This window comes from Nocardia sp. CA-135953 (assembly GCF_050955735.1).
GTDB lineage: Bacteria > Actinomycetota > Actinomycetes > Mycobacteriales > Mycobacteriaceae > Nocardia.
The window spans coordinates 2287175-2748547 of the sequence record NZ_CP192082.1; the positions used below are offsets into that span (position 1 = coordinate 2287175).

391 protein-coding genes and 5 pseudogenes (2 of these 396 only partly in view) are annotated in these 461373 nt (G+C 65.1%); 236 read left to right on the forward strand and 160 right to left on the reverse strand.

From position 1 onward, the window contains the following. Positions 1 to 261, forward strand: the 3' end of a protein-coding gene (locus ACQPXH_RS10520) for a LysR substrate-binding domain-containing protein (RefSeq protein WP_433602117.1). It extends 663 nt beyond the left edge of the window; 261 of the gene's 924 nt are visible here — the last part of the coding sequence; its start codon lies off the left edge, out of view; the stop codon is at positions 259 to 261. A gap of 39 nt (positions 262 to 300) precedes the next feature. Here the strand turns inward: ACQPXH_RS10520 and ACQPXH_RS10525 are convergent, their stop codons facing one another. After that, entirely contained in the window at positions 301 to 567 is a 267-nt protein-coding gene (locus ACQPXH_RS10525) for a DUF2631 domain-containing protein (RefSeq protein WP_387289052.1), read from the reverse strand. Between the two features lie 161 nt (positions 568 to 728). On the opposite strand from ACQPXH_RS10525, the gene dxr reads away from it, so the two are divergent. The 6 genes from dxr (at position 729) to ACQPXH_RS10555 (ending at position 8359) form a co-directional block, all read left to right on the forward strand. Continuing rightward, complete coding sequence (gene dxr / locus ACQPXH_RS10530) at positions 729 to 1868, forward strand: 1-deoxy-D-xylulose-5-phosphate reductoisomerase (protein WP_433602118.1); 1140 nt, start codon at positions 729 to 731, stop codon at positions 1866 to 1868. A gap of 192 nt (positions 1869 to 2060) precedes the next feature. Beyond that, positions 2061 to 3260 carry a M50 family metallopeptidase gene (locus ACQPXH_RS10535; protein WP_433602119.1) on the forward strand — a complete coding sequence of 400 codons (1200 nt, stop codon included), beginning with the start codon at positions 2061 to 2063 and terminating at the stop codon, positions 3258 to 3260. 139 nt (positions 3261 to 3399) lie between these two features. Next, positions 3400 to 4218, forward strand: coding sequence for an AAA family ATPase (locus ACQPXH_RS10540; protein ID WP_433602120.1), 819 nt, complete (start codon positions 3400 to 3402; stop codon positions 4216 to 4218). 179 nt (positions 4219 to 4397) lie between these two features. Beyond that, positions 4398 to 5555: a flavodoxin-dependent (E)-4-hydroxy-3-methylbut-2-enyl-diphosphate synthase gene (ispG, locus tag ACQPXH_RS10545; protein ID WP_433602121.1), complete on the forward strand. Its 1158-nt coding sequence runs from the start codon at positions 4398 to 4400 to the stop codon at positions 5553 to 5555. Positions 5556 to 5643: 88 nt separating this feature from the next. Then, complete coding sequence (locus ACQPXH_RS10550; RefSeq protein ID WP_433602122.1) at positions 5644 to 6507, forward strand: GNAT family N-acetyltransferase; 864 nt, start codon at positions 5644 to 5646, stop codon at positions 6505 to 6507. 64 nt (positions 6508 to 6571) lie between these two features. Beyond that, positions 6572 to 8359 (forward strand): penicillin-binding transpeptidase domain-containing protein, encoded by a 1788-nt coding sequence (locus ACQPXH_RS10555; RefSeq protein ID WP_433602123.1) that lies wholly within the window; start codon positions 6572 to 6574, stop codon positions 8357 to 8359. On the opposite strand, the gene ACQPXH_RS10560 is transcribed toward ACQPXH_RS10555, so the two are convergent. After that, complete coding sequence (locus tag ACQPXH_RS10560) at positions 8286 to 8591, reverse strand: FHA domain-containing protein (protein ID WP_433602124.1); 306 nt, start codon at positions 8589 to 8591, stop codon at positions 8286 to 8288. The genes ACQPXH_RS10555 and ACQPXH_RS10560 overlap by 74 nt on opposite strands. A gap of 65 nt (positions 8592 to 8656) precedes the next feature. On the opposite strand from ACQPXH_RS10560, the gene ACQPXH_RS10565 reads away from it, so the two are divergent. Then, on the forward strand, positions 8657 to 8830 hold the full coding sequence (locus ACQPXH_RS10565) for a hypothetical protein (RefSeq protein WP_433602125.1): 174 nt from the start codon (positions 8657 to 8659) through the stop codon (positions 8828 to 8830). Here ACQPXH_RS10565 and ACQPXH_RS10570 read toward each other — a convergent pair whose 3' ends face one another. Further along, a complete protein-coding gene (locus ACQPXH_RS10570) occupies positions 8831 to 9337 on the reverse strand; it encodes a peroxynitrite isomerase (protein WP_433603406.1) in 507 nt (168 codons plus the stop codon). Between the two features lie 176 nt (positions 9338 to 9513). Here ACQPXH_RS10570 and ACQPXH_RS10575 point away from each other — a divergent pair, with 176 nt between their 5' ends. Beyond that, positions 9514 to 10818 carry a TIGR03118 family protein gene (locus ACQPXH_RS10575; RefSeq protein WP_433603407.1) on the forward strand — a complete coding sequence of 435 codons (1305 nt, stop codon included), beginning with the start codon at positions 9514 to 9516 and terminating at the stop codon, positions 10816 to 10818. A gap of 60 nt (positions 10819 to 10878) precedes the next feature. Here ACQPXH_RS10575 and ACQPXH_RS10580 read toward each other — a convergent pair whose 3' ends face one another. Next, complete coding sequence (locus ACQPXH_RS10580) at positions 10879 to 11223, reverse strand: winged helix-turn-helix transcriptional regulator (protein ID WP_433602126.1); 345 nt, start codon at positions 11221 to 11223, stop codon at positions 10879 to 10881. Positions 11224 to 11285: 62 nt separating this feature from the next. Here ACQPXH_RS10580 and ACQPXH_RS10585 point away from each other — a divergent pair, with 62 nt between their 5' ends. Further along, on the forward strand, positions 11286 to 12065 hold the full coding sequence (locus ACQPXH_RS10585) for an SDR family oxidoreductase (RefSeq protein WP_433602127.1): 780 nt from the start codon (positions 11286 to 11288) through the stop codon (positions 12063 to 12065). A gap of 201 nt (positions 12066 to 12266) precedes the next feature. After that, on the forward strand, positions 12267 to 12704 hold the full coding sequence (locus ACQPXH_RS10590) for a DUF4254 domain-containing protein (protein WP_433602128.1): 438 nt from the start codon (positions 12267 to 12269) through the stop codon (positions 12702 to 12704). On the opposite strand, the gene ACQPXH_RS10595 is transcribed toward ACQPXH_RS10590, so the two are convergent. Beyond that, positions 12701 to 13201: a hypothetical protein gene (locus tag ACQPXH_RS10595; RefSeq protein WP_433602129.1), complete on the reverse strand. Its 501-nt coding sequence runs from the start codon at positions 13199 to 13201 to the stop codon at positions 12701 to 12703. The two genes, ACQPXH_RS10590 and ACQPXH_RS10595, sit on opposite strands and share 4 nt — an antisense overlap. 407 nt (positions 13202 to 13608) lie before the next feature. Between ACQPXH_RS10595 and ACQPXH_RS10600 the strand changes: the two genes are divergently transcribed. Together ACQPXH_RS10600 and ACQPXH_RS10605 are read left to right on the forward strand one after the other, a co-directional pair. Then, positions 13609 to 14508: an ABC transporter permease gene (locus ACQPXH_RS10600; RefSeq protein ID WP_433602130.1), complete on the forward strand. Its 900-nt coding sequence runs from the start codon at positions 13609 to 13611 to the stop codon at positions 14506 to 14508. Then, positions 14505 to 15329, forward strand: coding sequence for an ABC transporter permease (locus ACQPXH_RS10605; RefSeq protein WP_433602131.1), 825 nt, complete (start codon positions 14505 to 14507; stop codon positions 15327 to 15329). Before ACQPXH_RS10600 ends, ACQPXH_RS10605 begins: the two co-directional genes overlap by 4 nt. Here ACQPXH_RS10605 and ACQPXH_RS10610 read toward each other — a convergent pair whose 3' ends face one another. Further along, positions 15330 to 16190: a helix-turn-helix domain-containing protein gene (locus tag ACQPXH_RS10610; protein WP_433602132.1), complete on the reverse strand. Its 861-nt coding sequence runs from the start codon at positions 16188 to 16190 to the stop codon at positions 15330 to 15332. A 410-nt stretch (positions 16191 to 16600) separates the two neighbouring features. Here ACQPXH_RS10610 and ACQPXH_RS10615 point away from each other — a divergent pair, with 410 nt between their 5' ends. Together ACQPXH_RS10615 and ACQPXH_RS10620 are read left to right on the forward strand one after the other, a co-directional pair. Further along, positions 16601 to 16858 carry a hypothetical protein gene (locus ACQPXH_RS10615; RefSeq protein WP_433602133.1) on the forward strand — a complete coding sequence of 86 codons (258 nt, stop codon included), beginning with the start codon at positions 16601 to 16603 and terminating at the stop codon, positions 16856 to 16858. 373 nt (positions 16859 to 17231) lie between these two features. After that, positions 17232 to 17675 (forward strand): DUF4254 domain-containing protein, encoded by a 444-nt coding sequence (locus ACQPXH_RS10620; RefSeq protein WP_433602134.1) that lies wholly within the window; start codon positions 17232 to 17234, stop codon positions 17673 to 17675. A gap of 246 nt (positions 17676 to 17921) precedes the next feature. Here the strand turns inward: ACQPXH_RS10620 and ACQPXH_RS10625 are convergent, their stop codons facing one another. Continuing rightward, on the reverse strand, positions 17922 to 18065 hold the full coding sequence (locus tag ACQPXH_RS10625) for a hypothetical protein (RefSeq protein WP_433602135.1): 144 nt from the start codon (positions 18063 to 18065) through the stop codon (positions 17922 to 17924). A 343-nt stretch (positions 18066 to 18408) separates the two neighbouring features. Between ACQPXH_RS10625 and ACQPXH_RS10630 the strand changes: the two genes are divergently transcribed. Further along, positions 18409 to 18828, forward strand: coding sequence for a DUF4190 domain-containing protein (locus ACQPXH_RS10630; RefSeq protein WP_433602136.1), 420 nt, complete (start codon positions 18409 to 18411; stop codon positions 18826 to 18828). 133 nt (positions 18829 to 18961) lie between these two features. Here ACQPXH_RS10630 and ACQPXH_RS10635 read toward each other — a convergent pair whose 3' ends face one another. Both ACQPXH_RS10635 and ACQPXH_RS10640 read right to left on the reverse strand, forming a co-directional pair. Further along, complete coding sequence (locus ACQPXH_RS10635; protein ID WP_433602137.1) at positions 18962 to 19558, reverse strand: DUF4126 domain-containing protein; 597 nt, start codon at positions 19556 to 19558, stop codon at positions 18962 to 18964. A gap of 18 nt (positions 19559 to 19576) precedes the next feature. Continuing rightward, positions 19577 to 19892, reverse strand: a pseudogene (locus ACQPXH_RS10640) (ABC transporter permease); the annotation flags it as partial. Here ACQPXH_RS10640 and ACQPXH_RS10645 point away from each other — a divergent pair. After that, entirely contained in the window at positions 19808 to 20182 is a 375-nt protein-coding gene (locus tag ACQPXH_RS10645; RefSeq protein WP_433602138.1) for a helix-turn-helix domain-containing protein, read from the forward strand. The pseudogene ACQPXH_RS10640 and the gene ACQPXH_RS10645 overlap by 85 nt on opposite strands. On the opposite strand, the gene ACQPXH_RS10650 is transcribed toward ACQPXH_RS10645, so the two are convergent. Next, positions 20106 to 21233: a TIGR03364 family FAD-dependent oxidoreductase gene (locus tag ACQPXH_RS10650; RefSeq protein WP_433602139.1), complete on the reverse strand. Its 1128-nt coding sequence runs from the start codon at positions 21231 to 21233 to the stop codon at positions 20106 to 20108. The genes ACQPXH_RS10645 and ACQPXH_RS10650 overlap by 77 nt on opposite strands. A 135-nt stretch (positions 21234 to 21368) precedes the next feature. Here ACQPXH_RS10650 and ACQPXH_RS10655 point away from each other — a divergent pair, with 135 nt between their 5' ends. Beyond that, entirely contained in the window at positions 21369 to 22091 is a 723-nt protein-coding gene (locus ACQPXH_RS10655; protein ID WP_433603408.1) for a GntR family transcriptional regulator, read from the forward strand. Between the two features lie 334 nt (positions 22092 to 22425). Here the strand turns inward: ACQPXH_RS10655 and ACQPXH_RS10660 are convergent, their stop codons facing one another. Continuing rightward, positions 22426 to 23436: an LLM class flavin-dependent oxidoreductase gene (locus ACQPXH_RS10660; RefSeq protein WP_433602140.1), complete on the reverse strand. Its 1011-nt coding sequence runs from the start codon at positions 23434 to 23436 to the stop codon at positions 22426 to 22428. Between the two features lie 143 nt (positions 23437 to 23579). Here ACQPXH_RS10660 and map point away from each other — a divergent pair, with 143 nt between their 5' ends. From map to ACQPXH_RS10675, 3 genes are all read left to right on the forward strand, one after another. Beyond that, on the forward strand, positions 23580 to 24443 hold the full coding sequence (map, locus tag ACQPXH_RS10665; RefSeq protein WP_433602141.1) for a type I methionyl aminopeptidase: 864 nt from the start codon (positions 23580 to 23582) through the stop codon (positions 24441 to 24443). Between the two features lie 259 nt (positions 24444 to 24702). Then, positions 24703 to 26256 carry a cobyric acid synthase gene (locus tag ACQPXH_RS10670; RefSeq protein ID WP_433602142.1) on the forward strand — a complete coding sequence of 518 codons (1554 nt, stop codon included), beginning with the start codon at positions 24703 to 24705 and terminating at the stop codon, positions 26254 to 26256. 93 nt (positions 26257 to 26349) lie between these two features. Then, entirely contained in the window at positions 26350 to 26913 is a 564-nt protein-coding gene (locus ACQPXH_RS10675) for an alpha/beta hydrolase (protein WP_433602143.1), read from the forward strand. 26 nt (positions 26914 to 26939) lie between these two features. Here ACQPXH_RS10675 and ACQPXH_RS10680 read toward each other — a convergent pair whose 3' ends face one another. Beyond that, complete coding sequence (locus tag ACQPXH_RS10680; protein WP_433602144.1) at positions 26940 to 27995, reverse strand: alpha/beta hydrolase; 1056 nt, start codon at positions 27993 to 27995, stop codon at positions 26940 to 26942. 296 nt (positions 27996 to 28291) lie between these two features. Between ACQPXH_RS10680 and mqo the strand changes: the two genes are divergently transcribed. The 6 genes from mqo to ACQPXH_RS10710 all read left to right on the forward strand — a co-directional run bounded on the left by mqo (position 28292) and on the right by ACQPXH_RS10710 (position 35862). Then, a complete protein-coding gene (mqo, locus tag ACQPXH_RS10685; RefSeq protein ID WP_433602145.1) occupies positions 28292 to 29794 on the forward strand; it encodes a malate dehydrogenase (quinone) in 1503 nt (500 codons plus the stop codon). A gap of 107 nt (positions 29795 to 29901) precedes the next feature. Next, positions 29902 to 30351, forward strand: a complete 450-nt coding sequence (locus ACQPXH_RS10690) for a GNAT family N-acetyltransferase (RefSeq protein ID WP_063045533.1) — start codon at positions 29902 to 29904, stop codon at positions 30349 to 30351. Positions 30352 to 30553: 202 nt separating this feature from the next. Continuing rightward, entirely contained in the window at positions 30554 to 32698 is a 2145-nt protein-coding gene (locus tag ACQPXH_RS10695) for a VWA domain-containing protein (RefSeq protein ID WP_433603409.1), read from the forward strand. Positions 32699 to 33019: 321 nt separating this feature from the next. Next, positions 33020 to 33634 carry a cob(I)yrinic acid a,c-diamide adenosyltransferase gene (cobO, locus tag ACQPXH_RS10700; protein ID WP_433602146.1) on the forward strand — a complete coding sequence of 205 codons (615 nt, stop codon included), beginning with the start codon at positions 33020 to 33022 and terminating at the stop codon, positions 33632 to 33634. A 226-nt stretch (positions 33635 to 33860) separates the two neighbouring features. Further along, positions 33861 to 35369, forward strand: a complete 1509-nt coding sequence (locus ACQPXH_RS10705) for a cobyrinate a,c-diamide synthase (RefSeq protein ID WP_433602147.1) — start codon at positions 33861 to 33863, stop codon at positions 35367 to 35369. A 28-nt stretch (positions 35370 to 35397) separates the two neighbouring features. Beyond that, positions 35398 to 35862, forward strand: coding sequence for a cobalamin biosynthesis protein (locus ACQPXH_RS10710; protein WP_433603410.1), 465 nt, complete (start codon positions 35398 to 35400; stop codon positions 35860 to 35862). Positions 35863 to 35868: 6 nt separating this feature from the next. On the opposite strand, the gene ACQPXH_RS10715 is transcribed toward ACQPXH_RS10710, so the two are convergent. Next, a complete protein-coding gene (locus ACQPXH_RS10715; protein ID WP_433602148.1) occupies positions 35869 to 36045 on the reverse strand; it encodes a hypothetical protein in 177 nt (58 codons plus the stop codon). A gap of 138 nt (positions 36046 to 36183) precedes the next feature. On the opposite strand from ACQPXH_RS10715, the gene ACQPXH_RS10720 reads away from it, so the two are divergent. Then, the gene (locus ACQPXH_RS10720; protein ID WP_433603411.1) at positions 36184 to 36576 is read left to right on the forward strand and encodes a VOC family protein; all 393 of its coding nucleotides are present in this window, start codon (positions 36184 to 36186) and stop codon (positions 36574 to 36576) included. Between the two features lie 39 nt (positions 36577 to 36615). On the opposite strand, the gene ACQPXH_RS10725 is transcribed toward ACQPXH_RS10720, so the two are convergent. Beyond that, positions 36616 to 37746, reverse strand: coding sequence for a hypothetical protein (locus tag ACQPXH_RS10725; protein ID WP_433602149.1), 1131 nt, complete (start codon positions 37744 to 37746; stop codon positions 36616 to 36618). Between the two features lie 8 nt (positions 37747 to 37754). Then, positions 37755 to 38885 carry a phosphotransferase family protein gene (locus ACQPXH_RS10730; protein WP_433602150.1) on the reverse strand — a complete coding sequence of 377 codons (1131 nt, stop codon included), beginning with the start codon at positions 38883 to 38885 and terminating at the stop codon, positions 37755 to 37757. Positions 38886 to 39145: 260 nt separating this feature from the next. Here ACQPXH_RS10730 and ACQPXH_RS10735 point away from each other — a divergent pair, with 260 nt between their 5' ends. Then, positions 39146 to 40507, forward strand: coding sequence for a DoxX family protein (locus ACQPXH_RS10735; protein ID WP_433602151.1), 1362 nt, complete (start codon positions 39146 to 39148; stop codon positions 40505 to 40507). A gap of 15 nt (positions 40508 to 40522) precedes the next feature. On the opposite strand, the gene ACQPXH_RS10740 is transcribed toward ACQPXH_RS10735, so the two are convergent. After that, the gene (locus ACQPXH_RS10740) at positions 40523 to 40975 is read right to left on the reverse strand and encodes a nucleoside deaminase (RefSeq protein ID WP_433602152.1); all 453 of its coding nucleotides are present in this window, start codon (positions 40973 to 40975) and stop codon (positions 40523 to 40525) included. A 211-nt stretch (positions 40976 to 41186) separates the two neighbouring features. On the opposite strand from ACQPXH_RS10740, the gene cobA reads away from it, so the two are divergent. The 3 genes from cobA to ACQPXH_RS10755 all read left to right on the forward strand — a co-directional run bounded on the left by cobA (position 41187) and on the right by ACQPXH_RS10755 (position 45609). After that, on the forward strand, positions 41187 to 42446 hold the full coding sequence (cobA, locus tag ACQPXH_RS10745; protein WP_433603412.1) for a uroporphyrinogen-III C-methyltransferase: 1260 nt from the start codon (positions 41187 to 41189) through the stop codon (positions 42444 to 42446). Positions 42447 to 42574: 128 nt separating this feature from the next. After that, positions 42575 to 44125 carry an MFS transporter gene (locus ACQPXH_RS10750; protein ID WP_433602153.1) on the forward strand — a complete coding sequence of 517 codons (1551 nt, stop codon included), beginning with the start codon at positions 42575 to 42577 and terminating at the stop codon, positions 44123 to 44125. 2 nt (positions 44126 to 44127) lie between these two features. Next, positions 44128 to 45609: an MFS transporter gene (locus tag ACQPXH_RS10755; RefSeq protein WP_433602154.1), complete on the forward strand. Its 1482-nt coding sequence runs from the start codon at positions 44128 to 44130 to the stop codon at positions 45607 to 45609. A 17-nt stretch (positions 45610 to 45626) separates the two neighbouring features. Here the strand turns inward: ACQPXH_RS10755 and ACQPXH_RS10760 are convergent, their stop codons facing one another. After that, positions 45627 to 46040 (reverse strand): PPOX class F420-dependent oxidoreductase, encoded by a 414-nt coding sequence (locus ACQPXH_RS10760; protein ID WP_433602155.1) that lies wholly within the window; start codon positions 46038 to 46040, stop codon positions 45627 to 45629. A gap of 609 nt (positions 46041 to 46649) precedes the next feature. Here ACQPXH_RS10760 and ACQPXH_RS10765 point away from each other — a divergent pair. The 3 genes from ACQPXH_RS10765 (at position 46650) to ACQPXH_RS10775 (ending at position 49757) form a co-directional block, all read left to right on the forward strand. After that, the gene (locus ACQPXH_RS10765; protein WP_433602156.1) at positions 46650 to 47009 is read left to right on the forward strand and encodes a zinc ribbon domain-containing protein; all 360 of its coding nucleotides are present in this window, start codon (positions 46650 to 46652) and stop codon (positions 47007 to 47009) included. After that, positions 46940 to 48430, forward strand: a complete 1491-nt coding sequence (locus ACQPXH_RS10770) for a CoA-acylating methylmalonate-semialdehyde dehydrogenase (RefSeq protein ID WP_433602157.1) — start codon at positions 46940 to 46942, stop codon at positions 48428 to 48430. Before ACQPXH_RS10765 ends, ACQPXH_RS10770 begins: the two co-directional genes overlap by 70 nt. Positions 48431 to 48887: 457 nt before the next feature. Then, positions 48888 to 49757 (forward strand): hypothetical protein, encoded by an 870-nt coding sequence (locus tag ACQPXH_RS10775; RefSeq protein WP_433602158.1) that lies wholly within the window; start codon positions 48888 to 48890, stop codon positions 49755 to 49757. A gap of 945 nt (positions 49758 to 50702) precedes the next feature. Here the strand turns inward: ACQPXH_RS10775 and yaaA are convergent. Further along, a complete protein-coding gene (yaaA, locus tag ACQPXH_RS10780) occupies positions 50703 to 51449 on the reverse strand; it encodes a peroxide stress protein YaaA (RefSeq protein ID WP_433602159.1) in 747 nt (248 codons plus the stop codon). Positions 51450 to 51583: 134 nt separating this feature from the next. Here yaaA and ACQPXH_RS10785 point away from each other — a divergent pair, with 134 nt between their 5' ends. After that, the gene (locus ACQPXH_RS10785; protein WP_433602160.1) at positions 51584 to 53338 is read left to right on the forward strand and encodes a proline--tRNA ligase; all 1755 of its coding nucleotides are present in this window, start codon (positions 51584 to 51586) and stop codon (positions 53336 to 53338) included. A gap of 160 nt (positions 53339 to 53498) precedes the next feature. Further along, positions 53499 to 55250 (forward strand): acyl-CoA dehydrogenase family protein, encoded by a 1752-nt coding sequence (locus ACQPXH_RS10790; protein ID WP_433602161.1) that lies wholly within the window; start codon positions 53499 to 53501, stop codon positions 55248 to 55250. A 179-nt stretch (positions 55251 to 55429) separates the two neighbouring features. Here ACQPXH_RS10790 and ACQPXH_RS10795 read toward each other — a convergent pair whose 3' ends face one another. Further along, on the reverse strand, positions 55430 to 55864 hold the full coding sequence (locus ACQPXH_RS10795) for a ferritin-like domain-containing protein (RefSeq protein ID WP_433602162.1): 435 nt from the start codon (positions 55862 to 55864) through the stop codon (positions 55430 to 55432). A gap of 73 nt (positions 55865 to 55937) precedes the next feature. Continuing rightward, complete coding sequence (locus ACQPXH_RS10800) at positions 55938 to 56567, reverse strand: hypothetical protein (RefSeq protein WP_433602163.1); 630 nt, start codon at positions 56565 to 56567, stop codon at positions 55938 to 55940. 275 nt (positions 56568 to 56842) lie between these two features. Between ACQPXH_RS10800 and rimP the strand changes: the two genes are divergently transcribed. From rimP to ACQPXH_RS10840, 8 genes are all read left to right on the forward strand, one after another. Continuing rightward, on the forward strand, positions 56843 to 57556 hold the full coding sequence (rimP, locus tag ACQPXH_RS10805) for a ribosome maturation factor RimP (protein ID WP_433602164.1): 714 nt from the start codon (positions 56843 to 56845) through the stop codon (positions 57554 to 57556). Next, entirely contained in the window at positions 57553 to 58584 is a 1032-nt protein-coding gene (gene nusA, locus ACQPXH_RS10810; protein ID WP_433602165.1) for a transcription termination factor NusA, read from the forward strand. Before rimP ends, nusA begins: the two co-directional genes overlap by 4 nt. A 176-nt stretch (positions 58585 to 58760) precedes the next feature. Then, entirely contained in the window at positions 58761 to 59039 is a 279-nt protein-coding gene (locus ACQPXH_RS10815; protein ID WP_433602166.1) for a YlxR family protein, read from the forward strand. A 108-nt stretch (positions 59040 to 59147) separates the two neighbouring features. Then, complete coding sequence (gene infB / locus ACQPXH_RS10820) at positions 59148 to 62186, forward strand: translation initiation factor IF-2 (RefSeq protein WP_433602167.1); 3039 nt, start codon at positions 59148 to 59150, stop codon at positions 62184 to 62186. 84 nt (positions 62187 to 62270) lie between these two features. Continuing rightward, entirely contained in the window at positions 62271 to 62561 is a 291-nt protein-coding gene (locus tag ACQPXH_RS10825) for a DUF503 domain-containing protein (RefSeq protein WP_433602168.1), read from the forward strand. 101 nt (positions 62562 to 62662) lie between these two features. Beyond that, a complete protein-coding gene (gene rbfA / locus ACQPXH_RS10830) occupies positions 62663 to 63106 on the forward strand; it encodes a 30S ribosome-binding factor RbfA (RefSeq protein WP_364341538.1) in 444 nt (147 codons plus the stop codon). 22 nt (positions 63107 to 63128) lie between these two features. Continuing rightward, entirely contained in the window at positions 63129 to 64148 is a 1020-nt protein-coding gene (locus tag ACQPXH_RS10835; protein WP_433603413.1) for a DHH family phosphoesterase, read from the forward strand. Beyond that, positions 64145 to 65506, forward strand: coding sequence for an MATE family efflux transporter (locus ACQPXH_RS10840; RefSeq protein WP_433602169.1), 1362 nt, complete (start codon positions 64145 to 64147; stop codon positions 65504 to 65506). The genes ACQPXH_RS10835 and ACQPXH_RS10840 overlap by 4 nt, the downstream gene beginning before the upstream one ends. 225 nt (positions 65507 to 65731) lie before the next feature. Here ACQPXH_RS10840 and ACQPXH_RS10845 read toward each other — a convergent pair whose 3' ends face one another. Next, positions 65732 to 66541, reverse strand: coding sequence for a hypothetical protein (locus tag ACQPXH_RS10845; protein WP_433602170.1), 810 nt, complete (start codon positions 66539 to 66541; stop codon positions 65732 to 65734). A 111-nt stretch (positions 66542 to 66652) separates the two neighbouring features. Between ACQPXH_RS10845 and ACQPXH_RS10850 the strand changes: the two genes are divergently transcribed. The 6 genes from ACQPXH_RS10850 (at position 66653) to ACQPXH_RS10875 (ending at position 73674) form a co-directional block, all read left to right on the forward strand. Continuing rightward, entirely contained in the window at positions 66653 to 68458 is a 1806-nt protein-coding gene (locus ACQPXH_RS10850) for an Hsp70 family protein (RefSeq protein ID WP_433603414.1), read from the forward strand. Positions 68459 to 68461: 3 nt separating this feature from the next. Then, on the forward strand, positions 68462 to 70561 hold the full coding sequence (locus tag ACQPXH_RS10855; protein WP_433602171.1) for an Ig-like domain repeat protein: 2100 nt from the start codon (positions 68462 to 68464) through the stop codon (positions 70559 to 70561). Positions 70562 to 70640: 79 nt separating this feature from the next. Further along, on the forward strand, positions 70641 to 71597 hold the full coding sequence (locus ACQPXH_RS10860; RefSeq protein ID WP_433603415.1) for a metallophosphoesterase family protein: 957 nt from the start codon (positions 70641 to 70643) through the stop codon (positions 71595 to 71597). 172 nt (positions 71598 to 71769) lie between these two features. Next, on the forward strand, positions 71770 to 72441 hold the full coding sequence (gene npt, locus ACQPXH_RS10865; RefSeq protein ID WP_387290021.1) for a 4'-phosphopantetheinyl transferase Npt: 672 nt from the start codon (positions 71770 to 71772) through the stop codon (positions 72439 to 72441). Next, positions 72441 to 73346: a tRNA pseudouridine(55) synthase TruB gene (truB, locus tag ACQPXH_RS10870; RefSeq protein WP_433602172.1), complete on the forward strand. Its 906-nt coding sequence runs from the start codon at positions 72441 to 72443 to the stop codon at positions 73344 to 73346. The genes npt and truB overlap by 1 nt, the downstream gene beginning before the upstream one ends. Before the next feature lie 61 nt (positions 73347 to 73407). Continuing rightward, complete coding sequence (locus ACQPXH_RS10875) at positions 73408 to 73674, forward strand: hypothetical protein (RefSeq protein WP_433602173.1); 267 nt, start codon at positions 73408 to 73410, stop codon at positions 73672 to 73674. Positions 73675 to 73787: 113 nt separating this feature from the next. Here the strand turns inward: ACQPXH_RS10875 and ACQPXH_RS10880 are convergent, their stop codons facing one another. Continuing rightward, the gene (locus ACQPXH_RS10880) at positions 73788 to 74564 is read right to left on the reverse strand and encodes a metal-dependent transcriptional regulator (RefSeq protein WP_433602174.1); all 777 of its coding nucleotides are present in this window, start codon (positions 74562 to 74564) and stop codon (positions 73788 to 73790) included. Positions 74565 to 74713: 149 nt separating this feature from the next. Between ACQPXH_RS10880 and ACQPXH_RS10885 the strand changes: the two genes are divergently transcribed. The 5 genes from ACQPXH_RS10885 to ACQPXH_RS10905 all read left to right on the forward strand — a co-directional run bounded on the left by ACQPXH_RS10885 (position 74714) and on the right by ACQPXH_RS10905 (position 81864). Then, positions 74714 to 75682 carry a bifunctional riboflavin kinase/FAD synthetase gene (locus ACQPXH_RS10885; protein WP_433602175.1) on the forward strand — a complete coding sequence of 323 codons (969 nt, stop codon included), beginning with the start codon at positions 74714 to 74716 and terminating at the stop codon, positions 75680 to 75682. A 127-nt stretch (positions 75683 to 75809) separates the two neighbouring features. Continuing rightward, a complete protein-coding gene (gene rpsO / locus ACQPXH_RS10890) occupies positions 75810 to 76079 on the forward strand; it encodes a 30S ribosomal protein S15 (RefSeq protein ID WP_063044519.1) in 270 nt (89 codons plus the stop codon). Positions 76080 to 76638: 559 nt separating this feature from the next. Next, positions 76639 to 78912 (forward strand): polyribonucleotide nucleotidyltransferase, encoded by a 2274-nt coding sequence (locus tag ACQPXH_RS10895; RefSeq protein WP_433602177.1) that lies wholly within the window; start codon positions 76639 to 76641, stop codon positions 78910 to 78912. An 89-nt stretch (positions 78913 to 79001) separates the two neighbouring features. Then, the gene (locus ACQPXH_RS10900) at positions 79002 to 80303 is read left to right on the forward strand and encodes a M16 family metallopeptidase (protein ID WP_433602178.1); all 1302 of its coding nucleotides are present in this window, start codon (positions 79002 to 79004) and stop codon (positions 80301 to 80303) included. Positions 80304 to 80364: 61 nt separating this feature from the next. After that, positions 80365 to 81864 (forward strand): tetratricopeptide repeat protein, encoded by a 1500-nt coding sequence (locus tag ACQPXH_RS10905; RefSeq protein ID WP_433602179.1) that lies wholly within the window; start codon positions 80365 to 80367, stop codon positions 81862 to 81864. A 1-nt stretch (position 81865) separates the two neighbouring features. Here ACQPXH_RS10905 and ACQPXH_RS10910 read toward each other — a convergent pair whose 3' ends face one another. Both ACQPXH_RS10910 and ACQPXH_RS10915 read right to left on the reverse strand, forming a co-directional pair. After that, entirely contained in the window at positions 81866 to 82195 is a 330-nt protein-coding gene (locus ACQPXH_RS10910; RefSeq protein WP_433602180.1) for an ArsR/SmtB family transcription factor, read from the reverse strand. 322 nt (positions 82196 to 82517) lie between these two features. Then, on the reverse strand, positions 82518 to 82916 hold the full coding sequence (locus ACQPXH_RS10915) for a VOC family protein (RefSeq protein WP_433602181.1): 399 nt from the start codon (positions 82914 to 82916) through the stop codon (positions 82518 to 82520). Positions 82917 to 83132: 216 nt separating this feature from the next. Here ACQPXH_RS10915 and ACQPXH_RS10920 point away from each other — a divergent pair, with 216 nt between their 5' ends. The 9 genes from ACQPXH_RS10920 to ACQPXH_RS10960 all read left to right on the forward strand — a co-directional run bounded on the left by ACQPXH_RS10920 (position 83133) and on the right by ACQPXH_RS10960 (position 91375). Beyond that, positions 83133 to 84239, forward strand: coding sequence for an alcohol dehydrogenase catalytic domain-containing protein (locus ACQPXH_RS10920; protein WP_433602182.1), 1107 nt, complete (start codon positions 83133 to 83135; stop codon positions 84237 to 84239). A 178-nt stretch (positions 84240 to 84417) separates the two neighbouring features. Then, positions 84418 to 84657 (forward strand): hypothetical protein, encoded by a 240-nt coding sequence (locus tag ACQPXH_RS10925; protein ID WP_433602183.1) that lies wholly within the window; start codon positions 84418 to 84420, stop codon positions 84655 to 84657. Positions 84658 to 84783: 126 nt separating this feature from the next. After that, positions 84784 to 85530, forward strand: coding sequence for a 4-hydroxy-tetrahydrodipicolinate reductase (dapB, locus tag ACQPXH_RS10930; RefSeq protein WP_433603417.1), 747 nt, complete (start codon positions 84784 to 84786; stop codon positions 85528 to 85530). Then, on the forward strand, positions 85527 to 86045 hold the full coding sequence (locus tag ACQPXH_RS10935; protein WP_433602184.1) for a hypothetical protein: 519 nt from the start codon (positions 85527 to 85529) through the stop codon (positions 86043 to 86045). Before dapB ends, ACQPXH_RS10935 begins: the two co-directional genes overlap by 4 nt. Positions 86046 to 86599: 554 nt before the next feature. After that, complete coding sequence (locus tag ACQPXH_RS10940; RefSeq protein ID WP_433603418.1) at positions 86600 to 87052, forward strand: flavodoxin family protein; 453 nt, start codon at positions 86600 to 86602, stop codon at positions 87050 to 87052. Positions 87053 to 87171: 119 nt separating this feature from the next. Further along, positions 87172 to 87855, forward strand: a complete 684-nt coding sequence (locus ACQPXH_RS10945; RefSeq protein ID WP_433602185.1) for a response regulator transcription factor — start codon at positions 87172 to 87174, stop codon at positions 87853 to 87855. Further along, positions 87852 to 89138, forward strand: coding sequence for an ATP-binding protein (locus ACQPXH_RS10950; RefSeq protein WP_433602186.1), 1287 nt, complete (start codon positions 87852 to 87854; stop codon positions 89136 to 89138). Before ACQPXH_RS10945 ends, ACQPXH_RS10950 begins: the two co-directional genes overlap by 4 nt. Then, the gene (locus tag ACQPXH_RS10955; protein WP_433602187.1) at positions 89131 to 90144 is read left to right on the forward strand and encodes a hypothetical protein; all 1014 of its coding nucleotides are present in this window, start codon (positions 89131 to 89133) and stop codon (positions 90142 to 90144) included. The genes ACQPXH_RS10950 and ACQPXH_RS10955 overlap by 8 nt, the downstream gene beginning before the upstream one ends. A gap of 31 nt (positions 90145 to 90175) precedes the next feature. Continuing rightward, complete coding sequence (locus tag ACQPXH_RS10960) at positions 90176 to 91375, forward strand: winged helix-turn-helix domain-containing protein (RefSeq protein ID WP_433602188.1); 1200 nt, start codon at positions 90176 to 90178, stop codon at positions 91373 to 91375. A gap of 185 nt (positions 91376 to 91560) precedes the next feature. Here ACQPXH_RS10960 and ACQPXH_RS10965 read toward each other — a convergent pair whose 3' ends face one another. Then, entirely contained in the window at positions 91561 to 92007 is a 447-nt protein-coding gene (locus ACQPXH_RS10965; RefSeq protein ID WP_433602189.1) for a toxin-antitoxin system HicB family antitoxin, read from the reverse strand. A gap of 147 nt (positions 92008 to 92154) precedes the next feature. Between ACQPXH_RS10965 and dapA the strand changes: the two genes are divergently transcribed. From dapA to ACQPXH_RS10990, 5 genes are all read left to right on the forward strand, one after another. Then, complete coding sequence (dapA, locus tag ACQPXH_RS10970) at positions 92155 to 93063, forward strand: 4-hydroxy-tetrahydrodipicolinate synthase (protein WP_433602190.1); 909 nt, start codon at positions 92155 to 92157, stop codon at positions 93061 to 93063. A 67-nt stretch (positions 93064 to 93130) separates the two neighbouring features. Then, positions 93131 to 95110: a ribonuclease J gene (locus tag ACQPXH_RS10975; protein WP_433602191.1), complete on the forward strand. Its 1980-nt coding sequence runs from the start codon at positions 93131 to 93133 to the stop codon at positions 95108 to 95110. A gap of 59 nt (positions 95111 to 95169) precedes the next feature. Further along, positions 95170 to 95796, forward strand: a complete 627-nt coding sequence (locus tag ACQPXH_RS10980; protein ID WP_433602192.1) for a TIGR03085 family metal-binding protein — start codon at positions 95170 to 95172, stop codon at positions 95794 to 95796. A gap of 224 nt (positions 95797 to 96020) precedes the next feature. Beyond that, a complete protein-coding gene (locus ACQPXH_RS10985) occupies positions 96021 to 98609 on the forward strand; it encodes a DNA translocase FtsK (RefSeq protein WP_433602193.1) in 2589 nt (862 codons plus the stop codon). Between the two features lie 347 nt (positions 98610 to 98956). Then, positions 98957 to 99958 carry a TerC family protein gene (locus tag ACQPXH_RS10990; RefSeq protein WP_433602194.1) on the forward strand — a complete coding sequence of 334 codons (1002 nt, stop codon included), beginning with the start codon at positions 98957 to 98959 and terminating at the stop codon, positions 99956 to 99958. Here the strand turns inward: ACQPXH_RS10990 and ACQPXH_RS10995 are convergent. The 3 genes from ACQPXH_RS10995 to ACQPXH_RS11005 form a co-directional block, all read right to left on the reverse strand. Continuing rightward, positions 99955 to 100494: a hypothetical protein gene (locus ACQPXH_RS10995; RefSeq protein ID WP_433602195.1), complete on the reverse strand. Its 540-nt coding sequence runs from the start codon at positions 100492 to 100494 to the stop codon at positions 99955 to 99957. The two genes, ACQPXH_RS10990 and ACQPXH_RS10995, sit on opposite strands and share 4 nt — an antisense overlap. Before the next feature lie 114 nt (positions 100495 to 100608). After that, positions 100609 to 100893 carry a YciI family protein gene (locus ACQPXH_RS11000; protein WP_433602197.1) on the reverse strand — a complete coding sequence of 95 codons (285 nt, stop codon included), beginning with the start codon at positions 100891 to 100893 and terminating at the stop codon, positions 100609 to 100611. Between the two features lie 16 nt (positions 100894 to 100909). Further along, positions 100910 to 101476, reverse strand: a complete 567-nt coding sequence (locus ACQPXH_RS11005) for an amino-acid N-acetyltransferase (RefSeq protein WP_433602198.1) — start codon at positions 101474 to 101476, stop codon at positions 100910 to 100912. Between the two features lie 155 nt (positions 101477 to 101631). On the opposite strand from ACQPXH_RS11005, the gene pgsA reads away from it, so the two are divergent. The 5 genes from pgsA (at position 101632) to pspM (ending at position 105444) form a co-directional block, all read left to right on the forward strand. Continuing rightward, positions 101632 to 102288: a CDP-diacylglycerol--glycerol-3-phosphate 3-phosphatidyltransferase gene (gene pgsA / locus ACQPXH_RS11010; protein ID WP_433602199.1), complete on the forward strand. Its 657-nt coding sequence runs from the start codon at positions 101632 to 101634 to the stop codon at positions 102286 to 102288. Continuing rightward, positions 102285 to 102779 carry a CinA family protein gene (locus ACQPXH_RS11015; protein ID WP_433602200.1) on the forward strand — a complete coding sequence of 165 codons (495 nt, stop codon included), beginning with the start codon at positions 102285 to 102287 and terminating at the stop codon, positions 102777 to 102779. The genes pgsA and ACQPXH_RS11015 overlap by 4 nt, the downstream gene beginning before the upstream one ends. 129 nt (positions 102780 to 102908) lie before the next feature. After that, entirely contained in the window at positions 102909 to 103346 is a 438-nt protein-coding gene (locus ACQPXH_RS11020) for a helix-turn-helix domain-containing protein (RefSeq protein WP_433602201.1), read from the forward strand. Between the two features lie 202 nt (positions 103347 to 103548). Further along, positions 103549 to 104385, forward strand: a complete 837-nt coding sequence (gene pspA / locus ACQPXH_RS11025; RefSeq protein ID WP_433602202.1) for a phage shock protein PspA — start codon at positions 103549 to 103551, stop codon at positions 104383 to 104385. A gap of 168 nt (positions 104386 to 104553) precedes the next feature. Next, positions 104554 to 105444, forward strand: a complete 891-nt coding sequence (gene pspM / locus ACQPXH_RS11030) for a phage shock envelope stress response protein PspM (RefSeq protein WP_433602203.1) — start codon at positions 104554 to 104556, stop codon at positions 105442 to 105444. Positions 105445 to 105619: 175 nt separating this feature from the next. Here pspM and ACQPXH_RS11035 read toward each other — a convergent pair whose 3' ends face one another. From ACQPXH_RS11035 to ACQPXH_RS11045, 3 genes are all read right to left on the reverse strand, one after another. Further along, positions 105620 to 107290, reverse strand: coding sequence for a hypothetical protein (locus tag ACQPXH_RS11035; RefSeq protein ID WP_433602204.1), 1671 nt, complete (start codon positions 107288 to 107290; stop codon positions 105620 to 105622). A 30-nt stretch (positions 107291 to 107320) separates the two neighbouring features. Further along, on the reverse strand, positions 107321 to 107887 hold the full coding sequence (locus ACQPXH_RS11040; protein ID WP_433602205.1) for a suppressor of fused domain protein: 567 nt from the start codon (positions 107885 to 107887) through the stop codon (positions 107321 to 107323). 86 nt (positions 107888 to 107973) lie between these two features. After that, positions 107974 to 108804, reverse strand: a complete 831-nt coding sequence (locus tag ACQPXH_RS11045; protein ID WP_433602206.1) for a GH-E family nuclease — start codon at positions 108802 to 108804, stop codon at positions 107974 to 107976. Positions 108805 to 109192: 388 nt separating this feature from the next. Here ACQPXH_RS11045 and ACQPXH_RS11050 point away from each other — a divergent pair, with 388 nt between their 5' ends. From ACQPXH_RS11050 to ACQPXH_RS11070, 5 genes are all read left to right on the forward strand, one after another. After that, entirely contained in the window at positions 109193 to 109642 is a 450-nt protein-coding gene (locus ACQPXH_RS11050) for an SRPBCC family protein (protein ID WP_433602207.1), read from the forward strand. Continuing rightward, on the forward strand, positions 109639 to 109986 hold the full coding sequence (locus ACQPXH_RS11055; RefSeq protein WP_387296643.1) for an ArsR/SmtB family transcription factor: 348 nt from the start codon (positions 109639 to 109641) through the stop codon (positions 109984 to 109986). The genes ACQPXH_RS11050 and ACQPXH_RS11055 overlap by 4 nt, the downstream gene beginning before the upstream one ends. Positions 109987 to 110015: 29 nt before the next feature. Continuing rightward, complete coding sequence (locus ACQPXH_RS11060; protein WP_433602208.1) at positions 110016 to 110459, forward strand: SRPBCC family protein; 444 nt, start codon at positions 110016 to 110018, stop codon at positions 110457 to 110459. Between the two features lie 100 nt (positions 110460 to 110559). Further along, complete coding sequence (locus ACQPXH_RS11065; protein ID WP_433602209.1) at positions 110560 to 111150, forward strand: hypothetical protein; 591 nt, start codon at positions 110560 to 110562, stop codon at positions 111148 to 111150. A 304-nt stretch (positions 111151 to 111454) separates the two neighbouring features. Next, complete coding sequence (locus ACQPXH_RS11070) at positions 111455 to 112729, forward strand: cytochrome P450 (protein ID WP_433602210.1); 1275 nt, start codon at positions 111455 to 111457, stop codon at positions 112727 to 112729. A gap of 57 nt (positions 112730 to 112786) precedes the next feature. Here ACQPXH_RS11070 and ACQPXH_RS11075 read toward each other — a convergent pair whose 3' ends face one another. The 5 genes from ACQPXH_RS11075 to ACQPXH_RS11095 form a co-directional block, all read right to left on the reverse strand. Next, positions 112787 to 114076, reverse strand: a complete 1290-nt coding sequence (locus ACQPXH_RS11075) for a cytochrome P450 (RefSeq protein ID WP_433602211.1) — start codon at positions 114074 to 114076, stop codon at positions 112787 to 112789. A gap of 244 nt (positions 114077 to 114320) precedes the next feature. Then, complete coding sequence (locus tag ACQPXH_RS11080) at positions 114321 to 115556, reverse strand: cation:proton antiporter (RefSeq protein WP_433602212.1); 1236 nt, start codon at positions 115554 to 115556, stop codon at positions 114321 to 114323. Between the two features lie 37 nt (positions 115557 to 115593). After that, positions 115594 to 117321: a 3-deoxy-7-phosphoheptulonate synthase gene (locus tag ACQPXH_RS11085; RefSeq protein ID WP_433602213.1), complete on the reverse strand. Its 1728-nt coding sequence runs from the start codon at positions 117319 to 117321 to the stop codon at positions 115594 to 115596. Between the two features lie 40 nt (positions 117322 to 117361). Continuing rightward, a complete protein-coding gene (locus ACQPXH_RS11090) occupies positions 117362 to 118849 on the reverse strand; it encodes an NAD(P)/FAD-dependent oxidoreductase (protein WP_433602214.1) in 1488 nt (495 codons plus the stop codon). Between the two features lie 615 nt (positions 118850 to 119464). Next, entirely contained in the window at positions 119465 to 120580 is a 1116-nt protein-coding gene (locus ACQPXH_RS11095) for a hypothetical protein (RefSeq protein ID WP_433602215.1), read from the reverse strand. A gap of 281 nt (positions 120581 to 120861) precedes the next feature. On the opposite strand from ACQPXH_RS11095, the gene ACQPXH_RS11100 reads away from it, so the two are divergent. The 6 genes from ACQPXH_RS11100 (at position 120862) to ACQPXH_RS11125 (ending at position 140719) form a co-directional block, all read left to right on the forward strand. Further along, positions 120862 to 121032 carry a hypothetical protein gene (locus ACQPXH_RS11100; RefSeq protein WP_040692895.1) on the forward strand — a complete coding sequence of 57 codons (171 nt, stop codon included), beginning with the start codon at positions 120862 to 120864 and terminating at the stop codon, positions 121030 to 121032. 120 nt (positions 121033 to 121152) lie between these two features. Next, positions 121153 to 121857 (forward strand): PIG-L deacetylase family protein, encoded by a 705-nt coding sequence (locus ACQPXH_RS11105; RefSeq protein WP_433602217.1) that lies wholly within the window; start codon positions 121153 to 121155, stop codon positions 121855 to 121857. A 376-nt stretch (positions 121858 to 122233) separates the two neighbouring features. Then, positions 122234 to 136345 (forward strand): amino acid adenylation domain-containing protein, encoded by a 14112-nt coding sequence (locus ACQPXH_RS11110; protein WP_433602218.1) that lies wholly within the window; start codon positions 122234 to 122236, stop codon positions 136343 to 136345. 10 nt (positions 136346 to 136355) lie between these two features. After that, positions 136356 to 137285, forward strand: a complete 930-nt coding sequence (locus tag ACQPXH_RS11115) for an aldo/keto reductase (RefSeq protein WP_433602219.1) — start codon at positions 136356 to 136358, stop codon at positions 137283 to 137285. Positions 137286 to 137548: 263 nt separating this feature from the next. Beyond that, entirely contained in the window at positions 137549 to 138913 is a 1365-nt protein-coding gene (locus tag ACQPXH_RS11120) for a wax ester/triacylglycerol synthase domain-containing protein (RefSeq protein WP_433602220.1), read from the forward strand. 351 nt (positions 138914 to 139264) lie between these two features. Further along, positions 139265 to 140719, forward strand: a complete 1455-nt coding sequence (locus ACQPXH_RS11125; RefSeq protein WP_433602221.1) for a class I adenylate-forming enzyme family protein — start codon at positions 139265 to 139267, stop codon at positions 140717 to 140719. Positions 140720 to 141212: 493 nt separating this feature from the next. On the opposite strand, the gene ACQPXH_RS11130 is transcribed toward ACQPXH_RS11125, so the two are convergent. Beyond that, positions 141213 to 141920: a MerR family transcriptional regulator gene (locus tag ACQPXH_RS11130; RefSeq protein ID WP_433602222.1), complete on the reverse strand. Its 708-nt coding sequence runs from the start codon at positions 141918 to 141920 to the stop codon at positions 141213 to 141215. A gap of 260 nt (positions 141921 to 142180) precedes the next feature. On the opposite strand from ACQPXH_RS11130, the gene ACQPXH_RS11135 reads away from it, so the two are divergent. The 10 genes from ACQPXH_RS11135 (at position 142181) to ACQPXH_RS11180 (ending at position 154409) form a co-directional block, all read left to right on the forward strand. Continuing rightward, a complete protein-coding gene (locus ACQPXH_RS11135) occupies positions 142181 to 142633 on the forward strand; it encodes a hypothetical protein (protein ID WP_433602224.1) in 453 nt (150 codons plus the stop codon). A 53-nt stretch (positions 142634 to 142686) separates the two neighbouring features. Further along, positions 142687 to 143580 (forward strand): ROK family protein, encoded by an 894-nt coding sequence (locus tag ACQPXH_RS11140; RefSeq protein WP_433602225.1) that lies wholly within the window; start codon positions 142687 to 142689, stop codon positions 143578 to 143580. A gap of 310 nt (positions 143581 to 143890) precedes the next feature. Beyond that, a complete protein-coding gene (locus ACQPXH_RS11145; RefSeq protein ID WP_433602226.1) occupies positions 143891 to 145042 on the forward strand; it encodes a GAF domain-containing protein in 1152 nt (383 codons plus the stop codon). 122 nt (positions 145043 to 145164) lie between these two features. Further along, positions 145165 to 146160 carry a conjugal transfer protein gene (locus tag ACQPXH_RS11150; protein ID WP_433602227.1) on the forward strand — a complete coding sequence of 332 codons (996 nt, stop codon included), beginning with the start codon at positions 145165 to 145167 and terminating at the stop codon, positions 146158 to 146160. 18 nt (positions 146161 to 146178) lie between these two features. Continuing rightward, the gene (locus ACQPXH_RS11155) at positions 146179 to 146439 is read left to right on the forward strand and encodes a hypothetical protein (RefSeq protein ID WP_062991015.1); all 261 of its coding nucleotides are present in this window, start codon (positions 146179 to 146181) and stop codon (positions 146437 to 146439) included. Next, the gene (locus ACQPXH_RS11160) at positions 146436 to 146966 is read left to right on the forward strand and encodes a hypothetical protein (protein ID WP_433602228.1); all 531 of its coding nucleotides are present in this window, start codon (positions 146436 to 146438) and stop codon (positions 146964 to 146966) included. Before ACQPXH_RS11155 ends, ACQPXH_RS11160 begins: the two co-directional genes overlap by 4 nt. Beyond that, a complete protein-coding gene (locus ACQPXH_RS11165; RefSeq protein ID WP_433602229.1) occupies positions 146966 to 149494 on the forward strand; it encodes an ATP-binding protein in 2529 nt (842 codons plus the stop codon). The genes ACQPXH_RS11160 and ACQPXH_RS11165 overlap by 1 nt, the downstream gene beginning before the upstream one ends. A gap of 32 nt (positions 149495 to 149526) precedes the next feature. Then, the gene (locus ACQPXH_RS11170) at positions 149527 to 152016 is read left to right on the forward strand and encodes a hypothetical protein (RefSeq protein ID WP_433602230.1); all 2490 of its coding nucleotides are present in this window, start codon (positions 149527 to 149529) and stop codon (positions 152014 to 152016) included. A 51-nt stretch (positions 152017 to 152067) separates the two neighbouring features. Continuing rightward, positions 152068 to 152976 carry a hypothetical protein gene (locus ACQPXH_RS11175; RefSeq protein ID WP_433602231.1) on the forward strand — a complete coding sequence of 303 codons (909 nt, stop codon included), beginning with the start codon at positions 152068 to 152070 and terminating at the stop codon, positions 152974 to 152976. Continuing rightward, complete coding sequence (locus tag ACQPXH_RS11180; protein ID WP_433602232.1) at positions 152973 to 154409, forward strand: DUF4226 domain-containing protein; 1437 nt, start codon at positions 152973 to 152975, stop codon at positions 154407 to 154409. The genes ACQPXH_RS11175 and ACQPXH_RS11180 overlap by 4 nt, the downstream gene beginning before the upstream one ends. A gap of 28 nt (positions 154410 to 154437) precedes the next feature. Here the strand turns inward: ACQPXH_RS11180 and ACQPXH_RS11185 are convergent, their stop codons facing one another. Continuing rightward, on the reverse strand, positions 154438 to 155616 hold the full coding sequence (locus ACQPXH_RS11185) for a transglycosylase SLT domain-containing protein (RefSeq protein ID WP_433602233.1): 1179 nt from the start codon (positions 155614 to 155616) through the stop codon (positions 154438 to 154440). After that, the gene (locus ACQPXH_RS11190; RefSeq protein WP_433602234.1) at positions 155616 to 156662 is read right to left on the reverse strand and encodes a transglycosylase SLT domain-containing protein; all 1047 of its coding nucleotides are present in this window, start codon (positions 156660 to 156662) and stop codon (positions 155616 to 155618) included. The genes ACQPXH_RS11185 and ACQPXH_RS11190 overlap by 1 nt, the downstream gene beginning before the upstream one ends. A 699-nt stretch (positions 156663 to 157361) precedes the next feature. Here ACQPXH_RS11190 and ACQPXH_RS11195 point away from each other — a divergent pair. The 8 genes from ACQPXH_RS11195 to ACQPXH_RS11230 all read left to right on the forward strand — a co-directional run bounded on the left by ACQPXH_RS11195 (position 157362) and on the right by ACQPXH_RS11230 (position 165277). After that, complete coding sequence (locus ACQPXH_RS11195) at positions 157362 to 157838, forward strand: hypothetical protein (protein ID WP_433602235.1); 477 nt, start codon at positions 157362 to 157364, stop codon at positions 157836 to 157838. 201 nt (positions 157839 to 158039) lie between these two features. Next, complete coding sequence (locus tag ACQPXH_RS11200; protein WP_433602236.1) at positions 158040 to 159473, forward strand: hypothetical protein; 1434 nt, start codon at positions 158040 to 158042, stop codon at positions 159471 to 159473. Positions 159474 to 159503: 30 nt separating this feature from the next. Next, positions 159504 to 161000, forward strand: a complete 1497-nt coding sequence (locus tag ACQPXH_RS11205; RefSeq protein ID WP_433602237.1) for a PPE domain-containing protein — start codon at positions 159504 to 159506, stop codon at positions 160998 to 161000. Then, complete coding sequence (locus ACQPXH_RS11210; protein WP_433602239.1) at positions 160997 to 161380, forward strand: YbaB/EbfC family nucleoid-associated protein; 384 nt, start codon at positions 160997 to 160999, stop codon at positions 161378 to 161380. Before ACQPXH_RS11205 ends, ACQPXH_RS11210 begins: the two co-directional genes overlap by 4 nt. Beyond that, entirely contained in the window at positions 161377 to 162093 is a 717-nt protein-coding gene (locus tag ACQPXH_RS11215) for a hypothetical protein (protein ID WP_433602241.1), read from the forward strand. Before ACQPXH_RS11210 ends, ACQPXH_RS11215 begins: the two co-directional genes overlap by 4 nt. A gap of 11 nt (positions 162094 to 162104) precedes the next feature. Continuing rightward, positions 162105 to 162458 (forward strand): hypothetical protein, encoded by a 354-nt coding sequence (locus tag ACQPXH_RS11220; protein ID WP_433602242.1) that lies wholly within the window; start codon positions 162105 to 162107, stop codon positions 162456 to 162458. 31 nt (positions 162459 to 162489) lie between these two features. After that, positions 162490 to 162798, forward strand: a complete 309-nt coding sequence (locus ACQPXH_RS11225; protein WP_433602244.1) for a hypothetical protein — start codon at positions 162490 to 162492, stop codon at positions 162796 to 162798. Positions 162799 to 162805: 7 nt separating this feature from the next. Beyond that, positions 162806 to 165277, forward strand: coding sequence for a hypothetical protein (locus ACQPXH_RS11230; RefSeq protein WP_433602245.1), 2472 nt, complete (start codon positions 162806 to 162808; stop codon positions 165275 to 165277). On the opposite strand, the gene ACQPXH_RS11235 is transcribed toward ACQPXH_RS11230, so the two are convergent. The 6 genes from ACQPXH_RS11235 to ACQPXH_RS11260 all read right to left on the reverse strand — a co-directional run bounded on the left by ACQPXH_RS11235 (position 165268) and on the right by ACQPXH_RS11260 (position 171547). Next, entirely contained in the window at positions 165268 to 165654 is a 387-nt protein-coding gene (locus tag ACQPXH_RS11235; RefSeq protein WP_433602246.1) for a YbaB/EbfC family nucleoid-associated protein, read from the reverse strand. The two genes, ACQPXH_RS11230 and ACQPXH_RS11235, sit on opposite strands and share 10 nt — an antisense overlap. Continuing rightward, complete coding sequence (locus ACQPXH_RS11240) at positions 165654 to 165920, reverse strand: hypothetical protein (RefSeq protein ID WP_433602247.1); 267 nt, start codon at positions 165918 to 165920, stop codon at positions 165654 to 165656. Before ACQPXH_RS11240 ends, ACQPXH_RS11235 begins: the two co-directional genes overlap by 1 nt. Before the next feature lie 31 nt (positions 165921 to 165951). Next, positions 165952 to 169089 (reverse strand): T3SS effector HopA1 family protein, encoded by a 3138-nt coding sequence (locus ACQPXH_RS11245; protein WP_433602248.1) that lies wholly within the window; start codon positions 169087 to 169089, stop codon positions 165952 to 165954. Next, positions 169086 to 169367, reverse strand: coding sequence for a hypothetical protein (locus tag ACQPXH_RS11250; protein ID WP_433602249.1), 282 nt, complete (start codon positions 169365 to 169367; stop codon positions 169086 to 169088). Before ACQPXH_RS11250 ends, ACQPXH_RS11245 begins: the two co-directional genes overlap by 4 nt. Continuing rightward, on the reverse strand, positions 169364 to 171046 hold the full coding sequence (locus ACQPXH_RS11255; protein ID WP_433602250.1) for a hypothetical protein: 1683 nt from the start codon (positions 171044 to 171046) through the stop codon (positions 169364 to 169366). Before ACQPXH_RS11255 ends, ACQPXH_RS11250 begins: the two co-directional genes overlap by 4 nt. Positions 171047 to 171115: 69 nt before the next feature. After that, the gene (locus ACQPXH_RS11260) at positions 171116 to 171547 is read right to left on the reverse strand and encodes a YbaB/EbfC family nucleoid-associated protein (RefSeq protein ID WP_433602251.1); all 432 of its coding nucleotides are present in this window, start codon (positions 171545 to 171547) and stop codon (positions 171116 to 171118) included. A gap of 173 nt (positions 171548 to 171720) precedes the next feature. On the opposite strand from ACQPXH_RS11260, the gene ACQPXH_RS11265 reads away from it, so the two are divergent. Beyond that, positions 171721 to 173607, forward strand: coding sequence for a type VII secretion target (locus ACQPXH_RS11265; RefSeq protein ID WP_433602252.1), 1887 nt, complete (start codon positions 171721 to 171723; stop codon positions 173605 to 173607). A 71-nt stretch (positions 173608 to 173678) separates the two neighbouring features. Here ACQPXH_RS11265 and ACQPXH_RS11270 read toward each other — a convergent pair whose 3' ends face one another. Continuing rightward, positions 173679 to 174695, reverse strand: coding sequence for a hypothetical protein (locus ACQPXH_RS11270; RefSeq protein WP_433602253.1), 1017 nt, complete (start codon positions 174693 to 174695; stop codon positions 173679 to 173681). A 110-nt stretch (positions 174696 to 174805) separates the two neighbouring features. After that, the gene (locus tag ACQPXH_RS11275) at positions 174806 to 175984 is read right to left on the reverse strand and encodes an FAD-binding protein (protein ID WP_433602254.1); all 1179 of its coding nucleotides are present in this window, start codon (positions 175982 to 175984) and stop codon (positions 174806 to 174808) included. Between the two features lie 305 nt (positions 175985 to 176289). Between ACQPXH_RS11275 and ACQPXH_RS11280 the strand changes: the two genes are divergently transcribed. From ACQPXH_RS11280 to ACQPXH_RS11295, 4 genes and pseudogenes are all read left to right on the forward strand, one after another. Beyond that, entirely contained in the window at positions 176290 to 176676 is a 387-nt protein-coding gene (locus tag ACQPXH_RS11280; protein ID WP_433602255.1) for a hypothetical protein, read from the forward strand. 33 nt (positions 176677 to 176709) lie between these two features. Next, positions 176710 to 178680: a type VII secretion target gene (locus tag ACQPXH_RS11285; RefSeq protein WP_433602256.1), complete on the forward strand. Its 1971-nt coding sequence runs from the start codon at positions 176710 to 176712 to the stop codon at positions 178678 to 178680. Beyond that, positions 178680 to 180725: a hypothetical protein gene (locus ACQPXH_RS11290; RefSeq protein WP_433602257.1), complete on the forward strand. Its 2046-nt coding sequence runs from the start codon at positions 178680 to 178682 to the stop codon at positions 180723 to 180725. The genes ACQPXH_RS11285 and ACQPXH_RS11290 overlap by 1 nt, the downstream gene beginning before the upstream one ends. A gap of 253 nt (positions 180726 to 180978) precedes the next feature. Continuing rightward, positions 180979 to 181161 (forward strand): annotated as a pseudogene (locus ACQPXH_RS11295) (hypothetical protein); the annotation flags it as partial. A 241-nt stretch (positions 181162 to 181402) separates the two neighbouring features. Here the strand turns inward: ACQPXH_RS11295 and ACQPXH_RS11300 are convergent. Then, positions 181403 to 182758, reverse strand: coding sequence for a hypothetical protein (locus ACQPXH_RS11300; protein WP_433602258.1), 1356 nt, complete (start codon positions 182756 to 182758; stop codon positions 181403 to 181405). Between the two features lie 196 nt (positions 182759 to 182954). Here ACQPXH_RS11300 and ACQPXH_RS11305 point away from each other — a divergent pair, with 196 nt between their 5' ends. The 18 genes from ACQPXH_RS11305 (at position 182955) to ACQPXH_RS11390 (ending at position 209696) form a co-directional block, all read left to right on the forward strand. After that, positions 182955 to 183911, forward strand: coding sequence for a C40 family peptidase (locus ACQPXH_RS11305; protein ID WP_433602259.1), 957 nt, complete (start codon positions 182955 to 182957; stop codon positions 183909 to 183911). Beyond that, positions 183911 to 185092: a hypothetical protein gene (locus tag ACQPXH_RS11310; RefSeq protein ID WP_433602260.1), complete on the forward strand. Its 1182-nt coding sequence runs from the start codon at positions 183911 to 183913 to the stop codon at positions 185090 to 185092. The genes ACQPXH_RS11305 and ACQPXH_RS11310 overlap by 1 nt, the downstream gene beginning before the upstream one ends. 315 nt (positions 185093 to 185407) lie before the next feature. Next, the gene (eccA, locus tag ACQPXH_RS11315; RefSeq protein ID WP_433602261.1) at positions 185408 to 187213 is read left to right on the forward strand and encodes a type VII secretion AAA-ATPase EccA; all 1806 of its coding nucleotides are present in this window, start codon (positions 185408 to 185410) and stop codon (positions 187211 to 187213) included. A 5-nt stretch (positions 187214 to 187218) separates the two neighbouring features. Continuing rightward, positions 187219 to 188778 carry a type VII secretion protein EccB gene (eccB, locus tag ACQPXH_RS11320; protein ID WP_433602262.1) on the forward strand — a complete coding sequence of 520 codons (1560 nt, stop codon included), beginning with the start codon at positions 187219 to 187221 and terminating at the stop codon, positions 188776 to 188778. Between the two features lie 35 nt (positions 188779 to 188813). Then, positions 188814 to 192785, forward strand: a complete 3972-nt coding sequence (gene eccCa / locus ACQPXH_RS11325) for a type VII secretion protein EccCa (protein ID WP_433602263.1) — start codon at positions 188814 to 188816, stop codon at positions 192783 to 192785. A 128-nt stretch (positions 192786 to 192913) separates the two neighbouring features. After that, positions 192914 to 193243, forward strand: a complete 330-nt coding sequence (locus ACQPXH_RS11330) for a PE domain-containing protein (RefSeq protein WP_433602264.1) — start codon at positions 192914 to 192916, stop codon at positions 193241 to 193243. Positions 193244 to 193276: 33 nt separating this feature from the next. Then, positions 193277 to 194614 carry a PPE family protein gene (locus tag ACQPXH_RS11335; protein WP_433602265.1) on the forward strand — a complete coding sequence of 446 codons (1338 nt, stop codon included), beginning with the start codon at positions 193277 to 193279 and terminating at the stop codon, positions 194612 to 194614. A 74-nt stretch (positions 194615 to 194688) separates the two neighbouring features. Continuing rightward, positions 194689 to 195000 (forward strand): hypothetical protein, encoded by a 312-nt coding sequence (locus ACQPXH_RS11340; RefSeq protein ID WP_433602266.1) that lies wholly within the window; start codon positions 194689 to 194691, stop codon positions 194998 to 195000. A gap of 54 nt (positions 195001 to 195054) precedes the next feature. Then, complete coding sequence (locus ACQPXH_RS11345; protein WP_433602267.1) at positions 195055 to 195375, forward strand: hypothetical protein; 321 nt, start codon at positions 195055 to 195057, stop codon at positions 195373 to 195375. 70 nt (positions 195376 to 195445) lie between these two features. After that, positions 195446 to 196276, forward strand: coding sequence for an ESX secretion-associated protein EspG (locus ACQPXH_RS11350; RefSeq protein ID WP_433602268.1), 831 nt, complete (start codon positions 195446 to 195448; stop codon positions 196274 to 196276). Positions 196277 to 196311: 35 nt separating this feature from the next. Beyond that, a complete protein-coding gene (locus ACQPXH_RS11355; RefSeq protein WP_433602269.1) occupies positions 196312 to 197811 on the forward strand; it encodes an AAA family ATPase in 1500 nt (499 codons plus the stop codon). Then, positions 197808 to 199340, forward strand: coding sequence for a type VII secretion integral membrane protein EccD (gene eccD, locus ACQPXH_RS11360; RefSeq protein WP_433602270.1), 1533 nt, complete (start codon positions 197808 to 197810; stop codon positions 199338 to 199340). Before ACQPXH_RS11355 ends, eccD begins: the two co-directional genes overlap by 4 nt. Next, positions 199340 to 200689, forward strand: a complete 1350-nt coding sequence (mycP, locus tag ACQPXH_RS11365; protein WP_433602271.1) for a type VII secretion-associated serine protease mycosin — start codon at positions 199340 to 199342, stop codon at positions 200687 to 200689. The genes eccD and mycP overlap by 1 nt, the downstream gene beginning before the upstream one ends. After that, the gene (gene eccE, locus ACQPXH_RS11370; RefSeq protein WP_433602272.1) at positions 200686 to 202410 is read left to right on the forward strand and encodes a type VII secretion protein EccE; all 1725 of its coding nucleotides are present in this window, start codon (positions 200686 to 200688) and stop codon (positions 202408 to 202410) included. Before mycP ends, eccE begins: the two co-directional genes overlap by 4 nt. A gap of 28 nt (positions 202411 to 202438) precedes the next feature. Further along, positions 202439 to 202780 (forward strand): helix-turn-helix domain-containing protein, encoded by a 342-nt coding sequence (locus tag ACQPXH_RS11375; protein ID WP_433602273.1) that lies wholly within the window; start codon positions 202439 to 202441, stop codon positions 202778 to 202780. Positions 202781 to 202849: 69 nt separating this feature from the next. Beyond that, complete coding sequence (locus ACQPXH_RS11380) at positions 202850 to 203917, forward strand: discoidin domain-containing protein (RefSeq protein WP_433602274.1); 1068 nt, start codon at positions 202850 to 202852, stop codon at positions 203915 to 203917. Positions 203918 to 203927: 10 nt separating this feature from the next. Beyond that, positions 203928 to 204641: a hypothetical protein gene (locus tag ACQPXH_RS11385; RefSeq protein ID WP_433602275.1), complete on the forward strand. Its 714-nt coding sequence runs from the start codon at positions 203928 to 203930 to the stop codon at positions 204639 to 204641. A gap of 156 nt (positions 204642 to 204797) precedes the next feature. Further along, complete coding sequence (locus ACQPXH_RS11390) at positions 204798 to 209696, forward strand: NAD-glutamate dehydrogenase (protein ID WP_433602276.1); 4899 nt, start codon at positions 204798 to 204800, stop codon at positions 209694 to 209696. Positions 209697 to 209894: 198 nt separating this feature from the next. On the opposite strand, the gene ACQPXH_RS11395 is transcribed toward ACQPXH_RS11390, so the two are convergent. The 5 genes from ACQPXH_RS11395 to ACQPXH_RS11415 all read right to left on the reverse strand — a co-directional run bounded on the left by ACQPXH_RS11395 (position 209895) and on the right by ACQPXH_RS11415 (position 212748). After that, entirely contained in the window at positions 209895 to 210161 is a 267-nt protein-coding gene (locus ACQPXH_RS11395) for a type II toxin-antitoxin system RelE family toxin (RefSeq protein WP_433602277.1), read from the reverse strand. Beyond that, positions 210158 to 210421, reverse strand: coding sequence for a type II toxin-antitoxin system Phd/YefM family antitoxin (locus ACQPXH_RS11400; RefSeq protein ID WP_433602278.1), 264 nt, complete (start codon positions 210419 to 210421; stop codon positions 210158 to 210160). The genes ACQPXH_RS11395 and ACQPXH_RS11400 overlap by 4 nt, the downstream gene beginning before the upstream one ends. A 136-nt stretch (positions 210422 to 210557) precedes the next feature. Further along, on the reverse strand, positions 210558 to 211238 hold the full coding sequence (locus tag ACQPXH_RS11405) for an ESX secretion-associated protein EspG (RefSeq protein ID WP_433602279.1): 681 nt from the start codon (positions 211236 to 211238) through the stop codon (positions 210558 to 210560). Positions 211239 to 212026: 788 nt separating this feature from the next. Further along, positions 212027 to 212368 carry a hypothetical protein gene (locus tag ACQPXH_RS11410; protein WP_433602280.1) on the reverse strand — a complete coding sequence of 114 codons (342 nt, stop codon included), beginning with the start codon at positions 212366 to 212368 and terminating at the stop codon, positions 212027 to 212029. After that, positions 212365 to 212748: a hypothetical protein gene (locus tag ACQPXH_RS11415; protein ID WP_433602281.1), complete on the reverse strand. Its 384-nt coding sequence runs from the start codon at positions 212746 to 212748 to the stop codon at positions 212365 to 212367. The genes ACQPXH_RS11410 and ACQPXH_RS11415 overlap by 4 nt, the downstream gene beginning before the upstream one ends. Positions 212749 to 212966: 218 nt before the next feature. Here ACQPXH_RS11415 and ACQPXH_RS11420 point away from each other — a divergent pair, with 218 nt between their 5' ends. The 3 genes from ACQPXH_RS11420 to ACQPXH_RS11430 are packed head-to-tail and all read left to right on the forward strand — an operon-like array spanning position 212967 to position 214236. Continuing rightward, a complete protein-coding gene (locus ACQPXH_RS11420; protein ID WP_433602282.1) occupies positions 212967 to 213854 on the forward strand; it encodes a DUF5753 domain-containing protein in 888 nt (295 codons plus the stop codon). Beyond that, the gene (locus tag ACQPXH_RS11425; RefSeq protein ID WP_433602283.1) at positions 213851 to 214045 is read left to right on the forward strand and encodes a DUF397 domain-containing protein; all 195 of its coding nucleotides are present in this window, start codon (positions 213851 to 213853) and stop codon (positions 214043 to 214045) included. Before ACQPXH_RS11420 ends, ACQPXH_RS11425 begins: the two co-directional genes overlap by 4 nt. A 56-nt stretch (positions 214046 to 214101) precedes the next feature. Next, the gene (locus ACQPXH_RS11430) at positions 214102 to 214236 is read left to right on the forward strand and encodes a hypothetical protein (protein WP_433602284.1); all 135 of its coding nucleotides are present in this window, start codon (positions 214102 to 214104) and stop codon (positions 214234 to 214236) included. 362 nt (positions 214237 to 214598) lie between these two features. On the opposite strand, the gene ACQPXH_RS11435 is transcribed toward ACQPXH_RS11430, so the two are convergent. Next, a complete protein-coding gene (locus ACQPXH_RS11435; protein WP_433602285.1) occupies positions 214599 to 215090 on the reverse strand; it encodes a hypothetical protein in 492 nt (163 codons plus the stop codon). A gap of 38 nt (positions 215091 to 215128) precedes the next feature. Continuing rightward, positions 215129 to 215746, reverse strand: a complete 618-nt coding sequence (locus ACQPXH_RS11440; RefSeq protein ID WP_433602286.1) for a DUF3558 domain-containing protein — start codon at positions 215744 to 215746, stop codon at positions 215129 to 215131. A gap of 133 nt (positions 215747 to 215879) precedes the next feature. Between ACQPXH_RS11440 and ACQPXH_RS11445 the strand changes: the two genes are divergently transcribed. Next, the gene (locus tag ACQPXH_RS11445; protein WP_433602287.1) at positions 215880 to 215999 is read left to right on the forward strand and encodes a type II toxin-antitoxin system YoeB family toxin; all 120 of its coding nucleotides are present in this window, start codon (positions 215880 to 215882) and stop codon (positions 215997 to 215999) included. A 164-nt stretch (positions 216000 to 216163) separates the two neighbouring features. On the opposite strand, the gene ACQPXH_RS11450 is transcribed toward ACQPXH_RS11445, so the two are convergent. Beyond that, positions 216164 to 217219 carry an SPFH domain-containing protein gene (locus tag ACQPXH_RS11450; RefSeq protein WP_433602288.1) on the reverse strand — a complete coding sequence of 352 codons (1056 nt, stop codon included), beginning with the start codon at positions 217217 to 217219 and terminating at the stop codon, positions 216164 to 216166. A gap of 198 nt (positions 217220 to 217417) precedes the next feature. Here ACQPXH_RS11450 and ACQPXH_RS11455 point away from each other — a divergent pair, with 198 nt between their 5' ends. Beyond that, positions 217418 to 218947, forward strand: coding sequence for an amino acid permease (locus ACQPXH_RS11455; RefSeq protein WP_433602289.1), 1530 nt, complete (start codon positions 217418 to 217420; stop codon positions 218945 to 218947). Between the two features lie 164 nt (positions 218948 to 219111). After that, positions 219112 to 221532: a tetratricopeptide repeat protein gene (locus ACQPXH_RS11460; protein WP_433602290.1), complete on the forward strand. Its 2421-nt coding sequence runs from the start codon at positions 219112 to 219114 to the stop codon at positions 221530 to 221532. A 10-nt stretch (positions 221533 to 221542) separates the two neighbouring features. Here the strand turns inward: ACQPXH_RS11460 and ACQPXH_RS11465 are convergent, their stop codons facing one another. Further along, a complete protein-coding gene (locus tag ACQPXH_RS11465) occupies positions 221543 to 221899 on the reverse strand; it encodes a DUF1707 SHOCT-like domain-containing protein (RefSeq protein WP_433602291.1) in 357 nt (118 codons plus the stop codon). A 180-nt stretch (positions 221900 to 222079) separates the two neighbouring features. Here ACQPXH_RS11465 and ACQPXH_RS11470 point away from each other — a divergent pair, with 180 nt between their 5' ends. Further along, positions 222080 to 222802: a MerR family transcriptional regulator gene (locus tag ACQPXH_RS11470; protein ID WP_433602292.1), complete on the forward strand. Its 723-nt coding sequence runs from the start codon at positions 222080 to 222082 to the stop codon at positions 222800 to 222802. Positions 222803 to 223030: 228 nt separating this feature from the next. Then, the gene (locus ACQPXH_RS11475; protein ID WP_433602293.1) at positions 223031 to 223612 is read left to right on the forward strand and encodes a hypothetical protein; all 582 of its coding nucleotides are present in this window, start codon (positions 223031 to 223033) and stop codon (positions 223610 to 223612) included. A gap of 245 nt (positions 223613 to 223857) precedes the next feature. Here ACQPXH_RS11475 and ACQPXH_RS11480 read toward each other — a convergent pair whose 3' ends face one another. Both ACQPXH_RS11480 and ACQPXH_RS11485 read right to left on the reverse strand, forming a co-directional pair. Continuing rightward, the gene (locus ACQPXH_RS11480) at positions 223858 to 224145 is read right to left on the reverse strand and encodes a hypothetical protein (protein ID WP_433602294.1); all 288 of its coding nucleotides are present in this window, start codon (positions 224143 to 224145) and stop codon (positions 223858 to 223860) included. Between the two features lie 530 nt (positions 224146 to 224675). After that, positions 224676 to 225266: a class I SAM-dependent methyltransferase gene (locus ACQPXH_RS11485; RefSeq protein ID WP_433603420.1), complete on the reverse strand. Its 591-nt coding sequence runs from the start codon at positions 225264 to 225266 to the stop codon at positions 224676 to 224678. A gap of 257 nt (positions 225267 to 225523) precedes the next feature. Here ACQPXH_RS11485 and ACQPXH_RS11490 point away from each other — a divergent pair, with 257 nt between their 5' ends. Together ACQPXH_RS11490 and ACQPXH_RS11495 are read left to right on the forward strand one after the other, a co-directional pair. Continuing rightward, positions 225524 to 225985, forward strand: coding sequence for a hypothetical protein (locus ACQPXH_RS11490; protein ID WP_433602295.1), 462 nt, complete (start codon positions 225524 to 225526; stop codon positions 225983 to 225985). Positions 225986 to 226370: 385 nt separating this feature from the next. After that, a complete protein-coding gene (locus ACQPXH_RS11495) occupies positions 226371 to 226817 on the forward strand; it encodes a DUF4189 domain-containing protein (protein WP_433602296.1) in 447 nt (148 codons plus the stop codon). A gap of 273 nt (positions 226818 to 227090) precedes the next feature. On the opposite strand, the gene ACQPXH_RS11500 is transcribed toward ACQPXH_RS11495, so the two are convergent. The 3 genes from ACQPXH_RS11500 to ACQPXH_RS11510 all read right to left on the reverse strand — a co-directional run bounded on the left by ACQPXH_RS11500 (position 227091) and on the right by ACQPXH_RS11510 (position 229237). Further along, positions 227091 to 227537 carry a MarR family winged helix-turn-helix transcriptional regulator gene (locus ACQPXH_RS11500; RefSeq protein WP_433602297.1) on the reverse strand — a complete coding sequence of 149 codons (447 nt, stop codon included), beginning with the start codon at positions 227535 to 227537 and terminating at the stop codon, positions 227091 to 227093. Between the two features lie 329 nt (positions 227538 to 227866). Beyond that, the gene (locus tag ACQPXH_RS11505; RefSeq protein ID WP_433602298.1) at positions 227867 to 228100 is read right to left on the reverse strand and encodes a hypothetical protein; all 234 of its coding nucleotides are present in this window, start codon (positions 228098 to 228100) and stop codon (positions 227867 to 227869) included. 201 nt (positions 228101 to 228301) lie between these two features. Continuing rightward, the gene (locus ACQPXH_RS11510) at positions 228302 to 229237 is read right to left on the reverse strand and encodes an NAD-dependent epimerase/dehydratase family protein (protein ID WP_433602299.1); all 936 of its coding nucleotides are present in this window, start codon (positions 229235 to 229237) and stop codon (positions 228302 to 228304) included. A gap of 117 nt (positions 229238 to 229354) precedes the next feature. Here ACQPXH_RS11510 and ACQPXH_RS11515 point away from each other — a divergent pair, with 117 nt between their 5' ends. Next, on the forward strand, positions 229355 to 230041 hold the full coding sequence (locus ACQPXH_RS11515; RefSeq protein WP_433602300.1) for a TetR/AcrR family transcriptional regulator: 687 nt from the start codon (positions 229355 to 229357) through the stop codon (positions 230039 to 230041). 43 nt (positions 230042 to 230084) lie between these two features. On the opposite strand, the gene ACQPXH_RS11520 is transcribed toward ACQPXH_RS11515, so the two are convergent. Then, positions 230085 to 230639 (reverse strand): TetR/AcrR family transcriptional regulator, encoded by a 555-nt coding sequence (locus ACQPXH_RS11520; protein WP_433602301.1) that lies wholly within the window; start codon positions 230637 to 230639, stop codon positions 230085 to 230087. A gap of 264 nt (positions 230640 to 230903) precedes the next feature. Here ACQPXH_RS11520 and ACQPXH_RS11525 point away from each other — a divergent pair, with 264 nt between their 5' ends. After that, positions 230904 to 231218, forward strand: a complete 315-nt coding sequence (locus tag ACQPXH_RS11525; protein WP_433602302.1) for a hypothetical protein — start codon at positions 230904 to 230906, stop codon at positions 231216 to 231218. A 551-nt stretch (positions 231219 to 231769) separates the two neighbouring features. Here ACQPXH_RS11525 and ACQPXH_RS11530 read toward each other — a convergent pair. From ACQPXH_RS11530 to ACQPXH_RS11540, 3 genes are all read right to left on the reverse strand, one after another. After that, on the reverse strand, positions 231770 to 232972 hold the full coding sequence (locus ACQPXH_RS11530) for an MFS transporter (protein WP_433602303.1): 1203 nt from the start codon (positions 232970 to 232972) through the stop codon (positions 231770 to 231772). 202 nt (positions 232973 to 233174) lie between these two features. Further along, positions 233175 to 234233 carry a hypothetical protein gene (locus ACQPXH_RS11535; RefSeq protein WP_433602304.1) on the reverse strand — a complete coding sequence of 353 codons (1059 nt, stop codon included), beginning with the start codon at positions 234231 to 234233 and terminating at the stop codon, positions 233175 to 233177. A 1-nt stretch (position 234234) separates the two neighbouring features. Continuing rightward, complete coding sequence (locus ACQPXH_RS11540; RefSeq protein ID WP_433602305.1) at positions 234235 to 235119, reverse strand: UGSC family (seleno)protein; 885 nt, start codon at positions 235117 to 235119, stop codon at positions 234235 to 234237. Positions 235120 to 235267: 148 nt separating this feature from the next. On the opposite strand from ACQPXH_RS11540, the gene ACQPXH_RS11545 reads away from it, so the two are divergent. The 7 genes from ACQPXH_RS11545 (at position 235268) to ACQPXH_RS11575 (ending at position 243013) form a co-directional block, all read left to right on the forward strand. Then, positions 235268 to 235648, forward strand: a complete 381-nt coding sequence (locus ACQPXH_RS11545) for a hypothetical protein (RefSeq protein WP_433602306.1) — start codon at positions 235268 to 235270, stop codon at positions 235646 to 235648. Beyond that, complete coding sequence (locus ACQPXH_RS11550; protein ID WP_433602307.1) at positions 235645 to 236739, forward strand: CaiB/BaiF CoA transferase family protein; 1095 nt, start codon at positions 235645 to 235647, stop codon at positions 236737 to 236739. The genes ACQPXH_RS11545 and ACQPXH_RS11550 overlap by 4 nt, the downstream gene beginning before the upstream one ends. Before the next feature lie 59 nt (positions 236740 to 236798). Then, positions 236799 to 237578, forward strand: coding sequence for a sugar phosphate isomerase/epimerase family protein (locus tag ACQPXH_RS11555; RefSeq protein WP_433602308.1), 780 nt, complete (start codon positions 236799 to 236801; stop codon positions 237576 to 237578). A 928-nt stretch (positions 237579 to 238506) separates the two neighbouring features. After that, entirely contained in the window at positions 238507 to 239475 is a 969-nt protein-coding gene (locus ACQPXH_RS11560; protein WP_433602309.1) for a LysR family transcriptional regulator, read from the forward strand. A gap of 186 nt (positions 239476 to 239661) precedes the next feature. Continuing rightward, positions 239662 to 241023, forward strand: coding sequence for a histidinol dehydrogenase (gene hisD, locus ACQPXH_RS11565; RefSeq protein ID WP_433602310.1), 1362 nt, complete (start codon positions 239662 to 239664; stop codon positions 241021 to 241023). A gap of 211 nt (positions 241024 to 241234) precedes the next feature. Further along, a complete protein-coding gene (locus ACQPXH_RS11570; RefSeq protein ID WP_433602311.1) occupies positions 241235 to 242686 on the forward strand; it encodes an amino acid permease in 1452 nt (483 codons plus the stop codon). 126 nt (positions 242687 to 242812) lie between these two features. Then, a complete protein-coding gene (locus ACQPXH_RS11575; RefSeq protein WP_433602312.1) occupies positions 242813 to 243013 on the forward strand; it encodes a hypothetical protein in 201 nt (66 codons plus the stop codon). 221 nt (positions 243014 to 243234) lie between these two features. On the opposite strand, the gene ACQPXH_RS11580 is transcribed toward ACQPXH_RS11575, so the two are convergent. Beyond that, complete coding sequence (locus ACQPXH_RS11580) at positions 243235 to 244095, reverse strand: MBL fold metallo-hydrolase (RefSeq protein WP_433602313.1); 861 nt, start codon at positions 244093 to 244095, stop codon at positions 243235 to 243237. Positions 244096 to 244658: 563 nt separating this feature from the next. Between ACQPXH_RS11580 and ACQPXH_RS11585 the strand changes: the two genes are divergently transcribed. From ACQPXH_RS11585 to ACQPXH_RS11630, 10 genes are all read left to right on the forward strand, one after another. Next, positions 244659 to 245669 (forward strand): LLM class flavin-dependent oxidoreductase, encoded by a 1011-nt coding sequence (locus ACQPXH_RS11585; protein WP_433602314.1) that lies wholly within the window; start codon positions 244659 to 244661, stop codon positions 245667 to 245669. 638 nt (positions 245670 to 246307) lie between these two features. Continuing rightward, complete coding sequence (locus ACQPXH_RS11590; protein WP_433602315.1) at positions 246308 to 247216, forward strand: SDR family NAD(P)-dependent oxidoreductase; 909 nt, start codon at positions 246308 to 246310, stop codon at positions 247214 to 247216. Between the two features lie 46 nt (positions 247217 to 247262). Further along, positions 247263 to 248240, forward strand: a complete 978-nt coding sequence (locus ACQPXH_RS11595; RefSeq protein WP_433602316.1) for an NAD(P)H-dependent flavin oxidoreductase — start codon at positions 247263 to 247265, stop codon at positions 248238 to 248240. Positions 248241 to 248268: 28 nt separating this feature from the next. Continuing rightward, positions 248269 to 248745 carry a PaaI family thioesterase gene (locus ACQPXH_RS11600; RefSeq protein WP_433602317.1) on the forward strand — a complete coding sequence of 159 codons (477 nt, stop codon included), beginning with the start codon at positions 248269 to 248271 and terminating at the stop codon, positions 248743 to 248745. A 34-nt stretch (positions 248746 to 248779) separates the two neighbouring features. Continuing rightward, the gene (locus ACQPXH_RS11605; RefSeq protein WP_433602318.1) at positions 248780 to 250261 is read left to right on the forward strand and encodes an aldehyde dehydrogenase family protein; all 1482 of its coding nucleotides are present in this window, start codon (positions 248780 to 248782) and stop codon (positions 250259 to 250261) included. Further along, positions 250258 to 251148 carry an NAD(P)-dependent oxidoreductase gene (locus ACQPXH_RS11610; RefSeq protein WP_433602319.1) on the forward strand — a complete coding sequence of 297 codons (891 nt, stop codon included), beginning with the start codon at positions 250258 to 250260 and terminating at the stop codon, positions 251146 to 251148. The genes ACQPXH_RS11605 and ACQPXH_RS11610 overlap by 4 nt, the downstream gene beginning before the upstream one ends. 37 nt (positions 251149 to 251185) lie before the next feature. Continuing rightward, positions 251186 to 251968 (forward strand): N-acyl homoserine lactonase family protein, encoded by a 783-nt coding sequence (locus ACQPXH_RS11615; RefSeq protein WP_433602320.1) that lies wholly within the window; start codon positions 251186 to 251188, stop codon positions 251966 to 251968. Further along, a complete protein-coding gene (locus ACQPXH_RS11620; protein ID WP_433602321.1) occupies positions 251965 to 253110 on the forward strand; it encodes an acyl-CoA dehydrogenase family protein in 1146 nt (381 codons plus the stop codon). Before ACQPXH_RS11615 ends, ACQPXH_RS11620 begins: the two co-directional genes overlap by 4 nt. Before the next feature lie 7 nt (positions 253111 to 253117). After that, positions 253118 to 255190 (forward strand): acetate--CoA ligase family protein, encoded by a 2073-nt coding sequence (locus tag ACQPXH_RS11625; RefSeq protein WP_433602322.1) that lies wholly within the window; start codon positions 253118 to 253120, stop codon positions 255188 to 255190. Next, positions 255187 to 256512 (forward strand): MmgE/PrpD family protein, encoded by a 1326-nt coding sequence (locus tag ACQPXH_RS11630; RefSeq protein WP_433602323.1) that lies wholly within the window; start codon positions 255187 to 255189, stop codon positions 256510 to 256512. The genes ACQPXH_RS11625 and ACQPXH_RS11630 overlap by 4 nt, the downstream gene beginning before the upstream one ends. A gap of 22 nt (positions 256513 to 256534) precedes the next feature. Here ACQPXH_RS11630 and ACQPXH_RS11635 read toward each other — a convergent pair whose 3' ends face one another. Further along, on the reverse strand, positions 256535 to 257320 hold the full coding sequence (locus ACQPXH_RS11635; RefSeq protein ID WP_433602324.1) for an enoyl-CoA hydratase/isomerase family protein: 786 nt from the start codon (positions 257318 to 257320) through the stop codon (positions 256535 to 256537). Between the two features lie 255 nt (positions 257321 to 257575). Between ACQPXH_RS11635 and ACQPXH_RS11640 the strand changes: the two genes are divergently transcribed. Genes ACQPXH_RS11640 through ACQPXH_RS11650 form a run of 3 tightly spaced genes read left to right on the forward strand, consistent with a single transcriptional unit; the run spans position 257576 to position 260480 of the window. Next, positions 257576 to 258058, forward strand: a complete 483-nt coding sequence (locus tag ACQPXH_RS11640) for a MaoC family dehydratase (protein WP_433602325.1) — start codon at positions 257576 to 257578, stop codon at positions 258056 to 258058. Positions 258059 to 258084: 26 nt separating this feature from the next. Continuing rightward, positions 258085 to 259260: an acetyl-CoA C-acyltransferase gene (locus tag ACQPXH_RS11645; RefSeq protein WP_433602326.1), complete on the forward strand. Its 1176-nt coding sequence runs from the start codon at positions 258085 to 258087 to the stop codon at positions 259258 to 259260. 35 nt (positions 259261 to 259295) lie between these two features. Then, on the forward strand, positions 259296 to 260480 hold the full coding sequence (locus tag ACQPXH_RS11650; RefSeq protein WP_433602327.1) for an acyl-CoA dehydrogenase family protein: 1185 nt from the start codon (positions 259296 to 259298) through the stop codon (positions 260478 to 260480). 27 nt (positions 260481 to 260507) lie between these two features. Here the strand turns inward: ACQPXH_RS11650 and ACQPXH_RS11655 are convergent, their stop codons facing one another. After that, positions 260508 to 261773 carry a CaiB/BaiF CoA transferase family protein gene (locus ACQPXH_RS11655; RefSeq protein ID WP_433602328.1) on the reverse strand — a complete coding sequence of 422 codons (1266 nt, stop codon included), beginning with the start codon at positions 261771 to 261773 and terminating at the stop codon, positions 260508 to 260510. Between the two features lie 215 nt (positions 261774 to 261988). Here ACQPXH_RS11655 and ACQPXH_RS11660 point away from each other — a divergent pair, with 215 nt between their 5' ends. Further along, complete coding sequence (locus tag ACQPXH_RS11660) at positions 261989 to 262711, forward strand: enoyl-CoA hydratase/isomerase family protein (RefSeq protein WP_433602329.1); 723 nt, start codon at positions 261989 to 261991, stop codon at positions 262709 to 262711. 6 nt (positions 262712 to 262717) lie between these two features. Next, entirely contained in the window at positions 262718 to 263830 is a 1113-nt protein-coding gene (locus ACQPXH_RS11665) for an acyl-CoA dehydrogenase family protein (protein WP_433602330.1), read from the forward strand. A 75-nt stretch (positions 263831 to 263905) separates the two neighbouring features. Here the strand turns inward: ACQPXH_RS11665 and ACQPXH_RS11670 are convergent, their stop codons facing one another. After that, positions 263906 to 265096 carry a CaiB/BaiF CoA transferase family protein gene (locus ACQPXH_RS11670; protein ID WP_433602331.1) on the reverse strand — a complete coding sequence of 397 codons (1191 nt, stop codon included), beginning with the start codon at positions 265094 to 265096 and terminating at the stop codon, positions 263906 to 263908. 248 nt (positions 265097 to 265344) lie between these two features. On the opposite strand from ACQPXH_RS11670, the gene ACQPXH_RS11675 reads away from it, so the two are divergent. The 5 genes from ACQPXH_RS11675 to ACQPXH_RS11695 all read left to right on the forward strand — a co-directional run bounded on the left by ACQPXH_RS11675 (position 265345) and on the right by ACQPXH_RS11695 (position 271097). Further along, on the forward strand, positions 265345 to 266115 hold the full coding sequence (locus tag ACQPXH_RS11675; protein WP_433602332.1) for a FadR/GntR family transcriptional regulator: 771 nt from the start codon (positions 265345 to 265347) through the stop codon (positions 266113 to 266115). 367 nt (positions 266116 to 266482) lie between these two features. After that, positions 266483 to 267634 carry an acyl-CoA dehydrogenase family protein gene (locus ACQPXH_RS11680; RefSeq protein WP_433602333.1) on the forward strand — a complete coding sequence of 384 codons (1152 nt, stop codon included), beginning with the start codon at positions 266483 to 266485 and terminating at the stop codon, positions 267632 to 267634. A 110-nt stretch (positions 267635 to 267744) separates the two neighbouring features. Next, positions 267745 to 268950, forward strand: coding sequence for an amidohydrolase family protein (locus ACQPXH_RS11685; RefSeq protein ID WP_433602334.1), 1206 nt, complete (start codon positions 267745 to 267747; stop codon positions 268948 to 268950). A gap of 52 nt (positions 268951 to 269002) precedes the next feature. Next, positions 269003 to 270127: a serine hydrolase domain-containing protein gene (locus ACQPXH_RS11690; protein ID WP_433602335.1), complete on the forward strand. Its 1125-nt coding sequence runs from the start codon at positions 269003 to 269005 to the stop codon at positions 270125 to 270127. Positions 270128 to 270188: 61 nt separating this feature from the next. Continuing rightward, on the forward strand, positions 270189 to 271097 hold the full coding sequence (locus ACQPXH_RS11695; protein ID WP_433602336.1) for an enoyl-CoA hydratase: 909 nt from the start codon (positions 270189 to 270191) through the stop codon (positions 271095 to 271097). Between the two features lie 349 nt (positions 271098 to 271446). Here the strand turns inward: ACQPXH_RS11695 and ACQPXH_RS11700 are convergent, their stop codons facing one another. The 8 genes from ACQPXH_RS11700 to ACQPXH_RS11735 all read right to left on the reverse strand — a co-directional run bounded on the left by ACQPXH_RS11700 (position 271447) and on the right by ACQPXH_RS11735 (position 280036). Next, on the reverse strand, positions 271447 to 271965 hold the full coding sequence (locus ACQPXH_RS11700) for a MaoC family dehydratase (RefSeq protein WP_433602337.1): 519 nt from the start codon (positions 271963 to 271965) through the stop codon (positions 271447 to 271449). A 123-nt stretch (positions 271966 to 272088) separates the two neighbouring features. Next, positions 272089 to 273294 (reverse strand): thiolase family protein, encoded by a 1206-nt coding sequence (locus tag ACQPXH_RS11705; RefSeq protein ID WP_433602339.1) that lies wholly within the window; start codon positions 273292 to 273294, stop codon positions 272089 to 272091. Further along, the gene (locus ACQPXH_RS11710; protein ID WP_433602340.1) at positions 273291 to 273746 is read right to left on the reverse strand and encodes a Zn-ribbon domain-containing OB-fold protein; all 456 of its coding nucleotides are present in this window, start codon (positions 273744 to 273746) and stop codon (positions 273291 to 273293) included. The genes ACQPXH_RS11705 and ACQPXH_RS11710 overlap by 4 nt, the downstream gene beginning before the upstream one ends. Positions 273747 to 273750: 4 nt before the next feature. Continuing rightward, entirely contained in the window at positions 273751 to 274908 is a 1158-nt protein-coding gene (locus tag ACQPXH_RS11715) for an acyl-CoA dehydrogenase family protein (protein ID WP_433602341.1), read from the reverse strand. Then, entirely contained in the window at positions 274905 to 276125 is a 1221-nt protein-coding gene (locus ACQPXH_RS11720) for an acyl-CoA dehydrogenase family protein (RefSeq protein ID WP_433602342.1), read from the reverse strand. Before ACQPXH_RS11720 ends, ACQPXH_RS11715 begins: the two co-directional genes overlap by 4 nt. A 302-nt stretch (positions 276126 to 276427) precedes the next feature. Continuing rightward, positions 276428 to 278017, reverse strand: a complete 1590-nt coding sequence (locus ACQPXH_RS11725; RefSeq protein ID WP_433602343.1) for a class I adenylate-forming enzyme family protein — start codon at positions 278015 to 278017, stop codon at positions 276428 to 276430. Between the two features lie 392 nt (positions 278018 to 278409). Further along, a complete protein-coding gene (locus tag ACQPXH_RS11730; RefSeq protein ID WP_433602344.1) occupies positions 278410 to 279279 on the reverse strand; it encodes a PaaI family thioesterase in 870 nt (289 codons plus the stop codon). A gap of 4 nt (positions 279280 to 279283) precedes the next feature. Further along, on the reverse strand, positions 279284 to 280036 hold the full coding sequence (locus ACQPXH_RS11735) for a 3-oxoacyl-ACP reductase family protein (RefSeq protein ID WP_433602345.1): 753 nt from the start codon (positions 280034 to 280036) through the stop codon (positions 279284 to 279286). Positions 280037 to 281032: 996 nt separating this feature from the next. Here ACQPXH_RS11735 and ACQPXH_RS11740 point away from each other — a divergent pair. Then, entirely contained in the window at positions 281033 to 281782 is a 750-nt protein-coding gene (locus tag ACQPXH_RS11740) for an enoyl-CoA hydratase (protein WP_433602346.1), read from the forward strand. Between the two features lie 454 nt (positions 281783 to 282236). Then, complete coding sequence (gene fabG, locus ACQPXH_RS11745; RefSeq protein WP_433602347.1) at positions 282237 to 282965, forward strand: 3-oxoacyl-ACP reductase FabG; 729 nt, start codon at positions 282237 to 282239, stop codon at positions 282963 to 282965. Between the two features lie 759 nt (positions 282966 to 283724). Here the strand turns inward: fabG and ACQPXH_RS11750 are convergent. From ACQPXH_RS11750 to ACQPXH_RS11805, 12 genes are all read right to left on the reverse strand, one after another. Beyond that, positions 283725 to 284567 (reverse strand): enoyl-CoA hydratase-related protein, encoded by an 843-nt coding sequence (locus ACQPXH_RS11750; protein ID WP_433602348.1) that lies wholly within the window; start codon positions 284565 to 284567, stop codon positions 283725 to 283727. A 55-nt stretch (positions 284568 to 284622) separates the two neighbouring features. Further along, positions 284623 to 285843, reverse strand: coding sequence for an acyl-CoA dehydrogenase family protein (locus ACQPXH_RS11755; protein ID WP_433602349.1), 1221 nt, complete (start codon positions 285841 to 285843; stop codon positions 284623 to 284625). Then, on the reverse strand, positions 285840 to 286628 hold the full coding sequence (locus ACQPXH_RS11760; RefSeq protein WP_433602350.1) for an enoyl-CoA hydratase/isomerase family protein: 789 nt from the start codon (positions 286626 to 286628) through the stop codon (positions 285840 to 285842). The genes ACQPXH_RS11755 and ACQPXH_RS11760 overlap by 4 nt, the downstream gene beginning before the upstream one ends. Positions 286629 to 286633: 5 nt before the next feature. Then, on the reverse strand, positions 286634 to 287374 hold the full coding sequence (locus ACQPXH_RS11765; RefSeq protein WP_433602351.1) for an SDR family NAD(P)-dependent oxidoreductase: 741 nt from the start codon (positions 287372 to 287374) through the stop codon (positions 286634 to 286636). Between the two features lies 1 nt (position 287375). Then, complete coding sequence (locus ACQPXH_RS11770) at positions 287376 to 288191, reverse strand: enoyl-CoA hydratase/isomerase family protein (RefSeq protein WP_433602352.1); 816 nt, start codon at positions 288189 to 288191, stop codon at positions 287376 to 287378. Positions 288192 to 288395: 204 nt separating this feature from the next. After that, positions 288396 to 289418, reverse strand: a complete 1023-nt coding sequence (locus tag ACQPXH_RS11775) for a zinc-dependent alcohol dehydrogenase family protein (RefSeq protein ID WP_433602353.1) — start codon at positions 289416 to 289418, stop codon at positions 288396 to 288398. 414 nt (positions 289419 to 289832) lie between these two features. Continuing rightward, positions 289833 to 290591 carry an enoyl-CoA hydratase-related protein gene (locus ACQPXH_RS11780; RefSeq protein ID WP_433602354.1) on the reverse strand — a complete coding sequence of 253 codons (759 nt, stop codon included), beginning with the start codon at positions 290589 to 290591 and terminating at the stop codon, positions 289833 to 289835. Next, entirely contained in the window at positions 290591 to 291373 is a 783-nt protein-coding gene (locus ACQPXH_RS11785) for an SDR family NAD(P)-dependent oxidoreductase (RefSeq protein WP_433602355.1), read from the reverse strand. Before ACQPXH_RS11785 ends, ACQPXH_RS11780 begins: the two co-directional genes overlap by 1 nt. Before the next feature lie 28 nt (positions 291374 to 291401). Next, entirely contained in the window at positions 291402 to 291782 is a 381-nt protein-coding gene (locus tag ACQPXH_RS11790; RefSeq protein ID WP_433602356.1) for a hypothetical protein, read from the reverse strand. 174 nt (positions 291783 to 291956) lie between these two features. After that, positions 291957 to 292538 carry a TetR/AcrR family transcriptional regulator gene (locus ACQPXH_RS11795; protein ID WP_433602357.1) on the reverse strand — a complete coding sequence of 194 codons (582 nt, stop codon included), beginning with the start codon at positions 292536 to 292538 and terminating at the stop codon, positions 291957 to 291959. A 135-nt stretch (positions 292539 to 292673) separates the two neighbouring features. After that, on the reverse strand, positions 292674 to 293906 hold the full coding sequence (locus ACQPXH_RS11800; protein ID WP_433602358.1) for a CaiB/BaiF CoA transferase family protein: 1233 nt from the start codon (positions 293904 to 293906) through the stop codon (positions 292674 to 292676). Continuing rightward, positions 293903 to 294412 carry a DoxX family protein gene (locus ACQPXH_RS11805; protein ID WP_433602359.1) on the reverse strand — a complete coding sequence of 170 codons (510 nt, stop codon included), beginning with the start codon at positions 294410 to 294412 and terminating at the stop codon, positions 293903 to 293905. The genes ACQPXH_RS11800 and ACQPXH_RS11805 overlap by 4 nt, the downstream gene beginning before the upstream one ends. A 162-nt stretch (positions 294413 to 294574) precedes the next feature. On the opposite strand from ACQPXH_RS11805, the gene ACQPXH_RS11810 reads away from it, so the two are divergent. Genes ACQPXH_RS11810 through ACQPXH_RS11820 form a run of 3 tightly spaced genes read left to right on the forward strand, consistent with a single transcriptional unit; the run spans position 294575 to position 297387 of the window. Beyond that, positions 294575 to 294994, forward strand: a complete 420-nt coding sequence (locus ACQPXH_RS11810; RefSeq protein ID WP_433602361.1) for a Zn-ribbon domain-containing OB-fold protein — start codon at positions 294575 to 294577, stop codon at positions 294992 to 294994. Continuing rightward, complete coding sequence (locus tag ACQPXH_RS11815; RefSeq protein WP_433602363.1) at positions 294991 to 296136, forward strand: thiolase family protein; 1146 nt, start codon at positions 294991 to 294993, stop codon at positions 296134 to 296136. Before ACQPXH_RS11810 ends, ACQPXH_RS11815 begins: the two co-directional genes overlap by 4 nt. A 36-nt stretch (positions 296137 to 296172) precedes the next feature. Then, positions 296173 to 297387 (forward strand): acetyl-CoA C-acetyltransferase, encoded by a 1215-nt coding sequence (locus tag ACQPXH_RS11820; protein ID WP_433602365.1) that lies wholly within the window; start codon positions 296173 to 296175, stop codon positions 297385 to 297387. Positions 297388 to 297583: 196 nt separating this feature from the next. On the opposite strand, the gene ACQPXH_RS11825 is transcribed toward ACQPXH_RS11820, so the two are convergent. Then, complete coding sequence (locus ACQPXH_RS11825) at positions 297584 to 297913, reverse strand: ArsR/SmtB family transcription factor (RefSeq protein WP_433602180.1); 330 nt, start codon at positions 297911 to 297913, stop codon at positions 297584 to 297586. 55 nt (positions 297914 to 297968) lie between these two features. Then, positions 297969 to 299003 carry a TIGR03617 family F420-dependent LLM class oxidoreductase gene (locus ACQPXH_RS11830; RefSeq protein ID WP_433602366.1) on the reverse strand — a complete coding sequence of 345 codons (1035 nt, stop codon included), beginning with the start codon at positions 299001 to 299003 and terminating at the stop codon, positions 297969 to 297971. 260 nt (positions 299004 to 299263) lie between these two features. Here ACQPXH_RS11830 and ACQPXH_RS11835 point away from each other — a divergent pair, with 260 nt between their 5' ends. Continuing rightward, positions 299264 to 300433 carry a thiolase family protein gene (locus ACQPXH_RS11835; protein ID WP_433602367.1) on the forward strand — a complete coding sequence of 390 codons (1170 nt, stop codon included), beginning with the start codon at positions 299264 to 299266 and terminating at the stop codon, positions 300431 to 300433. 114 nt (positions 300434 to 300547) lie between these two features. Then, positions 300548 to 301324: a crotonase/enoyl-CoA hydratase family protein gene (locus ACQPXH_RS11840; protein WP_433602368.1), complete on the forward strand. Its 777-nt coding sequence runs from the start codon at positions 300548 to 300550 to the stop codon at positions 301322 to 301324. Positions 301325 to 302079: 755 nt separating this feature from the next. On the opposite strand, the gene ACQPXH_RS11845 is transcribed toward ACQPXH_RS11840, so the two are convergent. The 3 genes from ACQPXH_RS11845 to ACQPXH_RS11855 all read right to left on the reverse strand — a co-directional run bounded on the left by ACQPXH_RS11845 (position 302080) and on the right by ACQPXH_RS11855 (position 306222). After that, positions 302080 to 303429, reverse strand: a complete 1350-nt coding sequence (locus ACQPXH_RS11845) for an acyl-CoA dehydrogenase family protein (protein WP_433602369.1) — start codon at positions 303427 to 303429, stop codon at positions 302080 to 302082. 1726 nt (positions 303430 to 305155) lie between these two features. Beyond that, on the reverse strand, positions 305156 to 305632 hold the full coding sequence (locus tag ACQPXH_RS11850) for a hypothetical protein (protein ID WP_433602370.1): 477 nt from the start codon (positions 305630 to 305632) through the stop codon (positions 305156 to 305158). Positions 305633 to 305736: 104 nt separating this feature from the next. Further along, positions 305737 to 306222, reverse strand: coding sequence for a hypothetical protein (locus ACQPXH_RS11855; protein ID WP_433602371.1), 486 nt, complete (start codon positions 306220 to 306222; stop codon positions 305737 to 305739). A gap of 1739 nt (positions 306223 to 307961) precedes the next feature. On the opposite strand from ACQPXH_RS11855, the gene ACQPXH_RS11860 reads away from it, so the two are divergent. Then, entirely contained in the window at positions 307962 to 309203 is a 1242-nt protein-coding gene (locus tag ACQPXH_RS11860) for an amidohydrolase family protein (RefSeq protein ID WP_433602372.1), read from the forward strand. 558 nt (positions 309204 to 309761) lie between these two features. On the opposite strand, the gene ACQPXH_RS11865 is transcribed toward ACQPXH_RS11860, so the two are convergent. Further along, a complete protein-coding gene (locus ACQPXH_RS11865) occupies positions 309762 to 309992 on the reverse strand; it encodes a hypothetical protein (RefSeq protein WP_433602373.1) in 231 nt (76 codons plus the stop codon). Positions 309993 to 310501: 509 nt separating this feature from the next. Between ACQPXH_RS11865 and ACQPXH_RS11870 the strand changes: the two genes are divergently transcribed. From ACQPXH_RS11870 to ACQPXH_RS11880, 3 genes are all read left to right on the forward strand, one after another. Then, positions 310502 to 311257, forward strand: a complete 756-nt coding sequence (locus ACQPXH_RS11870) for an SDR family NAD(P)-dependent oxidoreductase (RefSeq protein ID WP_433603421.1) — start codon at positions 310502 to 310504, stop codon at positions 311255 to 311257. A 602-nt stretch (positions 311258 to 311859) separates the two neighbouring features. After that, the gene (locus tag ACQPXH_RS11875; RefSeq protein WP_433602375.1) at positions 311860 to 312462 is read left to right on the forward strand and encodes a TetR family transcriptional regulator; all 603 of its coding nucleotides are present in this window, start codon (positions 311860 to 311862) and stop codon (positions 312460 to 312462) included. 133 nt (positions 312463 to 312595) lie between these two features. Next, positions 312596 to 312790, forward strand: coding sequence for a hypothetical protein (locus tag ACQPXH_RS11880; RefSeq protein WP_433602376.1), 195 nt, complete (start codon positions 312596 to 312598; stop codon positions 312788 to 312790). Between the two features lie 103 nt (positions 312791 to 312893). Here the strand turns inward: ACQPXH_RS11880 and ACQPXH_RS11885 are convergent, their stop codons facing one another. After that, positions 312894 to 313301 (reverse strand): (R)-mandelonitrile lyase, encoded by a 408-nt coding sequence (locus ACQPXH_RS11885; protein WP_433602378.1) that lies wholly within the window; start codon positions 313299 to 313301, stop codon positions 312894 to 312896. Positions 313302 to 313345: 44 nt separating this feature from the next. Then, positions 313346 to 314239, reverse strand: coding sequence for a helix-turn-helix transcriptional regulator (locus ACQPXH_RS11890; RefSeq protein WP_433602379.1), 894 nt, complete (start codon positions 314237 to 314239; stop codon positions 313346 to 313348). A 101-nt stretch (positions 314240 to 314340) separates the two neighbouring features. On the opposite strand from ACQPXH_RS11890, the gene ACQPXH_RS11895 reads away from it, so the two are divergent. The 6 genes from ACQPXH_RS11895 to ACQPXH_RS11920 all read left to right on the forward strand — a co-directional run bounded on the left by ACQPXH_RS11895 (position 314341) and on the right by ACQPXH_RS11920 (position 320582). Continuing rightward, a complete protein-coding gene (locus tag ACQPXH_RS11895; RefSeq protein WP_433602380.1) occupies positions 314341 to 315744 on the forward strand; it encodes an MFS transporter in 1404 nt (467 codons plus the stop codon). Next, positions 315741 to 316157: a DUF2255 family protein gene (locus ACQPXH_RS11900; protein WP_433602381.1), complete on the forward strand. Its 417-nt coding sequence runs from the start codon at positions 315741 to 315743 to the stop codon at positions 316155 to 316157. The genes ACQPXH_RS11895 and ACQPXH_RS11900 overlap by 4 nt, the downstream gene beginning before the upstream one ends. Continuing rightward, positions 316157 to 316486, forward strand: coding sequence for a carboxymuconolactone decarboxylase family protein (locus tag ACQPXH_RS11905; protein WP_433602382.1), 330 nt, complete (start codon positions 316157 to 316159; stop codon positions 316484 to 316486). Before ACQPXH_RS11900 ends, ACQPXH_RS11905 begins: the two co-directional genes overlap by 1 nt. Before the next feature lie 49 nt (positions 316487 to 316535). Then, positions 316536 to 317558 carry a zinc-dependent alcohol dehydrogenase family protein gene (locus ACQPXH_RS11910; RefSeq protein WP_433602383.1) on the forward strand — a complete coding sequence of 341 codons (1023 nt, stop codon included), beginning with the start codon at positions 316536 to 316538 and terminating at the stop codon, positions 317556 to 317558. A gap of 839 nt (positions 317559 to 318397) precedes the next feature. Next, entirely contained in the window at positions 318398 to 319360 is a 963-nt protein-coding gene (locus ACQPXH_RS11915; protein WP_433602384.1) for an aldo/keto reductase, read from the forward strand. Between the two features lie 649 nt (positions 319361 to 320009). Beyond that, complete coding sequence (locus tag ACQPXH_RS11920; protein WP_433602386.1) at positions 320010 to 320582, forward strand: TetR/AcrR family transcriptional regulator; 573 nt, start codon at positions 320010 to 320012, stop codon at positions 320580 to 320582. Positions 320583 to 320733: 151 nt separating this feature from the next. Here the strand turns inward: ACQPXH_RS11920 and ACQPXH_RS11925 are convergent, their stop codons facing one another. Beyond that, positions 320734 to 321303 carry a hypothetical protein gene (locus ACQPXH_RS11925; RefSeq protein ID WP_433602387.1) on the reverse strand — a complete coding sequence of 190 codons (570 nt, stop codon included), beginning with the start codon at positions 321301 to 321303 and terminating at the stop codon, positions 320734 to 320736. A 140-nt stretch (positions 321304 to 321443) separates the two neighbouring features. On the opposite strand from ACQPXH_RS11925, the gene ACQPXH_RS11930 reads away from it, so the two are divergent. Beyond that, positions 321444 to 322457: a zinc-dependent alcohol dehydrogenase gene (locus tag ACQPXH_RS11930; protein WP_433602388.1), complete on the forward strand. Its 1014-nt coding sequence runs from the start codon at positions 321444 to 321446 to the stop codon at positions 322455 to 322457. Positions 322458 to 322776: 319 nt separating this feature from the next. Here ACQPXH_RS11930 and ACQPXH_RS11935 read toward each other — a convergent pair whose 3' ends face one another. The 9 genes from ACQPXH_RS11935 to ACQPXH_RS11975 all read right to left on the reverse strand — a co-directional run bounded on the left by ACQPXH_RS11935 (position 322777) and on the right by ACQPXH_RS11975 (position 337633). Continuing rightward, positions 322777 to 323496 (reverse strand): maleylpyruvate isomerase family mycothiol-dependent enzyme, encoded by a 720-nt coding sequence (locus tag ACQPXH_RS11935; protein ID WP_433602389.1) that lies wholly within the window; start codon positions 323494 to 323496, stop codon positions 322777 to 322779. Beyond that, positions 323483 to 324325, reverse strand: coding sequence for a fumarylacetoacetate hydrolase family protein (locus ACQPXH_RS11940; RefSeq protein ID WP_433602391.1), 843 nt, complete (start codon positions 324323 to 324325; stop codon positions 323483 to 323485). Before ACQPXH_RS11940 ends, ACQPXH_RS11935 begins: the two co-directional genes overlap by 14 nt. A 6-nt stretch (positions 324326 to 324331) precedes the next feature. After that, on the reverse strand, positions 324332 to 325402 hold the full coding sequence (locus tag ACQPXH_RS11945; protein ID WP_433602392.1) for a cupin domain-containing protein: 1071 nt from the start codon (positions 325400 to 325402) through the stop codon (positions 324332 to 324334). Between the two features lie 46 nt (positions 325403 to 325448). Then, the gene (locus tag ACQPXH_RS11950) at positions 325449 to 327128 is read right to left on the reverse strand and encodes a (2,3-dihydroxybenzoyl)adenylate synthase (RefSeq protein ID WP_433602393.1); all 1680 of its coding nucleotides are present in this window, start codon (positions 327126 to 327128) and stop codon (positions 325449 to 325451) included. Continuing rightward, positions 327125 to 329293: an acetate--CoA ligase family protein gene (locus ACQPXH_RS11955; RefSeq protein WP_433602394.1), complete on the reverse strand. Its 2169-nt coding sequence runs from the start codon at positions 329291 to 329293 to the stop codon at positions 327125 to 327127. Before ACQPXH_RS11955 ends, ACQPXH_RS11950 begins: the two co-directional genes overlap by 4 nt. Beyond that, positions 329290 to 330972, reverse strand: a complete 1683-nt coding sequence (locus ACQPXH_RS11960; RefSeq protein ID WP_433602395.1) for an FAD-dependent monooxygenase — start codon at positions 330970 to 330972, stop codon at positions 329290 to 329292. Before ACQPXH_RS11960 ends, ACQPXH_RS11955 begins: the two co-directional genes overlap by 4 nt. Positions 330973 to 331071: 99 nt before the next feature. After that, entirely contained in the window at positions 331072 to 331935 is an 864-nt protein-coding gene (locus ACQPXH_RS11965) for a PaaX family transcriptional regulator (protein ID WP_433602396.1), read from the reverse strand. A 355-nt stretch (positions 331936 to 332290) separates the two neighbouring features. Beyond that, on the reverse strand, positions 332291 to 335563 hold the full coding sequence (locus ACQPXH_RS11970) for a protein kinase domain-containing protein (RefSeq protein WP_433602397.1): 3273 nt from the start codon (positions 335561 to 335563) through the stop codon (positions 332291 to 332293). Positions 335564 to 336274: 711 nt separating this feature from the next. Then, on the reverse strand, positions 336275 to 337633 hold the full coding sequence (locus ACQPXH_RS11975; RefSeq protein WP_433602398.1) for an ammonium transporter: 1359 nt from the start codon (positions 337631 to 337633) through the stop codon (positions 336275 to 336277). A 205-nt stretch (positions 337634 to 337838) separates the two neighbouring features. On the opposite strand from ACQPXH_RS11975, the gene ACQPXH_RS11980 reads away from it, so the two are divergent. Genes ACQPXH_RS11980 through ACQPXH_RS12005 form a run of 6 tightly spaced genes read left to right on the forward strand, consistent with a single transcriptional unit; the run spans position 337839 to position 344645 of the window. Then, positions 337839 to 339026: an NAD(P)/FAD-dependent oxidoreductase gene (locus ACQPXH_RS11980; protein ID WP_433602400.1), complete on the forward strand. Its 1188-nt coding sequence runs from the start codon at positions 337839 to 337841 to the stop codon at positions 339024 to 339026. Positions 339027 to 339066: 40 nt separating this feature from the next. After that, entirely contained in the window at positions 339067 to 340413 is a 1347-nt protein-coding gene (glnT, locus tag ACQPXH_RS11985) for a type III glutamate--ammonia ligase (protein WP_433602401.1), read from the forward strand. 46 nt (positions 340414 to 340459) lie between these two features. Next, positions 340460 to 341359 (forward strand): glutamine amidotransferase, encoded by a 900-nt coding sequence (locus ACQPXH_RS11990; RefSeq protein ID WP_433603422.1) that lies wholly within the window; start codon positions 340460 to 340462, stop codon positions 341357 to 341359. Beyond that, positions 341344 to 342039 carry a protein glxC gene (locus tag ACQPXH_RS11995; protein WP_433602402.1) on the forward strand — a complete coding sequence of 232 codons (696 nt, stop codon included), beginning with the start codon at positions 341344 to 341346 and terminating at the stop codon, positions 342037 to 342039. The genes ACQPXH_RS11990 and ACQPXH_RS11995 overlap by 16 nt, the downstream gene beginning before the upstream one ends. Before the next feature lie 3 nt (positions 342040 to 342042). Further along, positions 342043 to 343356: an FMN-binding glutamate synthase family protein gene (locus ACQPXH_RS12000; protein WP_433602403.1), complete on the forward strand. Its 1314-nt coding sequence runs from the start codon at positions 342043 to 342045 to the stop codon at positions 343354 to 343356. Continuing rightward, entirely contained in the window at positions 343353 to 344645 is a 1293-nt protein-coding gene (locus ACQPXH_RS12005) for an allantoate amidohydrolase (RefSeq protein WP_433602404.1), read from the forward strand. The genes ACQPXH_RS12000 and ACQPXH_RS12005 overlap by 4 nt, the downstream gene beginning before the upstream one ends. Here ACQPXH_RS12005 and ACQPXH_RS12010 read toward each other — a convergent pair. The 7 genes from ACQPXH_RS12010 to ACQPXH_RS12040 form a co-directional block, all read right to left on the reverse strand. Beyond that, positions 344630 to 345289 carry a helix-turn-helix domain-containing protein gene (locus ACQPXH_RS12010; protein WP_433602405.1) on the reverse strand — a complete coding sequence of 220 codons (660 nt, stop codon included), beginning with the start codon at positions 345287 to 345289 and terminating at the stop codon, positions 344630 to 344632. The genes ACQPXH_RS12005 and ACQPXH_RS12010 overlap by 16 nt on opposite strands. 150 nt (positions 345290 to 345439) lie before the next feature. Further along, positions 345440 to 346138 (reverse strand): GntR family transcriptional regulator, encoded by a 699-nt coding sequence (locus tag ACQPXH_RS12015; protein WP_433602406.1) that lies wholly within the window; start codon positions 346136 to 346138, stop codon positions 345440 to 345442. Between the two features lie 207 nt (positions 346139 to 346345). After that, entirely contained in the window at positions 346346 to 347389 is a 1044-nt protein-coding gene (locus ACQPXH_RS12020; RefSeq protein WP_433602407.1) for an LLM class flavin-dependent oxidoreductase, read from the reverse strand. Between the two features lie 13 nt (positions 347390 to 347402). Beyond that, the gene (locus ACQPXH_RS12025; protein ID WP_433602408.1) at positions 347403 to 348890 is read right to left on the reverse strand and encodes an aldehyde dehydrogenase; all 1488 of its coding nucleotides are present in this window, start codon (positions 348888 to 348890) and stop codon (positions 347403 to 347405) included. Next, positions 348883 to 349614, reverse strand: a complete 732-nt coding sequence (locus ACQPXH_RS12030; RefSeq protein WP_433602409.1) for an alpha/beta fold hydrolase — start codon at positions 349612 to 349614, stop codon at positions 348883 to 348885. Before ACQPXH_RS12030 ends, ACQPXH_RS12025 begins: the two co-directional genes overlap by 8 nt. 2 nt (positions 349615 to 349616) lie before the next feature. Further along, the gene (locus ACQPXH_RS12035) at positions 349617 to 350168 is read right to left on the reverse strand and encodes an amino acid synthesis family protein (protein ID WP_433602410.1); all 552 of its coding nucleotides are present in this window, start codon (positions 350166 to 350168) and stop codon (positions 349617 to 349619) included. Further along, a complete protein-coding gene (locus ACQPXH_RS12040; protein WP_433602411.1) occupies positions 350165 to 350788 on the reverse strand; it encodes an amino acid synthesis family protein in 624 nt (207 codons plus the stop codon). The genes ACQPXH_RS12035 and ACQPXH_RS12040 overlap by 4 nt, the downstream gene beginning before the upstream one ends. A gap of 395 nt (positions 350789 to 351183) precedes the next feature. On the opposite strand from ACQPXH_RS12040, the gene ACQPXH_RS12045 reads away from it, so the two are divergent. From ACQPXH_RS12045 to ACQPXH_RS12065, 5 genes are all read left to right on the forward strand, one after another. After that, positions 351184 to 351609: an ester cyclase gene (locus tag ACQPXH_RS12045; RefSeq protein ID WP_433602412.1), complete on the forward strand. Its 426-nt coding sequence runs from the start codon at positions 351184 to 351186 to the stop codon at positions 351607 to 351609. A 30-nt stretch (positions 351610 to 351639) separates the two neighbouring features. Next, complete coding sequence (locus tag ACQPXH_RS12050; protein ID WP_433602413.1) at positions 351640 to 352146, forward strand: flavin reductase family protein; 507 nt, start codon at positions 351640 to 351642, stop codon at positions 352144 to 352146. A 209-nt stretch (positions 352147 to 352355) separates the two neighbouring features. Next, a complete protein-coding gene (locus ACQPXH_RS12055; RefSeq protein WP_433602414.1) occupies positions 352356 to 353924 on the forward strand; it encodes a purine-cytosine permease family protein in 1569 nt (522 codons plus the stop codon). Beyond that, entirely contained in the window at positions 353921 to 355186 is a 1266-nt protein-coding gene (locus tag ACQPXH_RS12060; protein ID WP_433602415.1) for a bifunctional 3,4-dihydroxy-2-butanone-4-phosphate synthase/GTP cyclohydrolase II, read from the forward strand. The genes ACQPXH_RS12055 and ACQPXH_RS12060 overlap by 4 nt, the downstream gene beginning before the upstream one ends. Positions 355187 to 355205: 19 nt before the next feature. After that, positions 355206 to 355481: a hypothetical protein gene (locus ACQPXH_RS12065; RefSeq protein ID WP_433602416.1), complete on the forward strand. Its 276-nt coding sequence runs from the start codon at positions 355206 to 355208 to the stop codon at positions 355479 to 355481. 212 nt (positions 355482 to 355693) lie between these two features. On the opposite strand, the gene ACQPXH_RS12070 is transcribed toward ACQPXH_RS12065, so the two are convergent. Both ACQPXH_RS12070 and ACQPXH_RS12075 read right to left on the reverse strand, forming a co-directional pair. Beyond that, a complete protein-coding gene (locus tag ACQPXH_RS12070; RefSeq protein WP_433602417.1) occupies positions 355694 to 356452 on the reverse strand; it encodes a DeoR/GlpR family DNA-binding transcription regulator in 759 nt (252 codons plus the stop codon). 274 nt (positions 356453 to 356726) lie between these two features. Beyond that, positions 356727 to 358697 (reverse strand): PTS mannitol transporter subunit IICBA, encoded by a 1971-nt coding sequence (locus ACQPXH_RS12075; protein WP_433603423.1) that lies wholly within the window; start codon positions 358695 to 358697, stop codon positions 356727 to 356729. A gap of 208 nt (positions 358698 to 358905) precedes the next feature. Here ACQPXH_RS12075 and ACQPXH_RS12080 point away from each other — a divergent pair, with 208 nt between their 5' ends. The 3 genes from ACQPXH_RS12080 to ACQPXH_RS12090 all read left to right on the forward strand — a co-directional run bounded on the left by ACQPXH_RS12080 (position 358906) and on the right by ACQPXH_RS12090 (position 361587). After that, the gene (locus ACQPXH_RS12080) at positions 358906 to 359964 is read left to right on the forward strand and encodes a zinc-dependent dehydrogenase (RefSeq protein ID WP_433602418.1); all 1059 of its coding nucleotides are present in this window, start codon (positions 358906 to 358908) and stop codon (positions 359962 to 359964) included. 300 nt (positions 359965 to 360264) lie between these two features. Next, positions 360265 to 361179: a VOC family protein gene (locus ACQPXH_RS12085; RefSeq protein WP_433602419.1), complete on the forward strand. Its 915-nt coding sequence runs from the start codon at positions 360265 to 360267 to the stop codon at positions 361177 to 361179. 282 nt (positions 361180 to 361461) lie between these two features. Beyond that, a complete protein-coding gene (locus tag ACQPXH_RS12090; protein WP_433602420.1) occupies positions 361462 to 361587 on the forward strand; it encodes a hypothetical protein in 126 nt (41 codons plus the stop codon). Between the two features lie 45 nt (positions 361588 to 361632). Here the strand turns inward: ACQPXH_RS12090 and ACQPXH_RS12095 are convergent, their stop codons facing one another. The 6 genes from ACQPXH_RS12095 to ACQPXH_RS12120 form a co-directional block, all read right to left on the reverse strand. Continuing rightward, entirely contained in the window at positions 361633 to 362130 is a 498-nt protein-coding gene (locus ACQPXH_RS12095) for a hypothetical protein (protein ID WP_433602421.1), read from the reverse strand. A gap of 273 nt (positions 362131 to 362403) precedes the next feature. After that, the gene (locus ACQPXH_RS12100; protein ID WP_433602422.1) at positions 362404 to 363504 is read right to left on the reverse strand and encodes a zinc-binding dehydrogenase; all 1101 of its coding nucleotides are present in this window, start codon (positions 363502 to 363504) and stop codon (positions 362404 to 362406) included. Then, positions 363501 to 364397: a fumarylacetoacetate hydrolase family protein gene (locus ACQPXH_RS12105; RefSeq protein ID WP_433602423.1), complete on the reverse strand. Its 897-nt coding sequence runs from the start codon at positions 364395 to 364397 to the stop codon at positions 363501 to 363503. Before ACQPXH_RS12105 ends, ACQPXH_RS12100 begins: the two co-directional genes overlap by 4 nt. Positions 364398 to 364651: 254 nt before the next feature. Further along, entirely contained in the window at positions 364652 to 365020 is a 369-nt protein-coding gene (locus tag ACQPXH_RS12110) for a nuclear transport factor 2 family protein (protein WP_433602424.1), read from the reverse strand. A 170-nt stretch (positions 365021 to 365190) separates the two neighbouring features. Continuing rightward, on the reverse strand, positions 365191 to 365664 hold the full coding sequence (locus ACQPXH_RS12115) for an SRPBCC family protein (RefSeq protein WP_433602425.1): 474 nt from the start codon (positions 365662 to 365664) through the stop codon (positions 365191 to 365193). 158 nt (positions 365665 to 365822) lie between these two features. After that, entirely contained in the window at positions 365823 to 366569 is a 747-nt protein-coding gene (locus tag ACQPXH_RS12120; protein WP_433602426.1) for a GntR family transcriptional regulator, read from the reverse strand. 410 nt (positions 366570 to 366979) lie between these two features. Here ACQPXH_RS12120 and ACQPXH_RS12125 point away from each other — a divergent pair. From ACQPXH_RS12125 to ACQPXH_RS12145, 5 genes and pseudogenes are all read left to right on the forward strand, one after another. Continuing rightward, positions 366980 to 367081, forward strand: a pseudogene (locus tag ACQPXH_RS12125) (FAD-dependent oxidoreductase); the annotation flags it as partial. A 35-nt stretch (positions 367082 to 367116) separates the two neighbouring features. Next, positions 367117 to 367512, forward strand: a complete 396-nt coding sequence (locus tag ACQPXH_RS12130; protein WP_433602427.1) for a hypothetical protein — start codon at positions 367117 to 367119, stop codon at positions 367510 to 367512. Between the two features lie 11 nt (positions 367513 to 367523). Then, positions 367524 to 368663, forward strand: coding sequence for a pyruvate dehydrogenase (acetyl-transferring) E1 component subunit alpha (gene pdhA / locus ACQPXH_RS12135; RefSeq protein ID WP_433602428.1), 1140 nt, complete (start codon positions 367524 to 367526; stop codon positions 368661 to 368663). 162 nt (positions 368664 to 368825) lie between these two features. Continuing rightward, positions 368826 to 369197, forward strand: coding sequence for a glyoxalase superfamily protein (locus ACQPXH_RS12140; RefSeq protein ID WP_433602429.1), 372 nt, complete (start codon positions 368826 to 368828; stop codon positions 369195 to 369197). A 1176-nt stretch (positions 369198 to 370373) separates the two neighbouring features. Beyond that, a complete protein-coding gene (locus tag ACQPXH_RS12145; protein ID WP_433602430.1) occupies positions 370374 to 370595 on the forward strand; it encodes a hypothetical protein in 222 nt (73 codons plus the stop codon). Positions 370596 to 370619: 24 nt separating this feature from the next. Here ACQPXH_RS12145 and ACQPXH_RS12150 read toward each other — a convergent pair whose 3' ends face one another. After that, on the reverse strand, positions 370620 to 371432 hold the full coding sequence (locus ACQPXH_RS12150; protein ID WP_433602431.1) for a mycofactocin-coupled SDR family oxidoreductase: 813 nt from the start codon (positions 371430 to 371432) through the stop codon (positions 370620 to 370622). Between the two features lie 246 nt (positions 371433 to 371678). On the opposite strand from ACQPXH_RS12150, the gene ACQPXH_RS12155 reads away from it, so the two are divergent. Genes ACQPXH_RS12155 through ACQPXH_RS12170 form a run of 4 tightly spaced genes read left to right on the forward strand, consistent with a single transcriptional unit; the run spans position 371679 to position 375436 of the window. Then, the gene (locus tag ACQPXH_RS12155) at positions 371679 to 374069 is read left to right on the forward strand and encodes a nitrate- and nitrite sensing domain-containing protein (protein WP_433602432.1); all 2391 of its coding nucleotides are present in this window, start codon (positions 371679 to 371681) and stop codon (positions 374067 to 374069) included. Then, positions 374069 to 374500: a roadblock/LC7 domain-containing protein gene (locus ACQPXH_RS12160; protein WP_433602434.1), complete on the forward strand. Its 432-nt coding sequence runs from the start codon at positions 374069 to 374071 to the stop codon at positions 374498 to 374500. The genes ACQPXH_RS12155 and ACQPXH_RS12160 overlap by 1 nt, the downstream gene beginning before the upstream one ends. Beyond that, positions 374497 to 374871, forward strand: a complete 375-nt coding sequence (locus ACQPXH_RS12165; RefSeq protein WP_433602435.1) for a DUF742 domain-containing protein — start codon at positions 374497 to 374499, stop codon at positions 374869 to 374871. The genes ACQPXH_RS12160 and ACQPXH_RS12165 overlap by 4 nt, the downstream gene beginning before the upstream one ends. Next, complete coding sequence (locus ACQPXH_RS12170) at positions 374852 to 375436, forward strand: GTP-binding protein (protein ID WP_433602436.1); 585 nt, start codon at positions 374852 to 374854, stop codon at positions 375434 to 375436. Before ACQPXH_RS12165 ends, ACQPXH_RS12170 begins: the two co-directional genes overlap by 20 nt. A 2-nt stretch (positions 375437 to 375438) precedes the next feature. Here ACQPXH_RS12170 and ACQPXH_RS12175 read toward each other — a convergent pair whose 3' ends face one another. The 3 genes from ACQPXH_RS12175 to ACQPXH_RS12185 all read right to left on the reverse strand — a co-directional run bounded on the left by ACQPXH_RS12175 (position 375439) and on the right by ACQPXH_RS12185 (position 377101). Then, on the reverse strand, positions 375439 to 376050 hold the full coding sequence (locus ACQPXH_RS12175; RefSeq protein WP_433602437.1) for a TetR/AcrR family transcriptional regulator: 612 nt from the start codon (positions 376048 to 376050) through the stop codon (positions 375439 to 375441). 76 nt (positions 376051 to 376126) lie between these two features. After that, complete coding sequence (locus ACQPXH_RS12180) at positions 376127 to 376318, reverse strand: hypothetical protein (protein ID WP_433602438.1); 192 nt, start codon at positions 376316 to 376318, stop codon at positions 376127 to 376129. Between the two features lie 246 nt (positions 376319 to 376564). After that, complete coding sequence (locus ACQPXH_RS12185) at positions 376565 to 377101, reverse strand: TetR/AcrR family transcriptional regulator (protein ID WP_433602439.1); 537 nt, start codon at positions 377099 to 377101, stop codon at positions 376565 to 376567. Positions 377102 to 377512: 411 nt separating this feature from the next. Between ACQPXH_RS12185 and ACQPXH_RS12190 the strand changes: the two genes are divergently transcribed. Together ACQPXH_RS12190 and ACQPXH_RS12195 are read left to right on the forward strand one after the other, a co-directional pair. Continuing rightward, a complete protein-coding gene (locus tag ACQPXH_RS12190; RefSeq protein WP_433602440.1) occupies positions 377513 to 378949 on the forward strand; it encodes an aldehyde dehydrogenase in 1437 nt (478 codons plus the stop codon). Positions 378950 to 379461: 512 nt separating this feature from the next. Then, positions 379462 to 380013: a hypothetical protein gene (locus ACQPXH_RS12195; RefSeq protein WP_433602441.1), complete on the forward strand. Its 552-nt coding sequence runs from the start codon at positions 379462 to 379464 to the stop codon at positions 380011 to 380013. Positions 380014 to 380257: 244 nt separating this feature from the next. Here ACQPXH_RS12195 and ACQPXH_RS12200 read toward each other — a convergent pair whose 3' ends face one another. The 3 genes and pseudogenes from ACQPXH_RS12200 to ACQPXH_RS12210 all read right to left on the reverse strand — a co-directional run. Next, positions 380258 to 380452 carry a ferredoxin gene (locus ACQPXH_RS12200; protein ID WP_433602442.1) on the reverse strand — a complete coding sequence of 65 codons (195 nt, stop codon included), beginning with the start codon at positions 380450 to 380452 and terminating at the stop codon, positions 380258 to 380260. Position 380453: 1 nt separating this feature from the next. Beyond that, positions 380454 to 380912: a MaoC family dehydratase gene (locus ACQPXH_RS12205; protein ID WP_433602443.1), complete on the reverse strand. Its 459-nt coding sequence runs from the start codon at positions 380910 to 380912 to the stop codon at positions 380454 to 380456. A gap of 551 nt (positions 380913 to 381463) precedes the next feature. Next, positions 381464 to 381598 (reverse strand): annotated as a pseudogene (locus ACQPXH_RS12210) (glucosylglycerate hydrolase); the annotation flags it as partial. A gap of 773 nt (positions 381599 to 382371) precedes the next feature. Between ACQPXH_RS12210 and ACQPXH_RS12215 the strand changes: the two are divergent. Beyond that, complete coding sequence (locus ACQPXH_RS12215; RefSeq protein ID WP_433602444.1) at positions 382372 to 383520, forward strand: amidohydrolase family protein; 1149 nt, start codon at positions 382372 to 382374, stop codon at positions 383518 to 383520. Between the two features lie 112 nt (positions 383521 to 383632). Then, positions 383633 to 384862 carry a cytochrome P450 gene (locus ACQPXH_RS12220; protein WP_433602445.1) on the forward strand — a complete coding sequence of 410 codons (1230 nt, stop codon included), beginning with the start codon at positions 383633 to 383635 and terminating at the stop codon, positions 384860 to 384862. Between the two features lie 1235 nt (positions 384863 to 386097). Here the strand turns inward: ACQPXH_RS12220 and ACQPXH_RS12225 are convergent. From ACQPXH_RS12225 to ACQPXH_RS12240, 4 genes are all read right to left on the reverse strand, one after another. Further along, the gene (locus ACQPXH_RS12225) at positions 386098 to 386406 is read right to left on the reverse strand and encodes a hypothetical protein (protein ID WP_433603424.1); all 309 of its coding nucleotides are present in this window, start codon (positions 386404 to 386406) and stop codon (positions 386098 to 386100) included. 438 nt (positions 386407 to 386844) lie between these two features. Next, positions 386845 to 387531, reverse strand: a complete 687-nt coding sequence (gene merB / locus ACQPXH_RS12230) for an organomercurial lyase (protein ID WP_433602446.1) — start codon at positions 387529 to 387531, stop codon at positions 386845 to 386847. Between the two features lie 331 nt (positions 387532 to 387862). Further along, complete coding sequence (locus ACQPXH_RS12235) at positions 387863 to 389086, reverse strand: ABC transporter substrate-binding protein (protein ID WP_433602447.1); 1224 nt, start codon at positions 389084 to 389086, stop codon at positions 387863 to 387865. An 810-nt stretch (positions 389087 to 389896) separates the two neighbouring features. Further along, positions 389897 to 391132 (reverse strand): ABC transporter substrate-binding protein, encoded by a 1236-nt coding sequence (locus ACQPXH_RS12240; RefSeq protein WP_433602448.1) that lies wholly within the window; start codon positions 391130 to 391132, stop codon positions 389897 to 389899. A gap of 927 nt (positions 391133 to 392059) precedes the next feature. Here ACQPXH_RS12240 and ACQPXH_RS12245 point away from each other — a divergent pair. Further along, positions 392060 to 392560 carry a hypothetical protein gene (locus ACQPXH_RS12245; RefSeq protein ID WP_433602449.1) on the forward strand — a complete coding sequence of 167 codons (501 nt, stop codon included), beginning with the start codon at positions 392060 to 392062 and terminating at the stop codon, positions 392558 to 392560. A 157-nt stretch (positions 392561 to 392717) separates the two neighbouring features. Here ACQPXH_RS12245 and ACQPXH_RS12250 read toward each other — a convergent pair whose 3' ends face one another. From ACQPXH_RS12250 to ACQPXH_RS12260, 3 genes are all read right to left on the reverse strand, one after another. Then, a complete protein-coding gene (locus ACQPXH_RS12250; protein WP_433603425.1) occupies positions 392718 to 393554 on the reverse strand; it encodes an alpha/beta hydrolase in 837 nt (278 codons plus the stop codon). 196 nt (positions 393555 to 393750) lie between these two features. Continuing rightward, positions 393751 to 394914: an acyl-CoA dehydrogenase family protein gene (locus tag ACQPXH_RS12255; protein ID WP_433602450.1), complete on the reverse strand. Its 1164-nt coding sequence runs from the start codon at positions 394912 to 394914 to the stop codon at positions 393751 to 393753. A 284-nt stretch (positions 394915 to 395198) separates the two neighbouring features. Continuing rightward, a complete protein-coding gene (locus ACQPXH_RS12260) occupies positions 395199 to 395705 on the reverse strand; it encodes a DoxX family protein (RefSeq protein ID WP_433602451.1) in 507 nt (168 codons plus the stop codon). A 1028-nt stretch (positions 395706 to 396733) separates the two neighbouring features. Here ACQPXH_RS12260 and ACQPXH_RS12265 point away from each other — a divergent pair. Next, positions 396734 to 398965: an ATP-binding protein gene (locus ACQPXH_RS12265; protein ID WP_433603426.1), complete on the forward strand. Its 2232-nt coding sequence runs from the start codon at positions 396734 to 396736 to the stop codon at positions 398963 to 398965. 137 nt (positions 398966 to 399102) lie between these two features. Here ACQPXH_RS12265 and ACQPXH_RS12270 read toward each other — a convergent pair whose 3' ends face one another. Then, positions 399103 to 399744 carry a PaaI family thioesterase gene (locus ACQPXH_RS12270; RefSeq protein WP_433602452.1) on the reverse strand — a complete coding sequence of 214 codons (642 nt, stop codon included), beginning with the start codon at positions 399742 to 399744 and terminating at the stop codon, positions 399103 to 399105. A gap of 126 nt (positions 399745 to 399870) precedes the next feature. Next, positions 399871 to 400899: a TIGR03617 family F420-dependent LLM class oxidoreductase gene (locus ACQPXH_RS12275; RefSeq protein WP_433602453.1), complete on the reverse strand. Its 1029-nt coding sequence runs from the start codon at positions 400897 to 400899 to the stop codon at positions 399871 to 399873. A 465-nt stretch (positions 400900 to 401364) separates the two neighbouring features. Here ACQPXH_RS12275 and ACQPXH_RS12280 point away from each other — a divergent pair, with 465 nt between their 5' ends. Continuing rightward, entirely contained in the window at positions 401365 to 402870 is a 1506-nt protein-coding gene (locus tag ACQPXH_RS12280; RefSeq protein ID WP_433602454.1) for a class I adenylate-forming enzyme family protein, read from the forward strand. Positions 402871 to 403402: 532 nt separating this feature from the next. Here the strand turns inward: ACQPXH_RS12280 and ACQPXH_RS12285 are convergent. From ACQPXH_RS12285 to ACQPXH_RS12300, 4 genes are all read right to left on the reverse strand, one after another. Then, entirely contained in the window at positions 403403 to 404536 is a 1134-nt protein-coding gene (locus tag ACQPXH_RS12285) for a hypothetical protein (protein ID WP_433602455.1), read from the reverse strand. Positions 404537 to 404550: 14 nt separating this feature from the next. Then, positions 404551 to 405669 carry a phosphotransferase family protein gene (locus ACQPXH_RS12290; RefSeq protein ID WP_433602456.1) on the reverse strand — a complete coding sequence of 373 codons (1119 nt, stop codon included), beginning with the start codon at positions 405667 to 405669 and terminating at the stop codon, positions 404551 to 404553. An 82-nt stretch (positions 405670 to 405751) separates the two neighbouring features. After that, the gene (locus ACQPXH_RS12295) at positions 405752 to 406258 is read right to left on the reverse strand and encodes a nuclear transport factor 2 family protein (RefSeq protein WP_433602457.1); all 507 of its coding nucleotides are present in this window, start codon (positions 406256 to 406258) and stop codon (positions 405752 to 405754) included. 414 nt (positions 406259 to 406672) lie between these two features. Beyond that, positions 406673 to 407791 carry an NDMA-dependent alcohol dehydrogenase gene (locus tag ACQPXH_RS12300; protein ID WP_433602458.1) on the reverse strand — a complete coding sequence of 373 codons (1119 nt, stop codon included), beginning with the start codon at positions 407789 to 407791 and terminating at the stop codon, positions 406673 to 406675. A gap of 454 nt (positions 407792 to 408245) precedes the next feature. Here ACQPXH_RS12300 and ACQPXH_RS12305 point away from each other — a divergent pair, with 454 nt between their 5' ends. After that, positions 408246 to 409718: an aldehyde dehydrogenase family protein gene (locus tag ACQPXH_RS12305; protein WP_433602459.1), complete on the forward strand. Its 1473-nt coding sequence runs from the start codon at positions 408246 to 408248 to the stop codon at positions 409716 to 409718. Between the two features lie 383 nt (positions 409719 to 410101). Here the strand turns inward: ACQPXH_RS12305 and ACQPXH_RS12310 are convergent. The 7 genes and pseudogenes from ACQPXH_RS12310 to ACQPXH_RS12340 all read right to left on the reverse strand — a co-directional run. After that, positions 410102 to 410298 (reverse strand): annotated as a pseudogene (locus ACQPXH_RS12310) (hypothetical protein); the annotation flags it as partial. 8 nt (positions 410299 to 410306) lie between these two features. After that, positions 410307 to 410978, reverse strand: coding sequence for a hypothetical protein (locus ACQPXH_RS12315; RefSeq protein WP_433602460.1), 672 nt, complete (start codon positions 410976 to 410978; stop codon positions 410307 to 410309). Between the two features lie 129 nt (positions 410979 to 411107). Further along, on the reverse strand, positions 411108 to 412022 hold the full coding sequence (locus ACQPXH_RS12320) for a TIGR03619 family F420-dependent LLM class oxidoreductase (RefSeq protein ID WP_433602461.1): 915 nt from the start codon (positions 412020 to 412022) through the stop codon (positions 411108 to 411110). A gap of 269 nt (positions 412023 to 412291) precedes the next feature. Then, positions 412292 to 414028: an N-acyl-D-amino-acid deacylase family protein gene (locus ACQPXH_RS12325; RefSeq protein WP_433602462.1), complete on the reverse strand. Its 1737-nt coding sequence runs from the start codon at positions 414026 to 414028 to the stop codon at positions 412292 to 412294. 633 nt (positions 414029 to 414661) lie between these two features. After that, positions 414662 to 415948: an amidohydrolase family protein gene (locus ACQPXH_RS12330; protein ID WP_433602463.1), complete on the reverse strand. Its 1287-nt coding sequence runs from the start codon at positions 415946 to 415948 to the stop codon at positions 414662 to 414664. A 90-nt stretch (positions 415949 to 416038) separates the two neighbouring features. Then, positions 416039 to 417082 carry an LLM class flavin-dependent oxidoreductase gene (locus tag ACQPXH_RS12335; protein WP_433602464.1) on the reverse strand — a complete coding sequence of 348 codons (1044 nt, stop codon included), beginning with the start codon at positions 417080 to 417082 and terminating at the stop codon, positions 416039 to 416041. A 258-nt stretch (positions 417083 to 417340) separates the two neighbouring features. Beyond that, a complete protein-coding gene (locus ACQPXH_RS12340) occupies positions 417341 to 419698 on the reverse strand; it encodes a CaiB/BaiF CoA transferase family protein (RefSeq protein WP_433602465.1) in 2358 nt (785 codons plus the stop codon). A 306-nt stretch (positions 419699 to 420004) separates the two neighbouring features. On the opposite strand from ACQPXH_RS12340, the gene ACQPXH_RS12345 reads away from it, so the two are divergent. The 9 genes from ACQPXH_RS12345 (at position 420005) to ACQPXH_RS12385 (ending at position 431887) form a co-directional block, all read left to right on the forward strand. After that, positions 420005 to 420838, forward strand: a complete 834-nt coding sequence (locus ACQPXH_RS12345) for an SDR family NAD(P)-dependent oxidoreductase (RefSeq protein WP_433602466.1) — start codon at positions 420005 to 420007, stop codon at positions 420836 to 420838. Between the two features lie 117 nt (positions 420839 to 420955). Continuing rightward, complete coding sequence (locus ACQPXH_RS12350; RefSeq protein WP_433602467.1) at positions 420956 to 421486, forward strand: DUF7700 domain-containing protein; 531 nt, start codon at positions 420956 to 420958, stop codon at positions 421484 to 421486. Between the two features lie 105 nt (positions 421487 to 421591). Continuing rightward, a complete protein-coding gene (locus tag ACQPXH_RS12355; RefSeq protein ID WP_433602468.1) occupies positions 421592 to 422767 on the forward strand; it encodes an iron-containing alcohol dehydrogenase in 1176 nt (391 codons plus the stop codon). Positions 422768 to 422887: 120 nt separating this feature from the next. Continuing rightward, positions 422888 to 424090, forward strand: coding sequence for an amidohydrolase family protein (locus ACQPXH_RS12360; RefSeq protein ID WP_433602469.1), 1203 nt, complete (start codon positions 422888 to 422890; stop codon positions 424088 to 424090). Positions 424091 to 424506: 416 nt separating this feature from the next. Beyond that, positions 424507 to 424950 (forward strand): acyl-CoA thioesterase, encoded by a 444-nt coding sequence (locus ACQPXH_RS12365; RefSeq protein ID WP_433602470.1) that lies wholly within the window; start codon positions 424507 to 424509, stop codon positions 424948 to 424950. Between the two features lie 855 nt (positions 424951 to 425805). Beyond that, positions 425806 to 427029 carry an ABC transporter substrate-binding protein gene (locus ACQPXH_RS12370; protein ID WP_433602447.1) on the forward strand — a complete coding sequence of 408 codons (1224 nt, stop codon included), beginning with the start codon at positions 425806 to 425808 and terminating at the stop codon, positions 427027 to 427029. A 133-nt stretch (positions 427030 to 427162) separates the two neighbouring features. Next, positions 427163 to 429889 (forward strand): ABC transporter permease subunit, encoded by a 2727-nt coding sequence (locus ACQPXH_RS12375; protein WP_433602471.1) that lies wholly within the window; start codon positions 427163 to 427165, stop codon positions 429887 to 429889. Then, on the forward strand, positions 429886 to 430620 hold the full coding sequence (locus tag ACQPXH_RS12380; protein WP_433602472.1) for an ABC transporter ATP-binding protein: 735 nt from the start codon (positions 429886 to 429888) through the stop codon (positions 430618 to 430620). Before ACQPXH_RS12375 ends, ACQPXH_RS12380 begins: the two co-directional genes overlap by 4 nt. 178 nt (positions 430621 to 430798) lie before the next feature. Beyond that, positions 430799 to 431887 (forward strand): S-(hydroxymethyl)mycothiol dehydrogenase, encoded by a 1089-nt coding sequence (locus tag ACQPXH_RS12385; protein ID WP_433603427.1) that lies wholly within the window; start codon positions 430799 to 430801, stop codon positions 431885 to 431887. A gap of 274 nt (positions 431888 to 432161) precedes the next feature. Here the strand turns inward: ACQPXH_RS12385 and ACQPXH_RS12390 are convergent, their stop codons facing one another. Continuing rightward, a complete protein-coding gene (locus ACQPXH_RS12390; RefSeq protein WP_433602473.1) occupies positions 432162 to 433655 on the reverse strand; it encodes a class I adenylate-forming enzyme family protein in 1494 nt (497 codons plus the stop codon). 798 nt (positions 433656 to 434453) lie between these two features. On the opposite strand from ACQPXH_RS12390, the gene car reads away from it, so the two are divergent. Continuing rightward, entirely contained in the window at positions 434454 to 437945 is a 3492-nt protein-coding gene (gene car, locus ACQPXH_RS12395; RefSeq protein WP_433602474.1) for a carboxylic acid reductase, read from the forward strand. A gap of 106 nt (positions 437946 to 438051) precedes the next feature. On the opposite strand, the gene ACQPXH_RS12400 is transcribed toward car, so the two are convergent. Beyond that, positions 438052 to 439026: an aldo/keto reductase gene (locus ACQPXH_RS12400; protein WP_433602475.1), complete on the reverse strand. Its 975-nt coding sequence runs from the start codon at positions 439024 to 439026 to the stop codon at positions 438052 to 438054. Positions 439027 to 439377: 351 nt separating this feature from the next. Between ACQPXH_RS12400 and ACQPXH_RS12405 the strand changes: the two genes are divergently transcribed. Then, complete coding sequence (locus ACQPXH_RS12405; RefSeq protein ID WP_433602476.1) at positions 439378 to 441024, forward strand: AMP-binding protein; 1647 nt, start codon at positions 439378 to 439380, stop codon at positions 441022 to 441024. A 49-nt stretch (positions 441025 to 441073) separates the two neighbouring features. Here the strand turns inward: ACQPXH_RS12405 and ACQPXH_RS12410 are convergent, their stop codons facing one another. Beyond that, positions 441074 to 441886 (reverse strand): NUDIX hydrolase, encoded by an 813-nt coding sequence (locus ACQPXH_RS12410; protein ID WP_433602477.1) that lies wholly within the window; start codon positions 441884 to 441886, stop codon positions 441074 to 441076. 560 nt (positions 441887 to 442446) lie between these two features. Here ACQPXH_RS12410 and ACQPXH_RS12415 point away from each other — a divergent pair. The 3 genes from ACQPXH_RS12415 (at position 442447) to ACQPXH_RS12425 (ending at position 446189) form a co-directional block, all read left to right on the forward strand. Continuing rightward, complete coding sequence (locus ACQPXH_RS12415) at positions 442447 to 443346, forward strand: alpha/beta hydrolase (protein WP_433602478.1); 900 nt, start codon at positions 442447 to 442449, stop codon at positions 443344 to 443346. Positions 443347 to 444119: 773 nt separating this feature from the next. Beyond that, the gene (locus tag ACQPXH_RS12420; protein ID WP_433602479.1) at positions 444120 to 444968 is read left to right on the forward strand and encodes a PaaI family thioesterase; all 849 of its coding nucleotides are present in this window, start codon (positions 444120 to 444122) and stop codon (positions 444966 to 444968) included. Between the two features lie 78 nt (positions 444969 to 445046). Continuing rightward, positions 445047 to 446189 carry an acyl-CoA dehydrogenase family protein gene (locus ACQPXH_RS12425; protein WP_433602480.1) on the forward strand — a complete coding sequence of 381 codons (1143 nt, stop codon included), beginning with the start codon at positions 445047 to 445049 and terminating at the stop codon, positions 446187 to 446189. A gap of 90 nt (positions 446190 to 446279) precedes the next feature. On the opposite strand, the gene ACQPXH_RS12430 is transcribed toward ACQPXH_RS12425, so the two are convergent. Beyond that, positions 446280 to 446501: a hypothetical protein gene (locus tag ACQPXH_RS12430; RefSeq protein ID WP_433602481.1), complete on the reverse strand. Its 222-nt coding sequence runs from the start codon at positions 446499 to 446501 to the stop codon at positions 446280 to 446282. Between the two features lie 557 nt (positions 446502 to 447058). Between ACQPXH_RS12430 and ACQPXH_RS12435 the strand changes: the two genes are divergently transcribed. The 4 genes from ACQPXH_RS12435 to ACQPXH_RS12450 all read left to right on the forward strand — a co-directional run bounded on the left by ACQPXH_RS12435 (position 447059) and on the right by ACQPXH_RS12450 (position 453061). Beyond that, a complete protein-coding gene (locus ACQPXH_RS12435) occupies positions 447059 to 449434 on the forward strand; it encodes an ATP-binding protein (RefSeq protein ID WP_433602482.1) in 2376 nt (791 codons plus the stop codon). A 701-nt stretch (positions 449435 to 450135) separates the two neighbouring features. Next, the gene (locus ACQPXH_RS12440; RefSeq protein WP_433602483.1) at positions 450136 to 451398 is read left to right on the forward strand and encodes a phenylacetate--CoA ligase family protein; all 1263 of its coding nucleotides are present in this window, start codon (positions 450136 to 450138) and stop codon (positions 451396 to 451398) included. Then, positions 451395 to 452099 carry a hypothetical protein gene (locus tag ACQPXH_RS12445; RefSeq protein ID WP_433602484.1) on the forward strand — a complete coding sequence of 235 codons (705 nt, stop codon included), beginning with the start codon at positions 451395 to 451397 and terminating at the stop codon, positions 452097 to 452099. The genes ACQPXH_RS12440 and ACQPXH_RS12445 overlap by 4 nt, the downstream gene beginning before the upstream one ends. Positions 452100 to 452287: 188 nt before the next feature. After that, entirely contained in the window at positions 452288 to 453061 is a 774-nt protein-coding gene (locus ACQPXH_RS12450; protein WP_433602485.1) for an SDR family oxidoreductase, read from the forward strand. Positions 453062 to 453278: 217 nt separating this feature from the next. Here ACQPXH_RS12450 and ACQPXH_RS12455 read toward each other — a convergent pair whose 3' ends face one another. The 4 genes from ACQPXH_RS12455 to ACQPXH_RS12470 form a co-directional block, all read right to left on the reverse strand. After that, entirely contained in the window at positions 453279 to 453701 is a 423-nt protein-coding gene (locus tag ACQPXH_RS12455) for a nuclear transport factor 2 family protein (RefSeq protein WP_433602486.1), read from the reverse strand. 68 nt (positions 453702 to 453769) lie between these two features. After that, a complete protein-coding gene (locus tag ACQPXH_RS12460; protein WP_433602487.1) occupies positions 453770 to 455305 on the reverse strand; it encodes an AMP-binding protein in 1536 nt (511 codons plus the stop codon). Positions 455306 to 455377: 72 nt separating this feature from the next. Further along, positions 455378 to 456034 carry a TetR/AcrR family transcriptional regulator gene (locus ACQPXH_RS12465; RefSeq protein ID WP_433602488.1) on the reverse strand — a complete coding sequence of 219 codons (657 nt, stop codon included), beginning with the start codon at positions 456032 to 456034 and terminating at the stop codon, positions 455378 to 455380. A gap of 99 nt (positions 456035 to 456133) precedes the next feature. After that, complete coding sequence (locus tag ACQPXH_RS12470) at positions 456134 to 456775, reverse strand: TetR/AcrR family transcriptional regulator (protein ID WP_433602489.1); 642 nt, start codon at positions 456773 to 456775, stop codon at positions 456134 to 456136. Positions 456776 to 456990: 215 nt separating this feature from the next. Here ACQPXH_RS12470 and ACQPXH_RS12475 point away from each other — a divergent pair, with 215 nt between their 5' ends. Together ACQPXH_RS12475 and ACQPXH_RS12480 are read left to right on the forward strand one after the other, a co-directional pair. Beyond that, positions 456991 to 458457, forward strand: coding sequence for an aldehyde dehydrogenase family protein (locus tag ACQPXH_RS12475; protein WP_433602490.1), 1467 nt, complete (start codon positions 456991 to 456993; stop codon positions 458455 to 458457). Between the two features lie 27 nt (positions 458458 to 458484). Continuing rightward, complete coding sequence (locus ACQPXH_RS12480) at positions 458485 to 459375, forward strand: SDR family NAD(P)-dependent oxidoreductase (protein ID WP_433602491.1); 891 nt, start codon at positions 458485 to 458487, stop codon at positions 459373 to 459375. A gap of 233 nt (positions 459376 to 459608) precedes the next feature. On the opposite strand, the gene ACQPXH_RS12485 is transcribed toward ACQPXH_RS12480, so the two are convergent. Both ACQPXH_RS12485 and ACQPXH_RS12490 read right to left on the reverse strand, forming a co-directional pair. Next, complete coding sequence (locus ACQPXH_RS12485) at positions 459609 to 460193, reverse strand: TetR/AcrR family transcriptional regulator C-terminal domain-containing protein (RefSeq protein WP_433602492.1); 585 nt, start codon at positions 460191 to 460193, stop codon at positions 459609 to 459611. 155 nt (positions 460194 to 460348) lie between these two features. Continuing rightward, a complete protein-coding gene (locus ACQPXH_RS12490; protein WP_433602493.1) occupies positions 460349 to 460612 on the reverse strand; it encodes a hypothetical protein in 264 nt (87 codons plus the stop codon). A 79-nt stretch (positions 460613 to 460691) separates the two neighbouring features. On the opposite strand from ACQPXH_RS12490, the gene ACQPXH_RS12495 reads away from it, so the two are divergent. Then, positions 460692 to 461373, forward strand: the 5' portion of a protein-coding gene (locus ACQPXH_RS12495) for an amidohydrolase family protein (protein ID WP_433602494.1). It continues 416 nt past the right edge of the window; 682 of the gene's 1098 nt are visible here — the first part of the coding sequence; the start codon lies at positions 460692 to 460694; its stop codon lies off the right edge, out of view.

Below are 461373 nucleotides of genomic sequence, written 5' to 3' on the forward strand. Positions count from 1 at the left end.
TACGCCCGCCGCGACCTCGTCTACCGGACGATGATGGGCGTCCCGGCCACGGAAATCGCCTTGGCCTGGCCGGCCGCGCACACCACCGAACTGATCGAAGAGTTCGTCGGCATCGTGCGCGGCCGTTCGGAACACAGCTCGCGGGCCCAGGCTCAGCGCAAGAAGACCGAGCCGAAGAAGACCACCGCCAAGCGTTCGACGAGGAATGTCGCCAAGAACGCCGGAGCCAAGAAAAAGCCCGCCAAGCGACGAGGGCGTTAGGCGGGCGAATCCCGAGCGAGTCGATACCTTCGGTGTGGACTAGCGAGGCTTGCGGCGCAGGATCGAGTCGCGGATCATGATGCCCGCGATCACGGCGGCGAAACCGACCAGGAACAGGTCTTCGATGTGGCCCTTGTGGTTGCCGATCGTCATGGCCACCAGGATCACGCAGACGATCCAGCCCGCGACACGGAAGGTGCGGCGCGATTCCCCGCTCCAGCCCCATTCGGCGGACGGAACCTCGGCGGTATCCACGTGGGTGACGATTGCGCGGTCACTGGTGGGTTCGAGTTCCGTGGCGGCCACGATCGCTCCTTAGCTCGGTGTAAGCGTTGCTGCCGATATCGTGGCATACGACCGCTCGTCGTAGCCAGCAGGGCGGTGTTCGAGCGGCGAGCGGCGCCCTATGTGGTTACGCAGGCTACCGCCTTCGGGCGCGTCGCTGGCCCCGCTGCCACAATGGGGCCGTGTCCGACATCGTGAGAGTCCTTCTGCTCGGCAGCACCGGTTCCATCGGTACCCAGGCGCTCGAGGTGATCGCCGCCAATCCCGACAAGTTCGAGGTGGTCGGCCTCGCCGCGCGCGGCGGCAATACCGAGCTGCTCGCGGCCCAGATGGCCGCCACTGGGACCCGCAATGTCGCGGTCGCCGATCCGGCCGCAGGCATCCGACTCGACCTGGCGCTGAGCGGCCCCGGCGCGGTCACCGAACTGGTGCGCCGCACCGAGGCAGATGTCGTACTCAACGCACTGGTCGGTTCGCTCGGCCTGGAGCCGACCCTTGCCACCTTGCAATCGGGCACCCGACTGGCGCTGGCGAATAAGGAATCCCTCGTCGCGGGCGGCTCGCTCGTGACCCGCGCCGCGGCACCCGGGCAGATCGTGCCGGTCGACTCCGAACATTCCGCGCTCGCCCAGTGCCTGCGCGGCGGCCGGGCCGAGGAGGTGGACCGGCTGGTGCTGACCGCGTCGGGAGGTCCGTTCCGCGGCTGGACCACCGAAATGCTGGAATCGGTGAATCCGTCCGAGGCGAAGGCGCATCCGACCTGGTCGATGGGCCTGATGAATACGCTGAATTCGGCCTCGCTGGTGAACAAGGGCCTCGAACTGATCGAGACGCATCTGCTGTTCGGGGTGCCCTACGACCGCATCGACGTCACGGTGCATCCGCAGTCGATCGTGCACTCCATGGTCACCTTCAAAGACGGCTCAACGCTGGCCCAGGCCAGCCCGCCGGATATGAAGCTGCCGATCGCACTGGCACTCGGCTGGCCCGATCGCGTACCGGGCGCGGCCGCCGCCTGCGACTTCAGCGTCGCGTCGACCTGGGAATTCGGGCCGGTCGACAATGCGGTATTCCCCGCAGTCGAGCTGGCCAGGCAGGCGGGCACCGCGGGCGGCAGCGTCACCGCGGTCTACAACGCGGCGAATGAGATTGCGGTGCAAGCCTTTCTGGACGGGATCATCCGTTTCCCGGATATCGTGCGCACCGTCGCCCACGCGGTCGAGGCGGCCGATCGGTGGCGCGCCGAGCCGGAGACATTGCAAGACGTACTCGCCGCCGATACCTGGGCCCGCGACTACGCGCGCACCCTCGTCAATCGCTGATAGAACCATATCGGGCGCGCCGCAGGACGGCGGCCTGGCAGACTTACCCGAGAGTGTTGGTCGGCGTCCGGTTACTGTGGTCGGGTTGCCCGCGGCGCGGACGGACGCGCCCGAGCGGGTAATCGCGGTCGCTGCGGGCGGCCGCACTTTCATTCGAGGCGAGCTGCGCAACGCAGGAGGGCTGTACAGCAAATGGTGTTCGCGTTGGGGTTCGTACTGTTCGCCCTCGGCATCACGATTTCGATCGCGCTGCACGAATGCGGGCATATGTGGGCCGCCCAGTCCACCGGCATGAAGGTGCGGCGCTATTTCATCGGCTTCGGTCCCAAGATTTTCTCGTTCCGGCGCGGTGAAACCGAATACGGTCTCAAGGCACTCCCGCTCGGCGGCTTCTGCGATATCGCGGGCATGACCGCATTGGACGAACTCGCGCCCGAGGATCTCGACCGGGCGATGTACCGCCAGGCCACCTGGAAGCGCCTGGTCGTGATGTTCGGCGGGATCGCGATGAACTTCGTGCTCGGTTTCCTCCTGCTGGTCGTGCTCGCCATCGGCTGGGGACTGCCGCGCTTGGATCAGCCTCCCGCCACCACCATCGGTGCGATGAGCTGCGTGCCGCAGCAGAATCCGGACCAGTCGATGGTGCAATGTGACGGCACCGGGCCGGCGCAGCGGGCCGGACTGCAACGTGGTGACGTCGTCAAGGTGGTCAACGGCGTGAAGGTCGACACCTGGCAGCAGTTCACCGCCGAAACCCAGAAACAGACCGGCACCTTCGCCTACATCATCGAACGCAACGGCCAGACCAAGACGATCGAGGTCACCCCGCAGCGCGTCACCCGGTACGCGCAGAAGAATGGACCGGGCAAGGAGGTCAGTGCAGTCGGCGTCGGCTCCGAGTACTACGAGCCGTTGCAGTACAACGCGCTGGCTGCGATCCCAGCTGCCGGTGCGTATACCGGGCAGGTATTCACTCGCACCTTCGTATCGCTGGCGCAGATGCCGCAGAAGGTTTCGGCGCTGTGGACTGCGGTGACCGGTGGCGAGCGCGATCCGGAGACGCCGGTTAGTGTGTACGGCGCCAGCAAGATCGGCGGCGAGACCGCGGAACGCGGCTTGTGGAACGTCTTTATTTTGGTGCTGGCCAGTCTGAATTTCTTCCTCGGCGCGTTCAACCTGCTACCACTGTTGCCGCTGGACGGTGGGCATATCGCGGTGGTGCTGTACGAGAAGGTGCGAAACACGATTCGCGGCTGGAAGGGCCTGGCGCCGGGTGCGCCGGTCGACTATCTGAAACTATTGCCAGTCACCTATGTCGTTGTGGTGATAGGTGGTGCGTACATGCTGTTGACGATCGCTGCGGATATTGTGAACCCGATCCGACTTTTCTAAAGGGTTGCGCGGTGACAGCGTTGCGCTCGGGTCATGGTTAGCATGGGCTGTGCGCAGAGAAGCTGGAGCCGGTCGGTATATCCATCAGGTACGGCTGGAGCCGGATGCTCGCTCAGACGAATATCCGTTCGGTCTGCCTGTGGTGACGCACCTCGATCGAGTTGGTGGATTGACATTGGCACCGGGCGTGACCTTCCTGGTGGGTGAGAACGGCAGCGGGAAGTCGACCCTGATCGAAGCAATAGCAGTCGCGGCCGGGATGAATCCGGAAGGTGGCAGCCAGAACTACCGCTTCACCACTCGCTCTACCGAGTCTTCGCTGGGCGAGCACCTTGTTCTGAGATGGGGCACGAGTAGACCACGAAGCCGGTTCTTTCTTCGCGCCGAGTCGTTCTACAACGTAGCCACCGAAACCGAACTGCTCGGTCCGCAGCAGTTGGCAGCAGTCGGAGGGGTATCGCTACATCAGCGTTCTCATGGTGAGTCATTCGTGGACTTGATGCGGCACCGGTTCTACCCGAACGGGTTGTACCTGTTGGATGAACCGGAGGCGGCATTGTCGCCGCGAGGTTGTATGGCCGTGCTGGCTCGGATGTCGGAACTGGTTGCCCAGCAGTGCCGATCTGAGGCCGCGCCGATCGGCCGTCATCCGCCAACCATCGCCATATGGGGATCGGCGGCGAGACCATCGAGGGTGGGCGTTGGAGCGTGCTCATCGTCGTTTCTGGCCAGCTTGACTGCTCCGTCGGCGCGGTTCAGGCCCCTTGCGGCTGGATGTCGCGAGATCGCGGTGATGCTCAACGAGGAGATTTGCAACACCATTCGGACTGGCATCGGGCGCTCCGGTCGACTATTTGAAACTGCTACCGTGACCTACGTCGCAGTGGTGATCGGCGGTGCGTATATGGTGCTCACGCTGGTCGCCGACATCGTGAATCCGATCCAGTTGTTCCGCTGACGCGCTAACCTGTCGCGGTTGTTCCGCGATAACCACCGTGTACGCCGGATTGCTGGCATTTCGGACATCTGTGTGTCATGACTCATGTCATGGCTGTCACAGGGGGGCAGCCGTAACACGCGGCTATCCTCGGTAGGCGAACGGCCCGAAACAGTACGCACGAAAGTAGGCAGCCGAAAGTGACCAGCACAATCGGATTGGGGATGCCGACCGCACCCGCGGCCGTTCTCGCGCCTCGCCGCAAGACCCGCCAATTGATGGTGGGCAATGTGGGCGTCGGCAGCGATCACCCGATTTCCGTGCAGTCGATGACCACCACCAAGACCCACGACGTCAACGCCACCCTGCAGCAGATCGCCGAACTGACGGCCTCGGGCTGCGATATCGTGCGCGTCGCCTGCCCGCGTCAGGAGGACGCCGACGCACTGGCGACCATTGCGCGCAAGAGCCAGATCCCGGTCATCGCGGATATTCATTTCCAGCCGCGCTATATCTTCGCCGCCATCGATGCGGGTTGTGCCGCGGTGCGCGTAAACCCGGGCAATATCAAGGAATTCGACGGCCGGGTCGGTGAAGTAGCCAGGGCCGCGGGCGCGGCGGGCATCCCGATTCGCATCGGCGTGAACGCCGGTTCGCTGGATAAGCGGATGTTGGAGAAGTACGGCAAGGCGACCCCGGAGGCGCTGGTCGAATCGGCGTTGTGGGAGGCGAGCCTTTTCGAAGAGCACGGCTTCGGCGATATCAAGATCTCGGTCAAGCACAACGATCCGGTGGTCATGGTCGAGGCCTACCGCCAGCTGGCCGCGCAGTCGGACTACCCGCTGCACCTCGGTGTGACCGAGGCCGGTCCGGCGTTCCAGGGCACGATCAAGTCCGCCGTCGCATTCGGCTCGCTGCTGTCGGAGGGTATCGGCGACACGATCCGGGTATCGCTGTCCGCGCCGCCGGCCGAGGAGATCAAGGTCGGCGGGCAGATCCTGCAGTCGCTGAACCTGCGCCCGCGCAAGCTCGAGATCGTCTCCTGCCCGTCCTGCGGTCGCGCCCAGGTCGACGTTTACACCTTGGCCAATGAGGTGAGCGCCGGTCTGGAGGGCATGGAGGTGCCGCTGCGGGTGGCCGTGATGGGCTGCGTGGTGAACGGTCCGGGTGAGGCGCGCGAGGCCGACCTCGGTGTCGCCTCGGGCAACGGCAAGGGCCAGATCTTCGTCAAGGGGCAGGTCATCAAGACCGTGCCGGAGGCACAGATCGTGGAGACCTTGATCGAAGAGGCCATGCGCATTGCCGAAGAGATGGGCGAGACCGAAGGCGCGGGCGAACCCGTCGTCACCGTCGGCTGACCTTTCGAGCGACCCGCAAGCGGTCGTTACGGGCGGGAGTTCCCGAGTAGCCGTACCACCGTCGACCGATTCGTGGCAGGCTGTCGATGTGCGGAGTCTGCTGGAGCCGGCGCGATGGGCCAAGGATGCCCCGGCGCGTCAGCTCGCGAATCGGGATCTGGCACAGGTGCTGCGGGTGCTGGATAGCGATCCGATCGCCTCGTGCATGGTGGCGGCGCGGTTACAGGAATTCGGCTTGGATACCGGCGTCGGACACGGTGAACTGTGGAGTCGGGGTGGTCCGTCGGAATCGCTGTGCTTCTCGGGTGCGAATCTGGTGCCCTTGCGCGGTGACGAGGATGCGTTGCGCGCCTTTGCCACGCGGGCGATCCGCTGGCCCCGGGTGTGTTCGTCGGTGGTCGGGCGTCAGGAATTGACGCTGCCGCTGTGGGAGATGCTGTCCGCGCATTGGGGACCGGAACGCGAGCTACGCGGTGCGCAGCCGCTGCTAGCCCTCGGCCAGCCCGCGCTGGGCACCGCCGATGCGCAGGTCCGGCGGGTTCGGCCGGATGAGTTGGAGCGCTATCTCGCCGCGGCGATCGCCATGTTCATCGAGGAGGTCGGGGTCGATCCGCGCGCCGGTGACGGCGGCCGCGGCTATCGGCGCCGGATCCAGAGCCTGATCGGATCCGGCCGCGCCTGGGCGCGTTTCGAGGACGGCGAAGTGGTGTTCAAGGCCGAGGTCGCATCGCTGTCCCGGCGGACTGGGCAGATCCAGGGCGTGTGGGTACATCCGCAACGTCGCGGCGCCGGTCTCGGCACCCGCGGCACCGCTGCCGTGGCGAATGCGGTGGTGGCCTCGGGCCGCACCGCGAGCCTCTACGTGAACGACTACAACAGCATCGCCCGCCGGGCCTACAGCCGGGTCGGATTCCGGCAGATCGCCACCTTCGCGACCGTGCTGCTCAACTGAACGCGACACCGAACATCGGTGTGCCACAGCCGTTTGCTCGCGGTTGACTATACGATCGGTCCCGATGTCGACTCGCATGCTCATTACGCTGGCCGTCGCGGCATTCGCGGCGGCGGGATCCGGCTGCTCGGCCGACCCGCAGGGACCGGTGCCCGCGGCCGATGCCTTCCTTGCCGCCTTCGCCGGCCACGACATCGAGGCCGCGGCCGACCTCACCGGTCAGCCCGAGAAGGCAACCGCGGCACTGCGTTCCGCATGGGACGAGTTGCAGGCCGAGAAGTTGACCGCGCATACCGGCGCGGCCAGGGTCACCGGCGACACCGCGACGGTCGAATACACCTACGAGTGGCGCCTGCCCAAGGACCGGATCTGGAAATACACCGGCCAATTGCAGATGGGCCGCAGTGACGGCCGCTGGATGGTGCGCTGGACCTCCGCCGATATCCACCCCAAACTCGGCGCCACCCAGACCATGGCACTGCGCGCCAACCCGGCTCCGCGCGCCAGGGTGAACGAGCAGTCCGGCAGCGATGTGCTGGTGCCGGGCAAGGTATCTCGGGTCGCGTTCACCGTGGCCTCCGCACCGGATCCGCGTTATACGGCGACCTCGCTGGCGGCGGCCTTGCACCGCTTCGACGACCGGCTCACCCCCGAGGCGATTCTGAGCGCGGCGTCCGCCGCCAAGGGCGAGTACACCGTCGCGCTGTTGAGCGAGTACGAATTCGACCAGGTGAGTGGAGATCTCATCGGTCTGCCCGGGGTAACGCTGACCCAGCAGTGGGATATGGTGCCCACCGACCGGGATTTCGCACCCGATCTGCTCGCGCAGGTGCGCAAGACGGTGATCGCCGAGGTGGAGGGCAAGGCGGGCTGGAGCGTTGTCACCATGAACGCCAACGGCGCCGATACCGACGTACTCACCGAGGTGCCCGCACAACCCGCCCCGTCGTTCTCACTCAGCATCGACCGCAATGTGCAGAACTCCGCGCAGCGTGCCGTCAGCGGCCGCGAGGAGCAGACCATGATGGTGGTGCTGCGGCCGTCGACCGGCGCGATTCTCGCTGTCGCACAGAACAGGGCGGCCGACCGTGTCGGTCCGGTGGCCACCATCGGTCAGTATCCGCCGGGCTCGGTCTTCAAGACGGTGACCGCGGCCGCGGCGATGTCGCTAGGAAAGGCGACGCCCGAAACTGTTTTGCCGTGTCCGAGCCGAATTGTCATCGGGGAGCGGACAATTCCGAACTACAATCTCTTCCAACTCGGTGACGTACCGATGGCCACCGCCTACGAGCGGTCCTGCAATACCGCATTCGCGAAGTTGGCCAGTGACCTCCCCAGCGACGCGCTGCACGATGCCGCCGCGAAACTGGGTGTGGGACAGGGTTATACGGTTCCGGGCCTGCCGACCGAATCGGGTTCGGTGCCACCGGCCGACGATATGATCCAGCGTACCGAGGACGGGATCGGCCAGGGCAAGGTGGTGGTGAGCCCGTTCGGAATGGCGGTGCTCGCCGCGACCGTCGCGCACGGGTCGGCGCCGGTGCCGTATCTGATCGCCGGACGGACCACGGAGATCAACGGCGACCGTCCGGCCATCGGGTCCGACGTGATCGATGGTTTGCGCATGATGATGCGCGAGGTGGTCACCGGCGGTACCGCCGAACGCATTGCCGACCAGGGCGAGGTATACGGGAAGACCGGGGAGGCCGAGGTCGACGGCGGCTCGCATTCGTGGTTCGTCGGCTATCGCGGGGATCTGGCCTTCGCGACCTTGCTGGTCAAGGGCGGCAGTTCGGACAATGCCGTTGCCGTGACGCGCGATATGCTCGCCGCCCTGCCCGCAGGGTACTGAACCCCGACTCGGTTGGTGCGACTGGTGGACTCCGGCGGGGCTCCGCGATCTGGCATCTCGTAACGCAGTGTGGTGGAACCGATTCGGATGACATCGCCGTGCGCGAGTGCGGACCGATCGGCACACCGTTGACATAGATGCCGTTGGCCGAATCCCGATCCCGGATGAAGATCCGGTTCTCGCGTGGCACGATGCGCGCGTGCTCGCGGCTGACCCGGGCATCGTCGAGCACGATGTCGTTGTCCCATTCCGGCTCGACCTGGACTGGTCACGCTGGCCGATCGGCCGATCGCGGCGGTGCGCAACGAGATCGGATCGACCGCGAAGTCACACGCGGCGGTTGCGGCGGGTTCCGTCGGCGCTCGGGAAACCGGCGGTATCACGCCGTACCAACTGCATTCGGCCGAGGCGGCCGCTCGGGCCGCGGGCCGGCCGTATGTGCCCTGGCGTCCTGATCCGTCCGGCGACTGATCAGGCGCGGTGCAGCGTCGCCGCGAGGTGGTGGGTCAGTGGTTCGCCGACCGCGGCCATGTGCAGGGTGTAGTCGATGGTGTCCCCGGCCAACTTGATCGAACGGCCGAGGGCGGTCACCACTTTCGCCGTGCTGCTGCGGCCGATGCTGGTCGATTCGAATTCCATCCGCAGTTCACCATCGACGATGGTGAGGCTGCCCTCACAGATCTCGGTGATGCCGGTCGGGTGGGCCAGGATCAATTCGACGTGATCCGGGCGCGGGCAGCGTAGATAACCCGTTTCGGCATGCATCGGTCGGCTGCCGTCGGCCGCGCGGGTGCGCTGCCGGTAGGTGAGGAACGGTCGGCCGAGGTGGCCGAACTTGATTTCTTCGACGTAGTCGAATGACTCGATGGTCGGGTACTCGCCGTGCCCTGGTCCGCGCCATGTGCCGAGCAATGGAGCGAGCGGAGCGATATCCGGATGAGGGGCGACGGAAGGTTGGGGGGCGACCACGCGCGACAGCTTAAACCCGTCGGATTCGGGACGTTCCGATACGGTCGAAATTCCGCCAAGCTAAGGTTAGCATCGCCTAATCGCCAAATGAGGGTTGCGAGTGGCTGGAAAGGACGAAGAAGTTGAACGCACGCCTTAGTGAATTGCGCCGCAACAGTGCCTGGCGGTCGCGCGCCCGCAACGGTCTGCTGCGCGCCTCGGTGCTCGGCGCTGCCCTGGTTGTGGCCGCGGCATGCTCGGATTCGAAGTCGTCTAACGACGAAGTGCCTGCCATCGACGGCAACCACTACGCGCAGACCAACCTTGCCGCCAACACGGCCGAATACAAAGCGCAGTACACCTTTCCGGATATGGTGAACGCGTGGGGCCTGGCCGATCGCCCGAAGGGCGCGGGCGGGCACTTCTGGGTCGGCGCGGGCGGTAGTTCGTTCCAATTCGTCGGCGATGTCAGCGCATCCGCGGATCCCAAGGTGCAGAAGCTGTTCCAGGATCCGCTGAAGATCGTCACGGTTCCGGGTGCGGATGCCGACACCTCGGACAAGAGCATCGGCAAGACCACCGGCGTCGTGTTCAACGGCGCTCCCATCACCTCCGATCTGTTCGTCGTGCGCGACCAGCCGGTGGACGTCGACGGTGCGCCGGTACTGCTGACCGGTTCGTCGCGGTTCATTTTCGCCACCGACTCCGGCAAGATTTCGGCCTGGACCGAGCAGGGGCCCGAGGGCGCGATCATCCGGCACGACGGTCCGGCGAATCTGGTCTTCGACGGCGAATCCCAGGGCATGGCGTTCTTCGGCATCGCGCTCGCTCCGTCCGGTGACAAGCTGCTCGCCGCCGACTTCGGCGAGAACCCGCAGGTCCGCACCTTCGACAAGGACTGGCAGCTGATCCCGACCGTCGGCTTCGCCAACCCCTTCGCCACCGGCGACCAGATCGACGCGGCCGCCCCGGATAAGGGCAAGAAGCCCAAGCCCGGCGATCCCGCCCCATTCAATGTGACCACCATCGGCAACCGTGTATTCGTCTCGTACGCGGACACCAAGCCGGATGAGCAGGACGCGTCCAAGTTCGACAAGGCCGAAGAGGATTCGCTCGACAAGGACCAGGAGAAGGACGCCAAGGGCAAGCCCGCCAAGGGCAAGGTCGCGGAATTCGACGGCAGCGGCAAGTTGGTCCGTATCCTCGACGACGGCGGTCGCCTCAATGCGCCGTGGGGTGTCGCGGTGGCGCCCGCGAACTTCGGTCCGCTCAGCGGCAAGCTGCTCGTCGGCAACTTCGGTGGCCTCGGCCACGTGCTCGCCTACGACGACGCCACCGGCAAGTTCGTCGATTACCTGCGCGACGAGAAGGGCCAGCCGGTCGAGATCGCGGGTCTGTGGGCTCTGATGTTCGGCAATGGCGAGAGCCTCGGCGACGCCGACTCGCTGTACTTCACCGCGGGCCCGGACGACGAGAAGGAAGGTCTGTTCGGCAAGCTCCGCTTGAAGTAACCCTGTCCCAGGCGAAGGCGGTTCCCGGTAGTGCGCCGGGGGCCGCCTTTGTCGTACGCACTACTCGGGATCGGGAGATGGCGGGGTCCATCGTTCGGACCAGCTCCAGAGCGGCCGCAGTGCCGCGGTGAGGTCGAGGCCCGCGGGGGTGAGTTCGTAGGTTTTGTCCGCGTTCTTGGTGATCACGCCCGCGGTCTGGAGGTGCTGCAGGCGCGTCGAGAGCATGCTCGACGAACAGTTGCCCATGCGGCGGCGCAGTTCGAGGAAGCCGAGGCGGCCGGGTTCCAACTCCCAGAGGACGCGCAGGATCCAGCGTTGGCCGATGAGCTCCATGGTGGCCAGCATGGGCGCGTGCGCCGGGTCGTCTTGCCCGCGCGACGGCTTGGCGCCATTTGCACTTCTCATTTCGAACTACCATAGTGATTCTAAATTAGAAGCGTTGCTGTGGGCTGATGAACGAGAGGCAGATGGTGGGCGACTCGACGGAACGACGGATTGTGCTGATCACCGGCGCGTCGCGGGGGATAGGGGCCGAGACGGCGAAAGTGCTGGCGGCGGGCGGTGATCACGTGATCATCAACTATCGGGAGAAGCGCAGACGCGCCCAGGCGATCGCCGATGAGATCGGCGCTGCCGGCGGCAGTGCCTCGATCGCCGGTGCCGATATCGCGGATGCGGACGCTACATCGGCGATGATCGTCGATGTGGTGATGGAGTTCGGTCGGCTGGATGTGTTGGTGCTCAACGCATCCGGCGGTCTCGAGCGCGATGCGGCCCCCGACTACGCGATGGCGTTGAACCGTGACGCGCAGGTTCGTCTGGTGCGGGAAGCCTTGCCGCACCTGCCGTCCGGCGGCCGGATCGTCTTCGTGACCAGCCATCAGGCCCACTTCCACGGCCGCAAACCCGTTCCGGCGGACTATGAGCCGATCGCTGCGAGCAAGCGTGCGGGTGAAGACGCCTTGCGCGCAATGATTCCGGAGCTGACCGAGCGTGGTATCGGGCTGAATGTGGTGTCCGGTGACATGATCGACGGCACGATCATCGTCCGTTTGCTGGAACGCCGCAATCCCGAGGCGGTTTCGGCTCGTCGCGATCACGGTGCACTGCCGACCATCGAGGCGTTCGCCGCCGTCGTCGGCGAGGCCACAAGTGCCGCAGGCGAATCCGGTCGCACGTTCTACGTCGGTGGTCAGGATTATCTCGCGGCGGGCGTACCCGCGTCGTCGAAGCCGGACGGTCGCTGATCATCGGACCATAGCCCGGGTTACTGCGTATTTGCCACGGACGTGCCGGTCTGTAACAAATTGATATCGGCGTTTTCGATCGCGGCTGCGGATCAGGGTCGATAATCGAGGGGTGACGTGCGATCGTGCGGTGCGGAATCGACATTGCTGGTCGGGAGGTTCGCCGAGGGTGGCGCGTTCCGGCGTCGGCGGGAGGCCCGGATGAGGAATGTCGGAAATAACCGGATGGTTCCAGGGCGGGATATGTTGCTGGCCGCATGCCGCGGGCTACCGCACGACGATCATCCGATGCTGGAGGCGGCGGGGGAGTTGGCGCAGCTGCACGAAATCCGCGAGCGGACGCCGGTGCGCGAGATCCCCAAGCTGGATCGGCGACGCGGCCAACTGGTGCGGTCGATCGATATGTGGGTGACGCTGGCGATGCCGGTGCCGTGCTCCGAGGCGCAACTGCACTCCGAAACCGTCGGCGAGATCGTGGATCGGCTGGCCAGAATGATCACGCAGGCGTTCGTGCCGCTGTCCGAGGCGCCGGAACCCGTCTTCTATGACGCGTGGGTGCAGCTCAACGAGCTGGCGGATAGCTATCAGGATCTCATCGACGGATTACGTGCGGGCACCCACCGACCACCCGGTGGCTAGCGCCCGCGCCCGAAAAGTCGGAACGAACGCGCCGGGCGGCGCGGCAAGGTGGCGTAGACCATCGTCATATCGGCGAATACTTCTGCTTCCCGTTCGCGGTCGGCGCCGAAGTGCTCGCGGCCGAGTACATGCTTGATGGAGGACGATGAGATGGACGGCAACAGTGCGGCCAGCGACGGTGTTATCGGCTCGCCTGCCTCCGTACCTTCCTTGCCGTGCCCGAACAGCATGTGACCGATCTCGTGCAGGATGATGTGATCCGCATTGCGTTCGGTGGCGGACGCGTCGTAGACGATGATGTCGTCGTGACCGCGCGCGATCCAGAGTCCGCTGCCACGACACCCGATGTCCGCGAGCGCGGCCGCGGGGATCGCCTGCAGCGAGATGGAACGACCACGGTGCGCGGCGACACTTGCGAGGTAGGCGGACAGATTCCAAGGACTGGGGAGGGGCACGGTCCGCGCTGCTTCACGGAAACGGGCTTCCATGCTGGTCATCGGCGCATACATTACTCACCCCGGGCACGGTAGTCACCTCGCGAATCGGACATTCCGTCGAAACCGATAGCGACACTGCATGATTCACGCACCCATGAGACACCGTTCTGCCCGGGTCGGCAAACACCTTGGTGGGATTAATCGCCCCCTCGGAGTCGTCGTTGCGACACCCGGGGGAGGTATCGAAACGTCATCGGTGCGGCGAGATTGGACGACGAGCCGCTCGCCCGACGCGGTGGCGGCGCGCCCGATTTCGGTGGGCGGTGATGAGAGCGAGCGAGATCGATCATGCGATACGTACTCGAAGAGTGCGGAAAGCTGTACCGGCTGCGGCTGCGTGCGACATGCTGAGAACAGCCGGTTCCCCACCGACAAGCACGGTTGACGCGCAGGATGGGAGCGTGCAGATGAGCATCGGTAGCGACGCGGTATCGAGCACCGATCAGCAGGAACGCGACGACGGGGAAAACCGCCGCCTGAGCAGCGAGCGGCTGGTGGACGCGCCACCCCCGCGGATGGCGACGGTGGCGCAATGGTGGGCGCTGACCGCGCGCCTGGTCCGGCCGTCTTGGCGCAATGGTGAACTATTCACCGCACTGCTCGCGCCGGTGGTCTTCACCGTCGGCTTCTACGTCCCGCTGAATCTCGTGATGTCGCTGAACCCGCTCCGGCGGGGCGGGCTGAGCAACTACGCGCAGTTCCTCATGCCCATGATCGCCATGCAGGCGATCGCCTTCTGCGCCATCACGGCCGCATTCCGAGCGGCCGCCGATGCCAAGGACGGGCTCAATGTGCGGTTCGGATCGATGCCGATGCTTTCGACGGTGCCGCTGGCCGCGCGAGTCACGACCGCGCTGGGTCGGGCGGGGATCGCGCTGGCCGCAGCCCTCGTGTGCGGCCATGTGATCGGCTTCCGCTTCTATGGAAGCTGGTGGGACACAATCGGTTTCATCGCGTTCGCGATGCTGATCGGGCTGGCGCTGTGCCTGGGCGCCGATCTGCTCGGCAGTCTGACCAAGAGCCCGGAGGCGACCACCCAGGCGCTGATCCTGCCGCAGTTGATCCTCGGCATGGTGTCGAGCGGACTTTCCCCGGTCAGCCAATTCCCGCACTGGATCCAGGGGTTCGCACGTAACCAGCCGGTCTCGCAATACGTATACGGGCTGCGGGCGCTCGCCGGTGACCCATCGGGACACGCGGGCGTGGTCGGCTGGTCGATCCTCGGGCCCGGGCTGGCCTGGATACTCGGCCAGATCATTCTCTTCGGTGCGGGCGCGGTATTCGTTTCGATCCGGAGGTCGGCATGACCGAGGTACTGACTCCCACGGCGGAACTGCCCAAGGTCTACGGTCGCACCGAGACGTGGCGTCTGCTGATCCCGCAGACGATGATCCAGACCAAGCGGCTGCTGATGCGTTGGTGGCGTGATCCGCTGACCGTCGTGCAGTCGCTCGTCTTTCCCGCACTCCTGCTGATCGTGCTGAATACCGTTCTCGGAAAACAGATTTCGGAGTTCTCCGAGGTGAGTGCGCTGTACGGTTTCGTGCCGATGTCGGCGTTGGTCGGTGTGATGTCCGGTTCGGTGGCAGGTGCCATCACTCTCGGACGCGAGCGCGACGAAGGTCTGCTGGCCCGCTTCTGGGTGCTGCCGGTGCACCGCGCGTCCGGACTGATCGCGCGCATTGTCGCCGAAGGGATCCGGATTGTGCTGTGCACGGCGGTGATGTTCGCGGTGGGTGTGGCGCTCGGCTTCCGATTCCGGCAAGGGCTGCTCGCCGGTATCGCGCTGTTCGGGGTGCCGCTGCTGTTCGGCATCGCCTTCGCCACCGTGGTCACCGCGGTGGCCGTGTTCAGTGCGAAAGCTGCACTGGTGGAGGCTGTTTCGCTCGGATCATCGTTGATGATGTTCTTCAGTACCGGGTTCGTGCTGCTGATCGCCTATCCGCCGTGGGCCCAGCCGATTGTGAAGCATCAGCCGATGTCCTACGCCATCGATGCCATGAAGGGGCTATCCGTCGGCGGGCCGGTGCGCGATCCGCTACTGGCCACCATCGCCTGGTGTATCGGCGCGCTCGTAGTCTTCGCGATCCCCGCGGCGGTCGGCTATCGACGAGCCAGCCGCAGCTGATCAGTCCATCTCTTCGGAAGCCCTGTCGATCAGGGCCATGGAGTCGCGGGGACTGAGCGCCATGGCGCGCAACTGGTCGAAAATAATGCCGAAGCGGCGGATCTGGGGATGGCCCTCGATCAGCTGATCACCCGCGATGCCCTCGACGTACACCAGCTCCGGATCGGCCGGATCCTTGAAGTCCAGCAGCGTGAAGGATCCGGCCATACCGGGGTGCACCCCCGCGCTGAACGGAAGTATCTGCAGGATGACGTTTTTCATCTGCGAATCGTCGAGCAGCCGCTTCAGCTGTGCCTTCATGACATCGGGGCCGCCGACCATGCGCCGGATGGCGGCTTCGTCCAACACCACCCACAGTTCCAGCGGATCCGGCTTGGTGAGATGCATGGCCCGATCCATCCGCGCTCGCACATTGTGCGACACCGTGGCTCCGTCCAGCTTCGGCATATTGGTGTCGATGACCGCCTCGGCATAGTCCGAGGTCTGCAATAGTCCCGGAATGTAGGAGGTTTGGTAGTGCCGAGCTGAGAGCGCCTCGGATTCGAAGTTGATATAGGCCGCGTGCACCTCGGTCAGTGTCGCCTCGTAGGGGCGGGACATGCCGGGCTTGAGTGCGTCCGAAAGAAGTTCGAGCGCATCGTCGCGCTGCTGTTCGGTGACGCCGTAGAGATCAAGCATCGCCATCAGCGTGCGCCGCTGCGGGCGCGCCTGCGCCGTCTCGATGCGGTACAGCGTGGTGATATTGATGCCGGTCCTGCCGCTGACGTCCTCTTTGCTGAGCCCCGCGTGTTCGCGCATCTCGGTCAGCAGCACCGAGAGCCGCCGTAAACCGGCGGTGAGGACTGTGCGCTTGCCTGCCATGACAACCCTTTCGCCCGGCGCACCCGTTAGCACTCTTGCGTACATGTCTGTAGTAAGTTCCCGCCACACACGCAAATATGCATTCGCAGCGTGGTCAGAGACTACCGCCTTTTGCGGCAACGAACTTCGGAGTTTTCGCTGCGATATTCCCTTTGTCACGGTCGACCGCGGCTCGGTGGCCGGATCTATGGGGTGCTCGTCCTTGTAGTCGCGGCACCGTCTTCTCGAGACCGGGGGATGGGATCGACCTAGCGCGGCGACTTCGGGGTGGCGGTTTCGGGTGGTGTGCTGCTGCTCGATTTGCCGGGCATTCGTCTTGGCCGAGGCCGAAATAGCCCACGATGAACAGCGATTCGAAATGGATGGCGCGGATTTCGCCGCGAAGTTCCTCGAGGACCGCGGCCGCACCGATGAGCGGTTGGATATTGTGTGGGACGGAACCCCGCGCATACACCGGACTCGGCGATTCACCGATCTACCGGTGCCGGCTTCCGGCGGAGATCTGGATCGCGGTGTCGGGCACCGATATCGACGTGGCCGCCGGTCTGTCCGAGCTGCCGCCGGGTACGCCGATCGAATGCACCGCGCGTATCCGCGTCGGGGTGGCAGGGGTGCTCGTCCACGCGCAGGCCGACGCCGATCCGAACAAGGCGCCGCTGGGTGACTAGCTATCTGGGTGACTAGTTATCTGGGTGACTAGTTATCTGGGTGACTAGTTATCTGGGGACTCCCCGACCGTAGGCGGCGATCGCATACTGCCCACGCGCTAGGCGATGGTGTGGCAAACTCTTGGCCACCGGTCCAGCTCCCCGCGAGTATCGCGCGTGAAAGTCGTTGTCACTAGCTGTCTGTGGGGTCGCTGCTCGGTGACCAGGTCGTTACCGCAGCAATGAGAACGCACTCTTGCGTTCTTGCATTTGTAAGAGCATGATCCAGCTACGCTAGTTGTGAAGAACCGATCCGATGACCGGGATAACCGAATCGAGAGCCAATCATGTTGGTACAAAGCGCGTTGGTGTCGGGTAAATTCGAGGTACGGCGATGAGCGCGCCTACGGTGGGGGTGTTGCCGACCGCTCCGCAGATATTGTGTGCATTTCAGGGACGACGTTTTCAAGATCGTGAATTACTGCGTTCCGCACACGCTCTCGCCGAACTGCACGCACGCCGTGCCGAGGTTCAGGACATGAACCTGGTGGCCGAAATCGATTGCCGTCGTGGCGAACTCGTCGACGATATCAATGAGTGGATTGCGCAGGAGATCCCGCAGCATCGCAATGGTGCTTCGCTACATACCGAGAGCCTCGGTGCGGTGGTGGATCGGATGGCGCGCAGTTGGGTGGACGCCAACACGGCCATCGATGTCGATGGCGCGCGTAGCGATAATACCCATAAACACTGGTACCACTTGGCGGAACTCGTCGACGGCTACACTGATCTGGTAACCGACGTGGCCGGTGGCCGCCGCCGTTTGCCTGAACAGTAAGTCTCGACGGCGACATTCGTCCGCAATAGTGACCAATAGTGACACTGCCTCGACAGCGTTACTGCTCAATTGGCGACGTCCCGGGCCAGCGTTGTCCGACCAATGACCCGACCCGGACGCAAACGTCGCCGGCACAGTGACGGCGGGCGCAACGGGGCGCCCGGCCCGGCGTGCCGCGTGGTCGACTGGCGCGGCACGCCCGCCACGGAATTCGCCACTTGTTGGCGAATTCGACAGTGCCCGAACTCATTCGGCGACCATCCAGACCACTGCCGCCGCGACGCGAATATCGATCGTGTGGTGTGCGTGCAGTTCGACCCACGGTGTCGACCAGCCGAAGTGATTCCTACACTGCTCGATCAGCGTCATCGCGGCAAGCAGGCTGGCCAACTCACTGCTACCGATAGGGCACCCCAATCGCGAGCATTGTCTCCGGCCGCGCAGTGCGCTCGGCCGGTCGCCTTCAATCGCTGCGCGGGATGGTCGATCGGCGCGCCACCCGCGCGATCGCACCCGACTGGCTAATCAACCGCGCGGTCGGTTTGCTTTGTGCTCAGCGGATTTGGGCCAGATGCAGATTGGCCGGCACTTCGCGCCATAACGCCTCGGTCGGCGAGCGCGCCCGCCGCGGACCTGGCCGCATCGGCATCGAATCGAACGTTCGGTATGCGACTATCGTGGCTCGCGAACGATAGCAGGCCATTCTCGGGGATTTCGTGAGTGAGGATTACCGATGTCGTATAGCCCGCCGCCGGAACCGACCAACCCGACCTGGCACCCCGGCCCGAACGCCGGATACTCCGCGCCCATCCCGCCGCCGGGTCCGAACCTTTATCAGCAGCCACAACCCTGGGTGTCTACCAACGATCCCGGATGGCAAGGCGGTCCGCACGCGACCGGTCAGCGGCAGGGGCCACGGTTCGCCGTAGCGTCGGCGATCCTCGGCATCATCGGTTGCGTACTCCCGTTCCTGCCGATCGACCTGACCGGCGTGCGACCGTTGGTCGGCCTCCCCTTCGCAATTTCCGGACTCGTCCTCGGGATCGTCGGCTGCACCGGACAGCGCAGTGCCAAGGCGCTGGCGGTCACGGGAATCGTGCTGTCCGTCCTCGCACTTACCGCAGAGTGCATCATGCTGCCCCAGCTGATGTGAGCCCGGAGGCGGACCCACGTCGACGTACCGCGGCAGTGCCCTCCGGCTTCGATCCATATCCTGTGCTCCGCAACGGAATTCCGCCGCGATCCGCATATGACTTCGGCTGCGGGTTGGTGTGGCGCAAACCCGCCTAGACCGCAGCCAAGCGTTTGGCCTCGCGACGTTGTCTGCGGCGAATGCGGTAGCGGCGTATTCGACTCGCCAGCAGATAGACCAAAAGCACGCCGATCACCAGCAGTGTGCCCGCACAGACGGCCGCCACGACCGGGTGGAAGATCGCGATGGTGACGATGCCGCCGACGGTCAGATCCTCGATGAGGCTCATGACGATATTGCTCGCGGGCTCCGGCGAGGTGTTGATCGCCATCCTTGTTCCGGCCTTCACGAGATGGCTTGCCAGGGCGGTGGTTCCGCCGACCGCGCCGGCCGCGAGTTGGGGCAGCGATCCGTCCTGGCCGGCGAGCAGTGCTGCGACGACCGCACCCGATGCCGGGCGCACTATGGTGTGCACCGCATCCCAGAAGCTGTCGAGATAGGGGACCTTATCCGCGACGGCCTCGATGAGGAACAACACACCGGCCGCGATCAGTACATCGGTGCGCTGCAGTGCCTCCGGCACCTCGTCGGACAAGCCGGTGACGCCGAAGATGCCGAGCAGCAGGACCACCGCGTAGGCATTGACCCCGCTCGCCCAGCCCGCGGTGAAGATCAGGGGCAGTGCTGACATGGGGCCATCGTATGGTGCTCAGCGCAGCTCGGCGCGACCACGCAGCCGACCGAGCGCGACCGAGGCGACCAGTGTCACCGCCAACAGCAGGCAGGTACTCGCGGCCGCGTCGAATACCTCACCGCGATCGGTGAGCCCGAATATGGTGACCGGCAACGTTTTCCAGGTGGCCGGATATGACGGTCGCGCCGAGCTCGCCCATCGACAGCGCGATCGCCAAACCCGCGGCAGCGCCGAGCGCGGGCAGCAGTGGCGGCAGCGTCACCTGGAACAGCACCTGAACCGGACCCGCACCGAGGGATTCCGCGGCCTGCCGGTAGGCGGGATCGAGCCGGTGGCTGGTGGGATGCTGTTGCGGTAACGCGGTTTACGAGCTTCCGATTCTGTCTCGACCCGACTGTCGAGCAGCAATCACTGCTGGCCCGCCACGCTGGTGCGGCACGATTCGCGTTCAATCAGTGCTTGGCAATGACAAAACAGCGTTGGGTGAGCGCCGCCGCAAATCGGACACCAGTGCCGTGGACGGGGTTCGACCACATCAGCGTTGTCAGAGATTCAGCAGGTCGGCGGTTTCCGCGCCGATCGCGGGGCCGAGGGTCATGCCGCGGCCACCCGGACCGGTGACGACCCAGATGTGCGCATCGGCCTTCGCGCGGGTCACGATGGTGGCCGGATCGATGCTCTGGCTGTAGACGCCCGCCCAGCGCCGCACTACCTGCGGGAGTTTGCGTCCCAGCAGCTCCTCGGTGACGGCGGTGAGGTGTTCGTACGGTGCCTCGTCCAGATCGAAGGCGAAGGGCTCCTCGTATTCGTGGGTGTCACCGATGGTGAGACCGCCGTTGAGGCGCTGTACGCACAGCAGCTGCATCCTGTGCTCGGCGGCGATCGCGGTCTGCGACTGTTCCGCGTTCAGCACGTCCAACGCCGGACCGGCGAAGCCCGGATAGTAGCGGAAGCTGTCGCCGTCGGCGATCGCGGTGGTCAGTGGCTCGCCGAGCGGCGCGGTCTGCATCATCTGCAGCCGGACTCGGCGCACCGGGATGTCGCCGACGAGTTCGCGGGTCAGGCCGGTATGCGCGGCGCCCGGACAGACCAACACCAGATCTGCTTCGAAGGTGCGGCCGTGATCGTCGAGAACCGTTGCGCCGGAACCGGTATCGGTGACCTGACGCGCCTCGGTGCTCGCATGGAAGGTATAGCGGTCCGATGCGGTCAGATATGCGCGCAGCGCGGGCAGTGCCTGCCGGGATTCGACGGCAGCATCGGTCGAACAGTGCAGTCCGGCAAGGAATTTGCCGCGCAGGGCCGGATTGATCGCGCGCACCTGTTCGGGTTCGAGCAGTTCGAAGCCGCGGGGTCCGGCATGCGTGCTCGCAGCGGCGGCCTCGGCGACCGCGAGTTCGGCGGGGGTGCGCACCAGCGTGATCGATCCGGCGGCCCGGAATCCGACACCGGGCACCTTGCCGCCGATCTCCTCCCACAGTTGCCGGGAGCGCAGCGTGAAGTCCAGTTCGGTGGCCGAGCGCCCGGAAACCCACACCAGGCCGAAGTTGCGCACCGTCGCACCACGCGCCTCGGGCTCCCGCTCCAGCTGCACGACCTCGTGACCACGGCCGATGGCGGCCAGGGCGTGCGAAGTGCCGAGGATTCCGCCACCGATGATGACCAATCGCATGAATACATAATGCGCAATGGTCTAGACCAACGAGTGTTGCCCGCGCGAACGCTGGGTTAACAATTGGTATAGACCAATACGGGGTAGGCTGTCGGTATGGACACATCAGGTGCGACGAGAGCCGAGGCCGATGAAATGCGCGGCGGGCGTATCGATTCGGCGCCGCGGCTGCCGAAGTCGTACCTGGTGCGCACCGAACTCGAGCAGCTGCTGACCGATCTGGAGGAGGGCGACCCCGTCCCCTCCGAGCGCGACCTCGCGGTTCGATTCGAGGTCGCCCGCGAAACCGTCCGGCAGGCGCTGCGAGATCTATTGGTGGAGGGTCGAATCCGCCGCCAGGGCCGGGGGACGGTGGTGTCCCGCCCGAAGATGGTGCAGCCGCTGTCGCTGCGCTCATACACCGAGGGGGCCATCAGTCACGGCCGTGTGCCCGGCCGACTGCTGGTCGGCTGGGACGACGTCCCCGCCGACGCTGATACCGCCCGTGACCTCGGGCTCACGCTGGGCGCCCCGGTCATGCACCTGGAACGCGTACTCCTCGCCGACGGCGAACGCATCGGCCTGGAGAGCACCTTCATGCCCCTCGACCGGTTCGGTCACCTACGGGATACCTACGATCCGACGACATCGCTGTATGCGGCGGTGCGCGCCTCGGGCGTGGTACTCGGCAAGGCCACCGAACGCATCGAAACCGTCCTTGCCTCCCCGCGCGAGGCCGCCCTGCTCGAGTGCAGCACGGCCCTACCGCTGCTACTCCTGCACCGGCGCAGCGTGGACCAACAGGGTGCGCCCGTCGAACGCGTCCGCGCGCTCTACCGAGGCGACCGCATCGCCTTCGAAGCGCAACTCGGCGGATAGGGCCTTGGGCTACATCCACGCTCGCCGCGACGGCTCGAGCCTCAGTACCGCACGGCGCGAGTGCGACCGCTGCGGCCGAGATCTGTTGCGCGCGTGAATGGTCGGCCAACTACCTGTGCCGGTGTTTGCCCTCTACAGTGCTGCGATCGCGATCGTGACCGGTGCTACCTCAGCCTGGATCGGCTACTACTTCAACATCCGCAAGGACCGCTTGCAGTGGGGCCGCCGGCATGCGACACGATGGGACGGCGCCCGGCGGGAGGCGTACGTCGCCTTCGCCGCGGCCATCAAGCACGAGGTTCGGCTGCACTTGGTGCCGCGGCGTTGTGCTGGCTCAGCGCACTTGCGGTGCGACCTTCGCGCCGAGCAATTCGATGTTGTGCAACACCTTTTCGTGCGGCAGAGTGCCGACACTGGTGTGCAGCATGAAGCGGTCCAGGCCGAGGGTGTCGCGGGCGTCGGTGATCTTTTCCGCGACGTAGTCCGGGGTGCCGACGAAGAGGGAACCGCGCTGCGAGCGCAGTGCATCGAACTGTGCGCGGGTCATCGGGCCCCAACCGCGTTCGCGCCCAATGGTGCTCATCGCTCCGGCGTACGGCGCGTAGAAGTCGGCGACGGCCTGCTCGTCGGTATCCGCGAGGTAGCCATGCGCGTGTACCGCCACCGGCTGCTTCTCGTGGCCGCCCTCTTCGAGTGCCCGGTGGTACAGATCCACCAGCGGCTTGAAGCGTGCGGGCTGGCCGCCGATGATCGCGATCGCCAGCGGGAGGCCGAGCAGCCCGGCGCGAACCACGGATTCCGGGCTGCCGCCCACCGCGATCCAGACCGGCAGCGGCCGGTTGTCGGTGCGCGGGTAGATCACCGCATCGCGCAGCGGGGCACGGAATTTGCCGTTCCAGGTCACCGGCTCGTCCGCGCGAATGTGCAGCAGCAGCGCTAGTTTCTCCTCGAAGAGCTCGTCATAGTCGCTCAGGTCGTAACCGAACAGGGGGAAGCTCTCGGTGAACGAACCGCGTCCGGCCATCAGCTCGGCGCGACCGTTCGAGAGTCCGTCCAGCGTCGCGAAATCTTGGTACACCCGTACCGGATCGTCCGAACTCAGCACGCTGACCGCGCTGGTCAGCTGGATGCGCTCGGTCCGTGCCGCGATCGCGGCCAGCACGACCGCCGGCGCGGATGCCGCGAAATCCTTGCGGTGATGTTCGCCGACGCCGTAGACATCGAGTCCGGCGCGCTCGGTGGCGACCGCCTCGTCCACCACCTCGCGCAGCCGTTCGGCCGCGGTGGGCGCCGGTCGGTCGCCGACCGGGTACAGCTCCGCGAAAGTCGTGAGTCCCAGTTCCACAGCTCGAGTCCTGTTCGTGTGAAGTTTCTACGTCGACCACTACCCTAAACGGACCGTGGTCCGCGACTATTCCTTCGGTTGACGGCGCGTTCGCGGCGCAGGCAAGGACAGTGCGCGATGACCGGTGCGGATACTCTTGTTCCATGTCAGTGCGTACCCGCCAGCCGCTTGTTCCCGGCACGCTCTCGCCCACCCGTGAGGTTCCGCGCTCGATCGAGCGTCCGGAGTATGCGTGGAAGAAGACCGTGAACGAGGGTCGTGAACCCTGGGTGCAGACTGCCGAGACCATCGAGAAGATGCGGATCGCGGGCAAGATCGCGGCGCAGGCGCTCGAGGAGGCGGGCAAGGCGGTCGCGCCCGGTGTCACCACCGATGAGCTGGACCGGATCGCACACGAGTTCATGTGCGATCACGGTGCCTATCCATCGACGTTGGGGTACAAGGGTTTTCCGAAGTCGTGCTGCACCTCGCTGAACGAGGTGATCTGCCACGGCATTCCGGATTCGACGGTGATCGAGGACGGTGACATCGTCAATATCGACGTGACCGCCTACATCGACGGCGTGCACGGCGACACCAATAAGACCTTCCTGGCCGGTGATGTCGACGAGGAGGTGCGACTGCTGGTCGAGCGCACGCACGAGGCGACCATGCGGGCGATCAAGGCGGTACGGCCGGGCCGGGCGCTCAATGTGATCGGGCGCGTCATCGAGTCCTACGCCAACCGCTTCGGCTACGGCGTGGTGCGCGATTTCACCGGGCACGGCGTTGGCCCCACCTTCCACAGCGGCCTGGTCATCCTGCATTACGACCAGCCCGCCATCGAATCGGTCATCGAGCCCGGTATGACCTTCACCATCGAGCCGATGATCAACCTCGGCGATATCGACTACGAGATCTGGGACGACGGCTGGACCGTGGTCACCAAGGACCGCAAGTGGACGGCGCAGTTCGAACACACACTGGTTGTGACCGACACGGGCGCCGAGATTCTGACCGTGCCGTGACGGGTGGACCGCGCAGGTCGAAGCTCGCGCTGTTGGGTTGTGACCGACACGGGCGCCGAGATTCTGACCGTGCCGTGACGGGTGGACCGCGCAGGTCGAAGCTCGCGCTGTTGGGTTGTGACCGACACGGGCGCCGAGATTCTGACCGTGCCGTGACGGGTGGACCGCGCAGGTCGAAGCTCGCGCTGTTGGGTTGTGACCGACACGGGCGCCGAAATTCTGACCGTGCCGTGACGGGTGGACCGCGCAGGCTCGCGCCGTGACCAGCGCATCGACGGGTGCGCTGCTGATCGCCGGAACAACCTCCGACGCTGGGAAAAGCGTTGTGGTGGCCGGACTTTGCCGCATGCTCGCCCGGCGCGGTGTTCGAGTCGCGCCGTTCAAGGCGCAGAACATGTCCAACAATTCGGTGGTCACCCTCGACGGCGGCGAGATCGGTCGTGCGCAGGCCCTGCAGGCGGCGGCGTGCGGGCTCGCGCCGAGCGTTCGATTCAATCCGGTCCTGCTCAAACCCGGCAGCGACCGACGCTCCCAACTCGTGGTGCGCGGCAAGGCCATCGGCACCGTCGGCGCGCGTGACTATTTCCAGCATCGCCAGGACCTACGCGAAGTCGTTGCCGCCGAACTGGATTCGCTGCGCGCCGAATTCGATGTGGTGATCTGCGAGGGCGCCGGTTCGCCCGCCGAAATCAACCTGCGCGCCACCGATCTGGCGAATATGGGGCTCGCCCGGGCGGCGCGACTGCCGGTGCTCGTGGTCGGCGATATCGACCGCGGCGGCGTGCTCGCGCACCTGTTCGGCACCGTGGCCGTCCTCGAGCCCGAAGACCAGCAACTGATCTCCGGCTTCATCGTCAACAAGTTCCGCGGCGATGTCGAATTGCTGCGTCCCGGACTCGACCAGCTCACCGAGCTGACCGGACGCCGCACACTCGGCGTCATCCCCTACGCGGACGAACTGTGGATCGACGCGGAGGACTCGCTCGGCACGGTCGCCGACGCGCCGGTCGGCCGTCCCAGCCTGCCGGTGGGTGCCGAATGGCTTACGGTCGCCGCGATCCGTCTGCCGCGCATCTCCAATTCCACCGATATCGAAGCGTTGGCCTGTGAGCCCGGTGTCGCGGTGCGCTGGGTCGGCGACCCGTCCCGGCTCGCCGATGCCGATCTGGTGGTGCTGCCGGGCAGTAAGGCGACCGTATCGGATCTGGAGTGGTTGCGGCGCACCGGAATTGCCGATGCGCTACAGGCCAGAGCCGCATCGGGGCGGCCGATCCTCGGCATCTGCGGCGGATATCAGATGCTCGGGAGTCGCATCGTCGACCGGGTCGAATCGGACGCGGGGACGGTCGCGGGTCTGGGTCTGCTCGATCTGGAGATCGAATTCGCCGACCCCAAGGTACTGCGACGCAGCGCAGGGCGGGGTCACGGAATCCCCGTGCACGGCTACGAGATTCACCATGGTCGCGTCGAGCGCAGCGGTGATCCGTCCTGGCTGGAGCTGAACAGCTCACCGACCACAGAAGGCACTGTGCGCGACGCGATCTGGGGCACCCACCTGCACGGCCTGCTGGAATCGGATGAGTTCCGTCGCTCCTGGCTCCGTGAGGTCGCCGCCCGCGCCGGACGGCACGGTTTCGTCGTCGCCGAAAATACCTCGGTAGCCGCGATCCGCTCGTCCCAACTCGACCTGCTCGCCGACCTGATCGAACAGCACCTCGACATCGCCCACATCGAACGCCTGCTCACCGACGGTGCACCTGTTGATCTCCCCACCATCGTCGCCGGCCTGGGAGTCGGCAGCACATCACTCTGACCAGCCCGTACAGCCACCGACATGTTTACGTTCCTGACTCGCGAGTAACTGACACGCGGTTCCGTTCAATTAGGACGTGTACCGTACTCCGGCATGAAATCTCGGCGGATCACGGTCGGTGACCGGGCATGGACCATACGGGTCGACGGCCCGGAGTCTCGACACAGCGTGCTGCTGTTGCCCGATGCCGGTGATCCGGTCGACGTCTACGACCAGGTGTGCGCGCGACTGCACACCTCGGACCTGCGCACCATTGCGGTGGAATCGATAGCGGACCTGGATCCGGCGGGCGTGCACGCCATCCTCGACGAACTCGGCATCCCCTGGGTGAATGTCGCAGGACGCGGCGCCGGCGCGCAGCTCGGCTGGCAGGTCTGCGCGGGTGGTTTCGGCCGGTTCATCAGCCTTGTCGTCGCCGATCGCGGCCATCCCGCGATTCCGGCTGCCGACGGCACCGTCGCGGACCCCACGTGTCGTCCGGTGGAGGTCGCCGCCACCGTGCTGGTCACCAAGAATCTGCCGCGTCCGGTCGCGGATGCCTCCGGGCGCTACGTCTACGGCGAATTCCGGGTCGTGGAGATCGACGTCGACAATGTGGCGACCGAGGCCGACCACGAATTGGCCACCGAGATCGTGCTACGTACCAGCCTCTGGTGATCCGGCGGTCTTCCGGTGAAAGACCGCTAGCGACTGCTCGCAGGTCGCTCGAAATGGTCAGCCAGCCAGTCCAGCCAGCTGTCGAGTTCGGCGAAGGCCTTGGCCAGCGGTTCGGCCGAGGACAGGAAGACATCGTGGCGGGCGCCGTCGATCGGGACGATATTGGTCCGATCACCGAGGCAGCCCGACCAGCGCTGGATCTGGCGCACATCGAGCACCGCATCCGCGACATCGACGGCCGGACCGTACTTGCGCGCGAATTTCGTGATGCGCGAACGCAGAATCAACGCGGGCACGCCGACCGAGAGCCCCGCCTGCAACTGGGCGTGCCCGTTGCGGATCGCGCGCAGCCAGCCGAGCCGGACCGGGAAGCCCGCCAGCGGCTTCCAATCCAGGTTGTAATCCCACTCGCCCGCGACGCTGTGGTGCAGGCTGTCGCCGTAGGAGCTGATCTTGTTGCCGGGTAGCTCGACCATCGACCGGATCCGGCCGAGCATCTTGATCACCGGAGTGCCTATGGTCCGGTAGTACGACGGGCCCTGCAGATCGAACCAGGGGCTGTTGAGCACCAAGCCGACAATGCCCGACTTGGCCGTGCCCTTCGCCATGTTGAGCCGGTTCAGCCAGAGCGACACGATGAGTCCACCGGTCGAATGTGCGACCAGCAGCACGTTGTCGCCCGCCTCTTCCTGGATGATGCGCAGCGACTTGTTCAGCTCGGCGTCGTAGAGCGCCAGATCGGTGACGTAGTGCGGCGTCTGGCCGTCGCGCAGCGAGCGACCGCACTTGCGCAGATCCAGCGCGTAGAAGCGATGTCCGCGCTCGGCGAAGTGTTCGGCGAGATGCTGTTGGAAGAAGTAGTCGGTGAAACCGTGCACGTACAGCACCGCGGGTTCGGTGGTGGCGGAACCGGTGTCGGGGGTGTAGCGAACGAGGGTCGCGACGGCCTCGCCCTCACCGTCGGGGTCCGGACCCAGCGGCAGACTGCGCTGCTCATAGCCCGCACCGAGGATATCTGGCTGCCATCGCTCGGTTGCCGGGGTGGTGATATCGGACACGCTGAGCGAGGCTTCGTTCGTCACAAGGATCAATCTAGCCGTAGTGACTGCTTGCAGGTCACTCGAAAAGGTCAGCGACGTCAGGGCGGTTTCGAAGGTCGAAGCCAGGAAGGAATCTATGTCACATTCGGTAGGTTCGTTGCCGGACTTCGAACAGGTGAGGTGCACAATTGGGCTAGGTGAACGGCGGGTAACCTACACCTCGCCGAGTCACGCAGGACTCGCAACAACCACATAGCGCCCGTGCCCAGCAGGCCCACCGTGGGGGTGGGCGTGCGCAGAAGGACAAGGAAGTCGATCTACCCGTGCCGAACGCTGCCATGACTGAAAAGACCGATGTAGTACTCATCGGTGCCGGCATCATGAGTGCCACTCTCGGCGCACTGCTTCGGCAGCTGCAGCCGGAATGGTCGATCTCCCTATTCGAGCGGCTGGACGCGGCCGCCGCCGAGAGCAGCGATCCGTGGAACAACGCGGGCACCGGACACTCCGCACTGTGTGAACTGAACTACAGCCCGCAGAATCCGGACGGCTCGGTCGATATCAGCAAAGCCATCGATATCAACGAGCGCTTCCAGGTCTCGCGCCAGTTCTGGTCCTACGGCGTGGAGAACGGCATCCTCGGCGATCCCTCCGCCTTCATCAACCCCATCCCGCACGTCAGCTTCGTGCACGGCGCGGACAATGTGGACTACCTACGCAAGCGGTACGAGGCGCTGTCGCGGCATCCGCTGTTCTCGACGATGGAATACGTCGACAGCCCTGACGAATTCGCCAAGCGGCTGCCGCTGATGGCCAGGGGCCGCGACTTCTCCGATCCGATCGCGCTCAACTGGACCGATGAGGGCACCGATATCGACTTCGGTTCGCTCACCAGCGAACTGCTGGCCTACCTCGGCCGTTCCGGCGTCGATCTGGCCTTCGGTCACGAGGTGCGCGACCTCACCAAGCAGTCCGACGGTTCCTGGCTGGTCAAGGTACGCAACCTGCGTACTCGCCGAACCCGGACGCTCATCAGCAAATTCGTCTTCGTCGGCGCCGGCGGCGGTGCGCTGCCGCTGCTGCAGAAGTCGGGCATCAAGGAGGCCAAGGGTTTCGGCGGCTTCCCGATCAGCGGTCAGTTCATCCGCTGCACCAACCCGGATCTGATCTACAAGCACGAGGCCAAGGTCTACGGCAAGGCCGCCGTCGGTGCGCCGCCGATGTCGGTGCCGCACTTGGACACTCGCATCATCAAGGGCCGTCCCGGCCTGCTGTTCGGCCCGTACGCCGGGTGGACGCCGAAGTTCCTCAAGGACGGTAAGAACACCGATCTGTTCAAGTCGGTGAAGCCGAACAACATCTTCTCGCTGCTCGGCGTCGGCGTCACCGAACTCGGCCTGACCAAGTACCTGGTCAGCGAGCTGCTCAAGTCCGAGGCGGGCAAGGTGGCCACGCTGGAGGAGTTCATTCCGCGCGCGGACGGCCACGACTGGGAGCTGATCACCGCGGGGCAGCGCGTGCAGGTCATCCGGCGCAAGGGTGCGGGCGGTGTGCTCGAGTTCGGCACGGCGGTCATCGCCGCCGAAGACGGCACCATTGCGGGTCTGCTCGGCGCGTCACCCGGCGCGTCGACCTGTGTGAGCGCCATGATCGACGTGCTGCACCGCTGTTTCCCGCGCGAATACGACGACTGGTCGCCGAAGCTGAAGGAAATGGTGCCCTCGCTGGGCGTGAAGCTCTCGGAGGACCAGGCGCTGTTCCAGGAAGTCTGGGATTGGTCGACCAAAACCCTGAACCTGAACGGTGTGTCGGACAACACGCCGAAGCACACCGCGATGTGAGCGATGGCTCGGAGGCGGTAGCTCGCGTAACCACGGAGAGCCCCCGCGAACATCGCAAATTGGATACAGCGGTCGCGCCGATCGCGTAGTTGTGATAGCAAGACGCGATGATGTCAACGGTTGCACTCAAACGGTCCTGGGCGCTCGATCTCGACACCGCCACCCTGTATCAGCTGTTGAAGCTTCGCGTCGAAGTATTTGTCGTCGAGCAGAAATGCGCGTACCCGGAGCTGGACGGTTTCGACCTGCTGCCGGAGACACGCCATTTCTGGCTCGATGACGAGGGCGAGATCATCTCGACGCTGCGGTTGACCGAGGAGCACGAGAACGGTGTGAAATCGTTCCGAATCGGCCGGGTGTGCACGTCGGTTCCGGCGCGCGGACACGGGTACACCACCCGGCTGGTGCAGGCCGCGCTCGCCGAGGCGGGTTCGGCGACCGTGCGCCTGAGTGCCCAGACCTACCTGGTCGACTTGTACGCCAAGTTCGGCTTCAAACCGGACGGCGACGAGTTCGAAGAAGACGGCATCATGCATCTGCCCATGCGCAAGGGCTGAGCTGCGTTGTCGGCCGCGCGGCGCGGCGTGTTCGCGGGCCCCTGGTGTCTCGCGTCCGTGAACGGTCGCTCGTAAGACAGCTCCGAGGTGGTTGATCGAGTGGAAGGCTCGCTCTTTCCCCTGATGCGACTGTGGAGGTGTCCCGCAGTGGAGGGTGCTGGAGGGTGGGTGTGGTGGCGCTAATAGAGTCGGGGGCGTGTCGATGTCCCGTACCGAAACCGCGCCGCACGCCTCTTCGCTGACCGGGGCGCGTCCCGGTGCTGATGGTGATGCGGGCTTTCCGTTCTCGGCGGTGGTGGGGCAGGAGCGGTTGCAGCTGGCGTTGATCCTGTGTGCGGTGCATCCCGGGATCGGCGGCGTCTTGGTGCGCGGGGAGAAGGGAACCGCGAAATCGACTGTAGTGCGGGCGCTTGCGCAATTGCTGCCGCCCATCGTCGATGAGACGGGGGCGCGGCCCGCTCGGCTGGTCGAGTTGCCGGTGGGGGCCACAGAAGACCGAGTGGTCGGTTCCATGGATCTGGAGCGGGTGCTGCGCGACGGCGAGCAGGCGTTCCGGCCCGGGCTGTTGGCGGCCGCGCATCACGGCGTGCTCTACGTCGACGAGGTGAATCTGCTGCACGACCACCTGGTGGACGTGCTGCTCGATGCCGCCGCGATGGGGCGGGTGCATATCGAGCGCGATGGGGTCTCGCATTCGCATCCGGCACGGTTCGTGCTTGTCGGCACCATGAATCCGGAGGAAGGTGAACTGCGGCCGCAGCTATTGGACCGATTCGGGCTCACCGTCGATGTCACGGCATCGCGGAACGTGGACATGCGGATGTCGGTGGTGCGGCGTCGGCTGGACTACGAGGCGGATCCGGCCGGATTCGCCGCACGCTATGCCGCGGCCGATCGAGAGGTGGCCGAGCGGATTCTCACCGCCCGCGAGCGGGTCGCGTCCGTCGCGCTCGATGATGTGGAGTTGCGGCGGATCGCCGCGCTGTGTGCGTCATTCGATGTGGACGGGATGCGGGCAGACCTCGTGGTCGCCAGGACCGCTACCGCGCATGCGGCCTGGCGCGGGGCGGACGCGGTGGCCGAGGCGGATGTGCGGGTTGCGGCCGAGTTGGCATTGCCGCATCGGCGGCGGCGGGATCCGTTCGATGAGCCCGGGATCAGCGAAGAGCAGCTCGACGAGGCGATGCGTGCGGCGGGGGAAGAGGCGGAAAAGTCCAGCGAGCGTGCGGAATTGGAGCACGGTGCGGAGGATCTTGCAGGAGATGATCTCGACGGCCGGTCGAACGGTGGGGGTTCGCGTGGTGGTCCGGACGGCCCCAGCGATGTCGACAGTGCGTTGAACAATGCGAACGATCGGGATGGTGGTCCCGCTAACGGTGGCTCGGATGATCGAGGCCCGGACGACGATCCGGATGGCGGTCCAGGCCCTGGAGGTCCAGGTGCACCAGCCCCCGACGGCGATGGATCGGATTCGCCGGGCGGCGGGCAGTCGCCGTCCGCGCGCGAGGGTCGTATCGGCGCTCCCGCGACATCCATTGTGACACCGCCGCGTTGGGAGGTGCCCGGCATCGGCGAGGGTGCGGTGGGCCGCCGTTCGCGCGCACAGACCAGGCAGGGCCGCACGGTGCGGTCCAGTACCGATATCTCCGGCGGTCTGCACCTACTCGGCACCGTATTCGCCGCCGCACCGCACCAGCACTCCCGCGGCCGAGCCGACGGCCCGTTGAAACTGGCCGCCGAGGATCTGCGCGGTGCGTATCGCGAAGGGCGCGAAGGCAATCTGGTGGTATTCGTGGTCGATGCCTCCGGATCCATGGCGGCGCGCGACCGTCTGTCGGCGGTTACCGGCGCGGTCGTCGCTCTGCTGCGCGACGCCTACCAGCGTCGGGACAAGGTCGCCGTGATCACGCTGCGGGGCCTGGAAGCCGAACTCGTCCTGCCGCCGACCTCCTCGGTGGATATCGCGGTGCGACGCCTGTCCGGTATTCGCACGGGCGGCAAAACCCCACTCGCCGCAGGGCTTTTGAAGGCCCGCGACGTCGTGCACCGCGAACGCGTCCGCGATCCGCGCCGCCGCCCGATGCTGGTCCTGCTCACCGACGGCCGTGCCACCGGCGGCGTCGATCCGGTCCCCCGCGCCCGCGCCGCCGCGAATCTGCTTGCCGCCGAGGCGATCACCTCGATCGTCGTGGATTGCGAACGCGGCATGGTCCGCCTCGGCCTCCCCGCCGACCTGGCCCGCACCCTCCGCGCAGGCTACCTCCAACTCGCCGAACTGACCGGCGACTCGGTCGCCGACGTCGTCCGCGCCGGCTCCGGTCGCCCCGGCGTGACACGAGCCGCCTGATCGTGGCGGATCTACCTACCGAACTCGTAGCCCGGCATTCGGCCTTTCGGCGCATGATCGCATCGGCATCGGCATCGGCATCGGCATCGGCATCGGTATCGGCATCGCCATCTCGATCCGTCTTGCGTCATCACGGCGCGGAGAAGACTGGCCGGCGAACCTGTGCGGGGGACTCTCCACGCCGTCAGTCGTCGATCGGCTCGGAATCACCGCCGGTCGGGATGCTCGCGCGCGAGCGCCTCGGGGGCCATTACTTTTCGCGAGTTCGGCCGCCGTGCGGTCGGAGGGAAGTCCTGATCGATGGGCTATCAAGGAGTTTCGATGCCTAAGGGTGTGCCGGAGACGGTTCCGGATGACGGGCTGACGACGCGGCAGCGGCGGAATCTGCCGGTGCTCGCGGTGCATACGGGGTCGGGGAAGGGGAAGTCGACGGCCGCGTTCGGGATGGCGTTGCGGGCGTGGAATCAGGGATTCGATATCGCGGTATTCCAGTTCGTCAAGAGTGCCAAGTGGAAGGTGGGGGAGGAGGCGGCATTTCGCACCCTCGGCCGCCTGCACGAGGAGACCGGTGTCGGTGGGCCGGTCGAATGGCACAAGATGGGCGAGGGGTGGTCGTGGACCCGCAAGCAGGGCACCGATGAGGACCATGCCGCCGCCGCACTGGCCGGGTGGCGCGAGATCGCGCGCAGGCTGCAGGCCGAGCAGCACCGCTTCTACGTCCTCGACGAATTCACCTACCCCCTCAAATGGGGATGGGTCGATATCGACGAGGTCATCGAAACCCTCCGCAACCGCCCAGGTAACCAACATGTAGTCATCACCGGCCGAGATGCCCCCGAACCCCTCGTGACTGCCGCCGACCTCGTAACCGAAATGACCAAACTCAAACACCCCATGGACGTAGGCCGCAAAGGCCAGCGCGGCCTCGAATGGTGACGCCGCTCGAGAATGCATTGGTGGCGGGCGGCACTCGACGTTTGCCTGCACCAGTGCATAGTGATCACTCGACCTTCGCGCGGGGCGGTACGCCGGATTCGTGTGCGGGAGTGCTATGTGATCACTCGATTTGTTGGCGTGCGGGCTGGTACCGGGCATCGCATAATTGGCACCCTGTGCCGGGTGTGGGCGCGCACAAGGGGGTCCGAGAAAGTGTGCGGCGGCCGTGAGCGCGGGGCAGGTTCCGGCGGTGGTGATCGCCGCGCCCGCTTCGGGCAGCGGGAAGACGACGTTGGCGACCGGTTTGATCGGCGCACTGCGGCGGGCCGGGCATCGGGTGGCACCGTTCAAGGTGGGGCCGGACTATATCGATCCGGGGTATCACGGCTTGGCGGCTGGGCGGCCCGGTCGCAATCTCGATCCGGTGCTGGTGGGCACCGAACGTGTGGTTCCGCTGTACCGGCACGGTGCGCACGGGTGCGATCTGGCGGTGGTCGAGGGCGTAATGGGCCTGTTCGACGGCCGCATCGACGAGAACCACGCCGCACCGATCGCCGAGGGGTCCACCGCACAGGTCGCCGGATTACTAGGCGCCCCAGTGATTTTGGTCGTCGATGCCCGCGGCCACAGTCAGAGTCTCGCCGCCCTCCTGCACGGCTTCGCCACCTTCGACTCCGCCATCAGCTTGGGCGGCGTCATCCTGAACCGCGTCGGCAGCGAGCGTCACGACCAGGTACTGCGCGCCGCCTGTGACCGAGTCGGCCTCCCGGTCCTCGGATCACTACCGCGCATGGCCGAACTCGAGGTCCCCTCCCGCCACCTCGGCCTTATCCCCGCTGTCGAACACGGCCGAGCCGCCACCGCCGCCGTCGAAGCAATGACCGACCTGGTTGCCGCCCACATCGACCTCCCCACCATCGCCCGCCTCGCCCGCTCGACCGTCACCGCCCCCGCCTGGGATCCGGTAACCGCGATTCGCGAATCCGAAGACTCGATCACCGCGGGTGGCAACAACACTGCCATCGCAGCTCCTGCGGGGGTCGCCGAGAAGGCGCGTGCAGCCGCGGAATGCGCGAATCGTGCGACGCCGACGTTCACCGGGGCCGGGCTCGATCCCGTGATCGCGATGGCTGGCGGACCTGCCTTCACGTTCGGGTATGCGGAGCACCGGGAGTTGTTGGAGGCCGCAGGGGCACGGGTTGTGGTCTTCGACCCGATGCGGGATGTACTTCCCACGGGGACAGCAGGTTTGGTGTTACCCGGTGGGTTTCCCGAGGAGCACGCGGCAGAATTGGCAGCCAATGATCGGCTGTTGACACAGGTCGCCGAGCAGGCCAGGGCAGGCCTTCCGGTGCACGCCGAATGTGCCGGACTCCTGTATCTGTGCCGCTCGCTGGATGGGCACCCGATGGCAGGTGTGGTCGATGCGACAGCCGAATTCGGCCCCCGCCTGACCCTCGGCTATCGAGATGCCGTGGCACTGGCCGATTCCGCCCTATGGCGCGCGGGAGAACGGGTGCGCGGCCACGAATTCCACCGCACCCGTCTGGTCAGCACCGGCGCCGATACTCCCGCCTGGGGCTGGCACACCGCAGGCGACCGGATCCGCGAGGGCGCTCTCATCCACCGTCTCCACGCCTCCTACCTGCACACCCATCCCGCCGGAAACCCTGGAGCCACAAGCCGTTTCGTCGCGGCAGCCGCCGACTACGCCCGCACCCGTGCCGCCGTCTGACACGCCCGAGTTGCGCACCGCCGCGCCGATGATTCGGCCTAACTCGTTTGCGGCACAGCTTGATCCGGCCCTGGATCCACACGATCCGGTGGCAGCGCTGTGCGATGCGACGGCAGCGCCGGCAGGAGCGCCTGAACTGGTTGTTGGTCTCGGGTTCCGGTCGGGCACATCGACCGGACGGATTCTCAATGCGCTGCGAGAAGTGCTGGGCGACAAGCTTATTGCCTGTCTCGCGACGATCGATCGACGCGCCGAGGAATTACGTGCTGCCGCCGACTGCTTGGGCGTCTCGGTCCGCACCTTCACCGCGGCCGAGCTCGCCGAGGTCGACGTACCGAATCCCTCGGCACGCACCGATGACGCACTCGGCACCGCCAGCGTCGCCGAGGCGGCCGCGCTACTGGCCGCCGACGGTCCGCTCGTCATTCCCAAGCGGACCGTCGACGGAATAGTGATCGCGGCCGCGCTCACCCCGAAATCGCCACTGACATAACGAGTGTCAGGACACCTTTCCCAATTCGATCGGCAGGGACGACGGGCCGACGGTGAAGAACGACGGCGAATAGGGAATGTCGTCCGGATCGATGGTGAGCCGCAGATCCGGCAGCCGCCGGTAGAGCGAGGCGAGGCGAGTCGGCTCTCCGATCGGGCGAGCGGTGCGCCGATGCCGTAGCACGGTCCGTGTCCGAAGCCGAGATGTCCGGTCTGTTCGCGGGTGAGATCGAACTGTGGTCGCGAATGCCACCTCCGGTCAGTCGCGGGAAGCCCATCGATTCGGCATCGATCCCTTGGACCAACGTGGTTTAGTGGGGTGATGGATATCCGAGGCATCGACAATGTGCTTGTTCCGGTCGGTGACCTGGATGCCGCGGTGTCGTTCTACGGTGGCGTACTGGGTTTGGCGGTGAAGTTCACGCTGCCGGAGCAGGGGATTGCGGTATTCGACATCGGCGGTGAGGTGGCCGGGGTGATGGCTCGGGTGGATCCTCGGGCGGGTGCGGCCGGATTGTCCGGAATGCGGCTGTGGCTGGAGGTGCCGGACGTGTTGGCGGCAGCGGCCGAACTCGGAGGGTTCGGCGTACCGGTGGTCAGTGCGCCGTTCGAGGTCGGGACCGGCTGGAGCGTAGAGGTTTCCGATCCGTGGGGAAATGTGATCGGGTTGACCGACTACCGCAAACGTCCCGAGTTGGCACGGCCGACGAGCTGAATCCGGTGGGCACGCACGAGCACGTGCCCACCGAAAACCCTACGGCGCGACCGAAACCCAGTCGGCGAACCCGGTCGGATCGTGCCGCCCGAGACTTCCGTGTTCGAACAGGCCCCACCCCTCGGAATCCCCGCAGCGCGCGTGCGCAACATGATCAATGACCCCGAACGGGATGCGCCCCGCGATGGCCGGATCAGTGAGGTCGTAACTGCTGCTCGAGGACCAGTCGCGACCCATCCATCGACCGTGCAACCAGTCCGGATCTCCACCGTATCCGCAGCCGATGTGCAGGGGGATATTGGTGACGGTCCGGACTTCGACCTCGAGCGGCTTACCGTCGGGGGTGGTCATCTCTATCCGTGCGCCGATGGGATGCCTGGTACCGGAACGGTATTCGATGCGGTAGCGCGGCCATCCCAGCTGCTCGGTGCGACCGTCCGGGAAGATGCGGACGGCGTCGTTGAGGGTGCGCTTGCCATCCGGTTCCTCCTGCAGGATCAGCACGATGGCGAAATCGTCGAAGCGCAGCGGCACGTACATCCACCAGAATCCGGCGGACGGTTCGGTGGCGGCCCGGCCCGGCGGCTCGGGTTCGCCGACCGGGCGAATGCCCCAGGAGCGGTCCCTGGTGCCCATCCAGACGGCCGGGTCGACGGTGAGATCGGTGCCGTCGACATGCAGCGTTCCCTCCCACGAGCCGACCTGTGCGAACCGGGTGGCCTGGATGATCGGGCGGTTGCCGTTGAGGATCAGATGCGGTTGTTCCTCGACGGTCGGGAAGGATCCGTGCCAGGTGAGGTCGAAGCCGAGGTCATCGTGTTCGCAGCTCACCCGGATCCGCTGCAGCGGTTCCCGCACCTCGATGCGGTAGCCGCCGACGCGCAGGTCGACGCCGCGATCGCCGAGCGCGTCGGAGAAACGGACCGTGCGCTGGACGTCGCCACGTCGGACGCACGCGTACGCATCGATCACCCCGAGGTTCGGATACACCCCGCCGCCGGTGACGAAGAAGGTGCCGCCGTCGCGGTCGTGACCGTTGAAATAGCTTCTGTCGTAGAAGTTCCGGTCGCTGCTCGCGACTCGGGACATGGACAGGTGGGTCTGGTGGATGGGGTATTCGTCGAGGGGCGAGGGAGCGGAGCCCGCGGAGCGACCATCGGATACAGCCATGATTTCCTCTAATCCCATTCGTAGGTTCCGTCGAGCAGCGCCTCCAGGCTTGCTCGGTGCATCACGTAGTCGTCGCGATCAGGGGTGTCGGTGTCCTCGCCGAAGTGGATCATCCGGCGCTTGACCCTGGCCATCACGATCGCGTGCCGCAGCGCGGCGTACACGATGTAGAAGTCGAGATCCCGAACCGTATATCCGGTGGTCTCCTCGTATTTCGCGACGACATCGGCGCGCCGCAGGAAGTCCGGCAGTCCGGGCTGATCGAAGCGGGTGGCAAGGTCCTGGAAGAAGCGGTGAATGAAGATGACCCACGCGATATCCAGTTCGCGCGGGCCGAGTCCGGCCATCTCCCAATCGAGTACACCGACCGGGGAGAAGCCGTCGTACAGAATGTTGCCCGGTCGCGAATCGCCCCAACTCAGCACGTCCGGACCTGGATCGGCGGGCCAGTGCGCGTCGAGCCAGTCGAAGGTTCGCTCGATCAGGGGAATCGGGTAGCCGTCGTCGGCCAATGCCCAGCGGTACCAGTTGCGGTGCCATTCGACATGTCGGCGCAGCGCCTGGCCAGGACCGTCCAGCATCGGGAATCGCGTTGCCGGATCGGGGATTTCGTGCACCTTCGCAATGACCTCGACGGTCTTGGCGGTCAATTCCGCCCGCTCCTCGGGACTGGCGTCGAAGAGCCAGCCGATGAACACATAGGGCGGATTGTCCGACGGCACCCGCCCATCGACGCGCCGCATCACGAAAAACTTTGTGCCGAGCGGCTTCTCGTCGGTCTCCAGCCAGCACAGCTCGGGGACCGGCACGGCCGAGGCGGCCGCGACCCCGGCCATGATCTGATATTGCAGCTCCAGGTCGTAGTTCTCGAAGACCGGGAACGAGTCGGCCTCCGGTGTCATCCTGGCCACGAACGAACCACCGTCCGCGCGCCCGTCCACACTCCATTCGGCATCGAACAGCACCGTCGGACTCGACATCCCCGCACCTTGCGGCCGCGACAGCGCCGAAATCTTGGGCGGGTGATCCGCGTGGACCTTGCCGTCCAGCCACCGGGACAGGTCCTCGGCGAGGGTGTCGAGGTCCCGCGCGCTGACGGTCAACTGCCTTCGCACGGTGGGATCGGGATCGTCGGCCATTCTTGTCCTCCTGACGCATGCGCCTGCGGGAACTGTAACGCGTTCTAGTCGGTGCTCGCCGCAGAAATTCGAAGAAATCGAGCGACCTCACTGGGTGATATTCGGTATCGACAATCCACTGCACCAGGTGGGCGTCATACTTCCGGCGGGGTCGCGTACGCCGATGTATGGGGGTTCGAATCGGGGTTTTCCTGGAAGCGGCGGGGGCTTCGTCGCCGATACCGTCGGCTGACGTGGAGTCGCGAGAGGGAGGGTTCGGTGTGAGCGCGGTCGGTACAGAGGTTCTCGATCGGGAAGAAGGCGTCATACCGCCCGAGCCGCCCGTGCGGTGGAATCCGTTGGCCAGGATCGCTTTCCGGTTCTCCTTCAGCTATCTCGGGCTGTTCTGCCTGCTGTTCACCCAGATTCCGTTCGCCTTCGCCGGGCTGCTCGCCGGATCGCTGTCCGAGGATGCGGTGCTCTGGGAATTTCGCGCCTTGCGCCCGATCGTCGAGCCGGCCGGACGGCTGTTCTTCGATACCGATGTCGTGCTGCGGGAGGATTCGGGCAGCGGCGACCAATACTTCATCTGGACATTCGTCTGCTGTGTGCTGATCGCCGCCGCGGTGGCGACCATCGTCTGGACCGCGCTGGACCGGCGCAGGCCGAACTATCGGCAGCTACAGGCCTGGTTCCTGCTCTTCATCCGGATGTGCCTCGGCGGTCAGATGCTGCTCTACGGGTTCGCCAAGGCGATTCCGACGCAGATGCCGGAGCCGACGCTGGCGAAACTGCTGCAACCCTACGGTGAGTTCAGCCCCGCCTCGGTGTTGTGGAACCAGGTCGGGAGTTCACCCACCTACGAGATCCTGCTCGGCTGTGCCGAAGTGCTGGGCGGACTGCTGCTCTTCCTGCCGAGGACCGCGACGCTGGGCGCAATGCTGAGCCTGGTGAGCTTGGCGCAGGTGTTCGTGCTCAATATGACCTTCGACGTCCCGGTCAAGATCCTGGCCTTCCACCTCATGCTGCTGAGCATGGTGCTGCTCGCACCGCAGGCGCGGCGGTTGGCGAATGTACTGGTGCTGAACCGATCGGCCGAACCCGCCACCCAGCCGGATCCGTTCCGCGGCAACCGAACTCGCCGGATCGCGATAGCGCTGCAAGTCGCCCTTGGCCTGTGGATGGCGGCGGGTTTCGTGCACACCAGCCTGAAGTTATGGAACGAAAGCGGCGGTGGCAGCCCGAAGCCGCCGCTGTACGGGATCTGGGCGGTATCGGAATTCACCGAGGACGGTGTGCCGGTCCCGCCGCTGACCACCGGCGAGACACGTTGGCAGCGAGTCGTTTTCGACGTAGCCGGTATGACCTACCAGAAGATGGACGGCACCCTGGTGCCCGCCGTCCCCTCCGTCGATACCGCCGCCCACACGATCTCGGTGACCGCCCCGCCGGAGCAGCCGGACGCGCAACCCGCCCAGATCGCCGACTTCACCTTCGAACAGCCCGCGCCCGATCGTCTGAAGCTCGACGGGCAGCTGAACGGTCGGTCGGTGACCATCATCTTGCAGCAGGTCGATCTGAACAGCTTCCCGCTGCGCGGCCGTGGGTTCAACTGGGTGCAGGACTATCCGTACTTCCGCTGAAATCGTTGTCCGACATCAATCCTCAGCTACCCCGATGTCTTCGTGCCAGAGCAGCGGTTGGTCGACGATGAATTCGGTCATCAGGTCGATGCAGCGCTGATCCTCGAGCACGGTCACCGCGACGCCGTGCTCGGCCAGCCAGTCATGCCCGCCGTAGAAGGTCTGTGCTTCCCCGATGATCACCGCACCGATTCCGAACTGGCGCACCAACCCGCTGCAGTACCAGCACGGTGACAGGGTGGTCACCATGATGGTCGAGCCGTAGTCGCGGCGGCGACCGGCATTGCGGAAGGCGTCGGTTTCGGCATGCATGCTGGGATCGCCGGACTGTACCCGCCGGTTGTGCCCGCGTCCGAGCAGGGTGCCGTCGGCGGCGAACAGGGCCGCGCCGATCGGAATCCCGCCTTCGGCCCGGCCGCGCAGTGCCTCCTGGTATGCGACCTCGAGCAGTTGCTGTGCCTGTGTCATAGCTCCAACCCGCACCCGGGATCCTCCTGTGCGACACCGCCCGTCGCGAGCCACCCGATCAGCGCTGCCGATACCGCCGCCCGACCCCAGCGATTCATGCGCAGAAGTATAGGGAGGCAGCCGCGGTGGGTGATTGCCGGGTACGCGCACGCAGGACGTAGTCTCGAACATTGTGCCGAACACGTCAGTACCTACCGATGACCAGCCGGAAATCAACCCGGCCGACCGTCCCGCGAGTGATCCGAACTACCTGGTCGGGCTCGATCTCGATGGGCGGCGCGTCGTCGTAGTCGGCGGCGGGACGGTGGCGCAGCGCAGGCTCGGCCTATTGATCGCTTCCGGGGCGGACGTGCACGTCATCAGTCGCGAAGCCACCCCGGCTGTGGAGGGGATGGCTACGTCGGGGCAACTCACGCTGACATTGCGCGCCTACGCCGAGGGCGATCTGGACGGTGCCTGGTATGCGATCGCATGCACCGACGAACCCGAGACCAATGCGGCGGTCGTCGAGGAGGCCACGCGGAGACGGATCTTCTGTGTGCGCGCCGACGTCGCGCGGCTGGGCACCGCGGTAACTCCGGCGACGGCTCGGCACGACGGTCTCACCCTCGGCGTGCTCGCCGGTGGGCAGCACCGGCGGTCCGCCGCGGTGCGCAATGCGCTGCTCGAGGCGCTGCAATCGGGTGTGGTGACCGATGATTCGACGCCGATCACCCCGGGTGTCGCGCTGGTCGGCGGCGGTCCCGGCGATCCGGATCTGATCACGGTGCGCGGCCGCCGCCTGCTGGCCCGCGCGAATCTCGTTGTCGCCGACCGGCTCGCACCGCCGGAGCTGCTCGCCGAACTCGGCCCGGACGTCGAGGTGATCGACGCGGCCAAGATTCCATACGGGCGGGCGATGGCGCAGGAGGCGATCAATTCCGCGCTGATCGAAGGCGCCAAGGCGGGCAAGTTCGTGGTGCGGCTCAAGGGCGGCGACCCGTATGTGTTCGGGCGCGGGTACGAGGAACTCGAGGCCTGCGTCGAGGAAGGCATTCCGGTGACCGTGGTCCCCGGCATCACCAGTCCCATCTCCGTCCCCGCCGCCGCGGGCATTCCGGTGACCCATCGCGGCGTCACCCATGAATTCGTGGTGGTCAGCGGCCACGTCGCACCCGACCATCCGGATTCCCTCGTCGACTGGCCCGCGCTGGCCCGCCTGCGCGGCACCATCGTGCTCATGATGGCGGTCGAGCGCATCGAACAATTCGCCACCGCTCTCATCGAGGGCGGCCGACCGGCTGACACCCCGGCCACGGTCATCCAGGAGGGCACCCTGCGCACCCAGCGCGTGCTGCGCGCGGACCTCGGCACTGTCGCCGCTCGCGTTCGTGAAGAAGCCATCCGACCGCCCGCGATCGTTGTGATCGGCCCCACAGCGGGCTTCTCCACCGAATCCGCCGCACCGCGAGCCGAGTCCTCCGCCGGGTGATGCCGCACAACCGCTGGACTCCCGCAACTGGAAGGTCTCACAACCGCCCAGTGACTTTCGCTATGACTGGATGAATCGCACCCGCGGGAGCGGAGACCCGGGTTCCGGATCAATTACAGTGGCTCACCGTGCTCGATAACCCCCCTGCGAAGACGCAGTACCCGGTGACGCAGCGGGCCTTCGGGCTCGCCATTCTCGTGCTGAGCGGGCTGCAGCTGATGGTTGTGCTCGACGGCACCGTGGTCATCTTCGCGCTGCCCCGACTGCAGGAGGAGATGGGCATGTCCAGCGCGGGCGGCGCGTGGACGGTGACCTCCTACGGTCTGACCTTCGCGGGGCTGATGCTGCTCGGCGGGCGACTCGGGGACGCGTTCGGTCGCAAACGCATGCTGATCCTGGGCGTCGGGATGTTCACCATCGCCTCGCTGCTGTGCGGGCTGGCGCAGGGCCAGGCCATGTTGATCGCGGCCCGAGCTGTGCAGGGCGCGGGCGCGGCGATTGCGGCGCCGACGGCATTCGCTCTGGTGGCAACCACTTTCGCGCCGGGAAAGGCGCGTAACCAGGCCATTGCGATCGTCGGATCGATGGTCGGTATCGGCTCGGTCGGCGGTCTGGTGGTCGGTGGTGCGCTGACCCAGCTGTCCTGGCGGTGGATCTTCCTGATCAATGTGCCCATCGGTGTATTGATCATTCTCGGTGCGCTGTCCCAGCTCGCGGATACCGAACACCACCGATCGCCACTGGATATGCGTGGCGCGGTGCTCGGCACCGTGGCCTGCGCGTCGATCGTGTTCGGTGCGACCGAGGGGCCCGAGTTGGGTTGGGGGAGTCCGGCCGTTATCGGCGCGCTGGTGGCGGGTGCGGTGCTCCTTATCGTCTTCGTGTTCGTCGAGCGCACCGTCGATGGTCCGCTGCTGCCGTGGTCGCTGTTCGACAGCCGCGATCGGATCACCACCTTCATGCTGATCTTCCTGGCCGGCGGCGTACTCGGTGCGATGACCTTCTTCGTGGCGCAATTCCTGCAGAATGTGCTCGGCTACGAACCGCTGGTCGCGGGTATCGCTTCGATCCCGTTCACGATCGGCATCGGCATCGGCGGCGCGGTAGCCTCCAAGGCGGCGCTGTTCGTCGCACCGCGCTGGTTGGTGTGCGGCGCGGCATTCGTCCTGGCCGCCGGACTGCTGGTCGGCTCGCAGCTCGACGGCGGCGTGAATTACCTGACCACCCTGCTGCCGCTGTTGATAGTGATCGGCTTCGGTGTCGGCGTGGCAATGGTGCTCGCGCCGCTGTGCGTCCTCGTCGGAGTGCCTGCGTCCGATATCGGTCCGCTGGCCGCGGTGGGGCAGATGTTCATGAACCTGGCGACGCCGGTGTTCATCGGTCTGCTCACTCCCATCGCGGCATCGCGCACCATGTCGATGGGCGGGCGCACCGGTAAGGCCGCCGATATGAACGAGGCCGAGATCTTCGCGCTCGGCAGCGGATACACGCTGGTGCTCGCGGTCTGCTCGCTGGTCGCGGTGCTGGCCGGCTTCATCGCGCTGACATTGCGCTATACGCCCAGACAACTGGCCGAGGCACAGCACGCCCAAGAGGAATCGCAGCGAACCGGCTCCATGCCCGTGATACCACGGACGGGACCACTGCCCATCATCCGTCGCTCTGACTACAGTGGCTGACTGTGCCAGACAATCCCGCCACGACCCCGTATCCGGTGACGCAGCGGGCCTTGGGCCTGGCGATCCTGGTGCTGAGCGGGCTGCAATTGATGGTCGTCCTCGACGGCACAGTGGTGATTCTCGCCCTGCCCCGACTACAGGACGAACTGGGTCTATCGAGCTCCGGTAGCGCCTGGATGGTCACCGCCTACGGTCTGCCGTTCGCGGGTCTGATGTTGCTCGGCGGCCGGATCGGCGACTCCTTCGGCCGCAAACGCATGTTCATCGTCGGCGTCGCACTGTTCACGCTGGCCTCGCTGCTGTGCGGACTCGCGCAGAACGAGGGCATGCTGATCGCGGCTCGCGCGATCCAGGGCACCGGCGCCGCGCTCGCGGCGCCGACCGCACTCGCCCTGGTCGCGACCACTTTCGCGCCCGGCCGGGTGCGCAATCAAGCGATCGCGATATTCGGTTCCATGATGGCCGTCGGCTCGGTCGGCGGACTGGTGATCGGCGGCGCGCTCACGGAGGTGAGCTGGCGCTGGATCTTCCTGATCAATGTACCGATCGGTGCGTTGATCCTCACGGGCGCGGTGCTGCGGCTGCGTGACACCACCCACCACCGACTACCCCTGGACGTGCGCGGGGCCGTACTCGGCACCCTCGCCTGCGCGTCCCTGGTATTCGGCGCGACCGAAGCGCCCGCATTCGGCTGGGACAGTCCGGTCATCATCGGTTCGATTGTCGCCGGTCTGGTGTTGTTGGTCGTCTTCGTGCTCGCCGAACGGTGGGTGGACAACCCGCTGCTGCCCTGGTCGCTGTTCGACAAACGCGATCGGGTCGCCACCTTCGGCGCCATCTTCCTGGCCAGCGGAGTGCTGGCCGCGACAACCTATTTCGCGGGATTGTTCGTGCAGAATGTCGTCGGCTACAGCCCGCTGGTCGCCGGGGTCGCGTTCATCCCGTTCACCATCGGCGCTGGTATGGGTACCGCCACGGCTTCGCAACTGGCGATGACGGTCGCGCCGCGCTGGCTGTTGAGCGGTGCCGCGGCGATTCTCGTTGTCGGACTGCTGTTCGGCTCGACGCTCGAACGAAGCGTGCGGTACTGGCCGACCCTGGTGGGACTGTTCATCATGATCGGATTCGGCATCGGTATGTCCGTGGTGATCGTCCCGCTGTGCGTGTTGGTCGGTGTCGCGCCGAAGAATATCGGCCCGCTTACCGCGGTCGGCCAGATGTTCATGAACCTCGGCACACCGGTCGCGATCGGCCTGCTCGCGCCGGTCGCCGCATCCCGCACGGTGGCGCTGGGCGGGCGAACCGGTAAGCCCGCCGGCATGACGCCCGCGGAGCTGGATGCGCTCGGAAGTGGTTACACGCTAGTGCTTTTCGTCACCGCGTTCGGCGCACTGCTGGTGGGGCTGGTGGCACTGACATTGCGCTACACGGCGGCCGAGGTCGGCCAGGCGCAGCACGCAAGGGAGGAGGCCGGGCAGAGCTGAGCCGCCCGGCCGCGAACTCACAGGCGACCGGCGACCTTGTGCGGGGTCACCCGCACGATTACGCGGGGTCCGTCATTGACGGAGGCGGGGTTGAATTCGACGTACGGCAGCCCGGTGTAGTGGTGCGACAGCTTGTCCGGCAGCGTCTTGTCGGGATCTGGGGTGATCGTGGCGGTGCCGCGAATCTCCGCGTACGCGTACGGATTATCCGGCGGATTGATCATCACCGTGATCCGCGGATCACGGGCGAGATTCTTGCCCTGCTGCCGATCCACCGTCGTGGAGAACAGCAGATCGTCGCCATCACGCTCGAGCCAGATAACGGTCAAATGAGGTTGTCCGTTCGGTCCGATCGTCGCTGCGGTAGCGAAGACCTTCGACTCGTCCAGGTACTTCTTCAACTCTTCGGAGAGCGCGGCTGTACTGGTCATGCGCGGATAAAACATCCGTCTGCTCGAGAACATTCCCGATCCGATCGAAATCGCTTGTCGGTCCAGGACTTCGAGCGAGCGGTCAGCTTACGAATGAGCGTGACTATTCGTTCCGCCGCAAAGGAGCCCGAGGGCGTAGCCTGTCCCAGGTTTCCTTGCGAATCAGCAGAGCATGACTGTCGGTGGCTGATGCGACGATCGCGTGGTGACCAATCGGGCGGTGATTCAGGCTTATCGATTCGCGGTGGATCCAACGGCCGGACAGGAATTGATGCTGTGGGCATATTGTGTGGCGCAGCGGTTCCAGCTGCGAGCTGCTTCAGTGCCATCTGCCGATCTTGAAGATCGTCAAGTTAGTGTGCTGTGGTGAGCTTGTTGTGCAGGTCGAGCTGCTCCCAGATGCGGCGACCGCGTCCGCGCTGCGGTAGACGTTGAAGCTGTGCAACCGGGTCGCCACCAGGTTTCCCGTGTTGTGTTCGATGCTGGCATCATCGGCAAGCGAGTACGGCTACGTGAGCCCCAGCGGGTCACGCTGCACTTCTGGAGTTTCATGCAGCGCGGCGCGTATATCGCCGACAAGGCCAAGCGTGCCGGATCCCCGTCGAACACGTGGACCCCCGCCACACGTCACAACAGTGTTCGGGATGTGACCACATCTCGAAGCGCAACCGCCTGAACCAAGCTACCTTCATATGCACGTCGTGTGGTTTCGCTGAACACGCTGATGTGAACGCAGCCCGTAACATCGCCGCACGCGCTGTTCCGGGCTGGGCAGTGAGTCACGCTGCCGACGACGCGGCCGAGTTTACGTCAGCCAGGCGCGGGCGAGAGCTGCAAGCTCGGCCTGAGGACCGAGAAGGTGACTTCCTCGGAGAGCACTCGAATCGAATCGAGGAGATATGCAGACAATCGCGCACTGGCTCGATGGCAAACCCTTCGCGGGCACGAGCTCGGCGACCGCGCCGGTGACGAATCCGGCGACCGGGGTGGTGACCGGGCAGGTAGCGCTGGCCGGTGTCGAGGATGCCAGGGCGGTGATCGCATCGGCGAAGGCGGCGTTCCCGGAATGGCGCGACACCTCGCTGGCGCGGCGCACACAGATCCTGTTCCGGTTCCGCGAACTGCTCAACGAGCGTAAGGAAGAACTCGCCAAGCTGATCACCGCCGAACACGGCAAGGTGCACGCCGATGCGCTCGGCGAAGTGAACCGCGGTCTCGAAGTGGTCGAATTCGCCTGTGGTGTACCGCATTTGATCAAGGGTGGCTTCACCGAGAACGCCTCGACGAAGGTGGACATCTTTTCGATCCGCCAGCCGCTGGGCCCGGTCGCGGTGATATCACCGTTCAACTTTCCGGCGATGGTGCCGATGTGGTTCTTCCCGCTCGCGATCGCCGCCGGGAATACCGTGGTGCTCAAGCCGAGCGAGAAGGATCCGTCATCATCGCTGTGGCTGGCCGAGCTGTGGCACGAAGCCGGTTTGCCCGCCGGGGTTTTCAATGTGTTGCAGGGCGATAAGGTCGCGGTCGACGAACTGCTCGACAACCCGCGTATCAAGGCCGTCTCGTTCGTCGGCTCCACACCCGTCGCGAAGTACGTTTACCAGCACGGCACCGCCGCCGGTAAGCGCGTGCAGGCGCTCGGTGGTGCGAAGAACCACATGGTGGTGCTGCCAGATGCCGACCTGGATCTGGCCGCCGACGCCGCGGTGAATGCCGGATTCGGTTCCGCCGGAGAGCGCTGCATGGCGATCAGTGTGGTGCTGGCGGTCGGTGCGGTCGGCGACGAACTGGTCGCCAAGATCGCCGAGCGCGCGAAGACCATCAAGACCGGTGACGGCACCCGCGATACCGATATGGGTCCGCTGGTGACCCGCGAGCATCGCGATCGCGTCGCCGCCTATATCGATGCGGGCGAATCCGCCGGTGCCAGTGTCGTTCTCGACGGTCGCGGCGTCGAAGCCGATGGTGAAGCGGATGGATTCTGGCTCGGCCCGACGATTCTCGATCATGTGGGCACCGAGATGAGCGTCTATACCGACGAAATCTTCGGCCCGGTCCTGTCGGTCGTGCGCGTCGACGGCTACGACGAGGCGCTGGCACTGGTCAACGACAATCCCTATGGCAACGGGACCGCCATCTTCACAAATGACGGTGGTGCGGCCCGGCGCTTCCACAATGAGGTGGAGGTCGGCATGGTCGGCATCAATGTGCCGATCCCGGTTCCGATGGCCTACTACAGCTTCGGCGGCTGGAAGAATTCGCTGTTCGGCGATTCGCATGCACACGGCATCGAGGGCGTGCATTTCTTCACCCGCGGTAAGGCCGTCACGACGCGTTGGCTCGATCCGAGCCACGGCGGTCTCGAACTCGGATTCCCGCAGAACAAGTAGCTACCCAGGAGGATTCTACCCAGGAGAATTCTACGCAGGAGAATTCGACGGCCCTCCCGAATCGATCGGCACCCGAACTCGCCCGGCAGGCCGCCGACCGTGCCTACGAGCTCTACCGCCGCCTCGTGGCGCCGCACGAGTAGATCGGCGCGGCGGTCGGTCATGAGCGGTGGCTCGGATGGTCTGTGTGGCATGGAGTTGGGTGGCATGGAGTTGGGTGGCATGGAGTTGGGTGGCATGGAGTTGGGTGGCATGGAGTTGAGTGGCATGGAGTTATGCACAGGGCGCGAGTTGTCCACAATCCGTGGATTGGGGCTTTCGGCTGGATGGGGTTGGTCGAGAACATCGGGGAGTGGACGTACCTCGAACGATTTCTCGGCGAACTGCGCTGGAAGCTGGATTCACCGGACGTGAGCTGAGCAGGCGACCTTGGCAGCGGGTGTGTCGGGGGCAGTACGTGAGCGCGGTCGATATCGGCGAAATGAGTGCTGCACAACGGCATCTGGTGCTAACCGGTGCTGTCGCCGCCGGCTCCAGCTCAGCTGCCGTCGTCAGTCATGTCTCTGCGGCTGTCGTGCACGGCCTGCCGGTGTGGTCGATTCCGTTGGCGCGGGCTCATTTGACCCGCAATCGAAGAACCGGGGCGCGCACGGGTGGGCGGGTCATGATGCACGCCGCGTCCATCGAGTCGGACGAGGTGGTGCAGATCGGCGATCTGCGGGTCACGACGGTGGCGCGCACGATCGTCGACCTCGCCAGAACCGTGCCTTTCGAACAAGCTGTCGTCGTGGGTGATGCCGCACTGCGCCTCGGGCGCACCAGCCGTGCCGAACTGGCAGAACAACTGGTGCGGGCGAACGGCTGGCCGGGCTGCCCGGCCGCGCGCCGAGTCGTCGACTTCCTCGACGGTCGCGCTGAGAGTCCCGGCGAATCGCGCAGTCGAGTCGTTCTGCGCACCGCCGGACTGCCCGTACCGGAGCTGCAGCCGACCGTCCTTGACATCGACGGCGGATTCGTGGCTCGGGTCGACTTCTTGTTCCCGACGCTGGGCGTCATCGGCGAATTCGATGGAATGGTCAAGTACCGCAGCAACTTCCGGCACGGCTCACCCGAATCCACCGTGATCGCCGAAAAGCTCCGCGAGGACGCCCTGCGTGCCCTCGGCTGGGCCGTCGTCCGCTGGACCTGGCCCGACCTGGACACCCCCGACCATTTGCTGACCCGCCTGACCCGAGCCGCCGCCTTCGCCCACCGCACTCCTAGATCCGGCACCTGGCACCCCGCCGACCACGAGTGCCCCGTCCCAACTCACCGGCGTCCGAAGTGAATTGCTCGCACAGAGCCAGCGCATGCCGCACAAGTCACGCGACCTCTGTGCGACATGCACTGGTCATGTGCCAGCCGTTGTAGGCGATGCCGTTGAGCCATGCCGCACCGTTTGATGCGGGCGCCCGGCGCTCCCTCTGAGCGAGTGAAGTGCTCGCACAGAGCCAATGCGCGCCGCACACCAGTTGCGACTTCTGTGCGGCGTGCACCGGTCATGTGCAGCCGCACGTCGGTTGCAGGTGATGCCGTCGACGCGGCCGTAGCGTCTATGCGCGATCCATGGCTAGCGGACCCTCACCCTTCGCCCGGCGGGCGTAGGTAAGCGAGTGAGTGCTCGCACAGCGCTAGTGTGCGTCGCACATATGTCGCGACCTCTGTGCGGCGTGCACTGGTCGTGTGCGGCCGCACGTCGGTTGCAGGTGATGCCGTCGACGCGGCCGTAGCGTCTATGCGCGATCCATGGCTAGCGGACCCTCACCCTTCGCCCGGCGGGCGTAGGTAAGCGAGTGAGTGCTCGCACAGAGCTAGTGTGCGTCGCACATATGTTGCGACTTCTGTGCGGTGTGCACTGGTCGTGTGCGGCCGCACGTCGGTTGCAGGTGATGCCGTCGACGCGGCCGCAGCGTCTACGCGCGCGATCCATAGCTAGCGGACCCTCACCCTTCGCCCGGCGGGCGTAGGTAAGCGAGTGAGTGCTCGCACAGAGCTAGTGTGCGTCGCACATATGTTGCGACTTCTGTGCGGCGTGCACCGGTCATGTGCAGCCGCACGTCGGTTGCAGGTGATGCCGTCGACGCGGCCGCAGCGTCTATGCGCGCGATCCATAGCTAGCGGACCTCGTCCTTGCGCGCCCGGTGAGCGAGTGAAGTGCTCGCACAGAGCTCGTGTGCGCCGCACGCGAGTTGCGATCTCTGTGAGAGGTGCACTGGTCATGTGCAGCGGTACCTCAGCTGGTGATGATGAGGAGTTCGGTGGGGGAGGCTATTTCGGCGCGGAGGCCGGATTTGGTGGCGATGCGGGCTACGGCGCGGACGCCGGTGGGGTCGGCGCGGGTGAGGACGAGGGCGCGGGCGAGTAAGCCCTTGTGGTGTTTGTTGAAGTGGCTCACCACGGTTCGTGAGCCGTCCGGATGTTCGGTGAGGACATTGGCGGTGATGGCGTCTGGGATGCGGCCGAGCTGCTGGTAGGTGCCCGAGCGCAGGTCGATGACGAGCTCACCCGCGGCCTCGGCGACCAGCGCGTCGGGCAGGACATCACGCCAGATGGCCGAAAGCGTCGGGAGGCCGGGAAGTTTGGCGCCGCCGGACAGTCGGTAGGAGGGGATGAGGTCATCGGCGCGGACGGCGCCGAACAGGGCGGAGCCGATGCCGAGGCGGGCATAGGCCTTGGCGCGTTGAACCTTGGTGAAGGAGCGGGCATCGAGGGCGTCGTAGAGCACGCCGGTGTAGCGCTCCAGTGCGGGCCGGGTGGCTGACGTACGAAGCGTCGCATTGCGCGCGATCTCGGTATCAGCCCCTTTGCCGAGGCCGAGCACCGCGCGCGAAGCGTCCGGGTCGGCGGCCAGCTTGACGACCTCGTCGATGAGCCGGGCGCGCACCGCCGTGAGCTGCGGCATCGCCAGCGACTCCAGCTCCAGCGGCACATCGGTTCCGCCGTCGGACTTGGTTTCGGAAGGGGGCAGCAGCACCAGCACGAGCGGATAGGGTACCGGCGTGACCGGTCAGGGCTCGGAGGCGGTAGCTTGCGTAACCACGGAGAGCCCCGCTCATGCCGAAATGGGCCGATGCGTTGCGGACATCGTCGGGCCAGCGACTACCCTGTCGTTCCGTGATCACCCGCCTCTCCCACCTGTTCCTGCGTACCCTGCGCGACGATCCCGCCGACGCCGAGGTGCCCAGTCACAAACTCCTCGTCCGCGCCGGATATGTGCGGCGCATCGCCCCGGGTGTGTACTCGTGGCTGCCGCTGGGCCTGCGGGTGCTGCGGCGGGTCGAGCAGGTCGTGCGGGAGGAGATGAACGCCATCGGCGCACAGGAGATCTCGCTGCCCGCGCTGCTGCCGCGCGAACCGTACGAGACCACCAACCGGTGGACCGAATACGGCGACGGACTGTTCCGGCTGCAGGACCGCAAGGGTGCGGACTATCTGCTGGGGCCTACGCACGAGGAGCTGTTCGCGCTCACGGTGAAGGGTGAATACAGCTCGTACAAGGATCTGCCGGTCACGCTCTACCAGATCCAGACCAAATATCGCGACGAGGAGCGGCCTCGCGCGGGCATTCTGCGCGGCCGCGAATTCATCATGAAGGACTCCTATTCCTTCGATCTCGACGAGGATGGCCTGAAGGCGAGCTACAACGCGCATCGGGAGGCCTACCAGCGCATTTTCAATCGGCTCATGGTCAAGTACGTCATCGTCGCGGCCACCTCGGGCGCGATGGGCGGCAGCGCGTCGGAGGAATTCCTCGCGGACAGCCCGGTCGGCGAGGACACCTACGTGGTGTGCCGCGAGTCCGGCTACGCCGCGAATGTGGAAGCGGTGGTCACGCCCGCTGCCGAACCGCAACCCATCGAGGGCCTGCCCGCGGCCGTCGTACACGACACCCCGAACACCCCGACCATCGCTACGCTGGTGGATTGGGCGAACGGTGCGGGTTTCTCCGCGCAACCGGTCACCGCGGCCGACACCCTGAAGAACATCATGGTCAAGCTGCGCCATCCGGATGGGAAGACCGAACTGCTCGGCATCGGCATTCCGGGCGATCGTGAGGTCGACGACAAGCGCCTCGGCGCCGCGGTCGAACCCGCCGAGGTGGAACTGCTCACCGAGGCCGATTTCGCCGCCAACCCGTTCCTGGTCAAGGGCTACATCGGCCCGAAGGCATTGCAGGCCAACGGTGTTCGCTACCTCGTCGACCCGCGCATCGGCACCGGAACCAGCTGGATCACCGGCGCCGACGAGCCGGGCAAGCACGTCGTCGGCTTGGTCGCGGGCCGCGATTTCACCCCTGACGGCACCATCGAGGCCGCCGAGGTGCGTGACGGCGATCCCTCGCCCGACGGGCGCGGCGTCCTGGTATCCGCGCGCGGGATCGAGATCGGCCACATCTTCCAGCTCGGCAACAAGTACACCGACGCGTTCGAGGTCGATGTGCTCGGCGAGAACGGCAAGCCGGTGCGGCTCACCATGGGCTCCTACGGTGTCGGCGTCTCCCGCATGGTCGCGGTGATCGCCGAACAGCAGCACGACGAGAAGGGGCTGCGCTGGCCGCGCGAGGTCGCGCCGTTCGACGTGCACGTGGTGATCGCGAACAAGGACGACTCCTCGCGCGAGGGCGGCGAACAGGTTGCGGCGCTGTTGGATACGGCCGGACTCGACGTCGTCCTGGACGACCGCAAGGCCTCGCCCGGTGTGAAGTTCAAGGATTCGGAGCTGATCGGCGTTCCGCTGGTCGTGGTCGTCGGCCGCGGCTGGGCCGAGGGCAAGGTCGAGATCCGCGACCGCTTCACCGGCGAATCCACCGAGGTCCCGGCCGATTCGGTGGTCGAATCGGTACTCGCGCAGGTCCGCGGCGAGCGGTAGGTCTGCCTTCGACAATCGGTAGGGAAGCCCGGTCGACCGAGCTCGGTCGACCGGGCTTCTCGCATTCGTCCGCACCTACGGTTCCGTAGGCACGATTCGTGGCGCGCGGTAATCCCGGACCCGCTTCTTACTGCTGTTACCCGCTGGTAAGTTTAGCGGGATGACGAGCATCGATGCCTTGTTGTTCAACCCCACCAGCTATGACCCGAAGCAGTTCGACGCCGAGACGCGGCGGCTGCTCGAGGCCACCATCGAGTGGTTCGAGTCGCGGGGCAAGCGGCAGCTGCTTGCCGATGACGCGGACGCGGTGTGGGTGTCGGACTTCCTCGAGTTCGTCAAGAAGGAGCGCCTGTTCGCGACCTTCCTGACCCCGGCCGCCTACGCCGACGGTGACGCGAACCGGCGGTGGGACGGTGCGCGCAATGCGGTGCTGTCGGAGATTTTCGGCTTCTACGGTCTCGCGTACTGGTACGCCGAGCAGGTCACCATCCTCGGTCTCGGCCCGATCTGGCAGAGCGATAACGAGGACGCCAAGAAGCGCGCGGCCGCCGATCTCGCCGACGGCCAGGTGATGGCATTCGGTCTGTCCGAGCGCGATCACGGTGCCGACATCTACAACACCGACCTGATCCTGACGCCGACCGACCCGGGCAGTCCCGATGCCGAGGCCGGCATCCTGTTCCGCGCCAATGGCGTCAAGTACTACATCGGCAATGGCAATGTCGCATCGATGGTGTCGGTGTTCTCCCGCCGCGCCGATATCGAGGGCGCGGACGGCTATGTGTGGTTCGCCGCGGACAGCCGCCACGACAACTACGAGCTCATCGACAACGTCATCCACGGTCAGCTGTATGTCAGCACCTTCGCGCTGCACGACTACCCGGTGACCGCCGCCGACATCCTGTCCACCGGTCCCGAGGCCTTCTCGGCCGCGCTCAACACCGTCAATGTCGGCAAGTTCAACCTGTGCCACGGCAGCATCGGCATGGTCGAGCACTCGTTCTACGAGGCCATCACGCACTCCAACAACCGCATCCTCTACGGCCGGGCCGTCACCGAATTCCCGCATGTGCGAACGAATTTCGTGGATGCGTACGTGCGCATCGTCGCGATGAAGCTGTTCAGCGACCGTGCCGTCGACTATTTCCGCAGCGCCGGCCTGGAGGACCGCCGCTACCTGTTGTTCAACCCGATGACCAAGTCCAAGGTGACCTCCGAGGGCGAGACCGTCATGACGCTGCTGCTGGATGTGCTCGCCGCCAAGGGGTTCGAAAAGAACACCTACTTCGCGCAGGTCGCCCGCTATATCGGCACGTTGCCCCGGCTCGAGGGCACGGTGCACGTCAATGTCGGCCAGATCCTGAAGTTCATGCCGAACTACCTGTTCAACCCGAAGGACTACCCGGAGATCGGCACCCGTGTCGATGCCGCCGACGACGAGTTCTTCTTCCGGCAGGGCCCGGCTCGTGGCGCCGGCAAGGTGCAGTTCGCCGACTGGACCCCGGTGTACGAAAAGCACGCCGATCTGCCGAATGTCGCGCGCTTCTACGAGCAGGCCCAGGCCCTGCGCACCCTGCTGACCACGGCAGCACCCGATGCCGATCAGCAGAAGGACCTCGACTTCATGCTGACCATCGGCCACCTGTTCTCCCTGGTGGTCTACGGCCAGCTGATCCTGGAGCAGGCCGCTCTCACCGGCTTGGACCGCGACATCATCGAGCAGATCTTCGACTTCCAGATCCGCGACTTCAACGGCCACGCCACCACCCTCTACGGCAAGCCCTCCGCCACCCCCGACCAGCAGGCCTGGGCCGCATCCGCCCTGCGCCCGCCGGTCACCGACCGTCCCCGCTTCGACCGCGTCTGGGCCGAAGTCGCCGCCTACGACGGCACCTACGAAATGCACCCGTAGTCACTCGCACCCGCCGCGCACGAATTCGCTGACGAATCCGTGTGCGACGCGAAATCCGCGCTGCGGGTGTCGAGGTCCGCGGCGGTGGTCGCCGTCGTCGGACCGCAGGCCCCGAGCTGTTCGTAGTCCAGGTCTGGCAGTGGGTGTCGCGTTCGAGAACTTCGGCACGGAGCGCGCAGTCAGGCTTTGCCGGGGAAGGCGACTGTCGGCGGGTTGGCGCCGAGGATGGCTTGCCAGGCGGCCAGGCGCAGCGCGCATTCGGTGAGGGCGTCGACACCCGTCCGGCGGATGGATTCGGAGCTGCCGTTCTCGACGACCGCGCGCCAGGCTACGGCGGTATCGGTTTCCACCGTGACGGCCGAATTCGCCGCCGGAATCGGATCGTTCACCGGGAACGGCGTGGTGTAGGCGGCGTCCGGCGGCGGCACCGCGACTCCGGCCGCCTTCAACGCATCGATGGTGGTGTCGCGGCGGGCACGGTGGGCTGCGGTGTCCTGCGCGACCAAGCGGACTCGCTCGGGGGAGGCGTAGGCCGCGATCACGCCGTAGGCGTACACCGCCGCGTATTCGGCGCGCAACGCGTCGAGCAGGGCTTGGCGTTCGGCTTCGGTCATATGCGCATCCCTGTCCGGATCAGTTGAGTGGTGCGCATGGCGTGGCGTGCGAGGTAGGTCGAGGCGGCACGACTCATGCCAGCAACACCCCCGCCTGCGCCGCACACGACGCGCTGATCGAGGCCAATAGCCCTGCCCGATAACCGGATTGGGTGCGGGCGAGATCACCCGCGGACTGCTGCGACTTGGCCAGCCGAGTGCGCAACTCGTCGATGCTCGGCGGTGTGGTGGGTGATCCGGATCCGCCGCCCGATGCCGCGGGGGAAGTACCGGAAGGGGGCGGGGAGACTTCGCGGGTACGGTGCGTCGGAGTGGTGCCGTCACCGTAAACGCCGATCACACGGTTGATTTCGGCACGCAGCGCATCCGCGTGTGCGGTGCGTTCGTCCGCGATCGCGGTCAATGCGGCATGCCGCTGCGGCGTCGCAGCGATCGCCGCCGTCGCGGCCGCTGCGTCGGCGCGCGCCAGGTTCTCTTGTGCGGCAAGTGGATCGGGCTGATACACCGTCTTATCCGCACATCCGGCCACCGCGCCGACGGCTAGCACGCCCACGGTCGTGCCGCCGGCCAGCCGCAACGCGGTGCGGCGGTCGACGATGCCGATGCGCCCGACACCGGCGCTGCTGTGCTGGGCTTGATGCCGGTCGACGGGGATGCCGGAAATGCACCCGGCGCGCGGCGGGGCGGGGAGGCGGATTGGCACGGCACCATCGTGCCAGATTCGCGCGGTACGGCCGACCGAGCGTCGACCGTGCGGTCGGTGCGAGGCCCGGCGCGCGGCATTGCAACCGCGTGGCCAGGAAACTTGCTCGAGGCCGCTGGTCCATTACACTCTCGAGGCGCGTTACGCTAGATCTCCGGTAGAGAAATTTTTCCGTAGCGACTGCTTGCAGGTCGCTCGAAAGGGCCAGCTAGCTACTGCTTGCAGGTCGCTCGAAAAGATCAGCCGTCTGACAACTGAACCAGGAGCCGCCCCACATGCCCATGCCGACCGAGGAAAGGGTGAGCCAGCTCGTTGCTGGGCTCGTCGAGCGCCGAGGATTCGACCTCGAGGGGGTCGAGATCTCGACGGCGGGCAAGCATGTGGATGCCCAGGCTCGGGTGCAGGTCATCGTCGACAGCGATACCGCTTCCGATCTCGATGCCATTGCCGGACTCAGTGCGGAACTCTCCGAGGCCCTCGACAATGCGGGCGATTTCGGCGAGACGCCCTATCTGCTCGAGGTGACCAGCCCCGGCATCGACCGCCCGCTCACCGCCGACCGCCACTGGCGCCGCGCCCAAGGACGCAAGGTACGGATCAAGCTACGCACCGGCGCGGCGTCGCCGGATCCGAAGTCATCGGACAAGTTCGAGGCCAGGGTCGGTGTTCTCACCGATGACACGGTGGCGCTGGTGCTCGGCGGGAAGAACAAGCCACACCGAGTGACGATTCCGCTGGCCGACATCGCCGAGGCCGTCGTCCAGGTGGAATTCAACCCGCCCGGCGCGCGGGAACTGGAACTCGCGGGCGGAGTCGCGCCCGGCCGTCCGCGGCCGGGGCAAGAGGAAGCGGTGGACCCCACCGCCGATGTCCGAGGAACAACCGATGTACCGAATGAACCGACAGGATCTGTAGCCGCCGGCGACCGCTTGCAGGTCGCTCGAAACAACACAGCGTCCGATTCGCCGACCGAAGGGATCGTGGAATGAACATCGAAATCGAAGCCCTGCGCGCGATTGTCGCCGATAAAGGGATCTCGATCGAGACCGTGATCTCCGCGATCGAGTCGGCACTGCTCACGGCCTACCGCCACACCGAGGGCCACCAGCTCAACGCGCGCATCGATATCAACCAGAAGACCGGCGTGGTCCGGGTGATGGCGCGCGAACTCGACGCCGACGGCAATGTGATCTCCGAATGGGACGACACACCAGAGGGTTTCGGTCGGATCGCGGCGACCACCGCGCGCCAGGTGGTGCTGCAGCGGCTGCGCGATGCCGAGAACGAGAAGTCCTTCGGCGAATTCTCGACCCATGAGGGCGACATCGTCGGCGGCGTGGTGCAGCGCGATGCCCGCGCCAATGCCCGCGGCACCGTCGTGGTGCGGATCGGCAGCGAACTGCACGGCACCGAGGGACTGATCCCGCCGGCCGAGCAGGTGCCCGGCGAGAGCTATGAGCACGGCGACCGGATCAAGTGCTACGTCGTCGGTGTCTCCCGCGGCCCGCGCGGCCCGCAGATCACCCTTTCGCGCACCCATCCGAACCTGGTGCGCCGACTGTTCGCGCTCGAGGTGCCCGAGATCGCCGACGGTTCGGTGGAGATCGTCGCGGTCGCCCGCGAGGCCGGACACCGCTCCAAGATCGCGGTGCGCACCACCGTGCCCGGCGTCAATGCCAAGGGCGCGTGCATCGGTCCGATGGGTCAGCGTGTGCGCAACGTGATGAGCGAACTGGCGGGGGAGAAGATCGACATCATCGACTACGCCGATGATCCGGCGACCTTCGTCGGGAATGCGCTGTCGCCGTCGAAAGTTGTCTCGGTCACGATCGTCGACCCCGAGGCCCGCGCCGCCCGCGTGGTCGTCCCCGACTTCCAGCTCTCGCTCGCCATCGGCAAGGAAGGGCAGAACGCCAGGTTGGCGGCCCGTCTGACCGGTTGGCGGATCGATATCCGCAGCGACGCCACCCCGGATGCGGGCAGCGGCAGTGTGCGGACGGAGGCGCATCGGAGTTGATCGATTCCCGCGAATCGAGCCCGCCGGATGACATGTTCGTAACTTCCGAAGGGGCGGGGTTCGGTGTTCCGAGCGGGACAGCGGTAGAGTGGTCTCAGGTTCAACGCGAGCCTTCGGTTTCTTTGCCCGAACGCATCACCGAGCTGACCCCGACGCACCGACGTCGAGCGGCTCCGATGCGAACGTGCATCGGATGCCGAAAGCGCGAGTTGGCCGACGATTTGTTGCGGATCGTGGCGCAGGACTGTGAAACCGGTGACGGTTCCGAGGTTGTTGCGATAGTTCCCGACCCGCGGCGCAGACTTCCCGGACGGGGTGCCTGGCTGCACCCCGTTTCGGTTTGTTTGCGCACCGCAGAACGACGCCGAGCATTCGGCAGAGCACTACGAGTGTCCGGAAAACTGGATATCTCAGCCCTGGAGAAGTACCTCGAGAACAGGCACGAGCACTCATGAGCACACCGTGAAGCACCAACGATGAACGTCCATCGGAGATAACCCGAGGTCGTGCGGGCCCGCCACCCCTAGGCGGAGGCACTGCTCGACCTCTCAGTGAGGAGAGCAGTGGCAGGCAAGGCCCGCGTGCACGAGTTGGCCAAAGAACTCGGTGTCACGAGCAAGGAACTACTCGCAAGGCTCAAGGAGCAGGGCGAGTTCGTGAAGTCGGCGTCCTCGACGGTGGAAGCACCCGTCGCGCGTCGACTGCGCGAGTCGGTGGCGGGGAAGTCCGCGCCGACCAACGGCACAGCGAAGTCCGGGGCCCGACCCGGTCCCGCGTCGAGCACCCCGTCCGCGAAGCCCGCCGCAGGTGGCGGTCCGCGTCCGGGCCCACGTAACCCGGCTCCCGCGCCCGCGCAGGCAGCGACCCCGGCGGCTCCGGCCGCCCGTGAGACGGCGGCTCCGGCCGCGCGTCCGTCCGACGCTGTGCGTCCCGGTCCGGCCGCACGTCCCGGTCCGGCCAAGCCCGCCGCCAGGGAGACCGCTCCGGTCCGGGAGACCCCGGCGGCTCCGGCCGCGAAGGCCTCCTCGGCGCCGAGCACTCCGGCGCAGAGCGGCCCTCGCCCGACTCCGGGTGGCGCACGTCCCGGTCAGCAGCAGCGTCCCGGTGCTCCGGCACACGGTGGTCCGCGTCCCGGTGGTCCGGGAGCCGGCCCCAAGCCGGGGCCGAAAACTCCGCGCGTCGGCAACAACCCCTTCTCGTCGGCGCCCGATCGTGAGCGTCCCGCGCCGCGTCCGGCCCCCAGCCAGGGTGGACCTCGCCCGGGTCCCGGCCAGGGACCGCGTCCGGGTCCGGCCCAGAGCGGTCCCCGTCCGGGTGGTACCCAGGGCGAGCGGCGTCCGTCTCCCGGTCAGGGTGGGCCGCGTCCCGGTGGGCCGCGTCCGAGCCCCGGCTCGATGCCGCCGCGCCCGAATCCGGGTGCCATGCCCGCGCGTTCGGCCCGTCCGGGTCCGGGCGGTGGCGCCGGTGCAGGTCGTCCGGGTCGTCCGGGTGGTGGCCCGGGTGGTGGCGGCGGTCGTCCCGGTGGTGGCGGCGGTGGCGGTGGCTACCGCGGCGGCGGTGGTGGCGGCGGTGGTGGCACGGGTGCGCCCGGTGCAGGTGCCGGTGCTCCCGCGGCCGGTGGTTTCCGTGGTCGTCCCGGTGGCGGTGGCGGCGGTCGTCCAGGTGGTCCCGGTGGCCGTGGTGGTGCGGCCGGTGCGTTCGGTCGTCCCGGTGGCGCCCCGCGTCGTGGCCGTAAGTCGAAGCGGGCGAAGCGCGCCGAGTACGAAAGCATGCAAGCTCCCGCCATCGGTGGCGTGCGGCTGCCGCGCGGTAACGGCGAGATCATCCGTCTCGCCCGCGGCGCTTCGCTGTCGGACTTCGCGGAGAAGATCGATGCGAACCCGGCCGCCTTGGTGCAAGCCCTGTTCAACCTCGGTGAAATGGTCACCGCGACCCAGTCGGTGAACGACGAGACCCTCGAGCTGCTCGGCAGCGAGATGAACTACGTCGTGCACGTGGTCAGCCCCGAGGACGAGGACCGCGAGCTGCTGGAATCCTTCGACCTGACCTACGGTGAGGACGCGGGCGGCGAGGAAGACCTCGAACAGCGTCCGCCGGTGGTGACCGTGATGGGTCACGTCGACCACGGTAAAACCCGACTGCTCGACACGATCCGTAAGGCCAACGTCCGTGAGGGCGAGGCCGGTGGCATCACCCAGCACATCGGCGCCTACCAGGTGCTCACCCATCTGGGCGATAACGACCGGCTCATCACCTTCATCGACACCCCGGGTCACGAGGCATTCACCGCCATGCGTGCCCGTGGTGCCAAGGCCACCGATATCGCGATCCTGGTGGTCGCCGCCGACGACGGCGTCATGCCGCAGACGGTGGAGGCCATCAACCACGCGCAGGCGGCCGATGTGCCGATCGTGGTCGCGGTCAACAAGATCGACAAGGAAGGCGCGAACCCGGACAAGATCCGGCAGCAGCTGACCGAATACAACCTGGTTGCCGAGGAATACGGTGGCGACACCATGTTCGTCGACATCTCCGCCAAGCAGGGGACCAATATCGAGCAACTGCTCGAGGCGGTCCTGCTGACCGCGGACGCGGCGCTGGATCTGCGAGCAAACCCGGACATGGACGCACAGGGTGTCGCCATCGAGGCGCATCTCGACCGCGGCCGAGGCCCGGTGGCGACCGTGCTCATCCAGCGCGGCACGCTGCGCGTCGGTGATTCGATCGTGGCGGGCGACGCCTACGGTCGCGTCCGCCGCATGGTCGACGAGCACGGCGACGATGTCGTCGCGGCGCTGCCGTCGCGGCCGGTCCAGGTCATCGGCTTCACGTCGGTGCCGGGCGCCGGTGACAACCTGCTCGTCGTCGACGAGGACCGGATCGCTCGCCAGATCGCCGACCGTCGCAATGCGCGCAAGCGCAACGCACTGGCCGCGCGCAGCCGCAAGCGGATCAGCCTGGAAGATCTGGATGCCGCGCTGAAGGAGACTTCGGAGCTCAACCTGATCCTCAAGGGCGACAACTCCGGTACCGTCGAGGCCCTCGAGGAGGCGCTGCTCGGTATCGAGATCGACGACGAGGTGCGCCTGCGGGTCATCGACCGCGGTGTCGGTGGCGTCACCGAGACCAACGTCAACCTGGCATCGGCGTCGAACGCGATCATCATCGGGTTCAACGTCCGGGCCGAGGGCAAGGCGACCGAGCTGGCGAACCGCGAAGGTGTGGACATCCGGTACTACTCGGTGATCTACCAGGCCATCGACGAAATCGAGAAGGCCCTCAAGGGCATGCTCAAGCCGATCTACGAAGAGGTCGAGCTGGGCCGGGCGGAGATCCGCGCGATCTTCCGTTCGTCGAAGATCGGCAATATCGCCGGTTGCATGGTCACCTCGGGTTCGGTCAAGCGCAACGCCAAGGCGCGCCTGCTCCGCGACAATATGGTGGTCGTGGAGACGGTCACGATCTCCACCTTGCGGCGGGAAAAGGATGACGTCACCGAGGTCCGCGAGGGCTTCGAATGCGGTATGACGTTGACCTACAACGACATCAAGGAAGGCGACGTGATCGAGGCCTACGAGCTGCGCGAGAAGCCGCGCGACTGATTTGTTCGTCGGTGGTCCGGCCCGTCAACGCTGGACCGGACCACCGAGACGATCTTTTCGTAGGCGCCGATACAGGAGGCTTGGGTGTACCTGGGTGCACTGGAGTTCGACATCCTGCTCGGAGATGTGCACTCGCTGAAGCAGAAGCGTTCGGTGATCCGGCCCGTGCTGGCCGAATTGCAGCGTTTCGGCGTAAGTGCCGCCGAGGGTGGGGAACAAGACCGCCACCGTCGCTCACTGCTCGGAGTCGCCATGGTCAGTTCCGGTATGGAACACCTGACCGAGGTACTCGACAAATGTGAGCGTCACGTCGCGGCTCGTCCGGAGTTAGAGTTGCTGGCAGTGCGCCGCAGGATCTTCGGACCCGAAGACTGATCTGCGGCGGGAACGACGGGCCCGGAGGCGGTAGCTTGCGTAACCACGCAGGGCCCCGGTCCCGCCGCAAAATGAACACAGCAAGTGAGGAGGGTTCAGCCATGGTGGATCAAGCCAGGGCACGCCGACTCGCCAAGCGGATTTCCGCGATCGTGGCGACCGCGATCGAATACGAGGTGAAGGATCCGCGTCTGAATTTCGTGACCGTGACCGATGCGAAGGTCACCGGCGATCTGCGCGAGGCGACGGTGTACTACACGGTGATGGGCGAAACCCTCGACGTGGAACCGGATTACGCGGCCGCGGCCGCCGGTCTGGAGAAGGCGAAGGGTGTGCTGCGCTCGAAGGTGGGCGCGGGCACCGGCGTGAAGTTCACCCCGACGCTGGCGTTCGTGCTCGACAAGGTGCCCGACGCGGCACGGGACATGGAAGAGCTGCTGGCCAGGGCGCGGGCCGCCGATGACGCGGTCGCGAAGGTGGCGGCCACCGCCACCCATGCCGGCGAGGCCGACCCGTACAAGGTCGAACGCGAATCCGACGAGTGACGAGTGGTAGACCATGACGACGATGCCCGTCGACCCGGGTAGGGGGGTCGCTGTCGATGCGGTCGATTTCGGACCGGCCCTTGCCGCATTGAACGCGGCGCGTTCGGTCACCATCCTGTGTCATGTGCAGCCCGATGCCGACACCATCGGCAGTGGGCTCGCTCTGGCGTTGGTATTGCATCGGCGCGGTGTACCGGTGTGGGTATCGTTCGCCGAGCCCGCTGAACTGCCCGCAACGATGCGGACGCTGCCCGGTGTGCAGCATCTGGTGCCGCCCGCCGATGTGCCCGCCGAGGTGGATCTGCTGGTTTCCGTGGACTGCGGCAGCGCCGGTCGGCTGGGTGCGCTGGCCGATCGATTGGCCGGGGCCCGAACGACTTTGGTGTTCGACCATCACCGGTCCAACACCCGGTTCGGGACGATCAATGTGATCGATGTGAGTGCGGAATCGACGACGAGTCTGATCGCGCGACTGCTCGATTCCTGGCGGGAGCCGATCGATGCCGAAGTGGCACATTGCCTTTACGCCGGACTGGTCACCGATACCGGATCCTTCCGCTGGGTGCGCCCCGGCACCCATCACCTGGCAGAGCGGCTACTGGCCACCGGCATCGACGGTGCCGAGATCACGCGATCGCTGATGGACACGCATCCGTTCGGCTGGTTGCCGATGCTGTCGCGGGTGCTCGGCTCGGCTCGGTTGGAGCCGCAGGCCGGTGGTGGGACCGGTCTGGTGTACGCCATTGTGCGGCGCGAGGATGTCGATGGTGTGCGCTCGGAAGAGGTGGAGAGTGTGGTCGATATCGTCCGCACCACCTCCGAGGCCGGGGTTGCCGCGGTGTTCAAGGAATCGCGCACGATTCCGGATCGGTGGACGGTGTCGCTGCGGTCGCGCGACAGTGCGCCGGGGGCGCAGGATGGTGTCGATGTGGCCACTGTCGCGACGTCTTTGGGCGGTGGAGGACATCGGTTCGCGGCCGGATACACCACTAATGGCACGTCCGAATCGGTCGTCGCGGCGCTGTTGGCCGAACTCGGGTGAGTTCGGAAGTCAGCGGGGTCGCGTCCGATCCGATCGGCGTGGCGGGGCCGCGACGGATTCTCGGACTCGCCTTGCCGACCTTGGGTGTGCTGGTGGCCGAGCCCATCTATCTGCTCTTCGACCTGGCTGTGGTGGGGCGGCTGGGGGCGTTGGCATTGGCCGGGCTTGCGGTCGGCGGATTGATTCTGGCGCAGGTCAGTTCGCAGCTGACTTTCCTCTCGTATGGGACCACGGCGCGGGCGGCGCGGCGGCATGGCGCGGGGGATGAGCGCGGTGCGATCGGGGAAGGGGTGCAGGCGACCTGGGTCGCCGTGATCGTCGGGACGCTGGTTCTTGTTGTGGGGCAGGCGATTGCGGTTCCGCTGACGAATGTGATCGCCGGTGGTGGGGACATTGCCGGGGAGGCGTTGGTCTGGGTGCGGATCGCGTTGTTCGGGGTGCCGCTGATTCTGATCGCGATGGCGGGTAACGGGTGGTTGCGCGGGGTGCAGGAAACGCGCAGGCCACTGCTGTTCGTTGTTGCGGGACTGCTGGTTTCGGGGGTGCTGTGCCCGGCGCTGGTGCACGGGTTGCTGGGTGCGCCGCGGCTGGAGTTGGCGGGTTCGGCGGTCGCGAACGCGGCGGGCCAGTCCGTGACGGCCGGGCTGTTCCTGACCGCGCTGGTGCGCGCACGTGTTCCGCTGGCGCCGCACTGGTCGGTGATGCGGGCACAGCTGGTACTCGGTCGGGATCTGATCGCTCGCAGTCTCGCATTCCAAGCCAGCTTCGTGTCGGCGGCGGCCGTCGCCTCCCGATTCGGCGCGGCATCGGTGGCCGCCCACCAACTGGTCCTGCAGCTCTGGAATTTCCTTGCCCTGACCCTGGATTCGCTCGCCATCGCCGCGCAAACCCTGGTCGGTGCGGCACTCGGCGCGGGCGATGCCACCGGAGCGCGCGGACTGTCGCGCCGCATCACCCGCTGGTCGGGCGGATTCGCGCTGGTCCTCGCGGTGGCCTTCGCGGCAGGTGCGACGGTCATCCCCGAACTCTTCACCGACGATCCGGCCGTCCTCGACCGCACCCACGTCGCCTGGTGGTTCTTCGTCGCCATCATCCCGATCGCGGGCATCGTCTTCGCCCTCGACGGCGTCCTGCTCGGCGCGGGCGACGCCGCCTACCTCCGCAACACCACCCTCGGCGCCGCTCTCCTCGGTTTCCTCCCCGCCATCTGGCTCTCCCTCATCTTCAACTGGGGCATAGCAGGCATCTGGACCGGCCTCGTAGCCTTCATGCTGCTACGTCTGGTCGCCGTGGTCTGGCGTGCAGAATCCGGCCGCTGGGCGCAAATCGGTACGGAGATCCCGCGTGTGAGTGCGTAGCCCGGTGCACCACGGTTTCGCGTCGCGCACATGTTTTCGCCGAGCGAACGTGCCTGGCGGCTAGCAGGTTTTGAGTCGTGTCGGCGAACGACCATTCCTGCTCGACGAACTTGTTTGCGGCAATGGATCGTCGGTGGTGTCGGCGGACACTCACCTGCCGAGTGAGTTCGTGTGCGGCGGGTGAGGACCCTGCCGGACGAACTTGTTTGCGGCGGGTGGCGGGTGTCAGTGGTGTCGGCGGACGACCACTCCTGCCGGACGCACCGAGCGGCCGGAGACCATCAGCCCGGTTCGGACGACCGATTCCACCGTGCGGTCCAATGCGGGATCGTCTGTCTTCGCGACATCCGCTGCTTCCATGGTGAGCGAGTCGAAGGCGTCATCGGGGCGCGGGGTGACGAGTGTGCCGCCGCGGCCGATGATGAGGCGTTCGATGCGGGTGGCGACAGCTTCGAATGCTGTTCGCTCGCGCGGGGATTCGGCGGTGGCGGCGCAGGCGGCGGTGTCGGTGTGGATGGCGAAGAGTTCCAGGACGAGCGGAAGGTCGGCGCCTGCGCGGTCGCGGGCCTTGGCTTCGACGGCCAAGCGGTCGATGGTGGTGGCTTGGCGGGCGACTACTCGGGTGAGGTCTTCGATGCGTTCCGCCAGGTGGGCGAGTGAGTCGGTGGATTCGAGCTGTGGTGTGAGGGAGTTGACAGGGAAATCGGTCTGCGGCGCGCTCAGGGCCTCGACTTGTGGCGTAAGGGGATCGGCGGTGTGACCGGCCCGTGGTACGAGGTCGGTGGGGGTCTCGGCCGGTGCTGCGGCTGGGTCGGTGCGGTGACCGGACGGTGGTGTCGCCGGGTAGGTCTCGGCCCACGGAGTGCGGGATTCGGCGGGGTGACCGGTCTGCGGTGCGGTTGAGTTGGTGAGGTTTTCGAGCGGCGGCGTGAGCGGGCTGTCGGGGTGGCTGACCTGCGCTGCGGTCGGGGCCTCTACCTGCGGCGCGGCGGGGGTGGCTGGGTTCTCGGGGGCCGGCGCGGCGGGGTCGGTCATGTTCGCACTTTAACGCGAGTTCGCCGGGGTGCCGCGATTGTTTTGGGCGGCATCGGGATCCACTGTCGGGAACTGGGCTGGTGTCGGATGTGGCTGCTACCATCGCGTCTCATGGGGGTCTACGGCATCGACCTTGGTACGACGAATTCGGCGATCGCGCGGATAGACGCCGATGGTCGGCCCGAAGTCATGATCGGTTTGAACGGCGAGGCGACCGTGCCTTCGGTCGTTTTGTTCGCGTCGGCATTCGATCATCTGGTGGGCGAGGGTGCGCGGCGGCAGGCCAGGCTCGATCCGGAGCATGTGTGCGCGCTGGTGAAGCGACGGATGGGCGATACGGATTGGCGTTTCGCCGCGCACGGGCAAACCTGGTCCGCGCCCGCGGTTTCGGCGCTGATCCTGAAAAGCCTTGCCGCAGATGTCGAGTTCGGCGGTGGCGAACCGGTGCAGCGCGCGGTCATCACCGTGCCCGCCTACTTCGGTGACGAGGAGCGGCGCGCGACCATTCAGGCGGGCACGTATGCGGGCTTCGATGTGGCGGGCGTACTCTCCGAGCCGATCGCCGCGGCATTGTCCTACGGTTTCGGCCGACTCGATGGCAACCCCGCGGTGCGAGCGACGGGCCCGGAGCCGGGAGCGCCCGGACACGCACAGTCGGCCGAAGGCGGCCCGTCGAGGGTGGCGGAGGGTGACGGGCGGGGCCACGGAGGGCACCGGGAATTCAGCACCGACGTCGGCAAGCCGGGCCCGCGCGAGACGGTCCTCGTCTACGACCTGGGCGGCGGCACGTTCGACGCGACGGTCATCGAACTCGCCGACCGCCGCATTTCGGTGCTCGCGGTCGAGGGCGATCACCAACTCGGCGGCGCCGACTGGGATGAGCGCATCGCGCTGTACCTTTCGCAGAAGTTCTGCGAGGCGAATCCGGATGCCGAAGACCCGCTGGACGATTCGGCGGGTTCGCAGATGCTGGTACTGGCCGCCGAACGCGCCAAACGCGAGCTGACCGATGCCGAGCGCACCGATGTGGTGATCGCGCACGACGGCGCCCGCGCGGTGATCCCGCTGACGCGCGCCGAAGTCGACGCGATGACCGCCTCGCTCATGCGCCGCACTATCGACCTGACCCGCGATTGCCTGACTGCGGCGAGCAAGCGCGGTGTCGCATCCGTCGACCGTCTGCTGCTCGTCGGCGGCTCTTCACGCATGCCGATGGTCGAGCGCGAGCTGCGCAAGGAATTCGGGCTCGCAGGTGAACTGCGTGATCCTGACCTCTCGGTGGCGCGCGGCGCGGCGCTCTACGGCGAAAAGCTGGAAATGGAACGCCTCGTTCTCGCCGACCTCACCACGCGCGGCCGACTGCGCGACGGCGCGAATATCGAGGACGCCGCACCGGCCGATCTGGACCGATCGATCGCCCGCGTCGCCGCCTCCTTCGGACAACCGGTGGGGCTGGTGCGCCGGATGCTCGAAATCCAGGTCGATACCGTTGTTTCGCGCGGATTCGGTGTGCTCGCGCTCGACTATCAGTACGGGCTGGCGGCGACCTGGTTGGTGCATCGCAATTCGACGCTGCCGGTGAAGGTGCGTCGTTCCTTCGGCACTGTGCGGGCCGATCAGGACGAAATCGCGCTGACCATCGTGGAACAGCAGGGCCAGGCGGCATCGGCGCGCCCCGAGGATACGAAGGTGCTGGTGGAAGGACGCATTCGCGGCATCCCCGCGGGCTATCCCGAGGGGAGCGAGGTACGGGTGACCTTCGAGATGGGCTTCGACGGCGTCCTGCGCGTCACCTGCCATCACGTCGACGCCGACATTCCGTTGGTGCTGACCGCGCAGACCGGTGCGACCCTGTCGCAAGCAGATGTGGCGCGCGAACTCGATCAGGTCCAGCGCACCCGCCGCCGCGACAGCTGAGCCGTGACCATGCAGGCGTTCGATCCGAACGACTACCGCAAGCGGGTGCTCGCCGCAGTCGAGTCCCGCGGCGGGCTCGAGGAGTCGGATCCGTTCGAGCTCTACGACATTCCGCTGGAGGAGGCGGAGTCGTTGAGCGATGTCGAGATCGCCGCTCGGGTGGCGGAGGTCTGGGGTTTCTGGCAGCGCCAGCGCGACCATCCGAAATACCGGGTGCTGGTGGGGCTGCTGGTCGACGCGCACCCCAAGCTGTCTCGCGTACTGCTGGATTCGGCGCTCCGCCGGGCGGAAGCGGCGCGAATCCGGGAGATGCGCGAGCGTCGGGATGTGGACCGCTACGAGATGCTCGACGCGGCGATCTCGCGATTGGTGCAGCGTCACGGCGGGGTTCCGGCCGGGAAGGTCCCCGGGCTGGAGGAGATCGGTGCGATGGGCGGGCTCAGTGCCGCCGAGGTCGCGACGCGATTGCACAGGCATCGCGTTATCGAGAACGCCCCCGCGCCCGCCGGTGTGCTCACCGACCAACGCAGACAGCAGATTCGGCAGTTGCTCAGCGAATGGGAACGGCTCATCGACGGTGAACCGACGCCGACGTTGTTCGCGCTGCTCCGAGTGGATCCGGCGAAGGCCGGTCAGACCCAGGAGATTCGACTGCGCGCCGAGGCATTGCGCGCGCGGTCGCGGGAGCTGCCGCCCGGTCGCATCCGAGTTGTGTTGGACGAGTTGCTGATTCACATCCACGATGTGCTCGAATCGGGTGACGCGCCGCTGCGGGAATATCTGCGGACGGTGGCCGAGGATGTCGCCAAGGAATTGCGGCCCAAGGTCAGGGCGGCGGTGCTGGTAGAGGACGAACTCGTCGGCGACGACTTCCATTATCTCCTCGACGAGGCGATGCGGTTGGGCCTCGATCGGGCCGACGCCACCCGGGTGCTCACCGAGATCGCTGCGGAACTCGGTGCGCGAGTAGCCAATTCGCCGACGACAACCGCGTCACCGCGATCCATATCGCAACCGCCCGCACCGAGACGTTGGGAACCATCGCTCAAGGCCGCCCGGGCGGCGCTGCGCGGGGGTCGCCCACAGGAAGCCGCACGGCATGTCGAGGAGGCGCACCGGCTGGTCGGGCCCGACGGGGAAGGGGTCACTCCGATCCGTTCGGTATCCGATGAGGTCGAACGGGTGCTGAACGAGGCACAGGCCCACTGGCGTGATGCCACGGTCGCGTGTGCGGCAAAGCGGTATGTCGAGGCGCTGCCGCATCTGGAACAGGTGCGCCGCACCGCATCCGATCTGCTGCCACCGAATCAGGTGCCGAGTATCGACCAGCTGCTCGCCGAGGCTCGAGCGGCCATTGCCGAGGCGGACCGGCTCGTCGCCGAGGCACAAGCCGGACGGGCCGATGCCAGGATGCGCGGGCTGCTCGCCGCGGTCGAGATATGCGCTGATCACGCCGGTGCGGCCGCCGTGCTCGCGGAGTCGCCGATCGAGGCCCCGCAGCGCGTCGAGGCCACCAGATTGGCGAATGGGTCGGTGCTCGTGGCGTGGTCGCCGATATCGACGGAAAACGTCGCCTACCGGGTGACCAGGTTGCAGCCGGACGGATCCTGGCGCGTGGTCGGCCGCACACAGGCGACCGAACTCGAAGACGGTGGCGCACCCGCCGCCGGGCAGCCGGTGTACGCGGTGGCCGCCGCTGTCGCGGGCAGATACTCCGAGATCACCCGTTCCGATACCGGGCGGGTCGCGAAATCACAAGACGGACAGGAACAAGCGCGGGACGATCCGTCGCCGGGTGGCATTCCGACCGTGACCGGACTGGCCGAACAGGCGGGGCTACTGGTCTTCACCTGGCCTATCGGGGTTACCGAAGTCATGGCTGTCGTGCGATCCGACCAACCGCCGACCACCCCGAACGACCCCGAGGCTCGCTCCTGGAAGGTCACCAATATGCGCTACGAAATCGACGGCGGCGTCCGCATCCCGCCCGATATCCCGCGACCATGTCATATCGCCATCGCATCCTGCCGCCGCGAAACGAACGGAATGCTCACGGTCGCAGCGGGTTTCGCGCCGACCGCACGGTTGCGCTGGCTCGGGTGATCGCGATCGAGAACCGGTATCGCCCATGATCATCGAGCCGAACGGCGGCAATTCCCGCGGATATGCCAATGTAGGTGTGGTGATACCCAAGTTGATGGCGGTGAGCGACATTCACGTCGGGCACCAGGGGAATCGTCCGGTCGTCGAGCAGATTCGGGCGGATTCGCCCGAGGACTGGCTCATCGTGGCCGGGGACGTCGGGGAGAAGTCCGACGATATCCGCTGGGCACTGGAGCTGCTGCGCGGCCGCTTCGCCAAGGTGATCTGGGTGCCGGGCAACCACGAATTGTGGACCACGGCGAAGGATCCGGTGCAGATGCACGGTGTCGCGCGCTACGACTACCTGGTGTCGATCTGCCGGGACCTCGATGTCATCACACCGGAGGATCCGTTCCCGGTGTGGACTGGCGCGGGGTCCGAACAGCACGGCGGTCAGGTGACGCTGGTTCCGATGTTCCTGCTGTACGACTACTCGTTCCTGCCGAAGGGCACCAAGACGAAGGCCGAGGGCCTCGCCCTGGCCCGGGAACGCAATGTGGTGGCCACCGACGAATTCCTGCTGTCGCCGGATCCGTATCTGACCCGTGATGCTTGGTGTCACGCCCGAGTGCAGGTCACCAAGCGGAAACTGGACGCGCTGCCACCCGAGACACCGATCGTGCTGATCAATCACTTCCCGCTGGTCCGCCAGCCCACCGAAGTGCTGTGGTACCCGGAATTCGCGCTCTGGTGCGGCACCGATCTGACCGCCGACTGGCACACCAGCTACAACGTGGTCTGCTCGGTCTACGGCCACCTGCACATCCCGCGCACTTCCTACTACGACAGCGTGCGCTTCGAAGAGGTGTCGCTCGGCTATCCGCGGGAATGGCAGCGTCGCGGACTGCCCGACCAGTTGCTGCGCCAAATCCTCCCGACCCCGGACTACCCGCCGGGTGCGCTGAACAAATGGGGCGGCCACTTCAAGGTGACACCCGAGATGGAGGCCGCAGCCGCCGAGATGCGCGCAAAAGCCGAGCGTCGCCGCGGCGTTTGACCGCTGTCCGGCATCGCGGCGGCAAATTTGATTCGCCACGCAACTACTGATTTGGTGGGTACATGGGTAACTCGTCGGGTACGGGCAAACTTGCCCGGCCCCTGACCGCCGGACGCCGACGCTGCTCGCGTGGCAGACGAGTCTGGCCTGAAGGTTCGGGGAGGCGGAGGAGCTGATCGAGAAAATTCTTCCCGCTGGTGTGGCTTCGGCGGAGCTCCTGGAGTATCCCGAGGATCTGCAGCCGCATCCGGCCGAGGCGCACCTCATCGAGAAGTCGGTGGAAAAGCGCCGCCGGGACTTCATCGGTGCTCGGCACTGCGCCCGGCTGGCGCTGGTGGAACTGGGTGAGGCTCCGGTCGCGATCGGCAAGGGCGAGCGGGGGGCACCGGTGTGGCCGCGCGGCATTGTCGGCAGCCTGACGCACTGTGACGGCTACCGGGCGGCGGCCTTGGGGCACAAACTGCGGTTCCGCTCGATCGGCATCGACGCCGAACCACACGGCACGCTCCCCGAGGGCGTGCTGGATTCGGTGAGCCTGCCTCCCGAGCGGGACTGGTTGGCGCGGGTCGACGGTTCCGGACTGCACCTGGACCGCTTGCTGTTCTGCGCTAAGGAAGCCACCTACAAGGCATGGTGGCCATTGACCGCACGCTGGCTCGGCTTCGAGGACGCCCACATCACCTTCACCATTGATGAGAGTTCCGATGGCGCGGGTTCGGGTACGTTCCACAGCCAGATTTTGGTGCCGGGACAGGTCACCGATGGTGGCGCGCCGCTGATTTCCTTCGACGGCCGCTGGATGATCGGCGACGGACTCATCCTGACCGCGATCGTGCACGACTGATGGCCGACATCCGGATCGACGCACTCGGCGGTCTGGTGATCGTCGACAAGGACGGCGGCTGGACCAGCCACGACGTCGTCGCGAAATGTCGAAAACTATTGCGCACCAAGAAGATCGGCCATGCCGGGACGCTCGATCCGATGGCCACCGGCGTGCTGGTGCTCGGCGTCGAACGCGCCACCAAACTGCTCGGACTGCTCACGCTGACCACCAAGGCCTACACCGCGACCATTCGACTCGGCCAGGCCACCACCACCGACGATGCCGAGGGCGAAGTGCTCTCGACCGCGTCGGCGACCCATCTCACCGATGCCGAAATCGCCACGCACACTGCGGAATTGACCGGCGACATCGAGCAGGTGCCTGCCACGGTCAGCGCCATCAAGGTGAACGGCGAACGCGCCTACGCCCGGCACCGGGCCGGTGAAGACGTACAGCTCGCCGCTCGCCCGGTCACCGTCTCGCGCTTCGATATCCTGGCCCGCCGGGATATTTCGGAGTTCGTCGATTTGGATGTGGTGGTCGAATGTTCGTCCGGCACCTACATTCGTGCCCTCGCGCGCGATCTGGGCGCCGCACTGGGCGTCGGCGGCCATCTGACCGCCTTGCGCCGCACCAGAGTCGGCCCGTTCACCCTCGAACACGCCAGAACCCTCGACGAATTGGCAGAATCCGAAAACGCGCTATTGAGTCTGGATATCGACGACGCCATCCGAACCGCATTCCCGCACCGCGATATCGATGACAAGCAGGCCGACGATCTGCGCAACGGTCGCTGGCTCGAGCCGGTCGGTGTATCCGGTGTCTACGCCGCCGTCGACCCGTCCGGCCGCGCGATCGCGCTATTGCAGGAGAGCGGTAAGCGCGCGGCTTCGGTCATGGTCGTGCGTCCGTCGAATCTTTGACCGCGCGCCGAGCGGTTCCAGCGCGCCGACGCAGATATCGCGCAGTTCGTCGCGGGTGCAGGTGCGGTTCTCCAGTATCGAGGTCACCGATGCCGATGCGGCCTGCACGGTCTTCGATATCAACGGCGACGGCAAGATCTCGGTCGAAGAACTCGAATCCCTGATCCGCCATGTCGGTGCTGGACTGATCGACGAGCCCGCCGAATCGCTGCTTGCGGCGGCAGACACGGACGGCTTCCGGTCGCCGTCCGCATTCCGTGCGCTGCTGAATTTCCTATCCCTGACCGATTCGGCGCGCGAAATTTCTACGGGGCTCGACCTGTGCTGATTCCGAGGCCCACGATGCGGGAGGTGGGTATCGGAGTTTGTTCTTGCCGCGGACGCGGTGGCCGCGGCGGCGTGCGGTGGTGACAACGAATCGTCACGACCGGCACGCGATCGTCAGTCGCTGAGCCAGATGGCTTCGGCCGCAGGGCGGCCGAGATCGATGGTGCGGTCCCCGATGCGAATCGCGATGGTGCCCGCGAAGTCTCGGCGTTCCACCACGACGATCGGCGTATCGAGGGCGATGCCGACCGAATCGAAGTAACGCAGCATATCCGGATCGGCATCGGAAATCCGTGCGACATGGCCGGATTCGTCCGCGCGGAAGTCGCTGAGCTGGCGAGCGGGCGGCGTCGGCACCGCACCGTCCACCGAAGGAATGGGATCGCCGTGTGGATCCCGGTCCGGATACCCGAGTTTCGCGTCGATGCGGGCCATCAGCAGATCCGACACCGCGTGCTCGAGCACCTCGGCCTCGTCGTGTACCTCATCCCACCCGTAGCCGAGTTCGTTGACCAGGAATGTCTCGATCAGCCGATGCCGCCGCACCATGGCGACGGCCGCCCGACGCCCGTGTTCTGTGAGGGTGATGGATCCGTACCGGGCGTGTTCGACAAGGCCCTGATCGGCGAGCTTGCGCACCGCCTCGGATACGGTGGAGGCCGAGACGCCGATCCGTTCGGCGAGCAGTTTCGTAGATACCTTTTCCTGCGACCACTCCTGAGCGGTCCAGATCACTTTCAAATAGTCCTGGGCGACCGAGGTGAGCTCCGGCGCAATCGTCGCGGTGCTGCCGTGGGGGCCTGTGGTCTCGGTCGGCTGCGCTGCGGTGTCGGCCAGCTCGCGTCGGGTTGCGATGTCTCGTTTACCGGGCACATCTTCGAGCTTATGCATTGGACTCCCGATTCACACATTCAGACACTTGAACACTGCTCACCCAGCTGAACCCGCAATTCACCCCATGTACACACTGGGCTCGGGCCGGAGTACGGATTGACACGTCCGAATACTGTTCGCCCCTCGTTTTGCGTAGGCTGCGGACTGTGCAGAGATGGCGAAGCCTCGATGAGGTACCCGCGGACTGGGGGCGGTGCGTGCTCACGATCGGCGTATTCGACGGTGTGCATCGCGGCCATGCGCAGCTGATCAGCAGGGCCGTGAAGTCCGCTGCCGCGCGGGGTGTTCCGGCGGTGTTGATGACCTTCGATCCGCACCCGATGGAAGTGGTACGCCCCGGCTCGCATCCGGCGCAATTGACCACGCTGACCCGGCGCGCGGAATTGGCCGAGGAGCTCGGCGTCGACGTGTTCTGCGTCATGCCTTTCACCCAAGAATTCATGAAGCTGACGCCGGGACGCTACGTACACGATCTGCTGGTCGAGCGGCTACATGTGACCGAGGTCGTGGTCGGTGACAACTTCACCTTCGGCAAGAAGGCCGCGGGCACCATCGAGACCATGCGCGAACTCGGTGAGCGCTTCGGCTTCGAGGTCGACGGCGTGAAACTGCTCGGCGAGCACGCTGTCACCTTCTCCTCCACCTATATCCGCGCCTGCGTGGACGCGGGCGATATGGCCGCGGCCGCCGAGGCGCTCGGCCGTCCGCATCGGGTCGAGGGCGTGGTCGTGCACGGTGACGGCCGCGGCCGTGAGCTCGGCTTCCCGACCGCGAATATCGCACCGCCCATGTACGCCGCGATTCCGGCCGACGGCGTCTACGCGGGCTGGTTCACCGTGCTCGGTCCCGGCCCGACCATCGGCACCGTGACGCCGGGGCAGCGCGCGATGGCCGCGATTTCGATCGGCACCAACCCCACCTTCTCGGGGCGCGCTCGCACCGTCGAGGCCTATGTGCTCGACAGTGAGGCCGACCTGTACGGCCAGCACGTCGCGGTGGATTTCGTCGAGCATCTGCGGGGCATGCGCAAATTCGATTCCATCGACGAACTCCTCGGGGCTATGGCCCGCGACGTCGAGAACTCCCGCAAGGTCCTCACCGCCGCCGACTCCTGACCGGATTCGGTTCGGCGTGGGGGTGTCGGGTAAGGTGGCACCTCGGGTTTGCTGCGGTCCGCGGTGGCACCCGGCCGGGTAACCGGAATCCTCGAGCGCGGAACTGAGAAATAGGAGTGGATGCCCCATGGCGCTGACCACCGAGCAGAAGTCGGCCATTCTCGCCGAGTACGGCGTGCACGAGAAGGACACCGGTTCCCCGGAGGCGCAGATCGCGCTGCTGTCCAAGCGGATCGCCGACATCACCGAGCACCTGAAGAAGCACAAGCACGACCACCACACCCGCCACGGCCTGATGGCACTGATCGGTCGTCGCAAGCGCCTGTCGAAGTACCTCGCCGACAAGGACATCCAGCGCTACCGTTCGCTGATCGAGCGCCTGGGTCTGCGTCGGTAACAGTGTTTTGATTTGCCGCGCTCTGTTTTTGGCCGCGTGGCCGCGGCGGGTTCGCGGCCCCCTGGTGTCTCGCGTCCGAGCCGTCGAGACTGGCGACTTCGTCGCATGCGCTTCGACGACTCGGATGCGAGACGGGCCGCGAACCGGTCGCTCGTAAGACTCGCTCCGTGGTGGCCGGGTTGGGGCGTGGAAGAGCGCTCGACACGCTGCATACCCGAGGCGGTCGATCAGGTAGCCAACGGGGAGAAGTACAATTTCCCCGTTGGCTATATGTGTATGAGGGGTATTTAGTCCCCGTTTGCACGACAACATTGCACAGCCGTATGCACCCGCCCGCGTGGCGTCGGTCTTCGGTAGTGGCCTCCCGGCAGGCGAGCAGTCGTCGGCGGGCTTCGATCGATGACCGCCTCCGCGTCGCCGTTTCCAAGGGGATTCGGCCGGGTGTGCGCGTCGCAGCCAGGAGGGTTGCCGCGCGTCCGTATCCGGTACGGCTGACGAGAGCTGGATCGCGCCCACCCGGCGCTCGATCCAGCGAAGACGAGAGGTTGAGAGCAGAAAAATGTCTGAAACAACTACATCTTCGGCCATCGAGGTCGAACCCGGTGTGTTCGAATCCGTAGCGCTGATCGATAACGGCACCTACGGAACCCGCACCGTCCGCTTCGAGACCGGCCGTCTGGCCCGCCAGGCCGCCGGTTCGGTCGTCGCCTACCTGGACGACGAGACCATGCTGCTGTCCGCGACCACCGCGGGCAAGCACCCCAAGGATCAGTTCGATTTCTTCCCGCTGACGGTCGATGTCGAAGAGCGCATGTACGCCGCGGGTCGCATCCCGGGTTCGTTCTTCCGTCGCGAGGGCCGCCCCTCCACCGACGCGATCCTGACCTGCCGTCTGATCGACCGTCCGCTGCGTCCGTCCTTCGTGGACGGCCTGCGCAATGAGATCCAGGTGGTGGTCACCGTGCTGAGCCTGGACCCGAACGACCTGTACGACGTCGTGGCCATCAACGCCGCCTCCGCGTCCACCCAGATCTCGGGCCTGCCGTTCTCCGGCCCGGTCGGCGGCGTGCGCGTCGCGCTGATCGACGGCCAGTGGGTCGCGTTCCCGACGGTCGAGCAGCTCGAGGGCGCGGTCTTCGACATGGTCGTCGCGGGTCGCGTTGTCGAATCCGGTGACGTGGCCATCATGATGGTCGAGGCCGAGGCCACCGAAAAGGTCATCGCACTGGTCGGGGGCGGTGCGCAGGCGCCGACCGAGGCGGTGGTGGCGCAGGGCCTCGAGGCCGCCAAGCCGTTCATCGCCCGCCTGTGCAAGGCGCAGCAGGATCTGGCCTCGCTGGCTGCCAAGCCGACCGAGGAGTTCCCGCTCTTCCCGCCGTACGAGGCCGATGTCTACGAGGCCGTCGAGGGCACCGCCAAGCGTGAGCTGGGCGAGGCGCTGAGCATCGCCGACAAGCAGGAGCGCGAGGCGAAGATCGACGAGATCAAGCTCGCCGTGCTGGACCGGCTGGCCGACGACTTCTCCGGTCGCGAGAAGGAATTGGGCGCGGCATTCCGCTCGGTCACCAAGAAGCTGGTGCGCCAGCGCATCCTGTCCGACGGCTTCCGCATCGACGGTCGCGGTCTGGCCGATATCCGTGCCCTGTCCGCCGAGGTCGCCGTGATCCCGCGCGCCCACGGCTCGGCGCTGTTCGAGCGTGGCGAGACTCAGATCATGGGCGTCACGACCCTCGACATGGTGAAGATGGCCCAGCAGGTCGACTCGCTCGGCCCGGAGACCTCCAAGCGCTACATGCACCACTACAACTTCCCGCCGTTCTCCACCGGTGAGACCGGTCGCGTCGGTTCGCCGAAGCGTCGCGAGATCGGCCACGGCGCGCTGGCAGAGCGGGCGCTCATCCCGGTTCTCCCGAGCCAGGAGGAGTTCCCCTACGCCATCCGTCAGGTCTCGGAAGCGTTGGGCTCCAACGGTTCCACCTCGATGGGTTCGGTCTGCGCCTCGACCCTGTCGCTGCTGAACGCCGGTGTACCGCTGAAGGCGCCGGTCGCCGGTATCGCCATGGGCCTGGTGTCGGACACCATCAAGAACGACAAGGGCGAGGACGAGGTCCGCTACGTCGCGCTGACCGACATCCTCGGCGCCGAGGATGCCTTCGGCGACATGGACTTCAAGGTCGCGGGCACCCCGGACTTCGTCACCGCGCTGCAGCTGGACACCAAGTTGGACGGCATCCCCTCGCAGGTGCTGGCGGGTGCGCTGAGCCAGGCGCACGATGCCCGCACCACCATCCTGGAGGTCATGGCCGAGGCCATCGCCACCCCGGACGAGATGAGCCCCTACGCTCCGCGCGTCACCGCGATCAAGATCCCGGTCGACAAGATCGGTGAGGTCATCGGCCCGAAGGGCAAGGTGATCAACCAGATCACCGAGGAGACCGGCGCCAATATCTCCATCGAGGACGACGGCACGGTCTACGTCGGTGCGACAAATGGCCCGGCGGCGCAGGCGGCGATCGACCAGATCAACGCCATCGCCAACCCGCAGCTGCCGAAGGTCGGCGAGCGCTTCCTCGGCACGGTCGTCAAGACCACCGCCTTCGGCGCGTTCGTCTCGCTGCTGCCCGGTCGCGACGGCCTGGTGCACATCTCCAAGCTGGGCAACGGCAAGCGCGTGGCCAAGGTCGAGGACGTGGTGAACGTCGGCGACAAGCTGCGCGTGGAGATCGCCGATATCGACAACCGCGGCAAGATTTCGCTGGTGCCGGTCGACGAGAGCGCCGACGAGCCGGAGGCCGCCGAATCCGTTGATGCGGGCAAGGCGGAGACCGAGTAGTACTTGTCTCTGTGACGAAGAAGAAGACGACAACCCCTCTGCTCCGCGGCGAGCAGGGGGGTTCGTCTCTCGAGCTGCGGATGGACCAGATGCGGGGCACCGACGCGGGGGTACGGCGCACCGTCCTACCCGGCGGGCTGCGCGTGGTCACCGAACATGTGCCCGGCGTGCGTTCGGCGTCGATCGGGGTCTGGGTGGGGGTCGGTTCGCGAGACGAGGGACCGACCGTCGCGGGTGCCGCGCATTTCCTGGAACACCTGCTGTTCAAGGCGACTCCGACGCGGTCGGCGCTGGATATCGCGCAGGCGATGGACGCGGTCGGCGGCGAGCTCAACGCGTTCACCGCGAAGGAGCAGACCTGCTACTACGCCCATGTTCTCGACGAGGATCTGCCGCTGGCCGTCGATATGGTCTCCGATGTCGTACTCAACGGCCTGTGCCGGGCCGAGGACGTGGACGTCGAGCGGCAGGTGGTGCTCGAGGAGATCGCCATGCGCGACGACGATCCGGAGGATCTGGTCGGCGACGCATTTCTGTCCGCGCTCTTCGGTGATCATCCGATCGGGCGGCCGGTGATCGGCTCCATCGAAACCATCGAGGCGATGAATGCCGCGCAGTTGCGCGGTTTCCATCTGCGGCGCTACCGGCCCGACCGGATGGTTGTCGCGGTCGCGGGCAATGTGGAGCACGACCACACCGTGGAATTGGTGCAGCGCGCATTCGCGCCCCGGCTCGACCCGGCCGCTGAGCCTGCCCGCCGTCGTGAGGGCCGCTTTCGGCCGCACAGCGCACCTGAGCTGCACTGGTGCCATCGCGACAGCGAACAGGCGCATCTGGCCTTCGGCGTGCGCGCCTTCGGGCGGCACGAGGGGGAGCGTCGCTGGCCGCTGTCTGTGCTCAATACCGTGGTCGGCGGTGGCCTGAGTTCGCGGCTGTTCCAACGTATTCGGGAGGAACGCGGACTGGCGTACTCGGTGTATTCCAGCGTCGACACCTTCGCCGATACCGGCGCGTTTTCGGTGTACATCGGCTGTCAGCCGGAAAATCTCGGCAAGGTGGCGACGTTGGCTCGCGGGGTATTGGAAGAGATCGCGGCCAATGGCATTACCGACGCGGAATGCGCGCGCGCCAAGGGTTCATTGCGTGGCGGACTCGTGCTCGGCCTGGAGGATTCGGCATCGCGAATGAACCGGATCGGGCGCAGCGAATTGAGTTACGGCAACCACCGCAGCGTCTCGGAGACGCTGACGCGCATCGATGCGGTGACCACCGATGAGGTCTCCGCGATCGCCCGTACCCTGCTGGCGCGGCCGTTCGCGGCCTCGGTAGCCGGACCGTACCGGCGCACCCGGGACTTGCCCGCCGCAGTGCGGCGATTGGTCGAGGACTGAGGTAGATCAACAAGGTGGCCGGTGCGATTCGCGCCCGGCCACCGATCCGATCGGGGTGGATATGACGGGATCGGCGCTGGGGCGTGCCGAGGTGGCGGTCGAACTCGGACGGCTCGACGAGGCGCGCCGGATCATCGGCGAGGCATTGGTCGAGCAACCGGACGATCCGGTGTTACTGGAACGCTTGGCCGACATCGCCTATCGACTCGATCAGACCGACGAGGCGCTGCGCTATGCGACCGCGGCGATCGCCGCCGATCCGGCACGCATCGACGCGTACCTGACCGCGGCCCTGGCCTACGACGCGTACACCATGCGTGACGAAGCGCAACGGCATGCCCGCATGGCGACGCGGTTGGCACCCGACAATGTCGCCGCCCTGCTGGTGTTCGCGCGAGTCGTCGCCGATGCGGCGACCTCCGATAGACCACGAGCTGAAGCCCGCGATGCTCTCGAACGGGCGACCCAACTCGCCCCCGCACATGCGGGCACACGCGCCCACGCGGCGGAAACCTATCGGCGACTACATGATTCGGATGCGGCCCGACGCCACGTCGAGGCCGGTCTCGCCGAGGACCCGGCGCATGCCGAACTGCTGCAGACCCGCGCGCGGCTGGATTTCGAGAACATCGCGACCAGGGATAAGGCAGTCGCGACGCTGCGTGGACTGCTCGGCTCGAATCCGGGCAATGCGGGCGCACGTCGGCTGCTCGCCGAAATCATGTGGCGTGCGCTGATCAGGCTGGCCACCTGGGTGTGGTTCTTCGCGGCCGCCGTGGTCTCCCTATCGATGTGGATTCCTGCGGGTGGCATGCGGGTGCTGACACCGGCACTGTTCGTCGGTGTCCTCGGTGCGTGGTTCGGCGTGTTCCGGAAGCTGGGTAGTCAGCTGCCGCCGGGATATATGCGTAAGCGGTTGCTAGGGCGTCCGGAAGCGTTGTCGGCGTTGGTGATCGGGCTGCTCTCGAGTTTCGTCGTCGATATCGGTGCGCTGGTATTGCGATCGGACTGGTCGGCCGAGGATGTGCGCGGCGGGTACATTGTGGTGCTGGTCGGGGTGGTGGGTGCTGCGCTGGCGCATCTGCTGCTGTTCGGGGCGTGGGTCGTGCGGCGCGACGGCGAGTCGGATCGCAGTGCGGGGGAGGAGTTCGCCCTGTTGAGCGTGATCATCGTGGTCGTTGGCGGGCTGCTGCTCATCGGAATGCTTGCCGCGCTGCGGCATTGGGCTCGTCAGCCCGCGGCGTTCGGGGTGTTCGTCGCCATCGTGGGCATTGTGGTTACGACGTTGCTGCTCGAGATTCTGCTGGTGCAGGCGCTGGAGTACCGGTGGCGGATGTTCGACGCGTATGTCGGGGGCGTGCTGTTGGTCGCGGCGTTGATGGCGCTCGCGATCTGGTGGGGTTTACAGCAGACCGCGACGCAGCCCTTCCACAGCGATGAGCGAACTCCGGTGCCGACCGCCCCGAAATCGCCGCCGACTGTTCCGACCTTCCACTTCTCACCGCCGCCCATTCCGACGTTCCATTTCACGCCGCCGGTGCTGCCGACGCCCACGGGTTGACTCAGTCGCTGTGGGCGCGGTTCGCTGCTTCGACTATCGAGGGCAGTAGGCCGGGCAGGGCATTGTCGAGGTCCTCGGAGCGCAGGCGCTGGCAGGTCTGTCCGTCGATGGTCAGTCGCTCGATGACACCGGCTTCGCGCAGAATCTTGAAGTGATGGGTGGCGGTGGACTTGTTGATCATCTCGTAGAGGGCACCGCAGCGAATGGCGGTGCCCGCATTGCTCAGCCGTCGCACCATTTCCAGCCGCACCGGGTCCTGCAGGGCGCCGAGGACGGCGGGTAACGAGGCGATCGGAGGCGGCTCGGTGGCCGATTCCTTGGGTTCGGTCATGACCTACCTCCCAGTGGTTCGATGATCATCGTACCGGCAGTATTGTCTATCGAAGTTCGATCATCATCAAACTTACCTGATCGGGTTCCGATGGAAAGCGACAATGACGGTGGCGGCCGACCAGCAGACCTCTCAACGCTGGGCTCTATGTGCCTGCTCGTCTGGGATGATGTGCCGACCCGCAAAACGGCCGGAAACCGAATCCCTGGCCACCGACCGCCGCGGTGTGACGCTCAGCCGACCCGTGCGAACAGGCCGGCTGGGCTCCGCAAAACCGGCCCGTCGGGGCATCCACAGTTGACGGCTGCCCCGACGGCGCGCACTACGCCGGCCAACCGCCGTAGGGAACGGTGATCAGCTCCATGAAGTGACCACTCGGGTCGAGGAAATAAACGCCGCGACCGCCATCGTTGTGGTTGATCTCGTTGACGCCCTGTTGTCGGGGGTCGGCCCAATGCTCCAGTTTGTAGCGCTGGATCTTGGCGTAGGCCGCGTCGAACTCGGCCTCGGAGATCAGGAATGCGTAATGCTGCGGCTGGATTTCGGTGATGTGGGGCGGCACGTTCGCGAAGTCGAAGGTGACTCCGTTACCCGTCGGCAACGGGATGAACGGACCCCACTCTTTTCCTAGCTCCAAACCAAGGATGTCCGACCAGAATTCGGCTGACACCCGATTGTCGTGGCAACCGACAATGGTGTGATTGAACTGAACAGAGGGCATCGCGGAGCGATTCCGTGAGGGGTGGTGGTCGGGCGACGGGTGGGGCAGGGGATTTCTCCTTGTGTCGTGACGGTCCGACCCCGGGCTCGGTACAAGGGCGGCCTACGGGAGTACCGTCACGGGCGTCGAGGCTAGCCAATCACGCTCCATGGTGCCACCCCCGAGTGATGTGGGACATGTTGTTCTGTCTGTGACGCTGCGCGGTAGCGTCGTGGAATGAAGATTCGAGGGGCGGTCCTGGAGCGGATCGCAGCGCCCACGCCGTTCGCCGAGTCGGCGCCGATCACCGTCTGTGAGCTGGATCTGGGGGAGCCGGGTCCGGGTGAGTTGCTGGTGCGGATCGAGGCCGCCGGGCTGTGCCATTCCGACCTGTCGGTGGTGGACGGAAACCGGGTGCGACCGGTGCCGATGCTGCTCGGACACGAAGCGTCGGGCATCGTCGAAGCGATCGGCCCCGGTGGCAGTGATCTCGCGGTGGGGCAGCGTGTGGTGATGACCTTCCTGCCGCGCTGCGGGGAGTGCGCGGGTTGTGCCAGTGACGGCCGCGCGCCGTGTGGGCCGGGCAGCGTTGCCAACAATGCGGGTGCGCTATTGAACGGTGGACTGCGGCTGCACCGGGAGGGTGCGGAGGTGCATCATCACCTCGGCGTGTCCGCCTTCGCGACGCACGCCGTCGTCGATCGCCGATCGGTGGTTCCGGTCGATGCGGATGTCCCGCCGGAGGTTGCCGCGGTACTGGGCTGCGCGGTGCTCACCGGTGGTGGCGCGCTGCTCAACTCCGCGAAACCCGGTGCGGCAGATCGGATCATGGTCGTGGGGCTCGGCGGCGTCGGCATGGCGGCGGTGCTCGTCGCGGTGTCGCTCGGTGGGCACGAGGTGATCGCCGTCGATACCGTGCCGGAAAAGCTCACTCTCGCAAAGGAACTCGGCGCGAGCGGCGTGTACCCACCGGCCGTACTCGTGGAGCGGGGCATACAGGCCGATGTCGTCGTCGAAGCCGCGGGCAATGTCCGCGCCTTCGAAACCGCCATTGCCGCAACAGGACCCGGCGGTACGACCGTTACGGTCGGACTGCCTGCCCCCGATGCCCGTGCGAGCATTTCGCCTCTCGCATTGGTCGCGCAGGGCCGCACCATCATCGGCAGCTACCTGGGCTCGGCGGTGCCCTCCCGTGATATCCCGGAGTACGTTCGGATGTGGCGCGAGGGTCGGTTGCCCGTCGAGAAACTGGTTTCCTCGCACGTCGGATTGGACGAAATCAACCGCGCCATGGATGAACTCGCTGCCGGGCACGCGCTGCGGCAGGTCATCGTGTTCGATTAGCGCGGCGGTGTTTCGTCCTCTCGTGGGGTCTGTGCAGGGTTTTCAGCCGCGCGGGCCGGGGTAGTCGTCGAGGGCGTCGACGAATCGTCCTAGCAGGCGGGCGAATTCGGTGCGCTCACGGTCGGTCCAGTCCGCCATCGCGGCCGCCATGCCACCGCGCCGGCCGTCGCGTGCTGCGGTGACGGCGGCGCGTCCGGCGGGGGGTCAGTCGCAGGACGGCTCGCCTGCCGTCCTGCTGACATCAGGCGACGATTCGGCCACCCTCGCCCTGACCGACACCGGCCGCACCACCCACCACCAAGCCTTCACCCTGATCGGCAAGCGCCGCCGCGCCATGCTCGACGGCATCACCGACGACCAGTACCTCGAAACCGTTCGCCTGCTGGAGCAGATGGCCGAGAATCTGGCAGGCGCCTGAGCTGCGTGCCGCCGATCCAAGAGGTCAGCGGACCGGGAGGGGAGCGGGGTCGATAGGCTGGCTGTGTCGTTGATGGAGTTGATGGAGTTGATGGAGTTGGTGGAGCTGGTGGAATTAGGAGGTGCGGTGACCATTCGGGTCGGAGTGCTCGGTGCGCGGGGGAAAGTCGGTCAGGCGATCTGTACGGCGGTGCAGGCGGCTGATGATCTGGAGCTGGTCGCGACCGTCGGCAAGGACGATTCGCTCGAGTCTTTCACCGAGTCGGGCACTCAGGTGGTCGTCGACTTCACCAATCCCGATGTGGTGATGGGGAATCTGAAGTTCCTGGTGGAACGCGGAATTCACGCGGTCGTCGGGACCACCGGATTCGATGAGGGGCGCCTCGACGAGGTGCGCGGCTGGTTGGCCGGACGGCCCGAGACCGGTGTGCTCATCGCCCCGAACTTCGCCATCGGCGCGGTGCTGTCCATGCGGTTCGCCGAGCAGGCGGCGCGGTTCTTCGATTCGGTCGAGGTCATCGAACTGCATCACCCGAACAAGGTCGACGCGCCGTCAGGCACCGCATATCGCACCGCGGGCCTGATCGCCGCCGCCCGGGACAAGGCCGGAGTCGGCCGCAGCCCCGACGCCACCACCCAGGAACTCGAGGGCGCGCGCGGCGCCGATGTCGACGGCGTTCGCGTGCATTCGGTGCGCTTGGCCGGACTCGTCGCACACCAGGAGGTGCTCTTCGGCACCCAGGGCGAAACCCTCACCATCCGCCACGATTCCATCGACCGCTCGTCCTTCGCCCCTGGCGTATTGCTCGGCGTCCGCGAGATCGCCAATCGCCCAGGCCTGACCGTCGGGCTCGACCCGTTCCTGGATCTGTGACACCGGAACCGGTCCAGCCGGAAGACCAGGGCTCGGACACCGACGCACGCGGCACCGACGTCCGCAAGGTCGTCGCATTCATCGCGGCACTGGTCGTCGTGCTCGGCTTCTACTTCGTGTTGCTGGGCCGCATCGCGCTCAGCCTCATCGGTTCCGGTGACCTCGTAGCCGTCGTCATCGGCATCGGCGTGCTGATCCTGCCGTTGCTCGGCGTCTGGATCGTCGTCGCCACCGTCCGCGCGGCCCTGGCGCATCAGCATCTGGCCCGCCGCATCCACGACGAGGGCCTCGAACTCGACACCTCGGACCTCCCGCGCCGCCCCTCCGGCCGCATCGAGCGCGCCGCCGCGGACGAACTCTTCATCAAGGTCAAACAGGAATGGGAGGCCGACCCCGACAACTGGCGCGTGTCCTACCGCTTGGCCCGCGCCTACGACTACGCCGGCGACCGCACCCGAGCCCGCGAAACCATGCGCCGCGCAGTAGCCCTGGAAAAACTGGACCACACCCCCTGACCCCATCGCCACCCTGGCGCCACCCTCGAATCCGGCCACCCGATCACCATGCATCGGCGCACCCGAACACCAAGAAGCCCCCACCACCAGCGCATCCTCGTGAGCTTCGATGTCCTGTGCATGGATGATCACCATGTAGTGGTGGAGGCAAATGTCGAGAAGGCTGCGCCATCAGTGCATTGTCGTGGGGCGCGATATGTGCGTCAGGGATATGTATGGATGTCGCCTGGGTAGTTGGAATCGAAGGCGTTCGCGATTTGGGCCCTCGGGAACTGGGGCTCGAGCAAAAGAACCCCCGCACAGAGCAGTCCCCGGTAGTCTCCATCGAATTCATGAGTTTCAGTCGTCGCTGACAACTCCGATATTCGACTGGCTTGCCGGGGGCCTGGCCAGATCCTCGAAAGTGTCTCCGATGCCTTTGGACGTCTCCGCCGACAGTTCGGCACTTCCGGTTTTCTGGTGTAAACCTCTATTTTCCTCCTTTTCGGTCGCCAGTCAATAGCCGAGGGCACTTGGATTCAACTCGAGTTCAAGGCGGCAGTACGCTGCTGGATGTGCCACGGCTGCTGATCATTCATCACACTCCGTCACCGCATGTGCAGGCGATGTTCGAGGCGGTGGTCTCAGGAGCGACGGATCCGGAGATCGAGGGGGTAGAGGTCGAGCGCAGGGCCGCGCTCGCGGTCACCGCGAGTGATGTGTTGGCCGCCGATGGTTATCTGCTCGGTAGCCCTGCGAATCTGGGATATATGTCCGGCGCGCTCAAGCATGCGTTCGACACGTTCTACTACCCGTGCCTCGATTCGACGCGCGGTCGGCCGTTCGGCTTCTATCTACACGGCAATGAAGGCACCGAGGGGGCCGAACGCGGTGTGCGAAGCGTGACCACCGGACTCGGCTGGGAGCAGGTTGCCGCGCCGGTCATCGTGATGGGCGCGCCCGGTAAGGAGGAGATCCAGCAATGCTGGGAACTCGGCGCGACCGTTGCGGCGCAGCTCATGGGGTAATGTACGTCCCCCCCGAATTTTGGTGTCTGACCGGTATCCGGCGGATCCGGGCATACTACGAGGCGACGGTGTAGCGGCGGGGATGTGACGAGTTTGCTCGGGAACGGAGTATCGAGGTGATGTGGGCCGAAGGGGGCAAAACAGCACCGCGCCGGATCGGGCTGGTCGAAGACCACGAATCGGTGGCGATCGGGCTTGCCGCGATGCTGGCGCCGGAACCCGATCTCGATCTGGTGCTGACCGCGGGGACCGTACCGGAACTGCTTGCGGCGGCGGCGAATAGCGCCCCGCTGGATCTGGTCGTGCTGGATCTGCGACTGGCCGACGGATCATCGCCGGAAGACAACGTGCGCGGGCTGCGCAACCGCGGCGTCGAGGTCCTTGTATTCACCGGCGCGGATAACGCGTTCCTGGTGCGCGCCGCGGCGAAGGCCGGTGTGCTCGGTGTGGTGCGCAAATCCGAGGATGTGCCGACGGTGGTCGCGGCGGTACGCCGCGCCGCCTCGGGTGAGCAGGTGGTGACCACCGACTGGGCCGCTGCCATCGACGGCGATCCGCAACTGTCCGATGTCGGTCTGAGCCCGCGCCAGGAAGAGGTACTCACCCTCTACGCCTCCGGTGAGAAGGCCTCCCGCGTCGCGCGGCTGACGGGCCTGTCCGAACAGACCGTCAATGATTACCTGGGGCGCATCCGGCAGAAGTACGCCGATGCGGGTCGTCCGGCTCCCACCAAGACCGACCTCTACAAGCGGGCGGTAGAGGACGGATGGCTACCGGTTCCCGAGCGGCATCCCCGCGGATGACCGCGTCCAGCGCGCTGGACACCTCGATAACCACTGCGAGTTCCGCCGACCCGTTCCGGGCGAGGCGGTGGCGCCGTGGGCGGATCGCGGTGTCCAGGGAGAAAATCATCGAAGCGGCCTCGGATCGCATTCTGCGCCGGATGGGCCTGGCCGTCGGAATCGCCGGTGTAATCGTCGCGATCGTCGAATTACCCGACATCGCCGACCAGGCGAAATTCGTCTCCGGCCCGTGGGCGAGCCTGGTGGTCGGCGTGGCGCTCGGCTGGTTCCCGGTGCTCGCGGTCGTCTCGTTCACCATGGGCCGCAGGGCGATTCGCGTGGTGGCCGGTGCGGCCGCGCTGAGTTATCTTGCGGCGCTTACAACCATGCCGTTCATCTATGCCGTGCCGTTGACCGACACCACATCGGTGTGGATGTATCGGGTGATCGCGCTCGGTGTGTTGGCGGCCGTGTTGGCCTGGCGCCCGGCGCTGGCAACCTGCTATCTCCTGGTCGGCGCCGCCACCGCGGCAGTGGCGAACCGGTACGTGCTGCCCGATGCGACGGTCTGGTCGCTGCTCGGCGATTTCGCCAGGGCCGCCGGCCTGTGCGCACTGTTCCTGTGGTGCTGCGTCTACGCGCTCGCGGCGGCCGCGCGGGTGGACCGGGAATCGGTGATCGCGAGCCGCCGCGCGGCCGCCGTGGCCGGTGCCGCGGCACGCGATCGCGAGCGCGCCCGCTTCACCGCGTTGATCCACGACGCGGTGCTGTCGACCCTGCTCGACGCCTCGCGGGCGGGCGCCGAATCGCCGGTGCTGCGCGGTCAGGCAGAACGCACGCTGGAACAACTCGACGAATGTCGCGGCACCAATACCGAACCCGACCGACTGGACGCGCAATCGGCGATCGGCTTCCTGCGCTCGGCAATCCACGAGGTGAATCCGGGCATCCGATTCACCGCGCGCCGCTGGGCCGGACTCGATGACCTGCGCCTGCCGGTGCACGCGGCGGGCACCATCGCCGCCGCCCTGGCCGAGGCGGCGCGAAATAGCCTGCGCCACGCCACCGTTGCTGGCCGCACCGTGCAGCGCACCGTCACGGTGACGATCAGTGCGGGCGGTATCCGGGTCGTATTCCGCGATGACGGCGCGGGTTTCGATCTGGACCGGGTGCCCGCCGATCGGCTCGGCGTCTCGGTCAGCATCCTCGGCCGGATGCGTCAGCTGGCAGGCGGCGCCGGATTCGTGGAATCCCAACCGGGGGAGGGAACCACGGTGACCTTGGTCTGGGGTGGCGATGGCTGAAACCGATAACGAATTCGGCCTGCGCGATCTGCTCGGGCTGCGGGACCGGTCCGCCTGGCTCTTCCTGGTCATCTTCGAGGCCACGATCCTGCTGTACATGGTGCGCAATTTCGACGAATCGCCGCTGCTGCTGGCCGCGACCGCGCTGGTGTTGGTGGCCGGCGCCGGAGTGCTGGTCCTGGTGATCCCGGTCGATCCGCTGCCGCTGCCCGCCGCGATCGCGGTGGCCGCCGCCGGTCCGATCGCGGCGGCGCTGACCACCGTGAGTATCGACCACGGCATGTCCAAGCAGGTCTGGACCGCATTCGCGTCGTCCTATGTGCTCGCGGTGCTGGTGGTCCGCGGCCGGTTGGGTGCGGCGTGGTGCGGTGTCGCGGGCATCGCGGCGGTGATCGCGGTGGTCGGAGCGACGAACGGCCTGCGGGTGGTGGTCGGATCCATCGTGCCGATCGCCACGGTTGCCGGGGTTTCGATCGGCGCGGCGGTCATGCGGCCGATGCAGCGCTCGCTGCGGCTGCTGCGCGAGGAGGCCACCATGCGCGCGGCCGCCGAGGCGACCATGGCCGCGCAGAACGGCGAACGGGATCGGCAGTTGGCTCGGCTGGACAAGGTGGCGCGGCCGATTCTGGAACGCATCGCCGACGGCGCCGAACTCACCGCGGGCGAACGCGACGAGTGCAGGCTGCTGGAGGCCGAACTCCGGGACGGTCTGCGCGCACCGCAATTGGTGACCGACGAATTGAGCAGTGCCGCCCGTGGCGCACGTTCGCGGGGGGTCGAGGTGGTGCTGCTCGACGACGGCGGATTCGCCGGGGTGCCGAAGTGGGTGCGCCAGCAGGTGATCGAATCGGCGACTCGGGAATTGGATGCCGCCAATGCTGGTTCGGTGACCGTTCGGGTATTGCCGATGGGCCGACGGGTATTGGCCACGGTGCTCGCGAATGCACCGGATCGGGATCGGCGCACCGAGATCGATACCGCGGGCGAGGTCTCGGTCTCGACCTGACCTGTCGTACCCCCATGGCATTGTCGTGGTCATGCGGACGATGAGTGCGGTCGCGGCGCGCCGGACGGCGCTTGCCGCGCAGGGGTTCGGGCGGCGCAAACCGGCCGCGCCGACCCGGCGGACGATCCTCGACGTGCTCGGCAGAACCCAACTGCTGCAACTGGATTCGGTATCGGCGGTGGTGCGCGCGCACTACGCGCCGGTGTTCAGCCGGATCGGCGGTTACGACCGAACGGTGCTCGACAATGCCGCCTGGAGCAATGGTGTGCGCCGCCCGCGGCGGCTGGTCGAATACTGGGCGCACGAGGCCGCACTGATTCCGGTCGAGGACTGGCCGCTCATGCGCTGGCGGATGCGGAAATACGAACACGGGCGCTGGAGCGGCATGCGCCGGGTAACCGAACGCAATCCCACCCTCGGCAAGGACATTGTCGACGTCATCACCGAGGTCGGCGCCGCCACCGCCGGTGAGGTGGAGCGCCACCTCGAACTGGACAAGCCGCGTCCCAAGGGCTCCTGGTGGAATCTCAGCGATACCAAGATGATCTGCGAGGCGCTGTTCGCGGCAGGTGCGCTATCGGTCGACAAGCGGGTCGGGTTCACCCGCCACTACGACCTGGCCGAGCGAGTGATCCCGCCGGAGATCTTGGCGCGCAACGTATCCGAGGCCGAGGCGGTACGGGAATTGGTCCTGCGCGCGGCCACCGCACTCGGCGTCGCGACCGAGACCGACCTGCGCGACTACTACCGCCTGCACCGCTCACAAACCGAACCGGCCATCGCGGAGTTGGTCGATGCGGGAGAGCTGGAACCGGTCGAGGTGGCGGGCTGGGGTAAACCCGCCTATCTGCGCGTCGGTGCCTCGACCCCGCGCCGAATCGAGGGCGCGGCCTTGCTGTGCCCCTTCGATCCGCTCATCTTCTTCCGAACCCGCACCGAACGGATCTTCGACTTCCACTACCGAATCGAGATCTACACGCCGGAACCCAAACGGGTGCACGGGTATTACGTATTTCCGTTCCTCCTGAACGGAGAACTCGTGGGACGCGTCGACCTACGTGCCGAGCGTGCGTCGGGCAGGCTGCTGGTGCCGGGTGCCTTCGCCGAACCGGGCCACAGCACTCCGGAGACGGTGCGAGCACTCACCGATGCGCTGCGTGAGATGGCCGACTGGCTCGAACTCGACGAGGTGGTGATCGGTGATCGCGGCGATCTCGCGGCGCTGTTGTGAACCGCTCAGGCCGATTTCGGTTTCCGCGTGCAGTTGCGGACCGCGCACGACAACCTTGACTGCCAGCCTCAGCCCGCGCCCGGCGAGCGACGGACGGCGGGCGTGGTCGACGTTGACCATAATCCGATCGAATCAGCTACCGGGTCTGCTCGCAATAGTTAGCGGTACTCGAAGTGATATCCAAGTCAGATGTCGCCTTTGGGTCCGTACCCGCGCATCTGGTCGCGCACCGCACCGCTGACGGCATTCGACAGCCACGAGTTCAGCGAAACCCCGCTGGAGGCAGCGGCTTCCTCGGCCTTGGACTTCAATTGCTCGACCATCCGCAGGGTGACTCGGCTGATATCGCCGGTCATCTCCTCGATCGTCGGATGCTCGTTGTCCGCCGCCGGATTCTTTCGCACGTCGACGGTCGCATCGGTGCCGTCCACCGAGACGTGAACTGTGCGGTCTCCGAGCTCTGCGCTGACCTCTGCGGCGAGGTCCGATAGCGCCGCGAGCAGCGCCAATCGTGCCGAACTCGCTGTTGCGGCGGCCAGGGCGGCCGCGGTGGCCTGGGTCTTTTCGTCGCCGAGTGCGGCGGCCGCGATGAGGTCCTCGCGTAGCTGGGCGGTGTATTTGTTCAAATCCATGACATCATTGTGACGCCATTTCTGACGTCATTCAAGGATGGATTTGACATCACGATCGACTACTGCGAGGTGAATCACTCGCCGTGGCAGGCCGTTCGGCGATAAGGGTGTCGAGGCTGTTCCCGGGAGCGGGTAGCCTTTCTGACCATGACGAACGGTGAATCGACGCCTACGGAGCTGCGTGCGTCCGGCACGGTAGGTGTCGCGATGGTGACCCCCTTCGGTGTCGACGGCAAGCTCGATGTCGATGCCGGGGTCGCGCTCGCGGCCCGCCTGGTCGATCGCGGCGTCGATTTGCTGGCAATTTCCGGTACCACCGGGGAATCGCCGACCACCACCGAATCGGAGAAGGCGGATCTACTGCGTGCCGTCGTCGATGCCGTCGGTGCTCGCGCCACCGTAATCGCGGGCGCGGGCACCTATGACACCGCGCATTCGATCGAACTCGCGCGCAATGCCCAGCGCGCGGGCGCGCATGGCCTGCTCGTGGTGACCCCGTACTACTCCCGGCCCACCCAGGAAGGTCTGATCGCGCATTTCACGGCTGTCGCCGACGCCACCGACCTGCCGGTCACCCTGTACGACATTCCGCCGCGCTCGATGGTTCCCATTGCCAGCGACACCATTCGCAAACTCGCCGAACATCCGCGCATCGTCGCGGTCAAGGATGCCAAGGGGGATCTGAACGCGGGCGCGGATCTCATCGCGAATACCGATCTGGCCTTCTACTCCGGTGACGACGCGCTGAACCTGCCGTGGCTGTCGGTCGGCGCGACCGGATTCATCAGTGTCATCGGACATCTCGTGCCCGAGCGGCTGCGTGCCCTGCTCGAGGCTTATACCGCGGGTGACGTCGTGCGCGCCCGTGAGATCAATGCGGGCATGCTGCCGTTGAACGCCGCGATGTCGCGACTTGGTGGTGTCGCGATGAGCAAGGGCGGGCTGCGCCTGCTCGGAATGGATGCCGGCGAACCGCGCCTGCCGCAATTGATGCCGACCACCGAACAACTCGATGCCCTCGCCGCCGACCTCCGGCTGGCAGGGGTGCTTTCATGAGGAGTGAGCGAATCAGAATCACCGCATTGTCAGACATGATCGAACCGACCAGCAGTGAGGTGCAGTCATGACTGAAGCAGCAGGTCGTCGCCCCCGCCGGACCGCGACCCGGCCCGCGGGCGCGCCGGAACCCGCCGCGCAGCGTCCACCGGCCGGCGCCGAAAAGTCCGATCGGACAGCGCAATCCGACGTCGGCGAGCTAGCGCGGTCCGATACCGCGTCCGGACAGACCGCACCGGAGCAGGCCCCCGCGAAAAAGGCCGCGCTCGAGGCCCCGGCCGAGCAGCCACGCAGACCGGCGCGCGGCCGTCAGCAGCGCGGTCGCGGTCGCGGTGAGCAACCCGTGTCTGCTCCCGTCGAGCGGGCAGCAGCCGATCGGCTCGGTGCCCCGCCGAAGCCGCCCAAGAATGGTCTGCGTGTCTTCGCCCTGGGCGGCATCGGCGAAATCGGCCGCAATATGACCGTTTTCGAATACGGCGGGAAACTGCTCATCGTCGACTGCGGCGTGCTCTTCCCAGAGGATCAGCAGCCCGGCGTCGACCTGATCCTGCCCGACTTCCGGCCCATCGAGGACCGGATGGACGATGTCGAGGCCATCGTGCTCACCCACGGCCATGAGGACCACATCGGCGCGGTGCCGTTCCTGCTGCGCCTGCGGGCCGATATCCCGGTCGTCGGTTCGAAATTCACCCTCGCGCTGGTGGCCGCGAAATGCCGCGAGCACCGGCAGCGTCCCAAGCTCGTCGAGGTGATCGAGGGCCAGCACACCACGCACGGCCCGTTCGGCTGCGAATACTTCGCGGTCAACCACTCGATTCCCGATGCCATTGCCGTGGCCATTCGCACGCCCGCCGGTGTGGCGCTGCACACCGGCGATATCAAACTCGATCAGCTCCCCCTGGACGGTCGCCTCACCGACCTGGCCGGTTTCTCCCGCCTCGGTGACGAGGGCGTCGATCTGTTCCTGGTGGACTCCACCAATGCCGAGGTACCGGGCTTCGTCACGCCGGAACGCGAAATCGGCGGCGTTCTGGATACGGTGATCGGCAAGGCCAGGCACCGGGTGATCGTCGCCTCGTTCGCCAGCCATGTGCATCGCATCCAGCAGGTGGTCGATGTCGCCCAGAGGTACGGGCGGCGAGTGTGTTTCATCGGTCGCTCGATGGTGCGCAATATGGAGATCGCGCAGGAACTGGGCTATCTGACGGTGCCCGACGGTGTGGTCGTCGATCTCGATGTCGCCGCGACCCTTCCGGGCGATCGGCTGGTGCTCATCTCGACCGGCTCGCAGGGCGAACCGCTTTCGGCGCTGTCACGGATGGCGCGCGGTGAACACCGCCAGATCAACATCCGCGCCGACGATCTCGTGGTGCTGGCCTCCTCGCTGATTCCGGGCAATGAGAATTCGGTATTCGCCGTGGTGAACGGTCTGTCGCGGCTCGGCGCCACGGTGATCACCCAGCAGAATGCGAAGGTGCACGTCTCCGGGCATGCGTCCGCGGGTGAATTGCTGTACCTGTACAACGCGGTGCGGCCCACCAATGCCATGCCGGTGCACGGCGAATGGCGGCATCTGCGCGCCAATGCCGCACTGGCCGTGGCAACCGGTGTGGCGGAGGATCGGGTGGTGCTCGCCGAGGACGGCGTGGTGGTGGACCTGGTCGACGGGATCGCTTCGATCGCGGGACGCGTGCCGGTCGGACACGTGTATGTCGACGGACTCTCGGTCGGTGATGTCGGTGAATCGACGCTCTCGGATCGACTGGTCCTCGGTGAGGGCGGGTTCATCTCGATCACCCTCGCGGTCGACTCGACCACCGGTAAGGCGGTCAGCACGCCCGAGGTCAGCGGACGCGGGTTCTCCGATGATCCGACCGCACTCGTCGATGCCGCGGAACTCGTCGAGGCCGAACTGCTGCGACTGGCCGGTGAGGGCGTCACCGATACCCACCGCATCGCACAGAGTGTGCGGCGGGTGGTCGGCCGCTGGGTGGCCGAGACCTACCGTCGCCGCCCGATGATCGTGCCGACGGTCATCGGCGTCTGACAGCTACGTCCGCCGGAGTCGGACTGCCGCACCGACTCCGCATCCGATATGTTCGGCAGATGAGCATGGCGCAACGGGAACGTCGGGCACTGGCGGACATGATGTCTGCGGCGGGGCCGGACGCGCCCACGCTGTGCGGCAGCTGGACGGTGCGAGATCTGGCCGCGCACTTGGTTGTTCGGGAACGCCGCCCGGACGCGTCGCCTGGCATCATGTTGAAACCGTTGGCCGGATATCTGGAGTCGGTAGAGGCCAAGGCGGCGCGGCGGCCGTTCCCGGACCTGCTGGCGGATGTGCGCTCCGGCCCACCGTGGTGGTCGCCGCTCAAACCGGTCGATGCGGTCGTCAATCTGACCGAAATGTTCGTCCATCATGAGGATGTGCGCCGCGGCGAACCCGGCTGGGAGCCGCGTGACCTGTCCGCCGCCGAGGAGGACAAACTGTGGTCGGCGCTGCGTCGCATGGGCCGCATGGCCTACCGCAAAGCGCCGGTCACCGTCGAACTGGCCACCCCCGACGGCAGGCGGGCCGTAGTCCATACGAAGTCCGGAACGGCGCACGTGACCCTGACTGGCAAGCCCTCGGAACTGCTGCTGCACGCCTTCGGCCGCGATGAGGTCCGGATCGAAACCGAAGGTGATCCCGCCGATGTGCGGACTGTTCTGGAGCTGGATCGGTCAGTGTAATCATGTCCGGGGGTGTAGTCGCTCGGTCGACACGCCAAACAGACGGCTGATTTCGTGCGCACAAGGGGTAACTCGTCGGGCACGCCCAAAAGCCTTCTAGCACTTTACCTGCGGCCCGGTACGAGACTGCCGAGGCACTCACGACCGGCAAAAGGTCCGGGAGGCGGGACAGTTACGTGTGTGGTTGATGGTCTGGATGGGGCGTTTGCGGCTAGCCTGAGTTCATGGCAGGTAAGTCCCGCAGCTCCACGACCACTCGTGCGCGGGCGGGATCGGCCCGGGGGAGGACCACGGCGGCATCTCGTTCGGGCCAGGCTCGCACCACCGCTCAACGCCGCGCGCCCGCACCGCGCGCCCGCACCGCGCCGGCGCGCCGCCCGGTCCGTCGCAAGTCCGATACCGCACCGCTCGCGGTCATCAGCCGCGGCATCACCAGCGGCTGGAATATGCTCGCGCGCGGACTCGGCGCCACCACCAGGGCCGTGAGCCGGGCGGGCGAAATCGAACACGGTCATCGCCGCGACGGCATCGCGCTGGCCCTCATCGCCCTCAGCGCGGTGATCGCGGCCGCGGTATGGCTCTCGGCGGCCGGGCCGATCGGGCACTGGGTCGAGGAGGCGATTCGTGCCGTCTCCGGGTCGGCATCGGCCGGATTGCCGTTCGTGGCCACCGGAATCGCCATTGTGCTGATGCGGACCGAGGCACGTCCGGAGATCCGCCCGCGGCTGGTACTCGGCGGATTGCTGATCGGATTGCCAGTCCTGGGTCTCTGGCATATCGCCGCCGGATCGCCGACCGATGCGCACGGGCGTTCGCGTGCAGCGGGTTTCGTCGGATTCGTGGTCGGCGGCCCGCTGACCAGCGGGCTCACCGCCTGGCTTTCGGTGCCGATTCTGTTGCTGGCCATCATTTTCGGTGTGCTGCTGGTAACTGGAACTACCGTGCGCGAGGTACCGCAGCGGTTGCGCGAGTACTTCGGCACCGGCAGCGGTGGCGACGAATACGGTGACTACGGCGGCGAATCCGATTTCGATCCGGCCAATTACGATGCCGACGGATTCCCGCTGCATCGCAATGCCAAGTCGAAGCGACGCGGGCGCACCCCGGAGGAGAACTATCCGCCCGACGAATTCGGCGGCTCCGATGCGGTTACCGAGGTCATGGGCGAACCGCCATTGCGCGATGCGAAACCGATTGCGACCGACGCGGCGCCCGAAGAAAAGCCCAAGCCGAAGAAACGCGCCCCGATCAAGGTCGAGGACCAGACCCCACCGCCACCCAAGCAGCTGGAGTTCATCAACGACCGCGAGGTCGAAGGTGACTACACCCTCCCGCCGCTGACACTGCTCACCAACGGCGATCCGCCCAAGAAGCGCAGTGCCGCCAATGAATCGATGATCGAGGCGATCACCGAGGTGCTGGTGCAGTTCAAGATCGACGCGGCGGTCACCGGTTTCGTGCGCGGCCCGACGGTCACCCGCTACGAGGTGGAACTCGGTCCCGGTGTGAAGGTCGAGAAGATCACCGCGCTGGCCCGCAATATCGCCTATGCCGTTGCCACCGAGAATGTTCGGCTGCTTGCCCCGATTCCGGGTAAGTCCGCCGTCGGTATCGAGGTGCCCAACTCCGATCGCGAACTGGTGCGCCTGGCCGATGTGCTCAAGGCCCCCTCGACCCGAAATGACCACCACCCATTGGTGATCGGACTCGGCAAGAATATCGAGGGCGATTTCGTCTCGGCGAATCTCGCGAAAATGCCGCATCTGCTGGTCGCCGGTTCGACCGGTTCCGGTAAGTCGAGTTTCGTGAACTCGATGCTGGTATCGCTGCTGGCGCGCTCGACCCCGGACGAGGTCCGGATGATCCTCATCGACCCCAAGATGGTGGAACTCACGCCGTACGAGGGCATTCCGCACCTCATCACCCCCATCATCACCCAGCCGAAGAAGGCCGCCGCCGCGCTGGCCTGGCTGGTGGAGGAGATGGAACAGCGCTACCAGGACATGCAGGCCAATAAGGTGCGCCACATCGACGACTTCAACAAGAAGGTCAAGTCGGGTGCCATTACCGCGCCGCTGGGCAGCGAACGGGTCTATCGGCCCTATCCGTACATTCTTGCCATCGTCGACGAGCTCGCCGACCTCATGATGACCGCGCCGCGCGATGTCGAGGACGCGATCGTGCGTATCACCCAGAAGGCCCGCGCCGCAGGCATTCACCTGGTACTCGCGACGCAGCGGCCTTCGGTGGACGTGGTCACCGGACTGATCAAAACCAATGTGCCGTCCCGATTGGCCTTCGCCACATCGTCACTGACGGATTCACGAGTCATCCTGGATCAGCCCGGCGCGGAGAAGCTGATCGGTATGGGTGACGGACTGTTTCTGCCGATGGGCGCGAACAAGCCGACCCGGCTGCAGGGCGCGTTCATCTCCGATGAGGAGATCCACGGGATCGTCGACTTCACCAAGAACCAGGCCGAACCCGAATACCAGGAGGGCGTCACCGCCGCCAAGGCCGGTGAGAAGAAGGATGTCGATCCCGATATCGGCGACGATCTGGATGTCTTCGTCCAGGCCGTGGAACTGGTCGTCACTTCGCAATTCGGCTCGACCTCCATGCTGCAGCGCAAACTGCGCGTCGGCTTCGCCAAGGCCGGGCGCCTGATGGATCTGATGGAGACCCGCGGTGTCGTCGGCCCCAGTGAGGGGTCGAAGGCACGCGATGTGCTCATCAAGCCCGATGAGCTCGAGGGACTGCTGTGGACGATCCGTGGTGGCGGGGACGCGGAGCCGGACAGCCCGGAGGAGTGAGACCGCTTCGGCGGCAGAGTCCCGTGCCTCTGCCAATTGGGCTACGAGGGAATGGTTTTGGTACCCGCCGGGGGGATCGAACCACCGACCTGCGCCGTCGCGGACACCGCAGGCGACTGCTTGCAGGTCGCTCGGAAGGGCAGCATCGGATGGCTTTCGCGCGGTAACAGCCATCCGCCAGGTCGGAGCAACCGCGACTGTAGTCGTCGCTCATGTTCGCGAAGGTGACACGTCGGCCGCCCGACCCGTATGTGAAATTATGGTCAGCAACTCTTCCGCTAGCTCGACAGAACGGACAAATCGGGCATGATTGCTGTCATGAACCGAGTTTCCGCCCCGGAGCCCACATGCAGATAACCGCACTCGAATGGATCCTGACGATCGTGGTGATCCTGGGTCTGTTCGTCTTCGACTTCTTCGCCCACGTCCGCACACCACACGATCCGACCTTCAAAGAATCCGGCACCTGGTCGGCGATCTACATCGGTCTGGCCCTGGTCTTCGGCGGATTCGTCGCCTGGAAGTGGGGCTCGACCTTCGCGGGCGAGTACTACGCGGGCTTCGTCACCGAGAAGGCCCTCTCGGTGGACAACCTGTTCATCTTCGTCATCATCATGTCGAGCTTCGCGGTGCCGCGGATCTACCAGCAGAAGGTACTGCTGATCGGCATTGTGCTGGCGCTGGTCATGCGGGGTGTGTTCATCGCCGTCGGTGCGGCGGCGATCAGTGCGTTCAGCTGGGTGTTCTATCTGTTCGGCCTGTTTTTGGTCTATACGGCCGTGAAACTGTTGCGCGAGAGCGGACACGAGGTCGAGCAGGAGGAGAAGCGCGACAGCCGGATCGTGGCGCTGGCCAAACGCGTGCTCCCGACCACCGACGAATACGATGGCGACAAACTGCGCACCCGGATCGACGGCCGGCGTGTGATCACCCCGTTGTTGTTGGCGCTGTTGGCAATCGGCTTCGCGGACCTGCTGTTCGCGCTGGACTCCATCCCCGCCATCTATGGTCTGACCGAGCAGCCCTACATCGTGTTCACCGCGAATGCCTTCGCGCTCATGGGTTTACGGCAGCTGTATTTCCTCATCGGCGGCCTGCTGGATCGCCTGGTCTACCTGTCCTACGGCCTTTCGGCGATTCTCGCGTTCATCGGCGTCAAACTGGTGCTGCACGCATTGCACGAGAACACCCTGCCTTTCGTCAACGGTGGTCGGCACGTCGAGGTACCGGAGATTTCCACGCCGGTCTCGCTGAGCGTGATCATCGGGATTCTGCTCATCGCGACCGTCGCGAGCCTGATCAAAACCCGTGGCGCGGCCCGGTCCGTCGAGAGCCGAGTAGCCGACTAGAAGACCCGGTTGTTTTCGGGCGTGATCTCGAAGCCGCGCCCGGTCGCGTCATTGCGGCAGGTCACCCCGACGGGCTGGGCCAGGCAGGTGAAGCCGGCCACGCTCAGGCTCGACCCGACGGGCAGCACCGGCGCGTCGGTATTCACTCCGGATGCGGTGCCGACGAAGTAGCCCCGATTCACGCACAGATATCCGGCGCTCTCGCCGACGGCCAGTGCGGCCGCACTCGGGTCGATGCCCCAGCAGGCCTGCATCGCCGGCGGGGTGGGCTGGGTCGCGCCCTGGCAGCCCACCGGTCGTTTCGGCTGTCCGAACGGCTCATCGAGGAAGCCGCATGCGATGCCGCCGTCCGCCGTCCGGAAGTAGTAGCCGTCGGCGGCGCGGTATATCGACTCGTCGACCGAACCCGGTCGCAGCAATGGACGATCCCCGACCGTCAAGTTTGCCGTGGTGTCGAAATCGGCGGCCGTCGAGCAGATGGTGAGTGCGAGGCCTGCGACCGACATCGACGCGAAAATCGCGACGGATATGCGCATACGGGGGAGTCTGCGTCGGTGGGCGCGGATTCCTCCGCACCTGACGCGGCGTGTCGCCGCGAGTTTGCTGACCGCCGAGTGTCGAGCGGCGACACGCGGTGGTCGGCCGGGCGGTCAGGAAGCGAATGTGCCCATCACCGGCAGCCACTCGACCGCCCGTACATCCTCGATGAGGTTCTCGCGGGCGAACGGATCCTGCGGCAGCAGTTCCACGAGGTCCGCCTCGTCGGCGACCCGGAACAGCAGCAGTGCGCCGGAGCCGTCCGGGTAGGGACCGCTGGTCAGCAGCGAACCCCCGTCGATCAGGCCGTTGAGCCAGGCCCGATGTTCCGGGCGGAAGGTATCGCGCGCCTCGACGGTGGCATCGGCGTAGGTGTAGTGCACGGCGAAGATGGGCACGATCGATCCGTTCTGGTCAGAGGTTCAGCAGCATTCGAGTATTGCCGAGGGTGTTCGGTTTCACATAGCTGAGGTCGAGGAATTCGGCGACACCAGGATCGAAGGTCCGACACATCTCCGCGTACACCTCGGCGGTGACCGGTGTGCCGTCGATTTCCACGAATCCGTGCCTGCCGAAGAAGTCCACCTCGAAGGTGAGTACGAACAGCCGTCCGAGCTCGAGCTCCCTGGCCACCGCGACCAGCCGTTCCACGATGAGCCGACCGACACCATGCCCCTTGACATCGGGATGCACCGCGACCGTGCGCACCTCGCCGAGGTCGGCCCACAGCACATGCAGCGCACCGCAGCCGACCACCCGGCCGTCGAGTTCGGCCACCCAGAATTCCTGTACCGCCTCATACAGGGTGACCAGGTTCTTCTCCAGCAGGATCCGACCGGCGTATTCATCGACGAGGCTCTTGATCTGGGGTACATCGGAGGTTCGGGCGCGTCGCACGACAGGGACAGATTTGTTCGCGGCAGGTGCCGCGCCCGGATACGCGTCGCTGGTCGAACCACCTAGTGGTCCCCGAGAGGTCATGTGGTGCACAGTAGTCGGCCCGGTTACCGATACTCTGAACGTGTGCCGCACATCCACCCGCTCCGCTCACCGCATCGCGTCGGCATGCGTCCGAGCCTCGTGACGGTGGGTGTCGTGGCCTGGGTGACAGGGGCTTACGCCAGCGAGGGGGAGGCGTGAGCGTGCAGCCCGAAGAGATCGATCGAAGCTGGGGCGAACCGGTGGTTCGCGCCGGATTCGCGCCCGCCCAGACCGATCCCGTCGTCCCGCTGATGAATATCGCGAATGTGCTCACCATGCTGCGCATCGCGCTGGTGCCGTTGTTCGTGCTCGCGCTGTTCGTCGGCGGCGGCCACCAGACCGGCTGGCGGATCGGGGCCGCCGCGTTGTTCGGCATCGCCGCGATCACAGATCGCTTCGACGGGCAGTTGGCGCGCAAATACGGCCTGGTCACCGATTTCGGCAAACTCGCCGATCCGATCGCGGACAAGGCGCTGATCGGTTCGGCGGTGATCGGACTTTCGATGCTCGGTGATCTGGCGTGGTGGATCACCCTGGTCATCTGCGCTCGTGAGATCGGGATCACGCTGCTGCGGCTGGTGGTGGTGCGGCGCGGGGTGATTCCGGCCGGACGCGGCGGCAAGTTGAAGACGCTGGTGCAGTCCGTCGCGATCGCGGTACTGCTGTTGCCGCTGCACGGCGGATTCGCCACCGCGGGCATGACATTGATGTATGTGGCCGTCGCGCTGACGGTCATCACCGGCCTCGACTATGTGGGGCAGGCGGGGCGGGTGTGGCTCGCGGGAGGTCCGGGCCGGACACGCGGCGCATGACCGATCCGCTGACAACGGGAGCGCCCGTCGTCGAATTGGTGCGCGAGCTGGGTGCCGCCCGGCAGACCGTGGCGACCGCCGAATCGCTGACCGCGGGCCTGCTCGCGGCGACGATCGCCGGGGTGCCGGGTGCCAGCGCGGTGCTGCGCGGCGGGCTGGTTGTCTACGCGACGGAACTCAAGCACAGCCTTGCCGGTGTCAGCGACGAAGTGCTCGCGACCGAGGGACCGGTCGCCGCGAGCACCGCCGAAGAGCTGGCCGTCGGTGCGCGGCTGCGCTGCGGTGCGGACTGGGGTATCGGACTGACCGGGGTAGCCGGACCCGAATCTCAGGGCGGGCATGCCGTCGGCACTGTCTTCCTCGGACTGGCCGGGCCCGGGCATACCGAGGTCATGCGGCTGAAACTGGACGGCGATCGGTGGGCGATCCGAATCGGCGCTACGCACAGCGCGGTACGGGAGTTGCGTCGTATCGTGGGAGACGGCGACTAGGTGCTGCCGCGCCTGGTTTGCCGCCGTGGGAACCAACCGGGCCCTGTTCGACGTTGTGCCAGAAAGGACGGCGTGCGCAGCGCTGGTAGGTGCCCGCGGACCCGGTTACTGGGAGCTAAGGAGAACGACATGACGCTGCTGCGAGAGGCGATCGGGGACAGTTTGCGGCGTGCTCGTCTCGCCCAGAGCCGGACCCTGCGTGAGGTCTCCACCTCGGCGCGCGTGAGCCTGGGATATCTGTCGGAAGTCGAGCGAGGCCGCAAAGAGGCCTCCAGCGAACTGCTCGCCGCAATCTGTGCGGCCCTGGATGTTCCGCTGTCGCGGGTGCTGTGGGATGTGAGCACGATCATGGCAGGCGCCGACGGTCTGCCCGCCGATGCGCCCGCACAGACCGCCGATGCACCCGAGGCGGAGCGGACCGCTGCGGCCGAATCCGCCGAGGCCGCGCCGGAGCCCGCGACCGCCACGATGTCGGTGGCCGGTGCCCGTACGCAGATCGCCGAGGACACCCGGATCGTCATTCCGGCCCCGAGGGCCGACATGCTGGTCCTGGTGAAAAGCAACTGATCAATAGACGAGAGGTGGCGTCCGCGGCCGACGCTGCGAACCGGTGCCGAAAGCGGATAGATTCTGTACTAGGCGTCAGTTGGGCCGGGTTCGCCCGGCCCGGGTGCCACATGGTGGAGGATAGGCACATATCGGGTGCGTGACGGTCGCGCACTAGAGTCGCGGTAAAGCGCGGCGCATCTTATGGAGGCGGGATCAATCGATGGCTAATCCGTTCGTCAAGGCCTGGAAGTACATGATGGCCCTCTTCGATTCGAAGATCGAGGAGCATGCGGATCCGAAGGTCCAGATTCAGCAGGCTATCGAGGAAGCTCAGCGTCAGCATCAGGCCCTCTCGCAGCAGGCCGCATCGGTCATCGGCAACCAGCGTCAGCTGGAAATGAAGCTGAACCGTCAGCTCGACGACGTCGAGAAGCTCAATGCCAATGCGCGCCAGGCCGTCATGCTGGCAGATCAAGCCGCCGCTGCCGGCGATACCGAGAAGGCGATCCAGTACACCAACGCGGCCGAGGCATTCGCCGCGCAGTTGGTCACCGCCGAGCAGGCCGTCGAGGACCTCAAGGTGCTGCACGACCAGTCGCTGCAGGCGGCCGCGCAGGCCAAGAAGGCGGTCGAGCAGAACGCGATGCTGTTGCAGCAGAAGGTCGCCGAGCGCACCAAGCTGCTCAGCCAGCTCGAGCAGGCGAAGATGCAGGAGCAGGTCTCGGCATCGCTGCAGCAGATGGATTCGACGCTGTCCGCGCCCGGCACCACGCCGAGCCTGGATGCCGTGCGCGAGAAGATCGAGCGCCGGTACGCGAACGCGCTGGGTGCCGCCGAACTCGCGGGCAATTCGGTGCAGGGCCGGATGCTCGAGGTACAGCAGGCCAGCATTCAGATGGCCGGACACAGCAAGCTGGAGCAGATCCGCGCCTCGATGCGCGGCGATGCGCTGCCCGCAGGCGGTGCGACCGCACCGGCGATCAATCCGGGTGCCGCGCAGGTGAATCCGGCACAGCCGCAGCCGCAGATGAACAAGGGCCAGACCGCGCAGCAGTAGCCCCGTCGTTCTGAATAAATACGGCGTTCGAAATAGATACAGTTCGGCGAGGACTGGTTCGGTGGAAGACATGGCACGGGTACCTGGCGGGTCGGCCGTCGGTCCTGCTCGGGCCCTGCCTGTCCGGTCACCCCTGGTCGCGCCGAACCCGTGCCCTGGAGGATACCGATGAGCCCGCAGGGACCTCGCGAACAAGGTAAGGGCGGTCGTCGTCGCGGTGCCGCGCTCGTGCGTGCACAGACGGCGCTCGCACCGCAGCCGGGGAGCCTGCCCGACAGCCTGCGCGAGGTGGGCGAACATGCGCTGGTGGCCGTGCGGCGTTGGGCGGATCCGCGCGAGCGGGAGTTGCGCAAGCGCCGCCGGGCCCGTCGTCGCAGTTTCCAACTGGGCACGGTCGGCGGTCTCACCACCGCGGGAACCGTTGGGTTGATGGTGCTTTCGGCACCGGTATGGGTGGTGGTCGTGGTCGGCGGGGGAGCGGTGGCGTTGGTCACCGGTACTGCGCTGAGCGCCCGCCGCTACCTCCAATTGCGCAGCTCACCGCTGCCGCAGGCAGCTTTCGTGCCGCGCAAACAGCCACCGTCGTGGTCATCTGCGCGCGGGCCGATTTCCCGCCTGGTTCGGGCGGAGAAGGCGCTACACGGCGTCGGCACGCAGATCGCCCGGTCGAACCGGCTGCCCGAGGACGAACTCGCCGACATGATCGAAACCGCGGGTTCGGGTGCGGCCGCGCTGCACGCGCTGGCCGCCGACATCACCGCGATGGAACAGGCACTCGGCGCCATGGGGCACTCGAAATCTGTTGCCGCCGTTGGCCTCACCGAGAATATGCAATTCGCACTCGGCCGCCTCGATAGCGGGGTCGCCGAGTACGAACAGGTAGTCGTAGCGGCGGGGCGGATTCTCGCGGTACCCGAAAGTGCGGTGCTGCGCCACAACTTCGACACCATCGTCGCCGATCTGCGCGACGCGGCCGATCGCCTGGACGGGTGGGCGCAGGCTCTCACCGAGATGGCCGACCAGCACGCCCCCACTTCACTTCCGCCGCAGGGGATCTAACCCGCGAACATCGTGCTTCCTGGCCCTGCCGGAGTGAGATGCTGTGTGCCGGCAGGCGATAGCACCACTGCCGCACACGGCTCGGCACAAGATCATCATGCTCTGGTGGCGGCGTCGGTCGAGAGATCCGAACACCAGTGCATGGTGATCGTCTGACCAGTCGCGGAATGGCGGGTTAGGTGGATGGGTGTGGGCGGGCGTCGGGGGTGGGGGCGTCGATGGCGGGTGGCGCTGGTGTGGTGGTTGCGTTGGATTCGGTTTCGGCAGAGTGGGTTTCCGGTTCGTTCGTATCCCGATCGGATTCCGTTTTCCGGTCGGTACGTACCCACGGGGTGGGGCGGGTGGTGGTCGGTGCCGTCACCTTGGGTGGGCGGACCGACGGGCGGGTTGTCGACCAGGGGGAGGTGACCGGCTTGCGGTCGGTTGGCTCGAGCTCGGCCCGACGGTTGGCCGCGGGGCGAGATTGCTTGCCTACTGCGGGTTTACCGGAGGTTGGGAGGGGAGTCGGCGTTCTCGGGGTGGCCGTCCATGGGGTCGCCGGTACCGACTGGTCCGTCGGTTCGACAGCTTGTGGCACGGAGGCGGTCGGACCGATGCCGGCAGACGAGCCGGAATCGAAGTCTGCTCGGTTGCCGAGCGTCATCGGGTCGGATTCCCGGGTTTCGATAGCGCCTTCGGATTGCCTGGCTGACTGAGATGCCGATGCAGTGGACTCGGCTGCCGGGGCATCGGCCAGATCGCCGCGCGGCGATATCTGCTGACTCAGTGCCGAACCCTCGGTTCTGCCGGGTGCGGTCGCGTCCGCAACGTCAGAGGTTGGCGAACTCAGCGGGTTCGAGAGTCCTGCTCGGGGAGTCGACGCGGTGGCCTCTGCTGCGTCCGGGGGCTGGCTATCCGCAACTTTGGTGGAGTTCCCGGCACCGGGGTCGGGTTTTTCGGTTACCTCGTGACCGGCACTGGTTGCTCGGACGTCTGGTGTAGCCAGCTGGTCGGCGGTCGACGTGTTCGGCGAAGGTTGTGGCGAATCGACACCACTCGTCGTCGACGGTGGGTCGAAAACAGTTCGGGTCGTCGGCGGATCGCTTGCGTCGCGCTGAGGACCGTCCGAGTCGTAAGACGCGTCCGGGCTGCCGGTAGTGAAGTCGAGTTTCGCGACCTGATCGCGGAAGTTCTCCGCATGGCGCATGATGTCATCTGCGTGCTCGTCGAGCAGCTTGGAGTAACGCAGCACTTCGTCGGGTTCGATGTGCAAGGGTCGGTTGGCCGTGCTGCTCGGTGGCGGCACGCCCAACGCGTTGCTCGCCGCGTCGTAGACAACGCCTTTGATCATGTCGTCGATGGTGTGTTCGAGCGGTTCGATGGCCTTGATGATCACCTCGGCAATCAGATATGCGATCAGATTCTGCTGCATCTGATCGCAGATCCTGCGTGCTGCCGCGGTCAGCAGAGGAGCGGTTGCCGGACCTGCTGGTGTCGCGATGATGGCGCCGTAACTCAGTGCCAGCGCCGCCAACTCGGCGAGCACCGCAACCTTCACGACCGTGATCACATCAGCGGCGATATCCAGTGCCTTCGCCACTACTTTGCATGCCGCATCGAGATCCGCCATGTGAGTCGCACTCATATGCGCCCATACCGAGATCAATTGCTCGTACGCATATCCCGAATAGACCGAACCCATATCGCTGACCGCGCCGGTGGCGGACTCGTGCGTCTGCTGGACATTCCCGGCGAACTCGCGAACATGCTCGCCGAGCCTGCGCACATCGTCTTCATTGATATCCGGGTACGGAACGCCGCAGAGGTTCAGGAAGAGTGCAACCTCGTGCGGTATCTCGATCGGCATCTACATCCCCCGAATGTTGCGAACCCCACTTTACAGTGCGGATCCTCGGTTGATATCCAATAGCTCCGTCCTGTTCTCCTGCCAGATCTCCCACAGTTCGTCCGGGCTGTTCTCGCTCGCGAACTCGGCTTCCTGCTGCGTTATGGGCAGGAGTGTGATCAGCTGCAACACCGGCTGCCCATCGGCATCGCGCAGTAGGTCGAACTCATCGCCGAAAAATGGGCTGGGATAACCCATGACACCATGAATTTCCGTCTCTTTGATCAACGGGGAGTCATTGACCAGGACGGAGTCGTACTCGAGTCCACGCCGATTTTGTAAAACGAGTCCTGCGGTAACATCGACTAGGTAGTGGGCAAATCCCTCTTGACCGGTACGCAATGTGCAGACAAGTTCTTCGGGCAATAGTGACGATAATTCTTGAAAACGCAACCCATTAGTGATCACCGAGGTGACCGGATATTCCTCGTTATCGAAGAAGACGAGATCGTAACCTCGATTCCGGCCTTCGATCTCGGCCGGTTCGGCGTACCGGAACTTTCCGAGGTGCCCGGTGTTGTGTTCGAGCAGATTCGGGAATTGGTTGGCTGAGGTCAAGAGTTACCCTTCGCTTATACCGGTCGTCCGGGCGTCGTCGCGCCGATCATACCTTGCCCGACGGCGCTGCTGCCGTCCCGCGAAGGTCAGCCACTACCAGGTTTCTCGAGACCTTTGACAATTGTGCCGGGGTCGGGTGCGCCTGGGAGGGGTGGATATTTCTCGGCCAGTTCGGCATAGATTCCGTAGCCCGGCTCCGTGGACTCTTTGCTATGGCCTCGGTTGACGCCTCGGTCTTCCAGGCGATTGTGCGAAGCGCTGGTGCTCGCTTCTTTGAATCCTTGCTCGTCGATAGGGTGGCGTATCGCGAACTGTTGGAGGCGCCAATATTCGGCACCTTCGATGTGTCCCATATCGGCCACATTCTTCGCTGGTTTGGTGAATTCTACGTTATTCTGGACGATGTTTGTTCCGGTCGGATCGTACCATTCTGGCGCGTCGGTCTTCTTCGCGTGGCCTTTATTGTTGTACTTGAAGAACTGGGGTTCTCCATTGGCCTTGCGCTGCACTTCCAGCGGTTTGTTCGATGTCGTGCAGAGCAATTTGCCATCGGCACGCTGATTCGCGTTTTTAATGACATCATTCTTGGATTTGGCGGGATATCCCGGGCGGGAACGTCCGTAGACCCAGTCGTTGAGCTTGCCTTTGATATGATCCGGTTTGACGTCCAGCTGGCTTGCCGTCGAGCTGCTGTCTGTCGCGTTCCTTCCGGCGGTATCGAACCGGTTCGGTGTATTGGTGCGCTCTCTCCAGCTGAACTTCTCCGGATTCTTCAATTGATCACGCTCTACATACCGCATCGTTCCGGTACGTAGTTCCGCGGCCACGCCGCGCGCAGGTCTTTGTGCCGCCACGCCGGCCTTTTCGATATCTTTCGCCAGGCGCTGCGAGATCACCAGTACCTCCTTGGCCAGCATAATTACCTGCCCAGGAGTGCCCGAATATTTTCCACGTCGCAGTCCCCTCCGATCGGCCCCGCCGCCGAGTCTCCGCCGGCAACCGACGCCGGTTGTTCAATATTCGATATCAAGTTGGCGAACATTCTAGATTATCTCCGACGGCGCAATTTCCCATGACTGGGAATATGCGGTGGATCTGCTCTTCGCCTTCCATTACGCCTACGTCACCGAACACGGGCTGAAGGTCTGAGTCGTCACCGAAACCCCGGCCGACCATGCGTGCTGGTTTGGCCGGGGTTTGTGCTGTCGGCACGCGGTCGCACCCCTATGCGCAACCAATGGTTGCGCGATGGGCCGTGGTCGGCTAGCGTGATGTGCAACCAAACGTTGCAGATGGAGGAAGAGCATGGAGTACGGCAGCATCGAGCGTGAGATCCACGTCGACGCCTCACCCGAAGTTGTCTTCGAGGTGGTCAGCCGCCCGGAACACATTTCGGAATGGTGGTCCGACGCGGCCGATTTCGAGACCAGTCCCGGCGCGGTCGGTGAACTGGTCTTCGGCGACCGGGAGCATGTCGCCCCGATCACCGTGGTGACCGTAGAGCGGCCACGGCTGTTCTCGTTCCGCTGGTGCTATCCGGAGGGCTCGGCCGACCTCGCCGACTCGCTGCTGGTCACCTTCGAACTCACCCCGGCAGGCGCGGGCACCAGGATTCGCCTCACCGAGACCGGATTCCGTGAGATGGGTTGGGAGGCTGCGAAGTTGGAGGAGGTCTACCAAGACCATAGCGCCGGTTGGGACAGGTTCGTTCCGCAACTCGGCGAGTACATCGCGCGGCTGGTGTCGACCCCGTGACCGCTACCGTCGACGACGACCTGTGGTCCGCGGTCGGGGACCCGACCCGTCGGCGGATGCTCGACCTACTTTTGGCGGCCGGCGATGGCACGGCCACCAGTCTCAGCGAGCAGCTGCCAGTGACACGGCAGGCCATCGCGAAACATCTGGGCGTGCTCGACCGCGTCGGCCTGGTGCACGCCACGCCCGCGGGGCGGGAACGGAGGTATCGGGTGGATGAGGCACAACTTGCCCGCGCGGTCGCGCAGTTGTCCTCGGTCGGGGCGGCGTGGGACGCGAGGCTCCGGCGCATCAAGCGGATCGCCGAGGCGATTCAGCGCACAAAAGATCAGCAGCAGAAGTGAAAATCCGACACTGGAAAGAGGATTCGAAAATGGTGGATATCCTGCACCGAGTCGCAATCAAAGCGCCGACGGCCGAGGTCTATGCGGCCCTGACCACCGTCGAGGGGCTCGCCGGTTGGTGGGCGAACAACACCCAGGGCAGAGGCAATGACGTCGGCGGCGTGCTCCAATTCCGTTTCGATGCCGGTGGATTCGATATGAAGGTCCTCGAGCTCGACCCGGGCAAGCGCGTGCGCTGGGAAGTCGTCGAGGGACCCGAGGAATGGGTCGGCACCCATGTGGACTGGAGGCTCGACCAGGCCGACGACTACACCGTCATCCTCTTCGAACATGAAGGCTGGAAGGAGCCGGTCGAATTCATGCACCACTGCAGCACCAAGTGGGCGGTCTTCCTGCTGAGCCTGAAGTCGTTGGTGGAGACCGGAAAAGGTGCGCCCGATCCGCACGACGTCAAGATCGACAACTGGAACTGACGCGGCAGGCCTTCCTGCGAATCGGACAGGCGCTGGCTGTATCCGCCGCGTGCGCACAGCCAGCGTCGAGTTCGATATGCCCTGAGTAGCAACACTTTCCATGGACATTCCGTCGCGCGACACGCGGATGCGACGGCCCGGAGCGGGTGAAACCCTCGGCCTCGACCCGGGCAGCGTCCAGACCGCCTGCACCGGCAGCGGCGTAATCGGCAGCGCGACAATACTGCTCGGACTTGCGACCGGCAGCGGCATATCCGGCTCCGGTTTGATCGGCACCGGTTCGGTCGGTTCGAGCGGATCCGGCCTCGGCAGCGTCGTCGTCGGCAGCGCGATGACCGGCAGCGCACTGCTGACCTGTCTGCTGCTACTCCCGGCCCTTGAACCGCCCGGCATTCCCCTCCAACTCGGCCCACCGCCGCCCGCTCCAGCGATACCCGTACCGGCAGCGCCGATCGCCCCACGGGAATTCCCCCCAGCCACACCGGCACTCGCGATCGCGCCGGAAACACCGATCCGCACCACCCGCACCGGCCGTGGCGGCCGAATCCGCCACGGAGGATCCGATCGCCTGGAACCTGCTGGAGCTGGTGACGGTCATGGTGGTCGCCGTCCTGACCGTGGTCCGCAAGATTGCTGTAGGTCGCAACAGGCGAGCCGAATGACGCCTGCGGGGGGAGTCCTGATCTGCTGAACTCGGGCGAATGCTTGCTCGAACGGCGGTTGGGGCTGCGCGCCTCATGAGCGGTGGCTATCATGACGGCGGACACTCAAGAACTGGTCTGGGGCAACGGATTTGGATCATGAGCACCGGCAGGATGTTCATGACCCGCACCCCACGTGGGGCAGATCGGCGCGACCGAAGTCGTGCGAGCAGTTTTGTTCGTAATCCGTTGTTATCAACCTGCCGAAGCTCGCCGCTGTGACGTATCCGAGGTCAGTGCTGGGTCCGCTCGATTGTCAAGGTTCTTTAGTTTTCAAAAGTTCGGAGTTCATCTGTGGCAACGCATACGCATCACCCACCGGAATCACGGTCCTCGGTCGGCGGCTCACCGGGCTTCGGGGCCGGTCCGCGCATCGTGATGTACACCCCGGAATTCGCCGCCGACCCGCACCGGGCCTATGGGCAGATGCGCACGAAGTTCGGTTCGCTGGTGCCGGTGGATCTCGCCCCCGGCGTACCGGCCACTTTGGTGATCGGCTACTACACCGCGGTCCGCATCCTGACCGATCCGGACCACTTCCCGGCGGATCCACGGATGTGGGAGCGGAACATCCCGGCCGAGTGCCCGGTGCTCGGCATGATGAAGCGGCGCGAGAACGCCCTGCGCACCGACGGGCAGGAACATAAACGCTATCGCGACTCGACCAGCGCGGCGATCAATGACGTCGATCTGCTCGGCATGCACGCGGTAATCGAGCAGATCGCGATCCCGCTGATCAATACGTTTTGTGCCGATGGACACGCTGATGTGTTGCAACGCTATGTTTTTCCGCTGGTGTTCACCGCGGTGAACACCATGCTGGGAGTCGACTCCGATATCGGCGCGCGGGTCGCGGCGGCGTTGGACGCCATGTTCGATGCGGGGGCCGAGGCCGGTGCGGGCGACCGCATGCTGCACGAGGCGCTGCGGCTGCACACCGAACGCAAGCGGGAGGAGCCCGGTGACGACATCACGACTCGATTGCTGCGTCACCCGAGCGGTCTGACCGATGAGGAGGTGATCCAGCAGTTGGTGACGCATTACGCGATCGGGGTCGAGCCGCTGGTACACCTCATCGGCAACGCGTTGCGGCTGATGCTCACCGACGATCGATTCGCCGCGGGCATGCACAGCGGTAGTCTGTCGACCCGGGATGCGCTGGACGAAGTGCTGTTCACCGACCCGCCGTTGGCGAACTACTGCATTTCCTATCCCCGGCAACCGATTCTGCTCAATAGCGTGTGGTTGCCGGCCCACCAGCCGGTCGTCATCAGCATGGCGGCCTGCAACAGCGATCCCACCGTCAATACCGTCGACGGCGTCGAGCGCGATGGCAATCGTTCACACCTGGCCTTCAGTGCCGGACCACACATGTGCCCGGCACAGGACGCCGCCTACCTGATCGCACAGGACGCGATCGACCAACTGCTCGATGCACTGCCGGAGATCGAGTTGGCCGGTCCGGCTGCCGAACTCGGTTGGCGCACCGGGCCGTTCCACCGCGCGTTGACCGCGCTGCCGGTCGTCTTCCCGAAGTCTGCTCCGTTCCCGGAGTTTCCGCCTGCCTGAGAACCGTGTCGTGCCCAGGGTCGAGATCGCCGTACGCCGACGATCTCGACCCGCCGGCTATATGATTTTCATCGGTGCCGACGGTGTGAAAACGACCGGGAATGCCCCCATCGCACGGTGGAAGGGACCGGGCCGCCAGATCAGCTGATCCGGGTGCACCCCCAGCTGGATGTCGGGAAGTGCGTCGAAGAGCTGGTCGATGGCGTACTGAACAGTCAGGTACGCAACGCCTTTGGCCGGGCAGGTGTGTGGTCCGGCGCTCCACGCCAGGTGTGAGCGATTGCCCAGACGTCGTCCGTCGGCGTCGTCGTTGCCGCGGATCTCCGGGTCGTTATTGCAGCCAGTGAGGCTGATGACGACCGGTTGGTCCGCGGGCAACCAGATATCGTCGACCATGATCGGCTGGCGTGGGTAGGTGGTGCAGAAGTTCGCCATGGGTGGGTCGTTGAACAGAACTTCGTCGATCGCCGTGATCGTCGAGAGATTTCGTCCGAGGACATCCGCGCACTTGAACCGGTCGTCGGTGATCATCAGCAGCAGCGCATTGGTGATCAGGTTGCGCTGTGCTTCGAATCCGGCGCCGTAGAAGCTCATCAGCTGCGCGAAGATTTCTATGTCGTCCATGGCGGCCGGGTGATGTGCCAGCCGTGAGGTGACGTCGTCGCCGGGATGCTCACGTTTGAGCTGGATCAACTCCATTAGTGCCTCTTTGAGCATCGCCATGCCCTGGGCGCTACGGACCGTGTCGAAGCGCGCCGCCATGCCGCTCGCGACACGCTGACCGATGTCGGGTGGGCAGCCGACCATTTGGTTCAGGACGCCGAGCACGAGCGGAAATGCGTACTGGGTAACCAGATTGGCGTTCCCGGCCTTGCAGAAGGTATTGATCAGCGGGATGGCGATCTGCTCGATGATCGAGGGCAGTCCGTGCACATCGATGCCGTCGATGCTCGCGACGGAGGCATCCCGATAGCGGGCGTGGGTCGGTCCGTCGTTGTTCCGTGCGGCTGGGAGCCAGGCCATCATCGGCCGCACCGGGCAGTCCTCGGGGACCGTCTTCTGCCAGGTCCGGGGGTCGGCGGGAAAGTGGTTGGGGTCGTTGAGGATTCGCACTGCGGTCGCGTAGCCGATCACGAGTGTGGCCGGGACGCCGGGAGCCAACTCGACCGGTACCAGCGTGCCGTACTTGCGCCGCATCTCGTCATAGGCGTGGTGCGGATCGGCGACGAACTCCGGCGTATACAGCGGAATCCGCTCGGCGATAGTGCTCGATGATTCATGCGGAACCGGGCAGACTCCGGTCATGGTGGTGTGCGGATCAGATGTGGGGGGATGCGGTGTGGTCAAAGACGTTACTCCAAACGGTGGAACAGAATTCGACAAAGACTGAATCAGTGAGCGCGGGCAGATTCCTCGAACAAGATCATCGGTGCGTCGTCGAGCATTCGAAACGACACACCCTTCCTAGGACCTTTCCGGGGACCTTTCCGGAACCTGGCGACTCGCCCACGCTAGCAACATAGCAACGGGCAGACGACGATGCCCGGGGAACCTGGTTGCTACCCGGTTGGTTCGAGCGTGTCGTGGACGACTATTCGACCGGACTGCCGATGGGTAAGCGGCTGACCGGGGTGGACGGATCGGTCGGTGGCGCTTGGTAGAAACCGATCAGCTTCAGCATCGGTGCCGTCATCGCCGTAGTCACCAAGGCCATCACCACCAGCACCGAATACAATTGTGGACCAATGAGTCCCGTGCTGAGACCGACGTTGAGGATGACGAGTTCTGTCAATCCGCGGGTGTTCAGCAAGGCCGCCAAGGCGGCCGCCGATCGCGACGGCAGACCTGTCAGTCGTCCAGCCACGTAGACACTTCCGAGCTTCCCCGCGACGGCCACCACCATGATCACCACCAACTCGCCGATCGCGGCCCGGTCGATCGCCCCGAGATCGACCGCGAGCCCCGCCACGACGAAGAATCCGGGCAGCAACACCAGGCTGAGGATCCGGGCGCCGGATTCGACCGCCTCGCGCCGCGCTCGGGGGAACACCACACCGAAGGCGAACGCACCGAAGATCAAATGCAGTCCGATCCATTCGGTGACCGCGCCGAGCAGCAGCGCGCCGCCGACACCGACCACGATCATCGTCTGCTCGGTACCCGCGGCGGCGATCCGCGTCAACGCCGGACGCACGATCCACCACGTCACAGCGACAACAGGAACCAGGAGCGCCAGTCGCCATTGGCTGCCCGTTCCAGGGTGCGCGACGGCCAGCACGACGGCGAGTGCCGTCCAGGCGAAGATGTCGACCAGCGCCGCACAGGCGAGGCTGAGCTGACCGATTCCGGTGCGTGTCAGTCCACGATCGTGCAGGATCCGGGCCAACACCGGGAATGCGGTCACCGCCAGCGCGCAGCCGATGAACAGCGTGAAGCTCGGTAGGTCACCGGTTCGGTGCCGGGCGAGCGCGGTCGCGGCGATGCCGCAACCCAAGACGAACGGCACGGCATAGGCGGCGACCGATACCGCCGGGATCGACCGTCGGCTGCCCGCGAATACGCTGCGGTCGAGCTCCAGCCCGGCGACGAACATGAACACGGCGACGCCCACATTGGCGAGCAGGGCCAGATAGGAGCGGATCTCGTGCGGGAACAACATGTCCGACAGATGCGTCCCCAGTACGGTCGGGCCCGCGAGTATTCCGGCGGTGATCTCCCCGATCACCGCGGGCTGGCCGATGCGTTCGGCCAGTCGGCCCAAGATTCGAGCCACCGCCATGATGAGGACGAGATCCATTAGGACCATGACGATTTGGCTACTTTGCACTTGCTTTCTCCCTCACGATACGACGTGCGTGCGCCGATCAGCTTGCCCACATCGCGCCCAGTGTGGTGACGACACAGCGCAATGCTCGTCCGGTATCCAGTCTGGTATCGAGGCGATTTCGGGGTTCGCAGTCCAGATGCAGGCCGGCCGGCACGGTCCCGGTGGTCCGGCAAGCGCTGACGAAGGTGTGAATCGCGGTGGCGGGATCGTCGGCATGCATCGGATCACACACCCAGCACACCGGGGTACCGCACCGGGCGGCCGCCTCGAACAATGCGGGGAGCGCATCGGCCGTCCGGGTGCCCGACAGTGCGGGGACGAGTGTGAGCCGACCGGGCCGACGCGTGGGACTCAGGTACCGGCACAGGAACTCGACATCGTCCGGCGTCGCGGTGGGGCCGAGGGTTACCGCCAGCGGGTTGCGGACGCGGGCGGCGAAAGACAGTTGCTGGGAGATGAATTCGTGGTTCCGGTCGCCGATCCAGAGCAGTTGGGTCGAGCGGTCCCACTCCGGCCGAGTCAGCCGACGTCGCGTCCCATTCGAATCGCAGGAACGGGCGGTACGCGAGATATGCAGGGGGGCAACGGAACTGTACAGTTCGCGGGAAGCCGCCGGTGCGCTGGCCGCGATGGGGAGCATTGCGGCGACCTCGACCAGCAGATCCCGCGCCACCGACGCCGGGTAATGGTCCGCGGCGCCGCGCAACATGTTCGTGCAGAGCGCGATGGGCGGGTTCGGGTCGCGCCAACTTTCGAGCAGTGCCGCGGCCGGGCTATATCCCTCCGGCAGCCGATCCTCAGCAGAAATACTGGAATCAGCTGGTGCACTGCATAATTCGCCGTCATAATGCAGTTGGCCGATGGTCACGATCGGCGTGTCCAGCCCGTGCTTCAGTACTGCGGCGGCACTGATCGCAAGCGCACGGTGGGCGGGCATGGCGGTGACATCGAGGGCCGCGGAAGTGCGGGCGCCGAGATGCACTACGAATGCACGCCCGCGCGCCGCGGCGGCCAAATCGGTGGTGAGCGAGTCGGATTCGCGCGGATGGACCAGCTCGGGCAGGGCTCGCGAACACTGTGCGCCGGTGCGCGGTGACTCGATATCGCAGCCACCCCGGCGTGCTGTCGCAGGGTGAGCCGGTTGTGTTCGGGTGTAATCCGGCTCATCGGCCCAACTCAGATCTTCGGCCGAGATGGGGGCATGCTCCGGTGGCACAACGCTGGGATTGAATATCTCGCGGATATAGCACAGCGGCTGATGCTCTCCGAGCATGATGACGTACGCCTTCGCCGCGCAGAGCCGACCGTCGGGCCATCTCGTGACGCCCGCCCGCAGCACATGTCGCCGCTGGGTCAGACCCCGAGAAATCAAGCCGTGACCGATAGGCACATGCAGATCGTCGGTGCCGGCCGCGGTTGCCTGCCCGCTCACGGCGACGACATAGTTCATCGATGCGGTCACCATGTCGGAATTGATCAGACACGAGCGACGGACGATGACGCGGTCGGGACCGGCCAACTGCAATGCGTCGGAGACGGTTGCGGGCAGCTGCTCAGCGGCGAGTTCGTCCTGGCGCAGCACCCGCACCTGGAGATCCGTGCCGAGGATGGCCTCGAGTCGAGGCTGGGTGAAGCCGTCGCTGGCCAGCAGCCGCCGGGTGATCGGATCGCCGAAGCGCGCGATCTGTTGTATGGCTGTCCGGGAACCCGAACCACCGACCGGGGAATCGCCCGGTGGTTCGGGGTCGGAGCGCGTGATCGTCATAGTGACCGGCTTCGCGCAGTGGTTTTCACGAAGGCCGGAACTAGAGTACGGGGACGTCGGCCGCCTTCGGGGGGAGCACCGGCCGCGCTATGGCCTCGACCTCGGCGGCGGCGCGGGGCCGGGAGGTCAGGCCGAGTACCGGTTCGGTGGTGATCCGCACACCGTCGAGCACCGTGTCCGCCAGCGGGTCACGCCAGTGGTCCCAGACGACCGACATGTCCAGATGACCCATGTACTCGAGGTTGGCCGAGTCCGCATGCAGTTGTTCGGTCTCGGTGAGCGCGACGGCAATGGTGTCGGTCGGGGTGCGCTCTTGTTCTCCCGAGCTTTCGTCCACATCGGTGAGTCCGGCCATGATTCGGGTGAACGACACCTCTGGGGTGTCGCCTTCGTGCGTCTCGGTGAGTCTGTCCGCGTGCGCGAAGTATTCGTCGGAACCGATGTACTGCTCGTACATCCGCGAGACCAATACGAGGAAGCGTGAGTAGGCCCGGCGAGCAGTGTGCTCGTAGAAGGCCAGTGCGTCGGTCTCGCTCATTTCACCACGCAGGCTGGTCGCGATCGCGGCCGCGGCGACGAGTCCGCCATACGTCGCCAGATGCACGCCGGTGGACAGCAGCGGATCGAGGAAGGCGGCCGAATCGCCGACCAGGGCATAGCCCGGACCGGAGAACCGATCCGACACATAGGAGTAGTCCTGTTCGGCCTTGACTTCGGCGACCTGCCTGGCGCCTTCGAGCAATTCGCTCATGGCCTTGCTGTCGCGAATCGTATTGTGGTAGTAGGCATCTCGACCCTGCTCTCGTAGTCGCTCGCCCGCCTTGCGTGCGGAGACCACATAGCCGACGCTGAATCGGCCATTCGACAGGGGGATATGCCAGAACCAGCCGCCCTCGGGGGTGGACACGACGTTGATCGCGCCCTCCGGGCTGTTCGGGTGCAGGCGCGCGCCTTCCCAGTACGACCAGACCGCGACATTGCGGAAAGCGGGGTGCTGCCGCCGCATGTTGAAGCGTCGTTTGGCGAGCAGTCCGTGTCGTCCCGAGGCATCGACGAGAAAGTCGAATTCGGTGGTCCGGGTACCGTTGTGACCAGGGCCGGTCCATTCGACGGCTACCGGGCGGTCACCGTCGAAAATCACGTTCTCGACATTGGCGTTCTCGATCACCGTCGCGCCTTGTTCGGCCGCGTTGCGCAGCAGAATGTCGTCGAACGCGTCCCGCTCGACCTGGTAGGACCAGGCTTCGGCATCGACGAGCTGGGACCAGTCCAGCAGCCAGTTATCGTTCTGCCACTGAAAATAGCCGCCTCGCTTGATCTGGAAGCCATGCGCCGCGACCTTGTCGAAAGCGCCGGAAAGACGCAGTGTCGACAGGCATGATGCGAGCATCGACTCGCCAATGTGATACCGCGGGAACGTATCTCGTTCCAAAAGCGTCACGCGTATTCCTGCTCGAGCCAGCAGAGCTGCGGTTGTCGACCCCGCTGGGCCGCCACCGACAACGAGGACATGCGGATCGTTCGCCATTGCACACTCCTTGGAACAGCGGACACCGACGCGGACTGTGCGCCCACATCGGTAACCGAACCAACTCCGGTACCACGGTGGTGGATCAACCCGGACCGAGCGTCGCCGTTCGTTAGCCATGCGTAACGACGCCCTCGTTAAATTGTAGCGGCAACTATCGAATCATCAACTACTGGAGTCGATTTGGCGATCTAGGCAATAGGTGGTAACCGGTGTCTGAAGGGTTGCCAAAACCCGGAATCGGACCTGCTCGCCGACCCGCCCTTACGAAGCACGCCTGGGCGGGTGTCGGATGCGGCGGCGCGGTGTCCGCGGATGCATATCAGAGCAGCACTTTTCGTCGAGATCGTGCGCCGCGATCAGAGGGAATCGCCTGGGCGTGACAGGCGAGGCTGTTCGGTGTCGTTTGGCATCACCCCGCTCTTCCGGCAAATCCAGAGTAAAGCCCGAATCAGGACTGCGCGAGGCGTTCGCAAAGTTGACTTCTGCGGTTGGCGACCGATGCGGAGCGATCAACACGCGGATTCCGCTGCGGCGGAAGTGATTTCCCCAGACAGACGCCAGCAACGCGGATGCGACCTTGTCAAGTGCACCCGCGTTATCTGATCGTGACGCCTATTCGGGTGTCTGCTCGACAGCCCCTGCCACCGCGACCGTGGCTTCGGCGGCGTGGCGGGCGACCTCCGGGGTGCATCGTCCGAGACCGCACGCGGTGGCGATTCCGAAGGCATGGCGACCCAGCGCATCCTCGAAAAGCGCACGCGCTCGGTCGCTGTTCTCGACCGAATCCGTGGAAACCACACCCGCGATCACCCGCCAGTCGGTGGCCAGTGTTCGCAGGGGAGCGTAGAAGCGAGGTTCCAGTGGTGCGGGCTCGGCGCCGTACGCACACGGAATATGTACCGGAGGCAGCGGCGCCCCTTGTCGATCCAGCAGTCGCGCAGTGCGATTGAGCAGTGTCACCGCGGGTGCCAGACTGCGCGGGGAAAGCAGGCTTTCGTGCTGATAGTCGCCGTAGCACAGGTGCACAATGGTTTCCGCGCCGATCTCGTGCAGCTGCCCGAGGACGCCGGCGAGCTGGCGCGCCACCAGCGGGGCAAGCGCCCATCGCGAACCAAGTTGTGTCGCTTTGACCATGCTCAACAGTGCGAGCGGGGACTCCAGCTGCCAGCTGATCCGGTCGCCGTGACGAGCGACTACTTCCGATACCTCCTGTGTCATCGCTTCCGTAAACACCGGTAGCTGCCGTAATGCGGCGACCGTGAGATCGAAGTGCCGCAATGCCTTTCCGACTGGTAGCCCACCGGATACGGCCGCGCCCGCGAATACGAACATCGCGAGATCGAGTGGATTCGGCAGGCTTATCTGGACTTTCGTCTCGGCCAACTCCGGTCGCTCGCGCTGCAACGACTCGAAGGCCGCCACTACCGCATCGATGCGCTCGACCCGGTCCATCGAAACATGCTGTGTTTCCAGCTTGCGGCCGGACCGGAGGCCGTAGCTGGGGAAATCGCTGTAGTCGGCGAACCCGCCTTCCTCGACGATCTCGAAGACATCGGAATGCTGCTTGCGTGTCCGCAGGTAGTCCATGATCCAGTCGGGGTCCAGATCGCAGGGGAGAGCGGTGACCGGCGAGTCGGCCGTGCGGTCGGCAAACCATTGCAGGACAGCGCGATCGCTGGTCATCAGGTCCGCGGGAAGACTGCCGACAAAATGTGAGTACCTGGTCATGGGTGACCCCTTAAGGTTCGGAATGCATGCGAGCGGACAGACACTAGTGTCGCAGGTACATCAGGTCGGACAACCTCGACGTTTTCCATTGTCACACTTCGGAATTCGTAGAATTCGGCTCGTTGTGGCGCGTCGGATCGGGTGGTGACGAGACGTCAGGGTGAACCCTGATCTTCACCCGGATATCGGTGCTGAGCTGGTGATTTATCACCATCCGGCTGCCAGCATGGAGAAGTCGGATCGTCGGATGGCGGTTCGCCCGAGACCTTCTGGAGGCTGGCATGTTGTGGAAAATCATCGGTGTCGTAGCGGTCGTCTGGATCGCGCTCGCCATCATCGGTGCGTTGATCAAGGGGCTGTTTCCGATTCTGGTGATCAGCGCGGTCGTCTTCGGGCTGTACCTGCTGTACAAGGCGGTCGCGGGCTCGGACAACTCCGTGAGCAAGCTGTAGCGTCCGCCCGCGGGCCTGCCGGGACTCGGGCGCCGCGGTTTCGAGAGGTGGGCCGTGTGCCGTCCGCTGCGGGCAGCGCGCGGCCCACCCGCGTTCGGGGTGTCTGCTTGAATTAGCCGTGTGGAGCAGGTTCCCGAGGATTGGCAGCGCGGCCTCGTCGTCGTGGCGCATCCGGACGATATCGAATACGGTGCGGCCGCCGCGGTGGCGCGTTGGACGGGGCAGGGCAAGGACATTCGCTACGTGCTGGTGACCTCCGGCGAGGCCGGAATCGCGGGCATGCCGCCGGCGGAGGCCGGGCCGCTGCGGGAGGCAGAGGAGGTCGCCGCTGCCGAGGTGGTCGGGGTGCACGAGGTGGAATTCCTCGGTTATCCGGACGGTCGCGTCGAAGAAACCCTTGCTCTGCGCCGCGACCTGGCCGCCGTGATTCGTCGTCATCGTCCGGAATTCGTGGTGCTGTTCAATTTCGGCGACACCTGGGCTCCCGGCTATGCCAACAGCGCCGACCATCGCGCGGTCGGCCGCGCCGCCCTCGATGCCATATCCGATGCGGGTAACGAGTGGATTTTTCCGGATCTCACCGAACCGCCGTGGTCGCCCCGGCTGGCCGCGGTGGTCGGCCCGAGTGCCACCCACGCCGTCGACGTCACCGACACCATCGAGCAGGCCGCCGCCTCGCTGGCCGAGCACCGCCGCTATCTCGAGGTGCTCAGCCCCGAGCCGGTCGCGGACCAGGTGCGCGCAGTGATCGATATGGCGACCGCCCCGAAGCCGGGATTCCCCGCAGCGCGTGCCGTCGGCTTCGAGCTCTACTACTTCGGCTGATCGCTGTGACCCCAATCACGTCGACGACCGGTCTCGAGGCTGTTTCGCGAAAATGTCTCGGAAATCACGTTCGATGGTGGCAACCGGTCCGGTCACAGGTGGTTGCGAGCCATTGCCGTGATAGCGATACCGTACTGACGCCGGGGTTACGGCCGAGGTTGGAAACGTCGTGACCGACCTTCACCTAGGCTGTTACGGGCGGCGTTGTGAAGCCGATCGCGTTTCATCGAGCGATGTCGTAACAGATTCGCGCTCTTGGGGATATGTGACGAGTTCGCTCTTGTAAACTCGAACGCTTGGCTCGCGGCGGTATAGCGGTCCGGCAGTGAAGTACGTGCGTTCCATTATGCGGGTGCGGTCTTTAGGCGCGCAATAGGTGAGAGGTGTAGTACCGGAAATGGCAAGGGATCGTCGTTCCGCACGTGGTAGTCGTCGCCGAGTCGGTCTACTCTTCGGAAATTTGCTCGCGGCCGCTGTGGAGTCCGCCGCCGATGCCGTCGCCATCCGGTTCAACCCTTCGGGCGATCCGTCCGATGACAGACAGCTGACCTACCGCGAACTCGACGAGGCGTCGTCGCGGTTGGCGCGCGAACTCATCGAACACGGCGTTGGCGCGGGCGATGTGGTGGCGATCGGTATCGCGCGCAGCATCGAATCGGTGCTCGCCGTGTGGGCGATCGCGAAGACCGGCGCCGCATACGTGCCCGTGGATCCCGGATATCCGTCCGACCGGATCGCGCACATCATCGCCGATTCCGGCGCCGTCCTCGGGTTGACCACCACGGCCCACCGCTCGGTGCTCGGCACGAGTGTGGACTGGATCGAACTCGACGACCCGGCGCACGCCGGCCGCATCGCCGAACGCCCGGCCCATCCGATCTCCTACGCCGACCGGGTCCGTCGGCTGGACGAGCGGCACCCCGCCTACGTCATCTACACCTCCGGATCGACCGGACGGCCCAAGGGCGTCGTGGTCTCGCACAGCGGCCTGGCCGGACTGGTCGCCGCGCAGCGCGAGCAGTACGCGGTGACCGGGGAGTCACGGGTCCTGCATGTCTGCTCGCCCAACTTCGACGTTTCGGTGCTCGAACTCCTGCTGGCATTCTCCGCCGGTGCGACCTTGGTGATCGCGCCGCCTTCGGTGTTCGGTGGAGCCGAACTCGCGGATCTGCTGCGGCGCGAGCGCGTCAGCCACATGCTCATCACCCCGGCCGCCCTGGAATCGGTGGATCCGGACGGTCTGGACGAGCTGCGGGTCGTGGTGGTGGCCGGTGACAAGTTCGGCACCGAGCTGGTCGGCCGCTGGGCGGGCGAGCGCGCGTTCCACAACGGCTACGGCCCCACCGAGGCGACGATTCTCGCCACCGGCACCCCGCCGCTGGTGCCGGGCGAGCCCATCACGATCGGCACGGCCATTGCCGGTGTCGGTGCGTTCGTCCTGGACGCGCGCTTGCGTCCGGTGCCCGCCGGGGTGATCGGCGAACTGTACCTGTCGGGTCCCGCGCTGGCACAGGGGTATCTCGGGCGGCCGGGGCTGACCTCGGAACGGTTCGTGGCCAGCCCGTTCGGCGCCGATATAGGCAACCCGGGCGCCCGGCTGTATCGGACCGGAGATCTGGTGCGGCGCACCGAAGACAGTGGTGTCATCGAGTACCTGGGTCGCTCCGACTTCCAGGTGAAGATTCGCGGCTTCCGCATCGAGCTCGGCGAGATCGACAACGCGCTCACCGGCCACCCCGATATCGACTTCGCGGCGACCCTCGGCAAGACGCTGCCGTCGGGTGCGACCGCGCTGGTGGCCTATGTGCTGCCGAGGATCGGGGCCGTCGTGGACACCGATGCGCTCGCCGAATTCCTCGGAGAGTCGCTGCCCGCGTACATGATTCCGGCAGCCTTCGTGGTGCTGGACGAGATTCCGCTGACCCCGGTCGGCAAGCTCGACCGTGCGGTACTGCCCGAGCCGGTCTTCGCCCCGCGCGCATTCCGTGCCGCAGAGACGCCGCTCGAGGAAATCATCGCCGAGGTATTCGCCGGGTTGCTCGGTGTCGAGCGCGTCGGCCGGGACGACTCGTTCTTCGCATTGGGTGGCGATTCGATCCTGTCGATCCAGCTGGTCTCGCGGGCGAAGGCGCGCGGGGTCGTATTCACCGCCGCGGAGGTGTTCGAACACCGCACGGTCGAGGCATTGGCCGAGATCGCCAGATCGGCCGATGCGGTGGAGCAGCAGCGGCTGGCTGAGCTGCCCGGCGGCGGGGTTGGTGAGCTGCCGTTGCTGCCGATCATGACGGCGATGCTGCCGAGCGACTCGTCGTATAAGCGGTTCTCGCAGACGATGGCGCTGCGGCTGCCCGACGGCATCGATCGGGAGACCCTGGTCGCGACCATCGGCGCGGTCTTCGATCACCACGACATGCTGCGCGCTCGGTTGCGTGAAGCCACCCCGGATACCGCCCGGACCTTCGAGGTCTTGGCGCGCGGCGCGGTGGACGTCGACGCGCTGGTGCATCGGGTCGAGGTGCCCGCCGATATCGACGATGCCGAGTTGTCGCGGCGGGCGAGTGTCGAATACGACGCCGCGCTCGGCCGGCTCGATCCGGCGAACGCCGTGATGGTGCGGTTCGTCTGGTTCGCTTTCCCGCAGGGCGGTCGCCGTCGTGACGTCTTGCTGGTCGTCGCGCACCACATCGTGGTCGACGGGGTGTCCTGGCGGATTCTGATTCCGGACCTGGCGATGGCCTGGTCGCAGCTCGCGGCGGGGCAGCAGGTGGCGTTGCCCGCCAACGGAACCTCGATGCGGCGCTGGGCACACGCCCTGCGCGATGCGGCGCAGGATCCGGCGCGGCTTGCGGAACTGCCTTTCTGGCAACAGGTTTCGGGCACCGAAGACCCGCTGTTCGGTGCGCGTGCGTTCGATCCGGCGGTGGACACCTTCGGCACCGTCGATCGCGTCGAGGTGACGTTGCCCGTCGAGGTGACCGATGCGCTGCTGACCGCGATACCGGGCCGGTATCGCGGTGGTGTCAACGACGGCCTGCTCTCGGCGCTGGCGCTGGCGGTGAGCAAGTGGCGTGGCGAAAGCGCGGGCGGCACCGCGCTGATCAAGCTGGAAGGCCATGGCCGCGAAGAGGAGATCGTCTCCGGCGCGGATCTGTCCAGGACCGTCGGCTGGTTCACCAGTGCGTACCCGGTCCGGCTCGATCTCGGAGGCGCGGACCTCGCCGAGGCGTTCGCGGGCGGAAAAGCTCTGGGCGACATCGTGAAATCGGTGAAGGAGCAGCTGCTCGCGGTCCCCGACAAGGGACTCGGCTACGGCCTGCTGCGCTACCTGAACCCCGAGACCGCCGGACAACTGGGCACCGCCGCCGAACTGGGCGGTGCCGCACAGATCAGCTTCAACTACTTGGGTCGGATGTCGACGGGAGAGATTCCGGCGCAGCTCGGTGCGTTGGGTTGGGTGCCGGTCGCGGATCTGGGGCAGCTGGATGCCGAGATGGATCCGGATATGCCCGCGAACGGCGTGATCGACATCAATGCGATCGTCACCGACGGTGCGGACGGACCACAGCTGGGTGCGTCGCTCGCCTTCCCGCGCGGGTTGTTGTCGCGGGAGCGGGTGCAGGACTTCGCCGACCTGTGGGTCGCGGCGCTGCACGCACTGGCCGAGCACGCGCGGCATCCGGATGCCGGTGGGCTGACGCCGTCGGATCTGCCGTTGGTCGCGGTCGGTCAGTCGGATATCGAAGTGTGGGAACGGAATTACCCGGCGCTGTCGGACGTGTGGCCGCTCTCGCCGTTGCAGTCCGGTCTGCTGTTCCACGCGCAGCTCGCCGAGTCGAGTATCGACGTCTACACCTCGCAGGCGACGGTCGACCTGGGCGGTGACGTGGACGCCGAGCGACTGCGGGCGGCGGCTCAGGCCATCCTTGACCGCTATCCGAATCTGCGGACCGCATTCGTCGCCGGCGCCGACGGCCGGGCCGTGCAGGTTGTCCTGGATAGGGTCGAAGTGCCTTGGCGGGCAGTGGATCTGACGCATCTGCCCGAATCGGAGCGGTTGGCCGAACTGCGACGACAGGTGGCCGCGGAGCGGGAGACCGGCTTCGATATGTCGGCCGCGCCGCTGATGCGGTTCACCCTGTATCGCACGGATCAGTGGCATCTGGTGATCACCACCCACCACATCCTGCTCGACGGCTGGTCGATGCCGTTGCTGATGCGAGATGTGCTGGTGCTCTACGCGACTCGGGGCGATCGGTCCGCGCTGCCGCGGGTGCCCTCCTATCGCACCTTCCTGAGCTGGCTGGCCGGCCGGGATCGGGAGGCGTCGCTGCGGGCGTGGGAACAGGCGCTGTCCGGTGTGGCGGAGCCGACGCTGCTGGCCCCGCAATCGCGGACGATCGCAGGCCACGGCAGCGGCAAGGTGGTCACCGAGATCGACACCGAGCGCACCCGCCGGATCACCGAGCTGGCCGCCGAACTCGGCGTCACCGTGAACACCGTGCTGCAGGCGGCATTGGGCATCCTGCTCGGGCGGTTCACCGGTCGCGACGACGTGGTGTTCGGCACCACGGTGTCCGGCCGTCCGGCCGAGTTGTCCGGCGTCGAGTCGATGGTCGGTTTGTTCATCAACACGCTGCCGGTGCGCGTGCGGGTCGACGGCAGGCTCGCGGTCGGCGAGTTCCTGCAGTCGCTGCAGCGCGAGCAGGCCGGTCTGCTCGACCACCACTATGTGGGACTCACCGACATCCAGCGGATCGCCGGTGCCGGAGCGCAATTCGACACCCTGCTGGTCTTCGAGTCCTACCCGATCGACCGCGAGGCGATCGCCGCCGCCGATTCCATCGACGGCATGTCGGTGACCGCCGTCGGCATGGAGGACGGCGCGCACTACCCGCTGACGCTGGTGGCGATCGCGGCGTCGACAATCGAGCTGACGTGGCGGTATGCCGGTGGCGGGTTCACCGCCGATGAGGTGGGAACCCTTGCCGCGCGGCTGATCCGGGTGCTCGACGCGCTGGTCGGCGACCCCGCGGCCCTGGTCGGCGATATCGACATCATGCTGACCGACGCCGAGCGGGATCGCATCCTGCTGGAGTGGAACGATACCGGTCATGCGGTCGAACCCGAGCTGCTGCTGGACGGCTACCGGCGCGCGGTATCGGCGCATCCGGATCGGGTCGCGGTGGCCTACGAGGGCGCCGAGCTCACCTACGGGGAACTCGACGAACGGGTGAATCGCCTTGCCCGCCTGCTGATCTCGCACGGCGTCGGCGCGGAATCGCTGGTCGGCCTCGCGGTCCGACGCTCGCTGGATCTGGTCGTCGGCATGTACGCGGTCCTCACCGCGGGTGGTGCGTACGTGCCCGTGGACCCGGATCATCCGGCCGACCGCGTCGAGCACGTGCTGACCGCGGCGCGGCCGGCGTGCGTGCTCACCACGACCGCGGACGCCGTGCCGGTGCCGGACGGAATTCCGTTGCTGTACATCGACACCGCCGATCTGGACGGATTCGCCGGTACCCCGCCGGCGGCCGGGGAGCTGCTGCGGCCGGTGCGCCCGGAGAGTCTGGCGTATGTGCTGTTTACCTCCGGCTCCACCGGACGGCCCAAGGGTGTCGCGGTCTCGCACCGGGCGATCGGCAATCATCTGGCCTGGATGCAGTCCCGCTATCCGCTGCATGCCGACGATGTGTACCTGCAGAAGGCCGCCTTCACGTTCGACGCATCGATGTGGGGCTACTTCATTCCGCTGCGGCTCGGCGCCAAGCTGCTGATGGCCACGCCCGACGGTCATCGCGACGCTACCTATATCGCCGAAACCATTGCGGCGCAGCAGGTTACCGTCACCGACTTCGTGCCGTCGATGCTCGCGGTGTTCGCCGCTCATACGCCCGCCGGGACGCTTCCGACGCTGCGCCACATCATTGTCGGCGGCGAGCTGCTGCCCGCGGAAACCGTGGCCGCGGTGCGCGCGGTCTGCGACGCGTCGGTGCTCAACGTGTACGGTCCGACCGAGACCGCGGTCGCCGTCACCACCTGGCTCGCGACCGTCGACGATCAGGGTGGCCTGCCGATCGGATCGCCGGTCTGGAACAGCCGACTGTATGTACTGGATTCCCGTCTGCGGCCGGTGCCCGGCGGTGTCACCGGTGAGCTCTACATCGCCGGTGATCAGCTGGCCCGCAGCTATCTGGGGCGCGCGGATCTGACCGCCGAACGGTTCGTCGCCGACCCGTTCGGAACCGGCGAGCGAATGTACCGGACCGGCGACCTGGTGGCTTGGAGCGCGCCGAGTGTTCTGAAATACCTGGGCCGCACCGACTTCCAGGTGAAACTGCGCGGACAGCGCATCGAACTCGGCGATATCGAGGCGGCGCTGCTGGCGCAGCCGTCGGTGAACCAGGCGGCCGTCCTGGTGGTGCCGACCGAACTCGGCGACCAGCTGGTGGCCTACGCGGTCCCGGTGCCCGGCGCACACCTCGAGGTGGAGCCGCTGCGTGCCGCGCTGGCGGGCACCCTGCCCCAGTACATGGTTCCGGCCACGGTCGTGGAGCTTGCCGAGTTCCCGCTCAGTACCGCGGGCAAGCTGGACCGCAAGGCGCTGCCGCGGCCGACTCTGGCCGGCCGGGAATTCCGCGCTCCGTCCACTCCGCTCGAGGAGATCGTGGCCGGTGTGTTCGCCGAGGTGCTCGGTGTGGATCGGGTGGGTGCCGACGACGACTTCTTCACCCTGGGCGGCAACTCACTGGTCGCCACCCAGGTCGTAGCCCGGCTGAGTGCGGCGTTGGGCGCGCGGGTGCCGGTGCGCACGCTGTTCGACGCACCGGTGGTCGCCGACCTGGCGGCGCGTATCGTGCCGGATTCCGAGCACGCGGATCGGCCGCCGTTGACACGGGCCGTGCGACCGGCCCGCATCCCGCTGTCGCTGGCACAGCATCGGATGTGGGTGCTCAACCAGGTCGACATCGAATCCCCGTCCTACAACCTGCCGTTCGCCATCCGGCTCACGGGCACCCTGGACGTGCCCGCACTGCGCGCGGCCGTCGCGGATGTCCTGGAGCGGCACGAGGCGCTGCGCACACGGTTCCCGGTCGACGGCCCGGACGCGACGCCGCGCCAGGAGATCCTGTCGGTGGCCGAAACGCTGCCGAACGGACTGGAGGTCGAGACGACCGCCGATCCGGACCGGGTCGCGGCACTGTTGTCCGCCGGATTCGATGTCACCGAACATCCGCCCGTGCGCATCCGATTGTTCTCCGATCCGGCGCGCGATGAGCATCTGCTCGTCCTCGTCACGCATCACATTTCGGCGGACGGCGTCTCGCTGGCACCGCTGGCGCGGGATCTGGCGACCGCCTACCTCGCGCGTACCGCGGGGATCGCTCCGGGTTGGGCTCCGCTGCCGGTGCAGTACGCCGATTTCGCGCTCTGGCAGCGCGAAGTCATCGGCACCGAAGACGACGAGAACTCCATTGCCGCACAGCAATTGGCTTACTGGCGGCGACAGCTGGCCGGTGTGAGCGAAACCGCGCGGCTGCCGCTGGACCGCGCGCGTCCGGCGCAGGCATCGATGCGCGGTGCGGCGACCGAAATCGCCGTGCCGGCCCGAGTGCACGCCGGGCTGGCCGACCTTGCGCGTCAGCACAATTCGTCGCTGTTCATGGTCGTGCACGCCGCGCTGGCCGCGCTGCTCGCGCGGCTGTCCGGTGGCTCGGACATCGCGATCGGCACGCCGATCGCGGGTCGCGGTTCGGCCGAACTGGACGATCTGGTCGGCATGTTCGTCAATACGCTGACCCTGCGCACCGATGTCGATCGCGATGCCCCGTTCGCGGCATTCGTCCAGCAGGTCCGCGAAACCGACCTGTCCGCCTTCGCCAATGCGGAGATCCCGTTCGAGCGGGTGGTCGAGGAGGTGCTGCCCGCCCGTGCCGTCTCGGCCAATCCGCTGTTCCAGGTGATGCTGTCGTTCCAGAACATCGAGCAGCCGACACTGGAGCTGCCCGGTCTGACGGTTTCGGCCGTCGATACCGGCGAGATCGTCGCGAAATTCGACCTGCAGGTGATCGTCGAGGCGCGCCGGCACGACGATGGCACGCCGGACGAGCTGGTCATCGGTTTCGCCTATGCGACAGACCTTTTCGAGGAAGCCACCATCGTGGTGCTCGGCCGCCGATTCGAGCGGATCCTCGGCGCGGTCGCCGCCGACGCGCAGGTGATCGTCGGTGCCATCGACATCCTCGACGAGGCCGAACGGGACCGGGCGCTCGCCGCGCCCGTCCGGACTGCCGAACCGGTCCTGGCCGAAGAGGTCACGCTGCTGCCGCAGCTGTTGGCCGATGCGGTCGACACCAATCCGGACGGTGTCGCGGTGATCTTCGCCGATGCCACCGAGCAGCTGGCCGAATGGGAGTACGTCGACCTCGACGAGCGCTCGAGCAGGCTGGCTCGACTGCTGATCGATCGTGGCGTCGGCCCGGAGGATCTGGTGGCGATCGGCATTCCGCGCTCGGCGGAGTCCGTGCTCGCGGTGTGGGCGATCGCCAAGACCGGTGCCGGATTCGTCCCGGTGGATCCCAACTATCCCGCCGAGCGAGTCCGGCACATGATCGCCGATTCGCATGCGGTACTGGGACTTACGATCACCGAGATCGGCGCCGACCTGCCCGATGAGGTGCAGTGGCTGACCATCGACGCCGACGAGATCGATCAGCGGCTCGACGACTACAGCGCCGATCCGGTGACGGACGCGGATCGGTTGCGGCCGTTGCGCGCCACACATCCGGCCTATGTCATCTACACCTCCGGATCGACCGGTAAGCCCAAGGGCGTGGTCGTCACGCAGGCCGGTTTGTCGAGTTTCTGCGAGGAACAGCGCGAGCGCTATCGGGTGACGAGCAGTTCGCGCACACTGCATTTCGCGTCGCCGTCATTCGATGCTTCGGTGCTGGAACTGCTGCTGGCCATCGGTGGCGCCGCGACCATGGTGGTGGCCGCCCCGTCGGTCTACGGCGGCGAGGAGCTGGCCGCGCTGCTGCGCCGGGAGCGGGTGACGCATGCGTTCATCACGCCCGCGGCGCTGGCTTCGGTCGACCCGGCGGGCCTGGACAAGCTCCGTGTCGTCATCGCCGGTGGCGAGGCCTGTCCGCCGGAGCTGGTGCGGCGCTGGACGATTCCGATCGCCGGACGGCGCACCCGCGAGTTCTACAACGGGTACGGGCCGACCGAGACCACGATCATGACCAATATCAGCGCGCCGCTGGTGCCGGGGGAGACCGTCACCATCGGCGGGCCGATCCGCGCCATCACCGAATACGTATTGGACGATCGGCTCTCGCCGGTGCCGGACCGCGCCGTCGGCGAGCTCTACATTACCGGCGCACAAGTGGCCCGCGGCTACCATGAGCGCCCCGCGCTGACCGCCGCCCGGTTCGTGGCGAATCCGTTCGACCGTAACGGTGCGAGGCTGTACCGGACCGGCGATCTGGTCCGCCGGACGGTCGACGGTGCGCTGGAATATCTGGGCCGCAATGACTTCCAGGTCAAGGTCCGCGGCTTCCGCATCGAACTCGGCGAGATCGACGCCGTCCTCGCGGCGCATGAAACCGTCGACTTCGCGGTCACCATCGGACATGAAATCGCCAGCGGTGCGACCATCCTCGTCTCCTATGTGCATGCCGCCGCCGGTGCGGTGGCCGATGCCGACGAACTCACCGCATTCGCGGCGAACAGCCTGCCCGCGCATATGGTGCCGACCACCGTCATGCTGCTCGACGAGATTCCGCTGACCCCGGTCGGCAAGCTCGACCGTGCCGCCCTGCCCGCGCCGGTGCTGCACACCAGGGCATACCGCGCGCCGTCCGGGCGATGGGAAGAGCTGGTCGCGAGCGTCTTCACCGAATTGCTCGCGCCCGCGACACCGGTCGGCGCCGACGACGACTTCTTCGAATTGGGCGGCAACTCGCTGATCGCCACGCGGCTGGCGGCGCGGCTGGGCGCCGCATCCGATACCCGGGTTCCGGTGCGCCTGCTGTTCGAGGCATCGTCGGTGTCCGCGCTCGCGGCCAGGCTGAGCGAGAACGAGGCCGGAAGCGACCGTCCGGAGCTGATCGCCGGTCCGCGGCCGGAGCGGATCCCGTTGTCGGCGGCGCAGCAGGGCATGTGGTTCCTCAACCGCTTGGATACGAACTCTCTGGCCTACAACGTGCCGATGGCGGTGCGCTTGACCGGTGCCGTCGACACGCAGGCGCTGCGGGCGGCGATCGGGGATGTGGTGACCCGTCACGAGATCCTGCGTACGGTCTACCCGCCCATCGATGCGGGCCCGGTGCAGGTGATCCTGCCTGCGGCGCAGGCGATTCCGCCGATGCTGGTCCAGGCCATCGACCCGGCCGCGATCGTGGACGCGGTGGCCACCATGGTGCGGACCGCCTTCGATCTCACCGTCGAGGTGCCGGTCCGGGTCAGTCTGTTCGACCTCGGCGACGGTGCGGATGGACGCGAATACGTGCTGGCGATGGTCGTGCACCACATCGCCGGGGACGGTTCGTCGATCGGACCGCTGGCCCGCGATCTGATGACCGCGTATGTGGCGCGCAGCGCCGGACAGGCGCCGAATTGGACCCCGCTGCCGGTGCAGTACGCCGACTACGCCATCTGGCAGCGCGAACTGCTCGGTGCCGAGGATGATCCGGAATCGTTGACGGCCAAGCAGATCGGGTACTGGCAGCGGGAATTGGCCGGCTTGCCGGAACAGCTCGACCTGCCCTCGGATCGGCCGCGGCCGCTGGCGCGCTCCTTCGCCGGTGGCCAGGTGTCGGTGCGGATCGATGCCGAAACCCACAGCGCGCTGGCCGAATTGGCGCGGGCCCAGGGGGCGACCGTGTTCATGGTCGTGCACACCGCACTCGCCGTGCTGCTGGCACGGTTGTCCGGGACCAACGACATCGCCATCGGCACGCCGACCGCCGGACGCGGCGACGCCGTGCTCGACGACGTCATCGGCATGTTCATCAATACCTTGGTATTCCGAACCCGATACGACGGCGGCGCGCGTTTCACCGAACTGCTGGCGCGGCAGCGGGAAACCGATCTGCAGGCCTTCGCGAACTCGGATGTGCCGTTCGAGCGGTTGGTCAATGTGCTGAACCCGGTGCGCTCGCCATCGCGGCATCCGCTGTACCAGGTGGGGCTGTCGTTCCAGAACCTGGACCGCGTCGCACTGGAATTGCCGGGGCTGACCGTCGCGAGCCTGGATATCGGTGTCGAGGTATCGCAGTTCGATCTGCACTGGTATATCGGCGATGCTTACGACGAGGCGGGCACGCCGCTGGGTATCGGCGGCATGGTCACCTACGCCGCCGATATGTTCGATCCCGCCACCGTGCAGGGTTTCGTGGACCGGTTCGCGCGCCTGCTCACCGCCATCGCCGCCGATCCCGGTGCGGTGCTGGGCGAGATCGAGCTGACCGATGCGACCGAACGCGCCGCGCTGCTCTCGGATGCTGCCGACACCGCGCACCCGGTGTCGGCGGACTACCTGCTGACCGGCTACCGCCGTGCCGTGGCGACGACCCCGGATGCGGTGGCCGTCGTGCACGACGAGACCGCCTGGACCTATCGGGAATTCGACGAGCGCGTCAACCGCCTCGCCAGGTACCTGATCGCGCAGGGCGTCGGTCCCGAATCCGTTGTGGCGCTGGCGATACCGCGTTCGCCGCAGCTGCTCGCCGCGATGTATGCGGTGCTGACCGCGGGTGGCGCGTATCTGCCGCTGGACCTCGACCATCCGGCCGACCGGATCGGGTACATGGTGGCGACGGCCGAGCCGGTCTGCGTGCTGACCACCGACGGCAATTCGGTACCCGTCACGGGAGTTCCCGTTGTCGATATCGACTCCCTCGAGTTGTCGGAATACTCCGGTGAGCCGGTCGAGTGCGACGAGCTGCGTGCGCCGCTGCACGCCGATCATCCGGCCTACGTGCTGTTCACCTCGGGCTCGACCGGTCGGCCCAAGGGCGTCATGGTCTCGCACGGCGCGATCACCAACCAGATCGAATGGATGGTGGCGGAGTACGGGTTCGGCGCCGAGGATGTCTACCTGCAGAAGACGGCGACGACCTTCGACGTATCGCTGTGGGGTTATTTCGCCCCGCTGTGGGTGGGCGCGCGGCTGGTGCTCGCGGCACCGCATGGACAGCGCGATCCCGGCTATATCGCCGAGCTGATCGAGACCCACCAGGTCACGGTCACCGATTTCGTTCCGTCGGTACTGCAGGTCTTCCTGGCCGCTGCCCGGGTGGACCAATTGGCGTCACTGCGTGCGGTTTTCGTTATCGGTGAGGCCTTGCCGCCCAACACCGTCGCCGATTTCGCCACGCTGTCGGATGCCGGACTGCACAACCTGTACGGCCCCACCGAGGCAGCGGTCTCGGTGACGTACCGGCCCGCCTCCATCGATGACCGGCTGACGGTGCCGATCGGTGTGGCGCTGTGGAACACCCGCACCTATGTGCTGGATTCCCGGCTGCATCTGGTACCCGCCGGCGTCGTCGGCGAACTGTACTTGGCGGGCAGCCAATTGGCGCGCGGCTACCTCGGTCGTGCCGATCTGACCTCGGATCGGTTCGTCGCCGACCCGCACGGTCCGGCCGGTGCGCGGATGTACCGGACGGGTGATCTGGTGCGTCGCCGCGCCGACGGGGTGCTGGAATATCTGGGGCGCACGGACTTCCAGGCGAAGATCCGTGGTCACCGGGTCGAGCTGGGCGAGATCGAGGCCGCGCTGCTGGCCGATTCGTCCGTCGCCCAGGCTGTCGTTGTGGTGGCGAAGTCGGAGACCGGCGATCAGTTGGTCGCCTATGTGGTGGCCGTGACCGAACTCGAGGCAGATACCCTGCGCGAATCGCTGTCACACATGCTTCCGGGCTACATGGTGCCCTCGGCCATCATGGTCCTGGAATCCTTCCCGGTGAACAGCAGCGGCAAACTGGATCGGGCCGCGCTGCCGCGGCCGGTCCTGCGCGCCCGCGAGTTCGTCGCACCGGCGACCGATACCGAGCGCGCCGTCGCCGAGGTATTCGCCGAGGTGCTCGGCATCGCCAGGGCCGGAGCCGAGGACGATTTCTTCGATCTCGGCGGCACCTCGCTGCTCGCCTTCACCCTGCAGCGCGCATTGGCCACCCGGCTCGGTATCGATGTGCCGATGGCGGCGCTGTTCATCGCGCCCACCGTGCGCGGTCTGGCCACCCGTCTCGACAATCCGGACGAGCCGGCGGCCGTGGTCCCCGGCACCGACACCGCGACGATCACCACCGACGCCGTGCTCGAACCGGAGATCGATGGTGCGGGTCGCGCACCCGTTCGTGCCGAGGCGCCGCGCGACGTACTGCTCACCGGCGCAACCGGATTCGTCGGTGTGCATTTGCTGCGGGAACTGCTGTCCAGCACCGCGGCGACGGTCTGGTGCCTCGTGCGCGGCGACGATAGCGAGCGGGCCTACAAGCGGATTCGCGACGCCATGCAGCTGTACCGGATCTGGGACGATGCCTATCAGGGGCGAATCGTCGCTGTCGCAGGTGATCTGGCCGCACCCGGACTCGGGCTCGACCAGTCCGACTGGGCCCGGCTCGCCGAGCGGATCGACGTGATCTACCACAACGGAGCTCGTGTCAATCACATCGAGCCGTACGCGCGGTTGCGCGCCGCCAATGTGTCGGGCACTCGTGAGGTGCTGCGGCTGGCGACCACGGGTCGGGTCAAACCGGTGCACTTCGTCTCCACGGTCAATGCCGTGATTCCGAATGCGCCCGCACCGGATTTCATCGCCCGTGAGGATGTGCAACTGCACGTCGACGAGGTTTCCGGAAACGGCTACGTGGCAAGTAAATGGGTCGCCGAACAACTGATCCGCCAGGCTGGTGCACGTGGTGTGCCGGTGACCATATACCGTCCGGGCACCGTGTCCGGTGATCCGCGGCTCGGAGTGAACAGCGTCGACGACTCGTTCTGGAATATGATCCGGGCGGCCGCCATTCTCGGGCTCGCCCCGGAGATCGGCGACGCCACCATGTCGCTGGTGCCGGTGAACTACGTGGTGGGTGCCATCGTCGCGCTGGCGGAGCAGGCGCCGGTCGGCGCGGCCTACCACCTGGTGAACGCTCGTCCGGTGGCGATCGGCGATATCTTCGAAGCCCTGCGCAGGCACGGGATTCCGATCGAGATCGCATCGATCGAGGAGATCGCGACCAAACTGGCCCAGGAAGCGGCGGCGCGCGATGCGACCGGCGACGATTCACTGGTGCGCGCCGCCTTGGTCAGCGGCAACTACGGTGGAGCCGCGGCCGCCGTCGACGACACCGACACCCGAATCGAGTTGGCGCAGTACGGTATCCACTGCCCGCCCATCGATGCCGCGGCCCTGGACGCCTATGTCAGGTCCTTCATCGATGCGGGTTTCTTCCCCGCCCCGAGCGACGTTCAGCTGTAGAGAGGAAAGCATGACCGCCGAAGCCCAGTCCCGTCCCGCCGCTGCCTCGGGCACCTTCGCCCTCGGTGGTGACCTACCGGTCACGCGCCTGGGCTATGGCGCAATGCAGCTGACCGGTGACGGTGTGTGGGGCGACCCGAAGGATCCGGATGAGGCCGTGCGCGTACTGCGTCGTGCCGTCGAGCTCGGTATCACCCTCATCGATACCGCGGATTCCTACGGACCGTTCGTCAGCGAAACTCTCATCCGCCGGGCCCTGCACCCGTATCCGGACGACCTGGTCATCGCGACCAAGGCCGGGCTGGCCCGGACCCGTCCCGGTGAGTGGGTGCCGATCGGCCGTCCCGAATATCTGCGCCAGCAGCTGGAATTGAGCCTGCGTCATCTCGGCGTCGACCGCATCGATCTGTTCCAGCTGCACCGGATCGACCCGCAGGTGCCGCTCGCCGACCAGCTCGGCGAGCTGGCGTCGCTGCAGCAAGAGGGCAAGATCCGCCATATCGGCCTGTCCGAGGTGACCGTCGCTCAGCTCGACAAGGCCCGCAAGATCGCCGAGATCGTCTCGGTACAGAACCAGTACAACCTCGTCAATCGCAGCGCGGAGGACGTACTCGAATACGCCGAGGCCAACAACATCGCCTTCATCCCGTGGTTCCCCATGGCCACCGGCGATCTCGCGCGTCCGGGTGGTCCGCTGGACAGCCTCGTGCGCGAAGATGCCAGCCCGTCCCAACTCGCGCTCGCCTGGTTGCTGCGCCGCTCGCCGGTCATCCTGCCCATTCCCGGCACCTCCAGCGTGGCGCATCTCGAGGAGAACACCGCCGCCGCCACCATCACGCTCACCGATGACGAATTCGCCGCGCTGTCCGCGGTGAGCACCCCCGCCTCGGCCGCTGCCCGCGGTTGGCGTTCGCTGCTGCCGAAAGTCTCGCGCAGCTAGTGCCGCCTCCGGCAGCACGCCGAGCGTAGTCATATGGCGGTCGAATTCGGCATGAGAGGCCACCATTCGACTACGTTCGACGGAAACCCGGGCAGCGATGCGGCGGAAGCTATCTGGGCACGGCACCGGAGGAAGCGCTGGGTGCCGGGGTGCGGCCGGGTCCCCAGTAGTTGGATCGGTCGCCCGCGTCCGATGTGGATTCCGGCAGATGTGTTTGCCCATGGCGGATGGCATAGTGCAGCAATCGGATCGACGAGAGCAGCATGATGTACGAAGCACAGATGGTGGCCAATGACGCCGCCTACTACTACTTGGCCCGCTCGGGTCGGGTCACCGACTGGCCGATGTGGTGGGTATTCGACAACGGCGACACACCGCTGACCGCCGTCGATATCGCCGACCACTTCGGTGAGTGCGCCGAACTGCTCGAACCGCTGCGTCGTCGAATCCAGGAGGTGCCCGGCGGGCTCGGGCACCCGTTCTGGGTGGTCGACGACAGTCCGATCGACGCGCATATTGTCACTCATGATGCGGCGCAACAGGATTGGGCACAGTGTCAGGACGAGATCGGGCGCATTCTGGCGCAGCCGCTGGATGCCCGGGTCAGTGCGTGGCAGCTGCACGTATTTCCGAACGTGACCGGTATCGCGACGCCGAGCGGCGCGGGCCCCGTTGTTCTCATGCATGTCAGCCATGCGCTGATGGCGGGTCCGGCCATGACATCGCTGTCGGAAGCGTTGTTCGCCTCGGTGCCGTTGCGGATCGAGGGGCAGGGTGCGGCCACGCGACGCCCACGCCCGGTACTCGCCGCCGTGCTCGGTGCGCTGCGCTGGCCGTTGCAGGTCTTGCGTTTCAACATCCGCGTCCGGGGTGAGATGCGCCGGATCGCCCGCGAAAACGACGACAGCGGGCCGAATGTTCCACCGGTTACCTCCACCCGGCTCAATGGCCGGATCGGCACCGGACGCGCCATGCGGTCGATTCCGTTGGAACTGCGGGTCGTTCGTGCACCGGGGGTCACGGTGACGGCCTTCGGACTGACGGCGATATCACGCGCCATGCAGCGTTATCTCGAAAAGCGGGATGGCTCGTGTCCTGACGATCTCGCGGTATTGGTGACCGTCGCGGTGCCCGACGCGCCGGTGATGGGTGCCAATTACATCGGGGCCGCCGCGGTCGAGCTGGCCGCTGCGGAACCCGACCTCGCCGCTCGTGCACGGGCGGTCGACGCCACACTTCGCGTGCGCCGCGATTCGCCGTCGGGTCGCCGGGAACTCAACCGCCTCGGACTCATCGACCTGTTGCCCAGTCGCACCTACCGAACGCGATTCGGTACGCTCGCGCCCGCCGCCCCGGACGGCCCGGCCTATGCACACACCATCCTCACCAGCATTCGCTGTGAGCCGACCGCCGAATGGTCGTTGTCGGGCAAGCCGTTTCGCTTCGCGGGCATGCTGCCGCCGGTGTATCCGGAAATCGGTTTGGCGCATTCGTTCGTCGGCGCGGGTGACACCTTCACTGTATCGGTGGTGTGTGATCCGGGGATCGTCCCGGATCTGGACGACTATTGCGAGCTACTGCGGGAGTCGTGCCACGAAGTCGCGGCCGCACTCGGAGCGTCGCGGTAACGGCGGCTCATGCACGCTCCGGTTGATCCCGGACAGTGCGGCGTAAGTCCCGTTCCCAAAAATGGGAACGGGGATTGTGCGGGTGGCGATGTTGTGGCGGTACTGTTCTGCCCTGGCACCGCTGAGAATTGGACCTCGATGTGGTGCCGGAGGCGTCACGATGCGGAAAGGCGTTGGTCGCGCGGCCCTTCGGGTTCCATTGCTCACCTCTTGTTCCCCCTTGCCGGGAGGTGCCGGGGAAGCTGCCGCGACCTGCGATGGGTGCCGTTCGTGACCCCCACTCCCGATTGCGGAATCTCTTAATTCCGCAACGGGAGTGGGACACCACCCGCGCCATCGGAAGGACAATTGATGGATGCCTGCGATCGGCCGTTTCTTGTTTCCGCCGATGCCGATCCGCTTCTATCATTCGGTCAGTTGGAGGCGTGGGCTGAAACCGTCGCACGGAGTTTGCGGAAGAATGGCGTCGGTGCCGGTGACGTAGTGGTCGCCGAGCTACCGAATTCGCCTGCCTTCGCCGTCATAATGTCGGCCGCCTGGAATATCGGTGCGGTATTCGCGCCGGTGGATCCGCGGCTGAGCGCGCGGGAGAAGCAGCAGATTTTTACACTGGCTCGGCCCCGAGTGGTGGTCGCGTCGGCCCTCGCTTCGAGCGATTCGCCGACACTATTGTGGCGCAACCCGTTCGAGCCCCCGGCACAGCTGGAGTGGATCCCGGCCCCGCCTGCACGCCGCGGGGGCTGGATGCCGACGGTGCCCGCACCGACGGTGCACGAGGACGACCGCCTGATCCTGTTCACCTCCGGCTCCACCGGAGCGCCGAAGGCAGTGGCACTGTCGGAGGCCAATATCGCCGCCGGAATCGCCGCTGTCGCAGACCATTTCGCACTCACACCGGACGACCGCACGATCGCAGTGCTGCCGTGGGCGCAGAGCCACGGCCTGTTCGCGAACCTGATGGCGACACTGCGCAGCCGGTCCACCATGGTGCTGCCCGCCACGGGCGAGGCGCGCCGAACGCATCGGCTGCTGGATGCGGCGGCGCCGACGTGGCTCACGGTGGTGCCGATGCAGCTGGCCGGTATCACCGCGGGACTGGTGGCATCGCGAAAGCGCGCACGCGGCATGCGTTTCCTGCGCACCGCCTCGGCCCCGCTGTCCCGTCTCGCGGCCGAGCGCGCGGAGCGGCTGCTCGACTGCCCGGTCGTGGAGGCACTGGAACTCGCCGAAACCAGCCACCAGGCGGCGGCCGATCCGCCGTCGTGGGAGCGGGTGCCCGGTACGGTCGGTACCCCGACCGGCGTCGAATTCCGTTTGGCCGGTGACGAAATCGCGGGCGGGCGCGAATTGGAAGTCCGCGGCACGGCACTGTTCAGCAGATATGTCGGCAATCCTGCCGCCACCGCTGCTGCCTTCACTGCCGACGGCTGGCTGCGGACGCGTGACGTGGCGCGCCGGGAAGAAGACGGGCGCCTGCGAATCCTGGGTCGGCTCAGCGAAATCGCGCACCGCGGCGACCACGCGGTGGCGCCGGTAGATGTAGAGGCCGCGCTGGACGAACATCCCGATGTCGTCTCATCGCTCGCGACGCGGGTGCCGCATCCGCACCTCGGCGATGACGTCGCGGCGGTCGTCCATTTGCGTGCGGGTTCGCAGACCACCAAGCGCGACATCATGCGCCACTGCCACTCCCACTTGGCCGAGCACCAGATTCCGGGGCAGTTGCGCCTGGTGAACCGGCTCCCGCAACTGCCGAACGGAAAACCCAGCCGTCGCATGGCGGCACAGTTGTTCGAAGTCGGCTGAACAACCGACCGACGAATGAATCATCCTGTCCTGCACGACCTTACCGTGGCGCTTCCCGACTGAAGCTTGCCTCCCCGCCACTTTCGGCTCGACCTCGGAAGCTCGTTGAATCGGATGCCGAGGACATCGAGCGTAGTCGAATTGTGGCTGGTCAGTCAGCACCGAACCACCTTTCGACTACCCTCGGCGGGCTTCGGGGGGCCGCAGCGCTACGGGTGCTGTTGAGCGGTGCCTGCACCGACGCAGCACCACACGCGGCCGCCAACGCGCCGTATCCCAGAACTCCAAGTCCGACAATGCATTCGGGCGGCCCGTCCGGCCATCCCCGATCCGCTTGCCGACGAGACTATCCGATCTCCCGAACACGCATACGAACATAATTGGTGGTCGAACACCGAAAACCCTTTGGGCTCAGGGTGATTCGTACAAATTCGCATGGAAGCGCGCGACTGTTACCGACAGCACATCGAATTGTTCTGGGCAGAATTCGATATCAGCTCGGCGGCAGTTCGGAATGTCTGGCGAAGGCCTGATCGATCAGCTCCGATGTGGCGCGCGTGGCGATCAGCCGCGCGATGGCCAAATCCGATTCGAGTTTGGCGCGGTCCTTCGGTGTGCGCCCGGACTGTTCGTAGGTCTGGCCCGCCAGGAAGTAGAACAGTTGGGTCGCATACTGATCGGCGATCTGATTGCAATCGGCTCTGAGCCGCTCGACCAGTTCGAAAGCGTCGCGCGCGGAAATACCCGCATCGACGAGTCGGGTAGTCAGGTCGCCGCAGCGCGGATTGGTCACCCGGTAGGCCTCGTGCGGATCGCCGCTGGCGGCGAGCGCCTGCTGCACGTACTCCGGAAGTTCCGGGGGTGCCTGTCTGCGCTGCGGCCGGGGTGAGCCGGGCGCGGCGACCGTCGTCGGCTCGGAGACGGGCTGGTCGTTGACGCCGAGCACCTCCGCCAATCCGTCACCGCGATCCCAGGCCTCGAGCAATTCCCGAATCCCGTTCAACTTCATGCCCCGACTGAGCAGACGACTGATCGTCTGCAGTCTGTTCAGGTGATCCGACCCGTAATAGCCGATGCGCCCCCGGACATCGGGGGACGGGAGGAGTCCTCGTTCGTGGTACACGCGGACGCTTCGCACGGTGGTATCTGCCGCCCGCGCAAGTTCGTCGATCGTGTACTCGGACCCAACAGCCATATCCATAGGAAACCACAATTCGCCCCAAGCGGATGGCCCGCGAACAAATGTACCGTTAACTGACGATACGCCAAGATCACATGTTGGTCAACGTGCCGTTAAGTAGCGGCAGAAGCGATTGCTCACTGTCGAATCGTGAGTTAACGTTCGTTGGACCAGCAATCATCGCTGGCCCTTCCGGGGACTGTTGAGCAGCCCTGATGACCGCCTGACCAATGGGCCCGCACAACGGAGTTGGCGCGCCCTCGGCATCCCCGGAGACGGCTATGAGCATCACGCAATTTTCTTCCCTCGTCGTGGAAACCGTTGTGACAGCAAAGGTTTCGACGCTTCCCAGTGGTTCGGCCCATCGGCCGCCCTGTGCGGACGGTCCCGACGACTGGGATCTGGACGTCGGCACTCCGGACTCCTGGCGTGCAGCGATGCGAATCTGCGAGAGCTGCCCGGTTTTCGCGAAATGCGAACAGTTGGCGCAGACGCTCATCGAGCGCGGCACCGGCCCCCGCGCGATGATCTGGGCCGGAATTCCCTACGACAGCGCCGGCAAGGTCGTCTCTGACCTGGACCGTCATCGCGTCACCCCGATCGACCACAAGCGGCCGCTGCGGATCATCCGAACCGGCTCGCGTCCGGCCCCCGCCGAACCCGCTCCGGCGGCCCCGCGCCGTCACATCGTGCTCGGCCGGAGGCTGGAACCGACCGGAACCGGCGCGCACTGACCTATGCTTCGTCCACTGTTCACGACGGACTTCATTCTGGCGGTGTGTAACTCATGACGATGTTGGCTCTCGAGATCGGGCCGAACGGTTTCGCGGCGAGTCGGGTGGCCGACGATGTCGGTGAGGACGAGATCCGGCGGGTCCCGATCCCGGCCCGCGCGGCCTGGGACAGCTGCCGTGACCTGCTGCTCGAGGCCGCCGACGGCGGGGATGTGACCCGGGTCGGAATCGGCTCCGTCGGCCCGCTCGATATGGCCGCCGGTGTGGTCGCACCGCCCGGTATCGCCGAGTGGGGGACGGGTTTCGGGATCGTGGCGGCCGTGGAAAAGCTGTTTCCGAACGCCATCGTCCAGTTGGCGCTCGACGGCGTGTGCCTCGGCCTGGCCGAGCGAAACTTCGGTGCTACCAACGATGTGCTCGACGCACTCGCGGTCATGGTCTCGGACCGGATCGGTGCCGGGGTCATGGTCGGTGGTTTCGTGGTGGTCGGTCGGACCGGAAACGCGGGAAACCTCGGCCATGTGCTGGTGCCGGGCTTCGATGAGCGCTGTGAGTGCGGGGGGCGGGGCTGTCTGGAGGCGGTGGCGGGCGGAATCTCGGCGGTGAAATGGGCACGCGCGCAAGGCTGGCAGGGCACCTCGGTCGACGACCTGGTCGGTCAGGCGCGTGCGGGTGACGAACTCGCGGATGCCGCGCTGACCCGGGCCGGAACGGCGCTCGGCGGCGCGATCGCCTCGGTGGCCGCACTGCTCGACCTGGACCTGGTCGTCCTCGGCGGCACGCTGGCGGCGCCGGGCACCTCGCTCTGGAAAGCGCTCGGCGCCGCTGTCGCGACGCATGCCAGGCTCGGCTATCTGACCGGATTGCGGGTCGTGCCATCGGAACTCGGCGAGGTCGGCGTGCTGGCGGGTGCGGGTGTATTGGCGTTGACGGCGGGAGAGGGTTAGCCCGTCGCGGTTGCGGGCGTGGAATTACGGCCTGGGATCAGCGAGTTCGTCGCTGGTCCCGGGTTTTGTGCTGCGATTTGCCGCATCTCGCGCGAACTGCGCTGAGCTGCGGGAATTCTGGCGTCCGTACGCACGTTCTTAAGCGGACGTTAAGAAAAGACCGCTCGGTGAACATGTGGTGGTCGCGTCATGCAGACTGCAACTGATGTCGACATCTGTAAGCCTGTTGAACGAGCCGTTATATAGCGGTACATTATCCGTGTCACACACAGGTGGCGGCTTCCGACGAACGGTTGATACGGGCAGTGCGATGACAAGTGGCGCAGTAAATCCTTGGATAACGATCGAGACGTTGACGCCCGAGGCGATGTCGGTGGCGTCGGTAGGGGACGCACCGCGTGGATTCGCCGACTGGCAGCGAGTGCTGCAGCGGCTGATGGCGCGGACTCCGGCGCTCTACGACAGCCTCAAGACGCGCAGTCTGATCGATGCGATCCGGGCAGCGCGCGACGAGGCCGAGGAGGTGGATCTGACGCTCGCGACCGGTTCGGGTCCACATGCGCTGCGGATACGACCGGTGTTCGGGCCGGGTGGCGATGTGCACGCAGTCCGTTTGTGGATGGGCTCCGCCACCGCGACCTGCCCCGAATTGCCGCCCGCGGTGGGTGCGATCTGGGACCTCGATACCCAGACCATTCAGCAGCCGATCGGTGCGACCCGGCTGACCGGGAACTCGGCCGAGCAACACGTACCGGTGATGTCGATCGCGGAGTTGTTCCATCGGATCTCGGCCTTCAATCGACATGCCGAGGTCCTGGATCTGCTCTACAGTCCCACGGCCGGTGACAGGCTCCAGTTCGAGGTCACGGTCACCGATGGTCCCGAGCGGCCGGGCCGGTGGCGGATCAGCATCCGCGCCCGCGACGACGCTCGCACGCACGGCGCGTGGTTGTTGATCGAGGATGTCACCTCGGACAATGAGCTCTCGGAGTGGCCGACCCTGGAGCGGGTCGGATTGCGCGAGGCCCACCGCCGGGCCGGAACCCACCTCGCGATCGTCCAGACCGAGCGCGCCAGCATCTCGCACTGGCTCACGGATCCGGCGCCCTGGATTCGATGGGACTATCTGTTCCGGCCGGTAGATGTCTTCCATCCGGATGACCGCGTTCGTTTGATGGCACTCAGCGATCGGCTGCAGTCCGGCGATACGGCGGGTGTCACGGTGCGAGCGCTCAACTACGGCGGCGGTTACACGCCGACATCGCTGCTGCTCTATCCGTATCCGGGCTATCCGAGTCGGCAACTCGCCATCGCCCAGTTGGTACGTGTCGCCGATGACATGCCGATGCTGGAATCCGGGCGCAACGCGCTGGAAACCCCGCAGGGGCAGGCGCCGATCGGGTACGACGATCAGCTGCAGTATCGGCTCGCGCATCGCTTGAAACGTAGCCCTGTGTACTGACCCGCTGTCCCCATTACTGGGAACGATGACGGGGGCTGGAAATGATGGTGCTCTCTACCATTTCGGGAGTGCGGACAATGGTTGGCAGATCGACGGATTCGGGCGATGAATTACTTCGCCGAATGGTCGCACGCCGCCGCCGCGACAATGTGATCGTCGCGGTGCTCGCGGTGCTGGCCGTACTGGGTGGCGGGCACGCGATCCTCGATTTCTTCGCATCGGATCCGCCGCCTCCATCCGACAGCGCGACGCCCGCGACCATCGGTCGCGCGCAATTGGCCGGTTCCTTCGCCCAGCAGTTCATTGTGACGTACTTGAGTTCGGTTGCCGGACAACAGGATCGGCTCGGTGAATATGTCGGAGCCAGTGCGCAGCAGATCACCCTGCCCTCGACGGCCCGGCAGGTATCGGACCCTGCCGTGGTGTACGTGTCGCGCGTGGGCAGCTTCGACACACTCGAGGTCTGGTCGGTGACCGTATCGGTCAAGGTGGGCAAATCCGCTCCGACTGCCAGCAGTGCTTCCGGTACCGCCACCGCCAACAACAGCGCCGGTGCGGACACCCGCCAGTTCTATCGGGTCGGAGTATCGGTTCTCAACGGTCGACTGCGGGCGCTCGCGCTGCCCGCTCTGGTCGAACCGCCCAGTCGCGGCGCCGATCTGGCGCAGGCTTACTCCTCGCCCTGTACGGCGGACACGCCGCTCACGCAAGTGGCTTCGGGCTTTCTGACGACCTATCTGACAGGTAATGGCGATGTAGGCCGGTACGTCACGCTGGACGCCGGCATCGCCGCGCTGCGCCCGGCGCCGTTCACCGCCGTCGAGACCGTCGCGGTCACCTCGGACGACAACAGTTGTGGCGCAGCGCGTACGCACGCGCAGGTGCTCGTCACCGTCAATCCCAAGGCCGACGGCGGGGCGGTCGCGACGCTCGCCTATCCGCTGACCATGGTCCGCGACGGTGGCCAGTGGCAGGTGCAGTCGGTCGATGCCGTACCCGCGATGACCAACCCGCCTGCCGTGATCGCCGACCAGCAGAACTCGCGCGCAAGTGCGCCGAGCTCGACGACCTCGCTGCCGTCGACAACGGTGCAGATTCCGCGGGCTACCCAGAACTGATACGAAAGAGGCACGGCCATGGGTAATTTGAGCGCCATCCTGTACAACATCCTGATCTTCGTCCGCTGGGCGGGCCTGATCCTGATCACCATCCTGAGCATGGGTGTGCTGATATCCGAGGCGGCCAAATCCAAGCTGTCGCCGGCGAAGATCCTCGCCGTCGCCGGATCGGCGCTGCTGGCCGCAGTCCTGTTCTGGATACTCCCGACGCTGGTCAACTACGCGCGCACCGACTCCAACATCGTGGTCCCCGATCACCCCATCGGTGGCTATCGATGAGTCAGCAGGTGATCAAGGTCTTCACGCCGATCAAGCGGGTTCCCACCATGATCGGCAAGGCCCAGAACGGGCAGAAGCTGCCGTTCGGGCCGTACACGCTGCCGCAGGTCGCGGGAGCGGTGGTGTTGATGGTGATCACCTCGGTATGCGCGATGGTATTTCCGGTCAATCCGGCAGTCACCTTTTTGGTAGGGCTGGTGCTGACGATCGGCGTCGTCTTCGCTATCGGACTGGTGCCGTATACCGGCGTCCGAATGACTTCCCGGGCGTTGTGGGTGGGGCGGCTCATCGTGTTTCGCAAGCCGGTGTCCGCATCAGGTATGCCGGTCAACGCCGATTCGGCGCGGCACACCATGTTCATCGAAGAGTCCGTCGTCTTGGTCCTGCCGGATAGTCCGACAAAAGCAGTGGAGAGCGCGAAATCCGATATCCGGTTGCTCGATGTGATCGGTGTCGGCGGCAGCGGGACGGACCTGCGCAACTGGATCAACGGCAACGGTGGCCCAGCATCGGAAGGGAGCCGCTGATGGCGTTCGGACGAGATCTACAGCCCACCGCCGCGATTCGCGGAAATCTGCAATTCACCCATTCGGGTCTGGTAACCGCGACCTACTTCATCAATCCACTCGGCTACGGATTGCGCAAGGCGAGTGACAAATATGACGTGAAAATGGCCCATCATGCGCTGATCAACAGTCTGCCGAGTGGTTCATTGTTGCTCGGAATCCAGGCGCGGCTGAATACGATCGATGTGCTGACCAAAATGGTGGAGGGCGTCGATCTCGACGAATGCGAGGATTACGCCGACGAGGTCGTGGCCTCGTACGAGCGAGTCCGTGCGATCGCACCGCAGACCCGGATCTTTCTGCTGACAATTCCGGTCGGCACGGCGAACTCCGGTATTTCGGCGCTGTCGCGGATGTGGCGTGGCAGCACCACAACGATCGACGCGACCGCCGTCTCACGCGCTGACCTGGATGCCTACGACGACAAGGCGAACGAGATCCTGTCCCGGATCGGCGGCGATTTCGACCCGGTTCCAGTGCCCGCGGCGCTTTTCCAATGGCTGTGGGAGCACTACCTGTCGCGCGGCGCGGCGGGCGATCCGGTGGCACCGACCCGGGTGGGCGCGCTCGACGACGCGACGGCGGCGGTGTTTTCCTCCGCGGCGCTGGACGAGGGCGCCCAAGCCGACAGCAATCGGCGGATTCGGCCATCCTTCGTTCCGGTGATCAAGGTCGTTCAACCGGATTACGAGTATCGCCCGTCCTATCAGGCGATGCTCACTCCGCATTCTTTCCCGTACGCGGGCATGCGTTTTCCCGGGGGCAGCGAATTCCTGAATGTGCTCGAGGGCCTCGGCGACGTCACGGTCGACTGGGGGATGCGAGTGTCGACAAAACCCGCGGATCAGGTGCTGAAGAACAATGAGCTGAGTCTGCGCCGACTCGGTGAGCAGATGGATCAGCGCGACCAGGAGGTGTCGTTCGCGCAGAACACACTCACCTCGAAGGCGCAGATGCTGGGCGAATACAACCAGCATTTCGAGGTCAACGGCGGCGAGTCGGAGGTGTCCTTCACGACCGTCATCGCCATCGGTGGCCCTTCGCGTGAGATCACGATGGATGCGGTAAATAACCTCAAGCGCCGCTACAAGCGATTCCAGGTCGATATGACGGCCCCGCTCGGCACCCAGGTCGATCTGTGGTCGATGCTGGTTCCGGGCAGCCCGCCGCGCCGCGCGTTCGACGATTTCGCGCATATCGTGCCCTCGGATATGTGGTCCGGTTTCGTCCCGTTCATCACGAGTCAGATCGGCGACGACAGTGGCCCGGTGATCGGGATCAACCTCTTATCCGGTCAATACGAGCCGATCCACTTCGGCATCATGGAGGCCGCGCTGCACGATCTGTCCGCTTCGTTCGCGGTCACCGGTGAACTCGGGTCGGGTAAATCCTATTTCCTGAAGCTCATGGCGGCCCTCGTACACGATATGGGCGGGCAATTCCTGGCCATCGACCGCAGTCAGGTCGGGGAATGGGCGCATTTCGCCGCGGCGATCGATAATGCCGTCGTCATTGATTTGGCGAATCCAACGGTGTCACTGGACCCACTGCGCATGTTCGAACCCAGAATCGCCGGCGAGCGTGCGCTCGACTCGATCCTCCCGCTGCTCGATCTGTCGCCGACCTCGGGTGCGGGCGCCGCGGCGAGCAATCTGCTGACCGCCCGCGGCATCGCCGAACATGGCATCCGCAGTTTGCTGGATCTGTTCCATGTCGTGCGGCGACTGCGTGATCAGCCTGGCAATCAGGAGGAATACGCCGACCTGGCCGCGCGCCTCGGCACGATTGTCGAGCGCGTGCCGGTGCTGTTCGACCCCTCGCTGAAAACATTGCGGCTCAATGCCGCCGCCACGGTCATCCGCAGCCACCAGCTGGCGCTGCCGACCGCGGAAGAACTCACCACCCCACATCTGTACAACCGGTTGCCGCTGACGAAACGACTCGGAACCGCGCTCTACGAACTCGTCGGCGTCGCCGCTCGCGAGGCATTCCTCACCGATAACGGCAGATTCGGGCTGCTGGTGGGCGATGAGGCGCACCATTTCACGCAGACTCAGGTCGGATCCGCGGTCACCTCGGACTTCAGCCGGGACGGCCGTAAGCACCTGGCGGCGATCGGCTTGGCCTCCCACGATCCGGCAACCGACTTCCAAGGCGCGGCGCACAATCTGATCCCGAACCGGTTCGTTTTCCGTCAGCGCGACGAGACGTTGGCGCGCAACAGTTTGGAATGGCTCGGCGTCGATTTGGAGGAAGCGCCGTTTCTGCTGCAGGTCTTGCGGGAAGAGACGTCTCCGCCGGTCGGTACCGGCCGTCAGGTGCCCGAGGAACGCCGCGGTGAGATGTTCATGCGTGATGCGCTGAACCGGATCGGGCGCGGCAAGGTGCTCGGACCGGCCCGGATCGATCGGGCTGCGGCGATTACCAGCACGCCGACTTCCGGTGGGGCCGCGCGTACCGCTGCTCCGGAGAGACAGGCAGTCCGGTGAGATTCGGTACCGGTCGCGATGATCGACGAGGATTGTCCGACTTCGGAATGGTCGAAGAATCGGAGCTATTCGATCCGGTTCGATGGCGCCCGTCAGCGATATTCCGGCGATGTCGCAAGTGGATCGGCGCGACGCGCCGTCGGCGCTGGATCACTTTGGCGCTCGTCGCACTTGTCGTGCTGTTCATCTGTCCAGGCATCATGGCGGTGCTGGCCGGCGCGGAAACCAGTACGGGGACCGTATCCGCGCCCAATAGTGCGCTCAGCTGGATGCGGATGAAAGATTCTTCGGGAGTAGAACTCTCGAACTATCTGTTCGCCACCAATCGTGGCGGAATCCTCAGCCCCGGGAACATCATTATGTCGTTCCTGATCATCGTGCTGTTCGCCATCTGGCTGGTGCTCACGGTCACCGCGATCTGGCTGCCCACCGACACCCTGGATTTCGGGTGGCTGAATGTCGTCAGCAAGCCGCTGGAAGGTGTCGCCCACGCGCTGTCGGGACAGATCGCGACGCCGATCATGTTGGCGACCGCCGCTGGGATCGGTGCGTTTTTCGTCGGTTGGTTCATCGTGCGCGGCTATTTCTCCAAAGCCGCGATGCAGGTCGTGGCGATGGTCGGATTCGCGGTGCTCGGCCCGCTCTTCCTGGCCGAGCCGCTGGCGGAGGTGCTAGCGCCTGATGGGCTGCTCGCACAGGGGCGTAATCTGGGCATTTCGGTGGCGGCCGGTCTGAACGGCAATAGCAATCCGGATCCGAATCAGCTGATTCGGACGATGCAGGCCGATATGGCGGACAACTTCGCGCGACGTCCGTTGCAGGTGTGGAATTTCGGACACGTGGTGGACGACAGAGCGTCTTGCAAGGCGGCGTGGTCGGCCGGTGTCATGGCCGGTGACGAGGACCGGGTCAAGAACGGGATGAAGTCGTGCGGGGACAGCGCCGCATATGCGTCGGCGGACAATCCGAGCGTCGGCCAGATCGGCGCGGGAATTCTGCTGCTGTTGTCCGGTGCGGTGTTGTTGCTTTTCGGTGCGTACCTGGCCATAAAGGTGATCTGGGCCGGGCTCGATTCGATCTACTACGGATTCATGACGATCTTCGGATTCGCTGCGGGTGGATTCGTCTACGGGCCGACACAGACGTTCACCGTTCGTTGTGTTGTGCACGGATTCGTCTCGGCCGGGCGCATGGCTGTGTTCGTCATATTTCTCGGCGTATACGAGTTGTTTATCGGCGACCTGTTCAAGCAGGCGGGCGAGCAGGTCATGTCGGTTTTCGTCATCGGTGCGATTGTGGAAGTCGTCGCCATATTCCAGTTGAAGCGCCTCAATGCGAGTCTGGAGAAGGGCAACGATTGGATTGCGAACCGATTCGCGCTGGCCATTCAGAATGGCGGCGCCAGAGTCGGAGCGGGTGGGGGTGGCGGTAGTGGGACCGCTCTCGGCATGGGGCAATTCGGCACCAGCCACAAGATGGGGGGTATGGGGTTGATGGCGCTGATGGGTGGCGCCAGCACGCTTGCCAACTCGCCATTGACCGAATGGATGATGATGGGGCTGCCCGGATCGTTCCATCCGCAATCCAGACTGAAGAAGGCGATTACGAAATCGCAGGGAGGCGTGTGGGCCGAGGACGGTCGGTTCGGTGGACGGTACGGCTGGTATTCACAGTCCTATATGAACCGCGAACTCTTCGCGGCCAATGCCCGCGAGGAAGCTGAAGCATACGGCGGTCTGGACTCCTTCCTGGGCAATGCCGCAGCGGTGCAAGGCGTTATTGATGTGAATGGCTCTGCGGCTGATGCGTACGGGGCTATGATGTCTGCCGGTGCGCGGAACGAGAAACGGGCGCGACTTGCGGCGCGCTCGCGTGCGACTATCAGCCAGGCTGCTGCCAATGAACCGCTCCAGGACCGTGACCTGGCGTTCTTGGCCGCTGCTTTGCGGCATACCCAGAATTCAGCACGCATGCTGATCAATGGCAACGGGTCTGCCGAGGAGGTCGCCGCCAATATGGGGACTCTGCAGCAGGCTGCTCGGGAATTCCGCAGGGTCAGAGCGGGTGGTGTTACTTTGGCCGACAACAGCAATCCTTATTATTCACATCTGAATTACGTCGAGCAATATATGAGCGACATCGCCACGGACCCTCATTTGGCGCGAGCGAAGATGGAGGCACTGAATGATGTGATAAACGGCAAAACGTCCACCAGCGCCGAATTTCGCAGATTGCAGGCTTCTGGTGTCGACGAGATGACGGCAGATCGTATGAAGCAGTGGATTATGAACGAACATGCCAAGAAATCGCAGACTGCTGCTAACGCGCTAATTCGTAACGCGGACGATCCAGAGGCAATCCGTAAGCTCCGCGACCAGGTCTACCAGGCCGTCCGCTCGGAACATTTCGGCTCGGGTCGATCCGGAGATTTGTCGAATACGGTGACGCCACGCGGAACGAATGCAGCCGATCCGAGGTGGCAGCCAACAATGGCAGAGGTCCGCAGGCTGCTGGGGAATTAGTCTGCGCCCTCGGGAACGTAAAATCGCTGGTCCTGCACGGAGAGGTATTCGATGATCGGACGTCTCATGTTCCTCGCCATGATTCCCGCTTGGGCGTGGTTGTTGCTGGCGGTGATGTCCGGACTCGGCACGCTTCTCGTGATCATGGTGCTTGTCATCGGCGGTACGACGTCGGCCATCTCCGCCGACCTGCACTATCAGTGCGACAGTGCAGTCGGGCCGGATCCGTCGCAGGCCGAGACCACCGCACCCCGCACGACCACTGCTTCCGGCTCGGGCCCGGCCGCCGCGGCCTCCGCCGCGCCGACCGTCAACCCGTACGCGGAACTGACTGTGGCACCGGATGATACGACCGCCTCGGACTGGCAGCGCGCCTGCGCGAGTGCGATCCACACCGCGCCGTATCAACTGCCGCCATTGCAGACGACCATGAGCGGATTGCTCGGCGACTGTGCCCGCGAATTGGCTATCAATCACGCGCTGAAAGCATCATCAGGAAGTGCCGACGGTGCGCCGAGCGGCCCGTCGAGTGCGGCAGGGCTGACGCGGGATGTGATCTATCAGGCCTCGGCTGCCGCGGTGACCGGGCATTGCGATCCGACGACGCAACCGCCGGACGACACCGAACCCGTCGCACCGCCCACCAGGGCTACGTCATCGCAGCCCGGATCGACGGCGGTCGCGTGCGGGCAATCGTCCAGTATCGGGAAAGCGGTGATCGTCCTTCCGAAAACCGTTGCGGCCCAGGCGGCGTGCGGACAGCGGGTCGATCCCGCCGCGGTCTCGGCGGGTGATCTGGTCTTCTGGGATTACCGCAGCAACGCACCCACCCGGACCGGAATCGCCCTCGGCGCAACACAAGTCATGACTTATGATCCCTATTCCGGACGGTTCGTCGAGCAGTCGATGCCGACCGGCCGTGATGTCCGCATCAAACGAGTGCTGGGGGGTGGATCGTGACCAGCGCGGAGGTGTGGCCTGCGGACTACCAGGTCGAAGTCGTCGACGAGCCGACCGAAGGCGCTGGGGGAGAAGGGGATTCGCAATCCGGCCCGGCGACGCCGTGGTCGGGTAAACAAGAGCGCAAGGAAAAACCGCGCGCGGGCACCGGTCCGGCGAATCCGGGATCCGGTACGGCGCCTGGGCAGAACGGTTCGTCACCGGCACCGGGGCAGAACGGTGCGCCCGCGACGCCGCAGGGGCAAGCGGCCCAGGGCGGACCCGCTCCGGGTTCGGCTGGCGCGCCGCAGGGTAATGTTGTTGCGCCGCCGGGTCAGTCGGTGGGGCAACCGCCGCCTGTTGCTCAACCGGCTGGGCAGGGGCAGGACCATCGTGGGGAGCCGGATCCGTTGGTGGATCCGGATACGGTGGCGGCGTTGGCGCCTGCGGCTTTGTCGGCGGGGGCGATGGCGTTGGGTGTGTTGCCGATGCTGGCCTCGGCGTTGGCCGGTTTGGGTTCCGGTGGTGGTAGCGGCAGTGGTGGTGGTAGCGGTGCCGGTTCTGGCGGTGATGGTGCGGATGGGTCCGAGGGTGGGTTGTCCCCGGAAGCGCAGAAGGCGTTGCAGGCGTTGAAGTTGCTTGCCGCTGTTTATGGTGATGGTAAGACCGATGATCCGGAGGTCAAGCAGTTACGGCAGCAGTTGGGGATCAACGGGACCGGTTCGGGGGCGACCGCGATCAAGGCGCGGCAGTTGTTCCAGAAGAATGCGGCGACCGCGTTCAACAACCTCGACAACCAATTGGGTTCCTACATCACGGGTTTGGCCGGTAACCACAAGGTCGACAAGAAAGCGGTCACTACGCTGATCCGTGAGGTCAACGTCGCTCTGGCCGAACTCGGCCCCCAGGCCTACACCAAGGCCGGACGCCAGAAGGTCCACCAAATCCTCACCAACGCACTACAAAAAGCCAGCCAAATCGTCACCGGCAGCAACGCCAGCGCATCCGACACGGCAAGCGCGATCAACAGACTCACCAATCAGTACCTCTACAACATCGCCGGAAAGAAATACGCGGGCTCGACCGCCGGTACGTCCGCGGCTGCGGACAAGGCGGTCCAGGTCGCCATGGCCCAACGCGGTGATCCGTATGTGTGGGGTGCCGAAGGTCCGAATTCCTTCGACTGCTCGGGTTTGATGCAATACGCCGCAGCTCAGGCGGGTGTGAAGATCCCACGGGTGGCCTCCGACCAGTATCGACAGTTGCCGAAGGTCAATCCGGCCGATATCCGCCCCGGCGACTTGATCTTCCCCGACGCCCAGTTCAACGGGGGCAGTCCTGGTCACGTCATGATGTATATCGGAAACGGCCAATGTGTCGAGGCCCCACATACCGGCGATGTCGTCAAAGTGGTCAACCTGCCCAGCGGCTATCACGCCAGCCGCTGGTCTTGAACGGTCGGATGTCGGCCGCCGGGCTCGCTCAGTAGCCGACGTAATGCCCGCCTTCGTGCATCGCCTGGATGCCGGGCACATTGCTGACCGAACCGTAACGGTGGATGGCGTACCGCACGCCCGCGATGATGTTGTCGACCGGGTTCCATACATCGCGGTGGCCGGGCAGCGAGTAGGCGTCGAAGGTGGGATCGATGGTCTGCATCAGGCCCTTGGACGGAGTTCCCTTGGCGGCGTTGCTGTCCCAGAGATTGATCGCATTCGGGTCGCCCGCGGATTCGTGCTGGATGATCGCCGCGATATCGGCGGGATCGATGTGCCGGGTGTCGTAGCCGTTGGCGGCCAGGATGCGCAGGGCGTCGTTGATCCACTGCCCCTGGCGACCGGAGGGGCGCGTGCGCGGCGGACGTGCGCTGGATCCGCCGGTGCTCGGCTGCGCCCGGCGCGGCGGTTGCCGGGTCGGACGGGCGTTCTGTAGGAACCGATCGGCGAGTGCGGCAACCTTGTCCGCGGTGATCGCCGCCGCGGCCTGTCCCTGTCCGAGCACGGTGCCTGCACGCTGTAAGGCATTACTGAGTGTTGTGATCAGCATCTGGCGGCCTGCGGTGGTATCCGCGACGCCGCCGAGTGCGGTCATCGCCGTATTCACCTCGGCGACAATGCCATCGATGGCCGCCCGGCCCCGAATCGTGCTGTCGGCGGCGCCGCCGAGCAGACGCCCGAGTTCGGCGTTCACCGATTGCGTCGACTGTCCGCGTCGTGCGGTGTCGATATTGTTCGCCGCGTACCGGTCGCCCGATTCGCCGGGCCATGACGTCGGTTGTCCGGAACCGAGCGCGGGTGGTGCGTAGGGCTGACCGGTATCGGCGGTGGGGTCGGCCCTGCCGTACTGGGCGGCCATGGACGCCAGCGCACCGAGCGCCGCCGCCGCGTATGGTGCGCTGGTGCCGAATCCGGCGAGTGCGTCGGGTCGGGCGATGGGCGATCCGGTTGCGGCGGTGCCGGATTCGGCCACCGGTGCCGCGGTCGGGCCGCGCGCGGCGGTCGCGGCAGGCTGCTGCGCGAGTGCGGGCGCCGGTCCAGTCGGTGCCCGCGGCGAATTGCGTCGCGTCGCGCTCCGGCGTGGTGTGGATGTCGTTGTGCTGGGCCTGGGCTCGTGCGCGTCGCCGAGGCTCGGATCCGGTGTGTCCCGCTGCGGTGGTGGCATCAGTAGGGCTCGTACGCTCGGCCGCTGCGTACCGCCTTGACGCCTGGCACATTGCTCACGGAGCCGTATCGGCTTATCGAATAGCGGACCCCGGCGACGATATTGTCGACCGGGTTGTAGATGTTCTTATGCCCGGTCGCGGCGTACTGATTGAAGGTCGGGCCGATGGTCTGCATAAGCCCGATCGAGGGGGTACCCGCTGCGGCATTGGAATCGTAGTTGTTGGTGGCACTGGGATTGCCGCCCGATTCGTACTGGATGATGATCGCGATGGCCTGCGGATCGATCGTGCTGATGTCGTAGCCCATCTGTTGCAGTACCTGCAGTGCCTGCTTGATCCAGTCACCGACGGTGCCGCCGGGCATCTCGCCGCTGCTGCCGCCCGAGTATTTCTTTCCGGCGATGTTGTAGAGATATTGGTTCGTGAGCCGATTGATGGCCCTGGCGGTACTTTTCGCGCTGGCGTTGCTGCCGGTGACGATTTGGCTGGCTTTTTGTAGTGCGTTGGTGAGGATTTGGTGGACCTTCTGGCGTCCGGCCTTGGTGTAGGCCTGGGGGCCGAGTTCGGCCAGAGCGACGTTGACCTCACGGATCAGCGTAGTGACCGCTTTCTTGTCGACCTTGTGGTTACCGGCCAAACCCGTGATGTAGGAACCCAATTGGTTGTCGAGGTTGTTGAACGCGGTCGCCGCATTCTTCTGGAACAACTGCCGCGCCTTGATCGCGGTCGCCCCCGAACCGGTCCCGTTGATCCCCAACTGCTGCCGTAACTGCTTGACCTCCGGATCATCGGTCTTACCATCACCATAAACAGCGGCAAGCAACTTCAACGCCTGCAACGCCTTCTGCGCTTCCGGGGACAACCCACCCTCGGACCCATCCGCACCATCACCGCCAGAACCGGCACCGCTACCACCACCACTGCCGCTACCACCACCGGAACCCAAACCGGCCAACGCCGAGGCCAGCATCGGCAACACACCCAACGCCATCGCCCCCGCCGACAAAGCCGCAGGCGCCAACGCCGCCACCGTATCCGGATCCACCAACGGATCCGGCTCCCCACGATGGTCCTGCCCCTGCCCAGCCGGTTGAGCAACAGGCGGCGGTTGCCCCACCGACTGACCCGGCGGCGCAACAACATTACCCTGCGGCGCCGCAGACGCACCCGGAGCAGATCCCGAACTGGCAGGCTGCGCGCCGGAATTCGGGCCTCGGGCAGCTGTTCCCGGTGCCGCATTGTTGTTCGTCGATCCCTGGTTCGCCGGTGATGACCCGTTTGGTCCGGGAGTCGTCGGTTGACCAGGTGCGGCCGGGGTCGTACGTCGCCGCCTGTTCGACCACGGGGTTACCGGAGCGGACGGCCCCTGCTCGTCACTGCCCTCATCCGCCTGCTGCTCGACGGCGATCTCCGCCTCGGCACTCGTCACCGTGCACCGCCGAGCGGCCACCGCGCGCGAGCATGGGGAACCGGCGGTACCCGACGCCCGAGTGGCAAGCGGTGGAGGTACATCCGGTATCCCTCCTACAGCGATAGCCCGCGAACTGGAACAACGTGGTGGCCACGGCAATTCGTGCACGTCAGTGCATGTCCTACTGTCATCATCCTGACTCGTTCGACGCGCACATCAGGTTCCCACTGTTGGGAATCCTCAACAATGAGAGAGGTCGATAGATGTTCCATGCATGGTCGTCAACGGTCTATCGCAGTGTTGACGCGCACTCGACAGCGGATAGGTGATCATATGTTCGGTCTCGGATGGCGCGATATCGTCTCTGGAGTCGCGAGCGGTGTCGGCTTCGCCTTCGGTGGACCGGTGGGCGCCGCGCTGCTCGGCGGGGTAACGGGTGGGATCATGGCCGCCACCGAGGGTAAGAGCTTCGACGAATGCATGGAATCCGCGCTCATCGACGGCGCCTTGGGCGCAATTCCTGGGGGATTGGTCGGCGGTGCCGCCAAGGGCGCCTTCCTCAAGGGCGGTGCGAAGGCGCTCGGCGAGAGCTTCAAAGACGCTGGAACATTGTTCTTGAAGAAGGGCGCCTCGCAACAGTTCGGTGGATTTGGGAGCCGCCTGGCATTCTTGCGGGCTCCGATGAACAAGATGGGCTTGGGCACTATGACCGCGACAGCGGCCACGGCCTACGGCAATAAATCTTGGGATCAATATAATAAGTCGACGCCGGACGCTCTTGCCGAACTACCCACCACGCTCATCTCGTAACGGTTCGGGCCGAGGAGCAGCTCCTTGAAAATTCACCTCCCAATGCGGATGCCTGATCCGAATCAGATGGGCGACGAGACAGAGTATGCACAGTACAGGCCACTGACACAGACGACAGAGTGGTACAAAACGCTGCCCCAGAAGTTCCAAGGTTATTTCGACAGTTGTGGCAACGGCGAGGAGAATAAGGGCACCCCACCGGTGATGGAAGTGCCCCACCAGGTCGAGGGTTCGGGTCTGGCCCATTTCACGAATTACGCGAGCACAGCATCCAGCCTGCAACAGGCGGCCTATTTGATAGATGACTCGGCCAAGGCGATTGCGCCGCTGGCCAAGAAGACCGAGGCCATCTCCATCGCCGCGCAGAAGGCCGTCAATGAAGGAATCGACTACATTACCAACCAAGCCCCGACTGTGCCCAAACCGGGGATGAAGGAAGACCAGCACATCTACGAGTTCTGCAACCAGGCGATCCAGTCTGTCGCTAGTGCTTTCGACGACGCGGCGAACGCGAACAAGGATGTCAAAGACGGGGTCGACAATCAGGCCGCGGACATGAAAAAGCTGGAAGACCAGATCAAGCAGCTCCAACAGGAGAACGCGAACCTGAAGAAGCAACTGGCCGACCCGGCGGACGTATCCCAACTGCCCGCGGTGAACCCCACGCAGAATCCCGCCGACGTCGGTTCCATCGACGATGGTTCCACGGTCCCCGGCCTGGACAACCTCAATTCGGACACCCCCGGGGTCGACACCGGAAACACGCCGACCGGTGGGTCGCTCGACGACAAGGTGCAGCATGCACTCGACGACCTCAACAACAGCGGCACGAATCCGAGTACCGCCACGCCGGCATCGGTGCCGGACACTGCTGCCGCGTCACCGGCGAATTCCGGTATGGACATGATGAGTTCGATGCTGCCGATGCTGATGGCGCAGATGATGAACCGCGGTCAGGCCGATACCGACCTGAACAACCGCCGCAGCGAATACGACCCGTACGAAGACGAACTCCGCGCCGTGCCCGCAGCCGTCGCACCGGCCCAACCGGCGGTGCAGGCCGCGACCAGCACGCCCGCGCCCGCGACCAATACCGGACCTCCGGCGAATGCGTCGTCCTCGCAGCCGACGGCCGGAGTGCCCGGCCGTACGCCGAATTCCGATGGAACCGTGGTGTACACGTTCCCGGACGGCCGGACCCAGAAGGTATCCGTCACTGTCGCACAGGCTTTGGATGCGGCGTTCGGCAACGCCAGCGGCACCGATGCCCAGGCGGCATATGGGAAGACCCCGGCGAAGTGGTCGGACAAGAAGCAGATCGGGACCCCGGTCGATCCGTACCAGCTGATGACCGGCGATGTCGCGGTCTGGGACGGGCGCACCGCGATCGTGGTGGCCTTCCCTGCCGACGACGGTGGCACGCTGGAGGTCGTGGTCAACGGCCAGATGAAGCAGTTCGCCCCGGAAATGTCCGACAGCGCTGGGGAATTCGGCCAGTTCGTCGGCTTCAACCATCCGAAGGGCATCGAGGCGACCGCACCGGAGGATCACGATCAGGGCAAGATGGGCGGTATGCCGGTCACCGGCGATCCGTCGGCGGGTGCGGCCATGCCAGCCGTGGCCGCTCCGGCGTGATCGTGAGCCGGATGGTGAGAGGAGGAGACGATGCCGCTGAATGTCGATCCGGCGCAACTCGTCGAGGTGGCCTCGAAGCTGGCCGCACTGGCGCGTGATACCGGAGCCGGATTGCCGAACGGCTGGGTGCAGCCTGCGGGGGCCGACCCGATCTCCGGGGCACATGTGCCCCGGCTCAACGCACAGGCCGCATCGCTGTTCAATGGCGTGCTCGGCGTGCTCAATGAAGTGCAGCGTCACGCGCACCACGTGGGCGGCGCGGCAGCCGATTACACCGCGACCGATGATCAGAACGCGCGCATTATCAATGGCAGCGGCGCGGAGATCCTCGCCAATCCGGTAGGCGATGTGCAGGAATTCGGTCTCCGGCAAGCGCCGACCTTCTCCCTGCCCGCCGCTACCGGATCGGTCGACCCGCTCACGTTCGCGAAGCAACTGCACACCGGCCCGGGTCCTGGCCCGGCGACCAGCTTCGCGGCCGATATCCGCAAGTACACCGGCGGGTTCCACACCGCGGCCGCCGAAGGTGTCGACGGTGCGGCCACACTGATGCAGAACTGGACGCCGGTCGGTAGCACGGTGGCCGAACACCTGACCCAGCATCGGAATTGGCTGGGCCAGCTCGGCGCCGGATTAGGGGCGTTGGCCGACAATGTCGACTCCTACAGCAATGCGTTCACGGTCGCGAAGGCCAAACATCCGACACCCGAGGAGATCATCGCGGCCCGCAAGCGGTTGCTGGCCGCGATGAAGTCGAAGAACGAATTGGCGATCCAAGCGGCGCTTGCCGAATTCCAGGAGCAGAACGCCCGCTCCGCCGAGGCGATCACCGGCTACACCACGACTGTCAACTCCAAGGTTCCCGAGGGTGGTACGAGCGACACAGGTGGCAGCGGCAAGGGCAGCAGCAGTGGCAGCGATTCGAGCAGCATGCTGTCCCAGATGCTGCCCGCGATGATGCAGGCCATGTCATCGGCCGCCGGCATGGCGCAGAACCAGGACACCTCGGATCTCGGCCTCGACGACGAATACAGCGACTACGGATACGACGACCTCGGCATTCCGAGCGGCCTCGGGTCGTCGCTGGGCTCTGGGGGAGCGGGCAGTTCGATCTCCGGCGCCGGGATTCCGGACATCACCGGGGCGAGTACCTCGATGTCGGTGGGCGCCATGCCGATCGTCGCGACCGCGGGTGCGGCATCGAACACCCCGGTCGGGATGGCGAGGACACCGGTCATCGAGCCACTGTCGTCCGCGTCGTCGGGCGCGGCGGCCGCCGCGCGCGGTGCCGGTACGGGCACCGGGATGATGCCGTATATGCCGATGGCCCCCGGTATGGGCGGTGCCGGTGGCAACGGTAACGAACGCAACCGGGTGGTCGCCTGGCATCCCGATCGGTTGATGTACGTCGACGACACACCCCATACCGAACAGGTCATCGGGGAACGGCCGACGATCGCCCCGACCGTGACACCGCCGACGCCATCGCCCGGCCAGGGCCCGACCCAATCCGGAGGTTCCGTGTGAGTGATATCCACCCCGATGTCCAGGCGGCCCTCGACGCCGCCCGTGAGTTGCGGCATCGAATTGCCGATATGCGTGAGCGAATCGACGGCATCCGTGCGCGTCGGCCCTCGCCCAGCGGTGCGATCATCCCCGAGGTGGACGCGATGGGCCGGCTGACGGATCTGTTCATGGCGCCGGGCACCGTGGATCGGCTCACCAATCAAGAACTGGTCACCGAGATCATGGCGGCCATTCGGGAAAGTACCGCTGACGCGGCACGGCAGTACCAGAGCGTGATGGAAGCGGTGCCGCCGCCCGAGCCGTTCGAGTCGACCGGTCCTTCGGGTCCGGTCGGGCCCTCCGTGCCGCCCCCGGCGACAGCGGGTGCGGTGCCGTCATGACAGAACCCGGCGCGGTCACCGTTGCCGATACCGTGCGGTGGCTGCACGACGAGGGCCTGGTCCGGTTGGCCGGTGTCGCGGAACGAATGCCGAGTCTGGTGGCCGCCTACACCGTCGACGTCGCGACCGGAACCGTCGTCGCCCATCCGGCGACCGGTGTCGGTGTCGGATCGGATGTGGTAACCCTCGGCGCCGACGATCTGCCCTATCCGGTCGGCACCGCGAAGCGCTTGGTGATCGTGGGTGTCACCACCGCCGAGGCATTACTGGTTGTCGACCTGGCGACCGCATTGACCATTGCCGTCAATGCCGATCGACCGGAGCTCGCGGCTCGGGCCTGGGCGATGCAATTGCTGCTCAACTCCGAGATCACGGTGACCACCAATAGCGCCGATATCGCGATCGCGAACAGTCCGCGCTGCCGCCAAAGTTTCATCCCCGGCGGCGGCGCGACGATCATGAATATCGACGACGCGCGCCCGCCGATCACGACGGTTACGCTCAACCCGACGAACGAGGGGCCGGATCATCTCGATGTCGCCCCGGACGGCACCGCCGAGATGTACCTCGGCGCTCGATTCTGGCAGCTGCGCCAGATCATGAGCATCGATGATGCCGCGTGGAGTGCGCTGGCCACACGCCTGGACGCACCCGATGAGGATCCGTCCGTGCGCAGTGCATCATCGAATCGTCAATCCGCCGAACGACTGTAGGAGGGACCCCGTTGACCGAGCCACATTCGGACGAATTCGACGTGGACGAGGGAGCACCGGCTCCCGACTGGCGGAGCATGGTCTATGAAGTGTTCAATCCCGACCACACCTGCGGCGTCGCATGCGACCGTGACGGTGAGATCGTCGGGCTGCACATCACCGACGACGCCCGTGACAACGGCGATGCCTGGTTGGCCGCGGAGATTCTGAAGCTCGCGCGCTTGGCACATATGAAGTCCCGGGTCGGACTGCGTGCCGAAATGGAGTACAAAGGCACGCGTTCCTACACCATCGACTCGTTCGATCTGCCCACCGAAGCCTCCTTCCGTGCCATGGTGAATGCCGAATTCGGCGCCACCAGCTGAATCGAAATAACCTCTCAGACGGGATGCCGACATGGTGGATATGGACGAACCGCACGAAGTGAACGCTGCGGCAGGCAGATTCGCCGGAGCCATCGAAACGGTCTCGGATCAGGTTTCCGGGACCGTCTCGGATCTGGTCCTGCACCATCGGCCCGAATCGGACCTCGACCGGTCGCTGGACGCGCACCGGCAGGAGATCGTGACAGCGTTCGGTCACGCCGTCGCGGCCAATAACCACGGTGCGCGAATCACCCACACCGCGACGGTGAGCACGACGAATGTCCTCACCGATGCGGATGTCAGGGGCGGGACGTACGTCCAACGCTACGACTCGATCTGATCACCGGATGCCACCGGAGCACGAAAGTCGATACTGGGACAGGATAGTCCGGGACAAATGGCCGGAGGTCCCGCCCGGCGACTGGAGCGCACTGGAAAACACCTCGCGTGACGGCGCCGCGGCGTTGGACACGCTCGGCGCCGAACAAGCCCGCCACGACTTCGACAATCGGGTCCGCGCCAGCGAGGGGCTCGAGCCCGTCAAACAAAATATGCTCGAGCAGCGCGGGAATCCGCAGGCCTTCGCCGACGCGCTGGATGCCGCGGCCGGTATCTTCGGGTTTTTCTCCGATCTGGTCTATCGCACCCGCAACAAGATCCTCGACATCGTCGAGGAGGCCACCGCCAAAATTCAGCAGGCGTATCAGGCTGCCGCGAACGACGAATCCGATGACGAGGCCGAACGTGAGGCCAAGGCGGATGCCTTGAACGCCCGCGTCGAACGGATCATCGCCGAGGCCCGTGACGAGGTCGACGATGTGGTGCGGACCGCACAGACGTCGATCGGCCCGACGATTCTGCGGGACCTGGAGCGCATCAAGGACAAGCTGCGGCAACCGGGGCCAGGGAACCCCGGCGGTCCACGGCTGCCCGAAGGACCGCCGGGACACTGGCCTGCCCATCCACACCTGCCCGGCCCGCAGCACGAGATCGGGCATCCGGGGGCTGGACCGAACCACCAGTTCCCGGTTCCCCTGGGCGCGGGCCCGCAATTCGATGTGCCGGTGTGGGATCCGTTCGACCAAGGCCTGCCGGGACGCGGGCCGACGGACCTTCCGGTCGATTCGCCATCGCAGGGCACGCCGACGGATGCGCCGACCACCATGGGTATGCCGCCCGCGGTTTCGGCCCCGACCTCGACTCCGGGTGTCACCACGGGCTATGCACCGACGGTGCAGCCGGACGGTGCCGATCCAAATGCCGCCACAACCGGCGTCTCGTCGCGTGCGCCATCCACGACCAGCTCCGATGAATTCCAGGGGCATACCGATTCCGATGCGCCTGGCGACACAGCCGCCGATACCACCGATTCCCAGCAACACGGGGAATCCGGCACGTCCGCAACCGATTCCGGTCACGGCTCCGATTCCACCGAGATCGCGCGGGAGGCTGCGTCGACAAACTCGGCAGGTCAGATGCTGCCGACGATCTTGCCACCTGCGGCCGGTTCGACCGGAATATCCGCGCCGCCATCGTCGGCACCGCCGGTATCGACACCGTCCTCGGCGCAAACGCCGGCGCAATCCCCGGCCGCGCAGTCGCGGCCCGGGTTGGAAAATAAAGCCCCGCAGGTCGATTCGCGTGCGTCGGGGTCCCCGGTACCCAAGATATCTGCCGGTCCGACCGTGTCGGCGCCGGTTGCGGCCGTCCCGCCTACGAAATCGGGTTCGCTGCAACGTGATCCGCAAGCCGTGGACGGACGATCGGATGCAGGCGGCAGCGACGAACTGATCCGTGATGTGGTCGGCGGTGCGATGGCGGCCGCCGCCGCTCCGACCTTCATGCTCGGCGAGCGCGTCGACGGCGATCTGGTTTTGGCACGGACCTTGCTGGGCGGCGTACTGGCCGTGGTGGATTCGTCGGTGATCGGCCTGGAGTGGGCGGTGTCGATAATGCGGCATTCCGGCGGCGTCAACGCGTTCGTCACCTCGAATGAGGGCCGTGGCTGGCTGCCTGCGGGCCTGTACCTTCCGCGGGAGATTTCGACGCCTTGGATGTGGGAGGTCGCGGACAACGCTTGGGAAGGCGTGTCCGATCCGGCGCGGGTGCTCGCCGAATTCGGTGCGGCATGGGGACGCCGAACGGGTGCCAAGGTGACCGCGATCGTGTCGTCGCAGCCGATCGATTCGGCTATGCGCGCCCAGATGCGTGAGGTACCGATGGAGGGGCCGGTATCCGCCTCGTCGGCAATGGATTTGAGCGCGGCGGCAGCCGGTTTGGCGGATCGACTCGGCCTGGTGGCCGCTCAGCAGTTACTCGATCGGGTCGGAAAGGTCCCGGCGCAGGGGATCCGATCGCGCTGCATCGACCTCGCCTGGGATGCGCATCGGCGAGTCGGCCAGGCGGGTGCGCCGGACTCACTGGGGCTGCCGCACCTGCGCCAGCGGATCATGGAAGCGATCCGGCAACGCCGGGAGGTGTCCACCGACTGGTGGGACGAATTGCGTGATGCCGACGATCTGCTCGCCGCGTCGATGCTGTCGCACCGGGCCGATGTATCACGAGTCACGTTGGGGGAGTTGCGATCCGACGCCGACGGGCGGTCGGCGACGGAGGCGATGCTGCTGCGCGCGATGGTATTCGAGCGCCGCTGTGACGAACTGGCGCTGCTGCTCGCGGAGGAGCCGAATCGGCAGCGCTTGCGCGATGCGGTCTACGCCCACGGACAGATCGTCGATCACCCGTTGTTCGTGGACGCACCACGCGCACCCGCCGCTCGGCGACCGACGATCAGCACCGGACCGCTACGTCAGCCGTAGTCGTCGTCCTCGTCGACCGGCGCGGGCTGCTGAACGAGTACTGTGTCCGGTTCCCGAAGGCTGGGCGCGCCCAGCAGTAGATCCGCCGCATCGGGCATGCGGCCGACGATATCTTCGATCGGGCCGATGGCTTCGCTGACCCGCTGATGCGCCAGCCGCGCGGCCTCCCGGGCTGCTTCCGTGACAGCCCGGCCGAGATCCGCCGCCGCGCCACGCAATGCCCGCGGCTCAATTCGCACGTCGGTGACAATTCCGGACTGATCGACCGTTACCTCGACCGAACCATCGCGCGAACTGGCCTCGGCGCTCATGGCGGACAACTCGTCCCGAATATCGGCGAGCTGTGCCCGTTGCTGTTCGTAGTGCCACTGCTCCATCAGCGGTTGCCGGCACGGAGTGCAGTCTCGCCTTCGGCATAGTGGCCGGGCATCATGCCCGCGATATCGGCACGAACTGCGCGCGGCCATTGCGGATCCGCGATCCGAGCCAACAGCCAGTCGGTGTCGTGCCGGTCCAGGCGGGCCACCGCGAAATAGACGATATCGTCGTCGAACATATCTGGATTTCGGTCCGGGTCTATGTCCCCGCGCAAGTAGTCGGTGACAATGTCGCGGGCGGCATCGATCCGTCGCTGATCGGTCATATCAACGTCCTTTCGTATGCGGCGTCGTCGATCATAGGCGGTAATTCTCGTGGGGAAGTCCTGGATTCGCACCGTGCCTCGGCAGTGCGGCAAGGACCGCGTCGCGGAAGTCCAGGTACGTGCCGTCGCGCATGCGGACCGACTGCAATGCTTCGAAGATCGCATCCGCTCGGATACCGCCGAAGCTCTTGCCCTCCAGCAGCGGTTCTGCGCCTATACCCACACCCTCCATCACTTGTTGTGTCATGGCGGGGACGTCCCAGCGGAAAGTATCGGGGTGCTGCATCTGATAGTCCTTCAGCCAGTCGACGACTCTATAGGCATCCGATAACTCGTTCACATATACGACGAGACTGTCCGAGCTGATCCGTCGTGGCCCGCCTACTTTTGCGGCGGCGATCCCCGGGAATTGATCGGGGCGATCCACTACGTCGCGCACGAGGCTTCGGACGAGAGCCGGCGTGGCATCACCCTGCGCATTTACGTATACACGATAACCGATATCATCGACATCAGCCGCCATGCGGTGGTAGAAGAGAAAGCCGACGTTCCATGGGTCCACGTCGCGTGCGTTCTCGGGGGTGAGGACCTTCTCAGGTCCCCGTCCGTATTGGATACTTGCCCGCTGACTATCGGGTGCCCGGGTACTGAGAACGTCGCCCATTTCCCCGATATAGTCGCGTGGATCGGAAATGGTGTTGGGCTCGGAAGAGGCATGGTACCGGGCGTAGACATCATTCCGAACACCGATGGAATCCTGGTCCATCCAGATCCGCTGGAGAAATTGTTCGAGGTTCTCGCGGGACAGCGGTGGTGTTTCCAGTCCGTGCACCTGATAAGAGAGGTCTCGCACTGCGATGAGTCCGTCGAAAGAAATGTCCGGGTCCATGCTGTAGACGAATTCCGTCAACGGCATGTCGGGCCGGAGGGCCTGATGCAATTCCTCGAACGACATGTCCGGCCGTATGAGCTGCGAGAACTCCTCGGGCGACAGATCGGGCCTTACCGCCTGATGGAAATCCTCGAGCGATATCTCCGAACGCACGACCTGATGCAATTCCTCCAGTGTGCGCGGGTGGTCCAATACTTCGGGGAATTTCCGCACGGCATATTCGAATACGTCCGCATCCGGATGCCCCGCTGGCCACAGGTCGCCCGCAGCGGGCGATGCTTCCTCGCCGAGCGGCGGCACCGTCCGCTGCGGATCCCCATCGCCTCCGGCGTGGTCGGGTGGCGGTGTCGTCTCTTCCTCACGTGCGCGCTGGGGCCCGACCTGTGGGTCGTGCTCAACCTGTGGGTCGTGCTCAGGGGGCACGGTTTCTTCGGTGCGCGGTGCGGCAGGTCGTTGTGGCTCGGCCGTGTCTCCTTTGCTCTGGGGGTGTTCGGGCGGGGACTCTCCGGTATGCGGCGGGACTGTGCGGCCTGGGTCGGCGGGACCTCGTTCGCCCTCTGTGTGCTCCGGTGGCGGAGTTGCTTCTTCGTTGGGTGCATGCGGGGGCCAGACCCGCTTGTCGCCCGCTGGCGGTGCGGTCTCTTCGGCGGTTGGTCGTGCCGTCGGCTGTGGCTCGGCTGGTTCCTTTTGGGCCGATTCCGGCGTACCGGGCTCTCGAGGCGGGAGATCTCCGTCGGAGTCAGGAGGTGGAGTGACGGGTTCGCCGCCGGCCGGGTCACCCGGTCTGGGGGCGGTGGGGTCTGGGCGTGATCCCGTTGGGCCGGGCGGGTGTGGGCCGGATCCACCCGGTGGCGTGGTGCCGGGGGGTGTGGCGGTGGTCGGCGGGGTGTCGGGAGGCGTGGCTGTGCCCGGCGGTGTTGTCGTGGGGGGTGGGGTTCCCTGCGGTGGTGGTGTAACGGGTGGGGTTACGTCGGGCGCTGTGGGGTGTGGTGGGGTGGGTGGTGTGGCGCCGGGCGGGGTGGCACCAGGCGGTGGCGTGGGTGGTGTGGCGCCGGGCGGGGTGGCACCAGGCGGTGGCGTGGGTGGTGTGGCGCCGGGCGGTGTGGCAGGTGGTGTGGCACCGCGAGGGGTGGCGCCCGGCGGTGTGGCGGGTGGTGTGGCGCCCGGCGGTGTGGCGCCGGGCGCGCCGGGCGTGGCTGGTGGTGTGGCACCGGGAGTGACCGGTGGCGTAGTGCCAGGTGTGGCTGCTGGTGTGGTGCTCGGAGGTTTGGTGGACGTATTCGAGGTCGAGGAGTCTGTCTTGGCCTTGACTCGCATACCCGGTGGCAAGGGGCGGGTGAAGATTGTGGCCGAACCGACGAAGCCGCCGACGAAACCTTGGATCACGGTGGTTCGCAGTTCCTCGGCGTCAGGGATATGCCCGTTGACGATAATCCCCGCGCCCGCACCGCTGATCGCGCCCGCGAAGCCGCCGACGCCACCGATCAGCAGCCCGGCGGTGACGTGTGCACCGTAGCGGACGATATTCGATTCCGACTTCCCGGCGACCTTGCCGAGGAATTTGTTGATCCCGGGAGCGAATCGCGAGGCGAATCGCGCTCCGACGCCGCCGCCTACGCCACCGATGATCGCGGCATCTTCGACCATGTCCCAGTCCATTTTGTCGCGGTGGTGAAGTACCTCCTTCTGGTAGAACTGGGCACCTGCGTTGACGGCGGCAGCGGTACCGGCGCCGAGTGTGGCCCCGATCGCAGTGGCCTTGGCCAGCGGTAAACCCTTGCGTTTGGTGGCACAATCCAGTCCGACCTTCTTGACCCGGCCGTAGTACCGGCGAGAGCTCGCGGTCCAGGACGCATCGGCCGCCGCCCGGTCCTCGGCCGCCTTGACAACGCCCGGCGCGGACAGCAGCGCATCCACCACCAGCTGTGCCAGCAGCGCGAATCCGGTTGCGATCACCTGTAGCTTGGTGAATTCACAGTCGTTGGCCTTCTGGTAGCACTGCTCGGCCATGGAGTCGCAGTACTCGGCCTGATTGCGCAGATCGTCGCCCAGCTGCACATTCCTGGTCGCCTTCGTGTCCGCGCTGTAGCCGTGGAGGGCGGCCTTCTCCGTTTTGCTCGCCGCATCGTGCCGTTTGCCGAGCTGGCGGCAGCTGTCGCCGGTCGCCTTCCAGTGGTCACCTTCGCGGCGCACCGCGTCCTCATCGCAATCCGGCCAGTACCCCGCCACGGCCTCGACCAGCCACTTGGGAAATGCCGCAGGCAGCGTCAGTGTCACAGTGACGCACCAGGTGTGGCGGCCTGCTCCTCGGGCACTCTCGAAACCTCGGAAGCGATGTCGGCGACATCCGATTCGGTGACGAATGCACGACGTGCCGTCGCGATCATGTCGTCGGTGATGTCCGGATGAGCAAAGGCAATGGTGATCAGTGCCGAGTCGGTGTTCGGTCCCAATCCCACGTGCATTCGCAGCGGCCGACCGCCGACAGCCGCGGACAGTTCGGTCTCGAAGGTGCTGTGCCGCGCTTCGGCGGTGGATCCACCGCCGAAGTTCACGGCGTCGCCGGCTTCCGTGCGGTATCGATCAGCAAGCGGTGCAACACCTTTGCCGGCGGCGCCGCCTCGGAACCGTTTATCTGGACCTCGGTGAACGCGTCCGCCACCGCCATCCCGGGGTCGAAGCGGCCGTTGTGGAAGGCGTAGCCGCTCAGCTGGGCCCGCCATTGCTCGTATTCCGAGTTCGACTCGGTGACCGTTTTCTCGCGCGGTGCGGTGCCCCGGGTGCGCGTGAACTCGGCTACCAGCGCGTCCTGAGCCGCCTGCCTGGCGCGGAAGCCACCCGCGACATCGAGTGCGTGTCCGAGTTCGCGGACCATTGTCGAATACACCGGCCGCCGGTCCGAACCGCGCGCGAGTTTCCCGGAATGCGTTGCGGTGCGGACATATTCGGCGAACACACCGGGATTGCGGGCGACTACGGTGTCGAGCACGATGCGACGGGTGAACGGCTCGGGGCCGGCGGCCCCCGCGACCCAATCCCATTCCAGGCGGGTGGCGGCGTCGGCCGAGTCGGCGATCGCTATCTGTCGCAGATCGACATATGGGTACTGGGAGAGCACGTCGTCGAGCGCCGCCGCGACCTCCCGGATCGTGTACCCGTCGACGCTCGGATCGTCGAACCCGATGAGCTCGAGATCATGCCGATCGGCCATTTTCCGTGCCAGCAGCGCGTTTTCACCAGCGGCCACACCATCGGCCGCCCACGGATGACGCGCGCCGGATTTCGACTCGGCGCCGAAGGCCTTGCCCGCCGCCTTCGGCGCCGGACGGGCGTATTGCTGTTGTTGGTCCGGCAGGTGCGGTGCGGACATCCGCGGCGGCGTACTCGACGGTGCCGAAACCTGCGGCGCGTTGCTGCTCGGTGCCGACGTCTGGGCAGGTGCGGCGGCCGCAGCCTGCGGCGCGCTGCTATCCGGCGCGGAACCGCTACCGGACGGACCTCTCGACCACGGTGTATTCGATTGCTTGCGGTCGGCGGCCGCGGCGTCGGCGGTTGGTTGGACAGCCGTCGGCTGCGCCGAATTACCCGTCGTGGCGGTCGATTCCGGTCGCGAGTCGGACGTGTCGCGGGTATCCGGCGAGCCCGCGCCGTCACCGAACGGGCTGCCCTGCCCGGCCATGCCGTTCCGGTTCATGCCGCCCAGGGTGGTCGGTGCGGTGGCCGCAGGAGTGGGCGATGCGCTGCTCGAGGTATCCGGTGTCGCCGTCGAAGTCGGCGCGGAGGAATCGGCCGGGTCGGGTTGCGATGCCGGAGACGATCGCGTGGCGTCGGGCGTGGTGTTCGTTGCGATCGGAGTCTGCTGATCCTGCGAGTACCGATCGGTCGGTGTGGTCGAGCCGACATTCTGGCTGCCGGGCCGCGACTGTTCCCCGGTGTCGCTGATCGATCGAGCGGATTCGCGATCCTGGCGGTCGAAGCCTTCGACGAGGTCGCTGACGATCTTGCCCTCTTCGCGCAGGCTCGCAACCGTCTTCGCCAGGCTTGCGATTCCTTTGTCCCTATCCGGCACATAGGTCTCGGCGAAGGCCTGCCCCGGCGCATCCTTGCCCCAGGGTTCACCTTGGAGTGCGGCCTTCAACTGATCGAGCACGCGCTGCGCCTCCGCGCCGATATCCTCGAATTCCGGCACCAGTGCACGAAGTCGCTCCTCATCGACTTCCAACGACTGCGCCACCCGGACTCCTCACGCCTGCTGCGGTCAATTCTCACGCGCTCTGCGCAGCCTTCCCAGGAGTGGGAGTATTCAGTCGGTGTGCGAACCGTCGTTCTCGGCGGATTCGCGGGCATCGCGCCAGCTCGGCGCCCCTGGAACCAGATCGGGCAGGTCGGGCATGAGTTCGGCGGTATCGACGATGGGTGCGATCAGCGCGTCGTGTTGCGAGCGCGCCGACCGTGCCGCAGCCTGCGCGGCCTCGACAATCGCCCGCCCGACATTTTCGGGCTTCGCGCGCATCGCCTGCGCGGTCAATCGAACGTCGGTGACTACCCCCGCGCCATCCACGGTCACCTCGACCAGCTGATCGGATGAACTGGCCTGTGCGCGCAGTGCGTCCACTTGTTGCTGGATCTCGGCGATCTGAACCTGCTGTTTCTCGTAGACGTCCATGATGTAGTCGACCTGGTTGCGCATACCGTTGTTCGCCGACCGCAGGCCTTCGAGCTCCCACTGATCCATTGCCCGTCTCCCACTGGTTCATCGCTGTTCTGGTCGCGGTCCGGCGCCCGTCCGGCGGATTCGCCAGCATCACAGTGCGCCGATTATCGGCCGACTCCCGCAGGTGGGTGATTCCCCACCAGTGGGAAGGATCGACAATGGAGATCGGCGGCGGGAAAGGATCTGATCGAGCAATGCCGGACAACAGCATGAATATCGACCCGGATGTCCTGCGGCAGCTGGCGCTTCAGCATGAGCAGGTCGGGCGCGATACTCTTGCCTGGTCGGAGCCGCCGCAGGCATGGCTGGACAGCTTCGAGTCCACCTACGGCACCATCGCCGACCCCGTTCGGCAGGCGCTGGTGAAGTACTACGGTGCCCGCGAGCGAGCCGGTAAGGCGCTGGCGCAGGAACACTTCAACACCGCGAAATCGCTTCGGGACTCGGCGGATTCCTATGAGAACGTCGACAACGACATAGCGTCGAACCTTCGAAATATCGGAAACGACTTCGGGGGGCCGCACAGCGGGCCGACGCCCAACGGCGTGGACCCGAATACTCAGTACACCCCGCCGCCCGGCGGCCCTGGTGGTGGGCCCGGCGGACCAGGAGGTGGACCGGGAGGCGGACCAGGTGGAGGGCCCACGTCGACCGATACCCCGATGGCACCCGCGGCAACGAACGGTTCGACACCGGCGAGCGGCGGTCCCGGTGGCACCTCCGGTATGCCCGGTGCGGTTTCGCATCCGGACCAGACGAGTCCGGGAACGTCCGGCGCGACAGCCGGAACAACACCGCCGCCGGTGTCGGCCGGGCCGATCGGGTCCGGGCCGAGCGCGGGTCCGGTATATGCCGGTTCGGCAGACGATCGCGGTTCGGGCCAGCCTCCGGCCGGGCCGACCGCGGCCGCGAACGGCATCCCCATCCCGGTGCCGGTCAGCACACCGTTCGGATCCGCCGTCGCCGCCGCAAAGGATAAGGAAGCCGAGCCGGCCTATGTGGTCGGCAATGCGGTGAACGACGATCTGGTACTGGCCAGGACCCTGCTCAGCAGTGTGCTCGCGGCCGTCGACTCGCCGGTCGGCATGGCCTGGGCCGTTGCGGTGATGCGCGGTCCGGCCGGCGCCGGGGTCTTCATCACCTCGAACGAGGGCCGCGGCTGGCTGCCGGCCAAGCTCTTCCTGCCGCGCGAAGTCTCGACGCCTTGGCTGTGGGATGAAGTGCTCGGCCCCGACAGTGGCAGCGCGTCCTGGGAAAGTGTGTCGGATCCGGCCCGAGTGCTGGTCGAGTTCGGCCTCGCATGGGGGCCGAAGGCGAATGCGAGCCTGTCCGCACTGGTCTCCTCCGGCCCGATCGATCCCGGTCTGCGATCGCAGTTGAGCGAAGTGGCGATGGAAGGACTCGTAGGGCCGACATACGACGTCGACTTGCGCGAGTTCACCCCGGATACGGCGGACCGGCTCGGTTTGGTCGGGTCCCCGACCGCGCTGCAGTCCGTTGCGAGCGTTTCGGATCAGCAAGTGCGCGAGCGCTGTGTCCAATTGGCGACGGATGCGCACACCCGGGTCGGCCGGTCGGTGGTTGCCAGCGCGGACGCTGCGGGCGCGCGTCAACTGCGTGAGCGGATTCTCTTGGCCGTGCAGGCCGGGCAGAGCGTATCTCGGCAGCTGTGGGACGAACTGCGCGATGCCGACGATCTGCTTGCCGCGTCGATGCTGTCGCGTCGCGTCGATGTGGGGCGGGTCGGACTCGGCGACTTGCGGATCGACACCGAGTCTTCCGCCTTGCGGGACATGATCTTCGAGCGTCGCTGCAACGAGCTGGTGTTGCTGCTGGCCGAGGAGGCGGAGCGGCAGGACCTGCGCGATGCGATCTACGCACATGAGCAGATCGTGGGCCATCCGCAGTTCGTGGAGGTCCCGGCCGCGGTCTCGGTTGGCGAGGACGAGCGGGTCTCCCGTCCGGCCGGCGCGGCGGTCAGTGCTCCTGCGGTCAGTGCTCCGGTTGTCGCCGGACCGCCGACCGGCGCGGTGGTCGCGCCGACCTCGCCGGCGCCCGTTGTAGCGCCGGATCGGCCTTGATGTCGCTATAGGACGGTGACAGCACGCTGATTTCGACTTCAGTAGCGCCTTGGCCGTTCAGCCATCGAGGGCTACTCGGCACTCCAGGTGGGCGTGCCGTAGACGTTGAGCTTGTCGATGCCGTGGTCGGGCGAGAAGCCCAGCCCGATCGACGAGTAACGCCAGTTCGCCCCGGACGATTCGGCCGCGTGGGCGAGAGCGTCGACGGCATCAGTGGTGCCGTGGTGACGGGTTGCGAGTTCGCGTGCGAGCGTGGTCAGATCATCATCGCGCCCTGCGGTAAGCGAGAGTCCGAAGACAGGGTCGCCTACGCCGCGTTGACGGCAGACGAACCAGCGGAAGCGGTGGAGCTTGGCCGCGTCGGCGCCACACCGAACGAACTCGGACAGCAATTCCCATGCGGGATCACCGAAGTAGCGCACGAGTTTCATCGGCACAGCGGAGTCCTCCCGCTGGGTCCTCATGTAGATCTTGTGGTTCACGTTGCCACGTGCGTCCACCTCGATCGCGGCACCAGCGGTGTTGATGAGCGGCTCATCGTCGGGTACCGACGCCAATCCGGCGAACTCTGGCCAGGCACTGCACAACCGTTCCAGTGCCCCAGGGACAATCGTCGGACCGCCGTATACCTTGAGACGGGCCGCGTGATGTGGCGCCGCCGCGTGATGGACTACCCCTATCCATGTCGCGGATCGATACCGCGCTGGGATCTTCGCGGGATCGGGATACAGCGCCGCGACGAACGACTGCAACATATCGGCGACTGTCTCATCCCCATTCGGCAACCATGCGACCAGATCGCGGATCGCGGCGAGTTGCGCGGAGACGCGAGCGCCGAACTCCGTCTGCTGCGTAGCGGTTTCGGTGATATAGCGCACGGCAGGCGTGAACTTCCCACGACCACCGCTCACGCTGGCTTCGAACGGAATACCGGATCTGGTCAACGTACTTGCGCGCTGTCCATCCGGCCCGAGCGCGTCCAGCTGTCCACCAGAGGCTCGTTCCACCATGGCGCGAATGGACGTTGGGTCACAACCCGTCGCCACCCGTTCGGCCAAGCCGACCAGGAATTCTGCGGCAGCTCCCATAGAGACAATCTCTCTTTCCGCCGACATCGCACTCATCCGCATCCCCAATCCTGGAGGCAGCGCCCACATGACGCGGTGTCTGCGTCGGCTGGTTCGGTTTGCCAGATCAGTCAGATTTGCTCGGCCGCCCTGGCGAGCGGGAGGTGGGCATTGACATGTTCCAGTTGATGCGCGGAGCGCAGCTGTGCGAGTCGATTCAGGTCAGTTCCATAGAGGCGCTCTGCCAGTGAGCCGTCGAGGTCGTTGACGCCGTAAAGGTAAGGGCGCCCGCCAAGTTCGCAACAGCGCTCGAGAAGGTCGCGAAACACGTGGCGAGTGGCGGAGATAACGGCCGGCTCGTAGTCGATCCAGGTATACAAGCCCAATCCGATTGATACGGGGGCGGTGCCGACTGGTGCGAAGGCGAACGAGGACGCGTCGGGCGAGCGGCGCACTATAAGGATGTACAACATCACGTGAACATCCTTCAATGGAGCTCGGTCCAGCAAGGTCTCCACGGCCCCGAGCATCGGCGCGAACTGTCCTGCGGGCATGACGTAATCGGTCCATAGCCGCACTTGGTCCGAGAACCGGGCGGCTATCGATTCGGTGTGATATTCCCCGACGAACGGCAGATCGGACATGATCGTGCAGCTCGCATCGCGGCATCGCCGCAGGCCGTTCCCGCGCCAGCCGGTGGTGGAAGAAAGCCTGCCCTGGCGCAGGGATGCACAGTAAATGTCGATGTCGTCGCGCTGTGCGATCCGTTCTGTGTGCTCGGCGAGTTCAGCGAGTGTGGCGTGGTCTGCGCGATGCACGTGGGTGTCACGACAGCTCGGCACGGTGCGCAACACCGCCCGTTCGATCAGTCCGACAGTACCGAGTCCACCGAGTGCGAACCGGAACAGCTCCGGATGATCTGTCCGTGAGCACCAGCGGCTTGTTCCTGTTCCGTCGATCAGCTGGATCCGTTCCACATGGTCGATCTGCATGCCAGAACGCACTGAGTCGATCCCTGCGCCGCCCACAGAGAGTGTGCCGCCAACCGACATGTGCAGGTAGTTGGGTAATACAAGGACGGCCCTGTTACGGCGGTCGAGGTAACGCTCCAGGCCATACCAACTCATGCCGGCGGGCACCTCGATCAGGCCGTCGCCGAGGTCCCGCATTTGCGGGGCAGCAGTGTCCGGCGCGTAGGTGATGAGCAGTTCACCGTTGGCGACTGTCTGCCCATCGCAGGAATGACCCGCGCCGCGCAGCGCCAATGGTCGACCGGCGCCGAGCAGTGCGGAGGGAAACGCGGCGGGCATCCGATGCACAGCATGTGGGACGGCGTGTCGCAGACCGCCGAAGTCGGTGGTGAAATCGTCGATTGGGGGCCTCGAGGGGACTGATGTTCTCGCCTTGATGCGACTGGCTCGCACCCGAGTATGGTTCCTTCCCAGCGTTGGGAACCCAATGTGGCCCTCGTGCCGCATCCTGTAGGACACGGAGCACTCAACGGGGCCAGACTCCCGTCAACTGCCTCTCCGACGTGGCGATCGAGAAGGGCTCTTCAGTCAATCGCCGCACAGGCGGGGCGTCCGGCCCCGCGGATGAGGATGAGTGAGGATCGATGAGAGACATCCACCCCGACGTACGCGTCGGACTCAGCTTGAGGCGAGAGTTACGGCACCGTATCGCCGACATGCGCGAACGGGCCGACGCGATTGTTGCGCGTCGACCGTCCCCGAGCGGATTGGTCATTCCCGAGGTCGACGCCAAGGGACGGCTGTGCGACCTATACCTGGCACCGGGAACCTGTGCCCGATTCGGCAATCGGGAGCTCGCCGAGGAAATCGTGGTCGCAATCGCCGAAAGCGCCGAGGATGCGCGCCGCCAGTACCAGATCGCGATGAACGATCCCGAAAATCTACCACGACCGCTCTCGGAGATCATGCGCGATTGGCGGGCCGCCGGGTCGGATCGGCAGCCCCCCAATTTTGGGAAGCCGGAACAATGAATCTGAGCTGAATGGCGGGAGGATCAACCGAGCATGCCCGAATACCTGATTGTCGACCCAGAGGAGCTGCGCAGAATCGCCGAGCAGCACGAATTGGCTGCGGCAGACATCCGGAAGTGGGGCGAAATCCCGCATGCTTGGCTCGATGAATTTCCAAACACCTACGGTACGATCGCCGACCCGATGCATGGCGCGCTGGTAGATTACTACAACAAGCGCCACGATAAGGCCGAACGCGCTGCCGTCAACCATGAGCAGGCGCGAGACCAATTGCTCGCGGCGGCAAGAGCACTCGAAGGGGGTGATCAGGTCGGCGCGCACCAAATCAATCAGTCGAGTGGCAACAGCCACGCAACCTCTCCTGGTGATTCGACACCGACACCTAGCGTGTCCACCGATCCCGCAGCACCGGTGCACACCGGGCCGGATACGCCGATCGTGGACGGTCCCCAACCACAGCCTTCTGTAACCACGCCGGACGGGACGCTCCACACCGATCAGACATCCGTCTCGCCCGCCGCATCGGCACCACAGACCTCCGACGGCCTGCCCGCCGGAGCGCCGTCGCCCACCGGAGCGGCGCTACCCGCCGGAGCTGTTGTGCCGATCGGAACCTCACCGTCCCCAGGCGGCGTACCGGACTACAATGCGGCTGACATGCCTGCGGCCGCGGCTCGTGACTCGGGTGCGAGCGGTGGCTCGAGCGTGATCGGCGAGATGCCCGCACCACTGGCGGCGGGCCCGGCCATGACGCCGGTCTACCCCGCCGAAGCAGCTGCTCGTGTGCCCGCGCCGCTGGGCGCAGGCCCGTTCGCCGCGGCGGCGCACACGGCAGAGGATAGACGGGCACTACCGTCGTTCGTGGTGGGTGAGCAGGCTGACGATGACTTGGTACTTGCCCGCACCCTGCTCGCCGCTGTCCTTGCCGCGGTTCGTGATTCGGCGCTCGGTCTGGAATGGGCGGTGGGCGTAGCACGGACACCCGCCGGACCTATCGTTGTGCTGACCTCCACCGAGGGCCGTGGATGGCTGCCTCCAGGATTATTCCTGCCATCGGAGATCATTCTCCCGTGGCGGTGGGACGGTATCCTCGGCGGGGCGGGTCGAGAGGCCATCGCGGCGTTGGAAGGTACCACGGACCCTGCCCGCATGCTCGCAGAGTCTGGTTCGATGATGGTCGGGCGCAGCAGTATCCGGCTCAGCGCCCTGGTGTCGTCCGCGGCAATTCCTGACAGGGTGCGCGCAGCCCTCGGCGACCATGTCGCCATCGACGAGTGGGTGTCCGCCGCTGAATCCGCTGTCGACCTCACCACGCCCGGTGTCGGATTGGTCGACCGGCTGACGCTGGCTGGTTCGGTGGAGTTGCTGGAAAAGGCCGCGACGGTGCCCGAAACGGAGATCTGGGCCAACTGCCTCGAGCTGGCGCGAGCCGCGGATGCGCAGGTCCGCACCGCTCTCCCCGGCATCGACGGGGAGAGCGGTGCGCGCCGCGCCCGGCGGCAGCGGATCCTCGACGCACTGCTCGCTGGCGAGCCTGTCCCGGCGAGCTGGTGGGACCAGGTACGCGCGGCTGATGACATGGCAGCGGCCACACTACGGTCGCGGCGTGTGGATGTGTCGCATGTTCCGGTCGGCGGCGTCCGCCTCGATGGATCCGTCGCGGAAGCGCTCCGTGGCATGGTATTCGAGCGTCGCGCGGATGAATTGCTGCTGCTGCTCGCCGCAGCCGGACTCGATCGGCAGACTCTGCGCGACGCTTTGTACACGTACGGGCAGATTACCGAGCACCCGCAGTTCCCGGCGACGGCACGGACTGCTGTGACGCAGGTCATGGCGACGAGCAGCACACTTCGGGTGGTTCCGAATGTCGAGGTTGGTCGCGGCGTCGGTCCCGATACCCATGCCGTCAGCGCCAGTCGCTTCGACGGCGCTCCCCCGTCCATCGCCGAAATGCGGAGAAGTCCGGCGAAGTCCGAAAGCCTCAGCGAACAGAGGAGAAGCTGATGGGCGACAAAGAAGTGCAGGACGCCGTCAGTACGGTTAAAAAGAATTACGAGCCCGACGACTGGCATGGCGTCGGCTACCAGGGTGATGATGCCAAGAACTCGATGAACAAGCTTCTCGAGTTGAGTCCGGACGATTTCAAGAAGGCTTTCGATCAGCTTAATACAGCCGATTCGTCGCTCAATAGTGTTCGCCCCCCATTGAAAGAGCTCGCCGACTCTGCCGGTGACCTCAAGAATGATCCGAAATACAAGGATCTCGTCGCCTCGCTCGACTCCGGGGACCCGTCGACGTATATCAAAGCCCAGGAGGCGAAAAATAAGCCGGAGTACGGGGATGATTTCGGCTTCGAGAAGGTTCCATCCGAGGACAAACACGCGTATAAAGTCGATCTGTATTTGCCTAGGGGGCACAGCGAGTCGCTGAAACTGCTCATCAACGACACCGAGACCACCATGCAATGGGATCTCGACACCCTCGGTATCGGTCATCCGAAGGATAATCCAGACTTTAGCGGTATTCTCGGCAGCGAACAAGTCAAATCCGCGAGCGGTTGGGGGGGCATCGTAGGTGGGGCCGATACCGTGAAAGGCAATCTGGACGACCGGTGGAAAACTTACAAGCAGGATCACAAGGCGGTCTCAAACGAAACATACAATTCCAAGATAACGGGCCAAGAATTATTCAAGCAGCTTGAGCAGCTCGTAACGGACCTCAACACCAGTCTTAAACGAGATTTTACGGATCCGGAGCATGGCGCCGTCCGCGATGGCGACAAGATCAACTACATTCATTGGGAACGCAACCCTGATAATGACGTAAACATCAACGACGTGGCGGAGAAGGGTAAGGACGGCAAGTTCTACTTGACGCCCGCAATAGAACAGCAATATTACGTCAAGCCTATCGACGACACTGTTGTGCTTTGGGATAAGGCTTATGCGACGGCGGTCGAGAAATTCCGGAACCTGGGCCTCTTGGTCGACGACCCATCTCCTCAACCCCAGCCCCAACCTCAACCCCAGCCCCAACCTCAACCTCAACCCCAACCCCAACCTCAACCCCAGCCCCAACCAACCAACGACTACAGTGACCCCGGCCTCAACGATCTGCTCGGCGACGGTTCGACGACGACCAACGCCGATGGCACGACCAGTACCGACGGCAGCACGAGCACCGACGGCTCGAATAACGGCATCATGTCCGCGATCAATTCGGCGATCAGTGCGCTCGAGAACAGTGCGAACGGGACCAACGGAAACCAGGCGACCCAGGCCGGGTACAACTCGGGCAGCAGCGGCGGTTCCTCAGGGTCCGGTATGGATATGAGCTCGATGATGCTGCCGATGATGATGTCGCAGATGATGCAGCAGATGATGGGGAACAACGGTCAGGACGACCAGAAGCAGCGCGAGGAAGAGGAGCGCGAGGAGCGGCGTCGGCGGCGCAGGGAGGAAGAGCAGCAGGCTGCGGCGCAGGCTCAGACGCAGCCGGCGGTCGCGACGGATCAGCCGACCAATGTGGTCCAAGCCGACGCCAGTGCGACACCACCGCCGGTGGGCGCCGGTGGGCGGTCGATGGTCGATATGAAGCTGCCCGACGGTACGACACAGAAGGTGTCCTCGGCGGTCGCGCAGGCCGTGAACAAGGAACTCAACAATCCGAACGGCAGCGATGCCAGGTCGGCCTACTCGGGCACGACCGGACAACCCTCGGCGGGAAGTCCGTGGGTTTCGGTCGACAGTTCGCACCTGCAGACCGGTGATGTGGTGCAGTGGGCGAATCGGAGTGCCATTGTCGTAGTGGAACCTTCTGGACTCGAGGTCATTATCAACGGCCAGCTCGTGCCGCTCGACCCGAACAACCCACCCGACGGCGGCACCGGCGGTTACGGCGATTTCCAGGGGTTCTTCCATCCGAGTGGCGCCGATCTGGACAACTCCGCGCAGCAGCCGGAGCAGGCGCCGACGCCGAGCGCGCCCGGGGTCACCGCCGCGCCGGCTGCCCCGACCGCACCACCCGCGGTGACCGCGCCGACGATCTGATGGCGTACCGCTGTCCTCTGAAGCCCAGGGGGCCGTGGTGGTTCGGTGTGTGAGTCGGCCGCTGTCGTGCGCTCGTTGTCGCAGCGGCACCGGCCCGGCGAGCCCCGCCTGCGGTTGCTGCGCCGACGATCTGATGGCGCACCGCGGTCCTCTGAAGCCCAGGGCGCGCGGTAGTTCGGTATGTAAGTCCGCCAGTGCCGTGCGCTCGTTGTCGAAGCGGCACCGGCCCCACCGGAAGCCCAGTCAGCGGTTACTCGCCCTTCGAATCCGGGGTGTCGATATCGAAAGCTACGCTGCTGATCCGGGCTGCTACGACATTCCGGATTCGGTAATCGGTTTCCTGCGTGGCGAACTCGGCAATCCGGCGGGCGGCTGGCCCGAACCGTTCCGCAGCCGCGCACTGGCCGGACGCGGACCGGCCGAGCCGGAGATCCCCCGCTGGCGCGCGCCGACGATCTGACATGGCATAGCGGTTTCGCTGAAATCCAGGGGTCCGCACGGTGGCCCAGGATGTAAGTCGACCAGGTGCAGATAGGTTTCGCCGTCGGTCACGGTACCGCCCGCACGCCGAAATGTGCGCCCACGTAGACGGAATCCGGTTCGGGCCAGACTAATTCGGCCATGGCGGCGACTCAGCAGACGAAATCATTTGCCGAGTCGCGTCGAGGGAACAGCGACTATGCCTGCACCACAGGCGAATCCACGGTGACCTCGTCATCGGGATCCTCATCGTGCGATTCGTCGGTGTCGGTATCAGTCGGAGTCGACCCGTTCCGATTCACCGCGCGTCGGACATTGGCGCGAGCCGACACCGGAGACATATTCGCCACCGGCGTGGCCGATCCAGGCGCACTCGCGCCGGCTGTCGCGGCGGGCGCCGCTGCGGGTTGGCCTGCGGGTGCCGCCGCCGCAGCGGCAGGACTGCCTGGTGCCGCCGCTTGCGGCTGGCCTCCGCCGGGCTGCGCGCCGTCCTCGGCCGCGTCTTTGTCCTTGTCTTTGTCCTTGTCCTGCTGCTTCAGCAATTGCGGCAACTGCGACACCAATGGCATTGCCATCATGGGCAGCATTCCGAGCATCGATACCAATTGCCCGAGTCCGCCGTCGCCGCCACCACCACCGCTGGAACCGCTGGATCCGGACTGGCCGCTGCTGCCGGACCCGCTCTTGCCGGAGTCCGAATTACCGTCACCGGCCATATCGTTGTTGAGCTGGTAGACCGCCTCGACCTTGTCATATACGAGGTCGATCGCCTCGGCGACCAGTTTCATCAGAGTCACCTCTTGAGCGGGTTTGAGCTTCCCGCTGCCGACGGCCTTCATTTTCGCCTGCAGTTCGGCCACGATCTCTTTGATCGCCCGCAGCGTCTCGTCACTGCCCGCGGCGACCACAATGGAGGTCTTCATGACCTTGGTGTCGTAGGTCAGCAGTGCGGTCTGCCGAGACTGGACCTTCGCGAGAGCTTGCTGGTATTGCTCTTTCATCAGGCTGTCGCCGATGCTCTCGTAGATCACCGGTCGCAGTAGATCGTCGACCTTGGGCGGCAGCTCGGGGGTACCCCGGCCCAGCAGGTCGACGGCGGTTTGGATGGCCTCTTCAGCCATGGCTATGAACGCCTTCAAACCCGCCGACGCGCCGGCGGGCGGTATCAGCTCCACGGTCCAGTAATGGCCGGTCTTGGCCTTGCTCGCGGTCGTGGTCGCCGAGGTGGTGTCGGTTGCGCCGGGCGGTGCGCCGAACATGGCGGTGGCCGGAGCGGCCCCGGGCGCACCCGGCGGTTGGCCCGTACCGTCGACGGGCGGCTGGCCCGATGGATCTCGGGGCGGAGCGCCTGGCGGCTGGGCGGACCCGTCAGCGGGGGGTTGGCTTCCCGGCGCACCGGGCGGCTGGCTTCCAGGGAAGCCGGGCAGTTGGCCGGACGGGGCACCAGGCGACGAACCGAAAGGCGCACCGGGCCCGGCGGAATTGCCGGCGGTGGGAGAGCCGAACAGCGTTTGCCAGGTGTCGGCCGCGGTACCCGCCAGTTCTGCCGCCATATTGTCGCCACCGCCTCCCAGAAGTTCTTTCCCATTGTCGTGGCTTCCCGCCGCTGGGAAGATGAATCATTCGCGCAATTGCCTCATAGTCGTTGTCAGCCCCCGAGATTCGGGGCGACCCGGTGCCAACCGGCGAAACATTTTGGCGAGCAGGTCCGGAGAGGCGGTCGGTGATGAGCGAGAGCGAGTCGGTCGAATGTCGCCGGCACTGACGGGCGACCTCAACGAGGTCTTGCGGCAGCTGCTCGGGCTGTACGGCAACGGTCAACCCGATCCGGCCGCCACCGCGAGCACTGTTCGAGCTGTCAGCAACGACATGAGTGCGCACACCGGATCGGGCGTCGTGAACTACACCGATGCGCGCGGCATCCAGTCGACGATCGCGGAATCGCATGCGGGCAAAGACGGTGTCGTGCACAAGACTGTCGGCGATACCGGGGACGGCACAGTCGTCAGCCGGAATCGGCTGACCAATCAGATCGCCGACCTGCAGTCGCGCATCCAGGCGATCGCATCGGTCGGCGATACCCGGTTCAGCGGGCCTGCCCTGCTCGAGGCGGCACATGCGACTATCGCCAAAGCGGCCAAACAGGTCGATACCGATGTCGCGGCGGCGCGTCAGCGGGCAGCGCAGATCATGCCGCCCGGCATGCCCGAATTGTCCCGGCGCAAGGCCGCCGGTTCGACACCGCGTCGGCGTCGGCGGGCTCGTTCTCGATCCGCGGTGCTGTCGAATGGTCGGCGCGGCCGACCTCGGGTGCCATCGGACGGTACTGCGGGCAGCAAAGCGGTCGGCGCTGCCAGCGAATGGCTCGGCACCCCCTACATCTGGGGCGGCGGTGGCGCAGGTGGACCGAGCGGCGGTGGTTTCGACTGTTCCGGTCTGACCCAGTACGCGATCGCACAGGCCTCCGACGGCCATGTGGTGCTGCCGCGCACGACCTACGAGCAGATCTACAGCGGGGTGCGAGTCTCCCCGGCGGATGTGCGCCCTGGCGACCTGGTATTTCCGGCGAGCTCGTTCAGTGCGCGGGGGCCGGAGCATGTCCAGTTGGCCGCGGGCGACGGCATGGTCATCGAGGCGCCGTATTCCGGTTCGACCGTGAAGTGGTCGCGCATGTCGGGCGACGCCGTTGTGGTGCGGGTGCTGTAGTGGCGGTGGAGATTCCGCCGGAGGTCGCGGATTTCCTCGACTGTTGTGGGGTTCGATACCCGGATATCGATGAAGGCGATGTGCGTGGGCTGGCGGTCAAGGTGCGCACCTTTGCCGCGAATACACGCGCGCCCGGTGCCGACGAGAGCGCGGATGCGCTCGCCGAGTACCAGCGGCTGGTCGCGAGTTGGACCGGTGCCAACGGTGACCATCAGGCCGAACTCGATCGGGTCTGCGCCATCATCGCGAAGGCACTCGATGCGGTGGCCTACGTGATCACCGTGACGAAGGCGGTGGTTCTGACCGAACTCGCCGCGCTGGCAACGACTTACGCGGCCATGACCGCGACACCCGCCGCGCGGATCGCCGGACCGCTCGTCGCGGCGGCGGCGCGTCGACTGTGCGCCCAGATGGAGCGGGCGCTGATCGGCTACCTGGTCATCGAGGTGATCGGCCGGGCGGTCGAACCGCTCGGCCGCGATGTCGACAGGTTGTTCACCGGTACGGCGTCCGTTCGCGCGTCGCCCGCCGAACAGGCCCGCGAACCGGGGATGCCCGGCGTGCCAGCCGTCGAACCGGGAACAGCATGCGTGCCGAATACCGCATCGAGGATGCCGGGAGTGCTCGAGGCCGAGCCGGAGATGCCCGACGTGTCCCTTGCCGAGCCGCAATTGTCCGGTGTGACTGCTGTCGAGTCGCAGTTGCCTGGCACGGCCACCGTCGAACCTCGGATGCCTGCCGTGGTCTCTGGTGGAGCGCCGACGCCGAGCGCGGTCTCTGGTGGAGCGCCGACGCCGAGCGCGACTCCTGGTGTACCGCATCCGTCCGACGCGGTCCCTGCCGAACCTCCGAACCCCGGCGCAGCCCCGGCCGGGGACGCAGCAGTGACCGGCTCCCGCGCCGTTCAAGTCGGCCCCCGTATACAACCTTCGCCCGGTCCGAGCCGCTCGCGCGGCTTCGTAACACCTTGGGCGCATGCGGTCCGGGCGTCGGCGCAGCGCGCGGCCTTCTCGAAAGGTGTGCCCGCCAAGGCCTTCCAATCCCTGGACCGGCGCGCCACTACAGCGCGTAAGCCGCGGGAAACACCGTGGTCGAAGCTCGCTCGGCAATCGGAGACGACATCGGAAGAATTGGCCGCGACCGTACCCACGGTCCGGCACCGCGAAGATGGCGACCGGTGAACGGGCCGCCGAAACGGAAGCGGCGGCCGACGGTGTGTGGGGTACCGACGGCCGCCGCATGACAGATCGCCGGGTTCGGGTGACGATCCGCCGCTTGCCAGGTGGTGGCCGACGGCCGGATTACGGCCACCGACCACCACTGGACGGGGCTGGGTCTTCGGGATGAGGGACCGTCGACCCAGCACCAATATACCGCTAAATAACGGCACATTCAATGTCGAGCCGATAAATGATGTGCAAATAGACTCGGACGTCGAGTAACGATGCCGCCTTCCCATTCTTGGGAATAGCCCGGCAGTCGTAACCGGGCTCGAAATGGCTATCTTCGGTCCACGAGGATCGTCGGAAGGGAAGTCCGAGTTGTCTGCGGCCGAGGACGCGTTCTACACAGGTGTGCAAAGTCTGGCGCTCGTCGCCGGGGGCGTGCGAAATGAACAGCAGGCGGCGGCTGCCTTCCGCGCCGCCACGGACCTGGATCCGGATATGTGCGATGCCTGGTTGGGCCGCGCCATGGCCGGTGAGGTCACCTCCGAGGTGATCTACGGTGCGTACCGATCGGTTCACAACCTGTACCGAGATCAGCAACGCGCCGGTCTGGTCGATCGTGCGCTGTGGTGTCAGGTCGAGATCGGCGTTTTCGGACTGCGCGTGGCCATGGCGGATCGGGATCAGATCGCCATCGCCCAGGCGTGCTCGTACGCCGACGGTGGTGAGTGGCAGGAGGCCGCGGCCATTCTCGCCGAGGTGCCGCGCGATGATGTCGCCGACTTCGTGCGGATGTCGCTGTTCTTCCGCACCAAGCAGTGGATCGATGTGCTCACCGCGCGCAATGCCAAGCCTGCGCTCGAGGATGGGCTGCTGGATATCGCGGCCGAGCTGATGACGGCACAGGCGCTGGCGCATCTCGGTCGGTTGGGCGAGGCCCTGCCACGCGCGCAGCGCATCGTCGAGGACAGTCAGTCCGGCAATCTGTCCTACATCTGGGCGGACGCGCATTACCTGCTCGGCATGCTGCTGCGGCACGACGGCGATCACGATGCCGCCGACAAGATCCTCAAGGGGCTGCAGGGTTCCGCGCTCTGGCCGGACCGACCCGAATGGCAGCGGGCGGTGCGGGACAAGTCCTATCGACTGGAGATCACCTCCGTCGAGGTCCTCGCTTCGCGCACCAACCAGTGGGATCCGAAGTCCGGTGACGACCCGACCGAAGTCGCCGCATCCGCCGCCCGGCTCGCTCGCGAGTCACAGCTGGAGGAGGCATCCGATCTGCTGCGTGCCCAGATCGGCATGGACTCGGTCAAGGAGCAGGTCGACCGGCTGAAGTCGGGTGTGCTGATGGATCAGGTGCGGGCCAAGCGCGGACTGGCCGTGGATTCCCGGTCGCAGCATCTGATCTTCTCCGGCCCGCCTGGTACCGGTAAGACGACGATCGCCCGCGTCATCGCGAAAATCTTCGCCGGCCTCGGCGTCGTCGAGAACGCCGAAGTCATCGAGGTGTCGCGCAACGATATGGTCGGCACCCACCTCGGCCACACCGCACCGAAAACCAATGCGCTGATCGATTCCGCGCTCGGTGGTGTGCTGTTCATCGACGAGGCGTACACCCTGATCCAGGAGGGGCTGTCCGGTGGTGACGCATTCGGTAAGGAAGCCGTCGACACCTTGCTGGCCCGCATGGAAAACGACCGCGACAAATTGGTCGTGATCATCGCGGGTTACGAGGATCAGATCGACCGGTTCCTGGCCTCTAACGACGGCCTCGCCTCGCGCTTCACTAAGCGCATTCGTTTTTCCAGCTATGACGCCGACGAACTGGTGCGTATCGCCGACCATATCGCCCGCAACAAGGATTCGATCCTTTCCTCGGACGCCAAAGAAGTGCTGCGGGATCGGTGCGAGCAGTTGGCGGGGCAGAGCCGCAATGGTCGGCGGTTGATCGATCTGGCGGGTAACGGTCGTTTCGTCCGCAATGTGGTCGAGGCCGCCGAAGCCGAGCGGGACTACCGATTCACCAGGGATAACGCCGATGTCGCTGCGATGACCAACGAGGAGTTGATGACCATCAACGCCTTCGATGTCCACGCGGCACTCACGGGCTTGGCGCCGGCCGCGACGGGCTGATTCGCATGGCACGCTTCCGGGTGGTGACCAAGCACCAGATATCGGGCTGGCGTTTTCTGCTGCGCCGGATCGAGCACGCGCTGGTGCGTCGGGACGCCTCGATGATCGACGATCCGCAGCGTGGTCGCTCCACCGCGCTGTCGATCGGCATCGCGTTGGCGTGCGTGGTGATCGCCGGTGCGGCTCTGCTGGCATTTTTCAAACCCGCCAAGAAGGTGGGGGAGTCGAGGATTATCGCGGAGAAGGACACCGGCGCGCTGTACGTGCGTGTCGGCGCCCGGCTGCATCCGGCGCTGAACTTGACCTCGGCGCGACTGATCGCCGGTTCGCCGGACAATCCGGTACCGGTCTCGCGCGATGAGTTGGCCAAGTATCCGCGTGGGCCGTGGGTCGGTATCCCGGGTGCGCCCGGAGTGATCGCGGACAATGGCGACCGGAATTCGTCGTGGACGGTGTGTGATACCGCGAAGATCGGGGCGGCCGCGCCGGTCAATCCGCAAACCGGATTGCCGACGGTCGCATTGTCGCCGGTGGTGACGACGGCAATCGGAGGTCCGCTGACCGTCGATGGCGATGCGATCCGCGGGTTGGGCGCCGATGAGGCGCGACTGCTGCGCGACGACACCACCACCTGGCTGGTGTACAACGATCCGCAACAGGGCATTGTCCGGGCGGCCATCGATCTGAGTAATTCGGCGGTAATTCTGGCATTGGGCATCGACCCGACTTCGACCGTGGTCTCCGCCTCCAAGGGCTTCATCTCCGCTATCCCCGAGGTGCCGCCGCTGCGCGTGCCCGACGTGCCAGGTGCCGGGGAAATCGTGACGTTCTCCTCGGGCTTGAGCGTGCCGGTCGGTTCGGTGCTCACGGTATCGGCGCCGGATCGCGGCGCATTCTATTACCTGGTATCGGAATCCGGTGTGGTGCAGATCAATTCGGTGCTCGCGTCGATCATCCGCAATGCCGATTCGCATGGTTCGATCTCTACCCGGACGGTCGGACCGGATGTCATAGCGGCGAATCTGCGGCCGGGTGCGTGGCCGGGGACCGCCGCCTATCCGACTCGACCGGTGCATGTCGTCGATCCGACGCGCTTGGGGGTGACCTGCTATCACTGGTGGCGCGCGGGCACCGATCAGAATGCCTCGACCGAGTTGCTCGTGGGACGACAGCTGCCATTGAAGGTGGACGAACAGAGTCGAACCGTCGGCCTGGTTACGGCCACCGGATCGCGCGGTTCCACCGCCGACGCCGCGTATTTGCCGCGTACCACCGGGCGCTTCGTCCAGGTGACCGGGGCGGATCCGGGATCGCCGCGGCGGGAGTCGCTGTTCTGGATCTCCGACAGCGGCGTTCGCTACGGCATCAATGCGGTGGTGGAGAACAACTCCACTCCGGATTCGACACTGACCTCGCTGGGGCTGCGGACCCCGGTGCCCGCACCGTGGACCATTGTGTCCCTGTTCGCCGTCGGACCCACCCTGTCGCAGAAGGACGCCCGGATCCAGCACGACGGCATCCCGACGAATAAGGCCGTCATCGGCCTTCCGGGTGGTACCTCGTGACGGCTACCCGCCGGTTTGTGCGGCCCGCTCGGACGGTGCGAGGACCCAAGGCCCCCGCGGTGACCGAATTGCGGCTGCAGCCGCCGACCGAACTGCCCAAACCGGTGCCGCCGTCGCGGCTCAAGATGATCATGCCGGTGGTCATGGTGTCGGCCATGGCCGGGATGATGGTGATGATGTTCCGCGGCGGCGGGCAGATGTCGCCGATGATGTTGATGTTCCCGATCATGATGCTGGTTTCCATGGGCGGGATGATGGGTGGTGCGTTCTCCGGTGGCGGCGCCGGTGGCGCGGCGAGTCTGAACGAGGAACGCAAGGACTATCTGCGCAGCATTACCGATAACCGCAAGACCGTGCATGCCGCGGAGTCGGAACTGCATTCCTATCTGCGCTACACCCATCCGGGCCCGGCCGAAATCGCCGCGTTGATCGGCGGAAAGCGCATGTGGGAAGTGCAGGTTGCCAGTCCGCAGTTCCTGCGGGTGCGGGTCGGGCGGGGCCGGATCGCCAACCAGGTGCGGGTCATCGTGCCAGAGGCCGCGCCCACCTCCGATCTGGATCCGGTCGGTGTTGTCGAGGTGACCCGGTTCGCGAAGGCGTATTCGACTGTCGGGGGTATGCCGGTCGCGATCAATCTCCTTTCAGCGCCGCAGATCGGTGTCGACGGCGATCCCGATGCGGTGGCCGCCCTGGTGCGGTCGATGGTCGCCGAGATCGTCGTACTGCACGGCCCGGATCAGGTCGCGGTCGCGGCGGTGCTGTCGAATCCGGACGCACCGGAGTGGTCGTGGCTGAAATGGCTGCCGCACACCCAACATCCGAGTGAGACCGATGCGATCGGCTCGAGCCGGATGGTGTATCGCAGCGTTTCGGAGTTGCGTGCCAAGGCGCTGGCGGGACTCAATCGTGGTCCGTTCTCCGCGAATTCCGAACCGACGCTGGATCGCAAGCATTATCTGTTGATCGTCGATGACAGTAGTTCGGCCACCGATCGGGATATCTCCGGCATCGATGGCTGCACGTGGCTGCGGCTGGGCCGGGCCGAGCAGACCTTGCCGCGGGCGCTGAAGTTCATGGTGGGCGCCGATCGCGCGCTGCACGAGGTGACCCCGCGTGGCCTGCGCCGGGTCGGGGCCGCCGACGCGATGTCGGTACCTACCGCGAAGGCGTTGGCCCGCAATATCTCCCCGTACCGGCTTTCCACCGTGGTCGAGGCCGTGGTCGCGGACCAGGCCAGCGGTGGCACGTCGTGGGAGGAACTGGTCAGCATTACCGACCCGGGGGCGATCCGGGTCGAGCAGCAGTGGCCGCGCCGTCGTGACGCGGACCGCTCCCGGCTGAACATTCCTTTCGGCCACGATCCGGCAGGTGGCGTGGTCCATCTCGATATCAAGGAGTCGGCCGAGGAGGGCATGGGCCCCCACGGCATGTGCATCGGCGCCACCGGTTCCGGAAAGTCGGAATTCCTTCGCACCCTTGTGCTTTCGGCGGTGGCGACCCATACCCCGGATACGCTGAACCTGCTGCTGGTCGACTTCAAGGGTGGTGCGACCTTCCTCGGGTTCGACCGGTTGCACCACGTGACGGCCGTGGTCACCAATATGGAGGAAGAGGCCGATCTCGTCACCCGTATGGAAGACGTGATCAACGGCGAAATGGGCAGGCGACAAAGGATTTTGCGCGATGCCGGTAACTTCGCCAGCGTCGCCGATTACGAGCGGGCCCGCGAGCAGGGCGCGCAGCTCGCGCCGCTGCCCACGCTGTTGATCATCCTCGACGAGTTCGCCGAACTGCTCGAGCAGCATCCGAACTTCTCCAAACTATTCGTCGCGATCGGCCGGTTGGGTCGTTCGTTGCGTATCCACCTGCTGCTGGCCTCGCAGAAGGTGCCCGCCAACCGGATGGGTGAGCTGGAAGCACACCTGTCCTACCGAATCGCGTTGCGCACCAACCAGACCGCCGATTCCCGCGACGCCATCGGTACCGCCGACGCGTATCACCTGCCCAAGAAGCCGGGTTCGGGTTATCTGCGAGTCGGCTCGGGTGATCTGCAGCGATTCCAGGCCGCCTATGTCGGCTCGCCGTATGTCGCGCCCGCGCAGGCATCGGCGTCCAGCGCCCAACGCGCCAGGCGTCCCGGCGGTGGCTATCGGCCGCCACAGCAATTCACCACGGCGCAGATCATCGATGTGCGACCCGCGCCCGTCGAAACCGAACCTGTTGTGCAGCAACCGGACACGCCGGACAGCGAGCCGGTGACGGTGATGGAGACGGTGCTGCAACAGCTGGGCGGATTCGGCACGCCGGCGCACAAGATGTGGCTGCCGCCGCTGACCGTGCCGCCTACCCTGGACAAGTTCATGTCGACCGCGACCGCCGGTTCGCTGCAATTGCCCTGGGCGATTGTGGACAAGCCGAGGCAGCAGCGACAGGACATATGGTCGGTCGATCTGTCCGGCGCGGGCGGGCACGTGGCCGTCGTCGGCGGCCCGCAGTCGGGTAAGTCGACCGCACTGCAAACGCTGGTCATGTCCGCCGCGTTGACGCATACGCCCGAACAGATCCAGTTCTACTGCCTGGACTTCTCCGGCGGTCTATCCGGCCTGCGGAACGTGCCGCATGTCGGGTCGGTCGCCTCGGGCCGTGACGGCGATCGGGTCCGGCGCACCTTCGCGCTGATCACCAATCTCATCGCGAGTCGGCAGGTGCTGTTCGGCGATCTCGGCATCGACACCATGCGCGAATTCCGGCGCAGGCGCTCCTCCCCGCGGGAATCGGCCGAACTCACCGCCCGCGGCGACGAGCACGGCGATGTCTTCATCGTGGTCGACGGCTGGGATGTCGGATTCGCGGTCACCGGACCGTATTTCGACGAATACCTCCCGGTTATGGAGTCGATCGCACTGCAGGGTCTGAATTACGGCATCCACCTTGTGGTCAGCAGTTCGCGCTGGGCGGCGATCCGTCCCGCCATCAAGGATCTGTTGCAGACCCGGCTGGAGATGCGGCTCGGCGATCTCACCGACACCATCTTCCTCGGACAGCGCAGTGTAGTTGCCGCGATTCCACCGGATCGCCCCGGTCGCTGTATCTCCAGTGACGCGCTGCATATGCTCACCGCGCTGCCGCGCATCGATGGGGTCGGCGAGGCCGACTCCGCCGGTGCGGGTATGGCCGCCGCGGTCGATCAGCTGAACCAGAAGTACCAGGGCCGCCGGGCGCCGGAGGTCAAGCTGCTGCCCGCCCAGATCACCTTGGCCGAGGTCCGGGCCGGCCGTCCGGAACCGGCGAATCCGGCGCAGCGCCTCGTGGTGCCCTTCGGCATCCGTGAATCCGATCTGCACCCTGCCACAGTCGATTTCGGTGTTTCGACACACCTGGTCGTGCTCGGGTCATCGGGCTCGGGCAAGTCGACGGTGCTGGCCGCGCTGCTGGAGTCGATCCGTCTGCAATTCAACAAGGATCAGGCCAGAGTCCTGTTGGTCGACTACCGCCGCCAGCATATGGACTCCATCCCGGAGGACCAGTTGATCGGCTATCTGAACAGCGAGCGCGATCTGCGTGAAGGGTTGCCGCCGTTCGCGGAGAAGATGCGCAGCCGCCGCCCTCCGGACGGCGTGACATCGCAACAGCTCAAGGACCGTTCGTGGTGGTCCGGGCCGGAAATCTTCGTGGTGATCGACGATTACCACATGGTCGCCCAGCGCGGTATGGCCAATCCACTCGATCCGCTCAAGGACATCATCGTCGACGGCCGCGACACCGGTTTGCACGTAATCGCGGCCCGCAACATCGCCCAGGCCGATACCGCGCTGTACGACAGCGTGCTCGGCCAGATCAAGAATCTGAACTCCTCGGGCATCATCATGGACGGCTCGAAATTGGACGGAATTCTGATCGGCGATGTGAAGCCGACGAAGCAACCGGTGGGCCGGGGCATCTTCGTCGAGCCGCTGCATTCGCGCCGGGATCTGGTGCAGTCGGCCTGGCTGCCACCGCAGGACTAGGCCTGGTCGGCGTGGTGCGGGGCGGACGCCAGGACCGACTTTCCCAGGCTTCCCATTGCTGAGAATGCCTTAGCGTTTGTCCTGTACCGCTCGCTATTGAGTCGGCGCTCATCGTTAGGAGAACTCACATGGCTCTCACAGTCGACCCGGCGCATCTCCCGGCAGTCAGTTCCCAACTCGACCTGATTGCCGACTCGGCGATCGCTTCCCTCGTCCAGACGGCGGCTACCTGCGTAATATTTCCGCCTGCGTTGGACGCCGTGAGTATGTTGGTCCTCCCGACAGTGACCGCCGCATACGGCCAATCGTTCTTCAGTTGCACGGGTGCCGGATTCGCGCACCGCGAGGTTGCCTCGGCGTCGCTACCGCCAACGGCTGTCGCCTATTCCGGTAGCGACATCATCAATGGCACCGGTATCGCGTCCACGGGTGCGACCCTCACCGAAGTGCCCGGATAGTCCGAGCCGTAGGTCCGAGCGAAGGCTGATGTCATGCCAGGCATATGGGACGCGCTGCCTCCGGAGATAAACGTTGGCTGCCTGCTCAGCGGACCCGGGGTGGAGACCATCACCGCTGCCGCCGAGTCCTATCAGGTCTCGGCGCAGACTCTGATGGCTACGGCGAGTAATACTGCCTCTGCGATGCTCGATATGGGCGAGACCTGGCATGGGGAGTCGGGTGATCTTGCGCAGGCGGCATTCAGTAACCACACGAAGTGGCTACAGCAGCAGGCCATGACCGCTCAGGCGGTGTCGGGCGTATTACATGCGGTGGCAGGTGAATTCAGCGCCGCCCAGTCCGCGATGGCGGCTGTCGGTGCATGGCTCGCCACGAACCGGGCGGAGCAGACCCTTCTCGCCGCGACCAACGGTGGGGGCCAGAACACAATTCCGCTGCTACTCAACCAACTCGAGTACTTTGCGATCTGGGGAGCCGCTGCGGGAGTGATGGACGGCTACGAGGGTGCAGTGGTGCCGACATTGTCGACACTGCCGCCCCCGGCCCTGCCGACGCCCATCGTCGTGGACCCGGGCATACCGCCGTCGCCACCGCAATTCGAAGTGCCGGTATACACCCCGAAGTCGGGCACGCCTCAGCAATTCGACACAACCACCAACAACACAACTACGAATAACACCACCAACGCGGATACGAATAACACCACCACCAACAACACCGGCGATACGAATACCGGTAATACCGACCCTACTAATACACCGACCGACACGACTCAGTCGCCGACGCAGACCCAGCCCACGACAGCGGATCCGAGTGAAGTCACTTCGCCACTGAGCGATTCGAGCTCATACTCGGGCTCGGACGGGTCCGCCGAACAGTCCGGATTTTATGGAACCTCACCCAATTCCCCGACATTGGCTGGTTTGAACGGGGGTGCGGGGAGTCTGGTCGCGTTGAATTTGGCCCGGGGCGGACTCGGCTCGATGCCAGGTGCGTCCACGGGATTTCGGATGCCGTCCAATTGGCTGCGCGGGCCGGGTACGGCGTACGGCGCGTCGTCGAATCCGGCAGGTGGTGCCGGACCGGCCGGCCGTGGGGCGCCGCGTAAGGGCGCCATCGCACCGAAGGCGCAAATGCGGCGTCGGCGGGACGAGGAACGGAAACCGGGCAAGGTGTTCGTGCCGGGTGAAGAGTTGGAAGTTCCAGTGTTGGAGAAGCCGCCGGTGATCGGCGTCATCGAATATGCCGACGACCATCCGGAAGATGTTGTCGTCGAGGGTGATTCGCTCGTGGGCATCCTCGAGCGCTCCGATGACGACGAACACTCCGATGACCAAGTGGCGGTAGCCGAGCCAGAGCCTGCCCGGTGAGATACCGCGGCGGAATTTAGATCCACACCAGAGAGGAAACAACAGTGCAAACTTACACCGGTAATCCGACGGATTTGAAGAATACCGCGGTAAAAGCCATGGCGTGCCAGGGCGAACTCGAAGGCTATCTGCGCAGCTGGTTGAGCCTGCGTGACGAATTCGCCAGTGCGGTCACCGGGTCGCAAACCGGTACGCAAATCCAGTCCACGATGGACTCCGCGCACACTGCCGGGGTGAATCTGGCCCGTACCCTGCAGGACATCATCGATACGCTGAAAGACACCAGCGTCAAAGTCGAAGCGACAGACCTCCAAAATGCTGCCCATTTGCAGCGGGCGGTCGAACTCGGTTCGAACAGCAAGGTCGACACCGGCTCGTGGCAGTAATGTCACAAGCAGTACCGGACGAATTGTAAGAACAATAGATAAGGTTGGCAGGCAATGCAATTCAACTATGGAGCGGTCGATTCGACGAATCTCACCGTGCAGGGCGTTCTCCACGGCATGGACGCGAACGCTGCCCACTTGAATTCAATCATCAAGGACCTCGAGCATGTCTTCAAGGGTTTCGCGGCGGAGGTCGCAAATCCGTTGATGAACAGGTTCAGGGCAGCGCTCGGAGATGCCGCGCAACACACGGGCTACCAGGGGCAGCTCCAGGATGTGAAGAACGCGATCGCCAAGACCTCCGGATCCGAGGGCTTCATGAAGGAGACCGACCACCAGCAGGGCGCCAGGTTCCTGTCGATCGGTGGCGTCTAGCAGTCACGCAGCCTCGTCGGCCCGGCCACGGCGAAACGAGGCTGCGGACGACTGGTCGTTTGGTGCAGGTGTGGAAACTGATCCGATCGCTATCGATCTGAATGTCGATGCCGCGCTGCTGTTGAAAGACATGGCCGGCATCGATTCCTACCCGCCGATCCTCGCGTTGATGCCGAATATTTTCGAGTTCGACGACTTGGAGCGGGTGCGCGCTGTCGTCGCCGCACAGCTCACCGAGGTGGGCATCATCGACGGCGACCGCGTGCATCCGACGGTCGAGCACTGGTTGCAGTGCCTGTACCGCCCGGATGTGGAACTGATGGCGCTGGTGTTGGCCACCGGCCTGGATGGCGAACAAAAGGGCATGCTGCGCATGTCATTGGTGCGTCGCGGCGAGACGCATGTGTTGGCGGTGCGCTGTGACGACGAGATCGTCATCCAGGCGGTGTATCAGCAGGAACAGCAGTTGGATTCGGTATCGGCGGCGGTCGGTGCGGCGTTGGGGTCCACTCCGGCACTGAGTTTCGCGCCGATGACCGCATCGCAGCAGGAGTTCGCGGAGGTCCCCAACGACCAAGACGAACGACGGCAGGCACTGTTGGAGTTGGGTGCGCAGCCGCATACCGCGGGTGTTCTGGGTCGGGCGCTCGATGAGATCGTTCGGCGCGCGGAAGTGGTGGTGGTGCAACATCAGGACGGTGTCGAGCTGAAGCCGAAGTACGGTGTGAGTGTGCTGGATACGCTGTCGGGGCGCATCATTGTAACGCCGAGTGTGGCGATGGACGGGGAAGTCCGATCGACCTACGCACCCGGTGACGACGCGGCACTGCACGCCGGGATCTCAGGACTTGTCGAGCTGTTGCCGGACCGAAGTTGGTTCGATACCAGCCGGATTGGTTGAAACGTCCCGATGGGTTTTTGGAGAGGACGACAGATATGAGCCGAGCACCGAGCACGAATGGTCATTCGGCCGAGTCCGTCCGACACAAGGGCGGCTACGACGCCTTTTTCATGCAGGCGGCGCAGGAGCCGGAAAGCGGCCCAGCGACCGGCAGCGTTCCCGTACGCCCGCAACCCGGCTATAACGAACCGGTGATCGGTGCACCCGATCAGTCGATACCGCAGCCTGCGGCGAGTGCCCCTGCTCCCATGCCACCCCGGAACGCGACCGCACCGGAGCCCGCCGCGCCGCATGTGGCTGTGCCGACCACGGATTCGGCACGTGAGAACTACGCGACGGCAACGCCTTCGTCGCCCGAGATGTGGGCGGCCCAGGGCGGCGCCGAGCCCGCTACCGCGCGAATCACACAGACCGCATCCGGTTCGGCGAACACATCGAGCGGTAATCCCGGTCCCAGCGTCGAAAGACCCGGCGCCGAATCCGTCGACACGCCATGGCAACCCACGCAGGCGACGAGCTGGGTGCCCGATCGCATCGACCGCACGGCGGCGCCGCAGGTCGAGGTGCTGCCCGCGGCATTGACCTCGATGGATCTGCTGGCCGATATCTCGGCGGCCAATCGGGCCAGGCTGCAGTCCAGCACCGGTGTGCGTGGCGCGCTGAACAAAGTCGGGTTCCGGCTCGGCCTCTCACCCGCCGAGCAGCGCGCCGAGGATCGGCGCGCCCGAATCCGGACCCAGCTGAACACCCCGTACCAGATCGCGGTGATCAGTGTGAAAGGCGGCGTCGGCCGCACCACGACCGCGGCTACGCTCGGCTCGACCTTCGCGGCGTTGCGCCCGGACCGAGTCGTCGCCGTCGACGGAAATCCGGACTTCGGTGATCTGCCCACCCGTACCGCCCCGCACCCGTATGGCCTGACCCTGCGCGATCTCGCGCAGGCGTCGAATCTGGAGGCCTTCTCGACGGTGCAGTCGTTCATGTCGATCAATTCGGCCGATCTCGCGGTCATCGCCTCGCCGTGGACCATCGAGGCCAACGAGGCGCTCTCGGGTCGCGAATACGCCACGGCCGTCGAGGTTTTGCGCCGCCACTTCAATCTGCTGCTCGTCGATTGCGGTACGGGTGTGCTGGATTCGGTGACAATGAGCGTGCTGCAGACCAGCGACGCCGTCGTGGTGGTCACCCCACCCACCGTCGGTGGGGTGAAAGGCGCGGTGGCCACCTTGAATTGGCTGAGTTCGCACGGTATGCAGCACCTGATCGCCAAATCGATCGTCACGATCGTGCACCAGCAACCGACCAAGCCGGTCGTCGATGTCGCGGCGATCGAGAAGCTGTTCGCCACCGGGCAGCGTCCGACCTGCATCCTGCCCCATGACGACCATCTGGCCGAGGGTGGCGAGATCGATTTGCGCCTGGTGGAGAAGGAAACCCTGCTTGCCTTCGAAGAGCTCGCGGCCGGGCTCGCCGATGGATTCCCGAATTATGTTGGTGGCGCCGGCGGCGGCCGGGCCACCGGAGGGTGGCGATGAGTACTGCCGTTGCTTCGCCGCCGGGAGCGGCGCCCGCGGCATCCGCCGAGGTGGCGCGCGCCCGGATGGCGGTCCTGGTGTCCAGCTACCAGGTCGACGTCGTGGTGCCGACCAAGTTCACCATCGAAACCTTCATTGATGATCTGCTCGTCGTGCTGGCCAACGCCATCGACGACGAGACCGTCGATTTCACCCCGCCGACCGGGCAGTGGAGCCTGGCTCGACCGGGCGAAGCGCCGATGCCACGGTGGCGCAGCCTCGCCGACCACGACATCGTCGACGGCACCGTGCTGATGTTGGCCGCGGTCGAATCCGCGGAGGTCTTCACGCCGGTCGTGGAGGACATCACCGACGCGCTCGCGCTGATCAACGAGCGGGAATTCGCCGAGTTCGACGCGGGTACCGCCGCGGTCGTCGGACTGACCACCCTGGGTGTCGGCGCGATCGCTATCGCGGCGATGTTGTCGGTGTCGTGGACGGAATCCGGGTCGATCTGGTGGTATTCGTTGCCCGCGCTGCTGCTCGGCGCGGTGTGCTGGGGCGGTGCGGTGCAGGCGCGGCAACGGAACTTCGCGCCGCGGATCTGCCTCGGATTGGCACTGTCCTCGATTCCACTGTTGTTCGCCGGTGGCGCGATGCTGGTGCCACCGGCCTACGGTGAGCCGGGACCGTTCGCCGCGGCCAATCTGGCCGCCGGATCGGTTGTCGCCGCCGTCGCGGCCGCGGCCATGATGCGCGTAACCAGGCTCGGGATCGCCACATTGATGGCGGTCACCGTCCTCGGCGTGACCGTCGCGGCCGCGGCGATACCGCTGACCTATCTGGATCTGTCGGTGCGCCAGATATCCGGTGGCGCGGCGCTTCTCGGACTCGTGCTGCTCACCGCGGCGCCGCGCCTTGCCGTCGTGGTCGCCCGGATTCGGCCACCGGATCTGCCGGACCCAGGCAACGAGGTCGCCCCGGCCACACTGACCGATATCTTCGACGCCGAATCCGCGCGCGATGACGCCGAACTCGATTCCGTCGAGGACACCGAACGGCAGCGGGAGCAGGCCGGGGCGGGCATCGAAGGCCGGGCCCGACTGGCGGTGACAAGTCTGCGCGGGCTCATCGCCGCGACTTCGGCGCTGTTGTCGGGTGCCGCCGTGTTATCGGCCGCGGCGAGTCCCGGTGGTATTCGGGAGATCGTGCTGGCCGCCGCTGTGGCTGGTCTGTTGGCCATGCGCTCGCGGTGGTTCCCGGACCGGGTGCAGGCCATCGCGCTCGTCGTCGCGTCGGCGTTCACCGTGGTGGGTGTCGGCTACGTGCTGGTGACTGCCTATGAAACGGCGCCGGCCCGGCTGGTGGTCGTCCTGGTGGTCGGCATTGCCGCCGCCGCGGCATGTGTTGCGTCGGTGCGGTTGCCGGGTCGTCGGCTCTCGCCGGTAACCCGCCGGATCATCGATCTGGTGGAGTACGCGCTCATTCTGGTGATTCCGATCATCGCCTGCTGGATCATGGGCATCTACACGGCGATGCGGGCGATCTGATGCGAATCGCAGCAACCGCGACTGCGGTGCTGGCCGGATTCGTGCTGATCGCCTCCGCCGCACCGGCATTGGCGGTGGATCCGCCGCAGGTGGTCATCGGCGCGCCCGCCGATGATCCGCCCGGCCCGGAGCTGCCGACGAAGCAGGACAAGGGCTGCTTGGCGACAGGTGTCCTGAGGGACAGCGATCTGGCGCGCACGCCGCCGTCGGAGTTGACGTTGGACCTGCCGAACGCCCGTGCGCTGAGCCGGGGCGCCGGGGTGACCGTCGCGGTGCTCGACACCGGAGTGACGCCCAATGGCCGCTTGCCCAGTCTGGTCGGTGGTGGTGACTACGTCACGACAGGTGGTGACGGTCTGTCCGACTGCGATGCGCACGGCACCCTGATCGCCGGAATCATCGGCGCCGCATCCGATCCCACGGACGGATTCACCGGAGTCGCTCCGGACGCCAGGATCATCTCCATTCGGTACCGCTCCGGAGCCTTCAGCGTTGAGCGGCCGAATAACGATGCGGCGCAACAGCTCTCGGTGGATATTCGGACGCTTTCCCGGGCGATCGTGCATGCGGCGAACCTGGGCGCCGGCGTGATCACGGTGGCGTTGCCGGTGTGCGTTCCGGTGGGACTCGCGGTGGATCAGTCGATACTGTCGGTGGCGATCGGCTACGCCGTACACGTCAAGGGGTCGGTGATCGTCGCGGGTGCCGGAAATGCCGACACCGGCTGTGATCAGAATCCGGATATCGATCCGACCCGGCCGAGCGACCCGAGGAACTGGCGTGATGTCAAGACCGTGTCCGCGCCGGGTTGGTTCGGTACGGACGTGCTGACGGTGGGCTTCACCACCGCCACCGGCGCCACCATGTCGGATTCGCTGACGGGACCATGGGTTTCGGTCGGTGCGCCGGGTACCGCGATCGAATCACTCGGCCCCGGTGGCACCGGCCTGATCAATGGTGTCGGTGAACCCGGCAAACTGGTGCCGGTCGGCGGTGCGTCGTTCGCCGCCGCGTATGTCAGTGGAGTGGCCGCCCTGCTGCGCTCCCGATTCCCCAATGAAACTCCGGCCGAGATCATGGCCCGCCTGACCGCCGGCGCGCACGCACCGGCGCGCGGTATCGATAACGTCATCGGCGCCGGTGTCATCGATCCGCTCACCGCGCTCAGCTACCGCACCGCGCCCAAACCGCCGATCGGGCTGTACCGGTCGTCGGTGCTGGTGCTGCCGGATCCGCCGCGCGCCAAGGATCGTCGTCCGCCGTTCGCGGCCGCCGTCGTCATCGTGGCCGCGCTGCTGCTCGGGCTCGGCGCCACCTACGCGAACTCCGCAATCCGGAGGCGGCGGTGAGCCTACCGAGTGTTCGGGTGGGCGGTGTCGAACGTGGTCCGTTCGCCGTCGCCGTGATCGGCGGCAGCCTGGTGATCACCGGGCTGTGGTCGCATACCCCGATCTGGGCGAGTGCGGCGGTGATCACCGTGCTGCTGTGGACCGTCGCGGTCGAGGTGAACGGCCGCACGACCAGTCGATGGCTGCTCGACTGGGCCGACTACCGATTCGGCAGGGCCACCAGAGCCGAGGCGCTGGCAGGTCCGGCGGATGTCGCGGATATCGAGGTTGCCGCCGGGGTCTGCGGAATCCGCGCCGAAGGCACCGTGCTCACTGCGATGATCCAACTCGCCCCCAATCTCGACCTGCCGACGGTTATCGCGGAGAAATCCATCTACACCGAGGACACGGTCCCCGTCGATGCGCTGGTCGGTCTGCTCGATCAATTCGGTCTAGCGGTCGATATCGATATCGTGACGACTGGTCAGCGGGTACGTCCGACCGGCAACTACAGCATGCTCTACGACCAGCTGATCGGCTCCCACCCGGTCGTCGGCCACCGCCTCACGTGGTTGGTCGTCCGGCTGGACATGGAGCGGAACCTGGATCTGCTGCAGCGACGCGGATTGGTCGCGATGGTCGGGCCCCGTGCATTGGCCACCGCGGCGCATCGCATCGCGGGCCGATTGCGGGAACGGGGCATCGCCGCGCACGCACTGCCCGCGGCTGCGATGCAGGAGGCCACCAGGGTGCTGCACGCCGGTGTCGAACTCGGCGATCTGCGTGAGACCTGGACCTGCATGGAGTCCTCGGTACCGGGTCGCTGTGTGACCAGCTTCCTGATCGACTGGACGCGGATGGACGGTGCCGGCCTGGACGATTGCTGGTCGTGGAACCGCGGCCGGACCACGCTGGTGGTCAGCCTCACCGATGCCACCGCCGGGCCACGCGCGCTCGCGCGGTATATCGGTCCGCCGGTCACGACCCAGCCGCCGGACTATCTGCGCCGGTTGACCGGCAGGCAGGCCATCGCATTGCTGGCCACCATGCCGACCGGGACGTCGATCCGCGCGGTGCCCGTCGATGAATCGGGCCGCGATATCGCCCCCGATGAGCTCCTGCCCGAGCTCACGATCGCGATCGGACCCAATGGTCAGATTCTCGGTTCCATCAGCGGTCAGCCACGACATACTTTGGCGCTGCCGCTGTTCGACCCGGCCCGCTACAACCCGCGCCGGCGCACCATCGATGTGCACGCCGACCTGCCGGTGGCACAGCAGATCGTTTTGCGTGCCATGGTGGTCGGCGCGGACGTCGAGGTCCATTCGGTGCGCCCGCACCGCTGGTGGCAGCTGGTCGCCGCGGTGGGGGATCCGGAGTCGCTGCGCCTGGCGCCGGAGGCCGGAGCTGCGAATGCCGCTGCGGGGCAAGCCGGTTCGGGTCCGCCGCCGTCTTCGGCGACGATCACCGTCTTCGACAATCTGCCGCCGCAGGTATCGACCGCGCATACCACCGTCACCATCAGTGAGCCCGGTGGGCCGCGGCGGCGGTCGGTCGATCTGGCGATCAATCAGGTCAGCGCGACCGCGGTGGATGTCAGTATTCCGATGCGGACCGTGCGCGTCGATTTGATCGAGCCGCGCGGTGAAACCCGCTATTTCGATTCCGCCGCCGAACAACCCGCGATCACCGCGGGTGGCAATGGTGCCACGCCAGGGCCCGACGTTCGGCGCATGAGCTGATGGGAGACAGGTAGTAGTGTCTATCAGCGTGGTTGTGGACTCCCAGCCGAATGACGGCGAATTCGTACAGGAGGACAACGGGGAGGCACTGACCCCGAGACAGGCCGCGGTGGCGATCTTCTCGAGTCGGCTCTCGGAATTGATCGCGGAATCGGTGGTATCGACCGAGGACGGGTCGACGCGGTCGTTGACCCTCTATTCGCTTGCCCAGCATCTGGAACAGGCGTACCCGGATGTTCCGGTTTCCCAGTCGGGGCTGTACCGGCTCATTCACGGTGACGCGGTACCCAGGCTCGATTTGATCATCGCCTTGGCGCGGGTATTCGACGTGCCGCCGGAACATTTCGTCACCGAGCAGAAGAGTCGCTGATTGCGTTATTCCCGCCAGCGGGAATAACGCGGGACCGGGGCGCAACCCGGTCTGGATACGATCCCGACCATGGCTGCCGAGGACCCGGGAGATGTATTTCTCCGCCATCGAGGCGCGGTCCTGGATGCGCTGCTCTCGGATCCGTCGTTCGGAGAAAACGATCCGGCCACCGGATCGGTGCTGAGTGGACCCTTGGTCGGCGATCCGGAATTCGGCGAACCGGGTTTCGGCGATGATCCGTACTCCGGTCCCGCGGTGGCAGCCGGTTCGGCCCAGGGCGCCCCGCCCGAAACGGATCTGCCGCCGCGGCGAGCCTCCGACGGGCCGAAGGCCAGTGAGCGGATCATCGCGCTGCTGAACGGCCAGCCGCCGAATGCCGCACCGGCACTGGACTTTTCATCGGATTACTCCGATGTCTCGGAAAAGCAACCGCCGCCCGAGGAACCGGCACGGGCCGCGACCGGGGGGTCCAAGGCACGCGGGCCCGAGCCTGCGGAGCGGATCGTCGTGCTGGCGCAGAAGCTCAAGAATCCCAAGGTCGCGTTGGCGGTCTGCGGCGTCTTGGCCCTTTTGCTCATCATCGCGTTGGTTTCCACCGGTGGAAAGGACGATTCGCAGGCGCCGGATCGCATTGCGGTCATCACCCCGGCGCCTACCGCGGCGGCACCGACGTCGAAACCGGAATCGTCCAGCGCCCCTTCCGGCGCGATCACCCCGAAATCCGCCACTGCCAATTGCCCGCCGGGCAGTACACCGGGTATGGATGCCTTCGGTGGCCAGGGCAAGGCTTGGTCATGCGTGCGCGCATACAAAGTCGACGGGCAGGTGCTGACCATCGATCTCGGCAAGACCTATCAGATCGATTCGATCGGCATCGTCCCCGGCTGGGACAATACCGGCGGCGACGGCGTGGACCAGTGGACGAAATACCGGACCGCCAGCCGGATTCGGTACACGTTCGACGATCCGAACAAGACGAGCTACACCCAAACCACCCTGGATCAGCGCACTCTGGTCGTCACCAAATTCGAGGTCCCCGTGCAGGCGTCGAAGATCGTACTGACAATTCAGGAATCGAAGGGCGATCCGACGATCAATACGACCGCGATTTCCTCCATCGTGATCACCGGGCATTGAGGCCGCTGCCATGCCAGTAGCCGAGTTGGTCTGCCAGTACTGCTCACACCGCAATAGCGGTAATCCGACCCAATGCGGCCATTGCGGTGCGCCGCTGGCCGCGGTGCATCGACTATCGAGCCTGACGCATTTGGGGCAGCCCGAGCAGGTGGTCGCGGGTGCCGAGCGGGCCGTTGCGGCCACCGGGAGCGCGGTGACGGGTGCGGAGCACGTGGTGGCGGGTGTGGAAAAGCTTGCCGCCAAACAGTATCCGCGCTGGCAGTGGGGTGCGGCGATCGCGGGTATCGTGACCATGGTCCTCGGCCTCGGCTTCACGGTCGTCCGCTCGTCTTCGACGCCGCTGACCTCGCTGCCCGGTGTGGGTGTCGATCAGGCGTTGCCGAGCCAATTGCGTGCGGCCGCCTCTTGTCAGCCGGTCGATTCCGCGTCCGAGAGCTGTGTCATCCCGGCGGCCGACCCGATGCTTGCGGGCGGGATCACCGGTGGCAAGGATTTGACGCTCGCGGTGGCACTGGATCCACCTGAGCGCCGGGCCGATACCGTGCGCAACTGGCGGACGGCGGGCGGAACTGTCTTGGCCGACGGTGTCGTCTTCGTTGCGGTCAGTCCGTCGGCAACCCTGCGGTACGTGAATACCCTTGTCGGACTTCGCGTCGAGACGGGTGCTTTCACCGGGCGTGCGGCGGCGCAGACCTTCATGGCGCGGGCCGGTCTAACCCCCTGACCGACCGGACTCCGGCCGGTCAGTGCACTTGACCAGTGCTGATTCTCTTTCAAGACTGTTACGCATCTAACGTGCCGCTATACAACGGCACATCAAACCATGTAATGTATGGGAACCGTACGGTTACGGGCTCAGATCTCGGGAAGGCACGAGTCGATGGTGGCAACCACCCAGCAGACGATTTCATTCAAACGGTTCCGCGACGATCCGACCGATCTGGAGGCGGCCTACTTCCGTTGGATCCAGCCGGGCGCCACCGCGCCGACGATCACCGATCGGGCCGAACAGATCTTCCGAAACCACTTGGAACTGGCGGCGATCCGGCTGCCGGGCGCGGCAATCACCCGGGTGTACCGCCCCGATGACGGCAGCGGACTCGGCGCGGCCATCCAGATCGTCAATGACGATATGCCGCTGCTGGTCGACTCGGTGACCACCGCGCTGCGCCGCCTCGGCGCCGCGGTGACCGAGGTCGTCCACCCGGTCTTCGACATCGCGCGGGACCGGCGCGGGCGGTTGCGGGCGATCGCGCCCAAGGAGCCCGACACCGTACCGGCGAGCGGCAGCCACACGGTCACCGAATCGTGGATCCATGTGCAGCTGGCGCCAGGTGTCGGAGCCGCGCTGCTGGACCGGATCGATCGCGAGCTGCCCGCCCTGCTGCGGGTGCTGCGCAAGGTCGTCGACGATACGCCGGGAATGGCGAACGCGATGGTCGCGTTGGCGGGTCGGCTCGACCATATCGCGCACCGCTCCGACGATCCGGAGGTGCCCGAATGCGCGAAGTTGTTGCGCTGGTTGGCCGATGGGCACTTCACGGTGCTCGGCTACGGCTACTACCGCAGCAGCCGGACCGATGCCGGAAACGAACCGCAGCAGGTGCCGGGCACCGGCCTCGGCGTGCTGTGGAACGGTTCGAACATCGATCTCGACGTCCCCGTAATGGGCAACACCCGACCGGTCCTGCGGCTGTCCAACGGGTCGGTGGATTCGCTGATCCCGGGATCGGGCGAGCTGTACTTCGTCAGCGTCGCCGACTACGGCAGCGGCGGTACCGGCGTCGGCGCGGTGCAGGGTGAGCACGTCTTCGTCGGCACCTTCACGGTGACCGGCCTGCACGAGAACATCCTCGACATCCCGGTCATCACCCGCCGCGTGCACCAGGTCATCGAATGGGCCGGCTTCGAACTGAATTCGTTCTCCGGGCAGGCGATGCTGGAGATGATGCAGTCCTTCCCACGGGTCGAGCTGTTCTCCACCGATGCCCGGCGGTTGTTCGAAACCGTCTCCGCGGTCACGAATTTGGGGCTGCGCAGGCAGGTTCGCCTGTTCATCCGGCGCGACGGGCGCAGCGGTGCGGTCTACTGCCTGGTCTACCTGCCCCGCGATCGGTATTCGACCGAGGTCCGGCTGCGGATGGAGGAGATCCTGCGCGCGGAATTCGACGGTGAGCAGGTCGCGTACTCGGCAAGGGCCAGCGAATCCGAATTGGCCGTCGTGTATTTCACGGTGCATCGCGGTCCTGACGCGGAGCCTGCCGATATCTCCGAATCCAATCGCGAACGCATCCAGGAGCTGCTCTTCGCGTCCACCCGGAGTTGGGCCGACCGGTTGGTCGCGGCCGCGACCGGCGTACCCGCGATCTCGCCGAAAGCCGCCAACGCCTACGCGCGCGCCTTCCCGGTCGGTTACCAGCAGGAGTACGAGCCGGAGCAGGCGCTCATCGATCTGCGGCGGCTGGACCGCCTCGGCGATGGCGCCATCGATACGAATCTGTATCGCAACGCCGAATCGCCGTCGGGGGATTGGCGTTTCACGCTCTATGTCGCGGGCGAGGGTGTCTCGCTGAGCCGCGTGCTTCCCGTACTGCAAAGTCTCGGAGTGGAGGTGGTCGACGAACGGCCGCACCGCATCACACTGCCGGACGATACGCAGAAGTGGATCTACGATTTCGGGCTGCGCGTCCCGCCGACACTGTTGCGAACCGCGATTCATGCCGACCTCGAAGCCGATCTCACCCGCTCGGCCGACGAATCATCGGTCGAAGGCGGTGTGCGGCAATACTTCGCGGAGGCCTTCGCGGCCATGTGGCACGGCAGCGCCGAGATCGACGCGCTGAACGAACTGGTTTTGCGCGCCGGTCTGCAGTGGCGGCAGATCTCGATACTGCGTGCCTACGGGAAGTATCTGCAGCAGGCCGGATTCGCCTACACGCTGGGCAATATCTCCCGTGTGCTGCTGGCGCAGCCGACCTTGGCCCGGCTGTTCACCGAATTGTTCGACGCCTACTTCGATCCCGACGGTGTCGGAGCGGTGGCATCGGCGCGGGCCGCGGGTATCGCCGAACGGCTGCGGGCCGAGATCGACGCGGTCGTGAGCCTCGACGCCGACCGTATCCTGCGCGCCGTGCTCGGCCTGATCACCGCGACGCTGCGCACCAACTACTATCGCCGCGACAGCGACGGCAATGCGCCGGAGTACCTGTCGTTCAAATTCGATCCGCATGCGGTCTCCGAATTGCCCAGGCCGAGGCCGCAATTCGAGATCTTCGTGTACTCGCCGCGGGTAGAGGGCGTGCATCTGCGCTTCGGTGCGGTGGCGCGTGGTGGATTGCGCTGGTCGGACCGCTTGGAGGATTTCCGCACCGAGATCCTGGGTCTGGTGAAGGCGCAGGCGGTGAAGAACGCGGTGATCGTGCCGGTCGGTGCCAAGGGCGGTTTCGTGGTGAAGCAGCCGCCGACGGCGACCGGTGATCCGACCGCGGATCGGCAAGCGCAGTTGAACGAAGGCATCGCCTGCTACCGCACCTTCATCTCCGGTCTGCTGGATGTGACCGATAACGTCGACCACGCCTCCGGCGAGGTGCTGCCACCCGAGCGGGTGGTGCGCCGCGACAGTGACGACACCTACCTGGTCGTGGCCGCCGACAAGGGCACCGCGACCTTCTCGGACATCGCTAATGATGTTGCGCGCCAATATGGTTTCTGGCTGGGCGACGCCTTCGCCTCAGGTGGTTCGGTCGGTTACGACCACAAGGCGATGGGCATTACCGCCAAGGGTGCGTGGGAGAGCGTCAAACGGCATTTCGCCGAGATGGATATCGACACGCAGACAACCGATTTCACTGTCGCCGGGGTCGGCGATATGAGCGGCGATGTCTTCGGCAACGGCATGCTGCTGTCCGAGCACATCCGCCTGGTGGCCGCGTTCGACCACCGGCACATCTTCCTGGATCCGAATCCCGTTGCGGCGACGTCGTTCCGGGAGCGGCAGCGGATGTTCGCATTGCCGCGCTCGTCCTGGGCCGACTACGACAAGTCGCTGATCAGCGCGGGCGGCGGTGTCTACGACCGGTCCGCCAAGGCGGTGCCCGTGAGCCCCGAGGTGCGCGCGGCACTGGACCTGGATCCGAGTGTGACCACTCTGTCCCCGCCGGAGATGATCCGGGCGATTCTGCTCGCACCGGTCGATCTGTTCTGGAACGGCGGTATCGGCACCTACATCAAGGCATCCACCGAGACGAATGCCGATGCCGGTGACAAATCCAACGATGTGGTGCGTGTCGATGCGAACCAGTTGCGCGCCAAGGTGATCGGCGAGGGCGGCAACCTCGGTGCGACCGCGCTCGGTCGTGTCGAATACTGCGCCAACGGTGGCCGGATGAACACCGACGCCCTCGACAATTCGGCGGGTGTCGACTGCTCGGACCACGAGGTCAATATCAAGGTGCTGCTGGATGCGGTCATCTCCGGCGGCGAACTCGATGCCGCCGACCGCACCGAACTGCTTGCCGGGATGACCGACGAGGTCTCCGAACTCGTACTGCGCGACAATATTTCGCAGAACTTCCGGATGGGGCTCTCGCGCGCTCAGGCAGTGCCGATGTCGGGCGTGCACCGGCGTCTGATCGCCGACCTCGAGTTCCGGCGCGGTGTCGATCGGCGGCTCGAGGCACTGCCCTCGGATGCCGAGCTGAAGAGGCGTGCCGCGGCCGAGCGTGGGCTCACGTCGCCGGAGCTGGCGAATCTGCTCGCCCACGTGAAGCTTTCGCTCAAGGATGACCTGCTGGCCGGGGATCTGCCGGACAACGCGGCATTCACCTCAGCGTTGCTGGCGTACTTCCCCGCGCCGTTGCGCGCACGGTTCGCCGACGCGATCGGCAGGCATCCGCTGCGCCGTCAGATCGTGGCCACCACGGTGGTCAACGACATGGTGGACCACGGCGGCATCACCTATGCGTTCCGGCTGGCGGAGGAGGCGGGTGCGAGCACCGACGACGCGGTGCGCGCCTTCACCGTCGCCGTGGAGATCTTCGACCTGCACACGCTCTGGCAACGCATTCGGACCACGCCGATGCCGACGGCCGCCCGCGACGAACTCGAGCGGGAGACCAGGCGCACCCTCGATCGCGTATCCCGCTGGCTGCTGACCAGCCGCCCGCAACCGATCGCCATCGGCGCCGATATCGCCCGCTACCGCGACGGTGTCCGCAAGCTCGCAGCCCACATGCTGCCTGACCGCCTCCCCGCCACCCACGCCGAGGATCTGGCGGCGCATGCGCGCACCGCCGTCGAGCGGGGTGCGCCGGCGGATTTGGCCGAGGAGGTGTACCGGCTCATCCACCTGTTCCCGCTGTTGGACATCCTCGACGTGGCCGATATCGCCGAACGGGATGCGGAAGAGGTCGCCGAGCTCTACTACTCACTCGACGATCACTTCCAGATCGAGCGCCTGTTGACCGCGGTGAGCAACCTCGCCCGCGACGACCGGTGGCGCACCCTGGCCAGGCTGGCAGTTCGCGACGACCTCTACGATTCGTTGCGCTCGCTCACCCTGGACGTGATCACCGCATCCGAACCGAACGAGAGCACCGCCGACAAGATCGCCGAATGGGAATCGGTCAACCGTCCCCGCCTGGCGCGCGCCGGGGCCTCCCTCGGCGAGATCTTCGCGGCGGGTACGCACGACCTGGCGACGCTTTCGGTGGCCGCACGGCAAGTGCGCAGCATGGTCAGTAGCGGGGAATCCGCTGCGGCAGCGCCTGTTTCGAGCTAACTGGCCGCACGCCCCCGGTCTCGGCGATCGGTCCGCCGAGGCCGGGGGGTGTGCAAGCGTTTCCGGTGAATTTCCCCGTCATTCCCGCGAACATCGGGACCCACACCTCCGCAGTGGGTCCCGGTGTTCGCGGGAAGACGGGGACTGGGTCGTGAGCTCGACATCGATTGCGCGAGAGGCTATCCGAGTGAGTGCTCGTTACCGGTAGACGATGTCCCTGCCGCCGGCCGCGATAACCAGGATCACCAACCGATTGTTCTCTATCCGATAGTTGGCACGATAGTCACCGCAGCGGAGCCGATAGAAACCGACGTATTCGCCTGTCATCGGCTTGACCGCATTGTTCGGTGCGTAAGGATCATCACCCGATTGCGCGAGCTTCTGAAGTAGCCGGATAGCGTCCGTTTTGGGAATGTCGCGGATGTCCTGTTGTGCTTCCAGGGTGAACTCGAACCTGTATTTCACTTGGGTTCGTCCAGAATTTCAGCGAACATCTCGGTGAGGTTGATCGCCCCCTCGCCCTTGTACTGCTGGTAGCGCTGTTTGGCGATATCCGCGAGCTGTTCGTCTTCCCAGTTTTCCAAGGCTTGGAGCATGCTCACCGGCACCAGGGCGGCGACGGGGCGGCCGTCGCGGGTGACGATCGTGGTTTCACCGTGCTCTGCCGCATCCAGGGTTTTGGCTAGTCCGGCGCGAAGCTCACGGACGGTCACATGCGCGGTCATATATGAAGTGTACACGCTGTGTGTACACCATGGTGGCGACATGATCACACTCTCGTCGGTCTTTGGTTGCCGGTCGGGTCCTATCGCGCCACGCACGGAATCGTGGGGAGATGCCGTGCGCGGGAGCCTCTCGCGGCTACGTGCGATCCTGCTCGGCTTCGAGTTGGGTAGCGCGCGCGATCCAGGTGGTGAAGTGGGCGGCGAGGTCGGTAGGGGTGGTCGGGTGGACGGTGTTGTGCTGGTCGTGGAGTTCGGTGTAACGGCCGTCATCGGTGATGTCGTGCCATTGGATGGCGGCGAGCGGTTTGTTCGGTGTGGTAACGGGGCCGGTGAACAGCAGGGCGGACCCGCCGCCGTCGGCGGGGCGGTGTAGGAGGCGCTGAATGCGCTCGTGCGGACTGTCGCTGTTGTCGGGAGCGGCGGCCTGGGGTTGGGTGCCGGGTTTGCAGGGTGGGAGGCAGTCGGCGAGTTGGGCGGGGAGGTGGTCGGCGGGGAACAGGCGGCAGCGGATCGGGCCGTTGGTGTCGCCGAAGGTGGCCTGCGCCAGCGTCATCGCGTGCCGTTCGAAACGTGCGCCGACAATACGGTAGACGCGGACGCCGCCGTCGGTGTTCTCGTGTCGGGTTGTGCCGCCGAGGATTTGGATGCGCACCGAAGAGGTGGTCAAGGTGTCCAGGGCGAGTTCGATTTCGGTGAGTTCGTCGCGGGAGTAGCGCTCGCGCACGGTGGTTCGGTGGGCTTCGAACTCGTCGCGGTAGGCGAAGCGACTGGTGAAGCGAAGCGGATCGGGGACCGGTCGTTTTCGAGGTTGAACCACAGTGCCGCGAAATCGTCGGGCTCCCAAGTCCATTCGGTCATCAATGCGTTCCGATCTATCGTGGTGAAGCGAGGCGAATCGGGGAACCGGTCGTTTTCGAGGTTGAACCACAGTGCCGCGAAATCGTCGGGCTCCCAAGTCCATTCGGTCATCAATGCGTTCCGATCAATCGTGCGGGTGTCGGGTGTGAGTGCGGTCGGCGAGCGGAGTCGAATGGTTGTTCCCGGGAATGCTGGAGCCACCTTTCGACTCGGCTCGGCCACAGACGGCCGCTGGATTGCTGTTTGTGCCGCTACGAGGTCGGCGCGTCGATGTGGTCCGGGCTGGCGCTGTACGTTGTGCCCGCTCACCAGGGTTTGCCCCAGAGTCGGTGTCGGCGTGTTGTGCCGCTGCGAGCTCGGCTGGGCGTCGATGTGGTCCGGGCTGGCGCTGTACGTTGTGCCCGCTCACCAGGGTTTGCCCCAGAGTCGGTGTCGGCGTGTGGAATCGGGGTGGATGCGACCGGCCGCGACCAGCGCGTCGAATGCGGCGTGCTTGCGCTCGCAATCGTGTTCGCGGTGCAGTTGCATCGCGACGTGAGCGTCGGCGAGTGTGAACGGTTGTTCGGGTGGGCCGCATGTCCATGCCTTCGGCCATTCGATCGGGTGTAAGCGGCAGCGGCGTGCGGCGGGTCGGTCGTGGCGTGGCTGGTTTATCGGCCACACGCACGCAACGCCGGCCATCGCGAACGCGCCGCCCCCGACGACCGCGAGGACGCTGTGCACAATTTGCCACGGCCCCATAGCGGTTCACCGCTCGTCGCCGTTGCCGGGCGTCCTCGGCGGTAGCGCGACTCGGGTGAGCCCGTCGAGCACCCGGTGCAAGATGTGGAGTTCGGGTATGCCCTCGGGGAGGGAACGGTCGATGGTGTCGACAGGGAAGTCGATGCCGCGCAGTCGGGCTCGTTCGCGTGGGCTCGACTCCGGTGGCGTGATCCGGCCGCACCGCACGAGCGTGTAATAAGCGACCCGCTTCCACGCGCACCGCTGGATCCGGCAGGCCCGATGACGGCGCATTTGCGCGTGTGCCAACTCGATTTCGGCGAAACCGCAGATATTCGGCGGGTTGAGCAGCGCGTCTTCGTACATCACACCGACCCCGTCCCGATGCCTGGCGCGCGGTGTGCGGAGTGCACCCAAGTACTTTGCGGGCAAACGGTTTCCAGATCGAACCCGGCGTCGCAGATCAATGCGGGCTGACAGTCGACGTGGCCGAGGTCGAAGACGACGATCACCTGGATTTCGAGGCCAGCCGCTATGCCCAGCGCGTATCCGATCGGATCGTCGACCTCGGCGGGTGGCCGAACGGTGTATACGTGCTGGTAGCCGAGCGTGTTCGCGTGCCGCTGTACGTCGAGGGCGTGACGTGGGGCATGCGGGCCGGATACGTCATTGCGAACGAAGCCAATGGCTTTCGGTTTGTCGCCCAAAGTGTTCGGCGACGGTGAGGCGATGGCGCGCGTAGCTGTCATGGTTCCCCCAGAACCTGGTTGATGTGGTGGTTTGCGGAGCATTCGGAGCTTTGTCGCGAGGCTGATGCGTTTCGGCGGCCACTCTCGAAGCCCATGTTCAGCACACACCCATGGAGGGAAGTTCACAATCTTAATCCAGAAAATAGTTCACTTCGAAAAAACGATGTACCCTGGCGACGAACGAGAGTTTCGCCTGGTCAAGCCAAGGAGGTCATCGCATGCCCGCACAGCCTGCCGCCCCATCGGTTCCCCGCCGTCAGGTGGCACGCATTCTGTCCAAGCTGCATCGAGAATCCGGGCTCTATATCAAGGACGTGGCGGAACAGGTCAACCTTCATCACGTCACAGTGACGAAAATGCTCAAGGGGCAGCCGTGCAAGCTCAAGCCGATCTACCTCGACAAACTCAGCGACATCTACCATGCCACGCCGGAGACCAGGGCGAGGCTGAAAACCCTTGCCGCGGCAGCAGAATCTGCCCGGGGTTGGTGGTATGACTTCGGCGATTTCGTGTCGTCCGACAAGCTCGACGTCTACATCTCCCTCGAAACCACCGCCACCGCTCTCGCGATGTACCAGAACGCTCGCATCCCTGGCCTGCTGCAAACTGAGCACTACGCCCGCGCGCTGCTCAGCACCAGCCTGAACCTGACGCCCGAGGAGATGGAGCGCCAAATCCAGCTTCGGATGCGGCGACAGGTCATACTGACCGAATCCCGGCCGAAGTTGGACGTGATTCTCGACGAGAACGTGATCCGTCGGACACTCAGTGACCCGGAACTCGCCATCGGCCAACTGGATCGCATTATCGAAATCTCGGCGCTGCGCAACGTCAGGATCCGGCTCGTGCCCTTTGACATCGGTATCTATCGCGGCACCGAGGAAGGCCCGTTCATCATCCTCGAATTCGACGGAACAGCAGACCTGGAACCAGAACCCCCGGTCGTATACGCCGAATCCGGCGCAAGCGGTGGCAACATGTATCACGAAAGTCCTGAGCAGGTGGCCTGGTACGGTCGATCTTGGACCGCCATAGAGCGGTCGACGATGAGCGCGGCCAAGACCCGCGCTTACTTGTCCGAGATCGTAAAGGAGTTACCTCGGTGACCGCCGAGTGGTTCAAAAGCAGCTACAGCGGCCAGAGCACGGAATGTGTCGAAGTCGCCTTCCTTGATCACGGGATGGTCGGAATGCGCGACAGCAAGAATCCCACCGGCCCGGCCTTGGTCTTCACGCCCGGCGAGTGGGACGCCTTCACTGCGGGCATCACGGGCGGCGAGTTCGACCGCAACGCCTGAGCCTGACGTATCTCCGAGCACCACAGCGGCCCCATCACGACAACTCCGATGTCGAGATGGTGACGGCGCTCACCGAACACAGCTCCGGCGCCGTCGAAGGCAACATCACGCGCGTGAAACGACTCGAGCGCGACGGCTACGGCCGGGCGAACTTCGATCTCCTCAGAGCACAGATCCTTCTCGCCACCTGAACCGCCGTCACGTGATCGTCGTCAGAGCCAGATTCGGTGAGCGCAGTCAATGGGGCCGTCTTCCACCTCAACCCGGTCGAAAACCGCTCTCGCACAGAGCTTATTTTCGTCTGCATCGTTCCATCCCTTGCATGCGAAAGCCACTGCTACAGAGCCGACTTCGCGCCGATCCGCACCCAAGACTATCGACCGCCTAGTTTCTCGGAACTGCACCCACGCCGCCCCGCGTTCCGCATGGGCCTGTCTATTGTCTCGACCTCGGTCAAATTCAATCTCGCACAGAGCTTTTGATTTTCAGACCGGCGTGTCATGCGGAGCGTCGATGTGTGCCCCGTGGCGAAGGTGTGCGCGAGCGCGGAGTTCTATAGTCCTGGCCAGGAGAAGATCTTGGCTTGGGCGGGTGCCTGCTGTGGCAGATTCGCTTCCAGGTCTTGGTATTTCGCCGCTTGCTCGGTGTCGATGCCGGTGATGCGTTCGCGGACGGTGCGGAAGAGGGTTTGGAAGTCTTCGATGACCTTGTAATGGGATTCCATCACCGCGTAGACGCTGTTGTCGGAGCCCGTGGAGTTGTCCAAGGCCCTGGACTTTCCCCGCCAGCGCCTGACCATCGTCTTAGCAGAGACCAGGTCCCGGTCGCCCTGTGCGGAGAAGCCCTCACCCAGACCCCACTTATCTTGCTGCGCGACCTGGGTCATGGTCGTCTGGATATCTCGGATCTGGTCCTTGAAGTACTCGCAGTCGCGGTCGATATAGACGAACTTCTCGAGGTCCATTCGGATCGTGAGCCGACCCTCGCGAGCCTCGGTGATCAGGTTCGCTAGGGGGCTCTTCGGAGACGTGTCCTCGTTTGCCATGTGTTCCCTCCCAATTAATTCGGTTCGTGGAGCACCGGTCAGGCGGTGTCAGGCACACTGGGTACAATCTTTTCAGCCAGCCCCCGGGCGAGCACGCACGAGTCAGTGCTGCCGGTATCGCGGTTCGAGGGCGGGTTGTTCAGGTTGAACTCGAGGCTGCCGCCCTTCATCTCGACATCCACCGTGCAAGCTTCTTTTATGTACGGACCGTCGAACTGGCGTGTCGAGATGACGCGCCTGCCACTGATCGTGAACTCGGTGGTCTCGGGGAAGTTGCGGCTACGAATCAGGTCGATGGTGAGATTCGTTGTGCGGATACTGACTCCGTAGCCGTTCGACCGTACCCATTGACAACCGACCCATCGAACTCCGCCGCTCGCACTGTCATCGACGGTGTGCTTGTTGTGCAGTTTCTCCGAGTCCAGCACGCTCTGTGGAACGTCCCTGCATGGGTCATAGCTTCGCGGCACATCCGCAGCCATCGACGGTCCGGCGCTCGTCGAGCTCACGGCCGGTTTCGCATCTCCCCCCGTCGATGACCCACACCCCGACAGCAGGACAACAGCACCAACCGCCAACACAGTGCCGAGCAGTGTGCTCCCCCTGCTGATCATGCGTTCCTCCTGGTCGCCAGCGGTGTCGACGGCATTGATCATGCCGGAACGGCTCCCGCCCCTGTTCAGTTGGTTCGACCGTACCGGCCGACTGATCCGCCTACAAGCGACCCGGCGCCGAGTCCTGGGCAAAGGCCGTGGCCTGGCGCGCCGCTGAATCCGGACTGCGAAGTAGTTGCGCGCCAACCTTTCTGGTTGGTGGTCGAGGCGGATCGACAGTGAGCACCGGATCGTTTATCGCGCTGACGACGACAGTGTGAACAGCATCATGTGCCGAGGCCACTACGACGATTGACCGCGAGACGGCGCCTACCAGAGGTGCGCCTAGCTTGTGGTTTCGAACCGGTGTGTCGCCCGACGCGTCATGTGCGACAGCACCGCGGGTATGCGCCGATCGTGGATAGGCTTCTCGGCGGCGACCGGGATTCGTCGGGGTGGAATGTTGTATTCGAGCACAGGTCAGCTTGTGGCGGCGGTGCCGCAGTTGCCGCAGAACTTCGCCATGGCAGTCAGGTCTGCGCCGCATTCGGTGCAGTGGCGCGGGCGGGCCGCCAATGGGTCACCGCAGTTCATGCAGAATCGTGCATTCGCGGGATTGTCGGTTCCGCAGCCGGTGCACACCGGCGGAACCGGTTGCGCGGCAGCCGGAATCGCCTGCCGCTGCCATGGATTGCTCGGTGCCTGCTGTTGGATGGCGTTCAAACCCAGTGCCGCGCCGAGGAATCCGTCCCCGCCGCCGTGGCCATGCGCGAAACCCTGTCCCGCGCCGAGCGCCAATTCTCCTGCGGCGTAACGCTGGAAGTCGCCAGCCAGGCGAATGTAGGTGACATCCTTGGCCAGTCGCTTGATGCGGTCCGCATCTTCCGGTGCCAGGGTGATATCGAAGTTACCCAGGCGCGGGATGCGCAGGCCGTATTCGTAGAGTGTCAGGTTGGTCTGGCGCACCACTGCGGCCTCGATCGGCTCCAACTGCCCGGACAGGCCGAGCACTGGCCAGTCACCTCGGGAAATACCCTGTGTGACAGCGACTTTCATGGCCTTCAGCAGCAGGTCCGAGCTCCAGGACTCGACCGTAGCCGGGACGCTCAGGTCGGTTGTGCCCGCCAGTGAGGTGACCAGTTCGGCCGGATCCCGAACCGAAAGCGCGAATTCCCCGAAGACCCGCAGCGTCACGACCTGTTCGCTGACCGGGTCGGCGATATCGGCCAGGCGGCCGCCGAACTTGATGCCGGGGAACTCGCGGGTGGAGACGAAATACAGTTCGGCGCGGTAGAAGTTGTTGCCGGTCAACGTATCCACGAGTGCGCCGAGGACCGGCAGCTCGTCGGCATCGATCCGATGCCGACCGGGCCCCATCGCGGCCACGACCTGCCCGGACTTGACGAACAGCGCGATCTCGTCGGCATTGACGATGGCACGGCTGTAGCGACGGATGTTGACATCCGGCCACTTGTAGACGAGTTGATTCTTGCGGTCCTCAGGGACCGCGATGAACTCCCGTTCGAACCATGCCATGCTCGCGCTCCATCAGCCGTAAACATATTCAGCGTACCGATGTTCAGCGGTACGATCAACTAACGCCGAGGTCGCGGCGGGTAGGGCGACTCCAAAACGTTTCCACGCGGTTACAAGTCTTGACTCGCTATTGAACGTGCCGTTGATTAGCGTTACATTAAGCAGCGATATGATCGCCGTCACGTGAAAGGCACCACCATGACAACCGTTCAACACTCCGCGGAAGTGCCGGCGCCCGCGGATGCTCTGCATGCTGAGGATGCGGGCTATCACAAGGCGTTGCGCCCGCGCCAGCTGCAGATGATCGCGATCGGGGGCGCGATCGGAACCGGACTGTTCCTTGGTGCGGGTGGTCGGTTGCACACGGCCGGTCCCGGACTGTTCATCGTGTACGCGGTCTGCGGCATCTTCGTATTCTTCATCCTGCGGGCGCTGGGCGAGCTGGTGCTGCATCGTCCGTCCTCCGGATCGTTCGTCTCCTACGCGCGTGAGTTCTACGGCGAGAAGCTGGCTTTCGCAGTCGGGTGGATGTACTTCTTCCACTGGTGCATGACCGGCATCGTAGACATCACCGCGATCGCCACCTATGTCCATTTCTGGGGAGCCACCGAGGCGATACCGCAGTGGTTGATCGCGCTGGTGGCGCTGGCCATCGTCGTCAGCATCAACCTGATCTCGGTGAAATGGTTCGGTGAGCTGGAGTTCTGGGCCGCGCTGATCAAGGTTGTCGCACTCGTCGCCTTCCTGATCGTCGGCACCATCTTCCTGGCAGGCCGATTCGAGGTCGACGGCGAGACCACCGGTTTCACCGTGCTCTCCGATAACGGCGGCATGTTCCCGACCGGTCTGCTGCCCTTGGTCACGGTCACCACCGGTGTCGTATTCGCCTATGCCGCAGTGGAATTGATCGGTACGGCCGCCGGTGAGGCGGAGAACCCGGAAAAGATCATGCCCCGGGCCATCAATTCGGTCATCGCCCGGATCGCGCTGTTCTACGTCGGTTCGCTGGTGCTGCTCGGACTGCTGCTGCCCTACGTCGTCTTCAAGGCCGGTGAGAGCCCGTTCGTCACCTTCTTCTCCAAGCTCGGTGTCGGCGGTGCCGGCTCGATCATGAACCTGGTGGTGCTGACCGCGGCCTTCTCCAGCCTCAACGCGGGTCTGTATTCGACCGGCCGCATCCTGCGCTCGATGTCGATGAACGGCAGTGCGCCCAAGATCGCCTCGCGGATGTCCAATGGCGGTGTGCCCTACGTCGGCATCCTCGCCACCGGCGCGATCGCGCTGGTGGGTGTCGGGCTCAATGCGATGGTGCCGGACAAGGCCTTCGAGATCGTGCTGAACATGTCCGCACTGGGCACCATCGCGGCCTGGGGTGCGATCGTGATCTGCCAGCTGCAACTGTTCCGCTGGTCGAAGAAGGGGCTGGCAGAACGGCCGTCGTTCCGGCTGATCGGTGCGCCCTACACCAGCTACGCCACGTTGGCGTTCCTGGTCGCGGTGATCGTGCTGATGGCGTGCAGCCACGAAATCGAGCAGCGTGGTGCGGTGATCGCCATGGCGGTGGTCGTGGTTCCGGCATTCGTCGGCGGCTGGTTCCTGGCCCGCAAGCGGGTGCTGCAGGTCGCTCAGGAACGTGAGGGCATCACCGGTCAGTTCCCGGTGTTGGCCGAGCGGCCGCGCCGCGAGGGTGAGACGGTCGTCGTTCTCGACAAGCCCGACGAGGAATAGCAAGCAGATCATTTCGAGCGACCCGCAAGCACTCGCTACGGGATCTCCGCCCCGGACAACAAGTCCGGGGCGGAGCTATTCCCATCAGGGGGAATAAGGCATGCGCACGGCGACGGACGGCGGAAGAGAATGGGTCCCCTATTCACCGGGCTCGAAAGGTTCCCATGCCGGAACAACCCAGCGCCTCCGAGAATCCGCTGCCGCATCCATGGGCGAATCGGCGGATGCGCGGTACCGAGGTTCCGCGACGGACGCCACATCCCTGGGCTACCCGCGGCATGTCGAAACTCGAAACGTCGCAACGCCGCCAGCATCCATGGTCCGGGCCGAACACCGTGGAACGTGCTCCGGCGCAACGAATCTCCGCGCCTCCGGCACCCGGTGACACCATGTCGGTGAGCGATCCGATGACGGGCGCCGAGGACACTCTCGAACTCGACGAGGCGGTCTCCGGTCGCAGCAGTCGCTCCCGGCCGAGTGTTCGCCGACTCGGCGCGGGTCTGGTGCCGATGCCGCGGGTGGCGCCGGTCGACCCACGCACCGCCATTCTCGACGATCCGGAAGTGCCCGAACTCAAACGGTTCTGTTGGAAATGTCAGGAACCGGTCGGCCGTCGTTCCGCCACCGAGCCGGGTGCGGTGGCCGGCGAATGCGGCCGCTGTGGCTCACCGTTCAACTTCCGTCCCACCCTGCAGCGCGGCGAACTCGTCGCCGATCAATACGAGGTGCAGGGATCGCTGGCACACGGCGGACTCGGTTGGATTTATCTCGCGGTCGACCGCAATGTCAGCGATCGCTGGGTCGTGCTGAAGGGTTTGCAGAACCCGCTGGACTTCGAGGCGCATGTGGTCGCGCTCGCCGAACGGCAATTCCTTTCCGAGGTGGCGCACCCCGGCGTGGTCAAGATTTACAACTTCGTCAAACATCGGTCTGCCCGCGATATTCCGGACGGCTACATCGTCATGGAATACGTCGGTGGCCAATCGCTGAAGAAGATGCTCGATCTGCGCGGTAAGGAGCGCATTCCGGTCGTCGAGGCCATCGCCTACATCATGGAAATCCTGCCCGCACTGGACTATCTGCATTCCTTCGGATTGGCATACAACGATCTGAAACCCGACAACATCATGGTCAGCGAGCACGAGGTCAAACTGATCGATTTGGGTGCGGTCGCCGCGATGGACTCCTACGGCAGCATCTACGGCACACCCGGCTATCAGGCCCCAGAGATCACCGAGACCGGACCCACCGTGGTTTCGGATATCTACACCGTCGGCCGGACCCTGGCGGCGCTGGCCCTGGATCTGCCGCGCGACCGCAGCGGGAACTTTCTCGGCGGCATACCCGAACCGGATGAGGACCCGCTGCTGGCGCGCTATCCGTGTCTGTACCGCCTACTGCTGCGCGCCACCGATCCGGAGCCGGAGCGCCGGTTCCCGTCCGCGTATTCGATGTACTGTCAGCTCGCCGGTGCGCTGCGCATGGTCCTCGCGATCGATACCGGCCTGGAACATCCGCAGCCTTCGGTCGAATTGAGCTCCATGCGAGACGATTTCGGCACAGACACCCTCATCGGCCAGACCGACGGCATCGTCGACGGCATGGCCCGCATGCCGGTGCTCGAGGCGCGTGATGTCGTCGCGGCCCTGCCGACGCCGTTGATCGATAGCGAGGACCCCAGTGCCGAACTGCTGTCGTCCCTGCTGCACGGTGAACCGCGGCACGCGCTGGACGCGCTGCGCCGGGCGCACGAACGCATCCGGGCCGGCACGATCGTCGCCCCGGAGTCCTTCGACCTCGAGGCGCCGCTGACCGCGGTCCGCGCCTACCTGGACCTCGGCGAGACCGTTCCGGCCTGTCAACTGCTCGCCGATCTGCGCGCCGACTACAGCGCGGACTGGCGCATCGAGTGGTATGTCGGCGTCGCCGCACTGCTCGACGGCCATTACGAGCGGGCCTGGCAGCATTTCGAGTCCGTGCACTCGATGCTGCCCGGCGAGATCGGCCCGGAACTGGCTCTGGCCGCCACTGCGGAACTGGTGCTGCAGCATCTGGACCACCCGGCCGAATCGGATCGCTGGCACCGCGCCGCGGCCGAGCACTACCGTGCGGTCTGGCGGACCAACCACGGCGTAGTGAGCGCGGCATTCGGCCTGGCCCGCCGGCTCGCCGCCGACGGCGAATTACTCGAGGCGGTTACGGTGCTCGACCAGGTGCCCGCCGCCTCCAGGCATCACGGCGTGGCGCATACGACGGGGTGTCTGCTGCTGGTCTCGCGGCCGATCGCCGATATCACCGAGGAAGACATCTGCACGGCGGCGGGACGGTTGGAGGCGCTGCCCGACGATGCGCGAACCCTGCAATTGCAGGTCATCGTGGTCGGTGCGGCGTTGGAGTGGCTACGGGTCGGGGGACGGCCGCGGAATCCGAACCGGACGATCCTCGGCTTCCCAGTCACCTCGGCGGGGCTGCGGCAGGGGCTCGAAACCAGCCTGCGCGCCCTGGCCAGGACGGCGCCGGATCGCTGGCACCGCTATCGGCTGGTCGATCTGGCGAATTCCATTCGGCCACGCACCCGCTGGTAGATCGAGCGGCTCAACGCAACTGCTGCACCACGAAGGCGACGATCGTCCCGGTGCCCGCCAGCAGCCACAGCCAGTTGCCGGTGGCGACCGCGAGCACGACCGCGACGATCGAGACCACCGCGGCGATCGTCCGCAGTCGCCGCAGCGTACTACCGCCGGTGGGCGGGGGCGGTGCGGCTGGTGTAGCGCCGGGCAGGTCGGCGAACAATTCCGCCAATTGTCCTTTGGTGGTTGCCGCCGCGGCAACGGCGCTGCGTTCGTCGAACTCGGTGAGGCTCAATCGCCCGGTGCCGAGATGGTGCGACAGTTGTTCCAGCGCCCGTTCCCGTTCCGTCACGGTAATTCGGGAAGCCTGCGCCTCGGTCATATCCGAAGGATAAGCCCGACGTCGCCGGTTCGGCGGATCGAATTGCCAACGGCGGGAATAGTTAGGGGGTGTCTTTGGGGGTTGACGGCGGGTCGCGAACCATAGGTACCCGACATCACTGACGTATGCTTACCTACGGGTAATGTTTCTGTGTGGTTTCCTAGACATATGGCAGGGGACGTGGAGTACACGATCGATGAGCTGGCGCGCCAGGCTGGTACGACCGTGCGCAGCCTGCGGGTTTACGCCGAGCGCGGCATCCTGCCCCCACCACAGGTGAAGGGCCGCACCGGTTTTTACGGACCGGATCACCTCAATCGGGTCCAGACGATCAGCCGTTTGCTGGACCGGGGAATCAAGCTCAACGGGATCAGGGAACTGTTGGAGGCGTGGGATCGCGGTGACGATCTCGGTGACATCCTCGGCGTCGCGGAGCCCGGTGCGACGCAGTCCACCGCACCGCCGGCCGGTGACACGATCGCGGCGACCGAACTCGAGCAGCGCTATCGCGACGTGCCCCATGGTTTGGCCCGCGTGGTCTCGGTCGGTCTGTACGAACCGGTCGATGCCGCGACCTACCGCATCGCCGATCCGCAACTGATCCGCATCTTCGATCAGCTGGAAGGCGCGGGCATGCCGGTCGATGCGCTGCTCGGCGAATTGGAACGACTGCGCGCGGACTGCGATCGGATCGCCCGCCGCTTCGTCGATCTGTTCCATCGGTCGGCGTGGGAGCCGTATCAGCACTCCGAGCGCACCCCTGCGGATAAGGCGGTCCTCGCGGACCGGGTGGCCGAGACGCGGATCCGCCCGGGACAGGCGACCGCCGAGCTCGTGAACCGCTTTGTCGCGAAGTACCTCGAACAGGACAGCGAACTCACCGAGGCGCTGCCCGACGCCTGACGCGGTTTCGGCTCGCGCCGACGCGTGCAATTTCTTGCCTGGCTTGCGGCCGATCCTTCGGTTGCGCACGTCCTTGGCCAGGCCTTTCCTTTTTCATCGTTCCCACAGTTGGCGATACTTAGCCCAACGTGCCGTTAAATAGCGTTACATTAGACAGCGGGAACAGCACCTCCCTCCGGTCCGTATCGACGTCGGCCGGCGGGCGAGACAATGATGAAGGAGACGTCGATGATCAACGTCAGCGAACTGCGCGACGCACCCAGACCTACGGAATGTCCCGACCAGGCACGTAATGCCAGGGGACGCAACAAGATCCGAGCACTCTCATTCCTCGCAGCGGTCGCGGCAGGCATCGGTGGATTCGGTGTCGGCATCGAAACGCCAGCGGCCGATGCCGATATCGGTGTGCGCTGCCTGTGGGCCGGTGAAGCCGTTCCACAGGGCGTGGCGATCTCCGCGGGCGGCTGGACATACCGGTGCGAGTCCGATTTCTTCGGCTTCGCGCGGTGGTCCCGTGAGGGCTACGCCCGCGGCCGCGGCTCCGTGTACAACCCCGGTACCAATGGCAATCCGGCCGGCAAGTTCAGCCCGGGGGCGCAGCAGCCGGGCACCGACTACATGGACTACTGCGTCGGCAGCCAGCTGATCGAGGGTCGCGAAGACATGTACGAGGCCGTTGCCGACGGCCGGGGCGGGCTGTATTGGCGTGCGGCCGGACCGATTTCGGACTGGAGCTTCGATATGGCCGCGAACCGGCCGGGGCCGTCCTGGCGGTCGTCGAGCCTGTGCGTCGACGGCAGTTTGACCTGAGTAGTCGAATCTTCTTACCGCTGATGCCCTTTCGGGCGGTCGTGCAACTCTGCGCACGCCGCCCGGGAGGGCATCGGTCTGTGTCGACGGTCGAGCAGCGACCGCTCGAGTGCGATTGACTACCCGGTGCGAGTCCGTCTTTCGAGGGGTAGATGGTACGCATCGGGTGCACAAACGAATGCGACCGCCGCCCCTCTCGGGGTGACGGTCGCATTCGTAATGTGAAGAGCCGCAGGGGGAGTGGGTCAGCGGCTGCCCTCGGCGGGCACCCATACCCAGCGTCCGCCGTCGCCGCCGCTCTCGTAGGTGCCGCGGCTCGAGTTGTTGCCGGACGCGGCGTGATCCTGATCGGCGACACGGCGGCTGCCCGAGTTGCTGTTGCTGTACCCGCCACCCCGGGCGCCGCCGCCATTGCTGTTGCTGTGGTTACCGGGCGCCGCGATGGTCGACTGAATCGCCATGGCGGCCGGCGTGATCACCAGTGCACCGGCGACCGCACCGGCTATGACGACCTTCTTCGACTTGAGGTTCATGGTTACCGATATCTCCTTCGTCCCGCCGAGCCCGGACTTGGTCGGTAGTGGGTGTGCCGGGGATGCAGGTTGTCTGATATCTATTGTGCCGCTAAACAGCGGCACAATCAATAGTGAACCGTTAGCAGATTCGCATCTTTCCAGATTCGAGGAATCGGGCGGGGTTCGGTGCGCTCTGATTCGAATGCCTGTGCGGCAAGTGGATTCGGCTACGCACGGACAGTAATGGTCGCCGTGCCGGGATGCTTCTCACGAGCGGGGACAGGCGCTCGGTGTTCAGCGTCCCCCTCAGAAGTGACGCACACCTTCCTGACCCGAGCGGCCGGCGCCGATCGCGCTAGGAACTGCGAACGCGGGCTGGGCCAGCGCAGTACCGGCTCGCACGGTTGGTTGTAATCGCCCGACATGTGGATCACATGCTGTGTGCTGTCGATCCCGTCGAGGAGGTCGACACGGCAATTCTTTACCAGCCGAACGGCATCAGATGCACCTGCTCGCCGCGTTCCTCGAGCCGCTCCGCCTGCGAGGCATCAGATCCGTTTGACCGTGGCGAGCCAGGCAGGTGCGCCGGCGTCGTGATATCTCGTCTCGATCCGGTCCGGTTCGAGGGCCGTGATATTCCATCCACTGTCGGAATCGAATGCCGTCTCGAGTTCTTCCCTGCTGACGGGGTGTGGTCCCGTATCGGGACCCTCGTCACTGAAGCACAACACATACAGCGTGCCACCGCGCTCGGTCACCGTGGCCAGACTCGCCACATATGCCCGTCGCTCGTCACCGTCGAAGGTATGGAACAGTCCGCAATCCAGCACCGTCTCGAACTTGCGCCCCAACCGCTCCAGTTGCAATGCGTCGGCCGCAACAAACTCGGCGTCCAGCCCGCGCTCGACGGCCTGCGCCCGTGCCGTCGCCAATGCCGTCTCCGCCACATCGACGCCCAGCACCGAAAACCCCAGCGCCGCAAGGTACAGCGCATTCTCCCCACTCCCGCACCCCGCATCGAGCACCGCCCCCGCGAACCCGCCGCCGACCCCCAACCGCACTATTGCCTGCTGCGGCCCACCCACATCCCAAGGCGCAGGCCCATCCTGATAAGACGCATCCCAGGGCACCCCCGTCATCCGCTCATGACTCGTCGGACGCCGCCCCCCAAACGAATCCTCCATACCCCAAATCCTCCCACCCCAGCCCATCCGACATAGCCCAACCCAGCTGGTCAGGCGATCACCATGCACCCTCGGCGGCATCGCCCGAGAGCGCCCCTCCAGGGAGACATGGTGATCATCTGTCCAGCTGGTCGGCTCGGGTTTTCGCCGAGGAATACCTCGCGGCTCGGGTCGTGTTCTGCGTGATCCGTTGTGCCGCAGACGATTCTGCTATGCTCCGGGTCGGCGGGACGCTGACGACCGCGAAGGGGAATCACATGGAACAGAGCGAACAGTGGGACGCCCTGGTCGAACTCATCTCCCAGAACAGTTACGGCGTGCACATCGAGCCCGACAGCATCAGCCTCAGGGTTGAGGACGCTGAAGAGGATTGGGCCGCACCCGATGTCGTGATCAGACGGGCAGACGATGAATGGATCCAGTTCCAAAGGCCGTTCGCCAAGGCTGGCAAGGTCGATCTCCTGGCCATCCTCACCAAGGTCGGCAGCACGGGCATTGTCGGCGGGCTCGTCGTGGTGGGCGAGGACATCATGATCCGGCACGCGCTCCGGCTCACCGATGCTCTCGAGCCCGACGAGTACGACAGCTTCAAGTACGAAGACCCATTGAGCGGCATCATCGACGCGGCCAGACGGCTGGGGCGGCACCTCGCCGGACACGACGACGACTTCTGACCGGCACTGCGCCGCCATGCCCGCCGGGCGCACCGTCTCGATGCGATCGCACCCGCCCGGTCGACGACCACTTCGCTGTAGGGGCACCATCATCGTCGCCGCATGGCGCGCTGACTGAATCGGCCAGCACGGGTGGCAGAAGGCCAGTGGCCAAATCTCGTTCAGGATATGGGCGGACGCGCTGCTGCTTGCCGTACGTCTCGGCCCTCGCTGATGCAGTAGCAATACCAAGGGTGACGGGCAACGGGACGGTCGGCGGTTCCACGATCGTGGTGATAGCTAGCGGCGGGGAATGTGATCCTCCAGGGTTGATATAGCGAACTCAGACAGTGATCCGCGATGATTCGTCGGTTTGTGTCTGCACGTGTTCAGAGGAATGTGTTCGATGAGGTTCATGGGTAAGGCTGTCGTCGGGGTCGCGGTGGTGGGTTTTGCGGCCGGGGCGGTGATCGGTGCCGGTACAGCGAATGCGGCCGGTCTTCACGGTGCGATCGCGTTCAGTGTCGAGAACTGGATCTACGGCACCGGTGTCGATGCGGTGAGCCGCGATGCGGCGATCGATGAGGCCTTGGTCAACTGCGGTTGGGACGGTGCCTCCGACTGCGCTGTCATGGTGACCTGGTCGGACGGCTGCGGCGCGCTCGTCTACAGCAACGACCCGGTAGGCACCACCGCGGTGGGCACTGGCTGGGGCCGCGACCGGGCGACCGCGCTGCGCGGCGCCTACGCCAGCCTCGCCCGGTACTACCCGCCGGCGATGCTGGCCAATGTCGGTTCCGTGGACCTGTCGCAGACGGGAATCAGTGAAGTGGTCTGCACCGGCAACGCGTAATTCGCCAGTCGTAGTCCGAGAAGAGTTTCGGAGCCGCTGGCGGCGAGACCGCCAGCGGCCCAGAGCATTCGCTGGTCCCGCGATCGGCGTGGTTCGGACCGTCGTGGTGGGAGGTCGGCGGAACGCACCAGACATCGGATACCGGCGTACCTCGGTCGATCGTTGATGATTGCAGGGTAATTCCGCGGCCTGCAATCCGTCGATGACGATCGCCGCCGCGGAGCGAGCCCTGACCATCTGGTCACCCAGGACATCGGCACCGCGATCTGACGACTACGGGCGCGGCCAGGGACGGTCGAGATAGCGCTCGATATCGATATTGAAACGCTGCAGGTAATCGGCGAAGGCGGCGGTGTCCTGCGGTGACCAGTCCGCGAGGATCGTCGCCAAGGTTTGCAGCGATTCGTCGCGTTCACCGTCGACTTGTCGTTCACCTTCGGCGGTAATGCGGAATTTGCGGGCCATCCCGCCATCCGGATCCGGAATGCGCTCCACTACATCGTCGCGCACCATGGCCGCGGTCCGCCGGTTCAGCGTCGACACATCCTGACCCACCGCCTCGCTCAGCTGCCCGAGCGTCATCGGGCCCGCCACCCGCAGCCGATTGAGCAACGTATACGTGCTGCGATCGAGTCGCCGCCCGCCGAGCTGCCGGGAGGCGAGGCTGTACCGGCCGAACAGCATGGTCTCGAACTCGATCTTGTCGAGGGTTTTGTCCATTTCGGGGTCCTTCTGCCGATCTGATCCGCGCCTGGATTCCGTAGCGCCACACTGTATGGCATACACACATCATATGCCAGCCGCATATGATGTGTGTGATACACGTCGCGTTGTGTGCCTGCGCCAGCGTCGGTATTTTCCGCTGGGCATCAGCGCGCTACGTGATCTGCTGCCGCAGGAGCGGTTGTGCGCGGCCATCGCGTTGATCGGTTCGTCGCTGTGCATCGGCGCCGCCGTGGGGCTCGCCGCTGTCCAGGGCCGTTGTCGAATACAGCAAGCAACTGGCGGGGCGCTCCTCGCACAGAGGCAGGACTGAAACAGACTGGGGTTCAGGCGGTTTCCATGTCGAGCAGGCCCGCGTAGCGTTCGCGGCCCGCGACGTCGGGGCACTGGCAGTGGGGGAAGGGCTGGTAGCAGTCGTCGCAGAATCCGCAGTAGGTGCAGTGCGGGCCGGAGCCGATGGCGTCTTCGGTGTCGCAGTACTCGCAGTAGCTGTAATGGGTGTAGTCCCAGGCAAGTCGGCGACCGCTCTCATCGCGCCCACCCCGACTCGTGCTGCTCACGAATCTCCACAAAACCTCCGCACCACCCGCTCACGCAACTCGACCGGGTACTTCTTCCTCGACGACACGACTCCATTCTCCTCGAGATGACGTCTCCCGAAACGCAGCAGCGGCTCGTGGACAACTCCTGGAGGGGTTGTATAGATCGGGCAGGGCGGCGGCCGATAGACCGACGGGACTGGCGGACAGTCAGTCCCGATGTCAGGGCTGCGTTTGGCGGTACGCGGCGACTGTTTCGGCGAGCGCGCGGTCCAACGGTGTCGGCGACTGTCCGAAGTGGGTCTCGAAGGCCGATGAGTCGACTAGGAAGTCGTGATCGAACTCGTAGAGCATCTCCACCGTTTCCCGGGCGCCGCGATCGAAGGTGCCGACGAGGCGAAGCTGCCACGGCTTCACCGCGACGAAGTTGGGTGATACGCCGGCGGCACGGGCGGCGGCCTCCACAATGGCGAGCTGAGTGATTCCTGGCGCGGTCGGCGCATGCCAGGCTCGCCCCCAGGCTGCGGGATCCTCGGCGACGCGTACTGCCGCCTCGGCGAGGTCGGGCACGTAGGTGATCGCGTGCCGAGCCTGCGGCGAACCCAAGACCTGGGCTTTCCCGCCGGCCAAGAGTGGGCCGAAGAAACGTTCGCCGTATGCAGAGTCTCGAACGCCGGCACCGAAGAAGTCGCTCGCTCGGACGGCCGTGGCACGTATCCGACCGGACTGGTGCGCGTCGAGCAGTTCGGCCCACATGGCGGCGCGCACCACGCCCTTCCGGGTGGTCGGCTTCATTGCACAGTCCTCGGTCATCGGCACGGAAACGGGCCCGTATCCGTAGAGGTTCTCGATCGCTACGAGTAGCGCACCGCTCGCCTCGCAGGCGCGAACGACGGATCCCTGGATGGACGGGAACTCTTTCGACCACCGGTGGTATGGCGGTTGCGCGCACTGGAACACCACAGTGGCGCCGTCGAGCGCGGCACGGGTGGCCTCGGGGTCGGCCACATCGGCCCGGCAGGCTTGGGTCCCGTCGATCGTGGTTCCTGACCTGGTGACCACGCGCGGGCGGATCCCGCGGGCGATCAGCGCAGCCGCGACCGACCGGCCGACGGGACCTGCACCCAGGATTACGGGCATATCTAGGGAATCGGCCACTTCACGTTCTCCAATCATTATTCGATTTCCGAACACTGTTTGCCCAACGGTAGTCAACAGTGTTCGGTAGGTCAAGGGTGTTCGGGCAATCAAGGCTGTTCGGATAACCTTGACGGCATGCGCACGTATACGGAGTCCCGACGGGACCGGCAGCGGCGGGAGCTCGTAGCGGAGATCATCGCCGTCGCCTGCCGTCAGCTCGACGAAGGCGGTCCGGGCAACGTGTCGTGGCGGGGTGTCGCCCGCGAGGTAGGTATGAATCCGGCCTCGCTCTATACGTACTTTGCCAGCCTCGACGACCTGTTCACCGCACTGATCGCGGAGGGCTTCCGTGGTCTTGCGGGTACCGTTGGCCGGGCCTTCGAAGACAGCGCGGGCGCCGCGCCCGTCGACCGGCTACTAGCTTGCGTCCGGGCGTACCGGGCCTGGGCCGTCGCCAACCCCCGCCGTTTCAACCTGATCTGGACCGACCAGTTGCCCGGCTACGCGGCACCGCCGGGCGGCCCCACCGTCACCGCCGAGCAGGCGGTCTATCGGCCGTTCCTGCTCGCGGTCGGCGAGGCGGAGGGGTGTGGCGACCAGCTGGCGGAATTCACCACCCTGTCCACCCACGACCAGCGCCGCCTGCTGGGCCTGTTCGGCACCCTGCACGGGCTGGTCTCCCTCGAGATCAACAGTCATCTCGCGCCGGGGTCGGTCGACGGCGAGGCGCTTATCGTCGATCGGATGACACATGCCCTGAGATATGTTCAGGCGCCCGGTCGAGGATCGGACCGATCTCGGCGAGCAATTGGGCCAGGTTGATGGCGCCGACGCCGAGGAGCGCGGCCGGATACCGGTCGAGCAGCTATGGTGTTGCCGCCAATGCGGCACGCGCAGCCTGTTCGAAAGCCGTTGTGCTGGAGTCGGCTCGACACAGTACCTGCGCTCCTTCGAGGAGTGCGATCAGCAGTTGCGCAAGGTCTTCCGCCCTTGCCTCGGGCATGCCTGCATCGGTGAGCGCGACTGCGAGCTGATGCGCCCATGACGCGAAAGCGGCTGCCGCAGTGCGGAGCAACTCGCTGTGGTCGTCGTCGACCGAGACCGTGACGGCAGCGATGGCGCAGCCGCAGCCGCGTGTGGAGTCTTCGACGACCGGGCGGACGAGGTCCAGAAATGCCTCGACCACCGCGCGGGGGCTCGCACCGGAAATATCCGTGAGCCGATCAGCGACCTGTTGTCCGTGCAACTGCGCCGCCTCGGTGACGAGCTGGGCCTTTCCGCCAGGGAAGTGGTGGTAGATCGCTCCGCGCGCCGCACCGCTGTCGGCAAGTACCTCGGTGAACGACATACCCGCCAAACCGCGCCTGCGCAGGCTTTCCACAGCGGCGGTGACCATGCGAGCGCGGGTGGATTCGGCCATCGACAGCGGCTCCTCTTCAGTGGATACGGCAATTCGAGCCGCGCAAGCTCACTAGTACGCACATACTAGCGAGACATCCATGCGCCGTCCACATGCGCCTCTGTCGCCCGCGGCCGTCCAGTGTTCGGGCAAGGATCCGCGCTTGACTAGTATGACCGTACTAGTGCATGCTTCGACGGCGGCACTAGTACGGCCATCCTAGCGATCGGCCCAGGTCGACCAGTGAACTCATCCTGACCTTGCCGCCGTCCTGAAAGGAACACCATGCCCAAGAAGGTCTTCGTCTACACCGAACTCCAACTCTCCGTCCCGTTCGACCAAGTACCGTGGCGCCAGATGAACCCGACCCTGCTCGCGCAGCCGGGCCTGGTCCGCAAAACCTGGCTCAGCGGAATCGGTACCAATACTCCCGGCGGCTTCTACGAGTTCGACGGCTACGACAATGCACGCCATTTCGCCGACGTCTACTTCCCGACCGAAGCGGCCGCGATGTCGGCCAGCTTCCAAACCAAACTGTTCGACGGAGACATCGTCGAGGAGGCAAGCCGCCAGATGCGGTCTCCGCACTACGACATCTGAGTCGCAACGTCGCACCGCAGCCGTGCCGCCCCTGCCGCAGCGGGGCGGCGCGGCCCGGGCCGATAGCGCCACCGATATCGCGAGAGTCTCGGGTTCACTTCGCTGGATCCGGGGCACACGAGCGATGACACCGTCGGTGTGGTCTACAAGACGCCCGGCAGCTGCAACGCATGCCCCGACGCCACGCATGAACAAGCCCGGGACTCGCCGATGGACTGCGATTGCCCAGTCGAATGCGCTCAATTGCCCACTCGATTGTGCTCAGGCGCATTAGGAAAGTCACGGTTACCGCGATGTCCTCGATGAGCGACCGCGTGCCGTTCACGCGACCATCCCACAAAGAGCCCGCCGGTGCCCGTATCCCAGATCGTTTCAATGATGGAAACACCATTCCCCGACTCGGTTTCGGCGTATCTCGAAGCCCTGATGCCGAACTGGCCACCCGGCGGCTCGCCGCGCTCGGCTCCTATGGCGCGGCCAAAGCGGGCCCGCACGGTCGACGCTTGCCGACCTGGAAACCGCCTGATGCTGACCAGCGGCGAGAATGATCCTCAGCTGGCCACAAGGCTGGATCGTCGACGCAGCATTGCGCGAGCGACAAGTGCGGCAGCGGCCGAAGCGAGCAGACAGCATGCGGTGAACAGCCAGCCCGCAGAGTATCCGAGCCGGGTAGTGAGTAGACCGAAGACCGCCGGACCGACGATCGACCCGACGTAAGAGCCCGTGTTTACGAACCCGGTGGCAACTCCCGGAGCCTGCTGGTTCTCCCGCACCACCACGAGCAACAGCAAGCCTGGCCACCCGAGACCGAATGCGAACGCGATCGGCGCCGCGACCACGTAGCTGGTACCGGCCGTCAAACCGAGCAGCATGAATGCGCCGGCTCCGGCGGTCAGGACGCCGGCCAAGACCACGAGCAGGTCGCCCTTGATTCGATCGGCCCAATATCCCAGCGTGAGCCTGGCAGCGATGCCTGTTGTGCTCGATGCCGCGAACACGGCCCCCGCCGTCCCTTCGTCGAACCCCGCCGACACTGTCGAGACGACAAGGAAGGTCGTCAGGTTCACAACTGCGGTGCTACCGAATCCGAAGCACACGGCGAGCACAGCCAAGTCGGCGACCGATCGGCGTTCCCGCTTCACACCGACCGAATCTGACGGGGTTTCGGTGGCTCGACCTCCCCGCCACGGGACAAGGGCCGCCGTCAGCAGCGCGGCTGCCGCAGCGGCGAGCCAGACCACACGCCATCCCGCGCCTGCAGCGGCCGCCGGCACGGCGACACCAGCCACCAGCGCCGCGGTTGGCACCGCCGCCTGCTTCACGCCGAATGCCAGTCCCTGCTGACGCACTGGAACGGAGCGAGCGACCCAGATGTCCACAGCTGGCTGGACTATGGCCAACGCGGCACCGTTGAGGCAGAACAACGCGGCGAACACGATCGGATTCCGGACGAAAAGCCCGATCACGATCGAGGTGCCGGCGACAGTCAGCACCGCAACGCGCATCCCGCCTGTGGCACCGAACTTTTGCACCCACCGGCCGGCAGCAGCTGAGGACGCCGCCGCGGCGGCGAATCGCATCGCCATCAATACTCCGAGCAAAGCCGGCGTAAAACCGAGCTCTGCGCCCATCGAGATCGCCAGTGTCCCGGTCAGGTAGCTCGGGATAATCACCACCACCAGCGACGCCACCCCCACTGCGAGACGGCCGGCATTACGGGATCGGGGGGCGGAAACTGTGGCTACAGAGCACATAAGGTAATACTAGTTACCTAAATATTCTGGCTTGCGCTTGGGCGAGTTCGAGTAAAGCGCGTTCAATCTGTACGTGAACTCATAATAGAGTTAACTGTTACGCTCGAGAGTGCGGTCGGAAGAAGTAGACGACGGTGCCTTCCGCGCTCTGAGAAGACGAGCCGAGACGAGCCGAGACGAGCACGGAAGGCCGACAGACCGCTCACTCCACGGCGCGCGTCTGGGATCGCGTGGCGCCCCAGCTGTGTAGAACGGCTGCATGCAGACCGCCCAGCCCACCCGCAGTCATGAGGAGTACGTCGTCCGGGGTAGTGCTGAGGTGTACTCGCCCCTCGCTGTCCACCCGGCCCAGCGCCTCGATGGCACCGCGGTGGACGCTGGGGAAGTAATCCAGCGGCAGTGAGGCGTGGTGCCACAATCGCGCGGCGACCTCGCGCACGTCGCGGAAGTCCCGGCTGATGATCTCCGCCCATACCGGATTTATCGCGACCAGCACCTCGGAAAAGATCGTCGAGGTGAGGAATCCGTTCGCGCCGGGATAGGCCACGGATTTACCGATGATCTCCAACAGCTGCGAACCGGTCGTGGCCGCGATGTCACAGATGTTGACCGTTCCCATCGCGCCGTAGACAGTCACCGCATTGCCCGGCACTCCGCGGCGCTCCGCAAGCGGCGCCCACGGTGAACGTTCCTCCCACTCACCGAATACGATGCCGGTCACGCGGCCAGGCGTCCCGTAGACACTCTGGGACGTGACGCCGATGCGCTGGCCGGCGACATTGCGCATCGTCAGGCGCAAGGCGCGGCCGATCGACGGTGCTCCGCCCTCCGCGCCACCGAGACAACCGGCGCCGAAGGGGATTTCCAGCTCGTGTCGAATCGTTCCGTTGACCACGACGGCCGGAACCACCGACCCCGTAGTCGCGTTCAAGGCGTGCAGGTCGAATTCGGGTTCGGACATGGCGGCCAATGCCGAACGAAGCAGTGGCAGCGACTCCGGCGGGGCCCCGGCCATCACCGCGTTCGCCGCCAGTTTGGCGAGTGTGCACGGAGCTCCGGACGGAGGCAATTCGGCCACGACTTCGTCCGGATCCCCGCCCACTGCGGCAATGAATTCGCCCACTCGCTCCTGGGTCGGTGGGATCAGCGGCAGCCCATCGGACCAGCCGGCACTACGCGCGTAGTGGCTGAACTCCGCAATGTCGGCGGGGACTTCAGCCAGGGATTCGGGCGTGGAATGCTGTGCGGCGCCGGTCTTCACGTCAGATCACCGCCACATTGGCCGCTGTGAACTGTGTGATGAAATCCGCGAAGTGTTCACGCCCCATCTCGCGTACGTCCGGCTCCGGCCTGATGTCGAGGGGGTAGGGCAACTGGTGCACACGCAAACCTGAGCGGCCGTACTGTGCGGCCAGCGTCTGGGCGAGTGGCCGAAAGTGGGCGGTTGCGACCGCCACTGTCGGCAGACCTGCGCTCAGTGCGGTTACGGCATCCTTGACGGTCCACGAGGTGCAGGAGCCGCAATTGGCCAAACCACATACCACTGCGTCAACCGAGGCGAGGAACTCCCCATAAGAAGCGTTCTGATCACGTCCAGCTTCACCGTCCAAACCTTGAGAACGTCGCCAGATCACCGGCACAGCGCCGATGGCACGAAGCCCCGCTGCCCACTCGTCGACGACCCAGTCCCAGGATCGCCACAGGACGTCGACTCGGAACCCGATCCGTTTGCCCGCGAGGCTGTCCAACGTAGGACCAGGATCGGCGTCGTTCACCGCAGCGGCTGCGCAAGGATCGACGACTCGTAGCACCGAATCGGGGAACCTGGGTGTTGCACCGGCTTGCGGCACGGCCCCTTCCGATGCATCTTTCAGGCTTTCGCCCTCGGCTCGTGGGTCGTCGATCAGAACAGCGTAGTTACCTGGATGGCTGCGCTTCAGCGCCGAGTCGGCCATCTTCTGCAGAGCGTCCGCCGGAAGGACGCAGTCGGCGCATTCCGCGGATTCCAGATCCAGCTGAAACTCGACTTGGCGCCGGCGAAGGTCGACGCGAACTAATTTGAAGTCGACTCCACCACCGCTGACCGCCTCCCGGAGGCGAGCAGCCGCCTCCGCGATCTCGCTGATCTCCATAGTTAAAAGATACATCTAATTGTATGATAAATAAGTACCTCGAGCGAAGTGCTCGTTCTTGCGCCGGATATATCTACGCGCATTCGAACCGGTCCGAGTGTGCTCAACTCGCGCATCAGTTCTCGGTTCGAGTGCGCTGACAGGACCGACGAAGGAGCAGTACATGGCAGACACGGTGGTCTGGATTACCGGAGCTACCCGGGGACTGGGCGCCGGCCTGGTGCGAACCTGTCCGTATGAGCGTGCCCGCATAATCAACGCCTCACGGTCGCCATATCCCAGCATCGAGAATGTGCGCTTCGATCTCGGCGACCCATCCAGTTCGTCCGCACCGCGTTGGTCGTTCGAAGAGGTGCTGAACGGCTTCACCGGCAAACGAGCCCTCGTTGTGCACAACGCGTTGTTCGATGGATCGACCGGCTACGCCGGCACTTTGCCACCTCCCACGGACACCTCCGTGCTGTTGTTCGACGCCCCGCCGTCCGGCGCGCTGGCTGCCGCATCTGGGAAGGCACCCTCCTCGGCAGGGCGGGCGGACGGATGAGCGGCGCACTGGCGGGCCTGCGCGTCATAGACGCGTCCACTCTCTATGCGGCCCCTTATCTCGCGACGCTGCTCGCGGATCACGGGGCCGATGTTGTCAAGATCGAACAGCCGGGTGGCGACGCCTACCGCCACCATCCAGGCAGGATGTGGCCGCTGCTGGCTCGCGGGAAGCGGTCCGTGGAGCTCGACCTCCGCAGCGAGGAGGGATGTGCGACGCTGCGACGGCTGGTAATCGATGCCGATGTCCTGGTGGTGAATCTCCCCCTGGCGACGCTCGACAAGCGCGGTATCGACTACTCCACACTCAGTGCACTGAACCCCGACTTGATTTACGTGTCGGTGACCGGATACGGACAGGACGGGCCCTACGCCGACCGGCCGGGTAATGGCACTATTGCCGAGGCGTTCAGCGGGCTCACTCATGTGACCGGCGAGCCAGACGGACCTCCGATTCTGCCGAGCACCCCCACGGGTGACGCTGTCACGGCGCTGACCGGGGCGTTCGGGGTGCTTGCCGCTTGTTATCACCGCTTGGCGCACGGCGGCGGTGGCCAGCTCGTCGATGTCAACCCGATCGACAGCTTGCTACAGGCGGTGGCGCCGATCCATGCCGAGTACGACGGGAGCGGAGATCCTCCGGCCCGCCTCGGCAGTCGATTGCGTGACTCCATGATCCGCAATGTGTTCCCCACCGCGGACGGTCGCTGGGTGGCAATCAGCGCTTCGACGTCCAGACACTTTTCCGAGATGGCGACTTTGGCCGGCCATGAATCCCGTGACGATGCCGGCGTACCGGTCGGCGATGTGGAGGCATCGCTGCGGGAATGGACGAGCACCCGACACCATACCGTCGTGATCGAAGAGCTCGTGGCTCGGCGTCTTCCCGTCTCGCTGGTTCAGACTGCGCGCGATATTCGCGATGATCCGCACGTGCGGTCGCGTGGCTGTCTGGTCGAAGTGATCACCGATGAACAGGGCGCGGTCACCGTGCCCTCTCCGGCCCCCCGCCTGTCGGATACTCCCGCGACGCGGGCCATCCGAACCCCGGCTTTCGGTCAACACACCGACGAGGTGCTCGGCACGTGGTAGTGGCGGGGGATGGCCGACTGGTCGAGAATTTGACGCTCATGAACGGATGCCTGGCTACGGTGCCATTCAGGCGGTTCGTCACCATCGCGGCAGCGGCCGGCTTCGAGGCTGTCAGTTGCTGGCCGAATGTGTGGCGACATGCGCGCCGCAAGGACGGCCTGGACCTCGTCGGCATGCGAATGCTCCTGGAGGACAACGGCCTTGTGCTGACCGATTGCGATGGCTGTCGTGAGTGGGTCGGGGGCACGCTCGGGTCCGGGGCGACAGCGATCGATGCGGACCGCCATGAGCTGTTCGAGGTGTGCAGTGCGTTGGGCGGCACCACAATCGCGGCGGTTCACGATACGAGCGACCGGCTGGACCTCGATCGCGACGCAGCTGCCTTTGCCCGGCTGTGCGATGACGCCGCCGAACACGGCTTGCGCGTCGCCCTCGAGTTCGTGCCCTTCACGACCGTCGCGGACGTGAGCACGGCCTGGTCGCTGGTCGAGGCGGCCGACCGGGCCAATGGGGGACTGGTGTTCGACCTTTGGCATCACGCCCGCAGCGGCGCCGATGATGCGGCCGTGTTGCAAGTCCCCGCAGAACGGATATTCACTGTCCAGCTCGCCGACGGGCCGAGTTCTCCACCGGGCCCCGACCTCGCTCTGGAGGCCAGGAGCGCACGCCGTGCACCGGGCTCGGGCGAGATGGGAAATTCGAGACTACTACGGACTCTGGCCGACATGGGAGTTCGAGCCAACGTAGGGCCTGAGGTCCGGCTGCCCGAGGGTAGGGACATCGAGCGCGACGTCGCCGAGCTCCACAGTGCAACGGTGCGCACGCTGGCAGCGGCGTGACAGGGAAACCGGGCGGGCTGCCAGCTGATAATCATGAGTGTTCAAGACGCCCGAACTCTTCAAGCCCGAGAACGATGACATTCTCGGTCCGGTGCAGGCGGGCTCGGTGGTCGTGGGCGCCCACTGGTAGTGACATTGCCGAGACTCGCGACTGCGTCGTATGCACCGGCCACTCGGACGCGAGACGGGCCGGAACGGTCGCTCGTAAGACAGCTTCGTGGTGGGTGTTGATGGCCGGAGCGTTCGGCTTTTGATGCACTCATATCGGGATGGTCGAATCCCGTGCGTGTGTTTCGACGGCTCGGACGGCGACGGGCCGTGAACTCCTCGCTGGCTCCCCAAAATCCGCAACCTCAGTCCGAACAAGGCTTCAATCGAATTGGTCAGCGCAATTCTTCGGATTCCAGGTCGGGCAACCCTCCGTCCGCAAACCGGCGCGGAACGAACATAGTAAATGTTGTGTCCAGGTTCAGTTGGCGAAGTTCACATGTAGTTGGCGAATGAATGAGTGGGCAATGGCCGAGGCGAACAGTCGGCTTCGTAGCTGGCGCTATCAGTTCGACCGTGAAGCGGCACGATGGGCGGAGAGCACGGCCAACGCACTTTGAGCCGGTTCGTACGGAACTCCCATGGACACCGGACATATCACAATTTGGCGACATAAATAACTCGACATTCAACTCGACCGCGTGAATGTAGGGCTGGTGACCCAAATGTTCGGATTCGGACTGTGCGGAGAACATGGATGGCACTCGAGCACAGGTCAACCCACCACCCTCCGGCCCTGATCACAGGATCGTCCTATATTGACGGGTAGCTGTGTGGCGGACACCCGGCGGGGCTTGCCGACTCATACCCCCTGTTACGCAACATTTGCGACTCGGCTGGATCCGTCGAGCCCGGGACTGTCCGACAAGGAGTTACGCGCATGACCACCCTGAACCAACTTCGTGCGTTCGTCGAGGCCGAGCGACTCGGTTCGTTCACGGCGGCCGCGGACCAACTCCTCGTGGCTCAGGCGTCGGTGTCCGAGCTGGTGCGCCGGCTCGAGGAAGAGCTCGATTCCCAGTTGTTTGTGCGCGGCAGCAGGCGGCTGTCGTTAACCGCGGCGGGGCAGGAGCTGTTGCCGTACGCCCAGCAGGCGCTGCATGCCGCGGACAGTGGCAGGCAGGCGGTGCAATCACTCGGATCGCTCGGTGGCGGCACCGCAACCTTCGGGGTTCCACGCAATGCGGACTACTACCTGCTGTCGAGCCTGGTGCAGACCTTCCACTCGCGATACCCGGCCGTGCGGGTGCGGCTGGTGGGACAGAACTCTGCGGAAACCGCCGCCGCCATCGCCGCAGGCGACATCGAAGCGGGCCTTGTCGTCCTGCCGATCGACGATGAGGAGCTGACGGTCACGCCGCTGATGCGCGACGAGGTCTTCTACATCAGTGCCAATCCGGAGAACACCAGGAAGCCGATCACCATCAGACAGTTCGCCAAGGCCAAACTGGTGCTCTACGACGTGCACTACGGCTGGAACGATCCCACTCGCCGCCAACTTGCCGAGCGCGCCCAGCTCGCCGGTGTCCGCATCGAGCCGCAGATCGAGATCGAGCACGTCGAAGCGGCCCTCAAACTCGTGGCGGGCAAGGTGGGCGACACCATCGCCAGCAGCGCGGTGATCGACAGCGCCACCTTCCCGAAGGATCTGCATACCGCCCCGTTCGCCGAGCCGCTTTACGACACCATCGCCCTGGCGCGGCATCGCGGTCGGCCGTTGTCCAACGCGACCCGCGAGTTCGCCCGGTTGGCCGAGGACACGATCCGCGAGCTGCGGGTCGACGAACCCGCGCGGACTGGCACCGGCCGAGAGTCGGTGGTTCCACAAAAGGCCCGCTCCGCTCGATAACGGCGTGATATCGGCAGATTTCTCGCAGTTAAGAGCGAGTAACGGTTGGCAGGTGTAGAGACGCGCGCGTTCCGTGCCGTAGGCCCCCTGACCTGCACGGTTGCCGGTTGTATAGGATTAACCTGTGCTATGCCAAGGATATGTTCCTCTGGTCCTGTATTTCAAATACGCCTACCGTCCGTTGTCATGCAGATCACACCTGATGAAGCCCAGGCCCTCGGGGCCTTTACGTGGCTCAAAAAGCCCGCAGTCGACGGTCCTCCCGCGCAGCGCGATCCGAAGGTCGTCGAGCGGGTCTCGGAAATGCTGTCGAGCATTGAGCGCAACGGTCTCGACGCGGTCCGGGCCTACGCCCAAGAACTCGATGGATGGTCCGGTGACCTCGAGGTCGGTGCCGAGCAGCTCCGCAAGAGCGGCGACGCGCTCCCGGCGGACGTGCGGGCGGCCCTCGAGTTGGGTTACGAGCGCACCCACCGGTTCGCCGTCACCCAGCGCGAGCATCTGACCGACTTCGAGATCGAACTCGCTCCCGGCGTCGTCGGCGGCCAACGGTACATTCCGATCACCCGGGTCGGCGCCTACTTGCCTGCCGGCCGGTTCCCGCTGCTGGCCAGTGCGTTCATGACCGTCGGGGTGGCGAAGGCCGCGGGCGTTCCCACCGTGCTCTCCTGCACGCCGCCGTCCGGACAGCACGGTGCGCACCCCGCCGTGTTGTACGGGGCGTACCTGTCGAAGGCCGACCGGGTCGTCGCGATCGGTGGAGTGCAGGCCCTGGGCGCGATGGCGTTCGGGTTGCTCGGTGAGGCTCCGATCGACATGCTCGTCGGCGCCGGCAATGCCTTCGTCACCGAGGCCAAGCGTCAGCTGTTCGGTCAGGTCGGTATCGATCTGCTCGCGGGACCTTCCGAGGTTGCCGTCCTCGCCGACGAGACCGCCGACCCGGAGTGGGTGGCCGCGGACCTGCTCGGTCAGGCCGAGCACGGTCCGAACTCCCCTGCCGCCCTGATCACGACCTCCGAGGAGCTGGGGCGCAAGGTGATCGAGGCGATCGACCGCCAGCTCGAGACCCTGCCCACCCGGGAGATCGCCGGCTCGGCGTGGCGCGACTTCGGTTCGGTCATACTCGCCCATGATCGCAACCAGGCTGCAGCGGTGTCCGATGTCCTCGGGCCCGAGCACCTCGAAGTCCAGACCGGGGATGATGATTTCTACCTCAAGGAGCTGCGGAACTACGGTTCGTTGTTCCTCGGACCGTGGAGCACGGTCGCGTATTCCGACAAGGGCATCGCCGGCCCCAACCACGTCCTGCCGACCGGCAAGACGGCCCGCTACAACGCCGGGCTGTCGGTCTCGCGCTTCCTCAAGCCGCTGACCTACCAGCGTGCGCAGAGGGAAGCGACCGCGGCCCTGGCCCCGGCGGTGGAGCGGATCTCAGCCTTCGAGGGCCTGGCCGCGCACGGGGCGACCGCAACGATCCGGATCGACAAAGTCGGCCGTTTCTCCGGAGCCTTCGACGGCACACCGGCGGCTACCCGGGACCAGCGGTAACACTCCTCGGTGTTGGCGGGGACCATGAGGGGCCCGCCGACACCGAGCCCGTCAGGGCTCATTTCACACAGGACGACATCGTGGCGAGACCGGACCATACCCAACGCCGTGCCCTCCACATGGGGCGGATACCGGCCACGCGCGGGCTTCCGTCCGAATATCGCCACAAACACCAGAGCAGCACAGCTCCACCATTTTACGAGGATCCCCCATGTCAGAACACATAGTTCCTTCCACTTCGCCCGGCTTGGGCGGGCAACTCAGCCGTGGACTCAAGGGACGCCAGATCACGATGATCTCCATCGGCGGCGTGATCGGAGCCGGCCTGTTCGTCGGATCCTCCAACGCCATCGCCGCCGCCGGCCCCGCCGTCCTCCTCTCCTTCCTCGCCGCTGCCGCACTCGTCGTGCTGTGTATGCAGATGCTCGGTGAGATGGCCATCGCCAATCCCGACACCGGCTCGTTTTCCACCTACGCCGACCGCGCACTCGGCCGGTGGGCCGGCTTCTCGATCGGATGGCTGTACTGGTGGTTCTATGTGCTCGTCATCCCCATCGAGGCGATCGTCGCCGGCAAGGTACTCGGCGGCATGCTCGCAATACCCGGCTGGACAGTCGCATTTGCGGTGATCGTGATTCTCGCCGGTACCAATCTGCTCAGCGTCCGCAATTACGGCGAATTCGAGTACTGGTTCGCACTGCTGAAGGTCATCGCGATCGTCGGGTTCATCGTCCTGGGTGTGCTGGCCATCTTCGGCTGGCTTCCCGGCTCCGACGTGAGCGGCATCTCCCACCTGTGGAGCGACGGCGGGTTCATGCCCAACGGTGCCGGCGCGGTCGTGGCCGGTCTGCTGACGGCCATGTTCAGCTTTCAGGGCAGCGAGATCGTCACCATCGCCGCGGCTGAATCGGAAGAGCCGAAGAAGAACATCAAGAAAGCGATCCGCGCCGTCGTCTGGCGCCTCGGCCTGTTCTACTTGGGCTCGATCTTCATCGTCGTCAGCCTGGTGCCCTGGAACGCCGAGGGCCTCAGCTCCGGCTCCTACCAGGCCGTGCTCGAGCGCATGAACATCCCCGGCGTCTCCGGCATCATGGACGTCGTCGTCCTCGTCGCCGTCTGCAGCTGCTTGAACTCGGCCATCTACACCGCCTCCCGGATGGCGTACTCCCTGGCCAAGCGGCAGGACGCACCGGCGGCTCTCGCGGCGACGTCGAAGGACATGGTTCCCCGCAACGCCGTCATCGCCTCCACCGCCATCGGCTTGGTCGCCGTCATCGCGAACTACCTACTGCCGCAGATGTTCAACTACCTGCTCGCGTCCAGCGGTGCGATCGCGCTGATGATGTACATGGTCATCGCCATTACCCAGTACGCCACCCGCCGCAAGGCCCGCCACGAGGACCACACCCTGGAGGTCAAGATGTGGGCGTTCCCGTACCTGACCCTGGCGACGATCGCCTTCATCGCCGGTGTGCTGGTCCTGATGGCCGTGCAGCCCGGGCACCGCCTCGAGCTGTGGCTCTCGATGGGGCTCGCCGCGATCGTCGTCGCCCTCGGTGTGCGTATGCAGCGCAAGTACGGTGCTCACCGCCCTCCTACGCAGGATGAGCTCGTAGTGAACCACCGCCTCGCTCCCTCACCCGCACCGGAACCGCAGGCCTGACAGCCCGCACAGACTCGGGGTGACGACCGTCTTGCTCGCAGCAAGACGGTCGTCACCCCGTTTCACCGGCAGGCACGCAATCGCATGGCACACAGCAGATCTCACCCCATAGGGAGGTAGGCGCACATGACCACCGTCACCGGCCGGCTCCGCTGCGCACGCTCGGGCGGCGAGAGGTCACCGGGTACGTCGAGCGAGCACGCAACGATCATCGACGAGCTCTCCGACGGGGCCGTCGACTTCCGCCTGGAGGCGATCAGCGAGCCGGACACCTGCCCGTGGGAATCCGCGGCTGATGATCTACCTCGCCGGCTACAGCGCCGCTGAGGGCGAACATGCGCCAGAAGTTGAACGCATCAACTCTTCGTCAGTCGCGTTGGCCTGCACTTATACGGATGCACTGTGCCATTCGTTACCAATCCGACCACAGCCGGAGCTGGCCGGCTTGCACAGCGACGATTACGTGCTGCTGTGTCGTACGGCCTTGTCACGGCGCGTGAGGCTCGCCAGGCCGTTGGGGTTGTGAGGATGGGTACGCGCCGGCTCGACTAGGCCTGGGTCGGCTCGGGAACGAACTGGACCTTGCCGTCGATGATCTCGAGGAAGCCGGTCGAGTCGGCAGGAAAGTGCGACCCGAAGATTCGTGCGCTGCTGTTCGCGTACCGCGCGATGAACTCCTTTCGGGTGCGCGCAGCCAATTCCGGGTCGGCATCGAGGAACATTCGCCAATTGGGCTCGATGTACTGCACCGGGTTGTGCACGAGGTCGCCGGTGATCACGGCCTCTTCGCCGTTCGAAGAAATCGCAACACAGACATGGCCCGGCGAGTGACCAGGAGAGGGCACGAGCCGTACCTCTGAGGTGACTACGTGGGTCATCTCGACGAGGTCGGCGGCCTTCGCCTCGTACACCGGTTTGACGGCGCTGTCGAACGTCCAGGCCGCGCCTTCGGCGCCGGAGTCCCAGTGCTCGTAGTCCGGCCTGCTGAACAGATACCGCGCGTTGGGAAAGGTCGGTACCCATGCGCCGGTTTCGTCCTGGACGGTGTTACAGCCGACATGGTCGATGTGCAGGTGAGTGCATACGACATAGTCGATCGCATCGCGCGGAAAGCCGGCGCTTTCGAGGTCGGCGAGGAACGTCGAGGGCTGATTGGACATATCCGGGACTGCCGCGACCTCGCGTGTTCCCACGCAGGTGTCAACAAGGATGATCTTGCCTTCGGATTCGAGCACCAAGGCATGTGTGGACAAGCCGAGTGTGCCGTCGGCGGCTACATAGGGCTGGAGCCAATGCTCGTGACCCTGGAGTTCGACCGGGTCGTATTCGGGATACAGAAGCTCGAGAGGCAGCGTAACCAAGCTCTCCTGAATTCTGGTCACACGCACGTCGCCGATCGTCCACTGCATTGAAGCCGCTCCTCGATTTTGCGATTAGTTGAATCATTCTACTACCCGAGGGGCGACCGGACTGCGAAGACGCCAATCTCGCACGCCCATCACACGCGCGTCCTTCCGTCGCAGTGCCTGCGTCGGGTCCTGCGCTTTGCGCTATGTGCGGCCCAGTTGGGCAATTCGTCGGCTTTCAGCAGCGAATGTGACGACGAGCGGCACGATTGTCTGGATCAGCGGCGCCACCCAAAGGTCTCGGCCTCGGACTCGTTGGGGCGATCTCGACGTTGTTTCGCATGCGGCGGTGCGGAGCGATGGTCGCGGTATGTGTCCATAGGCCGACGCTCGGCGCGATCCCGACCTTCGCGATCAAGATAGATAGTAGTGTAATAAGGGATCTAATTACTCGACGTCGGGCCGCTGAGACTCCGCGCGATCGTGCTCGACCGCGTCTGTTGGGAGCTGTTTCCAGAAGAAGACTCTAGGTGCAGGGTTCGACCGGAGGTCGACCATCACAGACGGCGTTCAGTATCAACAAATAGCTGAGATGGCTATTAACACCTGTGGCAGGAGGATGCCTCGTGGATGTCGGCGTGTACTTCGACATGCGGAACCCGGCCCGTTGGCGGCGCGATCCGGTGGAGTTGTACGGGGCGTTTCCCGAATTGTGCGAGGAGGCCGAGCATCAGGGCCTCGACGGGGTCTGGGTTACCGAGCATCACGGTTTCTCCGACGATTACCTGCCGGTCCCACTGACGCTGCTCGCGTCTGCCGCCGCCCGCACCCAGCGGGTGCGGTTGGGGACAGCGGTTGTGGTAGCGCCGCTGCACCAGGCCGCAGAACTGGCCGAGCAGGCTGCGGTCGTCGATCTGCTCAGCGGTGGCCGTCTCGACCTGGGTCTCGGCGCGGGGTATCGGCCCCCGGAGTTCGACCTCTTCGGCGCCGATCTACGTGCTCGTTACCAGACCAATGACGACAGGGCCCGGCGCATCCGAGAGTTGTGGGCCGGCCGCGAGGTCACACCGTCGCCTGCCCAGTCGCGGGTGCCGATCTGGATGGGTTACCTCGGTCCGATGGGTGCTCGCCGGGCGGGCCGGCTTGGTGAATTCTTGCTCTCGGCCGATGCCCGGAATTGGGAGCACTATCGGGCGGGTCTGCTCGAGGGCGGGCACGATCCGTCGATCGCCCGGATGGGCGGCGGTATCCAGGCCTGGATCAGCGATGATCCCGAGCGGGATTGGCCGACGATCCGCGAGCATCTTGCCGAGCAGGCGAACTCCTACCGGCTGCACGGGCGTATGGGCTATTCAGGGTTGCCGCCGTTCAAGCCGGTCGATCCCGATGTGCTGCGGAGTCGGCGGCCACGCGGCCGTACGTCCACGGATTACTTCGTGTTCGGCACGGCCGGTGAGGTGGCCGAGTTCGTCCGCGATTTCACTGCTGGCGCGCCTGTCGACACGCTGTATTTCTGGGCGGCGCTGCCGGGGATGTCGGCCGAGCGGGTGGCGGCGAATGTCCGCGCAGTGGCGACAGACCTCGCGCCGCTGCTGCGAAAGATCGAGCCGAGTGTCGCGCCCGTACCGACTTCGTAATGACGTAATGAAATGGCAGGAACCGATGAGCGATACCGCCGCCCTGGCTCGAGCACGGTGGGGGATCGGGTAGCTTGCCGATCCGCTACGACGACACCTATCGCCGGGTAGACGGAGAATGGTTTTCGAGCGACGCCGTGGCATCACTGGTACGCGGCAGATATCGTCGAGCGACCTCAGATCGTGGGCTTCGACCGTGGGGGACGTCAGTGTTGTCCGCACGTACTACGTGGGGTCGTCCGCACGTAGTACGTGGGATCGACCCGGAGTGGGGCAGGTTCTGGGCGGAGGATGTCGGCGAACTGACCCATGCCCTCGGACGTCGGCCATCGCTGGCGCGTCAGACGCCGGAAAGCGGTGAGGCGTCAGGTGGACTGCCGCGCTGGACTACGTCGGGATTAATGAGTAATATTATTGTGAGGTTACCTCGGTGCCGCGTGGCGTCACCGAGGTCGCGACGGGCCTGATGAAGCGTTGATTTCGCAGACATCAACAAACCGCATGCAAAGTATATAGATGGATATTTGTTTGGTTTGCTGGCGTAAGGGCGTCTGCCGTCCCGCTGCCTCGGTCCCGCCGCGCACTGCGGCGGGACGACGATCCACAACTGTTTCGACTCTGTGAGGAGTACTCGACCAATGGGCATGCTCGAAGGAAAGGTCGCCATCGTGACCGGTGGGGGCCGCGGGTTGGGCCGCGCTCACTGTCTTGCTCTGGCGGCCGCGGGTGCGACTGTCGTCATCAACGACATCGGCGCGGGGCTCCATGGTGAGCCCGGTCAGGAAAGCCCGGCCGACGACGTTGCCCGCGAGATCACTGCGGCTGGCGGCAGTGCCACTACGAACGGCACCTCGGTGACGGACTGGGCCGGCACCGAGGAACTCGTGCGCTCGACGGTTCAGCAGTTCGGCCGACTCGACATCGTCGTCAACAATGCCGGGATCGTCCGTGACCGGATGCTCTTCTCGATGTCGGAGGAGGAGTTCGATGCCGTCATCGACGTGCATCTCAAGGGCACATTCGTGCTCACCAGGCACGCCTGTGCGTACTGGCGGAACGCGAGCAAAGCCGGAGAGCCGGTCAGTGGACGGATTATCAACACCACCTCCGGAACGGGGTTGTTCGGAAATGTCGGGCAAGGCAACTACGGTGCCGCGAAGGCCGGGATCGTGTCGCTGACGACCATCACCGCGCTCGAGATGGCCCGTTACGGCGTGACCGCCAACGCGGTGTCGCCCATCGCCGCGACCCGAATGACCGTGGGAGTCGGCGCGGTGCAGGCCGACGTGCGGGAAGACGGGTTCGACCCGCGCGACCCCGCGAACACTTCGGGCGTCGTCGCCTACCTCGCTTCGGACGCCTCCGCGTGGCTCACCGGTCAAGTGCTTCGCGTCGACGGGGACAAGATCCAGCGCTTGACCGGCTGGGCGATCGAAGGCGAGTACGGCAGCAGTGACGGACGTGCGCTGGTGCCGGAAGAACTCGTTACAGCGGTTCCGCGCCTCTACGGTGTGGCCCCCCAGGGCCGGGCGCACCGGCGGTGGTGACCTCGATAGACCAGAAGAAGACAGCAAGTCAGGAGAGGCGACCAGCATGATGTCGAACCGTGTCACGGAGCTGTTCGGGGTGGATCACCCTATCGTGCAAGGCGGTATGCAATGGGTTGGGCGAGCAGAGTTGGTCTCTGCCGTCGCAAACGCCGGAGCGTTGGGCATGATCACCGCCCTAACTCAGCCGACACCGGCCGACCTCCGCACGGAGATCGCCCGCTGCCGGGATATGACGGACAAGCCGTTCGGGGTGAACCTCACCGTGCTCCCGTCGATCCGCCCGATGCCCCACCGTGAGTACGCGGAAACCATTGTGGATTGCGGTATCAAGATCGTGGAGACGGCCGGGTCCAACCCCGAGCCTTTCATGGACTTGTTCAACGAGGCCGGCGTCAAGGTGATCCACAAGTGCACGAGCGTGCGGCACGCGGTGAAGGCCCAGCAGGTCGGTGTCGCCGCCGTGAGCGTCGATGGCTTCGAGTGCGCCGGGCACCCAGGTGAAGACGACGTCCCGAACCTCGTGCTGATACCTGCCGCTCGGGAGGCACTGGAAATTCCCATCATCGCCTCCGGTGGCATCGGCAACGGCCGCGGACTCGCCGCCGCGCTCATGCTCGGTGCCGACGGCGTCAACATGGGCACCAGGTTCATGTGCACCGTCGAAGCGCCCATCCACGACAACGTCAAGAAGGCGATGGTCGAGTCCACCGAGCTGCATACCGACCTGATTCTGCGCACGCTACGCAATACGGCCCGCGTCGCGAAGAACAGTGTCAGCCAGAACGTTGTTCGGATCCTGCAGGAGGGCGGGCAGTTCGAGGATGTCCGTGAACTCGTCGCCGGCGCGCGCGGCCGCACCGTGTACGAGACCGGAGACGTGGAGGCCGGGATCTGGACCGCCGGCCTGGTTGTGGGGCTCATTCATGACATACCGACCACGAGTGAACTTGTCACTCGGATGGTTGCCGAAGCCGAGCAGATGATCGCGCGCGCCAGCGCGATGGTCACTGTGGCGGCGTAATCGACGACGTATTCCGAAAGGGGTTCTCATGCCGTTGACCGCGGAGGAGATTCGCGCCCGCGACGCGTGGTTTCGCACACATTGGAGCGAGCATGTGCCGTTCAACAACGAGATCGGGCTGGAAATTACGGATTGGCAGCCGGACTTGGTGCGTGCGCGGCTGAAATACGAGCCGAGGCTTTCGGCCCATGACGGTGTCTTCCACGGCGGGGTCCTGGCTACGGCCCTCGACACGGTCGGCGGTGGCGCCGTTGCGGCGGGACACGACTACAACCTCGGTAGTCGATTCACCACCGTCACCATGACAGTGCAGTACATGGCGGTGGCGCCTGGGGAGCCCGAGGTCATTGTCGAGGGCACCTGCACCAAACGCGGTCGTCGGCTGAACTTCTCTCGGTCTTCCGTGCTGACCCTGGACGGGAGGGTGCTCGCCGAGGCGATCTTGACCATCAGTGCGTCGGGCGAGCGTCCTCGGGTCGGGAGTCCGGAAGGCGAGCGATCTTGATGGCGAGACACGAGATGTGTGTTAGGAGCACAAAATGACACGGACGTACCGGCCCGAGGTCGGCGACGTGATCAAGCGAGCGCGTCTTACCGAGGTACTCACCGCTCAGATCGGCGGTGAGTCCTCAGCACTGGGCGGCCGCGGCGGGTGGATCGACGTCGACGACCCGGCCACCGGCGTCACCGTGGCGAGTTTCGAAACGAGCTCGGCCGAGGTCGTCGATGCGGCCGTGCGCAGCGCGAACGAGGCCTTCCACCGGTGGCGCGAGGTGCCACCGGCCGAGCGCGGCCGGTTGCTGGCCGGTGTGGGTGCCGCGATCCGCCGGGACGCCGATCTACTCGCCCAGTTGGAGAGCATCGACTCGGGTAAGCCCGTCTCCCAGGCGCGGACCGATATCGCCGGCAGCGCTCGCTATTTCGAGTATTACGCCGGGCTCGCCGACAAGATCCACGGTGAGACGCTGCCCCAGGCACCGGGCACCTTTGCCTTCACCCGCCGCGAGCCGTTGGGGGTCGTCGCGCATATCACTCCGTGGAACGCTCCGCTCACCCAGCTGACCCGGGGGGTCGCGCCGTGTCTTGCCGCGGGCAACGCGGTGGTGGTCAAGCCGTCGGAACTGACCCCCCTGACATCGGTGTACCTTGCCCGGTTGATAGCCGAGACCGGACTGCCTGCCGGACTGTGCAACGTGGTATTGGGTGCCGCGGATCCCACCGGGACCGCGCTCACCGAACACGAGCTGGTCCGGCATGTCACCTTCACCGGATCGGTCGCGGCGGGCCGCGCGGTGGGCGCGGTCGCGGCCAGGCGGATCATCGGCGTCAACCTCGAATTGGGCGGTAAATCGCCGACGATCATCTGCGCCGACGCCGACCTGGAGGCCGCGGCTGCAGCCGGCGCACAGGCGGTGGTCCGCAATTCCGGCCAGTCCTGCTTCGCCACCACGCGGTTGCTGGTGGACCGTGCGGTGCGACCGCGTTTCGTAGAATTGCTCGCGGCTCGGATGGCGGGTCTGTCGGTGGGGCACGGGCTCGATAATCCCGACGTCGGTCCACTGATCTCCGAACGACAACTCGAGCGGGTCACGTCCTACATCGATTCGGCCCGAGAAGACGGCGCCCGGGTCGTGATCGGGGGTGACCAGCCACCGGCCGGTGGCCGATTCATCAACCCGACGCTCGTCGAGGATGTCACCAACGATATGCGCATCGCCCGGGAGGAGATCTTCGGCCCGGTGCAGTGCGTACTCGAGTTCGGCTCCCTCGAGGAAGCGATAGCGATCGCCAACGACACCGAGTACGGCTTGTCCGCCGGGGTCTTCACCCGTGACGTGTCGACCGCACACCAAGTGGCCGAGCGCCTCGAGGCCGGTCAGGTCCAAGTGAATCGGTACATCGGAGCGGGCGTCGAGGTCCCGTTCGGAGGCTATAAGAACAGCGGGCTCGGCAGGGAGAAAGGGACCGAGGCAGTGCACCACTACACGCAGGTCAAGAGCGTCATCATGGATATCGCATGAGCGCAGAGGGGAAGCACACGGCAACGCTCGGCTTCATCGGACTCGGCGTCATGGGCTCACGGATGTGCGCCAACCTGGTCCGGCGCAGCCATCATCCGGTCGTCGTGTACGACCCGGTCGCCGAGGCGGCGGCCACTGCCGCGGAACTGGGTGCGCGTGTGACCGGCAGCGCCGGCGAGGTCGCCGAGGCCGCCGAGATCGTCTTCCTGTCGCTGCCGTCGATCGTGCAGGTCGAATCCGTCTGTGCCGAGCTGGCGACGGTGGACCACCCGCCACGTGTCATCGTTGATATGAGTACCAGCGATGTCGCAGGCACCCGCACGCTGGCTGCCAATCTCGCCGAGAACAAGATCACGCTGGTCGATGCCCCGGTGGCTCGATTGCGGCAGGCCGCGCAGGACGGCACGCTGCTGATCACGGTCGGGGCGCAGGACGAGGTTTTCCGCGAGCTCGAGCCACTGCTGTCCTGTATGGGCAGCGATATCGTGCACGCCGGGAGCGTCGGCAACGGCCAGGTGCTCAAGATCCTGAACAACATGGTGCTGTTCCTCAACATGAACGCATTGGCCGAGGCGCTCGCGATCGGCCGGGCCGCGGGCGTCACACCGGACACGCTTTTCTCCACGCTGAAGCTCGGGTCGGCCGACAGTTTCGCGCTGCGCCGTACGGCGTCGGCCACGATGCTGGTCGGTGAGTACCCCGAGCGGGCATTCCCGGTCGAGTACGCGATCAAGGACCTCGCGCTGGCCCTGAAACTCGCTGAGGAGTCAGGTATTTCGGCTGCCGCCGGTAACCAGACAATGGATCTGCTGCAGCGCACACGGGAGGCCGGGTACGGCGCGAACTACTACCCGGTGATGGTGAAGCTGGTCGAGGGCGATGCCTGAGCCGGTGCCTGCGCCCTGGCGGCTCTGGGGGATCCGAATGGGCCGCGGCGAGCGACGCACCCAGGACAATTTCCTGGTCCCGGGTGACCGGTGTGGCCACAGTGATATCGACTTCATCGTCTGGGTCGCAGCCCGCGACGGCGATGTGGTCGTCGTCGACACCGGGTTCAGTCCGCAAGCCGGTCGGCGGCGAGGTCGGGAACTCGAGCTCGGCCCGGGGCAAGCGGTCGAGCTCCTCGGGTTCCGCCGCAGTGATGTCCGCGCGGTGGTCCTGAGCCACCTGCACTTCGACCATGCAGGCAACCTCGGCGACTTCCCGGATGCACGGATCGTGGTGCAAGGCGCGGAAATGGGTTACGTGACCGGTTCAGCGATGCGTCACCGTCGGCTCAGCCACTTTTATGAACCCGACGATGTGGCCGAACTCATCCGGTTGCTGTTCGCCGGCCGGGTGGACGTGGTCGATGGCCACCACGAGGTGCTGCCCGGTATCCAGGTCGAGCTGATCGGCGGACACACCCGAGGTTCGCAGGTCGTGGCCGTGGACACCGCCCGAGGCCGGGTTGTCCTGGCCGCCGACGCCATCCATTTCGCCGAGAATTTGCACGATGCGAACCCGTTCCCGGCCATGGTCGATGTCGAGGGCGTGCTCGACGGATTCGCCACGATCCGCAGGTTGGCCGACTCACCGGACCACGTGATCCCTGGCCACGACCCGAAGCTCTTCGAGCAGTACCCGCTGCTCGACGCCGATGCCAGCGGCCGCATCGCCGTACTGCACGAGCCCCCGCGCGCACCTACCCAGGAGGACACCCAGTGATCGATCCGGAACTAATTGTCGAGTTTGGCGCGGCCATCCGGGCGTTCGCGGCCTCCCAGCTCGCCCCTGGAGCCTTGGCCCGTGCGCACTCGGCCGACTACGAACGTGACACCGCCAGGTTGCTCGCCAAGCAGGGCCTGCTCGGGCTGAGCATCCCCGAAGAGATGGGCGGACAGGGGGCGGGTCTGGTCGCTGCGATCACCGCCATCCAGGCGGTGGCGAGCGCCTGCCCGCGTAGCGCCGACATCGTGCAGGCCGGAAACTTCGGTCCGATCCGCACATTCGCCCAGTACGCATCCGAGGACCAGCGAGCGCGCTATCTGCCCGGTCTCCTCTCCGGTGACCTACTGATCGCGCTGGGAATGAGCGAACCGGAAGCAGGTTCGGCCGCCACCGAGATGACCACCAGCGCGACCCGCCGAGGGGATGGCTGGGTCGTCAACGGAACCAAGGTCTTCTCCACCCACAGCGCGGATGCGGACGTCTACCTCGTGTACGTGAGATTCGGACCGGGAGTCGGTGGCATCGGCTCCGTGCTGATCGACCGCGACACCCCAGGCCTGACCGTAGGCCCTCCGTCTCGATACATGAACGGCGAGCACTGGTGCCCGCTGTACTTCGAGGACTGCTTCATCCCGGACTCCCAGGTGCTGCTGGGCGAGGGCGGCTTCAAGAAGCAGATCAGCGGCTTCAATGTGGAGCGGCTCGGCAACAGCGCCCGGTCGATCGCGGTGGGCCGTTACGCCTTCGATCGAGCCAAGGAATACGTCCTGACTCGGGAACAGTTCGGCCGTCCGCTGGCGGAGTTCCAGGGTCTGCAGTGGATGTTCGCCGACGCCGCGGTGAAGCTCGAGTCCGCCCAGCTGTTGCTGGAGCGGGCTGCGCGCACCGGCGACCGGGACGGCCTGCCGACGGCCGCGGAGACCGCGATGGCGAAACTGGCCGCGAACCAGGCCGGGTTCTTCGCCGCTGACGTGGCGGTTCAAGCGATGGGTGCGACCGGATTCGGCGAGGAAACCCTGGTCGAGTACTGCTTCCGGCGTACCCGCGGCTGGATGATCGCGGGCGGTTCGGTGGAAGTGCTGAAAAACCGCATCGCCGAAGATGTATTCGGCCGACGGTTCTCGCAGCGGGCGCGGTGATCTAGTGGTGCTGGACTTCTATCGGGCGTTGACCGATCCGCGATCGGTGGCGATCGTCGGCGCTTCCGACACGGCGGGGAAAACCACCTCGCGCCCGCTCGGCTACCTCCGTGCGCACCGCTGGGACGGCGAGGTATACCCGGTGAATCCGACCCGGGAGACGGTGCTGGGCGAGCGCGCCTGGCGATCCCTGAGCGTTCTGCCCACCGTCCCCGATCACGTCCTGGTCCTCACGGCCGCCGATGCCGCGATCGAGGTGGTCCGGGAATGTGCGGAGCTCGGGGTCCCGGTTGCGACGCTGATCGCGGATGGGTTCCTGGCCTCCGATTCCCAGGGCAGGCGGCGGCGAGCCGAGCTGACCGATATCCTTGCCGGCTCGTCGCTGAGACTGCTCGGGCCGAGCAGCCTCGGCGTTGCGAACCTGCACCGCCGGATGCCGTTGACCGGCAACGCGGCGTTCGCCGACGACACACTGCCCAGCGGTGACATCTTCGTGGCCTCACAATCGGGCAGCGCTCTTGGTGCCTTGCTGTCGCGCGGCGCGGAGATGGGACTGGGATTCGCATCGATGGTCTCCACCGGCAATGAGCTGGATTTGTCGCTGGGGGAGATCTGCCGGTCCGCCGTCGACGATCCGCAGGTGGCCAGCTTCGCCCTTTTTCTGGAAAACCTCACGCACGCAGAGGATCTCGCTAGCTTCGCCCGGCTGGCTGCGGAGCGAGGCAAACCGGTCGTCGCCTACAAGCTGGGTCGATCGGATGTCGGCGCGCAGCTGGCGGTCTCGCATACCGGTGCACTCGCCGGGGACGATGTGGTCGCCGACGCGTTCCTGACTTCGCTCGGCATCGCCCGGGTGACGACGTTCGAGGCGTTGCTCGAGATCCAGCACCTCGCCCGGCGAGTCCCCGTGTCGCACATGCCTTCCCGGCCGCGCGTCGGCGTCGTCTCGACTACCGGTGGCGGCGGGGCGATGGTCGTGGATGCCTTGGCCGACCGAGGCGCGACGCTCGCCGCGCCGTCGATCGAGACCGCGCGGCGACTGGCCGACCTCGGCGTGCATGTCGGGGCTGGTGCCCTTATCGACCTCACTTTGGCCGGGACGCGGTATGCGACGATCAAGGCCGTTCTGGAGGTGCTTACCGACGCCCCGGAGTTCGATGCCGTGGTCGCCGTGCCCGGTAGTTCGGCGCGGTTCACCCCGGAGGTCAGCGTGGCGCCGATCATCGAATGCGCCGACCGCGGCACGCCGCTCGCCGCGTTCGTGGTCCCTGCCGCCCCCGATGCTCTCGCGATGCTGAGGGCCAAGGGGGTCAGCGCGTTCCGCACTCCCGAATCGTGCGCTGACGCGATCGTTGCGGCGTTCAGGCGGCGTACCCAGTCCCAGGTCGAGGTCGCCGCGCCGCCGCCGGAGGTTGCTCCGGTGCCGCTGGACGAGAACGACTCCTACGCGCTCCTCGAGGACGCGGGTGTGGAGTGCGCGGCGCGCGCGGTGGTCCGGCTCGACAACCTGCCGGCAGAACTGCCGGTGCCGGGTCCCGTCGTGGTCAAGCTGATCGACTCTTCGGTGACACACAAGTCCGAACTCGGCGGTGTGGTGCTCGGTGTAGCGGATGGCTCGGAACTCGCTGCGGCGGCGGCTCGGATCCGCGATTCGGTAGCGCAGCGACGGCCCGGTCTGACGGTGGACCGGGTGCTCGTGCAGCAGATGGTCACCGGGGTCGCCGAGGCACTGATCGGCTTCCGCCGAGACCCGGATGTCGGTCCGGTGGTGATGGTCGCGGCCGGTGGTGTGCTGACAGAGTTGTACCGGGACAGCAGCGTGCGGCTGGCTCCGGTCGACCCGGCCGAGGCGCGCGAGATGATCCGGGAGGTGGTCGCGTTCCGTGCCGCCGACGGATATCGCAACCTGCCGCGCGGTGACCTCGATGCTCTCGCTCGCGCAGTGAGTGCCGTATCCCGGCTCGGGCTGCGCAATCCTGTCGTGGCCGAGGCCGAGCTGAACCCGGTCCTGATTCGTGCCGATGGGGACGGTGTGGTCGCGGTCGATGCCGTCGTCTCGATCTACCCGGAGGTGCAGTGAGCACCGGCGAAGGAGTGGTCGAAGTCCTGGCGGCGCAGGCTGTCGAACATAGGGACCGGATGGCCGAGCGGGATGTGCGGCGCTGGGCGCGCCGGGCGTTCGTTGATTGGCTGGGGGTGTGTCTGGGCGGCTCCGCCGAAGTTCCGGCCCGGGCACTGCTGGCGGGTCTGACACCGGCAGCGGGTCCGAGCCGGGTCGTCGGCGGCGCTGAACGGCTGGCCGCGCCGGTGGCGGCGATGATCAACGGCGCCGCTGCCCATACCCTCGAACTCGATGACATCTACGCGCCAGGGCTCTATCACCCTGGCGCTCCGACCGTGGCCGCGGCACTGGCGGAGGCCGATCGGACCGATGCGAGCTTCGGGCAATTGTTGCGCGCGATCGCCGTCGGCTACGAGGTCGGGTGCCGGGTCGCGGCTGATCTGGGCCCTGGACACTATGCACACTGGCATACGACCGGGACAGCCGGTGCTCTCGGGTCCGCGGCAGCCGCGGCGGACCTCCACGGCGCGGACGCGCCCACCTTCGCGAACGCACTATCGCTCGCGGCGACGATGTGTGGAGGCCTGCAACAGACCTTCCGTAGCGATGCCGCGGGCAAACCGATGCATGCGGGAGCCGCCGCCCAGGCCGGGGTCGTCGCCGCGGCCGCCGCGCGCGGCGGGCTGAGCGGCGCGCTGGATGTGTTGGAGGGACCGGCGGGTCTGGCCATGGCGACCGGCGCCGGCACCGACTGGGAAACCTGTCGCGCATCGTGGAATGAAGCGCCAGTGCTCGAGCGCATCACCGTGAAGCCGTATCAGTGCTGTGGTCACGCCTTCGCGCCGATCGATGGGGCGTTGGCTCTGCGTGCCGACGTACAAGGGCGCGACGTGCGGGAAATCGTAGTCGAGACCTACTCCACGGCGGTCGCGGTGGCAGGTATCGCCGAGCCGGTCAGTCTGGCCGAGCGCCGGTTCAGCATCCCGCACGTGGTCGCCGCGGCATTGACCCACGATTCCGCGCAGCGGTTCGAACCGGGGATCGAGGCTGACGAGAAGCTGCGTGCGGTGGCTCGGCGCGTGCGCCTGACGGCCGTACCGGAGTTCGACGAGCGTTTCCCGGCCCGGCGTGGGGCGCGGGTGACCGTCTCTGTGGACGGCGAGCGGTACTCCGTGGATGTCCCGGACCGCTCCGGCAGCCCCGAAAAGCCCCTCGACGACGAGCAACTCGCGGCGAAGTTCGTATCTGCCAGCGGCATGGGAGCCCGGGCGGACGAGCTGCTGGCCCAACTGGAAGCGGCGGCTGTCGGTACGCCCGTACGTGAACTTGACCTCGCCTGACCGCGTCGGTCCGGGCGGGCCGCTACCGGCCGACGAAGTTCGGTGTCCGTTTCTCCATGAATGCGGCGCGCGCCTCGCCCGCATCCACGGTTGCGTTGGCCAGGATCTGGGTGCGGTTCTCCAGATCCAGCGCCGCGTCGAGCGAAGAAGCGTCCATGTTGCGCCGGTAGACCTGTTTTGTCATCTTCTGCCCGAAGGGGCTCAGCGCGACGATCCGCGCGAGCGTGTCCTCTGCGGCTTCTTCGAGTTTCTCGTCGTCGACGAGGGTGGTGACCAGGCCGAGATCCAAGGCTTCGGGCGCCTCGATCGTCCGGTTGGTGAGCATCCACTCGGCTGCGCGGCCCATCCCGATCAACCGGGGGAGAAAGTAGCTGAGCCCGCACTCACCCGCCGAAAGCCCGATCCTCGGTGCGCCGATGAGGAAACGCGCGGAGCGGCCGGCGAGCCGAATATCGCTGGCCACGCTCAGCGCCAGTCCGGCTCCCGCCGCCGGACCATTCACCGCGGACACCACCGGGCAAGGTGCCTGCGCGACGGCGAGGATCATCTGGCCGAAGCGCTCCTGCATGGCCAGTCCATCGGCGTTGCTGCGTCCGCGCTGGCGCTCGTCCGCGCCCGCGATATCGACGCCTGCGCAGAAACCCCGGCCGCTTCCGGTGAGCAGTACGGCGCGGTGTTCGGTGGCTTCGCTCACGTGCTGGGTGATTGCGGCCACCATGTCCGGAGTCAGGGCATTGAGTCGGTCCGGACGGTTGAAGCGCAGAACCCGCACGCCGTCTTCTCTGTCTTGCACAAGGATGTCCGCCATGGTCGTCCCTCCTGTTCGGTTGGTAGTTCCAACGGCCGAAGCCCGGGCTCGCACGAGGTCCGGGCTTCGGTGACAGTCGACAATTGCCGAGCAGCGCGGCGCACCAGCAGTAGATCGCCATCGTGCCCGTCCGGCCGAGGGGCCCTCTTGTCCACCCATACCGGGAATATTTATAGTTCTATCATCTAAATAGTAATTCTGTTAGGGCGTCCGCACCTGGTCTTGGTGCCGACCCCGGCGAAAGGGAGTTTCTTTGTGACCGGTCAAAACACCGTCGATGCGAGCGGCGCCTTGGTCCTGACGAGTCTCGAGCAGATGCGGGACTTGGTCGACAGCCACCTTGGATACAGTGCGTGGTTGCCGGTCGAGCAGGCGCGAATCGATCAGTTCGCCGAGGCCACCGGCGATTTCCAGTGGATCCACGTCGACACCGCACGTGCCGCCGAGGGCCCGTTCGGGACAACGATCGCGCATGGTTGGCTCAGTGCTTCGCTGCTTCCGGTGCTGACCGGCCAGATCTACCGAGTGCAGGCGAAGATGGCGATCAACTACGGCGTCAATCGACTGCGCTTCATCTCGCCGGTGAAAGTCGGTTCGGAAGTACGCGCCGGGTCGACCCTGATCGATGTGACCGAGCACGGCCCTGCCGTGCAGCTCACCGTGCGGACCGAGGTCGAGATCAAGGGTGGCGAGAAGCCTGCACTGGTCGTCGAGTCGCTCGGCCGTTACTACCTGTGAGCACCAGCGAGTCGAGGAGAAGGCAAATGTCCGACGTCGTTATTGTCGAAGCGGTCCGTTCTGCGGTCGGAAAGAAGCGCGGGGGCTTGTCCCGCTACCCAGCACCCGATCTGCTGAGCGACGTACTCGCGGCGACTGTGGAACGGGCCGGCGTGGATTCCGCGGTGGTCGGCCAGGTAGCCGGCGGTTGTGTGAGCCAGGTCGGCCAGCAGTCCGGCAATGTGACCCGCAGCGCCTGGCTGGCGGCCGGTCTGGACGAGCGGGCGGCGGCCTTCACTGTCCACACACAGTGCGGTTCGTCACAGCAAGCGTTCACGCTCGCCTACGGGCTCGTGGCCGGCGGTGTCACCGACGTCGCGATCGCCGGTGGTGTGGAGTCGATGAACCAGGTGGCGATGACCGCGTCGGTGCTGCCGGAACTCGGGCGCTCGAAGACCGAGCGCTACGAACAGCACTACGAGATCACGACCCAGTTCGAGGCCGCCGAGCGGATTGCCGAGAAATGGGGCTTCACCCGCGCTCAGCTGGAGCAGTTCGCCGTGACCTCGCAGGAACGGGCCGCTCGCGCGATCGCAGAAGAGCGCTTCGCCTCGCAGATCGTCCCGGTGACCGTACCGGTGGTGGACGAGGACGGCGTGGTCACCGGCACGCGGACCATTTCGGTGGACGAGTGCCCCCGGCCCACTACGGCAGAGACCCTCGCGGGATTGCGGCTCAACCTGGCGGAGAGGCCCGGTGCCCAGCATACGGCCGGTACCTCGTCGCAGATCTGTGACGGAGCGTCCGCACTGCTGTTGACGACCGAGGAACGGGCCGCCGAGCTCGGCGTCCGCCCGCGGGCTCGGGTGGTCGACACCTTGCTGGTCGGCAACGATCCGGTGATGATGCTGACCGGCCCGATTCCCGCGACCCACGCGCTGATGGAGCGGACCGGCTTGACCCTCGAGGACATGGATGTCATCGAGATCAACGAGGCGTTCGCCTCGGTCGCGCTTGCCTGGGCACACGAGACGAAGGCCGATATGAGCCGAGTCAACATCAACGGCGGGGCCATCGCGTTGGGGCATCCCCTCGGCGCTACCGGAGGCGTATTGCTGACCAAGGCGCTCTACGAGCTCGAACGGACCGGCGGGCGGTACGCCCTGGTCACCATGTGCGTCGGCGGCGGCATGGGCACGGGCACCATCATCGAGCGGCTGTAGGGGCCCGCTTACCTACCGACTGGAGGACCCTCACAGTGGATTTGACACTCAGCCCGGAACTCGCGGATTTCCAGCAGGAAGTGCGCACCTGGTTCGAAGAGCACGTCGTGGGCGAGTTCGCCCGGCACCGCGGTGTCGGCGTCTCGTGGGACGCCGAGGCGTACGACGTGCGGCTGGCCTGGGATCGGGAGCTGGCCGCCGGCGGATGGTTGTGTATGGGCTGGCCCGAGGAGTACGGCGGTCGCAATGCTTCCGTGGATCAGCAGCTGATCTACCAGCTCGAGTACGCGCGGGCCGACCCGCCGTTCCGTGCCACGATGCAAGGGCAGGACCTTTTCGGCCCGACCCTGCTGGCATTCGGCAGCCCGGAGCAGAAGGCACGCTTCCTCCCGCCGATCGCTCGCGTCGAGGAATTGTGGGGCCAGGGATTCAGTGAGCCCGGCAATGGCTCGGACCTGGCCGGGCTACGCACTCGGGCCCGGCTCGACGGTGACCAGTGGGTCATCGATGGCCAGAAGGTATGGACCTCACACGGAGGATTCGCCGACTGGCTCTACGTACTGTGCCGCACAGATCCGGACGCCCCGCGCCATCGTGGTATCTCGATGTTGCTCGTACCCGCCGACCAGCCGGGTGTCGACATCCGGCCGATCCGCAATATGCTCGGCGGCGACGATTTCTGCGAAGTGTTCTTCAATGATGCCCGTACCTCGGCCGAGCTGGTCGTCGGTGAGGTAAACCAGGGGTGGGGGGTCGCGATGGGAGCACTCGGCACCGAGCGTGGCACCACCTTGCTGGCGGACCATCTGCGCATTCATCGCGAGGTCGACGCGATGATCGAGGCGGCCCGAGCGCACGGTCGCGCTCCTGGGGCCGCGCTGCGCGGGGACCTGGTCCGTGCCTGGACCGAGGCTCGCATCATGGAGTGGAACGGCCGACGCTTGATGACAGCCATCAAGGGCCGTGGCATCGACCCCACGACGCAGGCCTCATTGAGCAAAGTCTTCGCGAGCAACTCGCATATTCGGATCGGGGAGACCGCGATGCGCGCGCTCGACGCGGCGGCCGAAGTCGTGGGTGACGAGTACCAGCTCAACCGGTTGCAGCAGGCATTTCTGGGCAGTCGGTCGGAGTCGATCTTCGGCGGTACCACACAGATTCAGTTGAACGTGCTCGCCGAGCGCGCTCTCGGCCTTCCCCGGGAGCCGCGCCCGGTCTGAGCGCGGCGTTCGGGGCGAGGTATCGGGTCAGATCACTCCGTCCGCGGCCAGGGCGGCTATCTTTTCGGCGTCATAGCCGAGGAGACCGCCCAGGACCGCGTCCTGATCCGCGCCCAGCAATGGCGGCGCGGTGTACTCCGTCACCGGGGTGCGGGACATCTTGATCGGGTACCGCAGCCCCGGAATCGGTCCCTCCTGCGCGTGCTGCATGGTCATCTGCAGGTCCCGCGAGCGGACGTGCGGGTCGGAAAGCGCCTCGGCGATATCGTTGACCGGCCCGACCGGGACATCGACGGCTTCCAACTCGGTGAGCCAGTGTGCAGCGGGTTTGGTCCGGAAGATCTCTTCGAGTATCTCCAGCAGTTCGGTCCGGTGCCCGATCCGCGCGGCGATCGAATCGAAACGAGGGTCCTGGGCGAGTTCCGGCTGGCCGAGGGCGCCGCACGCGCGGCTGAACTGGGCGTTAGAGGAAGCCACCAAGAAGATCATCCGGTCATCCGAGCAGGTGAACGCCTGGGACGGAATTCCGCCGAAACCGCCGTTTCCACGGCGCTCGGGGACAGTTCCCGAGACCAGATAGTTCTCGACGTAATGGGACATGCTCGCGATCCCACAGTCGAGTAACGAGACATCGAGATGCTGGCCTTCGCCGGTACGGTCGCGGTGGCGGAGTCCGGCCAGGATCGCAGAAGTCGCGTAGAGGCCCGTGAGGAGGTCCACCAGTGACAGCCCGGACTTCATCGGGCTGGCGCCGGGTTGCCCATCGGGGATACCGGACACACTCATCATCCCGCTGACGGCCTGGAAAATGCCGTCGTAGCCGGGTCGTGCGCGGTACGGGCCGTCTTGTCCGAATCCGGTGATCGAACACATAACCACGTGCGGGAACCGGTTGTGCACCCCTTCCCAGCCGAGGCCGTACTTGTCCAGGACGCCTGGGCGGAAGTTCTCGACCACGACGTCGCAGTGCTCCAGCAGGTCGTGCATGATTTCTTGCCCGCGTGCCGTCGTGAAGTCCAATGTCACCGATCGTTTATTGCGGTTGCAGCTGAGGAAGAAGGCCGCCATCCCGGTGTCCGCACGGTCGCCCAGGAAGGGGGGGCCGTACTCGCGTGCGTCGTCGCCGCGCCCGGGCTGCTCGATCTTGATCACATCGGCGCCCAGGTCCGCCAGCTGTTGCGTGGCGAACGGCGCGGCCAGAATCCGGCTCAGGTCCAAAATTCGCACTCCGTCGAGCGCCTTGGGTGACATCCTCGTTACCTCTTCCGTATCAGCTGGACGGGTTGTTTCCATCAGGTGCTCTTCGGTCTGCTCTTCGGTCGCCCATCTGGGAGTCCGTACGACACCATTGGCATATGTAATATAAGTAGTTGTATCTTTCTACTGTTAACCTCGTCAATGTCGTCGTTCTGGGCCGACGAGGAAGAACGAACAAGCCTTCGGCTCGCACAAGGAGTGTGAACATGACAGACGAGTGTGTAATCGTCTCTGCGGACGGTCCCGTCAGGGTGATCACGCTCAACCGTCCGGACTTGCGCAACGCGTTCAGCGCTGAGATGCATCTGGCTCTGCTGACGGCCTTCCGCGAAGTATGTGCGGACCCCAAGGCCCGCGCGGTCGTGTTGACGGGGGCCGGACGCGCCTTCAGCGCGGGAGGCGACATCGACGACTTCCTGGTTTTGGCGGATGACTTCGCCCAGCGCAGGGCTCGGTTGCGGGAGGGGCGCCAGCTCTTCGAGGACCTCATCAACGTCCACCTGCCAGTGGTGGCCGCAGTGAATGGGCCCGCAGTGGGATTGGGCTGCACGCTGGCCGCCGCCTGCGATATCGTGCATATCTCCGAGGCGACCTACATGGCGGATCCCCATGTGCAGGTAGCCCTGGTCGCCGGTGACGGAGGGGCGGTGGCGATGCCGCTGAACATCGGCCTTCTCCGGGCAAAGCGCTATCTGCTGATGGGCGATCGCATCCCCGCCGCCGACGCTGTCTCACTGGGGCTGGCCACCTACGCCGACCCCGCCGATCAGCTGATGGCGAATGCGATGGACAGCGCCCGAAAGCTCGCGGATCTGCCTCCGCAGGCGGTCCAGGACACCAAGATGGTCCTCAACCAGCACCTGCGCCAAGCCTCGGTCTCGATGCTGGGATACGGCCTGGCTGCCGAGAGCCAATCACACGATACCTCCGAGTACCGAGCGGTGCCGGAGAAGTTTGCCGCCCGGAAGGGGTGAGTCGCGGTGGAATTCGCACTCAACGACGAGCAGGCCACGCTGCAGGAAGTACTGCGCGAGTTCCTGACAGAACGAGCCGGCGAGGCCGGCGTCCGCGCACAGATGGCCGAACCCGCGGGCTTCGACCCGCAGTTGTGGAAGCAGATGGGCAGCGAGCTCGGGCTTCAGGGTGTCGCGGTACCCGAGGAGTATGGCGGCGCCGGATTCACTTTCGTCGAACTGGGGATCGTGCTCGAGGAGCTCGGTCGGGCACTGACAGTATCGCCGTTCCTGGCGTCCGGCGTGATGGCTCCTCAACTGTTGCTGGCACTCGGTGACGAGGCTGCCTGCGCTCGCTGGTTGCCGGGTATCGCGAGTGGGGACCTGATCGCGACCGTGGCCCTGGCCGAGGACAGTGGCTCCTGGCAGACGGACGCGGTGACGCTGACCGCACGGCAGGATGGCGGGGACTGGCGGCTCGACGGCCACAAGTCCTATGTCGTCGATGGAGTCGGTGCCGACCTGGTGTTCGTCGTGGCCCGCGTGGGCGATGGGATCGGTGTATTCGCGGTTGAAGCGTCCGCCTCGGGCCTTGAACGGATTCCGCTGGCCACCATGGACCAAACCCGCAAGCTCGCGCGGTTGACCTTCGCCGATACGCCCGCCGAGCGGATTGCTGCGTCGGATCCGGAGGCTGCGATCGGCCGGATGCTCGATCTCACCTCGATCGCGCTCGCCGCGGATGCGCTCGGAGGCACTGGCCGCGTGCTCGACATGGCCGTGGACTACGCCAAGGTGCGAGAACAGTTCGGGCGTCCGATCGGATCGTTCCAGGCGATCAAGCACATGTGTGCCTCGATGCTGGTCGACCTCGAGTCCTCGCGGTCCGCGGTCTACTACGCGCTGTGGGCCGCTGCGACCGGGCACGCCGACGTACCGGTGGTGGCGCCGATGGTCAAGGCTCATTGCGTCGACACCTACCTGCAGGCTGCAGGGGACAATATCCAGATTCACGGGGGTATCGGATTCACCTGGGAACACCCGGCGCATCTGTACCTGAAACGGGCGAAGAGTTCGCAGGCCCTGCTCGGTGGTTCGGATTTTCAGCGGCAACTCGTCGCCGACCGTATCGGCATCTGACGAAAACGGGATGGGCCCCGGTCCGCGCGACGTCGAGTTCGCGGACCGGGGCCCATCCCGTGGTGTAGATACGAGTTACGTGGGGACGTCGGTACGTTCGATGACCACGCCCGAGTCGATCAGACCGCCGACTCGATCGGAAGCCAGACCCCAGTCGAGCAGTACCTCGCGCGAATGGGCGCCAGGGATCGCGGGCGGACGAGTTATGGTTGCCGGTGTGCCGCTCAAGCGCGGGGCCGGGGCCGGTTGCACGACGCCGAATTCCTCTACGAAGGTGCGTCGGGCCACGTTGTGCGGATGTTGCTGTGCCTCGGCGAAATTGAGTATCGGAGTGACACACGCATCGGATCCCTCGAACAGGCTGACCCAGTGGTCGCGTGGCTTCGTGCGGAAGATCCCGGCGAACAGCTCCTTCAACTCGGACCACTTGGCAGGGTCGTCCCGGTTGGGCAGTTCGTCCAGCGACAGGTCCAGCAGACCGACCATGGTCGCGTAGAACTGCGGTTCGATCGGAGCAACTGCGAGAAATTTGTTGTCCGCGGTTTCGTACGTTGCGTAGTAGGGCGCGCCGCCGTCGCAGAAATTGGTGCCGGGCTGGTCCAGGTTCCAGCGGCCCTGTGCGGTCATCGCGTAGATCAGAGTCGTCAATGACGCAACGCCGTCGACCATGGATGCGTCGATGATCTGGCCGGAGCCGGATCGCTGCGCTTCGAACAGCGCGCTGACGATACCGAAGGCCATCATGAGTCCGCCGCCGCCGAAATCGGCAATGAAGCCCGGGGGTGATGGGGGAGGCGAGTCCGACGAGCGCTGTAGCAATGTCAATGCACCGGTGAGCCCGAGATAGTTCAGGTCGTGTCCGGCCATCTGGCTGAATGGGCCGTCTTGGCCCCAACCGGTCATCCGGGCGTAGACGAGCCGTGGATTGCTGCTACAGCACACGGCAGGGCCGAAGCCGAGCCGTTCGGCGACGCCGGGGCGGAACCCCTCGATGAGGACGTCCGCGGCGCCGACCAGATCGAGGAGGGCGGCCAAGCCCTCATCCTGCTTCATGTCGATGACGACGGAGCGGCGCCCACGGGCGAGTGCGTAGACTTCCGGCCGGCCCGACACCGGGCCCGGACGATCCACCCGGACAACATCGGCTCCCATATCGGACAGAAGCATCGCGGCGTACGGACCGGGCCCGAGACCGGCGATCTCGATAACCTTCACACCGTGTAACGGGCCATGGAGGTCGCGAGTCCTGCTATCAGCAGCCGTCATGCTGGCACCATACAGAGTCGTTGGATAGATAAATCATTAAGTTATTATCGCATCGGTCGAGCCGTGGCGGCAATGCCGCGCCGGGCGCTCGTCCCATTCGTCGTCTCGTGAGAGTCGCTGTGGCTGCGCTGATTCGACAGCTCATGCGGCGAGCGTCACAGAGGCCGGCGGTGGGCGATAGGGTATAGTTAAATAACTAGTCGTGCTATTGGATGCATGAATCTGCGAACGAAACCGAGAGGAAGGCAGTGGCCCAGGTCGATACGGTAGCCGCCGGGAGGCTTCAGCCACCCCGCCTGCCGAAGACTGCGGAGTTGATCGCCGACCAGCTCCGCAGGCAAATCATCCGAGGTGATCTCGCCGAGGGCGCGGCCTTGCCGTCGGAGAGCGAACTGCTCGAACGGTTCAGTGTTTCCCGACCGACGCTGCGCGAAGCTTTCCGGGTGCTCGAGTCCGAGTCGCTCATCACCGTGCGTCGCGGCGCACACGGCGGTGCGCGGGTCCAAGTGCCGAATATCGACGTCGCCGCACGGTATGCCGGCTTCGTCCTCGAGTTCCGGGGGACGACCCTGGCCGACGTGTACGAGGCGCGCATCCTGATCGAACCTCCCATCGTCGGGCTGCTCGCCGCCCGCCGGACCGACGAGGATATCCAACTGTTGCGCGCCGCACTCAAGGATCACGAGGCTGTGGCCGATACGCCGACGTTGGCGATAAGGACACACACGGCGTTTCACGCACTGTTGGTCGAGCTGACCGGAAACCAGACGTTGCGCGTCCTGACCGGTATGGTCCAGCACATCATCGACCAAGCCAACATCGACTGGGTCGAGGCGAAGGCGGCCACGCCCAAAGAAACGGGTATAAGTTTGGGGCTCAAGGCGCACCATCGGGTAGTCGATCTCATCGAGGCCGGTGTGCAGTCCGGCGCCGAGGAGGTCTGGCGCAAGCACCTGACCGAAGCCCGCGATTATCTGTTGCGTCCCGACGTCACCACCGTGCTGGACCTCATGGGCTGACTTCCACCGGATTTGCCACCGATTCCCGGTTGGCGCGCTGACGGCGTGCCAGCCGGGAATCGGCGTTTATAGGTGTGTATCCTGCGGTTCTCACGGCGAAACTCGGTGGTCGTCGTTCTTCGCGACCAAGCCTTGCCGGCCCTGCGCCCTCGCGGTCGGCGCCTGCCGCATACGTGTGACATGCGGTGCTCGAGTTGTCGATCAGTGGGCTGGCGGCGTGTTCACCGCCGAGCCATCAGTGGTCTTCGTGTGATTTCGATATCGCATGCGTGTGTCAAATCGTCCTCGGCCCTGTTCATAGTACAATGAATTAGATAATGGGGAGTCGGCGCGTGGCCGCGCGGCTCATTCTGGGAAGGATGCCCTCGTGGACTTTGGGATGACCGATGAGCAGGAGATGCTCTGGAAGACCGCCCGGGATTTCGTGACGAAAGTCTGCCCGCCGGAAACGGCGAAGCGATGGGACGAGGAGGGGGTACTTCCCGACGAATTGTTAAACGGTTTCGCAGATCTAGGCTGGTTCTCGCTGCCCTTCTCGGAGCAGGATGGTGGAGAGGGGGGTGGCCCGATCGAACTCGCTCTGATCGCCGAGGAGTTGGGGCGCGCGAGCTTCGACGTGGCCATGTGCTTCATCGGGGTTCTCATTCCCGCCATGACCGTATTCCGCTGGGCGAATCCGGAGCAGAAGCGCTGGGTGCGCGAACAAATCATGACCGGCAAACACCGTCTGGCGGTGGCCATCTCGGAACCGGAGACGGGATCGGATGCGGCCGCACTGCGCACGAGCGCGGTTGCCAACGGCGACCGCTATGTCGTGAACGGGCAGAAGATGTGGTGCACGGGAGGGGGACAGCCCAATACGACGATCGCCATGTATGTGCGGACCGGTGCGCGAGAACCGAAGCACAAAGGACTGAGCCTGCTGCTGGTCGACCCGAACGCCAAGGGCGTGGAGATCCGCCGCACACCGACACTGGCTCGGCACATCCTGGGCACTACCGAGGTTTCGCTCACGGATGTCGAGGTGAGCAAGGAAAACCTGGTCGGTCCAGAGGGGGAGGCATGGACGGTCATGCTGTCGAACCTCGAGCTGGAGCGGGTCCTGCTCAGCGGTGGCTATGTCGGCGCCGCGCAGGCGACGCTCGACGAGATGCTCGAATATTCGAAGGTCCGGCACGCATTCGGCCGTCCGATCGGCGAGTTCCAGGCGCTGGCACACGCGATGGCTGATCTGCAGGTGGAGATCGACTCGGCCCGGCTGCTCACGCGCAGGGCGGCATGGATGCTCTCGCAGGGCATGTCCTGCACCAGGGAGGGCGCTATGGCGAAGCTCAAGGGTTCGGAGACCTATGCCAACGCTGCTCGGCTCGGTATGCAGGTGATGGCCGGTCACGGGTTCTCGACCGAGAGCGTGATGAGCTTCCGCTACCGCGAGTCGATCGTGACCACCATCTCGGGCGGGACAAGCCAGATTCAGCGCAACGGTATCGCGCGCAGCATGGGGCTGCGCACCTACTGATCCGGCAGGAACAATCATTGTGAAAAGCTAACTCATTAAGATAGAATCTCTCATTATTCGTCTTGTCGACTTCGCGTCGACAAGGCTGACTGTGTGAAGGGAATTCGTAAATGGCAATGATCGAGAACTCGGTGGGGACACTCCCCTACAAGCTGCTGGACTTCGACCAGCACTCCATCGAGGCGGAGGACTGCTTCACCCGGTTCATGCCGAAGGACAAGCTGGACACCGCGATACGGCCGATTATGTCGGCGGACGGCACACGAAAGATGCTGTTGGCGAACGATCGCATCGTCAATGCCCTCGAAAATAACCTCGACCAGGCGTATGTGCCGGGCTCATTGGTCGAGATGCTCAAGGCCCGTTCGTCCGGCGACGCCGGCGACGCCGAACGCTTCTATGAGCCGATCCAGAAGGAATATCAGGACAAGGAAGCGCGCCTGGCCCAGCTGACCGAGCAGCAGATCGAGCGGTCGATCATGTACCCGGGAGGCTGGGGGCTGTTCGTCTGGGCCTACCTGAAGGGTGACGTCCTGTTCGACAATCTCACCTCGTTCAACCGCTGGATCGACGAGGATTGGGGCTTCAACACCAGGGACCGGATCTACGCGCCGGCGCTGCTGTCGCTGGATAATCTGGACCGGGCGTGCGAGGAACTCGACCGTGTGCTCGCGACCGGCGCCCGGTTCATCATGCTTCCGCCGGGGCCGGTCAACGGCCGTTCCCCGGGCGACCCATACTTCGACTCGTTCTGGGCGCGGGTCAACGAGGCCAAAGCCGTGGTCGCCTTCCATATCACCGAGTACCACTACCAGGAAAATGTTGCCTCGCATTGGGGGTGGGGCCTGGTCCCACCCTTCCAGTTCTCGGCTTGGCAGTGGCAGAACACCTACGGCGAGCGCCCGATCACCGATACGCTCTCGGCGTTGATCTTCGACAACCTGTTCGGCCGTTTCCCGAATATCAGGGTCCTGGTCAGTGAGTACGGTGCGGAGTGGGTTCCGCATTTCATCCGGCATATGGACAAGAGCCGTGGGATGGCTCGCAACGGCCGCTGGCTCGGTGGCCAGCTGGAGGAACGGCCGAGCGCGATCTTCCGGCGCCACGTGCGCGTCGTGCCTTATCCGGAGGACGACACCATTGCCCTGGCCGACCGGCTGGGCGGCGTCGACTCCCTGCTCATGGGGTCGGACTGGCCACACGCCGAGGGCTTGCGCGAACCCGCAGACTTTTACGCCAAAGTGGAGGGCCTCGGCGAGGAGGCGCGCAAGCGCTTTCTCCGCGACAACGGGCTCGAACTCCTCGGCGCGAAATGATGATCGTATTCCCCGGCCTGTCGGCCAGCTTATGAACGGGTACGTAGCTGGCATGCCAGGCGGGGGAGTCGTCCCACAGAGCGGGCAGATCGTTCCGGCCGAGGAGGTCGGCATCGATCCGTACCGTCTCGATGTGCTGCTGCGCCGGATCCGCCTGGAGGTCGATCACGGAGCGCTCCCGTCCGTTCAGGTCGCCGTTGCCCGTGCCGGTCGGTTGGTAGCGAACGAGACCTGGGGCGAGGGAGCGCCCCGATACCTCCTGCAGTCGGTCGGCCGGACCATCATCGCGAGCGCGATCTGGAAGCTCATCGATGACGGCAAGGTCGGCGTATCCGAACACGTCGCGGAAATCATTCCCGAGTTCGGTACGAACGGGAAGGACGTGGTGACGCTCGCGCATATGCTCACGCATACCGCGGGTCTGGCCTTCGCTCCGCTCGGATATCCGAAGATGGCCGACCGGGATGCGCGCTTGGCCGCCTTCACCAAATGGCGACTCGACAGTCCGCCGGGCGAGGTCCTGCAGTACCACTTGACATCTACCGCGTGGATCATTGCCGAGATCGTCGAGCGACGCACCGGGCTCTGCCTGGCCGACTACCTGCACCGTGAGATTGCTGAGCCGCTCGGTCTCGGTTTTGCTCTCGGGCTGAGCGAGGAGCAGCAGATCGCCACCGTCGCGCCCATGGTGTGCACGGATGGCGACGGCTCCGAGGTCGATCCGTGGGGGCCGTGGTTCTTCCGGGACCGCCGGGTCGTGGCAGCCGGTGAGCCGGCGCACGCCGTGTGTGCCGGCGCCGCTGACGTCGCGCTGCACTACCAGGCGCTGCTGCACTCGTCGTTGTGGTCGCGAGCGGTGATCGCGGAGGCGACACGGCCGCACGTGACCGCGATCCCGGCGGGAGACAAGCTTTACGGCGGTGGCATGAAGCCTGCCTCGGTCGGCCTGTTCGTGAACGTTCGGGGTGACAATCCCGACGGATGGATGCCGGCGACCGGTTCCCCGCAGACCTTCGGTCACGCAGGCTCGGCATATCAGATCGGTTTCTGCGATCCTGCGAGCGGGATCTCGTTCTGTGTGCTCAGCAACGGCTACCCGCAGGCCGGATACGACCTGACGCCCCGCGGGACGGCGATGCTGATCAACTGGTCCAATCTCGCGGCCGACCTGATCTGACAAGTGCTGCCCCAGTGTTTGCACGGTGGCCGGCATCGACGAAGAGGAGTGCCGCAAAGCTATGAGCACAGTGAACGAGTTCGAATTCGTCGGTTACGAGACACTCGACGAAGGGCGGATCGCACGCATCACACTGAACCGGCCGGAGGCTCGCAACGCGCAGAATCGTGGTCTGTTGGTCGAACTCGACGAGGCATTCCACCTCGCCGAGTCCGACGACACAGTGAGGGTCGTGATCCTGGCCGGTGCGGGCAAAGCATTCTCGGCGGGGCACGATATGGGTTCCGCAGTGCACCGGCGCGAGACCGAGCCCGGACCGGACGCGCATCCTTCGACCCTCGTGCACGGTGGGACGCGCCCCGGTGGAGTAGAGAAACAGATGCTGCAGGAGTGGGAACACTTCTTCGCCAATACACGCAATTGGCGGAACCTACGCAAGATCACCATCGCGCAGGTGCAGGGTAACGTGCTCGCCGCAGGTTTGATGCTGATGTGGGCGTGCGACCTGATCGTCGCTTCCGAGGACGCTGTGTTCGCCGACGTCGTCGGGACCCGGCTGGGGATGTGCGGGGTGGAGTACTTCGCCCATCCCTGGGAGTTCGGTCCGCGCAAAGCGAAGGAGCTGCTGCTCACAGGGGACGCGCTGGATGCCGAGGAGGCGTACCGCCTGGGGATGTTGAGCAAGGTGTTCCCACCGGGTGAGCTCGAAAGCCGGACCGAGGAGTTCGCCCGCCGGATCGCCCAACGGCCCACCATGACGGCGCTGCTGATCAAGGATTCGGTCAACCAGACACTGGACACGATGGGCTTCAATACCGCGCTGCAGAGCAACTTCTACCTCCACCAGCTGAACCATGCGCACTGGAGGGACATCAACGGAGACGGCTACTCCGCAGCGAAACCAGGCGTGGACAGCGCCGATTGGCGCACGGCGGGCCCGCCACGGCTGGCGAGGCGGGACGTTCCCTGAGCGCAGACAGCAGGTCGTGCGACAGCTCGATGTGGTAGTGCCCGTGGCCATGTCGCCGAGCACCGAGGATTCAGCCGGGAATACGCGATCGGCTCGAGGGGATTGAGGAACTCCCTGGTTCTAGGCCGAGTGGGCGACCGCGAGGGATCTCGGTCGCGATCGTCGCACTCTGTCGTACCCGGTCGGCAATACCCTGATACCGACCGGTGGGATGTGACGTATTGCCGCGCATCCGGTAATGGTTTCGTCCCGAACTGAACACCGAAGCTATCGGCTCGGCGGTGCCCAGTGATTCGGTCCGCTGCGACGGCCGCCGAATTACTGGGCATTCCGCAATTTCCAGCTCGTCTCAGGCCCGAGTTTCCTCGGACTCGACGAAGTCGGCTCCGCGGATCAGCCGGACCGGCGTGAATACGAGCACCTCCTCGTCCCGCTGATTGCGTACGCTCACATGCGCGGTGACGACCCCGCGGCCGGGCTTGCTCGACGCCCGGGATTCGGTGGTGCGCACCAGCGCGTGCAGTGTGTCACCGACGTATACGGGCCGCGAGACGGTCAACTCCATGTGCATGAACGCCAGGCCCGTCCCGTTCAGGACGTTGGTTTGTAGGATCAGGCCTTCGGCGATGCAGTAGATCATCGCGCCGGGGATCAGGCGCCCGGTGTAGCCCCCTGCGGCGGCATGCGAATTGTCGTAGAACAACGGCTCATTGAACCCACCCCAGGTGATGAACTGGACCAGGTCTGCCTCGGTAACCGTCCGGCGGGCGGTACGAAACACCGAACCGGGGGTCATCTCCTCCCAGGTTTTACCGCGGACCAGCGGCTCGACCTCTGCGCTGGACAGTTGTGGCTCGGTCACGGTCATGGATCTCCCGATTCTGATGGCTGGTAGGGCACCCAACGCACCCTATAGATAAATAGGTTAACTGATTATTGGCGCGTTTTCATCGCGCTGAAACGTGACATTCGTAAACCCGCGGCGGTGGACTCACGCTGGTGCTGCGGCCGGTAGCGGCGCCTCGCGGCGTAGCACCACTGCCTGTGCGTTGAAGAAGAAGCCGCCGGGTGCCAGGAGCGCAGACGCCGCGCCGTCTACTTGCCGGCGGTCGGCGGTGCCGCGCAGTTGAACGACCGCCTCTCGGAGGTGACCCGCACCCTGCGAGCCGCCTTCGGACAGGCTGCCCCCGTGCGGATTCACCGGTACCCGGCCGCGCAGCAGGATCCGGCCCTGCTCGGCGTCCCAGTTGTCCCGCAGGAAGTCGCCGGCCTCACCGTCCGCGCAGAAGCCGTAGGACTCGAAGGCGCGCAGGGCAATGATCGAGAAGCCGTCATAGGGCAGGAATACATCGACGTCGTCGATCCAGAGATCGCTGCGCGCACGCAGTGCCGCGGCGGCCACCTGCTGTCCGGTATTCCGTATATCGGCTGTCAGGTGCTCCTCGGGATGTGCGGTCATCCCCATCGCGAGCGCGTGCACCAGCACCGGGACCGTCGGCAGGTCGGCCGCCAGGTCTGCGGCCGTGACGACGAATGCGTCCGCCCCATCGATCGGCACGTCCATGTCGTAGAGACAGAGCGGTTCCCGGATCATTCGTGCCGCGAGATAGTCGTCGTGGCTCATCGGGGCCTGTATGACAGCGCCGGGGTTGTCCGCGGCGTTGCGGCGGTCGTTGCGCGGGATCAGCGACAAATCGTCCCGGGTGCGGCCGAACTCGGCGAGGTACCGGGCGGCCCATGCGGCGTAACCGGTCGACCCGAACATTCCCCACGGCTCGCTGTCGGTGTGGCCGTCACCGGTGGAGGCGCGGCCATCTGGGAGTCCGAATGCCGCACGTGCGCGGAACGGGGTGGCGGCTAGCCGATACATCGAGTGGTAGACGACCACGGCCCGGCAAGTACCGGACGCCACTGCGTGTACTGCGCTCATCAGCGCGTTCACGATCGGAGGTTTACAAGGGGCCCAGAAAGTGACCTGCGGCAGGCCAAGGGCCGAGACAACTGTCGCCGGATCGACGCCGCCGGTGAGGACCCCGCCGCCGACCACACCGTCGATCGCGTCCCGGGTCAGCCCCGCGTCTCGGATCGCCTCGATCACGGCGTCGGTGACCATCGACAGCTCGGTGACGTCCCGGTCGCGCCGGTAGGGCGAGCGGCCGATGCCGCTGATTGCGACGGTGTCCTTCAGTGCGGTCATGCTGCCACCGCTCGGAATGCGGGCCACGGTGCGCCGTCGCGTTCGATCCATGTCAGCTCGACCGGCTGCCCGATCCGCTGCTTTTCGACCGGTGTGTCGACCAGGGTTGCCGTGATCCGGAGTCCGGGCTGTTCGGCGAGCTCGATCGCCGCGAGCGGCCAGGGTGGGGAATAGGGGACGCCCGGCGGTCCCTGGTGTAGCAGCGTAAGGACATGAACGTGCCCGCGCCCGCTCACCTCCTGGGGCGCGACGGCGGGAGACCAGCAGGACGGGCATCGCGACCGCAGCGGTGTGTGCCAGGCTGTACATGCGTCGCAGTGGCCGGCGAGCAGCCGGTGCTCGAGCAAGCCCGCGAAGTAAGAGACATTTACCTGGTCGAGCCGGATTCCGGGATAGGTGTCGAAAACCGCAGAGAACTCCTGTGCGCGGTCGGTCGGAGCGGGATTGGTCATGTGGTCAGATACCCATCCGCTCGAGCAGCCGGTGGTGTGCCGCGGTCGGACCGCCGAGTAGGTTCTGCGCGGCGCGTGCGCGGCGGAAGTACAGATGGGCCGGGTGCTCCCAGGTGAACCCGATACCTCCGTGCACCTGAATGGTCTCCGCGGCGATGAATTCGAACGCCTCGGATGCGGTGATGTAGGCCGCGAGGGCTGCGGGGGAGGCGTCGTGCCGGTCCTCGGCGACCGCCTCGCAGGCCGCTTCCGTGGCAGCGTCCGCGAGTTCGGCTCGCACCAGCATATCGGCGAGTTTGTGCTTGATCGCCTGGAACGATCCGATGGGCCGGCCGAATTGGTTGCGTTCCTTGGCATACGCCACGGACATCTCCAGGCAGCGGCGCAAACCGCCCACCTGCTCGGCGGCGAGCGCGAGCCCGCCGAGATCGACAACTCGCCGCAGACCGTCGGCGGCGCCGCCGGCCGTTCCGATCAGGACCGCCGGCGTCTCTGCGAGGGTCACTTCACCGAGCGGGCTGGTGCCGTCGATGGTCTGCAGATTCCGGACCCCCAGCCCGGCCGTGCCACGCTCGACGGCGAACAGGCTCGGCCCCTCGGGAGTCTTCGCGGCGACCAGGAAAAGTTCGGCCGCGCCCGCGTGGGGTACGAAGCACTTCGTTCCGGTGATCCGCCAGGTTCCCGCATCGCCGCGGGTCGCAACGGTCTCGATCGCACCGGTGTCCCAGACGCCCGCTTCCTCCGCGAGCGCGAGGGTCGCGATCGTCGACCCGGACCCGATTGCGGGCAGGTAGCGGGCACAAGCCTCGTCGTCGCCCGAGGACAGCAGCGACTGCGCGGCAAATATGGCGGAGGCGACGAACGGAGAACACAGGAGTGCGGCACCCTGCTCCTCCAGGACCACGCGCAGCTCCGGGAAGCCGTAACCGTCGCCGCCGAACTTTTCGGGGAGGGCAAGCTGCATCAGTCCGAGCTGCTCGCCCATCTGCGACCACACCTGGGGGTCGTAGCCGAGCGCGTCCGGATCGTCGGCGATCTTGCGGACAGCCTCTTCGCTGGAGTGGTCGGCGAGGAAGGCTCGCACTGTTTCCCGAAGATCTGCCAGTTCCTCCTCGCCCGCGGTTTGGGTGCGGACTCGGTCAAGTCCTGGGTCGATTGTCATCGGGCGCCCTCCTTCGGCAGGCCGAGCACGCGCTCGGCCAAGATGTTCTTCATGATTTCCTCGGTGCCCCCGAGGATGCGCAGGGCAGGCGCGCCCAGGAGCAGGTCCGCCCAGGCGTACGTGCCCCAGGCGCCGGTGTCGGCGATGATCCGCGGGCCCAGGACGTCGGCGGCGAACCGCGATCCGCGGATCAAATTCTGCGCGAGCGCCAGCTTGGAGATCGACCCTTCCGGGCCGGGAGCGCTGCCTGTGCGCAGCCGTCGTGCGGCCCGCTCGTTGAGCGACTTGGCTGCACGCACGCTCGCGAGCAGCGAGGACAGGTCGCGGCGCAGGGCGGCGTCGTCCTCACGGGCGACGGCTCGCAACAGAGCGGTGAGCCGCTCGGCGGTGATCGCCTCGGATGCGGCGCCTCCGCTTTCCCCGCCGACGGTGGCCCGTTCGTTCATGAGGGTGGTCAGGGCCACCTTCCAGCCGTCACCAACGGCACCGAGCCGCTGCGTATCGGGGATTCTGACGTCGGTCAGGAAGACCTCGTTGAACTCCGCACCGCCCGTCATCTGACGCAGCGGCCGTATCTCCACGCCCGGGGTGTCGAGGTCCAGCAGAAAGGCCGTGATCCCGCGATGCTTGGGTGCATCAGTATCGGTCCGGCACAGCAACTCACCCACCTGAGCGTGCTGGGCAATGGAGGTCCAGACCTTCTGCCCGTTGATCACCCAGTCGTCGCCGTCGCGGACCGCGCGCGAGGTCACGCCCGCCAGATCGGAACCTGCGGCCGGTTCGCTGAACAGCTGGCAGGCGATGATCTCGCCGGAGTACATCCGGCGCAGGTACTTCTCCCGCTGCTGGGGGCTGCCGTGGGTGAGGATGGTCGGCCCGATCATGCCGAGCCCGATAACACTGAGCACGCCGGTGTCGGGCACTTCATATTCGGCCTCCAACGCGTCGTAAACAAGACTGTGGACTTGTCCGAGATCACGGCCGCCGAACTCAGCCGGTCCGGTTATCCAGCCGAAGCCGTTCTCGAACCGGGTCCGCTGCCAGGCCCGCGCCGCGTCGACCGCGGCCGCCTCCTCTTCGGCAGGCAGGTTGTTGAAATAGCCGACACGGTCGCTGCCCTGTCCCCAGCGGAACTGATCGGCGGACTCCCGCCGGCGCGCGTGCGTTTCGAGGAACTGCTGTACCTCTCGTGTGAAGTCGGCAAGGTCGGTCGCCACGGCGATCCTCCGTCTCTGTGGGATCAGTTTGGATGAGAATGAAGTAGTACTTTGAGCGATCGTGGAGTCATCCGCGGACCACACTTCGGCCGGGGTGTCCGCCGCCGCCGAATCGCTGGTCCATCGGCCCCATGGTCCGTGGCTTCGGCCCGACCGGGGATCGCGTCCACGAACACGATGGACTCGGGCTTTCGTACGACGTGATGCATTGCTTGCGGCCAGGAAAACTTCGACGGTGCTCACGGATGACCTCGCCGATGGTGACGCGTTGCATGGGACCTCCTGATATCAGCGGGCCGGGGTCAGGTCTGAGCCGGCGGCGCTTCGTTGAGCAGACGGGTGAGTCGCACCTTCTGAACCTTGCCGGAGGGGGTCAGCGGGAACTCGTCGACGGTGTGCCAGATCCGGGGGATCTTGAAACCAGCGAGGCGCTCACGGGCGAACTCCTCGAGCTGTGCAGGATCGGGTGGCTCCGCGGTGGGCCGCACGAACGCGACCGGCACCTGGCCCCATTTCGGATCCGGAGCAGCGACGACCGCGACCTCGGCGATGGCTGGGTGCTGGACCAGGACGGCCTCGATCTCGGCGGGGTAGATGTTCTCCCCACCCCGGATAATCAGATCGCGCAGGCGGCCGCGCAAAGTAACCACGCCGTCGACATCCATTTCGGCGAGGTCACCGGTATGCAACCAGCCGTCCTCGTCCACTGCGGCCGACCGTTGCGACACGTCCTCGTGCCAGTACCGGCTCATGGTGAGCCTGCCCCGCAGGCATAGTTCGCCGGTCTCGCCCGGCGGAAGTGTCTCGCCCGTACCGAGGTCGGTGATTCGCGTATCGCGAAACGGGTTTGCGCGACCGATCGTCCGGGCCTTCACCCAGGTGGGATCCCCGGCGCTCGTCTGCAGTGCCGAGGGTGCCTCGGACTGACCGTACCCATTGAGGATCTCGACGCCGAACACCTGCTCGACCCGATTGATCAGGTCAGGGGCGACGTCGGAACCGCCCAGCATCATCCACTTCAGCCGCGGCAGGTCAGGCGGGCCAGTGCAAGCCTCGAGCATGGACACGAACATGGTTGGCACACCGCCGAAATAGGCGACCTCCGCATCGCGGAGCAGGGCGAGCGTGCGCGCGGGTTCGAAGCCCGGCATCACCACGAAGGCCGAGCCACGCAGCAGTGCCGCGGAGCTGGTGCACACCGACCCGCCTACATGGTGGAAGGGCAGCGGTGAACAGGCGATATCGTCCTGGCCGAGTCCGATCGTCAAGTGCGACAACGGTCCGACGTTTGCCCCGATGAGATGGGTGACCACTGCGCCCTTCGGTGCGCCCGTGGTCCCCGAGGTGTACTGGATGCGCAGGATGGACTCGGGTGACACGTGGGGAAGTACCGTGGGGGCTACCCGCTCTCCGCGCGTAATCGCCTCGACGGGCAGGACGACCGGGTGGTGGTCGACCGCCAATGCCTCGGCGGACGCGAGCAATTCGTGCCCGCGCCAAGTCGGTCCCGCCAGGACAACTCGAGCACCGGCGTCGGTCAGGATATGCGCGGCCTCGGCGGTGGACAGTGCCGGATTCAACGGAACGAGCACCAGGCCCGCGAGCGCGGCTCCGTACTCGGCCACGATCCAGTCGACCGAGTTGGCTGCCCACAGCGCCACCCGGTCTCCGGGGGCGGCCAGCGCCTGCAGCCGGGCCGCTGCGGACTCGACCCGATCGAGCAAGGTGGCGAAGTCCAGGCGCTGCAGAGTCCCGTCCTCCTCCCAGAGAAGGGCCGTGGCATGTCCGCGTCGGCGGGCGGTCTCGGCGAACCGTGCTCCGACCGAGCATTCGACGAGGGCGGGGCTTGGTCGTCCCTTCCTGTCTGGGTAGCGAGTCGTAACACCATCCATATCTATTAGTTAACTATATCGAGGCTGGAGCGTCTATATCGGCCCTGATGGTTGGAGCAGTAGCCAAATATAGAGATATTAAGGTGACTAATATCACTTTATAGGGTCTGTTGATGAAAGTTCCTGTATCAAGGTCCCGCAATCTGCCGGCTCGCTGTCGGAGTAACGGTCGCGAGCAACATCACCGCGCCCTGCGGCCGCTCTGGCCGCCGGGCCGGTGGCCGGCGGGCGGTATTGCCTGGGCGCCTCGGGCCGACCGGATCCGGGCCGGCCCGATCGGGATTCCGCTGGTCGGCTGTTCATTCGCATGCCGCGTGCTCGCTGTCGTGGGGGCTGCGCCGGCCCGGCTCATGTTGCTGCGGCGGGCACCGGGCCATGTCGGCCTGAAGGGGTCACCCACGGTCGCAGACGGACGATGTGAAGGCCACTGTTACATCTGCCATGACGGCGGGTCTGCCGTCCGGCGCCGTGACCTCGCCGCGGGCCACCCCGGACGTCCGGCCGCTGCGAACGTGGTAACCGCGCACTCGCACCGGATCGGCGCCCGGACCGGCTGCTCGCAGATAGTGGCAGGTCAGCGACAATACCTCAGGCGTGCGCATGCCGTCGTCCACCGCGGCGGTGGCAGCGAGTCCGGCCAGTAGTGCGCCGAGACCACCGTGCAAGGTACTGGTTCGGTTGTGGAACGGTGTCGGGTCGGTGAGCTCGAACGATGTGCCGTCGTTGTCCCGGCGAAATCCGGTCAGCCCCAGTCTGTAGCCGAAGGGAGTACTGATCGGGTCGACCGGAGCCGGGATGTCGACCGGAGCCGGGATGAAGGATACTTTCCGAGCCGGGGGCGGAGTGTCGACAGGGCCGCCGGGGCGGGGCGTTCGTGGTCCACGAATCGCCCACCAGCTTGTGGCCTGCGCGAACTCGGTGCCATCGTCGTCCAGGACGCTGGCCGTCGCGAGCACATAGTCACCGCGGCGAGCCGTGGGTGACGCTACGGCACGAACCCGGCCTGTGGTGCGCGGGTGGCCGGTGACCTGTATGGCGAGCATTGCCGTGGCGAGTGCGCGCTCCGGTTCGAGAGTCCCCACAGCGGCGCCGGTCGCGGCGTCGCACAGCAGCGCGGCCAGCCCCGCGACTCCTGCTCCTTCCCACTGTGTGTCGAGGTCGAGGCTCGTCTCCACTCCACCATCCGCCGCCGACGAGGTGCGAATGCCGAGTTCGGACAGCGCGGGCACCGGCGGCAGGCTCGTCCACCATTGCAGGGCCATTCGATCAACCGCCCATACTCAGGCCGCCGTCGACCGTGAGTACCGATCCGGTGCAGTACCCCGCGTCGTCCCCGAGTAGGAATTCGACGGCAGCCGCGAGTTCGTCAGGGTTGCCCCGGCGCCCGGCCGGGATCATTTTGACGATGGCCGCCCGCGTCTTCTCCGGCATCGACGCGGTCATATCGGTCTCGAACACCCCAGGTACCACCGTGTTCACTGTGATGCCGTGGCGGGCGGTTTCCCTGGCGAGTGAACGCGTCAGCCCGTGCAGTCCGGCTTTGGCCGCGCCGTAGGCGGCTTCGCTGGGGCTGCCCATCACGGCGGTGACCGAGCTGATGTTGACGATTCGCCCATAGCCCGCGGCGCGCATGGCCGGTACCGCGGTACTGGCCAGATGGAAGGCCGCCGAGAGATTCACTGCCACGACCCGTTCCCAGTCGGGGATGGTGGTATCCGACGATCGGGCTTCGAGTAGCAGCCCGGCGTTGTTCACCAAGTGGTCGATCCGGCCGTGCTCGGCAAGGACGTCCTCGACGAGCCGGACGCATGCCTCGGGGTCGGCCAGGTCGGCCCGCACCGTGGTGACGCCGTCCAGTTCTTGTTGCACTCGCCGTGCGGAGGCGTCGTCTCCCCGGTAGACGGCGACGACGCGGGATCCGCGTTTTGCGAGCCGCCTGGTGAGGGCGGCACCGATCCCGCGGGTGCCTCCGGTCACGATGGCGACGCGGGGCGCGTGGTCGTGCGATCCGACGGACAATTGATCACTCCTATCATTCGGTTACGGTCGCGGTGAGCGCGATCCGGCGGCCTGTCCGATCGTCGATCCACCCGAACACAATCCCACCGAGCGGTCGAACAAGGTACGCCGATGCGAACACGAGGAATGCGCCCAGCGTTGCTACGGCCGGAATTTCAGCGCGGAAAGAACGACGGCGCGAGGATCCCGGCGAGAAACGCGTAGACGCTGAAGTCGTAATACTCGATGAGCATGCCGGCAAGGGACTGCGCGTCGCGACGGTGCGGGAGAACCGCTCGTGGGCAGCTCTGAGGGCGTGGGCCACTCGAACGACATGGGGCCTCCGATGCTGGAAGGGATCGGGACATCGCGGGATGCGCCGCGTGGGACCATGTGCCACGAGGGAGGTTCGCTGTCGTACGACCCTCCAAAGGAACATAATCGGTGAACTATATAGTCGATATTTTCGGCAGGTCAACGCCGGTTCGGGCGGTGGGGTGTAATATGAAAGATAAATTATATATCTGTTAGTATCCACTGAATATCTCGGCTGGCGGCCAGTCGCGGCGTGGTAGACCTGGTCCGGACCCAGTGGGTCCCGATGGGGAGGGGCGAGCGGACCGGTGTCGGAAGAGGTCCTGACCGAACGCGTGGGCGACATACTGGTCATCACGCTGAACCGGCCGACGGAGTACGCGCTTCCCGGCCGATCGTTCGGTGCAGAGGATGTCGCCCAGTGGGGATTGGTGAACTGGCTGACGGAACCCGGTGGTGCGCTCGTCGGCGCGATGGATGTTGCCCCAACGGGCCGCTGGCCGTCAGGGGCGGCAAGGACGTACTGCTCGGCGCGCGACACCGGGCGGGCGATGACCGCTGGCAGCGACAGCGTGAACTGGCGGAGCCGGTGTTGGACTCCGAGGATGCCGCGAGGAGGCACGTGCCTTCGCCGAAAGCGGGCACCGGTTTGCGGCACAGGTGAACGAGGGCGGATGCAAAGCCTTGAACGAAGGGTGAGCCGTGACAATCACTGACAATGAGGTGACCTATGGCGAGTGGGCAGGCGTTGCGACGATCACGCTGAACCGGCCGTCCGCGCGCAATGCGATCGACTCGAACCTTGCGGGTGCGCTCGATACCTGCCTGAGTCGGGCAGAAGCCGCGGAATCGGTCCGGGTCATCGTGCTGACCGGCGCCGATCCAGCCTTCTGCGCCGGGCTCGACATCAAGGAGTTCACCCGGACGCGGCGCCCTCCCGAGGGCGCGACGGCCACCATTACGCGCATCGCGCAGTTGTCCAAGCCCACGATCGGGGCGATCAATGGCGCGGTCGCGACGGGTGGTCTCGAGCTCGCGCTGTCTCTGGATCTCCTCATCGCCTCCGAACGGGCACTCTTCGCGGATACGCATGCGAGTGTAGGGATCTTGCCCGGTGGCGGAATGAGCGCGCGGCTGCCGCGGGCGGTGGGCCGCCGACTTGCACTGGACATGTCGCTTACCGGACGCGTCCTCGGTGCCGACGAGGCGTTGCGGAGCGGACTGGTTTCTCGAGTTGTCCCGCACGAAGAACTGCTTCCGGTCGCGCGCGCGACCGCCGAGACCATCGCCGCGCACGATCCGTTCGTGGTGCGGGAGTTGTTGTCGCTGTACCGGTACAGCGGGGACCACACACAACCGGACGCGCTGGCACACGAATTCGCCGAACGCGAGGCCCGCCGGGCGACCGGTCGCCAGCTTGTTCCCACGCCGGGAGTCAGGGCGCGACGCTAGGGTGTGCGCACAAGTCCGTTGATGTCATCGCCCGCAACGGGGATGGCTATGTTTCCAACTTCAAGCGCTCATGCATCCTCCGCTGCGCGGTCATGGATGATGCGCCGCAGGACTTTGTCATTCGAGTTGCTCGGCATGTCTGCGGTGAATTCCCAGGCCGTCGGCAGCTCGAGTCCGGCAAGCCGGGTGCGGCTGCGTCTTCGGATAGGGCTTGGAACTGGTGGAGGCGATCTGCGATGTGTGTACTCCCGGCGAACGCCTGCTCTGGACGTCCGGATCGAAGCTCATGATCTCGCCGCGCACCGCCGAAGGTCACGCGGCGAACATTCTCAGCAAGGCCCGGATTCGCGTCGAGGCGCCTGGGTGGTCGAGGAGCGGGCACTCATCGACCTCCGTCAATTCTGACCATATATAGTGCAATGAATAAGTATTTTATTGCGAGGGAGGATCGACCATGACCCTGTTGAAGGGCCGCGTCGCAGTTGTCACAGGCGGTGCTCAAGGACTGGGCCTGGCCATCGCGGAGACGTTCGTCGCGCACGGCGCCGAGGTGATGCTCGCGGATCTCAACCTCGAGTCGGCCGAACGTGAGGCGGAGCGGCTCGGGGCGGCGGCGGCTCGGTGTGACGTCACCGACGAAGACGGCATGACCGCCCTGATCGACGACACCGTACGCCGCTTCGGGTCGCTCGACATCATGGTGAACAACGCCGGGATAACGCGTGACAAAACTATGCTGAAGATGACCTCCCAGGACTTTCGGACTGTCCTCGACGTACACGTTTACGGTGCGTGGCTGGGTACCCGCGCCGCCGGCGCCGTGATGCGCGAGCAGGGCCGAGGGTCGATCATTACGATGTCATCGATCGCAGGCAAGGTCGGCAACTTCGGCCAGACGAACTACAGCGCCGCCAAGGCGGGCATGGTGGGCTTGACGAAGGCCGCGGCGAAGGAGTTGGCAGGTTCGGGGGTACGCGTCAACGCTATCCAGCCTGGGCTCATCCGTACCGCGATGACCGAAGCCATGCCGCAGCGGGCTTGGGACTCCAAGCTGGCGGAGATCCCGATGAACCGGGCCGGGGAGCCCAGTGAGGTGGCTTCGGTCGCGTTGTTCCTGGCCAGCGACATGTCCAGTTACCTCACCGGCACCGTCTTGGAGGTGACCGGCGGGCGGTACATGTGACCGTGGGCCCGTTGTCGACCTTCATGTAGTCGGTGGGGTGGATCCATTTCCTGGACAGCGTCACGCCCACCGAGCTGGTAGATCAATGGTCGGATTCCGCACTGCTCGGCTGTCGAGCGCTGGCGGACGACGCGATCGGTATCCGCACCGGGACAACGGCGAGGTGATCGTCACCTTGGATGTGACCGGCGTGGCGCCCTCTGATGACAAGGATGCCTTCGACACTGTGACCGAGTGCAGCCTGCCATCCGATTCCGGGGCGTTGAGTGTCGATGATCGCCGCTGTCGGGCTGGGTCTGCTGGCCCGCGCGCACTCGAATCCGATCGCGCAGTACGTCGGTGATCCGTTGCCACACACCGGCTTTGGCCCAGCGGCAGAACATGTCGTAGTCGGAGCGGGAAATCTTTGGCCGGTGCTCGCCGCACGATGGCGCCACGGACCAGGTAGAAGATCGCCTCCAGCACCGGGCGGTGGGGATGTGTCTCACAGCGCCTGCCCGTGCTGCGGGCAGCACGGCCCACTGCTCGTCACCGCACGAGGAACGGATACGCCGGACACCGTATCGGTGACTGGGTTGTGGGCCGCATGACGAGGGCAGACAACTCGGCAATTCTGGCACACGAACTCCTGGCAGAACATGGTCTCGGCAACCGCTGATCTACCAGGAGTTGTTTGCGAGGCGACGGGGTCGAGGTGAGCCGAGTCCCGTCATTGTGCGTGCCCGGTAGTGGCCCCCGAGCGCCGCGAGGTTGGTGTGGTCAGTCGTTCGGCAGTGGGGCGGGAACCGTGGGCGTGGCGGGGTCCCATGGTGAGAAGGCCGGCGGCCGCTTCTCCAGGTAGGACATGACGCCTTCCTTGAAGTCGCTGTGGTCGCGCAGCACGTCGTACCACCAGCGGATCGCCATCGTGCGGGCTTCCTCCTGAGTCGTCTCGAGGGCCTCGTAAACCTGCTGTTTCATCACGCCCATCGAGACAGGGGAGCTGTTGGCAGCGAGCCCCCGCGCGTACTCGAGGGTGCGCGGCAGCAACTCATCGGGCTCGAAGACCCGGTCGACCAGACCGAGTTCGACGGCTTCCTGTCCCATCACGATGCGGGACGAGAACAGCAGGTCCAGTGCGCGGGAGGTGCCCACGACGCGGGTCAGCGAGTGGGCCAATCCGTGTTCGGCCATGATTCCGCGCTGTGAGAACGCGCAGGTTATTTTGGCCTTGGACGATACGAAACGCAGATCGCAGTTCATTGCGGCGATCAGACCGATACCGGCACAGCCCCCGTTGATGGCCGCGATCACCGGTTTGCGGATCGTGCGCGGTGTAGTGATCGGTTCCCGCTTGTGCGGCTGGGTATTCAGGGTGGGATCGGCTGCCTGGTCCGCCAGGGTGTTGGTGTCCATGCCCGGGCAGAAACTGCGTCCGTTACCGGTCACGATGATTACCCGGACCGCGGGATCGTCGCCGCATTCCCGCAGTAGCTGGTAGTACTCCTTCTCCATCGGTACCGACCAGGAGTTGTTCCGGTCGGGACGGTTGAAGCTCAGAATTGCTACGCCGTCGGTGTCGTCGCGGAGTACGAGTCGTTCCGAGGTAGTCGGGTCGGTCATGATTGCCTCCTCGTGGGCTCGGCGCAGTCGAGCGTGGCGTGCGCCGAGCGGGAATTCATTGCGGGCGGGGTTCTTTGGGCAGGCCGAGTACCGACTCGGCGAGGATATTGCGCTGCACCTGCGAGGTTCCGGCGTAGATCGTGCCGGAGATCGCCGCCATCCAGGTGTCGGTCCAGGAAGCCGACGAATTCGGCGCCCCCGGGTCGTCGGTCCGGTAGTGCCGGATCGGTGCGCGGCCGGTCGGTGCGAGCGCATCCGCCCCGAGCAGACTGACCGCCAGATCGGTGGTCTCGCGGTGGTGCTCACTCCAGTACAGTTTCGAAATCGAGGCATCTCGACCGGGCGTCTCGCCTTTGAGCCAGCCGGTAAGGGTGCGCAGTCCGAGGTAGCGCATGATCTCGACTCGGGTGTAGGCGCGCACCAGCTGATCGCGGACCAGCTCGTCGGAGGTGAGGTGGCGTTCGCGGGCCAGACCGATGAGCCGGTCGACTTCGGCCCGGAACAAGATCGGGTTGGTGGCGGCCTGGTCGCCGCGCTCGAGACCGAGCAGCGCCATGGCAGCCTCCCAGCCATGCTCCGGGCCGATCACCACGTTTGCCGCCGCCGTGCGGGCGCCGTCGAAGAACACTTCGTTGAAATCGGTTCCGCCGGTCATCATGGTGATCGGCCGGGTGGTGATCCCAGGCTGGTCCATGGGCACCAGGAGCATGGTGATGCCCTTGTGCCGGGTCGCCTCGGGGTCGGTCCGCGCGAGCAGAAACATCCAGTTCGCGCTGCGTGCTTCGGACGTCCAGATCTTCTGGCCGTCGATGATCCACTCGCCGTCGACCAGGCGTGCTCGGGTACGCAGCCCCGCGAGATCAGATCCGGCACCCGGTTCGGAGAAACCCTGACACCAGGTGTCCTCTCCGCTCACGATGCGCGGCAAGAATTGTCGCTTCTGCTCGTCTGTGCCGTAGCGCAGCAGCAGATTCCCGATCATTTTGATCGAGAAATTGTCGTTGGGTCCGTATGGGGGGACACCGGCCTTCGCGAATTCCTCGGCCAGCACCACCTGTTCGAGCCGACTGAGTCCGGCGCCACCGTATTCGGTCGGCCAGCTGGGCGCGATGTACCCAGTTTCGGCGAGCCTGCCGCGCCACCAAGCAGTGAATCGGCGCGCCTCGTCGCTGCCTAGAGCACCCAGGCCCGCCCAGTCCGAGGGGAGTTCACGCGTGAGGAACTCCCGGATCCGCGCCCGGAGCGTGTCGACCTCGGGAGGATAGTCGAGGTTCACAGCCCACGCTCCTTCCTGAACTGTGGAGCCCGCCGTTCGACGAACGCCTGGAAACCCTCCTGGCCGTCCGCACTGGCGTGCAGGTCGGTTGCTACCGCCCGCTCCCGGACGATGCCGTCGGCAACGGTGCATGCCGCAGTCTCTCGAAGCAAAGATTTCGTCATCTGGGGGACCAAGCCAGCGCCGGCGGCCAGCTCGGCTGCGAGGGCCTGCGCGTCCGACAGCACCGCCTCGGGGGAGTCGCTGAGGTGATTCGCCAGACCCAGCTCGTGCGCGCGGGCTCCCGTGATGGTCCGGCCGAGCATGATCATCTCTGTGGCGATACCGCGCGGAAGGAGCCGGGGCAGGCGCTGGGTGCCGCCCGCGCCTGGTAGCACACCGAGTTTGGCCTCGGGCAGCGCGAGTTTCCCGGCGGCGTGCACCACCCGCAGATCACAGGCGAGGGCGAGTTCCAGCCCGCCACCCATTGCCGCGCCGTTGATCGCGGCGACGAATGGGAGCGGGCTCACTTCGATCAGCTCGAGTGCATCGGTGAAGGTGTGGATGAATTGCTCGAATTGGTCGCGGTGGTCGAATCCGGAGATCTCGTCGATATCGGCGCCGGCCGAAAAGGCACGGCCGGCTCCGTGCACGACGACCGCACGAATCCGGGTATCGGCCTCGAGATCGCGGACGGCAGCGGCAATCGCGGTGCAGGTCTTGGTGCCGATCGGGTTGAGCCGCGTCGCTCCGTCCAGGACAATGGTCGCGACGCTGCCGTCTCGTTCGACGCGGACGCTGGTCACCGCGGTCATGCCATCGTGAGGCCGCCGCTGACGGACAGCGTTTGGCCGGTGATGTAAGCGGCGCCTGCGCTTGCGAAGAATACGACCGCGGGAGCGATATCGTCCGGTTGGCCGATCCGCTTCATCGGCACCGCCTTGCGGGTGGCCTCGAACAAATTCTCGCTGAGGTCGGAGAGCTGTTTGAGCAGCGGTGTATCGGTCGGTCCAGGGCACACCGCATTGACGGTGATGCCCTTGGTCGCTACCTCGCGGGCCAGTGCCTTGCCGAAGGCGATCACCGCACCCTTGGTGCCCGAGTAGACGACCTCACCAGAGGAGCCGACCCGGCCGGCATCGGAAGCGATATTGATGATCCGGCCGAATTTGCGCTCGATCATGCCGTCCAGCACGGAGCGAGTGACAGTGACGGTGCCCAGGTAGTTGACCGACACCACTTTCTGCCACGTTTCCTCGGTCGACTGGAGGAAGGGCTCGATCTTGTCGATGCCGGCGTTGTTGACGAGGATGTCGACCGGACCGAGATCCGCCTCCACCGTGGCGATAGCGGTCGCGACGGCAGCGCTGTCGCTGATATCGACCCCGACGCCGATGCTCCGCGTCGGCAGTGATTTCGCGAGGTCGGCCGCCGCCGTCTCATCCAGATCGCAGGCCGCGACCGAGTACCCTGCCTCGGCGAGGTGGCGGGTGATGGCGCTGCCGATCCCGCCGCACGCGCCGGTCACCAGCGCAACTTTGGTGGTTCCCATATCAGTGCTTCTCCTCTTCCGGTTCGGTCACGAAGACCGGTGCCCGCTTCTCGCGATGGGAGGCAAGGCCTTCGCGTACCTCGGGGCCGCCGAACCCGATGAATTCCATGCCGAGGGACGCCTCGAACGCGGGTATCGCCGAGCGGTACCAGTGATTGAGGCTGTGCTTGGTCCACTGGATCGCGGTGGGTGCGCCCTGCGCGAGCCGGGTCGCGATGTTCTCCGCTTCGGTCACAACGTCGTCATCGTCGACGCAGAGGGAGACCAGGCCGATGCGTTCGGCCTCCTCGCCGTTCAACGGATCACACGTGAGCAGGTAGTACTTGGCCTTGGCCATGCCCATCATCAGCGGCCAGCAGATGGCGGCGTGGTCACCCGCGGCGACGCCGAGCCGGGTGTGGCCATCGATGATCTTGGCCTTCTTACCGGCGACCGAGACGTCGGCGAGCATGCCGACCACCAGACCCGCGCCGACGGCAGGCCCGCGGATACCGGAGACCACCGGCTTGTCGAAAGCAACCAGGTTCAGCACGAGATCGCGCGCCTCACGCATGGTCTGCAGCCGGGTGTCGTAGTCATTGGTCATCTGCTCGATGTGGTCGAAGTTGCCGCCCGAGGAGAAAGCTTTTCCGGCACCGTAGACAAGGACTGCGCGCACCTCGGGGTCCTGGTTGAGGACGGGCCAGACGTCGGCCAGGTCGCGGTGCATCTGGGGGCTTACCGAGTTGAGTGCCGGTCCCTCCAGGATCAGGTGCATCACTCCGTGCTTGCCGAGTTCGAGCTTCAGGCTTGGGAAGTCGGCGTATCGCTCGCCCATAGATATTTCCTTCGATAGACCGGATGGTGTCTCGCCGGCCGGTCCGACCGTGCGAGTGCCCTGTTGTTCTCGCATCCCGAGAGTCTTAATAGTTCTATCATCTAGATACTAATCTTGTTAGTGGCGCCTACCTGGTCTCTGTGCCGACCCGGCGACGGCGAGTTCTTCGTGACCCGCGGGTGGACCTGTCGGCGGGGCCGTGACTCACGGGTGCAGGATGGCCTTGACGGCGCGTCGGGAGTCCATGGCGGCGTATCCGTCAGCTGCCTTTTCCAGCGGCAGTGCCAGATCGAAGACCGGACCTGGGTCAATTTTGCGCTGCCAGATGAGGTCGATCAGTTCAGGCAGGAATCGTCGGACCGGAGCCGGTCCGCCTTGGATTCGGACCTGGGAGGAGAACAGCTCCTGGCCCCGGACAGAGACGTCGTGGGGGAGCCCGACGATTCCTACACCGCCGCCGGGGCGCGCCGAACGCAGCGCTTGCTGGAAGGATTCGCCGGTTCCGACGCATTCCAGGACCGCGTCGGCGCCGACGCCGCCGGTGAGGTCCATGACCTGCGCAATGCCGTCCTCGCCGCGTTCGGCGACGATGTCGGTGGCGCCGAACGCCTGCGCGAGTTTCTGGCGGGAGGCGTTCCGGCTCATCACGATGATCCGTTCCGCACCCAGTTCTCGGGCTGCGAGGACGCCGAGCAGACCCACGGCCCCGTCACCGACAACAACGGCGACTGATCGAGGGCGGACTCCGGCAGCGACAGCGGCGAACCACCCCGTGCCGAGGACGTCGGAGGCTGTGAGCAGGCCGGGCAACAATTCGTCCTCGGGTACACCGGGGGTGGCGACGAGGGTGCCATCTGCAAGGGGCACTCGCAGCGCCTCGGCTTGGGCACCGTCGGCGCCGACGTATTTCCTGTGCTGGCAGGCGCTCTGGTAGCCGGCCAGGCAGTGCGGGCACGTGTTGTCGGACGCGACGAAGCTGCCGATCACGAACTGTCCCGGGCGGATGGTGGTGACCTCGGCGCCGATCTCTTCGACAATGCCGCAGTACTCGTGGCCGATCGGCATGGGTTCGGAGACGGGGTGTATGCCGCGGTAGTCCCACAGATCCGATCCGCACACACAAGTGGCCGAGATGCGGATGATCGCGTCGGTCGGCTCGATGATCGCCGGGTCGTTACGGTGTTCGACGCGAATGTCGCCGGGGGCGTGCAGAACTACGCCACGCATCAGGTTTTCCTTTCACCAGCTGATTGTTCCTGTGGTGACCGACCCCGGTGGCCCGGATTTCCGGCTTGCTACTTCGGGTTATCCGCCGGTGGACTGCTGCGGACTGTGCCTGGCCGATCCCTGTGTCGCAGCGGATCGGTTGCGTCTGTCCATGCGTAGGTAGACGGAGAACCGCTCGACGCTCCAGAACACTATCAGTTTAATTAGTATTCTACTTAAGGTCGCAAGAGTGATCGAGCGGGTGGCCTGTCGCGAGCGACAGGCACAGTCACACGGGATCCGACCGCAGGTACAGGAGCGGGAACCCGGCAGCGTCGAATTACGCGCCAAGCGCTATCGTCTCGGCGAGCCGAGCGGGCACGGCCAGCATCGATATGCGGGCAGGCGTGATCCGGTCGACTGGGAAGCTCCTGATCAGCCGGGCGGGAGCACGTTGCGGACGGTCCATCCCGTTCGGCCACGGGTGCGCCAGGTTTGCAGTTCCTGCGCCTCGAAGGCGAGCGCTTCGGGCAGCGCGCGGTCCGCGTTCTGGTCGATCAGAGTGCGGATGCCGTGCACAAGATCCTGATCGGCGGCCGCGGCGACCGCCGCGAGTTCGGTCGCGCGCGCGACAAGCTGGTCCGGATCGACGATTTCGGAGAGTAGTCCCGTTCGGAGGGCGGCGTCGGCATCGAGCCGGAGCCCGCCCAGGGACATGGCCTTGGCGGTACGCACACCGACGGCGCGGGACAGCCGGACGGTCATCCCGCCGCCGGGGAATGCGCCGATCCGGACATGCGTGTCGGCGAACATCGCCGTCGGCGAACCGACGAGCCAGTCGCACCCGAGGGCCATTTCGAGACCTCCGGCGACAGCCGGCCCGTTCACTGCCCCGATCACCGGCTTGGGCAACAGGCCGATACGCCGGATCAACGAACTGACCTGGCTGCGGTCGGCGTTCGCCTCGGCATAGACCTTGAGGTCCAGTCCGGCGCAGAACGCCCGGCCGTTTCCGGCGATCACCGCCGAATGCTGGGTGTCGTCCTCGACGAACTGGTCCAGTGCACGATGTAACGCGTCGACCAGTTCGGGGGAGAGTGCGTTGCGGGCGTCCGGCCGGTTGAGTGTCAATATGAGGACACCGTCCTCGACCCGCGTCTGGAGTACGCCGTAACCGGTTGTGGCTGAGCCCATCAGAACACCCCGAATCCGCCGTCGAGCCGGATGGCGTCCCCCGTGTGGAACGACGACGCCGAGCTGGCCAGGTAGATTGCGATCCCGGCCCAGTCCTCCGGGGTTCCCCAGCGGCGCAACGGGATCCGGGAGAGAATTTTGTCGCTGACCGCCGGGTCCTGTAGCCACCCGTCGAATATCGGGGACCGAGTCCATCCGGGCAGTACGGCGTTGGCGCGGATACCGTGTCGGCCGAACTCGACGGCCAGGGAGCGGGAAAGGGCGAGCAGGCCGGCTTTCGCGGCTGCATAGGCTTCTTCGCGCGGTGATCCGAACAGTGCCGCGATGCTCGAGGTGAGCACGATGCTTCCGCCGTTGCCGAGGGCTTTCATGTGCCGGGCGGCCTCACGAGTGGTGAGGTAGGCGCCATCGAGGTCGACCCGCATGAGGTTGCGCCACTCGTCCAGTGTGGAATGCAGGTAGGGCGGACTGGTCATCGCGTTGGCGAGGGCGGCGTTGGCGAAGCACGAGTCGAGGCGGGCGAACTCGTCGACGAGTCTGATGAACCCGCTGACGACGGCGTCTTCATCGGCGATGTCCACCTCGTATGCCACGGCACGACCGCCGTGCGCGAGCAACTGCTCGACGGCGGCCTTGTTCTTGTCCGGGTTGCGGCCCCAGATGCACACGTCGGCCCCGGCGCGCGCCAAACCATCGGCCATGCCGAGCCCTATTCCGGAGTTTCCTCCGGTAACGAGTGCGACATGCCCAGTGAGGTCGAGTGGATGGGCGGAAGTGGTCATTGCGATATTCCTCCTCGGGTGGCGTCGGTCAGCAATTCACGGGCGAGTACCGGTACCGCAGGATCTGTTCGGCTGTGCCGTGGTCGAGCAGCGTCAGGGCGACCTGAATCAACGTGCCGGGGTAGAGCGCCGCGATGGGGCAATGCCGGGGCGACCTCGCGCGTCGCGACGACGTAGGCGCGGACTGTGCCCCCGTCACCACTGTGTTCCTCGGCGAGGGGGTTCCTCGGCGAAGGGGTTCCTCAGCGAAGGGCAGCCTGGTCACCCTGATATCGCGCACTGCGGCACACAACTCGGGCGGGAAACTCTGCGGCCGGTCGAGCTTCTCCGCGAGCGGCCCGACGGTACGTTCGGCACCGTCGTCTGCCGCGTGTAGATCCTCCAGGTCCGACTCGAGCCGCAGTCGCATTGGCGGCACCTCTCGACGCTCAAGGCCATGCTGAATTGGTAACATAATTACTCGAATTGGGCAATTGGGCTCCGTGGCTTCGCTCAGCCGAGGCCTGAAGGGCCCGGTCACTATCCCCGGCCGCCCAGGGGAAGCGTCCAGGCTCGACGCTGGGCGTGGCGTCGGCGCACCGCGTCAGCGTGCCCGGTCCGATGACACCCGTTGTTCGAATGCCGACTCGACGAGATCGGTGAGATTCGAAGAAGGGTCGGACCTGTCCCAATACCGAAACGCCGCGCTGAGGCAACAGATCGCGATCGATGCGATCAGCGTGTGTCGAAGGGTCGGCGCGGCGTCGCCTTCTTCAGCGGCGAGCGTGCGGGCGATCTCGCGCTCCCATCGCAACCGCATGCGCAGGCTACGGGCCTCGAGCGATCGGGTGGTCATAACCAGTCTGGTCAGCCTGTGTGTGCGCTCATCCTGGAGTTCGACAGCAAACTTCACCACTGGTTCGGCGAGTGCGGCGACGTCGACCGCGGGATCCCGCCGAGCCGCCACGCATTCCGCCATTGCCCTGGCGGAATCGTCCTCTTCGCCGAAAAGGACGTCCTCCTTGCTCGGGAAGTGCCGGAACACCGTCGCACTGGACAAGCCCGCGGCCCGGGCGATCTGCTCGACGGTGGTCGCGTCGTACCCCTGCTGCTCGAACAACGCGAGTGCGGCCGTGATGATGTCGTTGCGGGCGCGAATACGGTTGCGTTCCCTGAGCGTGCTCACTTGGCGCCGCTCCATTTCTGATGGTGGTTCTCGAACTGGAGGTCTCGAGCTCGAGGCACTCTTGGCAAGAATCGCCGTGTCCGGTGTCGGACAGGCAACGTCAGGCCGAGCCGAGTGGTACGTGGACGAGCACTATCAGCTGACACGACCGATGTAGGCATCGCCGATAGCTCCCTCGGAGCGCAAACCCTGGATGGCTTCTTCGTCGAGGCCGAGGTCGCGAAGGACGGTATCGGTGTGCTCGCCGAGGGCGGGGATCGGGCCCAGGATCGGCGGGTGCCCGCTGATATCCGGGGGCGGCAGCAGGGTGCTCACGCGGCCTGCAGGTGAGTCCACCTCCTGCCATCTTTCCCGGGCGGCCAGATGTGGATGGCCGACGACATCGGTGGTGGTGTTGTAGCGAGCGTTGCCGATTCCGGCGTCATCGGCGGCCTTCTGAATGTGCGCGAGCGTGTGGCGTGCGCACCACTGGCCGATCGCGCGGTCCAGCTCCGCTCGGTTGGCGACCCGCCCGGGCCCGCGTCGGTACTGTTCGGCCGTAGCCAGGTCGGCACGGTCGAGGAGTTCGTTCGCCAGCCGCTGCCACTCCCGATCGTTGGTGGTGCCGAGCACTACCACTTGGCCGTCGCTTGTGCGATACGAGCTGTAAGGCGCGACCGAGGGAGACCCCATTCCCACCGGCTCCATGTCTTCGCCGGTATAACGGCTCCATGTCAGGGCGTAGCCCATCAGTTCGGTCATGGTGTCGAACAGGCTCACTCCGATCTTTGCGCCGTGTCCGGTGCGGCCCCGGGAGTGGAGCGCCGCGAGAATGGAGATCACGCCGTAGAGGCCGGTGCAGACGTCGGCTACCGGTGGCCCGGGTTTGGCCGGGGCACCGGGCAGCCCGGTGATCGAGCAGGCACCGGATTCGGCCTGCGCGAGCAGATCGTAGGCGCGCTTGGCCGAGAGCGGGCCACCACCTCCGTACCCGGAGATCTCACAGGTCACCAACTGGGGATATCGGCGTTCGAGGGTCTCGGCGTCCAGTCCCAGCCGGGCGGTCGCCCCTGGCGCGAGGTTCGTCACGAATGCGTCCGCCCCGGCCAATAGTCGGTGCATGACCTCGAGTCCGCTGGGCGACTTGAGGTTCAGCGTTACGGACTCCTTGTTGCGGTTGAGCCAGACGAAATGCGCCGCCATTCCGTGGACCACGTCGTCGTAGTCGCGGGCAAAGTCACCCCCGGCCGGATTCTCGATCTTGATCACCCTGGCGCCGAGGTCGGCGAGCGTCCTGGTGCACATTGGTGCAGAAACCGCCTGTTCGAGGCTGACCACAGTGAGGCCGGTCAGGGGGCCCTGGCCTGAGGGGTCTTCTGTGCCGTTCACCGGGACTCCGACGAGGTGGGCCGGAAGAAGATCATCAACAGGGCTGCGCCGGCGACCAGTCCGCCGACCGCCGAAATCAGGAACCCGGTCAGGCCGGACAGCCGATCGCTGAGTCCGAGGACGCCGTCGAGTGACCACTCCCCAGCGCCGGTGGTGCTGACAGCGATGCCGATGACCGCGAGCACGAGGTTGTACTCCCATCCGGAGTTGACCGAGAAGAACCCGTTCGCACGGTGCACCGTCCAGGCTGCGACGAGCATCAGCCCGACGAACCCGGCACCGGCGACCGGTGTGAGCAGGCCGACAGCGAGCATCAGACCGGCGCCGATTTCGCTGCTCGCCGCTACCACGGCGTGCAACCGTCCCGGACGCATCCCGATACTGTCGAACCACCGGGCGGTGCCCGGGATCCGTCCACCGGAAAAGAGTTTCTGGTAACCGTGTGCGGCCATGGTCAATCCGGCGATCAGCCGCAACAGCAGCGAACCGGCATCGAACGCGGTCATGGGCGGGCCTCCTCGCGTGGGTCGTCGGGCCACCCGAGATGGATTGTGCTGACCCCGACCGCCCCGATAGATAATATATTGCACTATATATGTCCAAATTTATCGAGGGGTGACGGTCAAACGGGCTAGATAAATAGGTAAACAATTGCTATTCTAGGCGTCATGACCACGCGAGTACCTGTCGCCGAGGGGGTTTTCACCTGGCCCTCCGACGAACCACGTCTGATCGGATCGGAGCGAGACGGCGTTATCTCCTTTCCAGCGGAACCCGGTGCGCCGGAACGGCTGCTCGGCAATCGCGGAACGCTGTGGAGCTTCACCACGCAACAGTTCCGGCCTCCGTCGCCGCCCTACGACGGCGACGACACCGCCGAGACCTTCGTTCCCTACGCACTCGGCTATATCGAGCTGCCAGGGGAACTGATGGTCCAGGCCAGGATCACGGAGTCGGACCCGGCGCGCTTGCGGATCGGCCAGACGATGCAGCTTGTGGTCGTGCCGTACACCGTTCGCGCCGACGGCACCGAGGTGCTCACATACGCCTTCGCTCCTGCTGACACTACTCGAGGTGGAACCGAATGACCGACGTCGCTGTCGTAGGTGTGGGCCTGCATCCGTTCGGCAGGCATGCCGACAAGCAGGCTTTGTTGATGGGCGCCGAGGCTGCGCGAGCTGCCCTGGCCGACGCGAACGCCGAGTGGTCGCAGGTCCAGACGGCCTATGTCGGCAGCTACGAAGTGTCCAACCCGGACGCGATCGTGGGCTGGCTTGGGCTGACCGGAATCCCGGTACGTGGTGTGTTCAACGGTTGCGCAACAGGGGGTACCTCGCTGCAGATGGCCGCACAGGCGATCCGGCATGGCGAGGCCGACGTGGCGATGGCGATCGGGATGGACAAGCATCCGCGCGGCGCGTTCGCCGCGGACCCTTCCGTGGCTGGGCTGCCGTCCTGGTACGGCCAGACCGGTATGTTCATGACCACTCATTTCTTCGGGACGAAAGCCACCCGGTACCTGTACGACCATGGGGTCTCCATGGAAGCGCTCGCCAGGATCGCGGCAAAGAACCTGCGCAACGGCTCGATCACGCCGCACGCGTGGCGCCGCAAGCCGTTGTCCGTCGAGCAGATTCTGGCCGCGCCCGTGGTCAATTACCCGCTCACCCAGTACATGTACTGCAGTCCGGATGAGGGCGCGGCGGCAGTCGTGCTGTGCCGGGCGGATCTGGCTTCCCGATTCACTTCCACGCCGGTGTATCTCCGCTCATCAGTGTTGCGCAGTCGGCGTTTCGGAGCCTTCGAGGTGCAGAGCCCGTCGCTGCCGCTGCACCACGTGCCGAGCCCGACGGTCGATGCTTCGAGGGCGGCCTTCGAGGAGGCGGGGTTGGCGCCGGAGGAGATCCGTGTCGCGCAGTTGCAGGACACCGACGCGGGATCGGAGCTGATCCACATGGCGGAGAACGGGTTCTGCAAGGACGGTGAGCAGGAGCAGTGGCTCGCCGACGGTGAAACCGAGATCACCGGCAGGCTTGCGGTCAACACCGACGGCGGGCTCATCGCCAATGGTGAGCCGATCGGCGCGTCGGGATTGCGGCAAGTCTATGAGATCGTGCTGCAGTTGCAGGGCAGGGCAGGCGATCGGCAGGTTCCCGGCGAACCCAAGACCGGCTACACCCATCTGTACGGCGCCCCAGGCGCGTCCGCGGTGTCCATTTTTTCCCGGTGATTCTGTCAATCAACCCAAGAGAATCGAGGATCGACGGTGCGTGACGCCGTAATCTGCGAGCCGCTGCGAACCCCGGTCGGTGGGTTCGGCGGATCGCTGAAGGACGTGCCTGCTCACGAACTGGCGGCGATAGTGATTCGGGCGATCATCGACCGAACCGGCATACCGCCGGAGGCCATCGAGGACGTTCTGCTCGGCAATTGCTACCCTTCGATGGACGCGCCGGCGATCGGCCGGGTGGCGGCGCTGAATGCAGGACTGCCGGTCAGCGTCACCGGATTGCAGATCGACCGACGGTGCGGATCCGGTCTGCAGGCGGTGCTCTACGCGGCTTCGCAGGTCTCCTCCGGTGCCAGCGAAGTGGTGCTCGCCGGAGGCGCCGAATCCATGAGCAGCGCACCGTTCTACTCGACATCGATGCGCTGGGGTGCCAAGGCAGGGCCGGGCGTGATGTTGAACGACTCGCTCGCACGGGGACGCGTGACCGCAGGCGGTGTGAATTTCCCGGTGCCAGGCGGAATGCTGGAGACCGCGGAAAACCTACGTCGGGAGTACCGCATATCGCGGCAGGAGCAGGACGAGTTCGCCGTCGGCAGTCATCGGCGCGCCGCGCAAGCGGAGGCCTCGGGGATCTTCGCGGACGAGATCGTGCCCGTCACGGTGCCGGGCCGCAAGACGGATACCGTCGTCGACCGCGACGAGCACATCCGGCCGGACTCATCGGTCGAGAAGCTCGCGCGGCTGCGGCCCGTACTCGGTGCCGGTGACGCTGCTGCCACGGTGACCGCGGGCAATTCGTCCGGTCAGAACGACGGCGCGGCCATCTGCGTCGTCACCCATCCCGCCAAGGCGGCCGAATTGGGATTGCGGCCACTCGCGCGCCTGGTGTCCTGGGGCGTGGCCGGAGTGGCACCCGCGACGATGGGTATCGGGCCGGTGCCCGCCGTGCAGCGCGCGCTCGCGGCGGCAGGACTGAAACTCGGGGAGATCGACCTGGTCGAGCTCAACGAGGCGTTCGCCTCGCAGGTGCTCGCCTGCACCCGTGAATGGGGCTTCACACCGGCGGACTTCGACCGCCTCAACGTGAACGGTTCCGGGATCTCACTCGGACACCCCGTCGGTGCCACCGGCGGCCGGATCCTTGCCACCCTGGTACGCGAGATGGTTCGCCGTGACGCCCGGTACGGGATCGAGACGATGTGCATCGGTGGTGGTCAGGGTATCGCCGCCGTATTCGAGAAGGTTGCCTGACCGCGCGACGTTACCGAATCGGGCCGGGCCGCCGGGAACGATCACCGATCGTTCCCGGCGGCAGTGGGTCACGAGTTCGCCAGCCGCTGTGCCACCCGCGGTACGGCGATCGGTCGAGAGCTGAAATAGGTAGCCGCCGGTGTCGCGTCGGCCATCGATAGCGCAACGGTACGCCCGCCGACACCAGCTGGTCAGCTCAGTCGCTGTGGGCGCGGTTCGCTGCTTCGACGATCGAGGGCAGTAGGCCGGGCAGGGCATTGTCGAGGTCCTCGGAGCGCAGACGCTGGCAGGTCTGTCCGTCGATGGTCAGTCGCTCGATGACACCGGCTTCGCGCAGAATCTTGAAGTGATGGGTGGCGGTGGACTTGTTGATCATCTCGTAGAGGGCACCGCAGCGAATGGCGGTGCCCGCATTGCTCAGCCGTCGCACCATTTCCAGCCGCACCGGGTCCTGTAGGGCGCCGAGGACGGCGGGTAACGAGGCGATCGGAGGCGGCTCGGTGGCCGATTCCTTGGGTTCGGTCATGACCTACCTCACAGTGGTTCGATGATCATCGTACCGACTGTCCCATCATCCTCGGTCATGATGCGTTGAGTTCAGCGACCGCGGGGAGCCAGATGGCGGGATCATGGTCGTAGGGTGCGTAGAAGCTGAAGCGCTCGACCAGGCCGCCGAATCGGGCGTGCACGGCCGCACCGAGCCGGTCGGGTTCTGCCACCACCGCGAAGGTGTTCAGGATCTCGTCGTCGATGAGATCGCCCATCCGCTCCCAGCGATCGGCGTCGTCGCTTTTGGACCTGGCTATGAGCTCGGTGCCGAGATCTTCCCACCCGTGCAGGCTCAGGACGTCTTGGTAGGCGGGCGTGCTGCCGTAGAACGCGATCTGTCGGCGCACCCCCGCCGCGGCCCGGGTCATATCCTCTTCGGTCTCGCCGGTTACGACCAGCCCGGACAAGCTGACGGAGAAGTCGGTGAGATCGCGCCCCGACTTCCTGCGGCCTTTTTCGAGCATCGGAATCGTCTGTACGCGCAGAAACCGTTCGGTCGTGAACGGGTGCGGCAACAGCCCGTCGCACACGGCGCCGGCCACCTCGGTCATTCGGCCGCCCACGGCCGCCAAGTAGATCTTGGGCAGCCCCCACGGGCTTGGGTCGGGCGCGAAAAACGGGGGCATCAGCGTGTGGGAGTAGAACTCGCCGCGGAAATCCAGGTCGCTGCCGGTCTGCCAGCATGTCCAGATCGCTCGCAGCGCCTCGATGAATTCATGCATGCGTGCGGCGGGTTTGCTCCACGGCATTCCGAAACGGCGTTCGATATGCGGTTTGACCTGGCTGCCGAGTCCGAGCAGCAGCCTGCCGCCGCTCAGTACCTGCAAGTGATGTGCGGTGTACGCCAACGACATCGGGTTGCGGGCGAACGCGACCGCGACCGCGGTGCCGAGCCGGAGATGCTCTGTGCTCTGTGCCGCTGGGACCAGGGGCAGGAACGGATCGCCTGCCGACTCTGCGCTCCACAGTGCGTCGTAACCCTGGTGCTCCGCCCTCCGCCCCGCCTCCGCCAACTCGGCCAGGCCTTGCCGCTGTCGGGGCTGCGGCAGCTTCAGGTCGACGTACATCCGGGTGCCCTCCTTAACTCCCCAAGGACAGTATAATAAGTTAACTAAAACAAAAGTGTGACGAACTTTCAGTGTGCCGAACTTTCCGGGGCGACCTGCAGTCGCCATGGGCTCAGCAGCTTCCGATGGCACCCGAAGGGTGAGCCCACCTGTGAGCATTGCCATCGCCGCACTGTATCGTGTAATTAGTTAGTTAATAATGATATTCGTCTGGCGGCGATGAGCTGGGCCGGGCGATGGTCGACACGAGAGGACTCCAGATGCGTGATGCTGTGATCGTCGAGGCCTTGCGTACACCGATCGGCAAACGGGGTGGTGGGCTCGCCGACGTGCACGCCGTCGAGTTGTCCGCTCTGGTGCTGACCGCGATCGCCGAGCGAACCGGCCTCGACCCGGCTGTTGTCGACGATGTGCACTGGGGAAATGTGCTGAGTGTCGGCCAGCAGTCCGGCAATGTCGGCCGCATGGCGGTTCTCGGCGCCGGATGGCCCGAATCGGTGCCCGGTTTCACGGTCGACCGCCAATGCGGTTCGTCGCAGCAGGCGATCTCCACTGCGGCTGCCGCCGTCATTTCCGGCCAGGCCGATGTGGTGGTAGCCGGTGGTGTCGAGATGATGTCGGCGGTGCCCATGAGTTCGGCCAATGTCCCAGGCACCGGCGAGATGGGTGGGCCCGCGGTCGCCCGATATGCGAGCGAGTTGACCGACCCCGGTTTCGGTGGTGCGTTCAACCAAGGATACGGTGCCGAGAAGATCGCCGATGAGTGGAAGCTGTCGCGGACCCGAATGGACGAGTACGCCATCCGCTCGCATGAGCTGGCGGCCGCGGCCCAGGACGCCGGTCATTTCGACGCCGAGATCATCCCGGTTGCAACCCCGGCCGCTACCGTGAAGTCGGACGAGGGGATCCGCCGCGGTTCGACCGTCGACAAGCTCGCCAGCCTCAGGACGCCATTCAAAGAGGGCGGGCGGATCAGTGCCGGCAATGCCTCGCAAATCTCGGACGGTGCCGCCGGCGTGCTCATCACCACCTCGGAGAATGCGGCACGTCTGGGTCTGACCCCACTCGCCCGGGTGCACACTGCGGTGGTGACCGGCGACGACCCGGTCAAGATGCTCACCGGCCCCATTCCGGCGACCGCACTCGCGCTTCGGAAATCTGGGCTGACGATCGACGATATCGATGCGTTCGAGGTCAACGAGGCCTTCGCCTCTGTGCCGCTGGCGTGGCTGATCGAGACCGGCGCCGACGAGGCGAAGCTGAACCCGATGGGCGGTGCCATCGCCTTGGGACATCCGCTCGGATGCTCCGGTGCTCGGCTTGCGACGACGCTCATCCACTACCTGCTCCGCACAGGTAAGCGGTACGGCCTGCAAACGATGTGTGAGGGCGGCGGCACCGCCAACGCGACGATCTACGAGCGGCTCTGATTGCGAGCATCTCCGCGTCGGTACGCGGAGGAGCCATATCTACCCGCACCTCGTATTAGATGAATTACTCGAGGGCCGCTGAGGTCCTGCCATCGCACCAAGGAAGGCCGGATCGTGTCTGATCAATCCCGACCCCCCGCGCTCCTTGTCGAGCAGCGCGATCGTATCCTCGTCGTCACGATCAACCGGCCCTCGGCCCGCAATGCGATCAACGGTGAGGTCAGCCGGGGCCTGGCCGAGGCGATGGATCGGCTCGACAATAGCGCCGATCTGTCGGTCGGCGTCCTTACCGGCGCGGGCGAGAACTTCTGTGCTGGTATGGACCTCAAGGCTTTCCTCGCCGGCGAGGACATCGGGATCGAAGGTCGCGGCCTCGGCTTCACGGAGGCGCCGCCGCGCAAACCTGTGATCTCCGCGGTCGAGGGATTTGCGCTGGCCGGAGGTACCGAACTGGCACTGGCGACCGACTTGATCGTCGCCTCACGTACTGCGGCGTTCGGACTGCCGGAGGTCAAGCGTGGCCTCGTCGCCGGAGGGGGCGGCCTGCTCCGGATGCCACGACGCGTCCCGTACCAGATCGCGATGGAACTGGCATTGACCGGGGATCCCTTCTCGGCGGAGCTCGGTCACCGGTACGGGCTGGTCAATCGCCTGGTGGAGCCGGGGCAGGCGCTCGAAAGCGCACTCGAGCTCGCGGCACGTATCTGCCGCAACGGACCGCTCGCCGTCGCCGCCACGAAGCAGGTCCTGGTCGAGTCGGCCGATTGGTCCGCCAGTGAGGCATTCGAACGGCAGCGAACGCTGCTCCAGCCGGTTTTCGACTCGCGGGACGCGCGCGAAGGTGCCGAAGCCTTCGCGCAGAAACGCGAACCGGTGTGGACCGGCGGCTGAGCCGGTCCCTACACCAGACACCGAATGGAAAACAGTGACTGATGTAGGACTAGTGACCGCAGTGCTCGACGAGTGACGGTTCGCTCGACGAGTGACGGTTATGGGCACGCCGCGTGACGTCGGGATCGCGCACAGCGGCTGGGGATTCGCGAACGAGTGGTGAAGCGCGATCGGACCCCGCGAGCCTCGAGGGTATCAGCAAGACATTCGGGCTCTATCTGATCGCGGCGCGCGCAACGCGTTGCGGCTGGCCGGGGCGCGGATGGCGGCCCAGGAGCCGACCGTCGGCCGAGCGCGGATCAGTCGTTGCCACTGCGTCCATTCGCGGCTCACGCGGGGCTGATCGACCTGACGGTTTATGCGGCGGCGAGCGCCAAGGGTGTGGCGACGTGGGGTGACTGTCAGAGTCCAAGGACGGCCACGCGGGCCCACCACTCCGTTACGGTGGCGACCCGCAGCGGGCGGCCGGGGCCGGTTACGGCGGCATTGTGACGAGCTCGAGCCGTACGTGCACGTCCGACAAACGTGATCTCACCTGCAGCCAGCGGGCCGGTGCGGTCTTCGAAGGAGCCTCGAGGCGTGGCCAGATTCGCCCGGAGGCGGATCCTGCAGCGCTCCTGGCCAGCTTTCGTCGGGGCGGCTTCGCGACACCGTCGCCTGCCGACGCAGGTTTCGGTCGATCCCATTGGCGCAGGTTACGAACCGCCCACCGGACCGGGCGAGTGCCGCGTCGATTGTTGTATCGCCCCACGAAATCAGATTCCGAGTCGTTCGAGTAGTCGCTCATGGGCCAGTGCCGGGCCGCCGAACAGCAGGTCGGTGCTGCGGGACCGCGTCGCGATGGCGTCTACATCCGCGGCGTCGAGGTCGTCGGCCACCGAGGTGAGTCGCATCGCCACCTGCCGGACCGCGTTCGAGCAGCCGATGTGCGCCATAGCCGCGGCCGCCGCGGCGGCATCGAGATCGTCTCCACCTTGCAGCCGCACCGCCCGATACCAGAGCGCGGTCGCGCCTGCCCGCGTCACCTCGAGGTCGGCGAGCTTTTTCGTATACCCCCGCCACGACTCGTTGTCGCTGGCAGAGGGGAGGGCCTTCGACAGGCACTCGAGCGCTCGGTCGACGATACCCATCTGCTCGGCGGCGAGAGCCGTCGTGGCACGGTCGATCGTGCGGTTCATGATGCGCCCGGCTGCGCCCTCGCGTCCGATGAGGACCGCCGGGGTCGCCTCGAAAACCATGCGCACGAGGGGGTGCACCTCGTCGAGCGAATCCAGGGGCTCGATGGTGACGCCCGGTGCGTTTCGGTCGACCAGGTACAGCGACGGGCCGCCGATATTGCGGGCCACGACGAAGATCTTCGTCGCTGTCGCCGCGCCGGGTACGTACCATTTCTCGCCGGTGATCTGCCAGCCGGAGTCGGTCGACTTCGCACGGGCCCGGACTAGAGCCGGATCCCAAGAACCGGTTTTCTCGGCCGCGGCAAGAGTGCAGTGGCGCAGATCGACGCTGTCACTGGTCGGTGAACCCGCGACGTCGAAAGCCTGCGCGCCGAGCCCTGCCGCGGCGAAATAGTCGGTACGGGACAGGGTGTATCCGGCCGAGTAGGCCACCCGAGCCAACCCCGTCGCATCCGGACCGAATGCGTTCTCCTCCCATTGTTCTTCGGGGAGGATGCTCGTCAGTGCCTCGTTGCGTTCGATCACGTGCCCAGTGACGTCGACCGCGAGTGCGTCCAGAGCTCTGGCGGCTTCCGCGGTAAGTTCGCCGGTCGCGCGAACGAGGGGAAGAAGATCTTCGCGGAAGGCATTGCCCGCATCTGCGAGCAGCTGGGTACCCAGCACTTCGGCCACGAATTCGCCCGCCGCCGCCAAAACCCGCGCTTCTGCCGCTTCGAGGACGGGCCGGGGACATTCGACCCTGCCGGACTGTAGTTCGCGGACCGCGGTGAGGCCGGTGAGCAGTTCGCTCGAGCGGCGGCGCAGCGCGCGATCATCCCAGGTCCAGGTGGATCGCATCAGTGCGGGTAAGCTCTGTGCATTCAGACTTGCGAGGTAATTCGCGCGCTGCTCGCGGGTGAGAGTCGTGCAGCTGGCTGTTGATTTCATGGCGCCCTCCCAAGGCTTCCTTCGATGTCGCTATACAGAATGCCCCCCTTTTTCATTACAGTGTAAGTAACAAGGCGGGCCGGGATCGCATGTCGCCTGAGCACTCAGTCGTCGATCGCGCCAAGGTGACCGAGGCGCTGCATTCCCGGGACCGGTTCGTTGTCACCGGGACACTCGCACGCCTTTACGCGCATGACCCGGTGCCCTACCGATCTGGCGGAAATGCGAGTGGCCGACCCCCGCTGCACAATGCTGGGCTTTCCCGCTCGGTCGGCGGCGCCCGACCAGCCGACCTCGGAAGGATAGCCGACGATGGGGGCAATCCGACGTGGTCATCCGATGAGTGGTGCGCGATGCCGAGTGCGGCGGTGGCTCCTGTCGAAACCGCGCTGGGCGCGCTACCGCCAGCGCGCGGTTCTCCTGCTGATCCGACGCATTCGTGGCTCCTCTGCGCAGCACGCGGCCCGCAGCCCGGCGCTGTCGTTGGACACCACGGTTCCCGATGGGAATGGCTGCGAGCAGCGGTCGCAAATACCGGGGACCGGCGAGGTTCGCCACTTCCATCCTCTCGAGTCCACGAGATCGTCGCCGATGCTTCCGAGGCCCATGGGTTTCTGAGTAACCACTTCGATTTTCATAAAGATAAATTATCTATCTAATCATACTGGCCGTCAACCCTCGGCGCCGCTGACTACCTGGTCGTGGGCGTGGGCGACCTGTCCTGGGGCGGGCTGGCAGATTGAAAGGTTCCATGGTGGATTCCACGAAAAAGACGTCCGCTCCGAACGCTTTGGAGGCAAGCCAGTCTTGGTCACCGATGCCGGTCGGGAGATCGGCTGGGGTCGCGTTGGCCCAGCCAGGTGAGCGCGCTTCGGTTGCCGTAGCCGGCCGTACTCTCGCCAATTGCACGAAGGTCGCGAACGAAATCACCGCACTCGACGAAAAGGCCATCGCGATGCCGTGTCACGGATCGTGATCACACCGAGTAGACGTTCTGGGCCACTGCCGAAAAGTACGGTGCACTGGACCGACTGGTGAACGATCACTTCAGGCTCGGACTGGAAGGCGTATCCGCTGGTGGCCAGTTCCGGCAGCGCGAGAATGTCGGCGCTCGCGGAGGTCGTATCGGCGATACTGTGCGTGATCTGGCTTCAGATCACCGAGGTGCGGGGTGATCTGGCGGCCGACGATGCGTGTCATCTTTTTGTTCACCACGGTCGCTGATCCTCGCCGCACGCGGTCGGCGAGGGGCCGGGCACGGCCGCCACGACGACGAGGACCGCGAGGACAATGAACGGGAAGAAGCGGAACGGGCCCGCCGCATCACGTTTGTAGATCTATAGATGACGACACCGAGTGAGAACGGGAAACACAGCCTGCCGGCGCGGCGCCCTGGGTTGCCGATGTAGGAACAGGAGGCGCCGGGTGGTGGCGAGGGCAGGCGACGAGCGATGCCATGGTTGGCGCTGGTCGATGATCGCTCGGCGCGGGACCGACAGGCGTTCGCGCGCCTATCTGCAGTTCCGAAAGCCGACATGCCAAGGGGTGAGGCAATTTTGGGGCCGTCACCCCTTGGCTGGTCGGCACGACGGAAGGTGTGTCAGACGAGATGACCGATGCTGGAGCAGGTAACCCTGCAGGGCATCGGGCCCTCGTCGAATCCGTCGTCAGCTATTCGCGCGAACCGGCTGCGGACGATGGAGAAATGCTGCCGATTTGTCGACTATCAGCTGTTTGCGGGTGCCGGACTTGGGTCGTTACCGACCTTTTGTGCATCCGCAGCATGCTGAGCCTGGAGTTGGTTGTATTTCTGAATCCCCGCGGCGAGGCCGACAGGAAGCCCTGCCGCCGAGCCGCCGATCATGGCGCCGAGTCCGCCTCCCGCAACTGCGCCGACGATGCATCCCGCCGCAATGGCGGGAACGGTCAGGACACCCGCCGAGGCCACTGTCAGCAAGGTGCCGCCAGTGGCGATGCCGAACGGGCAGCCGAGAACCACGCCGATGACCGAGCCGGCCGCCGCGCCCACCGCGGAGACGGGGCCCATACTCATGTTCGCGGCCTCGAGAGACTGGTTGAGATCCGAGTTCAGATCGATCGGTTGGGCAACGGGAGCCGAGGCAGGTGCGGCAGGCTGTGTCTGCGTATTGTCGGCCGTGATGGCGGTTTCCTGGGCATTCGCAGTTCCTGCGGCGATGCCCAAAATCATTGCAGACAGCGCTGTTACGGCAACACCCTGAGATTGGATCCTCATCTGCTTTCCTTTTCTTGAACGAGTCCGACTAAGGACTGGGTGGACCGGGTGGGTTACTGGGCCGTGTCGCTGGCGGGGACTTCTTGTGCGATAAGGCCTTTGGAGCGCAGCGAGTTGTATTGCTGATTCATCGCGTTCGCGGCCGGTCCGGAACCGGTGACGAGTGATCCGACAGTGCCGCCCAGGAATCCGAGCGCGCTCCCGCCGATGATGCATCCGCCGACGATGCCGACCGGCGTGAGCACGGGCATCGCGATGGTCAGCGAGCCGCCGGTCACTGCTCCGAGAGGGCAACCGATGATGACGCCCGCCGCCGTTCCGATCAGGCGGCCGGAGGTGGAATCGAGGGCGAATGCGCCGGTGACCGCGTTGATTGCGTTCAGGTATTCGGCACCCGGGTCCACAGGCGTAACGGCCGGAGCCGGGGTGGCGGCGGCTGCGTTCGGGCTATCGGCGTCGGCCATGGCTGCTCCGCCTGCTGTCATCGTGGCCGTGATGGCAAGCGCGGCGATGGCGGTCGCCCGAGTCAGTTGATGCATAGGTATTGCTCTTTCCTTGGTTGTACCGAATCCAATTGCAAACTGAAACACAGATGTTTCTAATTTGTTCTAGGCGGATGCAGTTGATGGGCGTTGGGCTGGAAGGCTTACCGCGATCGAAAGGTTTGAATTCGCCTGAAGCTGGTAGGTGGCGGTGATCGTGATTGCGGGGGTGTAGACGACGCCGCGCTTATGGCTTCAGCAATCCCGGTCTCGATGCGCTGAGTGTGTGCGCAGGTTTCGCTGCAGAGTTACGGGATCGGGCGGGGTGCGTCGTAATGCTCTCCGTCGATCAGGACCGCTCTGTCCTGGGTTCACGGATGACCTCCGTTAAATAAATTGTGCAATGAGTTGACTGAATTTACCTCATGGTCGAGTAGCGTACAACCGTCTTCTGGTCAAGTTCTCCGGTGTGGGTTTGGTCATATGTCCGGATCAGGTGTGGCGTAGTTGTCTGATGTCGGAAGCGGCCCCAGATGTTCCGGCGGCGCGGGCGGGTGACCGGAGTTGTTGCGGTGTCCCGGTGGGTGGCGCGGCATGCGGGAATTGGCATACGCCGTCAGGTTTTGTGACGTCCTTGGATTCATCTACCGCTCTGCCCTGAGGCCGACTCGCCCGGTCGGCAGATGGAGGGTTTGCGCAAACGTCGCCGGCAGTTGTGAGATGAGATCGCTCGGTAGGCCCTGGATCGTGCTCCGCAACTCCAGACGGAGGGCGGACGGTAGATGGGAATGGCGCTACGACGTCCTCGCCGGCGGGACCGACTACAGCCCGCTGTGGGACGACCTCGGACGAATCGTTGCGCCAACGTTTCTCGTACGTGGAGGGCAATCGGCATTCGTTTCGGATACGGATGTCGCGTTCGCAAGCGGGTTCCCGCTGCCGACGTACGAACTATCCTCTGGGCGCGACCGACGAGCTGAGTCGGAAAGGTCGGCTGCGGTTCTGGCGTTCTTCGCGATGGCAGCTCGGTCCCTGTACTCCCGACCCTGTGGAACTCCGGGCTATCGAGCGGCGAGTCGACGGAATGAATCATCGGCTGCAGTTTTCTGTCAATCTTCTCGCCGGAGGGTTTCGGCGGCGGTATGTTCGTCGTGAGTCCTGCGGTCGTCGATGACGTCGTCGGGGCCAGGAAAGTCGCGATCCATCACCACATCCCGATCCGCGAACACACCTCGGATGCCGACGGAGCCGAACCCGGACGGCGACCATTGCCGACTGCGTGGAAGGCACTCGCTCGTCAATCCTATAGAATATCTACCTGAATCGCCTCAACCGATTATCGAGCAGGCCCGGGCTACCGCTTATATCTGGGGCACCCCGCGAAGACCGCATCGGCCTATATGCGGTTGTGGCAACGCGCTGGGCGGGCCGAGCAGATGGGAGATATCGAGACGGGTTGCTGCGCAGGCAGATGGCGGCCCGCGGTCGCAAGACCCCTCGTCGGTTGACGCACGTGTCACGAGGACATCTACACCGGATGTCCAGCCGGCAGGCCACGATGAGCACCGGAGAGTCAGCTGGTTACAGGGAGGGCGGGCCGTCGGAAAGGGGGCGGCGCAGCTGGCATCGCGACACGCCGGGTGCGGCAAGCGTCCCGCAGAAACGGACAGTGGCGACACCGGAGCGGCGGGACGCCTCGACCAACCCGACCAACCCGGTCGACGGAGGTGCACGATGTCCGCGGCTCGCCGGAGTCGGTTCAGCGGGGCTGGCGTGCAACTGGCGAATGGGGCACAATGGTTAAACTGGTTGCACTATTTACAGAAAGGGTAGTCGTGACGAGCAACGTTCTATCGCACGATGACTTGTTTCTCCCGGAGCCTGAGCCTCGGGAAGTCCGATACACGGTCATTTCGGTTGACGACCATCTGGTCGAGCCTCCCGACATGTTCGAAGGGCGTCTTCCTGCGAAGCTTCAGGCACTCGCGCCTCGTGTCGTCACGACCGACGAGGGTGCGCAGGAGTGGGAGTTCGACGGCCAGCGATTCTCACAGATCGGCATGGCTGCGATCGCGGGGCGCAAGCCGATGGAAGAAGATATGGAGCCAGCTCGATTCGACCACATGAGGCCGGCTTGCTACGACGTGAACGCCCGCGTTCATGACATGGACATCAACGGGGTGTGGGCCTCCCTGAACTTCCCGTCTCAGATCACCGGCTTCTGCGGGCGGGTCTTCTCCCGCGCCTCGGATCCCGAGCTCGGTCTTGCGGTGACCCAGGCCTGGAACGACTGGGTGCACGACGAGTGGTGGCAGCCGCACCCGGATCGGATCATCCCGCTGGGCCTCACCTATCTCAGTGATCCGGAGATCGGGGCGGCCGAGATCCGCCGTAACGCCGAGCGCGGTTTCCGCTCGGTGACGCTCCCGGAGCGTCCGCATCACATCGGCTTCCCATCGCTGTTCAGTGGCTACTGGGATCCGATCATCGAGGCATGTGTCGAGACGGACACCGTGATCTCCCTCCACGTCGGATCGTCTGGCGGATATGAAGGGCCGGCCGACGCGCCGAACTTGCAGTTGGGATCCACGCTCTTCGGGCAGCTCTCGCTGTCCGCCTGCGCTGAGTGGCTGTGGTCGGGCTATCCACTGCGCTATCCGACGCTGAAGGTCGCGATGTCCGAGGGCGGCATCGGGTGGGTTGCGATGCTGCTCGATCGGCTCGACAACCTCGTCGACCGCTCGGGCTACGGCCGCGGCTGGGACGAACGGCCTGCGGATGTGCTCAGGCGCAATTTCTGGTTCTGCACCCTCGACGACCCGTCGACCATCAACACGCGGCACGCCATCGGCGTGGAGAACATCATGCTCGAGACGGACTACCCGCATGGTGATGGCACCTGGCCCGACACCCAGGACTTGATCGGACAGGTGTGGGGCGATATCCCGGCGGCGGAGCTGCGCGCAATGTGCTGCGAGAATGCTGCGCGCCTGTATCGGCACCCTCTCCCGCCGACCGTCCTGCCTGCCGACAAGTAAGCGTGTGGCACGCGCGGATTCGTGGGACATCCATGGCGTCCCACGTCGCGCCGACTCAATCCGTCAAGCGGGGCCGGTCGCCGCATAGCCGGTGGTCGCGACATCTCCGCGCTGCTTCAGCGTGCGCAGGACAGGGGCACGAGCGGGTCCTTGCCCATCGGTAGTCGGGCGCTCGCAGGCGGCAACGGCCGAGCATGGAGTTCCACGCCACATTGCGCGTGGAAGCGGATGCCGTACTGCCGTTAGGTCCGCCCGGGTCTGGGGGCGATCGCCCTCGGGCCCGGGCCCCCGCCGTCCTTGCCAAGAAAGTCTTCGGCCCTCGAGAACCTGAGTCGCAGCGGCCGGTGTGGGTCCAGGTCTGTTCCGGGCCCTCGGCCGAATGCAGGACGTCAGGGCGCGCAGTGGCTGGTGATAGCAAGTTCGGTTCCCGCGTGCGACACGGTGTCCCGCCGATCTCCAACGGCGGCGGCTCGCCAGACGCCTCGCGCGCTGAGCTGAGCGATGGTCGTCCAGGCTCTGATTCGAAGCGCCCGCGGCGCCCGTAGAACTCTGTGAGCATCAGACAATCGCGTTCCAGTTCGCGCGGGCCTTTCGCGTATCGGGACCCGACTGATAGCCAAGGCCGATCCGCGATGCCGTCCAGGTCGATCTTCTGCGGGTATCCCAGGTCCCCAGAGAATGATCGTGCGGTGTCATCGCCTGCGCGTAGTTGACGAGGACGTGCATCCCGCCGGCCTCGGCCACAATCGTGGCGACCCCGTCATCCATCGGCGCGTTCGGTGACGTCACACTGGATAGCGATTGCTTCGGCTCCGAACGCGCCCAACTCGTCAGCCACCCTGGGCGACCTTGTCCGAGTGTCCGGCCTGCCGAGGCCGGCAGCGCTACCTCGTGGCCATCGCCAACGCGACGCCACGGCCGACGCCCTGGCCAGCGCTGGTTATCCGGGCGGCCCGGCCGGCCGCTCTTGTTGCCCTCGCCGATGTGCCCGCTTCATCCCTCTTCGCATCGCCACGCCTGGCGCCAACATTGGTTGGCGCAGTGACTTCGGAACTGGAGCCAACCGCATGATCCGTAAGTTTCCGGCGCAGGACAATGACTCCGATATGTCGTAGACCCGAGTTGCATACCGCTCGAGTGTGGCAACTATCGTGAAATCGGAAACCTATCTAAATAATTTAATGATTAGCTGCTCGCTGTGCTATACATGCGATTGAATGACTGATTGAATACGCTACGGAGGAGCCACCTTGTCCACTTCACACGCTTCTCGGCCTGCGCCCACCCGGTCTGGCCGTTTGCAGGGAGTCCGTGCTGTCGTAACCGGCTCCGGCGGTGGCATGGGCGGGGCGATCGCCCTTCGACTTGCGCAAGAGGGCGCCGACATCGCGCTCAACGACCGGGTCGCGGGCGCGACCGACCGATGGCAGGAGCAGATCGCGCCGCTCGGTGGTGACGTGTTCGCGGTGACGACGAACGTGACACGCCGCTCCGGTGCCGAGGAATTCATCAACGCCGCGCTCGACCGTTGGGGCCGCATCGACGTGCTCGTCAACGTCGTGGGCGGTGTGCGCGGGCCGGTCGTGAACCCCGTTTGGGAGATCAGCGAGGAGGACTTCGAGTTCTCGTGGGGCATCAACATGCGCGCGACGTTTCACTGCACTCAACTGGTGCTACCGGCAATGATGGAGCGCAAGGCGGGCAAGATCGTCAACATCGCCTCGAACTCCTGGGCCGGAGAGCCCATGCACGCGCACTACTCGGCGGCGAAGGCGGCGGTGGTGTCGTTCACACGCTCATGCGCCATTCAGCTCGGCCCGTACAACATCAACGTCAACGCGGTCGCGCCTGGCGGCACTCAGACGAACGAACACAACACCGGTGATTGGGACGCGCCCACCTTCGAGACGATGTACGAGACCGGTGGCACGCTCGGTCGGTTCAATACGGGCGAGGACATCGCGAACGCGGTTCTCTATCTGGCATCGGAAGAGTCGCGCAACGTCTCGGGCCAGTTGCTCACCGTTGCGGCGGGGGCAAACCCCAGACTCTGAGATCCGATGCGTTCGATGCACGGTGGTTCGTCGATCGAGCCACCGTTGCGCTCAGGTAGAGCTCGCGACCGTTGTTGCGGTGGAGCCCGAACGCATAGAGCCACATGGTTCGGGCGTGGAGCCAGGCCAACGTCATAATCTGCCTGGTGTGTTCGCCCGGGCTCGGCAGCGATGCGGAGTGTATGTCAGCCGCACGGCACCATCGAGGGTGCAGGTATCGGCGTGCAAGGGCGAAATGCGCCAGGACTGGTGGCGTATCCGGATCGCGACGCGGTCCGCAAGCGTGAACACTGTTTTCGGCCGGTTCCGGGTCCGGTGCGCCGGGTGTTGCCACGCCACGACCTCGCCCACGCGAAAAAGACACTAACGCTTATTCGCAAGCGGTGGATTGTCTCTGTTGCTCCCGACTGCTGGGTGACGGGCCGCAGGGTTGGCTGTAGTTCAGCGTGGCGTGTTGAAAAGGCAACGGCTTCAACGTATCTCAGTTCCGGAAGGTTCCGGACTACATGAATACTCCTGATCGATCCGAACCGTGCAGTTTGACCGTACGTCAATATTCTTCCGTAGTCGAACCGAACGGTTCGGTCTGATAAGGTGGGTGGATGTCGCCCTCAGTTGCTGTCGACTCGACTCGTGACCGCATTGCTGGCGCCGCGAAAGCCGAGTTCGCCCGGTACGGGATCGCGGGCGCGCGGGTGGATCGGATCGCGAAGACCGCCAAGACCAGCAAGGAACGCGTCTACGCGTATTTCCGCAGCAAAGAGAATCTCTACCAGCACATCGCGGCCGAGGAGTTGGCCGCGATCGAGGAAGCGACTCAGATGGATCCCGCTGATCTGCCCGGCTTTGCCGGGCAGATCCACGACTACTTCCTCGCCCATCCCGACAACCATCGCCTCATGAAGTGGGGACAGCTCGAATTCGGTGGTGGTGGGCCGGGCGATCCCACGCGGGTGGCGATGGCCCGCAAGACCGAGCAGCTCCGTCGCGCGCAACGTGACGGTCACCTCGACCCGGCGTGGGATCCCATCGACATTCTGGTGTTCGTGAACCAGCTCGCTACCGCGTGGGTCGACCAACCCGACCTCGCCGACTCCGCCGGCCCCGCAGCCGAACGCGCCGAGTTCCTGGCCGCCCGCCGCGCGGCCATCGTCGGTGCAGTCGAGCGACTATTCCCCGCGGCCAACGCATCCGGCGACAAATAGCCCGACTCGTATGCTCCTCTGGAGTAGGCGTCGGTGGTTGCTGCGGTATCGATGACGACCGCCCGGCGCTCGGGTGCTGTATGCGCGATCGCCCCAGGCTGGGGCGGTCGCGCAGTGCGCATTCGGCGTTGCGGTGCGGTTCGTCGAAGCATTGCTCGCCTCCGCTTTCGGGTTCTCCGGTTACGGTGCGGGTGGCGGCGATGCGGTCGAGTTCTGCGCGGATCGCGGCGAGCTGCTCCTTGCGCGAGTCTTGTCACGCTCGGCCTGGACCGACGTGTGGGAGATCATCGGGTCAGCGTCCACTTCCCTGGACCACATCGGTCGTTGACCTCGACGCCGAGGAACACTGTGCCGGCGTACTTTCCGGTGATCCACTCGGTGATGGCGACATCTCGTTCTCCCCGGAGGTGGCGCGTTCCCGAGGCGTACGGTTATGAGTTCTGGTTGGCTTGTTTGTATTGCTCGTCGGTGACGGGTTCGAGCCAGGTGGCGCCGTCGCCGGTGTCGGTGCCTTCGAGCATGGCGATGTGGCTCATCATGCAGTCGATGCCGGCGCCGTGCCAGTGTTCTTCGCCGGGTGGGGTCCACACGGTGTCGCCAGGGGTGAGGCGGATGACGGTGCCGTCGCGATTGACCACGAGTCCGGCACCGTCGGTGCAGTACAGGGTTTGGCCCAGGGCGTGGGAGTGCCAGTTGGTACGGGCGCCCGGGGTGAACCGCACGATACTGGCGATGAGCCGCGACGGTTCGGCGGGTTTCTTGATGGGGTTGACGTAGACGTCGCCGGTGAAATTCTTCTCAGGGCCTTTGACGGTGGGGGTGGGCGTGGTCAGTTCCACGATTCGGCTCCTTGTCGGGTTGTGTTGCAGCGCTGTGGCTAGGGTCAATTGGGTGACTGGCTGGTGGCGTCGCTGTCCGCGTCGGTGTGGGAGGCGGTGCGTTCGGTGGCGGCCCAGGTCGCGAGCAGGGCGAGCGCGTCCGCCGACGGGCTGGCCGGTTCGGCGGTGTAGGCGGTGAGGATGAGACCGGGTGCGGCGACGAGTTCCATGGAGTCGTAGGCGAGTTCGAGATATCCGACGACGGGGTGGTGGAAGGTCTTGATACCGCCGCGGTGCAGGCGCACATCGTGGGCGGCCCAACGGGTGCGGAAGGCCTCGCTGTGGGTAGCCAACTCACCGATCAATGCGGTGAGCTCCGGATCGTCTGGGTTGCGACCGGTCTCGGTGCGTAGCAGCGCGACCGCGACCGCGAGTGCGCCGTCGTAATCGGGGTAGTAGTCGCTGGCGCGCGGGTCGAGGAAGTCGAAACGGGCGATGTTGGCGCGGTGGGCGGGGTTGTCGAGTACCGGTGAGTAGAGCGCCCGCCCGAGCTGGTTGTTGGCCAGGATGTCGAGGCGGCCGTTGCGCACGAATGCGGCGGCGCCGGTCATGGAGTCCAGGACCCGTTGCACGCTGGCCGGGATCTGGGATTTGCCGCGGCGGCGAGGTGTTCGTGCGGGTTTGGCCGTGCGGGCGAGGTTGAACAGGTGCTCGCGTTCGGCGTCGGTGAGTTGCAGCGCGCGGGCGACCGCGTATAGGACATCGTCGGATACTCCACTGATGTGCCCCTTTTCCAGGCGGATGTACCAGTCGGTGCTGACCCCGGCGAGCACAGCGACCTCTTCGCGGCGCAGCCCAGGTACGCGACGCCGCCCACCGGCGGGGAGCCCGACCTGTTCGGGGGTGAGCTTGGCCCGCCGTGTCGCCAGGAAGTCTCTGATCTCGGCTCGGTTGTCCACCCCACCCACGCTACGAGCGACGCGACAGAAAGGGAGGTCGAATCACTACCCCCCATAACGCGACCTCCCACCCGCGTGGCAACAGCGGTTTCCTGGATGTCGTGACCATCTCCCGCACCCCAGCACAGCCGCCGTTGATCCACGCGGACGCTCGCGTACCCGACCCGGTTTTCGGTGATCGTCATGCACGGTCGGCGCTTGCTGCGGCGGTGCTCGGGTTCTTCGTCGTCACCCTGGACGCGGTCGTGGTGAACGTGACGCTGCCGTCGATCCGCACCGACCTGGGTGGCGGCGTGGCCGGACTGCAGTGGGTGGTGGACGGCTATACGCTGATGTTTGCCGCATTGCTGCTGACAGCTGGATCGGTAAGCGACCGCGTCGGTGCCCGCCGCGCGTTCTCGATCGGAACGGCAGCGTTCGTGCTGGCTTCGATCGCCTGTGGTCTCGCCCCGACCCTGCCTGCCCTGGTCGGTGCACGATTCATGCAAGGCGCGGCGGCTGCGGCGATGATGCCGGCGTCGATGGCACTGATCCGCCAGGGGTTCCCGGATCCGGCGGCGCGGGCGCGGGCGCTCGCGCTGTGGGCGATGGGCGGTGCGGTGGCCTCCTCGGCAGGTCCGGTCCTTGGCGGCGTGCTGACCATGGTCGACTGGCGGCTGATCTTCTTCCTCAACCTGCCTGCCGGCGCGGTGGCCTTGTGGCTGGCCGCTCGGACTCAGCCCAGCCCCCGGCGGCTGGTGCCGTTCGATCCGATCGGGCAGCTCACCGGTCTCGTCGCCATGAGCGCGCTGACGCTCGCCGCGATCGAGGCCGGTGCTCACGGGTTCGGCTCAGCCACAGTGCTCGCGGCATTCGCACTCGCTGCGGCCGCGCTGGCCGGGTTCGTCATCGCTCAACGCCGGGTGATGCATCCGATGTTGCCACGGGGGTTGTTCGGTTCGCGCACCGTGGTGATCCCGGTGGTCACCGGGTTCGCGTTCATGGTCGGCTACTACGGGCTGCCATTCGTGATCAGCCTGTTCCTGCAACAGCACCGCGGGCTGACCGCATGGCAGACAGGGCTGGTGTTCGTGCCGATGATGCTCATCGGCGCCGCACTGACCCCGTTCTCCGCGCGATTCCCCCGCAAACCGGTCATCGTCGCCGGACTCGCACTGATGGCTATCGGTCTTGCCGTCATCGGCCTGATCGCCGCGTCGATTCCGTTGTGGGGGCTAGCCGCGCTGATGCTGCTCGTCGGGCTCGGCGGGCCGACCGTATCACCGCCGGCGACCGCGATCTTGCTCGACGCCGTACCCGCCCAGCAAGCCGGAGTTGCCTCCGGGGTCTTCAACACCAGCCGCCAGATCGGCGGCGCGCTCGCGGTGGCGGTGTTCGGTGGACTGCTCACCCATCCCGACACCTTCCTGGCCGGTGTCCGCACCAGCCTGCTCATCGCTGCTGCCGTCCTTGTCGCTGCCGCGGCCCTGGCCCTGTTCCTGCCCCCAACCGAGGAGAAGCGATGACCGAAACCGTGTGGACACCAGAAGATCTCGCGCGCTGGGGCAGCGTCGAGGAAATCCGGATCAGCACTCGCCGACGTGACGGGTCCCAGCGCACGTTCGTGCCGATCTGGATCGTTGCCGCCGACGGCGGGTTGTATGTGCGCTCCCACCGCGGCACCGTTGGCGCCTGGTACCGCCACGCCCAGCAGGACTCGCACGGCCGCATCCGCGCCGACGGCATCGATCGGGACGTCACCTTTGTCCACCCCGGCGCGGAGGTACGCAAGTCGGTCGATGCCGCCTACCGCACCAAATACGCCCGCTACGGCGACAGTTACCTGCGCCCGATGCTCGCCGAGCAGGCCGTCGCCGCCACCTTGCGGCTCGACCCACAGTCCAGCGCATCAAACCCCGACGAGGAAAGGACGCAGTGATGACACAGGAGCAGAGCACCGGCTGGACCGGGGGAGCACGCGCGTTCGGCGACTTCGCGCCAGGTCTGGTCCATTACACCGACAAGATCCTGTTCGACGAGGTGTGGGAACGCGATGGGCTGTCCAAGCGCGATCGCAGCCTGATCACCGTCGCCGCGCTCACCGCGATGGGCAAGACCGACCAGCTCACCTTCCACCTCGACTACGCCCGCCGCAACGGCGTCACCGAGACCGAACTCAAGGAAGCGATCACCCACCTGGCCTTCTACTGCGGCTGGCCCAACGGCATGAGCGCGATGACCGTCGCCAAACAGGTCTTCGGCGACTGAAAACCACACCAGCCCAACTGATCACAACTGCCAAGAAAAGGAGTCAGGCATGTACGGTGCCGTGCTGCACGCGCCCGGCGATGTCCGATACGAACACCGTGACGATCCCACCCTGATCGCACCCACCGACGCGATCATCGCCATGTCCGCCACCTGCGTATGCGGATCAGATTTGTGGGACTACCGCGGCGTCAACCCCGTCACCGCACCCACCCCGATGGGGCACGAGTATGTCGGCGTTGTCGAGGAGGTCGGCTCCGAAGTCACCGGCATCAAACCCGGCCAGACCGTGATCGGGTCCTTCTTCGCCTCCGACAACACCTGTGAGATCTGCCGCGCCGGCTACCAAACCAGTTGCGTGCACCGCGAATACGTCGGTGCGAACGGCGCCCAAGCCCAATACCTGCGGGTCCCACTCGCCGACGGCACCCTCGTCGCCACCCCCGAAACACCCGACCCCGGCATGCTGCCCAGCCTGCTCGCCACCTCCGACGTGCTCGGTACCGGATGGTTCGGCGCCGTCGCCGCCGAAGCCGGCCCTGGCAAGACCGTTGCCGTGGTCGGCGATGGCGCGGTCGGTCTGCTCGCGGTTATGGCCGCCCACGAACTCGGCGCCGAACGCATAATTGCGTTCTCCCGCCACGAAACTCGCCAGCGGCTCGCTCTCGAGTTCGGTGCCACCGACATCGTCACAGAACGCGGCGACGCCGGCGCTGAACAAATCAAGGAACTCACCGACGGACTCGGCGCCCACTCGGTGATCGAAGCCGTCGGTACCCAGGAATCTATGATGCAAGCCATCCGATCCACTCGCCCCGACGGCCACGTCGGCTATGTCGGTGTCGCCCACGGTGTTTCGCTGCCCGGCGGAGAATTGTTCTACAGCCACACCCACCTCCACGGCGGACCCGCACCCGTGCGGCGATTCCTGCCCGACCTGATCAACCGCGTCACCCGCGGCGATATCGACCCCGGCAAAGTCTTCGACCTCACCCTATCCCTCAATCAAGCCGGCGAAGGTTATGCCGCCATGGACCAACGACGCGCTATCAAAACCCTCCTCCAACCCTGAACCGTCACGGTGTATCGACGAGGGGCTGCCGACCGAGAGTCTTCGGTGACAGTGCGGACCTCGAAGTACTCGGCCTGCCCCGAACTGATCGAGTGACCGACCGAGGCCGGGGATGACGCCCCGCCTCTGGTGCTCGACGTGAGCGCGAGTCGGACATCAGCCGGTGCTGGTCAGTTCGTGTGACTCAATGTGGTGGGAGGACGGAAACAAGCGTTCGACCGCGGTGATGATCGCGGCCCGGCGTGCTGCGAGCTCATGCAGGTTGTCGGGCTGCGGCAGCAGCTCGGGCTATCCGGCCCAGAACATGCGAGTTGGTTGACGAAAAGGCCAAGATGTCGAGCGGGTCGCAGGACGGGGCGAGGTGTCCGGCTGCTTGTGCTTGCCACACCTGTTCGGTTTGCGGTGCACGATCGGGTCGTCGGTACTGTTGTCGGTGAGTTCGAGTTGGCCCCAGTGCATCAGCCGTGATCGTTCGGCGTCGGCGATGAGGTGGTCGTGGACCCGGTCCACGCAGCGGGAAGGTTGGTCGGATCCATGCGGGTGGCCTCGGCGATCGCGGCCAGCTCTCGGATGCGATGAGCTGGTAGAAGTTCTCCTTGCGGAATTGACGTAGACACGCCGTTGTTGATCTCGGCGATCCACTCAACCCGCGCGCCGGTGATGCCGTAGTGGGAGAACTCGGATTTGGCCCTGGTGAGGGTGTGATCGCGGGTCGAATCGGCACGAGTTCGTGAGATCGTTCACTCAGCTACCAAAACCGAACTGTTCGGTTTGACTGATGTAGTTCGGAGACGTACGATCAAACCAAACAGTTCGGTTCGAACAGGAAAGGGATTCTCATGCGCAACAGGACACTCGGCAACCAGGGATTGACGACCTCGGCCATTGGATACGGCTCGATGGGGATCTCCATGGCCTACGGTCCCAGCGACACTCAGGAGGGCATCGCCACGATCCAACGCGCCCACGAGCTGGGCGTCACCCTTTTCGATACCGCCGAGCTCTACGGGTGGGGCGATAACGAGAAGGTCGTCGGCCGCGCGGTGGCAGGTTTCCGTCACGAGGTTGTGATCGCCACCAAGTTCGGTTTCACCCGCGACTTCGGCCTGAATTCCCGGCCCGAGCATATTCGCGAAGTCGTCGACAACAGCCTGCGCAACCTCGACATCGACCACCTCGACCTGCTCTACCAGCACCGGGTGGATCCAGACGTGCCGATCGAGGACGTCGCGGGCGCGGTGGGTGAACTCATCAAGGAGGGCAAGGTCAGCTACTTCGGCCTGAGCGAGGCCGGTTCGGAGACGATTCGACGCGCCCATGCCGTGCAGCCGGTGTCGGTGCTGCAAACCGAGTACTCGTTGTTCGAACGCGACGTCGAGCAGTTGTTTCCGACGCTGGAGGAGCTGGGTATCGGGTTCGTCGCCTACTCGCCATTGGGTCGCGGGTTCATCACCGGTGGTGCCAAGCCCGCTGGGGAATACGACCCGAGCGATTACCGCAACTCCGATCCGCGGTGGCAGCCGGGCAATTTCGAGAAGAACGTCGATGCGGTGCGCCGCCTGAGCGAGTTGGCCGCGACCAAGGGAATCACCGTGTCGCAGCTCGCGCTGGCGTGGCTGCTCAGCCGAGGCGAGCACATTGTGCCGATTCCCGGCACACGTAACGCCCGACGCGTGGAGGAAAACATCGGTGCCGCCGAGGTGGTCCTGACCGCGGCTGATCTCGCTGCGATCGATCAGATCCTGCCCAACGGCGGGTTCGGCACCCGCTACGCTGAACAGGCGCTTCCGACTTGGATCTGAACCATGCCGACGCTTCGCGCCGCGATCGCCCACAACCTGCTGCGCGCCGGTAGAACCCGCGCCGGCGGCTCACACCGCCGGCTATTCTGCGCCGCAATATCGTCAACATCCCGGCCTGGTCCGCCGCGCGTGACGACCCGTCCCGCACTTCCTGCCCACCCACTCGGCCCTGGGCCGAGTCCTGGCTTGCCTTGTGGCGCAATGCAATCGGTAACACACCGCCACAAGCCGTCAGCGCTCGACCATCGCCCGACCAGGGCCCGAACCGAGAACGAAGCGGCAAAGCTGGACAGATCGGCGACTGCCCCCGTACAGCAATCGGCACACCACCGAGGTGTCGCGGCCGACCCGGCCGCGGCACCCCCCGAGCTCGTCCACGGATCAAGGCTCAGTGCCTCGTATAGTCGGCCTGGATTCAGTGGGGACTGTAATCGGGCATCAACCGCTGTCCACGCGGCGAGCACGCCGAGAGGGCATAGACCGTGACGCTGACCGACCGCGGCGGGAGAGGAGTGTCGCCGAGTGCCCGCTCGGGATTCGGGTGCTCGGTGGGAAGCCGACTGGTGTGGTCGTTCGTTGCCGCTGTCCCCATTCCGGCCTGTCATAAGCTTGACGAGCGCGAGCTGGCCCGGTGAAGTAGGAGGCTGTGGTGCAAAGACAGAGGGCAGATGCCAGGGCGAATAGAGTACAGCTCCTCGAGGCGGCCGCGAGAGTCTTCCTCGAGAACGGAATTTCCGTTCCGCTCGATGCCGTCATCGACGCGGCAGGAGTGAGTAGGGCGACTTTCTATCGAAATTTCGCGGACCGTAGCGCCCTTATAACCGCGCTGACAGATGAGGCACTGATCGGCCTTGAAACTCATGCGGCCAGCCAACCCGATGACGCAAGCAAGGTCTTCAGATTATTTGAATATATTTCGAAGCAACTCGTCCAGAACCCAGTTCTGGTGGATTCCTGGCGCTTCTTCGGTACAGGCTCGCCAGAGCTCCGAAGTTTCGACAGACGATTCCATGCGGTTTTCAAGGAGCCGATCAGTACAGCCAAAGACGGGGAGACGTTGCGCTCTGATTTCTCGATCAGCGATGTCTCACTGGTAAAGGACATGCTGGGAACCATCATCGGCCAGAGTTCATCAGACCGGCGCCAGGTTGTCGCGAATCGCATCATGAATCTCATCAAGGATGGGATCAGCAAGGTTCCTGCTGAGATTGTCGAACCGTAATGTGGACTACGGGTGCCAGGGGTAGCCGATGACGAGCCCTTTCAGCATCTGATCGGGAGAATGGAGCGTTGTCAATGGCCGGCGAGTGCCTTCGATACGATCTCACGCGCGATCGCGGCAGGTCCCCGCCGATCGCAGCATCGGAACCGCATCACTGGCAGCGACTGTCGAGTCGATCCGACCCATTGGTGCAGTTAGGACACGCGCGCCTGGTGTGGCGATGCGGGCCTGGATCCGCAAATGTTGGGTCAGATAGTAGATCGACCAGCGGCGATACTCGCTTCAGGAGAAAGCCCATGGCCCGCAGCGACGTCCACGTCGGCCTGTGCGCGCATCCGGCCCGCGATCGCGCACAGGGCGCGAACAACTTCTCCGATTCCGCTTCGGCACCGACCAGCGGCCGGAATGCCTCGCCGATCGCGGCGGCCTGCGCGAGCGCCAGGTCGATCGACAGATTCCAGACCGGTGAAGGGTTGCCGTCGGAAATTCCGCAGCAGTATGACGGCCGGTCAGCGGCGATGACGGTGGTGGGTCGTCGCGGGAATCGGTGTCGCCGCGCGCTGGTATCGATGAGGATGTGCAGCGCCGCGGGCGCGTCGGTGTCGCAGACGGTCAAGCGTCGTGTCCAGTGTGATTTACGGAAGATCATCGAGCGAATGTCCAGCGCCGGTTCGGCTTTCGCGATGCCGACTTCCTGTACCCGGCCGCCGTCGGTGACCATTGCCATCACTTCGGCGAGTTGGCCGGGTGCCCCCGCTGGATTCGATGATGACCTTGGTGCGCCGCCACCCCGCGATTTATTTGACGGTAAACGTACACAAATGTTTCACTTGGGATTCCGGGTGAACAAGGAGGTTTCCAATGAGACAAGCGATACTGGGCGCTGCCCACGAGGTCGAGCTCGACAATGTCCAGGTACCGGAGATCGGCCCCAAGGATGCGCTGGTCAAGGTTGAGGCTTGTGGCATCTGCGGCACTGACATGCAGGCGTACAAGGACGGTGACGCGACGGGGGTGTACCAAGCGCCCACAAAGTTTGGTCACGAGATCGTCGGGCGTATCGAGAAGGTGGGGAGCGAGACCACTGGTCTGACGGTGGGCCAGCGCGTGGTAGTGAATCCCTGCCTGATCAACCCTGGCCTGCACATGGATGCAGTCAGAGCGGGAGGGTTCGCGGACTTTGTCAAGATCAACAATGCTGTCCACGAGCACAATCTTTTCCCGATCTCGGACGCCCTGCCACAAGCCGCCGCGGTCACCATCGAGCCGGCGGTTACCGGCTTCCACCTCGCGAGACGAGGCAATCCGCAACCTGGCGAGAAGGTGGTCATATTCGGTGCCGGCACGATGGGCCTAGCTGCTCTGCAGGCCTTCATCGCTCTCGGAATTGATGATGTCATCATGGCCGACGTGACCGAAAGTCGCTTGGCGCTCGCGACGAAGATGGGAGCGAGGGCCGTCGTAAACCCCGCTGAATCCGACGTCGAAGCCTTCCTCAGGGAGCATCATGGCGATTTCCGTGGTGCGACGCCCGGAGTCGGAACCGACATCTATATCGACACAGCAGGGGTAAGTTCAGCGGTGGACACGGCGCTCAATGCGGCGAAGTTCAACGCGCGAATCATTTTCTTCGGAATCCACAAGAAGCCGCTCACGATTGATGCGGTGACCATCGTTTCCAAGCAGCTCAGTCTGCTGTCGAGCAGCGGCTATGACGAGGACGAGTGGCGCCCGACGATCGATCTGATCGAGGCGGGAAAGCTCGATATCTCGGCGATCGTTACCCACACCTTCGGGTTGAACGCTGTTGAAGACGCGCTCGAGATGTCGACACGAGGCAGCGAGGCCCTGAAAGTCGTGGTGGCAGCCAACTGATCCACATCACTTCAGTGCGCTGCCGAAGCAGCCTTCTGTAAACGAAGCGTTGCGAATGCCGCGAAGAAAGATAACGGGCGGCCCCCGACGCTGCCGGTCGGGATTGCGGTAGAGAGTCCAGCCGCCCGTCGTCGTAGACCTGGTGCCAGGTCTGAGTGTCACGCGCTGCGCGGCGCCCGTGCCGCGAGTTGCATTGTGTCCCATGCCAGGAGAAGGCTGCCCGACTACGGCGGGGCCCGCGCGATCGTCGATGCGCCCGCCCTCGCCCGGGAGGGCGGCTTGTCCTCCGCTTCGGGCTGCGAAACCTCTCATCGTTGGTTCACAACCAGCTCGGTGGTGTCAGGCCATCGACTTGGATCTGCACCCCGGCGGCGCCGCGGCCGGTAGCCCAGCGGACCACGCCCGCGAGTGGGCCGGACACGGTGTTGGTCGCAGGAGAGTCCTGGCTTACCGCACGGGCTGCTCGGCCGTCGACTGCGAGGACAAGGCCTGTTCCCAGGTCCTTCCGGTGCCACACACCGATGATGTCGGTCAGCAGTGAATCGAGCACGACGGTCGGGAAATCACCGAATCGCCCTCCGCTCGCGAGATCGACGGCGTGGATCCACACCTCGCGGGTGCGCATCCAACTGGTTTCCACGGCGGGCACCGTGCGCCCCTGTGCGGTGCGAACCTGCGCCGTCCATGCCCGGGCCGGAAGATCGCGCCATCGCTCATCGAGCCGGGCTACGTTGTGGCTGAACAGGTTTCGCAGGGCCGCCGGTCCCAGCGTGGCACCCTCGTCGATCTCGCGCGCCCGCTGTTCGGTCGAGGCGTACATCGGCGTTTCGATGCCGGTGGCGGCCCAATCGAGCAGTCGGCACAGTGCGGCGGCGTTGTAGCCGACGTGGGCGAGTAGATGTCGCCGTGTCCAGCCGGGCAGCAGGGTGTCGCCGTCGAGGTCGCGGTCGGACAGTTCGGCCAGGCACTGGGCGAAATACGCGGTGCCGCTACGGGCTATCAGCAGCCGTTCGTCGAGCTCGAGTTCATCGAATTCCACTGCGGGCGGCCTTGTCGACGATCGTGGTGTTTCGTATGGAGCCGAGACCGTCGATGCTGACCTCGACGGTCTGCCCGTCCTGGATGTAGCGCGCGGGCTTGCGGGCGTGGCCGACACCACCGGTGGTGCCGGTGATGATGACGTCACCGGGCTGCAGCGTGACGACATGGGAGATGTAGTCGATCAGAAGGGCCGGGGTGAATACCAGGTCGTCGGTGACATCGCTCTGCATCACCTCGCCGTCGAGGCGGGTTTCTATGCGGGTGCCCAGGGCGTAGTCGGTGACCAGGAACGGCCCGAAACCGCTGGTCTTCTCGAAGGTCTTGCCCTGGTCCCACTGCAGGGAGCGGTACTGGTAGTCGCGCATCGTGTAGTCGTTGATCACCGAGTAGCCGGCGATGTAGTCCTCGGCGGCGGCCTCGGATACCTGATATGCGCGTCGGCCGATCACGACGGCCAATTCCGCCTCCCAGTCCAGTTGTGCGGCGGCGTAGGCGGGCACGATCACGTCGTCGTAGGGTCCGGTCAGCGCCTCTTTGAACTTCGAGAACAGCGTCGGGTATTCCGGCAGTTCCCGGCCCATCTCCTTGATGTGGGTGGCATAGTTCAGGCCGACACAGATGATCTTGCTCGGGTTGGGGACGACCGGTGCGTACTCGGCGCCCGCGAGCTCGACAGTGCGGCCCGAGGCCTGCTCTGCCAGTGTTTTCCAGTCCGGAGCGGTCAGCAGATCGGACAGGTCGGTATAGCCGTCGATGACGGTGGCGGTGTTTTCGTGGACGAGTACGGGTGCGGTGGCGCCGTCCAGGCGCAGGGTGGCGAGCTTCATCGATGCTCAGGCTCCTTCGAGAATATGGGTGCGGTGCAAGTGCAGGCGTTCGACGATCGGGGCATCGGAGAAGACGAACAGATCGAATTGGTTTTCCGCCTCGATCGACCACGGGGTCCACGACGGAACGACGATCAGATCGCCCTTGGTGACCGGAAAGATTTTGTCGCCCAGGTGGAATCGACCCGATCCGTCGAAGACCTGATACACCGCCGACCCGACGTCGCGACGTGGGCGAGTGTGCGCGCCGTGGCGGAGCCGGTGGAATTCGGCGCGGATGGTCGGCATGATGTCGCCGCCGGACGTCGGGTTGGTGTAGCGAACCGCAGCGTGCCCGGGTTCGGTGGTGGCGGGGTAGCCCTCGTCTTCCAAGGCGAGTTGTTCGCGCAGGGCGGCATCGGTGTGCTCCCAGCGATAGGCGGCGATCGGTGAGCTGGTCTTGGTGTCCAGACCGACCAGCGGGCGCAGCCCGGGATGTGCCCACAGTCGTTCCGAGCGTGAGATATCCGGTGTGGACTCCTCGGTGACCGTATCGGAACCGAATTCGAAGAAGCTGGTGTCGGTGTAGTGGACGAACGGGATGTCCAGACCGTCGATCCAGGCCATCGGCCGGTCGGTCTCGTTGTGGTGACCGTGGAAATGCCAGCCGGGGGTGAGGAGCAGATCGCCGCGGCGCATCGCGACAGGATCGCCGTTGACGACCGTCCAGACGCCGTCGCCGTCGACGACGAAGCGGAACGCGTTCTGGCTGTGGCGATGTTCGGGTGCGGTCTCCTTCGGGCCGAGGTATTGGATGGCGGCCCACAGCGTGGGCGTCACGTACGGCACGCCGCCCAGACCTGGGTTGGCCAACGCGATGGCGCGTCGTTCGCCGCCGCGCCCGACGGGCACCAGATCACCGGCGCGCTGGGCCAGCGGGTAGAGCGTGGACCAATTCCATACGAACGGAACGGCTTTCGAGGTGGGCTTGATCGGCATGAGGTCGCCGAGCTGGGTCCACAGCGGGTTGAGGTGCGCGGTCTCGAAGTCGCGGTAGAGCTGATCGAGCAGCTTGTCATCGATCTGATGTTCGGCCATCAGTGGTTCCACTTCCTCGGTGGTGGCGCCGCGGCGGCGCGGGCGATCAGGAATGGGGGTCGTTGGAGAGGCGAATGCGGATGTCGTCGCGCAGCGCCTTCTTGTCGATCTTTCCGACCTTGGTGGTCGGCATGTCATCGATGACCTCGAGTCGTTCGGGGAGCTTGAACCTAGCCACCCCGGCCGCGTTCATCACTGTGGTGACATCGGTGAGACCGACCGAATGGCCTGGCGTGACCGTGAGATACAGGCACAGTCGTTCGCCGAGAACCGGATCTGGCATGGCGATGGCGGCTGCCATCTCGACACCGTCGAGCTGGTAGGCGAAGTTCTCGACCTCCTCGGCCGAGATCTTTTCGCCACCGCGGTTGATCATGTCCTTGTCCCGGCCCGCGACAACCAGATTGCCGTCGGAGCGGCGCACCACGACGTCGCCGCTGGCATACCAGCCGTCGGGGGTGAACGCGCGCGAATTGTGTTCGGGTGCACTGAAGTAGCCGCGCGGGGTATACGGACCACGGGTCAGCAGCGCGCCGGGGACGCCGTCGGGAACCGGGTTGCCATCCGCGTCGACGACCAGGATCTCGTCGGCTTCGCTGACCGGGCGACCCTGGGTGGTCAGGATGACCTCCGGGGCGTCATCGAGTCGAGTCATATTGATCAGGCCCTCGGCCATGCCGAATACCTGCTGCAACCGCGCACCGAGCACGGGTTCGACGCGGGCGGCGAGCTCATCGGGCATCCGGGACCCGCCCACCTGCAGGACCCGTAGGCTGGTGCCGCGCATGGTGTGATGCTCACGCTGGTACTCGATCCAGCTCTGTGCCACCGCGGGTACGGCCGCGGCAACGGTGACCGCCTCGGCATCGATGGTGTACAGCGCGCGCTCCGGGGAAGGAGACGGCAGCATGACCGTGCGTCCGCCGGCGAACAATGCGCCGAGAATTCCGGGACATCCGAGCGGGAAATTGTGACTACTGGGCAGAGTTCCCAGATACACCGTGCTCGAACCGATATCGGTGACCGCATTGCAGCAGCGGATGTTGTACACGTAGTCGTCGTTGGTGCGAACGATCAGCTTGGGCAGGCCGGTGGTGCCGCCCGACAGTAGCATCAAGGCGATATCGCCGCCGAGCGGATCGTACTGCGCGTCGGCGAAACGGACCACCGTGTCGAGGGCCTCGCGGAGGCTGTGTTCTTGCGCGTATTCCGTTGCACCCGAAGATAATTCGCCGTGGATCAGCACGGTGCGAATGCTCGGCGTCGCGGCGGCGACTCGCTGAGCGACTCGCCTCAGGTCGGTATCGCGATCGATATCCGCCACGACGATCGCGACCGCCTCAGCCAGCACAGCGAGATGGGTGAGCTCGTGTTGTCGGTGCGCGGGCAACGCCATCACCGGTATCACGCCGATGCGCAGACAGCCGAGGGTCAACGCGACGAACTCCCAGCAGTTCGGCAACTGCAACAGGATTCGATCACCAGGGGCGATGCCGAGATCGAGCAGCGCCTGCGCGCAGGACGCGGACCGGTTCCAGAGTTGGCGATAGGTGAGGCGGACCGCACCGTCGATTACGGCCTCGTCATCGGGGCGGTCGGCGACCTGGGCCGCGATATAAGAGGCCAGCGATCGGCCCCGCCAATATCCGGCTTCGCGATATTCCGCGGCAATGTCTTCCGGCCAGGGCACGACGCCATCGATCGAAACCGGGGTGCGGATACTCATCGCTGTTCTCCTCCGAGCCGGTCCCCAGCCGTCACGACGACCGCGTCGAGCGCGATCAGGCCGGTCGTGGTCAGCCGCAGCGGGTTGATTTCGATTTCGCCGATGTCGGGGTGGACGGTGAGGTAATGCGTGAGAGTCACTGCGATACGGGCGAATTCGTCGCGATCGAGCACCGGGCCGCCGCGCCACCCGGCGAGCAGTGGCGCGCACTGCAGGTCGTCGAGCATTGCCGCCGCGCCCGCGGGCGTGACATGGTTGCTGCGAATTGTCACATCGCCGATCGCCTCGGCCGCGGTGCCACCGAGCCCGGCGACCAGGATCGGTCCGAACGCCGGATCTCGGCGGACGCCGAGGAACAGGTCGACACCCGAGTCGGCCATGCTCTCTACCAGATAGGCCGGTGCGCCGATCGCGTCCAACGCGTCGAGTGCGGCGTCGAGTTCGGTGCTGGTGCGGACATTCAAGTGGACGCCGCCGATCTCGGTCTTGTGCAGCACGGTGGCGTCGAGAATTTTCACCGCGAGGGGGTGCGGTAGTTCGGTCAACGCGCGGTGGGCCGCATCCCGGTCGCCGCATATTCGCCGTCGCGGGGTGGTGATTCCGAGCGTGTCGAGCAGGTCCTTGGCCGTCGCCTCGTCGATGGGCGCGAGGATCGCCGGTGTGCGCCCAGCGGTGGAATCGATCGTCATGTCACTGCCTGGCTTCTGGGATGGAGACAACGCGGGGGTCACCGTTGCGAGGATGGTGCTGCGGCTGTCGGCCTGGATCCAGCGAGCGCGGGCATCTTCGACGAGTGCGCGGATGCCGGTGGCGAGCGCGGTGGGGCTGGCTAGTACGGGGACGCCGAGTTCGGCAGCGCTGGTGGTGGTTTCGGCGACCGCAGCGGCGGGACCGCCGATGCCGAGGATGATCGGCATGTGCTTGTGTACGCCGCAGCGTTGGAGCGCGTCGCTGAGATCGATGGCATCGGGCTCGGCCAGTGCGTAGACCGCGAGCGCGTCGATCTCGGGGTCGGCGGCCGTGGCCTGCAGCACGGCGTCGAATGTGGGCCCCGGCCGGCCGGTATCGACCGGATTGGCCTGGTAGGTCATCGGGGGGAGCAGTCGGATGAGTTCGTTCTGGGTCTTTTCCGCCAGGGTCGGCACCCGAACCTTTTGTGTCAGAAGCTGATCCAGCACCATGAGCCCTGGGCCGGCCTGCGCGGTCACCACGCCGATGCCGGGAGCGGGAGTGGCGGGTAATCGGGTGCGGCTCAGCACTGCCACAGCGGCGACGAGTTCGTGCTCCGAGTCCACCACGACGGCACCGGCTTCCGCGAGCAGAGCGCGGGTGGTGCGCCACGAGGTCGCCAGGGCGCCGGTGTGCGAGGCCGAGAATGCCGCCACATCACTGCGCCCGACCACTAGGGCGACGACAGGTTTCTCGGCGGTCATCGTGCGGACCGCCGACAGCAGCGCAGCGCCGTCGTCCACCGACTCGATGTGCAGCGCGACCGTGGTTATCGCCGGGTCGGTGCGCAGGTACTCGAGGACGTCGATGTGGGTGACATCGACACCGTTGCCCAGTCCCACACCGAGTCCCACCCCGATGCCGTGTTCGGACAGCAGAAACGACAGCGCGTGATTCATGCCGCCACTGGCCGCGACGACCGCGACTGATCCGGACCGGATCTCCCGCACGGTCGGTACGAAACTGACGGTGGTGGTGCGGGGCCGGAAGAATCCGGAGGTGTTGGGTCCGAGCAGCCGTATACCGGTGGCGGCCGTGATCTTCCTCAGCTCCTGCTGGCGGGCGATACCTTCGGCTCCGGCCTCGGCGAATCCGCCCGAGCAGATCAGCGCTGCGCCGATGCCACAATCGGCGGCCGCGCGCAGGGCGTCCGGGGTCGCCTCGGCGGGAATGCATAGAACAGCCAGATCGATCGGACCGCCGTGGAATTCGGTGGCATCGTGCAGCGACGGATGCAAACGGGGGCCTTCGGCCCTCGGGTTGATTCCGTAGACGGCCGCGATGTCGCTGTGCGAGACAGCCTCGAGCATTGCCGATCCGAGTTTGCCGGGCACATCCGATGCGCCGACGACGGCGATCGAGGCGGGGCGGAAAAGCCGGTCGAGGGCGGAGCGTGCGATGGGTGCGGTAGCGTTGGATTCGCGTGCGTGCGTCATCGGCCCGCCCCGGTTTCGGCGGTCGCTGGGGGATTCGGTTCGAACGCAACCGCATCCGCGCGCCCGGACAGGATCAGCGTTGCCGCGCAGTCGTTTTCGTTGATGGCCCGACGGGAACCGATGGCGGCGGGCGTATCGATCACGATCGTCGGGATCCGATGCCGTAGGCGCACATGCTCCGAGCACAGCACTCGCGACAGCGGGGTGCCGCCGCGCACGGCGACGGCATCGGGCCGTGTCGCACAGAGCCGATCCAGTTCAGCCCGGACCTTCGCGGTGAGCGAGGTAGCGTCGCTGGCGGGGGCGGTGACGAGGCGCACCGCGCCGTCGGACTCGTTCGCGAACAGCTCGGTCGTGTCGTCTTTGAACTCCACCTGATCGGGCAAGTGCGACGACACCTGCAGCAGCCGCGAACCGAGGGTCATCCCGCCGACCCGGAGTGGCGTATCCAACGGCGCCGCAGCATGTTCGGCCTGCCACGCCTGTTCGGTCGCGGCGACGAAAGCACCGTCGCGAACCCGTATCTTCTCCGCCGAGATGGCCCGGCTGAAGAAGTGGAACCCGAACTGCCATGGTTCGAAGGCGCGGTAGTACTCGGCGAAGTGATCCCACCACGACAGACTCGGCAGCGAGGAATCCTGAATCTTCGCCACCTGTGGGCGGCGGATCTCCTGGAATCCGGCCAGGGCCGCCGCGAGGTCGGTGGGATATTCGGCTACTGCGCGCGCCAACTGCGCGGCGTCCTCCATGGCCATCTTGGTGCCGGAACCGACCGAGAAGTGGGCCGTGTGCACGGCGTCACCGAGTAGTGCCACCGGTGTGCCGTGTTCGGTGCGGACGTGCCAATGTTCGGTTCGGCGGGTGCGGAAGTTCGCCCAGCGGGAATTGTTTGCTACCAACGGATGCCCATCGATCTGATCGGCGAACAGCTGCTCGAGATAGCGCTGTGTAGCTGTGTCGGAGATGCCCGGCGGAGCCGTGGTGTCGAAGCCGTCGAGACCGGCTCGGCGCCAGGTGGTTTCGTCGGTCTCGACAATGAAGGTGCTCAGATCGGAACCGATCGGGTAGCCGTGCACGGCGAAGTTGCCATGCTCGGACTGGGCGTGCAGGAAGGTAAGACCCTTGAACTGGTAGGTGGTGCCGAACCAGATGAATTTGACCGCGGCCTGCTCGACCGAATGGTCGAGTTCAGTCAGGAACCGTTGCCGCACAGTCGAATTGGCTCCATCGGCGGCAACGATCAAGTCGTAGCCGCTGGTGTCGAGGTCGTCGACGTTTGCCTCGGCGCGGAAGTGCAGCCGAGCGCCCAGTTCGGTCGCCCGATGCCGCAGCGCGTCGAGCAGTACCCGGCGATGGATGGCGGACATCCCGTTGCCCCCGGCCGTGACGGTGGTGTTTTTCATATGCACTTCGATGGCGTCCCAGTGCCGTCCGTGGATCCGCAGCGTCTCCGACAGCACCGGGTCAACGGCGTCGACGTTGTCCAGGGTCGCGTCGGAGAACACCACGCCGAAGCCGAATATGTCGGATTCGTTATTGCGTTCGAAGACGTCGACGGTGGTGCCCGGCTGCGCGTGTGCGAGCGCGATGGCGGCGAACAGGCCGCCCGGGCCACCGCCGATACACGCGACGCGCAACGGTGCTGTGGGCGGACTGGGGTGCTGATCTGGCAGTGACATCGGCGTCGGGCCCTATCTGGGTGTGGTGCGGAGCGCACGAGCGAAGATGCGGCAAGTATGTAACATAAATTCTGCCAAGGCAAGATATCTGTTACATATCTAGGGATCGGTGGTCGTCTGCATGGCGGCGACCTCGGCCGCATACGGTTCGGCTGCGGCGTTCAGTAGCGCATGGCATTCGGTAAACACCTCATGCGCGGCGCGGCCCCGCCAACCTGGCGGCAGCAGCGTGTCCGGCAGATCGGGATCGCGGAAGGGGTAGCGTCGATATTGCTGCATCAGCCGTATCTGCTCGACCAGCGCAACAGGGCCGTCCAGGCCGCGTCGATAGCGGGCCAGCTGTGGCCGGAACTCCTCGATGAACTCTTCGTAGTCGGTGCCGAGTTCGCCCAGATCCCAGCAGCGCTGCGCGATCAGCCGGTCGGTGGGCAGCCCTGCGGTCTTGCTGCGCAGGAACTGCAGCCGCAGCTCGTCCTCGCCTGCAAGTGCCTCGCGCAGTTGCTTCTCTCGATTGTGCGGGGAAAACCAGGATGGGCCCCCGTAGCCGCCGAAGCCCCACCAAGTCAGCGCCTTCTCGATCCGTTTGCGCTGTTCACGTTCGAGACCGACCTCATCGACCAGAGCCTGCGTCCAGGTATGGTCCCATCCGTCGAAGTGCCGCTCGAAGATGCGGCTACGGCCGTCGTCGAGTAGTCGCCAACTCTTGTCGTTGAGTAGGTAGGAGACCGCGCGACCGGATTTCGACGAATCGAACCAGCCTTCCTTGCGCAACCGGGTCATCACGACTCGCACCGTGGCTGCTTCGATGCCGAATGCCCCCATCAGTTCGGTGAGTACGCCGAGTCGAGCCGCGCCCCCGGTGTAGCGGAAGAACTCGCCGTACAGGTCGAATACCAGCGCGCGTGGCCGCATCGCACTCCTTCGCACGGCCCGGCCGCCCGGCCGGGCAGAAATGTGTTTCATACTTCTTTAGATCGTATCTGAACTCGTTACATAGTTGCAGGCGTCACAGTTCGCATCAACGCATTGTCATCTCCGGACCACTCGGCGACGGCGGTCGGCGCGGTTGACCAAGACCGGCTCGAGAAACTGGTCGGCGCTCGGAAACCTGCGTCCGAGCGGGCCCGCGTCGGGCGTCAACCCGTCATTACCGGCGCGATCATGACCCGGCGCATCGCGTCACCGGCGATATGTTGATCGGGGCTCGGAAGTCCGGCGCAGTGCTGCACAGGGTCTGCGGTCAGCGCCCAGAGCCCTGCGCTGCCTGCAGCCAGCTATAGCGGTCTCAACTCGTCTAGAACCGGAGGTCGGATATGGGTCAAAGTGCGCTCGCATTTGGTCTCCCCGCAATCCAGGCAGCGACCTGCGCGCGTGAGGCGAACCCGAGTTTGGTCAGGATGTGTTCGACGTGGCCGTCGACGGTGCGTTGGGAGATCACAAGTTTGGCGGCGATCTGCTTGTTGCTGAGTCCCTGGGCGACGAGGTCGGCGATCTGTTGCTCACGATTGGTCAATCTCGCGGGTTTGGGCGCCTTATCGGCGGGCTGTTCCCCGAGTGCGTAGGCGATAGCGGCGTTCATACCCAGCGCCTGACCTTGCCGGAAGGACGCGTCGAAACTACGGGTGCCGAGCGTACGACGCACTGACCGCTCACATTCCTCGTGAAAGCGTGACATCTGCGGGAAGACAGCTCCAACGCTGCTTCCTACCAGCCAGATTCCCTGCGCGGCTCCTAGCAGCACGGCCGCGCGCTCGGCGTTGTCCTGGTCGGCAACAGTCCAGGCGAGCGCCTCGAGACTGAACGCGGCAAGCACCGGACTATCTGGCCCTCGGTTGACGCGCAGCGATTGCTCGAGTAGCCGCTGGGCTTTGTCACGCTCGCCTTCCTGCCATGCCGACACGCCCAAGCCGCGTAGCGCAGCCGAACGATAGAGCAGTTCGCCCTGCGCTTCGGTGATGGAAAGTACTTGGCGGTAAGACTCGGTTGCTTGGGTCATGGCGCCCTGCAATTCATATGACCAGCCGAGGATGATCAGGGCACCGAGGTAGAGATCGCCCGTGCTGTTCGAGCTGAGCATTTCGACGACATGTGCGAAGGAGGACGATGCGTCGGCCGCCTCACCGGAGGCGAGTTTGATGTAGCCGGCGGCATAGGCGATCTGCGCCTGGATCGTGGGGTCGGCGGTATGTTCGGCGAGCAACCGTCCCTGCTCCAGAAGGGCGGCCGCGGACTGGAAATCCCCCTGCGCCGCGGTCAGCTGGCAGTCGGCGCAGAGCGCCTTGATGCGGTCGAGGCTCGTTTGTCCGCCGGGGTGGGCGAGAACGCGGTCGATCCAGGATCGACCTTCCCCGTACAGGCCGCACAAACTCCAGAAATTGTACAAACCGGCAGTCGTGCGCAGCCCTGCTTCGGCTGCGTCCTGGGTGTCCTCGGATAGGCAGAATTCGAGTGCTTCGCGCAAATTGGGCAGTTCACGTTCGAGCCGGGCGATCCAGTCGAGCTGCCGGCCGCTGATCCAATCGGCTTCCGCGTCCAGCGCCAACTTTTGGTACCAGTCGCGGTGCCGTCGGCGCAGCTCGGTCTCTTCGCCGGACTCGAGCAGCTTTTCCCGGCCGTAGTCGCGAACTGTCTCCAGCATCCGGAAACGCACGGCGGTCTCCGAAGACTCCCGAATCAGGATCGACTTGTCCACCAGGGAGGACAGCACATCGAGTGGGGTGTCCGGTGCCAGGTCTGTGCCGCAGATCTGTTCGATGGCGTCGAGTTCAGAGCTGCTGGCGAACACCGAAAGCCGGGCCCATAGGCGCTGTTCGGTCTGGGTGCACAACCCGTAGCTCCAGTCGATACACCATCGCAGTGTCTGCTGCCGCTGTGGTGCGGTGCGACTGCCACGGGTGAGCAGTGCGTAGCGGTCGGTGAGCCGGGCCAGGATCTGCTCGGGTGACATCGAGCGCATCCGGGCCGCGGCCAGCTCGATCGCCAGCGGCAACCCATCCAAATGGGCGCAGATTTCGGTGACGGCGGCCTTGTTGTCCTCATCGAGTTCGAAGTCTGGCACCGCCGCCGCGGCGCGGTCGGCGAACAACGTCACCGCGTCGGAACGCCGCAACCCCGCCAGTGTCGGTTCCCGGCCGAGTTGCGGGACGGTCAGTGGTGCTACCCGTAGTATCGCTTCTCCGGCGATATCCAGCGGTTCGCGGCTGGTGGCGAGGATCCGCAGCTCCGGACAGGTCCGGAGCAACGTCTCGGTCAGCTCGGCCACGGCCTCCACGACCTGTTCGCAGTTGTCCATAACGAGCAGGGTTTCCCGCGCGCAGAGGAAGTCGATCAGAACGTCGAGCAACGGCGTGGTCGACTCGTCGCGCACACCGAGGGTGGCGGCGACCACGTCGACCAGCAGCGCGGGGTCGGACACCTCGGCCAGTGCGACCAGCCACACCCCGTCTGCGAAACCGCGTCGCGCACTGGTCGCGGCTCGCAATGCCAGTCGTGTCTTGCCGACACCCCCGGTGCCGGTCAACGTCACCAGGCGCGCGGTCGACAGCAGATTCTTCAGCTCCGATACCTCGGTGCGCCGGTTGATGAAACTGGTCAGTTCGAGCGGCAGATTGCCGCTGTGGTCCCGAGTAGCCGCCGTCGGCTTGCGCCATGCCCGCATCGGTGGCTTCTGGTCGAGATGCTCGAGATTCGGTTCGCCCTGCAATGCCATTTCATCCACTGAGAACCCGTGGCGCTGCTGCAGTTGTCGAAGTGTCTTCCCCAGCGCCGCCGCCGATGGCCGATCATGGCGGTCGCGGCTCATCGCCGTCTCCACGGCCGCCGACACGTCCTCGGGAATGCCGTTCTCCCGCGGGTCGGGCAGCGGATGGGTGGTGATCCGGACAAACTGCGCGACCATGTTCTCACCACTGCGCCGCTCGAACGCGGCGTGGCCGGTCAGTGCGCAGAACAAGGTGGCGCCGAGCCCGTAGACATCGGCGGCCGGGGTCGGATCGTGGCCTTCGAGCACTTCCGGTGCGGTGAATGCCGGTGATCCGGTCACAACGCTCGCCGTCGTCTTGAACCCGCCCGTGATGTGGGCGATACCGAAGTCGGTCAGCGCTGGTTCGCCGTACTCGGTGAGCAGAATGTTGCCGGGTTTCACGTCCCGATGCACGATTCCGAGTCGATGTGCGCTGGCCAGTGCTCCAGCGATCTTCACCCCGATCTGCAGCACCCGCTGCATAGGAAGCGGACCGTTCGCGCGGATCCAGGCGTCCAGGGAATCCAGCGGGTGATACGGCATCACCAGATACGGATGCCCGCTGTCGGTGGTACCGGCCTCGAGTACGGTCACGATGTTGGGATGTCCGGTCAGCCGGCCCATCGCACGCTGCTCCCGGACGAACCGCGCCTGATTGTCTTCGTCCAATTCCGCGGTCAGGACCTTTACCGCGACCGTCCGGTCCAGCGCCGCCTGCGTGCAGCGATACACAACCCCGAAACCGCCGCGGCCGATCTCCACGGCGTCTTCGAAACCAGCAGCAGCCAACTCCACCGTGACAGGCAGCATTACCTCACGGCGCGTTCGCAGCGGATCATCATCGGTCATCGGCCGGGTGTGATCCGACCAGCATCTCTCCAGAGACCGGACACTATGCACTCACCTTTCGCCAATGAGCATATCGCCGAAGGCATCGACCGGGGGGAGTATCGAGGCGTGGGATTGCCGGCAAGCAGACGTCGACGGCAACCGAGGCAAGCGCGACGTCGCCCCATTCGACGTACGTGCGCGGCCGCCGGTCGGACTGGCCACTTCGGGACCACGAGCAGATAACCGGGGCGCCGGATTTGACGACCGCTGGTGGATGACACGCAGCTCGGTGTCGCGTGCGGGCACCGGTCACCCGAGGGAACTCGCCGAGCGGCGCTCGTGCACGCCCCACTTGTACGCGTTCGAGCAGTTCGGGACCGGGATCTCCACCAGATCGACGCCAGGAAAAGCCATCTTTGCCGGCGAACGAGTGCGTGATCAGGATGGCCGACCCGCTGGCGGAGTCGGCCACGCCTCGACCGTGAGCGCCATGTACTCGTGCTGGGCGCACAGGCGTTGCGCGTGCTCCGAGGATCCGCGTCCGAGTTGGAGCGCTTGGCCCGGCATCTGCTCACCACGGACAGCCGGCTCTCGGGCTCGACTTCGTCGAACAGTCGCATGCGCCCCGATAGCAGTAGTTACATCGGTCCTTCCCACTGACAGAGGGAAGGCCTGGTCCGCTGGTGCGAATCAGGCCGTGGCAGCTCCCTTGGTCGTCGTTACCAACCGCTATGCGCTGGTTCCGCTGCTCACCTGGTTGTTCCTCTGGATGGACTCGGCTGCGGAGACGGCGTCGGCGGGCTCGGTTTTCGGGCCGACGACGGTGAAATGGTCGAGGACATAGGCGGTTTCGCTGTGTACCGCGAGGTCCAAGCCGTTGGTTTCGGCGTCCTCGTCGACACGGATGCCACCGCAGAACCGCATGACCTTGGCGATCGCGAATGTGACGATGCCGGTGTAGGTGAGAACCGCGAGTGTCGCGAGGGTCTGGCGCCACAGTTGGTCGAAGCCACCGCCGTAGAACAGTCCCGCAACGCCGTTCGGCGCGGCGGGGTCGGCGAGGAATCCGATGAGGATGGTTCCGAGAATGCCTCCGGCCAAATGGATTCCGACTACGTCGAGGGAGTCGTCGAAACCGAAGCGGTACTTGAGTGAGACGGTGAAGCAGCACAACACAGAGCAGGCTGCGCCGACCACGAGTGCTCCCAGCGGCGAGACCGCGCCGCAGGCCGGCGTGATACCGACCAGGGCGGCGATCAGCCCGGAGGCTCCGCCGAGCGTCGTGGCGTGACCCTGCCGCAGCTTCTCGACGACCAGCCATGCGCAGATGCCCGCGCAGGAGGCGGCGAGTGTGTTGAGCACGACGACTGAGGCGCTGTTGCCGGAGGACAGCGCAGAGCCGCCATTGAACCCGAACCAGCCGAAGAACAGGATGCCGGCGCCCAGCATGGTGAGCGGAAGGCTGTGCGGCCGCGGCGAATTCGGGAAGACGTGGCGTTTGCCGAGCACCAGTGCGAGCGCGAGACCCGCAACGCCGGCATTGATGTGCACGGCGGTGCCGCCCGCGAAGTCGATCGCCTTCAGCTTGTTGGCGATCCAGCCGCCGTGCACCGACCCATCCTTGGAATCGAACGCGAAAACCCAGTGGGCCACCGGAAAGTAGACCAGCAGCGCCCAAATGCCCGCGAAGATCATCCAGGATCCGAACTTCATCCGGTCGGCTACCGCGCCGGCGATGAGCGCGACCGTCAGTGCGGCGAACAGCAATTGGAATGCCGAGAAGATCGCGGGCGGCAGCCCAGGAGTCGCGGGCGCGTCGAGCAACTTGGCGGACCCGAAGTACTCCAGCGGATCACCGAGCAGGCCTAGCCCGCCCAGCGAGTTCCCGAAGGACGCCGAGTACCCGACGACGATCCACAGCACGCCTACCACGGCGAGCGCGCCGAAGACCATCATGGCCATATTCAGTGTGTTCTTGACGCTGACCATGCCGCCGTAGAAAAGCGCGAGCCCCGCCACCATGATCGACACGGCGGCAAAGGCCGCGAGCATCCACGCGGTGTCGGCCGCGGCCACTGCTTGCTCCATCTCTCACCTCTGTTGGTTATTCCTCATCTAGGCGTTCCTGATGTGAATCGCCGTTGCATGAGAGTGAACCATCGCCCAGATTTCGCTGAGGTGCAAGATTGTGAATGCTGCGTTAAACACCCTCAAAAGGCTTGAGGAACTGTTTCACTGTAGGCAACAATGGTTCATGTAAGAAGACAACAACGCGAAGCTGAGGTACCGCCGTATGAGCGACACCGCTGAGTTCTTGATCATCGGAGGCGGTCTGGAAGGGCTCGCCATCGCGTGGTCGCTGGCCGAGCGCGGCGCCACCGATGTGCTGGTGCTGGAGCGAAATACCTTGTGCTCGGGCATGACCGGTAAGTCGAGCGGTGTGGTGCGCTGCCACTACGGCGCGCCATCTTTGGCCGCTATGTCTTGGTGGTCGGTACCGTTCTTCGAGAACGCACGCGAAATCCTTTCCGATGACCTCGGATTTCAGCAGTGCGGGTACGTGGTGGGCGTCGCCGCGAACAATGTGAGCCCGCTGAAGGCCAATGTGGCCATGCAGCAGGGGCTCGGCATCGAGGTCGATCTCATCGGACCCGACGAGATGACCGAGCTGTGGCCAGGGCTGCGGGTGGATGATTTCGCGGCCTTCGCCTACGAGCCCCGCGGCGGCCGCGGCGAGGCATACCTGACCGGAATGGCTTTCGGTGCCGCGGCACGCAAGCGTGGGGTTCGAATCCGGCAGCAGACATCGGTGGTGACGCTGTGTGCGGATTCAGGTCGCGTCATCGGCGCGAAGTTGACCGATGGAACCGAGATCCATGCGGGCACTGTGGTTCTCGCGGCGGGGCCGTGGGTGCCGGAGCTCGCTGCCACCGTCGGCGTCGAGGTTCCGGTGCGTGCCCAACGGGCCCAGTTGGTCCTGGTCGATCAGGGCGAGCCGGTGCCGTCGGTGCCGGTGCTGTCGGACCTCGCGAGCCTGCAGTATCTGTGCCGCGAACCCAATGGTGAACTGCTGGCGGGCAATAGTGATCACGCCGCCCCGGAGTACATCGACCCGGACGATTTCGTCAACCGCGCCGACGACTCCACCGTCGAGAAGGTCATCGGCAGGCTCGACCACCGCCTGCCACATATGCCCGATCCGCGCATCACCGGTAGCTATGTGGGCGCCTACGATGTCACGCCCGACTACAACCCGATCATCGGGCCCGCACCGATCCCGGGGTTGTTCCTGGCCACCGGATTCTCTGGTCACGGCTTCAAGATCTCTCCCGCGGTGGGTCACCTGACCGCGGATCTGCTGCTCACCGGCGGCACCGAGCTGCCGAATGTCGATCCCGCCGATTTCCGCTACGAACGCTTCGCCGAGGGCCGCCCGCTGCTGAGCCCGCACCCGTACGCCGGCGCAGGCGAAATGCGCTGACCTCCAACCTCACCCGATGACTCCCCGTTCAGGAGCCGATATGGCGTTAGACATCACCACTGCCGCGACCGTCACCCCGATCGCTGCCCAACCGACTTTGGCCGAACAAGCCAGGGCTTCGGGCACCACATTCATCCTTGCGGTCTTCGCGACGTTGTCCGGAAAGCCCTGCGCGAAACTCGTTCCGGTACAAGCCGTAGACCAGCTGGCCGAGGAAGGGGTCGGATTCGCCGGCTATGCCGCGGGCATGATAGGCCAACAGCCGCGCGACCCGGACCTGGTGGCGATTCCGGATGTGGCGACCTTCACCCCGATTCCCTTCGTGCGCCCGGGCCTGGCGATGGTGCACTGCACCCCGCACGTCGAAGGTCGGCCATGGCCCTACGCGCCCCGGGTCATCCTGGCGCGCACCCTGGCCCGCGCGGCCGAGCACGGCTATACCGTCAAGGTCGGCGCTGAGATCGAGTACTTTCTGGTGGACCGGACCGCGCGGGGGCTGGCCCCGGCCGACGCCGCCGACGTCAGCCTGCAACCCTGCTACGACGCCCGCGATGTGACCCGCATGTACGACCACCTGGCCGAGGTGTCGCAGGCGATGAATTCCCTGGGCTGGGGCAACTACGCCAGCGACCATGAAGACGGTAACGGGCAGTTCGAGCAGAACTTCGACTACGCCGACGCGATGACGACCGCGGACCGGGTGATCACCGCCCGCTATCTGCTGTCGGTGATCGCCGAAAAACGCAGTATGAAAGCGACTTTCATGCCCAAACCATTCACCGACCGCACCGGATCGGGCATGCACATGCACCTGTCGCTGTGGGCGGATGACCGGCCGCTGTTCCCGGATGCGGACGACCCGCGCGGCCTCGGATTGTCCCCGACCGCCTACGGCTTCATCGCGGGCCTGCTCGATCACGCCTGTGCGTTGCAAGGCGTCATCGCGCCAACAGTGAACTCTTACAAACGAATCGGTGCGACGAGCACGGCCAGCGGTGCCACCTGGTCGCCGCGATACCCCACCTACGGGGGCAACGACCGCACTCACTACCTGCGCGTCCCGGATCCCCATCGAGTCGAACTGCGCGGAGCGGACGGTTCGGCCAATCCGTACCTGGCCATGGCCGCGGCGGTCGCGGCGGGACTGGACGGCATCGATCGGGCACTGCATCCGGGCGGCCCGGGCGAACAACGCGGCGGCATGCTGCCGATGACACTCATACACGCGATGGACGCACTGGAAGCGGATCCGATACTCACCGCCGCGCTCGATATCGCCGGTCCTGGTGTCGCAGCGTATTTCGCCGAGCGCAAGCGCGAGGAATTCTTCGCCTGGCACAACACCGTCTCGGAATGGGAGATCGAACGCTACCTGACCGCGTTCTGACCCACGACCTTTCCCGAGGCCGTTCCGAAAAGTACTGGAGGACATGATGTGTGGCATTGTCGGCCTGCACCTGCGCGACCCCGCGCTGTATCCGCGACTGGGCGAACTGCTCACCGGAATGCTCGACCAGATGTGTGACCGTGGTCCGGATTCGGCCGGTATGGCGGTCTACGGCGATCCGGTGTGGTCGCCGCCCGGCACGGAAACGGTAACCCTGCTCGATTCGCCGCTCCCTGCCGTCGAACTCGCCGAGCTGCTCACGGCGAATGTCGGCGTACCGGTGACGGCGCTGGATCTGAATCCCACCGTGGTACTGAATTCCGTTGCGGCCGCGCGGGACCTGGTCATGGGCGTGCGTGCGATCGCGCCCGCGGCACGGGTGATCGGGTTCGGTACCGACCTGACCGTACTGAAAGGTATCGGCAATCCCACTGAACTGGCGCACCGCTTCGGTCTCCCCGCCGCGCAAGGCTGGCAGGGAGTCGCGCACACGCGGATGGCGACAGAGTCCGCGGTGACAGCCGAAGGGTCACACCCCTTCTCGGTCGGTGCGGGCCAATGCCTGGTCCACAATGGTTCGTTCAGCAATCACATGAGCATCAAGCGCGAATTGCAGCGTCACGGTGTCGATTTCGATAGTGAGAACGACACCGAAGTGTGTGCGCGTTTCATCGCCGAGCAGCTAGCACATGGCGCGGACCTCGACAAGGCGCTGGCACTGGTGAACGAGGTTTTCGACGGCTTCTACACGCTGCTGGTCTCGACCGCGGATTCCTTCGCGGTGGTGCGCGACGCCATCGGATGCAAGCCCGCCGTCATCGCCGAAACCGACCGCTGGGTGGCCATGGCCTCGGAATATCGAGCGCTGGCCGGTCTGCCCGGCGTCGAGCAGGCCCGAATCTTCGAACCCGAACCGGAAGAGGTGTACCTATGGCGGCGATCGTGACCGATCGAACCATCCTGGATGTGGCGGAATCCTCCACGCGTGCAGTCAATTCGGCCCTCCAGTCGCCGGACGCGCCGCCCACCGCGACCATCGTCGAACCGCGCGGCGCGCATGCGCTGGCCTGCGGGCTCGATCGGGACGCCGACGTCGTCATCGAGGGCCATGTCGGCTACTACTGCGCCGGGATGAACCAGCACGCGACCGTGACCGTGCGCGGCAGCGCGGGCGTCGGCGTCGCGGAGAACATGATGTCGGGCACTGTGCGAGTGTGTGGTGACGCCTCACAGTCGGCCGGTGCGACCGCCCACGGGGGACTGCTGGTAATCGAGGGCAATGCCGGTGCGCGCTGCGGCATCTCGATGAAAGGCGTCGACATCGTGGTCGGCGGCAATATCGGTCACATGAGCGCCTTCATGGGCCAGGCCGGGCGACTGGTGGTGCTCGGCGACGCCGGCGAGGCTCTGGGCGATTCGCTGTACGAGGCCCGAATCTACGTGCGCGGCTCGGTAGCGTCGCTCGGCGCTGACTGCGTGCGCAAGCCTATGCGCGCCGAGCACCTCGCAGAACTGCGCGATCTGCTGTCGAGAGCCGGATTCGACGCCGACCCGGCGGAATTCACCCGTTACGGCTCCGCCCGACAGCTGTACCACTTCCACGTCGACAACGCAGGAGCGTACTGAGCCATGACCAACCCCGCCCTGCGCGAATCCGCGACCTTCGACCGCCGCGCGATCGCCGAGATCCAGCGCGCCGCCGAAACCGGCATCTACGACATCCGCGGCTGGGGTGCGAAACGCCCGCTGCCGCATTTCGACGATCTGCTCTTCCTCGGCGCATCCATGTCCCGCTATCCGCTCGAGGGCTACCGGGAACGCTGCGACACCGACGTTTTACTCGGCGACCGACACGCGGAACATCCACTGCACCTGGATATTCCGATCACGATCGCGGGTATGAGTTTCGGGGCGTTGTCCGGTCCGGCCAAGGAGGCGCTCGGCCGCGGCGCGAGCGCTGTCGGCACTTCCACCACGACCGGTGACGGCGGTATGACCGCGGAGGAACGCGGCCAGTCGAAACATCTGGTGTACCAGTACCTTCCGTCGCGCTACGGCATGAACCCGGACGATCTGCGCAAGGCCGATGCCATCGAGGTAGTGCTGGGGCAGGGAGCGAAGCCAGGTGGCGGCGGGATGCTGCTGGGACAGAAGATCAGTGAGCGAGTGGCGGCCATGCGTACGCTGCCGCAGGGCATCGACCAGCGCAGTGCCTGCCGCCATCCGGACTGGACGGGTCCGGACGATCTGGCCATCAAGATCCTGGAACTTCGTGAGATCACCCGGTGGGAGAAACCGATCTACATCAAGGTCGGTGCCACTCGCACCTTCTACGACGTCAAGCTCGCGGTGAAAGCGGGAGCCGACGTCGTGGTCGTCGACGGTATGCAGGGGGGCACGGCGGCCACTCAGGACGTGTTCATCGAGCACGTCGGCATCCCCACCCTCGCCGCGATTCCGCAAGCCGTGCGCGCGCTTCAGGAACTCGGTGTGCACCGCAAAGTGCAACTCATCGTCTCCGGCGGTATTCGCACGGGCGCCGACGTCGCCAAGGCGATGGCGTTGGGCGCGGATGCGGTAGCCATCGGCACGGCGGCGCTGATCGCATTGGGCGACAACAGCCCTCGTTTCGCCGGGGAGTACGAGGCACTCGGGTCGGGTGCCGGTTTCTACGACGATTTCCAGGACGGTCGAGACCCGGCCGGTATCACCACCCAGGACCCCGACCTCGCAGCCCGACTGGATCCGGTCGAAGGCGGCCGGCGCTTGGCCAACTATCTGCGCGTGCTGACGATGGAGGCGCAGACCCTGGCCCGTGCATGCGGTAAATCGCATCTGCGCAACCTCGAGCCCGATGACCTCGTCGCGCTCACCGTGGAAGCCGCCGCGATGGCGGGTGTTCCCCTTGCGGGCACCACCTGGATTCCCGGGACCGTCGCATGAGCACGTCCGCCGACCCGGCAGCCACTCATTCGAGCACTGCCGCACCATATTTCGACCCGCTGTGGTCGGCGATCCTCGACATCGGCCGTGATGGCGGCACCGGCGGCTATCGCCGCTACGCGTGGTCGGACCCCGATCTCACACTGCGCGAGTGGTTTCGAGACTGCGCGGCGACCCGTTCGATGGATGTGGAGGAAGATCGCAACGGCAACCTTTGGGCATGGTGGCTACCCCGAACCTGGCTGGGAGAACCCAAAGGCGCCTTCGTGACCGGGTCACACCTCGATTCCGTGCCGGACGGGGGAGCGTTCGACGGTCCGCTGGGCATTGTCTCAGCCTTCGTTGCGGTGGATCTGCTGCGCAGCAAGGGCATCGAACCGTCGGTGCCGGTCGCGGTGGTGGCCTTCTCCGACGAAGAGGGCGCGCGATTCGGCGTGGCGTGCATCGGTTCCCAGCTGTCCATCGGCGCACTGGCTCCCGAACGAGCGCTTGGCCTGCGCGACATCGACGGAATTACCGTGGCCGAGGCGATGATTCGGGCCGGCCGGGATCCACGGACGCTCGGTCGAGACACCGCACTCGTCGACCGCGTCGGCATCTTCGTCGAACTGCATATCGAACAGGGCCGCGCCCTGGACGTGGTCGATCGGCCGCTGGCACTGGCCTCCGCCATCTGGCCGCACGGTCGCTGGGAGTTCGACTTCGCCGGGGAGGCCAATCATGCCGGCGCCACCAGACTTGTCGACCGCCACGATCCCATGTTGCCGTTCGCCGCTGCCGCAATCGCGGCGCGCAGTGAAGCGGCCGCCGTGGGAGCCGTCGCTACCTTCGGCAAGGTGCTCGTTTCTCCCAACGGCACCAACGCGATTCCCTCGCGAGTCCGCGCCTGGCTCGACGCCCGCGCGGCCGATCAGCCCACCCTCGACGCACTGGTCACTCGCATCGCCGAACACGCCGACACCCACGCCGCAACCGAGGGCGTCGGCGTGGCCATCCGCACCGAATCCGTCACGCCCGTGGTCGATTTCCCGGCGGAACCGCGGGCGCGACTGGCGGCCGCCCTGGCCCATCTGGGCGACATACCGGTGATTCCGACGCAGGCCGGGCACGATGCGGGAATTCTGGCCGCGGTGGTACCCACCGCGATGCTCTTCGTCCGCAATCCGTCCGGTACATCGCACTCACCTGCTGAACACGCCGAGACTACGGACTGCCACGTGGGTGCCGCCGCCTTGGCCGATGTCATGCGGGCGTGGGTCACCACAGGCTCGGCTCAGCCCTCGGCGTGATTGTCGGGGTAGGCGGTGATGGCGAGGAACCGGATGGGCAGCCGTACCAGCTCATTGGGTCCGTGTGCGCCTTCACCGTCGAGCAACAGCGAATCTCCCGGACGCAGCGTGTATTCGGAGTCGCCGTGACCGTAGATCATGACGCCCTCCAGCATGTACAGCAATTCGGTGCCCGCGTGCTGGAACAGGGGGAAGACTTCACTGGCCTCGGTGAGTGTGACCAGCACAGGCTCGAGCCGCTTGTGCTGGCCACGGAGCGCACCGAGCAGTTCGTAGTGATGGCCGACACGCGTGCCTCGACCGACGATCACCGCACCGTGCCCCCCGGGGGTGTAGACCGCTTCGCGTTCGGTGTCCGCGCCGCGGAACAGGGAAGTGACCGGTACGTCCAGACCGGCGGCCAATCGTGCCAGAGTCGAAAGGCTGCAGGAGGTCTGCGCGTTCTCGATTTTCGACAGCATGGCCTTGGAAATGCCGATCTTGGCGGCCATGTCACCCACCGACAGCCCGCTGGCCAAGCGGAGTGCCCGGACCTGCTTCCCGATCACCTGCTCCAACTCGACACCGGTGGGCACGCCGGGGAGCACCTCACGCTGGACGGGGGCGGGATCGCCGGTATCGCGATGCTCGGGACGGGCACTCATGCCGTGATCCTAGCGTGCAGGTTTCCTTGCAGTTGACAGTGGACACCAGTCGCAGGCTGACTCGATGAAGAGCTGCGGCTTCGCAGCCGGCGGCCAGTTCGGCGACCTCGAACGGTCGGCGGCCGCTGCGATCCGGTGCACTCCGGCAGCCTAAGTCGCGAATTGTCGCAGGGGCGGTGGCCAGGTATCGAGCTGCGACATGAGTGCCTGCTGGCTGGCATGTACGTGACGTCGCATGCAGTTCTCGGCGCCGATACCGTCCTTGGCGATGATCAATTCGAGGACGGTGTGATGCTCGTGTTCGGACTCGAGTGACCGTCCTGGTTGCGCGAGAGACGTTTTCACCAGACGCCCGTAGGCCAGCTGGTTCATCAGGAGCCGGTAATGCGTGGCCAGCTTGCCGTTGTCGGCGCCCGCGATGAGGATCTCGTGGAACTCGTGTACCAGCTCGGCGTACCGTTCGACGTCTCCCGCCTCGACGGCGGCGTCTGCCGCGCGGACGTTCGCCTTCATCGCGGTGAGTTCGGGGATGTCGCCGCGAGCGGCCATCAACCGTGCGGCACCACCCTCCAGGAGCTGCTTCATCTCGAACAACTCGTTGAGTTCACGCCGGGAAGGAACTGCGACGAACGTACCGATCCGCGGGCGGATCTCCACCAGACCTTCGATCTGCAACTGCTTGAGTGCCTCGCGGATGGGGGTGCGGCTGATTCCGAATGTGTCGGCGAGGGAGACCTCCGACAGCGGCTGACCGGGGGCGAGCTCACCGGAGATGATCATCTCGCGCAGACCGTCGGCCGCTCGTTCCTGGAAGTTGCTCGTATCAAGTCTCCGTGATGTCACGACCATTGGTACCCCCTCGCCAGTGTTCTTTGTATCTTGCATGTCAACGCTACGGTACATGGCCGCAGGCCTACCGGATCGACGCGGAAGGGAGCCGAACTCCGGGCGTGCGCAGCGGGATTGCGTCGAGTGCGGTCGCCGGGAGTACGCGCGGGCATGGTCCGGCGACCGCGTTCGACGGCAATATCCATGGTGTGACTCCTTGTTCCCGGTTCAGCGAAACGCGGGGACCACCTCATTGATGAACAGCTCCAGCGATCTGCGCTTTTCCTCATGCGACAGGGAGTTGTCGGCCCAGAAGCTGAACTCGTCGATCCCGAGTTCTTGATAGGACCGCAGACGATCGATGACTTCGGCTGGCGTGCCGATCATCGCGGTCTTGTGCAGCGATTCCGGTGCGAACTCGGGCCTTTCGGCGAACTTCGACTCGGGGCTCGGATCGAGAAAGCCATTGGCTGGGACCGTCTTGTTGCCGAACCATGCGTCGAAGGTCCGGTAGAACTTCTGGATGCCCTCGGCTGCGGGACGCCAGCCATCCGGTTCGTCGGCCGCGTGGACGTAGGTGTGCCGAAGCACCATGATCTGCGGCTTCGGTACCTCGGGGTGGTTCTGCACGGCGGTATCGAACTTCCGCTTGAGGTCGACGACCTCCTCGTCACCCTTCATCAACGGGGTGACCATGACATTGCATCCCTGTGCGACGGCGAAGTCGTGCGAGTCGGGATCACGAGCGGCGATCCACATCGGCGGCGTCGGCTGCTGGACCGGCTTCGGCACACTCGTCGATGTCGGGAACTGCCAGATCTCACCGTCGTGTGCATAGTCGCCCTGCCACAGTTCGCGGACGGCGGGCACCAGTTCGCGCAGGTGCTTGCCGCCCGCCGTGGCAGGCAATCCGCCTGCCAGACGGTCGAATTCGATCTGGTAGGCGCCTCGGGCCAGGCCGACCTCCATGCGCCCATTGCTGATCACATCGAGCAGCGCGCACTCGCCTGCGACCCGAATCGGGTTCCAGAACGGTGCGATGATCGTGCCCGCGCCGAGCCGGATCGTCGACGTGCGGGCGGCCAGATAGGCCAGTAGCGGCATGGGGCTGGGCGAGATCGTGTACTCCATCGCATGGTGCTCGCCGATCCACACCGTCTCGAAGCCACCGGCCTCTGCCATCAGCGTCAGCTCGGTCAGGTTCTCGAACAGTTGGCGGTGGGTGACGCTCTCGTCCCATCGCTCCATGTGCACGAACAGGGAAAATCTCATGGTTTCTGCTTCCTCAACTCCGCATGGTGAACGGGTCAGCGACGGCATCCTCGCTGGTATTGATCCAGACGCTCTTGAGCCGCGTGTACTCCTTGATCGTCTCGGTGCCGTGCTCGATGCCGACACCACTGTTTTTGAACCCCTGTCGCGGCGACATCGGCGACATCGCCCGATAGGTGTTCACCCAGACCGTGCCGGCGTCCAGGCGCGCGGCGACGCGGTGAGCGCGCGACAGGTTGGTCGTCCACACCCCGGCCGCGAGACCGTATTCGGTGTCGTTGGCGAGTCGGAGCACTTCTTCCTCGGTATCGAACGGCATGACGGCGACAACCGGGCCGAAGATTTCCTCGCGGACCACCCGCATGTCATTGTCGACGTCGACGAGGACGGTGGGCTCGTAGAAGTAGCCACCGAGCCCGCCATCGCTTGGCCGCCCGCCGGTGATGACCCGCGCACCCTCGCTACGCCCGAGATCGACATAGCCCGCGACTTTGTCGCGCTGGTCCTCGAATGCGAGCGGTCCGAGTTCGGTCTCGGCCTCGAGGGGGTCGCCGATCCGAATAGTCTTGGCGCGCTCGGTGACTCGCTCGAGCAGTTCGTCGTATACGGCGCGATGCGCGAACACGCGACTGCCCGCGATGCAGGTCTGCCCGGCGGCCGCGAAGATGCCCGCGACCACGCCCATCGCGGCGTTGGCCACGTCGGCGTCCTCGAAGACGATATTCGGTGACTTTCCGCCGAGTTCCAGCGTCGATCCGATGAATCGCCTGGCTGTGGCCGCCGCGATCCGCGCCCCGGTCGCTGTGCTTCCGGTGAACGAAATCTTCGCCAGATCCGGATGATCGACCAGAGCCTGACCGGCCTCGGCTCCGAATCCGGTCACGACATTGACCGCGCCTTCGGGAAAGCCCGCCTCCAACGCGAGCTCGGCCAGTCGCAGTGCTGACCGCGAGGTGTGCTCCGAAGGCTTGATGACCACCGTGTCACCGACGGCGAGCGCGGGCGCCAGTTTGCTTGTCGTCAGTGTGAGGGGCGAGTTCCATGGGGTGATCGCGCCAACCACGCCGAGGGGTTCGCGGGTGGTGTAGTTGAGCACTCTGCGGTCGGATGTCGGGACGACGTCACCGTGGATCTTGTCGGCCAGGCCGGCATAGTAGTAGTAGTACTCGGGCACCGTGGCGAGCTGCCCGCGCATCTCACGCAGCAGTTTTCCGTTGTCCAGGACCTCCATGCGGGCGAGTTCGTCGGCGTTCTCGCCGACGAGGTCGCCGAGGCGGCGCAGCAGATGACCGCGGCGGGTCTGGCTCAGGTCACGCCACCGGGGGTCTTCGAACGCGACCTTCGCGGCCGCGACGGCGCGCTCGATGTCGGCTGTGTTGCCGCGGGCGGCTTGATACAACGTCTCGCGAGTGGCCGGGTTGGTGCTGTCGAAGTACTCGCCGGACTGTGGTGCCACCTGTTTGCCGCCGATGAAGTGTTGCAGTTGATCGAGGTCAGACATGTGCGTGCTCTCCGATAAAAGTGGTGATGCTGTCGACGAGCTCCCGCGGGCGCTCGATGGGAAGCATGTGTCGTGCGTCCGGGATGATCACCTCATGGCAATCGGGTAACACCGATGCGAGCCGGTGGGTCATCTCCGGGGTGGAGCCGGGGTCGTCGCTTCCGGTCACGGCGAGCGCCGGCACGGTGATAGCGCCCAATGCGGGGGCGAGTTCTCGGTCTGCTGTCGCGAATACGCGATAGCAATTGAGGAACGAAGCGATGTCGTTCGCCGCCAATATTTCCCGGGTCCGCCGGACCCATTCGTCGCCGACGTCGGTGCCCTCGTACCACCGTGTGATCGACGCGGCGGTGCTGGCCCCGAAGTCGGCTCGCGCGGCGTTCAACCGCGCCAGCACGGCAGCTCGCTCGGAATCGGTGCGGCTGCACACCGAGCTCACCGATGTCAGGGTCGCGACCAGTCCGGGGTGGTGCAGAGCTAAATATTGCGCAACCAATGCGCCGAGTGAGAAGCCCACCAAGTGCGAGTTCGGCGGTAACTCGTCGACCACCCCCTCAGAGAGGTCGGCGAGTGTGGTGCCGTCGGCCGCGGGAGTCCGCGCGCCGTGCCCCGGCAGATCGGGTGTTATCAGCGTGTACCGGTCGGCGAGCAGTTCGGCGGCAGGCTCCCATACCGTGTGATCCAGCCCTACGCCGTGCAGCAGCACCATGGTCGGCTTGCCCACGGCTACTGCTCGGTCGACAGTGGCGCCAGGCGCTGCTGAGGACGTCCCTGTGCGGCGGCCGCCAAGGCGATGACGATCTCATCCGGGTGCGGGGCGTCGGCGATGCGCACCTCCACCGTCTGGTGGTGTGAGCGGATCGTCGCGTCGGTGATGTGCTTGAGCGGGATGTCGAACGTGATCCCGGCGGGGCCGCGCTTCTCGACCGCCGGCAGCAGGGTCGTGGCGTTGGCGGCCTTGCGGAAATGGTCTCCGAACTGGAGGGTGTGGATCAGGCCCGAACCGTGCTCGATCTCGCCGTTGAGCCCCACGATCGCGGCTTTGCCGTATGCCTCTGCCGGTGCACCAAGCGCTTCCATGACCTGCGGTGCGAGCAACTCGCCGATGGCCGAGGCGTTGTCTTCGATGCCCGGGCCCAGATCCTCGACGAAACCCTGACCGGTCCAAGGGTTTTCGATGACAGCGGCGACGACGGCGACGCGGGCCGCAGGCGAAGTGGGGCGCCCGCCTTCGGTCAGGATCTCCTCGACGACGGTGACGATCTTGCGAACGATCATGAACGTACTGCCTCCAATTTTTGAGCGGTGATCGCGGGGTCAGTGGTGCGGTCGCCGATGCGCGGATGCGGACGAGGCCCGGTCGACGCCGCTGCGATGACGACGATTTCGTCGCTGCGTGGAGCGTCGGGCACTCGGGCGCTCACTGTCTGGTAGTGACTGCGGGTGGCGGCATGCTCCTTGTGCCACAGCGGCACGACGAGTGTTTCGCCCGCTTCCGCGCGGGTGTCCGCGAAGCAGATGATCGACTCGCCCCGCAGGAATTCGCGGACGAGGTTTCCGAAGTACGGTGTGTGGATCAGCGCGCCGCCGTGCTCTATCTCGCCAGCGGTCCCAACGATAGCGGCCTTCCCGAACGCCTCGATCTGGTTCACGCCGCCGAGAGCGGCGATCAGCCGGTCGGTCAGCAGTTCGGCGAGCCGGGGTGCGATTTCGCCGACCGCCGCGGACAGGTCGGTGGTGACGGCGGTTCCGACCCACGGGTTGGTGACGACGGCCGCCGCGCTGGCGCGAAATACCGGACGTACGAGTGCCTTCCCTGCTTCGGTCACGGTCTCCTCGCGATACAGCGACAGCTTGCGGATTGTGATTCCTGCTCCGACACGACTCGACTCTTGCATGCAAGAAACATTAGAGGCGGCTTCCAGCTTTGGTCAAGGGGCGTGTTGTCGGCATGGGCATCGCCGGGCACGTTCGAGGCTTTGGCCAGCTCGAGATGCGTTTATGCGAGCTGGAACAGGTCGCGCGGTCGACCGCGTGCTGGTCGGCCATTGACACGTGAATGTGACGCGCCTAATAATCGCTTGCATGGCAGATTCGGAGGCGTTGCCGGTCGGCGAAGCTCCCCATACCGAGTCGTGAATCCGCGAATCGGGCCTCCGGGAGCGTTGGGCCGCCGAAAACCCGCACGCTCCAGTGCGATCGGTGCACCTTCCCCTCGGCGGGCGAACTTCCGAGTCCGTGTCGTTCGTACCCAGCGCATGGTCAACGGAAAAACTGATCAGGAGTACAGCAAATGACCGATTACACAGCCCGGCGCGAGCTGATCACGAACGCCTGGGACGCCGCGTGGGATCGAGGGGAGATCGAAGCGTTCGATTCGCTGCTCAGCCCGCAGTACCGACGTCACGGCACTCGCGGGGCAGCGCAGGATCGCGATACCTTCAAGGCCTCCGTCCTGTCGACGCGCACCGCATTTCCCGACCTGAAAACTACGATCGACGACATCGTCCTCGAAGGAGACAGGGCGGCGATCCGCTGGCACAGCGTCGGCAACCACACGGGTGCTTTCATGGGCATCCCCATCACCGGCAAGCGTGTCGAGGTAAGCGGGGCGACCTTCGCGCGTTTCCAGGACGATGGCATCGTCGAAGAGTTCGTGACGTGGGATCCACGCGCGCTGCTGGCCGCCCTCGGCATCATCAGCCTCGGCCAGGACTGAAATCCACGGCAACACAACGGAGTACACAGCATGTCACAGGTACAGCAGCGCATAGCCGACGTCGAGGTGATGAAGCAGGTCAACCGCCAGTTCGTCACCGGCGTTACCGTGATCACCACGATGGACGGCGATGTCCCGAAAGGGCTGGCAGTCAACGCCTTTGCCAGCGTATCGCTCACCCCGCCGACCGTGATGGTCTGCGTGCAGCGCACGTCCAACACCCACGACTGCCTCTTTCGGTCCGATCACCTGGCGATCAATATCGTCTCCACCGATCAGCTTCATGTCGTCGAACGGTTCGCATCGAAGTCCGACGACAAGTTCACCGGTCTCGATTGGCGGCCCGGTCCGTTCGGGAGCCCATTGATCGACCTCAGCAGCGCGCAAATGGAGGTCGAGATCCGCGAGCGGTTACAGACCTCGACGCACACCGTATTCGTCTGCCGTGTCCTGCACGCCGCAGTCGGCGAACAGGCGCCGATGATCTATAGCGCGGGCAAGTTCTTCGACGGCGGTTCGCTCACTCGACTGGAATGACCGGCCGTCACTCGATACCTGGCAGCGCGTCCAGGTCGGGAGTCGAACCGTACACGTTCTGTACCTGCGCCTAGGGCCAGCCCGCCAATCTGCTGGCATCTTGCATGTTAATTGTGCCCATTGTGTGCCACCGTGCGACTGCTGTCGAACGCTGTGAGCGAAGTCGGCTTCTGCCGAATTGCAACAGGTAAATGACCTTGTGTTACGCCATGAATTTCAGGGTTGACTTCGGCGCAGGCATTCTGCAAAGTGATCCGCACAACATCTTCTGCCATACATCATGGCAAACCTCGGAGGTTCTAATGTCCCAGACTCCGTCCTCGGACACCGAAGACCGGCAATACCGCAGTAAGGTCGCCGCGATCGAACCGTACGGCGTCGACCACATCCCCGACATCGAACGGCACGGGACTCCCCGCTCCCAGTTCTCCATCTGGTTCGCCGCGGGCATGAACTTCCCGATCATGGTGCTCGGTTTCTCGGCGGTCAGCTATGGGCTTTCACTGACGGCAGCGGTAACAGCGATCGTGCTCGGCTCGCTGGTCGGCGCGGCCGTAATGGGCATTCTGTCGCAGATGGGCGCCCGTCTCGGTGTCCCGCAGCAGATCCAGTCTCGCGGACCTCTCGGATTCTTCGGCAACTTCATTCCCGTGGCATACATCAACATCTTCGCCGGCATCGGATGGGCCGCGGTGACGATCATTCTGGGCGCCCAGGCCATGCACAGGCTCGCATCCAGCATCCCGTTCTGGCTGTCGGCGCTGGTACTCGTGACCATCCAGTTGGTGGTCGCGGTCTTCGGATACAACATGATCCACTTCCTGCAGAAGATCTTGTCTTTCATATTGTTCGCCGGATTCGTGCTGATCACCGTCGTCTCGGTCGCCAACGCCCAGACAGTCGGCTTCCACGCCGATCCCCACGCGCGGTTCTATATCGGCAGTGTCGGCGGATGGATCACGTTCGCCGGTTTCTTCCTGTCGTTCCTCATCGCTTGGTGGCCCTTCGCCTCGGACTACTCGCGGTACTTGCCCGACGACGACCGCACCGCCAGGCGTGCCGGTGCCTACACGGTGGCCGGTAACTTCATCACGCTGACTTGGCTGGGTATCGCCGGTGCACTGCTCGGCGGATCGGCGGTGTCTGGTGAGCAGCCCATCGATGCGCTGGCCCGGCTGACCGGATCATGGGCTCCGGTGGCGCTGCTGGTCGTCATGCTGTCCTCGTTCTCGCAGAACTTCCTCAATGTCTACGGTGGCGCTATTTCCGTTCAGACCCTGCGGATACCGGTGAGCCGCCGCACCGCGGTCATCGTGATCTGTGTCATCGCCTTCCTCATCAGCCTGTGGGCAGACGAGGGCTTCGAGGCGAAGTTCAAGAACTTCCTGTTTCTCGGCGCCTACCTGATCGCGCCGTTCGGCGCGGCGCTGCTGCTCGACTACTTCGTCGGGGGGCGCAAGGACAAGACTCGTATCGGCGAACTGTACGACGAGACACGCATGCTGGAATGGGGCTTTGTCGCATGGATCGTCGGTGTGATCGCCTCCGTCCCGTTCTGGAACCTGTCCTTCTACCAAGGTTGGGTGAGCGTCCATCACCCTGACTGGGGCGATCTGACCTACGTCGTCGGCTTCGTGGTGGCCGCGATCGTATACCTGCTCACCTACCGGCTTCCGGGTCTTCGGCGGCACACGAAATCCATTGCGGCAACAGAAATCGCCGACACTGTCGAGGTGGCTGCCGCAGTGCCTGTGGCCTCGCGCGAAGAGCAGCCATGAGTGCCCCTGTGTTCGAGGCTGCTCCGCCGACCGCGGCGCCCTTCATCGCCGCGGTCGAACGCGCCCTCACGGAAATCGCAGCCGGCCGACCAGTCGTCGTGGTCGACGATGACAACCGGGAAAACGAGGGCGACCTGATTTTCGCCGCTGAGAGCGCGACACCGGAACTTGTCGCATTCACCGTCCGGTACGGGTCCGGGGTGCTGTGTGTGCCGATGACGGGTGAGCGTCTCGACGCACTCCGGCTGCCGCCGATGTGCACGGACAACGAAGATCCGAAAGGCACGGCGTACGCAGTCAGCGTCGATGCCCGTGACGGGATAAGCACGGGGATCTCGGCCGCCGACCGGGCCCGCACGATCCGGCTGCTTGCCAACGGTGGTGCCCGCCCCGAGCAGTTGACCCGCCCTGGTCACGTATTCCCGCTGCGTGCGTGCCCCGGCGGGGTGCTCGAACGTCCCGGGCATACCGAGGCGGCGGTCGATCTGGCCACGATGGCGGGGATGCGCTCCGCCGGGGCCATCTGCGAAATCGTCAACGACGATGGGACGATGGCCCGTGGGGCTGCTCTCGACGAGTTCTGTGCCACACACGGCCTGCATCGGCTCGCGATTGCCGATCTCATCCGATATCGCAGGTGGCAGGCGCCCATCGTGGCCAGTCCCGCCATCCGCCTGCCCACCCCACACGGCATCTTCGACGCCATCGCTGTCGCGGAGGACAACGGAGCCGAACACCTGGTCCTGACGCTCGGCGACATTGTGGAAAGGGACGATGTCCTGGTGCGGGTGCACTCGGAATGCCTCACCGGCGACGTATTCGGCTCCCAACGGTGCGACTGCGGACCTCAACTCGACCTGGCGCTTGCCGAGATCGCCCGAGTCGGCGCCGGTGTCGCGGTGTATCTGCGGAGCCATGAAGGCCGCGGAATCGGGCTGGTTCAGAAGCTGCTTGCCTACGGCCTGCAGGATCGCGGCTACGACACGGTCGACGCCAACACAGCGCTCGGGTTGCCCGTCGACGCACGTGACTATGGTGCAGCGGCGAAAATCCTTGCGTCTCTTCGGATCCGCTCGATCAACTTGATGACGAACAACCCGCACAAAGAATCGGCGCTCGCCTCCTTCGGGACCAGCATCCTGCGTACCACGCCGATTCATATCGAACCGACCGCCGACAACGTCCGCTATCTGCAGACCAAGAGCGAACGCCTTGGACATCGAGTCCCGGCAACCCCTGCGGTCACTGCTCGGCAGTCATGAACATCACGGAGCAACAGCCATGGCCACCCTCATCACTCAGCACCGGGTCCAGGACTTCGACATCTGGCGCGCGGTGTTCGCGGGGCACCAGGAAAACCGGCGCTTTCACGGTGCCACCGGGCACCGGATCTACAGAATCGGTGACGACGTAACCGTCCTGACCGAGTTCCCGGATCGCTCCTCGGCCGAAAACTTCCTCGCGGACCCCGCCCTGCGCGAGGTCATTACCCGCGCCGGATTCATCGGCGCCCCCAGCACACGCATTTGCGAACTTACGGACGCCGAGGAGTACTGATTGTCGAAACCATGACTGCAGCAAGCAAGTTGGGCACTACAACATTGCAGGCATACGGCCAGCCCGGTTGGTCCTTGTCCGGCGCATCGCTCACCACACTCCCGTCGCCGACAACCGGCCTCAGCAGTCCGGCGTGAACCTCGAGACAGGCGATAACCGGCAATTTCAGCCGATGTCGCCGGGTGCGACAAACCGCTCGGGTTCCGCCACGGTCACACGCGTACGACCGAGGGGCCGAGGGCCTCGAACCGGTGGGCCTCGGCCGCGGGCAGTTCTGTTCCGGTAACCACTGTTTCGAAGTCCGCGATCTCGGCGAATCGGCAGAAGCTGATCATCCCGAACTTGCTGTCGGCGGCGACGAGAACACGGCGCTTGGAGCGTTTGACCGCCTGGCTCTTCACAGCGGCCACCGCCGGATCCGGCGTCGTGAGGCCGTGCTCGATCGAAATACCGTTCGTACCAAGGTAGGCGAGATCGATGACGAGCTCGTCCAGCATGCGCAGTGCCCAATGGTCCACGGTGGCAAGTGTTCGGCCGCGCATGCGTCCGCCGAGCAGCAGGACGGTGATCCCTTCACTGTCAGCAAGGACCTCGGCCGCGAGCAGGGACGAGGTGACCACTGTCAGCTCCATGTCGGCAATTTTCTCGGCTATCAGGCGCGGTGTGAATCCCTCATCGAGATATACGGTTTCAGCTCCATGCAGCAGGTCCGCCGCAGCGGCGGCAATTCGGTGCTTCTGAGCGAGGTCCACTCGGCTGCGGTAATCCACGCCCGACTCGAACGCCGCGCTCTCGAGCGGGATCGCCCCGCCGTGCACCCGTTTGACCAGCCGGCGATCGGCGAGCATTCGCAGATCCCGACGGATGGTTTCGGTAGCCACCCCGAATTCGGAAGCCAGCTCGCCGACTTCGACCCTGCCACCGGTTCGGGCGTACTCCACGATTTTCGACTGGCGCGTGTCTGAATCCACGTTGGCATTCTGCTCCATCGACGATGGACGCGCTGCTGCCCGGCCGGAACCTTTCCACGGGACAAGGCAGGCCGGGCCGTTGTCGATGACAGCCAGGAATTCCGTGTCGGTGTTTCCCCGAGTCGCCACCGAGAACCTGGCACCCCTCATTTGCGTACCAGGTTCTCCCAAGCCTCGGTTGGCCTGATGTCATCTCACGTTGCGCCCGCCTATCGGGGAGCAGTCGGCGTCAGTAGGCAGGTAGGTGGTTGCTCGTCGAGCGGACGCGTTCGCATCAATCGCGACCGTTGTCGAGGACTGCTTTGACCTCATCGGGTGTTCGCGCCGTACGCAGCCGCTCAACCTGTTCCTCATCGAGGAACACGTGGGCGATACGGTTGAGCAGGGCCAGATGATCGTCTCCGGCCCCGGCGATACCGATGACGAACTCGACCGGCTTGCCGTTCCAGTCGATGCCTTCCGGGTAGCGCACGACCGAGATCCCCGTATGACGGATCTTGGCCTTCGCCTCATTTGTGCCGTGCGGAATCGCAAGCCCGTTGCCCATGTACGTGGTAACCGATCGCTCCCGCTCGTGCATGGAGTCGACATACGACGCCTCAACCGCGCCCACGGCGACCAGCAGTTCGCCGGCCTCGTTGATAGCGTCGGTTACGGTGCCCGCCTGGCCGGACAGCACTATCGAGTCGGGGGAGAGTACATCGGTGCCCGAGGTCGAATCGTTCTGGAAGGTCTCGTCGTCGACCGGGGCACTGCCACGGTCGGCACGTGCGATCATGGCGACGATCTCGTTGTACTCGGGACTGTTCATGTAGTCATCGACGGAGACGTGAATGGCCGAGGGCGTCGCCCGGCGCGCCCGGTCGGTCAGGTCCTTGTGGGTGACCACAAGGTCGTAGCTGTCGGTCAAGTTGGAGATCGCCTGGTTGACGACGCTGACCTCGGCGAATCCCGCGCTCTTGATCCGCCTGCGCAGCACGGAGGCACCCATGGCGGAGGAGCCCATGCCGGCATCGCAGGCGAAAACAATTGTGGAAATGGCTGGGATGGCGACCACACTGGTCGAGGAGAGCGCGTCGGAGGCAATGGAACGCTTGCCCTTCATCGCCTCCATGGTGGCGGTGGCTTCGGCCAGGTCGGGTTCGTCGGTTGCGCGGTCTGTCTTCAGGAGGAGAGCAGCGACCCCGAACGACACGGTCGCCGCGCAGAGGACGGACAGCGTGACTCCGACATAGCTGCCGCTGGCTGTCTGCGCATACACGGAGATGATCGATCCTGGCGCGGCGGGCGCGCGCAAGCCGGAGCCGAAGAGCACGTTGATGAAGACGCCGGTCATACCACCGGCAATGGTGGCCGTGATCAGCTTCGGCTTCATCAGCACGTAGGGGAAGTAGATCTCGTGGATACCGCCGAGGAAGTGGATGATCATCGCACCGGGAGCCGACAGCTTCGCCGCGCCTCGGCCGAATACCGCATAGGCCAGCAAGAGTCCCAAGCCCGGACCGGGGTTGGATTCCAACAGGAACAGAATCGACTTTCCGCTGGCACTGGCCTGGCTGGTGCCCAGTGGTGTCAGGATGCCGTGGTTGATGGCGTTGTTGAGGAACAGCACCTTCGCCGGTTCGATGAACACCGAGGTAAATGGCAGCAGGCCGTGGTCAACCAGGAAATCCACGACATGGCTGGCGAACTGGCTGAATGCGGACACCAGGGGACCGATGCCGAAGAAGCCGGCCACAGCCAAGACCCCACCGGAAATCCCCGCTGAGAAGTTGTTGACGAGCATCTCGAAGCCGGGGCGAATCTTGCCGTCCCAGAGCGCGTCGAGCTTCTTGATGACCCAGCCACCAAGGGGGCCCGCAATCATCGCACCCATGAACATCGGCACATTCGCACCGGCGATCACACCCATCGTGGCGATCGCACCCACGACAGCGCCACGGGTGTCGTAGACGATCCGACCACCGGTGGCCCCGATGAGGAGCGGCAACAAATAGGTGATCATCGGCGTGACGATGCCCCCGCTGGCGTAGTCGCCCCAACCACCGATGTGGGCCACCCAACTGTCGCCGCCCCATCGATCGGTCAGTGCCTCGATCCAGCCCTTCTGAATGAACAGGGCCGTGATCAGGCCCCAGGCGATGAAGGCGCCGATATTCGGCATGACCATGTTCGACAGGAATGTACCGAACCGCTGCACACGCACCCGCGCGCTGATGGGGGACTCCGGTGGGGTGTTAGACATCTTGACTTCCTCAGAGCAACTTAGCCGGCCATGTGACACCAGCCACATCTTATGCAGTAGTAGACCGCACAAGCGGGCATATTGACAATAGACCGGGCACAAATGGGCATAGATTTGTGTGGATTTGTGCCCGTATGATCGTTACGGTGAACCCGGGCGAACGTCGCCCGACACGTCAGACGACGGACGGCGGAAGGAATACGGATCCATGAAGGCGCTGCGCTACTACGCACCCGAGGACGTCCGATTGGAGGAGGTCCCCGAGCCGGAGTGCGGTCCCGACGAGATCAAGCTCCGCGTGCGCAACTGCTCGACGTGCGGTACGGATGTCAAGATCTTCCACAACGGCCACCAGAACCTCACCCCTCCGCGCACAATCGGCCACGAGATCGCCGGCGAGATCGTCGAGGTCGGCGCGTCGGTGCACGAGTTGTACGGCACGGAGTGGCAAATCGGCGACCGCGCTCAGGTCATCGCCGCGGTGCCTTGTGGAGAGTGCCACGAGTGCGGCAAGGGCTGGATGGCGGTCTGCCAGAATCAGACGTCGGTGGGCTACCAGTACGACGGCGGGTTCGCCGAGTACATGATTGTGCCCAGCCAGGTGCTCCGGGTCGGCGGCCTGAATCGTATCCCGGACAACGTCGGATACGACGAGGCCTCGGCCGCCGAACCCTTCGCCTGCGCGATCAACGCCCAAGAGCTGCTCGGCATCGAGGAGGGTGACACGGTCGTCGTCTTCGGTGCCGGTCCGATCGGTTGTATGCACATACGCATCGCGCGCGGCGTACACCGTTGCGGGCCGGTCTTTCTCGTCGATGTCAATGCCGAGCGCCTGAAATTGTCGGCAAACGCAGTCCAACCCGACGAGGTAATAGACGCCACCGAGGTCGATGTCGTCGAGCGAGTCATGGAGCTGACCGGCGGCCGTGGCGCTGATGTGGTGATCACGGCGACCGCTGCCAACGTCACCCAGGAGCAGGCCATCGCCATGGCCGCACGCAACGGTCGCATTTCCTTCTTCGGAGGGCTGCCCAAGACCAACCCCGTCATCACGTGTGACTCCAACGTGGTGCACTACCGCCAACTGCACATCCACGGTGCCAACGGGTCCGCACCTGAGCACAACAAACGCGCGCTCGAGTACATCTCGACTGGCCAAGTGCCGGTGAAAGACCTCATCACCCACCACATCTCCCTCGAAAACGTGCTCGACGCCTTCTCGATCGTCAAGAACGGCGAGGCCATAAAGGTCACCGTGGAACCCTGAGCCAACGGTTTCGGGGTCACCGCCATGACCTCGCGTGCTCATGCTTCGCCGGATGACCGACCGGGACCCTTGGCGAGCCGCATCGCTCCATTACCTGCGGGAGTTGTTGTTTCGATCTGTGTTTCGTGGTCGCGGTTGCGCAGGCTGGTCGTCAGTTCCATCACAGCCTGGTCGGCGATCACCTCGGGTCGGGGCTACCAGGGTCACGCGTCCTGACCGCAACACCTAGACGGTAGGCCACCCAAGGTGTATACACATAAAGGTTCCGAGACAACGCAGGTCCGGAGATGAGGAGAGTACATGTTGCGTGTCAAAGGTCTTCTGCACTATGGACTCCAGGTGCCTTCCCCGGATAAGGGTGCGAACTTCTACAGTGCGTTCGGGCTGGAGACATTGGAGCGCGACAACGCGATCGTCGTCCGTTGCGACGGGCGGGAGCAGGACCAGACGGTACTGCTGGAAGGGCGGGTCAAGAGGTTGCACCACGTGGCCTTCGCTGTGGAACCGGACTCCCTGCCCGAATGGCAACGGTACCTGGAGGGCCTGGGCTTGAAGCTGCTCGACGCCCCGATCGAGGTGCAGGGTGGGCTCTGGTTCCGCGATCACGAGGACAACCTGGTCAACCTCCGCGACGAGGGAATTGCCCGTTGGCGCGAGTTCGCCACCACGGACGCCCAAGACGCCAACGTCGGTGACCGGGTCCGTCGAATCGACCAGGCCCGCTGGCTGAACGCGGATGAAAAGCCCCGGCCCCAGCGTCTGGGGCATATGTTGATCTTCAGCTCCGATCTGGCCGCTTCCGAGGCCTTTTACACCCGCACCCTCGGACTGCGCCTGTCGGACCGCATCCGTGGTATCGCCACCTTCATGAACTCGGGGCCTGGCGACCACCACGTATTCGGATTCGTGCCAGCAGCGCATCCTGGCTTGCACCACTCCAGCTGGATGGTGGCCGACATCGATCAGATCGCGATGGGTGCACGAAATATGGCCGCGGCGGGCTACACGAAGGGCTGGGGTCTGGGCCGCCACACTCTCGGCTCGAACCTGTTCCACTACATCCAGGACCCCTGGGGCAGCTGGATCGAGTACTCCGGCGATATGGACTGCATCACCGAGGACTGGAAGCCGAACGACTGGGACTGCCCGCCCGCCGTGTGGTGCCCCGAAATGCCCGCCGACTTCATCACCAACCAAGAGGAAAAGCCCGCCTGACGATCATCGCGCGTGACTACGACACGCCGAACCGCCCGGTCGCCTCGCGGCCTCAGCAGGTCGAGGCGACCGGACTGGCGCGTTCGGAGTCGTGGCTTGCCTGTCTTCGGCGCCAGCGCAGCCGGCATCGAACCGGCGCAGCAGCGCGCCGTTGGCCGGATGTCCATCGCGAGGCTCGACCGGCTGCGGCTGCCGCAGACAGGGGACGGCGAATCTGACACAGTCGATCCCCGACCGCCGAGCTGGGGCAGTTCCTCGGCTCCGGTACGGGGTTGTCGGCCGGTGTCGATCACCCGGCTGACCGACCAGTGGCAGGATGCGGCCCGCGCCTTTGCGGAGCGAGACCTGTCCGGCACCGAATACGTGGCCGCCCACACTGCCGATTCACGCGGGTGGAAGGTCGGTTGACAGGCAACCGATGACCTCATGATCGCCGTGTCCACCGATACGGGATCATCGACCGATCGGTGGCGGTGGGAACCGCATGGTAGTGCGTTTTGCGTACTTGCGCAGCACCGGCAGACCGAACGCCATCTCGCCGAGATCGGCGGGGCGGCCACCCACGCCATGCTCCGAGTAGATGGCCCCCTCCCAGAACAACCGGTGGTCGGACAGGGCCTCATCGCCCTCCTGCCGGAAACGCCGAGCACTGACCTTGCCACACGCGACGAAACCGGACCCGAACGTTCCACCCGCCAACTCCAGCAGCAACAAGGGCAGCGCGGCAGTGTCATCAAGATCGCCGTGGCGCGCGACCGGCGTAATGGTAAGACCGCCGGTGAAGCGCGGGTCCAGTTCCATCCGCTCCACCGCTTCGAAACAGATCTCGGTCCGGTCCTCGAAGGACTCGAAGTCGTTGCTGCGCAGAAGCAACATCTTATGACTGACTGTGTATCGATAAATGTGAAAATAGCCGTCAGAGGTGAAGGGAAGGCTGCTCACCCCGTCCACGATGCCACGGTCACAAAGGGTCCCGCAGCGGGTGTGCTGCCACCGAAGGAAGAATCAACCGGCACCGCCCGACAGCTACCTCACCCACAGGTTATGGCAGCATTTCTGCGCTTGCGATCCACAACGCAGTGATGGTCGGAGCGGTCATGAGGTATGCGCATTGCGGGTGACTGCTCGACTGCGAAGTCGAATCGTGTAGTACTACGCCATCCGGTTCAGGCCCGCGGGCGAAGGTAGCCGAGCTTCGAGATATGTCATGGTTTTGTGGTAGCGCTAGGGGAGCGCGTGCAGCGCCACGCGGCCGATGCTGTCGCTGGATTCGACGTATTCGTGGGCGTGTGTGGCGTCGGCGAGGGAGAAGGTGCGGTCGACGACACCGCGGAACCCGCCGCCCACCTCGGTCCACAGGCGGGCTGCGGCGGCCATGTTCCCGGTGCGCACGCCGATCACGCGGTGACCGAACGTGTACAACCTCTGCAGGTCGACCTGGACCGTTCGCCCGAGGAACGCGCCGGAGGACACAATCGCGCCGCCGGGCGCCAAGGCCGCCATGCCCTTCTCCCACAGCTGCGCGTCGCCGAGGTTGTCGATTACGATGTCGGCGCCGGCGCCGCCGAACTGCGCCCGCACGTCGTCGGCCAATGTCGGCGACACCGAGTCGAGCACCGCTTCGAATCCGAGTTCGCGCAGGCGGGCCCGTTTCGGCTCGAGCCGCGATGTGACCACGACCTGCGCGCCGAGATGCCGTGCCAGGAGGGCGGTTGTGGATCCCAGGGCCGAGGTGGCGCCCTGTATGAGGACCCGCTGCCCGGAAACGAATCCGGCTCGGGTGAGCTGGTTCATCGCCACCACACCGGCGAGCGCGACGGCGACAGCGTCGACCGGGGTCACATCGTCGGGAACGCCGAACACGTTGCTGGCTGGAACGGCGATGTAGTCGGCATATGCGCCGGGGAGGTGCGTGCCGATGATCCGTGCGCTCGGAGACAGCTCTTCGTAACCGGCGCGCACCATCGGACAGTCCGGGTCGGTGAGCAGAGGAAAGGTGGCCACGTGGTCGCCGACCGCAATTCCGGCGACGTCCTCGCCGACCCCGGCGACGACCCCGGCGTGCTCGGCGCCGAGGATATGGGGAAAGGTGAACTGCGCGTACGGGTGTCGCCCGGACCTAGCAGCCAGATCCAGCACGCGCCCGACACTGACCGCCCCGATTCGGATCAGCACCTCGGTGGGCCCATAGCGCGGCGTCGGCACCGTCTCCAGGCGCAGGACCTCCGGGCCACCGAACTGCTGGAAGGTGACTGCGCGCATGGTTGCCGGCACCGGGGTCACCGTCGGCCAGGGGGCCGCCACAGCGGTGTCGCCACTCGTCATTTGCCCACAATCCGGTTCGAAATGCGGCTCAGCCCTTCGATTTCCACGGTGACGATGTCATCGATCCGCAGGAAGTCCTGGCGTGGCATCCCGACCCCGGCCGGGGTGCCGGTCAGCACGATATCACCAGGTTCGAGCGTCATGAGCCGGCTCGCGGCCGCAACCAGACGGTGGACACCCGTCACCATCTGCGCGGTGCTGGAATCCTGTTTGACGACACCGTTGACGTCGAGACGAATCTTCAGTGCCTGCGGGTCTGGCACCAGCCACGCGGGTACCATGCCGGGCCCGATCGGGCAGAATCCGTCCTGGTTCTTGTGCCGAACCCAATCCCAATCGAAGGCGGGGAATACCGACCCGGTGCGGCGAAACGCGCCGCGGTCGGAGATGTCGTTGGCGACAAGATAACCCGCGATGGCCTCGGCTGCGGTGCGGTCGTCGGCGGCAGCGCAGCGCCGTCCGATCACGACGCCGAGTTCGGCCTCCCAGTCGACCTGTGCGCCGGGCCTGGTACTGATCGGGACGTCGCTGTTGGGGCCGATGATCGTTGTGGTCGGCGACTTGAGGAAGAAGAACGGCTCCGCGTCGGGGTCCGGACGCGCGGTGCCCATCTCCTCGGCGTGGTCGTAGTAGTTGACGCCAGCACATACGACTTTGTTCGGATAAGTCAGTGGCGCAACGAGTTCGGCGCCTCGAATCGGCTCGAGCGCGTCGATGTCGAGATCGCACAGAAGGTCAGCCCAGCGGGGCCAGTCCCGAAGCATGTCGATGAGGGTGTGGCCGGCGACAGGTGGGGGCGGCGCGAGAATGGTGTCGTCGGCGTGGATTGCGACACCGGCGTCGGTGTCGGTGTCTGTGACGTATTGTGCCAGCGACCAAGTTGTCGTACTCATTGCGATGTTGTCTCCGTTCAGGCGGCGATGTAGCCGCCGTCGATGGTCAGAGTGCTCTCAGTGACGAAACTGGATGTCGAAGAGGCGAGGTGTCGGAAGCGGAGTGCACCAAGCCGAGACAGATTCGGCATCTGTGACGCCGGTCGGCCCGGACAGCGCTCGATTTCCGGCTGGCAGGCCGGCTCGCGTCGTTTCCCGCTGTTTCGACGGATCCGCCATGACTGCCGCATACCTCGTTCCGCAATTCGCCGTAGTCAGGCGTAGACAGGTGCCAGGTCGAAGTAGACGCGGTAGCGGTCGATCTTGCCGATATCCCCGTCCCTGTGCCAGATGCTGACCACGGGAATGGTCACATGCTGTCCGTCTTGGCGGTGGTAGGTAACGCTCAACTCCACGATGGTGTCGGAACCGCTGTTCCATTCCTCGAGGATGGTGTGGCTCAATCCGGCGATGGTGTCGAAGAACGCCTGTGTTCCCTGTCGGATCTGCTCCGGACCCACCAGGGGCGCGGAGTTGGCGAAGGTGAGCTCACCATGCTCGGTGAACAAGCTGGCGAACGTGTCGACATCCATTGTGTCGACGATCGCGAACACATCCGCCGTTGATTGGATCGTGGTGCTCATGGAACTTCTCCTGCCCAGGCCGCTGGCCCGATGCTGTGTGACCTCGTCGAAGAGACCGTACTTTATAGTGTATTCACTTTAATGGTTGGGGGGTCGATGCCTAGGCGAGGCGACGGAAGCCTAGGGATGTCGGATCCCATTTGGCCGCTCCGCCTGAGCGGCCCGTCGATTCAGGCGAGCGGTGCCGATTGTGGTGCAACGATCCGTGCGCGGATCGCGGCGAGCGTGGTACGAACCGCGTCGAGATAGTCCTGTTCCATCCGCTCGGCAAATTCCTTCTCTTGCGGACTGCCGTCCTCGATGCCGTCTACTGCGATCCGGAAGGCGAAGGTCAGCACGTCGTTGCCGGCGTCGTCGACGCCGATCTCGTTGTCGATCGTGCCGCGCGCCGTTCCGCGCGTCCGTACGAAGTGCACACGTTTGGTGGGGTAGAAGGTCACAACTTCGCGCACCTCGGCTCCGGCGTGCACAATGTCGCGAACCAGTCCGCCGTCGAACCGGTCGACGACTGTGCATTCGGAGATGGATGCGACATACGGCAAAGGATTCTCCGCCTTCTCCACCAGGCCATTCCATAGATCGTCGCGTGTGAGTCGAGGTTCGGCATCTTCGTTGAGCGGAATGGTTCGGCTGACTTCGATCATGACTATGCCTTTGAATGGGAGGCGGCGTGCGCCCTCGGGTGAGTGTGATGTCGAGCACTATACGGACCTAAGAGTTAATGTGTCTACACTTTGATGGCAAAGTGGCTGCGCTTTGATCGAGGGCACGGCGGCCGCGAAGCGGGGTGCCGACGGTTACGTCAGCAGCCCCCGCGGGCCATGGCCAACGCCTGCCGGACCGTCGGACCGTCGCCGCCGGCGGCCAGATCCGCGAGAACCCGTGTCGCCGTACGTGAAAGGTGATGGGCCATCAGCGAACCGGCGCATTCGGCATCGCCAGCGACCAGTGCGGCGAGAATTTCCTCGTGTTCGTGCTCGGCCGCGGCGAACGAATCGGGATGGGCTTGCTGGACGAACCGCAAGTAGCGCTCCGTACGCTCCGAATACGACAGGATAATCCGAGCGAGCGGATCGCCAGCACGCGCAGTGCACAGGCTGTGGAACTGGCGGTGCGCCGTTATCCACTCGCTCATATTCCTGTCTCGCCTTGTCCTGCGCATTGTCGTCAAGAGCAACTTCGCCTCCACCACCTCCTCAGCCGTGATATGGCCAGCGGTGATGCGCGCACCGAGTGACTCGAGCGTGATCCGCACGCCGTAGAGCTGGTCGACCTCGCCGGCGTCGAGGGCTCGGACGATCGCGCGCTGATTCAGCTGGACATCGATCAGCCCCTCCTGCTGCAGCATTCGGAAGGCCTCGCGCATCGGGACGCGACTGACACCGAAACGTCGTGCCAGGTCCGCCTGATTCAGTTCGGTACCCGGACCGATCACGCCGTCGTTGATCAACCTGCGCAGGTGAGCGTGTGCTTGCGAGCTGATCTCGCGGGGGTTGCCGAACTGCGGCACCGCGATGTCGTCGAACGCGTCATCGACACGAACCGGCATAAAGCGCCCCCTCCATGGAAGAACCTGTCAATCGCGCAATCAACAAGTGAATCCACTTTAACAAATGTGAGTTTGTCTCGAGTTCTGCCCCAGGTGGCTCTTCGTACCTTGGCCACTCCTCGATCGGGGCGAATCGCAGGGACCGCGTGGCGGGTTGAGGTCGGCGGCGGGGACGTTTGTGCCTGGATCTTTCGCTTGCATTGGCCGCCTCGACCTCGGCCGACCGACCCGCGACCAGCCGAGCGCGTCCACGCTTCCATGCATCGAGATTGGGCGCAGCGCCCAGTTCGGACCCTGAATTGCTGGACTTCGCGGCCATTGTTTGTGCATCTAGTGGCCACAACACTCGGATGAACGACCACACCGCAACCACGGTGGGTCGTTTCATTCGAGGATGAGGAGCACCACGAGTGCCGGATTTCGATCTCCTGGTCGTCGGCGGCGGGCCCGGCGGGTATGTCGCGGCCATACGCGCGGCGCAACGCGGCCTGCGGGCCGGGCTGGTGGAAAGGAGTGCCTGGGCGGACAAGGAGATCGGCAACGCATTGTGTCGTGCATCGTGATCCCGGCCGCGACCTTCACCCACCCGGAGATCGCCGGCGTCGGCCGCACCGAGGACGCCGCCCGCGCCGCCGGGCACGAGGTGATCACCGCCGAGTTCCCGTTCGCGGCACTGGTTCGGGCCAAGTCCTTCGGCGATACCGAGGGCTTCCTGAAGATCGTCGCGGGCACGCGGCATCAGGAAGTGCTCGGCGTGCACATCGTCGGACCGTCCGCCAGCGAACTGATCACCGATGGCGCACCGGCGATTTCACTCGGGGCGACGCTTCAGGAACTCGCCGACACCATCCACGCCCACCCCACCCTCGGCGAGATCGGCTTGGAAGCGGCCCTGACCGGGCTCGGCCTGCCGGTACACATCGCGCCGCCCCAAGAGCACTGAGGAGAACGCTCATGACCACGAGCACCGCCCCCCGCAAACCCTCGCGCAAGGCAACCCGCTCCACGAACGATCCGGCGACCACGGCCGAGACCACGGCTGCTACCGGGACCGGGACCGGGTCGGTCGAATCCCGTATCGCAGCAGAAGATCCCGACACCTTGCGCGGCCTCTACCGCGACATGCTGTTCGTGCGGCGCTTCGAGGAGCGCACCGCACAGAGCTACCAGCAGGCCAAGATCGGCGGCTACTGCCACCTCAACCTGGGGGAGGAAGCCACCGTCGTCGGTATCGGCGCGGCCATGCGACCCACCGATTACCTGTTCACCAACTACCGCGAGCACGGGTACGCACTGGCCAAGGGCATCGAGCCCGGCCGGGTCATGGCCGAGCTGTACGGCCGATCCACCGGCACCTCCAAGGGTTGGGGCGGGTCGATGCACATGTACGACACCGCGACTCGCCTGCTGGGCGGGTACGCCATTGTCGGCGGCCAGATCCCGTTGGCGGTCGGCGCGGCGCTGGCCATCGACTACCGCGGCGGCGACGATGTGGTGGTGTGCCAGATGGGGGAGGGCACCACGAATATCGGTGCGTTCCACGAGTCGTTGAATATCGCGGCGCTGTGGAACCTGCCGATCGTATTCCTGGTGATCAACAACCAGACCGGCATGGGAACCACCGTCGAAAAGTCTTCCGCCGAACCGGATCTGTGGAAGCGCGCGTCCTCGTATCGCATGCGCGGTGAGCGCGTGGACGGCACCGATGTGCTGGCCGTGCGGGATGCGGCCAGCGAGCTGATCGAAACCGCTCGGCGTCAGAGCAAGCCCGCACTGCTGGAGGCGGTGAGCTACCGGCTCAAGGGCCACTCAGTGGTCGACCCGGCCAAATACCGTACCAGCGAGGCGGTTTCGGTAGTCCGAGACAACGATCCGATCGTGCGCTGGTACGCCGCTCTACTCGAAGCCGGTGTGCTGACCGAGGAATCGGCTGCCTCGATCGAGAATGCGGTGACCGCCGAGGTCGCCGCCGCTGTCGAATTCGCCGACACCAGCCCGCATCCGGAGCCGTCGAGCCTGTTCGACTACAACTACGCGACGCCGGTGGCCGGTGACTTCCGCCGCTTGCCCGCCGATCCGCTGTTCACCTACTGAGGACATCACTGTGGCTGTCATGACCTATCGCGAAGCGCGCAGTCGGCCACGCACACCCAGCTGAAACCGAACTCAGCAATTTCGGAGAAGCGTTTCCGCTCCGTGCGCCGATAGCCTGGCGTCCTGTCGGCACCACGCCAACCACCATCGAGAGGAAATCCTGTGCAGATCGCCATTGTGTCGGTTCCTGTCCGTGACCAGGGCAAGGCAAAATCCTTCTACGTCGACAAACTCGGCTTCACCGTGGTGTCGGACGACCCCATGGGGCCGGATTCCCGGTGGGTCATGCTCGCCCCGCCCGGTGGCGGCGCGACGATCACCCTGGTCACCTGGTTTCCGACCATGCCGCCAGGTTCGGTGAAGGGGCTTGTCTATACCGTTGCCGACCTCGACCGGATCCGTGCGGAACTGATCGAGAAAGGCGTCGCTGTCGGAGAGGTCGAGGACACGCCTTGGGGCGTGCGGCTGGCTCAACTCGACGATGTCGACGGCAACGGCATCGTTCTGCAGGAGGGTACCCCCGAATCGTCATGACGGCTGTCGGCGCCTCGCACGGTCTGCGAGTCGATGACCCCGGCTCTCGGCTGCGGATTACGTCCGGCTTGCAGGCGGGCGCGGTCTCGCGGGTAGTCGCGGATACGTTGCCACGCACCGGATTTCGTCCACCGCCGGCAGATGTCGTAGATCGTTTTCGCGGGCGGGAAATCGTGCGGTACTTGTGCCAAGGCGACCCCGCCGCGACGATCGCGTCCAGTACGAGCCGGCGTGCCCACTTCTCCGGGCGTCCGCCACGGCCGCCGGTGTTGCCCGGTGGCGGCAGTAACGGAACGAGGATCGCCATGCGGTGTCGGTCAGCGACGAGGACGGATAGAACGGACAGGTCGGCGACAGGACCGGCAACTCGCCGTGCGCTGGGCACGAGGAACACGAGCAGGTGAGCGACACTGGCAGCGGGACTCTCCGTGGCAACTGGATGGTGTGGTAACCCCAGTCGTACCGGGAGTCCTGCTACTCACCAGGCATCACACGCGAGGCAATTCCGCGTTCTCAGGCGCGCTCTAAGTGAGATGGCAGTAGTGTAATCAGCGTATTAGTTATACTATAAAAATCATGCGATACAGGTACCGCCATAGTCCGATCCGACAGGTGTAGCGATTGAGGGGTGCTGGTGACGAGACCGGTCTCCACAGAGGCCCACGCACAGCGTAGTCATCGAAAGGGCAGGGATGATCGTCGATCCTGGTGCCCCTTTCGAACTCGGTCACCCGCTTGGTCGCTGAGTCAGCGACCAGACGCCGTGGCCGGGCGGGTGGCGTGATCCTCCAGACGGATCGACAGCGACCGGATTGACCCGAGGGCTCCGGAATCCGGAGCAGCACAGCGATGAATCAGAAGTCAGTGGATTGCGATACGACCGCCCTGCGGCCGCAATCTCCGCAATCGAGTGAATCGACACCGCCCGTGATGGGTTGCACCTGTCGCGGCAAAGCGAACAATGCCTTGCCCACCGCACTCGAATTACTTCGGGCTGTGCGCGGGAACTCGGTCGAACCCGAAGGGAGTCCGTGCGCTCGAATCCTCGCCAGGTGCGCGTTCGACCTGGCCGAAATCTACGCCGCCGAGTCTCGTTTCGAGTCCACGTCCGCAGCCCACGGGATGCGCGACCCTCGGAGGGCCGAACTGCTCGCCTGCATCGAGGATCTGTTGTCTATGGGACTGCCGAATTCGCCCGCCGAGTTGCGCTGCGGGATTCGCCTCGCAATCGAACAGATAGCCGAGGCATCGGTCGAATTGCACCGCGCACTACGACGTTTCGGCGGCACCGATGAACGCGTCCTGGCGCTGAGCCGCCGAACCGCCGAGCTCGTGAACCGGTACACGACGCTGCTCGATTCGGCGACCTCGCTGGGGCCGTGGTCGCCGAATCGTTGAGTTCGCCGCGCGCCGGCCCGCGACTCACACTTTGGTGGCGCCCATATCGAGGGTGAGCTGCGTTCCGGTGACCGCGCGCGACATGTCGGAAGCGAGCCAGAGCACGGCGTCGGAGATGTCATCGGATTCGGCGATCGGCAAACCCGGCAGCAGCGAGGCGAACGATGCCAGGAAATTTGGGTGCTCGGACAGCATGCTGCCGACCGTGGGGTCCTCGCCCATCGGCGTGGTCACGCCCCACGGATGGATCGAATTAACGCGAATCCCGTACTCGCCCAATTCGATTGCCGCAGTCTTGGTCAGGCCGACGACGCCGTGTTTGGCGGCACTGTAATGCGCTTGGCCGGGAAGCGATTTGATGCCGGCGACAGAGCTGACCGTAATGATCGATCCGCCGTTGCCCGCGGCGATCATGGCGGGAACAGATGCCTTGAGGGTTCGCCAGACGCCGGTGAGATTGATATCGATCATGGTCTGCCACTGGTCGTCCGGCATCTCCCAAAACCGGTTCCAGTTGCTGATACCGGCATTGGCCACGACCACGTCGAGCCGGCCGCCGAACTCCGCCACCGCTTCCGTCACGATCTGCTCGAGTGCAGCCGAGTCGCGGACATCGGCACGGCGCGCCACTACCTTGCGCCCCTCGGCTTCGACGAGGCTCACCGTGGTGGCCAAGTCGTCCTCGGTCGCAGCGGGATACGTGTTGGCTGATGCCACAGCGGCGCAGGCGTCGATCGCGATGATCGAGGCGCCTTCCCGCGCGAGCCGGACCGCGTGGTTGCGACCCTGGCCGCGGGCCGCGCCGGTGATGAAGGCGACTTTTCCGGAAAGAAGCATGGGTTCTCCCTGTGCGTACGACGATCCAGGTTCGATCTTCGTGTCGCCGAGCGCTGCGCGGAAGGCGCCGCGACAGGAACGCCGTTCCCGTGCGCCGAGTTCGCCGATCAGATGCTCAGCAGTCTTCTTGCTGGTGAACCCGGTTGCTGTCAGAGCGTCGAGGCTAGCCGCGGGTTATCGGGCAAATTAAAAGTAAACAATTTCGATGATTTAATCTTATGAACTTGTCTATGGTCGGCTAGGTTGATGCGTGTGTTTAAGGCGTTACGCACCCTTCGGGCGCGGGTACTCGCGATCGCGCTCGTCCCGAGCATCGTGCTGCTCATCATCGGCGGCGGCGGTGCCACCTACCTCGTGATGCAAGGACAGAAACTACGGAACTGGGGCGACGAGCAGGCGACCGCCTCCGCTCCCGGTCTCGAGTTCGGTGTCGCGGTTCAGCAGGAGCGCCGGTTGACGCTGATGCTCCTGGCCGGCCACCCCGAGATGGCCGGTGGGCTGCAGGAAGTGCGTCCGAAGGTGGACCAGTCGTTACGGCAGATCATCACTGCGGCACGCAATTTGTACGACCTGCATCATTACACCGCCGACAGCGAAGGCGTGATGACCGGGCTGGCGAACGAACTGCCGGCTATACGCGCCAAGGTCGAGACGAACACGATTTCGATGATGGACGCCTACGCGTTCTTCAACCGTCTCACCGACATCATTCGAGTTTCCATGGTGTCCTTCGCGCACACTGCGCCGAACACCGAAGTCGCGCTCGCGCTCGGTACGCTCACGGATCTGTTCACCGCCGCCGACTCGATGGCTCGGGGACACGACCTCGCGGTCGCGGCCGAGGGGGCGGCCGGATTGTCGCCCGCGGAGTTCGACGAGTTCGCCGCCAAAGTCGGCTTCTATCACGATGAGCTGCAGTATCTGGCCATGAGCATGACGCCCGAAGTTCATACCCAGTGGCAGGCGCTCAGCGCGTCACCGGAGCTCAAAAGACTGAGCGATATCGAGAACTTCCTGATCCGGCGGGGTGTGCCCGCTGTCTCGGGCGGTACCGACAATTCGAGCGCCACGACATCGAGGCCGCAGGGCCGCGCAGACACCCCTCGAGCAAGTGGTTCGAGTGGTGCAGGCAACGCCGACACCGATGCGCTGCCCATATCGACGGCCGACTGGTACGCCGCGATCACCACGGTCTCCAACGGCATGTTGCGGATGTGGAGCGGCCAGGGCCTGTACGTCTCCACGCTGAGTCGCGAGATGGGGGACAGGAATTCGCGTGACTCGCTGCTTGCGGGCCTCGGAGTGCTGATCCTCACGCTGGCGGCCTTCTTGACCACTTTGCAGTTGTCCCGCCGGATGATTCGCCGCCTGCACCGGTTGCGCGCGGAGACGACCCAGATGACCGATGATCAACTGCCAGGCATCATCGCCGCTCTGGATCGCGGCGAGCAGGTCGACATCGAGAAAGAGATGTCCACGCTCGATTTCGGTAGCGACGAGATCGGTCAGGTCGCCGACGCGTTCAACCGGGCGCAGCTTGCGGCGGTGAATGCGGCCGCCACCGAGGCGCGAACCCGGGAGGGCGTGAACTCTGTCTTCGTGAACATCGCGCACCGCAGCCAGGTCGTGCTTCATCGGCATCTGAAACTCCTGGACGAGGCCGAATTCGAGCAGGAGGACCCGAAGGTTCTCGATCTACTCTTCCGGCTGCACCACTTCACGACTCGTGAGCGCCGCAACGCCGAGAACCTGATCATTCTCGGCGGACAGCAGCCGCGGCGGCAGTGGCGCAAGCCGGTCCGGCTGGACGAAGTCGTGCGCGGTGCGATCGCCGAGACCGAGGACTACGCCCGCGTCCGCGTACTGCGGCTGCCGGATGTCAACGTGGCAGGTGGCGCCGTGGCCGACCTTCTGCACCTGCTGGCCGAATTGATCGACAACGCGGCCTCGTTCTCCCCGCCGGCGTCCCGGGTGGACATCTCGGGCAACGAGGTGGGCAGGGGCATCGTCGTGGAGATCGTCGACCAAGGGCTCGGCATGCCGACCCAGCGGATGGCAGCGTTCAACGAAACACTGGCCAACCCACCGGATTTCGCGTTCGCAGCGTTGTCCGAGGACAATCGGTTAGGCCTGTTCGTGGTGGCGCGCCTCGCTTCCCGCATCGACGTGTCGGTGCGGCTGGTGGAGTCGGAATACGGAGGTGTGAAGGCCATAGTGCTGATTCCCATATCACTGATGTCCGAGGAAGAGGCCAACGCGTCGTCTCCCACGCCCGTGACCGAGGCGCCTGTGCCCGCGGGACTGAACGCCGCCATCGGATCTTGGCCGGCCGGGATGCAACCGGGTATCGAACCAGCGGAGATCGAGGTACAGGAGCTGCGGCATCCACCTGCCCAGCAGCGTGTAGCGGCGCACCGGCGACCGGCGCTGCCGCGGCGACAACGTCAGGCGAGCCTGGCGCCGGAGTTGACGAACAGCGCGCCCGCACGGGACGAGCCTGTGCAACCGCCGGTCGAGCGGTCTGCGGAGCAGGCGCGAAACCTGTTCTCCGCCATCGAAACAGGCACTCGGCAAGGCAGGGAAACACCGTCGGGGCCCGATCGGTTCACGACAATGAACGTTGAATGGGAGCAGTAGTGACGACATCGTCGAATATCACCAAAAATCTCGACTGGCTGCTCGACGACTTTCTCAATCGGATGCCGGGAATCGAATGCGCCGTCGTGCTTTCCACCGACGGCATGGTGATCAGCAAGTCCAGCGCCATGTCGCGCGAGAGAGCCGAGCACTTCTGTGCCATGGCATCGGCACTGCAGGGGCTCGCTCGCAGCGCTGCCGCGTATTTCGAGGTCGGCGGAGTCCGGCAGTCGGTCATCGAACTCGACCGGGGTGTGCTGTTCGTGACCTCGGCCGGAGACAACGCATGTTTGGCGGTACTGGCAGGCGAGGATATGAACATGGGAATGGTCGCGTACGAGATGAACCAGACAGTCGTTCGTGTGGGCACATTCCTATCCACTACCTCGCGCCCGAACACCGGTCGCGGCATGGACCATAGATTGCCATGACCGATACGGGTGGGCCGTGGTTCGATGACGATGCTGGGCCCCTGGTGCCGGCTTACGCCGTTACGCGGGGACGAACCGCGGGTAGTGCCCACGAACTCGACATGATCACATTGGTGGTCGCTGCCCCCCGCGGGCCGGGTCACGCACTGATCGATGCGGAATACCGCGTGATACTTCAGTACTGCGTTGTCACGAAGTCGGTCGCGGAGATTTCCGCATACATACGCCGGCCACTGAGCGTCACCAAGATTCTGCTCGGTGACCTGATCGCCAGCGGACACATAATCTATCGATCGCCGAGTCCGATGAATACGGACTCGCTCGACCTCAATCTACTTCGGACGGTTCTGGATGGTCTTCGCGCACTCTAATTCCCGCGAGTCGGAGCTGCTTCCGATAACTGCCGTGAAAATTCTGGTGGCCGGCGGTTTCGGGGTCGGCAAGACGACGCTGGTTTCCGCGATCAGCGAAGTGACTCCGCTGCGCACAGAAGAGGTAATGAGCGAGCTGAGTGTCGGTGTGGACGATCTGGACGGCGTGGAGTCCAAGCACACCACCACCGTCGCGCTGGATTTCGGCCGCATCACACTCAATGACGCGCTTGTGCTGTATTTGTTCGGAACCCCGGGCCAGAATCGTTTCTGGTTTCTGTGGGACGAGCTGTCCCGCGGTTCGCTCGGTGCGGTGGTATTGGCGGATACCAGGCGGCTCGATGACTCGTTCGCCGCTCTGGATTATTTCGAGAGCCGTCGGGTGCCCTTCATTCTGGCGGTGAACTGCTTCGACAACGCAGACATGTACACCTCCGAGGAGATCAAGGAAGCGCTGGATCTCGATCCTGGCGTGCCCGTGGTGCTATGTGACGCGCGCCGGCGCGACTCGGTCAAACAGGTGCTGCTGGTGTTGATGGAATCCATCCTCGCCCGAGTGGGCTAGAGTCAGGCCGAAACTTTGCGCTGACCGGACTGTCCGTCCTCGTCGATGACTTGCGCGCAGCGCACGAACATGTGCCGTACCAGGTCGCTGAGCCCGGTCGACGAGCTGGTCTTGTCCCAGAAGCGGAGGGCGGTGGCGAGACAGGTGATCGCGACCGAGGCGACCAGTGAGTCGTCCTGGGAGGGCTCGGCGCGGCCTTGCTCGGCCGCGAGCCGGCGGGAGACCTCGCGCTCCCAGCGCAGGCGCATCCGCAGGCTTCGGGGTTCCAACTGCCGGTTCGTCATGACCAGATGGGTGAGCCGGAAGGTTCGCTCGTCCTCGAGGTCCACGGCGAACGCGGCGACGGGTTCAGCGAGGGCGGACACCGATACCGAGCGGTCCGTTCGTTCGGACACCCGCTCCACCATCGCCGCGGCGGAGCGGTCCTCGTCGGCGAACAGGACGTCTTCCTTGCTGGGGAAATGCCGGAAATACGTCGCGACCGACACACCTGCAGCCTTCGCGATCTGCTCGGTGGTCGTAGCCTCGTAGCCGTGTTGCTCGAATAGGGTGATCGCGGCTGTGGCGATGTCGTCGCGGGTACGCAGGCGGTTCCGCTCTCGCAGTGTGCTCACAACAACTCCCGATGCTCGCGATAGTTTCTCTCGAATTGAGAATTCTACTCGATCTTGCGTCGTGGGCGTGGTCGTGTCATGCGAGCACGTCGACGAGTTTCTCGGAGTTGTCGACCATGTACTTGGTTATGCCGTTGAGACGGCGTCGCCAGTGTGATTGTGCGCGTGCGGCTTTCCCCTGCGCGGCAGCGAGGCCGGCTTCTTCTATGTTCGCTCGGCGGTACGATTGGCCTGGCTGGACGTCGGGAGCGATCACCATGCTGCTCACATGGATCTCCGGTCAGGTCGTAGATTCTGTACCGGATCGCCTTGCCCAGTTCGGCGTGGAGAAAGTCGCGGATATCGACCAAGGGACGGCCGCGATTCGGCCCCGCCCTTGCTGTAGCGGCCGATCGATTCCTTCTTCTTGGCGTCCCCGCTGACCACCGGATCCCCTGTTGATGATCGGTGACCCGGTTGGTGATGTAGCGGAACCGATCGTGCGGTCGCCCCTGTGCACGAACCGCACTCGGGGCTATACCGGTGAGTAGCACAACGGCAATCGTTCGACCCCGCTCCCGGCGAGCCGAAGGTTCTCCCCGGATCGGGCGAGAAAGACGCTGAACTGCTCGTCGGTTGCCCACTCCTCGTAGGCTGCTTCGATCGCAGCGAGCGCTATCGACAGTTGGAGGCGTGCCAACGGCCGTTCCTCCAAGGAAGTCCGCGCATCGACCCAAGCTCGCAGATCACGCGCGATCCACTGGGTGGCCTTCGCGAGTGCATCGGCGAGCGTTGGGTCCGCCGCCAGAAGTTGTCGCTTGACCGCGAACGACGATTCCATCGACCGAAAGCCTTCGAGCAGGACCGTGACCAGCGCATCCCACAATGGGCTGCTGTGCGGCTGCTGGGCGCGCAGCTCACCCCAAAAAGCGACGTCGTCAGGGTCGGGCTCGGAGATGGTCGCGTCCTTCGACGCGAAGTAACTGAAGAACGTAGTCCTACCTACCTCGGCCTCGAAGGCAATCTGGTCCACCGTGACGTTGTCGTAGCCGTATTCGGCGAACAGTCGCATCGCGGACTCTCGAATCGCGCGACGTGTACGCACCTTCTTTCTCTCGCGCAGTCCAAGACTCTCACCGCGCCCATCCGCTCCATGTCGCATATGAAAAATCGTACCATTGCCGTACTGAGTACATGTTTGACTTCAGTCCGGCTTTTCGTCTAGCGTTGGTCCTGCGTCGCTTGACGCAAGCGAAAGAGCCACGGCTCATCACTACAACCCCTGAGTTGAGCACAGCCCGGGACAAGCAGGGGATGCGCCTTGGTGCGATTTGGATGCCGATTACGGCATCTCCATGAGGAGACATCCTCCCCGGCTGGGCCTCACGCGAGACGCAAAGCGAGTCGGCGCGTACAGCACGTTGAGCTCTGAATCTCGTTCATAGAGGACAACAGCGCACGATTACGACATGAAAGGACAGCCGTGAAAGAGTTCGACCGGCTATTTATCGGCGGCTCATGGGTACCGTCGGCATCAGCACAAAAGCTGGAAGTTATATCGCCGAGCACTGAGGAAGTCGTCGGGTCGGTGCCACTGGCGAACGAGGCCGACGTCGAAGCAGCGGCCGACGCGGCTCGCCAGGCGTTCGACAACGGCCCGTGGCCCCATATGTCGGGCGCCGAGCGAGCAGATTATCTGCGGCGCATCGCAAAAGGCCTCGAAGAGCGGCGCGAGGAAATCGGACGTGTCATCGTCGACGAGACTGGTCTGCCGACCACGATCTGGGGGACCGTCGACGGGGCTGTAGCAATCTCTGCCTCTCAGGCCGAGCTTGCCGAGAACTACTTGTTCGATGAGCCCCGCCCCGGCCAGTACGCCGACGTCATCGTCCACAAGGAGCCGGTGGGCGTCGTCGCAGCGATCGCTCCTTGGAACTCCCCGTTGTCGATCGGCTTCATGAAACTGGCCCCCGCGCTGATGGCAGGGTGCACGGTCGTGTTCAAGCCGGCCGAGGAAACACCGCTGCACGCGTTCATGCTGGCGGAGGTCCTCGAAGAAGTCGGTCTGCCCCCTGGCGTCGTCAACATCTTGCCCGCGATGCCAGAAGTGAGCTCGTCCCTGGTCACCAATCCGAAGATCGACAAGGTCAGCTTCACGGGCAGCACCGCGACCGGTCGTATCATCGCGACTCTGTGTGCCCAAAACCTCAAGCGGGTCAGCCTCGAGCTCGGGGGCAAGTCCGCTGCCATCGTGCTCGACGATGTCGACCTCACCGCGTCACTGCCGGGACTCATCTTCGGAACCGCTGGAAACAATGGTGAGGCATGCGCACTGCAGAGCAGGCTGCTCGCACCGCAGTCGCGATATGCCGAAATCGTCGAGGCGCTCGCGGCCGGATTCGCCTCCCTCGCCGTGGGCGATCCACACGATCCGGCTACTAACGTCGGCCCGCTCATCAACGCGCGCCACCGTTCGGTTGTCGAAGGATACATCGAAAGCGGAAAGCAATCCGGCGCCCGCGTCGCGACCGGAGGTGGCCGGCCTGCAGATCTCGACCGCGGCTTCTACCTCCAGCCGACCGTGTTTGCCGATGCGACAAATGACATGCGCATTGCGCAGGAGGAGATCTTCGGACCTGTCCTCACAGTCATTCCCTACCGTGATGACGCTGAGGCCCTGGCGATCGCGAATGACTCGCCGTATGGCCTGTCTGGCAGCGTTTGGACAAACGACCCCGAACGCGGCGCGTTCTTCGCCAACAGGGTCCGGACGGGCAATTTCGGCATCAACACGTGGTCGATGGAAGCGTCTGCCCCGTTCGGTGGATTCAAAGAGTCCGGTATCGGCCGCGAACAGGGTCGCGAGGGTCTCGAGTCCTTCCTCGAGATGAAGGCAATCCACCGGCCATTGCCGATGTAGAGCTAGGAGTGGCTGCACCCACAAGGCGAGCAGCTTCCCCAGGCTGAATCAGGTCGAGCTCCTTCCCGCAAACCGATCGCGGGAAGGAGCTCGATCGTTTTCCTATCCAAGTAGCGAGGTCGCTGACGGTGGCCTGCGATGCCCTCGGCCCTTACGAGTCTTCAGAATGGAAGGCGCGTCGATCTCGAGCCTGTCGGCGGTGTTTTCATACATCGCGGGCAGCGATGATGGACTCGATTCCTCGATTACGGTTCGCAGCAGTTCTCAGGGCCACGTTCCACGATTGCCGTTGTCACCCGGACGGGCGCCTCCGACAGCAAAGCTTTGATGACAGCTCCATGCTCACCTCGATGTCCGCTGTGTGTCGAATCGACAGATGTCAGCGGGAGGCTTCACGGCCCGGGGAAGAGCGTGATCCATGGCGATCGACGCGCCGGTGATGGCGGCGGTGCCGTCGGAGGCCAGCAGCGCCCAGGGTTTCGGCCATCTGGCCCGGTTCGAACGACGGCTCCTTGTTGAGAGTCGCCGCCTGTTCATTGACCGGCGCGCTCATGGCGGCCCTTGCCCGCAGCGGTTCGGTCCTGCTGACCGGTTGCCGTGGCAGCCGACAGGGTTTCATTGGCACGAATGCCCTGGTTGAAGTAGTCCGCGAGGATATGGGTGAGGTTGCGCCAGCGCCGCTGGCGAGAACAGTGCCGTTCGATGGCGCGGATGACCACGCTGGCGGCGCGCAGCTTTGCCGACCGGATTTCGTGAGCTGGGTGCGCAGCGCGGCCTTCGACTTCAAGGCCGTAAACGGGCAACTACTCATCTCACCGATAGAAATACCGCAACATCCCATACAGCGGGATCCGCACGTGTCGGTCTCGATGCTCGATCGTGATGACCTCTATCGCTACTTGGAAGTCCGCAGCCGTGTCATCAAGATCGAGCCAGATCCTGGGAAGGGATTCCTGGATCCGCTGGCGCACAAGTCCCCAGGTCTGGACACCTACCCCCATGAGCAGAGACGGAACGTCGAGCGGGTGATCGTCCACATCCAGCCCGATCACGTCGTAGCCTGACTTTGCGCCAAGACTTACCGCGCGAGTCTGTAAGACGATCTCGGTCGTCGTGACGGTGGCCTGTTTCAGGCGCGCAGCTCGCAGACACGGTTCTCGAGTGGCGCCCGCGCGGCACGATCACGCCACGCCGCAGAATTCGGCTCGTCGACGGTGATCTCATGTCGAACGGCAGACGGGTTACCCCTCCAGCGTCCTCGCCGGTGGTTCAACGAGATCGCCAGGCGCATGGTTCATCAGCGCCAACTCAGTCCTCTTCTAAGATCAGCGCCATCGCCGGGCACGCATCGACGGCCGCGCGTACCTTCTGCTCATCTTCGGGCTTGACCTCGTGATCCTGCAGGCTCGAGTGGTTGGAATCGTCCAGTGGGAACAGGTCCGAATCGATGACATAGCACTGGCCATGGCCGTCGCACCTGGAATTGTCTACACGAATGCGCATGTCAGAAAAGTACTCTCGTGATCATGTCGGCCACAGCGGCCGGCTTGTCGGAACCGTCGAGCTCGACGGTGTTGCGGATGGTGAGATCGACGACGCCGTCGGCAACCTTCTCGGCAGCAAGTAGATCTGAGCGCACCCGGACACGGCTTCCGACCGGAACCGGTGCGGGAAAGCGCACCTTGTTCAGCCCGTAGTTGATCCCCATCTTGCGGTTCTCGACGCTGTAGGTCTGCTGACACAGCACCGGAATCAGCGCCAGTGTCAGGAAGCCGTTCACAATGGGCGCCCCGTAGGGGCTTTCGGCCGCTGCCCGGCCGACGTCGACATGGATCCACTGGTGATCCTCGGCGACGTCGGCGAACGCGTTGATACGCTTCTGGTCGATCTGTTTCCAATCGCTGACACCGAGCAGTTGCCCCACCGACGCGACGGCATCAGCAATCGATGTGATCACCTTCACCGATGTCGTCCTCTCTCGCGATAGCATTATCGTTTAAAAGTTATACCTGAATGCGTCGTCGCGGGCCAATCTGTCCCGATACTCAGCGACGCATTCCCCACGCCGGTCGGAGTCGAGCATGCGCGTCCATCGAGGCAAGGCATCATCGGATCGCGGGACCTAGGCGGTCTCAGACCTTGCCCCTATATGTTTCAGTTCGGTTCTGCTGCGTTGAGATGGGTTGTGCCGCATGATGTTCGGCCGTGGTGAATGCGTTGTCGCAACGGTTGGTGCTGGGCGATTCGGGGGAGCTGAGCCGTTGTTTCCTGAGTTCAGCTCGCGCCCGCAGGGCGGCGGGGCTGCTCCGTTCGAATCCGACCGATTGCGGCAAGCCCCGCTCCAAGCGGCACATCCTGTTCGACCGGGCGGGAATCCCACTGGCGTCGGCGGTTTCGGCCGCCGAACCTTCATGCGTCGCAGGCGCTCAAAGCGCTGGTGAAGGTCATCCCGGCGGTGCGACACCGCGTGGCTTGCGGCAGGGTATGCCGAGCAAGCTGCACGCGGACAAAGCCTGCGATCAGCTCACACGCCAGCGCGAAGATCGCGGTGACGAAGACATCCTCCACCGCGAAGCTCATCGTCGAGGCGAGCTGGTGGTCGTCGTATCCGGCGCGACGCATCTGCTCGACCAGCCACAGATAGCGGTCGCCGGGACTACGCGACTGGGTGCGCAGCGTTGTTCGTGTCGCTCGCAAGGGAATCGAGTCTGCCGACGGGCTTCGCCGCCACCAGTGGGTGATCGATAGAACGGTGTTGTAGCTGACCGGCTACGACCGCCTGGTCAGCACGACGAAGTATCGCTCGCAAGGCGCCGCGGCCGTCACCACATCATCGATCTCGTAGTGGACCGTGTTACGTGCCCAGGGGAACCTCACGGTGGGCAGCTGCCGAGACGGCCTATCACTAGGTAGTTCACGCTTGCGGCGTCCGTCGTCTCCGGATATAGTTATGATATTGCACTCATTGCGGAGTGTAGTGCTGTGGTTGTTGACGTCGAAAGGATCCGACGGCGGTTCCGCCTACCGGGCTGCCACCCCTTGACGCCGATGTTTGATCTGACTCGGCGTGCTCGCCGCCCTGGCTCCGGCTCGAGCGTCACGTGACGGCCGATCCGCGGCAGTTCGGGCACGGAAATCGGTCTGTGGCGCTGCACCTTCGGGTGACCAGGTGGGCTCACTGTCGCGCAAGTCGATCATCTGGTTGCATTCGACGTCGCCATGTCGAGTTCCGTTCTGGCGCAGACAATTTGGGGAAACCGAGGTTCTGTACCGGGCGTGGGAGGGTGCGGTTGCGCCCATTCGTCCTATGCAGCGCCCTGCTGGCGCAAGATCATCATAGATGAATTATTGAAATTAGATAAATTTAACACCTACACTGGTATCCTGCGGAAACAGGTATCCGAAAGGGGTTCGAGGCGAAGATGTATACGTTGTTCAGCGTCGATGACCACATCGTGGAGCCGGCTGATGTGTGGACGTCGCGGGTGGATAAGAAGTTTGGTGATGCGATTCCTCATGTTGTTGAGGAGGGTGGTCGTGAGTTCTGGGTGTATGACGGGACTCGGGAGACCACGATGGGTTTGAATGCTGTTGCTGGGAAGCCTCCGCAGGAGTGGGGGACCGAGCCGTCGCGTTTCACCGATATGATTCCTGGTTGTTATAAGCCGGAGGAGCGTCGTCGGGACATGCTGTCGAACGGGATCTTCGCTTCGGTTGCGTTTCCGACGTTGCCGGGGTTCGGTGGGCGTAAGTTCGGTTCTTTCAAGGATAAGGATCTGGCGCTGGCGTGTGTGCGCGCGTGGAATGATTTCATTCTCGATGAGTGGTGTGCGGCTGCGCCGGATATGTTTGTTCCGATGACGATCGTGCCGGTGTGGGATCCGGCGTTGGCTGCGGCGGAGGTCGAGCGGACGGTCGGGTTGGGTTCGAAGGCGTTGTGTTGGGTGGAGGATCCGGCTGCGATCGGGCAGCCGGGGTTGCATGGTGATCATTGGGATCCGTTGTTCGCTGCTGTTCAGGATGCTGGGATTCCGGTGTGTATGCATATCGGTTCTTCGGGGGCGAAGGTCGATTTCGATCCGGATATGAATCCGATGGTTTCGATCGCGACTGCGTTCACTTCGGCTGCGTATAACGCTGTGAATATGATGTGTAGTCCGGTTCCGCGGAAGTTTCCTGATATCAAGTATGTGTGGTCCGAGGGGGATATCGGTTGGTTGCCTGCTGCGTTGGAGCGGGCTGATCGTCAGTGGGAGCGGCATCGGTATTGGACGGAGATGGATGAGACGCTGCCGAGTGAGATCTGCAAGCGGAGCATGTATTTTTGTATGATCGAGGAGCCGTGGGGGTTGTCGACTCGCGATTACAATGGTGTCGACAATATTTTGTGGGAGTGCGATTATCCGCACTGTGACTCGCCGTGGCCGAACACTCAGGCTGCGTGTAAGGAGTTGTTCGATGATCTCGATCCCGAGGTCACTCGTAAGATCACTCATGCTAATGCGGAGAAGTTGTTCGATTTCCCGCTCTCGCAAGACCTCATCGCGCGGTACTCCGTTCACGAAAACTGAGTTTCGTCGTGCGTAACAGTGCTAGGCCAGGCATACCAGACTGCGCCAGCCAACTAGTAACAAACACAGGCGTTGCTACTCCTGGCAACGGCGCCAGCTGGAGGAATTAGGGATGGATTTAGGCGAAATCAACCTGCTCGATACGGACGCACTTATTTCCGGAGCAGGGGATCCATGGTTCGCATACTTGCGTGAGCATGCTCCGGTTTATCGTCACCCCGAACCGAACGGGCCGGGTTTTTGGGTTATTTCGAAGCATGCGGACATCAGAGCGATCAGCCGCAACTCGAAGGTCTTCAGCTCGGACCTTGACAACGGGGGAAACGTCGGGCTTACGGCCGAGGAGCGAGAGCCGCTCCTGGCCCTCGATAAGCATCTGGTAACGATGGACCCGCCTGAGCACACCGTGTATAGGGGCCTCATCGAGCAGGCGTTCCATCGAAACGCTGTCAACACGATGCAAGAACCTGTCCAAGAAGTGGCATCCGCTGTCTTCGACAGATTCTTGCAGGGCGACGGTTCTGAGATCGAGATGGACGTCGTCGAAGGCCTTGCTGGTGTCTTCACGATGGGCGTGCTCGCGCATGTCCTCGGAGTACCGCGCGAAGACTTCAATCAGCTGTACCACGACGCGAATGTTGCGACTGGCTTCGCCGACCCTGAACTTGCACCCGATCTGGCAAGCGCGAACAAGGCGAGGCAAAATCTTCAAGAATATGGGCTCGCCCTCGCCCGGGAACGCAGAGCCTCGCCGAAAAATGATTTGATGACCGGGCTCGCTCAGGCCGAGTTCGAAGGCAAACACATATCGGACGAGCGAGTCATGTCGATTATGCTCCTGCTCCTCACCGCTGGGCACGAAACAACGCGCACTGCAATCTTGCACGGTCTGGATCGGTTCGTCGAATATCCTGAACAGTACGCGGCACTCAAGGACGATCCGAGCCTGATGCCGACGGCTGTTGAAGAGATACTCAGATGGTCGTCACCGTTGGCATATTTCCGACGCGCCACGACGGAGGACGTCGAAATCCGTGGCCAACAGATCCCCGCGGGCTCGTCGGTCACCATCTGGTTTATGTCGGGGAACCGTGACGAGGAAGTCTTCCGGGACCCGTTCCAGTTTGATATCACGCGCAGTCCGAATCCCCATCTCGCCTTCGGAGGCGGGGGACCCCACTTCTGCCTAGGACACGGGCTGGGCCGCCTCGAGATCACCGCCTTCTTGCAAGAACTCACCAAGCGAGTGCGGACGATCAAGCGCGCCGGACCGACAATCCCGTTGACGTCCAACCTGATTCGCGGCATCAAACACCTCGAGCTGTCCCTGGAACTCGAGTAAGAATCGGGCTCGTCGATCAACCGCTGACTGCCTCGCCGCCATCTCGGTCATAACCGGGGTCGGCGGCGAGGTTCTCCAGGGAACTGCGCACTGTCCGAGCAGTTGGGGGCTGGTTGGTGGTTCAGGTCGGTCACATGGGGGCGGTAGATGAAATCGGGGAGTCGGCGTGCGAGCATCCGAGTGCTTCGTCGCCGTCTCCTTTTTGGCTTTGCGGCTGGCCAGCAGTGTTCGTGCGTCCGGGGGCAGTGTGCCTGTGTGCGGGCGATGCGGTGGAGTGCTGCGTTGAGTGCCGGTTTCCGGTGCGGGACAAGCGATGTCGCGAGCGGTTGGATGACCATACCGGTAATAGTCCGCTGCCGTTTGTGGCGGGAGAAGGCGTCCTTGGATCGAAAGCGGTCGACGTCGGCGGTTTCGCCGATGATCTTCGCCGCGGTCAGGTCCGCGCAGCCGACGACTGCCAGCACTGCTGGCGCGCCTGATGGATCCACTGGCCGATTTCGTCGGCCAGTTCGTCGATCTCAGTGGTGAGCCGTCGGCAGTGCTCGACCAGGGTCACCGCCAGGGGGCGACGAGTCCGTCGAATTAGGCCAGGTGGAGTGTGACGCGGGCGTATGCGCTGGCGCGTTCGAGCTTGCCTGGCGGCACCCAGCCCGGATCCTGTTCGTGCAGATGCCAGCGCAGCCGCGCGATCACACGGGTGCGTTCGTGACGACGATGTCCTCCGTGTGGTCGACGAGAAGTCGGATCTCGCGTTTGGACTCCATCGAGCCGGGCCGCCGGCAGATCGGGTTCACGCGGGGCAGCCTCTCGCGATAGCGAGGGCGTCGATCGGGTCGGATTTTCCCCCGTAGGTGCGTGCCGAATCCCAGGCATGGGCCATCAATTTCGTACGCATCTGCGATATCGCGCTGTGAGCCCTGCCGGTGGCAGGCTTTGCGGTAGATTCGTGATGTCTTCGCCGCACCCGTACGGGCGACTCGTATTCATCGAGGTGCTCCAAAACCAGCAACCCCACCAAGCGGACGGTTCACGATTCGGCCCGCCCGGTGTCTTGCTGCATGCCACGAGGCAGCTGACCCCGACCACGAACCGCTGCTACTAGATAAGTTCGACGGTTCAGCCCTTCGCGTTAAGGGCTAGATCTGTTGAAAGACAACTCTTTGTCCTCGGGCGATTGCGCTCGGAAGCGCCCGGTCAGGCGGGAGCTGCGTGTGCACCGAGTCAGGATGTTCCAGTCAGTCGCTGGCTGGGAGGGGTTTGGCTTCTTTGAGCGTGAGGGGTTCGCCGGCCAGCGCGAGTGTGCCCGTCCCGGTCTTGGTTACCAGGACCTCCAGTCGACCGCTGGCGTCGGTGTAGCGCTTGCCGAGGGTGGTCCCGGCGTCAGCGCCCGGTTTCGGGGTGAGCCCGGGGGTAGGTTGTCCGTTGTAGTCGATCATGGGGTGGCCGCCGCAGGTCAGGTCCATGTCGCCGGGCAATGGTCGCACCACGATCAGCTGGGTCTCGCATACCTGGCTGCGGCAACGGGTTCCCGCCTTGATCTGCATCGGTTCTGCCACGTCCTCTCAAATCGGCCACCGCACGCCGGAGTCCACTCCAGCGCAAATACTGCAATATTCTAACTATATATTGGGCTAGGTGTCCAGCGTCAACAACCGTTGGCACTTCGCGGAGCGGAGGACCCGCGGGACGTGCTGGTTGATGATCTCCCGGCGAGACGGTCACCTCGCATTCGCCGAAATTTCCGTCGTCGCGGCTTCTGGCTCGTCAGCACGTCGGACCCATGTTCCGGGGAAGGGCAAGGTATCTCCCCGGCCAGGGTGGCTTTAGGGTCGCCAAGGGGGCAGGCAGCGGTTCGTAGTCGGTGTCGAGCAACTCGGCGACATCCTGCCTGCCATAGCGTGATTCCGTTGTGCGGGCGTCCGTCCAGCCGGGCACTACATCTGCTGTTCGGCTGATAACCGCGAGCCGAGGTCGACGTCCTGTTACGTGTTCGACTTCCACTCCGAGACGTCGACACCTACCGCCTCGAAGTGGGTGACCATCGCGTCCGCGTCCAGCATCATCGGACCGTCGTTGGGGTCACGCATTCGGCGTCGGCCCACCTCAGCAGTGCCGGACCTGGCCAACTGCTCCAGGCTGAGGTACGTGCCGCGCCGGCCGTGCTGACGTTCGAAGCGCTCGCCGTGCTCGCGGTTGAGGACGAAGTGGAAGTTGTCGCATACGAGATCGCAGACGACGCCCCGCTCCCATGACCACGGCGCTCCGGTCACCACCACGAGAGGTTCTGCGGGATCGGCGGAGAGCACTGTCTGCTGCTTGATCTCGAGGTTGATCGGCTCAAAGCAGCATTCGCAGTACGACCGGATGGTCAGGACGTCATTTTCCAGCAACGGCATGAGTCCCGCACTCATCATTTCCCCCGGACAACCGAGGTAGCACAGAAACTCATCCTTAAGATACGCGGCGATCGGGGTCGGCGTTGCCGAGAAGGGCACCATGCGCAGGACCGAAAGCTGAATATGCGTGTCCTGGACGGAACAGGCGAAGCCGCCCTGCAGTTCGCGAAACGCACGACGAAGTTCGTTGTACTCGAGTCCGGTCGCTTGATGGAGATCCAGCAGGTTCGGCGGCCGCCGGTTGGCTACCCAGAATCGGTAAGTCGCGTGCATTGTTTCGCGAGCGGAATCCGACCATCGGTTTCGAATATTCAAGGATCTTTCGTCCGTCATCAGCGACAGCCCTACCTATTCGTGTTTTGTGTGGTTGGCCCTGTAATCGAGTGGTGTCCTTCGCCGGGAACCTCCCGTGCGCACTTCACCTGCCCTGAAGATCGGGCACGCTCGTAAATGTAGACGCCGCAATCTCCATATTCTTGAGACGAGAACACCATGATCGACTACGTGAAGGTCGACGTGACGTAGCCCTGGCCTGACCCCCATCCGATCTGGGCAGATCCTGCCCAGATCGGATGGAATGAGGAATCGGCCTTACCGATATCGGTCAGCCGCCGAGGCTGTTGAGTAGTGGTGTGATTTTGTCTTGTGGGATGCAGGTGGGGGTGGCGCCGTTGGGTGCGATGAATTGGCTGTTGTGGATTTCGATGGGGAAGTAGCAGTTGTTGACCGATGGTTTTCCCTCGGTGTAGGTCAGTGGTGCGGTCAGGCCGCCGAGTGTTTCGTCCTTGAGGGCGTAGAGGCCGCGTTTGACGTCTTCGGGTTTGGCGTTGGCGCCGAGGTTGGCTGCTTTGGCCGCTGCCTCGAACAGTTTCCCGGCGGCCCAGGAGGGGGTGGTGTTCGGTCCGAACTGGGGGCTGTTGTACACCTCGGGGGCGTACTTCTTCAGCGCGTCGTGGTATTGCTGGATCGCGGGGAGTTGGGTGTAGAACCACGGCGCCACGACTTCGGTGCCGAACATGCCCTCGGTGTTCTTGTCGTTGACCCATTCGGGTGAGATCGAGCCGTCGTTGGCGTTGAGCCTGGCTTGGACGCCTTGGGCTCGGCAGGCGTCGAGCACGCGGATCGTGGTGTCGGTCGTCGCGCCGACCTCGAAAGCCTGCACGCCGGCGTTGTTCATGGCCAGGCACTGGGCGGTGAAGTCCGGTGCGGTGCCCGCGACCTTCTCCGAGACCATGCTCACCCCGGTCAGTTTGGCCGCGGCCTCTGCCAGCGGCACCGCCTGGGCGCATGCCGGTGCTTCAGCGCAGTAGAGGAACCCGAACTTGTTGTAACCGTGGTTGACGACTTCTTGCATCGTGGCATAGCTCATCGCCACCAAATTGGTGCCGACACTGTAGAAGTTGGGGTCGGTGGCGAACTGCGATATCGCGGTCAGCCCACCCACCACCGGAATGCCTTTGGCATCGACATAGGACGCCCAGGTACCGCTGAAGTTGCTCGAGTCACCCACGATCGCGATCACGTGCTCTTTCTCCACGAGCTCGCGAATCATCGTATTCGACGTCGTCGCGTTCCCGCCGTCGTCCTTCACGATCATGTTGATCTTGTGACCGTTGATACCACCGGCCTCGTTCACCGACTGCGCCCACGCCCGCATCGTCTTACACGTACCACCCAGCCCCTGCGCGAACACACCGGTACAGTTCCCGATCGCCCCGATATTCCAGGCCGGACCACCCGCATCACCCCCACCACCAGAACCACACGCCGTGACCCCCACCGCCACCACCCAGGCACACGCCAGCACCAAAAACCTTTTACTTCGCATACGTGGCCCCTTAGCTCACCGTTGAGGATCAGGCTCGACCTGAACACACGCAAGTAAAACCCTGGCCGCTCGTATAAGTCAATAATCTAATTATATCGACTTTGATGATGCGGTGTGCCTTCAAGCTCTTGATCTACGGGCCTTGATCAGCCGAAGCCTGACTTTCGGTCCTGTCGATGACAGTGAGGTTGAGAGCGGCGAAGCTGGCGAAGAACCAGGCAGCTCGCAGAATCAAGGTGAACGCGATTGTTCTCCGGCGTTCACCAGGCTCGCCGGAGATGACGAGGTCCGGCGCCGAAGTGGAATTCGGTGGGCAAACGGCATTAGCAAGAAGATCCGCGGGCAACCGGAGGAAGTGGCATCAGCACCCGCTTTCTGGTTCACGAGGATTGCCCGGTGCCGGGCGAGGTGATCGTCTCGACCGGCACCAGCCCTGAAGGCGTCCCGCGACGACTGGGAGCGGTGTTTGCGACGGACAAGAGGCTGTGCTGTTCCCACAGCGATCGCCGAGCGCGCCGAGTTGCGAAGTTGCAACAGTCTGTGAACTTCCCCTTGACGGCGCTCACTGGACTTGGCGAGCGCCGATACCCTTCCCGCACGCTCATAGCTGCAGACGGGGGATGCACCTGTACCGCCGACAAGAGCGGGAGAGTCTTCAGGTGGGTGGCGGCCGTATGCTCGACGGTACGCAGACCAAGCCTCGCTGGACCCCCACCTAGTCCTATTGATCTGCGCCTGGCAGGCCCGGTTCTCGGGTGGGCGTCGAAAAGGTCTGGACCTTGTTGATCGCACCTATGGCGAGGGTGTCGCTCAGCCGCCGAGGCTGTTCACCAGCGGAGCGAGCTTATCCTGTGGAATGCAGGTCGGTGTGGCACCGTTGGGTGCGACAAACTGGCTGTTCCGGATTTCGATCGGGAAGTAGCAAGGATTGACCGACGGCTTTCCCTCGGTGTAGGTCAATGGCGCCGTCAGACCTTCGAGTGTCTCGCCCTGGAGAGCGTACAAGCCGCGCTTGACGTCCTGTGACGTCGGGTTAGCGCCCAGGTTGCCTGCTTTCGCCGCCGCCTCGAACAGCTTTCCGGCGATCCACATGTAGGTGGTGTTCGAACCGAACTGCGAGCTGTTGTAAACGTCGGGGGCGTACTTCTTCACCGCGTCGTGATACTGCTGGATCGCCGGAAGTTGGGTGTAGAACCACGGAGCGGTGAGCTCTGCACCAAACATTCCCTCGGTATTCTTGTTCTTCACCCAGTCGGTTGTGACTGTGCCATCGTTCGCATTCAGCGGCGCTTGTAAGCCCTGCGCCCGACAGGCATCCAGTACGCGGATCGCGACGTCGGTCGACGAGCCGACCTCGAAAGCCTGCACGCCGGCATTCTTCATCTCGAGACACTGGGCGGTGAAATCCGGCGCGGTGCCCGCGACCTTCTCCGACACAACGCTCACACCTGCCAGACTCGCCGCCGCCTGCATCACTGGGACCGCTTGCGCGCAGGTAGGTGCTTCAGCGCAGTAGAGGAACCCGAACTTGTTGTAGCCGTGGTTGACAACCTCTTGCATCGTTGCGTACTGGATTGTCACCAAGTTGGCGCCGATGCTGTAGAAATTGGGGTCGTTCGTGAACGGAGACGCCGTGGGGAAGCCGCCCACGACCGGAATGCCCTTAGCGTCGACGTAAGAGGCCCAAGTTCCGCTCACATTGCTCGAATCGCCGACGATCGCGATCACGTGGTCGCGCTCGACGAGTTCGTGAATCATCGTGCTGGCCGTCGTGGGATTGCCGCCGTCGTCCTTCACGATCAAGTTGATCTTGTGCCCGTTGATGCCGCCCCCATCGTTCACCGACTGAGCCCAGGCCTGCATCGTCTTGCAGGTCCCGCCCAACGACGATGCCTGTCCTCCGCTGCAACCGGCGATCGCGCCGATGGTCCACGACGAATTCCCCGCTCTACCCCCCGACCCTCCGTTGCTCGAGCCGCAAGCTGCCACCTCCATCCCGATCAACAGGGCCACCACCAAGGCCAGGATTACCTTACTATTTCGCACGCGCGTTCCCCTTAGCTTGCAGTCGATAACGGAGCTAAAAGCTAAACAACATTGCAAGCGAAGCTCAGTGGGGTGAATAAGTCAATAATCTAACTGTAACGGCGCGCGGTGGTCGCGCGGGAATACCGTGGTCGCCGCAGGCTCGTTCAGTGCGAGGGCGCCATGCAGTGCCATCGGAGAGAATGTCGTCAACGAGGGCCTCATCCTCGGTGGGGAGAAGGCCCTGAGTGCCCAAGCGTGGGGGCCAACGCGGAAAGTTCCTGGCTGTCGCGACCCCGGTGGTGAAGTCAGCCCGTCCGTCCCTGCAACGGTAGTTGCAATTGACCGCGCCGGACGTCGTTCCGCGAAGCCCTCTACACGTTCTTGTCGAGATCCACTGGATGCCCGGGGCGCGGCCCGCCCACGCCTGAGCGGCGAGGAGATCGGCCCTTCGATGGGCTGCAGGCGACAGATGTTCTGCGTGAGGTCTGCAGGCCGCGCGTCTGTGGCAGTGGGACAAATGGCGGAGATTTGCCCCCTGTCGCAGGTAGGCAGACCTCGGCCGCTTCGCGTGTGCGGAGCGTCGCCGGATCGGGGTTACCCGGATCGGGGTTTCATCGATAGCACCCAACCGGCCGCGAGCAGCGTATAGCTGACGCCCCCCGAAAACCACGTAGTGAATCCACGTGGCTTCACGGATGTGGCGTGCCCCACATCGCGGGCATTGTGGCAGCCAGCGGTTGTGACAGTCGCAGGTTGGAGGGACATGGCCGAGCTACGCCGTTGGTCAGGCGTGTTCCTAGCGGAAGATCCGGGGTCGTGCATCGTGTGGCCAGGATCGCTCAGCTATCCGCGGTGGGGTGCACCAGGTGCTCGAGTGCGCTCCGCCAGCCGTGGCCACGCCGAGAATCCGCGTCGAAAATGCAATACCAAGAGGAGTTGATCCTGATGAACAGCGTCGTCATGCAGGGGCTGAGTGATGTCGTGTCGTGGAGGTTCGCGGCCGAGATGAAGGGAATCGATCGCTGGCTCAGCAATACCCGAGACAGTCGGTTGAATACCTCGCTGGTCGATCTCGCCGAGCTGGGATATGGCGACGTCGCGAGCGCCCGCCGAGCAGTCCTCGGGCTCGATCCGGTTGACTACGTCGTCAGTGTCGACGCCAGCAGGGTCGCCGAGCACGCCCGGTTCGAGATCGAGTGGGCGCCGGCGACCGGGATAGTGAACCTCATGCTCGACTGGGATCTGCCCATACTCGAGATCACGCTGGAAGAACTCTCCGTTTGGCTCGATGTTCAGCCGGGCCTCGCTCGCCGTGCCTTGGCGCGCCTGGCTGCGCTCCCTGGTGTCGACGTCTCGGTGCGGGATCCGCGGGGAGACGTTTACGTTGCGCTCGACGTTGAGCACTGTCCGCTGACGGCCGCGTATTCGGGCGCCGCAGCCTCTTAGAAGGTCGGGGGCGAGCTCGCGAATCCCGGCGAACGCGAGGACGGTTCAGTTCAATTGCAGCGGCGATCGAGACGCAGTGGTCGGTTTGTTCCACGACTATCGCGCCTATCGACGCGACTGCGCCATCCTCGACGCCGCACATGTTGAGCCGTCCTCGTTACATCAGAGCCGGTTTCCGGTATGCGTACAGGCATCGTTCGGCGAACGCGAATGCCGCGAGGTGATAAGAACGGGCAGCCCAGCCCAGGCTTATGTTGTGCCCCGCAGCCGGGTGACGCCGTATTTCCATCACGGACGCGGCGCGGAACAGAGCCCTGTATTCGGCGAGGTCGGCGTCGGTGCAGCGCCAGCATCGCTCGTATTCGGATACGGAAAGCTGGTACGGTACCCGGACCTCCGCCGCGATCGACGGCAGGACGGCAGTCCAGTTCGCGGACTCGCGCGCCTCTGTGTCCGGAACCGCAGCGGTGGGCCGTACGCCAGGCTCAAATGTCCCAGGTGGATATAAGCTATCGGCTCCCCAGTAGATTTCGCGTGAGTGGCGCGAGTTGCTGGGCGATGCGTCTGCGATGGTGTCAGGGGGGGTTTCGCTCGGTATGATGCCGGGCTGATAATGCCAGATCGCGCCGGACCCGTCGATGCCGAGAAGGTCGCGGCCGCGCGGGTCGGCGGCCAGATGCAGCGCCAGCGTGAGCCCCACTGAGTGGCCCACGATGAACACCCCGGCGCCGATGGGGTGCGTCGCAGTGAACGAATCGAGCGCTTCGAACACGGTTGTGGTTTGCTCCCTCAGCGACTGCCCAGCAGGAAACGCGGCGCTGGAGTGCCCGTATCCAGGCCGGTCGAGGGCGAGCACGCTGAAGCCGAGGCTCTGGCCCAGTGTCAGAAGCGACAGATCCGGGTGCGCGCTGCCGTGGAAATAGCGGGCGGTCATACCGCCGCCATGCAGCGCTAGCACCAAAGCGCGCGGTTGGCCCTCGGGCTCAGCCAGCACGGCGGACAGTTCGCCGCCGCCGACGGCTAGGAGAATCTGCTCGACGTCGATGGTGACCTCCTGGTGTATTCGGTAGGGCGTCCGCTTCCAATTCGGAACGCAGTTCGCCCGTAACCTAGAGCGGAAACGCGGCCTGGTGACGTCGGTCTCAGGCGCTGGCAATACGAGGTTGTACGGCGGCTACTGACGGGATGCTTCAGCCCGCAGCGCGAGCGGCGTCGCCGAGTGCGCCACGGGCGATGATCACCTGCTGGATCTGGCTCGTGCCCTCGTAGATGCGGAAAAGGCGCGCGTCACGGTAGAAGCGTTCAGCGGCGACCCCGCGCATGTAACCCGCGCCGCCATGGACTTGGACAGCGCGATCGGCCACTCGGCAGACCATCTCGGAGCAAAAGTACTTGGCCGCGGCGGGGCCGGAAACCTTGTCGGTTCCGTCGTCGTAGGCACGTGCGGTTTCCAGAACGAGCGCCCGGCCTGCTCGGTGATCGGTGATCGAGTCCGCGATCAGACCCTGCACGAGCTGGAACCGGGCGATGGGGGCGCCGCCGGCGTGCCGTGTTCGCGCGAACGACACCGATTCGTCGACCAGCCGTTCGGCCATGCCTACGCACAGTGCCGCGATGTGTATCCGGCCGTGTGCGAGGCATTTTGCCGCGGTCTGGAATCCTTTGTCGATACCGGCATCGCCGCCGACGACCATCTCGCCGGATACCCGCACATCGTCGAGGTAAATATCCGCCGTCCAGGCCCCCGCCTGCCCCATCTTTCGATCCTTCTGGCCGATGGAGAGCCCGGGCGTGTTCGTCGGCACCAAGAACGCGGAGATTCCTCGACTGCCCCTTTGCTCCGGGTTGGTTCGTGCGAACACCATCACCACGTCGGCCATCGGGGCGTTGGTGATGTAGCGCTTTGTTCCGTTGAGAATCCAGTCGGTGCCGTCGCGGCGGGCGCTTGTGGTCAGCGAAGCTGGATCGGAACCCGCGTCAGGCTCGGTGAGGCCGAACGATGCGGTCACCTCGCCCGAGGCGATCCGCGGCAGCCACAGCGTCTTCTGCTCGTCAGTGCCACCCTCGAGAAGGACATGTCCCGCGATCCCGTTGTTCGTGCCGAATAGAGAACGCAGCGCCGGCGTGGTGTAGCCCAATTCGAAGACCAGTTGGGCTTCCTCAGTGGCTGTAAGGCCCAGCCCACCGTACTCCTCGGGGATGGTGAAGCCGTAAAGCCCCATTTTCTTGCACTGCTGGACGATTTCGGCTGGGATGACGTCCTCGTCGTCAATGCGCTCTTCGAGCGGCACTACCCTGTCGCGCACGAATCTACGCGCCGAGGCCACCAAGTCGGCCAAGTCGGACTGGTCCATATCGGATCTCGCTCTCGTCGGTCGTAATCAGTCGGCTGAGGAACCGACCAACACGGTGTCGGGTAGCCTCACGGCCGCGGAGCTCCGCGATGGTCTCACGTCGAACCCGAGTTGTGGAGCTCGGCATCGGTGTGCTCGCCATCCAGGGTTGGTGGTTGTGCCCGGCGACTGGAGGCGGTGGCGAATTCAGTCAGCGGCCCCAAGGGGAATCCACCTCGCGCGAGCTTCAGCGGTGGTTGTGTAGTCGGCCGGCAGGCCCGACCACTCACCCACACGGCCCGGCGTCACTGCGCCGACGCGGCGGCGGGCCGGTAGAAGATCAACAGTTGGGCGGCGCCCGCGAGCAGGCCGCCTAAAGCCGAGATCAGGAAGCCGACGGCGCCGGACATGACTGTCAGTCCGAGAGCGCCGTCCAGCGACCACGCGCCAGCACCGGTGGTGCCGAGTGTGACGCCGATAGTCGCGAGGATGAGGTTGTACTCCCACCCGGATTTCACGGAGAAGAAGCCGTTGGCGCGGTGTACGGTCCACCCGGCGACCAGCATCAGTGCCACGAACGCGGCACCGGCCACCGGTGTCAGCAGGCCGAGCGCGAGCAGCAGGCCGGCACCTACCTCGGTTCCGGCCGCCGCCACCGCGTGCAGCCTCCCAGGCCGCATGCCCAGGCTGTCGAACCAACGGCCGGTGCCGGCGATCCGGCCGCCCGAGAAGAGCTTCTGATAGCCGTGTGCGGCCATTGTCAGGCCGGCAATGACTCGCAGTAGCAGGGCACCGGCATCGAGGGCGGTCATATCTCTTTCTCCTTGCCCGCCGGACGCGGTTCCCTGGGCATCCCCAGCAAGCGTTCGGCGATGATGTTCCGTTGTATTCGAATGCTGCCGCCGTAGCTGGTCTCGGCACGCGGGAGCAGGTATGCGCGCTGCAGCGGAGCGAGCTGGTGATCTTCCCGGTGACTGTCGCATCCTCGCCGAGCGCTACGGTTGCCAGCTCTAGTAGCCGTTGATGCTCGGAAGAGGTGAGGTGGCAACGGAAGTCGGTCGGCCGGTGTCACGGAAGTTCTGCCGGGAGGCCGCGCTGTGCGCGCCTTGTTCGAGTCCCTCGCGCTCTCCACCTCTTGTCGATCCAAATCATCTATCTTATTACGCTATATGAAGGTCGTTCGGTTGACCAGTACCGGACCGGATCCTGTCGGCGTCGCCGTTGACGTTGAATAGATACACCGTCCGCGCCGACGGCACCGAACTGCCCAAGTTACGCATTCACACCCGGAGGAGACCATTTGGAGGCGACTCCGATTCGAGCTTGTGCGTAGCAATGAGATCAGGCGGCGGCTACACCGGCGGTGCCGGGGTGTAGCCGCGGTTGTCTCGCGGCAGACCTGGTAAACCGGGTTCGTAGCCTCATCGACAGCAACACCGACCGCACGCCCACCGAGGTCGAGCAGGTCCAGAACTCGCGCACCCGCGCGGTCGTACCGGCTGGCAGATCTGAATTTCGACAAGTCTCGAGCACGATGGTGGCCTTCGGCCGGCCGAATCACCGGCGGCATGTGCCGGCAATCGGAAACGGCGGCACGTAACGGCGCGCCCGCCCGCCCGCGGCGAGCCCGCCGCACGCTGCGGTCCCGCGCTGCGCGGTAGCGTGAACCAGGCTCTCCGGAGCGGCGCTTCGAGCGAGGCAATGAGGGTACGCTGGAGCTGTTTTTGATGAGGAGGACTTGGTGACAGCGCCCGCGTGGAAAGGAGCGGCGGGAAACCTTCCCGCTCAACTCGACAGCTTCGTCGGGCGGCGTCAGGACTTGGTCGATGTGAAACAAGCCATGTCGTCGTCACGCCTGGTCACCCTGGTCGGCCCCGGCGGAGTCGGAAAGACCCGGCTGGCGCTGCAAGCGGCCGCGGAGGTCCAGCGGGCTTTTGAATACGGCGCCTGGTTTGTCGACATTTCCGCGGTGCGCGAGGACGAGTTGCTGATCCCCACGATCGCGGAGGCGCTTGGCCTGCAGGGCCGTTCGTCGCGCTGGGCGCCGGCGGTGCTGAGCGACCAGCTGGTCGGCCGCGCGATGTTGCTGGTTCTCGACAACTGCGAGCAACTCGTCGACTCTTGCGCGGTACTCGTCGACACCCTGCTCAAGGCATGTCCGGAACTCAAGGTCCTAGCCACCAGCAGGCAGCCCCTCGAAGTGACCGGCGAACGCCTCCTCCGTGTTCAGCCGCTGTCCCTTCCCGAGCCCTCGGAACGCGTTGCGAGGGCGTCGGCGGTGGAGCGCTTCGACGCGGGCCGGCTGTTTGTCGACCGGGCAAAGGCGGCGGAGCCGCGTTTCGTGGTCACCGACGAGAATGTCGGCGCCATCGCCGAGTTGTGCCAGCGCCTCGACGGTCTGCCCCTGGCACTGGAACTCGCAGCGGCCCGCGTGAGGCACCTGTCTCCCCAACAGATTCTGGAACGCCTCGACGAGCGGTACGGGTTGCTGCGGACGGACAGCCGGTCGGCTGCCCCACGGCAACGCAGCATCGTGTCGCTGATCGGCTGGAGCTACGACTTGTGCTCGCTCGAGGAGCGCACGTTGTGGGCGCGGCTGACCGTATTCTCGGGCAGCTTCAGTGTGTACGCGGCGGAATCGGTGTGCTCGGGGGACGGCCTCTCCCAACAGGACGTGCTGGATGTGCTCGCCCGGCTGGTCGACAAGTCGATCGTCGCGACGATCTGGCATGCCGGCGATGTCCGGTACCGGATGCTGGAGACAATTCGTGACTTCGGCCGCGAGCAACTCGTCGACAGCGGGGCTGAGCTGATCTTTCGGCGAAGGCATCGCGATTTCTTTCGCGACGTTATCGCCGACTCCTACCCCGTGTGGTTCGGCGCGACCCAGCAGCAATCCATCTCCTGGAACCGCGCCGAGCGGGACAACCTGCGCGCCGCCGTCGATTTTTCCCTCAACGACCCGGTCGACGAGCGCTCGGCGGTGATCCTCGCGAATGCACTTGGTGGCGATGCACTGCTGACCGGGTTACTGCAAGAGGGGCGGCACTGGATGGAACGGGTGCTCAAGGCCGTCCGCGAGCCCACTGTCGGGCGGGTCACCTTGCTCTGGATCGACGGCAGGTGTGCAGCGGAGCAAGGGGAGACCGAAGCAGCGGAGCGACTGCTCGACGAGGCAGTCCGGCTCGGCGGTGTCCTGGGTAATCGGCACGAGCAGGCCATGGCGACCACGTACCTCGGTGTCTCGCGGATGGCGCGCGGCGCGATGCGCGAGGCGATCGATCTCTATGATGAGGCGCTCATGCTCTTGCGTGACATCGCTGACCCGATGGGCCTCGCGGTCACGCTGTCCTACAAGGGGGTGGCGGTGTACCACCTCGGAGATGCGGCTGGGGGCATGGCGCTGTGCCGGGAGGCGATCGCGATCAGCGACGAGCACCAGGAACAGTGGCACAACGCAGAGGCGCTGTCGGAGCTGGCGAACCTGTGCTGGCTCGAGCGGGATATCGGTGAGGCCTTTTCACTGGCGACCGAGGCACTCCGGATCAACCGACGTTTCTGCAATGCCCGCGGTACCGTCCAGTGTGTGGAGACGCTGGCTTGGGTTGCGGCCTCCCGGGGCGAACACGAACGGGCTGCCCGGCTGCTCGGCGCCGCGGATACGTTGTGGCGTAGCACCGATGCATCACTTCCTCCGCTGTCCGCCGAGAACCATGGTTGGTGCGCGACCGAGGCCCGGCGGGCACTGGGGGAGTCCAAGTACGCCGAGGCGCACAAGGCGGGTCGTGAGGGCTCGATGTCGGAGAACGTCGCGTTCGCCCTGTTCGAGGAGCGCTCGGCCGGGGATGAGGATGCCAGGCCGCAGGGACCGCAGCTGACCCGTAGGGAACGCGAGATCGTCGATCTTCTGGTCGAGGGGGCCACCAACCGGGAGATCGCGGCGAAGTTCGTGATCTCACCTCGCACGGTCGAGGGGCACGTCGTGAACCTGCTCGGCAAGCTCGGATTCAGCTCGCGCGTGCAGGTGGCCGCGTGGGCAGCCGAACAGCATGCTCGGCGCAACCATCACTGAGGACAAACTACGTCGGCATGAACCCCGCGCGTGTCCTCAGAGCACCCGCCCGGCCTACGCTTGGCTACCCGAACCCACGGAAGGTTTCCGACGGCGTCGCATTGCTGATGCTCAACCGTCCAACACCACACGCCGACTCAAGGTTGGCCGGGCCTCAATTGCACGAACAGCGCTTCGGCCTCCGCGCACAGGCGCTCGCCGTCGCGCAGCCATCCGCGAACGCAACGCTTCCGGCCCTCCTCGCGCTCGAATCGAGCCTCCAGCGTAAGTAGTCGGCCGACCGGCGTAATGCTGCGGAAGTCGACGTGCATGTACGCGGTACGCGCGACCGGGCGGTTGCCGGACAGGGAAAGCCTCCCGAGCACGTCGTCGAACACCAGTGGGATGGTGCCGCCATGGACCGCACCGTTACTGCCTCGGTAGTAGTCACCGAAGCGAATTCGCGCGTCGAGCCACGTTTCGCCTTCCGCCACGATCTCGACCGGCGGAATCAGCGTCTGCTCGCGCCCCAGGACGTTGCCGACAAGCTCGCCTGACCGGCCCCATTCGTGTCCTGCCGCGCTCGGTTCGAGGCGACGGTTGAGGTCTTCGAGGTGACGAGTCACCTCGGCGACAAGCGTTGCGTCGGGCACTGCGGTGGTGATCCGTTCCTGCAATGTGCGCATCGCGTCCATCATCTCGCCGTAGCCGGCGGCGGTCTCCTGTTCGCCACGCCCGTCGGACACCCACCAGCTCGGTGCCGCCGGTGTATCGGCGATGCTCTGGCCGCGGTCGTTCATGTTTGCCCTTTCGCAAAGGCCGAACCCACCTCGATATCTTGTGGACGGGTTTCGACGACAATGATGGTCCGGCCCCTTGGAGGTGGATGGGTCGCGGCTCCTACCCTGAGCTGCGTGGTGTCGGCATCAACGATCGAGCGCCCGCGCGATCTCTCCCCATCGGGCGATCGCCGTCGGGTCCTTCTGCACCGAGTCCTCAGCGAGATAGCTGACCAGGCGGGTCGCGATCCCGCCGTACCGGGCGGTCAATGTGTCCGCGATCTCGTCCCAGCGACCCACTACGGCGAACTCGTCGAGTACCTCGTCGGTGATGAGATCGCGCATACCATCGAGGTCGTTGGCTTTCAGCCGCTCGTTGAGCGCCGCGGAGAGTCCAGTGAACCCGAGGTCGTCGAACTGGAAGGCATAGGCACGGGTCGAGCCGTAGAAGGAGATCTGTTCCTGAGCACGCCGGCGCAGCGGAGCGCGTTCCTCAGCCGTGTCCCCGGCCACGATGAACACCGGCACGATCAGGTCGACTTCGGCGGGGGAGCGCCCCGCACGAAGGCACCCTTCGCCGACCGCGGGCAATAGACGCTCGTGGAGGTAGTGCAGTGAATGCAGCGGGTGGACATGCACTCCGTCCGCCACCTCGCCGGCCATCCGGCACATCCAAGGGCCGACCGCCGAGATGTCTATCTTGATGTCGCCGTGGTCGTGCCTTGCGGGTGTCCATGCCTGCGGCAGCAGGCTCAGCCGATAGTACGGGCCCTCGTGGTTCAGGCTTTTTCTCCCGTCGAAGCTCGCGAAGCAGTCGCGCACGGCCAGCACGTAATCCTTGAGTCTGGGCCCGGGGTGGTCGAACTCACTGGAGTAGCGGCGTTCGACGTGCGCCCGGACCTGGGTGCCGAGGCCGAGCCGGAAGCGGCCACGGGTGTTGGCAGCGAGCTCCCATGCGGTGACGGCCGTGACCATCGGGCTCCGAGGGAAGGCAACGGCAACGCCGGTCGCGAACTCCAGTTCGGGAGCGACGGTCGCGGCGGCTGCCACCGACATCCACGGCGCCTGCGTCGTCTCCGTGAAGACCAGGCCCGAGACACCGGCGTCTGCAGCGGCGCGGGCGAGTGCCGCGGTCTGTGCCCACTGTCCGGCACCCCTCGTGATGTCGAACTTCACTGGCTGGTCCCCGTTCGTCTGTCACGCGTTTGTGATGGCTTTACAAGCCACACATTCAACTGAATTATATTAATAATACCAAGCGCCATTCGTTGCGAGGAGCGGCAAGGTATCCACGTCTGGGTTCGATGTCGGCGTGGCCGTCGCCACGAACCCAGGCGGATATGGCGGGGCGGCACCGATTACTTGCCGGTAAGCGAAGGATCGGAACTGCGCGGTCGGCTGGCGCGTCATCGCCGAAGCGAATTTGCCGCCCCGGTGAAACCGGAGCGTTGTCCGCCCTTCGGCGAAGCCCCGCCGACGGCAGTCGGTCAGCGGGGGCAAGATCGGGTTACGCGGGGCGCACGACGGGTTCGGGCGTTGTCGAAGTGGGCAAACCTGAGCTTTGCGCCTACATATGCAATAAGATATCTTATCTAACTATATGAATCGGACATCCATCCGACAGCGACGAGGGAGTTCAGCATGAATCTGGCCATGATCCTCGAGATGGTCGGGGACGGTATGGCTGAGCGGGTTGTGATCGGCGACGCGAACCGCGGCCTGACCGGCGCTGACCTCAGGGACAGGGCGATCGCTGGGGCCCATCTGCTGCGGCGGACGGGGAGCAAGCGGCTCGTGTATCTCGGCGGGAACGGTGAGGCGTTCCCGGTGGCAATGTTCGCCGCGACGCTGGCCGGCATACCGTTCCTTCCGCTGAACTATCGCCTTTCGGCCGAGCAGCTCGACGATATCCTGGAGCGTCAAGAAGATCCGCTCGTAGTCACTGACGCGCCCGCGCGCGCACCTCGGCAGCGGACGATCGGCATTTCCGAGTTCCTGCAGCAGCCACTTGACTCTGAAGTCGAGGTCCTGGGGGTAGACGAGGTCGATCCCGATGCGGTGGCGGTGCTCCTGATGACGAGCGGCACAACAGCGGCGCCGAAGAGTGCCGTTCTTCGCCATCGCCATCTCGCCTCTTACATTTTCGGGTCGGTGGAGTTCGCCTCGGCGGACGAGGACGCGGCGACGCTGGTCAGTGTGCCGCCCTACCACATCGCGGCAGTAGCCAACGCGTTGTCCAACCTCTTCGCCGGACGTCGCCTCGTCTATCTGGACCAGTTCAAGCCCGGGACTTGGCTCGACCTCGTCGAGACGCAGAAAATCAGCCATGCCATGGTTGTGCCGACCATGCTCGTCCGCATTGTCGCCGAGTTGAAGGCGCGCGGCCACGAGGCGCCATCCAGTCTCCGCTCGGTCTCCTATGGCGGCGCGAAGATCGCGGCCGAGGTCATCGGCGAAGCCCTGCGATTGTTCCCCCATACGGGATTTGTCAATGCCTACGGGCTGACCGAAACGGCGTCTTCGATCGCAGTGCTTGGCCCCGAGGACCATCGCGAGGCCGCCGCGAGCCCTGATCCCGCCGTCCGGGCCAGGCTCGGTTCGGTCGGTCGGGCCCTGCCGTCGGTCGACATCGAGGTGCACGACGACGAGGGCCGTCCGTGCCCTCCCGGAGTCGTCGGCGACATCGTAGTGCGGGGCGAGCAGGTATCGGGTGAATACGCAGAGGCGGGCAGCGTCGTGCGGGCGGACGGCTGGTTTCCGACGCGCGACCGCGGCTACCTCGACGCGGCCGGGTTCCTGTTCGTGCGAGGGCGGGCGGATGACACGATCATCCGCGGCGGGGAGAACATCGCCCCCGCAGAGATCGAGGATGTGCTTGGACGGCATGAAGCGGTGCTCGAATGTGCTGTCGCCGGAGTGCCAGATGTCGAGTGGGGACAGCGGATCGCAGCATTCGTCGTCCTGCGGAACGGCCGCACGGCCGACGCCGATGAACTCCGTGAATGGACGCGAGCGCGGCTGCGCGGCTCGAAGACCCCAGACGAGGTCGTCTTCCTCGCGGAGCTTCCCACGACGGCCACCGGCAAGGTCGTGCGTCGAGATCTGGTCGACTTGGTCGCACGTGGCGATCGGTCGGCACGTGCGTGACGGAGTCTCCAGCGGGCCGACGCAGGCAACGCAGCTGTTCTGCAGTTAGGAAATCGGGGCTCGTTGCGGCAGCTGGCTTGTCGGACAACGCAGTTCGCTGGAATGTCAGCCACTTGGGGCAGGTGCGGACCTGGCACGGCAAGCCGTTGTGCTGGCATACTGCCCGCGGACCCGGACGCGGAATAGCTGAAGACCTGCGAACAGTCATCTGCGGATCAAATGAGTAACTCGGATGCACAGCCGAGAATTTCGACGGCCCCTACGGTCCCGGTCGGTCTAGTGCTGCGGCGTAGAACAAGGGCAAGGCATCGGTTCGCTGAATCTCACTCGCCGCCGTTGTCATGGCCGACTCCGTCGGGGGCGGGTCACGGTACTTCATCCTGCGCGGAAATCGGTATCCGCTCAGGAACCCGCGATGTCGGTTACCTGCCCGGTTCAACCGGCACCGTCATCTGACGTGCCGGTTGAACCCCGCTCGCAGAGCCGCTGTCCGGACTACCAACCCGACACCGCGACGAGACGATGCCGACTTTCAGGCCGCGCCGTCGGTAAACCCGGTGAAGCCGTAGCGCTCGTTGGCCCCGGCAATCACCAGGTTCATCGTGCCGTAGCCGACCTCGCCGGTGTTGGTCGTGAACCGGCACACGTTTTCGACGGTCGCATTGAACAGCGCATCGGGAGGAATATCGGCCATGACCCACTTGGGCGTCTCCACACTGAGGTCGCCGAGGTACATGCCGTGTCGCCACGACACCAGGCCGGGCTGCGGCGCCGCCTCGCCGCCGTAGCCGGTGCCGAGGCTGAGCACGAAGGGTAGCAGTGGCTCGACCACGATCTCGCTGACCTTTCCGGCCGAATCCGGAAAGGTCAGCGTGCCCCCGGACAGCCGCCGGGTCCCGGGCACGAAGGTCCAGGCGTGTTCGCCCTGGCCGAGGTCCTCGTCAGGGATGGACGGGTCTGAATAGACGGCGACAGTGTCCCCGTAGCTCCGCACACCATGCGGGTCCTCCTGCGCGCTGAACAGGATGGTGCGATCGGCGAGCCGAATGGCAGCCGAACTCCAATAGCCGCCCTGCGGTGGGACGGAACTGTCGATGCCACCGCTCTCGGGCTCGCCGAGCGGGCGAACGCCCCAGGAATGATCCCGCATTCCCAGATAGTTCTCCGGGTCTGCCTCGTAAGTGTGCCCGTCGATCACGAGCGTGCCTTCCCAGGTGCCGGTTTGGGTGAACCGGCACATATCCATGATCGTCCGGTTGCCTCGCTCCAGCTTGTGCCGGGGCTCCAGATGCGCCGGAATCGTGCTGGTCCACCTAAGGTCAGCAGCAATGTCACCGCTGCCAGGCTCGCAGACGACGCGCAGCCGGCGCAGGCCTTCGATAACCTCGATGCGCAGCGGCCCGACTTCCATTCGCGCGCGGTCGTCGTCGAGGGTCCGGCTGGCTCGGGTGACGTAGTGGGTGCCGCCCGCGAGCACTGCGATGTAGCCGTCGACCACGCCGCGGTTGGGGTACACGCCGAATCCCATGGCGAGGAACGGGCCCGAACTATCGGGGGTGTGCATGTTGAAGTAGTAGCGGTCGTAGTAGTTGCGGTCGGTCGTGCCGGGCCGACGGAGCGGCTCGAGCGTCTGGTGGACTGGATAGTCGTCGAACGGCGACAGCATGTCGCTTTCCTCCTTCAGGATGCAGTGGACAGACCAAGGCGGCGCGCGAGGCCGTCCGCGACGTCGCTCAGACAGCCGAACTCACCCGGGCCTGGCACGGGGCGACCAGCTGCCCGGCGCATTTGGTCGCTGCGCATCATGACCGATGCAAGCCGGAACCAGCAGAAAATCTCATACCAGGTAAGGTCTGGCAGTTCGGTTCCTGTGGTTTCCTGCCACAGGTCGAGGGTTTCCTCCCTCGTGCCGAAGCCGTCGAGGCGGGGCAGCTCGAGGCCCGTGGTGAGCATCTCGTCGAACATGAGCCAGTAGCAGAGATCCGTGAGTGGGCCGCCCAGCGAGAGCAGTTCCCAGTCCAGCACCGCGGTACAGCGGCCGCCGTCGAACAACAGGTTCCCTATTCGCGCATCTCCCCACGACAGCCCCGCCATCGGCGCCTGCGGGAAGTGGGCGACGAGCCATTCGTACACCTGCTCGAGCACCGGGTTGTCCATCGGAGTGCTCGCCCAGTCCAGCGCTTCCCGCCAATACTGCAAGCTTTGGCGCAGACCGCCGTCACCACGAGCGGGGTCGTCGAGGAAGTCGAACAGTCCGACCGGAACGGAGGCGAGTGCGCCAAGAGCTTCGACGCCGCTGCGCCAGACACGGCGCCGCTGCTCGGGGGTGGCGTCGAACAACCAGCCTTCCTGACTGTACGGCGGGAAATCCGCAGGTGCCCGGCCCTGGACGTGGCTCATCACCCAGAACGGCGCGCCGAACAAGGACGTATCGGCCTCATAACCCAGCATCTTGGGCACCGGGATGTCCGTGTTCCGGCCCAAGGTATCAAGCACCTGGTACTGCTCGGCGAAGCGCGGTTCGAAGACGAACTGCAGCGTGGTCGGGGCGATGCGAAGGACCAAGTCCACCGGCTCGGCTCCCTGCGCCGAGGTGAGGGTCCGCACGAGCAAGGTCTCGTTCGACGCCCCCGAGCCCTGCGGACGGCGCAGCGCGACAATCTCCACCCGGGAACCACCGGGATCACGGGCTGTCAGCCAGTCGGACAGAACGGCCGTCACGGCGGCGTCGTCCCGCAACTGCGGGACTGTGTATACCGAAGACTCCGACATCACATGCTTCCTTTCGTCCAGCGCCATGTGGCGCCTGCCGGCCGGTAGATCTGGTGTCTTGCGCCCTGTGCCATCGATAGGCTGTGCCATCGAGAGCTGGGCGTCATACCTACCAGGCGTAGGAGGGGTCAGCGGCTCCGCGGTTTCCGCGGAGCCCTGCATCGGGAATCTGGAAGGGGAACCCCTGGGGCGCAGGGCGCCTGGGTTCTACGCGTTCCCAGTCGTAGGCGACCCGCCGCGCATCGACCCGCCAGCCGAGTTCTTCGTCGCGTCGCAACGTGTCGAGATATCTTCCGCCGAGGAACCAGTCGTACTCCTCGCCGTCGTGAACAACCCGCTGGCATGCCATGAAGTACGACTCGCTCCGCGCGATATCTCCGTCGATCTCGACGTATTCGTTGCAGATATTGTGCTGGGTAGCGACGAAGGCCTTTTCGAGCGTTTCCATGAAGAAAGGGTTCGACTCTGCCACCGGAATCGCTTCGCCGGTGTGATTGTCCGTCGCACCGTCGTGGTAACCGCATTCCAGGAGTTCAGCATCGCATCGATCTACACCGCGGCAATACCTCATTACGGCGTCGTGGATCTGCTGCCGGTCGTAGAGTTCGGCAATCATCGCGCTTTCCTGCGGTCTGGTTGATTGCCGTGGAATTCCGAACCGTGTCACTATCGCCTCCCGTAAATCGATATGATACCGATCACATACATAGAGTTCAACTATTGATCTTAGATAGTGGTATCACCGTGGTGGTGGTTTTGCCCGGGGCGCCCACGGGCCCTCCGGCAGCCGCCTGAGCGCCTCCGGCGGATCGTGCGTACCCGCAACTTGTGGGCGGATCTTCTCTGAGAGAGGCGTGCTCAATCGCCGAGCCGGATCAACGGTATGCGGTGACATTCCGTGTGGGATTCCTGCGTGGCCTCGGGTTTTGGTGCTGACACACATCTTCACCGGGGGAAACTTCCACTACGGCGGGCTGTGCTGATCTGCGGCTTGCACGCGCTGGACGCGTCGACATCCCGTTCCGAGCTATCAGCGGAACCGGATGACTCCGCGGATGTTGCGCCCGTTGCGCATATCGTCGTATGCGGTGTTGATCTGATCGAGGCTGTAGGTGCGAGTCACCAGCTCATCGAGCTTGAGTTTGCCGCTGCGGTACTGGTTCAGCAGCATCGGCATAGCCTCCAGTGGGGACTTCATGCCGTACAGAGCGCCCTGGATGCGCTTCTGGAACATGGCCATGTCGTAGGCATTGATGCCACGCAGGCCGTCCTCTTGGTCAGGTCCGACACCAGTGACGACAAGAGTGCCCGCCTTGCGGATCGAGTGGTAGCCCGCCGTGATGAGATCATTGTGGACCACCCCGGCCGTGAGGATGGTCACGTCTGCGCCTTGGCCGTTGGTGAGGGCCTGGACGCGGGGGGTCGCGTCGGCCAACGACGGGAAAGATTCGGTTGCTCCGAACTCGAGGGCCCATTTCTGCTTATCGGGGACGGGATCGACCGCGATGATGTGCGCGGCGCCGGACGCGACTGCGCCCTGTACTGCGTTCATGCCGATACCGCCGACCCCGGCGACGATGACCACGTCGCCAGGCTGCACGTTGCCGGCGGTGGTTGCCGAGCCGTAGCCGGTCTGGACACCGCATGCGACCAGACACGCCACCTCGAGCGGAATGTCCTTATCGATTTTGATCAGCGAGCGCTGGTCGTAGACCTGCCATTCGGAGAACGTGCCGAGCAAGGCGATGGTGGCGATGTCGAGGCCGTCGGCGGTGTGCATGCGGAACGTGCCATCCAGCTGATGGCCGATCAAGGTCAGTGCGCCGACGTCGCAGAGGTTCTGCATTCCCATCGCGCACCAGCGGCATCGACCGCATGCTGGGACGAACGAGGTGAGGACGTGATCGCCGACTTCCAGGTCGTGGACCTCCGTGCCTACGGCCCGGACGATGCCGCTGCCTTCGTGGCCCCCGACCACGGGCAGATAACCGACCTGGACGTCGCCGTGGGAGACATGGTCGTCGGAGTGGCACAGCCCGGTGGCGACCATCTCCACGAGTACCTCGCCGCGGCGGGGTTCGTCGAGTTCGACTTCCTCGACCTGCCACTCTGAGGGGGCGGAACGCAGGACGGCAGCGTTGGTTTTCACGGGTGGATCTCCTAGGTGTTCCTGGGTGGCCTTCGTCGAGAAGGGGCGTGCCCCGTCATATGTGCGGTGAGCGAAGCCCTCGACCGCTGTGCCGTCTCGGCGGAGGCCGGTATCGGAGTGCTCGATCGTCCTGGCCCCGGGTCCAGGCCGACGTTCGGGTTGTGAGGAATTGGGGGCAGGACTGGACATTAGTCGGCCAAGGCGCAAAATGGGTCAAATTACTAAATTCATTTAGTAGAATGAGAGAGCATGGTCCAGGTCGGTGTCGGGCGACTAGAAGACACCGCGCGCAGGAATTCGGATTCGGCAACCGGCAGGTGAACGGACCCGCCCTGCGGATCGTCGGTCCTTTTGACACGGGCCCCGGTCCTGCCACCGGCTCAAGCCCGATATCCCCTGTACCGGCTCGTTTTCTTCGTATGAAACACCCCCGAGTAACAAAAGGAGTTGCTACATGAGCATTATCGACAGCCACTCGAAACTGGCTGCTCGCGTGCTTCCAGAACCAGCGCTGTATATCGGCTCCGAGCGGGTCACTCGCACGTCGCGTGGAACCTTGGATCGAGTGGATCCGACCACCGGACAAGTGTTGGGGAGCTTTCCGGTAGCGGGATCCGAGGAGGTGGACCGTGCCGTGGCTGCGGGACGCCGCGCGTTTCCCTCGTGGAAGCGGCTGGGTGCGGACCAGCGTCGCCGAATCCTCTGGCGGATCGCCGAGCAATTGCGCGCCCATGAGGACGAACTCATCCAACTGGTCGCCCTCGAAACCGGTACTCCGCTTACCCCCGGCTACCTTGGGCAGGCGATCGACCTGTTCGAGTACTACGCCGGCTGGTCCGACAAGTTCGAGGGCGAGTTGATCAGCGCCTATCCGGCGCGGGCTCTTGATTATGTCCGTTACGAGCCGTATGGGGTGGTAGGCGCGCTGATCACCTGGAACGGACCGATTATCAATGCGTCGATGAAACTCGCTCCGGCCCTGGCGGCGGGCAACTGTGTCGTGATGCGCTCGCCGGAACTCGGGCCGTTCGCTGTGATGCGGTTGGCCGAACTCTGCTTGGAAGCGGGCTTGCCGGAAGGTGTGCTCAGCGTGCTGTCCGGTGATCGCTATACGTCTGAGGCCATCATCCGACATCCAGACGTGCGCAAAGTGTCGTTTACCGGTAGTCCTCAGGTGGCCACGAGTGTGATGGCGCTCGCCGCGGAGACCCAGACACCTGTCACGCTGGAACTCGGCGGCAAGTCGGCCAATATTGTTTTCGCAGATGCCGATCTGGACGCAGCTGCACAAATGGCCGCGTTCATGAGCACGATCGCCGGGGCTGGACAGGGCTGCTTTTTCCCCACCAGGCTGATGGTCGAGTCCTCGGTGTACGACGAAGTGCTCGAGCGCGTGCAAGCGGTCGCTCAATCACCGCGCATCGGCGATCCCCTCGATCCCGCCGTAACGATGGGCCCGGTCATCGACCATGCCGCCGCTGAGCGGATTCTGGCGGTGGTGGACCAGGCAAAGAGTGAGGCCAGGCTGGTGACGGGTGGTGATCGCCTCGATGGTGAGCTGGCCTCGGGTGCGTTTGTTCGTCCGACTGTGCTGGCCGACGTGGACAACGCCAGTTCGCTGGCGCAGCAGGAAGTCTTCGGCCCGGTTCTCGCGGTCACCCGGTTCGACACCGCTGAGCAGGCGCTGGAAATGGCCAACGCGACCAGTTACGGTCTGGCTGCCTACGTTCACACCACCGATCTGGTCCGGGCACACAGAATGGCCGAAGAACTCGAGGTGGGTTGGGTCGCGGTCAACTCCTTCGCGCCGATGACCGCGTCGGCACCCTTCGGCGGCACCAAAGCGAGTGGCTTCGGCCGAGAAGGCGGCCGCGCCGCTATCGAGGACTACGTTCACCACAAGAACGTCTACATCCCACTGTCGTAACCGCGCAATCCCCAACTGAGTTGACGAACTGAGTGCCTTACTGGGCGTAGTGATACGAAGATCGTGTTGTCGTTGACCGACAAGCCCGCGATCTTCCGGAATCTCCCGCTCCCGCGGACACTGTGGCGGTGCGGGCCTCGGTAGTCAACGGGTGAGCCGAGGTTGAAGTCACGCATCGGCTTCTGTTCCGGTTGGCGAGGGTGTCGATGCCTAGACGACGATCGGGGCGCATCCGGGCTGTTCTTCCGGATGCACCCCGATCGCCCGCCACAGTGCGGGTCCCGTATGCCTCAGGCCTGGGGCTGATGGTCGATCAGACCACTGCCAGCAGCAAGGATTGATCAACATACGGTTGGGTAAACGCTGCCGATGAAACTGCGAGCCTGGACATCCCGGATGGCATAGCGCGCCCAGCCTTCGGCCTGCAGCTCATCGGGCGGCGCCATCAGTCCGCGTCAGGCGGCAGTGGATTCCGGTTCGGTTGCCACCAGTCGCTGCGTGTACTCCTCGGGCAGTAGTTCGATCCGGTCGCGTTGACCACACCGTCGGCGTGCTCCGACCAGTCGCCCGCCTCGACTGCGGCCCTGATCAACCCTGGTAGGCGTGTGCTGGGCGAAGCGTGCGCGCGTAGCGCACGGGAGTCGTGACAGTGTGATTCAACTGTTCCGCGATGTGGGAGGGATCTTCGTCGAGCCAGGCGACGACGATGCCGGTTCCCGCGGGAGCAGCCGGGAAACCCGGTGGAAGCTCGGTACCGGCCATGCTCTCGAATGACCAGCAGCCTGCGACTCCGGGTACCCGCGCGAGGGCGGCCGCGATGGTCGGGGAGTGCTCCGAGTCGAGCACGACGATGTGCGCACCTCGGTCGGGGCGGTATGGAAGGACGATGGCGCGCACCGGAACGTCTGGGGATACCCACTTCCCTGTCACATGGAACGGCGCGTGGAGGAGTCCGCGGCGGGCATCGAACCAACGACCCGCTTCGGCCAGTTGCCTGCCGAGCACAGTCATCTCTTCGAGCGCACCTCGGGCGGGGTGCGCGAGTAGGTACATGTGAGCGTGATGCGTGGCGGCGAGGTCCTCGTCGGTACCGGCCACCTCGAGGCCTCGGTCCGCCGTCCAACGCTGGGCGCCGACGACTCCTTCGATGCCGAATTGCTCGGGCATGTGGTCGAGCGCGTGCCAACGGTCGAACTCGTCGTGGTGGCCTTCGAACACCTCTGTGAACGAGAACCAGGCCGCAGTAGCCTCTTTGCTCATAGTGCCGCCGACCTGGAAATCGAATTCGCCCCTGACGAATTGCGGATCATCCGTCCTGCCTTCTTTGCTTCGGTTGCTCCGGTCCTCGCGGCGCCGAGCTGCGGCGCATCGAGACGGATTTCGTTCTGGCTACCGGAATTGCGGCATCACGTTCTCCGCGAACCACTCGAGCTTTCGCTGCAGATCGGATGGCTTGTCCCAGGCGGAGGAAATGCTGAGATAGGTGAACCCCGCCTCCTGATAGCGCCCGACGAGGTCCACGATCTGGTCCCTCGAACCGGCCATGCGTTCTGCGTTGGACTCCCCGACATGCTCGGATGCCTTCTCCACCAGCCGGTCCGGCTCACCGAACGAGATGCCGAAAGCGAAGTCGAGTGCGTCCGCGTCGCGTCCCGCGGCGCGCACGGCATCCTTTGCCGCGGCGACCTGGCGCGCGAGCGTTGGTACGTCGCCGACCATCGGGGTCCACCCGCTGCCGAACTCCACCAGCCGCCGCAACGGCCGCCGGCCGCTCCCGGCGATCCAGAGCGGAATATGCGGGCGCTGCACGCATTTCGGCTCGAACGTGAGAGGTTCGAACCGCACATGCTTACCCGCGAAGGTCGGCTCCTCCTGCGTCCAGAGCGTGATCATCGCCCGGCAGTACTCATCGGTGATGTCGCCGCGGTCGGCGAAGGAGACCTGGAGCGCGTCGAACTCGGCCTCCAGCCAGCCAGTCCCGACGACCATTGTGAACCGTCCGTTGCTCACCTGGTCGAGTGTGGCCGCCAGCTTCGCCTGGTGGACAGCACCCCGGTACGGCACCACCGTGGCGTAGAAAACCAGCCGGATCCGCTCGGTCAGTGCGGCGAGATGCGCTGCGAGAACGTAGATCTCGGGGCGCGACTTGCCTGTCGCGGCTGCTTCCGGAACCCTCGGCGGGGCAATGTGATCGGATAAGGCCACTCCGTCGAAGCCCACCTCTTCCGCGGTTCGCACGACCGGGCCGATCGACCGGAAGTCCGGCCAGCGTTCCCACGGAAAAAGCTGCATCCCGAATTTCATTCGATCCTCTATCGTCGGCGCCGCCGGACGTCGTCGCGGAGACGAGCCGGTGCGGTAGTGGTTATTCAGCTGTGTCGGCTCAGCGACGCGGACGCATCGTCGTCTGCCCTGGCCGCCTCACACATGGAGCCGGCTCAGCAAAGAAAGGGCGGACAGCCACGTTGGAAACCCCTCGGCGCAGGCCGGCAGGTTGGCGGATCGGTTAGGGCGCCACGCCCGACGGTGACGGCCATCGACGGCACCGTCGGGCCATTCCGCGGTCGGGGACGCTATGCTGCCGCACTTGATCGCCGCGCTCCCCGGACCAGGCGTCCGGGGAGCGCACCAGTCGCCTCGCCACCGAGGTAGGTCACCAGGCCCGACACGACTGTTGCGTCGTAGCCGTCAGCTCGCTGCCGGAGCCGGCGCCCGCCGGCGGGCAAGTCGTAGGTCGTGTGCGGGGCGTGCAGGTGGAGCCGATCCAGGTCGATCACGTTCAGATCCGCCTTGGCACCCCGACGGATTACGCCTCGGTCGCCCAAGTCGACCGCTGCCGCCGGCTGGGTGGTCAACATCCTGATCGCTTGGGGTAGCTCGATGCGGCGATCGGCGGTCGCATCGCGCACCCAATGTGTGAGGAAGTACGTGGGGTACGCCGCATCGCAGATCGTCGAGTAATGTGCCCCTCCGTCGCCGAGGGCCAGGACGGTCAGGTCGTGTGGGACCATATCGCGTCCGGCGCTCTCGAACCGGTCACCATCCCGATTGCCCATCGGCCGGTAGAGAATTTCGTGCCCGTCGCGTTCCAGCAATGCTTCGTAGATCACCTCGAGCGGTTCGCGTCCGTCACGCCGGGCCTTCGCCGAGATGCTGTCGTCGGCGGCTGGATGGTAATTGGGCGGATCGCCCAGCACGTAGAGCGACTCATGATCAGAGATCACGAATTTGAAGAAGGGGTTCGGGTCCTCGGGTTGCTCGGCCAGGAGGCGGCGGCGCAACCCGGGGTCGCGCATCGCTTGCACCTTGTCCGGCAGTGGCAAGTCGCGCAACGGTCGAAAGCTCGGGTGCAGTGCGAACGGGTGAAGTGACAGTTCGAGGCCGAGCAGCGCGCCCACCGGCCGCGCCAGGACCTGGCCCCGGATGGAGTGTCCATCGTCCCGAGCGGTTTCGAGGCTCCGCAATATATCCCGCCAGCCTCCGGGCCACCCCGGATCCTGCAGGAAGGTGAACGACACGGGGCGACCTGAACGTTCCGCGATCCGGCGCAACAATGCGAACTGTGTGTTCGGGTCGAGTTCGTTGTTCGGCACCAACTGGAACACACCGGTGCCGGCGTCGCGTAGGCCGTCGGCCAATGCCAGTATTTCGGTGTCCTCGGTGGGCACCGACGGCGCGAGTTCGCCGGTCTTGAAGCGGTGAGCCATCGTCCGTGACGTCGATACCCCGAGCGCGCCCGCCCGGACCGCTTCGGCGGTGAGGCGCCGCATCTCGTTGAGGTCTGCGTCGGTGGGGGGCTCGAGGTCTGCGCCGCGCTGACCCATTACGTACACGCGCAGCGGAGAATGGGGAACCTGCGCGGCGAAGTCGATGTCGGTGTGGCGGCGGTCCAGTGCATCGAGGTAGTCGGGAAAGGTCTCCCAGTTCCAAGGCACCCCGGTGGTCATGACGACGCCGGGGATGTCCTCGACGCCCTCCATGAGTCTGACAAGCAGATCGCGCTGCTCGGCACGAGCGGGCGCGAAGCCGACCCCGCAATTCCCCATCACCACCGTGGTGACGCCATGCCCAGACGATGGTCCGAGCGTCTGCTCCCACGTGACTTGACCGTCGTAGTGGGTGTGGACGTCGACGAAGCCGGGCGTAACAAGACGATCGCGGGCGTCGATCTCCTCGGCACCACGCCCGCTGACCTTCCCCACCGCGGCGATGCGCCCGTCGGTGACGGCCACATCCGCCTCTATGGGATCCGCTCCGGTCCCGTCCAGGACTGTTCCGCCGCGGATGACAAGATCGAATGCGTCTCTCACTTTTCCTCCAGTAGGGGAGCCGATGTCGTGCAGGGGGCTGCGTATGAGGAATAACGCGCGATAACGGTCGTCTCGCGCGTGCCGCCGGTACACCACAGCGGAAGATCGTTTCGACGGGCGCCGATCTGACGGAATTGTGCACCCGCCCGGCCGACCGCTTTCGCTTTGCTGGCTGGTTCGAAGCGAGCCTGCCGGTCGGGGCCGGTACGCCCCTGGCGCGAGTTTCGGAGACCGAGGCAACTGTCAGTTCCCACGAACTTGTACCTTACCAAGGATTAGCGAAATTATCTAAACTATTTGTCGGATAGAGCCCTACTTGGCGACTATCTTTAGCCCGCGGACCTGCCATATTAGCAGTTGGTCACACTAAGGCCTGCTCATGCTATGGCCTGCTCGTGCGGCGGCTAGTCCGTCGGGCGCAGCACATCCAGGCGGATCGGGCGCACGTTGGAGCCCTGGGCGCCGAGTGTGCTGCATACGCACGGCACGCGAGGGGGTGCAGGCATCGGTGCACCATAGCCCCAGCGGACGCGGCCCGATAGCCAGGGCCGTGCATAGGCATACCACGACGACGGCACCCACCTCGGCCGAGGTGAGTGCCGTCGTCGGTTGTGGATAAGTGCGGCGTGCTGCTCAGGCCGGAGCCAACTGCGAACCAGGCATCGGCTCGATGATCAGTGGCGGCGTCACGGTCTCGGACGGAAACTTCGGGCCGTCGACCAAGGGCTCGTTGATCAGAGACACAGTCGGGCCGACCTTGTTGGCGATCGACTGCAGGAAGTCGAGATCGAAGTTGTAAACCTCCGCCGCCGTACCGGCAAGCATGCGCCGGACTTCGCTCTCCGGCACGCCGGCGAACGCCGCTCGCATAGCCTCCAAACTGTAGGGATACGTGCCCTCGAGGTGCGGCAGGTCCGAGCCCCACATGATCTTGTCGACACCGATCTGGTCGCGCATCGCGCATTCCGGACCGGTGAGGAAGCTCGCACCGAGGTAGCAATTCGAGGCGAAATACTCGCTCGGCTTCTTGGTCATGCCCTCGGCAGCGGCGCCGACGAAGTGATGGACGATGCTCCCGCTGACGTGCGCGGCCTCATACAGGCCGTCCAGTTCGGCCAGGTGGGAGGGTACCCATCCGGCCCCGTCCTCGGTGGTCACGTATTTCAAGTTCGGATACCGCTCGAACACTCCGTTGAAAATCATGTGTGCCAGTCCGCGCTTGGCGAAGAAGGGCGCCTCGATCAAGCCGATAGCCGGTGCCGCGACGCCGTACTCCGGTGTGGGGGAGTGGCCGGGAACGTTTGCGTGCCGGTGCACCGGGATGTCGTACTCGGCACACAGTTCCCAGATTCGGTTGTAGCGCGGGAGATACAGCGGCACCAGATTGTCGGGGGAGTCGCCCGGCAGGATGATGCCACCGGTCAGCCCCGACTCCTTGATCCAGTGCAGTTCCCCGACGGTGTCGTCGACATCGTTGAGGAACACTTGGGCGACGCCGGCACGGCGGCCGGGGAGTTGACCGCAGAAGTCGACCAGCCACCGGTTGTGCGCTCTGAGTCCGGCCCAGCGTCGTTCGTACTCCTCGCGCGTCCGCGGCGCGGCTGCGGTAAGGATTGCGCTGGGGAAGAACGGCGGAGCCGTATTGGGGAAGATCACCTCGCCGACAATGCCTTCGGCTTCGAGCGCCTCATTGCGCTTGCTGCTGTCCCAGCTGAACGTGGAGTCCCCACCGCCCGAAGCGACGCCGAACTTGCGGTCGCTGTCCTCCACCTCGAGCCACGGGTCGTTGAAGGCCTTGGCCCACTCGTCGAACTCGGCATGCCACTTCGACTCGAGATAGGGCTTGTAGTGCTGGATGTCGGCGCCGGCGTGACCATCGGCGGAAATAACGACGTAGCGGTCCTGCGCCTGGTTTGCCAACGTTTCCTCCTCAGAGCCTTCCCGTATTAGGAAGTTTATTTAGTTAATTGTATCACTCTGGCGGCGTGGCGACGGCTGAATTCGACGACATTATGCTCGCTCGACATCCAGCGGGCGGATGCGGCCGAATGGCTTGGGCTGGTCCAGGTCCAGGTGCGGCAGGACCTGGGACTTCAGCACTTCCAGGCATTCCCAGCTGAAGTCGGGATCCACACCGCCCAGCAGTGGCTTGATCGTGAGCGGCATGTCGTCGTCCAGCCCGCGGGCCAGTTCGATGCACTCCGCAGGGGTGAGCACAGCGTACTGACCACCTTTGCGGACGACCTCCCAATCGGTCAGTGCACCGCCCTCACCGTAGGAGTTCTGCGCCGGGCTGTCGGCCGTCCAGCGTCGGTGAATGTTGATCTCTCCGAGCGCGGCCGGACCGACATGTTGCCACGCCCGGTCCGGATCTTCGCTGACGAAGACGAAGCGCGGTCGTCCCCCTCGATGGACCGGACCGGGCTCATAGCCGAGCCGCGCGCACTCCGCGCGGTAGACCTCGATGACCGACGGGTCGCTGACCGCAGGGAAGAACCCGTCGGCCAAACGGGCCGCGCGCCTGGCCGACGCGGCCACCGAGCCGCCGACGAGCACCGAGGGACGCGGCTTCTGCGCCGGCCGGGGGGTGACCTGGTAGGTGGTGCCGCCCCGCGTCACCGTGCCGGTCGTCATGGCCTCGAGAAGCAGCGGGAGCTTCTTCTCGAGCAGGCGTGCGCGGTCCTCGATGGTGAGCCCGAACAATTCGAATTCGGAACGCACGTAGCCGACCCCGACAACGAGATCCAGTCGACCCCCACTCACCAGGTCGGCGACGGCCGCGTCCTCGGCGACGCGCACGGGATCGTGCAGCGGCAGCAGAAGCGCCGAGACCAGAATGCGGCAGCGTTCGGTCACTGCCCCGATCGCTGCTGCGAGGGTGAGGGGCGAAGGGCAGTTCTGGTCGTCGGATCCGTGATGCTCGGAAAGCATGATCGACGTCGCACCGGCATTATCGAGCCAGGCGGCCTGCTCGAGCGCCAATGGGTAGAGCTCGCGTGCCGGAATGCCCGACTCAGGCGCGCGGAGGTCGAAATGGACTCGTAGATGGGTCACGAAAGCTCCTGATCTGAGGAAAACGATGGTGCATCAGCTGGTGAGATCGGTGCATAAGCCCGTCGCGAGACGTAACCCTTGTGCGGTCTGCCCCGGTCCAGCTCATCCGCCAATCGGCCGGTACCCACTGTCCTCGGCCGTGCCTGGCACCGGAGGTGGAACAGGCGGGCGCGATCGGATATGGCCTTGATTGTCCCGTGTGTTCATGGCGCGGCGGCTTGTCGGTGGGGCGGCTAGGCGATCGAAGCGCTGCTGTGCTCAGGCAGGGCTTGCGGTGTCATCGCGATGGAGCGAACGCACGGAGCCGCGTGCTTCGGCCGCGGCTATCTGTTCGGGTGTGTAGCCGGCCCACGTCATGATCTGCTCGGTGTGCTCGCCCAGTTCGGCTGCGATGCGGTGCGGCGGGAACGTCGTTTCGGAGACGCGGAACAGAATGCCGATCTCGCGCACCGTTCCGTCCGAGTGCGCGGTGGCGGCCGCTCGTCGCGAGGCGAGGTTGTCGGGATCGGTGAGAAACACCCGGTTGTTGTAAGGGGCCGGCTCGGCAGCGGGTACGCCCGCCGAGCCGAGCCTGTCCAGCGCCTCTGCTGTGGTCCACCCGTGGATCACCGTGCCGAGCAGGTCGCCGAGCTCGTAGTCGTTGTTCGCGCGAGCGGCGATGGTGCCGAACCGCTCGTCATCGAGGATCTCGACGCCGGTCGCGGCGCTGAGCGCGGAGAGCTCGTTGTCGGTGTTCGCCGCAACTACCACCCAACCGTCGGATGTCTCGTAGAGACGGTCGGTCGGCGACACGCCCAGCTGCAGCGGGTCGAGGCGGTTTGCGCCCAGGACCTCGCGGTCGGCGGTGCGTCGAGCAATGTGCAACATGTGCCCGAGCGCGGCGCTCACCTGCGGCGTCTCGACCAACTGGCCCTCGCCCGTGCGCTGCCGGTGCAGTAGTGCCATCAGGATTCCGATGGCCCCGAGCAGGCCGGCTCCGGGGTCCTCGTTGCCGATCGGCGGAAGGGGATCGTTGAACTGCCCAGCGACTTCGAAGGTCATTCCCGCGTACCCCGACAGCAGAGGGGCGAAGCTCTGCCGAAGGCGGTCGGGCCCGCCGGCACCCCAGCCCGGCCCGTGCTGGTAAACCGCATCAGGCTTGATTGCCCGTACCTGCTCGACCCCGACGCCGAGACGTTCCGCGGCGCCTGGGCGCATGTTGTGTTGGACCACATCGGCCCACTCGACCAGAGCCCGGCGAAGCGGTGCCAGATCCGGATCCTTGAGATCCGCCGAGATGACCCGCTTGCCGGCCTGACATGCGCGATACACCTGACGTAGGCCGCGCAACGAGTCGCCGTGCACGGTCTCGAGCTTGATGACGTCGGCACCGAGGTCGGCGAGGACCCGGGAGGACCAGGGGCCCGCGTAGTAGGCCCCGACGTCAAGGATCTTCACACCGTCAAGGAGCGATGCCGAGGCGTCGACGGGGCCACCCGAGCGCGCTGCCAGTGCGGCTGCCTCGCCGAGGACTTCCGCGGTATGCGCGCCCGGAAGGGGGGCAGGGCCCCGGACCTCGCCCGGAGTGCGGTCGAGCCCGATCATCACGCCGACCTGCTCGACCTCCCCGAGGACCGGATCATCGACAGTGGTCACCGTGCCGTTGTAGCGAACCTGCTCGGCGTCGAACGCTTCGCCGGGCCGGAGGTGCTCGACCGCGCAGACATCGGCTTCGCGCAGGATCCGCGCCCATTCGTCGCGCGGCTTGGAGGCGAGGATGTCGAATATTTCGGTCGACATGATCTTCTGTTCGTCATCGGTCAGCGGGATGCCCATATCGCGACCGTTCGGGTCGATCCCGACCCTGCCGTCCAGGCCGAATGCCTTCATCGCGCGCCCCCAAGCGCCGACGGCGCCCGTGTGTACACCCAGGTACTCACCGTCCTGGCAGCGGAAGGTCCGCACAATGAGCCGGTTGAAGCCGCGTTTGGACAGGGGGGTCACTTCGTCGCCGTCGACCTGGCCCCACGTCATCATCAGATAGGCGAGTGCCCCATCGCAGAGCGAGGTGTCGATGTAGCGACCTGCGCCGTCGATGTGCCGGCGGTAGAGGGCGGCGAGGATCGCGATATCGGCGAGGTAGCCGGCGCCTTGACTCGCGAAGTTCTGGGCCTCGTAGATCGGGCCGTCGCGATGGCCATCCTGCTCGCCCATCGTGCCGACGAGCGCATGCACGATGGAGTCGTAGGCGGCGACGTCATGGTGCTTGCCGGTCTGCCCGAACGCAGTGATCGCGGCGTACACCAGGTGAGGTACCGCGGCGTGCACGGCCTCATAACCCAGGCCAAAGGATTCGGGGACACCGGGGGCCCAGCTGTGGACGAACACATCTGCCGAGCCGAGCAGTCGAAGCAGATCCTCGCGGCCGGAGTCGGTCTGCAGGTCGAGTTCGACGCTGCGCGTGCCGCGATGCAATGACGCGTACGGCACGGCGAACAGTTCGCGATACCGGTCCCCGCCGGGCGCTTCGACGCGGATGACGTCCGCGCCGTGGTCGGCGAGGATGCCGGTGGCGTACGCGCCGGCGAGCCCCTCGGAGCAGTCCACCACGCGCAGCCAGCTCAGTGCACCCGGCATCGTTGTTCTCCTTTCCTGTGGCTCTCGACCACAGACTTGAACGGATCGGCGCTTCGCGGGTAGGGCCTCGGAGACGCCTGCCTAGGTGTCGTGACCCGCCCGGACATCTGGTCCCGGACCCCGCGCAGCGCGTAAGATATTCAGGACATATAGTATAACAAGTAAGATAAAAGAGAAGGAACAGAGCGCCTTACGGTGCCTTGACACGAGTCGCGGGAACATTTAGCTTATTTATATAGTGACATGTTTGCGGGCTCGGCGTCGATATACAGCGAGTCGATGGACGAAGAGGCAGGGGCAGTCGCAATGACGGCGACCGATGGAGCACTGGCGGGCAAGACCGCCCTCATTACCGGCGTCTCGGCCGGCCTGGGTCGCGCCATTGCGACCGCTTTCATCGAGGCCGGGGCTTCCGTAGTCGGTGCGGCACGCCGTGCCGACTACGGCGCAAAGCTCGAGGCCGAGCTGGGCACTGAGCGGTTTGCCTTCGAGACGGCTGACGTCTCCCGCGTAGCCGACTGCCAGCGGCTGGTAGCGGCCACGGTCGAGCGATTCGGGCGTCTGGACGTACTGGTCTGCAATGCCGCGGTCCGTCCCGAGCCCCCTCTGATGACGATCCACGATACTGACGAAGCCAATTGGGATCGGGTCATCGACACCAACGTGAAGGGGCCGTTCTTCCTGACCAAGTACGCGCTGGGCCCGATGCGCACACAGGGCGGCGGGGTAATTCTCACCATTGCCTCCACCACCGCTGCGGTCGCCGTGAGTGAGATGTCCGTGTACGGCACGTCCAAAGCTGCGTTGGCACATCTCACGCGCCAGATCGCGGTCGAGTACTTCGACGAGGGCATTCGTGCCAATACGATTCTGTTGGGCGGCACGGCAACTGGTCAACAGGATCGGACCACGGGGGCAAAGGCTGCCACGGGCGCTCCGGTCGATGCTCAGGCTGCGGCGGTTCGTAGAGCACCACTCCATGAGTCCGCACAGGTTGCCGAGACCCTGGTGCTGCTGGCATCCGATGGCGCTGCCACGATCACGGGAGCGTCGATCGCCATCGATCACGCCGCGTCGGCTGGGCTGTGGGCCTCCCGCTACGTACACATGACGGTCGACGCACAGCGGACATCGGGGTGATCGGCATGGGTGGCCGTCGGTAATGGCGCGAAATATCCTGAAATTGGGCCACGTCGGCGTTGGTGGCCGGTTCGAGAAGGAGATATTGGTGGAGCTAATTGTTCGGCAGGTGGTCAAATGAAAGTCGGCCACGTATTCAACATTCCGCCCGAGCCACTGGCTGCGGAGAACACCACGTTTTACGACGCGGGGCCGGTCCAGATCGGTATCGAATTACGGCATATCACAGCTGACTCCCTCCGCCTGACGTACAAAGACGATCCGGCCGCCTTGGCCGCGTTGGAGGCCAGTCTCGCCGCCGGCGACGGGTCCGAGGTCGACGTCGACGACGGTGGTCTGTCGGTGCACGTGGTCGAAGCCGCCTCGGGTCACGAATATCTGCGGTTCGACTGCTTCGACGAGGATCCCCACTATCACTACGTCCATCGCACGGCACCCGGGGAGGAGCCGCAGAACCGCTGGGTTCGCTACGACAGCGTTGCCAACGGCCGGATGCTTCCGTGGGTGCGAAAGTGTCTGACCACGCGCCTGCCCGAGATGTTGGCCGACGCCGACGCCGCCGAACTCGCGGCCCAGGTGGACCGGGCCGTGGCGGCGGCGGCCATAAACCGTATTCCCGAGATGCGCGGGCTCGACGAGAGTAACTGACTGTTGTCGGGTCAGATGGCCGATGCCGTCTGACCCCGACAGCCGGTTGGCGCACAACCATGTAGGCAGGGTAGAAACATTGAGCAGCGACAGTGAGGTGACGCGGTGAACGTCGGTGGCGAGTTCGCGTACACAAGTCCGAACCAGATCACCTACGGGCCCGGCAGCCGCCAGGCCCTACCAGCGGCTTTGGAAGAGGCCGGCGTTGAGCGAGTGCTGCTCCTCATCTCGAACACCCTCTACGAGAAGACACCCCACGGCAAGGAACTCGAGGAACTCATCGGGTCGCGTCGCGCGCTGACGTTCTCGCAGCCTCGGCAGCACGTGCCGCGCGAGGTTGTGGTCGAGGTGGCTCGACAGGCCAGGGCGGCCAGCGTAGACGCCATCGTCAGCCTTGGCGGTGGCAGCGTGTCCGACCTCGGCAAAGCCGTGGGCTTGGCTATTGCCGAGAACATCACCGACAGCGCCGCCATCGACGATTACAAGGTCACCTTCACCAGTGAGGGTGAGGTACGGCCGACGACGGTCGCCGGAACGACGGTGCCGCACTGGACGTTGCCCACCACACTGTCCGCGGCGGAGTTCACGAGCGGCTTCGGAATCACCGATGCGGAACGTGGCGTCAAGGACGGCTTCAGCCACACCACACTCATCCCGCAGCGGGTGATCCTGGACAGTGAGCTGACGCGGAGCACACCGATGGACCTGTGGCTGTCCACCGGTATCAGGGCCCTCGACCACTGCGTTGAGGCGTGGTACTCACTCGCCGCGCAGCCCTTCGTCACGGCGGCCTGCAAGGACGGACTTGCGACGCTGGCCAAGTACCTCGAACGCACGCGGTCGCATCCGGAGGATCTGGATGCTCGGACGTACTGCCAGATCGCCAGCTGGCAGGGCGGATTCGCCATCACCAACGCCGGGGTAGGTGTCAGTCACGCTATCGGACATCAGATCGGCGCCAGGTACGGTATCCCGCACGGCATCACCTCATGTGTCACGCTGCCGGCCGCAATGGCCTACAACAACGCGGTCGCCGGAGACGTGCTGGATGAGATCGCGTCAATTTTCGGAGCACCGGCCGGCACGTCGGGCGCTGACGCCGTGCGTTCATTCGTCGCCGATTTCGGCCTGCCGACGCGCTTGGACCAAGTCGGGCTGGGCCCGGAAAACTACGATCAGATCGTTGCGGACGTGTCGGAGGACCGTGCGATACTCTGGAATCCGCGGCCGATCGACAGGGACGCGGTTGTCGAAATCCTAGAGATCGCGCGCACGCAGTGAATCGGAAACGAAAGCTAGCCTTGTCCCGTGACTTCTCGAAGGCTCGGGTGATTTTCGGTGAGGTTAAGCACCCGATGAGTCTGCAATATGCCATCCGGCTTTTTGTGGACTCACTCGCGAGTGCCGCGTCGCCTGCAAGAAAAGTTATCTGAAGAAGCGCCGGAGGGCGGAATTATGTATACGTTGTTCAGCGTCGATGACCACATCGTGGAGCCGGCTGATGTGTGGACGTCGCGGGTGGATAAGAAGTTTGGTGATGCGATTCCTCATGTTGTTGAGGAGGGTGGTCGTGAGTTCTGGGTGTATGACGGGACTCGGGAGACCACGATGGGTTTGAATGCTGTTGCTGGGAAGCCTCCGCAGGAGTGGGGGACCGAGCCGTCGCGTTTCACCGATATGATTCCTGGTTGTTATAAGCCGGAGGAGCGTCGTCGGGACATGCTGTCGAACGGGATCTTCGCTTCGGTTGCGTTTCCGACGTTGCCGGGGTTCGGTGGGCGTAAGTTCGGTTCTTTCAAGGATAAGGATCTGGCGCTGGCGTGTGTGCGCGCGTGGAATGATTTCATTCTCGATGAGTGGTGTGCGGCTGCGCCGGATATGTTTGTTCCGATGACGATCGTGCCGGTGTGGGATCCGGCGTTGGCTGCGGCGGAGGTCGAGCGGACGGTCGGGTTGGGTTCGAAGGCGTTGTGTTGGGTGGAGGATCCGGCTGCGATCGGGCAGCCGGGGTTGCATGGTGATCATTGGGATCCGTTGTTCGCCGCTGTTCAGGATGCTGGGATTCCGGTGTGTATGCATATCGGTTCTTCGGGGGCGAAGGTCGATTTCGATCCGGATATGAATCCGATGGTTTCGATCGCGACTGCGTTCACTTCGGCTGCGTATAACGCTGTGAATATGATGTGTAGTCCGGTTCCGCGGAAGTTTCCTGATATCAAGTATGTGTGGTCCGAGGGTGGTATCGGTTGGTTGCCTGCTGCGTTGGAGCGGGCTGATCGTCAGTGGGAGCGGCATCGGTATTGGACGGAGATGGATGAGACGCTGCCGAGTGAGATCTGCAAGCGGAGCATGTATTTTTGTATGATCGAGGAGCCGTGGGGGTTGTCGACTCGCGATTACAATGGTGTCGACAATATTTTGTGGGAGTGCGATTATCCGCACTGTGACTCGCCGTGGCCGAACACTCAGGCTGCGTGTAAGGAATTGTTCGATGATCTCGATCCCGAGGTCACTCGGAAGATCACTCATGCTAATGCGGAGAAGTTGTTCGATTTCCCGCTCTCGCAAGACCTCATCGCGCGGTACTCCGTTCACGAAAACTGAGCTTCCGCCGGTCCGACGACGCCCCCCTGCTGGAGATCTCCAGCAGGGGGGCGTCGTCGTTGTGTCGCCTGCCTGACTACCGTCGCGTCGGCGTGGCCGACGACGTCGACTGACCAGCCGGGCGGATAAGCAATGCCCGTGCGGAATCACTGACATCGACGACAACTCGGCTCGGGCATCGTGGTCGAGTTCTGATCATTGCTCCTGCGACCTCCGAGTAGTCGATCGGGACGCTTTGCCCATTCTGAACAACGTGACCAGGTGGGCCGTGGGTTAGCGCTTCTTGAAGCCCTGCGGACGGAGGGTGAGACCTTGAACGGGGCCAACGGGTTTCGGGCACCGCTCGATGCGAGTGATCCGATCCCGTAGCGCCGTGTGCCTGGCAGATCGGTGTCATGTGTCATATAGTTAGATATATGCCAGAACATGAGCCATGGGCAGAGACTCTTACGATCGGACCGTCGCGACACGAGGGCCACCTCGACAATATCGAGATTGCGCAGCTGCTCTACGACGCGTGGCAGGCATACTTCACCCGCGGCCTCGGCTACAACTCCGACAAGCTGTTCGCCGACGACTCGCCCGGTCGTCCGATCGTCCGGTCGATCTCCGTACGCTTTGACGGCGAAGTCTTTCCCGGGCTCGAGGCCGCCATCGAAATACGTGCGATCGGCCGACGGAGCAAAGGGTTCACGCTCGAACAGACTCTGCGCCGAATCGATGACGGACGCGTGCTCGCGGTCGGCACCGTCGTGCTGGTGACGATCAACACGCAGACGTTCGCGCCGGTCGCGGTCCCCGAATCACTGTGGTCGGCGATCGAGGAACTCGAGGGTCGGAGCATCCCGATCGACGCCTGACGGCGCAGTTCTCGAGAGACGGCGGTGTCCATTCGCGGCCGAGATCATCGCGGGACGCTGGGTGGCTCCCGCCGTGGCTCGAGTCGCTCCCGCCGTCGCTCGAGTCGCAAAGCCGGTCAATTCGCTGCGCCCGACGTATTCGTGGCCTCCCGCATACGCTCGTGGTCGCCGAGTTCAGTACGGACTGGTGCACAAGCACGGGGGGCCGCTGGCCGCGCGATCCACAGGCAATCGCCGATCGTTGGGGGGCGTCACGCATGAATCGCTCGAACTCGAGGCGGAGCGTGTCGCATCGGGACATGCCGGAACCCGCGCCGCTGACTCGAGCGGCCGCGATGCGGGCGATCATCAACCATGAGGGCGCGTGTCGGCGCCTGCGGGCGTTGGAATCCGATACTCATTCGCAGCACCGTGGGGTATCCGGTTGGTCTATTGCTGCCTCGCGACGCAACGTTCCGGCTCGGGGCGGATCCGGCAGTCAACGATCACTGTGGCGTGGACCGGTACACCAGGCTCCCTGACCTTCCGTCGACCCCGGTGGAGAGCGCGTTCGCGCACGTTGCGTAGTTGGCTCGACCACGACGTGTGGAAATCTGAGCCATTGGACCTTGATTTATGCCGATTCGAATCATGTGACCATTCTTTGCAATGAGCTAACTATCTACAAAGCCGGGCCGGTGCGGATCGCCATCGATGTTGCCGACGCAGCCGAACCCCTGGTGATCACAGCCCTCACCGGCGAGAGTCGCCGCCAAAACCGATATCGGTAGATTATTGACTTGTACGGTTAATGGGGTTTTACTTGCGTGTGTTCAGGTCGAGCCTGATCCTCAACGGTGAGCTAAGGGGCCACGTATGCGAAGTAAAAGGTTTTTGGTGCTGGCGTGTGCCTGGGTGGTGGCGGTGGGGGTCACGGCGTGTGGTTCTGGTGGTGGGGGTGATGCGGGTGGTCCGGCCTGGAATATCGGGGCGATCGGGAACTGTACCGGTGTGTTCGCGCAGGGGCTGGGTGGTACGTGTAAGACGATGCGGGCGTGGGCGCAGTCGGTGAACGAGGCCGGTGGTATCAACGGTCACAAGATCAACATGATCGTGAAGGACGACGGCGGGAACGCGACGACGTCGAATACGATGATTCGCGAGCTCGTGGAGAAAGAGCACGTGATCGCGATCGTGGGTGACTCGAGCAACTTCAGCGGTACCTGGGCGTCCTATGTCGATGCCAAAGGCATTCCGGTGGTGGGTGGGCTGACCGCGATATCGCAGTTCGCCACCGACCCCAACTTCTACAGTGTCGGCACCAATTTGGTGGCGATGAGCTATGCCACGATGCAAGAAGTCGTCAACCACGGTTACAACAAGTTCGGGTTCCTCTACTGCGCTGAAGCACCGGCATGCGCCCAGGCGGTGCCGCTGGCAGAGGCCGCGGCCAAACTGACCGGGGTGAGCATGGTCTCGGAGAAGGTCGCGGGCACCGCACCGGACTTCACCGCCCAGTGCCTGGCCATGAACAACGCCGGCGTGCAGGCTTTCGAGGTCGGCGCGACGACCGACACCACGATCCGCGTGCTCGACGCCTGCCGAGCCCAAGGCGTCCAAGCCAGGCTCAACGCCAACGACGGCTCGATCTCACCCGAATGGGTCAACGACAAGAACACCGAGGGCATGTTCGGCACCGAAGTCGTGGCGCCGTGGTTCTACACCCAACTCCCCGCGATCCAGCAATACCACGACGCGCTCAAGAAGTACGCCCCCGAGGTGTACAACAGCCCCCAGTTCGGACCGAACACCACCCCCTCCTGGGCCGCCGGGAAACTGTTCGAGGCAGCGGCCAAAGCAGCCAACCTCGGCGCCAACGCCAAACCCGAAGACGTCAAACGCGGCCTCTACGCCCTCAAGGACGAAACACTCGGCGGCCTGACCGCACCACTGACCTACACCGAGGGAAAACCATCGGTCAACAACTGCTACTTCCCCATCGAAATCCACAACAGCCAATTCATCGCACCCAACGGCGCCACCCCCACCTGCATCCCACAAGACAAAATCACACCACTACTCAACAGCCTCGGCGGCTGAAATAGCACGCTCGCGGGGGGTTGCTGTTCGGGCACGCCTGGAGCCGGTAGCGGATACCGGCTCCAGCGCGCCGAAACGCATTACATAGAACATCCACCGGCCGTTGCGGACGGTACAAAGGAGTTACCAGAGTATGCTGCCATTCATTATCGCGGGACTGGTCTCGGGCGCGGTCTACGGTCTCGCTGGCGTGGGGCTGGTTCTCACCTACAAGACGTCCGGTGTATTCAACTTCGCACATGGTGCGCTGGCAACGATCGCTGCCTATGCATTCTACTTCCTGCATGTGCAGCATAATGTGCCCTGGCCAGCGGCCGTCGCCATTATTCTGGTTGTCGTGGGGCCGGTCGTCGGAGGGATGTTCGCTGTTTTGGCGAAGGCCCTGGCCAATGCAAGCCTGGCATTGAAAGTGGCGGCCACCGTCGGTGTTCTGCTGGTTGTGCAGTCTGCTTTCACTATCATTTATGGCACAACGCAGATTCGTGCCATTCCGCCATACCTGCCGACCAATAGTGTGACAATTTCCGGTACACAGATAACCGCTGAAAAGATTATCGTCTTCGCCGTCGCGCTGATCTTGACCGCATCGCTCTACCTGTTCTTCCGGTGGTCTCGTATGGGCATGGCGATGCGTGCGGTGGTGGACGACGCGGCGCTGCTGGATCTTGCCGGAACCAACCCGACGCGGGCACGGAGGTGGTCGTGGATCATCGGCGTCGAGTTCGCCACTATCTCCGGTCTGTTGCTTGCCTCTTTCGTGCCGCTGACGGGTACGACCTTGACGTTCCTCGTCATTCAGGCCTTCGGCGCTGCCGCGCTCGGCTCGTTCACCAGTCTGCCGGTCACCTTCATCGGCGGTGTCGGGATCGGGGTCGTCGGCGCCCTGTCCACGAAGTATTTCACGGGCAGCGTTCTCGAACAGGTGCCCGCCAGTTTGCCGTTCATCGTTTTGTTCCTCGTCCTGCTGCTGTTTCCCAAGCGCTGGCTGCAGGTGCGATCCGCGCCGCGATCGGCTGGCCGCCCAGCATGGGTGACACCTCTGCCGATCCAACTCTTGGGCGGTGCCGTCGTCGTCGTACTGCTGGCATTCGTGCCCAGCTGGGCCGGTTTCCACCTCAGCGACTGGACCCTCGGGCTGACGAGCGTCATGGTGTTTCTCTCGTTGGGCCTGCTGGTTCGCACATCCGGGCAGGTGTCCCTGTGCCACGTGACGTTCACCGCCATCGGTGCGGCCGCGTTCTCACATTTCGCGGTCGATCTGGGCGTCCCCTGGGTGGTCGCCCTCCTGCTGGCTGGGCTGGTGGCGGTACCCATCGGCGCGCTGCTCGCAATCCCGGCGATTCGGTTGGGCGGGCTGTATCTCGCGCTCGCGACACTGGGTTTCGGGATCGCGGTGTCGCAAATGTTCTACACCTCGGACTTGATGTTCGGAGCGCTGGGATTCGGATTGGAGATGCCGCGGCCACATTGGTTGGGCCTCGATTCCGATGAAGGCTTTTACTACCTGTGCTTGGTGCTTGCCGTGCTGACCGCCCTGTTTGTGATCGGGCTCACTCGCAGCCGTCTCGGGCGGCTCCTGCGGGGGATGGCGGAATCTCCGCTTGCCCTCACCACGAACGGCACCACGGTAAATGTGACCAGGGTACTCGTATTCTGCGTTTCCGCGTTCATTGCCGCGGTCGCCGGATCATTGACCGGGATGGTTCAGTTCACGGTTACCGGCGACAATTACCAGCCGTTGGTATCGCTGACGTATATCGCGCTCATCATCATCGTCCCGGGCGGTGTGCCCTGGTATGCGATACTGGCCGGCTTCGGATTGGCGATCATACCCTCCTACGTTCCCTCGCCGGATGCTTCCAACTATCTGCAGATACTCTTCGGCATCGGCGCGATTGCGCACGCTCTCCGGCCTGTATCGGCAGAAGGTCCGCCAGTATGGCTGCGTGATTTGCTCGACGGGTTTTTCCGTCGGCCGCCATTCACCAGGCGTCCTCGCGCGACGACCGTCCAGATGGCTCCGGGTGCGGAGGCTCTTCGTGTGCAACCGGCCGCCCTCGAGGTGGACGGACTACGTGTGCAGTTCGGCGGGCTCGTCGCGGTGAACGATGTGACCATCGAGGCGCAATCCGGTCGGATCACGGGTCTCATCGGTCCGAACGGCGCCGGCAAGACCACGACGTTCAACTCCTGTTCCGGCCTGAATCAGCCGACACGCGGCCATGTGCTGTTCGACCAGAAGGATGTCACTCGGCGGAGCGCGGCCGCTCGGGCACGGAGAGGTCTCGGTCGCACTTTCCAGCAAATGGAACTGTTCGACTCGCTTTCGGTCTGGGAAAATGTGGCAGTCGGTGCCGAGGCGGCGCGGGCCGGTGCAAATCCGGTGCGGCATGTGCTTCCGCGGGCGACTGACCGGCGCCGGGTCGATGACGCCACCGCGCGCGCGCTCGAGTTGTGCGGGTTGGTCGAGGTGGCCGACGCCTCGGTTGGTGGCTTGTCCACCGGGCAGCGGCGGCTGGTCGAGCTGGCGCGGTGCTTGGCCGGTGACTACCGGGTTCTGCTACTGGATGAGCCTTCATCAGGCCTCGATCGAGCGGAGACGCTGCGGTTCGGTGAGATTCTCACGGAAGTCGTGCGACAGCGAGGTGTCGGCATTCTGTTGGTCGAGCACGACATGGCGCTGGTCAACGATGTGTGCGACTACATTTACGTGCTGGACTTCGGACGGTTGATCTACTCCGGCACCCCAACCCAGGTCATGTCGTCCGAAATAGTTCAGGCCGCTTACCTCGGCGGCGACGTCGCGAGCGACGACGGAGCGCGAGAAGGCGCGGAGTTGCAGGAGGAGACCACACGATGAGTGACGTACGGCTTCGACTCGAGGGCGTCAGCGCCGGTTATGGGCGCACCACCGTACTCCGCGACGTGGACCTGGAGGTGCATACCGGGTCGGTTGTGGCTTTGCTGGGCTCCAACGGCGCCGGTAAGACGACACTCTTGAGCGTCGCATCCGGTCTGCTCCGGCCCAGTGCGGGTCGTGTCCTGATCGGCGAGACGGAAGTGACCCGTGCCGCACCGAATGCGCGAGCCCGAGCCGGTGTGTGTCTCATTCCGGAAGGGCGGGGAATATTCCGGGGTATGACCGTTCGGGAGAACCTTCTGCTCCAGCTCCCGCCATGGGAGAAGGACAAGTCCTTCGACGTTGCGCTGGAGGCTTTCCCCGCGCTCGAGAACCGCCTCGGCGAACTCGCCGGACGGCTTTCCGGCGGCCAGCAGCAGATGCTCGCCTTGTCCCGCGCCTACTTGGCCAAGCCGAGTCTTGTGATGCTCGACGAGGTCTCCATGGGACTCGCGCCGGTCGTCGTGGAGCAGATCTTCGAATCCCTGCATATTCTCGCGAGCAACGGCACCGCGCTGCTCGTCGTCGAACAGTACGTCGAGCGTGCCCTCCAGATGTCCGATCACGTCTACCTTCTCAACCGCGGCCAGGTCGTGTTTTCCGGGCGGCCTGACGAGCTCGACGAGAACGAGGTCATGCGAGGCTACCTCGGCCATGAACTGGACAGCCCCGACGTCGCGGCTACTACATGACGTCAGAGCTCGGCCAAGTCGGCGGGTTGCCGGCAGTGCGGCCCACTCCGTGGGCCGACTGGCGGGCAAGCAACGAGACCTCGGGTACGTGGGTTCTCATAAGGCCGGCAACGACTGGCTGACATGTGTAGGCAGCCGTCACCGGCGAACCGAAACTCAGTGGCGAAGGAGTGGCAGCATGTCGGAGGAGGTCCGTGCGGTCATAGCGCACGGCAAGGGCGAACCGGTGGCAGTCGAGACAATCGTCGTTCCCGACCCAGGGCCGGGTGAGGCGGTGGTCCGGGTGCAGGCGTGCGGGGTCTGCCACACCGACCTGGACTACCGGGAAGGCAGGATCAGCGACGAGTTCCCCTTCGTGCTCGGGCATGAGGCCGCCGGGCTCGTCGAGTCGGTCGGTGCCGGGGTCACCGATATCGAACCGGGCGACTTCGTGATCCTCAACTGGCGGGCGATCTGCGGGCAGTGCCGGGCCTGCCGCAAGGGCAATCTCCAATACTGTGTCAACGCCCGCACCGCGACACAGAGGATGACACTGCTGTCCGGTCAGGAGCTGTCGCCGGCTGCCAATATCGGTGCGTTCGCGGAGAAGACCCTGGTGGCCGCGGGGCAGTGCACCAAGGTCGACTCGGGGATCGAGCCGCAGGTGGCCGGGCTGCTCGGTTGCGGGGTCATGTCCGGGATCGGCGCCGCGATCAACACGGGCGGGGTGAGCCGCGGCGACTCGGTTGCCGTCATCGGGTGCGGAGGCGTCGGTAATGCCGCGGTCGCCGGTGCTTACCTGGCGGGTGCGTCAACGATCATCGCCGTGGATCGTGACCCTCGCAAACTAGACATGGCCAGGGAGTTCGGCGCTACGCATGTCGTTGACGCCCGGGAGGTGGACCCAGTAGCCGCCATCCAGCGGTTTACCGGCGGGTTCGGTGCGGACGTGGTCATTGATGCGGTCGGCCGGCCCGAAACGTGGAAACAAGCGTTCTTCGCCCGCCATCGCGCCGGCACCGTGGTGCTGGTTGGCGCGCCAACCTCCGACATGGTCGCTCCCGAGATCCCGCTGGTGGAATACTTCAGCCGCAGTGGCGCCCTCAAATCGTCGATGTACGGGGACTGCTTGCCCTCGCGGGATTTCGTGACATTGGTCGACTTGCACCTGCAGGGGAGGCTGCCACTCGAGAAGTTCGTCAGCGAGACCATCGGACTCGAAGGTGTGGAGGCAGCCTTCGAGAAGATGCAGCGCGGCGACGTGCTTCGCTCCGTTGTGGTGATCTGATGTGCGGTCGGGCCCCGAGATGACGGATCACATGGGGTGCCTCCGACGACGTTCTCAGGTGGTAAACGGCCCAGGTGCCAGCTCGGCACCGAACCCGAAAGCTCCTTTACCGTCGACGAGGACACCAGTACGCATTTTGCGGGCGACCTACGCGGCACACCTCGACCGCACCGCCGCGCCTCGTCGAACGCGATAGCGAGGGCTGAAAGCCGACGAGTAGATCCAGTTCAGACATGTCTGCGTGAACTTCGACAGAACGAACGCGATCCGGCGGCTACGCGGCTGGACCGTGGCCATGGGCGAGATGCTCGTCGTCTACTTCGGTGAGTCGCCGGCGCAGCAACTTGCCGACTGGGTTGCGGGGGAGTGATCGTACAAATCGCCAGCCCGCCGGAACCTTGAACCCGGCCAGCTGCTCGCGGCAGTAAACGCGCAGCTGTTCGATGTCGGGTGGGTTCGCCGGATCGACCGGCACGACGAAGGCCCGGATACTCTCCCCCAGACGCTGGTCGGGTATGCCGACTACCGCTGCCTCCGCAACCTGCGGGTGGCTCTCCAGGATCTGTTCCACCTCGAGTGGGAAGACGTTCTCGCCGCCGCGAATTATCTTGTCGCCCTTGCGGCCCGCCAAGTAAAGATAGTCATCGCGCAGATATCCCAGATCGCCGGTGTGCTGCCATCCTTCGGCGTCGACCGAGAACGAGTGGCCGGACTTGGCCCACACCTCCCCGACGCCGTCGGGCCCGGGATCGGCGATGCGCAGTTCCACGCCCGGCGCCGCGCGACCGACCGACTGCAGCAGCTCCTCTCTACCGGAGATCGCGACGCGATGATCTTGCGGTCCGAGCACCGTGATCGGGCTGCCCTCGGTCTGGCCGAAGAGGTTGACGAAATCGACATCCGGCCGCAGCTGCGCGATTCGTCGCATTGTGTCGGGGTGAATCGGTGACCCGCCGTAACCGATCATGCCCAGGCTGGGCATGGTCAAAGCATCAGCGCTCAGCAACATCTCGATGATCGACGGCACGGTGATCACGTGTGTCGGTTGCACTGGTTCCAGACTGCGCCACGATTCGACGCTCACGGACGGTACGAGCACCATCGTGGTGTTGTTACCCAGTGCCACCGCGATGTTGCCCAGCCCGCCGACATGATGGAACAGCCCGGCGATCACCAGTCGCGCACCGGGGTGCAGTTGCAGCAGCGCGCCGTTTACCTCTGCCCGTTGGGCCAGCTCGCGCTGGCGAACGACGACCTGTGAGGGCAACCCGGTGGTGCCTGACGTGTGCAACATGAACGCGATGTCGGTCGCTGCGGTATTCGCCAATGCGGCATCGAGCGGTTCGCCGGGAGTGAACTCCTCGACGATGGCGACACGACAGTCGGTCTCGGCAGCCAGGCGCGCAGCCTTGTCCGCCCATTCCGGCTCGGTGAGAAGGACGTCGCCGTCGAGGCGACGTAGACAGTCCAGCAGTTCTCTTTCGGTCAGCTTCGGGCCCAGCGGCGCGATCGGCCGATTCGATACCGCACCGGCGAGCAGCAGCGCCACGGAGGTGGGGCGGGTTGTTACCAGAGCAGGCACGTAACGATCGCGCGCGGCGCCGTGAGCATCGAGGAATTTCATTGCCCCCGAAGAATTTTCCAGTAAGTCCTGGCGCGTCCAGCTCTGTACACCCTCGGGTGTCACCGAGATTATGGCGAGTTCGTCGGGATCAGCGGCCAGTCCCGTAAGTACGTGCTGTGACCACGTCGATGACAGTGTGTCCACCGGCTCAAACTCCTCTTGCTCATCCCTGTGCCTCCGAGCAACTCACGCCCACCGATGATTTGCTGGATTTCGGCGACGTTATGCTCGCGGTCCACGTCGGCGCGGGCGATCCCGGGTGGTGTCGGCGTGTGCCTCGATCATCGTGCGCAGCGATTGCAGTTCGGGTTCAAAGGACAGCTCCATCGCACTGCTCCCGACGGTTTGATTCCGGTCACATTGATAGGTATATCATTAATCTTTCAGGGTGCTGCTCGACGGTCGGAGTTCGGCGCGTGCAGAAGTCGTGCTGCCACGGGTGCAACGGATGGTGCCGCAGACGTCCCGCTGGGCTGAGAGTGCCGGGTTTCGATCGTCCTGGCATCGGTGGACACCCGTTCGTCCATGGCCGCGTAACGAACGCATTCGTAACACCCTGATCTGCCGGGGTGCGGTCGATCGTGAAACTGCTGTGGCGCGCCGCGACACGATCGCTGCGACATCCACGACTCCGACAACCGGGACTTCGTGCCGCTGGCTGACCGCTATTCGCTCACCGGTACACCGGATCAGGTGGTCGATCGGCTGGTCGAATATGCAATGCTGGTGCGGACACCGTGATCTTCGCCGGTTCCCGCAACGCGAAGACTTGGCAGCGCAGAGTTTAGTTGTTTGCTTGCGGCGGAAATACTTCCGGCACTACATGAGCCAGGTTAGAGTTAAATGATATATGTAAATAGGCTTGGGTAATTTTATGCCGAGCTGAGTCGCGGGGGCGAGGCGGCAGTTCGATGCCGACGTCCACATGGCACAGGAGATTGCATGTCCACCGATACACGCAGCGCGAAGTGGGAGCATCGGGTCGCCGAGTTGTTCGCCACAGACGAGCAGTTCGCGGCAGCCCAGCGTGACGATTCAGTCTTCGACGCGATCAGGTCTTCCCGGTCGCTGTCCGAGATTCTGCAAGTGATGCTCGACGGATATGTCGACCGTCCCGCACTCGGCAGCCGAGTCGTCGACTACGAGCGGGACCCGCGCACCGATCGAGTGTCGATCCGGTATTTGCCGCGGTTCGACACGATTACCTACGGCCAGTTGCGGAACCGGATCGGCGCCGTCGTGGCAGCGTTGACAGCGGGCCCGAAGGCGTCGGTGCGAGCCGGAGACACCGTGTGTGTACTGGGCTTCACCAGCATCGACTACACCGTTATCGATCTGGCGCTGATGCGTATGAGGGCCATCGCGGTGCCGCTGCATACGAACGCACCCGTCGCCGCACTGCGGCCGATCGTCGAAGAGACCGAGCCGGTTGTGGTCGCCTCGAGCGTGGACTGTCTGGCCGATGCCGTCGAACTGATCGAAGCGCATCGGCCCGCGATGCTGCTGGTGTTCGACTACCACCCCGAGGTGGACGACCACCGTGATGCTGTGGCGGCGGCCCGCGACCGACTGGCCGGGCTCGGCACGGGGACCGTTATCGAGACGCTGACCGAGGTGATCGCGCATCCGGCCGAGCTGCCGTCGTCCCCGGCTGTAGCCGAAGAGGATCCGTTGTCGCTGATCCTGTACACCTCCGGGAGCACGGGAACCCCCAAGGGCGCCATGTACAGCGAGGACATGGTCGCCAATAACTGGCGCAGGGGCCCGAAGCGGGCTCTGCCTGCCATCAGCATGAACTTCATGCCCTTGAGTCACCAGTTCGGGCGCGGCACGCTGTACAGGACCCTGGCACAGGGAGGGATCGCCTACTTCACTGCCGAGAGCGACCTGTCGAGCTTCCTCCAGGACCTCGAGCTGGCCCGGCCGACGTGGCTGAACTTCGTGCCAAGAATTTGGGAAATGCTGTTCGAGCAGTTCCAGGCCAGGTTGGCCCGCCGGGTGTCCGGAGGTGGAGACCCGGCGGTGCACGAGCAGCAGGTGAAGACGGAGCTGCGACAGGGCCTGCTCGGCGGACGGTTCGTCGAGGCCGCCACGGCATCGGCCCCCATCTCCGCGGAGCTGAGGTCCTGGGTCGAGTCCCTGCTCGAGCTGCCGCTGCGAGAGGCATACGGGGCGACCGAGGTTCGCGCCGTCACGATGAACGGTTACGTCCAGCGGCCACCGGTGATCGACTACAAACTCGTCGACGTGCCCGAACTCGGCTATTTCAGCACCGACCGCCCGTGGCCGCGCGGTGAGCTCTACGTCAAGTCCTCCGATGTGGTTCGGGGCTACTACAAGCGGCCCCAGCTGACCGCGCAACTGTTCGATGCCGAGGGCTGGTACCACACCGGTGACATCATGGCCGAGCTGGGGCCCGACCGGCTGCAGTACGTCGACCGGCGCAACAACGTGCTGAAACTCTCGCAAGGCGAATTCGTCGCGGTGTCGAAACTGGAAGCGGTATTCGGCAACAGTCCCGTGGTCCGGCAGATCTTCATATACGCGAACAATGCGCGCCCGTACCTGCTCGCCGTCGTCGTACCGAGCGCGCAGGCGCTGGCCAACAATTCGGCCGAGTCCCTGAAACCGCTTGTGGCGGAATCGCTTCGCCGCGCGGCACGCGAGGCCGCGTTGCAATCCTACGAGATCCCCCGGGACATAGTCATCGAGACCACGCCGTTCTCGCTGGAGAACGGACTGCTCACCGGCATCGGTAAATTGGCGTGGCCGAAACTGAAGGAGCACTACGGCCCCACGCTGGAGCAGCTCTATTCCGATATCGCCGCGAGTGAAGCGGACGATCTGGCCGCGTTGCGCCGGGAGGGAGCCGCGCGGCCGGTGCTCGAGACCGTCTGCCGCGCGGCCGGTGCACTGCTCGGTGCGTCCGACGCTGTGCGCCCCGACGCGCACTTCGCCGACCTGGGCGGAGACTCGCTGTCGGCGTTGACGTTTTCCAATCTGCTGCACGACATCTACGACATCGAAGTTCCGGTCGGTGTGATCGTGGGCCCGGCAGGTGATCTGGCGACGATCGCGGCTCATATCGAGAGTTCGCGCCGGAACGGGCCCGGCCGGCCCACCTTCGCATCGGTGCACGGCAAGGGGGCGACCGAGGTCGCCGCCGCCGACCTGACACTGGAAACCTTCATCGATGCGCAGACGCTTCGGGCCGCCTCGTCGCTACCGGGCCCAACTGCCGCGGTCCGCACGGTCCTGCTCACTGGTGCGACCGGATTTCTGGGTCGCTACCTCCTCCTCGAATGGCTCGAGCGCATGAATGCCGTCGGGGGCCAGGTGATCTGCCTCGTTCGTGGCAAATCCGACGCAGACGCGCGCACCCGGCTCGACGCGACGTTCGACAACGGTGATCCCGACCTCGTGGCCCACTTCGGCAAGCTGGCCGAAGAGACGCTCGAGGTGCTCGCCGGTGACAAGGCCCAGGCCGATCTCGGGCTCGACCGGGAGAGCTGGCAGCGGCTCGCGGCGACGGTCGACCTGATCGTCGACCCGGCCGCGCTGGTCAATCACATGCTGCCCTACAGCCAATTGTTCGGCCCCAATGTCGGAGGAACCGCAGAGCTGATCCGCTTGGCGATCACCACGAAGATCAAGCCGTTCGTGTACATCTCCACGATGGCGGTGGGCACGCAGGTCGATCCGTCCGCGTTCACCGAGGACGCGGACATCCGGATCGCAAGCCCGACAAGGCGAATCGACGACACTTACGCCAACGGCTATGCCAACAGCAAGTGGGGCGGGGAGATCCTGCTGCGTGCGGCGCACGAGCTGTGCGGCCTTCCGGTCACGGTGTTCCGTAGCAATATGATCCTGGCCGAACCCACCTATGCCGGACAGCTCAATGTGCCCGATATGTTCACTCGGTTGATGTTGAGCCTGGCGCAAACAGGCATCGCTCCCGGATCGTTCTATGAGTTGGATGTGAACGGACAGCGACAGCGTGCGCACTACGACGGCCTGTCGGTCGACTTCGTCGCCGAAGCCGTCGCCGTACTCGGTGGCAGGCACGACGGCTACCGGACTTACCACGTCATGAACCCGCACGACGACGGCATCGGGCTGGACGAGTACGTCGATTGGCTCATCGATGCCGGATGTCCCATCCAGCGGATCGCCGACTACGAGGACTGGTGTCGGCGTTTCGAGGCCGCGTTGCGCGGGCTTCCCGAGGAGCAGCGGCAGAATTCGCTGCTTCCTTTGATGTCGGTTTTCCGCAGGCCACTTGTGCCGACCAGGGGCGTGCCGGGGTTGGTCGAGCGCTTCCGGGCCGCGGTGCGGGATGCGAAGATCGGCCCGGACAAGGACATTCCGGGGATCACCGCGCCGATCATCGCGAAATATGTCGCCGACCTGAGGTTGCTCGGACTGCTTTGACGGGCGACGACCGCGGAGCTCCTGTTGGGAAGCCCCGCGGTTACCGCTCGGGGCGGAATGCCCCCAGCCTGCGGCAATGCCTACCCGGTTACCAGGGCCTACCCGGTTACCAGGCGTACGCCTCGGGCGCCGGCTTGCTTCCGTTCGGAGCCGGTGCTGGGAACAGCCGATCCAACGCTGTGAGCGTGTCGTCGTCGAGGGTGATCTCCAACGCGCGCTGCGCACCGTCGAGCTGGTCGATGGTGCGGGGACCGATGATGGGCCCGGTGACCCCGTCTTGTGCCAGCAGCCACGCCAGTCCGACGTGAGCAGGGTCTTCGCCGAGATCCGCGCATAATTTCTCGTACCCCTCGAGAGTCTCGCGGTGCAGATCGAGTGCCGCGCTCACGCGTTTCGAGGTACTGCGCGCGGCGGTCCCGTCCCGCTGCTTCCGCAGGACCCCGCCGAGCAACCCGGACTGCAGCGGCGACCACGGGATCACGCCCAGCCCGTAGTGCCGAGCGGCGGGTAGCACCTCGAGTTCGATCCAGCGAGTTAGCAGGTTGTAGATCGACTGCTCGCTGACCAGGCCGAGAAAGTGCCGTGAGCGGGCGGCTTCCTGTGCTTGCGCGATATGCCACCCGGCGAAGTTGGACGAGCCGAAGTAGAGCACCTTCCCTTGCTGACGCAAGAGTTCGAAGGCCTCCCAGATCTCCTCCCACGGCGATTTCCGGTCGATATGGTGCATTTGATACAGGTCGATGTAGTCGGTCCCGAGACGCCGGAGCGATTCGTCGCACGCGCGGCGGATGTTCAGTGCCGATAGGTGAGATTCGTTGGGCCACTTGCCCATCGGAATGTAGACCTTGGTCGCCAGCACGGTCTTCTCGCGCCGACGGCCACCGGTGGCGAACCAGCGGCCGATGATCTCCTCGGTAAGACCGAGATGGCCTGTCGGCGGATCGGCCATCAGCGTGCCGTACGCGTTGGCGGTGTCGAAGAAATTGATGCCGTGCTCGTGCGCGCGGTCCATGATGGCGTGACTGTCCGGTTCGGATGTCGCGGGGCCGAAGTTCATCGTGCCGAGTACGAGCCTGGACACAGCCAATCCGCTGCGGCCCAAGGAAGTGTATTCCATTGTGCTCAATAGCCTTTCGTTGGTTCCTGTCGGTGCTCACGTTCTGGCATTTCTGCGCCCGCCATTATGCCGGGGTCTGGTCCTGCGCGACTGCTCAACACCGGGCACACCGATCGGGGAGCATGGTCGGGTGTGCAGTCTCGCGGGTAACCGGACTGTTGTCTCGACTCGTGCCCGTCCAGCCCGATCGGCCGACGATGCGACTTCGGTGGTCGGTGGATCGTCAGCGCAGGCGTCTAATTGGCTCAATTAGTTTAATCTAAATGGGTCTGCGTGGATTGGCTACTCGGTCACCGAACCAGCAAGGGAGATGCTATGGCGATCGATCCGATCGGACACCGCGATCAGTGGTCGTACATACCCGATGAGCTGAGGATCCGATACGACCGCGACCTGGTCAGTATCCCGAACGCCGTGCGGGTCGCTGCCGAGCGGTTCGGATCGCTCGAAGCGCTCGTGGACGGCGAGGTGCGCATGACGTTCACCGAACTCGAGTCCGCGATGATCGATAGCGTCCGGGCGGTGATCGCGCTCGGTGTCGAACCGGGGGACCGGGTCGCAATCTGGGCTCCGAACTCGTTCCACTGGATCCTCGCCGCGCTCGGCATACAGGGTGCGGGCGGGATTCTGGTGCCGATCAACACTCGTTTCAAGGGTGAGGAAGCGGCGTTCGTTCTGCGTAAGAGCGGTGCGCGGGCGCTGGTCACCGTGACCGACTTCCTGGGTAACGACTACCCGGAGATGCTCCGTGCGGCCGATCCGGCTGCCTCGGCGCTGGATCGAGTGGTCGTGGCATCAGGCGCAGTCGGCCAGCGTGAGCTGTCGTGGGATCGATTTCTGGCGCGCGGTCGCGAGATTGTGACCGTCGCGCAAGCACAAGCCGCGATCGATGCGGTCGGCTCCGACGCCCTGTCCGACATCATGTTCACCTCCGGCACCACCGGGCACCCCAAGGGCGTGATGCTATCGCACGGTCAGTCGTTGCGCGCCCATGGATGGCTGGCGAAGGTCATGGATTTCCGTGCAGGGGACCGGTATCTGATCATTCCGCCGTTCTTCCACACCTTCGGTTACAAGGCGGGGTGGATGGCGTGCATCGTGCACGGCGTCTGCAGTATTCCGCAGCGTGTCTTCGACGTCGACGCTGTGCTGCGAACGGTCGCCGATGAGCGGGTGTCGATCCTGTTGGGGCCGCCGACGATGTTCCAGGACATGCTGGATGCGGGGTCTCGTGGTAACGATCTGTCTTCGCTGCGGGTCACGATGCCTTCGGCCGCGTCGGTGCCACCCGATCTGTTCCGCCGCATAGCGACCGAACTGGGGGCCGAAATTGTCCACAGCGGTTACGGATTGACCGAGGCGACCTCGCTGGTGACCGCGACCGTTCCGCAAGTCGACGATGTCGAGGACATCGCGACCACCGTGGGGCGCGCGGCATGGGACGTGGAACTTCGGGTGGTCGACGACGAAGGGCACGATGTTCCAACAGGGGAAGCCGGTGAGTTGCTCGTGCGCGGGTACAACGTGATGCGCGGATATTGGGAAGACCCAGAGCAGACCGCCGAGGTGATCGACGCCGAGGGTTGGCTGAGTACCGGGGACGTCGTGGCGATGGACGAGCGCGGGTTCGTCCGGGTCGTGGATCGGAAGAAGGACGTCGTCGTTGTCGGCGGGTTCAATGTGTATCCCGCCGAGGTCGAACGAATGCTGGGCGAACACCCGTCGGTGGCCGAGATCGCGGTGGTCGGCGTCCCTGACGTGCGGATGGGCGAAGTACCCGTGGCATTCGTGGTGCCCCGGCCTCGCGGCGCGCTGACCGAGGGGGAATTCCGGGTGTGGGCGGCGAAGAAGATCGCGAACTTCAAGGTGCCGCGCCGGATGATCCTGGTTGACGCCCTGCCTCGCAATGCGAGTATGAAAGTTCTCAAGAACGCTCTACGAGACCGGGCCAACGCGGAGTGAGCTTGTTCCCCTGGTATTCCATGACACGAAGACACGGAAACGGTGTCCGTCAGAACTCATCTGTGCCGGGATAATCGAAGAAGTATTCTCCATCGGCGCGGACCAGTTTCGGAGCGATGGTGGTTACCTCCCTGGCCGCTGCCGTCCCGATGAGGTCGTTTCCGTCGAATGTGAGCAATTGACGCATCGTGTGAATCGTGGGTGGCATCATGGGAAGTTCGCCCGCGCTACCGGCGCGGTATGCTTCGCGTAGATCCAGCCAGACCGCGTGGTCGGCCTCCGAAGCCAGATCTCCGATCTGCTGACCGCCCGGCAGCATTGCCACGAAGAATCGAGTATCGAAGCGGCGAGGCTCGAATTCTGGCGTCACCCAGTGTGCCCACGGGCCCAACAGATCTGCGCGCACGGACAGGCCGTTGTCGGACAGAAAATCCGTGAAGCGGATGCTGCCGTTCTCCAATTCCGCGCGTGCATGCGAATAACGGGTCGTATCGGTCTCGATCGCCGAATCGGCCGAGAAACCGGCCAGTAGTATGCCAGTCTCCTCGAAGGTCTCGCGGACCGCCGCAACCACCAGCGCTCCTGCCAGCTCCGCTGTGCAGCCGAACTTGCCGGCCCACCAGGACGGTGTGCGGCCGATCCACCCGATCGAGGGGTCCGCATCTGCGTTCTCGACGCTGCCACCGGGAAATACATGCATTCCGGCGGCGAAATTCATGGTTGGCTGTCGTCGCATAAGGAAGACCTGGAAACCGTCTTCGCTGGGCCGTAGCAACACGACGGTTGCTGCATCGCGTGGCGTGACCGCAATGCCGTCCCACGACTCCACCATGGCCTTCGCTCGTGCAGGCAGCGCTCGCATCGTCTCGTCCTCCTCGGTTCGTTCCACAGCAACAGTACTTTGCCGACCTAAGCTTCTCCCGGTCGCGGAGCACAGTTCGCGGCCTCTGAGCTCGGAACGCGACTGTGTCCTACGCAGTGACGTGCGGGTTCAGGTCGGTAGACGCCCGATGATCAGGCTGTTCGGTCGGCCGGAACGTTGTTCCTTGGTGAGATGCGCCGGCCGCGCTGTATTCTGCGTTGGCAAAGGTCCGGATCACTCCGTTGCCGTATTTGTGCCGCGGGTATGAGCTGGCGTCATGAAATATGTACAGCGGTCCGCCCGGAGCAATTCCATATTTCGTTATGGGAGACAAGCTATTTCGGTCTGCCCGGAGATGTGGGCAATGATTCGCAGCAGATGTAGGTGGAGATGAATCTCGAGAACAAGACGGTCGTGGTGACCGGCAGGAGAAATGGAATCGGGGGCGCGCTCGGATCGTGGTTCGGCCGCGAAGACGTCGGAGCCGTGCGTTCCGCCCGGGTGGAGGCGCCGAACTCATGACTTTCGCATTCGATCCCGAACTCGCTGTCGCTGTGCCGATGTTGCCGAATCTCGACTTCTCGACGGATCTGGTGGGTGCCCGGGAACAAACCCGGGAACTCGTCGCTCAGGCTTTCGGCTCGGTGGATACCGCCGGAGTCACGGTTAGCGACAGGTCGATCGCAGGCTACGACGGCGGGCCGGATGTGCTTGTGCGGACATATTTCCCCGACGCCGTCGTATCGGAAGCGGTTCTTCTCGACGTGCACGGGGGCGGCTTCGTCATGGGCGATATCGAGACCAACCATGCGGCGAACACCGAACTGGCACGCACTTTCGGAGTGGTCGTTGTTTCGGTCGACTACAGACTCGCGCCCGAGAACCCTTACCCAGCGGGGTTGGATGACTGCTATTCCGCCTTGGTGTGGATTGCTGAGCAGGCCACAGAGTGGGGTTGTGATCCGTCTCGTATCGTGATCCGTGGGCAGAGTGCCGGCGCGGGACTGTGTGCAGCGCTTGCATTGCTCGCTCGTGATCGTGGTGGACCGCGCATCGCCTTCCAGTTCTTGTCTGTGCCGGTACTGGACGATCGGCTTCAGACGGCAAGCATGGCGGCGTTTACGGAAACACCGCTGTGGAACCGCCCGAGCGCGGAGCGAAGTTGGGACTTCTACCTCGGCCCTGAGGTTCGGGGCACCACGCCCGTCTCACCCTATGCGGCGCCGGCGCGAGCGAAGGACTTCGGAGGCCTGCCGCCGACCTATATCTCGGTGATGGAGTTCGACCCCCTGCGCGATGAAGGTATCGCTTACGCGCAGTCTCTGCTCGCTGCCGGGGTTCATGTCGAACTGCACCTGTATCCTGGTACTTTCCATGGTTCCGAACTGATCGGTCATGCCGAGATCAGCCAACGCCAGGGTGCCGAGGCTCGGGCGGTGCTCGCCAGGGTGCTCAAATAGCGCATTCAGTTAGATCTCTTAGTCCTGGACGACAACTCCGCTCTTCACCATTCACGGCCGTGGAATGGTCGTGAATGGTGAAGCTCCGACGGCACCGCACTATTCGAGTGTGCCGTGGAACTCGGTCTGGTGGGCCGTTCGGCCGCGGCCCGTCCACGGTGAACCACGGGCAATGTCCGCCCTCACATATACCGTTCTGAAAAGGTGCGGCATCATGCCGTCGCGCTGTGGCGGGCTTCCCTGGGGCATGCCCGAACCGGCCAGGCTGAGCAACTGCAGGTCGTGTGTCGGTAGGTCAGCGAACTGGGCTTGCGCGATTGCCGCAGCGATCGTCGTGCCGACCTGCAGTTGTTCGGTCGCCTCCAGGTTGGGGAGCAGAGCCGGGAACGGGCGCCGGTCGACTCGGCGCTGACAGAGTCCGCGTGCGTGCTGCGGCCAAGACGTGGGGGTGGTCTTGGCTCATCGTCTCGGACTCGGCAGTTTGACGTACATGCATGCAGATACTGCGACCTCATTGATAAAAGGTGTAACTGTTACACTATAAACTTGCAAGAGTCTAACAATCTGATAGTATCTATCACACTGCCTCGAGGTGTGCGCGCCTCAGTCCGGTAGACAGTGGGACCACGGCTTCGAGCTGATCAAGCGCTGAGTCGGCGCGTCGAGATGCCCCCGTCGTACCGCACGGGCGTCTCGTCTTGTGTGGTACGACCTGTATCGCCCGAACTGTGCGACGCGGACCGGGTGCAGCCGATCTCTGGGAGGCAGGAATTATGACTAGTGACCTTTCTGATGCCCCGCGTCTCAGAGGTCTGGAAATCTGCGCGGACAATCGGATCATCTTCGGCGCCTCGGTGGAGGCGCGATTGGAATTGTCGGCTCTGCTGATCGCTCCGGGACGTGTGGCTGTGTCGACGCCGTTGCGCGGCGCTGCGGCGGGTCCACTGCAGCCGGTCGAGCCGATACGGCTGTCGGTGCTTGCCGACGCGGCGACCGGACTCGGTATTCTGACCGCGGAGGAATGTGAATCCTGTGCGACGGTGGAACTCCGGGTAGACATGCTCGGCGCACCAGCGGCTGGGGCGACGTCCCTGCAGGCGAAGGGGACGACGCTGGCCCTCGAGTCCGGTGTCGGTATGTCGCGGGCCGATATTCATGACGATCTCGGCACACCGATCGCTCATGCCGTCGCCATTGTGGCCACCGGCCGGAGGCGGGGTGCGCCCGACACTGAGCCAAGAGCGGTTGGCGCGCAGTTCGATCCGGCGGACATCCGAGTATCGGTGCTGGACGCCGGCGAATGCGTGACCACCCTCGCGCCCGCCATGAGCAATAGCGCGGGCATCGTGCACGGCGGGGTGTTGATGAGTTTGGCGCACGCCGCGCAGGACGCTTTCGAGCGAACTCTGGACGGTTGGTCCCGGCGGATTCGGTTCGCGGTCGATTACTTGCGTCCGGTGCCACCGCGGGGCGAGTTGCGGATGTTCTCGACATTGGAACGGGGCGGTCGCAGGCTGCGCTCGATCCGAACCGAGCTCGTGGGCGGGGACGGGAAGGTCGTCGCCGTCGCGACAGGGATCGGCGCAATTGGTGACCGGGACCATGGCGATATGACGAAATGACCCGACGTTCGGGCCTATCGACAACCCTGTCGCATCACGACGATGCACGACGATGCAGAGTGAGAGGATGAAAGCGCGATGCGCCGTACGATTTTCGAGCCCGAACACGAGCAGTTCAGGCAGACAGCCCGCACATTCTTCGAAAAAGAGTGTGTGCCGCATGTCGAGGAGTGGGAGAAGGCCGGCCGTACGTCGCGAGAGGTCTGGCTGAAGGCAGGAGAAGCAGGGCTGCTGGGATGGGATGTTCCGGAAGAGTTCGGCGGGGCGGGCGTTGTCGATTTCCGGTTCAACGCCATTCTGAACGAAGAGTATTGGATGACCGGATCGGTCGGGGTTGGATTCGGTATTCAAAACGACATCGTCGCGCCGTATCTGATCGACCTCACGACCGACGAGCAGAAGCGCCGGTGGCTTCCGAAATTCGTCACCGGGGAGATCATCACCGCGATCGCCATGTCGGAGCCCGGTGCTGGATCGGACCTGGGCGGCATCCGCACCAGCGCGCGGCGTGAGGGCGACGAGTACGTCATCAACGGATCGAAGATCTTCATCTCCAACGGCCTGCTCTCGAATCTCGTCATCGTCGCCTGCAAGACCGATCCGTCTGCGGGACGCAAGGGTGTCAGTCTGATCGCGGTGGAAACCGATACGCCCGGATTCGCTCGGGGTCGCAAGCTGGACAAGATCGGTCAACATTCCGCCGATACCGCCGAACTTCATTTTCAGGACGTGCGTGTTCCCGTGGAAAACCTCATCGGTGAGGAAAATCGCGGCTTTTACCATCTGATGCGGAACCTGCCGAAGGAACGTCTCGGTATCGCTGTGCACGCGGTTGCGGGGTCCCGCCGCGCTTACGAATTGACCTTGGCCTACGCGCAGGATCGTAAGGCGTTCGGTCAAGCCATCGGCACGTTCCAGGTGAATCGGCACGCGCTTGCCGAGATGCGCACGAAGATCGAGGTAATGCAGACGTACCTCGACCAGTGCATTGTCGCCGCCAACGCTGGAGAATTGACTGCGGAGGAAGCCGCGGGTGCGAAGTGGTGGACCACCGAAACGCAGTGGGAGATCACCGATCGCTGCATGCAGTTGCACGGTGGATACGGCTACATGAACGAGTACGAGATCGCCCGGTTGTGGCGAGATGTGCGAGTGCAGCGTGTCTATGGCGGCACGAACGAGATCATGAAGGATCTCATCGGTCGGTCGATGGGCCTGTAGCGAGCGCGCCGTGTCCGGCGAATGACCACCGGACACGGCGCAATCGAGGGATCCGCCGGTGCGGGGCGCGTTGGTGCCGATGTCGGCTGTTCAATCCCACAATTTCCCACACGGAAGCCATGGCAGTGTCGGGTCGACGTCGTGGTCGATGACGACTCGGATCCCGGCCGACCAGGCCTTCATGGCCGCTTCGAAGTTCATGCCCTGGCGTAGGCTCGCGCGAAATTCCAGGTGGAGTTCATCCATCGCGAGGTGGACGCGACAGAGTTCTGCTGATGCCTGTTCCTGCTGAGCGAGCCACGTCTTCGGCATGGCGGACTCCTTCGTCCTGCTGCTGGCCGTCGATGTCGGCGATCGCGTCGACATCGAACTTGAAGGCTTAATTATATATCTACTTAAGCGGATGGGGGCAAGGCGCCATTGTCTTCGAAGCGCGTCATCGGCTCCGCGCGGCCGCCCCAGCGCGTCTCCCTCGATGATCGCGGGCGTCATGGCTGGGGTTCAGCTGGGACGTTGTTCGAGGCATGCTGAGGGCTAATTAGATGTACTATCTAACGATATTGTAGTTCTGAGTGCCGCAGGGCGGAAAGCAGGCCGCCCGCACCCTTGATCGGAGTGCGGGCCAGGCTCGTGCGGGTCTCGCGGAAATCCCGTTCCGGACCGCTCCGCCGAGCTGTGGTGCCGCCTCGTCGTGCCGCTGTGCGGAAACGGGAGTTTCTCCTGCGTACAATCGTGGTGGTGCCGAGTTTTGGGGTGGGTGACCCGGGGTTGGCCTGAACGAAGCACCGAACGGTTTCGGATGGCCGCGGGGTGCTCGCAGTGACATGCGGCTGCATCGGCGACCGTGAGCTTCGAAGAGGTGGCTCTGGATGGTGGCGGTACGCGGGGGCGTGGTCGGGAACCTTCCAGCCGAACTCACCAGTTTCGTGGGTCGGCGCGCCGAGTTGCTCAACCTGAAACGAGCCTTGTCCACGAAACGCTTGGTCACACTGCGCGGCGCGGGCGGTGTCGGTAAGACCCGGTTGGCGCTTCGGACCGCGGCTTTGTCGCATCGCGCATTCCGAGATGGCGTCTGGTTCGTCGATATCTCACCCCTGCGCGACCCGGAGTTGCTGGCTCCTACTGTCGCGACTGCCCTCGAATTGCAGGAGGTGCGCAGTGGCTGGGATCCCGCATTGCTCGCCGATCGACTCGGCGACCGCGAGATGCTGCTCGTCCTGGACAACTGCGAGTCCCTGAGCCACGCCTGCGCGATTCTGGTGGATGTGTTGCTCAAGTCGTGCCCCAGGGTGCGGGTGATCGCCACCAGCAGACAACCACTGGACGTGGCTGGCGAGCAGTTGTTCGAGTTGCGGCCGCTGCCGATGCCGGCGTCGGAAAACGCCGTGACCTCGTTGCCGGATTTGCGGCGTTCGGATGCGATTACCCTGTTCGTCGACCGGGCGCGTACCGTCGACCCCGACTTCGAGTTGTCCGACGGCAATGCGCAGGCCGTGGTCGATCTGTGTTGTCGGCTGGACGGTCTACCGCTGGCTATCGAGCTTGCGGCCGCGCGTGTGCGTCACATGTCCGTCCGGCAGATCGGCGAGCGGCTCGACGAGCATTACCAACTGTTGTATTCGGACAGTCGCTCGCTGGCTCCCCGTCAGCGCAGTCTGTGGTCGTTGATCGGCTGGAGTTATGAGCTGTGCACCGAGCAGGAGCAGGCGCTGTGGGCGCGTCTGACCGTATTCTCGGGATCCTTTATCGCCGAAGCTGCCGAGTCGGTGTGTGCGGGAGATCCGCTAGCCCAGGAGGTCATCCTGGACACACTGGCTGCCCTGGTGGACAAGTCCATCGTCACGACTCAGAAGAGCCGCGGTGGTTTCCGGTATCGGATGCTGGACACCATCCGCACCTTCGGGCACGAGCGGCTCGTCGGCACGGGTGCCGAGGATCTGCTGCGCCGTCGCCATCGCGACTATTACGGCGGAGTCATCGCCGAGTACTACCGGACGTGGTTCGGGCCCGGACAGGTCGAGACCATACGGTGGCTCACTGCGGAACGCGACAATCTGCGTAAGGCAATCGAATTCGCGCTCTGTGAGCCGGGCGGCGTGGACCTCGGTGCGCTACTGGGTGCGGCGGTGGGCGGGGTCAGCATGCGCAGCGGTCTGGCTGGTGAAGGACGCCTGTGGGTCGAGCGAGCACTGGCGTCGCTGGAAACCCCCCGGACCGAAGTCGCGATATTGCTGTGGGTCGGTGGCTGGTGCGCGCTCCAAGAAGGCGAACTGGACACGGCCCAACGGATGCTCGATGACGCCCGATCCGCGGCGATGCAGGCCGGCGATCGGCGATCGGCGTCGATCGCAGCGTCGTTGACCGGCAGCGTGCTGCTGCAGCGGGGAGATCTGCCGGGAGCCATGGTGGCTCTGACGTCGGCGGCCGAACTCGCCGATGATGATCCGATGGGGCGAGTCATCGTCGATACGCGCCTGGGTGTCGCGTACTACCGCCGCGGCGACATCAAGCGCGGCATAGCGCTGTGCGAGCAGGCTGTCGCCGTCTGTGAAGCCCACGGTGACCTGCGGCACCGGTCGGAGGCGCTGTGGGAGCTGGCGACAATGTTCTGGGAACAGGGCGAAATCGACCGCGCGGATACCGCGGTGCGGGAGGCCCTGCGAATCCACAGGTCCTTCGACAACCTGGTCGGGGGCGCCCAGTGTTTCGAGACGCTGGCGTGGATCGCGGGGCGGCGTCATGACTACGAGCGAGCAGCTCAGCTGCTCGGCGCCGCCGATTCCATCTGGCAGGCGTCCGACTCACAGCAGATCCCGCAGCTGGCGGGGCATCGCGAGCGGTTGGCGCAGGAGTGCCGCATGGAGCTGGGGGAACGCAAGTATCGGGAAGCGCATTGTCGTGGTGCGCGCAAATCGATCACCGAAAATATCGGCCTGGCCTTGGACGAGACCGCCGCGAGGGTGCCGGATGCGGATTTGACGCCGGAGCTCGCCCTGTTGACTCAACGAGAGCGCGACGTTGCGGGACTGCTCGCTGCCGGGCAGAGCAACAAGGAGATCGCCGCAACTCTGCTGATATCGCGTCGCACTGTGGAAGCGCACGTCGAACACATTTTTTCCAAACTCGGCTTCAGCTCGCGGGCGCAGGTTGCCGCCTGGATCGCCAAACTGCGTACCGGAACCAGTTCCGGTGTGATCGGGGTTCCGGGCAGTGGGAGTGTGGACAGCGCGGCGTCGGATAGGTGATTTCACGAATGTGATCGGGCGACACTTTTGGTGATTCGGGAGTCGATAGTTGCGCACGTGGATGCGGGCGATGGTGCGGCTGAGCGATGTTTCGAGACACTGCTGGAAGCGTCGCCCAAGGAGTGCTCACCACGTCGCCGGCGTATCCGCAGACCACGCGTCGTGTACGAAGACATCGAGTTCCGGATCGTGTGGGCACCGGTCACTACGGTCGTCGGTCCGATGCTCGACCGGGATCTGCTCCTGCTCGAAATATCGGTCGAGGAGCTGTCGGCATGGTTGCGGATGTCAGCTCCGGTCGCTCGGAGAACCACTGAGTATATGGCGAGCTTGGAGGGAATCGAGGTCGCACAATGGGCCGGCGACCGGATGCCTCCCAGTGTCGATCGATCCGCTGCGCTGTCCGCTGATGGAACCGGTGCGTTCGATTCGCGTGAACGGCATATGGTGCCCGCCAATTTAGCATAAATAGCTATATAGTTCTATTGTTTTGCCCCGATTTGCCGGTCGAGCGTTGCCGAAACAAGGTTCCGTATGCGGGGGCTTCCACCGGGGCTACGGTGTGGTTCGTCTCTCTTCCGCAGCGTGCTGCTGTGTGACCATACGGAGGTCGACTCGACTTGGACGCATCTCTGTCCATCACTCCCGGTTCGGGAGTGAGCGACGCAAGCCGGCGGTTTTTCCAGCCGGAAATCGAAACCATGCCACGTGATCAATTGCGCGCGTTGCAGGAACAACGGGTGTTGGAAATAGTGCCCGCCGTCTACGAGAACTCGCCGTTCTACCGGGAGTTGTGGTCGGCCGCGGGTATCGAGCCGGACATGGTGCGCTCGCTCGACGACTTCGAACGGCTGATACCGACATTCACCAAGGATGACCTGCGGGCCTATCGGGATCGGACGGGTGATCCGTTCGGCGGTCTGCTGCAGGTGCCGAGAGAACGTCTGACATCGGTCATGTCGACCTCGGGCACTACCGGTGCGCCAGAACTGATTCCGGAGATCTGGGATTCGGCACCACCGCTGCCGGCCTGCTCGACTCGCGACCTCTGGGAGCTCGGTCTGCGTCCGGGCGATCGTGTGCTCGTTCCGGCGGGTGCGTTCCGCGGGTTCTACACCACCTTCTTCCACGAGATGGGTCTGGTCCCGATCTACATCGACACGTGGATCGGCCACGGGGCCGAGGTCCTCGAGGCCGCCCGGCGATTCCAACCGGCGTACATGCAGCTCATGATGCCGACGTTGCTGGAATTCGAGCGGCTGGCCAAGACATACGACATCAGGGAGGCGTTGTCCTCGCTCAAAGGCGCGGCCTTCGCGGGGCAGCCACTCGGAAAAGCGCTGGCGGACAAGGTCCGCGACGAATGGGACGTCGAGTTGTTCGTCTACGGCAGTGCCGGTGACACCGGCACTGCGTGGGAGTGCCGTGAGCACAACGGTTATCACCTTTGGGAGGACCTGGTTCTTCCAGAACTCCTCGACGCCGACAGTGATCGTGCCGTCGAGTCCGGGGGCATCGGTGAGCTGACCGCGACCGATCTGGACAACAAAGCGGCTCCCCTGATCCGCTTCCGCAGTGGGGATCTGGTCCGGCTCGATCGCTCGGTCTGCGGTTGCGGGCGCACGCACGCACGGCAGTGGATAATCGGCCGCCGCGGCGACGAAACCGTCGTCGCGGGCAAACCCGTTGTGGTCAGCGAGGTCTGGGCCGCGATCGAGAGTCAGGAAGAGACACACGACGGCATGTTCCAGATTATCCGCACCGCCCGGGTGACCGACCGGCTGCGCCTGCGGGTCGGGTATCAGTCGGCGACCGAGGTGGATCTCGGTGACCTGAGTGCCAGGTTGCAGACGGTGGTCTCCGAACGCGTGGGCGTGCGACCGGAGATCGAGCTGGTTCCGGTCAATGATCTCGTCGCCCGCAGTTCGAGCGTTGCGAAGTTTCCGAGGGTGGTGAAGGAATGAGCCGGGATTCGATGGCCGCGGACATGGCGGGTCGGCATCCTCAGCTGGCCGGTATCGCCCAGTTCGTGCAGGGCGACGGGGCCAGGGTCGCGTTCGATATCGGCTGGCCGGAGGTCGAGCGCGACACGGTCTGGGCGCGGCGGCTCATCGATGTCTGTGGGCTCGCCGGTGGCGATCACGTCCTGGTCACCGGCCGCAACGCCGAGGGTCCATGGCTGAATCCGCTGGTCGATGCATTGCGAGCGCGCAGAATCGTGTTCAGCAATGCCGAGCCCTACGGCTGGGATGCCAAGCGCAGCGCGACATTCCTGTCTCTGCTGCCGATCAAGGCGGTCATCGGGCTGAGCGGGGAAACCGCGCGGGGGCTCACTGCCGACGAGCAAATCGTCGAGCGGCTGGCGAAGGTGCCATTGGTCTGGGCTCGGCCCGATGGCGTCGGGCCTCTGCGCGCGGCCGGCGTGGAACCGGCGACGATCGCGATGCTGGGACCGGCGCTGGCCGCCGAATGTTCCCCACACAGTGGGCTTCACCTCGATCCGGACGAGTGGCGCGTGGAGCGAACTCTCGATGGCCTGACCTTGACGGTTGTCGGAGATCGTGCGTTCGCCAAGCGCGATATCGCGCTGGGGGTGGACGGCGAGGTCGATCCGACTCCGTGCCGGTGCGGTCTGCCCGGAGTGCGCGTGCGGCTCACGTACTGAACAAGTATCCGGGGGAGGGCATCTGCCGCCCTCCTACAATTCGGTAGACGCCGCGATCAGCCGCGGACCGGCGGACGCGCCATGGACCGTCTCGACAACAGTGACCTGTCGGTGGGTGAAACCGTATGGGCAGGTAAGTGAGCCGTCTGCGCGTTGATCACGACATCACCAAATCGAATGGAGAACGAATGAGCACCCCAACGACTGACGTAGCACTGGTGACCGGTGGTGCAGGCGGACTCGGCGAGGCTGTCGTCCGCCGCCTGCACAAGGCGGGAACGACAGTTATCGTCGCTGATCTTGCCGACGACCGAGCGAATAAGCTCGTCGAATCCTTGGGTTCGGGCGCGGTGTATTCGCGCACCGACGTAACGTCCGAGGAGTCGGTGAACTCGACGCTGGACACTGCGGCCGAGCTGGGCACGCTGCGACATGTGGTGATCTCCCACGGCGGCTGGGGCGTCGCGGAGCGGGTGGTGAACCGGGACGGAAGCCCTGCCTCGCTCGAGGGGTTCACCAAAACGCTTGATTTGTATCTGGTTGGTACTTACAACATCCTGCGGCTGGCCGCGGCGCGCATGGCGACGAACGAGCCGACCGCCGCCGGGGAGCGCGGATCGGTGGTCGCGACGGCCTCGATCGCTGCCTACGAGGGGCAGATCGGGCAGACCGCTTACGCTGCGGCCAAGGCCGGAGTCGTCGGACTCACACTGGCAGCGGCTCGTGACCTGAGCTCGGTCGGTATTCGGGTCAACACGATCGCGCCGGGCACCATGCACACAGCGATGATGGAAACTGTCGGGGAGGACGCGCTGGCGAAGTTCGCCGCTAACGTCCCTTTCCCGAAGCGATTGGGTGCACCGGAGGAGTTCGCCGCTCTCACCGAGCACCTGCTGACCAACGGTTATATCAACGGCGAGGTCATCCGGTTGGACGGCGCGCAGCGCTTCGGGCCACGTTGAGTCACAAATCGGCTGAAACGACCTGCTGTCCACCGAGTGCCGGTGCAGCGCCTGAGCTTCGATGATGTTCAGGTCTGCTTTTGTAACCCACTGCGATGTGGACTCGGGCCAGCACGAAGGTTCACCTGTCAGCCAACTCGAGAGAGGTTGGCCAACAGGGCTTGACGGCTGAGTAGCCCTGTCGGATTCCGTACCGTGTTCGATTTGTCGAGCGTTGTCAGGTGATGGGAGGTATCCGATCCGGGCGGCGGAGTACCGCCACTCGTCGCGAGATCCGCCAGCCCTGCGGGGTGCGTCGTACGATGTCGCGATAGGTGACGCTGCCCGCGCGGCCGTTCTCACCCAGCCCGATCCCCTTGGACACCACGTGGACAGTGCCGTCCGGATCCTGGGTCACGACGACGTCGACGGTGTGATGAGCGAGGGGATGGTTGGTCGTGGCAGTCCACAGTGCGGTGATCTCCGCTGGACCGTGGTGCACGCCGGAGCCGAAATCGGAAACGTCGTAGACGGCGTCGTCGGCGAAGACCTCGCCCGTCCGGCTGAGCTGCCGATCATCGACGATATGTCCGTACAGGCTCAGCAGTTCGTGTATCGCGACTCGATCCTCAACCGATATCCGCTCTTGTTCGGCCGTCACAGCAGGACCTCTCCTTCGATCGGTGAATGAAAACGGCGCCGACCCGATCGGGTCGGCGCCGGAGAGGGTCAGGCGCGGACGTTGTCCCCGCCGGGATAGCCTCCGCCACCGAACATTTCGTCGAGCGCCTGGTAATCCTTGGCACCGTCGCGCCGCGGTATCGCGCTGACGAATTCGACGGTGCGCGGCTTCTTGTAGGAGGCGATGCGCTCGCGGCAGTGCTGGATCAGGATCTCCGCGGTGGCCTCGGCGCCCTCGGCGAGCACGACCACGGCCTTCACCGACTGGGTGAACTGCGGATCCGGCACGCCGATCAGCGCGGCCTCCCGGACCGCGGGGTGTTGCTCGAGGCAGTTCTCCACCTCGGCCGGATAGATGTTCTCCGCGGCGGACTTGATCATCCGCGTCATCGTCCCGATGAAATGGATGCTGCCATCCTCCTCGCGACGGCCCAGGTCGGTGGTGTGCCACCAGCCATTGCGCATGCGCTGCGCGTTGATCTCGGGCCGGTTCCAATATCCGGCGTGGACCACGTCGCCGGCGACCACGATCTCACCCGCCTTGCCGATCGGTTGCTCGTTACCGTCGGCGTCCACGATCCGCACGCGGGCGTATGGCGCTGGGCGGCCAGCGTTGCCCTGGCCATGCCCACCGTGACCGTTAACGATCGCCAGGCCGCTGACCTCGGTCTGACCGAAGCCGCCCGGTGTAGCGCCCCACGGCGCGGTATCCGGGGCGAGCAGACCGTTCCACAGCGGGGTGTAAGGGCCACCGCGGAGCTGGGAGATGCTGTGCCTGTTCGGGTCGTGCAGCTCAGTCATCTGCATGATGGTGGGCGGCATGAGGAATGCCGATGTGACACCCTCGCGGGTGATCACCTCGAGCAGCGCCTCGGCTTCCACGCGACGCACGAAGACATTCGTGCCGCCCTGCAGGTAGACCGGAAGCGCGTCCCACTGGAAATTGCCGATGTGGAACAGCGGGCCGGAATTGAGGAAGACCGAATCCTTGGTGGAGCGGGTCAGGTACGACCCCTCGATTCCCATTGCCAGCAGATTCCGCTGCGTCAGTAGTGATCCGTTGGGCCTGCCGCCGATCGCGGCGGTGTAGATCACCAGAACGGGGAGGTCGACGTCGACCGGGCCCCAAGGGTCATCGGTGCCGTGCGCGGCGATGATGCTCTCGTAGCTGTCTTCGCCGGTGGCGTCGTGCTGCCACCATATGGAGGTGCGCGTGGTCAGTTTCCGGGCCGCACGGACGGCGTCGCCGATCTCCTCGTCCTGCCACACCACGACCTTCGGGTCGAAATCGTCGATGACGAACGCGAATTCCTCGCCGGACTGCCGCCAGTTCGCCGGGCACACCATCGCACCCAGTTTGGCGCACGCTCCGAGGAGTTCGAAGACCCGGAACGAGGTCTGCCCAAGCCAGAGAACCCGATCGCGCTCGCCCACCCCAGCGGCTTGCAACGCATGGGCGGTTCGGTTGATCCGGTCGTCGAATTCGGGCCAGGTCAGTCGGTACCGATCGTCCACGACAGCCGTGCTGCCGGGATAGCTCCGCCGGTGTTCTCTAGAGATGTCACCCAACGTGGTGGGGGGCACGGCTTCTCCTCATCTGAGATCGTCAGGGTGGCTCGAAAAAGGGTATCCTGCAATGGCTTTCGATGAACCGGTCTATCGGTGGCCGAGTGCGCGCAGCACGAAGGCGTGGACATCGGTGAGGAGGGCGTCTTTGTCGGGAGGAAGTCTCTCGTTGACACCACTGGTCAGCAGGCCGCGCACAAGGTATCCGACGAGCTGCGCATCGGTTTCGGAGGCGCCCGGCCGCAGTTCACCGTTGCGCACTCCGCGTTCGATGATCGCGGACAGCTGGCTGTTGAAGATGTCGTACAGCACGGTGACCTGTTCGGGGAGCACGTCCAACACGTCCTGGTCAAGGAAGAGTCGCGTGCGTTGTGCGCGAGCCTGGTCGTACAGGGTGTCGATGTTGTAGTACAGCCATGTGTGCAGTTGTTCGGATACCGGTGCTGTCGGGTCTACCCGGTCCTGGAGTTGTCGGTCGACGTGTCGTACCTCGTCCTCGAGCAGAGCGAACAGCAGGTGGGCTTTACTGGGGAACCGGCGATAGAAGTGGCCCGCCGAGGTGCTGGATGCCGCCAGAACCTGCCGAACCTTGAGCGACCGGTACCGTGACCGCTCGAGCACACGCCATGCTGCGGTGAGGATCCTCCGCGACTCGGAGTCCCGCACCGAAGGCCGGTATTCGGCCCTGTCGAACTCGTGCACTTCGCAAGTGGTGACGGACGGCTGCAACTCTGCACCTCTGCTCATCAATTGGACATATAATTCTACTGTATTCCTGAAGTGTGAGCCAGTGGGCGCGGAACGGTTTTTCGTGGAGGCGACTTGGCGGCCTACCGCCGTCTTGCTTCATTCGACCGGCTGTGCTCTCTGTCGCCCGGTGGTGTAGCCGGACCCGGAGAGGATGTATTGCGCCAGTGCCACAGGGATTTCGGCCTCCTCGGCATCCGACGGGAAAAGTGCGTCGCCTGCGAGTGCGACGCCTAGGATGAGCGCCACTGTGAGCCGGACCGACGTCCGGATGTCGTTCGACGCCTGCCTCCCGTTCGCCGCCATGTTATAGCGGTGGACGCCATCGATCAGGGCGTGAAGGCAGGGTGCGAGCGGCGAGTCTTCGGCTGTGATCGCATGTCCGCTGACGCCCGCGGCGAGCGAGACCAGGATGTGGCGATTGCTGGAGCACAGTTCGAACAAACCTCCGGCGAACCGGACGGTGACATCCCAGGGAGTTTGTGGGTCGTCACCCAGGGTGTCGGCGAAGTTGTTCATGAACTCGACCAGAGGTGCCGCGGCGGTCGAGCGGAACAATTCCGGTTTCGAGGCGAAGTGGCGGAACACCGTCGACTCGGTCACTCTCGCGCGGCGTGCCACCGACCGGATGGTCGTTCGCTCGAAGCCGTTCTCGGCGAACTCCGCGGAAGCGGCGTCGGCGATGAGCCGCTTGACCTCTGCGGATGATCGCCGCTTGCGTCCGACGCTGACTGTCCCCATTGCTCAATGGTTGCACAACTATGGATGGGGAGTCGAACTCCCTTGACAAGTAGGCGACGTTTACAGTTAGATGATTCATGAGATTCGCGTCACACTTGCCGGTGTCCGACGATCCCTGGCTAAATGGCCTCCACGCTGCCTCGCGCCTTGCGGGCGCACCGAATCCGTTTACGCGACTGCTCGATTCATCAAAAACAATGTGAGGAGATCGGAAGATGCCCACGCTCGAAGGTCGGCTTTTCATCGACGGAGAATTCCGCGAAGCGCGATCCGGACGTCGGTACGACGTGATCAACCCGGCGGACGAGTCAGTGGTCGCCCAAGCGGCGGACGCCGGTGTCGAGGACGTCGACGATGCGATCACCGCGGCTCGGCGCTTCGCGGACAGCTCCGACTGGGGGAGCGATCACGAGTTCCGGCGCAAATGCCTGGTCCAGCTGCAAGATGGCTTGCGAGCACGGTCGGATGAGATCAAGGCGCTGCTCACCGCCGAGGGCGGCATCGTCGTGTCGAACATGGCAACTCAGGTCGACGTGATGGTCGAGGGGATGGACTTCTTCAACGATCTGATCACGTCGTTCCAGTGGGAAGAGGACCTCCCGGCCTTCGAGATCCTCGGCAACCGCAGCCTGCGCAGGATCTGCTATGAGCCCTACGGCGTTGTCGGCGCGATCACGCCGTGGAACGCACCCTTCATGACCGCGATCTGGAAGGTGCACCACGCATTGGCCACCGGCAACGCCGTGATCTTGAAGAGCGCGCCGGACACGCCGTTGACCGCGGCGCTGCTCGCCCAGATCGTGAGTGAGTCCACGGATATCCCGAAGGGCGCCTATCACGCGATCAGTTCCGCGGACAAGGCGATCGTCGGCGATGCCATGACCGCGGACCAGCGGATCGACCTGTACCACTTCACCGGGTCGCCCGGCGTGGGCCAGCGGATCGCCGAGCGCGCCGCGAACGGCATCCGGCACAGTGTGCTCGAACTCGGCGGCAAATCGGCGAATGTGGTTCTGCCGGATGCGAATCTGGACATGGCCTGTGGCCTGGGCATGATGATGTGTATGTCCAATAGCGGCCAGGGATGTGCGCTGGCCACGCGAATGGTGGTGCACGCGGATATCTACGACGATGTCCTTGCCCGGTTGCAGCCGATGATCGCCAACCTTGCCTGGGGCGACCCCACCGATCCGGCGAACACGGTCGGTCCGATCATCCGTGCGGAGCAGGTCGAGCGGATCGAGGGTTTGGTCGATCGGGCCGTCGCAGACGGTGCGCGGCTGCTGGCCGGTGGTAAGCGGGGTGACCGCTTCGAGCGTGGTTTCTGGTACGAGCCCACCCTGCTGGTCGACGTGGACGAGAACTCGGAGATCGCCCAGACCGAGGTATTCGGTCCGGTGCTGTCGGTAATTCGTTACGAAGGTGACGACAACGAGGCCGTGCGGATCGCCAACAACTCGCGGTACGGACTGTCGGCCTACGTGCAATCCTCCGACGAGGAGCGCGCCTGGAAGGTCGCGCATAAGCTCGAGGCCGGAACGGTCAACATCAACAACTCCTTCTACCTTTCGCCCGACGCGCCTTTCGGTGGCTACGGCATCAGCGGTGATGGCGTCGAGCATGGTGTTGCAGGGTTCCGGGAGTACCTGCGCATCAAGTCCGTCGCGAGCCCTGCGCACTGATCCCGCACGATTCAAGGAGTTAACCGAATGCGTATGCGGGACAAAGTAGTTGCGATCACCGGATCGGGTTCCGGTCTCGGCCGGGAGGGTGCGCTGATATTCGCGGCCGAAGGCGCTCGAGTGGTCGTCAGTGATGTGGTGCCGGGTCGGGCGGAGAAGGTCGCCGGCGAGATCCAGGCGCAAGGCGGGACCGCAACCGCGGTGGCCGCCGACGTCCGCGTCGAAGCTGATATGAATCAACTGGTCGAGGCCGCGGTGGCGGCGTACGGCCGGATCGATGTCATGTGGGCGAATGCCGGTATCCCCGAGCCGGGCTTCGGCATGCAGCCGCTGGCGGATTCGTCGCTGGAGGACTGGAACAACATCTTCGCGGTGAATACCACCGGCATCTACCTGGCCTGGAAAGCCGCCGCCCAGTGGATGATCGCCAACAAGTCCGGCGGGGCTCTGCTGGCCACCTCCTCGGCCGCCTCGTTCACCGCTTACCCAGGCTTTCCGATGTACACCGCCTCGAAGGCAGCGGTGAACGGTCTGGTACGCGCGGCCGCGCTCGAGTTCGGCAAGTTCGGGATCCGCGCGAACGCGCTGTGCCCGACGCACGGTATGTCGGTGAACTTCGCCCTTCCGTCGAATGCCGAAGTGCTGGGCAAATCCTATGAGGAGATGTCGCCGTGGGATCCGGACAACCGGGCCATGCCACTGCGCCTGGATCGTCCGCCGGTGTTGCGGGACAACGCCAATCTTGCGTTGTTCCTGGCCTCGGACGAGTCGGGTTACATGTCCGGGCAGACCATTTCGTCCGCGGACGGCGGACAGTTCGCCCGCACCTCCATCATCTTTCCGACCGACCTCGGACAGAGCGACGACATCACCTCGGGCTCGATTCCCGATGATGTTCGCCAACAGATCGACCGCTGATTCCCGGACTGCCCACCTGATCGATCCGGATCCGGCCGGCGTCGACCGTGTAATTCGGCGACGCCGGCCCTGCCGCGAAGGCCCGATCGTCGTTGCTGTAGCTCACCCAGACGTGGTTGGTGGGATCGATCTGGCTGGCAAGCGCGCGGGTTCATGTTCTGGGACGAGGCATGGGGATACTCGAGGGTGGGCGCCGGATCGACTCGGCCTGCCGCCCCGGGTGACGATCCGTGTCAAATGCCTTCGGTGTTCGTCTCGCGGTAGTTCGCCGTCACCCGGGCTCGCAGACCGTCGATGAGCAGGTCGATGCCGAAGTTGTAATAGTCGGCGCCGCGCAACTCGTCGAGGTGGGGGAGCACGTGGGCGAGGGTGGGTGGTAAGTCGGTGTCGTCACGTCGTACATCGGCAAGAGCGACCTGATATCGACCGAACAGGTATGTGTGGATCGTCGAGTACGCCAGCAGCACCTGCTTCTCGCGTAGTCCGGCATCGACCATGATCTGCATGAGGGCATCGACCAAGCGTCGGTCGGTGTGCAGCATTCGCTGCAGCAGTAACCCGGCGATTCCGGGATGCTGCCGCAGTTGCTCATCGATGGAATCGATGAGCTGGCGAAGCTGGGCATCCCAGGCACCAGCACCGGTGGCCGGGATGTCCACATCGGCGAGAGTGCGGCGCGCAACAAGATCGAGCAGTTCCTGTTTGTCCGTGACGTAGGAGTAGGCAGCCATCTGCGAACGACCGAGCTGCTGGGACAGCCGCCGCATCGACAGCGCGTCGAGGCCGTGGGCGCGAATGATCTGCAGCGCGGCGTCCACGATCTGATCCTCGGTCAGCGACGGAGGCCGGCCCCTTGGCCGCCGCGACGCCGTGGGCGCCCGATCGACGGCCGCCACACGGTCGCTCGATTCCACCAGCACAGTGTAGTCGGCCGCGCGGACCGATCGGATTGCCGGCGGCGGGCCGGTATCGGTCATGGCGATAAGATTCCGAGTCGCTCCGACAGCCGCTCGTGAGCGAGCGCCGGATCGCTGAGCAACAGATCGCTGTGGCGAGCGCGCATCGCGATGGCCTGCATTGTCGTCGCGCCGATGCCCTTCGCCACAGATGTGCGGCGCAATGTGGTCTGCCGCATCGCGTTCGAGCAGCCGACGTGCGCAATCGCCGCCGCGGCGGACGCGGCATCGAGGTCGTTCGCACCATGGAGCTCGACCTCGCGCTGTACAAGATGCCCCATTTTCGTTACGGTGTAAAGCATATGCGGAACGGGCCGCCGGACGGTTCGTCCCGGAAGTCACTCGAACGAGGAGAGGCACATGACACAGGCGATGCCCGCCGTTCAGGAACAAGCTGGCGAAGACAAGATCTGGGCGCACTCCGGCGATTCTCATCTGATGGAGCCGGAGGACCTGTGGACCTCGCGCTTGCCCAAGCGGCTCGCGGACCGGGCGCCCCGCTCGGAGCGCGGTGAGAAGTACGAGATCCTCTACATCGACGGTATGCAGATCGACCGCCAGCTCAACGACTTCATGGACGCCATGCGCCCGCCGGGGTTCAAGGATCTTCAGATCCGGCTGCGCGACCTGGACCAGGAAGGCGTGCGTAACCAGCTCGCCTTCCCGTCGATGGGCTTCTGGATCTGCAACATCCGTGATGCCGAGCTGGAGAATGCCGTCGCTCGAGCATGGAACGACTGGGCCATGGAGGAGGTGATGTCCGAGCAGGACCGGATCTTCGCACCCGCCATTGTTCCGCTCATGGATATCGACAATGCCGTGGCCGAGGCGGAGCGTGCAGCGGAGATGGGTTTCCAGGCGCTGTATTTCCCGTGTGGCATCGAGGACGACCGGGTCTGGGGCCTGGATCTGTGGGAGCCGCTGTGGACCGCCGCCGAGCGACTCGGCCTTCCGCTCGCCTACCACATCGGAACAGGTGCGCAGAATGTGGTCTACCGCGGCCCCGGTGGTGCGGTGGTGAACTATATGGAAACCACCTACC

Bases quoted from the DNA above. Each gene is read 5' to 3' on its own strand.
- ACQPXH_RS10535 (WP_433602119.1), top strand. From the start codon at position 2,061: ATGGTGTTCGCGTTGGGGTTCGTACTGTTCGCCCTCGGCATCACGATT.
- ACQPXH_RS10555 (WP_433602123.1), top strand. From the start codon at position 6,572: ATGTCGACTCGCATGCTCATTACGCTGGCCGTCGCGGCATTCGCGGCG.
- ACQPXH_RS10580 (WP_433602126.1), bottom strand. From the start codon at position 11,223: ATGAGAAGTGCAAATGGCGCCAAGCCGTCGCGCGGGCAAGACGACCCG.
- ACQPXH_RS10585 (WP_433602127.1), top strand. From the start codon at position 11,286: ATGGTGGGCGACTCGACGGAACGACGGATTGTGCTGATCACCGGCGCG.
- ACQPXH_RS10590 (WP_433602128.1), top strand. From the start codon at position 12,267: ATGAGGAATGTCGGAAATAACCGGATGGTTCCAGGGCGGGATATGTTG.
- ACQPXH_RS10595 (WP_433602129.1), bottom strand. From the start codon at position 13,201: ATGACCAGCATGGAAGCCCGTTTCCGTGAAGCAGCGCGGACCGTGCCC.
- ACQPXH_RS10600 (WP_433602130.1), top strand. From the start codon at position 13,609: ATGAGCATCGGTAGCGACGCGGTATCGAGCACCGATCAGCAGGAACGC.
- ACQPXH_RS10605 (WP_433602131.1), top strand. From the start codon at position 14,505: ATGACCGAGGTACTGACTCCCACGGCGGAACTGCCCAAGGTCTACGGT.
- ACQPXH_RS10610 (WP_433602132.1), bottom strand. From the start codon at position 16,190: ATGGCAGGCAAGCGCACAGTCCTCACCGCCGGTTTACGGCGGCTCTCG.
- ACQPXH_RS10615 (WP_433602133.1), top strand. From the start codon at position 16,601: ATGAGCGGTTGGATATTGTGTGGGACGGAACCCCGCGCATACACCGGA.
- ACQPXH_RS10620 (WP_433602134.1), top strand. From the start codon at position 17,232: ATGAGCGCGCCTACGGTGGGGGTGTTGCCGACCGCTCCGCAGATATTG.
- ACQPXH_RS10630 (WP_433602136.1), top strand. From the start codon at position 18,409: ATGTCGTATAGCCCGCCGCCGGAACCGACCAACCCGACCTGGCACCCC.
- ACQPXH_RS10635 (WP_433602137.1), bottom strand. From the start codon at position 19,558: ATGTCAGCACTGCCCCTGATCTTCACCGCGGGCTGGGCGAGCGGGGTC.
- ACQPXH_RS10650 (WP_433602139.1), bottom strand. From the start codon at position 21,233: ATGCGATTGGTCATCATCGGTGGCGGAATCCTCGGCACTTCGCACGCC.
- ACQPXH_RS10655 (WP_433603408.1), top strand. From the start codon at position 21,369: ATGCGCGGCGGGCGTATCGATTCGGCGCCGCGGCTGCCGAAGTCGTAC.
- map (WP_433602141.1), top strand. From the start codon at position 23,580: ATGTCAGTGCGTACCCGCCAGCCGCTTGTTCCCGGCACGCTCTCGCCC.
- ACQPXH_RS10675 (WP_433602143.1), top strand. From the start codon at position 26,350: ATGAAATCTCGGCGGATCACGGTCGGTGACCGGGCATGGACCATACGG.
- mqo (WP_433602145.1), top strand. From the start codon at position 28,292: ATGACTGAAAAGACCGATGTAGTACTCATCGGTGCCGGCATCATGAGT.
- ACQPXH_RS10690 (WP_063045533.1), top strand. From the start codon at position 29,902: ATGATGTCAACGGTTGCACTCAAACGGTCCTGGGCGCTCGATCTCGAC.
- ACQPXH_RS10695 (WP_433603409.1), top strand. From the start codon at position 30,554: ATGTCCCGTACCGAAACCGCGCCGCACGCCTCTTCGCTGACCGGGGCG.
- cobO (WP_433602146.1), top strand. From the start codon at position 33,020: ATGCCTAAGGGTGTGCCGGAGACGGTTCCGGATGACGGGCTGACGACG.
- ACQPXH_RS10710 (WP_433603410.1), top strand. From the start codon at position 35,398: ATGATTCGGCCTAACTCGTTTGCGGCACAGCTTGATCCGGCCCTGGAT.
- ACQPXH_RS10720 (WP_433603411.1), top strand. From the start codon at position 36,184: ATGGATATCCGAGGCATCGACAATGTGCTTGTTCCGGTCGGTGACCTG.
- ACQPXH_RS10725 (WP_433602149.1), bottom strand. From the start codon at position 37,746: ATGGCTGTATCCGATGGTCGCTCCGCGGGCTCCGCTCCCTCGCCCCTC.
- ACQPXH_RS10730 (WP_433602150.1), bottom strand. From the start codon at position 38,885: ATGGCCGACGATCCCGATCCCACCGTGCGAAGGCAGTTGACCGTCAGC.
- ACQPXH_RS10740 (WP_433602152.1), bottom strand. From the start codon at position 40,975: ATGACACAGGCACAGCAACTGCTCGAGGTCGCATACCAGGAGGCACTG.
- ACQPXH_RS10760 (WP_433602155.1), bottom strand. From the start codon at position 46,040: ATGACCAGTACAGCCGCGCTCTCCGAAGAGTTGAAGAAGTACCTGGAC.
- ACQPXH_RS10770 (WP_433602157.1), top strand. From the start codon at position 46,940: ATGCAGACAATCGCGCACTGGCTCGATGGCAAACCCTTCGCGGGCACG.
- ACQPXH_RS10790 (WP_433602161.1), top strand. From the start codon at position 53,499: ATGACGAGCATCGATGCCTTGTTGTTCAACCCCACCAGCTATGACCCG.
- ACQPXH_RS10795 (WP_433602162.1), bottom strand. From the start codon at position 55,864: ATGACCGAAGCCGAACGCCAAGCCCTGCTCGACGCGTTGCGCGCCGAA.
- rimP (WP_433602164.1), top strand. From the start codon at position 56,843: ATGCCCATGCCGACCGAGGAAAGGGTGAGCCAGCTCGTTGCTGGGCTC.
- nusA (WP_433602165.1), top strand. From the start codon at position 57,553: ATGAACATCGAAATCGAAGCCCTGCGCGCGATTGTCGCCGATAAAGGG.
- ACQPXH_RS10815 (WP_433602166.1), top strand. From the start codon at position 58,761: ATGCGAACGTGCATCGGATGCCGAAAGCGCGAGTTGGCCGACGATTTG.
- rbfA (WP_364341538.1), top strand. From the start codon at position 62,663: ATGGTGGATCAAGCCAGGGCACGCCGACTCGCCAAGCGGATTTCCGCG.
- ACQPXH_RS10835 (WP_433603413.1), top strand. From the start codon at position 63,129: ATGCCCGTCGACCCGGGTAGGGGGGTCGCTGTCGATGCGGTCGATTTC.
- ACQPXH_RS10845 (WP_433602170.1), bottom strand. From the start codon at position 66,541: ATGACCGACCCCGCCGCGCCGGCCCCCGAGAACCCAGCCACCCCCGCC.
- ACQPXH_RS10850 (WP_433603414.1), top strand. From the start codon at position 66,653: ATGGGGGTCTACGGCATCGACCTTGGTACGACGAATTCGGCGATCGCG.
- truB (WP_433602172.1), top strand. From the start codon at position 72,441: ATGGCCGACATCCGGATCGACGCACTCGGCGGTCTGGTGATCGTCGAC.
- ACQPXH_RS10880 (WP_433602174.1), bottom strand. From the start codon at position 74,564: ATGCATAAGCTCGAAGATGTGCCCGGTAAACGAGACATCGCAACCCGA.
- rpsO (WP_063044519.1), top strand. From the start codon at position 75,810: ATGGCGCTGACCACCGAGCAGAAGTCGGCCATTCTCGCCGAGTACGGC.
- ACQPXH_RS10895 (WP_433602177.1), top strand. From the start codon at position 76,639: ATGTCTGAAACAACTACATCTTCGGCCATCGAGGTCGAACCCGGTGTG.
- ACQPXH_RS10900 (WP_433602178.1), top strand. From the start codon at position 79,002: ATGCGGGGCACCGACGCGGGGGTACGGCGCACCGTCCTACCCGGCGGG.
- ACQPXH_RS10905 (WP_433602179.1), top strand. From the start codon at position 80,365: ATGACGGGATCGGCGCTGGGGCGTGCCGAGGTGGCGGTCGAACTCGGA.
- ACQPXH_RS10910 (WP_433602180.1), bottom strand. From the start codon at position 82,195: ATGACCGAACCCAAGGAATCGGCCACCGAGCCGCCTCCGATCGCCTCG.
- ACQPXH_RS10915 (WP_433602181.1), bottom strand. From the start codon at position 82,916: ATGCCCTCTGTTCAGTTCAATCACACCATTGTCGGTTGCCACGACAAT.
- ACQPXH_RS10920 (WP_433602182.1), top strand. From the start codon at position 83,133: ATGAAGATTCGAGGGGCGGTCCTGGAGCGGATCGCAGCGCCCACGCCG.
- ACQPXH_RS10945 (WP_433602185.1), top strand. From the start codon at position 87,172: ATGTGGGCCGAAGGGGGCAAAACAGCACCGCGCCGGATCGGGCTGGTC.
- ACQPXH_RS10950 (WP_433602186.1), top strand. From the start codon at position 87,852: ATGACCGCGTCCAGCGCGCTGGACACCTCGATAACCACTGCGAGTTCC.
- ACQPXH_RS10955 (WP_433602187.1), top strand. From the start codon at position 89,131: ATGGCTGAAACCGATAACGAATTCGGCCTGCGCGATCTGCTCGGGCTG.
- ACQPXH_RS10960 (WP_433602188.1), top strand. From the start codon at position 90,176: ATGCGGACGATGAGTGCGGTCGCGGCGCGCCGGACGGCGCTTGCCGCG.
- ACQPXH_RS10965 (WP_433602189.1), bottom strand. From the start codon at position 92,007: ATGGATTTGAACAAATACACCGCCCAGCTACGCGAGGACCTCATCGCG.
- dapA (WP_433602190.1), top strand. From the start codon at position 92,155: ATGACGAACGGTGAATCGACGCCTACGGAGCTGCGTGCGTCCGGCACG.
- ACQPXH_RS10975 (WP_433602191.1), top strand. From the start codon at position 93,131: ATGACTGAAGCAGCAGGTCGTCGCCCCCGCCGGACCGCGACCCGGCCC.
- ACQPXH_RS10980 (WP_433602192.1), top strand. From the start codon at position 95,170: ATGAGCATGGCGCAACGGGAACGTCGGGCACTGGCGGACATGATGTCT.
- ACQPXH_RS10985 (WP_433602193.1), top strand. From the start codon at position 96,021: ATGGCAGGTAAGTCCCGCAGCTCCACGACCACTCGTGCGCGGGCGGGA.
- ACQPXH_RS10990 (WP_433602194.1), top strand. From the start codon at position 98,957: ATGCAGATAACCGCACTCGAATGGATCCTGACGATCGTGGTGATCCTG.
- ACQPXH_RS10995 (WP_433602195.1), bottom strand. From the start codon at position 100,494: ATGCGCATATCCGTCGCGATTTTCGCGTCGATGTCGGTCGCAGGCCTC.
- ACQPXH_RS11005 (WP_433602198.1), bottom strand. From the start codon at position 101,476: ATGACCTCTCGGGGACCACTAGGTGGTTCGACCAGCGACGCGTATCCG.
- ACQPXH_RS11015 (WP_433602200.1), top strand. From the start codon at position 102,285: ATGACCGATCCGCTGACAACGGGAGCGCCCGTCGTCGAATTGGTGCGC.
- ACQPXH_RS11020 (WP_433602201.1), top strand. From the start codon at position 102,909: ATGACGCTGCTGCGAGAGGCGATCGGGGACAGTTTGCGGCGTGCTCGT.
- pspA (WP_433602202.1), top strand. From the start codon at position 103,549: ATGGCTAATCCGTTCGTCAAGGCCTGGAAGTACATGATGGCCCTCTTC.
- pspM (WP_433602203.1), top strand. From the start codon at position 104,554: ATGAGCCCGCAGGGACCTCGCGAACAAGGTAAGGGCGGTCGTCGTCGC.
- ACQPXH_RS11035 (WP_433602204.1), bottom strand. From the start codon at position 107,290: ATGCCGATCGAGATACCGCACGAGGTTGCACTCTTCCTGAACCTCTGC.
- ACQPXH_RS11045 (WP_433602206.1), bottom strand. From the start codon at position 108,804: ATGCTGGCCAAGGAGGTACTGGTGATCTCGCAGCGCCTGGCGAAAGAT.
- ACQPXH_RS11050 (WP_433602207.1), top strand. From the start codon at position 109,193: ATGGAGTACGGCAGCATCGAGCGTGAGATCCACGTCGACGCCTCACCC.
- ACQPXH_RS11060 (WP_433602208.1), top strand. From the start codon at position 110,016: ATGGTGGATATCCTGCACCGAGTCGCAATCAAAGCGCCGACGGCCGAG.
- ACQPXH_RS11065 (WP_433602209.1), top strand. From the start codon at position 110,560: ATGGACATTCCGTCGCGCGACACGCGGATGCGACGGCCCGGAGCGGGT.
- ACQPXH_RS11085 (WP_433602213.1), bottom strand. From the start codon at position 117,321: ATGACGATCACGCGCTCCGACCCCGAACCACCGGGCGATTCCCCGGTC.
- ACQPXH_RS11090 (WP_433602214.1), bottom strand. From the start codon at position 118,849: ATGGCGAACGATCCGCATGTCCTCGTTGTCGGTGGCGGCCCAGCGGGG.
- ACQPXH_RS11095 (WP_433602215.1), bottom strand. From the start codon at position 120,580: ATGACCAGGTACTCACATTTTGTCGGCAGTCTTCCCGCGGACCTGATG.
- ACQPXH_RS11100 (WP_040692895.1), top strand. From the start codon at position 120,862: ATGTTGTGGAAAATCATCGGTGTCGTAGCGGTCGTCTGGATCGCGCTC.
- ACQPXH_RS11115 (WP_433602219.1), top strand. From the start codon at position 136,356: ATGACCGCCGAAGCCCAGTCCCGTCCCGCCGCTGCCTCGGGCACCTTC.
- ACQPXH_RS11120 (WP_433602220.1), top strand. From the start codon at position 137,549: ATGATGTACGAAGCACAGATGGTGGCCAATGACGCCGCCTACTACTAC.
- ACQPXH_RS11125 (WP_433602221.1), top strand. From the start codon at position 139,265: ATGGATGCCTGCGATCGGCCGTTTCTTGTTTCCGCCGATGCCGATCCG.
- ACQPXH_RS11130 (WP_433602222.1), bottom strand. From the start codon at position 141,920: ATGGATATGGCTGTTGGGTCCGAGTACACGATCGACGAACTTGCGCGG.
- ACQPXH_RS11135 (WP_433602224.1), top strand. From the start codon at position 142,181: ATGAGCATCACGCAATTTTCTTCCCTCGTCGTGGAAACCGTTGTGACA.
- ACQPXH_RS11140 (WP_433602225.1), top strand. From the start codon at position 142,687: ATGACGATGTTGGCTCTCGAGATCGGGCCGAACGGTTTCGCGGCGAGT.
- ACQPXH_RS11145 (WP_433602226.1), top strand. From the start codon at position 143,891: ATGACAAGTGGCGCAGTAAATCCTTGGATAACGATCGAGACGTTGACG.
- ACQPXH_RS11150 (WP_433602227.1), top strand. From the start codon at position 145,165: ATGGTCGCACGCCGCCGCCGCGACAATGTGATCGTCGCGGTGCTCGCG.
- ACQPXH_RS11155 (WP_062991015.1), top strand. From the start codon at position 146,179: ATGGGTAATTTGAGCGCCATCCTGTACAACATCCTGATCTTCGTCCGC.
- ACQPXH_RS11160 (WP_433602228.1), top strand. From the start codon at position 146,436: ATGAGTCAGCAGGTGATCAAGGTCTTCACGCCGATCAAGCGGGTTCCC.
- ACQPXH_RS11165 (WP_433602229.1), top strand. From the start codon at position 146,966: ATGGCGTTCGGACGAGATCTACAGCCCACCGCCGCGATTCGCGGAAAT.
- ACQPXH_RS11175 (WP_433602231.1), top strand. From the start codon at position 152,068: ATGATCGGACGTCTCATGTTCCTCGCCATGATTCCCGCTTGGGCGTGG.
- ACQPXH_RS11185 (WP_433602233.1), bottom strand. From the start codon at position 155,616: ATGCCACCACCGCAGCGGGACACACCGGATCCGAGCCTCGGCGACGCG.
- ACQPXH_RS11195 (WP_433602235.1), top strand. From the start codon at position 157,362: ATGTTCGGTCTCGGATGGCGCGATATCGTCTCTGGAGTCGCGAGCGGT.
- ACQPXH_RS11205 (WP_433602237.1), top strand. From the start codon at position 159,504: ATGCCGCTGAATGTCGATCCGGCGCAACTCGTCGAGGTGGCCTCGAAG.
- ACQPXH_RS11215 (WP_433602241.1), top strand. From the start codon at position 161,377: ATGACAGAACCCGGCGCGGTCACCGTTGCCGATACCGTGCGGTGGCTG.
- ACQPXH_RS11225 (WP_433602244.1), top strand. From the start codon at position 162,490: ATGGTGGATATGGACGAACCGCACGAAGTGAACGCTGCGGCAGGCAGA.
- ACQPXH_RS11230 (WP_433602245.1), top strand. From the start codon at position 162,806: ATGCCACCGGAGCACGAAAGTCGATACTGGGACAGGATAGTCCGGGAC.
- ACQPXH_RS11235 (WP_433602246.1), bottom strand. From the start codon at position 165,654: ATGGAGCAGTGGCACTACGAACAGCAACGGGCACAGCTCGCCGATATT.
- ACQPXH_RS11240 (WP_433602247.1), bottom strand. From the start codon at position 165,920: ATGACCGATCAGCGACGGATCGATGCCGCCCGCGACATTGTCACCGAC.
- ACQPXH_RS11260 (WP_433602251.1), bottom strand. From the start codon at position 171,547: ATGGATCAGTGGGAGCTCGAAGGCCTGCGGTCGGCGAACAACGGTATG.
- ACQPXH_RS11265 (WP_433602252.1), top strand. From the start codon at position 171,721: ATGCCGGACAACAGCATGAATATCGACCCGGATGTCCTGCGGCAGCTG.
- ACQPXH_RS11270 (WP_433602253.1), bottom strand. From the start codon at position 174,695: ATGGGAGCTGCCGCAGAATTCCTGGTCGGCTTGGCCGAACGGGTGGCG.
- ACQPXH_RS11275 (WP_433602254.1), bottom strand. From the start codon at position 175,984: ATGCCCGCCGCGTTTCCCTCCGCACTGCTCGGCGCCGGTCGACCATTG.
- ACQPXH_RS11280 (WP_433602255.1), top strand. From the start codon at position 176,290: ATGAGAGACATCCACCCCGACGTACGCGTCGGACTCAGCTTGAGGCGA.
- ACQPXH_RS11285 (WP_433602256.1), top strand. From the start codon at position 176,710: ATGCCCGAATACCTGATTGTCGACCCAGAGGAGCTGCGCAGAATCGCC.
- ACQPXH_RS11290 (WP_433602257.1), top strand. From the start codon at position 178,680: ATGGGCGACAAAGAAGTGCAGGACGCCGTCAGTACGGTTAAAAAGAAT.
- ACQPXH_RS11300 (WP_433602258.1), bottom strand. From the start codon at position 182,758: ATGGCGGCAGAACTGGCGGGTACCGCGGCCGACACCTGGCAAACGCTG.
- ACQPXH_RS11305 (WP_433602259.1), top strand. From the start codon at position 182,955: ATGTCGCCGGCACTGACGGGCGACCTCAACGAGGTCTTGCGGCAGCTG.
- eccA (WP_433602261.1), top strand. From the start codon at position 185,408: ATGGCTATCTTCGGTCCACGAGGATCGTCGGAAGGGAAGTCCGAGTTG.
- eccB (WP_433602262.1), top strand. From the start codon at position 187,219: ATGGCACGCTTCCGGGTGGTGACCAAGCACCAGATATCGGGCTGGCGT.
- ACQPXH_RS11330 (WP_433602264.1), top strand. From the start codon at position 192,914: ATGGCTCTCACAGTCGACCCGGCGCATCTCCCGGCAGTCAGTTCCCAA.
- ACQPXH_RS11335 (WP_433602265.1), top strand. From the start codon at position 193,277: ATGCCAGGCATATGGGACGCGCTGCCTCCGGAGATAAACGTTGGCTGC.
- ACQPXH_RS11345 (WP_433602267.1), top strand. From the start codon at position 195,055: ATGCAATTCAACTATGGAGCGGTCGATTCGACGAATCTCACCGTGCAG.
- ACQPXH_RS11355 (WP_433602269.1), top strand. From the start codon at position 196,312: ATGAGCCGAGCACCGAGCACGAATGGTCATTCGGCCGAGTCCGTCCGA.
- eccD (WP_433602270.1), top strand. From the start codon at position 197,808: ATGAGTACTGCCGTTGCTTCGCCGCCGGGAGCGGCGCCCGCGGCATCC.
- mycP (WP_433602271.1), top strand. From the start codon at position 199,340: ATGCGAATCGCAGCAACCGCGACTGCGGTGCTGGCCGGATTCGTGCTG.
- ACQPXH_RS11380 (WP_433602274.1), top strand. From the start codon at position 202,850: ATGGCTGCCGAGGACCCGGGAGATGTATTTCTCCGCCATCGAGGCGCG.
- ACQPXH_RS11385 (WP_433602275.1), top strand. From the start codon at position 203,928: ATGCCAGTAGCCGAGTTGGTCTGCCAGTACTGCTCACACCGCAATAGC.
- ACQPXH_RS11390 (WP_433602276.1), top strand. From the start codon at position 204,798: ATGGTGGCAACCACCCAGCAGACGATTTCATTCAAACGGTTCCGCGAC.
- ACQPXH_RS11400 (WP_433602278.1), bottom strand. From the start codon at position 210,421: ATGACCGCGCATGTGACCGTCCGTGAGCTTCGCGCCGGACTAGCCAAA.
- ACQPXH_RS11415 (WP_433602281.1), bottom strand. From the start codon at position 212,748: ATGACAGCTACGCGCGCCATCGCCTCACCGTCGCCGAACACTTTGGGC.
- ACQPXH_RS11420 (WP_433602282.1), top strand. From the start codon at position 212,967: ATGCCCGCACAGCCTGCCGCCCCATCGGTTCCCCGCCGTCAGGTGGCA.
- ACQPXH_RS11430 (WP_433602284.1), top strand. From the start codon at position 214,102: ATGGTGACGGCGCTCACCGAACACAGCTCCGGCGCCGTCGAAGGCAAC.
- ACQPXH_RS11435 (WP_433602285.1), bottom strand. From the start codon at position 215,090: ATGGCAAACGAGGACACGTCTCCGAAGAGCCCCCTAGCGAACCTGATC.
- ACQPXH_RS11440 (WP_433602286.1), bottom strand. From the start codon at position 215,746: ATGATCAATGCCGTCGACACCGCTGGCGACCAGGAGGAACGCATGATC.
- ACQPXH_RS11450 (WP_433602288.1), bottom strand. From the start codon at position 217,219: ATGGCATGGTTCGAACGGGAGTTCATCGCGGTCCCTGAGGACCGCAAG.
- ACQPXH_RS11455 (WP_433602289.1), top strand. From the start codon at position 217,418: ATGACAACCGTTCAACACTCCGCGGAAGTGCCGGCGCCCGCGGATGCT.
- ACQPXH_RS11460 (WP_433602290.1), top strand. From the start codon at position 219,112: ATGCCGGAACAACCCAGCGCCTCCGAGAATCCGCTGCCGCATCCATGG.
- ACQPXH_RS11465 (WP_433602291.1), bottom strand. From the start codon at position 221,899: ATGACCGAGGCGCAGGCTTCCCGAATTACCGTGACGGAACGGGAACGG.
- ACQPXH_RS11475 (WP_433602293.1), top strand. From the start codon at position 223,031: ATGATCAACGTCAGCGAACTGCGCGACGCACCCAGACCTACGGAATGT.
- ACQPXH_RS11480 (WP_433602294.1), bottom strand. From the start codon at position 224,145: ATGAACCTCAAGTCGAAGAAGGTCGTCATAGCCGGTGCGGTCGCCGGT.
- ACQPXH_RS11485 (WP_433603420.1), bottom strand. From the start codon at position 225,266: ATGACGGGGGTGCCCTGGGATGCGTCTTATCAGGATGGGCCTGCGCCT.
- ACQPXH_RS11490 (WP_433602295.1), top strand. From the start codon at position 225,524: ATGCTCCGGGTCGGCGGGACGCTGACGACCGCGAAGGGGAATCACATG.
- ACQPXH_RS11495 (WP_433602296.1), top strand. From the start codon at position 226,371: ATGAGGTTCATGGGTAAGGCTGTCGTCGGGGTCGCGGTGGTGGGTTTT.
- ACQPXH_RS11500 (WP_433602297.1), bottom strand. From the start codon at position 227,537: ATGGACAAAACCCTCGACAAGATCGAGTTCGAGACCATGCTGTTCGGC.
- ACQPXH_RS11515 (WP_433602300.1), top strand. From the start codon at position 229,355: ATGCGCACGTATACGGAGTCCCGACGGGACCGGCAGCGGCGGGAGCTC.
- ACQPXH_RS11520 (WP_433602301.1), bottom strand. From the start codon at position 230,639: ATGGCCGAATCCACCCGCGCTCGCATGGTCACCGCCGCTGTGGAAAGC.
- ACQPXH_RS11525 (WP_433602302.1), top strand. From the start codon at position 230,904: ATGCCCAAGAAGGTCTTCGTCTACACCGAACTCCAACTCTCCGTCCCG.
- ACQPXH_RS11530 (WP_433602303.1), bottom strand. From the start codon at position 232,972: ATGTGCTCTGTAGCCACAGTTTCCGCCCCCCGATCCCGTAATGCCGGC.
- ACQPXH_RS11540 (WP_433602305.1), bottom strand. From the start codon at position 235,119: ATGTATCTTTTAACTATGGAGATCAGCGAGATCGCGGAGGCGGCTGCT.
- ACQPXH_RS11545 (WP_433602306.1), top strand. From the start codon at position 235,268: ATGGCAGACACGGTGGTCTGGATTACCGGAGCTACCCGGGGACTGGGC.
- ACQPXH_RS11550 (WP_433602307.1), top strand. From the start codon at position 235,645: ATGAGCGGCGCACTGGCGGGCCTGCGCGTCATAGACGCGTCCACTCTC.
- ACQPXH_RS11560 (WP_433602309.1), top strand. From the start codon at position 238,507: ATGACCACCCTGAACCAACTTCGTGCGTTCGTCGAGGCCGAGCGACTC.
- hisD (WP_433602310.1), top strand. From the start codon at position 239,662: ATGCAGATCACACCTGATGAAGCCCAGGCCCTCGGGGCCTTTACGTGG.
- ACQPXH_RS11570 (WP_433602311.1), top strand. From the start codon at position 241,235: ATGTCAGAACACATAGTTCCTTCCACTTCGCCCGGCTTGGGCGGGCAA.
- ACQPXH_RS11575 (WP_433602312.1), top strand. From the start codon at position 242,813: ATGACCACCGTCACCGGCCGGCTCCGCTGCGCACGCTCGGGCGGCGAG.
- ACQPXH_RS11580 (WP_433602313.1), bottom strand. From the start codon at position 244,095: ATGCAGTGGACGATCGGCGACGTGCGTGTGACCAGAATTCAGGAGAGC.
- ACQPXH_RS11590 (WP_433602315.1), top strand. From the start codon at position 246,308: ATGGGCATGCTCGAAGGAAAGGTCGCCATCGTGACCGGTGGGGGCCGC.
- ACQPXH_RS11595 (WP_433602316.1), top strand. From the start codon at position 247,263: ATGATGTCGAACCGTGTCACGGAGCTGTTCGGGGTGGATCACCCTATC.
- ACQPXH_RS11600 (WP_433602317.1), top strand. From the start codon at position 248,269: ATGCCGTTGACCGCGGAGGAGATTCGCGCCCGCGACGCGTGGTTTCGC.
- ACQPXH_RS11605 (WP_433602318.1), top strand. From the start codon at position 248,780: ATGACACGGACGTACCGGCCCGAGGTCGGCGACGTGATCAAGCGAGCG.
- ACQPXH_RS11610 (WP_433602319.1), top strand. From the start codon at position 250,258: ATGAGCGCAGAGGGGAAGCACACGGCAACGCTCGGCTTCATCGGACTC.
- ACQPXH_RS11615 (WP_433602320.1), top strand. From the start codon at position 251,186: ATGGGCCGCGGCGAGCGACGCACCCAGGACAATTTCCTGGTCCCGGGT.
- ACQPXH_RS11635 (WP_433602324.1), bottom strand. From the start codon at position 257,320: ATGGCGGACATCCTTGTGCAAGACAGAGAAGACGGCGTGCGGGTTCTG.
- ACQPXH_RS11645 (WP_433602326.1), top strand. From the start codon at position 258,085: ATGTCCGACGTCGTTATTGTCGAAGCGGTCCGTTCTGCGGTCGGAAAG.
- ACQPXH_RS11655 (WP_433602328.1), bottom strand. From the start codon at position 261,773: ATGGAAACAACCCGTCCAGCTGATACGGAAGAGGTAACGAGGATGTCA.
- ACQPXH_RS11670 (WP_433602331.1), bottom strand. From the start codon at position 265,096: ATGACGGCTGCTGATAGCAGGACTCGCGACCTCCATGGCCCGTTACAC.
- ACQPXH_RS11685 (WP_433602334.1), top strand. From the start codon at position 267,745: ATGGCAATGATCGAGAACTCGGTGGGGACACTCCCCTACAAGCTGCTG.
- ACQPXH_RS11690 (WP_433602335.1), top strand. From the start codon at position 269,003: ATGCCAGGCGGGGGAGTCGTCCCACAGAGCGGGCAGATCGTTCCGGCC.
- ACQPXH_RS11695 (WP_433602336.1), top strand. From the start codon at position 270,189: ATGAGCACAGTGAACGAGTTCGAATTCGTCGGTTACGAGACACTCGAC.
- ACQPXH_RS11700 (WP_433602337.1), bottom strand. From the start codon at position 271,965: ATGACCGTGACCGAGCCACAACTGTCCAGCGCAGAGGTCGAGCCGCTG.
- ACQPXH_RS11705 (WP_433602339.1), bottom strand. From the start codon at position 273,294: ATGACCGCACTGAAGGACACCGTCGCAATCAGCGGCATCGGCCGCTCG.
- ACQPXH_RS11710 (WP_433602340.1), bottom strand. From the start codon at position 273,746: ATGACCAATCCCGCTCCGACCGACCGCGCACAGGAGTTCTCTGCGGTT.
- ACQPXH_RS11715 (WP_433602341.1), bottom strand. From the start codon at position 274,908: ATGACAATCGACCCAGGACTTGACCGAGTCCGCACCCAAACCGCGGGC.
- ACQPXH_RS11725 (WP_433602343.1), bottom strand. From the start codon at position 278,017: ATGGATGGTGTTACGACTCGCTACCCAGACAGGAAGGGACGACCAAGC.
- ACQPXH_RS11730 (WP_433602344.1), bottom strand. From the start codon at position 279,279: ATGGCCCTGCAATGGTGGACGAGCCTGCCGCCGGTGCCCGCGCTGTCC.
- fabG (WP_433602347.1), top strand. From the start codon at position 282,237: ATGACCCTGTTGAAGGGCCGCGTCGCAGTTGTCACAGGCGGTGCTCAA.
- ACQPXH_RS11750 (WP_433602348.1), bottom strand. From the start codon at position 284,567: ATGACCGACCCGACTACCTCGGAACGACTCGTACTCCGCGACGACACC.
- ACQPXH_RS11765 (WP_433602351.1), bottom strand. From the start codon at position 287,374: ATGGGAACCACCAAAGTTGCGCTGGTGACCGGCGCGTGCGGCGGGATC.
- ACQPXH_RS11770 (WP_433602352.1), bottom strand. From the start codon at position 288,191: ATGGGCGAGCGATACGCCGACTTCCCAAGCCTGAAGCTCGAACTCGGC.
- ACQPXH_RS11775 (WP_433602353.1), bottom strand. From the start codon at position 289,418: ATGCGTGGCGTAGTTCTGCACGCCCCCGGCGACATTCGCGTCGAACAC.
- ACQPXH_RS11780 (WP_433602354.1), bottom strand. From the start codon at position 290,591: ATGGGCTCAGCCACAACCGGTTACGGCGTACTCCAGACGCGGGTCGAG.
- ACQPXH_RS11785 (WP_433602355.1), bottom strand. From the start codon at position 291,373: ATGACCACTTCCGCCCATCCACTCGACCTCACTGGGCATGTCGCACTC.
- ACQPXH_RS11790 (WP_433602356.1), bottom strand. From the start codon at position 291,782: ATGCGACTGCGGCTCGAGTCGGACCTGGAGGATCTACACGCGGCAGAC.
- ACQPXH_RS11805 (WP_433602359.1), bottom strand. From the start codon at position 294,412: ATGACCGCGTTCGATGCCGGTTCGCTGCTGTTGCGGCTGATCGCCGGA.
- ACQPXH_RS11810 (WP_433602361.1), top strand. From the start codon at position 294,575: ATGACCACGCGAGTACCTGTCGCCGAGGGGGTTTTCACCTGGCCCTCC.
- ACQPXH_RS11815 (WP_433602363.1), top strand. From the start codon at position 294,991: ATGACCGACGTCGCTGTCGTAGGTGTGGGCCTGCATCCGTTCGGCAGG.
- ACQPXH_RS11825 (WP_433602180.1), bottom strand. From the start codon at position 297,913: ATGACCGAACCCAAGGAATCGGCCACCGAGCCGCCTCCGATCGCCTCG.
- ACQPXH_RS11830 (WP_433602366.1), bottom strand. From the start codon at position 299,003: ATGTACGTCGACCTGAAGCTGCCGCAGCCCCGACAGCGGCAAGGCCTG.
- ACQPXH_RS11835 (WP_433602367.1), top strand. From the start codon at position 299,264: ATGCGTGATGCTGTGATCGTCGAGGCCTTGCGTACACCGATCGGCAAA.
- ACQPXH_RS11845 (WP_433602369.1), bottom strand. From the start codon at position 303,429: ATGAAATCAACAGCCAGCTGCACGACTCTCACCCGCGAGCAGCGCGCG.
- ACQPXH_RS11855 (WP_433602371.1), bottom strand. From the start codon at position 306,222: ATGCATCAACTGACTCGGGCGACCGCCATCGCCGCGCTTGCCATCACG.
- ACQPXH_RS11860 (WP_433602372.1), top strand. From the start codon at position 307,962: ATGGTTAAACTGGTTGCACTATTTACAGAAAGGGTAGTCGTGACGAGC.
- ACQPXH_RS11875 (WP_433602375.1), top strand. From the start codon at position 311,860: ATGTCGCCCTCAGTTGCTGTCGACTCGACTCGTGACCGCATTGCTGGC.
- ACQPXH_RS11900 (WP_433602381.1), top strand. From the start codon at position 315,741: ATGACCGAAACCGTGTGGACACCAGAAGATCTCGCGCGCTGGGGCAGC.
- ACQPXH_RS11905 (WP_433602382.1), top strand. From the start codon at position 316,157: ATGACACAGGAGCAGAGCACCGGCTGGACCGGGGGAGCACGCGCGTTC.
- ACQPXH_RS11910 (WP_433602383.1), top strand. From the start codon at position 316,536: ATGTACGGTGCCGTGCTGCACGCGCCCGGCGATGTCCGATACGAACAC.
- ACQPXH_RS11915 (WP_433602384.1), top strand. From the start codon at position 318,398: ATGCGCAACAGGACACTCGGCAACCAGGGATTGACGACCTCGGCCATT.
- ACQPXH_RS11925 (WP_433602387.1), bottom strand. From the start codon at position 321,303: ATGGTCACCGACGGCGGCCGGGTACAGGAAGTCGGCATCGCGAAAGCC.
- ACQPXH_RS11930 (WP_433602388.1), top strand. From the start codon at position 321,444: ATGAGACAAGCGATACTGGGCGCTGCCCACGAGGTCGAGCTCGACAAT.
- ACQPXH_RS11940 (WP_433602391.1), bottom strand. From the start codon at position 324,325: ATGAAGCTCGCCACCCTGCGCCTGGACGGCGCCACCGCACCCGTACTC.
- ACQPXH_RS11945 (WP_433602392.1), bottom strand. From the start codon at position 325,402: ATGGCCGAACATCAGATCGATGACAAGCTGCTCGATCAGCTCTACCGC.
- ACQPXH_RS11950 (WP_433602393.1), bottom strand. From the start codon at position 327,128: ATGAGTATCCGCACCCCGGTTTCGATCGATGGCGTCGTGCCCTGGCCG.
- ACQPXH_RS11955 (WP_433602394.1), bottom strand. From the start codon at position 329,293: ATGACGCACGCACGCGAATCCAACGCTACCGCACCCATCGCACGCTCC.
- ACQPXH_RS11960 (WP_433602395.1), bottom strand. From the start codon at position 330,972: ATGTCACTGCCAGATCAGCACCCCAGTCCGCCCACAGCACCGTTGCGC.
- ACQPXH_RS11965 (WP_433602396.1), bottom strand. From the start codon at position 331,935: ATGAAACACATTTCTGCCCGGCCGGGCGGCCGGGCCGTGCGAAGGAGT.
- ACQPXH_RS11970 (WP_433602397.1), bottom strand. From the start codon at position 335,563: ATGACCGATGATGATCCGCTGCGAACGCGCCGTGAGGTAATGCTGCCT.
- ACQPXH_RS11975 (WP_433602398.1), bottom strand. From the start codon at position 337,633: ATGGAGCAAGCAGTGGCCGCGGCCGACACCGCGTGGATGCTCGCGGCC.
- ACQPXH_RS11980 (WP_433602400.1), top strand. From the start codon at position 337,839: ATGAGCGACACCGCTGAGTTCTTGATCATCGGAGGCGGTCTGGAAGGG.
- glnT (WP_433602401.1), top strand. From the start codon at position 339,067: ATGGCGTTAGACATCACCACTGCCGCGACCGTCACCCCGATCGCTGCC.
- ACQPXH_RS11990 (WP_433603422.1), top strand. From the start codon at position 340,460: ATGTGTGGCATTGTCGGCCTGCACCTGCGCGACCCCGCGCTGTATCCG.
- ACQPXH_RS11995 (WP_433602402.1), top strand. From the start codon at position 341,344: ATGGCGGCGATCGTGACCGATCGAACCATCCTGGATGTGGCGGAATCC.
- ACQPXH_RS12000 (WP_433602403.1), top strand. From the start codon at position 342,043: ATGACCAACCCCGCCCTGCGCGAATCCGCGACCTTCGACCGCCGCGCG.
- ACQPXH_RS12005 (WP_433602404.1), top strand. From the start codon at position 343,353: ATGAGCACGTCCGCCGACCCGGCAGCCACTCATTCGAGCACTGCCGCA.
- ACQPXH_RS12010 (WP_433602405.1), bottom strand. From the start codon at position 345,289: ATGAGTGCCCGTCCCGAGCATCGCGATACCGGCGATCCCGCCCCCGTC.
- ACQPXH_RS12015 (WP_433602406.1), bottom strand. From the start codon at position 346,138: ATGGTCGTGACATCACGGAGACTTGATACGAGCAACTTCCAGGAACGA.
- ACQPXH_RS12020 (WP_433602407.1), bottom strand. From the start codon at position 347,389: ATGAGATTTTCCCTGTTCGTGCACATGGAGCGATGGGACGAGAGCGTC.
- ACQPXH_RS12025 (WP_433602408.1), bottom strand. From the start codon at position 348,890: ATGTCTGACCTCGATCAACTGCAACACTTCATCGGCGGCAAACAGGTG.
- ACQPXH_RS12035 (WP_433602410.1), bottom strand. From the start codon at position 350,168: ATGATCGTTCGCAAGATCGTCACCGTCGTCGAGGAGATCCTGACCGAA.
- ACQPXH_RS12040 (WP_433602411.1), bottom strand. From the start codon at position 350,788: ATGCAAGAGTCGAGTCGTGTCGGAGCAGGAATCACAATCCGCAAGCTG.
- ACQPXH_RS12045 (WP_433602412.1), top strand. From the start codon at position 351,184: ATGACCGATTACACAGCCCGGCGCGAGCTGATCACGAACGCCTGGGAC.
- ACQPXH_RS12050 (WP_433602413.1), top strand. From the start codon at position 351,640: ATGTCACAGGTACAGCAGCGCATAGCCGACGTCGAGGTGATGAAGCAG.
- ACQPXH_RS12055 (WP_433602414.1), top strand. From the start codon at position 352,356: ATGAATTTCAGGGTTGACTTCGGCGCAGGCATTCTGCAAAGTGATCCG.
- ACQPXH_RS12060 (WP_433602415.1), top strand. From the start codon at position 353,921: ATGAGTGCCCCTGTGTTCGAGGCTGCTCCGCCGACCGCGGCGCCCTTC.
- ACQPXH_RS12065 (WP_433602416.1), top strand. From the start codon at position 355,206: ATGGCCACCCTCATCACTCAGCACCGGGTCCAGGACTTCGACATCTGG.
- ACQPXH_RS12075 (WP_433603423.1), bottom strand. From the start codon at position 358,697: ATGTCTAACACCCCACCGGAGTCCCCCATCAGCGCGCGGGTGCGTGTG.
- ACQPXH_RS12080 (WP_433602418.1), top strand. From the start codon at position 358,906: ATGAAGGCGCTGCGCTACTACGCACCCGAGGACGTCCGATTGGAGGAG.
- ACQPXH_RS12085 (WP_433602419.1), top strand. From the start codon at position 360,265: ATGTTGCGTGTCAAAGGTCTTCTGCACTATGGACTCCAGGTGCCTTCC.
- ACQPXH_RS12100 (WP_433602422.1), bottom strand. From the start codon at position 363,504: ATGACGAGTGGCGACACCGCTGTGGCGGCCCCCTGGCCGACGGTGACC.
- ACQPXH_RS12105 (WP_433602423.1), bottom strand. From the start codon at position 364,397: ATGAGTACGACAACTTGGTCGCTGGCACAATACGTCACAGACACCGAC.
- ACQPXH_RS12110 (WP_433602424.1), bottom strand. From the start codon at position 365,020: ATGAGCACCACGATCCAATCAACGGCGGATGTGTTCGCGATCGTCGAC.
- ACQPXH_RS12115 (WP_433602425.1), bottom strand. From the start codon at position 365,664: ATGATCGAAGTCAGCCGAACCATTCCGCTCAACGAAGATGCCGAACCT.
- ACQPXH_RS12120 (WP_433602426.1), bottom strand. From the start codon at position 366,569: ATGCCGGTTCGTGTCGATGACGCGTTCGACGACATCGCGGTGCCGCAG.
- pdhA (WP_433602428.1), top strand. From the start codon at position 367,524: ATGACCACGAGCACCGCCCCCCGCAAACCCTCGCGCAAGGCAACCCGC.
- ACQPXH_RS12145 (WP_433602430.1), top strand. From the start codon at position 370,374: ATGGGACTGCCGAATTCGCCCGCCGAGTTGCGCTGCGGGATTCGCCTC.
- ACQPXH_RS12150 (WP_433602431.1), bottom strand. From the start codon at position 371,432: ATGCTTCTTTCCGGAAAAGTCGCCTTCATCACCGGCGCGGCCCGCGGC.
- ACQPXH_RS12155 (WP_433602432.1), top strand. From the start codon at position 371,679: ATGCGTGTGTTTAAGGCGTTACGCACCCTTCGGGCGCGGGTACTCGCG.
- ACQPXH_RS12165 (WP_433602435.1), top strand. From the start codon at position 374,497: ATGACCGATACGGGTGGGCCGTGGTTCGATGACGATGCTGGGCCCCTG.
- ACQPXH_RS12170 (WP_433602436.1), top strand. From the start codon at position 374,852: ATGGTCTTCGCGCACTCTAATTCCCGCGAGTCGGAGCTGCTTCCGATA.
- ACQPXH_RS12185 (WP_433602439.1), bottom strand. From the start codon at position 377,101: ATGCGACTGTTCGCCGAATACGGCTACGACAACGTCACGGTGGACCAG.
- ACQPXH_RS12200 (WP_433602442.1), bottom strand. From the start codon at position 380,452: ATGCGCATTCGTGTAGACAATTCCAGGTGCGACGGCCATGGCCAGTGC.
- ACQPXH_RS12215 (WP_433602444.1), top strand. From the start codon at position 382,372: ATGTATACGTTGTTCAGCGTCGATGACCACATCGTGGAGCCGGCTGAT.
- ACQPXH_RS12220 (WP_433602445.1), top strand. From the start codon at position 383,633: ATGGATTTAGGCGAAATCAACCTGCTCGATACGGACGCACTTATTTCC.
- ACQPXH_RS12225 (WP_433603424.1), bottom strand. From the start codon at position 386,406: ATGCAGATCAAGGCGGGAACCCGTTGCCGCAGCCAGGTATGCGAGACC.
- merB (WP_433602446.1), bottom strand. From the start codon at position 387,531: ATGCACGCGACTTACCGATTCTGGGTAGCCAACCGGCGGCCGCCGAAC.
- ACQPXH_RS12235 (WP_433602447.1), bottom strand. From the start codon at position 389,086: ATGCGAAGTAAAAGGTTTTTGGTGCTGGCGTGTGCCTGGGTGGTGGCG.
- ACQPXH_RS12245 (WP_433602449.1), top strand. From the start codon at position 392,060: ATGAACAGCGTCGTCATGCAGGGGCTGAGTGATGTCGTGTCGTGGAGG.
- ACQPXH_RS12255 (WP_433602450.1), bottom strand. From the start codon at position 394,914: ATGGACCAGTCCGACTTGGCCGACTTGGTGGCCTCGGCGCGTAGATTC.
- ACQPXH_RS12260 (WP_433602451.1), bottom strand. From the start codon at position 395,705: ATGACCGCCCTCGATGCCGGTGCCCTGCTACTGCGAGTCATTGCCGGC.
- ACQPXH_RS12265 (WP_433603426.1), top strand. From the start codon at position 396,734: ATGTCGTCGTCACGCCTGGTCACCCTGGTCGGCCCCGGCGGAGTCGGA.
- ACQPXH_RS12270 (WP_433602452.1), bottom strand. From the start codon at position 399,744: ATGAACGACCGCGGCCAGAGCATCGCCGATACACCGGCGGCACCGAGC.
- ACQPXH_RS12280 (WP_433602454.1), top strand. From the start codon at position 401,365: ATGAATCTGGCCATGATCCTCGAGATGGTCGGGGACGGTATGGCTGAG.
- ACQPXH_RS12285 (WP_433602455.1), bottom strand. From the start codon at position 404,536: ATGCTGTCGCCGTTCGACGACTATCCAGTCCACCAGACGCTCGAGCCG.
- ACQPXH_RS12290 (WP_433602456.1), bottom strand. From the start codon at position 405,669: ATGGCGCTGGACGAAAGGAAGCATGTGATGTCGGAGTCTTCGGTATAC.
- ACQPXH_RS12295 (WP_433602457.1), bottom strand. From the start codon at position 406,258: ATGATTGCCGAACTCTACGACCGGCAGCAGATCCACGACGCCGTAATG.
- ACQPXH_RS12305 (WP_433602459.1), top strand. From the start codon at position 408,246: ATGAGCATTATCGACAGCCACTCGAAACTGGCTGCTCGCGTGCTTCCA.
- ACQPXH_RS12315 (WP_433602460.1), bottom strand. From the start codon at position 410,978: ATGAGCAAAGAGGCTACTGCGGCCTGGTTCTCGTTCACAGAGGTGTTC.
- ACQPXH_RS12320 (WP_433602461.1), bottom strand. From the start codon at position 412,022: ATGAAATTCGGGATGCAGCTTTTTCCGTGGGAACGCTGGCCGGACTTC.
- ACQPXH_RS12340 (WP_433602465.1), bottom strand. From the start codon at position 419,698: ATGCCGGGTGCACTGAGCTGGCTGCGCGTGGTGGACTGCTCCGAGGGG.
- ACQPXH_RS12345 (WP_433602466.1), top strand. From the start codon at position 420,005: ATGACGGCGACCGATGGAGCACTGGCGGGCAAGACCGCCCTCATTACC.
- ACQPXH_RS12350 (WP_433602467.1), top strand. From the start codon at position 420,956: ATGAAAGTCGGCCACGTATTCAACATTCCGCCCGAGCCACTGGCTGCG.
- ACQPXH_RS12365 (WP_433602470.1), top strand. From the start codon at position 424,507: ATGCCAGAACATGAGCCATGGGCAGAGACTCTTACGATCGGACCGTCG.
- ACQPXH_RS12370 (WP_433602447.1), top strand. From the start codon at position 425,806: ATGCGAAGTAAAAGGTTTTTGGTGCTGGCGTGTGCCTGGGTGGTGGCG.
- ACQPXH_RS12375 (WP_433602471.1), top strand. From the start codon at position 427,163: ATGCTGCCATTCATTATCGCGGGACTGGTCTCGGGCGCGGTCTACGGT.
- ACQPXH_RS12380 (WP_433602472.1), top strand. From the start codon at position 429,886: ATGAGTGACGTACGGCTTCGACTCGAGGGCGTCAGCGCCGGTTATGGG.
- ACQPXH_RS12385 (WP_433603427.1), top strand. From the start codon at position 430,799: ATGTCGGAGGAGGTCCGTGCGGTCATAGCGCACGGCAAGGGCGAACCG.
- car (WP_433602474.1), top strand. From the start codon at position 434,454: ATGTCCACCGATACACGCAGCGCGAAGTGGGAGCATCGGGTCGCCGAG.
- ACQPXH_RS12405 (WP_433602476.1), top strand. From the start codon at position 439,378: ATGGCGATCGATCCGATCGGACACCGCGATCAGTGGTCGTACATACCC.
- ACQPXH_RS12410 (WP_433602477.1), bottom strand. From the start codon at position 441,886: ATGCGAGCGCTGCCTGCACGAGCGAAGGCCATGGTGGAGTCGTGGGAC.
- ACQPXH_RS12415 (WP_433602478.1), top strand. From the start codon at position 442,447: ATGTTGCCGAATCTCGACTTCTCGACGGATCTGGTGGGTGCCCGGGAA.
- ACQPXH_RS12420 (WP_433602479.1), top strand. From the start codon at position 444,120: ATGACTAGTGACCTTTCTGATGCCCCGCGTCTCAGAGGTCTGGAAATC.
- ACQPXH_RS12425 (WP_433602480.1), top strand. From the start codon at position 445,047: ATGCGCCGTACGATTTTCGAGCCCGAACACGAGCAGTTCAGGCAGACA.
- ACQPXH_RS12430 (WP_433602481.1), bottom strand. From the start codon at position 446,501: ATGCCGAAGACGTGGCTCGCTCAGCAGGAACAGGCATCAGCAGAACTC.
- ACQPXH_RS12435 (WP_433602482.1), top strand. From the start codon at position 447,059: ATGGTGGCGGTACGCGGGGGCGTGGTCGGGAACCTTCCAGCCGAACTC.
- ACQPXH_RS12440 (WP_433602483.1), top strand. From the start codon at position 450,136: ATGCCACGTGATCAATTGCGCGCGTTGCAGGAACAACGGGTGTTGGAA.
- ACQPXH_RS12445 (WP_433602484.1), top strand. From the start codon at position 451,395: ATGAGCCGGGATTCGATGGCCGCGGACATGGCGGGTCGGCATCCTCAG.
- ACQPXH_RS12450 (WP_433602485.1), top strand. From the start codon at position 452,288: ATGAGCACCCCAACGACTGACGTAGCACTGGTGACCGGTGGTGCAGGC.
- ACQPXH_RS12465 (WP_433602488.1), bottom strand. From the start codon at position 456,034: ATGAGCAGAGGTGCAGAGTTGCAGCCGTCCGTCACCACTTGCGAAGTG.
- ACQPXH_RS12470 (WP_433602489.1), bottom strand. From the start codon at position 456,775: ATGGGGACAGTCAGCGTCGGACGCAAGCGGCGATCATCCGCAGAGGTC.
- ACQPXH_RS12475 (WP_433602490.1), top strand. From the start codon at position 456,991: ATGCCCACGCTCGAAGGTCGGCTTTTCATCGACGGAGAATTCCGCGAA.
- ACQPXH_RS12480 (WP_433602491.1), top strand. From the start codon at position 458,485: ATGCGTATGCGGGACAAAGTAGTTGCGATCACCGGATCGGGTTCCGGT.
- ACQPXH_RS12490 (WP_433602493.1), bottom strand. From the start codon at position 460,612: ATGGGGCATCTTGTACAGCGCGAGGTCGAGCTCCATGGTGCGAACGAC.